Annotated in this window: 399 protein-coding genes, 5 pseudogenes and 1 CRISPR repeat array; of the genes and pseudogenes, 197 read left to right on the top strand and 207 right to left on the bottom strand. The window is 66.5% G+C overall.

Annotation, left to right across the window (positions count from 1 at the left end; translation table 11 throughout):
• A pseudogene (locus K7W42_RS02540) lies at positions 1-495 on the bottom strand (ATP-dependent zinc metalloprotease FtsH); the annotation flags it as partial.
• Positions 496-643: 148 nt separating this feature from the next.
• Here K7W42_RS02540 and K7W42_RS02535 point away from each other — a divergent pair.
• On the top strand, positions 644-1,132 hold the full coding sequence (locus K7W42_RS02535; RefSeq protein WP_224571939.1) for a DUF4384 domain-containing protein: 489 nt from the start codon (positions 644-646) through the stop codon (positions 1,130-1,132).
• Positions 1,133-1,185: 53 nt separating this feature from the next.
• Here K7W42_RS02535 and K7W42_RS02530 read toward each other — a convergent pair whose 3' ends face one another.
• Positions 1,186-2,082, bottom strand: a complete 897-nt coding sequence (locus K7W42_RS02530; RefSeq protein WP_224571938.1) for a hypothetical protein — start codon at positions 2,080-2,082, stop codon at positions 1,186-1,188.
• A 392-nt stretch (positions 2,083-2,474) separates the two neighbouring features.
• Between K7W42_RS02530 and K7W42_RS02525 the strand changes: the two genes are divergently transcribed.
• The 3 genes from K7W42_RS02525 to K7W42_RS02515 are packed head-to-tail and all read left to right on the top strand — an operon-like array spanning position 2,475 to position 3,803.
• Positions 2,475-2,813: a nucleotide pyrophosphohydrolase gene (locus K7W42_RS02525; protein WP_157459902.1), complete on the top strand. Its 339-nt coding sequence runs from the start codon at positions 2,475-2,477 to the stop codon at positions 2,811-2,813.
• Positions 2,806-3,333, top strand: a complete 528-nt coding sequence (locus K7W42_RS02520) for a YfiT family bacillithiol transferase (protein ID WP_224571937.1) — start codon at positions 2,806-2,808, stop codon at positions 3,331-3,333. Before K7W42_RS02525 ends, K7W42_RS02520 begins: the two co-directional genes overlap by 8 nt.
• Positions 3,334-3,335: 2 nt before the next feature.
• Positions 3,336-3,803, top strand: a complete 468-nt coding sequence (locus K7W42_RS02515) for a Nudix hydrolase (RefSeq protein ID WP_255638903.1) — start codon at positions 3,336-3,338, stop codon at positions 3,801-3,803.
• A gap of 182 nt (positions 3,804-3,985) precedes the next feature.
• Here the strand turns inward: K7W42_RS02515 and era are convergent, their stop codons facing one another.
• Together era and K7W42_RS02505 are read right to left on the bottom strand one after the other, a co-directional pair.
• Positions 3,986-4,906 (bottom strand): GTPase Era, encoded by a 921-nt coding sequence (era, locus tag K7W42_RS02510; RefSeq protein ID WP_157459906.1) that lies wholly within the window; start codon positions 4,904-4,906, stop codon positions 3,986-3,988.
• Between the two features lie 52 nt (positions 4,907-4,958).
• Positions 4,959-5,774, bottom strand: a complete 816-nt coding sequence (locus K7W42_RS02505; RefSeq protein ID WP_224571935.1) for an SDR family NAD(P)-dependent oxidoreductase — start codon at positions 5,772-5,774, stop codon at positions 4,959-4,961.
• Positions 5,775-5,903: 129 nt separating this feature from the next.
• Here K7W42_RS02505 and K7W42_RS02500 point away from each other — a divergent pair, with 129 nt between their 5' ends.
• Positions 5,904-6,560, top strand: coding sequence for a TetR/AcrR family transcriptional regulator (locus K7W42_RS02500; RefSeq protein ID WP_224571932.1), 657 nt, complete (start codon positions 5,904-5,906; stop codon positions 6,558-6,560).
• A 252-nt stretch (positions 6,561-6,812) separates the two neighbouring features.
• Complete coding sequence (locus K7W42_RS02495) at positions 6,813-7,418, top strand: YIP1 family protein (protein WP_224571930.1); 606 nt, start codon at positions 6,813-6,815, stop codon at positions 7,416-7,418.
• A gap of 52 nt (positions 7,419-7,470) precedes the next feature.
• On the opposite strand, the gene K7W42_RS02490 is transcribed toward K7W42_RS02495, so the two are convergent.
• From K7W42_RS02490 to K7W42_RS02480, 3 genes are all read right to left on the bottom strand, one after another.
• On the bottom strand, positions 7,471-8,295 hold the full coding sequence (locus tag K7W42_RS02490; protein WP_224571928.1) for a transglutaminase family protein: 825 nt from the start codon (positions 8,293-8,295) through the stop codon (positions 7,471-7,473).
• A 176-nt stretch (positions 8,296-8,471) separates the two neighbouring features.
• Positions 8,472-9,446, bottom strand: coding sequence for an alpha-E domain-containing protein (locus K7W42_RS02485; RefSeq protein WP_224571926.1), 975 nt, complete (start codon positions 9,444-9,446; stop codon positions 8,472-8,474).
• Complete coding sequence (locus tag K7W42_RS02480) at positions 9,446-11,251, bottom strand: circularly permuted type 2 ATP-grasp protein (protein WP_224571923.1); 1,806 nt, start codon at positions 11,249-11,251, stop codon at positions 9,446-9,448. Before K7W42_RS02480 ends, K7W42_RS02485 begins: the two co-directional genes overlap by 1 nt.
• Before the next feature lie 141 nt (positions 11,252-11,392).
• Here K7W42_RS02480 and K7W42_RS02475 point away from each other — a divergent pair, with 141 nt between their 5' ends.
• The 3 genes from K7W42_RS02475 (at position 11,393) to K7W42_RS02465 (ending at position 13,962) form a co-directional block, all read left to right on the top strand.
• Positions 11,393-11,698: a hypothetical protein gene (locus tag K7W42_RS02475; protein WP_224571921.1), complete on the top strand. Its 306-nt coding sequence runs from the start codon at positions 11,393-11,395 to the stop codon at positions 11,696-11,698.
• 268 nt (positions 11,699-11,966) lie between these two features.
• Positions 11,967-13,058, top strand: coding sequence for a 3-deoxy-7-phosphoheptulonate synthase (locus K7W42_RS02470; RefSeq protein ID WP_224571918.1), 1,092 nt, complete (start codon positions 11,967-11,969; stop codon positions 13,056-13,058).
• A gap of 421 nt (positions 13,059-13,479) precedes the next feature.
• The gene (locus K7W42_RS02465; protein ID WP_224571916.1) at positions 13,480-13,962 is read left to right on the top strand and encodes a hypothetical protein; all 483 of its coding nucleotides are present in this window, start codon (positions 13,480-13,482) and stop codon (positions 13,960-13,962) included.
• Positions 13,963-14,157: 195 nt separating this feature from the next.
• Here the strand turns inward: K7W42_RS02465 and K7W42_RS02460 are convergent, their stop codons facing one another.
• From K7W42_RS02460 to K7W42_RS02450, 3 genes are all read right to left on the bottom strand, one after another.
• Positions 14,158-14,415: a hypothetical protein gene (locus K7W42_RS02460; protein ID WP_224571914.1), complete on the bottom strand. Its 258-nt coding sequence runs from the start codon at positions 14,413-14,415 to the stop codon at positions 14,158-14,160.
• 341 nt (positions 14,416-14,756) lie between these two features.
• Positions 14,757-15,845, bottom strand: coding sequence for an enolase C-terminal domain-like protein (locus K7W42_RS02455; protein ID WP_224571912.1), 1,089 nt, complete (start codon positions 15,843-15,845; stop codon positions 14,757-14,759).
• Positions 15,842-16,621 carry a DEAD/DEAH box helicase family protein gene (locus tag K7W42_RS02450; protein WP_224571911.1) on the bottom strand — a complete coding sequence of 260 codons (780 nt, stop codon included), beginning with the start codon at positions 16,619-16,621 and terminating at the stop codon, positions 15,842-15,844. The genes K7W42_RS02455 and K7W42_RS02450 overlap by 4 nt, the downstream gene beginning before the upstream one ends.
• 139 nt (positions 16,622-16,760) lie before the next feature.
• Between K7W42_RS02450 and K7W42_RS02445 the strand changes: the two genes are divergently transcribed.
• The 4 genes from K7W42_RS02445 to K7W42_RS02430 all read left to right on the top strand — a co-directional run bounded on the left by K7W42_RS02445 (position 16,761) and on the right by K7W42_RS02430 (position 20,317).
• The gene (locus tag K7W42_RS02445; protein ID WP_224571909.1) at positions 16,761-16,898 is read left to right on the top strand and encodes a hypothetical protein; all 138 of its coding nucleotides are present in this window, start codon (positions 16,761-16,763) and stop codon (positions 16,896-16,898) included.
• 68 nt (positions 16,899-16,966) lie between these two features.
• On the top strand, positions 16,967-18,586 hold the full coding sequence (locus K7W42_RS02440; RefSeq protein WP_224571907.1) for a PRC-barrel domain-containing protein: 1,620 nt from the start codon (positions 16,967-16,969) through the stop codon (positions 18,584-18,586).
• A gap of 79 nt (positions 18,587-18,665) precedes the next feature.
• Positions 18,666-19,619 (top strand): cysteine synthase A, encoded by a 954-nt coding sequence (gene cysK, locus K7W42_RS02435; RefSeq protein WP_224571906.1) that lies wholly within the window; start codon positions 18,666-18,668, stop codon positions 19,617-19,619.
• Between the two features lie 26 nt (positions 19,620-19,645).
• A complete protein-coding gene (locus K7W42_RS02430; protein WP_224571903.1) occupies positions 19,646-20,317 on the top strand; it encodes an MIP/aquaporin family protein in 672 nt (223 codons plus the stop codon).
• A gap of 89 nt (positions 20,318-20,406) precedes the next feature.
• Here the strand turns inward: K7W42_RS02430 and K7W42_RS02425 are convergent, their stop codons facing one another.
• Positions 20,407-21,135: a DUF937 domain-containing protein gene (locus K7W42_RS02425; protein ID WP_224571902.1), complete on the bottom strand. Its 729-nt coding sequence runs from the start codon at positions 21,133-21,135 to the stop codon at positions 20,407-20,409.
• Between the two features lie 267 nt (positions 21,136-21,402).
• On the opposite strand from K7W42_RS02425, the gene K7W42_RS02420 reads away from it, so the two are divergent.
• The 6 genes from K7W42_RS02420 to K7W42_RS02395 all read left to right on the top strand — a co-directional run bounded on the left by K7W42_RS02420 (position 21,403) and on the right by K7W42_RS02395 (position 25,854).
• Positions 21,403-22,245 (top strand): ABC transporter permease, encoded by an 843-nt coding sequence (locus K7W42_RS02420; RefSeq protein WP_224571899.1) that lies wholly within the window; start codon positions 21,403-21,405, stop codon positions 22,243-22,245.
• Positions 22,238-23,077 carry an ABC transporter permease gene (locus tag K7W42_RS02415; protein ID WP_224571897.1) on the top strand — a complete coding sequence of 280 codons (840 nt, stop codon included), beginning with the start codon at positions 22,238-22,240 and terminating at the stop codon, positions 23,075-23,077. The genes K7W42_RS02420 and K7W42_RS02415 overlap by 8 nt, the downstream gene beginning before the upstream one ends.
• A 96-nt stretch (positions 23,078-23,173) precedes the next feature.
• Complete coding sequence (locus tag K7W42_RS02410; protein WP_224571896.1) at positions 23,174-24,130, top strand: ABC transporter ATP-binding protein; 957 nt, start codon at positions 23,174-23,176, stop codon at positions 24,128-24,130.
• Between the two features lie 5 nt (positions 24,131-24,135).
• Positions 24,136-24,540 (top strand): hypothetical protein, encoded by a 405-nt coding sequence (locus K7W42_RS02405; protein WP_224571895.1) that lies wholly within the window; start codon positions 24,136-24,138, stop codon positions 24,538-24,540.
• Positions 24,537-25,154 (top strand): DNA-3-methyladenine glycosylase, encoded by a 618-nt coding sequence (locus K7W42_RS02400; protein ID WP_224571894.1) that lies wholly within the window; start codon positions 24,537-24,539, stop codon positions 25,152-25,154. Before K7W42_RS02405 ends, K7W42_RS02400 begins: the two co-directional genes overlap by 4 nt.
• 76 nt (positions 25,155-25,230) lie before the next feature.
• Positions 25,231-25,854, top strand: a complete 624-nt coding sequence (locus K7W42_RS02395) for a DNA-3-methyladenine glycosylase (protein WP_224571893.1) — start codon at positions 25,231-25,233, stop codon at positions 25,852-25,854.
• A gap of 179 nt (positions 25,855-26,033) precedes the next feature.
• Here the strand turns inward: K7W42_RS02395 and meaB (K7W42_RS02390) are convergent, their stop codons facing one another.
• From meaB (K7W42_RS02390) to scpA, 4 genes are read right to left on the bottom strand one after another with little or no spacing between them, the layout of a single operon-like run.
• Positions 26,034-26,984: a methylmalonyl Co-A mutase-associated GTPase MeaB gene (gene meaB / locus K7W42_RS02390; RefSeq protein WP_224571892.1), complete on the bottom strand. Its 951-nt coding sequence runs from the start codon at positions 26,982-26,984 to the stop codon at positions 26,034-26,036.
• A 39-nt stretch (positions 26,985-27,023) separates the two neighbouring features.
• Positions 27,024-27,485, bottom strand: coding sequence for a hypothetical protein (locus tag K7W42_RS02385; RefSeq protein ID WP_224571891.1), 462 nt, complete (start codon positions 27,483-27,485; stop codon positions 27,024-27,026).
• A complete protein-coding gene (locus K7W42_RS02380; RefSeq protein ID WP_224571890.1) occupies positions 27,482-27,706 on the bottom strand; it encodes a hypothetical protein in 225 nt (74 codons plus the stop codon). The genes K7W42_RS02385 and K7W42_RS02380 overlap by 4 nt, the downstream gene beginning before the upstream one ends.
• A gap of 53 nt (positions 27,707-27,759) precedes the next feature.
• Positions 27,760-29,895, bottom strand: coding sequence for a methylmalonyl-CoA mutase (gene scpA / locus K7W42_RS02375; protein ID WP_224571889.1), 2,136 nt, complete (start codon positions 29,893-29,895; stop codon positions 27,760-27,762).
• 103 nt (positions 29,896-29,998) lie between these two features.
• Here scpA and rpe point away from each other — a divergent pair, with 103 nt between their 5' ends.
• The 4 genes from rpe (at position 29,999) to nspC (ending at position 33,415) form a co-directional block, all read left to right on the top strand.
• Complete coding sequence (gene rpe, locus K7W42_RS02370; RefSeq protein ID WP_439648845.1) at positions 29,999-30,706, top strand: ribulose-phosphate 3-epimerase; 708 nt, start codon at positions 29,999-30,001, stop codon at positions 30,704-30,706.
• Between the two features lie 3 nt (positions 30,707-30,709).
• Complete coding sequence (locus K7W42_RS02365) at positions 30,710-31,438, top strand: 2-phosphosulfolactate phosphatase (RefSeq protein ID WP_224571887.1); 729 nt, start codon at positions 30,710-30,712, stop codon at positions 31,436-31,438.
• Positions 31,439-31,494: 56 nt separating this feature from the next.
• On the top strand, positions 31,495-31,989 hold the full coding sequence (locus K7W42_RS02360) for a DcrB-related protein (RefSeq protein WP_224571886.1): 495 nt from the start codon (positions 31,495-31,497) through the stop codon (positions 31,987-31,989).
• A gap of 205 nt (positions 31,990-32,194) precedes the next feature.
• Positions 32,195-33,415, top strand: a complete 1,221-nt coding sequence (gene nspC, locus K7W42_RS02355) for a carboxynorspermidine decarboxylase (protein WP_224571885.1) — start codon at positions 32,195-32,197, stop codon at positions 33,413-33,415.
• 405 nt (positions 33,416-33,820) lie between these two features.
• Here the strand turns inward: nspC and K7W42_RS02350 are convergent, their stop codons facing one another.
• Positions 33,821-35,053: a DUF4384 domain-containing protein gene (locus K7W42_RS02350; protein WP_224571884.1), complete on the bottom strand. Its 1,233-nt coding sequence runs from the start codon at positions 35,051-35,053 to the stop codon at positions 33,821-33,823.
• Between the two features lie 207 nt (positions 35,054-35,260).
• Between K7W42_RS02350 and K7W42_RS02345 the strand changes: the two genes are divergently transcribed.
• Positions 35,261-35,788 carry a winged helix-turn-helix domain-containing protein gene (locus K7W42_RS02345; protein WP_224571883.1) on the top strand — a complete coding sequence of 176 codons (528 nt, stop codon included), beginning with the start codon at positions 35,261-35,263 and terminating at the stop codon, positions 35,786-35,788.
• 29 nt (positions 35,789-35,817) lie between these two features.
• Positions 35,818-36,201 (top strand): transposase, encoded by a 384-nt coding sequence (locus K7W42_RS02340; protein ID WP_255638902.1) that lies wholly within the window; start codon positions 35,818-35,820, stop codon positions 36,199-36,201.
• An 86-nt stretch (positions 36,202-36,287) separates the two neighbouring features.
• Here the strand turns inward: K7W42_RS02340 and K7W42_RS02335 are convergent, their stop codons facing one another.
• The 4 genes from K7W42_RS02335 to K7W42_RS02320 all read right to left on the bottom strand — a co-directional run bounded on the left by K7W42_RS02335 (position 36,288) and on the right by K7W42_RS02320 (position 38,395).
• The gene (locus tag K7W42_RS02335; protein WP_224571882.1) at positions 36,288-36,626 is read right to left on the bottom strand and encodes a transposase; all 339 of its coding nucleotides are present in this window, start codon (positions 36,624-36,626) and stop codon (positions 36,288-36,290) included.
• A 15-nt stretch (positions 36,627-36,641) separates the two neighbouring features.
• Complete coding sequence (locus K7W42_RS02330) at positions 36,642-36,821, bottom strand: transposase (RefSeq protein WP_224571881.1); 180 nt, start codon at positions 36,819-36,821, stop codon at positions 36,642-36,644.
• 34 nt (positions 36,822-36,855) lie between these two features.
• Positions 36,856-37,221 carry a helix-turn-helix domain-containing protein gene (locus K7W42_RS02325; RefSeq protein WP_224571880.1) on the bottom strand — a complete coding sequence of 122 codons (366 nt, stop codon included), beginning with the start codon at positions 37,219-37,221 and terminating at the stop codon, positions 36,856-36,858.
• Between the two features lie 397 nt (positions 37,222-37,618).
• A complete protein-coding gene (locus K7W42_RS02320; protein WP_224571879.1) occupies positions 37,619-38,395 on the bottom strand; it encodes a DUF554 domain-containing protein in 777 nt (258 codons plus the stop codon).
• A gap of 409 nt (positions 38,396-38,804) precedes the next feature.
• Here K7W42_RS02320 and K7W42_RS02315 point away from each other — a divergent pair, with 409 nt between their 5' ends.
• Together K7W42_RS02315 and K7W42_RS02310 are read left to right on the top strand one after the other, a co-directional pair.
• Positions 38,805-38,981 carry a helix-turn-helix domain-containing protein gene (locus tag K7W42_RS02315; RefSeq protein ID WP_157445459.1) on the top strand — a complete coding sequence of 59 codons (177 nt, stop codon included), beginning with the start codon at positions 38,805-38,807 and terminating at the stop codon, positions 38,979-38,981.
• 288 nt (positions 38,982-39,269) lie between these two features.
• A complete protein-coding gene (locus K7W42_RS02310; protein ID WP_224571878.1) occupies positions 39,270-39,971 on the top strand; it encodes a hypothetical protein in 702 nt (233 codons plus the stop codon).
• On the opposite strand, the gene K7W42_RS02305 is transcribed toward K7W42_RS02310, so the two are convergent.
• From K7W42_RS02305 to K7W42_RS02285, 5 genes are all read right to left on the bottom strand, one after another.
• Positions 39,943-40,197, bottom strand: coding sequence for a hypothetical protein (locus K7W42_RS02305; RefSeq protein WP_224571877.1), 255 nt, complete (start codon positions 40,195-40,197; stop codon positions 39,943-39,945). The genes K7W42_RS02310 and K7W42_RS02305 overlap by 29 nt on opposite strands.
• 66 nt (positions 40,198-40,263) lie before the next feature.
• Positions 40,264-40,974 (bottom strand): phosphotransferase enzyme family protein, encoded by a 711-nt coding sequence (locus K7W42_RS02300; protein ID WP_224571876.1) that lies wholly within the window; start codon positions 40,972-40,974, stop codon positions 40,264-40,266.
• Between the two features lie 42 nt (positions 40,975-41,016).
• Entirely contained in the window at positions 41,017-42,255 is a 1,239-nt protein-coding gene (locus K7W42_RS02295; RefSeq protein WP_224571875.1) for a cytochrome P450, read from the bottom strand.
• Positions 42,256-42,275: 20 nt separating this feature from the next.
• Positions 42,276-43,115 (bottom strand): DivIVA domain-containing protein, encoded by an 840-nt coding sequence (locus K7W42_RS02290; protein WP_224571874.1) that lies wholly within the window; start codon positions 43,113-43,115, stop codon positions 42,276-42,278.
• Positions 43,112-43,756, bottom strand: coding sequence for a YggS family pyridoxal phosphate enzyme (locus tag K7W42_RS02285; protein ID WP_224571872.1), 645 nt, complete (start codon positions 43,754-43,756; stop codon positions 43,112-43,114). The genes K7W42_RS02290 and K7W42_RS02285 overlap by 4 nt, the downstream gene beginning before the upstream one ends.
• Before the next feature lie 273 nt (positions 43,757-44,029).
• Between K7W42_RS02285 and bamA the strand changes: the two genes are divergently transcribed.
• The 4 genes from bamA (at position 44,030) to K7W42_RS02265 (ending at position 50,643) form a co-directional block, all read left to right on the top strand.
• A complete protein-coding gene (gene bamA, locus K7W42_RS02280) occupies positions 44,030-46,621 on the top strand; it encodes an outer membrane protein assembly factor BamA (protein WP_224571870.1) in 2,592 nt (863 codons plus the stop codon).
• 124 nt (positions 46,622-46,745) lie between these two features.
• On the top strand, positions 46,746-48,314 hold the full coding sequence (locus K7W42_RS02275) for an Rqc2 family fibronectin-binding protein (protein ID WP_224571868.1): 1,569 nt from the start codon (positions 46,746-46,748) through the stop codon (positions 48,312-48,314).
• A 489-nt stretch (positions 48,315-48,803) separates the two neighbouring features.
• Complete coding sequence (gene panD, locus K7W42_RS02270) at positions 48,804-49,166, top strand: aspartate 1-decarboxylase (protein WP_224571865.1); 363 nt, start codon at positions 48,804-48,806, stop codon at positions 49,164-49,166.
• A 91-nt stretch (positions 49,167-49,257) separates the two neighbouring features.
• Positions 49,258-50,643: an alpha/beta hydrolase gene (locus K7W42_RS02265; protein WP_224571863.1), complete on the top strand. Its 1,386-nt coding sequence runs from the start codon at positions 49,258-49,260 to the stop codon at positions 50,641-50,643.
• Here the strand turns inward: K7W42_RS02265 and K7W42_RS02260 are convergent.
• Complete coding sequence (locus tag K7W42_RS02260) at positions 50,595-51,203, bottom strand: NAD(P)H-dependent oxidoreductase (protein ID WP_224571861.1); 609 nt, start codon at positions 51,201-51,203, stop codon at positions 50,595-50,597. The two genes, K7W42_RS02265 and K7W42_RS02260, sit on opposite strands and share 49 nt — an antisense overlap.
• Positions 51,204-51,290: 87 nt before the next feature.
• Between K7W42_RS02260 and K7W42_RS02255 the strand changes: the two genes are divergently transcribed.
• Positions 51,291-51,899: a TetR/AcrR family transcriptional regulator gene (locus tag K7W42_RS02255; protein ID WP_224571859.1), complete on the top strand. Its 609-nt coding sequence runs from the start codon at positions 51,291-51,293 to the stop codon at positions 51,897-51,899.
• 4 nt (positions 51,900-51,903) lie between these two features.
• Here the strand turns inward: K7W42_RS02255 and K7W42_RS02250 are convergent, their stop codons facing one another.
• The 4 genes from K7W42_RS02250 to K7W42_RS02235 form a co-directional block, all read right to left on the bottom strand.
• On the bottom strand, positions 51,904-52,944 hold the full coding sequence (locus K7W42_RS02250) for a GGDEF domain-containing protein (RefSeq protein ID WP_224571856.1): 1,041 nt from the start codon (positions 52,942-52,944) through the stop codon (positions 51,904-51,906).
• 415 nt (positions 52,945-53,359) lie between these two features.
• Positions 53,360-53,566, bottom strand: coding sequence for a KGG domain-containing protein (locus K7W42_RS02245; protein ID WP_157460424.1), 207 nt, complete (start codon positions 53,564-53,566; stop codon positions 53,360-53,362).
• 396 nt (positions 53,567-53,962) lie between these two features.
• Entirely contained in the window at positions 53,963-54,370 is a 408-nt protein-coding gene (locus K7W42_RS02240) for a hypothetical protein (RefSeq protein ID WP_224571854.1), read from the bottom strand.
• Positions 54,367-55,881: a glycine--tRNA ligase gene (locus K7W42_RS02235; RefSeq protein ID WP_224571852.1), complete on the bottom strand. Its 1,515-nt coding sequence runs from the start codon at positions 55,879-55,881 to the stop codon at positions 54,367-54,369. Before K7W42_RS02235 ends, K7W42_RS02240 begins: the two co-directional genes overlap by 4 nt.
• A gap of 369 nt (positions 55,882-56,250) precedes the next feature.
• On the opposite strand from K7W42_RS02235, the gene K7W42_RS02230 reads away from it, so the two are divergent.
• From K7W42_RS02230 to dusA, 4 genes are all read left to right on the top strand, one after another.
• A complete protein-coding gene (locus K7W42_RS02230) occupies positions 56,251-56,883 on the top strand; it encodes a hypothetical protein (protein WP_224571850.1) in 633 nt (210 codons plus the stop codon).
• 104 nt (positions 56,884-56,987) lie between these two features.
• Positions 56,988-59,153: a HelD family protein gene (locus K7W42_RS02225; RefSeq protein ID WP_224571847.1), complete on the top strand. Its 2,166-nt coding sequence runs from the start codon at positions 56,988-56,990 to the stop codon at positions 59,151-59,153.
• Between the two features lie 86 nt (positions 59,154-59,239).
• Positions 59,240-59,452, top strand: coding sequence for a hypothetical protein (locus K7W42_RS02220; RefSeq protein ID WP_224571845.1), 213 nt, complete (start codon positions 59,240-59,242; stop codon positions 59,450-59,452).
• A 64-nt stretch (positions 59,453-59,516) separates the two neighbouring features.
• Positions 59,517-60,542 carry a tRNA dihydrouridine(20/20a) synthase DusA gene (dusA, locus tag K7W42_RS02215; protein ID WP_224571844.1) on the top strand — a complete coding sequence of 342 codons (1,026 nt, stop codon included), beginning with the start codon at positions 59,517-59,519 and terminating at the stop codon, positions 60,540-60,542.
• 252 nt (positions 60,543-60,794) lie between these two features.
• Here the strand turns inward: dusA and K7W42_RS02210 are convergent, their stop codons facing one another.
• On the bottom strand, positions 60,795-61,850 hold the full coding sequence (locus tag K7W42_RS02210; RefSeq protein ID WP_224571843.1) for a M20/M25/M40 family metallo-hydrolase: 1,056 nt from the start codon (positions 61,848-61,850) through the stop codon (positions 60,795-60,797).
• A 173-nt stretch (positions 61,851-62,023) separates the two neighbouring features.
• Here K7W42_RS02210 and apaG point away from each other — a divergent pair, with 173 nt between their 5' ends.
• The 3 genes from apaG (at position 62,024) to K7W42_RS02195 (ending at position 63,769) form a co-directional block, all read left to right on the top strand.
• Positions 62,024-62,407, top strand: coding sequence for a Co2+/Mg2+ efflux facilitator ApaG/CorD (apaG, locus tag K7W42_RS02205; protein ID WP_224571842.1), 384 nt, complete (start codon positions 62,024-62,026; stop codon positions 62,405-62,407).
• A 291-nt stretch (positions 62,408-62,698) separates the two neighbouring features.
• On the top strand, positions 62,699-63,133 hold the full coding sequence (locus K7W42_RS02200) for a response regulator (RefSeq protein ID WP_224571841.1): 435 nt from the start codon (positions 62,699-62,701) through the stop codon (positions 63,131-63,133).
• Positions 63,134-63,334: 201 nt separating this feature from the next.
• Complete coding sequence (locus K7W42_RS02195) at positions 63,335-63,769, top strand: response regulator (RefSeq protein WP_224571840.1); 435 nt, start codon at positions 63,335-63,337, stop codon at positions 63,767-63,769.
• Between the two features lie 176 nt (positions 63,770-63,945).
• On the opposite strand, the gene ppsA is transcribed toward K7W42_RS02195, so the two are convergent.
• Complete coding sequence (ppsA, locus tag K7W42_RS02190; RefSeq protein WP_224571839.1) at positions 63,946-66,330, bottom strand: phosphoenolpyruvate synthase; 2,385 nt, start codon at positions 66,328-66,330, stop codon at positions 63,946-63,948.
• Positions 66,331-66,507: 177 nt separating this feature from the next.
• On the opposite strand from ppsA, the gene K7W42_RS02185 reads away from it, so the two are divergent.
• Entirely contained in the window at positions 66,508-67,317 is an 810-nt protein-coding gene (locus K7W42_RS02185) for a pyruvate, water dikinase regulatory protein (RefSeq protein ID WP_224571837.1), read from the top strand.
• A gap of 133 nt (positions 67,318-67,450) precedes the next feature.
• On the opposite strand, the gene K7W42_RS22835 is transcribed toward K7W42_RS02185, so the two are convergent.
• The 3 genes from K7W42_RS22835 to K7W42_RS02175 all read right to left on the bottom strand — a co-directional run bounded on the left by K7W42_RS22835 (position 67,451) and on the right by K7W42_RS02175 (position 71,912).
• Positions 67,451-67,582, bottom strand: coding sequence for a hypothetical protein (locus K7W42_RS22835; protein WP_255638901.1), 132 nt, complete (start codon positions 67,580-67,582; stop codon positions 67,451-67,453).
• A 485-nt stretch (positions 67,583-68,067) separates the two neighbouring features.
• Entirely contained in the window at positions 68,068-70,395 is a 2,328-nt protein-coding gene (locus K7W42_RS02180; RefSeq protein ID WP_224571835.1) for an AfsR/SARP family transcriptional regulator, read from the bottom strand.
• A gap of 347 nt (positions 70,396-70,742) precedes the next feature.
• Positions 70,743-71,912, bottom strand: a complete 1,170-nt coding sequence (locus K7W42_RS02175; RefSeq protein WP_224571832.1) for a BMP family ABC transporter substrate-binding protein — start codon at positions 71,910-71,912, stop codon at positions 70,743-70,745.
• A 158-nt stretch (positions 71,913-72,070) separates the two neighbouring features.
• Between K7W42_RS02175 and msrP the strand changes: the two genes are divergently transcribed.
• Genes msrP through K7W42_RS02160 form a run of 3 tightly spaced genes read left to right on the top strand, consistent with a single transcriptional unit; the run spans position 72,071 to position 74,111 of the window.
• Entirely contained in the window at positions 72,071-73,072 is a 1,002-nt protein-coding gene (gene msrP / locus K7W42_RS02170) for a protein-methionine-sulfoxide reductase catalytic subunit MsrP (RefSeq protein ID WP_224571830.1), read from the top strand.
• Positions 73,069-73,713, top strand: coding sequence for a protein-methionine-sulfoxide reductase heme-binding subunit MsrQ (gene msrQ, locus K7W42_RS02165; protein ID WP_500786053.1), 645 nt, complete (start codon positions 73,069-73,071; stop codon positions 73,711-73,713). Before msrP ends, msrQ begins: the two co-directional genes overlap by 4 nt.
• A 20-nt stretch (positions 73,714-73,733) precedes the next feature.
• Positions 73,734-74,111 carry a hypothetical protein gene (locus tag K7W42_RS02160; protein WP_224571826.1) on the top strand — a complete coding sequence of 126 codons (378 nt, stop codon included), beginning with the start codon at positions 73,734-73,736 and terminating at the stop codon, positions 74,109-74,111.
• A gap of 468 nt (positions 74,112-74,579) precedes the next feature.
• Here K7W42_RS02160 and K7W42_RS02155 read toward each other — a convergent pair whose 3' ends face one another.
• The 4 genes from K7W42_RS02155 to K7W42_RS02140 all read right to left on the bottom strand — a co-directional run bounded on the left by K7W42_RS02155 (position 74,580) and on the right by K7W42_RS02140 (position 78,569).
• Positions 74,580-74,780 (bottom strand): hypervirulence associated TUDOR domain-containing protein, encoded by a 201-nt coding sequence (locus K7W42_RS02155; RefSeq protein WP_224571824.1) that lies wholly within the window; start codon positions 74,778-74,780, stop codon positions 74,580-74,582.
• Positions 74,781-74,837: 57 nt separating this feature from the next.
• On the bottom strand, positions 74,838-75,731 hold the full coding sequence (locus tag K7W42_RS02150; protein ID WP_224571821.1) for an ABC transporter permease: 894 nt from the start codon (positions 75,729-75,731) through the stop codon (positions 74,838-74,840).
• A 148-nt stretch (positions 75,732-75,879) separates the two neighbouring features.
• On the bottom strand, positions 75,880-76,935 hold the full coding sequence (locus K7W42_RS02145; RefSeq protein WP_224571819.1) for an ABC transporter permease: 1,056 nt from the start codon (positions 76,933-76,935) through the stop codon (positions 75,880-75,882).
• The gene (locus tag K7W42_RS02140) at positions 76,932-78,569 is read right to left on the bottom strand and encodes an ABC transporter ATP-binding protein (protein WP_224571817.1); all 1,638 of its coding nucleotides are present in this window, start codon (positions 78,567-78,569) and stop codon (positions 76,932-76,934) included. Before K7W42_RS02140 ends, K7W42_RS02145 begins: the two co-directional genes overlap by 4 nt.
• A 414-nt stretch (positions 78,570-78,983) precedes the next feature.
• On the opposite strand from K7W42_RS02140, the gene K7W42_RS02135 reads away from it, so the two are divergent.
• On the top strand, positions 78,984-79,751 hold the full coding sequence (locus tag K7W42_RS02135; RefSeq protein WP_157458177.1) for a hypothetical protein: 768 nt from the start codon (positions 78,984-78,986) through the stop codon (positions 79,749-79,751).
• Between the two features lie 369 nt (positions 79,752-80,120).
• Here the strand turns inward: K7W42_RS02135 and K7W42_RS02130 are convergent, their stop codons facing one another.
• A complete protein-coding gene (locus K7W42_RS02130; RefSeq protein WP_224571815.1) occupies positions 80,121-80,960 on the bottom strand; it encodes a metallophosphoesterase in 840 nt (279 codons plus the stop codon).
• 106 nt (positions 80,961-81,066) lie between these two features.
• On the bottom strand, positions 81,067-81,804 hold the full coding sequence (hspR, locus tag K7W42_RS02125) for a heat shock protein transcriptional repressor HspR, fused homodimer type (protein ID WP_224571812.1): 738 nt from the start codon (positions 81,802-81,804) through the stop codon (positions 81,067-81,069).
• A gap of 300 nt (positions 81,805-82,104) precedes the next feature.
• Between hspR and K7W42_RS02120 the strand changes: the two genes are divergently transcribed.
• The 3 genes from K7W42_RS02120 to K7W42_RS02110 all read left to right on the top strand — a co-directional run bounded on the left by K7W42_RS02120 (position 82,105) and on the right by K7W42_RS02110 (position 84,705).
• On the top strand, positions 82,105-83,463 hold the full coding sequence (locus K7W42_RS02120) for a dipeptidase (protein ID WP_224571810.1): 1,359 nt from the start codon (positions 82,105-82,107) through the stop codon (positions 83,461-83,463).
• An 85-nt stretch (positions 83,464-83,548) separates the two neighbouring features.
• Positions 83,549-84,145: a phosphoribosylglycinamide formyltransferase gene (gene purN / locus K7W42_RS02115; protein ID WP_224571807.1), complete on the top strand. Its 597-nt coding sequence runs from the start codon at positions 83,549-83,551 to the stop codon at positions 84,143-84,145.
• Complete coding sequence (locus K7W42_RS02110) at positions 84,142-84,705, top strand: DUF402 domain-containing protein (RefSeq protein WP_224571804.1); 564 nt, start codon at positions 84,142-84,144, stop codon at positions 84,703-84,705. The genes purN and K7W42_RS02110 overlap by 4 nt, the downstream gene beginning before the upstream one ends.
• 246 nt (positions 84,706-84,951) lie before the next feature.
• Here K7W42_RS02110 and K7W42_RS02105 read toward each other — a convergent pair whose 3' ends face one another.
• Positions 84,952-85,128, bottom strand: a complete 177-nt coding sequence (locus K7W42_RS02105; protein WP_224571803.1) for a hypothetical protein — start codon at positions 85,126-85,128, stop codon at positions 84,952-84,954.
• Positions 85,129-85,264: 136 nt separating this feature from the next.
• On the opposite strand from K7W42_RS02105, the gene K7W42_RS02100 reads away from it, so the two are divergent.
• The 3 genes from K7W42_RS02100 (at position 85,265) to K7W42_RS02090 (ending at position 86,875) form a co-directional block, all read left to right on the top strand.
• Positions 85,265-85,750 (top strand): PaaI family thioesterase, encoded by a 486-nt coding sequence (locus K7W42_RS02100; RefSeq protein WP_224571800.1) that lies wholly within the window; start codon positions 85,265-85,267, stop codon positions 85,748-85,750.
• 343 nt (positions 85,751-86,093) lie between these two features.
• Complete coding sequence (mce, locus tag K7W42_RS02095; RefSeq protein WP_224571798.1) at positions 86,094-86,519, top strand: methylmalonyl-CoA epimerase; 426 nt, start codon at positions 86,094-86,096, stop codon at positions 86,517-86,519.
• On the top strand, positions 86,516-86,875 hold the full coding sequence (locus tag K7W42_RS02090) for a VanZ family protein (protein WP_439648844.1): 360 nt from the start codon (positions 86,516-86,518) through the stop codon (positions 86,873-86,875). The genes mce and K7W42_RS02090 overlap by 4 nt, the downstream gene beginning before the upstream one ends.
• 22 nt (positions 86,876-86,897) lie before the next feature.
• On the opposite strand, the gene K7W42_RS02085 is transcribed toward K7W42_RS02090, so the two are convergent.
• The gene (locus K7W42_RS02085) at positions 86,898-87,635 is read right to left on the bottom strand and encodes a DUF2247 family protein (RefSeq protein WP_224571796.1); all 738 of its coding nucleotides are present in this window, start codon (positions 87,633-87,635) and stop codon (positions 86,898-86,900) included.
• Between the two features lie 232 nt (positions 87,636-87,867).
• On the opposite strand from K7W42_RS02085, the gene K7W42_RS02080 reads away from it, so the two are divergent.
• The 5 genes from K7W42_RS02080 to K7W42_RS02060 are packed head-to-tail and all read left to right on the top strand — an operon-like array spanning position 87,868 to position 92,913.
• Positions 87,868-88,815: an AAA family ATPase gene (locus K7W42_RS02080; RefSeq protein ID WP_224571794.1), complete on the top strand. Its 948-nt coding sequence runs from the start codon at positions 87,868-87,870 to the stop codon at positions 88,813-88,815.
• A 10-nt stretch (positions 88,816-88,825) separates the two neighbouring features.
• Positions 88,826-91,678 (top strand): transglutaminaseTgpA domain-containing protein, encoded by a 2,853-nt coding sequence (locus tag K7W42_RS02075; RefSeq protein WP_224571792.1) that lies wholly within the window; start codon positions 88,826-88,828, stop codon positions 91,676-91,678.
• Positions 91,679-91,719: 41 nt separating this feature from the next.
• The gene (locus tag K7W42_RS02070) at positions 91,720-92,223 is read left to right on the top strand and encodes a hypothetical protein (RefSeq protein WP_224571790.1); all 504 of its coding nucleotides are present in this window, start codon (positions 91,720-91,722) and stop codon (positions 92,221-92,223) included.
• Entirely contained in the window at positions 92,220-92,609 is a 390-nt protein-coding gene (locus tag K7W42_RS02065) for a hypothetical protein (protein WP_224571788.1), read from the top strand. The genes K7W42_RS02070 and K7W42_RS02065 overlap by 4 nt, the downstream gene beginning before the upstream one ends.
• A 1-nt stretch (position 92,610) precedes the next feature.
• A complete protein-coding gene (locus tag K7W42_RS02060) occupies positions 92,611-92,913 on the top strand; it encodes a hypothetical protein (RefSeq protein WP_224571786.1) in 303 nt (100 codons plus the stop codon).
• A 246-nt stretch (positions 92,914-93,159) separates the two neighbouring features.
• Positions 93,160-97,244: direct repeats of the CRISPR family, unit length 29 nt; unit sequence CGGAACATCCCCGCCCATACGGGGAAAAC.
• 200 nt (positions 97,245-97,444) lie between these two features.
• Here K7W42_RS02060 and K7W42_RS02055 read toward each other — a convergent pair.
• The gene (locus K7W42_RS02055) at positions 97,445-98,080 is read right to left on the bottom strand and encodes a pyroglutamyl-peptidase I (RefSeq protein WP_224571783.1); all 636 of its coding nucleotides are present in this window, start codon (positions 98,078-98,080) and stop codon (positions 97,445-97,447) included.
• 45 nt (positions 98,081-98,125) lie between these two features.
• On the opposite strand from K7W42_RS02055, the gene K7W42_RS02050 reads away from it, so the two are divergent.
• The 7 genes from K7W42_RS02050 (at position 98,126) to K7W42_RS02020 (ending at position 108,217) form a co-directional block, all read left to right on the top strand.
• Positions 98,126-98,596, top strand: coding sequence for a hypothetical protein (locus K7W42_RS02050; protein ID WP_224571781.1), 471 nt, complete (start codon positions 98,126-98,128; stop codon positions 98,594-98,596).
• A gap of 575 nt (positions 98,597-99,171) precedes the next feature.
• On the top strand, positions 99,172-102,135 hold the full coding sequence (locus tag K7W42_RS02045) for an Ig-like domain-containing protein (protein WP_224571779.1): 2,964 nt from the start codon (positions 99,172-99,174) through the stop codon (positions 102,133-102,135).
• Positions 102,136-102,164: 29 nt separating this feature from the next.
• Complete coding sequence (locus K7W42_RS02040) at positions 102,165-104,363, top strand: S8 family serine peptidase (protein WP_224571777.1); 2,199 nt, start codon at positions 102,165-102,167, stop codon at positions 104,361-104,363.
• A gap of 350 nt (positions 104,364-104,713) precedes the next feature.
• Positions 104,714-105,553, top strand: a complete 840-nt coding sequence (locus K7W42_RS02035; RefSeq protein ID WP_224571775.1) for a DNA-formamidopyrimidine glycosylase — start codon at positions 104,714-104,716, stop codon at positions 105,551-105,553.
• Positions 105,550-106,194 carry a pyridoxamine 5'-phosphate oxidase gene (gene pdxH, locus K7W42_RS02030; RefSeq protein ID WP_224571773.1) on the top strand — a complete coding sequence of 215 codons (645 nt, stop codon included), beginning with the start codon at positions 105,550-105,552 and terminating at the stop codon, positions 106,192-106,194. Before K7W42_RS02035 ends, pdxH begins: the two co-directional genes overlap by 4 nt.
• A 287-nt stretch (positions 106,195-106,481) precedes the next feature.
• On the top strand, positions 106,482-107,333 hold the full coding sequence (locus tag K7W42_RS02025) for a hypothetical protein (protein WP_224571770.1): 852 nt from the start codon (positions 106,482-106,484) through the stop codon (positions 107,331-107,333).
• Positions 107,334-107,800: 467 nt separating this feature from the next.
• On the top strand, positions 107,801-108,217 hold the full coding sequence (locus K7W42_RS02020) for an organic hydroperoxide resistance protein (protein WP_224571768.1): 417 nt from the start codon (positions 107,801-107,803) through the stop codon (positions 108,215-108,217).
• 464 nt (positions 108,218-108,681) lie between these two features.
• Here the strand turns inward: K7W42_RS02020 and K7W42_RS02015 are convergent, their stop codons facing one another.
• A complete protein-coding gene (locus tag K7W42_RS02015; protein WP_224571765.1) occupies positions 108,682-110,172 on the bottom strand; it encodes a 2-phosphoglycerate kinase in 1,491 nt (496 codons plus the stop codon).
• Positions 110,173-110,265: 93 nt separating this feature from the next.
• A complete protein-coding gene (locus K7W42_RS02010) occupies positions 110,266-110,883 on the bottom strand; it encodes a TetR/AcrR family transcriptional regulator (protein WP_157458155.1) in 618 nt (205 codons plus the stop codon).
• A 124-nt stretch (positions 110,884-111,007) separates the two neighbouring features.
• On the opposite strand from K7W42_RS02010, the gene ppgK reads away from it, so the two are divergent.
• Together ppgK and K7W42_RS02000 are read left to right on the top strand one after the other, a co-directional pair.
• Entirely contained in the window at positions 111,008-111,790 is a 783-nt protein-coding gene (gene ppgK, locus K7W42_RS02005) for a polyphosphate--glucose phosphotransferase (RefSeq protein ID WP_224571763.1), read from the top strand.
• A gap of 55 nt (positions 111,791-111,845) precedes the next feature.
• A complete protein-coding gene (locus K7W42_RS02000; RefSeq protein ID WP_224571762.1) occupies positions 111,846-112,580 on the top strand; it encodes a sporulation protein in 735 nt (244 codons plus the stop codon).
• Between the two features lie 273 nt (positions 112,581-112,853).
• Here the strand turns inward: K7W42_RS02000 and K7W42_RS01995 are convergent, their stop codons facing one another.
• The 4 genes from K7W42_RS01995 to arsB all read right to left on the bottom strand — a co-directional run bounded on the left by K7W42_RS01995 (position 112,854) and on the right by arsB (position 118,086).
• The gene (locus K7W42_RS01995; RefSeq protein WP_224571761.1) at positions 112,854-113,504 is read right to left on the bottom strand and encodes an NAD(P)H-dependent oxidoreductase; all 651 of its coding nucleotides are present in this window, start codon (positions 113,502-113,504) and stop codon (positions 112,854-112,856) included.
• 173 nt (positions 113,505-113,677) lie between these two features.
• Entirely contained in the window at positions 113,678-116,155 is a 2,478-nt protein-coding gene (gene leuS / locus K7W42_RS01990; RefSeq protein WP_224571760.1) for a leucine--tRNA ligase, read from the bottom strand.
• A 218-nt stretch (positions 116,156-116,373) separates the two neighbouring features.
• The gene (locus K7W42_RS01985; protein WP_224571759.1) at positions 116,374-116,793 is read right to left on the bottom strand and encodes a hypothetical protein; all 420 of its coding nucleotides are present in this window, start codon (positions 116,791-116,793) and stop codon (positions 116,374-116,376) included.
• Between the two features lie 9 nt (positions 116,794-116,802).
• Positions 116,803-118,086: an arsenical efflux pump membrane protein ArsB gene (gene arsB, locus K7W42_RS01980; RefSeq protein WP_224571758.1), complete on the bottom strand. Its 1,284-nt coding sequence runs from the start codon at positions 118,084-118,086 to the stop codon at positions 116,803-116,805.
• A 102-nt stretch (positions 118,087-118,188) separates the two neighbouring features.
• Between arsB and K7W42_RS01975 the strand changes: the two genes are divergently transcribed.
• Positions 118,189-119,271, top strand: a complete 1,083-nt coding sequence (locus tag K7W42_RS01975; protein ID WP_224571757.1) for an endonuclease/exonuclease/phosphatase family protein — start codon at positions 118,189-118,191, stop codon at positions 119,269-119,271.
• Between the two features lie 143 nt (positions 119,272-119,414).
• On the opposite strand, the gene K7W42_RS01970 is transcribed toward K7W42_RS01975, so the two are convergent.
• The 3 genes from K7W42_RS01970 to hpt all read right to left on the bottom strand — a co-directional run bounded on the left by K7W42_RS01970 (position 119,415) and on the right by hpt (position 122,176).
• Positions 119,415-120,695, bottom strand: coding sequence for a hypothetical protein (locus K7W42_RS01970; protein WP_224571756.1), 1,281 nt, complete (start codon positions 120,693-120,695; stop codon positions 119,415-119,417).
• On the bottom strand, positions 120,692-121,312 hold the full coding sequence (locus K7W42_RS01965) for an ABC transporter ATP-binding protein (RefSeq protein WP_224571754.1): 621 nt from the start codon (positions 121,310-121,312) through the stop codon (positions 120,692-120,694). Before K7W42_RS01965 ends, K7W42_RS01970 begins: the two co-directional genes overlap by 4 nt.
• A 336-nt stretch (positions 121,313-121,648) precedes the next feature.
• A complete protein-coding gene (hpt, locus tag K7W42_RS01960) occupies positions 121,649-122,176 on the bottom strand; it encodes a hypoxanthine phosphoribosyltransferase (protein WP_157458149.1) in 528 nt (175 codons plus the stop codon).
• A 76-nt stretch (positions 122,177-122,252) separates the two neighbouring features.
• Here hpt and trpC point away from each other — a divergent pair, with 76 nt between their 5' ends.
• The 8 genes from trpC (at position 122,253) to K7W42_RS01920 (ending at position 129,452) form a co-directional block, all read left to right on the top strand.
• Positions 122,253-123,041, top strand: coding sequence for an indole-3-glycerol phosphate synthase TrpC (gene trpC / locus K7W42_RS01955; protein ID WP_224571751.1), 789 nt, complete (start codon positions 122,253-122,255; stop codon positions 123,039-123,041).
• A 27-nt stretch (positions 123,042-123,068) separates the two neighbouring features.
• Entirely contained in the window at positions 123,069-123,860 is a 792-nt protein-coding gene (locus K7W42_RS01950) for an MBL fold metallo-hydrolase (protein WP_224571748.1), read from the top strand.
• A 365-nt stretch (positions 123,861-124,225) separates the two neighbouring features.
• On the top strand, positions 124,226-124,942 hold the full coding sequence (locus K7W42_RS01945; protein ID WP_224571746.1) for a TVP38/TMEM64 family protein: 717 nt from the start codon (positions 124,226-124,228) through the stop codon (positions 124,940-124,942).
• Positions 124,943-124,986: 44 nt separating this feature from the next.
• Positions 124,987-126,042, top strand: a complete 1,056-nt coding sequence (gene purM, locus K7W42_RS01940; protein WP_224571744.1) for a phosphoribosylformylglycinamidine cyclo-ligase — start codon at positions 124,987-124,989, stop codon at positions 126,040-126,042.
• The gene (locus tag K7W42_RS01935; RefSeq protein ID WP_224571742.1) at positions 126,039-126,767 is read left to right on the top strand and encodes a histidine phosphatase family protein; all 729 of its coding nucleotides are present in this window, start codon (positions 126,039-126,041) and stop codon (positions 126,765-126,767) included. The genes purM and K7W42_RS01935 overlap by 4 nt, the downstream gene beginning before the upstream one ends.
• 304 nt (positions 126,768-127,071) lie before the next feature.
• Positions 127,072-127,395 (top strand): DUF1905 domain-containing protein, encoded by a 324-nt coding sequence (locus K7W42_RS01930; RefSeq protein WP_224571740.1) that lies wholly within the window; start codon positions 127,072-127,074, stop codon positions 127,393-127,395.
• Positions 127,396-127,950: 555 nt separating this feature from the next.
• A complete protein-coding gene (gene meaB / locus K7W42_RS01925) occupies positions 127,951-128,898 on the top strand; it encodes a methylmalonyl Co-A mutase-associated GTPase MeaB (RefSeq protein ID WP_224571738.1) in 948 nt (315 codons plus the stop codon).
• Positions 128,895-129,452 carry an isoprenylcysteine carboxyl methyltransferase family protein gene (locus tag K7W42_RS01920; protein ID WP_224571736.1) on the top strand — a complete coding sequence of 186 codons (558 nt, stop codon included), beginning with the start codon at positions 128,895-128,897 and terminating at the stop codon, positions 129,450-129,452. The genes meaB (K7W42_RS01925) and K7W42_RS01920 overlap by 4 nt, the downstream gene beginning before the upstream one ends.
• 228 nt (positions 129,453-129,680) lie before the next feature.
• On the opposite strand, the gene K7W42_RS01915 is transcribed toward K7W42_RS01920, so the two are convergent.
• Positions 129,681-130,187 carry a hypothetical protein gene (locus tag K7W42_RS01915; RefSeq protein ID WP_224571734.1) on the bottom strand — a complete coding sequence of 169 codons (507 nt, stop codon included), beginning with the start codon at positions 130,185-130,187 and terminating at the stop codon, positions 129,681-129,683.
• Between the two features lie 131 nt (positions 130,188-130,318).
• Between K7W42_RS01915 and K7W42_RS01910 the strand changes: the two genes are divergently transcribed.
• Positions 130,319-131,479: an MFS transporter gene (locus K7W42_RS01910; RefSeq protein ID WP_224571732.1), complete on the top strand. Its 1,161-nt coding sequence runs from the start codon at positions 130,319-130,321 to the stop codon at positions 131,477-131,479.
• Positions 131,480-131,742: 263 nt separating this feature from the next.
• On the opposite strand, the gene K7W42_RS01905 is transcribed toward K7W42_RS01910, so the two are convergent.
• On the bottom strand, positions 131,743-132,774 hold the full coding sequence (locus K7W42_RS01905) for an LLM class flavin-dependent oxidoreductase (RefSeq protein WP_224571730.1): 1,032 nt from the start codon (positions 132,772-132,774) through the stop codon (positions 131,743-131,745).
• Positions 132,775-133,096: 322 nt separating this feature from the next.
• On the opposite strand from K7W42_RS01905, the gene K7W42_RS01900 reads away from it, so the two are divergent.
• The 5 genes from K7W42_RS01900 to cpdB all read left to right on the top strand — a co-directional run bounded on the left by K7W42_RS01900 (position 133,097) and on the right by cpdB (position 139,211).
• The gene (locus tag K7W42_RS01900) at positions 133,097-133,342 is read left to right on the top strand and encodes a hypothetical protein (RefSeq protein ID WP_224571729.1); all 246 of its coding nucleotides are present in this window, start codon (positions 133,097-133,099) and stop codon (positions 133,340-133,342) included.
• 323 nt (positions 133,343-133,665) lie between these two features.
• Positions 133,666-134,895, top strand: a complete 1,230-nt coding sequence (gene glcF / locus K7W42_RS01895) for a glycolate oxidase subunit GlcF (RefSeq protein ID WP_439648847.1) — start codon at positions 133,666-133,668, stop codon at positions 134,893-134,895.
• Positions 134,892-136,274 (top strand): FAD-binding oxidoreductase, encoded by a 1,383-nt coding sequence (locus K7W42_RS01890; RefSeq protein ID WP_224571727.1) that lies wholly within the window; start codon positions 134,892-134,894, stop codon positions 136,272-136,274. The genes glcF and K7W42_RS01890 overlap by 4 nt, the downstream gene beginning before the upstream one ends.
• A 69-nt stretch (positions 136,275-136,343) precedes the next feature.
• Positions 136,344-136,991, top strand: a complete 648-nt coding sequence (locus K7W42_RS01885; protein ID WP_224571726.1) for an FAD-binding oxidoreductase — start codon at positions 136,344-136,346, stop codon at positions 136,989-136,991.
• Between the two features lie 294 nt (positions 136,992-137,285).
• The gene (gene cpdB / locus K7W42_RS01880) at positions 137,286-139,211 is read left to right on the top strand and encodes a 2',3'-cyclic-nucleotide 2'-phosphodiesterase (protein WP_224571725.1); all 1,926 of its coding nucleotides are present in this window, start codon (positions 137,286-137,288) and stop codon (positions 139,209-139,211) included.
• Positions 139,212-139,268: 57 nt separating this feature from the next.
• Here the strand turns inward: cpdB and K7W42_RS01875 are convergent, their stop codons facing one another.
• From K7W42_RS01875 to K7W42_RS01805, 15 genes are all read right to left on the bottom strand, one after another.
• Positions 139,269-139,775, bottom strand: coding sequence for a hypothetical protein (locus tag K7W42_RS01875; protein WP_224571724.1), 507 nt, complete (start codon positions 139,773-139,775; stop codon positions 139,269-139,271).
• A 79-nt stretch (positions 139,776-139,854) separates the two neighbouring features.
• Positions 139,855-140,919, bottom strand: a complete 1,065-nt coding sequence (gene ftsZ / locus K7W42_RS01870; protein ID WP_157458211.1) for a cell division protein FtsZ — start codon at positions 140,917-140,919, stop codon at positions 139,855-139,857.
• Positions 140,920-141,052: 133 nt separating this feature from the next.
• The gene (gene ftsA / locus K7W42_RS01865) at positions 141,053-142,381 is read right to left on the bottom strand and encodes a cell division protein FtsA (protein WP_157458134.1); all 1,329 of its coding nucleotides are present in this window, start codon (positions 142,379-142,381) and stop codon (positions 141,053-141,055) included.
• Positions 142,378-143,076 (bottom strand): cell division protein FtsQ/DivIB, encoded by a 699-nt coding sequence (locus K7W42_RS01860; RefSeq protein ID WP_224571723.1) that lies wholly within the window; start codon positions 143,074-143,076, stop codon positions 142,378-142,380. Before K7W42_RS01860 ends, ftsA begins: the two co-directional genes overlap by 4 nt.
• A gap of 56 nt (positions 143,077-143,132) precedes the next feature.
• A complete protein-coding gene (locus K7W42_RS01855; RefSeq protein WP_224571721.1) occupies positions 143,133-144,017 on the bottom strand; it encodes a UDP-N-acetylmuramate dehydrogenase in 885 nt (294 codons plus the stop codon).
• Positions 144,014-145,363 (bottom strand): UDP-N-acetylmuramate--L-alanine ligase, encoded by a 1,350-nt coding sequence (gene murC, locus K7W42_RS01850; RefSeq protein ID WP_224571969.1) that lies wholly within the window; start codon positions 145,361-145,363, stop codon positions 144,014-144,016. The genes K7W42_RS01855 and murC overlap by 4 nt, the downstream gene beginning before the upstream one ends.
• A 100-nt stretch (positions 145,364-145,463) precedes the next feature.
• Entirely contained in the window at positions 145,464-146,597 is a 1,134-nt protein-coding gene (gene murG, locus K7W42_RS01845) for an undecaprenyldiphospho-muramoylpentapeptide beta-N-acetylglucosaminyltransferase (RefSeq protein ID WP_224571719.1), read from the bottom strand.
• Between the two features lie 136 nt (positions 146,598-146,733).
• Positions 146,734-147,504, bottom strand: a complete 771-nt coding sequence (locus tag K7W42_RS01840) for an AIM24 family protein (RefSeq protein WP_157458129.1) — start codon at positions 147,502-147,504, stop codon at positions 146,734-146,736.
• Between the two features lie 26 nt (positions 147,505-147,530).
• Positions 147,531-148,166: a hypothetical protein gene (locus K7W42_RS01835; protein ID WP_224571717.1), complete on the bottom strand. Its 636-nt coding sequence runs from the start codon at positions 148,164-148,166 to the stop codon at positions 147,531-147,533.
• On the bottom strand, positions 148,166-148,882 hold the full coding sequence (locus K7W42_RS01830) for a WD40 repeat domain-containing protein (protein ID WP_224571715.1): 717 nt from the start codon (positions 148,880-148,882) through the stop codon (positions 148,166-148,168). Before K7W42_RS01830 ends, K7W42_RS01835 begins: the two co-directional genes overlap by 1 nt.
• 168 nt (positions 148,883-149,050) lie before the next feature.
• Positions 149,051-150,229 (bottom strand): pyridoxal phosphate-dependent aminotransferase, encoded by a 1,179-nt coding sequence (locus tag K7W42_RS01825; protein WP_224571713.1) that lies wholly within the window; start codon positions 150,227-150,229, stop codon positions 149,051-149,053.
• 44 nt (positions 150,230-150,273) lie between these two features.
• Positions 150,274-150,765 (bottom strand): hypothetical protein, encoded by a 492-nt coding sequence (locus K7W42_RS01820; protein ID WP_224571711.1) that lies wholly within the window; start codon positions 150,763-150,765, stop codon positions 150,274-150,276.
• Positions 150,766-151,001: 236 nt separating this feature from the next.
• Positions 151,002-151,586, bottom strand: coding sequence for a response regulator transcription factor (locus K7W42_RS01815; protein WP_107136771.1), 585 nt, complete (start codon positions 151,584-151,586; stop codon positions 151,002-151,004).
• Positions 151,583-152,674 carry a sensor histidine kinase gene (locus K7W42_RS01810; RefSeq protein ID WP_224571709.1) on the bottom strand — a complete coding sequence of 364 codons (1,092 nt, stop codon included), beginning with the start codon at positions 152,672-152,674 and terminating at the stop codon, positions 151,583-151,585. Before K7W42_RS01810 ends, K7W42_RS01815 begins: the two co-directional genes overlap by 4 nt.
• 328 nt (positions 152,675-153,002) lie before the next feature.
• A complete protein-coding gene (locus K7W42_RS01805) occupies positions 153,003-153,587 on the bottom strand; it encodes a TetR/AcrR family transcriptional regulator (RefSeq protein ID WP_224571707.1) in 585 nt (194 codons plus the stop codon).
• A 55-nt stretch (positions 153,588-153,642) separates the two neighbouring features.
• Between K7W42_RS01805 and K7W42_RS01800 the strand changes: the two genes are divergently transcribed.
• Entirely contained in the window at positions 153,643-154,176 is a 534-nt protein-coding gene (locus tag K7W42_RS01800) for a dihydrofolate reductase family protein (RefSeq protein ID WP_224571705.1), read from the top strand.
• Between the two features lie 190 nt (positions 154,177-154,366).
• On the opposite strand, the gene K7W42_RS01795 is transcribed toward K7W42_RS01800, so the two are convergent.
• From K7W42_RS01795 to lepA, 3 genes are all read right to left on the bottom strand, one after another.
• Positions 154,367-155,509, bottom strand: coding sequence for a coiled-coil domain-containing protein (locus K7W42_RS01795; RefSeq protein WP_224571702.1), 1,143 nt, complete (start codon positions 155,507-155,509; stop codon positions 154,367-154,369).
• Entirely contained in the window at positions 155,506-156,471 is a 966-nt protein-coding gene (locus tag K7W42_RS01790) for a coiled-coil domain-containing protein (RefSeq protein WP_224571700.1), read from the bottom strand. The genes K7W42_RS01795 and K7W42_RS01790 overlap by 4 nt, the downstream gene beginning before the upstream one ends.
• 168 nt (positions 156,472-156,639) lie before the next feature.
• The gene (gene lepA, locus K7W42_RS01785) at positions 156,640-158,427 is read right to left on the bottom strand and encodes a translation elongation factor 4 (RefSeq protein WP_224571698.1); all 1,788 of its coding nucleotides are present in this window, start codon (positions 158,425-158,427) and stop codon (positions 156,640-156,642) included.
• Between the two features lie 402 nt (positions 158,428-158,829).
• Between lepA and K7W42_RS01780 the strand changes: the two genes are divergently transcribed.
• On the top strand, positions 158,830-160,167 hold the full coding sequence (locus tag K7W42_RS01780) for a M28 family metallopeptidase (protein ID WP_224571696.1): 1,338 nt from the start codon (positions 158,830-158,832) through the stop codon (positions 160,165-160,167).
• A gap of 362 nt (positions 160,168-160,529) precedes the next feature.
• On the opposite strand, the gene K7W42_RS01775 is transcribed toward K7W42_RS01780, so the two are convergent.
• Both K7W42_RS01775 and K7W42_RS01770 read right to left on the bottom strand, forming a co-directional pair.
• Positions 160,530-160,964 carry a protease inhibitor I42 family protein gene (locus K7W42_RS01775; RefSeq protein ID WP_224571693.1) on the bottom strand — a complete coding sequence of 145 codons (435 nt, stop codon included), beginning with the start codon at positions 160,962-160,964 and terminating at the stop codon, positions 160,530-160,532.
• Positions 160,965-161,199: 235 nt separating this feature from the next.
• Positions 161,200-161,925 carry an SAM-dependent methyltransferase gene (locus K7W42_RS01770; protein ID WP_224571691.1) on the bottom strand — a complete coding sequence of 242 codons (726 nt, stop codon included), beginning with the start codon at positions 161,923-161,925 and terminating at the stop codon, positions 161,200-161,202.
• 341 nt (positions 161,926-162,266) lie between these two features.
• Here K7W42_RS01770 and K7W42_RS01765 point away from each other — a divergent pair, with 341 nt between their 5' ends.
• Positions 162,267-162,950, top strand: coding sequence for a hypothetical protein (locus tag K7W42_RS01765; RefSeq protein WP_224571688.1), 684 nt, complete (start codon positions 162,267-162,269; stop codon positions 162,948-162,950).
• 48 nt (positions 162,951-162,998) lie between these two features.
• Positions 162,999-163,823, top strand: a complete 825-nt coding sequence (locus K7W42_RS01760; RefSeq protein WP_224571686.1) for a GNAT family N-acetyltransferase — start codon at positions 162,999-163,001, stop codon at positions 163,821-163,823.
• Positions 163,824-164,074: 251 nt separating this feature from the next.
• Here K7W42_RS01760 and K7W42_RS01755 read toward each other — a convergent pair whose 3' ends face one another.
• Positions 164,075-164,614: an MOSC domain-containing protein gene (locus K7W42_RS01755; RefSeq protein ID WP_224571684.1), complete on the bottom strand. Its 540-nt coding sequence runs from the start codon at positions 164,612-164,614 to the stop codon at positions 164,075-164,077.
• A gap of 4 nt (positions 164,615-164,618) precedes the next feature.
• On the bottom strand, positions 164,619-165,266 hold the full coding sequence (gene rnhB / locus K7W42_RS01750; protein WP_224571681.1) for a ribonuclease HII: 648 nt from the start codon (positions 165,264-165,266) through the stop codon (positions 164,619-164,621).
• Between the two features lie 206 nt (positions 165,267-165,472).
• Here rnhB and K7W42_RS01745 point away from each other — a divergent pair, with 206 nt between their 5' ends.
• The 7 genes from K7W42_RS01745 to K7W42_RS01715 all read left to right on the top strand — a co-directional run bounded on the left by K7W42_RS01745 (position 165,473) and on the right by K7W42_RS01715 (position 173,445).
• Positions 165,473-166,672: a class I SAM-dependent methyltransferase gene (locus tag K7W42_RS01745; protein WP_369411304.1), complete on the top strand. Its 1,200-nt coding sequence runs from the start codon at positions 165,473-165,475 to the stop codon at positions 166,670-166,672.
• A 354-nt stretch (positions 166,673-167,026) separates the two neighbouring features.
• Entirely contained in the window at positions 167,027-168,670 is a 1,644-nt protein-coding gene (gene rpoD / locus K7W42_RS01740; protein ID WP_224571679.1) for an RNA polymerase sigma factor RpoD, read from the top strand.
• Positions 168,671-168,805: 135 nt separating this feature from the next.
• Positions 168,806-170,206 (top strand): DUF4129 domain-containing protein, encoded by a 1,401-nt coding sequence (locus tag K7W42_RS23150; protein WP_224571678.1) that lies wholly within the window; start codon positions 168,806-168,808, stop codon positions 170,204-170,206.
• Positions 170,203-171,201, top strand: coding sequence for an AAA family ATPase (locus K7W42_RS01730; protein ID WP_224571677.1), 999 nt, complete (start codon positions 170,203-170,205; stop codon positions 171,199-171,201). Before K7W42_RS23150 ends, K7W42_RS01730 begins: the two co-directional genes overlap by 4 nt.
• Entirely contained in the window at positions 171,198-172,322 is a 1,125-nt protein-coding gene (locus K7W42_RS01725; protein WP_224571676.1) for a DUF58 domain-containing protein, read from the top strand. The genes K7W42_RS01730 and K7W42_RS01725 overlap by 4 nt, the downstream gene beginning before the upstream one ends.
• Before the next feature lie 400 nt (positions 172,323-172,722).
• Complete coding sequence (locus tag K7W42_RS01720) at positions 172,723-173,004, top strand: M-like protein (protein ID WP_224571675.1); 282 nt, start codon at positions 172,723-172,725, stop codon at positions 173,002-173,004.
• Between the two features lie 24 nt (positions 173,005-173,028).
• Positions 173,029-173,445, top strand: coding sequence for a hypothetical protein (locus tag K7W42_RS01715; protein ID WP_224571674.1), 417 nt, complete (start codon positions 173,029-173,031; stop codon positions 173,443-173,445).
• Between the two features lie 61 nt (positions 173,446-173,506).
• Here K7W42_RS01715 and K7W42_RS01710 read toward each other — a convergent pair whose 3' ends face one another.
• The 12 genes from K7W42_RS01710 to K7W42_RS01655 form a co-directional block, all read right to left on the bottom strand.
• A complete protein-coding gene (locus tag K7W42_RS01710) occupies positions 173,507-174,358 on the bottom strand; it encodes a carbohydrate ABC transporter permease (protein ID WP_157458107.1) in 852 nt (283 codons plus the stop codon).
• Between the two features lie 18 nt (positions 174,359-174,376).
• Positions 174,377-175,306 carry a carbohydrate ABC transporter permease gene (locus K7W42_RS01705; RefSeq protein ID WP_224571673.1) on the bottom strand — a complete coding sequence of 310 codons (930 nt, stop codon included), beginning with the start codon at positions 175,304-175,306 and terminating at the stop codon, positions 174,377-174,379.
• Between the two features lie 161 nt (positions 175,307-175,467).
• Positions 175,468-176,727, bottom strand: a complete 1,260-nt coding sequence (locus K7W42_RS01700) for an ABC transporter substrate-binding protein (RefSeq protein WP_224571672.1) — start codon at positions 176,725-176,727, stop codon at positions 175,468-175,470.
• A 252-nt stretch (positions 176,728-176,979) separates the two neighbouring features.
• Positions 176,980-178,752, bottom strand: a complete 1,773-nt coding sequence (locus tag K7W42_RS01695) for an ATP-binding protein (RefSeq protein ID WP_224571671.1) — start codon at positions 178,750-178,752, stop codon at positions 176,980-176,982.
• A 427-nt stretch (positions 178,753-179,179) separates the two neighbouring features.
• Positions 179,180-179,620, bottom strand: a complete 441-nt coding sequence (locus tag K7W42_RS01690) for a DUF3293 domain-containing protein (protein WP_224571669.1) — start codon at positions 179,618-179,620, stop codon at positions 179,180-179,182.
• 90 nt (positions 179,621-179,710) lie between these two features.
• Entirely contained in the window at positions 179,711-180,091 is a 381-nt protein-coding gene (locus K7W42_RS01685; RefSeq protein WP_224571667.1) for a hypothetical protein, read from the bottom strand.
• Positions 180,088-181,182 (bottom strand): tRNA pseudouridine(13) synthase TruD, encoded by a 1,095-nt coding sequence (gene truD / locus K7W42_RS01680; RefSeq protein ID WP_224571665.1) that lies wholly within the window; start codon positions 181,180-181,182, stop codon positions 180,088-180,090. The genes K7W42_RS01685 and truD overlap by 4 nt, the downstream gene beginning before the upstream one ends.
• A 315-nt stretch (positions 181,183-181,497) precedes the next feature.
• Positions 181,498-182,301 (bottom strand): hypothetical protein, encoded by an 804-nt coding sequence (locus tag K7W42_RS01675; RefSeq protein WP_224571663.1) that lies wholly within the window; start codon positions 182,299-182,301, stop codon positions 181,498-181,500.
• Positions 182,294-183,001, bottom strand: coding sequence for a MogA/MoaB family molybdenum cofactor biosynthesis protein (locus K7W42_RS01670; protein ID WP_224571661.1), 708 nt, complete (start codon positions 182,999-183,001; stop codon positions 182,294-182,296). Before K7W42_RS01670 ends, K7W42_RS01675 begins: the two co-directional genes overlap by 8 nt.
• A gap of 31 nt (positions 183,002-183,032) precedes the next feature.
• A complete protein-coding gene (locus tag K7W42_RS01665) occupies positions 183,033-183,929 on the bottom strand; it encodes a DciA family protein (RefSeq protein ID WP_224571659.1) in 897 nt (298 codons plus the stop codon).
• Complete coding sequence (gene recF / locus K7W42_RS01660; RefSeq protein WP_224571657.1) at positions 183,926-185,014, bottom strand: DNA replication/repair protein RecF; 1,089 nt, start codon at positions 185,012-185,014, stop codon at positions 183,926-183,928. Before recF ends, K7W42_RS01665 begins: the two co-directional genes overlap by 4 nt.
• A 217-nt stretch (positions 185,015-185,231) precedes the next feature.
• The gene (locus K7W42_RS01655) at positions 185,232-185,390 is read right to left on the bottom strand and encodes a hypothetical protein (RefSeq protein WP_224571655.1); all 159 of its coding nucleotides are present in this window, start codon (positions 185,388-185,390) and stop codon (positions 185,232-185,234) included.
• Between the two features lie 99 nt (positions 185,391-185,489).
• On the opposite strand from K7W42_RS01655, the gene K7W42_RS01650 reads away from it, so the two are divergent.
• Both K7W42_RS01650 and aat read left to right on the top strand, forming a co-directional pair.
• Positions 185,490-185,915, top strand: a complete 426-nt coding sequence (locus K7W42_RS01650) for a PaaI family thioesterase (RefSeq protein WP_224571653.1) — start codon at positions 185,490-185,492, stop codon at positions 185,913-185,915.
• Between the two features lie 3 nt (positions 185,916-185,918).
• Entirely contained in the window at positions 185,919-186,545 is a 627-nt protein-coding gene (gene aat, locus K7W42_RS01645) for a leucyl/phenylalanyl-tRNA--protein transferase (RefSeq protein WP_224571651.1), read from the top strand.
• A 647-nt stretch (positions 186,546-187,192) separates the two neighbouring features.
• On the opposite strand, the gene K7W42_RS01640 is transcribed toward aat, so the two are convergent.
• Both K7W42_RS01640 and K7W42_RS01635 read right to left on the bottom strand, forming a co-directional pair.
• A complete protein-coding gene (locus K7W42_RS01640; protein ID WP_224571649.1) occupies positions 187,193-189,538 on the bottom strand; it encodes a PAS domain-containing sensor histidine kinase in 2,346 nt (781 codons plus the stop codon).
• 7 nt (positions 189,539-189,545) lie between these two features.
• Complete coding sequence (locus tag K7W42_RS01635; protein WP_157458100.1) at positions 189,546-190,943, bottom strand: GGDEF domain-containing response regulator; 1,398 nt, start codon at positions 190,941-190,943, stop codon at positions 189,546-189,548.
• A 186-nt stretch (positions 190,944-191,129) separates the two neighbouring features.
• Here K7W42_RS01635 and serA point away from each other — a divergent pair, with 186 nt between their 5' ends.
• A complete protein-coding gene (gene serA / locus K7W42_RS01630; protein ID WP_224571648.1) occupies positions 191,130-192,758 on the top strand; it encodes a phosphoglycerate dehydrogenase in 1,629 nt (542 codons plus the stop codon).
• Positions 192,759-192,794: 36 nt separating this feature from the next.
• Here serA and K7W42_RS01625 read toward each other — a convergent pair whose 3' ends face one another.
• The 3 genes from K7W42_RS01625 to K7W42_RS01615 form a co-directional block, all read right to left on the bottom strand.
• A complete protein-coding gene (locus tag K7W42_RS01625; protein WP_224571647.1) occupies positions 192,795-194,120 on the bottom strand; it encodes a WD40 repeat domain-containing protein in 1,326 nt (441 codons plus the stop codon).
• Between the two features lie 55 nt (positions 194,121-194,175).
• Positions 194,176-195,516, bottom strand: coding sequence for an FAD-dependent oxidoreductase (locus tag K7W42_RS01620; protein ID WP_224571646.1), 1,341 nt, complete (start codon positions 195,514-195,516; stop codon positions 194,176-194,178).
• A gap of 77 nt (positions 195,517-195,593) precedes the next feature.
• On the bottom strand, positions 195,594-196,442 hold the full coding sequence (locus K7W42_RS01615) for a CAP domain-containing protein (RefSeq protein WP_224571645.1): 849 nt from the start codon (positions 196,440-196,442) through the stop codon (positions 195,594-195,596).
• 269 nt (positions 196,443-196,711) lie between these two features.
• On the opposite strand from K7W42_RS01615, the gene K7W42_RS01610 reads away from it, so the two are divergent.
• A complete protein-coding gene (locus tag K7W42_RS01610; protein WP_224571644.1) occupies positions 196,712-197,869 on the top strand; it encodes an aminotransferase class V-fold PLP-dependent enzyme in 1,158 nt (385 codons plus the stop codon).
• A 181-nt stretch (positions 197,870-198,050) separates the two neighbouring features.
• On the opposite strand, the gene K7W42_RS01605 is transcribed toward K7W42_RS01610, so the two are convergent.
• A complete protein-coding gene (locus K7W42_RS01605) occupies positions 198,051-198,431 on the bottom strand; it encodes a hypothetical protein (protein ID WP_224571643.1) in 381 nt (126 codons plus the stop codon).
• Positions 198,432-199,048: 617 nt separating this feature from the next.
• Between K7W42_RS01605 and K7W42_RS01600 the strand changes: the two genes are divergently transcribed.
• From K7W42_RS01600 to K7W42_RS01590, 3 genes are all read left to right on the top strand, one after another.
• On the top strand, positions 199,049-200,863 hold the full coding sequence (locus K7W42_RS01600; protein WP_224571642.1) for a putative bifunctional diguanylate cyclase/phosphodiesterase: 1,815 nt from the start codon (positions 199,049-199,051) through the stop codon (positions 200,861-200,863).
• Positions 200,864-201,251: 388 nt separating this feature from the next.
• Entirely contained in the window at positions 201,252-201,761 is a 510-nt protein-coding gene (locus tag K7W42_RS01595) for a MarR family winged helix-turn-helix transcriptional regulator (RefSeq protein ID WP_224571641.1), read from the top strand.
• A complete protein-coding gene (locus K7W42_RS01590; protein WP_224571640.1) occupies positions 201,758-203,869 on the top strand; it encodes an MDR family MFS transporter in 2,112 nt (703 codons plus the stop codon). Before K7W42_RS01595 ends, K7W42_RS01590 begins: the two co-directional genes overlap by 4 nt.
• 71 nt (positions 203,870-203,940) lie before the next feature.
• Here the strand turns inward: K7W42_RS01590 and K7W42_RS01585 are convergent, their stop codons facing one another.
• Positions 203,941-204,579: a hypothetical protein gene (locus K7W42_RS01585; protein ID WP_224571639.1), complete on the bottom strand. Its 639-nt coding sequence runs from the start codon at positions 204,577-204,579 to the stop codon at positions 203,941-203,943.
• Positions 204,580-204,719: 140 nt separating this feature from the next.
• On the opposite strand from K7W42_RS01585, the gene K7W42_RS01580 reads away from it, so the two are divergent.
• Together K7W42_RS01580 and malQ are read left to right on the top strand one after the other, a co-directional pair.
• On the top strand, positions 204,720-205,862 hold the full coding sequence (locus K7W42_RS01580; RefSeq protein ID WP_224571638.1) for an N-acetylmuramoyl-L-alanine amidase family protein: 1,143 nt from the start codon (positions 204,720-204,722) through the stop codon (positions 205,860-205,862).
• Positions 205,863-206,260: 398 nt separating this feature from the next.
• A complete protein-coding gene (malQ, locus tag K7W42_RS01575) occupies positions 206,261-207,772 on the top strand; it encodes a 4-alpha-glucanotransferase (protein WP_224571637.1) in 1,512 nt (503 codons plus the stop codon).
• A gap of 225 nt (positions 207,773-207,997) precedes the next feature.
• Here malQ and K7W42_RS01570 read toward each other — a convergent pair whose 3' ends face one another.
• Entirely contained in the window at positions 207,998-208,864 is an 867-nt protein-coding gene (locus K7W42_RS01570; protein ID WP_224571636.1) for an SDR family oxidoreductase, read from the bottom strand.
• Positions 208,865-208,993: 129 nt separating this feature from the next.
• Here K7W42_RS01570 and K7W42_RS01565 point away from each other — a divergent pair, with 129 nt between their 5' ends.
• Both K7W42_RS01565 and K7W42_RS01560 read left to right on the top strand, forming a co-directional pair.
• Entirely contained in the window at positions 208,994-209,719 is a 726-nt protein-coding gene (locus K7W42_RS01565; protein WP_224571635.1) for a TetR/AcrR family transcriptional regulator, read from the top strand.
• A 75-nt stretch (positions 209,720-209,794) separates the two neighbouring features.
• Positions 209,795-210,367: a cob(I)yrinic acid a,c-diamide adenosyltransferase gene (locus K7W42_RS01560; RefSeq protein WP_224571634.1), complete on the top strand. Its 573-nt coding sequence runs from the start codon at positions 209,795-209,797 to the stop codon at positions 210,365-210,367.
• A gap of 320 nt (positions 210,368-210,687) precedes the next feature.
• Here the strand turns inward: K7W42_RS01560 and K7W42_RS01555 are convergent, their stop codons facing one another.
• The 5 genes from K7W42_RS01555 to pdxR form a co-directional block, all read right to left on the bottom strand.
• Positions 210,688-211,560 (bottom strand): ion transporter, encoded by an 873-nt coding sequence (locus K7W42_RS01555; protein ID WP_224571633.1) that lies wholly within the window; start codon positions 211,558-211,560, stop codon positions 210,688-210,690.
• 337 nt (positions 211,561-211,897) lie between these two features.
• Positions 211,898-213,073 (bottom strand): glutathionylspermidine synthase family protein, encoded by a 1,176-nt coding sequence (locus K7W42_RS01550; RefSeq protein WP_224571632.1) that lies wholly within the window; start codon positions 213,071-213,073, stop codon positions 211,898-211,900.
• Complete coding sequence (locus K7W42_RS01545; protein WP_224571631.1) at positions 213,070-213,408, bottom strand: hypothetical protein; 339 nt, start codon at positions 213,406-213,408, stop codon at positions 213,070-213,072. The genes K7W42_RS01550 and K7W42_RS01545 overlap by 4 nt, the downstream gene beginning before the upstream one ends.
• Before the next feature lie 82 nt (positions 213,409-213,490).
• A complete protein-coding gene (locus K7W42_RS01540) occupies positions 213,491-213,862 on the bottom strand; it encodes a hypothetical protein (RefSeq protein WP_224571630.1) in 372 nt (123 codons plus the stop codon).
• Positions 213,863-213,870: 8 nt separating this feature from the next.
• A complete protein-coding gene (pdxR, locus tag K7W42_RS01535; protein WP_224571629.1) occupies positions 213,871-215,400 on the bottom strand; it encodes a MocR-like pyridoxine biosynthesis transcription factor PdxR in 1,530 nt (509 codons plus the stop codon).
• Positions 215,401-215,435: 35 nt separating this feature from the next.
• On the opposite strand from pdxR, the gene K7W42_RS01530 reads away from it, so the two are divergent.
• From K7W42_RS01530 to ilvN, 7 genes are all read left to right on the top strand, one after another.
• Positions 215,436-215,903, top strand: a complete 468-nt coding sequence (locus K7W42_RS01530; protein ID WP_224571628.1) for a GNAT family N-acetyltransferase — start codon at positions 215,436-215,438, stop codon at positions 215,901-215,903.
• The gene (locus K7W42_RS01525; RefSeq protein WP_224571626.1) at positions 215,900-216,535 is read left to right on the top strand and encodes a pyridoxamine 5'-phosphate oxidase family protein; all 636 of its coding nucleotides are present in this window, start codon (positions 215,900-215,902) and stop codon (positions 216,533-216,535) included. Before K7W42_RS01530 ends, K7W42_RS01525 begins: the two co-directional genes overlap by 4 nt.
• Positions 216,532-217,407 carry a DMT family transporter gene (locus K7W42_RS01520; protein WP_224571624.1) on the top strand — a complete coding sequence of 292 codons (876 nt, stop codon included), beginning with the start codon at positions 216,532-216,534 and terminating at the stop codon, positions 217,405-217,407. Before K7W42_RS01525 ends, K7W42_RS01520 begins: the two co-directional genes overlap by 4 nt.
• 124 nt (positions 217,408-217,531) lie before the next feature.
• Positions 217,532-218,779 carry an aspartate aminotransferase family protein gene (locus tag K7W42_RS01515; RefSeq protein WP_224571622.1) on the top strand — a complete coding sequence of 416 codons (1,248 nt, stop codon included), beginning with the start codon at positions 217,532-217,534 and terminating at the stop codon, positions 218,777-218,779.
• A 364-nt stretch (positions 218,780-219,143) separates the two neighbouring features.
• A complete protein-coding gene (locus tag K7W42_RS01510; protein WP_224571620.1) occupies positions 219,144-220,838 on the top strand; it encodes a VanW family protein in 1,695 nt (564 codons plus the stop codon).
• A 289-nt stretch (positions 220,839-221,127) separates the two neighbouring features.
• Positions 221,128-222,873 (top strand): biosynthetic-type acetolactate synthase large subunit, encoded by a 1,746-nt coding sequence (gene ilvB / locus K7W42_RS01505; protein WP_224571618.1) that lies wholly within the window; start codon positions 221,128-221,130, stop codon positions 222,871-222,873.
• Positions 222,870-223,460, top strand: coding sequence for an acetolactate synthase small subunit (gene ilvN / locus K7W42_RS01500; RefSeq protein WP_198170402.1), 591 nt, complete (start codon positions 222,870-222,872; stop codon positions 223,458-223,460). The genes ilvB and ilvN overlap by 4 nt, the downstream gene beginning before the upstream one ends.
• Before the next feature lie 12 nt (positions 223,461-223,472).
• Here ilvN and K7W42_RS01495 read toward each other — a convergent pair whose 3' ends face one another.
• The gene (locus K7W42_RS01495) at positions 223,473-223,727 is read right to left on the bottom strand and encodes a hypothetical protein (protein WP_224571616.1); all 255 of its coding nucleotides are present in this window, start codon (positions 223,725-223,727) and stop codon (positions 223,473-223,475) included.
• Positions 223,728-223,795: 68 nt separating this feature from the next.
• Here K7W42_RS01495 and ilvC point away from each other — a divergent pair, with 68 nt between their 5' ends.
• The 7 genes from ilvC to K7W42_RS01460 all read left to right on the top strand — a co-directional run bounded on the left by ilvC (position 223,796) and on the right by K7W42_RS01460 (position 230,262).
• Positions 223,796-224,806: a ketol-acid reductoisomerase gene (gene ilvC / locus K7W42_RS01490; RefSeq protein WP_224571614.1), complete on the top strand. Its 1,011-nt coding sequence runs from the start codon at positions 223,796-223,798 to the stop codon at positions 224,804-224,806.
• 65 nt (positions 224,807-224,871) lie between these two features.
• Positions 224,872-226,590, top strand: a complete 1,719-nt coding sequence (locus tag K7W42_RS01485; RefSeq protein ID WP_224571612.1) for an SWIM zinc finger family protein — start codon at positions 224,872-224,874, stop codon at positions 226,588-226,590.
• Positions 226,591-226,893: 303 nt separating this feature from the next.
• Positions 226,894-228,441 (top strand): 2-isopropylmalate synthase, encoded by a 1,548-nt coding sequence (locus K7W42_RS01480; protein ID WP_224571611.1) that lies wholly within the window; start codon positions 226,894-226,896, stop codon positions 228,439-228,441.
• The gene (locus K7W42_RS01475; protein WP_224571610.1) at positions 228,441-228,761 is read left to right on the top strand and encodes an antibiotic biosynthesis monooxygenase family protein; all 321 of its coding nucleotides are present in this window, start codon (positions 228,441-228,443) and stop codon (positions 228,759-228,761) included. Before K7W42_RS01480 ends, K7W42_RS01475 begins: the two co-directional genes overlap by 1 nt.
• Positions 228,758-229,111 (top strand): arsenate reductase/protein-tyrosine-phosphatase family protein, encoded by a 354-nt coding sequence (locus K7W42_RS01470; RefSeq protein WP_224571609.1) that lies wholly within the window; start codon positions 228,758-228,760, stop codon positions 229,109-229,111. The genes K7W42_RS01475 and K7W42_RS01470 overlap by 4 nt, the downstream gene beginning before the upstream one ends.
• 54 nt (positions 229,112-229,165) lie before the next feature.
• Complete coding sequence (locus K7W42_RS01465; RefSeq protein ID WP_224571608.1) at positions 229,166-229,537, top strand: hypothetical protein; 372 nt, start codon at positions 229,166-229,168, stop codon at positions 229,535-229,537.
• A 2-nt stretch (positions 229,538-229,539) separates the two neighbouring features.
• Complete coding sequence (locus K7W42_RS01460; protein WP_224571607.1) at positions 229,540-230,262, top strand: metallophosphoesterase family protein; 723 nt, start codon at positions 229,540-229,542, stop codon at positions 230,260-230,262.
• 43 nt (positions 230,263-230,305) lie between these two features.
• On the opposite strand, the gene K7W42_RS01455 is transcribed toward K7W42_RS01460, so the two are convergent.
• The 3 genes from K7W42_RS01455 to K7W42_RS01445 all read right to left on the bottom strand — a co-directional run bounded on the left by K7W42_RS01455 (position 230,306) and on the right by K7W42_RS01445 (position 235,147).
• The gene (locus K7W42_RS01455) at positions 230,306-232,114 is read right to left on the bottom strand and encodes a DEAD/DEAH box helicase (protein WP_224571606.1); all 1,809 of its coding nucleotides are present in this window, start codon (positions 232,112-232,114) and stop codon (positions 230,306-230,308) included.
• Between the two features lie 564 nt (positions 232,115-232,678).
• Entirely contained in the window at positions 232,679-233,653 is a 975-nt protein-coding gene (locus K7W42_RS01450) for a ferritin-like domain-containing protein (RefSeq protein ID WP_224571965.1), read from the bottom strand.
• Positions 233,654-234,175: 522 nt separating this feature from the next.
• A complete protein-coding gene (locus K7W42_RS01445) occupies positions 234,176-235,147 on the bottom strand; it encodes an RluA family pseudouridine synthase (protein WP_224571605.1) in 972 nt (323 codons plus the stop codon).
• Positions 235,148-235,542: 395 nt separating this feature from the next.
• Here K7W42_RS01445 and K7W42_RS01440 point away from each other — a divergent pair, with 395 nt between their 5' ends.
• The 3 genes from K7W42_RS01440 (at position 235,543) to K7W42_RS01430 (ending at position 237,208) form a co-directional block, all read left to right on the top strand.
• On the top strand, positions 235,543-235,797 hold the full coding sequence (locus K7W42_RS01440) for a twin-arginine translocase TatA/TatE family subunit (protein ID WP_157458071.1): 255 nt from the start codon (positions 235,543-235,545) through the stop codon (positions 235,795-235,797).
• Positions 235,798-235,902: 105 nt separating this feature from the next.
• Entirely contained in the window at positions 235,903-236,442 is a 540-nt protein-coding gene (locus K7W42_RS01435; RefSeq protein ID WP_224571604.1) for a sigma-70 family RNA polymerase sigma factor, read from the top strand.
• A gap of 103 nt (positions 236,443-236,545) precedes the next feature.
• Complete coding sequence (locus tag K7W42_RS01430) at positions 236,546-237,208, top strand: anti-sigma factor (protein WP_224571603.1); 663 nt, start codon at positions 236,546-236,548, stop codon at positions 237,206-237,208.
• A 48-nt stretch (positions 237,209-237,256) separates the two neighbouring features.
• Here K7W42_RS01430 and K7W42_RS01425 read toward each other — a convergent pair whose 3' ends face one another.
• The 3 genes from K7W42_RS01425 to K7W42_RS01415 form a co-directional block, all read right to left on the bottom strand.
• Positions 237,257-239,062, bottom strand: coding sequence for an ATP-binding protein (locus K7W42_RS01425; RefSeq protein WP_224571964.1), 1,806 nt, complete (start codon positions 239,060-239,062; stop codon positions 237,257-237,259).
• Between the two features lie 20 nt (positions 239,063-239,082).
• Positions 239,083-240,141 (bottom strand): DNA double-strand break repair nuclease NurA, encoded by a 1,059-nt coding sequence (locus K7W42_RS01420; protein WP_224571602.1) that lies wholly within the window; start codon positions 240,139-240,141, stop codon positions 239,083-239,085.
• 94 nt (positions 240,142-240,235) lie between these two features.
• Positions 240,236-240,868 carry a Crp/Fnr family transcriptional regulator gene (locus K7W42_RS01415; protein WP_224571601.1) on the bottom strand — a complete coding sequence of 211 codons (633 nt, stop codon included), beginning with the start codon at positions 240,866-240,868 and terminating at the stop codon, positions 240,236-240,238.
• A 158-nt stretch (positions 240,869-241,026) separates the two neighbouring features.
• Between K7W42_RS01415 and K7W42_RS01410 the strand changes: the two genes are divergently transcribed.
• Entirely contained in the window at positions 241,027-241,926 is a 900-nt protein-coding gene (locus tag K7W42_RS01410) for a histone deacetylase family protein (RefSeq protein ID WP_224571600.1), read from the top strand.
• Between the two features lie 50 nt (positions 241,927-241,976).
• On the opposite strand, the gene K7W42_RS01405 is transcribed toward K7W42_RS01410, so the two are convergent.
• Positions 241,977-242,678: a hypothetical protein gene (locus tag K7W42_RS01405; protein ID WP_224571599.1), complete on the bottom strand. Its 702-nt coding sequence runs from the start codon at positions 242,676-242,678 to the stop codon at positions 241,977-241,979.
• Between the two features lie 274 nt (positions 242,679-242,952).
• Between K7W42_RS01405 and K7W42_RS01400 the strand changes: the two genes are divergently transcribed.
• Positions 242,953-244,179, top strand: coding sequence for an MFS transporter (locus K7W42_RS01400; RefSeq protein WP_224571598.1), 1,227 nt, complete (start codon positions 242,953-242,955; stop codon positions 244,177-244,179).
• Positions 244,180-244,191: 12 nt separating this feature from the next.
• Here the strand turns inward: K7W42_RS01400 and K7W42_RS01395 are convergent, their stop codons facing one another.
• Entirely contained in the window at positions 244,192-244,446 is a 255-nt protein-coding gene (locus K7W42_RS01395; protein ID WP_369411303.1) for a hypothetical protein, read from the bottom strand.
• Between the two features lie 209 nt (positions 244,447-244,655).
• Entirely contained in the window at positions 244,656-245,456 is an 801-nt protein-coding gene (locus K7W42_RS01390; protein WP_157458065.1) for an amino acid ABC transporter ATP-binding protein, read from the bottom strand.
• 327 nt (positions 245,457-245,783) lie between these two features.
• On the opposite strand from K7W42_RS01390, the gene K7W42_RS01385 reads away from it, so the two are divergent.
• The 3 genes from K7W42_RS01385 (at position 245,784) to K7W42_RS01375 (ending at position 250,546) form a co-directional block, all read left to right on the top strand.
• Positions 245,784-246,749: a TAXI family TRAP transporter solute-binding subunit gene (locus K7W42_RS01385; RefSeq protein ID WP_224571597.1), complete on the top strand. Its 966-nt coding sequence runs from the start codon at positions 245,784-245,786 to the stop codon at positions 246,747-246,749.
• 81 nt (positions 246,750-246,830) lie between these two features.
• The gene (locus K7W42_RS01380; protein WP_224571596.1) at positions 246,831-248,990 is read left to right on the top strand and encodes a TRAP transporter permease; all 2,160 of its coding nucleotides are present in this window, start codon (positions 246,831-246,833) and stop codon (positions 248,988-248,990) included.
• A 374-nt stretch (positions 248,991-249,364) separates the two neighbouring features.
• The gene (locus tag K7W42_RS01375; protein WP_224571595.1) at positions 249,365-250,546 is read left to right on the top strand and encodes an AI-2E family transporter; all 1,182 of its coding nucleotides are present in this window, start codon (positions 249,365-249,367) and stop codon (positions 250,544-250,546) included.
• 281 nt (positions 250,547-250,827) lie between these two features.
• Here the strand turns inward: K7W42_RS01375 and K7W42_RS01370 are convergent, their stop codons facing one another.
• From K7W42_RS01370 to purB, 8 genes are all read right to left on the bottom strand, one after another.
• Positions 250,828-251,610 carry an amino acid ABC transporter permease gene (locus K7W42_RS01370; protein ID WP_224571594.1) on the bottom strand — a complete coding sequence of 261 codons (783 nt, stop codon included), beginning with the start codon at positions 251,608-251,610 and terminating at the stop codon, positions 250,828-250,830.
• Positions 251,611-251,740: 130 nt separating this feature from the next.
• Positions 251,741-252,499, bottom strand: coding sequence for an ABC transporter substrate-binding protein (locus K7W42_RS01365; protein WP_224571593.1), 759 nt, complete (start codon positions 252,497-252,499; stop codon positions 251,741-251,743).
• A gap of 164 nt (positions 252,500-252,663) precedes the next feature.
• Positions 252,664-253,842 carry an ABC transporter ATP-binding protein gene (locus tag K7W42_RS01360; RefSeq protein WP_157458061.1) on the bottom strand — a complete coding sequence of 393 codons (1,179 nt, stop codon included), beginning with the start codon at positions 253,840-253,842 and terminating at the stop codon, positions 252,664-252,666.
• 285 nt (positions 253,843-254,127) lie between these two features.
• The gene (locus K7W42_RS01355) at positions 254,128-254,439 is read right to left on the bottom strand and encodes a hypothetical protein (RefSeq protein ID WP_224571592.1); all 312 of its coding nucleotides are present in this window, start codon (positions 254,437-254,439) and stop codon (positions 254,128-254,130) included.
• Positions 254,440-255,516 (bottom strand): type IV pilus twitching motility protein PilT, encoded by a 1,077-nt coding sequence (locus K7W42_RS01350; RefSeq protein WP_224571591.1) that lies wholly within the window; start codon positions 255,514-255,516, stop codon positions 254,440-254,442. It lies immediately after the preceding gene.
• Positions 255,513-256,406 (bottom strand): pantoate--beta-alanine ligase, encoded by an 894-nt coding sequence (gene panC / locus K7W42_RS01345; protein WP_224571590.1) that lies wholly within the window; start codon positions 256,404-256,406, stop codon positions 255,513-255,515. The genes K7W42_RS01350 and panC overlap by 4 nt, the downstream gene beginning before the upstream one ends.
• Positions 256,399-256,767: a phage holin family protein gene (locus K7W42_RS01340; RefSeq protein ID WP_224571589.1), complete on the bottom strand. Its 369-nt coding sequence runs from the start codon at positions 256,765-256,767 to the stop codon at positions 256,399-256,401. Before K7W42_RS01340 ends, panC begins: the two co-directional genes overlap by 8 nt.
• A 405-nt stretch (positions 256,768-257,172) precedes the next feature.
• Positions 257,173-258,480, bottom strand: a complete 1,308-nt coding sequence (purB, locus tag K7W42_RS01335; protein WP_224571588.1) for an adenylosuccinate lyase — start codon at positions 258,478-258,480, stop codon at positions 257,173-257,175.
• A gap of 198 nt (positions 258,481-258,678) precedes the next feature.
• Between purB and K7W42_RS01330 the strand changes: the two genes are divergently transcribed.
• A complete protein-coding gene (locus K7W42_RS01330) occupies positions 258,679-258,972 on the top strand; it encodes a hypothetical protein (protein WP_224571587.1) in 294 nt (97 codons plus the stop codon).
• Between the two features lie 138 nt (positions 258,973-259,110).
• On the opposite strand, the gene K7W42_RS01325 is transcribed toward K7W42_RS01330, so the two are convergent.
• Positions 259,111-259,740, bottom strand: a complete 630-nt coding sequence (locus K7W42_RS01325; protein ID WP_224571586.1) for a hypothetical protein — start codon at positions 259,738-259,740, stop codon at positions 259,111-259,113.
• A gap of 59 nt (positions 259,741-259,799) precedes the next feature.
• On the opposite strand from K7W42_RS01325, the gene K7W42_RS01320 reads away from it, so the two are divergent.
• Positions 259,800-259,973: a hypothetical protein gene (locus tag K7W42_RS01320; RefSeq protein ID WP_198170395.1), complete on the top strand. Its 174-nt coding sequence runs from the start codon at positions 259,800-259,802 to the stop codon at positions 259,971-259,973.
• Positions 259,974-260,177: 204 nt separating this feature from the next.
• Here K7W42_RS01320 and K7W42_RS01315 read toward each other — a convergent pair whose 3' ends face one another.
• Positions 260,178-261,833, bottom strand: coding sequence for a chloride channel protein (locus K7W42_RS01315; RefSeq protein ID WP_224571585.1), 1,656 nt, complete (start codon positions 261,831-261,833; stop codon positions 260,178-260,180).
• A 231-nt stretch (positions 261,834-262,064) separates the two neighbouring features.
• Here K7W42_RS01315 and sodA point away from each other — a divergent pair, with 231 nt between their 5' ends.
• Positions 262,065-262,691 (top strand): superoxide dismutase, encoded by a 627-nt coding sequence (gene sodA / locus K7W42_RS01310; protein WP_224571584.1) that lies wholly within the window; start codon positions 262,065-262,067, stop codon positions 262,689-262,691.
• A gap of 60 nt (positions 262,692-262,751) precedes the next feature.
• On the opposite strand, the gene K7W42_RS01305 is transcribed toward sodA, so the two are convergent.
• The 3 genes from K7W42_RS01305 to K7W42_RS01295 form a co-directional block, all read right to left on the bottom strand.
• Entirely contained in the window at positions 262,752-264,251 is a 1,500-nt protein-coding gene (locus K7W42_RS01305) for a tripartite tricarboxylate transporter permease (protein WP_224571583.1), read from the bottom strand.
• A complete protein-coding gene (locus tag K7W42_RS01300) occupies positions 264,252-264,764 on the bottom strand; it encodes a tripartite tricarboxylate transporter TctB family protein (RefSeq protein WP_224571582.1) in 513 nt (170 codons plus the stop codon). It lies immediately after the preceding gene.
• 283 nt (positions 264,765-265,047) lie between these two features.
• On the bottom strand, positions 265,048-266,001 hold the full coding sequence (locus K7W42_RS01295) for a Bug family tripartite tricarboxylate transporter substrate binding protein (RefSeq protein WP_224571581.1): 954 nt from the start codon (positions 265,999-266,001) through the stop codon (positions 265,048-265,050).
• Positions 266,002-266,211: 210 nt separating this feature from the next.
• On the opposite strand from K7W42_RS01295, the gene K7W42_RS01290 reads away from it, so the two are divergent.
• The 3 genes from K7W42_RS01290 (at position 266,212) to K7W42_RS01280 (ending at position 269,652) form a co-directional block, all read left to right on the top strand.
• A complete protein-coding gene (locus K7W42_RS01290; protein ID WP_224571580.1) occupies positions 266,212-267,810 on the top strand; it encodes an ATP-binding protein in 1,599 nt (532 codons plus the stop codon).
• A complete protein-coding gene (locus tag K7W42_RS01285; RefSeq protein WP_224571579.1) occupies positions 267,807-268,523 on the top strand; it encodes a response regulator in 717 nt (238 codons plus the stop codon). The genes K7W42_RS01290 and K7W42_RS01285 overlap by 4 nt, the downstream gene beginning before the upstream one ends.
• 247 nt (positions 268,524-268,770) lie before the next feature.
• Complete coding sequence (locus K7W42_RS01280) at positions 268,771-269,652, top strand: hypothetical protein (RefSeq protein WP_224571578.1); 882 nt, start codon at positions 268,771-268,773, stop codon at positions 269,650-269,652.
• Here K7W42_RS01280 and K7W42_RS01275 read toward each other — a convergent pair.
• From K7W42_RS01275 to K7W42_RS01265, 3 genes are all read right to left on the bottom strand, one after another.
• Positions 269,639-270,043 (bottom strand): inorganic diphosphatase, encoded by a 405-nt coding sequence (locus K7W42_RS01275; RefSeq protein ID WP_224571577.1) that lies wholly within the window; start codon positions 270,041-270,043, stop codon positions 269,639-269,641. The two genes, K7W42_RS01280 and K7W42_RS01275, sit on opposite strands and share 14 nt — an antisense overlap.
• Positions 270,040-270,411 (bottom strand): hypothetical protein, encoded by a 372-nt coding sequence (locus K7W42_RS01270; RefSeq protein WP_224571576.1) that lies wholly within the window; start codon positions 270,409-270,411, stop codon positions 270,040-270,042. The genes K7W42_RS01275 and K7W42_RS01270 overlap by 4 nt, the downstream gene beginning before the upstream one ends.
• Before the next feature lie 144 nt (positions 270,412-270,555).
• Positions 270,556-271,434 (bottom strand): alpha/beta hydrolase, encoded by an 879-nt coding sequence (locus K7W42_RS01265; RefSeq protein WP_224571575.1) that lies wholly within the window; start codon positions 271,432-271,434, stop codon positions 270,556-270,558.
• A gap of 144 nt (positions 271,435-271,578) precedes the next feature.
• Here K7W42_RS01265 and K7W42_RS01260 point away from each other — a divergent pair, with 144 nt between their 5' ends.
• The 4 genes from K7W42_RS01260 to K7W42_RS01245 all read left to right on the top strand — a co-directional run bounded on the left by K7W42_RS01260 (position 271,579) and on the right by K7W42_RS01245 (position 276,894).
• A complete protein-coding gene (locus K7W42_RS01260) occupies positions 271,579-272,817 on the top strand; it encodes a lycopene cyclase family protein (RefSeq protein WP_224571574.1) in 1,239 nt (412 codons plus the stop codon).
• A gap of 226 nt (positions 272,818-273,043) precedes the next feature.
• The gene (locus K7W42_RS01255; protein ID WP_224571573.1) at positions 273,044-273,238 is read left to right on the top strand and encodes a hypothetical protein; all 195 of its coding nucleotides are present in this window, start codon (positions 273,044-273,046) and stop codon (positions 273,236-273,238) included.
• Between the two features lie 144 nt (positions 273,239-273,382).
• Entirely contained in the window at positions 273,383-274,048 is a 666-nt protein-coding gene (gene sdaAB / locus K7W42_RS01250) for an L-serine ammonia-lyase, iron-sulfur-dependent subunit beta (protein ID WP_224571572.1), read from the top strand.
• A 401-nt stretch (positions 274,049-274,449) separates the two neighbouring features.
• Positions 274,450-276,894: an EAL domain-containing protein gene (locus K7W42_RS01245; RefSeq protein WP_224571571.1), complete on the top strand. Its 2,445-nt coding sequence runs from the start codon at positions 274,450-274,452 to the stop codon at positions 276,892-276,894.
• Here the strand turns inward: K7W42_RS01245 and K7W42_RS01240 are convergent.
• The 8 genes from K7W42_RS01240 to K7W42_RS01205 form a co-directional block, all read right to left on the bottom strand.
• On the bottom strand, positions 276,782-277,603 hold the full coding sequence (locus tag K7W42_RS01240) for an IclR family transcriptional regulator (RefSeq protein WP_224571570.1): 822 nt from the start codon (positions 277,601-277,603) through the stop codon (positions 276,782-276,784). The genes K7W42_RS01245 and K7W42_RS01240 overlap by 113 nt on opposite strands.
• 338 nt (positions 277,604-277,941) lie before the next feature.
• Positions 277,942-278,700: a carboxypeptidase regulatory-like domain-containing protein gene (locus K7W42_RS01235; RefSeq protein ID WP_224571569.1), complete on the bottom strand. Its 759-nt coding sequence runs from the start codon at positions 278,698-278,700 to the stop codon at positions 277,942-277,944.
• 794 nt (positions 278,701-279,494) lie between these two features.
• On the bottom strand, positions 279,495-280,577 hold the full coding sequence (locus K7W42_RS01230) for a metal ABC transporter permease (protein WP_224571568.1): 1,083 nt from the start codon (positions 280,575-280,577) through the stop codon (positions 279,495-279,497).
• Positions 280,574-281,488 (bottom strand): metal ABC transporter permease, encoded by a 915-nt coding sequence (locus tag K7W42_RS01225; RefSeq protein WP_224571567.1) that lies wholly within the window; start codon positions 281,486-281,488, stop codon positions 280,574-280,576. Before K7W42_RS01225 ends, K7W42_RS01230 begins: the two co-directional genes overlap by 4 nt.
• Entirely contained in the window at positions 281,485-282,228 is a 744-nt protein-coding gene (locus K7W42_RS01220) for a metal ABC transporter ATP-binding protein (RefSeq protein WP_224571566.1), read from the bottom strand. Before K7W42_RS01220 ends, K7W42_RS01225 begins: the two co-directional genes overlap by 4 nt.
• Positions 282,225-283,226, bottom strand: a complete 1,002-nt coding sequence (locus K7W42_RS01215) for a metal ABC transporter solute-binding protein, Zn/Mn family (protein ID WP_224571565.1) — start codon at positions 283,224-283,226, stop codon at positions 282,225-282,227. The genes K7W42_RS01220 and K7W42_RS01215 overlap by 4 nt, the downstream gene beginning before the upstream one ends.
• A gap of 410 nt (positions 283,227-283,636) precedes the next feature.
• A complete protein-coding gene (locus tag K7W42_RS01210) occupies positions 283,637-284,884 on the bottom strand; it encodes a glycosyltransferase (RefSeq protein WP_224571564.1) in 1,248 nt (415 codons plus the stop codon).
• Between the two features lie 220 nt (positions 284,885-285,104).
• The gene (locus K7W42_RS01205) at positions 285,105-285,716 is read right to left on the bottom strand and encodes a TetR/AcrR family transcriptional regulator (RefSeq protein WP_224571563.1); all 612 of its coding nucleotides are present in this window, start codon (positions 285,714-285,716) and stop codon (positions 285,105-285,107) included.
• Between the two features lie 123 nt (positions 285,717-285,839).
• Here K7W42_RS01205 and hutU point away from each other — a divergent pair, with 123 nt between their 5' ends.
• From hutU to sdaAA, 7 genes are all read left to right on the top strand, one after another.
• On the top strand, positions 285,840-287,522 hold the full coding sequence (gene hutU, locus K7W42_RS01200; RefSeq protein ID WP_224571562.1) for a urocanate hydratase: 1,683 nt from the start codon (positions 285,840-285,842) through the stop codon (positions 287,520-287,522).
• A complete protein-coding gene (locus tag K7W42_RS01195; RefSeq protein ID WP_224571561.1) occupies positions 287,519-288,127 on the top strand; it encodes a hypothetical protein in 609 nt (202 codons plus the stop codon). Before hutU ends, K7W42_RS01195 begins: the two co-directional genes overlap by 4 nt.
• Positions 288,124-289,032: an agmatinase gene (locus tag K7W42_RS01190; RefSeq protein ID WP_224571560.1), complete on the top strand. Its 909-nt coding sequence runs from the start codon at positions 288,124-288,126 to the stop codon at positions 289,030-289,032. The genes K7W42_RS01195 and K7W42_RS01190 overlap by 4 nt, the downstream gene beginning before the upstream one ends.
• Positions 289,029-290,228 (top strand): imidazolonepropionase, encoded by a 1,200-nt coding sequence (gene hutI / locus K7W42_RS01185; RefSeq protein WP_224571559.1) that lies wholly within the window; start codon positions 289,029-289,031, stop codon positions 290,226-290,228. The genes K7W42_RS01190 and hutI overlap by 4 nt, the downstream gene beginning before the upstream one ends.
• 33 nt (positions 290,229-290,261) lie before the next feature.
• Entirely contained in the window at positions 290,262-290,588 is a 327-nt protein-coding gene (locus K7W42_RS01180) for a hypothetical protein (protein ID WP_224571558.1), read from the top strand.
• Between the two features lie 15 nt (positions 290,589-290,603).
• Positions 290,604-292,106 carry a histidine ammonia-lyase gene (gene hutH, locus K7W42_RS01175; RefSeq protein WP_224571557.1) on the top strand — a complete coding sequence of 501 codons (1,503 nt, stop codon included), beginning with the start codon at positions 290,604-290,606 and terminating at the stop codon, positions 292,104-292,106.
• A gap of 122 nt (positions 292,107-292,228) precedes the next feature.
• Positions 292,229-293,119, top strand: coding sequence for an L-serine ammonia-lyase, iron-sulfur-dependent, subunit alpha (gene sdaAA, locus K7W42_RS01170; protein ID WP_224571556.1), 891 nt, complete (start codon positions 292,229-292,231; stop codon positions 293,117-293,119).
• 453 nt (positions 293,120-293,572) lie between these two features.
• Here the strand turns inward: sdaAA and K7W42_RS01165 are convergent, their stop codons facing one another.
• The 5 genes from K7W42_RS01165 to K7W42_RS01145 form a co-directional block, all read right to left on the bottom strand.
• Positions 293,573-294,142 (bottom strand): hypothetical protein, encoded by a 570-nt coding sequence (locus K7W42_RS01165; RefSeq protein WP_224571555.1) that lies wholly within the window; start codon positions 294,140-294,142, stop codon positions 293,573-293,575.
• The gene (locus K7W42_RS01160; protein WP_224571554.1) at positions 294,139-294,630 is read right to left on the bottom strand and encodes a hypothetical protein; all 492 of its coding nucleotides are present in this window, start codon (positions 294,628-294,630) and stop codon (positions 294,139-294,141) included. Before K7W42_RS01160 ends, K7W42_RS01165 begins: the two co-directional genes overlap by 4 nt.
• Positions 294,627-294,941, bottom strand: a complete 315-nt coding sequence (locus K7W42_RS01155) for a PadR family transcriptional regulator (RefSeq protein WP_224571553.1) — start codon at positions 294,939-294,941, stop codon at positions 294,627-294,629. The genes K7W42_RS01160 and K7W42_RS01155 overlap by 4 nt, the downstream gene beginning before the upstream one ends.
• Positions 294,942-295,008: 67 nt before the next feature.
• Positions 295,009-295,701: an HAD family hydrolase gene (locus tag K7W42_RS01150; protein WP_224571552.1), complete on the bottom strand. Its 693-nt coding sequence runs from the start codon at positions 295,699-295,701 to the stop codon at positions 295,009-295,011.
• Positions 295,701-296,036 carry a histidine triad nucleotide-binding protein gene (locus tag K7W42_RS01145; protein WP_224571551.1) on the bottom strand — a complete coding sequence of 112 codons (336 nt, stop codon included), beginning with the start codon at positions 296,034-296,036 and terminating at the stop codon, positions 295,701-295,703. The genes K7W42_RS01150 and K7W42_RS01145 overlap by 1 nt, the downstream gene beginning before the upstream one ends.
• Positions 296,037-296,261: 225 nt before the next feature.
• Here K7W42_RS01145 and K7W42_RS01140 point away from each other — a divergent pair, with 225 nt between their 5' ends.
• The 3 genes from K7W42_RS01140 (at position 296,262) to K7W42_RS01130 (ending at position 300,095) form a co-directional block, all read left to right on the top strand.
• Positions 296,262-297,167 (top strand): ferritin-like domain-containing protein, encoded by a 906-nt coding sequence (locus K7W42_RS01140; protein ID WP_224571550.1) that lies wholly within the window; start codon positions 296,262-296,264, stop codon positions 297,165-297,167.
• A 159-nt stretch (positions 297,168-297,326) separates the two neighbouring features.
• Complete coding sequence (locus K7W42_RS01135) at positions 297,327-298,433, top strand: DNA glycosylase AlkZ-like family protein (protein ID WP_224571549.1); 1,107 nt, start codon at positions 297,327-297,329, stop codon at positions 298,431-298,433.
• Between the two features lie 573 nt (positions 298,434-299,006).
• Entirely contained in the window at positions 299,007-300,095 is a 1,089-nt protein-coding gene (locus tag K7W42_RS01130; RefSeq protein WP_224571548.1) for a protease complex subunit PrcB family protein, read from the top strand.
• 261 nt (positions 300,096-300,356) lie between these two features.
• Here the strand turns inward: K7W42_RS01130 and K7W42_RS01125 are convergent, their stop codons facing one another.
• Positions 300,357-301,454 carry a BMP family lipoprotein gene (locus K7W42_RS01125; RefSeq protein WP_224571547.1) on the bottom strand — a complete coding sequence of 366 codons (1,098 nt, stop codon included), beginning with the start codon at positions 301,452-301,454 and terminating at the stop codon, positions 300,357-300,359.
• 281 nt (positions 301,455-301,735) lie between these two features.
• On the opposite strand from K7W42_RS01125, the gene ligA reads away from it, so the two are divergent.
• The 5 genes from ligA to K7W42_RS01100 all read left to right on the top strand — a co-directional run bounded on the left by ligA (position 301,736) and on the right by K7W42_RS01100 (position 306,172).
• On the top strand, positions 301,736-303,778 hold the full coding sequence (gene ligA, locus K7W42_RS01120; RefSeq protein ID WP_224571546.1) for an NAD-dependent DNA ligase LigA: 2,043 nt from the start codon (positions 301,736-301,738) through the stop codon (positions 303,776-303,778).
• 223 nt (positions 303,779-304,001) lie between these two features.
• Positions 304,002-304,352: an Asp23/Gls24 family envelope stress response protein gene (locus tag K7W42_RS01115; RefSeq protein ID WP_157461351.1), complete on the top strand. Its 351-nt coding sequence runs from the start codon at positions 304,002-304,004 to the stop codon at positions 304,350-304,352.
• The gene (nusB, locus tag K7W42_RS01110; protein ID WP_224571545.1) at positions 304,349-304,846 is read left to right on the top strand and encodes a transcription antitermination factor NusB; all 498 of its coding nucleotides are present in this window, start codon (positions 304,349-304,351) and stop codon (positions 304,844-304,846) included. The genes K7W42_RS01115 and nusB overlap by 4 nt, the downstream gene beginning before the upstream one ends.
• Positions 304,843-305,730, top strand: coding sequence for a bifunctional methylenetetrahydrofolate dehydrogenase/methenyltetrahydrofolate cyclohydrolase FolD (folD, locus tag K7W42_RS01105; RefSeq protein ID WP_224571544.1), 888 nt, complete (start codon positions 304,843-304,845; stop codon positions 305,728-305,730). The genes nusB and folD overlap by 4 nt, the downstream gene beginning before the upstream one ends.
• Entirely contained in the window at positions 305,714-306,172 is a 459-nt protein-coding gene (locus K7W42_RS01100; RefSeq protein ID WP_224571543.1) for a divergent PAP2 family protein, read from the top strand. Before folD ends, K7W42_RS01100 begins: the two co-directional genes overlap by 17 nt.
• 370 nt (positions 306,173-306,542) lie before the next feature.
• Here the strand turns inward: K7W42_RS01100 and K7W42_RS01095 are convergent, their stop codons facing one another.
• Both K7W42_RS01095 and K7W42_RS01090 read right to left on the bottom strand, forming a co-directional pair.
• Positions 306,543-306,926: an NADH-quinone oxidoreductase subunit 15 gene (locus K7W42_RS01095; RefSeq protein ID WP_224571542.1), complete on the bottom strand. Its 384-nt coding sequence runs from the start codon at positions 306,924-306,926 to the stop codon at positions 306,543-306,545.
• Between the two features lie 287 nt (positions 306,927-307,213).
• On the bottom strand, positions 307,214-309,034 hold the full coding sequence (locus tag K7W42_RS01090) for an alpha-amylase family glycosyl hydrolase (RefSeq protein WP_224571541.1): 1,821 nt from the start codon (positions 309,032-309,034) through the stop codon (positions 307,214-307,216).
• A 292-nt stretch (positions 309,035-309,326) separates the two neighbouring features.
• Here K7W42_RS01090 and ispG point away from each other — a divergent pair, with 292 nt between their 5' ends.
• The 4 genes from ispG (at position 309,327) to K7W42_RS23145 (ending at position 311,899) form a co-directional block, all read left to right on the top strand.
• The gene (ispG, locus tag K7W42_RS01085) at positions 309,327-310,547 is read left to right on the top strand and encodes a flavodoxin-dependent (E)-4-hydroxy-3-methylbut-2-enyl-diphosphate synthase (protein ID WP_224571540.1); all 1,221 of its coding nucleotides are present in this window, start codon (positions 309,327-309,329) and stop codon (positions 310,545-310,547) included.
• 23 nt (positions 310,548-310,570) lie between these two features.
• Positions 310,571-310,822, top strand: coding sequence for a DUF7710 domain-containing protein (locus K7W42_RS23425; RefSeq protein WP_439648846.1), 252 nt, complete (start codon positions 310,571-310,573; stop codon positions 310,820-310,822).
• Positions 310,823-311,017: 195 nt separating this feature from the next.
• Positions 311,018-311,419: a DUF4259 domain-containing protein gene (locus tag K7W42_RS01080; RefSeq protein ID WP_224571539.1), complete on the top strand. Its 402-nt coding sequence runs from the start codon at positions 311,018-311,020 to the stop codon at positions 311,417-311,419.
• Between the two features lie 3 nt (positions 311,420-311,422).
• Positions 311,423-311,899, top strand: a complete 477-nt coding sequence (locus K7W42_RS23145; protein ID WP_224571976.1) for a hypothetical protein — start codon at positions 311,423-311,425, stop codon at positions 311,897-311,899.
• 101 nt (positions 311,900-312,000) lie between these two features.
• On the opposite strand, the pseudogene K7W42_RS23140 reads toward K7W42_RS23145, so the two are convergent.
• The 3 genes and pseudogenes from K7W42_RS23140 to K7W42_RS01060 all read right to left on the bottom strand — a co-directional run.
• Positions 312,001-312,258 (bottom strand): annotated as a pseudogene (locus K7W42_RS23140) (GNAT family N-acetyltransferase); the annotation flags it as partial.
• A 146-nt stretch (positions 312,259-312,404) separates the two neighbouring features.
• Positions 312,405-312,860, bottom strand: coding sequence for a hypothetical protein (locus K7W42_RS01065; RefSeq protein WP_224571538.1), 456 nt, complete (start codon positions 312,858-312,860; stop codon positions 312,405-312,407).
• A gap of 252 nt (positions 312,861-313,112) precedes the next feature.
• On the bottom strand, positions 313,113-313,973 hold the full coding sequence (locus K7W42_RS01060) for a M55 family metallopeptidase (RefSeq protein ID WP_224571537.1): 861 nt from the start codon (positions 313,971-313,973) through the stop codon (positions 313,113-313,115).
• Positions 313,974-314,203: 230 nt separating this feature from the next.
• Here K7W42_RS01060 and K7W42_RS01055 point away from each other — a divergent pair, with 230 nt between their 5' ends.
• The 3 genes from K7W42_RS01055 to K7W42_RS01045 all read left to right on the top strand — a co-directional run bounded on the left by K7W42_RS01055 (position 314,204) and on the right by K7W42_RS01045 (position 316,606).
• On the top strand, positions 314,204-315,088 hold the full coding sequence (locus K7W42_RS01055; RefSeq protein WP_224571536.1) for an ABC transporter substrate-binding protein: 885 nt from the start codon (positions 314,204-314,206) through the stop codon (positions 315,086-315,088).
• Between the two features lie 109 nt (positions 315,089-315,197).
• Complete coding sequence (map, locus tag K7W42_RS01050) at positions 315,198-315,959, top strand: type I methionyl aminopeptidase (protein WP_224571535.1); 762 nt, start codon at positions 315,198-315,200, stop codon at positions 315,957-315,959.
• Complete coding sequence (locus K7W42_RS01045) at positions 315,956-316,606, top strand: pentapeptide repeat-containing protein (RefSeq protein ID WP_224571534.1); 651 nt, start codon at positions 315,956-315,958, stop codon at positions 316,604-316,606. The genes map and K7W42_RS01045 overlap by 4 nt, the downstream gene beginning before the upstream one ends.
• Positions 316,607-316,715: 109 nt before the next feature.
• Here K7W42_RS01045 and K7W42_RS01040 read toward each other — a convergent pair whose 3' ends face one another.
• The 3 genes from K7W42_RS01040 to K7W42_RS01030 all read right to left on the bottom strand — a co-directional run bounded on the left by K7W42_RS01040 (position 316,716) and on the right by K7W42_RS01030 (position 319,334).
• On the bottom strand, positions 316,716-317,633 hold the full coding sequence (locus K7W42_RS01040; RefSeq protein WP_224571533.1) for a manganese catalase family protein: 918 nt from the start codon (positions 317,631-317,633) through the stop codon (positions 316,716-316,718).
• Positions 317,634-317,730: 97 nt separating this feature from the next.
• Positions 317,731-318,279: a hypothetical protein gene (locus K7W42_RS01035; protein ID WP_224571532.1), complete on the bottom strand. Its 549-nt coding sequence runs from the start codon at positions 318,277-318,279 to the stop codon at positions 317,731-317,733.
• 722 nt (positions 318,280-319,001) lie between these two features.
• Positions 319,002-319,334: a hypothetical protein gene (locus K7W42_RS01030; RefSeq protein ID WP_224571531.1), complete on the bottom strand. Its 333-nt coding sequence runs from the start codon at positions 319,332-319,334 to the stop codon at positions 319,002-319,004.
• 309 nt (positions 319,335-319,643) lie between these two features.
• Between K7W42_RS01030 and K7W42_RS01025 the strand changes: the two genes are divergently transcribed.
• On the top strand, positions 319,644-319,922 hold the full coding sequence (locus tag K7W42_RS01025; protein WP_157461336.1) for a stage V sporulation protein S: 279 nt from the start codon (positions 319,644-319,646) through the stop codon (positions 319,920-319,922).
• 60 nt (positions 319,923-319,982) lie between these two features.
• Here K7W42_RS01025 and bshC read toward each other — a convergent pair whose 3' ends face one another.
• Positions 319,983-321,539, bottom strand: a complete 1,557-nt coding sequence (gene bshC, locus K7W42_RS01020) for a bacillithiol biosynthesis cysteine-adding enzyme BshC (protein WP_224571530.1) — start codon at positions 321,537-321,539, stop codon at positions 319,983-319,985.
• Between the two features lie 157 nt (positions 321,540-321,696).
• A complete protein-coding gene (locus K7W42_RS01015) occupies positions 321,697-322,371 on the bottom strand; it encodes a Crp/Fnr family transcriptional regulator (RefSeq protein WP_157461334.1) in 675 nt (224 codons plus the stop codon).
• Between the two features lie 328 nt (positions 322,372-322,699).
• On the opposite strand from K7W42_RS01015, the gene K7W42_RS01010 reads away from it, so the two are divergent.
• Positions 322,700-323,452 (top strand): WecB/TagA/CpsF family glycosyltransferase, encoded by a 753-nt coding sequence (locus tag K7W42_RS01010; protein WP_224571529.1) that lies wholly within the window; start codon positions 322,700-322,702, stop codon positions 323,450-323,452.
• Positions 323,453-323,653: 201 nt separating this feature from the next.
• Here the strand turns inward: K7W42_RS01010 and K7W42_RS01005 are convergent, their stop codons facing one another.
• From K7W42_RS01005 to K7W42_RS00990, 4 genes are read right to left on the bottom strand one after another with little or no spacing between them, the layout of a single operon-like run.
• The gene (locus tag K7W42_RS01005; RefSeq protein ID WP_224571528.1) at positions 323,654-324,958 is read right to left on the bottom strand and encodes an aminotransferase family protein; all 1,305 of its coding nucleotides are present in this window, start codon (positions 324,956-324,958) and stop codon (positions 323,654-323,656) included.
• Positions 324,959-324,977: 19 nt separating this feature from the next.
• Positions 324,978-325,970: a hypothetical protein gene (locus tag K7W42_RS01000; RefSeq protein ID WP_224571527.1), complete on the bottom strand. Its 993-nt coding sequence runs from the start codon at positions 325,968-325,970 to the stop codon at positions 324,978-324,980.
• The gene (locus K7W42_RS00995) at positions 325,964-326,434 is read right to left on the bottom strand and encodes a DinB family protein (RefSeq protein ID WP_224571526.1); all 471 of its coding nucleotides are present in this window, start codon (positions 326,432-326,434) and stop codon (positions 325,964-325,966) included. The genes K7W42_RS01000 and K7W42_RS00995 overlap by 7 nt, the downstream gene beginning before the upstream one ends.
• The gene (locus K7W42_RS00990; protein WP_224571525.1) at positions 326,428-326,928 is read right to left on the bottom strand and encodes a DinB family protein; all 501 of its coding nucleotides are present in this window, start codon (positions 326,926-326,928) and stop codon (positions 326,428-326,430) included. The genes K7W42_RS00995 and K7W42_RS00990 overlap by 7 nt, the downstream gene beginning before the upstream one ends.
• A gap of 59 nt (positions 326,929-326,987) precedes the next feature.
• Here K7W42_RS00990 and K7W42_RS00985 point away from each other — a divergent pair, with 59 nt between their 5' ends.
• The gene (locus K7W42_RS00985; protein WP_224571524.1) at positions 326,988-327,332 is read left to right on the top strand and encodes a DUF4180 domain-containing protein; all 345 of its coding nucleotides are present in this window, start codon (positions 326,988-326,990) and stop codon (positions 327,330-327,332) included.
• A 31-nt stretch (positions 327,333-327,363) separates the two neighbouring features.
• Here the strand turns inward: K7W42_RS00985 and K7W42_RS00980 are convergent, their stop codons facing one another.
• The 4 genes from K7W42_RS00980 to K7W42_RS00965 all read right to left on the bottom strand — a co-directional run bounded on the left by K7W42_RS00980 (position 327,364) and on the right by K7W42_RS00965 (position 331,032).
• Positions 327,364-328,941 carry an L-glutamate gamma-semialdehyde dehydrogenase gene (locus K7W42_RS00980; RefSeq protein ID WP_224571523.1) on the bottom strand — a complete coding sequence of 526 codons (1,578 nt, stop codon included), beginning with the start codon at positions 328,939-328,941 and terminating at the stop codon, positions 327,364-327,366.
• 148 nt (positions 328,942-329,089) lie between these two features.
• Positions 329,090-329,995: an ROK family protein gene (locus tag K7W42_RS00975; protein ID WP_224571522.1), complete on the bottom strand. Its 906-nt coding sequence runs from the start codon at positions 329,993-329,995 to the stop codon at positions 329,090-329,092.
• Positions 329,996-330,367: 372 nt separating this feature from the next.
• Positions 330,368-330,718, bottom strand: a complete 351-nt coding sequence (locus tag K7W42_RS00970; protein WP_224571521.1) for a metal-sulfur cluster assembly factor — start codon at positions 330,716-330,718, stop codon at positions 330,368-330,370.
• Positions 330,718-331,032, bottom strand: coding sequence for a rhodanese-like domain-containing protein (locus tag K7W42_RS00965; RefSeq protein WP_255638898.1), 315 nt, complete (start codon positions 331,030-331,032; stop codon positions 330,718-330,720). Before K7W42_RS00965 ends, K7W42_RS00970 begins: the two co-directional genes overlap by 1 nt.
• A gap of 58 nt (positions 331,033-331,090) precedes the next feature.
• Here K7W42_RS00965 and K7W42_RS00960 point away from each other — a divergent pair, with 58 nt between their 5' ends.
• Both K7W42_RS00960 and K7W42_RS00955 read left to right on the top strand, forming a co-directional pair.
• Positions 331,091-331,366: a rhodanese-like domain-containing protein gene (locus tag K7W42_RS00960; RefSeq protein WP_224571519.1), complete on the top strand. Its 276-nt coding sequence runs from the start codon at positions 331,091-331,093 to the stop codon at positions 331,364-331,366.
• A 280-nt stretch (positions 331,367-331,646) separates the two neighbouring features.
• The gene (locus K7W42_RS00955; protein ID WP_224571518.1) at positions 331,647-333,107 is read left to right on the top strand and encodes a class-III pyridoxal-phosphate-dependent aminotransferase; all 1,461 of its coding nucleotides are present in this window, start codon (positions 331,647-331,649) and stop codon (positions 333,105-333,107) included.
• 63 nt (positions 333,108-333,170) lie between these two features.
• Here the strand turns inward: K7W42_RS00955 and K7W42_RS00950 are convergent, their stop codons facing one another.
• Positions 333,171-333,698, bottom strand: coding sequence for a hypothetical protein (locus K7W42_RS00950; RefSeq protein WP_224571517.1), 528 nt, complete (start codon positions 333,696-333,698; stop codon positions 333,171-333,173).
• Positions 333,699-333,740: 42 nt separating this feature from the next.
• On the opposite strand from K7W42_RS00950, the gene K7W42_RS00945 reads away from it, so the two are divergent.
• A complete protein-coding gene (locus tag K7W42_RS00945; RefSeq protein ID WP_224571516.1) occupies positions 333,741-334,544 on the top strand; it encodes an alpha/beta fold hydrolase in 804 nt (267 codons plus the stop codon).
• Here the strand turns inward: K7W42_RS00945 and K7W42_RS00940 are convergent.
• The 5 genes from K7W42_RS00940 to mntE all read right to left on the bottom strand — a co-directional run bounded on the left by K7W42_RS00940 (position 334,495) and on the right by mntE (position 340,617).
• A complete protein-coding gene (locus tag K7W42_RS00940; RefSeq protein WP_224571515.1) occupies positions 334,495-334,950 on the bottom strand; it encodes a hypothetical protein in 456 nt (151 codons plus the stop codon). The genes K7W42_RS00945 and K7W42_RS00940 overlap by 50 nt on opposite strands.
• Positions 334,947-335,672, bottom strand: coding sequence for a formate dehydrogenase accessory sulfurtransferase FdhD (locus K7W42_RS00935; protein WP_224571514.1), 726 nt, complete (start codon positions 335,670-335,672; stop codon positions 334,947-334,949). Before K7W42_RS00935 ends, K7W42_RS00940 begins: the two co-directional genes overlap by 4 nt.
• Before the next feature lie 68 nt (positions 335,673-335,740).
• Positions 335,741-336,244 (bottom strand): helical membrane plugin domain-containing protein, encoded by a 504-nt coding sequence (locus tag K7W42_RS00930; RefSeq protein ID WP_224571513.1) that lies wholly within the window; start codon positions 336,242-336,244, stop codon positions 335,741-335,743.
• 80 nt (positions 336,245-336,324) lie between these two features.
• A complete protein-coding gene (gene fdhF / locus K7W42_RS00925; protein WP_224571512.1) occupies positions 336,325-339,387 on the bottom strand; it encodes a formate dehydrogenase subunit alpha in 3,063 nt (1,020 codons plus the stop codon).
• A 339-nt stretch (positions 339,388-339,726) separates the two neighbouring features.
• Positions 339,727-340,617 (bottom strand): manganese efflux transporter MntE, encoded by an 891-nt coding sequence (gene mntE, locus K7W42_RS00920; RefSeq protein WP_224571958.1) that lies wholly within the window; start codon positions 340,615-340,617, stop codon positions 339,727-339,729.
• A gap of 134 nt (positions 340,618-340,751) precedes the next feature.
• Between mntE and K7W42_RS00915 the strand changes: the two genes are divergently transcribed.
• Positions 340,752-342,962 carry an ATP-dependent helicase gene (locus tag K7W42_RS00915; RefSeq protein WP_224571511.1) on the top strand — a complete coding sequence of 737 codons (2,211 nt, stop codon included), beginning with the start codon at positions 340,752-340,754 and terminating at the stop codon, positions 342,960-342,962.
• A gap of 160 nt (positions 342,963-343,122) precedes the next feature.
• On the opposite strand, the gene K7W42_RS00910 is transcribed toward K7W42_RS00915, so the two are convergent.
• The 7 genes from K7W42_RS00910 to K7W42_RS00880 all read right to left on the bottom strand — a co-directional run bounded on the left by K7W42_RS00910 (position 343,123) and on the right by K7W42_RS00880 (position 349,752).
• Complete coding sequence (locus tag K7W42_RS00910) at positions 343,123-343,605, bottom strand: NUDIX domain-containing protein (RefSeq protein ID WP_224571510.1); 483 nt, start codon at positions 343,603-343,605, stop codon at positions 343,123-343,125.
• A 40-nt stretch (positions 343,606-343,645) separates the two neighbouring features.
• Positions 343,646-345,040 (bottom strand): hypothetical protein, encoded by a 1,395-nt coding sequence (locus tag K7W42_RS00905; RefSeq protein ID WP_224571509.1) that lies wholly within the window; start codon positions 345,038-345,040, stop codon positions 343,646-343,648.
• On the bottom strand, positions 345,037-345,879 hold the full coding sequence (gene nudC / locus K7W42_RS00900; RefSeq protein WP_224571508.1) for an NAD(+) diphosphatase: 843 nt from the start codon (positions 345,877-345,879) through the stop codon (positions 345,037-345,039). The genes K7W42_RS00905 and nudC overlap by 4 nt, the downstream gene beginning before the upstream one ends.
• Positions 345,876-347,006 (bottom strand): vWA domain-containing protein, encoded by a 1,131-nt coding sequence (locus K7W42_RS00895; protein WP_224571507.1) that lies wholly within the window; start codon positions 347,004-347,006, stop codon positions 345,876-345,878. The genes nudC and K7W42_RS00895 overlap by 4 nt, the downstream gene beginning before the upstream one ends.
• A 91-nt stretch (positions 347,007-347,097) precedes the next feature.
• A complete protein-coding gene (locus tag K7W42_RS00890; protein ID WP_224571506.1) occupies positions 347,098-348,123 on the bottom strand; it encodes an ATP-binding protein in 1,026 nt (341 codons plus the stop codon).
• 63 nt (positions 348,124-348,186) lie between these two features.
• Positions 348,187-349,158, bottom strand: a complete 972-nt coding sequence (locus K7W42_RS00885) for a vWA domain-containing protein (RefSeq protein ID WP_224571505.1) — start codon at positions 349,156-349,158, stop codon at positions 348,187-348,189.
• Positions 349,159-349,224: 66 nt separating this feature from the next.
• On the bottom strand, positions 349,225-349,752 hold the full coding sequence (locus K7W42_RS00880) for a hypothetical protein (protein ID WP_224571504.1): 528 nt from the start codon (positions 349,750-349,752) through the stop codon (positions 349,225-349,227).
• Positions 349,753-350,135: 383 nt separating this feature from the next.
• On the opposite strand from K7W42_RS00880, the gene K7W42_RS00875 reads away from it, so the two are divergent.
• The 3 genes from K7W42_RS00875 (at position 350,136) to K7W42_RS00865 (ending at position 355,408) form a co-directional block, all read left to right on the top strand.
• On the top strand, positions 350,136-350,675 hold the full coding sequence (locus K7W42_RS00875) for a hypothetical protein (protein ID WP_224571503.1): 540 nt from the start codon (positions 350,136-350,138) through the stop codon (positions 350,673-350,675).
• 93 nt (positions 350,676-350,768) lie between these two features.
• On the top strand, positions 350,769-353,876 hold the full coding sequence (locus K7W42_RS00870) for a heterodisulfide reductase-related iron-sulfur binding cluster (protein WP_224571502.1): 3,108 nt from the start codon (positions 350,769-350,771) through the stop codon (positions 353,874-353,876).
• A 686-nt stretch (positions 353,877-354,562) separates the two neighbouring features.
• A complete protein-coding gene (locus K7W42_RS00865; RefSeq protein ID WP_224571501.1) occupies positions 354,563-355,408 on the top strand; it encodes a DegV family protein in 846 nt (281 codons plus the stop codon).
• Positions 355,409-355,488: 80 nt separating this feature from the next.
• Here K7W42_RS00865 and K7W42_RS00860 read toward each other — a convergent pair whose 3' ends face one another.
• Entirely contained in the window at positions 355,489-356,484 is a 996-nt protein-coding gene (locus tag K7W42_RS00860) for a DHH family phosphoesterase (protein WP_224571500.1), read from the bottom strand.
• A gap of 79 nt (positions 356,485-356,563) precedes the next feature.
• Between K7W42_RS00860 and K7W42_RS00855 the strand changes: the two genes are divergently transcribed.
• From K7W42_RS00855 to aceA, 3 genes are all read left to right on the top strand, one after another.
• On the top strand, positions 356,564-357,229 hold the full coding sequence (locus K7W42_RS00855; protein ID WP_224571499.1) for a hypothetical protein: 666 nt from the start codon (positions 356,564-356,566) through the stop codon (positions 357,227-357,229).
• 202 nt (positions 357,230-357,431) lie between these two features.
• A complete protein-coding gene (locus tag K7W42_RS00850) occupies positions 357,432-358,061 on the top strand; it encodes an HAD family hydrolase (protein WP_224571498.1) in 630 nt (209 codons plus the stop codon).
• A gap of 351 nt (positions 358,062-358,412) precedes the next feature.
• Positions 358,413-359,726 (top strand): isocitrate lyase, encoded by a 1,314-nt coding sequence (gene aceA, locus K7W42_RS00845; RefSeq protein WP_224571497.1) that lies wholly within the window; start codon positions 358,413-358,415, stop codon positions 359,724-359,726.
• Positions 359,727-360,151: 425 nt separating this feature from the next.
• On the opposite strand, the gene K7W42_RS00840 is transcribed toward aceA, so the two are convergent.
• Entirely contained in the window at positions 360,152-360,325 is a 174-nt protein-coding gene (locus K7W42_RS00840) for a hypothetical protein (RefSeq protein ID WP_224571496.1), read from the bottom strand.
• Between the two features lie 179 nt (positions 360,326-360,504).
• Between K7W42_RS00840 and K7W42_RS00835 the strand changes: the two genes are divergently transcribed.
• From K7W42_RS00835 to K7W42_RS00825, 3 genes are all read left to right on the top strand, one after another.
• Positions 360,505-360,915 (top strand): Rrf2 family transcriptional regulator, encoded by a 411-nt coding sequence (locus K7W42_RS00835; RefSeq protein WP_224571495.1) that lies wholly within the window; start codon positions 360,505-360,507, stop codon positions 360,913-360,915.
• A gap of 84 nt (positions 360,916-360,999) precedes the next feature.
• On the top strand, positions 361,000-361,848 hold the full coding sequence (locus K7W42_RS00830; RefSeq protein ID WP_224571494.1) for an SDR family oxidoreductase: 849 nt from the start codon (positions 361,000-361,002) through the stop codon (positions 361,846-361,848).
• A 276-nt stretch (positions 361,849-362,124) separates the two neighbouring features.
• The gene (locus K7W42_RS00825; RefSeq protein WP_224571493.1) at positions 362,125-362,496 is read left to right on the top strand and encodes a hypothetical protein; all 372 of its coding nucleotides are present in this window, start codon (positions 362,125-362,127) and stop codon (positions 362,494-362,496) included.
• Positions 362,497-362,510: 14 nt separating this feature from the next.
• Here the strand turns inward: K7W42_RS00825 and cdd are convergent, their stop codons facing one another.
• Genes cdd through K7W42_RS00810 form a run of 3 tightly spaced genes read right to left on the bottom strand, consistent with a single transcriptional unit; the run spans position 362,511 to position 364,448 of the window.
• Positions 362,511-362,948, bottom strand: a complete 438-nt coding sequence (gene cdd / locus K7W42_RS00820) for a cytidine deaminase (protein ID WP_224571492.1) — start codon at positions 362,946-362,948, stop codon at positions 362,511-362,513.
• Positions 362,941-364,275 (bottom strand): hemolysin family protein, encoded by a 1,335-nt coding sequence (locus tag K7W42_RS00815; RefSeq protein ID WP_224571491.1) that lies wholly within the window; start codon positions 364,273-364,275, stop codon positions 362,941-362,943. Before K7W42_RS00815 ends, cdd begins: the two co-directional genes overlap by 8 nt.
• Entirely contained in the window at positions 364,272-364,448 is a 177-nt protein-coding gene (locus tag K7W42_RS00810; RefSeq protein WP_157458330.1) for a hypothetical protein, read from the bottom strand. The genes K7W42_RS00815 and K7W42_RS00810 overlap by 4 nt, the downstream gene beginning before the upstream one ends.
• A 97-nt stretch (positions 364,449-364,545) precedes the next feature.
• Between K7W42_RS00810 and K7W42_RS00805 the strand changes: the two genes are divergently transcribed.
• Positions 364,546-365,547: an MDR family oxidoreductase gene (locus tag K7W42_RS00805; protein ID WP_224571490.1), complete on the top strand. Its 1,002-nt coding sequence runs from the start codon at positions 364,546-364,548 to the stop codon at positions 365,545-365,547.
• Positions 365,548-365,582: 35 nt separating this feature from the next.
• Here K7W42_RS00805 and K7W42_RS00800 read toward each other — a convergent pair whose 3' ends face one another.
• Positions 365,583-367,664, bottom strand: coding sequence for a S8 family serine peptidase (locus tag K7W42_RS00800; RefSeq protein ID WP_224571489.1), 2,082 nt, complete (start codon positions 367,662-367,664; stop codon positions 365,583-365,585).
• Between the two features lie 73 nt (positions 367,665-367,737).
• Here K7W42_RS00800 and K7W42_RS00795 point away from each other — a divergent pair, with 73 nt between their 5' ends.
• From K7W42_RS00795 to K7W42_RS00760, 8 genes are all read left to right on the top strand, one after another.
• Positions 367,738-368,250 carry a metal-binding protein gene (locus tag K7W42_RS00795; RefSeq protein ID WP_224571488.1) on the top strand — a complete coding sequence of 171 codons (513 nt, stop codon included), beginning with the start codon at positions 367,738-367,740 and terminating at the stop codon, positions 368,248-368,250.
• Positions 368,251-368,337: 87 nt separating this feature from the next.
• On the top strand, positions 368,338-368,562 hold the full coding sequence (gene secG / locus K7W42_RS00790; protein WP_157458326.1) for a preprotein translocase subunit SecG: 225 nt from the start codon (positions 368,338-368,340) through the stop codon (positions 368,560-368,562).
• 262 nt (positions 368,563-368,824) lie between these two features.
• Positions 368,825-370,597: an ABC transporter substrate-binding protein gene (locus tag K7W42_RS00785; protein WP_224571487.1), complete on the top strand. Its 1,773-nt coding sequence runs from the start codon at positions 368,825-368,827 to the stop codon at positions 370,595-370,597.
• Between the two features lie 85 nt (positions 370,598-370,682).
• Complete coding sequence (locus K7W42_RS00780; protein WP_224571486.1) at positions 370,683-371,672, top strand: ABC transporter permease; 990 nt, start codon at positions 370,683-370,685, stop codon at positions 371,670-371,672.
• A 5-nt stretch (positions 371,673-371,677) separates the two neighbouring features.
• On the top strand, positions 371,678-372,811 hold the full coding sequence (locus tag K7W42_RS00775) for an ABC transporter permease (RefSeq protein ID WP_224571485.1): 1,134 nt from the start codon (positions 371,678-371,680) through the stop codon (positions 372,809-372,811).
• 109 nt (positions 372,812-372,920) lie between these two features.
• Positions 372,921-373,964, top strand: a complete 1,044-nt coding sequence (locus K7W42_RS00770) for an ABC transporter ATP-binding protein (RefSeq protein ID WP_198170428.1) — start codon at positions 372,921-372,923, stop codon at positions 373,962-373,964.
• Positions 373,961-374,986, top strand: a complete 1,026-nt coding sequence (locus K7W42_RS00765; protein ID WP_304524140.1) for an ABC transporter ATP-binding protein — start codon at positions 373,961-373,963, stop codon at positions 374,984-374,986. Before K7W42_RS00770 ends, K7W42_RS00765 begins: the two co-directional genes overlap by 4 nt.
• Before the next feature lie 108 nt (positions 374,987-375,094).
• Positions 375,095-376,393 (top strand): DUF4139 domain-containing protein, encoded by a 1,299-nt coding sequence (locus K7W42_RS00760; protein WP_224571484.1) that lies wholly within the window; start codon positions 375,095-375,097, stop codon positions 376,391-376,393.
• Between the two features lie 202 nt (positions 376,394-376,595).
• Here K7W42_RS00760 and K7W42_RS00755 read toward each other — a convergent pair whose 3' ends face one another.
• From K7W42_RS00755 to K7W42_RS00740, 4 genes are all read right to left on the bottom strand, one after another.
• A complete protein-coding gene (locus K7W42_RS00755; protein ID WP_224571483.1) occupies positions 376,596-377,390 on the bottom strand; it encodes a methylenetetrahydrofolate reductase in 795 nt (264 codons plus the stop codon).
• Positions 377,387-381,166, bottom strand: coding sequence for a methionine synthase (metH, locus tag K7W42_RS00750; protein WP_224571482.1), 3,780 nt, complete (start codon positions 381,164-381,166; stop codon positions 377,387-377,389). The genes K7W42_RS00755 and metH overlap by 4 nt, the downstream gene beginning before the upstream one ends.
• 282 nt (positions 381,167-381,448) lie before the next feature.
• Positions 381,449-382,165: a hypothetical protein gene (locus tag K7W42_RS00745; RefSeq protein ID WP_224571481.1), complete on the bottom strand. Its 717-nt coding sequence runs from the start codon at positions 382,163-382,165 to the stop codon at positions 381,449-381,451.
• A gap of 777 nt (positions 382,166-382,942) precedes the next feature.
• On the bottom strand, positions 382,943-385,648 hold the full coding sequence (locus K7W42_RS00740; protein WP_224571480.1) for a BTAD domain-containing putative transcriptional regulator: 2,706 nt from the start codon (positions 385,646-385,648) through the stop codon (positions 382,943-382,945).
• 176 nt (positions 385,649-385,824) lie between these two features.
• Here K7W42_RS00740 and K7W42_RS00735 point away from each other — a divergent pair, with 176 nt between their 5' ends.
• The gene (locus tag K7W42_RS00735; protein WP_224571479.1) at positions 385,825-386,022 is read left to right on the top strand and encodes a hypothetical protein; all 198 of its coding nucleotides are present in this window, start codon (positions 385,825-385,827) and stop codon (positions 386,020-386,022) included.
• A gap of 337 nt (positions 386,023-386,359) precedes the next feature.
• On the opposite strand, the gene K7W42_RS00730 is transcribed toward K7W42_RS00735, so the two are convergent.
• From K7W42_RS00730 to K7W42_RS00720, 3 genes are all read right to left on the bottom strand, one after another.
• On the bottom strand, positions 386,360-387,847 hold the full coding sequence (locus K7W42_RS00730; RefSeq protein ID WP_224571478.1) for a class I adenylate-forming enzyme family protein: 1,488 nt from the start codon (positions 387,845-387,847) through the stop codon (positions 386,360-386,362).
• The gene (locus K7W42_RS00725; RefSeq protein WP_224571477.1) at positions 387,844-388,686 is read right to left on the bottom strand and encodes an SDR family NAD(P)-dependent oxidoreductase; all 843 of its coding nucleotides are present in this window, start codon (positions 388,684-388,686) and stop codon (positions 387,844-387,846) included. Before K7W42_RS00725 ends, K7W42_RS00730 begins: the two co-directional genes overlap by 4 nt.
• Positions 388,687-389,067: 381 nt before the next feature.
• Positions 389,068-389,904 carry a prephenate dehydratase gene (locus K7W42_RS00720; protein ID WP_224571476.1) on the bottom strand — a complete coding sequence of 279 codons (837 nt, stop codon included), beginning with the start codon at positions 389,902-389,904 and terminating at the stop codon, positions 389,068-389,070.
• Positions 389,905-389,969: 65 nt separating this feature from the next.
• Between K7W42_RS00720 and K7W42_RS00715 the strand changes: the two genes are divergently transcribed.
• Positions 389,970-391,388: an amidase family protein gene (locus K7W42_RS00715; RefSeq protein ID WP_224571475.1), complete on the top strand. Its 1,419-nt coding sequence runs from the start codon at positions 389,970-389,972 to the stop codon at positions 391,386-391,388.
• A 36-nt stretch (positions 391,389-391,424) separates the two neighbouring features.
• On the opposite strand, the gene K7W42_RS00710 is transcribed toward K7W42_RS00715, so the two are convergent.
• A complete protein-coding gene (locus tag K7W42_RS00710; RefSeq protein ID WP_224571474.1) occupies positions 391,425-392,039 on the bottom strand; it encodes a septum site-determining protein MinC in 615 nt (204 codons plus the stop codon).
• Positions 392,040-392,273: 234 nt separating this feature from the next.
• Here K7W42_RS00710 and K7W42_RS00705 point away from each other — a divergent pair, with 234 nt between their 5' ends.
• Entirely contained in the window at positions 392,274-392,654 is a 381-nt protein-coding gene (locus K7W42_RS00705; protein ID WP_157458311.1) for a S1 RNA-binding domain-containing protein, read from the top strand.
• A 261-nt stretch (positions 392,655-392,915) separates the two neighbouring features.
• On the top strand, positions 392,916-394,226 hold the full coding sequence (locus tag K7W42_RS00700; protein ID WP_224571473.1) for a S1C family serine protease: 1,311 nt from the start codon (positions 392,916-392,918) through the stop codon (positions 394,224-394,226).
• Positions 394,227-394,278: 52 nt separating this feature from the next.
• Here the strand turns inward: K7W42_RS00700 and K7W42_RS00695 are convergent, their stop codons facing one another.
• From K7W42_RS00695 to K7W42_RS00655, 9 genes are all read right to left on the bottom strand, one after another.
• On the bottom strand, positions 394,279-394,560 hold the full coding sequence (locus K7W42_RS00695; RefSeq protein WP_224571472.1) for a hypothetical protein: 282 nt from the start codon (positions 394,558-394,560) through the stop codon (positions 394,279-394,281).
• Between the two features lie 30 nt (positions 394,561-394,590).
• The gene (locus K7W42_RS00690; RefSeq protein ID WP_224571471.1) at positions 394,591-395,394 is read right to left on the bottom strand and encodes a [LysW]-aminoadipate kinase; all 804 of its coding nucleotides are present in this window, start codon (positions 395,392-395,394) and stop codon (positions 394,591-394,593) included.
• Between the two features lie 56 nt (positions 395,395-395,450).
• Positions 395,451-395,747, bottom strand: a complete 297-nt coding sequence (locus K7W42_RS00685; protein WP_224571953.1) for a DUF1294 domain-containing protein — start codon at positions 395,745-395,747, stop codon at positions 395,451-395,453.
• Positions 395,748-395,898: 151 nt separating this feature from the next.
• Positions 395,899-396,894, bottom strand: coding sequence for a 4-hydroxy-3-methylbut-2-enyl diphosphate reductase (gene ispH, locus K7W42_RS00680; protein WP_224571470.1), 996 nt, complete (start codon positions 396,892-396,894; stop codon positions 395,899-395,901).
• Between the two features lie 74 nt (positions 396,895-396,968).
• Positions 396,969-398,423 (bottom strand): phospholipase D-like domain-containing protein, encoded by a 1,455-nt coding sequence (locus tag K7W42_RS00675; RefSeq protein WP_224571469.1) that lies wholly within the window; start codon positions 398,421-398,423, stop codon positions 396,969-396,971.
• A gap of 294 nt (positions 398,424-398,717) precedes the next feature.
• Entirely contained in the window at positions 398,718-400,391 is a 1,674-nt protein-coding gene (locus K7W42_RS00670; protein WP_224571468.1) for a glycerol-3-phosphate acyltransferase, read from the bottom strand.
• Positions 400,392-400,688: 297 nt separating this feature from the next.
• Positions 400,689-401,405 (bottom strand): DUF4388 domain-containing protein, encoded by a 717-nt coding sequence (locus K7W42_RS00665; RefSeq protein WP_224571467.1) that lies wholly within the window; start codon positions 401,403-401,405, stop codon positions 400,689-400,691.
• A 58-nt stretch (positions 401,406-401,463) separates the two neighbouring features.
• The gene (locus tag K7W42_RS00660; RefSeq protein WP_224571950.1) at positions 401,464-402,870 is read right to left on the bottom strand and encodes an NAD(P)H-hydrate dehydratase; all 1,407 of its coding nucleotides are present in this window, start codon (positions 402,868-402,870) and stop codon (positions 401,464-401,466) included.
• A gap of 89 nt (positions 402,871-402,959) precedes the next feature.
• Positions 402,960-403,784, bottom strand: coding sequence for a tetratricopeptide repeat protein (locus K7W42_RS00655; RefSeq protein WP_224571466.1), 825 nt, complete (start codon positions 403,782-403,784; stop codon positions 402,960-402,962).
• 77 nt (positions 403,785-403,861) lie between these two features.
• Between K7W42_RS00655 and rsmA the strand changes: the two genes are divergently transcribed.
• From rsmA to K7W42_RS00635, 4 genes are all read left to right on the top strand, one after another.
• The gene (gene rsmA / locus K7W42_RS00650; protein WP_224571465.1) at positions 403,862-404,797 is read left to right on the top strand and encodes a 16S rRNA (adenine(1518)-N(6)/adenine(1519)-N(6))-dimethyltransferase RsmA; all 936 of its coding nucleotides are present in this window, start codon (positions 403,862-403,864) and stop codon (positions 404,795-404,797) included.
• A 69-nt stretch (positions 404,798-404,866) separates the two neighbouring features.
• Entirely contained in the window at positions 404,867-405,871 is a 1,005-nt protein-coding gene (locus tag K7W42_RS00645) for a carbohydrate kinase family protein (protein WP_224571464.1), read from the top strand.
• A 475-nt stretch (positions 405,872-406,346) separates the two neighbouring features.
• On the top strand, positions 406,347-407,894 hold the full coding sequence (locus tag K7W42_RS00640) for a gamma-glutamyltransferase family protein (RefSeq protein WP_224571948.1): 1,548 nt from the start codon (positions 406,347-406,349) through the stop codon (positions 407,892-407,894).
• Positions 407,895-408,195: 301 nt separating this feature from the next.
• The gene (locus tag K7W42_RS00635) at positions 408,196-408,537 is read left to right on the top strand and encodes a hypothetical protein (protein ID WP_224571463.1); all 342 of its coding nucleotides are present in this window, start codon (positions 408,196-408,198) and stop codon (positions 408,535-408,537) included.
• Here K7W42_RS00635 and K7W42_RS00630 read toward each other — a convergent pair.
• The 3 genes from K7W42_RS00630 to K7W42_RS00620 form a co-directional block, all read right to left on the bottom strand.
• Positions 408,518-409,258: a class I SAM-dependent methyltransferase gene (locus tag K7W42_RS00630; RefSeq protein WP_224571462.1), complete on the bottom strand. Its 741-nt coding sequence runs from the start codon at positions 409,256-409,258 to the stop codon at positions 408,518-408,520. The genes K7W42_RS00635 and K7W42_RS00630 overlap by 20 nt on opposite strands.
• 286 nt (positions 409,259-409,544) lie before the next feature.
• Complete coding sequence (locus K7W42_RS00625; RefSeq protein WP_224571461.1) at positions 409,545-410,069, bottom strand: hypothetical protein; 525 nt, start codon at positions 410,067-410,069, stop codon at positions 409,545-409,547.
• 157 nt (positions 410,070-410,226) lie between these two features.
• Positions 410,227-411,804 (bottom strand): GMC family oxidoreductase, encoded by a 1,578-nt coding sequence (locus K7W42_RS00620; RefSeq protein ID WP_224571460.1) that lies wholly within the window; start codon positions 411,802-411,804, stop codon positions 410,227-410,229.
• A 46-nt stretch (positions 411,805-411,850) separates the two neighbouring features.
• On the opposite strand from K7W42_RS00620, the gene argJ reads away from it, so the two are divergent.
• Positions 411,851-413,005 carry a bifunctional glutamate N-acetyltransferase/amino-acid acetyltransferase ArgJ gene (argJ, locus tag K7W42_RS00615; RefSeq protein ID WP_224571459.1) on the top strand — a complete coding sequence of 385 codons (1,155 nt, stop codon included), beginning with the start codon at positions 411,851-411,853 and terminating at the stop codon, positions 413,003-413,005.
• A gap of 228 nt (positions 413,006-413,233) precedes the next feature.
• On the opposite strand, the gene K7W42_RS00610 is transcribed toward argJ, so the two are convergent.
• Positions 413,234-413,818, bottom strand: a complete 585-nt coding sequence (locus tag K7W42_RS00610; protein WP_224571458.1) for a DUF305 domain-containing protein — start codon at positions 413,816-413,818, stop codon at positions 413,234-413,236.
• Between the two features lie 539 nt (positions 413,819-414,357).
• On the opposite strand from K7W42_RS00610, the gene K7W42_RS00605 reads away from it, so the two are divergent.
• The 3 genes from K7W42_RS00605 to K7W42_RS00595 all read left to right on the top strand — a co-directional run bounded on the left by K7W42_RS00605 (position 414,358) and on the right by K7W42_RS00595 (position 416,461).
• A complete protein-coding gene (locus tag K7W42_RS00605; RefSeq protein ID WP_224571455.1) occupies positions 414,358-415,143 on the top strand; it encodes a hypothetical protein in 786 nt (261 codons plus the stop codon).
• 36 nt (positions 415,144-415,179) lie between these two features.
• Positions 415,180-415,932 (top strand): TspO-related membrane protein, encoded by a 753-nt coding sequence (locus K7W42_RS00600; RefSeq protein ID WP_224571453.1) that lies wholly within the window; start codon positions 415,180-415,182, stop codon positions 415,930-415,932.
• A gap of 184 nt (positions 415,933-416,116) precedes the next feature.
• Positions 416,117-416,461, top strand: a complete 345-nt coding sequence (locus K7W42_RS00595; protein WP_224571451.1) for a hypothetical protein — start codon at positions 416,117-416,119, stop codon at positions 416,459-416,461.
• Positions 416,462-416,727: 266 nt separating this feature from the next.
• On the opposite strand, the gene K7W42_RS00590 is transcribed toward K7W42_RS00595, so the two are convergent.
• From K7W42_RS00590 to K7W42_RS00560, 7 genes and pseudogenes are all read right to left on the bottom strand, one after another.
• Positions 416,728-417,348 carry a hypothetical protein gene (locus K7W42_RS00590; RefSeq protein ID WP_224571449.1) on the bottom strand — a complete coding sequence of 207 codons (621 nt, stop codon included), beginning with the start codon at positions 417,346-417,348 and terminating at the stop codon, positions 416,728-416,730.
• Between the two features lie 6 nt (positions 417,349-417,354).
• Positions 417,355-417,912, bottom strand: coding sequence for a GNAT family N-acetyltransferase (locus K7W42_RS00585; RefSeq protein WP_439648843.1), 558 nt, complete (start codon positions 417,910-417,912; stop codon positions 417,355-417,357).
• Positions 417,913-417,955: 43 nt separating this feature from the next.
• The gene (locus K7W42_RS00580) at positions 417,956-418,342 is read right to left on the bottom strand and encodes a diacylglycerol kinase (RefSeq protein ID WP_224571445.1); all 387 of its coding nucleotides are present in this window, start codon (positions 418,340-418,342) and stop codon (positions 417,956-417,958) included.
• Positions 418,339-418,806: an rRNA maturation RNase YbeY gene (gene ybeY / locus K7W42_RS00575; protein WP_224571444.1), complete on the bottom strand. Its 468-nt coding sequence runs from the start codon at positions 418,804-418,806 to the stop codon at positions 418,339-418,341. Before ybeY ends, K7W42_RS00580 begins: the two co-directional genes overlap by 4 nt.
• Before the next feature lie 120 nt (positions 418,807-418,926).
• Positions 418,927-419,292 (bottom strand): annotated as a pseudogene (locus K7W42_RS00570) (PhoH family protein); the annotation flags it as partial.
• Between the two features lie 264 nt (positions 419,293-419,556).
• Positions 419,557-419,712: pseudogene (locus K7W42_RS00565) on the bottom strand (LAGLIDADG family homing endonuclease); the annotation flags it as partial.
• A gap of 675 nt (positions 419,713-420,387) precedes the next feature.
• A pseudogene (locus K7W42_RS00560) lies at positions 420,388-421,041 on the bottom strand (PhoH family protein); the annotation flags it as partial.
• Between the two features lie 390 nt (positions 421,042-421,431).
• Between K7W42_RS00560 and aroE the strand changes: the two are divergent.
• The 5 genes from aroE to K7W42_RS00535 all read left to right on the top strand — a co-directional run bounded on the left by aroE (position 421,432) and on the right by K7W42_RS00535 (position 430,518).
• Positions 421,432-422,307, top strand: coding sequence for a shikimate dehydrogenase (gene aroE / locus K7W42_RS00555; RefSeq protein ID WP_224571443.1), 876 nt, complete (start codon positions 421,432-421,434; stop codon positions 422,305-422,307).
• The gene (locus K7W42_RS00550) at positions 422,304-425,609 is read left to right on the top strand and encodes a CHASE domain-containing protein (RefSeq protein ID WP_224571441.1); all 3,306 of its coding nucleotides are present in this window, start codon (positions 422,304-422,306) and stop codon (positions 425,607-425,609) included. The genes aroE and K7W42_RS00550 overlap by 4 nt, the downstream gene beginning before the upstream one ends.
• Positions 425,606-426,871, top strand: coding sequence for a hybrid sensor histidine kinase/response regulator (locus tag K7W42_RS00545; protein ID WP_224571440.1), 1,266 nt, complete (start codon positions 425,606-425,608; stop codon positions 426,869-426,871). The genes K7W42_RS00550 and K7W42_RS00545 overlap by 4 nt, the downstream gene beginning before the upstream one ends.
• A 5-nt stretch (positions 426,872-426,876) precedes the next feature.
• Positions 426,877-427,296 carry an OsmC family protein gene (locus tag K7W42_RS00540; protein WP_224571438.1) on the top strand — a complete coding sequence of 140 codons (420 nt, stop codon included), beginning with the start codon at positions 426,877-426,879 and terminating at the stop codon, positions 427,294-427,296.
• A 264-nt stretch (positions 427,297-427,560) separates the two neighbouring features.
• Complete coding sequence (locus tag K7W42_RS00535) at positions 427,561-430,518, top strand: AfsR/SARP family transcriptional regulator (RefSeq protein ID WP_224571436.1); 2,958 nt, start codon at positions 427,561-427,563, stop codon at positions 430,516-430,518.
• Positions 430,519-430,521 lie beyond the last annotated feature (3 nt).

Raw genomic sequence — 430,521 nt, 5'->3', positions numbered from 1 at the left:
AAGGTCGGCTTTGGCCTCGTCGCAGCCGGCGACGTCGCTGAAACTCAGCTTGATCTGCCCCTCCCCGATCACCGCTGCCTTCGACCGCCCAAAGGTCGCGGCGCCGCCGCCACCACTGCCCGTTCGCATGGACCGCCACAGCACCACCAGAATCAGGCCGGTCAGGACGAGCGGCAGCACCTGCGCCAGCCAGCCCAGCCCCGACCCGGCCGCGACCACCCGCAGCGCCGCCCCTGACTGCCGGATGCGGGCCAGGGTCGCGCCGTCTGCCGGCACCAGCAGGGTCTGCACGCGCGGGCTGCCTCCCTCGCCCGCCAGAGTCACGGTGGCCTGCCCGCCGCTGCTCAGGACCACGCGCGTGACCTGCCGGGCGTTCAGGTCGGCAAAAAAGCGGTTGGTGGTGTAGGGCTCGGCGCGCGCCGCCGAAGTGGGCGGCGCGGCCAGCGCCCCGGACACACTCAGCAGGGTCAGCGCAAGGCAGGCGGCGCGAAACATGCACCATGCTACGCCGCCTGCCCGGCAGGTCGTCTGCAACTGGGCCACAATCGGCGCAACTGCGGGGTCTAGAAGGCCCCGCAGCGCTAAGGACGCTGCGGGGCTGGCCCTCAGCTTTCCGTCAGCTGGCGCCCGTATGCTGATTGTTATGCGCACTGCACTTCTGCTTTCTCTGGCCCTGGGCCTCAGCGCCTGCACCGTGACGGTTCGTCCCAACGTGGGCCTGCAAGGCTCGGGCAGCAACCTGATTACTGGGCTTCGCCCAGACCGCGGCGAGGGCAGCACCTACGCCGTGGGCGAAGCGGTGCGCGTGAGCGTCACCACCCGCGCGCCCGGCTACGTGACCCTGCTGGCGCTGCAAAGCAACGGTGTGGGCAGCGTACTGGTGCGGAACGCCTACGTGCAGGCGGGCACCACCACCTTTCCCCGTGCGGGCGACGGCGTGACCTACAACCTGGCCGAGCCGCGTGGTCTTCAGCGTGTGCGCGCCATCTTCACGCGGGTGCGCCCCACCACCGACCTCGTGCTGCGCGGCACCTTCGACGACGGCCGCTGGAACGCCACCAGCAACGCCTACCTGGAGCCTTACGCCACCGCTGACCGCGACGTGCAGGAAACGTACTTCTACATTCGCTAACCCAGTCACGGCGGCGGCCCCCAGGATGAGGGGCCGCCGCTTCTGGTGGCGTTTCAGCGGGGTGAGGGCAGGCGTCCATTTCGGCGCGGCGCAGTGCTATGGCGGGTGCCGCGCCACGCCTGCACGAGGGCGCGCACGGCGGGCACCTGCTGACCTCCGGCCACATTCAGGGCAGCCACCATCGCCTCGCGTTCTGCGGCTGCCGTGCCCAGCAGATACAGGGCGCGGGCCTGCGCCAGAGCCTGAAGCCGTTCTGGGGTGCGTTCGGGCAGGTGGTCAGCAGTGTGTCCCCAGGTGCCAGTGGGCCAGCGCGTGGCCACCTTGAGCGCCGCGTCGCAGGCCAGCCAGCGCCACAGCTCGGGGGCAATGAGAACGCTGCGGGTTCGTACACCGCGCAACTCGGGCAGATCGGACCAGTGCTGCGCGCCTGGCCGCGCTGGCCCGGAACACTCCAGTCCCAGCACTCGTACGCGCCTGACCACGCTCTGCCGGGGGAGACCCTGCGCTGCGGCCCAGGTTCGCAGTGCCTGGTGCAGCTCGGCAAAGGTGCCGCCTGAAGCGACCACATCCACCAGCGCGGCCCGCCGCTCCTGTGCGGCCAGGCGACGTGGGTTCAGGCCAGCGGCTTCCAGAAGGGGCCGCAGCGCCACCTGCTGGGCCGGACTCAGCTCGGCGCCCAGCAGAGAAACATTGAGTCCGTGGGCTGTCCATGGCGCCCGAATCCCGGCCAGTAGGCCGCCCAGGTAGGCCCGGAGGGGCTCGGGTGAGCGGCCCACGAACACCAGATCGTGACCTGCCGCCGCGACCAGCACCCCAGCCAGGGCAGCGCGCAGGTCGGCCAGCTGGTCATGAAGCTCGGCGGGGGCCGGCGTCAGTGGGCCCAGCCCGGCGGCTCGCGCCACGTTCCAGACCGGCGGGCCAGCGCTGAGCAAGGGAGAGGGAGCTGTCATGCCGTCATGGTGCGCAACGGGCCTGGCCGCGCGCGTCCGTCGCCTGGCGGAGCGGCCGTTGAGCAGAATGGACAGGTCAGAGAAAGGGGAAACTCTTCACCACGAAGTCTAGAAAACTCACCTGGGCCAGTAGCGCGGCAGTAACTGTGCCCCTGGCCTGTCAGAAATTAACCGCCACATCCGCCAGCATGATGCCCAGCGTCAGCACAAGTCCAGCGCAGGTCCAGAACCGTCAGCGCGGTCCGACACCCAGCGGCGCGTATGTTGTAGGGCAACCGGCTCCGCGCCACAGGTCTGCGGCGTGATAGACAGCGTCTCTCAGCAACTCCAGTGCCGTCACGCCGCGCATGGTCTGGGACAGGGCTCAAATATCCTGCCAGTATCCTGGCGCCATGAGCTTGACCTTCGAAGACGCCCGGCAGCGCGTGGACGCTTATATCGGCCAGTTTAAGGAGGGGTACTTTCCGCCCCTGCTGATGCTGGCCCGCCTGACCGAGGAAACCGGCGAGGTGGCGCGCGTGCTGGCCCACCAGAACGGCAAGACCCCCAAGCCCGGCGAGGACCCCGGCGACCTAGAACTGGAACTGGCCGACCTGCTGTTCGTGATGCTGTGCATGGCCAATGAGCGTGGGATCAGCCTGGAGCGCGGCTTTGAGCGCATGATGGACAAGGTCGAGCGCCGCGACGCGAACCGCTGGACCAGAAAGGATGAGGCCCCCACCCATGACTGACCTCCGCTATCCCATTGGCCCAATGCCCACGCCGCTGACCCTCACGGCCGAAGAGCGGGGAGCCGCCACGGCTCAGATCGCTGAGCTGCCCGGCCTGCTGTCAGCCGCTGTAGAAGGCCTGACTGAAGCGCAGCTGAATACCCCCTACCGCGAGGGTGGCTGGACGGTGCGCCAGGTGGCGCATCACGTGGCCGAAAGCCACATGAACGCCTTTGTTCGGCTGAAGCTGGCCCTGACCGAAGACAATCCGGTAATCAAACCCTACGAGGAAGCCCTGTGGGCCGACTTGCCCGACACGCAGCTCTCGCCCGAGGTCAGCCTGACGCTCATCAGCAGCTTGCATGTGCGGCTGGGCCTGCTTTTCGGGGCTCTAGACCAGGGGGGGCCAGAGTGGGGTCGGCTGTGGACCCATCCTGCCCAGGAGCGGACCTATACCGTGGACACCCTGCTGGCCATGTACGCCTGGCACGGCCGGCACCACGTCGCCCACATCTCCGGGCTGCGTGAGCGTCAGGGGTAGCCATGCAGTTTGGTCCAGAGGCTCATGTGCCTGTGGCTCACCGTGCGGCGGGCGTGGTCATCCTGAACCAGACGGGCGACATTCTGCTGGTGCGGGAAAATGGCGTGCCAGGGCAGCGGCAGAAAGCTGGCCTGTGGCACATCCCCAGCGGCACCGTGGAGGACGGCGAGAACCCCCAGGACACGGCGGTCCGTGAAGCGGGGGTACGGGTGCGCCTGCTGAAGTTTCTGGCGGCGTACCTGGGCCGGTTTCCAGACGGCGTGCCGGTGCTGCGCCATGCCTGGCTGGCTGAGGCGCTGCCTGGCTCGACCTTTCACCCTACTTTTCAGCATGAGGTGGCCGAGGTGCGCTTTGTGCCCCAGTCCGACTTCCTGTCCCTCTACGGCGCCGGGCAGATTCGGATGCACCACACCCGCCTGTTTTACGAGGACGCGCTGCGGGAATGGGGACGCCTCAAGGCTGGACCATAAAAAAGGCCCCGGTGTGGGGCCTTGTTGAGATTTGGCTTGAATACGGGGGTCTTTAATTCTGCTCTGTTCGCGCTCTGTGGCCCTCAAAGGTGGGGAAGAGGTGTGCCCTCGTAGCGGTTCAAGAGCCCCCAGTGGTCCTCTCCACTCACCACGGCCTCCGGCCCACTTCCCGAACGCCGTGCTTACTCGTAGCCCAGTTCGCGCAGGGCTTCTTCATCCTCGCGCCAGCCGGGAATCACGATGACTTCCAGGCCCAGGAAGACCTTATGGTTCAGGAAGACTTCTAGTTGCTTGCGGGCGGCCTGGCCAATCTCGCGCAGCTGCTTGCCGCCCGCGCCAATGACCATGCCCTTGTGGGCGTTCTTCTCCACCACAATCTCGCCTTCAATGCGTTGCAGGCCGTCTTCGCGTTCGGTCCAGCGGTTGACGCGCGTGGCCACGGCATAAGGCAGCTCGTCGCGCAGCTTTTTCATGGCCTCTTCGCGGATGATCTCGGCGGCCCACATCTCGCGGCTCTGGTCGCTGGCGCTGCCCTGCGGAAAGAAGAAGGGGTTTTCCGGCAGGATGGCCAGGAGCTGCTCGCGCAGGGTGGCCACCGCGTTCGGGTTGTTCTGCGCGCTCAGCATGGTCTCGCTCAGCTCGGCCTCGCGGCCTTCGAGCAGCGCGCGGTAGAGCTTCATGGCCTCGTCGGGGTATTTGGCGGCGTCCGTTTTGTTGCCTACCAGAAACAGCGGCTTGGGCAATTCGCGCACCTGGCGGGCGACCAGCTGATCCTCGTCGGTGGGCGGGTGGCGCAGGTCCACCACCCAGACCACGCCGTCCACATCGGCCAGGGCCGAATGCACCTCGTGGTTCATGTACTTGCCCAGTGCGTCTTTGGGTTTGTGCAGGCCCGGCGTGTCGACAAAGACAATCTGGCGGTTCTCGGCCGTATGAATGCCGCGCACGCCCCGGCGCGTGGTCTGCGGCCGGGGACTGGTGGGGGCGACTTTGGTGCCCAGAAAACTGTTCAGGAGGGTGCTTTTGCCGACGTTGGGCTTGCCCACAATGGCCACGAAGCCAGAGTGGGTTTGCTCGCCGGAGGTCAGAGAAGATTCCGTCATCACCCTGCATTGTGGCATGGCCCCCTGAGGGCTGCTGAGGCGCAGGTGCCTTTTAGCGGTGACGGCGAGCCTGCAAGCGGCGGATCATGGGGGGCACGGCGGCGCGCGGCAGCAGGCGCAGGGCCGCCACCTGCAACTGGTTCAGCCGGCCTGGGATCACCACCGCCTGACCGCGCAGCATGGCGTCTAGGCCCTGGGCGGCCACCTCGTCGGCGCTCAGCATCGCCAGGCGCACGGGCCCGCGCAACAGTTCGCTGTGGCCCAGCCCACTGGCGGCCTGAAAGCCTGTTTGCACCGGGCCGGGGCAAAGGGCCGTCACCGTCACACCGCTGCCGCGCAGTTCCTCATTGAGCGCTTCACTCAGACTCAGGACGTACGCCTTGCTGGCATAATACGGCGCCATCAGGGGACCCGGTTGAAAGGCGGCGGTGCTGGCCACATTCAAGACGCGGCCCCGCCCCCGCGCGACCATGCCCGGCACCAGCAGCCGCGTCAGTTCGGTGACGGCCGTGATGTTCAGGGCCAGCTGCTGGCCAATATCGGCCAGGTCCTGCTGTAGAAACTCGTCAAAGTGCCCCAGACCCGCGTTGTTCACCAGGATGTCGGGCGTGAGGCCACGCGCCGTCAGCTCTTCAGCCAGGGCCTGCGCCGCGCCGCTACGGGCCAGATCGGCGGCCATCACTTCCACGGGGACGCCGTGCAGGCGCCCCAGGTCGCTGGCCAGCGCCTGAAGTCGGTCCTCCGAGCGGGCCACCAGAATCAAAGAGGCGCCGCGTGCGGCCAGTCCGGAGGCCAGGCGTTCGCCAATGCCACTGCTGGCACCGGTGACGAGGGCGGTGGCGGGAGTCGGGAGGACAGTGTGGATCATAGGATGCTCCTTGGGTCTAAATAACCCTGGGTAAGTAGGGAAATATTAGTAACCCTGGGTAAGTTTGTCAATGGACGGATTTTCTGCCTACGGATAGACGCCTGAATTGCAGCCTTATACAATTAACCTGTGGTTATTTCTTCTCGCGCCCGTTCGGAGGAGGCCAAGGCCACGCGCCGGGCAGACATTCTGCAGGTGGCGCGGTCGCTGTGGCGCACCCACCGTTATGAAGACCTCACGCTTCAGGCGGTGGCAACCCAGGTCGGGCTGACGAAAGCCGCGCTGTACGGCTATTTTCCGACCAAAGAGAGCTTATTTCTCAGTCTGTATGAAGAACTGCTGGCCGAATTTTTCGCCCACTGGGAGCGGCATCTGGCCTTGGGTGGGATTCACACCCCAGCGTCTCTGGCCCGTCTGAGTGCCGCGCTGCTGGGCGATCACCCCGACCTGGTGCGCTTGATGCCGCACCTGGCGGGGTTGCTGGAGCGCAACATCACGCCGGATGGTGCGCGTGCCCACAAGACCTGGCTGCTGGGCCGCATCCCTCCGCTGCTGGCCGCCTTACACCGCGCGCTGCCCACGCTGCCAGAAGGGCAAGCATTGCCGCTGCTGACCGCCACGCAGGCGCTGGTGGCGGGCCTCTATCCCATGAGTGACCCTGCCCCAGCGGTTCAGGAAGCCCTGAGTGACCCGGCCCTGGCGCCGCTGTGCGTGGCCTTTCAGCCAACCTTAGAATTGAGTCTGCGTGCCTTGTATACCGGCCTGTGTCTGCCGCCTGAGTTCTGATTTAGGTTCTTACGGCGGCGCTTGCAGAAGCGATTTAGAGTGAATAACGGAGCAGACTTCAGGCTGAGCTTTGGCGAACCTACTTTTCCATTTGCAGAACAAACAGGCTCATGCTGTGCGGCCTCTTGAGAGCCCGGCAGCACCTTCGGATGCTTCTGAAAAGACACCCCACAAACGTTTTGCAGAAATAATTAACAAAAGATAAAGGTAGCACCTGGCAACGGCCTGTTGCTCCGGGCCGTACCGTGGATCATGCGAAGCCCGGTTCAGCCCACAACGACCGCCCGAGTGCAGGACATGTTTGCTCAGAGCGCTGCCGTGCTGACGCGGCCCAGCCCAGCGACCTTCGAGCAGTTCGAGCGCCGCAGTAACCTCTCCAGCGCGCTGATCTACGTGATGGTGGCAGCCGCCGTCTCGGCTGCTATCGCTGCCTTCTTCGCCCTGTTTCACAGCGACGTCACTTTCTTTGGTCAGTTGTTGACCCGTCTGATCTCGGTGCCGCTGACCTTTTTTGTCTTTACCGGACTGGTGTACCTGATTGGTCGCACGCTGTTCCGGGGGACTGGTACTTATCCCGAAGTCGCCTATTCTTTCGCACTGTTTTTCGTGCCCCTGAGCATCATCAGCACCCTGATCGGCGTCATTCCGGTCATTGGCTGGCTCGCCATGTTCCTGATCACCATCGCCATGATTTACTTCGGCTTTCTGGCGGTGCAGTCCAGCATGAACCTACGCGACCCGGTGTCTGCTGGCGTGACCCTGGTGCTGGCTGGTCTGGGCCAGCTCGCGGCGGCGGCAGTGGTGGGTGGAGTGCTGGGCGGCCTGTTTGCGGTGGGCCGGCTGGTCACCGGCAGCTAAAGGTCAAGCGGCCCAACACGCCCCAGGCACCGCCTGGGGTTTTTTAATGCCGCTATTGCTCGCTGTAGACGTGAACCGCCACGTCCATTTTGCCTCGCCCGCCGCCGTAGTAGGTGCCGCGCACGGGTGACACGTCGCTGTACTCGCGGCCGTGGCCTATCTTGACGTGCTTTTCGCCGGCCATACAGTTGTTGGTGGGGTCCAGGCCCAGCCAGCCGTAGCCCGGCACCAGGCATTCCACCCAGGCGTGGGTGGCCTCGGCGCCCAGCATCTCGCCGCCGCTGTACAGATACCCGCTGACATAACGCGCCGGAATACCCAACTGCCGCGTCACGCCCAGCATGGCGTGGGTAAAGTCCTGGCAGACGCCCCGGCCATCTTTGGCAAATTCAGCCAGTGGCGTGCTGACACTGGTGGCCTTGGTGTCATAGGTAAAGCGCCGGTACAACTGCGTGTTGAGGGCCACCAGATAGGCCGGCAGGTCATCACTGGGGTCTGGCCGGGCCACATGAAAGACCTCAGGCCAGGGCCCGGCGGGCACGCGTGGACAGGGCACCAGAAATTCGGTGTGCCGTCCCCGCTCGGCGGCCAGGGCCATCACCTGTACGGGCTCGGGGTCTGGCCGAGCGTGGGTGTCCACGATGGCCTGCGCCTCGATCTTCAGGTGGGTATGGGGGTCGTGGACATGCACGTGATGGACAATGGCCCCAAAGTAGTCCCGGTGAGACGAGACCTCGGCGTCGGGCGTGACCGAGAGGTGAAACGACCGCACGGTCTGCCGCTCTTCCTGAGACGGGTGCAGGCGCACCTGATTGAATGAGTCCCAGGCTGGCGTGGGGTAGTGGTACTCGGTGGCGTGGCGAATCTCACAGCGCATCCTGCCTCCCCACATCCCGGCGCTGGCTGACCCCGACTCGATCCGGTTTGTTGAGGACCGGCCATATCCCCACGTCTTGCCCGGCGCCCGCCGGCTGGCCGCCCTTTGTGGCTGGCGTGAATGGTTGACCCATCGGTGCCACCGAAGTGTGCTGAACAGTGCTCTGCGCCTGCACCCTATTCCTCTTCAAAATACGCCGCATTGATGGCCGCCCCCACCCGGTTGACCTCGGTCAGCAGCTCGTCAAGGGACGGTGAGCCGCCTTCGAGAATGTCGTCAATGGCGGCGTATTGCAGCCGGGCCACCAGCCAGCGGGACAGGCGCAGCAGCTCGGGGTGGGCGCCGGGGTGGCGCCTCTCAATTTGCCCCAGGGCGTCGTGCAGGTTCTCGGCGCTGTAGCGCACGCTGCGCGGGAAGGCGTCGTCCAGCAGCAAAAACGCCGCGATGCGCCGGGGTTCCAGGCCCGCATGCTCGCACTTGCGGTAAGCCTCAAAGGCACTGGCCCCTTTCAGAACGTTGACCCAGCGCTGCTCCACGACCATGCGGGCGGCCGGGTCGTTGCCCGCTGGCGCGGCAGGCACCCCCTGCACCTCGCCGCTCTGTTCCAGCCGGGCCTGCAGCACACGAAGCACATTGTCGGCGCGCTCCAGCATCTGCCCAGTGCGCATAAAAGCCCAGCCTTCGTCGCGCGGCAGGGTGGCAAAGGCGATGCCAAAGAAAAATTGAGATGCGTCGCGCGCCGCCACGCAGTATTCAAAAAGGCCGTCGCGGTCCAGCACGGCGCCGGTCTCGAAACACAGGTTCAGGTAGGCGCGGTTGACGGCTTCCCACATCTCGCTGGGAATGCGGTCGCGCAGGCCCCGCGCGTTCTCGCGGGCGCGGGCCAGGCTGCTGGCAATACTGGCGGGGTTGTCCCGGTCAAAAGCCAGCCACGCGCTGACGCTGCGGGCGTCAATTCGGCCGTAGCGCTCACGCAGGGCTGTCTCGCCGCCCGTCAGGTCCAGCAGGGGGCGCCAGTGATCCCGTGCCCGCGTGGCCGATTCCAGCGTGGCGTAGTAATTGACGCTCAGGAGGCGGGCGGTGTTCTCGGCGCGTTCCATATAGCGGCCCGTCCAGTACAGGTTCTCGGCCAGGCGAGAAAGCAGCAGCATCAGCGGTCCTCCTGGGTTGGGCTGTCCAGTTCGGCTTTTTCCAGTTGCTGCTGGTAGGAGTGACCGCCGGGCGACTCGTCGGGGGCAGACGGCGGCGCAGGGACCCTGCCCCACGCCTCCTGACTTTGCCCGTAGGCCTCGACCTGCGCTTCCTCGGCGGCGCGCTCCCGGACATGGGCGGTATGGGCGTCGTCAGCGGGCGTGGTCTCCGCCCCCAGCGGCACTGAGCCGAAACCGCCCTGAAATTGGCTCTGACTCTGGGTGCCGCCTCCCGTCTGGCTCTGGCTTTGCGACTGGCGGCCCTGACCCTGAGTCTGTGCCTGGCTCTGCGTGTCACCGTGCAGCAGCTGGCTCATGGCCACGGGCGTGGCCGGGCCGTCGTGTTCCAGCACCCAGGTGTCCTTGCTGCCGCCGCCCTGCGAACTGTTCACCACCAGGCTGCCGCGCGTCAGGGCCACCCGGGTCAGGCCGCCGGGCACGATGGTCACGTTCTGGCCGTACAGCACGTAGGGCCGCAGGTCAATGTGCGCGGCTTCAAACTGGCGCCCATCGGGGTAGAAGGTGGGATGACGGGACAGCCCCACCACCGGCTGCGCGATGAACTCGCGCGGGTCACGCCGCACACGCTCCAGATACGCTTCCTGTTCAGCCTGGGTAGAGGCCGGGCCAATCAGCATGCCGTAGCCGCCGGCCTCGCCCACGGCCTTGAACACCAGTTCACCAGCGTTGGCCAGCATGTGGTCCAGGTGGTCGGCGTTCCAGCCCAGGAAGGTGGGCACGTTGCGCAGCAGGGGCGTTTCATTGAGGTAGTAGCGAATCATGTCCGGCACGTAGGCGTAGACCGCCTTGTCATCGGCCACACCCGTCCCAACGGCGTTGGCAATCGCCACGCGGCCCTGCCGGTAGACCTCGATCAGCCCGGCCACGCCCAGCGTGCTGTCACGACGAAAGGCCAGTGGGTCCAGAAAATCGTCGTCAATGCGGCGGTAGATCACGTCTACCTGTCGCCGCCCGCCCGTGCTGCGCATCCACACGCGCCCGGCGTCCACAAACAGGTCGCGGCCCTCGACCAGTTCAATGCCCATCTGCTGGGCCAGGTAGGCGTGTTCAAAGTAGGCGCTGTTGTACATGCCAGGGGTCAGCACGACGGCCGTGCCGTTCTCGCGGGGGCTGACACTTTGCAGCAGGGCCAGTAGCGCCGTGGCGTAGTGCCCCACCGGGCGCACCCCCTGGCCCTCGAACATGCCGGGGTAGATGCGGGTCATGGCCTGGCGGTTGGCCAGCAGGTATGACACCCCGCTGGGCGAGCGCAGATTGTCTTCCAGCACCAGATAGTCGCCCTGCTCGTCGCGGATCAGGTCGGTGCCCACCACATGGGTAAAGATGCCGCCGGGGGGCCGCACGCCGTGAACCTCGCGCCGGAAATGCGCCGAGGTGTACACCAGTTCGGCGGGAATAACGCCGTCCCCCAGAATCTGGGCCTCCGAGTAGATGTCCTGCAAGAAGGCGTTCAGGGCGCGCACCCGCTGGGTCAGCCCGGCTTCTATCTGCCCCCACTCGGAGGCCGGCACGATGCGCGGCACCGGGTCAAAGGGAAAGGTGCGCTCGGTGCCCTGGGCGTCGCCGTACACCGTAAAGGTGATGCCCTGGTTGCGAAATGCCAGGTCCAGCAGTTCGTGGCGGCGCGCGAATTCGGGCACGCCCAGGTCGTCCACATACGCCTGCACCCCCGCGTAGTGGGGCCGCACCTGGCCGCCTGGCGTGAACATCTCATCGTAAAACCTGTTGCCCGGCTCGTACTTCATGCCCCCTCCAGCGTCTGAGTTGCACCAAGATACGGGTCTGGCCCGTGCCTGTCGCCCTTGCGGCCAGACATGAGAGCCGAGATGAAGAAAGGCCAGCGACTGGCACGCACCGGCTAGCCCGGTCCCACTACACTGCCCCCCATGACCGGAACCCCGATTGCCCCCGATGACCGCGCCCGTCTGGACCAGGTGTTTATGCAGGTGGTGCTGGACGTGCAGGCCCAGGCCCAGCAGACCGCGCCCGCCCAGGCGGGTGGGGTGGCCGCCATGTTTCACAAGGAAACCGTGGGAGACGCCCTCCAGGGGTGCGCCATGCTGATTGCCGGTTGGAACCAGGGCCGCATAGATGACGCTGGCCTCAGCCGCACCACCAAGGCGCTGCGGGCGTTAGAGCTGCCCGAATTGGCGACTCGTGTTGAGAAACTGCGTCAGATCGCCGAGGGATAGAGGGGAGAAGAGCCGCGCCTTCTGGGCTGGCGGCCTGGCCTCTGTGCCTGCTGACTTCCTGCACCAGTCCCATGCGGCGCCCTAGACCGGGGGCAGAGACCGCCCGCCCCGTGGCCTTTACACTGCGCCTATGCCCCTAAGCGCGCCCTTTTTTTATTGGTTCGGTCGTCACCGGGCCTAGCGCGCTGTTTCCCTCCCCACCCGCCCGGTGACGCCCACAAGGTCACCGGGCGGGTTTCGCTTGTTCACCCTGCTCCTAAGGACCCCCATGACCCACCCTGAACCTGCCGTCGCCCCTGGCCGCACCGAGAACCTGAATGTCAGCGGCTTTACGCCCCTGATTACGCCGCGCGCCCTGAAAGCCCGCTGTCCCCTGACCCCGGCCGCCGAGCGCACCGTGCTGGCCGGGCGCCGGGCTGCACAGGACATTCTGCATGGCCGGGACGACCGCCTGCTCGTGGTGGTGGGACCCTGTTCTATTCATGACCATGAGCAGGCCCTGACCTACGCCCGGCGGCTGGCCGCACTGCGCACGCAGGTACAGGACCGCCTGGAAGTGCAGATGCGCGTTTATGTGGACAAGCCACGCACCACGGTGGGCTGGCGCGGCTACCTGCTGGACCCCGACATGACCGGCGCCAACGACATCAACAAGGGCCTGGAATGGACCCGGGGGCTGATGGTCGAAGTGAGCGAGCTGGGGCTGCCCGTGGCCACCGAACTGCTGGACCCTTTTGCGCCGCAGTACGTCTTTGACGCCGTGGCCTGGGCCTGTCTGGGTGCCCGCACCACCGAGTCGCAGACCCACCGCGTCATGGCCAGCGCTGTCAGCGCCCCGATGGGCTTCAAGAACGGCACGGGCGGCGGCATCAAGCTGGCGGTGGACGCCATTGTGGCCTCGCGCTCACCCCACGCCTTTTTCACCATTGACGACGACGGCCAGGGCTGCATCGTGCATACGCTGGGCAATCCAGACGGGCACGTCATCCTGCGCGGCGGGCGCGGCGGCCCCAACTACGCGCCGCAGTTTGTGCAGGAGGCGGCGGCTCTGATGGGCGCTGCGGGCCTCAGTCCGGCCGTGATGGTGGACTGTTCGCACGCCAACAGCGGCTCGGACCACACGCGGCAGGGGCTGGTCTGGCGCGACGTGCTGCACCAGCGCGCCGCCGGCCAGCACGCTATTCGTGGCCTGATGATTGAAAGCAACCTGCGGGCCGGCAAGCAGGCCATTCCAGCCGACCTGAGCACGCTGGTTCCTGGCCTGAGCGTTACCGACGCCTGTGTGGGCTGGGACGAGACCGAGGCGCTGCTCCTTGAAGCCCACGCTGCTCTGGGCCGCGCTCCAGTGGGCCAGTCCTAGCAGCGGCGGCAAGTTCCCTTCTGGGGCCAGGGACGCCCCTCAATTCCACTTCTGTCACTGTCTCTTGCGGATTCGCCTCAGAGCCGTTGAGGTTTCTGCTTAGCGGCTCTGGGCGCCGCTGTAAGACCAAGTCCGAGACATTCTGTCACGCTTGAGGACCTTGGTTCCGAGCGGGTTGGCAACGCTGCGGAGAAGACTGGACCAGCTCTTTGCATCTGCAGAGGCGACGGGATAGGTCTTGCGCCTCAGCTGGAAAGGAGCTGCAAATTTCCTGGCTGTCACAGATATGACAAGTCACATCAGGACAACATTGCAAACGTCCCTCAGCAGTTGTAGAGCTCTGGCGCGCCGTCCAGAACGCCTTGTCCACTCCCTACTTCCTACTGCCAACTTCCTGAGCGCTCCTCTGCCACCATAAGCCGTGACTTTTCCCGAAGAGATTCAGGCGGCGCTGCTGGCCGAGGGCGACACCCTAGCCCGGCACCTAACGCAGACCCTGCATGTCACGGTGGACGACCCGGCGCGCCTGACCCTGCTGGGCCGCAGCCTGGCGACCAATCTGGTAGGGGCACTGCTGCCCACCGCCGAACACGTCAGCCGCCGCGCTGGCTCACCGGTCCTGACCTCGCTGACGCTGGATCCCTGGGGGCGCCTACAGGTGCAGACCTGCACCCCAGACGGCGAGCTGCGCGCCCGGCTGGGCGTAGATGATCTGCTGCTGAACCTGCTGTTTACCCGCACCCACCGCCTGCACCCGCAGGTTCAGGAGGCGTTGCAGGGGGCGCTGGGCGGCAGTGAACATCAGGCGACCCGCGCCCTGGTGGCCTGTCTGCGCAGTCCCCCTGTGCTGCGAGGCATGGAAACCTGCGTGCGCCTGCTGATGACGGCAGAGAACGCTGTGTAAAGCAGGCCCTATCGAGGGGGTTATTGGAGCGGAGGTGGGCTGTCAGGTGTCCACATGGCTGGGCCGACGCTTCCACCGCTGGTCGGCGGTGAGCCATCCCTGGCGTCAAGACCTTGTAGTCCAGGCCACCTGGCCGCGCGGCGCAGCAAGAAGGGCACCGGATCGGCTGACCCCGTGCCCCCCGTATCCGTAAATTTATTGGTCGCGGCTGGTTTGTGGCACAGGCACTGGGGTCTGCAAGTGGCGCGTCAGCATAACCAGGACGGCCAGGGCATGCGCGCTGAGCAGGGCCAGCAGTTCCGTCGTGGGCTGCATAGCATAGCCGGCCGCGCCCACCAGTTGAAACAGCGTCAGAATCAGCAGTCCCTGACCACGCTGTTCGGGGCGGTACAGAAAGATGAAGGTGCCGCCCGCCATGCTGAACAGCAGCGGCAGCAGCAGAGCGTTAAGCATCTCTTGAGCCATGCCTCATTATTGGCCGCCAGTTCTGACAGGCCTATGACCTTTGTCTGAGGCGCCAGAGAGTCGTGTAGACAATTCGGACAGCATCGGGGTAAACCCTGGACCTGTTTCGAGTGTGACCCGACTGGGAGGAGCAGAAACGAGTGTCCAAAGAGTAGAGAACTCTCTGGCGCCTTCCCAGATGTTGCGGCAATGGACGGCAACCGTCTTACGCTGCCGCCCAGAGCGGCTCTTGGACATCACTCTCTAAACGAAATAAGTTTTCTCAAGAGAAAGGTGGAATTGAGTGTCTCCTCTGGCTATAGGGTGCAACTGGTCGCCGCTGTCAGCGGTCAGAGGCGGTAACGGCGGAGCTTAGCTGGGTCCAGGGCATGGTCGCGCAGCCCGGTCACATCCAGCCAGCCGTCCTGAAACTCAATGGGCGCGTTGAGCAGGTCATCTTGCAACTTCAGCACAAAGCTCAGCTCGCAGGGCTCGGTGACCTCGGCCTGGGTCGCCAGCAGCGCGGCGTGCAGGGTGCCCAGCCCGGTGCTGGCCTGGGAGCCCACCATGCCCCGCTTGCCCCGACCAGCCGCCGCGCGCAGCATGGCGTGGCCGTCCGTGAAGCCGTTGCGGGCCGTTTTAACGTTCAGCACGTCGAAGGTGTCAAAGTCCAGTTCGCGGGCCAGGTCGGCGGGGGTAAAGCACGAGTCGTCGGCCACGATAGGCAGGCGTCCCTGGGTGTGCAGGGCGGCGCGCGCCTTTAAGTCACGGGCGGGCAGAGGCTCTTCGACGTACAGCAGCCCCGCCTCGCGCATGGCGTTCAGGGCAGCGGGGGCCGTATCCGGGGTCAGGGTTTCGTTGCTGTCGGCGTACAGCTGAACAGCCTGGCCAAACTCGCGGCGCAGGGCGGCAATGACGTCCAGGTCACGGCGGTGGTCGCGGCCCACCTTGACCTTCAGGCAGCGCACGCCGGCCTCCACGACGCGCTGGGCCTCGGCCAGCATCTCGGTGGGCGGCGCGATGCCCAGAATGAAACTGACGCGCACCCGTGGCTGCGGCCCCAGCCAGTGGTCGAAGAGGCTCTGTCCCTGCGCGCGGGCGCGGGCGTCGTGCAGGGCCATGTCCAGTGCGCCCCGAGCTGTGTGGTTGTTCGCCACGCTGTTCCGGACGCGGTTTAAGGCTGCCTCATCCGTGATCGGCACCCCGGCCAGGCCCGCCTCTAGATGGGCCAAGATCGCCATCACACTGGCGGCCGTCTCGCCGTAAATCGTGGGGCGTGGGGTCGCCTCGGCCAGGCCCACCGTGCCGTCCGACAGGGTGACCTGCACCAGTACATGCTCGGCGGCGTTCAGGGCCGCGTGGGCGCCCCAGGCGAGGGCCGAGGTCAGCGGCAGGCGGTAGGGCAGGCCCTGCACCCGCGCGACGGTGGGCGCACTCATGCGCGGCTCCCGTTCGCCCACGCCTGAATCGCCGCCGCCACCCCAGCCGGGGCCAGGGCCACGGTGTCCAGCACCAGCGCCCGCTTGGGGGGCAGGGTGTGCAGAAATGCCTCGGCAGCGGCTGGGTCGTAATGCCGACGTTCGGACAGCACAATCCGGGTTTTGGCCAGCACCTCGGCCGGGGCAAAGCCGTCTGTGGGCAGCGCCGCCAGACTGTCCAGCTCGGCCGCCGAGAACACTGTTCCGGCGCCGTCCAGCGCGGCCAGGTCGGCGCGCAGGTCGTGGCCCAGCGCGGCGGCGTCCAGCTGGTCAAAGGCGTCGGCGCGGCCCAGCAGGCGGCGCACCCGCACCGCATCGGGGGCGCCCAACGCCACAAAACGCCACGCCGCAAAGGTCTGCGCGGCATACCGCACCTCGTCCAGCCCGCGCAGGCCGTCAAACACCAGTGGCCCCTGCCAGTGCCGGGTATCGGCCAGCAGCGACCCCAGGGCCTGCGCCATGCCGCCGGGGTGGGTCTGGCGGTAGCGCGCCGTCAGGGCAAAGCGCTGCTCGCGGTCACGCACCGGCCCGCCAGCCAGCGGGGCAATCATCACGGTGTCAGTGACCTCGCGCCGGTCAGGCAGCAGCCGCATGCCCGCGCCCAGGGCGGCCAGGGCCGTGCTTTTGCCGACGCCCGTCACCCCCACCAGGACGGTCAGGGGCAGGTCGGCCAGCCGGGCCTCCTGGTGGCCAGGCGCTGGCGGGGCGGCGCGCAAATAGGGAAGGTCGGCACTCACGCCCCGCAGGGTAACGGCTGGGTACGGGGTCAAGCTGCCTGGCCTGTCTAAAGAGCAGACCAAGGTTGGGCCAAGTGCCGGTAACGTCTGCCAGATGGCAGGCCGACGCGCGCTTCCTACACTGCGCGTGGAGGCACTCATGACTCGACTCAAAGGCAATCCAGGGGGCGGCGGTGGCAAGGTGCTGCTGGCCGTCATCATTGTGCTGGTGCTGTTCCTGCTGCTGTACTTCCTGTACCTCAAGCCGCAGGGACTCCTTGACCTCGGGTTTATCTAAAGGGGGCCCGCCCCTCTTGGCCCACCTGACTTCCCCACGTTCTTTTTCCCTCACTGGAGCGTCACTTTATGATTAAAGGCAAGGATATTCTCGGGCGCACGATTATCGCTGTGGACAGCGGCGAACACATTGACCGGGTACATGACGTGGTGTTTGACCACCAGGCCAATCAGGTCCTGGGGCTACTGGTCGACGAAGGCGGCTGGTTCAGCGCGGCCAAGGTGGTGCCTTTTGACCGCATCCGCAGCATTGGCGAGGACGCCATCATGATCGGCACCCACGCCGACGTGGCCACCACCCGCGAGGATGGCCGCCTGAAAGACGCCCTGGACAGCAAAGTCAGCCTGGTAGGCCTGACGCTGCTGACCACGGACGGCCACAACCTGGGCAAGATTGCCGACGTGTTTTTCGACGAGCATTCAGGCCGCGTGGAAGGCTATGAGGCCACTGGCGGCCTGTTTGCCGACCTGAGCAGCGGGCGCACCTTCGTGCCCGCCCCTGAGCAGGTGCAGATTGGTGTGGATACGGCGCTGGTGCCTCCAGCCGTCGCGCAGGCGATGGAAGAACAGGACGACGGCGGCCTTAGGGGTGCCCTGGCCTCGGCAGGCAGCAGCATCAGTGGGGCCTACCAGAACATTGCTGAAGCCACCAAAGATCGCCAGAAGGAATACGTAGTCGGCAAGACGGCGGGCGGCGATATCCACACTGAGGACGAGCGTCTGATTGTGGCCAAAGGCGAGACCATCACCGCCGCGCACGCCGACGAGGCCGAGGTGGCTGGCAAGCTGACGGCCCTGGCCACCGCCGCGACGGGCGGCGCCTTAGCCGACGCCTACGGCAGCGCCCGTGACCGCGTGCAGGAGTCCTACGAGGACGTGAAGGGCGCTACCGCCGAGCGGCAGAAAGCCTACGTGGTGGGCAAGACGGCCCGCAGTGAGGTCGTGACCGACACCGGCGAAATCATTGTGCCGGCCGGCGCAACCATCACCCAGTACCAGGCTGACCGCGCCGAGGCCACTGGGCGCCTGGCGGCTCTGACGGCCACAGCGACCGGCGGCGCCATTCAGGAAGGCGTACAGTCGTACCGAGACCGTCAGCAGGCCGACCCCAATACGGTGGAAGCCACCATTGGCCGCCGCGTTAAGAGCGACGTGCGGGCGCCAGGTGGCAGCATCGTGGCGGCCACTGGCCAGATTGTGACTCCCGCAATTGCCGACCGCGCCCGCCACGTCGGCGCCGAGCAGGCGCTGATTGCCGCGACCACTGGCGGCGCGCGCCCGGCAGAAGCAAGCGCCGCGAGCACGGTCTCCGAGGGCGCCAGCAACCTGCTGGACCGCGCCAAAGCCTGGCTGGGTGACCGGCGCGATCAGGCCGAGGGCGCCATTGAGCAGCGTCAGCAGGACGCCATGGAAAGCCGGGTGCGCGACGCCCTGGGCCGCCCCGTCACCCGCGTGATTCTGGCCCCAGACGACACCATCATCTTGAACATCGGGGAGATCGTGACCCACAAGGCGGTGCAGGCAGCCCGCGACGGCGATGTGCTGGACATCCTGGTCAGCAGCGTCAACAAGGATCAGCCTGAGATTGACCCGCTGGCCAGCCGCCCCGAGGCGCACGGCGAGGCCGCGCTGGACAGTCAGCCCGATACGGTGACGCCGCCTCAGGCGTCGGCCGAGCGGCCCAGCTAAGCGCGTTTCTTCCTGCCGCACCTGCCGTCTGGTGGGTGCGGCGTTTTTATGGATGGCCCGCAGCGCCTATGCTGGGACCATGATTCAGTCGTTCATCGGTCACACCCCTCTCTTGCAACTGTCGCGCGTGGTTGAGGACGGGATGGCCGACGTGTTCGTGAAATTGGAGGGCCAGAACCCAGGCGGCAGCATCAAGGACCGCACGGCCCTGGGGCTCATTGAGGACGCCGAGCGCCGGGGTGTCCTGGCCCCAGGCGGCACCATCGTGGAGCCGACCAGCGGCAACACCGGCATCGGGCTCGCGCAGGTGGCGGCGGCCAAGGGTTACCGGCTCATTCTATGTATGCCCGCCAGCATGAGCGAGGAGCGGCGGCGCACCCTGGTGGCCTACGGCGCCGAACTGGTGCTGACCGACCCCGCGCGGCGCATGCTGGCCGCCATTGAGGAAGCCGAGCGGATCGTGCAGGAGCGCGGCGCCGTCATGATGAATCAGTTTGCCAATCCCGCCAACCCCGCCACCCACGAGGCCACCACCGGGCCTGAGTTATGGGACCAGATGGACGGGCGCCTTGACGCTTTTGTGTACGGCAGCGGCACGGGCGGCACCATCAGCGGGGTGGGCCGCTTTCTGAAACGGCAAAATCCTCAGGTGCAGGTCATCGCCTGCGAACCTGCCCGCAGCAACGTGCTGGGCGGCGGCGAGATGGGCACGCACGGCTTTCAGGGCATGGGTCCCGGCTTTATTCCGGCCAATCTGGACCGCTCTGTGATTGACGAGGTGGTCGAGGTCTGGGAGGAAGACGCCTACCCACTGGCCCGCCGCCTAGCCCAGCAGGAGGGCGTCTTCGTGGGCATGAGCAGCGGCGCGATGGTCTGGGCCGCGCTTCAGGTGGCCCGCCGCCTAGGGCCAGGCAAGCGGGTGGCCACCATCGCCTGCGACACCGGGGCGCGCTACCTCACCACCAGCCTGTTTGCCGGCCAGGAAGACACGCCGCCCGGCTACGCGCCGCGTTCGCGCGAGCGGCTGGGCTAGAGGGGCCGTGGGTTAAACTTATTCTCATGTTGCCTCAGAAGTTAGTGGCGGAAGCGGTGGGCACCTTTGCCCTCGTATTTATCGGGGTGTTGGCCATCGCCAACAATGCGGGGCTGCTGGGCGTGGCTTTTGCCCACGGCCTGGCCATCGCCGTCATGGCCATGGCGCTGGGGACCGTCAGCGGCGGCCAATTCAACCCAGCGGTCAGCTTTGCCCTCAGCCTGACCGGGCATCAGGACTGGCGCACCACGCTGGCGTTTGTTCCGGCGCAGTTGGCCGGGGCGGCCCTGGGTGCGGCGGCCGCCCTGGGGGTGGCGGGCCTGGCGCGCTTGGAGGCGGCTGGGTTTGGTCTTCCTGCCCTGGGCAGCGGCGTGTCTGTGGGCGGCGGCTTTCTGGCAGAAGTCATTGCCACTGCGTTTCTGGTGCTGGTGGTCGTCAAGGTCGCCATTCATCAGCGGCATGTGCTGGGCGGCCTGATTGTGGGCCTGACCATCGTGGCGGACATTCTGGCGGCTGGTCCCCTGACCGGCGCCGCCATGAATCCCGCACGCTCGTTCGGCCCGGCGCTGGTCTCGGGCGAGTGGGGCGCCCACTGGCTGTACTGGCTGGCCCCGCTGCTGGGGGCGGCGCTGGGCGCCCTGATTGCCAACTTCACCGAAGGCCTGAAACCCCGCCCCGTTCCGGAAGCCATGAACTGAGAGAAGGTTGCTGAAGGGAAGGCGAGCCAGTCAACTCAGAAAGAGCAGGCGGACGAGAATAGTCCGCCTGCTCTTTTGGCTGTCCTCCTTTACCGCCGGCCGCCAAACATGCCAATCAGGTCATCCAGCGCGCCGCCGTCGCCGTCCCGGTCCAGCGCACGGTTCAGGGTGCCGAACAGGTCACCCGAGCCGCCGCTGGTCTGAGCCCCACCCTGACTGGGAAAGCCCGGAATCACCTGGCCACCGCCCAGGACGCTGCCGCCCTGACGGGAGGGGTCAGAGCTGGGCTGAGAGGCCGGCTGTCCACCGCCCAGGAGGCCCCCGAGCAGGCCGCCCAGGTTGCCGCCGGAGCCGCCCAGCAGCCCACCCAGAATGCTGCCCAGGCCGCCGCCCTGAGGCTGGGCGCCGCCTACCTGGCCCTGCCGCTGGCGGCTGAGATACCCCAGCACCAGCGGGGCCAGCATGGTTAGCAGCTGCATGGCCAGCTGCGGGTCAATGCCGGCGCGGCGGCCCACAGCTTGCGCGGCCTGCGTCTGCTGGCCGCCAAATACATGCCCCAGAATCTTCTGACCGTCAGCCGTGTCGGGCAACTGTCCCTGACCAAAAGCGCCCAGCGCCGAGCCGTCGTGGCGGTCCAGGGCGCCGCTCAGGGCGTCCAGGCCCCCCGGCTGCGCGGCGTTGCGCGTCAGGGCGCCCAGCAGCAGCGGCAGCGCCGCTTCGACGGCCGATTGTGTCTGCTGCGGGCTGGTGCCCAGTTGCCCGCCGAGGGTCTGTCCGGCGCCGCTCAGGCCGCCCAGCTGGTTCAAAATATCCATCATGATGTGCGCCTCCTGTGGCTTGATGCGGGCCTTAGCGTAGGTCGCCGGGCTGAGCGGGGCGTGCGGCGTGCGTTCAGGAAATCCTGATGACAGCCCCCAGGACTGATGCAGCAATGTCATTAAGGCCGCAGGAAGAAGGACAGCGGCGCGCCGAATTGGGGCTGACTCCATTTCACCCTCTCCGCCAAGCGGCGTATTTCCTGCCCCGGCCTGGCGCCGCTACCCTGGGGGCTTCCGGTTCGGCATGCTGGAAAGAGGGGGAAACGTATGACCACTGCACCTGCGCCGGCGCGCGCTGGGGGCGCTGTCCTGCCGTCTGTGGCGCTGCCCTGGGCGGTGGCCCGGCTGGGGTTCCGGCGTCAGTTCGCCTACCCTCAGGCGGCGCTGTGGGGACTGATCACCAACACGTTTTTTGGGTTTTTGCGGGTGGCGGTGCTGCTGGCCCTGTTTGGCCTGCGTCCACAGGTGGCCGGCTACACCGTGCAGGACGCGGTGACCTACATCGGCCTGACCCAGACGTTCATCATGGCCCTGAGCCTGTTCGGCTGGACCGACTTCATGCGCACCGTCCACCGGGGCGAGGTGGCCACCGACCTGCTGCGGCCCCTGAACCTGCTGCTCTTCTGGGCGGCGCAGGACGCCGGGCGCGCCTGGGGCCAGTTGTTGCTGCGCGGCGTACCCATGCTGCTGCTCTTTGAGCTGTTCTGGGACCTGACGTGGCCAGCGGGCGCCCTGGGCTGGGTTCAGACGGCCCTGAGTATCGTGCTGGCCTGGGCCTGCGGCTTCCTGTTCCGGTTCCTGGTCAACTGCGCGGCCTTCTGGTCGCCGGACGCCGCCGGGTTTGGCCGCTTCGCCTGGGCGCTGCTGGGGCTGGGCTGCGGCTTTTTGATGCCGCTGGCGTTCTTTCCAGAGTGGTTTCAGGCCTGGCTCGCCTGGACGCCGTTCCCAGCCATGCTGAACACGGTGGTCGAGGTCTGGGTGGGCGTCAAGACCGGCGCGGCAGCCTGGGCGACGCTGGGCACTCAACTGGGCTGGGCGCTGGGGCTGCTGGCGGTCACGGCCCTGACCCTGCACCGGGGGCTGCGCCGCCTGGAGGTGGCGGGTGGCTAGGGCCGCCGGGCTCTGGGCCGAAGTGGCGCACCACGCGGCGCTGTACCTGCGGCTGCTGGGCGTGCAGGTGCGGTCTCAGGCGACCTACCGCATGGCGCTGCTGCTGGACGCCCTGGGGACCATGCTGATTACCGTCGCCGAATTTGCCGCGCTGGCCCTCTCCCTGCCCCGCTTTGGCGGCCTGGGCGGCTGGAACCTGGGTGAGATTGCCCTGCTGTACGGCCTGGCCGAACTGGCCTTTGTGCTGATGGACCTGCTGTTCGGCGGCTTTGACGCCCCCAACCTCTCGGCCCACGTGCGTGCGGGCAGCTTTTCCACGTTTTTGCTGCGTCCGGTGCCGCTGGTCGTGCAGGTGTTCGGCTCTGACTTTGCCCTGCGCCGGGTGGCGCGGATTGGGCTGGCCGCCGCCGTCCTGAGCTACGGCCTGATCCACACCGCCCACGCCTGGACCTTTGGCGACGCTCTGCTGCTGACGGGCAGCGTGCTGGGCATGATCTGCTTTTTTGGCGGCCTGTTTGTCATTGGCGGCACGCTGACCTTCTGGACCGTGGACAGCGTGGAGGCCATGAACGTGCTGACCTACGGCGGGCGCACACTCATCAGCTACCCCATGGACATCTACGGCCAGTGGCTGCGCAAGACCTTTACCTACGTCATTCCCGCCGCGTTTCTGTCGTATTTTCCCGTGCTGCACATCCTGGGCCGTCCTCTGCCCGACGGCTTGCCCCCGGCGGCCGCCTTCTTGTCACCACTGGTCGGGCCGCTTCTGCTGGCCGCCGCGTTCGTCTTCTGGCGCGTGGGCGTGCGCCGCTATCAGGGCACCGGAACCTAAAGGTGAGGGGTAAGGAGGAACTGGTCAGTAGACAGAGGATTTCTGCTCTTTCCACTCCCTCCGGACCTCTGACCACTCGCTGCAAAGGAGCTTTCCATGATTCACGTTCAGAACCTCCGCAAGACCTTTACGGCGCAGGGCGGCTCCTGGCTCCGGCCTCAGCGGCGCGTCCACGAGGCGGTGCGGGACATCTCGTTTACCGTGCAGCCCGGCGAGGTTGTGGGTTACCTGGGGCCAAACGGCGCAGGCAAAAGCACCACCGTCAAAATCCTGACCGGGCTGCTGGTCCCCGACAGCGGGGAAGTGACCGTGGGCGGTCTAATGCCCTGGAAAGCCCGGCGGGCACATGTGGCCCGGCTGGGCGCAGTGTTCGGGCAGCGCACGACCCTGTGGTGGGACCTGCCGGTGCGGGACAGTCTGGACCTGCTGCGTCACGTCTACCGCGTGCCGGCCGCCCGGCACGCCGAGAATCTACGCCTCTTTACCGATCTGCTGGACCTGGGGCCGTTTTTGGCGACGCCAGCCCGCGCCCTCAGTCTGGGCCAGCGGATGCGCGCCGACCTGGCCGCTGCCCTGCTGCACGACCCTGAACTGCTGTTTCTGGACGAACCCACTGTGGGGCTGGATGTGGTCGCCAAGGAGCGAATCCGCGAATTTGTGGCGCATATCAATGCTCAGCGCGGCGTCACGGTGCTGCTCACCACGCATGACCTGGGCGACGTGGAGCGGCTGGCCCGGCGCGTCCTGATTATTGACCACGGTCAGCTCCTCTATGACGGCGATCTGGGACCGCTTCAGGCCCGCTACGGCCAGGGGCGCGAACTTCATGTGGAATACGAGGCGCCGCCCACCGAGCCTCAGGTGCCGGGCCTGACGCTGCTGGGCGCCGATGGCCCGCGCGCCCGCTACGCCTTCAGTGGCGCGGCGGCGGGGCCGATTGCCCTGGTGACCGCCCACGCCCCGGTGCGCGACCTGACGGTGCAGGAGCCGAATATCGAAGCCACCATCCGCCGCATTTACGAGGGCGGGTTGCTGCGCCGGGCGGTAGGGTAGAGGGAATGACCAGGCCAGAAGAAACAGAAGAAACGTACCGGGGGCCCCCGCCCAGCGTCAGTGCGGCGGTGCTGATACTGGGTGTGATGGGCACGATAGCAGGCTTCTCTGCACTGACTCTTCTGTTGCCGTCCGACCACCGCCCACTGTGCTTTATCTGGGCCTTAACTCCCTTCATCGGCCTGATCTGGGCCGGCGTGCGGTACGTGCAGGTCCGTGGGCATCAGGTCCGTCCTGAGATCGCTCTGGCGGTGCCCCTGGCGGTGGCCTGGGTGCCATTCATAGTGTCGGGACCAGCCCTGCGAGCCGGCCTGAGCTGGATGGATAGGGGAATGCTTCTGATGGCTGCGGGTACGTTTCTATTCGCCATGCTCCTGAGCCTGCACATCGCCCGTCGTCTCCGCGCGTGACCCCCACCTTATCCCCCGCCCACTTTGAAGGTGACCCGGTGTGGCTTGCCCGCGACCTGTTGGGCGGCACCCTGGTCCACGTGCTCGACACGGGCGAGCGCCTGAGTGGGCGCATTGTGGAAGCCGAAGCCTACGACTGCCCCCGCGACCCCGCCTGCACCGCAGGCCGTTTTCACGCGGCCCGCAGCGCCGAGATGGCCATTGCCCCTGGCCACTGGCTGTTCTGGACAGCCCATGGTCATCCGCTTCTTCAGGTGTCATGCCGCCCGGCGGGCGTGGCGGCCAGCGTGCTGATTCGCGCCCTGGAACCGCAGGAGGGCCTGGGCCAGATGCTCAGCTTTCGCCCCGTCACCCGCGAACGCGACCTGACCAACGGTCCCGCCAAACTGGTCTATGCCCTGGGCCTGAACCCGGCGCAGGTGTCGGGGAGGCCCGTAAACAGTTCAGCGCTGCACCTGTTGCCCCCTGCAAGACCTCTGGACGACGAGGCCGTGCGCGTGACCGCCCGCGTGGGCATCAAGGAAGGCCGCCATCTGCCCTGGCGCTTTACGGTCAGGGGCAACCCCTGGGTGTCGCCCGCCCTGCCCAGCATGGACCTGGTGGGCCAGGGCTGACGACCGGTGGGAGAAGGTCAAGAGCCCTTGAGCTGGGTGAGGGCAGAGGCTGGGCCGCTGTTCTCTAGCCTGCCTCATGCTGTTTCCGCCTTCTGTGGCTTACCCGCACGAGCAGGCGCTGGGGCCAGACTTCTTTGCCGGAGACCCGGTGCTGGTGGCCCGCGCGCTGCTGGGGGCTGTGCTGGTGCGGGTGCTGCCAGACGGCGTGACCCTGGCCGCCCGCATCGTGGAAACCGAGGCCTACGACTGCCCGCGCGACCCGAGCTGCCATGTGATTGCCCGCCTGCCCGGCGCCGCCGTCATGATGGCCGGGCCTCCGGGGCGGGTGTATTTTCACCTCGCCTATGACCAGCCGCTGCTGAATGTCATCTGCCGCCCAGAAGGCGTGCAGGCGTCCATTCTGGTGCGCGCCGCCGAGCCCCTACTGGCCGAGGACCGCATGCGGGAGCGCCGCGCGGTCAGGCGCCGCGTGGACCTGACGAACGGCCCCGCCAAGCTGGTCCAGGCCCTGCACCTGGGGCCAGAGCTGCGCGGCGAGCCGATCAATGGCCCGGCGTTTTACCTTGTGCCCGGCGCTGAGGTTCCTGATGAAGAGGTCACCATCACTGCCCGCGTGGGCCTGCGGCGGGGGGCAGAGTTGCTGTGGCGGTTTTTGATCGGTGGAAATCCGTGGGTGTCCCCAGGAAAGCCCAGCGCCTGAAGCCTGCTCCGGGGCCTTCCAGTTGTCCTGACGGGCGAACCCAGCGCGGTTAAAGGCAATGGCCTTCAACCGTTCTGGAGTGAGAGAGGAGAGAGGCTAGACGAGACAGGCGGTATTGAGAGCCTTGCCGAGCGAGTGGCCATGGTCGGCACTGTCAAGGCCCTCCAACGCGGCTTCCTTTATAGATGAGCATTCTTGCGCTCGTCTTCCAGCAGCGCCGCTACGCCCTGCACGGCGGTCAGGTAGCCAGTCTCAACCTGCGTCCGCAGCTCACGCAGCCGCGCCGGGTCCACCCCCGCCTGAAAGGCCCGCCACGCAGCTTCGCGCAGCAGCTCGTCAAACCACACAGCCGTCTGGGTGCGGCGCTTGGCAGGCAGGTCCACCGTCTCGCGGTAGCGCTCGACAGCGGCCCAGAGGTCGTCTAGCCCTTCACCCGTCAGCGCCGAGGCACGCAGGGCCAGCGGACGCCACGGGGCGCCGTGGGGCGTCAGCAGGGTGAGGGCGGTGCGCAGTTCGGTCTGGGCGCGCACTGCCGCCTGCGGGTTGAGGTCGGCCTTATTCACCACGCACAGGTCGGCCAGTTCCATAATCCCGCGCTTGATGCCCTGCAACTCGTCGCCCGCGTTCGGCAGGGTCAGCAGCAGAAACAGGTCGGTCATGGCGGCCACCTGCGTTTCACTCTGGCCCACGCCCACGGTCTCGACCAGCACCACGTCGTAGCCAGCGGCCTCGCACAGCGTGATGGCTTCGCGGGTGCGTCGCGCCACACCGCCCAGGGTGCCCCGGCTGGGGCTGGGGCGAATAAAAGCGCGGTCGTGCACCGTCAGCCCCGGCATGCGCGTCTTGTCGCCCATGATGGAACCGCCGGTGCGCGCGCTACTGGGGTCCACGGCCAGGACAGCCACCCGGTGCCCGGCACCGACCAGCATCAGGCCCAGCGCCTCAATGAAGGTGCTTTTGCCCACGCCGGGCACGCCGGTCAGGCCCAGACGAATGGAGCACCCGGCCTGGGGCAGGACCTCGGCCAGCAGGGTCTGGGCTTCACGCTCATGCTCTGGGCGTGTGGATTCCGTCAGCGTAATCGCTTTGGCCAGCGCCCGCCGGTTGCCCGCCAGGAGGGGAGAGGTCAACGGGTGAGGCTCAGTCACGGTGCCCCGGCCTGCTGGCCCTCAGCACTTCAGCCCCTTGGGTAGCGGCCGCAGGTAGGAGCGCAGCGGCGCCGTGATGCCCTCCCGGCGAAAGCCCGTTTCCTTGACCAGCCGTCCCCGCGTGTCAAAAGCGCCGCGCACGTCCAGCAGGCGCCCCACAAAGCCCGTCCACTGCACCTGCACGCCGGTCAGCCGGCCGGCGCGGTCGTAGCTCTGGCGCACGCGCAGGGTGTTGTCGGGGACGAGGCGGGCGTAGTCCAGGCTGCGCACCTGGTCGGCCCGGTCTAGCAGGTAACGGGTCTCGCCCACCTGACAGGCTTTTAAGCCGCCGACGGCGGACACCGCTGGGGCTTTGGTATACGGCACGGGCGGCAGACCCTGAGCACTCGCTAGAGTCAGAAGGGTACAGGCAGCCAGCAGCAAAGGTTTCATGGCGCCCAATACGGCGTGGCCTGCGGCCGGGTTGCGTGGCGTGGTGGTCATGGGTGCGGCGGGCCTTTGGGGTCACGCCACGGCGAAACGACCAGGCAGATGACCCCCAGCACACACAGCCAGAATCCCCCTTGCATCAGGAGCAGACCGGGGCTGACGTCGGGTGCGTCGTCCAGCGCCTCGGGGCCGCCGCCTGCCAGCAGCAAGAAGCCCAGGCCCAATCCTGGCAGAGTCAGCAAACCGCCAAGGACCAGCCCCAGCAGGCCCAGCACCACGCCCAGGGTGCCGGCCAGTCGCCAGGGCCGGTGGAGTGGCGGCGAACTGCTTATGCGCGGTCTCCCAGCAGCCGCAGCACCTCGCGGGCGCTGTGCAGAATTGGCGTGCCCGGCCCAAAGATGCCTGCCGCCCCGGCTTCACGCAGGGCCGGATAATCCTGCTGCGGAATCACGCCGCCCACCACGACCAGAATGTCCCCGGCGCCTTCGGCCCGCAGCGCTTCAATCAGCTGCGGCACCAGCGTCTTGTGCCCGGCCGCCTGGCTGCTGACGCCCACCACATGCACGTCGTTCTCAATCGCCTGGCGCGCGGCTTCTTCCGGGGTCTGAAATAGCGGGCCGACGTCCACGTCAAAGCCCAGGTCGGCAAAGCCGGTGGCAATCACCTTGGCGCCCCGGTCATGGCCGTCCTGCCCCATCTTGACCACCAGAATGCGGGGGCGGCGACCTTCCGTTTCGGCAAACTGCTCAATCTCGCCTTGCAGGCTGGCGAAGCCCTCGTCGCCCTCGTAACCGGCGGCGTACACGCCCGACAGGGTGCGGATCTCCGCCGAGTGGCGGCCCCAAACTCGCTCTAGAGCGCCCGACACCTCGCCCACCGTGCAGCGGGCCTGCATGGCAGTGACACTCAGAGCCAGCAAGTTGCCTTCGCCCGTACGGGCAGCCTCTTCCAGGGCGTCCAGGGCGGCTTGAACCGCCTGCGGGTCCCGTTCTGCGCGCACCCGGTCCAGCCGGGCAATCTGCGCCTCACGCACGGCGGCGTTGTCAATGTCCAGCACGTCCACAGGCGTCTCGGCGCTGGGGCGGTACTTGTTGACGCCCACAATCACGTCCTCGCCCCGGTCAATGCGGGCCTGTTTGCGGGCGGCACTTTCTTCAATCCTCAGCTTGGGGATCCCGCTTTCAATGGCCTTGGCCATGCCGCCCAGTCCCTCGACCTCGCGTATCAGTTCGCGGGCTTTTTCGGCCAGGTCATGCGTCAGGCGCTCCATTAGGTAGCTGCCGCCCCAGGGGTCCACCACCTGCGGAATGCCCGTTTCTTCCTGCAAGACCAGCTGCGTGTTGCGGGCAATTCGCGCCGAAAAGTCGGTGGGCAGGCCAATCGCCTCGTCAAACGAGTTGGTGTGCAGGCTCTGGGTGCCGCCGAACACTGCCGCCATAGCCTCGATGGTCGTGCGGATGACGTTGTTGTAGGGGTCCTGCTCGGTCAGCGACCAGCCTGAAGTCTGGCAGTGGGTGCGCAGGGCGCGGCTCATGGGCTTTTTGGGCCCAAACTGCGCCATCAGTTCGCTCCACAGCAGCCGGGCGGCGCGCAACTTGGCCACCTCGGTGTAAAAGTTCATGCCAATGCCGAAGAAAAAGCTCAGGCGGCCGGCAAAGTCGTCAATCGTCAGGCCCTTGGCCAGCGCGGCCTTCACGTACTCCACCCCGTCGGCCAGGGTGTAGGCCAGTTCCAGCGCGGCGTTCGCTCCAGCTTCCTGAATGTGATACCCCGAAATCGAGATGGAGTTGAAGCGCGGCATGTCCTTCGCCGTGAATTCGATGATGTCGGCAATGATCCGCATGGACGGTGCCGGCGGGTAGATGTATGTGTTGCGCACCATGAACTCTTTGAGGATGTCGTTCTGGATGGTGCCCGATAACTCGTCCAGCCGCGCCCCTTGCTCCAGCCCCGCCACGATGTAGCCGGCCAGAATAGGCAGCACGGCGCCGTTCATGGTCATGGACACCGACATCTCGCTGAGCGGAATGCCGTCAAAGAGAATCTTCATGTCCTCGACGGAGTCAATCGCCACGCCGGCCTTGCCCACATCGCCCACCACACGCGGGTGGTCGCTGTCGTAGCCACGGTGGGTGGCCAGGTCAAAGGCCACCGACAGGCCCTTTTGCCCGGCGGCCAGGTTGCGCCGGTAAAAGGCATTGGATGCCTCGGCGGTCGAAAAGCCCGCATACTGCCGAATGGTCCAGGGCCGCGCGGCGTACATAGTGGCGCGCGGCCCGCGCGTGAAGGGCGGCAGGCCCGGCAGCGTGTCGGCGTCCACGCCGTCCAGGTCGGCTGCGGTGTACAGGGGTTTGAGGGTCAGGCCCTCGGGGGTCTCGCGGTTGAGGCGCGCGGGGTCAGCGCCCTTCAGGTCTTTGCTCGCCAGCGCTTTCCAGGCGCTCAGGTCGGCGGGGGGGTGGGTCATGGTGGGTGCCTCCGTTCTCTCCCATGATGCCACGGCCTGCCTAACGGGCGTTTGGAAACGGGCGGTTTCGTCTGGTCATAAAAAACGTCCTGCGAATCTGTTCATGGAAAATGTAAGAACTGTTAGAATAGGGGGCGTGACCCTTCCCGCCCCTGCTGCCCGCCGCGTCAAACTCGCGCCGAGCATCCTCGCCTGCGATTTCACCCGGCTGGGTGAGGAACTGCGCGCCATTGAGAGTGCCGACTGGGCCCATGTGGACGTGATGGACGGCGCCTTCGTGCCCAACATCTCGTTCGGGCTGCCCATTTTGGCCGCCGCCCGCGCCGCCAGCCCACTGCACATGGACGTCCACCTGATGATCGAGCGGCCTGAACGGTATCTCAAAGACTTTGCCGACGCCGGGGCGGACAGCCTGACCGTGCATGTGGAAGCCACAGCGCATATCCACCGCGCCGTGCAGCAAATCAAGGAACTGGGCAAGCAGGCGGGCGTGACCCTCAATCCGGGCACGCCGCTTGAAGCCCTGCGCCCGGTGCTGGCCGATGTGGACCTCGTGCTGATCATGAGCGTAAATCCCGGCTTCGGCGGCCAGAAGTTCATTCCGCAGAGCCTGGAGCGCATCCGCACCGTGCGCCGCTGGCTGGACGAACTGGGCAGCGCCGCCGAGTTGCAGGTGGACGGCGGCGTCAGCGCCGCCAATGCCCGCGCGGTGGTCCACGCGGGGGCCGACAATCTGGTGGCGGGCAGCGCCGTGTACGGCAAAGACGGGGCTCAGGCGGGGCTCGAGCGCCTGCGCGAGGCGCTGAAGTAAGCCATGCGCCTGCGCGTCGATTTGTTGCCGCATGGCCAGTATCCCGATGTGGTGCTGGTGATTGATGTGCTGCGCGCCACCACCACGGCCGTCACCTACCTTGAGCGCGGCGCCGACGCCCTGCTGCTGACGGCCACCCCAGAAGTAGCTCTGGCCCTGCGCGGCGGTGAAGACGGCAGTCCCTACCTGCTGGGCGGCGAGCGCGGCGGCCTGCCTATCCCAGGCTTTGACTTTGGCAACAGTCCTGTCGAGGCGACGGGCCAGAATTTCACGGGCCGTACGGTCGTCATGAACACCACCAACGGCACGGGCGCGGCCCATACGGCGGCCCAGACCGGCAAGCACATTTTTCTGGCGGCCCTGACCAACGCCCACGCGGCGGCCCGCCGCGCCCGCGCCACCGCCACTGAAGAAATCGCCATCGTGTGCGCAGGCACAGACGGACAGGTGGGCCTGGAAGATGTGTATGCGGCCGGCGTTCTGGCGGAGTACCTGCTGGCGATGGGCGAATTCACGGTGGATGACGGCGCCCGCATCGCCCTGACTGTGCGGCGCAACAGCGGCAATCCTCTGGAAGCCCTGAGCAGCAGTGGGCACGGCCAGCATCTGGGTCGCCTGGGCCTGGGTGAAGATGTACGCTTCGCCGCTGGGCTGAGCACCAGCACGCTGGTCCCGGCCCTGACCCTGGACGGCGATCCGCCAGAAGGCACCCTCAGGTTCACGGCAGGTTAAGACATGGGCTTCTAGGTCTGTGCCTGCGGTCAGGGTCTGTCCATTACGCTGCGCTCATGACTGCTTTGCGCCTGACCGCTGCCCTTGTTCTGCTGACCAGCGTGGCCCACGCCGCCACCTACAAAGACGCCTCTGGAACGTTTTCGGCCACGGCGCCGGCCGGCTGGAAACAGGGTACGTATCCCGGCACAGCGGTGGTCTTTGCGGCGCCGCCCTCGAACGGGTTTGCCCCCAACATCAACGTCATTGTGCAGACAGTTCCGGCGGGCACCACCCAGGCGGCTTACCACAAGCTCAGTGTGGCGCAGATCGGTCAGCTCATCACCGACGGTAAGGTGCTGGGCAACAAGGCCGTGAGCGTGGGTGGCCTGAGTGGCAATCAGGTGGCCTACACCGGGCGCCAGGGGCAGTACAAGCTCTATTTCATCTCGACTTACGCGGTCAAGGGCACCAAAGCGTATGTCATTACCGCGACGACCCTTCAAGGTCAAGAAGCGAAGCTATCGCCAGTTAATGTCGCGTTCGTCAAGGGCTTCAAAGTGCTGAAGTAAAAGGGGAGAGCCGGCGCTGGCTGACAGCCTTTTGAAGCAGGCCCTCATGTTGCCCTTACTCTGCTCCGCTGATGTTGGCGCCTGACACGCTGGCCCGATCTGATGTGAGCTGCGGCGCTGACGGAATAGGGTGTAGAGCAAGTGCAAGGAAAGGGAAACAGCGCCCCTGACCCTCACCGCTTCTCTACGCTTTACCCTGTGCGTCATGACGGCTTCTGACCTTCAATTGCCCGCTGTGACCCCGGCCGACACCGTGGACTTCACGGCTATTCCCAGTCCGGCCTTTGTGCTGGACGAATCCCGTCTGCGCCGCAACCTCTCCCTGATTGCCCACGTGCAGCGTGAAAGTGGGGCGCAGATCATCGTGGCGTTCAAAGGTTTTTCCATGTGGTCGGCCTTCCCGCTGCTGCGCGAGTACGGCATCACTGGCGCCACCGCCAGCAGTCTGAACGAAGCGCTCCTGGCCAAAGAAGAAATGCAGGGGGAGGTGCATGTGTACGCCCCGGCCTACAGCGACGAGGACTTTCCCCGCATTCTGGAACTGGCCGACCACTTGGTGTTTAATTCCTTCTCGCAGTGGCAGCGGTTTAAGCCCCAGGTCGAGGCGGCGCGGGCTTCTGGGCGGACTATCTACGTCGGCATTCGCGTCAACCCCGAATACGCCGAGGTCGAAACGGACCTGTACAACCCCGCTGGCCCCTTTTCCCGCCTGGGGGTTACCCGCCGGGAATTTCGCGCTGACCTGATGGACGGCGTGGACGGCCTGCACTTTCACACGCTGTGTGAGAAGGACAGTGACACCCTGGAGCGCACCCTGGAGGTGTTGGAGCGCAACTTCGGTGATGTGCTGAGGCAAGTGAAATGGGTCAACTTCGGCGGCGGCCACCTGATGACCCGCGAGGGCTACGACATCCCGCGCCTCATTCGGGTGGTGCGGGCTTTCCGAGAGAAGTGGGGCGTCCACGTCATCCTGGAGCCGGGCAGCGCTTTTGGCTGGCAGACGGGCTGGCTGGTCAGCAGCGTGCTGGACGTGGTGCACAACGTCAAAGACGCTGTGCTGCTGGACATTTCTGTGTCGGCGCATATGCCGGATGTGCTGGAAATGCCTTACCGCCCCCGCATTCTGGGTGCCGGCGATCCCCCCGAACATGACCACCGGGAAGCGGTGGACGCCCCCCCCGGCCACGCTTACCTGATTGGCGGAACCACCTGCCTGGCCGGTGACGTAGTGGGCGAATATGTCTTTGAGCAGCCGCTGGCAATCGGCGACCGCGTGGTCTTTGACGACATGATCCATTACACGATGGTCAAGACAACCTTTTTTAACGGCGTCAAGCACCCGGATATCGGCATTCTGAGAATGGATGGGTGCTATGAACGGGTGAAAACCTTCGGCTATGAGGACTTCAAGGCCAAACTGAGCTGAAGTGCACAGCAAGCCGCGCCCTGGCCAGGGGCGCGGCAGTTGCTGGAACCTATTTGTAGTTTGCGAAAGAGGCGAGGAAGCGGAGGAACGTGACCGGCCACGTCCCAGGGCCAATTGGAACCCGCAGGCCGCTGCGCACATTGCAGCGGACAAAGCGGGAGAAGCCAGAGCTGGGTCACACTCGGCGCCCAGCCGCGCACAGATCAAATTGGTCTTAACCTCTTGGAACTGAAGCCAGTGTAGACCACGCGACTGATGAATGGCTGAATGGCTCCGCAGCGACTCTCATCGGTTGTCTCATCTTCCGTCAGGCCGGTCGGGAGGCGAGGGCGGGCTGATCGTTCCACGACCATCAGTAGAAACCCCCGGCCGAGTGGCCGGGGGCTGAACGTTCATAGCTTCCGGTTACTTGCGGTACACCATTGGCACGCCATTGACGGTGCGGATGGTGCCACCCTCAAAGTCGGCGGCCCAGGCGCCGCTCAGCTGGTACTGGTCGCGGCTGGGAAAGCCCAGGAAAGAGCCGCTGCCGCCCAGACCCTGATAGGTCTTCAGGACGTCGCCCGTGAGCCAGAAGGTGCCGTATTTTTCAGTGCCATACAGCGCGCCACTTTGGAAAAAGCCGTACAGGCCGCTGGTGCCGTAGGTGTTGCGCGGAATAACCTTCTCGTCACCGGCGGCCCAGCCCAGGCGGCTGGGAGGACGCACGCCCCCGTTCTCGGCCTTGGCCAGCGCCAGATAGCGTTCCAGCAGCGCCCCATGCACCGCATAAGAGCGGCTGGACCCGTTGGCGTGCAGCAACACGGCGTCCCCATAAGCGCCCACCCCACCGAACTTCTGCCACAGGCCGTCGCCCCAGGCCACGGCGTAGGTGGTGGCGGTGCCCAGGCTCTCTTCGCCCTTCAGGCGTGCGTAGGCGTCAACCATCGCCTGATCACGGCTGCCGTCCTGTTTTTCACCGGGCTCAATGCTGGTGTTGGGGGTGGGCTGCGGCTGAGGTTGGGGCGCTGGGGGCTGGCCCTGGCCGGGCGTCACGGTCACTGTGCCTGTCGCGCCGCCCTGCACGGGGGTGCCGCCCACCCGGAAGGTCACCACGTCTGTGGTCCAGCCGTCGGCCGGCAGAGGATTGACCACGATGCTCAGGGCGCGGGCCAGATTGTCCTGCCCCTTGACCCGGACCTCGGCAAAGCCCTGATTCTCGGCAAAGCGGGCAATGTCATTCAGGTCCAGTTCTTTCTTGCTGGCCAGTGCCAGCAGGCGGTCCTGCCCATTGGGGCCGCCCACCGTCAGGGTGTATTTCGCGCCCTGAGGAGGAAAGACACGGGTGACGCCGGCCTTGACGAAGTTACTTTCCTCGTAGCTGTTGGGGTAGAACAGATCAATCTCGCCGTTGGCGTTGACATTGAACAGGTACACGTAGGCGTCCTGGTTGGTTTTCACCGCAGCGTTCAGGCGCTCGCCCTTGCGGTAAGTGGGATTGGCCTTGCCGCTGGCGTCTTTGTTCACCCAGACTTCAACGTTCAGCTTGGTCTCGACAGGGTTCACGATGATGCTTTGGGCAGTGATCTTGGCGGGGCTGGCGGCGGCCAGGCTCAGGCCCAGCAGGGCGGTCAGGGTCAGGGTACCTTTCGTGTTCATGGTGCCTCCTTGGTATGGGGCCACCGTAAGGCACAAAACTGACCGAAGACTGAAAAAGACTGTTGCAGCAAGGCTTTCTCAAGAGCGCTTTAAGGGTCTGTCAAGACTGAGCGGGTTGTTTTGAGAACTTGGTTCCCCTTAGAGATGACCAGTTCGGCCAGGGCTAACAGAGCTAAGTAGGTCGAGAATAAGAAGTAGGCTTAAGGCATGGGGCGTCCTGCTCGACGAATCGAGATCAGTGAAGCAGCCGATCACCAGCTCCGAGCACTGGAATTCAACAGACATGTGCATCCGAAAGTGCGTTTCCGTGCGACCTTGCTTCGTTTGCACCGCGTGGGTTGGACGGTTGCGCAGCTCGCGCAGCACTTTGACCGCAATCCGCAAGCGGTGCACAACGATCTGACGCGCTTTGAACAGCAGGGTGTGGCGGGGCTTGCCGATGGGCAAGCCCCAGGCAAACCGCCGTTGGTCACCTCTGTGATTGAGCCGTTTCTGCACGAGAAACTGCGCAAAGACCGCTTCTGGACGGCCTCGCTGCTCTGTGAAGCGGTCGCGCAGCAGTTTCAGGTGACGATGAGTCCTCGGACCATGACCGCGCACCTCCACCGTCTGGGCTACACCTGGAAGCGGGCGAGTACCTCGCCCGCCAAAGCCTCCGACCCGACCGTGATATACGAACATGCGGCGTCCATCGAGACACTGAAAAGGGGGCACTGGACGGCAAACTTCGTCTGAGTTTCCTGGATCAGACCGGCTTGGGGTTGATGCTCTCTGTCGCTTCGACCTGGACGCCCCGAGGCTCGGGATGTCAGTTCGAGATCCCCACGCGGTGGGGATCAAGTGGGCGTATCAACCTCATGGGCTGTCTGAGCTTTGATGGGCCGATGACCCGTCTGGCCGTGCGCGAACTGAGCGGGAACTGCACGGGTGAACAGGTGATCCAATTCCTCGACACCGTGGCGCAGACCTGTACCCCACAGCGCTTGACTGTAGTCGTGGTGGACAATGCGCCCTTTCACAAGGGCGCCGCTCTGCGACAGAAGATTCCCCAGTGGGAGGAGCAGGGGCTGTATCTCCGGTATCTGCCGCCCTACGCGCCGATGTTGAATCAGATCGAAGCGGTCTGGCGACGACTCAAAGGGTTTTGACTACCCAGACGCTGCTATGACACTGTTGCACAGCTGCGCAATGCCCTCAGCACCGCTTTCACAGTCCTTGGGGCTCATGGCAGTTTTCAGAGCCATTGAGGGTAACGACAGTGCTTGAACCAGCCCGCACAATCGCTGGGTCGTACGGCGTGCACCGCGCAGTGAATCGCGTCGCTGGCGGTCGTCCTCGTCCGTGCTTCGAGCCGTCTCGTTTCGGCCTTGAGTTTAGAGAACATCATTTCAATTGGATTCAAGTCCGGCGAATAGGGCGGTAGAAACACCAACACCGCGCCCTGCGCTTCAATCAACGCGCGCACCTCCGTTCGGAGGTGCGCGCCCAAGTTATCCATGATCACCACCTGCCCGGCCCGAAGTTCTGGGCCCAAGACGCGCTCAACGTACGTCACGAACACATCACCATTCACGCCGCCATCCACCACTCAGGCGGCACAGGGACCATTCAGCGTCACACCGCACAGCAACGTCACATTGGTGCCCCGGTTCCGGGGCACCGTCCCGAAGGCCCGCTCACCGCGCGGTGAGCGGGCGAAGGTGCGCGTCATGCTGGTATGGAACCCGCTCTCGTCCAGGTAGATCAGATCGTTTGGGTCGACGTCCAACAGGTCCTGTGCAAACAAGGTGCGCCAGGCATCGTCACGTTCCGCGGCATGCAGGGTCTTTTTTTCTCGTCCAGTGCAGACTCTGAATGCGGCGCCACAGCGTGGCGATCGACAGTGGACCATGCTGTTCACGCCACAGTGTGACGTGTTCAGCCAGCGTCCAGTCCGGGTGCGCTTCCAGTTGCCTGAGCAGCACGTCGTGCTGCTCAGGTGGAAGGACACGTGGTGGACTGCCGGGAATGGGTCGTGGAGCGAGCGGTTGCTGCTGACGGTGGAGTCGCCAGTACCGTTCCACGGTGGCGAGACTGACCTGGAAGTGCCGAGCGACTTCGGCCTGGGTCAGGCCGTTTTGCACGGCGTGCACGATCCGTTGTCGAAGGTCGAGGCTATCTCCACGCATAGGTCACACTACCCCTCAACTCCTCTGAAAACCGCTGTCAGTTTATCTAACAATGATCCGCGACCTACTTAACTAACCGGGGTAGGCTTCAACATCCGAGCTGGCCCCGCTCTGCTGCACAGATCAACCGCAGCAGTGTGATGGAGTTGGTATTCCGCATGAAGGGGCGCATGCTGTCTCGGCTCTTTGAAGGGTATCGCTCTGGTCAAACTCTGGGGGAGCTGGCCGCTTTCCAATCAGACCCCGCCGGGTTTATCTCCTCCACCTGCATACAGAGCGGCTATGACTCCTCGCAATCGGCCGCACTCTACCTTCAAGAACGACAAAGAGGCGCTTTTCTAAAAAGGGCAAGCTGCTGGTGTGGTCCTGGCAGAGGCTGCTCCTTGTCCTCATGCACTCAACTGCTCAGGCGGGTGGCCAGCCACAGGGCCAGCGGCGCCAGCAGCAACGCAGGCAGGAGGCTGCCGACCCGTACCCGGCGGTCTTCAAAACCCAGCCCGGCCAGCATCAGGTTCCAGCTAATGCCGATAATGGTCAGGCCACCCGCGCCCGTGACCAGCAGGACATAAGGGTTGGTTTTTAAAAGGTCGGGGTCGGCGCCGCCCAGCAGCCCACTTGCCAGGGCGCCGGCAGCCAGGCTGATTCCACCCTGCAGCAGCAGCACCGTGACAGCGCTGAACCCCACGCCGATGCCGTAAGCGCCGGCCAGCGCCAGCGCGGCAATCCCGTCCAGGGTGCTTTTGAGGATGTAGGTTGATGCGTCGCCCGTCAGGCCGTTTTGCAACCCGCCCACCACAGTCATGGGGCCAATACAGAACAGCAGGCTGGCGGCCACAAAGCCTTCCGTAAAGCGGCCGCCGCCCCGGAACCGGCGTTTCAGGGTGTCTCCCAGGCGCTCCAGCCGCTCTTCAATGCTCAGCGCCTCGCCCAGCACCGCGCCGAGGGCCAGGCTGACCAGGGCCAGAATCACACCGGGCACGGCGCCGCCCTGAACGCGGTTCAGGCTACCGGCCATGTCCAGGCCGATAAACAGCGTCACTAGACTCAGGGTTTGCAGCAGGGTGCGCTGGGTACGTTCGGGCAGACGGTGGCCGATCAGCAGGCCCAGGGCCGTGCCCCCCAGCACGGTGCCCACGTTGACCAGGGTACCCGAAAGCTGATCAAGCAGGCTCACGCGGCACCAGGGCGGCGCAGGCCCAGACAGAAAAGAAGTGTGGAGAAACAGAGCGGCGCTGCCGGAAGCCTGGTCATTCTGTGCCCGACTGTAATGCAAAACTGCGTCTGGGGCTGCTGCGCGACCTGCGCCGCCCTGCGCGTGGGCGAGCGGCGTCTCAAGAAACAGGTAAGGCAACCCTGACCCCGGCTTGACAGGCAGTATGCTACGGTTTGGACAAGTTGAAGCGTATGACCCGTCTCTTCTCCCTCTGGCCGCGCCGCAGCGGTGGGCCAGGCGGTATGGCCAGCGGCTGCGACATGAAGGCGTCTGACGCCGTGACAACTGAGTGTGACTGTGGGGCTGCCTCTGTGCAGCCCCGCTGCGTTGAAGGAGGCCCAAAGTGACCCTATCCAACCAGTACCAGAACATGCCCAAACTGCTCAAGGTCAGCGAAGTGGCTGACTTTACCGGCACCCACGAACGTACCGTGCGCCGCTGGATTCGGGACGGCCGCCTGAGCGCGGTCGAGCATCCCAGTGGCCTGCGTGTGCCTCGCCGCTCGCTGTGGCGGTTTCTGGGGCTGGACCTGGCGCTGAGCGCGTAACCTCTGGACACACCAAACAGTTCTGGGCAGTGAGGTGTAGATAAGGCGCCACTGGCGTCCTATCTGGCCTCGTCTTCTTTTGCAGCCCACTCGAAGGGAACACCCTCAGGCTGAAGTTCAGCCGAATGGGCAAGACCCTGAAAAGGGACCACGCCCTGGGATGAAGTGAAGAGCCGCTGATAGAGCAATTCTGGGCTCTTGCAGAGGGTGAGGCGCGGTGTTTTTCGCTGTTCGGTGAGCCTGAGTTTGCCAGGTTGCGTGTGCTGGCCCTGTGCCATAGTGGCGACCATGTCGGACTTGCTGGCGGCCCTGAGTGAAGCCATTGACCAGCACCCGGAACAGGCGCAGGCACTGTGGGAGGCACTTTCACCGTCTGACCAGAGACAGGCGGCGGCGTTGGCTCTGCGACTGGGGCGCCCTGGGCTGACGCTGGCCTGGACCACTGACCCCTTGCTGAGGGCTGCAGCCTGGCTGCGGCGGGGCGAGGTGGCGGCAGCTCTGAATGATCTGAGAGGGGTGCCGAGCAGCGCCCGGTCGGCAGTGCTGACAGCCCGCGCCCTGCACCAACTGGCTGCGCCCGAGGCCGGTGCAGCCGCCCAGAGCGCCCGCCGCCTGGCCCGCGTCGAGGGCGACAGCGGCGCACTTGTGGCGGCCGTGACCCTTGTGGCTGAGCAGGAGCTGCTGGCGGGGACAGCGCCCTACGCCGCGCTGCGCACCCTGGCAGAAGGCCTCAAGGTGGCCGAGCTCACCGGGCAGCCAGCCGACGCGCACCTGCTGGCGGTGCTGGCCGCCGCTCAGGCCCGGCTTAATCCCCGCAAGGCGGCGCAGACCGCTGGGAAAGCCCTGGCCCGCAGCGAAGCCCGCAGCCCAGCGCGCGTGCTGGCGCTCCAGGTGCTGGGGCAACCCGAGGAAGCGGCCGCTCAGGCGAGGACAGGCGAACTGGCGCCGGTCTGGTGGGCCGTTATGTCACCCCCGCCTGTGCCCAGCTGACTGTAAAAGGCACGTACGGCGGCGGCTGAATAAACGCGCGCGGCCCTGGATTGCCGTGCAGATAGACACTTTCCAGGGTCCAGACGTTGCGCTCCTGCAAGGTGGCGTACAGCGCCGCACCCGTCTGCACCTCGTCGGCGGGCAGTGGGAGACGAGTCCAGTGGGCTGCCAAGAACGCTTGGCACAGCTCGGGGGCTAGGCCCAGGCTCAGGTGCAGGCAGCGCACAAGTTCCCAGGCGCGGGGAGCCAGGCGGGTCTGTTCCCATACCTATTGCGGTTGAATGTCTAACATTCAACCCGAGCGGAGCGAGAAGCAACAGCGGCGTGCTGCGGGAAATGGAAGAACATGCCGGCGCCTTTCTGGCATGTTCTGGAATTGGACGCAGCGCGCCCAGTCAATCAGGGCGCTGGGGTGGCCATTAGAGAACAGGACGTTGCCGTCATGGTAATCGCCGTGCAAAAACCGGGTGGGCAGATCGGGCACCGTGTCAGGCAAAGGTGCCGTCCGCAGATGCAGGAGGCGCTGCTCTAAGTGGGTCAGCGCCCAGCGGTCAGTGGTATCCAGGTCAGGCAGAGCCAGGATGGCGGCGCGGACAGCGTTCAGCCGCTCCTCGGTACGCGCCACGCTGGCTGGTGGGGCCAGGAGGGGCACCTCAAACGGTACCTCTGGTGGCAGCCGGTCATGCACGGTGGCCAGGAAGGCGCCCAGGGCCGCAGCCGTCTGCGGGTTCAGGTCAGCCCTGGGGATGGGCTGGCCCGGCGCCCGTTCAAACAGCGCCGCCCAGTCCTCACCCAGCCTGGCCAGAACGCCGCCCTGATGCGTGGGAGCAGGAGCCGGGGTCGGCACCCCCGCCGCGCGGGCCACCTGCACCGCCGCCAGCTCCCGCTCGGCGCGTTCTCTGCGGGGGTCCCGGTACACGCGCAGGTGAAACAGGCCAGCCCCGGCATCAACCTGGAACGCCCCGTTGATGCTGCCCCCACCCAGGGGCGTGACCCGGTGCACGGTGCCGATAGGCCACAGACCGGCTAACGTGGCCGCCCGCCTTCACCCCGGCTGTACGTCCAGCCGCGCCAGGCCGCGAATGACAAAACCGCCGGTGTAGTGTCCCGGCTCTTCGGGATTGGCCAGGCGCAGCTTCGGCAGGGTGCGGCACAGGGCGCGCAGGCTCAGGGCCAGTTCCAGCCGGGCCAGCGGCGCCCCCAGGCAGTAGTGAATGCCCAGGCCAAAGGTCAGGTGGGGGTTGGGGTCGCGGCCCAGGTCAAGTTCGTCGGGGGCCGTGAATTTCTCGGGGTCCCGGTTGCCACTGGCGTACAGCAGGCTCACGCGGTCGCCGGGCTGTAGGGCCGCGCCGCCGATGACCAGCGGGTCCAGCACAATCCGCTCGAACATGGGCAGTGGCGTGTCAAAGCGCAGCAGCTCCTCTATGGCCCGGCGAAAGATGGCCAGGCTGTCCTCTGCGTGTGCCGCTGCTACCAGGGCGTCCCAGTGGTGCCGCTGGCGCAGCAGGGCCAGCACCCCGCCCGACAGGCCGTTCACGCTGGCTTCGTGTCCGGCGTTCAGGAGCAGAATGCAGGTGTCCACCAGTTCCTGCTCGGTCAGGCGGTCGCCGTGTTCCTCGGCCTGCACCAGCGCCGTAATCAGGTCGTCCTGGGGCTGGGCACGGCGCTGGGCGGCCAGGTCGCGTAGCAGGGCGCTGAAGTCCACCACCGCCTGCTCGGCTTCGGCTTGGTCGGCCGCGCTGGATGACGGTTCGTACAGCTTGACAATCGAGGCCGACCAGGGCCGCAGCTGATGGCGCTCGGAGCCAGGCACGCCCAGCAGTTCGGCAATCACGGTGACTGGCAGAGGTTCGGCGTAGTCGGCCACCAGGTCAAAAGTGTCCCTCTGCCCCAGGTCGTGCACCTGCGCTTCTAAAATCGCCTCTATGCGCTCCGCCAGCGCCTCGACCCGGCGGGGCGTAAAGGCCAGTTGCACCAGCGAACGCAGCCGGGTGTGCTTGGGCGGCTCGCTGTCCAGCAGGTGGTTGCTGTTAAAGGCGTCAAAGGTGGCCTGGCGCGGGTCGGGGGGCGGCCAGCCCAGCTCGTCGCGCGAGTAGCGGTGCAGGGCGCTGCGGCCCAGGCGGCGGCTGCGCAGCACGGCGCTGATGTCTTCGTGGCGGGTCAGCACCAGTCGGTTCATACCAGGGTCGTAGAAGACGGGCGTTTGGGCGCGCAGTTCGGCCAGCAGGGGATAGGGGTCCCGCACAAAGCCGGGGTCAGTCAGCGGCAGCGAGACAGTGGGCAACCCCTCAGAACCGGGCCGCGTCAAAGGAACTGCTGCCCTTCCACGCGCAGGGGACGCTCCTCGGGGTCGGGGGTGAGGGGGGGCCGGGTCAGCAGGGCCACCCCCGCCGCCACGGCCGCCCGGCGCGCGGCGTGGGCATCTGGGCCGGCAGTACTGTCGCCTGCCGGGGCGCCACTGCCAGAAGCGGCCACAGGGCCCGCGCCGCGCGGGGCCACAGGGAGGGTGCCCTGCGGCAGCGCCAGCTCTTCGGGCGCCGCGTGGCGGGCCGCCAACTCGGAAAAGGAAGTGGTCAGCGCGCGGTAGGCGCTGAGAAACTGCGCGTATTCCTGGCGGGCACCGGTCAGGCGGGCCGTGAGCTCGGCGTGCCGTTCGCCAAACGCCCGTTCCAGATCGGCCAGCCGCTCGGCCTGCGCCCGCTCCCGCCCGGCGCTGAGGTCGTGGTGGGCGCGCTCCAGGTCGGCGGCGCGCGTCTGGGCGGCGCTTTCCAGCTCGGCCATGCGGGCGCGGTGCCCGGCTTCAAGCGCCTCGCGCCGGGCCTGGGTCTCGCCGGCCAGGGCGTCGCGCTGGGTGCGGGCCTCGCTCACCATCAGTTCGGCCTCGCGCACGGCGTTCTCGCGCAGCTCGTGGGAAATGCGCTCGGCGGCCACGACCGCGCGTCGAATTTCATCCTGATGCTGACGCTGTTCTTCAAGCTCGTGCTGGAGCGTGCTGATCTGCTCGCGCAGCGCCTGCTGCTCTTGCAAGAGGGTTTCTATGTCGTCGGACAGGTCGCCCAGAAAGGTGCGCACAGCGGCGCGGTCATAGGCGCCCAGCCGGGTGGGGAACTCCTGGTGCCGCACGTCAAGGGGGGTGAATTTCACGAGAACAGGCTCCTTCCCACCCGCACCAGGGTGGCTCCAGCAGACACGGCCAGCGGATAGTCCCCGCTCATGCCCATGCTCAACTCTGACAGACCCAGGTCCTGCGCGCGCCGTGCGGTCTCTCGGAAGAGGTTCAGCAGGCGCTCGTCCCGGTCGGGGTGGCCGTCCAGATCCGGCGCCATCACCATCAGGCCGCGCACCGTCAGCCCGGTGGCCTGCACCTCGCGCAGGAGGCCCGGCAATGCGGCGGGTTCGGTGCCGTGCTTCTGGGCTTCACCATTCTGGACCTGAAGCAGCACGTCTGGCGCGCGGCCCCAGCCCTGGGCGGCCTGGGCAATGGCCTCGGCCTGCCACGCGGCTTCCAGGCCGTGGACCAGCGTCACTGGGCGCAGATACTTGACCTTGTTGCGTTGCAGCGGCCCGATAAAGTGCCACTCCTGCTCGGGCCAGGCGGCGGCTTTGTCCCGCAGTTCCTGGGCGCGGCCCTCGGCCAGTGGAAAGGCGCCGCAGGCCAGCACGCAGCGCTCGATGGCCTCCAGCGGCTGCCCTTTGGTGACCGCCACCAGCCGGGCGCTACCTGCCGGGCGGCCCGCGTCGGCCTCGGCGGCGCGGATGGCGGCCAGCACCTGCGGCACACTCACAGGGAACCTGGCTGCGGTGGAGGCCGGACAAGGCCGAAGGGTTGGTGAGGGCACACAGGCTTATTCTCACTCAGGCGCGCAGTCAGCTCAAGCCAGCCCGGCGCACGGCCCATCAGGGCGCAGCGGCGCGTCCTGGGCTCATCTGCACCCAACCTTCACCCTTCTCAGGCACAGAGCCGCAAGTGTGAGCAAGACTTTGCGGCGCCCAGCCCCCAGCCTGCCTGCCAGGCGGGGGTGATTTCCGGGGTGATTCCGCAAGATTAGAGGAGAAAGATGCGACACCCCCTGACCCTTGCCGTGACCATTGCTCTTGCCGCGCCCGCTGCCGCCCAGACGGCCGGAACGGTGCAGGAGGTCACGGTGGTCGGCACCACCGAGCTGCTGACCAATTTTGTGCGCGCCACCCTGTCGGTGCAGACCGGCGCGCCCCTGTCCAGCGTGAATCTGCGTCAGGTCGAGCAGGAAGTGGTCGCCAGCGGCTATTTCAAGAGCGCGGTGGCCGAGTTGCGCAGCGTCTCTGGCCGCGACAGCCTGGTGATTACGGTGGTGCCCAACCCGACCATCAAGGACGTGGCCATCACCGGCCTGAGCTTTCTGCCCGCCGACGGCTTTAAAAAGAGCGTGGCCGATCTGCTGAACATCGCCCCCGGCGCCACGCTGAACAACGTGCGGATTGAGGAGGCCAAAGAAGCCCTGGCTTCCAACTTCCAGGGCGAGGGCTACCCCTTTGCCCCCAGCATCAGCAGTGAGGTGAAAACCGAGGCCGACGGCACCGTCACCGTGAACTTCGTGGTGGACGAAACGGCCCCGATTACCCGCGTGGAGGTCGAGGGCGTCACCCTGCTGCCGGCCAGCACGGTGACGGCCATCTTTAAGCCACTGTACGACGCCCGCCGCTTTACCCCTGACGCCTACTACGCGGCTGTGCAGGGCCTCCAGCAGGCCTACGACGACGCCGGGTACCTGCAGGCAGGTGTGAACACCCAGACCACCTCGCTGGAAGGCGGCGTGCTGAAGGTGCGCGCCCTGGAAGGCCGCGTCACAGCGGTGGACACCAGCGACCTGGAGAGCCCCCAGATCGCGCTGCAAACCCAGGCCGGCCAGCCCATTACCCTGGCGAAGTTGCAGGCCGACGTGCGCGCCCTGGCCAACCAGACCGGGCAGCCGGTGGGCTTCGCCCTGCAACCCAACCCCCAGAACCCGGCCCAGGTGACGGTGCTGTTCGGTTCGGCGGGCGTGGCGTCTGGCCCAGTCAAGACGATTGCCTTCCAGGGCAATACCCTGGTGCCCACGGCCACGCTGCAGGCCGCCGTGAAAACGAAGGTGGGCGACGTGTACAGCCCCCAGCTGGCGCAGGACGATTTCTTTGCCCTGCGTGACGCCTACCGCCAGGCGGGCTACGAGATCAGCACGCGGGACGCCCTCACCTTCGAGAACGGCACGCTGACCTTTAACCTGCGCGAGGTGCGCGTAGCGGGCTACGAGTTGCAGTGGCAGGGCAACCACAAGACCAAGGACCGGGTGATTCTGCGCGAACTGCCCGAAGCGGGCCGGGCCTTTAACCGCAATGAGCTGAACGCTGCCCTGGGCCGCATCGCCCGTCTGGGCTTCGTGCGCGTGGTGACCGAGCAGGTACGCAGCGACCCGGCCAACCCCGAGAGCATCACCTACGTGGTGGGCCTGGCCGAGACGACCAGTGGCATTCCGGTGACGCTTGGCCTGACCTACGACTCGTTTGCGGGCGGCTTTGGTGGCGACGCTGGCTACACGAACAACAATGTCTTTGGCCTGGGTCACAACTTCACCGCGACCCTGGGGGGCCAGCAGAACGAGGCCGGGCAGAATCTGGTGGGCAACGTGGCCTACACGATTCCCTGGCTGGATATCGACTTCCTCGACTTCCGCCGGGTGCCGACCTCGGTGTCGGCGGCGGCCGGATCGAACGTGACGGGCAATCAGCCTCTGGTGAGCAAGGCGGGCGACACCCCTGGCAGCACCGACACTGGCTGGGATTACACCACCCGCACGACCAGCTTCAGCGTGAACGCAGGCCGCAGCCTCGCCCGCAACCTGTACGCCAATGTGGGCGTCGGCGTCGGCTACAACGTGTATTACCTGGAGGCCTTGCAGTCCAGTGACAAGAACACGGTGACCTATACGGACGCCAATGGCGCGACCCAGACCCGCACCTTCAGTGAGGCGGACGCCAGGGCGCTGCTGCCCACCAACTCGCTGATTACGGGCATTACGGCCGGCCTCAGCTACAACTCGACCGACAACGGCGAATTTCCTGGCCGGGGCATCAAGGCGGACCTGGGCGCGCGCTATAAGTTCGGCACGCAGAACAATGTCAGTGTACGCTGGACCGAGATTGAGGGCGGCGCCAGCACCTACTTCGGCTTCGGGCGAGACCTCGAAAAATCGCTCGGTGTGACCACCAAGCAGCAGGTCTTTGCCGTGCGGGCGAACGCGGGCACGACGCTGGGCCTGGACACCGCGCCGCTGGGCACTGGCTACGGCGTGGGCGGCGGCGGCTCGGCCAACCCGGCCCGCCACATCCGCGGCCTGAACGACAGCGAGCTGTTCGGCCCCAACTACGCGACCGCCAGCGCTGAATACCGTTACGACTTCGGCCTGAAAGCGGGCATTGCCCAGGGCCTGTACGGCGTGCTGTTTGCCGACGCCGGCACGGCCTGGGGGACGGCGGCCAACCCCGACCCCAGCCTCAAGTACGGCATCGGGGCCGGCGTGCAGCTGAACCTGGGCATCGGCGGCACCCTGCTGCCCAGCCTGCGCTTTGACTACGGCTTCAGCCCCCAGACAGGTCAGGGCAAGTTCTACTTCCGCCTCGGCAACTTCTGGTAAAGCATTTAGGTGGCCGAGGGCGCGGGAGTCTCCCGCGCCCTCGGCCATTTGCTGGAGGGCACTGGCCCCCCGCCGCTGCTAGCATGCCCCGCATGTGTTCGCCCGTTCCCCCCGGAGGCCTGCTATGGAAGGTCTGATGCTCGCGCGGGTGCTGGCCGAGCTGGAGCCCCTGCTGCCCCTGCGCACCCTGGGCTGGGCTTTCCCGGATGAAACCACCGCCGCGCTGCTGCTGGACGGGCCTGGTCTGAACGGCCGCAGCAATCTGGTCCTCAGTTACCGGCCGCCCACGCCCGTGGTGTTCCTGTCGCGGGAGCGGCTGCGCGGTGAGGCCCACAATCCTTTTCAGCGCTTTCTGACGGCGCGGGTGCGCGGCGACCTGCTGCGTGCCGAGCAGCTGAAACTCGACCGGGTGATTGCCCTGCACTTTGCCGGCGAAACCGGTTTTGTGGACCAGGCGCCCACCCGGCTGCTGTTTGAGGTGACGGGCCGCAACGCCAACCTGCTGGTGCTGGATCAGGGCGAGGGCTTTGCGGGCCGCATCGTGATGGCCGCCCGCGAGATTACGGGCAGTCGCAACCGGTTCCGCACCATTCGCACGGGGGGCGTGTACACGCCGCCGCCGCCCTACAACAAGCTGGACCCCCGCACTCTCGGCCCAGAAGAGGCCCAGGCGCTGGCGGGGGTCCCCGTGGGGCGCTGGCGCGAACACCTTGACGGCCTGGGGCCTCTTCTGGGCGCCGAGCTGCTGCGGCGCGCGGGGCTACGGGCCGATGAGGCGCCGGCTGAGCGCTGGCCAGAGGTGCTGGCCGCCGTGCAGAGTGTGGTCCGCGACCCAACGGTGAGTGAAGGGACGCTGCAGGGGGGCGCGCGTGAGGCGGCGCGTGGTGAAAAAGCGGCGGCGTTGCGAAAGGCCCTGCGCGAGCCACTGGAAAAACGCCTGACGCTGCTGCGCAACCAGCTCTCGGACGTGACCCGCGCCGAAACGGGCCTGGATGACGCCGTGCGCGACCGTGCCGAGGCCGACCTGCTGATGGCGTACGCGCAAACTGTGCCTGGAGGTGCAGCCAGCGCCCTCCTGCCTGCCTTTGACGGCAGCGGCGAGCAGCCCCTGAGCCTGGAGCCGAGCCTGAGCGCCGTGCAGAACGCTGAGAAGCGCTACACCCGCGCCCGCCGCCGCGAGGAGGTCTATCTCCGCCTTGCTGAGCGCGAAGCCCCCCTGCGCGCTGACCTCGCCGACGCCGAGGCGCGCCTGCGCGACCTGGACACCGCCGAACTGGACGCCCTGGAGGCCCTGTCGGCCCAGCTGGTGAGCGAGCGCCCAGAGAAGAGTCCTTACGGCGCGCGCTTTACCACCCCCAGTGGCCATGAAGCCCTGGTGGGCCGCAACAACAAGGAGAACGCTGTCCTGACGCACCGGCTGGGCCGCAGCACCGACCACTGGTTTCATGCCCAGGGGTATCCAGGGAGCCACGTCCTCGTGCGGTCGGGGGGGCGCGACCTGGACCTTCCCGACATCCTCTATGCCGCGCGGCTGGCGGCGGCCCATTCCAAGGCGCGCGGCAGCAGCAACGTGCCCGTGGACTACACCCGCATCAAGCATGTGTGGCGTCCCAGGGGCGCTCCGGCTGGTCAGGTGCATTACACCGACCAGAAGACGGTATTCGTGGACGGTACGCTGCCAGAAGCGAATTAGCGAGGGAGATAGGCGGCGCGCGGCCTCTGGTCAGGGACAAAGAGGGCCAGAGCAGATGTCGGATGCACTGTCGTCCATTTTCGTAGCGTCCCGAAAGGCGCCGGATGCAAGGAGCATCGGGCGCTGTGCAAGTTCAATGTCCGAGTATCCGTCCTTTGTGGCGGAGCGTGACGAGGAAATTGCGTAGGACGCCATCCCTGCCCAACCTCTCGCGGTGCGAGCTGTCCCAGTTCCCCTTGCGGGGAAGGGGCTCAAAAAATGGTCTTGCTCGCGCTTCTGGGAGAGGCCGTGACCAACTTGGTGGACTACCAGTCATAGCCTTCAGCGCATCGGTCTCAAACGGCTGATACGCATAAGCCATGAACGTACTCAGCCACCAGGGTTTTCCTACTCCCTACAACCCACGTCCCACTTCCTTCCTGTACATCCCCTCCCGCCTCGTGGCCCCGCTTTCCTTTTGCCGGCCCCGAGCGCGTACAATGCCCGCTTGTGGAACGCATCATGTTCAGGGCCAAAATTCACCGCGCCACTGTGACGCAGGCCGATCTGGATTACGTCGGCAGCGTGACGATTGACCAGGACTTGCTGGACGCGGCGGATATTCTGGTCAACGAGCGCGTGGACATCTACAACATCACCAACGGCAACCGCCTGAGCACCTATGCCCTCAGTGGGCCGCGCGGCAGCGGCGTGATTGGCATTAACGGCGCCGCCGCCCACCTGATGCGGCCCGGTGACCTGGTGATTATTGCGGCCTACGGCAACTTTACTGAAGACGAAGCGCGCCGCCTGGAGCCGCGCGTGGTGCATGTGGACGAGCGCAACCGTCAGCTCGACCTGCAACTGGCCTGAGAGCTGGGCATGAAGAACAGCTGGGCAAACCCATAAGCCCGAGTGCAACGCGGCGCACCTATGTCTGGGTCCCACCGACCGAGCATGGGCCATGCGCCGCGTGTTCCCTCTCTTTCTCAGCCTTGTGATGGCCCAGGCCAGTGCCGCTCCCAGTGAGGCCACGCTGAGCGCCGTCCCCGTCACCCGTGTGGTTCAGCCGGGCGCCGTCGCCCCTGAGACTCCCACCTCCCTCAACGCCAGCATCACGGTGCGCTACGGGCCAGTCCGGCCCCGTGCGGTGCTGCTGCTGATGCCAGGGTTTCTGGGGGGAGCGGGTAGTTTTGACCGCCTGGCCCGGCAAATCGTGGCCCTGAATCCTGGGGTGGCGGTGTGGGCCGTGGACCGCCGCGCCAACCTGCTGGAGGACCACGCCGCCATTCTGAAAGCCACGCCGGACAGGCTGGCACAGTTGGTCAAAGAAGGCCTGCCTGTGCGCGCGCCCGGTACCGTGGCCTATATGCAGCACTGGGGTCTGGACGTGACCCTGAAAGACTGGCGCGCCGCTGTGCAGGCCGCGCGGGCGCTGACCTCCAATGTGTTTCTGGGTGGGCACTCGATGGGGGGCACGCTGGCAGGCACCTACGCGGCCTACGACTTTGGCGGCGTGCCCGGTGCGCGGGATGTGCGCGGCCTGGTTATGCTCGACGGCCTCCCTGGCCTCATGAGCGGCAAGGCCATGACTGCCGACGCCTACCAGCAGGGCGGCGCCAATCCTATTGGACCGCTGCCGGGTCTGAAGGGGCTGGCGCGCTCGCCGTATGTGGACGCGGTGTTTTTTAGCCCGCGCCTGGCCAGCCGGGGCGCCGCGCAGGCCCGGCTGGCGGCCCTGAATCCGGCAGGCGCGGCGCCGGCCGGCGGCCTGACCCCCTACCGCGCCACCAACCTGGCCGCCGCCCTGAGCCAGTTAGAGCAGCGGTACGCTCTGCTGCCCTTCATGACCCTCAAGACCGGCAAGGCCACCAACGCCACCGAGGCCACCAACCTGCCGACCCTGGCCCTGGGTGGCCGCGACAGCCACTGGATTGCGGGGCCCCAGGACCCCCGGCAGCCGGTGGGCTGGCAGTCCGACCCGGCCGCGCCCACCGACGCCGCCGATTTTGTGCGCCGCTACATCACGCCGCAGACCGACTACGCCGAGTGGTATTTTCCCAACCGCCTGAGCCTGGATCTGGCCGCTGCCCGCACGGGCACGCGCGGGACCCCCTTTGAAAAGACGCTGCCGGTATGGCACATGGCGGCGCTGAATCTGCCGGTGCTGGGCATCGCCGCCGAGCAGGGGGTGACCACCGAAACTATGTTCCGTGACTACGCCCACACTACCAAAGCGGTACTGACCACCCACACGCTGGGAGGGGCCGCGCACCTGGACATCACCACAGCGCGGGGCGATCAGGTGGCGCGCTGGATTGGCGCCTGGCTGACGCCCCTGCTGCGCTGATCCTGCGCGGCTAATTGGGCGGCCTGTCGCAGCCAGCGTTCGCGCTGGGCCGGCGTGCTGGTCCGTATGGGTCCAAAGCGCGTGGTCCGCACAGGCCGGAATCCGCTGAAACCCAGGGTGTGGGTCTTGACGCTGCGCACGGCGCTGTCCCCGGTCAGCTGGAGATACCAGGCCGGTGAGTCGCTGGTCACCAGCAGGCGGGCGCTGCGGCCCCGCAGCAACTGGTCCGGCAGGGCCCGGCCCCGGTACTGGAAGGCAAACCCCGGTAAGAAAGTTCGCTCTACAAAGCTCTTGAGCAGTGCGGGGGGCGCGCCCCACCAGACGGGATAGACCACGCACAGGTGCGTACTGGCCTGCACGAGGGCCTGCGCCCGAACCAAGTCCGGCTCCAGCGGCTGCGCGCCCTGGTAGCCACGGTGCAGAACAGGGTCAAAGTGCAGGTCGGCCAGATGCAGGAGGCCCACCGCACCAGCGCCACCAGCACCCTCAGCGTAGCTTTCCGCCAGGGCGCGGCAAAAACTCTCGGGGTTGGGGTGGGCGTTGATGACCAGGGTTGACATAAGGCCTCCAGGCCGCAGACACGGCCCTTGAAAAATCTTGACAGTGTCAAGTTTGAGTTGGTCTCAGCGTGCGGCATCATATTGACAATGTCAAGTTCGCGTGAATCGGCCCGGCCCTATCATCACGGCCTGCTGCGCGACACCTTGCTGACAGCCGCCCGCGCCCTGCTGGAGGAGCGGCCGGCAGCCGAGCTGAGCCTGCGGGAGGTGGCCCGGCACGCCGGAGTCAGCCACGCCGCGCCGTATCACCACTTCAGCGACCGCCACGCTCTGCTGCTGGCCCTGGGCGAGGTGTGCATGACCGAGTTCGTGACGGCGCAGGCGCAGGCGGTCGCCGCACAGGGCACGCCCCTACAACAGTTGGTTGCGCTGGGCGAAGCTTACGTGGGCTACGCCGCCCGGCACCCCCACGCCTTTACCCTCATCTTTGATCCCCAGGTGTGTCCCCCAGGCCCAGGCGTCTCGCCGCTGGCCCCGCTGATCAAACGCAATCAGGCGCTGCTGGGCCACATCCTGGCCGAGGCCCAGGCGAGCGGTGAGCTGTTGACGGCCCACCCCGAGGACCTGGCGCAGGGTCTGTGGGGGGCCGTGCATGGGCTGGCCCATCTGGTCATGACAGGGCACCTGGCACCGCAGGCAGTTCCTTCAACGCTGTGGACACTGTTGAGCGCCGAACTTCGCACCTCTCCTGCTTAATCGGTTATAGCTTGACCACGGTGGGTTTGAGCACCGCTGGGTCCGGCAGAGGGCCGCCCACGGCGCCTGGCCTGTCCCGGCGTGGCCGGGCCGTCTTCTTGAGACGTTTCTGGCGGTACATACGCTCATCGGCCAGGCGCAGCAGCCCTTCTGGCCCCGCGCACTCGTGACCGCAGGCCAGGCCCACACTGGCTCCGACCCCAGGCACCCGGCGTCCTATCTGTTCGGCAGCAGCCACAAGCTCGGCGCGCAGCAGGGCGGCGTCGCCCGTCAGGCTCAAGACCACGTATTCGTCCCCGCCAATGCGGAACAGGCTGTGCGCCGCCGGTACGCATAGCAGCAGCGCCTGGGCGAACAGCCGCAGCACCTCGTCGCCGGCCCCGTGGCCCTGTTCATCGTTCACCAGTTTCAGGCCGTCCACGTCAATGATGGCCAGGGCCAGCCGACTGGCGTGGCTGGTCCACAGCGCCTGCAAGGTTTCTTCAAAGGCGCGCCGGTTGCCCAGACCCGTCAGGGCGTCGGCCCGCGCCGCCTGACCCAGTTGCGCCACCATCTGGTCGGTGCAGCCCAGCAGCCAGGTCAGGGTGCCGCCCACCAGCAGGGCGACCGCCACAAACCATGACAGGCCCAGCCAGCCAAAAGGTGTGAGCGACAAGCCCACGCCGCCGGCCAGCGTGCTGTACGCCACGAACAGGGCCACCCCGCGCGCCGGGAACCAGAGGGCGCTGGCCACCGCTGTCAGAATCAGCACGGTGCCGTACCCGGTCACAGAGTTCAGGAAGGTGCCGCCAAAGCCGGGTGAGCCGATAAACCACAGCAGCCACAGGGGCATGCCGAGCAGAAAAAACACTGTGCCCAGGCCCTGGCGACGTCCATTAAAGGTAGCAGCAAGACCCAGCAGCGCCAGAAAGGTCAGGGCATGGGGGACATTGTTGTGGGTGCCTTCTAGTGCGCCCAGCAGCAGGGTCAGAAAGGGCAGCGGGGCCAGGAGGGTATACAGGTGGCGCTGAAGATAGACGCGGGGAGAAAGAGACGGCAACACCATGAGGGCCTCGGGCGGGGCTGCGGCGGGGCGAACGCGGCAGGACGCTGGGAATGGGGGCCACAAACAGCGGGCTTCCGCTGCACTGCGGTCAGGAGAGCGCCACCAATACTTTCACTGCAAATGCTGTCTCTTGGTAGAGAGTCGTTTTACTCGTTTCAGCGCTTTGCGTGGGTATTCCTCAAAGGCTCTGAGGTGTGCCAAGAAAACTTACGGGAATGTCTGGTCCGGGAAAAATCGTCTTTTGTTGCTGACCCCAAAGGGTAAAAATTGGATCAGGGCATCATCTTGACGCCCTGACAGGTACAGGTGGCCGGGTTTGAACCGCCCAACCCGCTCGCGCGTCCGTTTTGAACAGGGTGGACGCCTCCCCTGGGGAGTGGTACAGGCAAGGTCAGTAGTTTATGCCTGTGCCCTTTTAGCGCCTCACCCCAGTGCGGGGCGAGGCCTGACCACCCTTGCGGCCAGCGGCGCGCGCTTCTTCGCTGGTGAAGCGGTGGGCGTTGCCGCTTGCGTGGGCCGCGCGGCCTCCTGCGGCGGCAATGGTGCGCTGCCGGTCCGGGTCCATGCTTGCAAATCCGCGCCTTCTGGGGGTCGTGGCTGTGCTGTTCTTGTTGCCTGTCATGTCTCCTCCTTGTGCTTCCTACTGTGGCGTTCTGGAACCAACTGGCCGTGATACACGCGTGATTAACAGGTGTCAGGAGCTGACAACCTTTCTTCACTTGGATGAAGAAGCGTTCAGAAAGGCAAGGAGACTGGCCGTTCCTGGAGATCCAGAGAGGCATAACGAGAGACCAGCATTCAGAGCCACCTGGAATCATGCCCAGGTGGCTCTAGACCGAGTGGATCTGTAGGGCTGCGCGTCTGCACCAAAACCGCTATTTGCCGCATTGACAGCGTCAGGCTTGGCTTTGGTGTGGTGTTCCTCTCAGGCTTCTAGAGGGACAGCGCCGCTAAACCATGGATGGAGCTACTGGATTTCACAACGAAGAACCCCCGCTTCTGGCGGGGGCCGAGGGGGTCAGTGAGCCTCGTCGTCGTCGTCTAGAACCTCACCGTTCAATTCGCGGTCAAGAAACTTCAGGTAACCCTGCCGCCCAGCCTCGCGGGTCCAGAGCCGGACGCTGGCCCGCAGCCGGTTCAGGCACTGGCGCAGGTCCTCGGCACCTGGGCGGCCAGCCTCGCCCAGATGGTCGAGCATCAGGGTCAAGTTGCGCAGCGCGGCGTCGTGAACCTCGGCGCGCAGGCCGTCGAGCTTGCCTGGCTTGAAAGGAAAGTTGGTGGCCTCGGCCCGGTAGCGCCGCGCCAGTTCCTCGTAGGCGCTGTCGACCTGGGCGTCGGTCAGGTCGGGGTGTTCGCCGTACACGCCCAGCACCGCCAGTTCCAGACTGCGCAGGACCGGCAGAAACCTCTCCTCGGGCAGACTCACCGCAGTTTGCCTTGCAGGTGGGCGCTGAGGTCGCTGATCTTCACCCGTTCCTGGGCCAGGGTGTCGCGGTCGCGCACGGTCACGGTGTCGGTCAGGGCCGCGTCTTCACCCTTGCCCACCGTGTCAAAGTCCACGGTGACGCAGTAGGGCGTGCCCACCTCGTCGTGGCGGCGGTACGCCTTGCCGATATTGCCGCTGTCTTCCAGCAGGATGCGGCCCAAGCCCAGCCCCTGCAACTCGCTCTTGATACGGCGGGCCAGGTCCACCAGCTCGGGTTTGTTGCGGGCCAGCGGAATGACCGCCACCTTGATGGGCGCCAGGTGGGGTTTCAGCTTCAGCACGATGCGCTCGTTGCCGTTGTCCAGCGTCTCTTTGGTAAATGCCTCGCTCAGCACCGCCAGCAGGGCGCGGTCCACCCCAGCACTGGGCTCAATCACGAACGGCACCACTGGCTTATTCGTCTCTGGGTGAGGAATGGTCAATTTGGCGACACTGTCGAGGTTTTCCTCAACCCTGGCCACCAGCCCCAGCTCGGCCTGGTTTTTGGTGTGGCTGCCCAGGTCGTAGTCGCTGCGGTTGGCAATGCCTTCAATTTCCTCATGGCCCAGCGTGGGGTAGTCGTACATCAGGTCGTAGGTGCGCTTGGAGTAGTGCGCCAGATCCTCTTTGGGGACATCCAGAATCTCAATTTTGCTGCGCGGCACGCCCTGCGCTTCCCACCAGGCCAGGCGCCGGTCCAGCCAGTGCTGGTGCCACTCTTCATCCGTCCCCGGAGCACAGAAGAACTCGATTTCCATTTGCTCCAGCTCGCGCACGCGGAAGATGAAGTTGCGCGGCGTGATCTCGTTGCGAAAGGCCTTGCCGATCTGCGCGATGCCAAAGGGCAGGCGGCGGCTGGTGGAATCCACGACGTTCTTGAAGTTGGTAAAGATGCCCTGGGCCGTTTCTGGGCGCAGATAGCCGTAAGAGTCGTCATCGGCCACTGGCCCGATGGTCGTCTTGAACATCATGTTAAAGGGCTTGGGTTCGGTCCACTCGCCCACCTCGCCGGAAAAGGGGTCACGCACGCCCGCCGCCCGCAGGGCTTCGCTGGCCTGCGAGGGGTTGGCGTTCAGCGCCGCGATCACCGCCGGAAAGTTGCTGGCGTCCGCGCCGATGCCCTCAGCTACTTTCGCCACCACATCGGCCTTTTGGTCTTTCACCAGATGGTCCAGGCGGTAGCGCTTGTTGGTCTTCTTGTTGTCCACCATCGGGTCACTGAAGGTGGCTTCGTGGCCGCTGTGGCGCAGGACCTGCCGGTGCATGATGATGCTGGCGTCCAGGCCTTCCATGTCGTCGCGCTCGTAGACGTTAGAACGCCACCACGCGGCCTTGATGTTGTTTTTCAGCTCGACGCCCAGGGGGCCGTAGTCGTAGAAGCCCTGCAGGCCGCCGTAAATCTCGGACCCCTGAAAAATAAAGCCCCGGCGCTTACACAAGCTGACGAGTTCTTCCATGGATGTTGCGGGCATGTGCGGTCTCCTGTGAGCAACAAGAAGGTCCCCAGACGGCGGGCGCTTTCCTCGCTCGTCTGGGGACGCAGCTCAGGCCGCGCGGTTCCACCCCAGTTCCGGTCACCACTGTCTGTGGTCAGGCCGGCACTTTTGTGTTGTGGTGCTCCCCGCTGCCTTTCACGCGCGCCTCGCCCTGCCTGACTCTCACCGTCTCAGGCTCGCTCGTTGGGGGCCTTTCGCGTTACTCCTGCGGCTCAACGCTTCCCAAGTCTGCGGCAGCAGGGGGGAGGGGGTCAAGTCTAGGCACATTAGGCCCTCTGGCTGAGGCGCACCTCCGCCACATGTGTGGCATGAGCGTGGCATGAACTCTGTTAACCTGCGCACGCTATGCAGAAAACGACCCTTTTGGCCGCTTCCCTTCTTGCCCTCAGCCTGAGTGCCTGCACGGCGATTCAGCGCGGCGAGCAATTTGATTTTCCTCTGGAACAGACCGATGCACTGAGCCCCGTCAAGGTGCAGCCCGGCCGGACGATGTTTGTGCAAGTGCCTTACAGCCGCAGCATCTTCGAGGATGACAACGAACTGGACACCTACTTTGACGGGATCGATCTCAATTTCAATGCGGTACGCGGCCCGAACGACAAAGTCCCCAACGCTTACCGTGATGCGTCCTGGCTCAAGCTGACCGCTGTTGACGCCCCCAAGGGCATCAGCGTGGTCCTGATCAAAGCGGAAATCGGGCGAATCGTGAACAACACCAAAGTGGTGGGCGACTCGGTCAACGTCCGTTACAGCGAACAATTTCGCCTGACCTACAAGGTCAGTGTGGACGCCAGTTACACACCTGAATCACTCAGCCCGGAAGCCGCCGACTGGCTGCGCGACAGTGAAATGAGCCGTGAACTCAAAGAGATGCTGTCCGGCGACCTGGCCTATGTCCGCCTGTCCTTTATGGTAGACAAGAAGCCCCAGCGGGCCTACATCACGGTCGCAACCAGCGAGACAAAAGCCACCAAGTAACTCCTGCGCTTGGGGTGGGGCGGTCCGTACTGGCCGCCTCGCTTGTTTGATACCCCTTCCAGGCGGCGCCTCAAATTTCCCCAACCTCCCGTATTCTGTACGTTATGCCTGTTGCGGAATCACGTCCGGAAACCCACCCGGATTTTGAACTTGAAACTCAGCACCTCTCCTCAACTGTCGGCGCCATGCTGCGCCAGATTGAATTCTGGGAAGACCGCGACCGTCAGATGGGCGCCGACCTGGAAACCAGCATCATCCTGGGCGACCAGGCCGAGGAATTTGCCGCCATGCTCTCGCCGCATGTGCATCAGCCGTACTTTGGCAGCCTGAAGGTGCGGGTGGCTGGGCGCGAACAGACCCTCTATATCGGCAAACACGGCTTCCGTGACGTGAAGGGGCCCTATTCGGTGGTCAGCTGGGACAGCGAGGTCGGCAGCCTGTTTTACTCGCAGGCGCTGGGCTGGACGCCGCGGAGGGGCAGCGCCGGGGTCATCAAGCGGCGCCGACAGCTGGACATTCACGCCAAGGCGCTGCTGCGCGTCACTGACCTGTATGACGACGAGCAGGGCGGAGACACGGGCGGACGAGAAGAAGTGCTGCTGCGCCGCTTGCAAGAAGGCAGCACGGCCGGCATGCGTGACGTGGTTGAAACCCTGCAACCCGAGCAAAACGAGGCGATGCGCGCCCCAGCCGGTGTGCCCGTCATTATTCAGGGGGCGGCGGGTTCCGGTAAAACCACCATCGGCTTTCACCGCCTGGCCTGGATGACGAACGCGGACCGGGGCCCTCACCGCGCCCGCCCCGAGGCCTGCATGGTCCTGATGCCCAACCGGGTCCTGGCGACCTACGCCGCGCGTATCCTGCCTGAACTGGGGATTGAGCGCGTCGTCGTGACCACCCCCGAGGCCTGGGCCACCGGGCTGCTGGGCCTGGAAAAGCTGGAGGTCACCGACCGTACCCTGAGTCTGCTGCTGACCGACCGTGACAATACCCGCCGCGCCCTGGCCTGGCGCAAGGCCAAGCTGCTGGGTGATGCCCGCATGCTGGATGTGGTCCGCACCCACCTCTGGAACAGGTTCAATGTCGCCCTGCGGGGCCAGCGCCTGAGTGAAGTCGTGGAGCTGCGGGGCCGTGAGCCTCAGCCGTTTACCCTGGAAGAGGCTGATCTGGCCGCCATGTTGCGCGACGTCTTCGCCGCCGACCCCCTGGAGGGCTACCGCACAGGCATGCGCCGCGCCATAGAGGCCGAGGCCCTGTCGCGCCTGCGCCCCACCGAGGCCGAGGAGGCCAGCGTGCTGCGCCAGCTGTCGACGCCACTGACCAGCCTGCTGGGCCGCATCTTTGCCTCCACCACGCCGATCACCGAGGCCCGGCGCCTGCTGGGCAGTCCTGAGTCGCTGGCGGCGAGTGGCCTGCTGACCGAGCGCGAGATGGCCCTGCTGGGCACCGACCCCCTGAGCGGCATTCCCACCCCGCGCCGCGCCCACGCCGACGTCACCGAACTGCCGCTGATGCTGGCGGTGCAGGCCTTCACGGGTGGGATTGGCCGCCTGGATGGGCGCACCTTAGAAGTCTTTGACCATGTGGTGCTGGATGAGGCGCAGGACTATTCGCCACTGCTGTACGCGCTGCTGGGCCGCGCCACCCGCCCCGGCCACATCACGGCGCTGGGCGACCTGAACCAGGGGATGCACGGCTACAAAGGCCCCAGTTCCTGGGAAGCGGTGCAGGCGCAGTTGCCCGGCGCTGAGGTTCGGACGCTGGGCCGCACCTACCGCTCCACCCGCCAGATTACGGACCTGGGCGCGCGCATTGCCGCCACCTACAACCGCGCCGCAGCGGTGCAGGGCGTGGACCGCGACGGGGCCGAAGTGCAGCGGTACACGGCCCCAGCGGGCAGCCCGCACGGCGAACTGCCCCTCCTGGCCCAGGCCGTCAAGGACGCGCAGCAGGCAGGGCACACGAACATTGCTATCGTCACGCGCCGGGGGGTAGACGCTGACCGCCTGGCCGAGGCCCTGCGCGAGTTCGACACCGACGCCCAGCCCATCACCACCCAGGAACACCGCTTCCGGGGTGGCCTGGTCATCCTGCCGGTCAATCTGGCCAAGGGCCTGGAATTCAGCGCGGCTATCGTGGCCAGTGCCAACGCCGAGACCTACGACGAGAGCACCGAGTACGAACGCCGCCTGCTGTACGTCTCGGCCAGCCGCGCCCTGCACTGGCTGGCACTGGTCAGCGTGGGCGACCTGCACCCGCTGGTGGCGTAAACGGAACAGGGCAGATGGGGCGCGGTGACAAGCTTTCCTCTACGCTCCACTCACCACCCCTCACTTTCCCCGCGCCACAGTGCCGCATGGACGATCAGAAAACACAGGGGGGTCTGCCCGCCGACGCCGGCAACGGTATGAGTGACCGCAGCGGGTACACCGACGACTCAGAAACCGGTCTGACAGAGACCTCGGTGGGCGGCAGCCACGTCACGGACATGCAGGATGAGGCCGATACGCACGTGCCAGACACCGGCACCACTTTTGGCACGGCCCCCGACGACGATACCCGGCAGTAAGTTCGGTTCTTTCTGGCCCCTGGCACCTTTGACGCCGGGGGCTTTCCCTTACACTGACGGGCTGATGACTGCCTCCGCCCGCCCCCTTCACACCCTGTCGGTCGCGCCCATGATGGACTGGACCGACCGGCACTGCCGGGTGTTTCACCGGACCCTGACCCGGCGCACGCTGCTGTATACCGAGATGGTCACGACGGGCGCCCTGCTGCACGGCGACCGCGAGCGGCACCTGGGCTTTTCGCCCACCGAGCATCCTGTGGCCCTGCAACTGGGCGGCAGCGACGCGGCCGCGCTGGCCGAGTGCGCCCGCACCGCGCAGGACTGGGGCTACGACGAGGTGAACCTGAACTGCGGCTGCCCCAGCGACCGGGTGCAGAATGGCTCGTTCGGTGCCTGCCTGATGGGCACGCCCGACGTGGTGGCCCGCGCGGTGGAGGCCATGCGGGGCGCGACCTCCCTGCCGGTGACGGTCAAGCACCGCATTGGCATTGACGACCTGGACAGCTACGAGCATCTGACCCGCTTTGTGCGGACGGTTGAGGCTGCAGGCTGCCAGACCTTTATTGTCCACGCGCGCAAGGCGTGGCTCTCGGGACTGTCCCCCAAGGAAAACCGCGAGATTCCGCCGCTACGGTATGAGGTCGTGCAGCAACTCAAGGCGGACTTTCCCCACCTGACGATCATCCTGAACGGTGGCGTCCTGAGTCTGGACGCTGCGCAAGCGGCCCTGGGCTGGGCCGACGGCGTGATGATCGGCCGCGCGGCGTATCAGGACCCGTACCTGCTGGCGCTGGCCGATCAGTGGCTCTTCGGAGAAGAAACCCAACCTGTCACGCGCCGTGAGGCCATCGAAGCCTACTTGCCGTATGTCGCAGAGCAGCTTGAACAGGGCCAGCCGCTGCCCAGGATGATGAAGCACACTCTGGGGCTGTTTACTGGTCAGCCGGGGGCCCGACACTGGAAACGGACCCTCTCCGAACAGGGGTACAAGCCGGGCGCAGGGTTGGCTGTGGTGCGTGAAGCGCTGGCCGGGGTGCCCGACACCGTACTGGACGTCCGGCCAGGGGTGGGGGAGAGGCAGACGGCGTGACAGGGAGCCGCTGGGTGCGCCGCTCTGCCACTGGCCTGTGTATTGACTGATCGCAGACCTCAGCGTGGTTGAGAGGTATGCTCCTCAACCACGCTGAGGCGAACACAGTAAGTGTCCGTCAGAGACAGTGGTGAGAGTGGAGGGGCGTTGATGGCCCCTCAATGGAACTGGCAGCCGCTGTGAGATTACTGGAAAGAGGTGGAACTGGGGTGCCTGAGCGGCCCAGTCCACCTCTTGCTTGGTCCTCTCTGCTTACCCTTTGCGGGTAAAATCCACCTCGCCTGGCAGGCGCTCCAGCCACGCCACCAGAATGTCAATGCACGCCTGAACATCGCGCTCGTCCACCATTTCGCTGGGCGAATGCATGTAGCGGTTGGGAATGCTGACCACGGCCGTGGGCACCCCGGCGCGGGCCAAGGTCAGGGCGTCGGCGTCGGTTCCCGAAAAGCGTCCTGCCGCGCTGAGGGTAAAGGGAACGCCGGCCTCCTGCGCCGCCACGGTCATCTGGCGCAGCACCACCGGGCTGACCATCGGCCCCACGGTCAGGTTGGCCCCCGAGCCAAAGGGCGCCACGCCGTACTTCTTCTCGCTGACGCCCGGCTGCTTGGTTTCGTGGGTCACGTCCACGGCCACGCCCGCCACAGGGTCAAGTTTGTAGCCGCTGACCTGTGCGCCAAACACCCCAATCTCTTCCTGGCTGGTGCCGACGGCGACGACGCGGTAGGGCAGTTCCTTGTCTTTCAGCGCCCGCAGGGCTTCAAGCACGATAAACGCCCCCACCCGGTTGTCCAGTGCGCGGCCCACAACCTTGGTGCCGACCATCAGCGGTCCCTGTTCCAGCACGCCGTAGGTTCCCACGGGCACCTGCTCTTTCACCTCATCGGCGTCCAGGCCGACGTCAATCCACAGGTCCTCGATCTTGCTGGCCTTGGTGCGTTCCTCGGCTTCCATAACGTGAATGGCCTTTTTGCCCACCACGCCGATCAGGTCGCCGCCGGGCGCCAGCAGGCGGATGCGCTGGCCTACGAGCACCTGCGGGTCCCAGCCGCCCACAGGCAGCACGCTTAAGAAGCCCTCGTCCCCTACATGAGAGACGATCAGACCAATCTCGTCCAGGTGGCCCATCAGGGCGATGGCCGGGCCATCTTCGGGGCCAAGCTCGGCGTAGGCGTTGCCGTAGTGGTCCTCAGCGGTGCGGGCAAAGGAGGCGGCTTCTTCCAGCCACACGTCAGCGGCGCGGCGCTCCAGGCCGCTGGGGGCGGCCACGTCCAGCAGCCGAAACAGAAACTCACGGTTGATTTGCGTCACGCCCGCAAGTGTAAGTGCACCGAGGCTGACATTGCGAGGTTCCGGTACGGCGCTGGGAGGTTTCTGGGCTTGCCGTCCTGCTTGGGCTTTTCGCGCTGCTCGGTGTGCTTGAAGGGCAAATGCGCCCTTTAGCTCTGCCGCCCGCCTGGCCTCCCCCCCATATGCTGAGGCCCATGACCCTGCCCGTTTCCCCCGATATCGCTGTTCAGGTCGAGGCCCAGCATCTGGCGGCCCACAGCACCCCTGAGCGTCAGCTGTTCAGCTATGTCATCCGCATCGAAAATCGCAGTGACCAGACCTGGAAGCTGCTGTCGCGTCACTGGGACATCGTGGATGGACGGGGACAGGCCACCAGCGTGGACGGCGACGGTGTGGTGGGCGAGCAGCCGGTGCTGCCGCCGGGCGGTGTGTTTGTCTACGATTCGTTCGTGACCTTGGAGGTCACGCCTGGGCACATGAGCGGCCATTACACCTTTCAGGGCGCCTGGGGTGAAACTGCGCAGGCCCCGATTCCCATTTTTCTGCTGGAAGTTCCTGGCATGCGCACCCTTCACTGAGAAGCAGTTCACCGCTCCCGCTTGCCACAGCAGTTCGATCTGAGCAGAGTTGGAAGGGTGTGGGTAAGGTGGGTTCTAAATAGGAGTCGTTGGTTTTTCCGCAACTTGTCAACGAAAGGGATATGACCTGTCTGCGGCTCATCTCAGGCAGAGCCTCATTCGGCCGACCTGAAACGCCTGGGCGCTGCTACGCCGTCGCTTTTGCTAGAATAGAGCCGCTGGCTGACTGTTGGTCAATTGCTACTTTGGCACTTTCGAAAGATGAGAAAAGAAACTGCGTATCATCAAGCCATGTCTCATCGTCTCTGCCTTCTTCTGATTGACGACAACCCGGCAGACCTCCTTCTGGCGCAGGAAGCGTTTGCCGAGCATGAGGAGTGGGTGTCCGTGTCTACCTGCCGCGACGGCGAGTCGGCGCTGAAGCATTTGCGTGACCCAGGCCGCACCCTGCCAGACGTGGTCATTCTGGACATCAACATGCCCCAGATGAACGGTTTTGAGGTGTTGCGGGCTATTCGGGCCGACACAGAACTGCGCCATCTGCCGGTGGTGATGCTCACGACTTCGGACAGCTCGCAGGACATTGACCAGGCGTATGACCTGTTTGCCAGCTCCTACATGGTCAAGCGCGGCCAGTTTGCAGCCTTTGTCGAGCAGGTGGACCAGTTCGTGCAGTTCTGGCGCGATTGCCGTTTCAAGCAGTCGCGCGTGCCCCGGCTGTCCTGAAGAGGTTTTTCAGGGCATCGTTAGCAAAGACGATTCATTCCGGCAGAGCGAGGAGCAGCCAATAGGATTCTGAGGAGCGCGCAGGCGAGCTGTCTCTTTAGAAATTCACCAAGGTCAGAACCAGATTCCTTCTCACCCCCTCAAGATTCAGGAAAACCTAAAGGCGTCCCCACCTGCTGGGGCGGCAGGATAGGCGGTGCTGTGTCTCGCCCCCTGTCTGTTCTGCTGGTAGATGACGCGCCGGCCGATCTGTTGCTGGCGCAGGAAGTCTTTGATGATCACGCCCCCAGGGTGCAGCTGACCACCCAGTGCGGCGCCGAGGCCGCGTTGCTGGCGCTGCGCGACCCGGCGCAGCTGCCCCCGGATATGGTGCTGGTGGACCTTAATATGAACGGCATGAGCGGCCTGGATTTTCTGGCCGAACTGCGCGCCGACCCAGCTCTGGCCCATTTGCCTGTGGTGATGCTGTCAGGGTCAACCGCTCAGCACGACGTGGACCGCGCCTACGACCTGCACGCCACCGCCTTTCTGGTTAAAGCCCCCAACCTATCCGAGTTCGTGGCGCAGGTGGACCATCTGGTGCAGTTCTGGCTTGGCTGCCGGTTCCGCAGCCCACGGGTGCCCAGCCTGTCCTGAGCGCCGAAGTCAGGGCTTGATTCCCAAGTGTCCTGGGGCAAGAGGGCTAGAGTTGCGCAGGAGAGAAGTCTCCCGCTAGAGGCTGTGGACAATGGCCAAAACCACTCACAGTCAATGAAAAACAGCGCCGGGAGATCACCCTCGGCGCTGTTTGTGTTTGAGATCAGCTGGTTCGGTCAGGCCAGAGGAGAAGCCGCCTGTGGTGTCTGCTCACCAGCCAGGTGCAGCCAGGTGCCCAGCACCGAATCAGGATTCAGGCTGACTGAATCAATGCCCTGGTCCATCAGCCACGCCGCCAGGGCCGGGTGGTCGCTGGGCCCCTGACCGCAGATGCCGACATATTTGCCCGCGCGCTTGGCGGCGGCAATCGCCTGGGCCATCAGGATTAGCACCGCCTCGTTCTGCTCGTCAAAGAGGTCGGCCACCAGGCCCGAGTCGCGGTCCAGAGCCAGGGTCAGCTGCGTCAGGTCGTTAGACCCGATGGAAAAGCCGTCGAAGTGTTCCAGAAACTGGTCGGCCAGGATGGCGTTGCTGGGAATCTCGCACATCATGATGACCTTCAGATCGTTCTCGCCGCGCCGCAGGCCATTTCTGGCCAGAATCTCGATAATCTGCTGCGCTTCACCCACCGTCCGGACAAAGGGAATCATGACCTGCACGTTGTTCAGGCCCATCTCGTCACGCACGGAACGGATGGCCTCGCACTCCAGGGCAAAGGCGGCGGCAAAATCAGGGCTGCGGTAGCGGCTCGCGCCCCGGAAGCCGATCATGGGGTTTTCTTCGGTGGGCTCGTAGGCCGGGCCGCCGATTAGGTGCGCGTATTCATTGCTCTTGAAGTCCGAGAGACGCACGATCACGGGCTTGGGGGCAAAGGCGGCGGCAATCGTGGACACGCCCTCGGCCAGCTTCTCGCGGAAGAAGTCGCGCGGGGTGGCGTAGCCGGCCGTCTTCTCGTCAATCTGGGCCTTCACGTCGTCCGGCACATCTGGGTAATCCAGCAGTGCGCGGGGGTGAATGCCAATCACGTTGCTGCAAATGAACTCAACGCGCGCCAGGCCCACGCCCTCGTGAGGCAGCGCCGCAAAGGAGAAGGCGCGGTCAGGTGAAGCCACGTTCATCATGATCTTCAGGCCGATCTCAGGCATATTGCCCAGCTCCACGCGGTTGATGCGGTAATCGAGCTGACCCTCGTACACAAATCCAGTGTCACCCTCGGCGCACGACACGGTAACGGCCTGCCCACTCTGCAGTTCGCGGGTGGCGTTGCCGGTGCCCACGACCGCCGGAATGCCCAGTTCACGGGCAATGATGGCCGCGTGGCAGGTGCGCCCGCCCCGGTTGGTCACGATGGCGCTGGCGCGCTTCATCACGGGTTCCCAGTCGGGGTCGGTCATGTCGGCCACCAGCACGTCGCCGTCTTGCACCTGCTCCATCTGCGATACGTCGCGCACCACGCGCACGGTGCCGGCCCCGATACGGTTGCCCACCGCGCGGCCCTCGACCAAGACCGGGCCCTTGCCGGTCAGCTCAAAGCGCTCCATAACCTTACCTGCGCGGCTCTGCACCGTTTCGGGGCGGGCCTGAAGGATGTAAATCTGGCTGTCCCGCCCGTCTTTGCCCCACTCGATGTCCATGGGTCGGCCATAGTGCTCTTCAATCGCCACGCATTGCCGTGCCAGTTCGGTTAGGTCCGCGTCGGACAGGCTAAAGGCGCGCTGCTCAGCTTCGGGCACCTCTTCGGTCTGCACGCCGCCGCTGCCCTCGGCATAGACCATTTTTTTCGCCTTGCTGCCCAGGGTGCGGCGCAGGATGGCCTTTTGCCCGGCCTTCAGCGCCGGCTTATAGACAAAAAACTCGTCGGGGTTCACGGCGCCCTGTACTACCAGTTCGCCCAGGCCGTAAGCGCTGGTGACCAGCACGGCGTCGCGGTAACCGCTCTCGGTATCCAGGGTAAAGGCCACTCCGCTGGCCCCCAGGTCGGTGCGCACCATGCGCTGCACGCCAGCGGACAGCGCCACATCCGCATGGGAAAAGCCGTGGTGCACCCGGTAAGAGATGGCGCGGTCGTTGTACAGGCTGGCAAACACCAGCCGCACATGGCGCAGCACGCTCTCAATGCCGCGCACGTTCAGGAAGGTCTCCTGCTGGCCGGCAAAGCTGGCTTCGGGCAGGTCCTCGGCGGTGGCGCTGGACCGCACGGCCACGTCGGGGTCGGTGACGCCCGCTTCGGCAGTCATGGCGGCGTAGGCAGCGCGGATGGCGTCTTCCAACCCCGCTGGCAGCGGCGCGGCCTCGACCTGCGCGCGAATCTCGCGCCCGGCCTGGGCCAGCGCCACCACGTCATTGACGTCCAGAGCGCTGAGGCGCGCGTTGATGCTGTCCTCAATACCGTTGTCCTGCAAGAACTGCCGGAAGGCGTCGGCGGTGGTGGCAAAGCCGCCGGGCACCCGCACGCCAGCCCCCGCAAGGCCCTGAATCATCTCGCCAATCGAGGCGTTCTTGCCGCCGACCACCTCGACGTCGGTCATCCTTAGTGTTTGGAACGGGCGAATCATATCCATGAGATTTCTCCGGTCTACAAAGGATTTCGCCCAGTGGAATCAGGGGCGTTTGTGTACCTCTGCCAGCTTAGCCGACCGGCCCGGCCCGGCGCGCCACCAAGGGAGTGACAGCGTAGTCATGTCCGCGCTGAGCAGACGGCGGCGCGCCCCTGGCCAGGCCGTGTCAGGCTGAGGGCCATGCCCGAGCCGCGCACCGTCATGATTGTCAGCGACCACACCGGCCTGACGGCTGAGAACATCGCCCGCGCGCTGCTGGCGCATTTTCCGGCCCAGCCGCTGCTGTACCTGCGCCGGCCCTTCACGGCGGACGTGGCGGCCGCGCAGGCGGTTCACCGCGAGGTCTGCGCGCTGGCTGACCGGGGCGAGCGACCCCTGGTCTTTACCACGGTGACCCGCGCTGATGTGCTGGCCGAGTTGCAGCTGTGCCCGGCCGAGGTCTTTGACCTGCTGGGGCCGGGGCTGGGGGTTCTGGAGCGTGAATTTGGGATGCCCGCTGTGCGCGAGGTGGGCCGTCACCACGACATGCACGACAGCGAGGCTTACCTGTCGCGCATGGACGCCCTGGACTTCGCCCTGGCCACGGACGACGGCGTGGGCGACCGGCAATACGGGCTGTCCGACGTGATTCTGGTGGGGGTATCGCGCGCGGGCAAGACGCCGACCAGCCTCTTTCTGGCGCTGCAACACGGCGTGCGGGCCAGCAACTACCCGCTGGCCGAGGATGACTTTGAACGCACCGGGCTGCCGCTGCCGCTGGAACCGTGGCGTGCCAAGTTGCACGGCCTGACCATTGACCCGCGCCGGCTGCACGCCATTCGCACCCAGCGCAAGGCCGGGAGCCGCTACGCCAGCCTGGAACAGTGCGAGCACGAAGTCCGCCGGGCCGAGCGGCTGTTTCAGCGCGCCGGGATTCCGGTGCGCGACACCACCACCGCCAGCGTGGAAGAGATTGCTGCTGGCATCCTGAATACTCTGCGCCGCCGCTAAACCAAAACGGAGGAGCCAGGCACGTGGCCTGGCCCCCAGCAGCGAGAACAAGAAGACGAAGAAGACGAAAAGAAATTGATAGACGGTAGATTCTCGCCGCCAGCGTGGAGGGGTAAGGGAAAGCAGAGGTGCCTTAGGGCAGGCGGACAGCGACTGGACTTCCGCCCGTGATGCAGCAGTCGGCGGTCTGCAGGGCCGTGGTAGACGCTGTGGGTATCAGCAGGATGAAGGCAAGGGGCAAAGCGCGGCGAAGAAGGGTCTTCATGTGAGGAAACCTCCGGGTCTGTTGACCTGCGCGCAGTGTGCCCTAGAAGCGGTTAACCGCCAGACAATGTGTCATAGGGCGGAAATCGTCTTGCTGGGCGGGCTGGTCCGTCCGGGGTGTTCTTGGAAGCGCCTCTGGGTTCAAGAGGGTTGCCTTTGACGACCCTGAAGTCTGGATGTCTGTTGAGCAAATTGCCTCAAAGTACCTGGCAGGCGGCTTCTGCTTTGTCGCTTTGCCCCCCTACAGGGCGCCTGATTTCTTCCTCTGGGCCGTGCTCTGCCGGCCTGAGAAGAGGCTGAGCGCATAGCCCGGATAACATCCAGGGTCCTGGCAAATCCTTCAGCTGGGTCTGGCGGGCGCCTGGGCTGAGCGCAATTTGGCGCGAAGTGGTTAACTCCTCATCCCTAGAAAGTCACCTATCTGCAACGGGTGTGGCTGTCTGGATGGTCCCTAGCTGCCTCGCCGCCTTCCTGAGAAGCCTCTACCTATCCCAGTTCCTGGCGCAGGGCGCGGGCGTAGCCTTCGCGGGCGTGGCGCGCCAGGTAGGGCTGGCCCGCCTGCTCATAGGCCGCGGCGGCGGCCTGCCACGCCGATTCAAACAGGGGGTTGATTCGGGCGCCATGCAGGTAGGCGCGCGCCGCCTGCCCCGGCTTGGTGGCCTGCAGCTGCGCCCCCAGCGTCATGGCCAGCGACTGGGCCTGAGCTTCCAGGGTCTCACGCTGCTGTGAGGCCCATTCCGTATCGGTGCCAGGCAGAAATGGGCCCGCGTAACGGTCCAGCGTGGTCAGTATCTGGTCGGCGCTCTGGGGCCGTTCCATGAGGGCCAGGGCGTCGCACTGTACGTTCAGGCGTTCGGACAGCCGGTACAGGCCCCCCACATGCGGCACCGGGTCGGCTCCGGCGGGCAGGTGGGGGCGCAGGGCCGCGCGCAGGGCGTGCAGCGCCTGCTTGAAGTACGAACCGAGTTCACGGCGCGCTTCGCCGTTCCAGAGCGCAGTCATCAGGGTGTCGCGGCTGGCGGGACCATGTAGCAGCAGGTAGGCGAGCAGTTCGCGCGCCTTGGTCAGGCGGATATGCAGCGGCTGACCATTCAGGGTCACGGCAAAGCCGCCCAGCGTCTGCACGTTCAGGGTGGGGCGCAGGTGCCGCGCCAGGCGCTCGGCCGACCGGCCCCCAATGCCGCGCTCAGCACAGGCGGCGTACAGCGGGGCCAGGCGGCCCGCGTCAATGGTCAGGGCCAGTTCGCCGCCCACATGTTCCAGCGCGCGTCGCAGGTCCGCGCTGGCGCTGTCCAGGTCCTCGCCCGCCGCCCAGCGGCCGTAAGCCAGAAAGGCCGAGGCGCGCAGGCGAAAGCCGTCCAGCAGCGCCACACCGGCCACGACCTGCTCAAAAGCCGCGCGCGCTGCCTCCAGCTGTCCTGCCTCAAAGGCCAGCAGGCCGGTGTAAAAGGCCCGCGTAACGTGGTCAAAATCCTGGGTGGGGTGCAGGGCCTCAATGCGCCGCTCGAAATCGGCCCAGTCCAGCCGCCCCAGCCGCCACAGGCACTCGGCGCTGAAGGCCCGCGCCGGCACGTCCAGCCGGTCACTGGCGTGGCGCTGCTGCGCGGTGTGCACCTGCTCCAGGTGGCTCAGCGCCTGCTCAAACTGTTCGCCCAGCAGATGCATCTCGGCGCAGATCAGGTGCGCGACGCCCGCGCGCGGGTCGTCCAGGCGCGCCGTCATGGCGATCACCTCGGCTGTCATGGTCAGCGCCTCGTCGGCGCGGCCCCGGAAATACAGGCGGTAGGCCAGGTCCAGCCGCAGTGACAGGCCCTCGCTGCCAATGCCCAGCAGGTCAAAGAGGCGCAGGGCCTCGCGCGCCTGGCGGTCCTGCGCCGCAAAGTCGTCCAGCGCCGCGCTGACTCCCTGGGCAAAGTACAGCGCCCTGGCACGTGAGCGCAGCTCTGAGGGCGGCACCTCGCGCAGCAGCGCCGCCATGATGGGCTGGGCGGCCCCGGCGCGGCCCAGTTCCACCAGTGCCCGGGCCTGCGAGCAGCGCAGCCACCAGCGGGTGAACTCGTCGGGCCGGGCGGCCAGACCGCGCTCGGCCTGCGCTAAGCGGGCCTGTGGGTCGCGGCGGGTGCCGGCCAGCAGACTCAGGCCCAGGTAGATGCGCGCGTCGGGGGTGGGGTGACCCAGGGCAGTCAGCAGTTGCAGCTCGGCGCGGTCGGTCTGGCCGGTTTGCAGCAGCGCCAGCGCCCACTGGCCCTGCGTGCGTGGGGTGGGCCGGGCGCCGCGCAGCCGCCGCTCGACCCGCTCGAAGTGGCCCTGACGCTCTAGCAGATCGGTGCTGGGCGGGGCAGGCTCCGGCGCCGCTGGGGCCCGCCCCAGGTTGAGGCGCACGTACCACTCGCCCGCCCGGCTCAGGGTGACCTGGCCCCCACGGGCGCCGCCCTGGGTCTGCGCCGCCTGGGCCAGCAGATGCCGCTGGTAGTTGCCCAGCCGGGTGGGCAGCGTGACTCGGCCGCGCACGGTCCACAGGCTGACCTGGCCCGCCGGGGTCACGCGCAGGCTGCGGGCGTCCAGCCAGTACGACTGGGTTTTCAGGCCGCCGCGCGACCAGTGCCGCGCGCGCTCGACCTCGGCGGCCACGGCGCGGCGGGTGCCGTGGGGCAACGCCGCCGCGCCCTCCAGGGTGGCCGCCAGTGTGTCGGCCGGCACGCCAGGTTGCTGCCGGGCCAGCACCAGCAGGCGGTTGGCCACCTGACCCACCAGGGTCCGGGTGGCGGCCAGGGCCGCTTGGGTGTCGGGGTCAGTCAGCAGGGTCAGGCGCACAGCAAGAAATCCTTGACTTTCTAAGGGGGGCTTGGGACCAAGTTCTTCCTCTGCTTATCAGATTTTTGCCTCCGGGGATGTGGTCTGTCACCCGAGGGCAGGAGGGGAGGGTGAGGCCGTGACAAAGACAGCACCCCCAGATCTCGCGTGATGGGGGTGCTGCCTTCTGATTCAGGTCTGGGCTGGAGACCTTCCAGTCGCCTGCCCTGGTTTATACAGACTCCGATTGAATCGTTTGCACAAACGATTCAATCCGAGCGGAGCGAGAAGGAGCAAAACGGGTTCCGGGCGTGGAGTTTGCAAATCGGTCCTGTTCCGATTTGTAAACGAAACAGACGGAATCCGTATTACTTCTTGGGCTCGTCGGCCACCTGGCCCACCACGCCGGGGGCCACCCAGGCCATGTTGTTCAGCTCGGCGACCGTCGCCACCTTGCCGGCCGCCACGCGCAGGATGCCGTTGCGGTCTTTCAGGGGACCCGTGAAGGGGTCGAACTTGCCGCCCTTCTGCATCTCGGCGCTCAGCTGAGTCACGCGGTCATAGACGCTGACTTTCTTGCCGCTGACCGTGACGCTCTTGGCCTTCAGGGCGCCCACCCACTTGGGGTTAATCGCCATGCCGTCCTGTGCGCCCAGTTCGACGCTGCCGCCGCGCAGCAGGTTCCAGTAGTCCACGTTTTGCAGGTTTTTGGCCGTGTAGGTGCCGGTGCGCACCTTGCTCAGAAAGTCAATGTAAATCTTGTCCCAGTGCACCAGCTGCCCGCTGACCACGTAGTCGGGCGCGAATTTGTACATGGGCGAATAGTGGGCAAAGCTGGGAATCTTGCGGCTGGCCGCCGTTTGCACCACTGTGGCGGTGTCCTCGGTAAAGGCCAGGGCGCCGGCCCCCTCACTGATGAGCGCCTCGGCGGCCTCGCGGGCCTTGTTGGGGTCAAACCAGGCGTTGATCCACTTGACGCTGACCGTGGCCTTGGGGTTGACGGCGCGGGCGCCCAGGGCAAAGGCGCTGATGTGGCGCTTGAGTTCGGGGACCGGAAAGGCCGCCACGTAGCCGAGTTTGTCGCTCTTGCTGACTGCGGCGGCCATCATGCCGTTCAGGTAGTACAGCTGATAAAAGTCGGCCATATAGGTTGCCATGTTGGGCGCGCGCTTGAAGCCGCTGGCGTGGGCAAAAATTACGTTGGGGTACTTCTTGGCGGCGTCCAGGGTCTGGTCCATGAAGCCGAACGAGGTGGTAAAGATCACCTTGCAGCTATCTTTGACCAGACGGTCAATCACAGGCGCCGCCTGGCCCTCGGGCACGCTCTCCACGTATTTGGTGTCCAGCCAGGGCAGGGCCTTCATGGCCTTTTTGCGCGCTTCGTCGTGGGCGTAACTCCAGCCGATGTCGCCCACCGGCCCCACGTAGATAAAGCAGGCCTTCAGTTTGGCCCCCTGCTGGGCCTGGGCGGCGGGCACGGCCGCTGTGAACAGCAGAGCCAGAGACAGGGGCGCGGCGGCGAGCAGCAATTTTTTCATGGTGAGACCTCCGGAGATGCTGGGGCCCCCTCGGCCCCCTGGACCTTTATTGTGCCTTTAGTTGTGGCCGGGTGCCTGCCCCTGTCTGGTACCCCGGCTGACAGTAGGGGTCAACCAATTGGTGCCAAGCTGCGTATACCTGAAAAGAGGAGGGCCCCATGACTGACCCGCAGACCCCTGACGACGCCCAACCACAGGACCAGCAGCGCCGGATCCTGACGCCGGGCAGCGACCTGAACCCGCGCCGCGAGTTTTTGCGCAGCGCCACCCTGTTTACCGTGACGGCGGGCGCGCTCGGCGGCGGCCTGGAACTGCTGACCCGCCGCCCCGGTGCGGGCAGCGCCGAGGCCCAGAGTGCCGACCCCTTTGCCCGCCCGGCCCGCCCGCTGGGCCCCTACGACACCAAAGAGGCTGTCACGCCCTACGGGCAGGCGACGACCTACAACAACTTTTACGAACTGGGGCTGGACAAGGCCGACCCGGCGCGGCTGGCGGCCAGCTTAAAGCCCCGGCCCTGGACCGTGCGCCTGGACGGCGAGGTCCGCAAGCCTCAGACCGTCGATATAGACACGCTGCAGTCGTGGTTTCCCCTGGAAGACCGCATCTACCGCATGCGCTGTGTCGAGGGCTGGAGCATGGTCATGCCCTGGCTGGGGTTTCCCCTGGCCGCCCTGATCCGGCGCATGGAGCCGACCAGCAAGGCCAAGTACGTGCAGTTCACGGCGCTGCTGGACCCCAAGCAGTTGCCCGGCCAGCGGCAGGCGGTGCTGAAGTGGCCGTATGTAGAGGGCCTGCGGCTGGACGAGGCGCTGCATCCTCTCGCCTTCATGGCGGTGGGCCTGCATGGGCGCGTCTTGCCGGGCCAGAACGGCGCGCCGCTGCGCCTGGCGGTGCCCTGGAAGTACGGCTTTAAGGGCATCAAGAGCATCGTCCGCATTACCCTGACCTCAACGCAGCCTCAGACCACCTGGGCGCTGGCCGCCCCCAGCGAATACGGCTTTTACGCCAACGTCAACCCAGCCGTGCCGCACCCCCGCTGGAGCCAGGCCACCGAGCGGCGTATCGGTGAACTGGGCCGTCGCAAGACCCTGCCCTTTAACGGCTATGCCGATCAGGTGGCGAGTCTGTACAAGGGCATGGACCTGAGGAAGTATTTCTGAGCGCACGGCCTGGCCGGCGTTCCCTGAGCTGGCTGGTGCCGGCGGTGACGGCGGGGGGCCTGCTGCCTGCAGCGGTGCTGGTGGCCGACGCCCTGAGCGGCGCGCTGGGCGCCAACCCGATTCAGCGGGCCACCTTCCAGACGGGGCTCCTGGCCCTAACCCTGCTGGTGCTGTCTCTGGCCTGCACGCCGCTGCGCCTGCTGACCGGCTGGACGTGGCCCGCCCGGCTTCGCAAGACCCTGGGTCTGCTGGCGTTTGGGTACGCCGCGCTGCACTTCCTGATTTACCTGTTTGACCACGGCTTCAGCCTGACCCTGATGACCGAGGACGTGCTGGAGCGGCCCTTTGTCACGGCGGGCTTCACGGCCTTGCTGCTGCTGGTTCCTCTGGCCCTGACCAGCACCCCGCGCGCGGTGCGGCGGCTGGGCTTCGCCCGCTGGACCCGACTGCACCAGTTGGCGTATGTCTCGGTCAGTCTGGCGGGCCTGCACTATTACTGGGGCGTGAAAAAAGACCACACATCGCCGCTGATTTACGCGGGGGTCATTGCGGCACTGTTCCTGGTGCGTCTGCTGCGGCGTCCGGCGGCCACCCGGCCACGGAGGGTCCGGGCCGAACCTGCGCCGCGCGCTCCACGCTGACCCGCTAGCCTGAGGCCCAGATGTTGCTTTCTCCCCTGCTGCTGACCGCTGTCCTGACGCCGCCGGCCCTAGTGGTGCAGGTGGCGGCGGTGCCTGGACTGGCCCTGAGTGCGCAGGCGCCCTCTACTGTGACGGTCACCGCCAACGGCAAGAGTCAGGTGCTGGCGTTGTCTGGCCCCCCTGACCCAGCCCACCCAGAAGCGCTGGCCCGTGTGCGTGACTTGCCCGTCAGCTTGCCGTCTGCTCACACTGGCCCCGTGACGGTCAGCGTGAAGCTGTTCCTCTGCGACAGGGCGCGTGGCCTGTGCACCGTGCAGGAGCAGAGCCGCCGGGTGATGCTGACGCCTGGCCGTCCTGTGACGGTGACCTTTACCCCCAGGTCAGCGCGCCAGAGGTAGGGCAGAGGCTAGAGCCCTCAGCGGCTTGGCGGTAGACCACTCGTGGACGGGCGGACTTGCTGCCCTGCGCCGCAGAGTAGGGCGCTTTCTCACCAGTTGACTCGCTGAGCAAAGAAAAGACAATAGCCCTGAAGTTGGGCAAGTCTGGCAAAGTTGGAGGAGTTCTGCCCTCAGAAAAGGTCTGTCTCAGACGCTTTTCTGCTCCATCGGCAAGGCCCCAGCCCTGTTTCTGTAACGCTCTAGGGCCGTTTTGCCCTACCGCGCGAGTCTCCAATCCACTCCGCTGCGAGCGTTAGCCGTGGTGCTTTCTATTTGTCCCCGAGCAGGCTTCTGCAAGAGAGGAGGCCGTCCTCAGCTGGTCTAAGCTAACTGGGTCTGTAAATTGCGCAGCAGCACGGGTATCTGTCTCAGACAATGGCTAGACTTGGCGGGTCTGCTCTTGCCTTTCAGTGCATCGGTGTGCTGCCGCTAGACCTTCTTGAGGGCGCTCTCGGTGTGGGCGGCCAGGCGGCCATCAGCCAGTTCGACGATATACCGGGGGTCGTCGCGCGACGCGCGGTATTCAAAGCCGCCCACCTCGCCGTCCTCGTGGGCCACGCGCACCACCTTGCCCTCGGCGTGACCGCCGTGACTGTTCCACCGCACCCGGTCTCCAGTTTTGAGCGTCATGGGGGCAGCGTAGGCGGCTGGTCGGTCTGGGGGATGACCGGGCTGTTCGGGCAATCTTTAGCGCTCGCCGCGCACGTAGGGGCGGCCCAGGGCAGCGGGGGCGTCGCCAGCCTGCCCCCGCACCCCGGCCACAGCCAGCACCACCAGCACCAGCACGAACGGCATGGCGCTCCAGACTTCACTGGGTACGGCGCTGACCCCCTGAAGCCGGAATTGCAGGGCGTATAGCAGCCCAAAAAACAGGGCGCCGGCCACCGCCCGCAGCGGCCGCCAGCCCACAAAGATCACCAGGGCCACCGCAATCCAGCCCAGCCCGGCGGTCATGTTGTCGGCCCACGAAGAGCGGTAGGACAGGGCCAGGAAGGCCCCCGCCAGCCCGGCCAGCGCGCCGCCGCCCAGTACCGCCAGCACGCGCACCAGGCCCACGTTGACCCCCAGAACGTCGGCGGCGGCGGGGTTCTCGCCCACCGAGCGCAGGGTCAGGCCTGTGCGGGTGGCGGCCAGCCAGAACGCCAGCAGCGCGGCCAGGCCCAGCGCCGCCAGAGTAAAGGGGCTGAGGGCAAAGCCTCCCACAGTCCAGTCCGGCACCTTGTTAAACAGGGGCAGCCCCTCAAAGCGCTTGCCCAGCAGGCCCGCTGCCCCCGTGCCGATGAGGGCCAGGGCTAGCCCACTGACAAACTGGTTGGCGCGCAGGGTGACCGTAGCCAGGGCGTGCAGCCCAGCCAGCGCCGCGCCCGCCAGCAGGGCCGCGCCCACCGCCAGCCACAGGTTGGCGTCTGGGGCTGAGGCCGCCACGGCAAAGGCGGCCAGGGCGCCCACAGCCATCACGCCTTCCAGACCCAGATTCACCACTCCGGCCCGCTCGTTCAGGATGGCCCCCAGGCAGGCCAGCAGCAGCGGGGTGCCCACCGCCAGCGCGCGGGGCAAGGTGTCAAGCAGGGCGTTGTCCATCAGGAGAACCTCAGGGGGTGTGTGGGATGTGGGGTGTAGGGCGCGGCGCAAGAAAGGCTCAGGAGGCAGGGCGCGGGGCACAGTGACCGGACCTTGCGGCTACCTGGTGCCTGGGCTTTTAGCCTTATGCTTTCAGCCATCTGCCTGCTCATGCCCGGCCCCACACGACGCGGTGCCGCACGAATACCTCGCCGGCAATCAGGCACAGCAGGATGACGCCGCTAAAGATGTCCACAACGCGGTAGGGCAGGTTCAGGTCAATTTTCAGGAGGTCGCCGCCCGCCAGAATGACGCCCATCAGGGGCGCCGTGACCAGGCACAGGGCCGGGTGGCCGCGCGCCAGCCACGCCACGATCACGGCCGTAAAGCCGTAGCCCAGGCTGACCTGCCCAGCTTCCAGCAGGCGGTGGTGGATGCCCGCCACCTCGCCCGCTCCGGCCAGGCCCGCCAGGCCGCCGGTCAGCAGGGCGACCAACGTGGCCACCCGCGCGCTGCTCAGGCCCGCGTAGCGCGCCGCGCCGGGGTTCTCGCCCACCACCCGCAGGGCGTAGCCAAACGTGGAGCGGCTGAGCAGCCACTGAAGGCCCAGCGCCAGCGCCACGCCCAGCCCCAGCGTCGGCCAGTGCACCTGCGTGCCGCCCAGGGTGGGCAGCCAGCCGGCCGGCACAAAGGTGTCGGTATAGATGTAGCCGCGCACGTCCTTGCCTTTCCACGGCCCGGCAATCAGGTAGGTGACCAGGGCGACCGCCACGTAATTGAGCATCAGCGTGGACAGGATTTCGTTGACATTCAGGCGCCGCAGCCCCGCTGCCAGCAGCGCCCACAGCCCGCCGCCCAGAAAACCGCCCGCGAACATGGCTGGCAGCAGCAGTGGGCCCGGCAGCGGCACGAACAGGGCGGTCCCCGCCGCCAGCACCGCGCCCAGCAGGAGTTGTCCCTCGGCGCCAATGTTAAAGAACTGCGCCCGGAAGGCCAGCGCCAGCCCCGCACCAATCAGCAGCAGCGGAATGGTGCGCCGCCCGACCTCGGCCAGGCCGCCCGCCTCGCCCAGGGTGCCGCGCAGCATGGTGCTGTAGACCTCGGCAGGCGACTGCCCAGCCAGCACGAACACCAGCGCGCACAGCAGCAGGGCGACCACCACCGACCCCAGCGTGACCAGCGCCGCGCGGGTGGCCGAGGGCGCGGCCAGAGGCACGAACCTCATGCGCCGGCCCCTGGCGCAGCCACGCCCTGCCCGGCACCCGGCAGGCTGTGGGGATGGGCGCCGCCCATCAGCAGGCCCAGGGACTCGCGGGTGACCTCGGCCACCGGGAACGGCCCCAGCAGCGCGCCGCCCACCATGACCCCCACCCGGTCAGACAGGCTGAGCAGTTCATCCAGGTCCTCGCTGACCAGCAGCACGCCGGCCCCCTCCCCGGTGCGGTCCAGCAGCGCGCGGTGAACCTGGTCGGCCGCGCCGATGTCCAGTCCGTAAGTGGGATGAACGGCCAAGATAACCAGCGGCGCCCCGGCCAGTTCGCGCGCCAGGATGAGTTTCTGGATGTTGCCTCCGCTGAGCAGGCGCACCGGCGTATGGATGCTGGGGGTGGCCACGGCGTACGCCTCTACGTCGCGCCGGGCGCGTTCGCCCTCGGCGGCGAGGTTGCGCGCCAGGCCACGGGCCAGCGGCGCGCGGTCGTAGTCCCGCAGCGAGAGGTTCTCGGCCACCGTCATGCTGGGCACTGTGCCGCTGTGCAGGCGGTCTTCAGGGATGTGGGCCACGCCAGCACGTGAGCGTTCGGCGGCACTGCCGCTGAGCGGCTGACCATTCAGGCTGACCTCGCCTGTGGCGGGCCACACCCCGGCCAGCACCTCCACCAGTTCACTCTGACCGTTGCCTGCAATGCCGGCCACGCCCAGCACCTCGCCTCGGCGCAGGTCAAAGGAGACGCCGCGCAGGGCTGGCAGCCCGCGTGTGCCCTGCGCGTCCAGGCCACGGACGCTCAGCAGTGGGTCGGTTGACCCGGCCCCTGGCGCCCGCTTGCGCGTGAAGTCCACGGCGCGGCCCACCATCAGGGCGGCCAGGCTCTCGCGGGTGGCGCCGGCAGTGGGCACGCCGCCCACCACCTGGCCTTTGCGTAATACGGTCACCCGGTCGGCTACGTCCAGCACCTCGTCCAGCTTGTGAGAAATGAAAATCAGGCTGCGGCCCCCCGCGCGCAGTTCGCGCATCACACGGAACAGGCCCTGGGCTTCTTGCGGGGTCAGGACGCTGGTAGGTTCGTCCAGAATCAGGACCTGCGCGCCGCCCAGCAGCGCCCGGATGATTTCCACGCGCTGTTTCTCGCCGGGCGACAGGTCCGCCACGCGGGCGCCGGGGTCTACCTCCAAGCCGTACTGGGCCGACAGTGCCCGGATGTGCCCGGCCACCCGCCGCGCGGGAAACAGGCCGCCCGCGCGGCCCAGCGCCAGATTCTCGGCCACGGTATGCCGCGCCACCAACAGGGGATGCTGCGGCACCAGCCCGATGCCCAGCCGTCGCGCCTGCGCCGGGCTGCCGATGCACACGGCGCGGCCGGTGACCTCAATGTGGCCCTCATCGGGCTGGTACAGGCCATACAGCATGGAGATCAGGGTGCTTTTGCCTGCGCCGTTCTCGCCCAGCAGGGCTAGCACCTCGCCCGGCTGCACCGTCAGGTCCACCCGGTCATTGGCCACCACGCCTGGAAAGCGTTTGGTGACGCCCCGCAGGCGCAGGGCGGGCGGCGCGGTGTCGGGTGGGGGAGGCGGCGCTCCAGAGTCGGTCACCGGGTCATCGTGGCACAGCTGGCCGTCCAGCGTGGCAGTTAGGGCAGGCAAGGGCGCACGGAGGGGCAATCTAGATGTCATCCGCCTGAAGTTGGGGAGCAGTGTCGTAGCGGGAACCGGCAGACGGTTTGGGGTTGATCTTTTGGCGGCCGTCCCTTGGGGTGAGCAGGCCCGCCTCAGCACCTGCCAGCAGGTCGAGCCAAGTGGCTTCGGAGTGCAGGACAGCTTCGCAGGCGAGGGCAGGCGCACGGCGAGTTCGTGGGCGTGGAAGTGAACAAACCGTGCTTCTCCGCAGGGTTTACGACCAGACAGAACTCGCCAGAAGAGCCGGCTGCTTCTGTTAGTCTTCAGACACTCCACAACTTTGTAAGAAACCGGGCGTTATCCTCCAAGCAACGCCGCAGTGCTCTGTATCCTCCGTCTTCCACTCTGGATTTCTCTGCTCTGGCCCAGGAGCGACGTGACATGACACACAACCCGTTTCGCTACCTTCTGAATGACCTGAGTGACCAACCTGGCCCCTACCGCCTGCATCCTTTAACGGGGCCAGTAAATCTGCGGCAGCTGCCCGAGCGCGTGGACGCCTTCACCCTGAGTGGTCCGGCCGGCACAGAAACCTTCGTGATTCACGGCCCCCGTGCTTTTGGCCGGGGTGGCAGTTTTAACCTGCTTTCGCCGTCCCACCGCCACCTGCTGCTTCAGACCGTGGCGCACACCACCCTCTGCGCCGATGAATATCTGGGCCTGCACCCCGAACTGAATGACGCGGGCTTTACCCTGACGCGCGGCCAGGTGAGCCAGTGTTCCTCGGAGCGGCTGACCCCTCTGTGCGCCCGGCACCCTGATGGGCGGGTGCTGTGGTTTCACGAACTGCTGCGCCAGCCGTTCGGGTTGCCTCTGGAGCAGTACGTGCATTATGGCGCCGTGCGCCTGGCGGCTCTGCGGCACCACGAGCCCGCCAGCACCGTGACGCTCATGGCCCAGAGTGACGAGGCGCTGCGGGCACAGGGGCTGACCCCGGACACCTTGCCCGCGCTGCTGATGGTCAGTGCCTGGCTGCTGCGCTCCGAGGCTCTGGAAGCGCTGCTGGACGGCGAGATTCCCGACGCCCAGTGGCTGCCGCCCAGCGATTTCGAGTGGCATCCGGTGGCCTATCAGCAGCTGCATCTGAGCCTGACCCGCAGTGACCTGCGGCAGCAACCGCCACCATTTCTGCTGGCCCAGCCGGCATAGCGCCCTGGGCACGGCAGAGCAGGCAATTCGGGGTCGCCCACTGGCTCTTTGGGAGGACCACCCAGCTTTCTCCTGGGTTTGACCGCTCTATACCGCTGAGGCGCGTGGGCCTGCGAAGCTATAAGCAGGGCGAGGCTCTGCGGCCAGCCAGCGGCCTTTGTGGAACGGCTGGTGACGCGCTCCCGTCATTGAGGCAAAAGAGTGTTAGGGGCAGAGCGGAAAAAATTTCTCTTCTGGACCGAGAGCAGCCCAGGACCGTTGCCCAGCCGCACACGCTAGTAATCTGGCAAAGCACAGAGAAGCGGCGCTACGACTCTTTTCGTCTGGCGCCGCTTCTCTGTGTTCAAACTTGCTTTTGAACTGCCCTCTTTAGTACAGAGACGCTCCGCTGGGAAAGGGCACCACGTCGGCCAGGCCGTCCGGGTCCAGGCGCACGATAAAGCCAGCGTCCTCGCGGTAAGCCATTCCGCTGTCTACAGCCAGGCACAGGCGCCCGGCATACGGAATCGGGGCGCCGGCGCCCAGCGTGGGACCGTGCAGATGCTCGTCCAGTAGGATGTAAACCGGCGTGTGGCCGTGGACAATGCGTGCGCCGCCAAAGGTGTCGAGCATTCGCCGCGCCTTGGCCTCGCCGCCGCCCAGCACGAACACGAAGCGCTCGGTAAAGGCGTTCATAAAGACGCCCCAGTCGTCGGGGTTGGGGTGGGCCATCACCGCCTTCACGCTGGCGTTGACGTCTTCTATGGTGCTGCCCATCTTCAGGTACACTGTGCTGTCGGCGTGAACGAGCAGCCACTCGCCCACGCGCAACATGGCAGGCCGCTCGGAGAGCCAGCCCATCTCACTGGGTTCCAGCTGATCGGCGTCTCTGGGCTGGCCACCGTTGTCCAGCCAGTATTCGCGGAAGCCCAGGCGGTCGTGGGGGTCGCCCTGCCGGAACACCAGGGCCGCCAGAAACATGACTTCGTGGTTGCCCAGCAGGGCGCTGACCAGGCCGCCCGCATCGCGCGCCTGGTTTTCAAGGTTGCGAATCAGGCGAATCACGCCCACGCCATTGGGGCCACGGTCCACGTAATCGCCCAGAAAGACCAGATGGGCGTCGCCGCCTGTCCAGCGGTCAGAAAAGTCAATCAGGCCGGCCCGCAGCAGCAGGGCGCGCACCTTGTCATAGGCTCCGTGGATATCGCCCACCACCCACAGCGGTCTCACGCGGCCGCCGGGGGCCGGGACAGGGCGCTCATGGGTGCCTCCTGCGGGGTGCAGGGTGGCCGGGGGCCGCGCAGATCATGCCGAAGTGTACCGTTCGGCGGCGGTCTCAAAGAGAGTCTCCCTCGCCAGTCTCTGGGTCCAGGTCGCTCTCGGCCTCGCCCTGCGGTAGGGTCCGCAGCTTGGTCATGCGTTCAGTGATGTCTTCCTGGATGCGCCGCACGTTGCTTTCCAGACCCAGGCGCGCGGCGTCCAGCTGGTGGCGCAGCCGCATGATTTCTTCCACGCCTGCCAGATTGACGCCCAGTTCCTGGGTCAGGCGGCGAATCTCGCGCAGGTGGTCAATGTCGCGCTCGCTGTACAGCCGGGTTTTGCCGCTGGAGCGCCCCGGCCGGATAAGCTGTTTGCGTTCGTAGAGCCGCAGGGTCTGGGGGTGCATGTCCACCAGTTCGGCGGCGATAGAAATCACGTAGACCGGCCGGTCGCGGGGGTCCAGGCGACCGCCCTCGGCGGGCAGGGCCTCGGGGCGCCTGGCCTGCTCGCGCAGCTCGCCCTCAATGCGCTCAATCTCGGCCTCGAACTCGCCCTGAAGGTCGTCCAGTTCGTGTTGCAGGCGCATGACTTCTTCCACACCTGCCAGGTTGACGCCCAGTTCCTGAGTCAGGCGGCGGATTTCGCGCAGGTGCTCGATGTCGCGTTCGCTGTACAGCCGGGTCTTGCCGCTAGAGCGCCCCGGCCGAATCAGGCCCTTGCGCTCGTACAGCCGCAGGGTCTGGGGGTGCATGTCCACCAGTTCCGCCGCCACGGAGATGACGTATACGGGCCGATGTTTGGCGTCAGAGGGCATAACGTCCCTTGAGTATACCGGAGGCAGTGTTTATGAAACCGTGAAGCGGCAGAGGCCTGAGTCAGGGGGCGCAGGTTGATTGAGGAGGGGAGAAGAGCAGGGAGGAGCCTGGACCCCTTTGATGTGTGCCAACTCCGCCCAGAGCGGCTTGCCCGGCTGAACATCATGGGCCTGAAGTCGCGCCGAGCCTCCCCCAACGTTCCGGCAGTTCACGCCTTCAGATTGCCGGGCACCTTCCCTCTTCGCCCTCTCTGGGTCAGGGTTGGACACCCGTTCTGGTTCACCCCTTATAGTCGCCCTATGACCACTGCTGACCTGAGTGCGCTGCTCAACCGCGAGCAGGCCGACGCCGAACTCTTTGACCTCCTGCGAATTGCCAGCGTCAGCGCCGACCCCACCCGCAAGGCCGAGATGGGCCAGGCCGCCGAGTTTCTGCGGGCCAAGTTGGCGGGCCTGGGCTTTGCTGCGCGTGTGGACGCCACCGCCGGCCATCCCGTTGTATACGCCGAGCACCTGAAGGCGCCGGGCAAGCCCACCGTCCTGATTTACGGGCACTATGACGTGCAGCCCGAGGCGCCGCTGGAAGAGTGGGTGACGCCGCCCTTCCAGCCCACGGTCAGGAACGGCCGTATCTATGCACGCGGCAGCACCGATGACAAGGGCCAGGCCTACGCCCACGTCAAGGGCGCCGAGCTGCTGCTGTCGCAGGGAGACCTGCCTGTCAACGTGAAGTTCCTGCTGGAAGGCGAGGAAGAGATTGGCAGCCCCAACCTCGAAGCCTACTTGCAGGCCCACCAGGCCGAACTGGCCGCCGACGTGATTGTTATCAGCGACGGCAGCCGCTTTGCGCCTGAGATGCCCACCATTACCTACGGGGTGCGCGGCCTGAGCTACGTGGAGATTCACGTTCAGGGGGCCAACCGCGACCTGCACAGCGGCAGCTACGGCGGCGCGGCGCCCAACCCGATTAACGCGCTGGCCGAAATCATCACCCGCCTTAAGGATGACCAGGGCCGCGTCACCATTCCTGGGTTCTACGACGGTATTGACGAACTGACCGCCGAGGAGCGCGGGATGTGGGCCAGCCTTCCCCACAGCGATGAGGAGTTTGCCGGCAGCATCGGTGTGCCCGCGCTGCCCGGCGAGGAGGGGTATTCCACCCTGGAGCGCCTGTGGGGCCGCCCCACCCTGGACGTGAACGGCATCTGGGGCGGTTACCAGGGCGAGGGCAGCAAGACCGTGATCGCCGCCAAAGCGGGCGCCAAGGTCAGCATGCGCCTGGTGCCCGGCCAGGACCCCGAGCGGATTACGAGGCTGATTTCCGACTACGTTCCGACCATCGCGCCGGCAGGCGTAACGGCCAGGGTGGTGCCGCACCACGGCGGCAAACCCTTCAAGTTTGACCTGAACAGCCCCTACAACCAGGCCGCCAACCGCGCCCTGAAGCGCGTCTATGGCCGCGAGGCCGTGTTTGCCCGCACGGGCGGCAGCATTCCGATTGTGGCCGCCTTTGCCGACATCCTGCGCGCGCCGGTGCTGTTTGTAGACATGGGCCTGAACGAGGACGCCCCGCACAGCCCCAACGAGAGCTTCGCTGTGCAGGACTACCACAACGGGATTCTGACGAGCGCCTATCTGCTTGAGGAGCTAGGCCAGTGAGTAGCGAGTGGTTGGTGGAAAGTGGAGAGTGTGCGCTGTTGGCCACTTCCTCCTTTCCACTGCCCACTTCCGGCGCGGAGCGCCTATGAACCTCGCCTTTCTCGCCTCACACGGCGGCAGCGCGGCGCGGCAACTCGTGACCACGTGTCAGCGCGGCGAACTGGCCGCCACGCCCGCCGCGCTGGTCAGCAACAACAGCCGCAGTCCCGCTCTGGCGTGGGCGCAGGCGGCGGGCTTGCAGACCGCCCACCTCAGCAGCGCCCGGTACCCTGACCCCGACGAACTGGACGCGGCGATCCTGGCGTTTCTGGTGGGCGCCGGGGCCGACACGCTGGTCCTCAGCGGCTATATGCGGGAAATCGGGCCGCGCGTGCTGACCCACTTTTCCGGGCGGCTGCTCAACATCCACCCCAGCCTCTTGCCGCGGCACGGCGGGCGCGGCATGTACGGCGACCGCGTGCATGAAAGCGTGCTGGCCGCTGGGGACAGCGAAAGCGGCGCGACAGTGCATCTGGTCACGGCCGGCATCGATGAGGGGCCGGTGCTGGCCCAGGCGCGCGTGCCAGTGCAGCCCGGCGATACGCTGGACAGCCTTAAAGCCCGCGTGCAGGCCATTGAAGGCGACCTGATGCTGCGTGCAGTGCAGGGCCTGGCGGCGCAGGGTGCCCTGTCACCCACATGAAGCGCAAGGTCTTTGACCTGCGGCCCTGGTCCCGCGCTGTGCGCCACAGTCAGAGCGTGGTGCGCGTGCTTGGTCACGTCATCGTGGATTTCACCGCCCACGAGGTCGCACGGCCTCAGGACGTGCCCTTTGGTGACCAGACGGTGAGGATTCTGGACCACGGCTTCCGCTGGGTGCGCGTTCACCCCACAGGCAGCGGCGAAGGCGTGCCGGGCAGCGCCCTGAGCGCCATGCTGGACGGGAGCGGCCTCCCCCGGCAACTCTATGTGGACCTGCACGGCGGTGAAGGCGTGGGCGAGAATGGGCTGCCGTGGCACGACGACCTCTATCTGGATGTGATTGGCAACTGGGTGGTGGGGGAGACCGGGCACGGCAGAGTGACCGAGGCGCACATCATTGATGGTGAGGATTTGCAGGCAGCGGTGGCCGCCGAGCTGGTGACAGAGGCGCAGGCCGAGGCCACCTGGACCCACGCCCGGCAGATCAGGGCCGAACTGCTGGCCGGCACCTACGCACCCCTTATGGTGCTGCGGCGGTATCTGGAAGACCCTTACACCTGAATGCAGCCGTAGTCGGGCCGGGCCGTGGCACCTCTGAGGGTGCGGTGTCCCGGCCCGCTTGTTCTCACTAGAAAGGATTCTCAAGACTTGGAGTCAACTGCCCTAGCCAATGGTGAAATCCGAACAGACCGTGGAGACGGCAGGCTGCCGAACTCAGGGGAGTGTGCGAGCCTGCTCCGCGTTGCTGTCGGGGCTATGGTCCGGCCCGCCGCCCCGGCCCCGGTCGCCACCCTGATTGGCGTTGCCCTACCCCTGGCCGCGTTCGTTGCCAGGGCCGCCCTCCACGTGGGGCGGGGTGTCGTCCTCGCGGTATCGGGCGCCGCCACTGGGCTGCTGCTGGTTGCCGATCTGCTGGTGGCCCTCGCCCTGGCCCCGGTTGTCGTCTCTGTCGGTGCCGTTGCGGTCATTGTCTGCTATGGCCAAGCCTGACCCACCTCCGGGCAAGAAGCGTGCGACCTGACTAAAGATCAGGTCGTTCTTGTCTTCGGCTGAGCTGGTCTGCGGCCTCCGCTATACTTGGACCCAGTTCAAAATCTGGTGTTCTCCTGGAGGTTTTTGCATGACCCAAACTGCTGCTCTCCCCGCCTTTGCTGTTCAGGCTGTTAAAAAAGCCCTGCACGATATCCCCATGAACGCCACCGTAGGCGTGCAGATTACCGGTGTGGGCGTGGGCTGGGCCACTGGCGAGGCGCCGGAAACCGCGCCGTTTCATAACCACCTGGGCACCATCCATGCGGGCGTGCAGTTTCTGCTGGCCGAGGCGGTCAGTGGCGCGGCTTTTGCGGGCGCTTTTGCCGCGCAGCTGATGACGGCTGTACCCCTGATTGAAAAGCTGGAAACCCATTATGTGGGCCGCGCCCAGGGCGACCTGACGGCCCGTGCTGAGGCGGCTGACCCCGCCGCCCTGCCCCAGGCTCACGCCGACTTCGCGCGCGAGGGCAAGGCCCGCCTGGTGCTGAATATCAGTGTGCAGGACGGCGAAAACAAGGAAGTCATGCGCGCTGTGGCTCACTGGTACATCCGCGCCCGACCTCAGCAGGGGTAGGCAGAAGCGCCGAAGCCTTGCTTCCCCGGGGTGTTCCTCATGCTGAGGACTGTGAACGGCGCAGTGCGGATTTCTGACAATGGGAGGCCGTTGCCTGGAGAGGGCAGGGCGCCGGCTCACCTTCTGCGTCGCGGCTTCGCCGGCAGGCCTGGCCCAGAGCCCCGAGGGATACTTCGGCGTCGCGCTGGGTTTCACTCTTTCGCTCTGCGGACAGCACTGGCAAATGTGCCAGTGTCTTTGCTGGCCTGATCTCCAGGCCGGCTGCGTCCTCCTGTCGTGCTGTCTGCTGGGCGCCGCGCCCCCCTCTTGTTGTCCCGCTGCTGTTTCGTATTAGCCTGCGCGCATGACTGCGCTGCTGCTGCTGGATCACGTTGCGATCGCCACCCCTGACCTGGACGCTGGGGCCGCACCTTACGTGGCGCTGGGCCTGAAAGCCGAGGGGCCCGACGAGGAGGTGCCCACCCAGGGCGTGCGGGTGCGCGTCTATCAGGTGGGCGATACCCTAATTGAACTACTAATGCCCACCCGGCCTGACAGTCCTATCGCGGCTTTTCTGGAGAAAAAGGGGCCGGGCCTGCACCACACGGCCTATCGCGTGGCCGATCTGAACGCCGAGATGGCCCGCCTGGGTGCAGAGGGCGCCCGTTTCTTGCAGGCGGTCCCGGTCCCGGGCCGGGCCGGATCGCGGGTGGCCTTTTTGCACCCCAAGTGGGGCCAGGGCACCCTGATTGAACTGGTGGAACACCCGCAGGGCGGGGGCCACCCTTGACCCGCCGCGCCCGCCCGCTGTGGTGGGGGCCGGCGCTGGCGCTGATGGCGGCCATCTGGTATTTCAGCGCGCAGCCGCAGACACCCGGCCCTCGCCTGGTGCATCCGCTGGACTGGGGGGTGCATTTTCTGGTGTACCTGGCCTTGGGCTTTGCGCTGGGGCGGGCCACGGGGCGGCCGGGGTTGGCCTGGGTGCTGGCCGCGTGGTTTGGGGCGCTGGACGAAGTGCACCAGGCCTTCGTGCCGCCGCGCGAGGCAGGGGTGACCGACTGGCTATTTGACATCACCGGCACGTGGCTGGGCAGCCGGGCGGGCGCGGGGCGAGAGGAGGCCGGAACCGAAGAGCCATACGCCTGAACCAAGTGGAGGGGCTAACGGTTTAGAGGAGAGCTGCCTTTTCGGCCCTCGCCTGCTGCACGCGCCGCCTGAGCTGCTCGGCATTGAACGCCGACACCCGGAGGCTCAATTCCTGGTGCTGGTGGTGATTCAGGCTTTCCAGCAGCGCCTTTTCCGACTGCAACAGGTCAAGGCGCCCTTGCCCGTTGGCCTGGAAGGTTTCAAAGGCCGCCGCCAGCGTCTGAAGGGCGGCGTGTTGGCCGGCGTCATGCAGCGCGCGAACGGTGATGAGGAGCTGTTCTTGCCCCTGCACCCACCGTTCAAGCTGAGCGCGCGTCAGCCCTAGGCCGCCCTCTGCGTCGTCCATCTCGGCGCAGGAGTACAGGAACGGGTGCAGCAGGGGCATATCCAGAGGCGTACCGGTGTCTTCCCACACCGCTTCCAGTTCGCGCAGTTGACAGTACGTCTCTAGCCCGTCCTCAGCCCGGAGGTCGTCAAGGTGGGCCAGCGCCCACCTCAGCCGCACGACCTGCCACTCTCTGAGGGCAAAAAACCTCGGCCAGTTCTCTCCGTCGGCCAGGCGCTGAAGCAGGTCCCGCACCTCTGCTCTGGGCGTGTCACTGCGGGAAGACACCAGTTCAGAGAGCAGCATCAGCTCGTCATCAGAGGCCGCCAGCAGCCGGTCCTCTGCCAAAGCCGCCAGCTCCTGAACGGTCATCCACCTGTCGGCCCACCCCAGTAAAATGGCCGACCAGCTGAGGGCCTGAGGAAAGGGCTTCACATGCTGAGCATAGGCGTTCACTCCCTGCGTCGCCCCCATATGTGCGGGCCTCCAGATCAGAGCTGAACCTGGCATTCCCTGGCCAGGACCCGTTTGAAAGGCAAATCGGTCGCCTTCTCTAGTCGCTTTTCCCACGTCCTACACCCCACGGTCCACACACCCTTTTCACCTCTTCTGAAGCCTGAGCGCAGGGTTGCAGTTTTGTCAGAGGCGGCCCCCTAAGCTGACCCGCATGACCACCCTGCCCCCACCCCCCGCGCACGCCAGCCACGCGGCGGCGCTTCAGGCGGCCCTGACCCAGCTGGAAGGGGTGATTCTGGGCAAGGGGCCGCAGCTTCGTCTGGCGCTGAGCTGTCTGCTGGCGCGCGGACACCTCCTGATTGAGGACCAGCCAGGGGTGGGGAAAACCACGCTGGCGCAGGCATTGGCCCGCACCTGTGGCCTGCATTTCCGCCGCGTTCAGTTCACGGCCGACCTCTTGCCCGCCGACCTGACGGGCGTGTCGGTCTGGGACGCTCCCAGCGCGTCGTTCCGCTTTCTGGAAGGGCCCGTGTTCAGCGAGCTTCTGCTGGCCGACGAGATTAACCGGGCTACGCCCCGTACCCAGGGGGCGCTGCTGGAGGCGATGGAAGAGCGTCAGGTCTCTGAAGGGGGCGTGACCCGGCCACTGCCCAGCCCCTTTTTCGTGATTGCCACCCAGAACCCGGCGGCCTTCGTGGGCACCAGCCCCCTGCCCGAGGCGCAGTTGGACCGCTTTCTGATGACCGTCACCCTGGGGTACCCCGACCCGCGCGCCGAACGGCAACTGCTCGAAACGGGAGGGCGCAGCATCTCGGTGCGCGACCTGCCGGCCGTCCTGAGTGCGCCGGCGCTGCTGGCTATGCAGGCCGAGGTGGACCGGGTTCACGCTGCCGCCCCACTGCTGGACTACGTGCAGGTGCTGGCGCGCGCCACCCGCGAACACCCGGCCCTCTCGGCGGGCCTCAGTCCCCGTGGCCTGCTGGCGCTTCTGTCGGCGGCGCGGGCCTGGGCGTACCTGGCCGGGCGCGTCATGGTGCTGCCCGAGGACGTGCAGGCGGTGTTTCCGGCGCTGGCGGCCCACCGCCTGACCCTGCGTGATCCATCCGTGTCGGTGGCCGGCATCCTGCGCGGTGTCCTGGCCGACACGCCGATTCCTTAGGGCGGCTGGCATGCGCGCGCCGCCTCTTGCTCTGCGGCCCACCGGGTTTGGGCTGGCCTTCTTGCTGGTCATTCTGCTCACCCTGATTGGCTGCGTGAACTACGGCCTCAGTCTGGGGTACGGCCTGACCTTTCTACTGGGCGGTGTCTGGGTCATGACCGCCACCCAGGCCCTGCGGGCGGCGCGGGGCGTCCGGGTGTCGCTGGCGCCGCCCGTGGCCGTCACGGCAGGCGGGCTGGCCGACTTCAGCGTGTCTTTCTCGGGCGGGGCTGAGGGCGTGCTGGCCCTGACCCTGCGGGGGGACGGCGCGCAGGCAGTGGGCGCGTGGCCGCTGAGTGGCGGCGTGTCGAGCGGCACGCTCTCTGTGCCGGCCCGGCACCGTGGCCCCCTGAGCGTGGAAGGCGCGCTGCGCGTCTCTGACCGGCTGGGGCTGTGGCGGGTGGCCCTGCCCGCCCCCGACCCTCAGACGGTCCTCGTTCATCCAGCGGCCGAACAGGGCGCCCCGCCGGCCCCCACCCGCACCGTGGCGGGCAGCGGCGACGGCGCCCAGCGCACACGCGGTGACGAGGAATTTGCAGGGCTGCGGCCCTACGCCCCCGGCGACTCGCCCCGGCAGGTGTCGTGGCGGCATGTGGCGCGCACCGGCACCCTGCTGACCCGCGAAACGGACGCGCCGCAGGGCCGCGCCCGCCTGCTGGACTGGGCCGATACGGCGGGCGACCCCGAGGCCCGCCTCTCGCGCCTGAGTGCCTGGGTTACCGAGCTGACGGCGGCTGGCTTGCCCTTCGCCCTTCACCTGCCCGGTGCCCGCCTGCCGGTGGACAGCGGCGAGGCACACGCCCTGGCGGCTCGCCGGACACTGGCGCTGCACGCGCCCTTTCCGCAGGCCGTTACCCCACCGCGTCGCCCGGGCCTGGCCCTCACCGCTGCTCCGGCCCGGTCCCTGTCTCTGGCCCAGGCGCTGGCTCTGCGCGGCACGCTGCTGGCCCTGGCAGTCACCCTGGCGCCCACGGCCCTGCGCGCCCCGGTCTGGCTCACGGCCCTGGTGGCCGCGCTGCTGGCCCACGCCGCGTGGCGCACCCGCCCCACCCGGCCGGGGACGCAGCCCCTGGCCCCGCTGCCGACCTGGCTGCTGGGCCTGCTGGCTGTGGCCGGCGGCGCCGCCCTGAACGCGGTTTACGGCACCCTGCTGGGCCGCGACGCAGGGACGGCCTTTCTGGCGCTGCTGGTGGCCCTCAAGACCGCCGAGAGCCGCGACGTGCGCGACGGTCGCCTGCTCATTCTGCTCGGCCTGTTCACGACCAGCACCCACTACTTTTTCAGCCAGGGGCCGCTGACCGCGCTGCATACACTGCTGTGTGCGGCCCTGCTGCTGGCCGCCGCGCCGGGGTGGACGGCGGCGGGCCTGACCCTCACACGGGCGGCGCTGCGCCGGGCCGGCGGCCTGCTGGCCCTGGCCGCGCCGCTGGCGGCCGCACTGTTCGTGCTGTTTCCGCGCCCCGAAGCGCCGCTGTGGCAGCTGCCGGTGCAGGGCCAGGCCACCACCGGCCTGTCAAGTGAGATTCGCGCCGGGGAATTTAGCAACCTCGCCCAGAGTGACGCGGTGGCCTTCCGCGCTGACTTTCAGGGCGAGCCGCCTGCCTCATCCGCCCGCTACTGGCGTGGCCCCGTGTACGAGGCCTACGACGGCGAAACCTGGCGTCAGGTGCGGGGCGGAGGCTCCCCCGCCAGCGTGGAGCCGACGGGCCCGGCCCAGGCGTACACCCTGACCCTGGAGCCCAGCGGGACGCCCTGGCTGCTGGCGCTGGACGTGCCCTCGCGTGTGCCGGACGGCGCGTCTATTACGGGCGCGTTTCAGGCGGTGACCTTTCGTCCCGTGACCACCCGGCGCCGGGTGGAGCTGGAAAGCCGCCCCGCCCGCCTGGGCCGCCAGGAAGATGCCAACCGCCTGGCCTTTAATCAGCTGCTGCCGAGTGGCCAGAGTCCGCGCGCCCGCGCCCTGGCCCAGACCTGGCAAGGCCTGGCCCCGGCCGCGCGCGTGGACGCCGCCCTGAACTTTCTGCGCCGGGGGGGCTTCACCTATACCCTGTCGCCGCCCACCCTGCCCGCGCAGGACCGGGTGGACGCTTTCCTGTTTGGGACCCGCACCGGCTTTTGCGAGCATTACGCCAGCGCCTTTGCCTTCCTGATGCGCGCCAGTGGCCTGAGCGCCCGCGTGGTGGGCGGCTATCAGGGCGGCGAGTCCAACGGCGACTACCTGATTATTCGCCAGCGCGACGCGCACGCCTGGACCGAGGTCTGGCTGCCCGGTCAGGGCTGGGTGCGGGTGGACCCCACGGCGGCCATCGCCCCCGCGCGGCTGAGTGCCGGGGTGCAGACGGCCCTCACGCAGCCCCTGGCCACGGCGGCGCTGCCTCCTGGCCCCCTGGCCCAGCTGCGGCTGCGGCTGGACACGTTGCAAAACCGCTGGAACGACCTCGTGGTGGACTATGACGGCGAGCGCCAGAGCGATCTGCTGACCCGCGCGGGACTGGGTGGCGTGGGCCAACCAGCGTATCTGATCCTGCTGCCGGTGGTGGTGGCGCTGACCCTGCTGCCCGCCCTGCTGGTGCTGCGGCGCCGGGGGCGCCCGGCAGACCCGGCCGCCGGGGCCCTGCATGATCTGAGCGCGCGTCTGCGCCTGCCACGCGCCCCCGGCGAAACCGCCGCCGACTACACCGCCCGCGTGTCCCAGGCCCGCCCGGACCTGGCCGAGCCGCTGGGCCGGGTGCTGCTGGCCTACCACGCTGCCCGCTACGCCCCTGGCGACCCGGCAGGGGCCCTACGTGACCTGAAAGCGGCGGTGCGCCAGGTGCGGCGGTAAAGGAGGAGGCTCACCGTCTTTTCCGGCGGGCCTCCCTTAGCATGGAAGGCGTGAATGTCCAGAAGCTTTTCCTTGCGGTCATTGCCGGGTGTTCGTCGGCCCTGATCGCCTACAGCGCCCTGTATGTGCGCGGCGACCTGGGCGGCGTCATGGCCTACCTGCGGGCGCGCGGGGCGCTGCGCCGCCTGCGCGAAACGGGCACGGAGGCCGAGGTCACGGCCGCCCAGGCCCAGCTTCACGCGCTGGGCGAGCGGGTGGGTGACCCTGCCTTTGCCGCCAGCCTGATTCCGCTGGCGCTGCTGCTGGGCGCAGTCGTGGCTTATCTGGTGTGGCGCACCTTTGCGCGCCGTGAACTGGGCAGTGCCCGCCCCGACGTGCAGGAGCGCATGGTGTACCGCCTGGCGCACCGCCGCGGAGGCCGTTTTACCCTGGACGACTTACGGGCCGCCAGCCCCCTGAATGACGAGCAGGCGCGCGCGGTCACGGCCCACCTGCTTGACCTGGGCCGGCTGACCCGCGACGGCGAGGGGTTCCGGCTCTCATGACACCAGACCTGCTGGCCACGCTGCTGGATGAGGCCAACCAGGCTCCTGACCACAGCGTACGAGCAGCGCTGGCGAGGGCCGACGGCCAGCCTCACCCCCGGATTGCTGCGCTGGCCGCCCATCTGACAGCCGTGAAGCAGGACGTCTGGGCCGCCGTGTCGGCGGTCACTGGCACCACAGCGCCGCCTGCCGACGCCGGCCTGACCCGCCTGATGACCTGGGAAGTGGGGGCTGTCAGGGCGCTGCCGCTGGGCAGCCTCTCGCTCTCCGTGAATCATGCTGGCGCGACCTCCACGGTGGCCGAGCTGCTGCGTGCACTGGCCCGCCATACCCTCTGGCACGCTGGGCAGATGGCCGCCCTGGCCAACCGGCCCCGACTGGCCTGACATGCCCCAGGAGCAGCCCTTCCTGACTGACCCCAGCCCGGCGGGTGAGGCGGCGGGCGGCGCTGTTCCACCGGCGCTGTTTGATCTGGCGGTTAACCGCGCCCACGCGGCGCTGCGGGGCCTGCGTCCCACTCAGCCCGAGGCGACGCTGGCGGCCTGGCATGCCCGGACCCGTTTTGCCCGCCGCGTGTCACTGGAGGCTGTGAAGGCGGCGCTGGCGGCCGCTCCTGCGGGTGAAGGGGTGTGGCACTGGGCTGGAGGGGAAAGAGGAGACTGGCAACCCGGCCGCGCGCCGTTTCCGTAACAGGCCGCGAGGTGCTGGGCTGGAGGCAGGTTTGACTGTCTGGCGCGGCTATAGAAATGGCATGGGAATATTCCTGCTCATACGGAAAAAATCGTAGGGGCTGATTCGTGAGTGGCTTGGTCACTGGAACATCTCAGCCTACACAGGGAAAATGCTCGCGTGATGGTGGTGCGGTAAACCAGCTGCGGAACATTCTCTCCAAAAAGGGGAAAACGCCGAAGGCAACGTGGCGCTGCTGCGCGAGTTCGGAACATCACCGCCCATACGGGGAAAACGAAGCGGTACGGCATGAAGGCGCGGCTGGCACCGGAACATCCCCGCCCACACGGGGAAAACTACGGCCAGGCGCCCAAGTTCGGGGAGCTGGTCGGAACATCCCCGCCCACACGGGGAAAACTCAGTACGCCATTACTCTTTCTGGCCTACAGGCGGAACATCCACGCCCACACGGGGAAAACCAGGCTCTGGGAAAGCTACGCCCTGGCCCACGCGGAACATCCCCGCCCACACGGGGAAAACTCGGCCAAAGTTTCGCGCCTGAATTTAATTCCCGGAACATCCCCGCCCACACGGGGAAAACCAGGACAGCATTAAGCGCATGATTCAGGATGTCGGAACATCCCCGCCCATACGGGGAAAACGAGGCGCTGAAGCGCGAAGGCTGGCGCGCTGACGGAACATCCCCGCCCATACGGGGAAAACTGGTGCGGCCGGTGAGGGTGAGGTCACCCCCGCGGAACATCCCCGCCCATACAGGGAAAACCGCCGGCTGCACGACCGCGAGGTGCTGGCCGACGGAATATCCCCGCCCATACGGGGAAAACGCCAGTTGCAGGTCCTGAATCTCGCGCTCGTTCGGAACATCCCCGCCCATACGGGGAAAACTTTCAGTGCTGACCGGCACCATCTACGGCCTGTGGAACATCCCCGCCCATACGGGGAAAACAGAAGGACGGGGGGAAGAGCCCCTTCAAGCTGCGGAACATCCCCGCCCATACGGGGAAAACGCCAGCACACGGGCGCGGAACTCGGCGTCGGTCGGAACATCCCCGCCCATACGGGGAAAACGCCGCGACGTGCGGAGCCCAAAAGGGGGGGGACGGAACATCCCCGCCCATACGGGGAAAACACGGATTTTGTAGGGCACGGGGATAACCCGGCCGGAACATCCCCGCCCATACGGGGAAAACGCCCTGTGCCGGGGCCGGGGGCTTGCTGGCCCCGGAACATCCCCGCCCATACGGGGAAAACCAGCCCCTCGGCCATAGCAGCAATCCGGGCCGCGGAACATCCCCGCCCATACGGGGAAAACGAAAATAGAATTTGCTCATTGTCAGCTACTGGCGGAATATCCCCGCCCATACGGGGAAAACTAGGTCAGCTCGATGCCGGGCAGCAGGATGAACGGAACATCCCCGCCCATACGGGGAAAACTACTCGACCACGGGGCGGTCCTCGAAGGCAGTCGGAACATCCCCGCCCATACGGGGAAAACGCGCCCATTACGTCATCGGCATGGATGGCAGCAGGAACATCCCCGCCCATACGGGGAAAACTTCACGAGCAGCTAGAACACGCGCCAGATGGTCGGAACATCCCCGCCCATACTGGGAAAACGATGGGGGATTCTTCAACGCGGACGGGGGGCACGGAACATCCCCGCCCATACGGGGAAAACGTCGCCCGCGCCCGCCGCCGCGCCCGGAACATCGGAACATCCCCGCCCATACGGGGAAAACGCCGCACTGGGTGGCAGCACTGTGGTGTCCAGCGGAACATCCCCGCCCATACGGGGAAAACGTGGTGGGGATGACCTTCAGGAGCTGCTCAGGCGGAACATCCCCGCCCATACGGGGAAAACGGCACACGCCTGAGCCAATTCGGCTAGTTCGGCGGAACATCCCCGCCCATACGGGGAAAACTAGCTAACGTGGAACCTGCCGTGGCTCAGATTCGGAACATCCCCGCCCATACGGGGAAAACTAAGGAGGCCATGACTATGGGAAATGGAGGAATGGAACATCCCCGCCCATACGGGGAAAACTCGTTGCCCTCGTAGAACGCCTCAGCCAGCTCCGGAACATCCCCGCCCATACGGGGAAAACGAGCAACTGAACACGACGCTAGACCAGGCCGGCGGAACATCCCCGCCCATACGGGGAAAACTCCGAACGACACGCCTTTAAGTCGGAATTTCGCGGAACATCCCCGCCCATACGGGGAAAACCGAGGGGGCCAGACTGTTCAGGCATAACGCTCCGGAACATCCCCGCCCATACGGGGAAAACACGATTCTGGTTACGATGTGGAAACAGGAACACGGAACATCCCCGCCCATACGGGGAAAACGCCGTCAGTCCTTCCAGCGCCGCCGCCGCGACCGGAACATCCCCGCCCATACGGGGAAAACCAAACAGGGCAGGCCCAGATATCACCACACGCAGGAACATCCCCGCCCATACGGGGAAAACCGCACTTTCTTTCCTACCAGCATGCTAGCCCCCGGAATATCCCCGCCCATACGGGGAAAACCTCAGCACCGCCCCCAAGAGGCCCAGCTGCACCGGAACATCCCCGCCCATACGGGGAAAACAAGAAAAGGAAGTGAGACCGCATGGCAAAAACCGGAACATCCCCGCCCATACGGGGAAAACGCGCTCGAAGACGAGCCACTACTCGCCCTCTTCGGAACATCCCGTACATCCCATTTCATGCTCGGAACATCCCCGCCCATACGGGGAAAACTCGGTCAAAGTCTGCCGCCGCCTCTGCTGCCGCGGAACATCCCCGCCCATACGGGGAAAACGTAATGTCTACGTTGCGGAATGCAGTTTTGTCCGGAACATCCCCGCCCATACGGGGAAAACCGTCCAAGGCGGCGAGCAGAGGCGTTCAAGGGCGGAACATCCCCGCCCATACGGGGAAAACCTGGAGGAAACGGCTGATGCCCCGCGTGGCGCCGGAACATCCCCGCCCATACGGGGAAAACCTCGGGCGCCTGAACCGCTCTTGAACTCTGCCCGGAACATCCCCGCCCATACGGGGAAAACTTTCAGGACCTGGAGCGGGTGGGCCACGGCCGCGGAACATCCCCGCCCATACGGGGAAAACCGAGCGCCTGGCACTGGAAGCTGCCCAGCGCACGGAACATCCCCGCCCATACGGGGAAAACCAGTGGGGGCATTTCTATTTCGTACCCATATACGGAACATCCCCGCCCATACGGGGAAAACATTTGAAGTCGGGCGCGTAATGGTCAATTTGCCGGAACATCCCCGCCCATACGGGGAAAACGCACTGACTATGCACACCAAACAACCACAAACCGGAACATCCCCGCCCATACGGGGAAAACAAGGCGCTGGGCGTTATATCGGACGTGGGATGCGGAACATCCCCGCCCATACGGGGAAAACGTTGTGTGTGATAAGCCCAGCCGATAACGCTGCGGAACATCCCCGCCCATACGGGGAAAACGCGTTACTTGGCGCGCACCCTCGCTGCTGCTCCGGAACATCCCCGCCCATACGGGGAAAACACGGCCAGGCCGTCCATAAGCGCCGTTATCAACGGAACATCCCCGCCCATACGGGGAAAACGAGCCAGGGCAGAGGCGCCAGAGGCGCCATTACGGAACATCCCCGCCCATACGGGGAAAACGCTGTGTCCTCTGGTATTTCGTGGCAACATGGCGGAACATCCCCGCCCATACGGGGAAAACGCCGTTCATTTTACTCACTCGCTCAGAGATGTCGGAACATCCCCGCCCATACGGGGAAAACGTCAGGGAGGCCTCGTGCGAACTGCGCTGCTCCGGAACATCCCCGCCCATACGGGGAAAACCCCAGACGAGGTGGTCCGGGCCGGCACGGTGCAGGAACATCCCCGCCCATACGGGGAAAACGATCAGTTCAGTCGCCTGCGCCTCGGTCACTTCGGAACATCCCCGCCCATACGGGGAAAACCAGAGAGAGGCGCTGTCATCATCGCTGACGAGCGGAACATCCCCGCCCATACGGGGAAAACCGGCGCTGTTTTTGGTGTCGTTCACCTCGCTAAGGAACATCCCCGCCCATACGGGGAAAACCCTCGTCCCGGATGGTGATGGTCCCCGTGCCACGGAACATCCCCGCCCATACGGGGAAAACTACGGCAATGGCGGCAATGGCCACGTTCCCGGAGGAACATCCCCGCCCATACGGGGAAAACTCGACGCGCTGAAACCCAGCGGCTACAGCATTCGGAACATCCCCGCCCATACGGGGAAAACCAAGGTCAGCGAAGACGGCCTGAAGGATGGCGCGGAACATCCCCGCCCATACGGGGAAAACACTCTGGAATCACGCATATTTTACCTGCGTTCTCGCCCTGTAGTCCCTTAAAGGGTTTCCGATTCAAAGCACATTGTCATGCGGCGCGGCTCAACAGGCCTGCGATGAAAGTCTGACAGCTTGAGCCTTCTGACCCTGGGCGGCATCCGTCAGAGCGGGGTGCAGCGCTCCATTTGTCCCAGCCTGATCTCCAAGCACCATTAAACCCCTTTGTGCGTAATAGCCTCCAGCGCCACTTCCACCGCGCGGTTAATCTCGACCTGCGGCAAATACGGCAGTGGCGGGCGATCCTCGGGCCAGGCCAGCGCCACCGCTGCGTTGGCCGGGACATGTAGAAAGCCGCAGGGAATGTGAGCACGGCCACCTCTGTCCAGCGCATGCAGCGCGGCGTACAGCACAAAATTGCAGACATACAGGCCCGCTGTGTTCGAGATATGCCCTGGAATCTCTGCGGCCCGCCACGCTGCCAGGGTGGCCCGCAGGGGCCAGGTGCTGAGGTACGCAGCGGGGCTGCCTTCGGGGCCGGCGGGGGCGTCGCGGTAGGTCTGCCCGGAATTATCGGGGATGCTGAAGTCCATGACATTCAGGGCCACCCGTTCCAGCGTGGGCTGCGGACGCCCCGCCGCCAGGCCCGTCAGCAGGACGGCCCCCGGCTGGTGGGCCTCTAGCAGCCCAGCTAGCTGCCGCCCCGCCGCATGGGGCTCGACCGGCAGCAGCGCCGATTCCACCTGCCAGCTGCCTAAGACACGCCCGTGAAGGGCCTGCGCCGCCTGGGCGCTGGGGTTGTCCGGATGGGTATGAAACGGTTCAAAGCCGGTCAGGAGGAGGGTGGGCATAGGCGGAGGATAGAGGGCCGCAGGTCAGGCAGGATAGGCTCAGTTATGAACCATTTTGTGGCACTCATGCTGGTGGCTGTCGGCTCTTTTGCTGTCGCGGCGCCGGTCACGCAGTACGCCGTGCTGAAAGCAGTCAAGGTGCAGGGCAAGGTCGTGACCATGTCACTGGACTATGTCGAGGTCTTCTCTGACACGCCAAAAGACGCCGCACGCGCCGTTGACCTGGGGTACTTTCCAGATGCCGAGACTTTTTACAACAGCGTGCCCGCTGGTATCTATATTCGCAACGTCAATTCGCAGTTGCGCACCCTGAAAACAGACGCCCGCACCACCTTTGAGCTGTCGTGCATGAATGCGGCCGCCTCAGCGGTGGTCTCCAGGTCTGTGCCTCTCAACCAGTTTGTGGGGTCGTGGCAGGGCAACTCGAAACCCTGCTGGCCGTTTCAGGAAAGGACGGTGCGCCTGCAACTGGACGGCACGCGGGTCTTGAAGGTCAGTCAGGTTTACTTCCCCTGAAGAAAAAGAAAAGACCTGAGGCCAGCGTCTGAGGGCTGGTCTTTGTACTCTCTGTGCCTTGGCGTCGCAATGAGTCGCTACAGTCAGTTCCCGCGACACATAAAAGCTAAAAGATAAAGGAAGAAGAGGTCGCTGGCTGGCCCTTCACTGTCTGAACCTGGTCCAATCACCCTTATGTCCAATTGACAGGGACGAAATAAGTATTAGCAACTGGCTGCCTGAAGTCTCTACCTGTTGTCAGATTCAAGGAGCTTCTTAGGACGTAACCGGTTTGCTCCCCGTCGGCGCGAATCGTGTCAGTTGCTGAACTAGGTTCAGGAGACCTGTCTATATAGGGCCCCTGCCAGCCTTGACCGGCGTCCATGAGCTTTGTGTGTAGAGTCCGGGCGTTCAGTTCACCGCCTCGTTCCGGTGCGTCACCGGGGCTTTTTGCCCCAGTGGGCGGGGTGACGTGTGTCTTGAGCCGTTCACAACGAACGCAGAGAAGTGGCAGTGCCTCCGGGCACTGTCCGGTTTGTCCTGGCCTTTTTTCCTGTCGGCCGTCTGAGCGCGGCCCCTCACGTTCAAGGAGTGATATGCACCGGAGAATTTCCCTTTCTGCCCTGAGTCTAGCGCTGATACTTGGCGCCTGTAGCCAGCCTGGCAGCGAGCCGCCCCGTCCTCAGGACCGCCTGAGCGTCACCCTCAATCTTCCCCAGCTCCGCGCCCTGGGCGCTCAGGGCTTGCCCTATGCGCCGGGCGGCGCGGGCGTGCAGGAGGTCAAGGTCAGCGTGCTGGACGGCCAGGGCCAGCCAGTGCGCTTTAACGGTGACAACGCCGCCGACCCGCAAGGTCAGCAGAGCTACTTCGTCCTGACGCCCGGCAAGAGCCAGCTGAATCTGTCGGTGGTGGCCGGCGTGGCCTATACCTTCACCAGCCGCGCCTATGACCTGGGCGTCACCAATGCTGGGCGGCACCTGCTGGCGTTTGGCAAGGTCAGTCAGAGCTTTACCGCCTCGGGCCAGACGCTGGCGCTGCTCCTGAAAAGCGTGCTGGGCGGCGGCCGCCTGACCAGCCTGCCCCTGAATATGGTGGTGCCTGGGCAGGAAGTGGAATACGTGCTGGGCCTGAGCGCCAATGGGCGCGACGACCTGCGCGTGCCGCAGGACGACTTTCAGGTGGCCTATACAGTGCAAAACGGCGCCAACCTCGGCACCGCCGAGCCCAAGCGCGGCGTCCTGGTGCGCGCCGACAGCCAGCCCACTGGCGACCTGCTGGTCACGGCCACTGTCACGGGGCTGCTGGCCGCCGGCCAGGACGACGCCGTGGAAGGCCAGATGACGGTCACGGCCCGCGCCCCTTTTGCCGTGAATGTCGGAGTGGGCAGCGACCTGGTGGCCCCGACTATCCAGAGCTTTGAGCTGCTGGGCCGCAGCGGCGAGCAGGTCACGCTGTGCGGCGCGGTGCAGGACAACTTGGGCGTGGTCAGTGCGCGCATCTACAGCGGCGCCCGCCTGCTGCGGCAGCTGTCGGCGGGCGACTTTACCGGCACCACCTTTACGGCCACCGTGCCCGGCGTGCGCCCCGGCGAGCAGACGCTGACCCTGCTGGTCAAGGACGCGGCCGGCAACGAGATGACGGCCGACCTCAAGGTGCCGGCTGGCGACACCGCCGACACCATTGCCCCCACCGTCAGCGCCCTGAGCGCCACCCCGAACCCGCTGCGCGCTGCGGGCGACGTGACCCTGCGGGCCCAGGCCAGCGACAACGTGGGCGTAACGGCCGTGAGCTTCTACGACGGCGCCCGCCTGCTGGGCACCGACAGCACCGCTCCTTACGAGTGGACTCAGGCCTACACGGCCGCCGAGAACGGCACCCGCACCCTGAAGGCCGTGGCGACCGACGCCGCCGGCAACCGGGGCGAGACCACCACCACCCTGACGGTGGACATCCCCGCAGCTCCCGGCCCGTTCCTGGGGTCTGGTCCAGCCACCCTGTCGGCCGATGTGGTGCGGTCCAACCGGGGCGAGGGCGTGGGCGGCAGCACCGTGCGGATTTACCGCAGCGGCGACCGCCAGACTGTGCTGGCCGAGCGGACCACCTCCGCCGCTGGGTATGTGGAATTCGCTGCTATCCCTGAAGGCACCTACGATTTGGTCTTCAGCAAGGCGGGCATGGCCGGCTCGGAAATCAACGGGGCGGCGGCGCGCGGCACCCTGAACACCCGCCTGAAGGTAGGCCAGTTCAGCGCCGCTGATCCCAACGCCCCCACGGACGTGCCGCAGCTCAAGCTGCTGACCCCCGACGGCGCGGCCTGGAAAACCCTGGCACCCGGCGCTGTGTTCAACGACGCCGTGAATCTGCGCGCCTACACCACGGGCGGCGCGCGCCTGATGCGCTACTTCATGTTCTCGCTGGTGACGGTGGATGCCAGCGGGCAGATGGCCGACCTGCGCGGCGGCCTGACCAGCCTGGACCCTGGCGTGACGGCGCCCGGCGAGGGCCAGCAGGACAGCGGCCTGGTGTCTCTGCCCGCTGCTGGGCTGCTGGGCGACATTTACGTGCAGGTCTCGGCGCTGGACTTCAATTACAACCGCGTGGCGTACCTCGTGCCCGTCACGCTGCGCCGCAGCGGCACGCCCGGCGCCGTGACTGCCCCGACCGGTGTGGCGGCGGTGGCGTATACCCTCAGCGAGCGCATCGGCTACATCATGGGCGTCGGGCCGCAGGGTGCCCCTCAGGGCAGTAACCTATGGGTCAGCGTGTCCTGGAGCCAGCCGGCCAGCACCGAGGGCCTCACCGGCTTCCGGGTGCTGCGCGCAGCGGCGGCGGGCGGCCCCTACACCCAGGTGGCCTTTGCTGACACGGCGCAGTGCAGCTCGGCCACCAAGCGCTGCACGGTCAGCGACAACACCAGCACCCTGGAAGCCGACCGGGACTACTTCTACCGCGTCACCGCCGTGGGTGCGGCTGAAGCCACCAGCGACGCCCCTGCTCTGCCCAGCACCCACACGCTGCTGCCCTTCCGGCCGCAGCTGGTCAGCCCGGCCAAAGACAGCCTGGGCGCCGACCTGCTGCCCACCTACACCCTGCGCACGAACGCCTTTGCCACCGGGGCCACGGGCGCGCGCTTTACCCTGCGCACCGACGACGTGTTCACCGGGGCCGGGCGCCTGACCATGCCCTCGGTGGTGCTGCAAAAAACTACCTCCACGACTGTCACGGACGCCAGCAGTGGCCGCGTGTATTTCGACAGTGCGGGTGCCGCCGCTGGCAACGTGGTGAATTACGACGCCGCCACTGACCTGCTGAGCCTGCCCCACAGCCTGGACCGCGTGGCCCTCAAGCTGACGCCTGCGCCGCTGCAGGCTAACCGCCGCTACAGCTGGTACGTGCATATGGGCTACGCCTACCGCCTGCAAGACCCGGCCCAGCCGCAGTCGGCCACCAACCCCATCGTGGCCTACGCCGTGTACAGCGACCCCGACACCACCAAAGTGGTGCCCGGCGGCGTCACCCAGAGCTACACCGACGTGTACGACTTCATCACGCGCCCCTGATGTCCTCCTTTTCCCTGCGAGGCTCCACCATGAAGACCCCCCGTTTTGGCCTGGCCGCCCTGACCCTCACGGCCCTGCTGGCCGCCTGTGGTCAGCCCACCCCGGTGCAGGTTCCTGCGCCCGTCGTTGCGGCGCCGTCCCCCGCCGCCACCGTGGCTGTCAACGGGCGCACCGGCGCCCGCTACCTGCGCCAGCAACTCGTCGTGAACCTGCCGGCTCCGGCGGCCGAGGCCCTGGCCGCGCGCCTGAACGCCCGCATCATTGACCGCATTCCGCAGCTGGATGTGGTGGTGCTGGAATTGCCCGCCGTAGACGACGCCCTGGAGGTCGCGGCCCTGCTGAACCGCGAGGGCGAGGTGCGCTACGCCGCCCCCCATCACCTCGCCGAGCGCGAGCCGGACCAGAAGACCCCCGAGCAGGCGGCCCTGGGCGCCCAGGCCGCCGTCAACCAGACGTTTGACAGCCTCCCGCAGTACGCCCTGGACCAGAACCACATGGCCGCTCAGGCCGCCTGGGACGCCGGCTTTACGGGCGCGGGCGTCACCGTGGGCGTCGTGGACGACCCCAGCGACGTGTCTCACCCCGACCTGAAAGCCACCTGGAGTGGCAAGGCCTACGACCCTCGGGGCGCTGGCAAGGTGTACACCACCGCCCAGAGCTGGCTGGACATGATTGACGGCCTGGACGGATCGGTCAACGGGCAGGTGGACCCCAGCATCGAACACGGCACGGCGGTGGCGTCTACCATCACGGCCGCCAAGGACGGCAAGGGCATCGTGGGGGTGGTCCCCGGCGCCAAGTTCCAGCCTTCCATGATTTTCGCGCCGGGCAGCGTGGGCACCGCCGCCATCGCCAAGGCGATTTTGTGGCAGGTGGACAACGGCGCCCAGGTGCTTAACAACTCCTGGGGCGGCCCCGGCTACGACCCCACCATCAAGCTGGCGGTGGACTACGCCCTGCGCAAAAACGTGACGGTCGTGGCCAGCGCCGGGAACTCCTCGCGCGAGGAATGGTCGCGCCCCGCCATGTTGCCCGGCGTCATCGCCTCGGCGGCGCTGGACATCAACAACAAGAAGGCCAGCTTCTCGACGTTTGGCCGTCACATCAGCGTGGCCGCGCCGGGTGTGGACGTGCTGCTGGCGGCGCCCCTCTTTCTGAATGACGACGGCAGCCGCAAGAGCGGCGCCACGCCGGCGGGCGGCAGCGGCTACCAGCTCATCAGCGGCACGTCGTTTTCTGGGCCCTACACGGCCGGGACCGCCGCGCTGATTCTGGGGGCACGCCCCGACCTGGACCCCTACCAGGTGCGCCGCCTGATGGAAGAGACCGCTGACGCCAGTGTGGGGAGTAGTGCGGGCGGCTTTGACCGCGAAACCGGCTACGGCGCCATTCGCCTGGACCGCCTGGCCGAGCGCCTGAAGAATGGGCCCATGCCCGAGAGAGGAGGCGCAGTCCGTATTCAGGTGCAGGTCAAGGGCGACACTGGCACCTACGTCGCCGCCACCACCGCCTCCGACGTGATTCTGGAAGGCGCCGGGTCAGACGGCATGGTCTACGGCGCCCAGACCGACAGCCGGGGCGAGGCGCTGTTTGCCGCGATTGCGCCGGGCAAGTACACCCTGCGCATCGGGACGCCTGACCTGCTCGTGACCGGCGGCAAACCCGAGGAACGCGGCACCTATGTCGGTGAGATCACCGTCACGAGCGGCGACGCGGGCACCACCCCCACCGTCTTCCAGCTGGACAAGGGCTACTACAACCCGTTCCCCACCGACCCCTACGAGGCCAACGACACCCTGGCCAGCGCCAAGCCCGTCGAGGTGGGCAAGGCCACCGACCTGGCGTACATCTTTAATAAGGATTACAACGCCACAACCGGCAAGGACAAGTACGACGTGGATCTCTACTCGTTCAGCGGGACGGCTGGGCAGAAGCTGGACATCGTGCTGCACGACAAGTATTACCCCGGCGAGGCGCTGGGCAACCTGTGGGGCGTCGTCTACATCCGTGACGCGGCCGGCGTGACGCTCAAGGACGCCTCGGGCCGGCCCCTCAAACCCAATACCGTCACCAACATCCTGTCGGTCACGCTGCCCAGCACGGGGACGTACTTCCTTCAGGTGGGCGCCTACACGCACCTGAACCCCACGAACGGTGAAGCCCCCTACACCGGCACCGTCAGCAACAGTTCTCAGAACAAATACTTCCTGGAACTGCGCCAGAAGTAAGCAGGATAAGCGAGTGGTGGCGGGTGGCCGTGCTGGCTGCCCGTTACCTCACCCGCTGTGCGCCGCCGAAGCCCCGCTTGTGGTTTTGGTGGCGCTGCGCTTTGGGCGTGGGGGAGAAGGCGAAGGTGGGGGCAGACACGCATGCGGAGGGTGGCGCCTCGCTCCGCCTGTGCGCGGCCTCCGATTGAGTCGTTTTCGCAAACGAGTCAATCCGCGCAGAGTGCTCAGAACATGAAGTTGCCAGGCTGGTGCCCTCCCAGTGGGCAACGAGCTGAACGGCACCCAGTTTCCCCTAACCCCCGTCATGTTCGCCGCAGTCTGGTCCGGCGCTTCGGGGCTATGCTGCCCCCATGCCGGAACTGCCGGAAGTTGAAACCACCCGCCGCAAAATCGAGCCGCTGCTGCTGGGCCGCACCATTCTGGAAGTCGCCCACGACGCGCCCCACAAGTACCGCGACACCCATCTGGCGCAGGGGCGGCGCGTGACTGGCCTCAGCCGCCGGGGCAAGTATCTGCTGCTGCACCTGGCTGAACAAAGTGCCGCGCAGGACGAGCCCCATGACCTCGAACTGCTGGTCCACCTGGGGATGACGGGCGGCTTTCGCCTGGAAAGCGGCAAGCACACCCGCGTGACCTTCAAGACCGACGCTGGCGAACTGTACTTTGACGACGCCCGGCGCTTTGGCAAGGTGGCGGTGGTGCCGCGCGGCGACTATGCAGGTCACCCCACCCTGGCGGCGATGGGCCCCGAGCCCCTCTCAGCGGACTTCCGCGAGGATGACTTTGTGCGTCTGGCGGCCGCCTGCGGTCCGGTCAAACTGTGGCTGCTGTCGCAAAAGCCGGTCAGCGGTGTGGGCAACATCTACGCCGACGAGAGCCTGTGGGCCGCCCGGATTCACCCGGCCCAGACGCGCCTGACGGCTGACGAGGCCGGGCGCCTCTACCGCGCCGTCCGCGAAGTGATGGGCCGCGCCGTTGAGGCTGGGGGCAGCAGCCTGGGTGACGGCGTGGGGAACTACCGCCAGCACGACGGCGCACCCGGCGCGTTTCAGCACCAGCACCACGCGTATGGGCGCGGCGGCCAGCCGTGTGACCGCTGCGGCACGACTATCGAGAAAATTGTGCTGGGGCAGCGAGGCACTCACTTTTGCCCGCAGTGTCAGCCGCTGCGCCCCGTGGGGGCCGCGTGACCGACCTGACGGGACTGCGCCTGTCCTACACCCGCGCCGAACTGCGCCGCGCAGACCTGCACCCCGAGCCTCTGGCGCAGTTTCAGGTCTGGCTGCAAGAAGCCCTGGACGCGGGCCTGCGAGAGCCGTATGCCCTGAGCCTGGCCACTGCTGACCAGAGTGGGCGGCCCAGTGTGCGCACCGTCCTGCTGCGCGGCGCCGATGACCGTGGTCTGACGTTTTACACCAACTTCGGGTCCCACAAAGGCCATGACCTGGCGGTCAACCCGCAGGCCGAGCTGCTGTTTCACTGGGCGGAGCATGAACGGCAGGTGCGCGCCTACGGCACCGTGGCCCGCGTCACGGATGAGGAGGCCGACGCCTACTTTCACGCCCGCCCCCGCGAGAGCCAGCTGGCCGCCCATGCCAGCGACCCGCAAAGTGCCCCCGTACAGGACCGGGCAGCGCTGGACGCCACCTTTGCTGCCCTGCACCGCCGTTTTCCCGAGGGGACAGAGGTGCCCCGTCCGGCGTTCTGGGGAGGCTACCGGGTCACCGTGCAGGAGTGGGAGTTCTGGCAGGGCCGCCCGAGCCGTCTGCATGACCGCTTCCGGTATGCGCGCCAGGCTGACCGCTGGCAGGTGCAGCGCCTGCTGCCCTGACGCCCTGACAAGACGGAAGGGTGTCTACCAAAGAGCCAGACTGAATGCGAGCTGTCCAGGTGGTGACTTCTTGAGGAGCAGAGGCCACTGCACACCTTGCTATCTATGTTTTACTCTGCACAGCAGTCCCTTAAATCTAAGGAGGCTGCTCTTCATCGCCTGCTCCGCCCGCGTCACATCGGTTGAGAGAAACTCTGAGGCAGTTTCGACGACCACTCTGACTCTCAGGGGTTCTTGCACTGCCTGTAAGGGCAGAAGCCTGGGGCGCGGTCCACTAGTATGGCGCCATGCCGTTTCAGGTCATGGAATCCAGCATTCGTGCCCGCAGTGGGCAGCTGGAAGACAGCGCTGACCTGCTCGTGGTCACCCCCCACCACATCGCCCTGGTGGCCGGGCTGAGTTTTGGCGCCACGACGGGCGGCGCCCGGCCGCACGACCTGCCCCCAGCGCGCTTTGCGGCTGTCGTGGGCGCGGCGGCCCTGCGGGACCTGCCCCCCAGCGCTGACCTGCGGGACGCGGCGGACCGCCTGACCCGCGCGCTGAGCACGGCGCTGGGGCGGACCCGGCACGGCGAAGCGCGCCTTCAGGTGGCCTTTGCGCTGGCGGCTGTCAGTGCGGCGCGGCGAGAGGTCTGGCAACTGGGGGCCGTAGGCGCCCATTGGGACGGCGGGACCGCCGGCCAGGGCGTCTACGGCCTGCCCAATCAGCTGCCTTCCCTGGCGGCGGCGGCCCAGGCGCGCGCCGTGTTTCTGCACGCCCTGCTGGCCCGTGGTGACGCCAAGACCGCCGCCACCCTGCGCCACGACGACCCGGCGCAGGTCATCATTGCGCCGCTGCTGACGGCGCACGCGGCCCTGGCTAACACGACTGGTCCCTTTGGCTACGGCCTGGTGGACGGCCGCCCCGTGCCCGACGAACACCTGCGGGTGCATGTGCTGCCGCCCGGTCCGCGTGAAGTCTGCCTGGCCACGGGCGGGTATCCGGCGGTGCTGGGCACCCTCCAGGCCACCGAGCGCCACCTGGAAGACGTGCTGGCCGCTGACCCCCTGCTCACGACCCGCTTTCCCTATGTGCGGCCCCAGCGCCCCGGCCAGGATGGGTACGCTGACCGGGCTTACGTGCGCGTGCGCGTGTGGTGAGAGGGGAGGGGGTTCGGCTCTGGCCGGCAGCTTTATTCCTTGCCGCTGAACCAAAAGAGGTAGAGCAGATCATTGGTCTGTCTACTGGTCTTCCGAGAGGAGAGTTGGAGGATTGATCCCGAGGTTGCGCTAAGGCACGTGGCTCTGTAGAGCTGCTGGGCAGGGACAAGTCTGTGCTCATTCACAGGTGGTTCGGTGTTTTTCACATGGCAACAGAAGATTCCTGGGCCGTTTCAGAGGCTCCTCTGAATCTCCTGAAGAACAGAGCCTTGTGGGCTGGGTCTTCCTCTAGCTTGCCAGCGTCTATTCGTCTCCATCCGCCGCAGAGCAAAGTTGGTCAGCTCAGGTGGCTGATGGCCTCAACTGGAGATCAGCAGCCTCACTCTCCACTGCCCCTCACGCAGGAACACCTTCTTTGTGCGGCGGCTTGCCGTTGCAGCGCATCGGCCCGCGCCATGCTGGGCCGCATGAATCACCTCTATACCGCAGAAGTTACCGCCACAGGCGGGCGCGCCGGCACCGTGACAAGCAGCGATGACCGCCTGAACTTTGCCTTAAGCGTGCCGGCTGGCATCGGCGGAGACGACGGTCCCGGCACCAACCCCGAACAGCTGTTTGCCGCCGGGTATGCCGCCTGCTTTCAGGGTGCCCTGGGTGTGGCCGCACGCCGCCAGAAGCTGGAACTGACCCCGGACAGCACCGTAACGGCCCGCGTGGGCCTGCGCCGCGAGGGTCTGGCCTTTGCGCTGGACGTGGCCCTGGAAGGCCATTTCCCCGGCCTGAGCCAGGACGACGCCCTGGCCCTGATGCACGCCGCCCATGCCGTTTGCCCCTACAGCGTGGCCACACGTGGCAACGTGGATGTTCAGCTGAGCGTGCGCTGATTACAGCTGCCAAAGCAGCGGCAGGGTCAGCCCTGAGCGGCGCCCACGGCAGGACAACAGCCGAGAGCCGATTTGCTGCTTCCAGATTCGGTCTCCGTTTGTCCGGCTTGGTTTCCTTGAATTGAACACCTAACCCTGAGAGAAGCTTTGCCCTGAGCGCTGCTCGCAGCTTTGGCAACAGAGAGTACAGCGCTCAAGCATGGCCACACCGGGCCGTTCCTGAAAAGGGCTTTCACCTCGTCCATATCACAAGGCGTCAGCGGGATTCCCCGTTGGCGCTCTCTTTCTTGACTCACAGCGGAACTCAGCGTGATTGAGGGTGATGATCCTCAACCACGCTGAGGCGAACACAGTGGGTGTCCGTCAGAGACAGCGGCAAAAGTGGAGTGGAGTGGCGTTGATGGGCCCTCAATGGAACTGGCAGCCGCTGTCAGACTTCTGGCCGCAGACGCGCCTTTGTCTTCTTATCCTCCAGCACCCAGAGTCAGCTCAGAGCCGTCCTCGCCCAGCAGGCTGAGCCGCTCTTCGGGGGTCAGGGCCACCATCACGCGCTTCAGGACCACATCCACGGCCTGCTCGGCGCTCTCATCCAGGGTCAAGCCGTCCAGCAGGGGCACGTCCTGAGCGCGGGCCAGGGCTTCCAGCTCATCTTGCATGGCGCGGATCTCTCTGAAATAGGCCATGTAGCGGTGCAGGGGACGGCTCGCGGCCGTTTCAGAGTCGCGGCTTTCAAAGTGGCGGCGGTGTTCTTCCTCGTCAGGCAGCGTGACCAGCATGGGCACCAGCAGCGCGCCCCGGAACGCCTCTGCACGGAGGTAGCCGGGCACCAGATGAACGCCTTCGAGCACCAGGCTGCTGCCTTCCTGCACGCTACGGGCCACCACAGCCCCCAGGCCGACACTCACCTGCTGCACTTGGTCACGGAAGCCCGCCAGCAGGGCTTCGCGGGTGGGGGTCTCGGGACGCGGCACACCTGGCGGCAGCAGGGCCTCCCAGGCGCTGAAGGTGCTGGCGTGCAGGGTGGGCACCAGGGCGGGGGAGACCATGGCCCGCATGACCTCCCGAATAGAATCGGTGCTGACCACGCGCGCAATGCCCAGGCGGTAGGCAATCTCGGCGGCCAGGAAGCTTTTGCCAGTGCCTGACACGCCGCCCAGGAGCACGATCACCGGCCGGGGCGGGCGGCGAATGACGCGCAGCAGGCGGTAGCGCGCCCCGACATCTGGCCCCACCTCATCGCGCAGCAGCGCCTCGACCTTGTTGCGGATGGCGTGGCGGGCGACCACGCGGTCGTCGCGGCCCCGCAGGTCGCGCTGGGTCACGCGCGCCACCTTGCGGGCCACATCCGGCGCGACCCCGGCGGCCAGCAGCGACTGCACCAGAATGCCTTTGGAAAACGGGCTGGGCATGTTGCTGTCGCTGCCCAGCACGCCCAGTTTGCCCCGGTTGTGGCGCAGGTAGCGGTAGGTCAGGCGCAGATGTTCACCGTAGCGGGTGGCCAGGGCGTCTTCGGTCAGGTTGTCAATTTCCTCGGCGCTCAGGCGCCGCACGCCGCGCTGGCGCAGGCCCACATCCACCGTGCTGGCCGTGGCGTAGGCGTCTTTGCCCGACAGCCCCGCGTCTTCCAGTGTGCGGGCCAGCACGCCCCGGCTAAACGGCAGGTCGCCCTTCTTGGCCGTCACCAGAATGTCCACGAAGGCCGGGGTCTGGGCCGCCGCCGCCTGCGCCACGGCTGACCCGGCCACGTCGCGCGCCACCTCGACCATCAGGGCCTGAAGCTCGCTGGGGCTGACGGTGGTGCGCCGTGCCAGGCGCAGTTGCTGCTCAATGCGCCGCGCCGCCGCCGCCGCACCCGCGCCAGTGGCGCCAGCATTGACCAGCGACTCGACCAGCAGCCCCCGGCTAAACGGAAAGGCGTGGCGCGCGGTGCCAATCCGCAGCTCGGGCAGGGTCATGGCCTGCTGCGGAACTGGAAGAGAAGGGCGTTCACCGGCGCAGTGTACTCCCGGCGCCCTCCTGGGAACCGCGCGCTGCGCCCCACCTGGGTCTCAAGGGCGGGGGAGGTCGCGGCGCACGGCGCCTTCCAGCAGCAGGCCGAGGGCGAGGCGCATTTCCTCACGCAGGGGGCGCTCGGTGCCGTAGGCGCTCCAGCGCAGCGCCACCATCAGGTAGGTGTCGGCAATCAGGTTGCTGATGCGCTGAAGGCTCAGGTCGGTGCGCATCTGCCCGGCGTGGTGCATAGGGCGCAGAATCAGTTCGATGACCTTGCTCAGTGGCAGCGCCTGGTACGCGGTGCGGGCGCGTTCGGGGTTGGGGTTCATCACCTCATAGGCCAGCGGCGGAAACAGGTCGCGCTCGCGGGTATTTTCCTCGGCCAGGCGGTCCCAGACCTCATACAGCACCGTCAGGGGCGGCGTGCCTTCGTGCAGCCGGGCCTCGGCGTGATCGCGCAGGCGGTTCATGACCTCGCTGCCGTAGTCCAGCAGCACCGCTTCTTTGTATGGGTAATAGTTAAAAAAAGTGCCGCGCGAGACGTTGCTGGCCCGCGCGATATCCGTCGCGGTGGTCGTCTGAAAGCCCCCGCGCTTGAACAGGTCAATGGCGACAGAATAGATGCGGGCGCGGCGGCGCTCCTTCTGGCGTTCGCGCAGCGAGGTGGAATCCATGATTCCCCAAGGTATAGCGCGCCCGGTTCAAAATTGCACCCTGTTCAAACAAGAACTCAGTTCACAGAGTGGGGCGGCCAGGCAGGGGCGCTGGGCGTGGCCTATCGCTTAGGCTGTACCCCATATGAGCGTGACTCTGGGCATTGACATAGGCGGGAGCGGGATCAAGGGCGCGCCGGTGGACACCCTGACCGGGCAGCTGGTCGGCGAGCGCCGCCGTATCCCCACCCCGGAAGGCGCCGCGCCCGCCGACGTCAAGGCAGTGGTGGCCGAGCTGGTCCAGGGCTTTGGGCTGCCCGGCCCGGTGGGGGTGACCTTTCCCGGCATCGTGCAGCGGGGGCGCACCCTGTCAGCGGCCAACGTGCACAAAGACTGGATTGGCTTGGACGCCGATACCCTACTCAGCGAGGCGGTGGGCCAGGAGGTGCATCTGCTCAATGACGCTGACGCTGCTGGGCTGGCCGAGGCCCGCTTTGGCGCCGGCGCCGGTCAGGACGGCACGGTCATGGTGCTGACCTTTGGCACCGGCATTGGCAGCGCCCTGATTCATGACGGCGTGCTGGTGCCCAACACCGAACTGGGGCACCTGTGGCTGCGCGACAAACACGCCGAAACCTGGGCCTCTGACCGGGCGCGGGAACGCGACGACCTGAACTGGAAACAGTGGAGCAAACGCGCCTGTTCCTACCTGCAACACCTGGAACTGCTGTTCAGCCCGGAGCTGTTCATTATCGGTGGTGGAATCAGCAAAAAAGCCGACAAATGGACGCCCCACCTGACCCTGGACCGCAGCCGTGTGGTGCCCGCGCAGCTGCTCAACGAGGCTGGCATCATTGGGGCGGCCATGCAGGCGGCCCTCCTCGCGCCGCCCGTCCGGTCACCGCGCGCCGCGGCCAAAAAGGCTTAGACTCCAAACGTCATCTTCGGAACTATTCACGCGCCTGGGGCGTACAGGGAGGAGTATGGGATTCTTAAAACGGATGATGGCCGCAGTCGGTGTGGGTGGCGCGCGCGTGGACGCCCAGGTGCAGAACCCTGCTGTGCGCATTGGCGAGAGTGTCAACGGCGTGATCGTCGTGACGGGCGGGGGCGTGGACCAGCGCATCGAGCGCATTAACCTGGGCCTGGCGACCCGCTACAAGCACGACGACACCTATGTTCACCACCAGCTCAGCAAGGTCGCCGTGGTGCCGGGCTTCGATCTGCGCCCAGGCGAGCGCCGCGAATTCCCCTTCAGCATTCCTGTGCCTGCGGGCACGCCCCTGACTCTCAGCGGCACCTCGGTCTGGCTGGCCACCGACGCCGACATTGCGGGCGCCGCCGACCCCGGCGACCAGGACACCCTCCAGATTCTGCCCAGCCGTGAGATGGAAACCCTGTTCATGGCCGCGCAGCAGCTGGGGTTTCAGCTGTCAGGCAGCGAGGTGGAATACCACCACGGCCGCATCGCCCAGGAAATCAGCTTCCGCCCGCCCTACGGCCAGTACAAGATTGCGGAAATCGAGATGATGATTTTCCCGCAGATGGGCGGCCTGGACGTGATTCTGGAGGTTGACCGCCGCGCCACTGGCATGGCGAGCATCTTTACCAGCGAGACGGAGCGTAAAGGCAACTGGCACCTGAGCAGCCAGACCTTGCAAGCCGGCCCTGACGCGGTGGCCCGCGAACTGGAAGGCCGCATTCGCAGCCTGATGTAAGCGGGAGAACTGGCCCAGCGCGTGAAGTGCTGCCGGACAAAGAGCGAGCGGGCCACACACGGGCACGCTCGCTCTTTGCTGTGTCCCACCGTCTACCCTGCGGCGCCGAGAGGTAACCTCGGCCGGATGAGTGCGGCGGTCTGCTGCCTTGTCCTCGCTGCGCCGTCTTCCACAGCCAACCATCATCCAGGAAGCGGCTGTTGTCCTGAGGTCTCCGATTCCTTCTCGCCGGGTCAACGCCGAAGCCTGTGCTGAAGCTCGCCCGACTTCGGCTTAGACCAGTGCGGCTTCTGGCTGCTTGGCCATCGTCTGGGCCAGTTGGGCGGCGCGGCCCTTGGCGGCGGCCAGAATCTCGTCGGCTTTGCTGGGGTCAAAGTTCAGGCCCTCGGCAAAGACCGTCTCGACCTCCGTGACGCCCAGAAAGCCCAGGAAGCCTTTTAGATAGTTGGCAGAGTGGAGGAAGTTCTGCGCGTCGCCGCTGTAGAACCCGCCGCGCGATTCCAGAATGACCGCGCGCTTGCCCCTGGTAAGGCCCACTGGACCCTGGGGGGAATACTGGAAGGTTTTGCCCGCCACAGCCACGGCGTCCATATAGGCTTTAACCATGGGCGGGTAACCAAAGTTCCAGAGCGGCGCCGCAAACACCAGCACGTCACTGGCCAGAAACTGGTCCACCAGTTCGCCCAGACGCTGCACTTTTTGCGCCTCTTCGGGCGAGAGGTCCTGCTGCGCTGCCAGCTTGCCCCATCCGGTTACGACATCAGCGTCAATCAGGGGAATGAAGTCGCTGTAGAGGTCCAGGGTGCTGACCACCGTGTTGGCTGAGGCCGCCTGAAACGTCTCGACAAAGTGCTGACCCAGCTGCAAGGAGACGGACTGCTCTACACTTTTCGGGTTACCCTGAACAAAAAGTACGTTTGTCATATAGCCTCCAGAAGCCCGTAGGGGCTTCAGTTGTGGTAAAGCCACGTTAGAACAAAGTAGTTTATTTTGTCAACTGGTATCTTTTGCCTTTCGCTTGAATTGTCGGACTATTGGGCAAAAAAGGCAGGGCGCACTGGCCTGTGCAGGTGGTGCGCCCTGTCGAAAGAAGTGCGCTACTTTACAACGATATTGATAATCCGGCCCGGCACATAAATCTCCTTGACGACCGTCTTGCCCTCAACAAAGCGGGCCACGTCGGCGTTGGCTTTGGCGGCGCTCAGGGCCTCTTCAGCGGTGGCGGTCTTGGAGAGCGTGATCTCGCCGCGCACCTTGCCGCTGACCTGCACGCCCAGGGTCACGGTGTCACGGGTGGCGGCCTGCTCGTCCACCGCAGGCCAGCTCTGGGTATGCACGCTGCCTTCGCCGCCGCGTTCGGTCCAGATTTCCTCGGCAATGTGGGGCACCACCGGGGCCAGCATCAGGTTAAACATCTGCAGGGCCTCGGCCCAGGCAGGGGTGCCGAACACCGGGGCGCGCTTGGCCTTGACCAGCGTATTCGTCAGCTCCATCAGGGCGGCGACGATGGTGTTAAAGCTCAGGCGCTCGAAGTCGCCGCTTACTTTTTTCAGGGTGGCGTGAACCGCGTACCGCAGTTCGGCGTCCGTGACCTTCTCGGCGGGGCCAACGGGGTGGTCCTCGAAATACAGGTTCCAGACGCGCCCCAGCCACTTGGCCGGGCCGTTGATGCCCTGCGGGTCCCAGGGCCCGCCCAGTTCCCACGGCGCGATAAACAGCAGATAGGTGCGCACTGTGTCGGCGCCGTATTCCCGCACCAGATCGTCGGGGTCCACCACATTGCCCCGGCTCTTGCTCATCTTCTCGCCGTCCTCGCCCAGGATCATGCCCTGATTGCGCAGCCACGCAAACGGCTCGCTCTGGGTGGTCAGGCCCATGTCGCGCATGACTTTGGTCCAGAAGCGCGAGTACAGCAGGTGCAAAATGGCGTGTTCAATCCCGCCGGTGTACAGGTCCACGGGCAGAAGGCCGGCCTTTTCGGGATCAAAGGGGTAGGTCTCGTTGCCTGGACTCAGGTAGCGGTACATGTACCAGCTGGAATCCACGAAGGTGTCCATGGTGTCGGTGTCGCGCTCGGCGGGGCCGCCGCAGACAGGACAGGTGGCGGCGGTCCAGTCGGTGTTCAGCTTCAGAGGACTCTGACCAGTGGGCGTGAATTCCACGGTCTCGGGCAGGCGCACGGGCAGGTCCTCGGCCGGCACCGGCTGGGCACCGTGTTCGGCGCAGTACACGATGGGAATGGGCGTGCCCCAGTAGCGTTGGCGTGAGACCAGCCAGTCGCGCAGGCGGTAGGTCGTCCGGGCCTTCGCAATCCCGCGTGCCTCCAGTTGCCCGGTGATGGCGGCGATGCTGGCCTTGCCGCCGGGCATGCCGTCAAACTCGCCGGAATTGACGACGGTGCCCTCGCCCGTATAGGCCTCGGTGGCGTCCCTGGTCATCGGCTCGCCGCCGTCCGGGCGAATCACCTCGGCAATGTCCAGACCAAATTTCCTGGCAAAGGCGAAGTCGCGCTCGTCGTGGGCCGGCACCGCCATGATCGAGCCGGTGCCGTAGGTGACCAGCACGTAGTCCGCCACCCAGATCGGCAACTGGTGCCCCGTGACCGGGTGCGTGGCGTAGCTGCCGGTGAATACGCCGGTCTTTTCGCCCTCCTGCTGGCGTTCCACGTCTGTCTTGCGGCCCGCTGCGGTGACGTAAGCCTCCACCTCGGCGCGCTGCTCATCGGTGGTCAGGGCCGAGACCTTGCTGTGTTCGGGGGCCAGGACCAGAAAGGTCGCGCCCATCAGGGTATCGGGGCGGGTGGTAAACACCGTTTCTGGCCCAGCGGGGGTCTGAAAGGTCACCTCGGCGCCCACCGACTTGCCAATCCAGTTGGTCTGCATCAGGCGGACTTTCTCGGGCATGTCGGTGGCCGAGAAGTCCAGCAGTTCGTCGGCGTAATCGGTGATTTTCAGATACCACTGGCTCAGGTTGCGTTTTTCGACCGGGGTGCCGCAGCGCTCGCAGGCGCCGTTCACGACCTGCTCATTGGCCAGCACCGTCTGGTCCTTGGGGCACCAGTTCACCAGGCCGCCCTTCTTGTAGGCCAGGCCGCGCTTGAAGAACTCGGTGAAAAACCACTGGTTCCAGCGGTAATAGTCCGGGTCGCAGGTGGCAAACGAGCGGGTCCAGTCAATCATGGTGCCCATGCGCTGAAACTGCCCGGTCATGTACTTGATGTTGCTGTAGGTCCAGGTGGCCGGGTTGACGTTGTTTTTAATGGCCGCGTTCTCGGCGGGCAGGCCAAAAGCGTCAAAGCCCATCGGGAACAGCACGTTGTAGCCGCGCATCCGCATCCAGCGGGCCCGCGCGTCCGGCGCGACGTTGGCGTACCAGTGCCCGATGTGCAAGTTGCCGCTGGGGTAAGGAAACATGGTCAGGGCGTAATGCTTTTCGCCGGGCGCATCTTCCTGGAAGATGTACAGGCCTGCCTTGGCCCATGTGCCTTGCCACTTGCCTTCTATGGCGTGGGGGTTGTACCGCTCCATGCGCGGCTCCTGAATGTTGATGCTGGCGGTTTCATTGGTCTGGGTCATGAGACAGGGCTCCTTTGAGGGCAAGGGTGACTGAGGGGTGATGGGGGACGTGACTTGTTCCTTCAGCCATCAGCAAAAAAACGCCCCGGCACGCAGCCGGGGACGCTCGAACGTAGCGGTGAGGCTAGTCGAGGCGTCCCCGGCTGAGAAGCGCAGAGCGGATCATGGAGGCAGTTTAGCGCACAAACGGCCTGCTGGCATCGGCCATCTGGCCTTTTTTAACGCATGGGCGTGCCGCCCAGGTTGACCAGCGTGCCCTCGCCCCGGTGTTCGGCGATATACAGGACACGCTCGCGGCCGCTCGTCAGGACAGCCTCGAACTGAATGCCGTCGTCGGGGCGGGTGGACAGGCGGGTAAAGCCCTCCGCTTCCAGCAGCCGGAGCAGCGTTTCGGGCTGCCAGTCGGCGAACAGATACTGCTCGATTCGGGTGTCGCCCCGGCGCACTTCGGCCCGCACGCTGCTTGATTCGGGGCACAGGAGGGTGGCACCGGCAGGGATGGGGGCCACGCCCCAGACCTGGCCCGGCTGCTCGGCGCAGTACAGGGCCCCTCGCCAGCGCGCCCCGGACTGCCACCAGGCGGCCCCAGCCAGCAGGACCATCAGTGTCAGCAAGGGCCCCAGAATACGGCTCTTCACGCGCTCAGGTTAGCCCAGGGCCAGCCGCAGCCACAGGGCCAGCAGCCCCACCAGCAGCACGGGGGGCGTGAGGCGCAGCCCGGCGCGCAGGTAGTCGCCCCAGCTCACGTCCAGGCCGCGCCCGCGCAGCACGTGCAGCCACAGCAGGGTGGCGAGGCTGCCAATGGGCGTCAGCTTGGGGCCGATGTTGGCGCCGACCACGGCGCCGTACACCAGGGCGTCCCGCGCCGCCCCGGTGACGCCGGCCTCTTGCAGGCCCAGGAGGGCAATCAGGAGCGCGGGCAGGTTGTTCAGGCCAGCACTGAGGGCCGCCACGCTGAGCCCGGACGCCAGCACCCCCGCGCCTTCACCCCGCTCGGCCCAGCCGGCCAGCCAGTCGCCGTAGTGACCGCTGAGCCCGGCTTCCCGCAGCCCCGAGACCACGGTGAACATGGCCAGACTGAACATCACCACGTTCCAGGGAGCCGTCCGGACCACCGCGCGGCTGTCCACCTGCCGCCCCAGTGCCGCCACCAGCCACACCCCAGCGGCGCAGGCCCCAACCACCGCGCTGATGGGCATGCCGTGGTCTTCGGCTAGAAAGGCGCCGGCCAGCAAGAAGGGCGCCGCGACCACGCCGGCGCGGCACACAGCCCAGGAGTGAACGGCGCTACGCGGCTCAGGCAGGTCAGCAGGGTCGTAACGCTGGGGGAGCTGCCGGCCATACACCAGCAGCAGGGTCAGGAAACAGGCCAGCACCACCGCCAGGTTGACGGGCACCATCACGTGGGCATAGCCAGAAAACCCCAGCCCAAAGGCGTCGGCGGCCAGCAGGTTGGTCAGATTGCTGATCGTCAGCGGCAGGCTGGCGGCGTCAACCACAAAGCCCACAGCCAGTGCCAGGGCCAGGGTGGCGGCCCGGTTCAGCCTGAGCAGCGCCGCCAGTTCCAGCACGATGGGCGTGAGAATCAGCACGCCGCCGTCGTTGGCAAACAGGGCGGCGACCAGGGCGCTGAGCCCCACCAGCAGGGCCAGCAGCCGCCGGCCACTGCCTCTGCCCCAGTGGGCCACATACAGCGCGCCCAACCGGAACAGGCCGGCCGCGTCCAGCAGCAGGCTCAGGACCATCAGGCCCACCAGGGTCAGCGTGGCGTTCCAGGTGGCCTGCCACAACGCGGGCAGAGCGCTGAGGGGGACCACGCCAGTCAGCAGAGCGGCCAGGGCCCCCAGTGTCGCGGCGCGCGCCGGTCCCAGGCCAGAGGGCCGCCAGATCACCAGACCGACGGTCAGAAGAACAAGCAGCGCGGCCAGCACGCCCGCACTGTAGAGCCTGCGTCATTCACCTCATGCTGGTGGCCGCCGAGCAGCCCGCCTGGGTCTGGGAAAGGCCAGGAAATTCGTTACACTGCCCTCAACATGCGACTTCAATCTCGCCGGGCGCGGTGGTGGCCGCGCGCTCTGCTGGGTCTGGCGGTGCTGGTGGCGGCACTGGTGGGCCTGGTCTACGCCCTGACCGACCACCCCAAAGCTGTGCAGGCGGCTGACCTCACCTGCCCGGCCACCACGCCGACCCTGCAGAGAGGTCAGGCGGTCAAGGTGCTGAGCTGGAACGTGCAGTACCTGGCCGGGCGCGGGTACGTGTTCTTTTACGACACCCTGGCGGGTGACGGTCCCGATACCCGCCCCACCCCCGAAAGCCTGGCACGCACGCTGACCGAGGTGGTGGCCGTGATTCGCCAGGAAAACCCTGACCTGATCCTGCTCCAGGAGCTGGACCGCGACAGCAAGCGCACCGACCACGCCGACCAGCTGGCCCAGCTTCAGGCGCGGCTGGGCGGGGCCTATCCTTGCACGGCCACCGCGTACTATCACCGCGCCGCCTTCGTGCCCCACCCCAGCATCATGGGCGAGGTGGGCCTGAGCCTGGGCACCCTCAGTCGCTTCCGCCTGGCGGGGGCGACCCGGTACGCCCTGCCGCGCATCTGCGGCGATCCAGTGACGGTGGCCTTTAACTTCAAGCGCGCCGTGCTGGGCGTCACCTTGCCTGTTCAGGGCGGCCCGCCCCTGACCGCCTACCAGACGCATATGGACGCCTTTGCCCAGGGCTGCGACACCATGCACAGGCAGGTGGCGGCGGTGGGCGAGTTGCTGGGCGGCACACCAGGCCCCTGGCTGATGGGCGGCGACTTCAACCTGCTGGGCACGGCGGGGGCGTACACGCGCCTGCGCGAGCGGGAACGCGCCTATTTCAATCCTCAGACCGAACTGAAGCCCCTGATGGACGCGTACGAGTCCTTTCCCAGCGAGGCGCAGATTGAGACAGGGGAGGCGAAGTACTACACCCACTTCCCGAACGACCCGGCGGTGGGGCAACCCGACCGCACCATTGACTATTTCTTCTACTCGGCGGGGCTGGCACACACGGGCGACCGCATTCGTCAGGACAGGCCCAAAATCAGCGACCACTTTGCCATGCTGACGACCATACGAGTGCCCTGACAGCGGCGGCCAGTTCGGTTGAGGTGTGCTGTTCGCCCTTCACTTCCGCCTACGGTGCTGCCTCTTTCCATCACGAACTTTGGTTGCCTGAACAGCCATTGAGAGTAGATTCCCCCCAACCGCTCAGGATTCCGCTGTGGGCATCAATTCAGAGGGTTCACCAGCAGTGCCAGTAGGCCCAGTCCCAGCAGAGCCAGTGGGGCCAGGCTGGGTAAGCCCAGGCCTACGCATGTCGCCGTCAGAATGCCAGGGGTCAACCCTGCGCCCAGTTCCAGCTGCATCCGGACACCGGCCCCAGCCGTGGGGCGGCTGCCCCCCAGCCAGTGAAACACGGCGAGGGCCAGCCAGGGCGCCAGTCCCGCACTGAGGGTCAGGGCCAGGTTGGCGCCTGCCAGCAGTGCGCCTACCGCACACACCGCGCCTAGTGTGAGGCCGCTGGGCAGCAGGCTCCACCACAGGGCTTTGGACGCGGGCACCGGGGCTGCTGGTGGAGGCAGCGCTGGTAGCAGCCGCAGCCCGGTGGCCAGACATGGGCCCATCAGGCCAGGCAGCCCGGCGGCCAGGGCCAGACCACCCAGCAGGGTCGGCAGCACCGCCGCTGGAGAGATCAGGAGGGGCAAGGTGGCCCGCCAGAGCAGGATGCGGGCTGGGGTGGGGGCGACAGGCGGCTTTACGGTGCACCGCCGTGCGGGCCGCAGGCCATCGGCATTGACCGCCAGGGGCGGCAGGCCCAGCCGCCGGGTTCCGGCGCGCACGGCCTGCACCTCCAGCTGTCGCAGCAGGCGTGGAGGCAGGGCTGAACGCAGCGTCTGCTTCCAGATGAAGCCGCCAGCGAGAAGCGTCAGGAGCCCGCCGACCATCAGCCCAAGGGGGTGCAGCGCTCCCAGAAGAGGCGGGAGCACCGTGAGCAGCAACCGGACGCGGCGGCTGGCGGTGAGTCGCTGCGCGTGGCTCGCCGCCTGAAGGACCGGCACGGCAGCGGCGAGGCCAGGCAGGGCCGCCGCCACAGGCCACGCTGGAAGACTGACCACCAGCAGGGCCGCGCCGCCCAGAAGCCCTGCACCCAACCAGGGGGCTGCTGTTCGGAGAAGGGGCCAGGCCAGGACCGCCCAGGGCGGCGTGGGCGAACGGAGCCAGCCCAGTTCGGCTGTGGTCAGGGCGACATTCGGGCGGCGGCTGACGAGCACCGCCAGCAGCAGAACCGCGCAGACAATCGGTGTGACCAGCCCCAGAGGAAGCGTGAAGGGTGCAGGCTGGTACAGCTGCCAGAGGCTCAGCAGGGCGACCAGTCCTGCGGCCCCCAGGTAGGCAGCCAGCAGCGGCACCCCACTGGCGCGCTGCGCGGCCCAGGTAAAGCTCCAGGCCCGGCGGGTGGTCAGGTGCTGGGCCGCCCAGACGGCGTGGTGTGAAGCGCCGCTTTTCACGCGCTGTCCAGGCTCAACGTCTGAACATCCATAGTCGCCAGTTCGTCGCCGTGAGTGGTGATGATAAAGGCGCTGCCGGCGCGGGCGGCAGTCTGAATGGCCTCTCGCGTGACCTGCCGCGTGGCACTATCGAGCGTGCCGAACGGTTCGTCCAGCAAGGTCAGCGGCAGGCCCAGGCCCAGCGCGCCGCTCAGGGCCACTTTTTGCCGCGTGCCCTGAGACAGTTCTGTGGGCCAGGCGCCCAGCCAGCGTGTCAGTCCCAGGGCTGCGGCCAGGGTCAGCAGCGGCTGAACGGGCCGGCGCCACAGCGCCGCCGTGAAGTGCAGGCTTTCCTTAGCGGTCAGGTCGTCGGGCAGGGGAGCATGGGTCGGCACCCAGGCCGTGGCGGCGCGGGCGCCCAGACTTCCCGGTGGATGACCCAGCACTTCGGCCCGGCCGGTTGCGGGTAATTCGCCGGCCAGGACACGCAGCAGCGTGGTTTTGCCTGCACCGTTGGGCCCCAGCAGATGGAGCACCTCGCCCCGGTTCAGGGTGAGATGGGGCAGGCACGCCAGCGGGCGGCCCGCTGCCTGAAGGGTCAGATGAGACAGAACGAGGGGCGGGGGTGTCGTGGTCACTTGGGTGGCGGTACGCGGCGGCTGGGCCAACCGTTCCTGCGCTGAAGGCGATTGGTCAACTCCACGTCCGTCAGCCCGATTTTGCTTTTTTCTGGTCAGATTGAACCGCTGGCAAAGATTCGATTGGGGTCAGAGCGGCTGCCCGTTCCACCCTGAGGTCAAGGCACACCCCTCAAGTCCACCTCTGCCGCTGTCTGTTGAGCTCACTTCGTCTCAGGGTGGCTGAGAACTTTTCATCCAAGTCCTCTGGGTTCCGCGATGAGTCTCAGGACTTCACAACGCCAACAAGCGCGGGCAGAGGCGATGATGCCTCTGCCCCTGAACCATCTCCGCCCTTTACTCCTGGCTGGTGATAAACGGCAGGTTGCGGTCAAACTGGGCACGGTCCAGGCCGTAGCCGTAGACGAAGGCGTCGGGGATGGTAAAGCCCAGGTATTCCACCGGAATCTCGACCTTGCGGCGGCTGGGTTTGCTCAGCAGGGCGGCAATCTTGAGGCTCTTGGGGCCGCGCCCTTCAAGGTAGTGCAGCAGGTAATTCATGGTGATGCCGGTGTCCACGATGTCTTCCACCAGCACCACATGGCGGTCACTGATGGGAAACTGGAGGTCTTTGACAATCCGCACCTCGCCGCTGCTCTGCTTGGCGTTGCCGTAAGAACTGGCCTGCAGAAAATCAATGGTGCAGGGGATGTTCAGGGCGCGCACGAGGTCGGTGTGGAACATAAATGCGCCGTTCAGGACACAAATCAGGTGAGGCTCCAGCCCCCGGTAATCCTCACGAATCTTGGCCGCAATTTCCTGAATGCGGGCTTGCAACTGTTCTTGCGTAATCTGGACGGGGCCGTTGCCGGGGGCGAGACTCATACCTGCTCAGGCTAACACGGCCTGCGCGCGCCAGGGAGGGCCGCGCTATCCTCGCCCCCATGACAGGGGCGGCGCAGTGAAGAGTGAAACAACGCTGGATTTTTCGCGTGTGCCGGGGGTGCTGGGCCGCATCGTGGCCGAGCGCGTGGCCGATTACCAGGGGGCTGACCCGGCGCTGGGGGAGCCCCGGCCCGCCGCGCGGCGACTGGAGGCGGCGCTGGCGGCTCCCAGCCTGGCCCTGATTGCCGAAGTCAAACGCGCCAGCCCCAGCCAGGGCGCCATTGCCCCACTGGACCCCTTATCGGCGGCGCTGGCCTACCAGGCGGGCGGCGCGGCGGCCATCAGCGTCCTGACCGAGCCGAGGCATTTCGGCGGCGACGCTCAGGCGCTCCGCGACGTGGTGGGCGGCGTAACTTTGCCCGCCCTGCGCAAGGACTTCGTGGTGCATCCCGCCATGCTGCGCGAGGCCGCCGACTGGGGCGCCTCGGCGGCGCTGCTGATGATCAGTGTGCTGGGTGAGGCCACCGCTGAATTTCTGGAGGGAGCGCATCATCTCGGTCTGGACGCGCTGGTCGAGGTTCATGACGAGCGGGAACTGGACGTGGCGCTGGCCGCTGGCGCGCGCATCATCGGGGTAAACAACCGGGACCTGACCACCCTGCACATTGACCTGGAGGTCAGCCCCCGCCTGATTCGCCGGGCGCGGGAAGCCGGATTTGCGGGTGTGCTGGTCGCTGAGAGTGGGTACCGCACCCCAGCCGACCTGACGGGTGTGCGCGGCCTGGCCGACGCGGTGCTGGTGGGCACCAGTCTGGCGGGCAGCGCGAATCTGGAGCGCGCCGCCCGTGACCTGATGGCCCTGTGATGAGGGCGCTGATGGGATGACGGGGCCGTGACGGCCCCCGCCTCTCTGACCCTGCTGGGCACGGGAGACAGCAAGGGTGTGCCGCGCTTCTGGTGTGCCTGCGACGTGTGTACCGAGGCGCGCGCAGGGGGCGTGAATCGTCGCCGCACGGCCACGCTGCTGCGGGTGGGTGCCCAGAGTGCGCTGCTGGACGCGGGCCCCGATACCCACGCTGCCCTGGCCCGCCTGCCAGCGCTGCTGGTGCCGAGCATGGTGCTGCTGTCTCACGCACACAACGACCATCTGCTAGGCCTGGGTGACCTGCTGGATTACGTGCAGCACGCCGGGGGCACCTTGCCGGTCTATGCCCCGGCCAGCGTGATTTCGGCCATCCGCGAGCGCTTTGGCTACGCCTTCCGGCTGCGGTCGCCCGTGCAGGTCTGGCCCGACGAGGGGGTGCGGATGGGCGGCGTGACCCTGCGCGCCTTCCGCGTGCCGCACGGGGCGAATGGCGAGAGCCACGCCTTTCGGCTCGATGCTCCCGGCTGGGCAGCGGCCATCATGACCGACGCGATTGACGTGCCCGGCGACACGGCCGCCGCGTGGCTGACCGGGCTGGATCTGCTGGTCCTGGGCACGTCCTTTGCCGACGAATCGGCCCAGGATCACAGCGGGCGCAGCGTGTACGACGTGCGTGAAGCCCTGGCCCTGCCCTGGGCGCAGGCCGCCCGGCAGGTCATCCTGACCCACCTGTCGCATGGGGTGGACGCGCGGCAGGTCGCCCATCTGCCGCCCGGCTGGCGCTACGCTCACGACGGCCTGACTGTGCCGCTGCCCTGAGAACAAAAGGATCAGGCCGGCCCTCTACGCAGCAAGGTCTGAGTCTCTGACTGTTCTGAGTTGGGTGTGACAGAAGCGGCAGAGGGCACCGTGGCTATGGAAAGGCAGATTGGTGGGGTATTCAGGCTGGTTTGACAGCAGCATCCAAAGCAACTAATGGTGATGTCTCCCGGCCACTTCAGGAGTCAGCGGCGTGCATAGCATTGAGGAGCGCTTCTGGCTCAGGCGCGGAATTAGCCGCTGTTATCAGACGAGTCGCGTCCACCTCCAACTCGCAAGAAGGAGAACGAGGCTAGACCTGTTCGGCTGGCCTGTCACTTTCTGAGGACCTCAGTCTCACGGCGACGCTCTACACTGGGCGCGCAATGGCCGCTGCCCATCCCCCCCGCTTCCTGCGCTGGCTGATTCTGACGGTCACGGCGCTGGTGCTGCTGGGCATCTGCCTTCAGCCCGAGGTGCGCGCCTTTCTGGTGCGCGCCTACCAGGCCCTGACGAGCAGTGACCCCCAGATGACCCAGGTGTTTGTGTCGGGGCTGGGCTGGGCCGGACCGCTGGCGCTGCTGGCGGGCTTCGTACTTCAGGCCGTGTTGCCGGTGCTGCCGGCGCTGGTCATGATTGCCGTGACAGCGCGCGCTTATGGCCCCGTCGAAGGCTTTTTCATCGTGTACGCCGGCACGCTGCTGGGGGCGGCGGCTGGCTACGGCCTGGGCCGGTTGCTGGGCGATACCCTGGTCCGCACCCTGGCCGGCGAGCGGGCGCGCAAAACCGCCTACGACTTCGCACAGCGCCACGGCACCCAGGGCGTGCTGATGGTGCGTCTGATGCCGGTGCTGTCGGCCGACGTCCTGAATCTGGTGGCGGGCGCGGCCCGCATGGGTTTCCGGCCCTTCATGCTGGCCACGGCGGTGGGGGCGCTGCCAGTCACGGCGCTGGTGGTGTGGCTCTCGGGCAGCAGCGAGCGCCTGGCGTGGGGGGTGGGCCTGCTGTCGGCGGCGGTGGGCCTGGTGGTGCTGGTGCGCTGGTGGCTGGCCCGCCGGGCCGAACCTGAGGCGGCGCGCAGCGAAGCGACTCGGGTAGACTGACCGCACAAAGGTGTCGCCTGTCACAGGCGCGCAGCAGGAGGCTCATGACAGGGAAAAGAGAAGACGCTTCGGCGTCGGCATACGAGCGGGCTGGGGTCAGCATTGACGCCGGGCACCGCGCGGTGGACTTGATGAAAGGCGCCGTGGCGCGCACCCACACCCCCAATGTGCTGGGCGGCTTGGGCGGCTTTGGGGGGCTGTTTCGCGCGGCCTTTGGCGATATGGCCGACCCCGTGCTGGTGGCCAGCACCGACGGCGTGGGCACCAAGACCAAGGTGGCGGTGCGCACGGGCCAGTTTGCCGGGCTGGGCGCCGACATCGTGAACCACTGCGTCAATGACATTCTGGTGCAGGGCGCCCGACCGCTGTTTTTCCTTGATTACGTGGCGATGGGCAAGCTGCACCCCGAGCGGGTGGCCGAGGTCGTGACGGGCGCGGCGCAGGCTTGCGAAGCGCTGGGCGTGGCCCTCCTGGGCGGCGAAACCGCCGAGATGCCCGGCGTGTACGTGGACGGCGAACTGGACATTGTGGGTACCATCGTGGGTGTGGTGGACCGCCCCGCCCTGATTGACGGTCAGCGCATCCAGGTCGGCGACACCGTTCTGGCGCTGCCCAGCAGCGGCCTGCACACCAACGGCTTTTCGCTGGCGCGCCTGGCCCTGGATAGCCTCGACTGGACCGAGGCCCGCGCCGACCTAGGCGGGCAGACGTTGAGCGAGGTGCTGCCTGTGCCTCACCGCGCTTATCTGCCCGCCTACGACGCGCTGGTGGCGGCGGGGGTTGAGGTGCGCGGCATGGCCCATATCACCGGGGGCGGCCTGGTGGACAACCCCCCGCGCGTGTTTCCGCCGGGCATTGGCATGGCGATTGACACCGCCTCGTGGACGGTGCCGCCCGTCTTTGAACTGATTGTGGAGCGCGCCGGCGTGCCCCGTCAGGAAGCCTTTCGCGCGCTGAATATGGGGGTGGGTTTCCTGTTCATCGTGCCTGCCGGGGCGCAGGCGGCGGCCCTGACGGCCCTCACGGCCGCTGGCGAGCAGCCCTGGGTGATTGGCGAGATGGTGGCGGGCCAGGGCGTGAGTTTCCGGGGCAACTCTTGACCAGGCGCCCGGCGTCGTCCCAGCGGCCGCCGACCGGGTTTGCTGCGCCGGACCGGTCCGCGGCCACCGAGTTCTGGGTGGTGCGCCACGGCGAAAGCACCTGGAACGCCGACGGACGCTACCAGGGCCAGGCCGACGTGCCCCTCAGTCATATCGGCATCTTGCAGGCTTCCAGCCTCGCTGAGCGCCTGACCGGCCAGAGCTTTGACGCCGTTTACACCAGCGACCTGACCCGCGCCGCGCGCACTGCCGATCTGGTGGCTGAACGTCTGACCGGCGCGCCGCAGCCGCAGGCCCACCCTGGCCTGCGCGAAATTGACGTGGGCGAGCTGTCGGGCCTGGTGATTGCCGACATCCGCGAGCGCTACCCGGAGTATCTGGCCACGCTGCTGACCAACCCCTGGAGTACCCGGCGCCCCGGCGGCGAGAGCATGGAAGACCTGTATGCCCGCAGCGGCGCGGCCTTTGCCGAACTGCGCGCGCGGCATCCTGGCGGGCGGGTGCTGGTCTTTACCCACGGCGGCGTGGTGCGTGTGGCGGTGGGCCTGGCCCTGGGCGGCGTGCCTGCCAACGCCTGGGCGCGCCTGAGCGTGTCCAACACCTCGCTGACCCGCGTGCTGCTGGGCGAGGGCAGCGGCATGCTGCTGGGCTTTAACGACGACGCCCACCTGGAAAACCTGCTGGACGCCACCGAAGCCGACGACGTGCTGGGCCAGGCGCCGTAAGTCTCCTCCGAACTTTGGGGAAGTCGTTGGCAACAACAGTTTCATTCGGCTGGACTTGGAGAGCTCTGTAAGGCTGCAGGAGCAGAAGCGGGCTGACGGGCGCGGAGTTTGTAATAAATCGGCGCCTTCCCAGGTGGTCAGTGGAATAGACGGAAGCCGTATCACAGCGGAACTCAGCTGGGTGGAGGAAAGAACCCTCCACCGCGTCTCAGGCGAACGAAATGAGAGTTTGGCACAGACAGCGGCGTGGTCGGCATTGCAGGGCGTGAATGGGCCCTCCCGCCCTTGCCCTACACTCTTCTCCATGAGCCTGGCCTTTAGCGGTGAACTCTGGTACTGGCGGGGGCCGGCGCCTCATTACTTCGTGACGGTGCCGCCCGAGGAGTGCGAGGCCATCAAGGCGGCGTCCAAGTTGGTGACCTACGGCTGGGGCATGATTCCGGTGCAGGTCACAGTGGGGCAAACGGTCTGGACGACCTCGCTGTTTCCGCAGGAGGGCCGCTATCTGGTGCCGGTGCGCGCCAATGTTCGCAAAGCGGAAGGTCTGGAGGAAGGCGACACCGTGGAGGTGCAGCTGGACGTGCAAACGGCGCGGCGGCGCAAGGCAGAGGAGCCCCAGGAGGACTGAACTGAGCCGCCTGGGCATAGGGGGTCTCTTCTGGCCGCTGGGTTGTCCGGGCCTGCCTCTTAGTGAGGTCATGCGGCTTGGCTCTGGCGGCTGGCTCACTACCACCTTTGTCTCGCCGCTGCCAGAGCTTTGCTCGCCCTCTGTCCGGGGTTGACCGGAAGCCGCTCCTGTTTGGACTGTGCACACCTCGCACAGACTCGGATTCAGCCGCTTTCGTAAATGGTTGAATCCGAGGGGCCTTGAAAAGCTGAGGAGCAGTGCGAGTGGGAGCAAAACGGGTTCCAGGCGTGGAGTTCGCACAATGGCGTTCTCCCGGTTGGGAAACGACATAGACGGAATTCGTATCAGGCTCAATGGGCTCACTCCATACCCAGTCCCTCCGTCTGCTCCCCTGTGACTCTGTCTTCAGCTGCTGCATCCGCTCAAATGAATATCGTGTTGCCAACGACGAGGTTGGAGTCCATCTCGCCTCCTATCAGATGACACGCCCGGACCCGCTGCTCTAGGGTGAGCCCAGATGACGACCCCTCTGTTCCCCTATTGCCTGGAGACGCCGTGACCGCGCCGCCTGTGGCCTCTGTTCCCCTGCTCACCCGCTACGAGGGAGGCGACCTGCGGGCCCTGGCCCGCGCGGTGACGCTGGCTGAGGCGGGTCTGGACGGCGCGCGGCCCCTGCTGCGCTTTGCCCGGCAGCGTGCGGCTCGGGGTGAGCGGGCGGTGGTGCTGGGCGTGACGGGCAGCCCTGGCAGCGGCAAAAGCACCCTGGTGGACGCCCTGATTACGGCTCTGCGGGCGCGTGGTCAGCGGGTCGCGGTGCTGGCCGTGGACCCCAGCAGCCCCTACAGCGGCGGCGCGATTCTGGGGGACCGCATTCGGATGCTGCGCCACCACGCTGACCCCGGCGTCTTTGTGCGGTCGCTGGCCAGCCGGGGAGCGCTGGGCGGGCTCTCGGCGCGGGCGCCCGGCGTGCTGTCACTGATGGAAGGGGCCGGGTTTGACTGGGTCATTCTGGAAACGGTCGGGGTGGGGCAGAGCGAGGTGGACATTGCCGCCGCCTGCGACCACACGCTCTTGGTGCTGACCCCGGCCGGCGGTGACGGCGTACAGGCTTTCAAGGCGGGCATCATGGAAATTGCCGATGTGATCGCCGTCAACAAGGCCGACCTGCCCGGCGCTGACCGCACCATGCGCGAACTCATGGCGGCGCAGGGCCTGGGCGCCCACGATGCACACACATGGTTTGCCCCGATTCGCAAGACGATCGCTTCCAAAGCAGAAGGCATAGACGCCGTCATTGCCGCTGTGGAGGCCCACCGCACCCACCTGGGCGAGGCCGGTCTGCTGGCCCGCCGCGAGGCCAGGGCCGAATTTGAGGTCAGGACGCTGGTGCAAGAACGCCTGCTCAGCCGCGCCCGTGCCCATGGCGGCGAACTCTATGCCCGCGTGGCGCGCGGTGAACTCGACGCTGACCAGGCTGCCGAGGCCCTGCTGGGGCCAGCATGAAGGCCCGCCGCGCCGCGCCGCTGCTGGCAGGCGCCCTGGTCGTTCAGCGCCTGCTGGAACTGCGTGTGGCCCGCGCCAACGAACGCTGGGCCCGGGAGCGGGGAGCGGTGGAATATGGTCGAGAGCATTACCCGCTGTTTTTCGTGCTGCACCCTGCCTGGCTGCTGGCCCTGCTGCTGGAGGGGCGCCGCAATGGGGGCCGAGTCAACGGGGTGGCTCTGGCGCTGCTGTTGCTGGCCCAGCCGCTGCGGTATTGGGTGATTCGCACCCTGGGGCGCTACTGGAACACCCGCATCCTGATTGTGCCGGGCGGCGAGCGCGTGACCGCTGGGCCCTTCCGTTACCTCAAACACCCCAATTATGCGGTCGTGGCCCTGGAACTCGCGGCGGCGCCCCTCGCGGTGGGCGCTTGGCGCACTGCGCTGGCGTTTACCCTCCTGAACGCGGCCCTGCTGCTGGGCATCCGCATTCCGGCGGAGGAGCGGGCGCTGCGGACTTATCTGGAGCGGGAAGGTCAAGCAATGCCAGAAGGCCCCGCTGCTGGGGCCTCCTGACAACCCAGAGGGCGTGCGAGCTCGACTTCAATCATCTGCAAAGACGCTTGAAGTCGAGCAGCAGAGCGAATGGGTGCCGAGCGGCTCTCCAATCATCCAATGAACTGGGCCGGCGACCTGCCAACCTATCTGCGAACCAGACTGAAACCGCTTCAAAAACTTTTCACTTAAGGAAGCTGTTCGGCACGCCTTTTCCACCCACCAATGCCCACTTCCCGAACTCTGTCCTTAGTCCACCTGTGGGAAGCGGCGCTCGAACACCAGACCGCGTGGTGTGTCGGCCAGCAACACCGGCACCAGCAGCGGCACGCCCTGGAGTTCCAGGCGGGCGCGGGCAGGACCGTTGGTGCGCTCCACAGCGGCGGCCACGGCGCGCACCTGCCAGCCCAGATGTTCTGCACTCAGCAGGGCCTGCAATTCGGCGTGGGCGTCGCTCAGCTCGGCTGTGACCAGGGCGGCGGTGGGTACGCCGCGTATGTCCTGAAGTTGAGGGACGTCGTGTAGGCCGCGTACCGGGTCAAAGTGCACCAGGTAAGTCCCGCGCAGCGACGAAGCGGCCTGGGCCAGCGCCTCGGCGCCGGGCAGCGCCACCAGAATGTCCACGTCGGGCAGCCTCGCGCTGAAGTATTCCGCCACCGCCTGTACCGCCGCGCCCGGCAGGTCCAGCAGCCGCGCCCGCATGTCCTCCGCGCTGGGCAGGACACTGGCGATGGCGTTGCGGAAGACATCGGGCATGGCCAGAGTTTAATGAATCCCCTCTTCCACAACTGTCACATTCCTGTGACAGAACGCCTGATGCCTAGATGAACGACTGGGGCGCAGCACAGGCCAGATGTCCTGGGCTTCCCAGGAGTACCCTGGCGGCGATGCAGGCCACCCTCCCCGCCGCCCGGCACGCCGCCGCCATCGCGCTGGCAGTGACCGCCGGGCACTTCATCAATGACGCTTACGGCGCCATGCTGACGCCTCTGACGCCCGCTCTGCAAGCCAAATACGGCGTGAGCATCGCTGCCGTGACCTTTCTGTCTAGCGTGTATTCGCTGACCAGCTCGGTGTTGCAGCCGCTGCTGGGCATTCTGGGTGAGCGCCTGGACCGCCGCTACGCCGCCGCCCTGGGACCGCTGATGACTGGGCTGGGCCTGACCCTGATGGGCTTTATGCCGTGGTTCGGGGCGCTGGTGCTGCTGGTGGCGGTGGCTGGATTTGGCAGCGGCTTTTTTCATCCGGCGGGCGCGGCGTACGTGGCGCAGCACAGCCCCCCAGACAAACGCGGCCTGTGGGCCAGCCTGTTCAGCGCGGGTGGCACCGCCGGCATGGCCCTGGGGCCGGTCTTTGCCGGGGTGGGCCTGACCCACCTGCCCTGGTTTGCCCTGATTGGGGCGGCGGTGGCGGCCCTGACCTTTGCGGTGACGCCCGCGGGCGTCCAGAAGGCCCGGCGCGTGTCGCTGGCTGAGTACGCCGGAATCTTCCGGGGGCCGCTGGCGTGGCTGTGGGGCATGGCGGTGCTGCGGTCCCTGGCCAGCATGGGCTACAACGCCATGCTGCCGTTCATGCTGCTGGAACGCGGCTACGGCGCGCGTGAGGTAGGACTGACCCTGGCCACCTTCGCCGTAGCCAGCGCTGTGGGCGGCATTGTCGGCGGGCGCCTGAGTGACCGGCACGGACGGGTGCCTGTTCTGCGTGGCGCCATCATCAGCACCATTCCGCTGTTTGCGCTGCTGATTCTGTCCAGCCCGGCCAACTGGTGGTTCTATCCCCTGACCTTCGTGGTGGGCGCGGCGGTCAATGCCAGCATTCCGGTGGGCGTGGTGGCCGCGCAGGAATATGCGCCGGGCCACGTGGCTGTGGCCAGCTCGGTCATGATGGGGTTTTCCTGGGGCTTTGCCGGGCTGCTGCTGTTTCTGGTGGGCGCCCTGGCCGATGTCACGGCCCCCACCACGGCGGCGCTGGTCAGCCTGGCCTTGTTAGTTCCCAGCGCCCTGATTGCGGCCCGCCTACCCGAGCCCGCCAGAGGAGAGTTGCGTTAGGGCGAGGGACTCAGAGACGGATTCCCGGCGTTTCGTCATTCTCTCGGGGCTGTTCCAGGGGATTGGCGAAACGTCCATCATTCCGCTGTAGTGTCTTCTGGCTTCGCTCTTCCGCGCTGCTGTCAGCGTGCCAATGAAGGGGCTGGTGTGCTTCAGTCATCCTCCGCTGTTTGAGGAAGAGGCTAGGGACTGGGACGAGTTCATGGACACTGCGACGGAACCTTGCGCTGCTGTGCCCCGCTGCTCGCCTCCTGGTCTACTCTTCAGGCAGGCTGCTGCTGGGCGGGCTGCACGGCCTCCATGACCAGTCCCAGGGCGCGGCGGCGCAGGGCTGGGTCTGGAATATTCATGGTCAGCATCAGTTCGTCGGCAGCGGTGCCCTCGGCCAGGGCCAGCAGGCGCGTGGCCACTGCCGCCGGGTCGCCGATGATGGTGCGGCGGCGCAGGCCATCAGCCACCGCCCACTCCTGCGGCGTGTAGGGATAAGCCTGGGCTTCCTCCACCGTAGGAAACGGGGCGATTTCGCCGCGCGTCAGGCGCAGGAACATCAGGCCCAGGGGCAAGCTCAGTTCCTCAGCTTCGGCGGTGGTGGGCGCGCAGACCACGCCGGCCGCCACCAGCACGCGCGGCGCGGCAAAGGCCGCCGAAGGGACAAACGACGCGCGGTACAGGTCGGCCGCCGCGCGGGCCTGCGCCGTGTCGGGGTTGATGTGCCAGGCAAACGCCAGCCCCTGCCCGGTCTGGGCCGCCACCCGCGCGCCGTACCCGCTGCTGCTCAGCAGCCACAGCGGCGGAAACAGCCCCTCGCCCGCCGGGGCCGCCACCGTGCCTGCAAACGGGTGCCCAGCTGGATAGGTGCCTGTCCCGAACGCCAGCAGTTCGGCCAGTTGCCGCTCAAAGGGTTCCTCGGCATTGGCGCCGCGCAGGGCGCGCGCGGTGCGGCCATCGGTGCCTGGGGCGCGGCCCAGGCCCAGGTCCACCCGGCCGGGGGCCAGGGCCGAGAGCAGCCGGTAGCCTTCTGCCACTGCCAGGGGCGCATGATTGGGCAGCATCACGCCGCCCGAGCCCAGGCGAATGGTTGTCGTGCGTTGCGAGGCAGCGGCCAGCACGGCTAGCGGCACGCTGGATGCCAGCGCCGCCATGTTGTGGTGTTCGGCCACCCAGTAGCGCAGGTAGCCCAGCCGCTCGGCTTCCTGGGCCAATGCCAGGGCGTCCTCAAGCGCCTGCGCCGCCGAGGTTCCTGAAGGCACCGGCACCAGATCAAGCACAGACAGAGGCAGGGGAGAAGAGGTCATGGGGCCGAGTGTGCGCCGCAGGGCCGCAGGAAATGGCGCGTCTGGTTACGGTCAGATGGGACTGCGGCTGAAGGCAGACAATGGGCGAGGCGGCGCTAGACCCTGAACAAGCCGGGCAACGTGGCCAGGGTGAGGCCAGGCGTTCAGTTCGGCGGCGCTTTGCCTGCGCCAGAACGCGGATGGTATGAGCAGGCAGCCCCTTTGGGCTTTGACCATGCTGATTGTCATTGCGGGCGCCTCTGGGTCGGGAAAAACCACCCTGCTGCCTCTTCGGAAGTCATTGGTTCCCGAGGTGCTGTGGCACGACTTCAATGAACTCTGAGTGGCGGGCGGCAAACGGGGGCGCCAGGCACTGACGGAGAGCTGGCTTCAGACAGCGGTGCAGAGTGGCCGGCCCTTCGGCCTCCTGGGGCCGTGCCCACTGAGCGAGATTCTGGCGGCGCCCAGTGCCGCCTGTTCGGAGATTCGTCATCTGCTCTTGGATGTGGCCGACACTGAGCGGGTGCGCCGCCTGCGGGCGCGGGGCGACGGCCAAGCCACGCAGGAGACCTTGAACTGGGCGGCCTAGCTGCGGGTGCATCAGACGTTTGCCGACTGGCGCCCGACGTTCTGATGGAAAGTGGTTGGGACGGAATACACTGGGAGCAGTGGCAGACGGGTGCTCAAGGCCTCTGGCCGGGGCAAACGCTGAATGCCACCCACCACATCCTGGCGCAGACTGCGCAGGCCGTGCTGAGCTGGCTGGGCGGTGAGAGCAGGCCCGCTTCAGCCCTCCGGCACACCTAGCCGTCTTCTCCATCGCCGTGCCCCGCCCCCTATCCTGGGGCGCATGAGGGCCGCCGCTTGAACAACGAGATTCCCGTGGCCGCTCTGGGCGGGCAGGGCGAGGTCATGGCGCACGCGGTAGACGCCTGTGTTCACTGCGGGTTTTGCCTGCCGGCCTGTCCCACTTACACCCTGCTGGGCGACGAGATGGACAGCCCGCGGGGCCGCATCGTCCTGATGAAAGAAGTGCTGGAAGGCACGCTGCCGCTGGCCGACGCCGCGCCGCACCTGGACCGTTGCCTGGGGTGCCAGGGCTGCGTGACCGCCTGCCCCAGTGGCGTGCCCTACGGCGAACTCATCACGGCCTTTCGCGGCTGGAGTGAGCCACAGCGGCAGCGGAGCGCCCTTGACCGGGGCAAACGCTGGGCGATTCTCAGGGCGCTCCCTGCGCCTAGACTGTTCAGTCTGGCCGCGCGGGTGGGGCAGTTTGCCAAGCCACTGGCGCCTGCATTGCCAGCGGCCCTGCGCGCGCCCCTGGACCTGCTGCCTGAAAGGGTGCCTGCCCTGCACTCCAGTCCAAAGGTCACGCGGGCCAGGGGCCAGCAGCGCGGCCGGGTGGCCTTTCTCGTGGGCTGCGCGCAGCAGGCGCTGGCCCCCAACTTTAATGCGGCGACCCTGCGCGTGCTGGCCCAGAACGGCATTGAGGTCGTCGTGCCAGACGGCCAGGGGTGCTGCGGCGCAGCGGCGCTGCACACGGGCGCGCGTGCGGAGGCCCTGAGCCTGGTCCGGGCCAACCTCTCGGCCTTTGACCCCGGCGAATACGACGCCATTCTGTCCAACGCTGCTGGGTGCGGGGCGGGCCTCAAAGAATACCCGGCGGTCCTGCACGGCGAGCCCGATGAGCCCCAGGCGCGCGCCTTTGCCGCCAAGGTGATGGATGTGAGTGAATATCTGTTTCAACTGCTGCAAGCGGGCGACCTGGCCCCGCCGCTGCCGGCCTCGCGGCCCCTGCAGGTGGCTTACCACGACGCCTGCCACCTGGCTCACGCCCAGGGGGTGCGGGCCGCGCCGCGCGCCCTATTGCGGTTCATTCCGGGTGTCAGTGTGCTGGAAGTCCCCGAAGGCGACCTCTGCTGCGGCAGCGCCGGAACCTACAACTTGGAACAGCCGGAGCTGGCCAGCCAACTGGGCGCCCGCAAGGCGAGCCATATTCTCTCTGTTCAGCCGGACCTGATTGCGTCGGGCAACATCGGCTGCCACACCCAGATTCAGAGCCATGTTCGCCGCGCACGCAGCCGCGTGCCGGTGATGCATACGGTCGAAGTGCTCGACCTGGCCTACCGGGGGGAGCTGTGAGAGACAGTGGCAAACGAGCAAACACCACTGCCCACTCACCTCTCAGCACAGACCTCCTGCGCCGCCTCGCTCCCCGTCAAGTCCTGACCTCTCTGGCCGAGCGGCGCAACTACCGCTACGACGCGATTCAGTTTGGTGAGACGCCGCTGGCCGTCGTTCTGCCCGAAAACACGGCGGATGTGGTGGTGGCCGTCAAAGCCGCGCGTGCGGCGGGGGTGCCCATCGTGGGGCGCGGCGCGGCCAGTGGCCTGTCAGGCGGGGCGGCGCCGCTGCGCGAGTCGCTGGTGATCTCATTCACCCGCATGACTGGCCTGCGCATTGACCCGGTGCGCCGCGAAGCCCACGCGCAGGCCGGCGTGGTGACCCTGGCGGTCAGTGACGCCGCGCGGCCCCACGGCCTGATCTACCCGCCCGACCCTGCGTCTTTCCGGACCAGCACCATCGGCGGCAACCTCGCCGAGAACGCGGGCGGCCCCATGTGCTTCAAGTACGGCGTAAGTGGCGACTATGTCAAAGGGCTGGAGGTGGTGGACGCGCACGGCGAGGTGCACACGCTGACCCGTGACGCTTATGACTTGGCAGGCCTCCTGATCGGTTCCGAGGGGACGCTGGGCCTGATAACCGAGGCGGCGCTGCGCCTGTTGCCGCCGCCCCGCTTCACCCGCACCCTGATGGCGCATTTCCCTGAGGTCGGTGCCTGCGCCGAGGCCGTCAGCCAGGCCATTGCGGCGGGCGCGGTGCCCAGCAAACTGGAATTTATGGACCGGGCCTGCACCAACGCCGTGGAAGACTATCTGGTCCTGGGGCTGCCGCGCGGGGCCGAGGCCGTGCTTTTGGTCGACACCGACGGCGACGACCTGGAAACGGTGGAGGAGGAAAGGGCGCTGGTCGAGCAGGCCTGTGTGGCGGCGGGCGGCACCGTGCGCCGGGCCGGAACCGATGCGGAGGCCGCTGCTCTGTGGCAGGCCCGCCGCAGCGTGTCCCCGGCGCTGGGCCGCATTCGCCCGCAGCGCATGAACGAGGACATCGCCGTGCCCCGTTCGGCCCTGCCGGAAGTGGTCCGTGAAATCCGCGCGCTGGGCGACGCCAGCCCCTTTCCAGTGGTGCAGTTTGGGCACATTGGCGACGGCAACCTGCACCCCAACATCCTGTTTGACCCCCGCCAGGACGACGCGGCGGCCGTGCACCATCTGGCCCACCAGATTGCCCTGGTGGCGCTGCGGCACGGGGGCGTGCTGAGCGGTGAACACGGCATCGGCTCCATGAAACGCGACTTCATGACCGACGCCCTGGACCCCGTGACGCTGGATGTGCTGCGCGACGTGAAACGCACCCTGGACCCGGCCGACCTCCTGAATCCCGGCAAGGTGCTGCCGTGAGGGCCCGCAGGGTGACAGGCGCGAAGTTATGGTTCCGCTTCTCCGGCCACCCGGCACCGGAGGCGCCCTGTGCCCATTCTTGACCTGTCGCCGGGCGACCAGACCGTGACGGTCAGCGGGGACACACCGCTGCTGGAGGTATACGCGGCGCTGCCGGCTGGCCTGTTTCCCCCGTTTCCACCGGTCGAACTGCCGGGTGGTGTGGGCGGGCTGGTCACGCGCGGCGGCTTTGGCCAGATCTTCTTTTTTGCGGCCGACGTGCTGGGCGTGACCTTCCGGACGCCCAGTGGCCGGGTCGTGCGCGCCGGGGGCCGCACCGTCAAAAATGTGCAGGGCTACGACCTCACCCGCCCCTTTGTGGGCAGTTTCGGCCTGCTGGGCGAAGCCCTGGAAGTTACTCTGCGGCTGCGCCCTGGGCGGGCTGCCGCGCATGTCGTTCACTCTGGCCCGCTGGCGCCCACCGGGGCGAGGTTTACCTGGCAGGCGCCGGACGGCACCCACAGCCTGCACTTTGGGCATGCGGGTGAGGTCGGGGCGGTGACGGCCCTGCCCGGTGCCCAGCCCGTTACCTCCCCTCCCGACTACACCGCCCTGTTTCCTGACGGAATGGGCATGGGCGTGGGGGGGCCGCTGCGCGACGGCCGGTGTGGCTGGGTCAATGGGGGAGGAGCCCCTGAGCCGCCAGCGCTGTTCCGTGCCCTGGCCGCCCGGCTGTAGCGGGATGGATGTCAGCTTCAGCGGAAGGTGAGGGCCTGTCCGGAGAGGGCGCTGGGTCGCCGGCATCCTTCCAAACTGCGGCCGGCTGCCTGATACGGCCTCCGATTGAACCGAGCAGAATGCCGGGTGGAATCCGAGCAGACTTGAAAAGCTCCGTAGGAGAGCGAGCAGAAAAAGATGCGGATTCCGCGATATGGAAGCGCAGACGGTGCCTGTCTTTGCTGTGCTGCAATTCAGCGGAATCCGTATGAGGAGTGGCGGAAGCGCTTCACCTCAACTTGCATCCGGTTCAGTATGCTAAGGGGCGTGCGTAATCACCTCTTTCTAATGACGGCCCTGCTGCTGGGTGCAGCGGGCGCGCAGACCGTTGACCTGCGGCTGCTGGAAACCACCGACCTTCACACCAACGCGCTGGGCTACGACTACTACCAGGACAAGCCCACGGGCGAGTTCGGCCTGGAGTACACCGCCACACTGGTGCAGAACGCCCGCAAGGAAAAGCGCAACACCATGCTCTTTGACAACGGCGACCTGATTCAGGGCAACCCCCTGGGTGACTACGTGGCCCGCGTGAATCCACTGGCCGCAGGTCAGCGCCACCCCATCCACGCCGCGATGGCGGTGCTGGGTTACGACGCCGGCAACCTGGGCAACCACGAATTTAACTACGGCCTGCCCTTTCTGGAAAACGTCCTGAAGGGCGCCCCCATGCCGTATGTCAGTGCCAACGTGTACCTCGAAGACGGCGACGGCAACCCCGACAACGACAAGAACGCCTTCACGCCCTACCTGATTCAGCGCAAGCTGGTGTACGACACCACTGGTCGCCCCTATTACATCAATGTGGGCATCCTGGGGCTGCTGCCGCCGCAGATTATGCAGTGGGACAAGAGCAACCTCGAAGGCAAGGTCACCACGCGCGACATGGTGGAAACAGCCCGCAAGTTCGTGCCCCAGATGAAAGCGCAGGGGGCCGACATCGTGGTGGCCATTGCCCACAGCGGCATCAGCGCCGATTATCAGCCGGGACAAGAAAACGCGGCGGCCGAACTGACCAAGGTGCCCGGCCTGAACGTGGTCCTGTCCGGCCACAGCCACCAGGAGTTTCCTGGCCCGGTCTACAAGAGCATTCCCGGCGCCGACATCACCAAGGGCACCATCAACGGCAAGCCTGTGGTCATGGCCGGATTCTGGGGCAATGACCTCGGCATCGTGGACCTGAAGCTGAACTTTGACCGCAAGACCCAGCAGTGGACCGTGCAGGACGGCACCGCCGCCATCCGCCCCATCTGGGACAAGACCGCCAAGAAGAACCTGGTGACCCCCGACCCCCGCATTGCCGCCGCCGTCAAGGCCGCCCATGAGGGCACGCTGGCCTACGTGCGCGGCAAGGTGGCCGACCTGACGGCCCCCATCAACTCCTACTGGGCGCTGGTGCAGGATGACCCCAGCGTGCAGCTGGTCAGCAACGCCCAGACCGCCTACGTCAAGGCCGCCCTGAGCACCACCCAGTACAAGGACCTGCCGGTGCTATCGGCCGCCGCGCCCTTCAAGGCGGGCGGGCGCAGCGGCGTGAGCTACTACACTGACATTCCTGCCGGCACGCTGGCCATCAAGAACGTCGCCGATCTGTACGTGTATCCCAACACAGTGCAGGCTGTGGTCGTGACCGGCGCCCAGCTCAAGGAATGGCTGGAGCGCAGCGCCGGGCAGTTCAAGCAGATCGATCCCAGCAAGACCGAGCCGCAGGCGCTGGTGGACGAAGCCTTCCCCACCTACAACTTCGACGTGATTGACGGCGTCACCTATGAGATTGACGTGACCCAGCCCAGCCGCTACAACAGCCAGGGCCAGGTGGCCAATGCGGGTGCGGGCCGAATCAAGAATCTCCAGCATCAGGGCCAGCCCATTGACCCGGCCGCGCGGTTCGTCGTGGCGACCAACAACTACCGCGCCTCGGGCGGCGGGTCGTTCCCCGGTCTGAACGGCACGAACATCGTGCTGCAAGCCCCCGACGAAACCCGCGAGGCGCTCGTCAAGTACTTCAACGAGCAGAAGACCGTGAATCCCACGGCCGACGGCAACTGGAAACTGACGCCCATTCCCGGCGCGACCCTGCTGTATGTCAGCAGCCCCAACGCCCAGAAGTTCCTGCCCGCCGGCGCGCAGCTGCTGCGCACCCGTGAAGACGGCTTCGTGGAATACACCATCAAGTTCTAAAACAGGCCAAAAGTCAGTGCGCCGGATGTTTTTATCCGGCGCACTGCTTGTTTTTGCTTAGAGAACCGATGAGATGATGCTGAGCGGTGTCATTAAGCAAGGGCTGAATCCGCTAGGTAATACAGACTCCGATTGAATCGTTTGCAAAAACGATGAAATCCGAGCGGAGCGAGAAGGAGAAAAACGGGTTCCGGACGTGGAGTTGGCAAATCGGCGTTTTCCCGATTTGTCAATGAAACAAACGGAATCCGTATAAGCCCATTTGTCGAAAATCCGTTCGGCCCGTTGCGGTGAAACATGCACGTGTTGATACCAGCGGCCCCAGTTGCCGTGGGGATAAACGCACAAGACACCGAACACCGCGCCCACCAACCAGATGTATTCATGAGGCATCTCCGACCAGTGGACTGTTCCCCAGCAGTCGGAGAGTGCCTGAAGTTCTTGTAGGCCGTAGCCCAGCAGGGTATGCATGAGGTCGGCAGGGACGAAGTCACCACAGGCGAACGCTTGCAGCACCTCGCCAATGACCCGTTGTTCGGGATGCGTGAGGTCAACTTTCGCCATGAGATGGATGGTGCCACGGGTGCCCAAATTCTTTGACAAAAAAGCACCCCCGCAGAGGTGCCTGTTCGTCTCGCTGTCTTTAGTCGCGGTCCACGTTCCGGAGGAAAGCGGGAATGTCGTAGTCCTTGGGATCGTAGGCCGTGCCGCCGCGCACCGGCTTGACAATCGTGTCAATGACGCTGGAGCGCAGGCCCCCTGCCACCGTCACTGGCATGTCGTTGAAGCCCGTGGCGATCACGGTCACGCGCACTTCGTCACCGGCCGCCTCGTCTGGGGTAATCCCGAACAGGATGTCGGGTTCCTCGAAGCCGGTGGCCTCGCGGATTTTCTCGACAATTTCGTTGGCGTCGGTCATGGACAGGTCATAGCTGCCCGTCACGTTGACCAGAATGCGGCGCGCCCCCTCGATGCCGCGTTCCAGCAGCGGGCTGTGGATGGCGCTCATGGCGGCCTCTTCCGCGACCTTCTCGCCGCGCCCGGCGCCGATGCCCATCAGGACCGTGCCGGAGTTGGCCAGCAGGTTGCGCACGTCGGCAAAGTCGAGGTTGATCATGCCCTCGACGTTAATTACGTCGCTGATGCCCTTGACGCCGTAATACAGCACGCGGTCAGCAATCAAGAAGGCCTCGCGGAACGACACCTTTTTGTCCACAGCGGTCAGCAACTTCTCGTTGTTGACCACGATCATGCCGTCCACGCGGTCGGCCAGTTTGCCAATGCCTTCTTCGGCCACGCGCAGGCGCTTGGGGCCTTCAAACTTGAACGGCCGGGTGACGATGGCCACCGTCAGAATGCCCATCTCGCGGGCGATCTCGGCCACCACAGGGGCGCTGCCGGTGCCGGTGCCGCCGCCCATGCCCGCCGTAATAAACAGCATGTCTGTGCCGTCTAAGTATTCCTTGATGCGCTCACGGTCTTCCAGGGCGGCCTTCTCGCCCACTTCGGGGTCGGCCCCGGCCCCCAGGCCGCGCGTCAGGCGGTCACCCAGCTGAATGCGGATTTCGGCGTGGCTCTTGGCCAGCACCTGCGCGTCCGTGTTGCCGGCGATAAACTCCACGCCTTCCAGTCCCGATTCAATCATGCGGTTCACGGCATTGTTGCCGGCCCCGCCCAAGCCAATCACGCGAATTCTGGCCGCTTGCATCATGTCTCCTTCCGGTCTGGCGCCGGGCCCACGGGGGGCACAGCCCAGAGGCACTGCCGCGCAGTGTAGCGCACCCGTCTGGCGGGGAAGTCAGGGCAGCGGGGGCCGCAGTCTGGCTGGCCCCCGCTCCGCTTTACATCCAATCTTTGAACCAGCCGCGCACCCGGTCGGCCAGGCTAGGGCCGACTTTGTCCTTGGGTTTGTCGGGTGTGGCCGCCACCGGCTCTGGGGTGGGGGCCGGGACCACCGGCACGTCAGGGGTGCTGGGGGCAGTGACCGCCGGGGCCATGTCGCCGTATACCAGATGCGGCACCTTGCCGTCCTCTCCAATGCCGTACAGCACGAGGCCCACGCTGCCGGCGTGGCCAGGGCCACTGACGATGTCGGTCAGGCCGCCAATACCGCGCGGGCGGCCCACCCGCACCGGCAGCCGGAAACGGTCGCGCGCCAGTTCGGGCGCCCCGCGCAGCAGCGCCGCGCCGCCCGTCAGGATGACGTTCTGGGCCACCAGCTCCACCGGTCCGAGAGTGTGATCAATCTCGTCCCGAATCAGGCCGAAGATCTCGGCCAGACGCGGCTTGATGATGCGCGACAGTTCAAAGGCCGTAATGGCGTGGGTGCTGCCCGAGGACGTGGTGATTTCGAGGGTCAGGTCCTGGTCGGCCAGTTCCGGCAGGGCCGCGCCGTACCGCCGCTTGACGTTCTCGGCTTCCTCCATGGGAATCTTGAGAATCTGCGCCAGGTCGGCGGTGACGTGCTCGCCGCCCAGGGGAATGCAGGCCGAGTGCGCCAGGTTGCCGCGCTTGAACACCGCCATGTCGGTGGTGCCGCCGCCCATGTCCACGACCACAACGGTCTGGGCCTGCTCAGCGGCTTCCAGGGTCGCCAGGCCGCTGGCCAGGGCGTGCAGGGCAAACCCCTCGACCCGCAGGCCAGCTTCCTGCACGCAGCGGCGCAGGTTTAGCAGTGGTCCGGCGGTACCAGCCACGATATGCACGTCCACTTCCAGCCGAACACCGTGCATGCCAACCGGGTTTTTGATGCCTTCCTGGCCGTCCACCACGTATTCCTGAGGCAGCGTATGGATGATTTCCAGATTGGGGTCCAGCGGCACGGCCCGCGCATTCTCGATGGCGCGGTCCACGTCAGGCTGGGCAATTTCTTGGTTGCGGCGAATAGCGGCCAGGCCGTGGCTGGTAATCGCCTTGGCGTGGTTGCCCGCCACCGAGACATACACGCTCTCGACCTTGACCCCGCTGACGCGCTCGGCGGCCTGCACCGACTGTTTGATGGCGTGGGTGGCGCGTTCCAGATTGACCACAGAGCCGCGCTTCATGCCCTCGCTGGGCACGGTGCCTTCGCCGATGATGTCCACACTCCCGCCCGCAGCAACCTCGCCGATGACGGTCGTGATTTTCGTGGTGCCGATGTCCAGGCCCACAATGATGGTGTTGTCTTTCATTCCTGGACGCTCACCCCCCAGGGGTAAATCGAAATCTTGTGGTTTGGATACATGCTGATGCTCTCAGCATACTTCAGTAACGCCTGCACGTCGCCTGTCCACACGCGGCTGCTGGCCTCTTTTCCGGCCACTGTGAGGGTCAGGCCTGTCGGTGAATAAGCAACCGACTGCACATTGTAGCGGGACAGGGCGCGCAGCACCCGCAGCATTTCGGGCAGGCGGTCGGGTCCCCAGCCGCTGATCAGCGGGAGCTTCGCCGTATTCAGGGCGCCGGGCAGCACTGTGCCGTCAGCAGCGATGGCCACGACCACGCCGTCTAGGCGGCGCAGGCGGGCGTAGGCGGTGCGCTCGGTCAGCTGGATATGGACCGCGTCGGGAAAGGTGCGCGTCACCGTGGCCGCCTGGACCCAGGGGCTGCCCAGCAGGCCACGTGCGCGCCAGGCGCCGTAATACAGCCAGCCGAAGTCAGGGCTCAGCCCGGCCAGAGCCTGCACCCGCGCGGGCGACAGGCGCACGTTGCCGTCAACAGTGACGGTGCGGATGGGCAGCCCAAACCAGAGCCCCAGCGCGGCTCCCACCAGAAGCAGGGTTAGGATAAGGCCCCACCAGCGGCGGCGCAGGCGGCGGCGAGCTGGTCGGGCTGGAGGCTCCGGGTCAGGGGTCGCGGCTGGAAAGATCAGGTCAGGCACGAGCACGGCAGAGGCAGGATCCTGCGGCTCAGAGCCGACCCGCCGGTTGCGCCCCGGCTGCGTCAAGGCTCAGCCTGCCCTGACCACAGCTCGTATTCCAGTTCCAGGGGCACCTTCACGCGCGCCCGGACAGTGTCCAGCAGCGCGTGAACGTCCGCCGCCGTCGCTCCCCCCAGATTGACAATGAAGTTGGCGTGTTCCGGGGCAATCAGGGCGTTGCCGATGCGCGTTCCCTTCAGGCCCGCCTCGTCAATCAGTTGGCCCGCGCTGACCCCGCCAGGGTTCTTGAAAGCGCAGCCCGGCGTTTTCATCTTGGGCTGCCCCTTGCGGGCCTGATCGGCGTGGTCCATCTTGGCCAGCACAGCGTCCGGCGTGCTGACCGTCAGGGCCAGGCGCACGCGGCTGACCACATGGTTCCGGGGAATCCCGCTCTGGCGGTAGCCCCAGGGCAAGTCGTCTGGCGTGACCTGCCGCGTGCCTTCAGGCGTCACCAGCTCAATGGTGTGCAGGCCGTCAAACATCTCGCCGTACCGGGTGCCGGCGTTCATCCATACGGCCCCGCCCACCTGCGCCGGAATGCCGACGGTGCCTTCCAGGCCGCTCAGGCCCAGTTTCTGCAACTGCCGCACCAGGCCCGGCAGGGGGACGCCGCCGCCCACCCAGCCGGTGACGACGCGCGCTGAGGTGCTGAGCAAGGGGTCGGGCGTCAGGTCACGTTCAGCCAGGGGGCCGGATAAACGCAGCACGCGCTCGGGCACCCCGGCGTCCGCGATGACCAGATTGCTGCCGCCGCCCAGAATCCGGTAGGGGCGCTCCATGGCCTCGGCCAGGGCCTCATGAGAGGTCACGAACCAGACCTCGGCCTCGCCGCCCACGCCCAGGGTGGTAAACCGCGAGAGCGGTAGCCTCTCAACCCGCGTGCCGCTGCGGCTGACTGCGGCGGTCACACCGCGCCGCCCACGAGGTCGCGCGCCAGGGTCCAGACATCCCCCGCGCCCATCGTGACGATCACGTCTTCATGGCTGGCCGTCTCGCGCAGCACGCGCAGCACCTCGGCGCGGTCAGGCAGGTAGCGCACGCCCGCGTGGCCGTTGTCGGCCATTCGCCCAGAAATCAGGGTGGCGTGAATACCGGGAATGGGCGCCTCACTGGCGGCGGCAATATCCAGCAGCAGTACCTCGTCGGCGTCCATCAGGGCGTCGGCCAGGCGGGGCCAGGACTGCTGGGTGCGCAGGTAACGGTGCGGCTGAAAGACCACCCGCACCCGCCGCCCGGTCTGCCGCGCGGCCTGCACGGCGGCGGCGACCTTGGTGGCGTTGTGGGCGTAGTCATCAATCACCAGGGCGCCGTTCAGTTCGCCGATGCGCTGCCAGCGCCGCCCCGGCCCCCGGAAGTCAGCCAGCGCGGCGGCCGCCAGCGCCAGGTCGCCGCCGTGCAGATGCACGACCGCCAGCGCAGCCAGCGCGTTCAGGACGTTGTGGGTGCCGGGCAGGGCCACGCGCGCGTTTACCAGCGTCTGCCCCCGGTAGACCACCGCAAAACTGGTGCCCTCGGCGTCGGGTTGCAGCCCTTCGGCGCGGTAGTCGGCGCCCTCGGCCTGGCCGTAACTGAGCTGCTCGCGGGCACCGCTGCACAGGGCGTCCAGACCTGGCCAGTCGGCGCACAGCAGCACGCGGCCCGACTGCGCCACAAAGCGCGCAAAGGCCGCGTGCTGCTCTTCTACAGTTTCCCAGTAGGTCGCCTGGGAGCCGCCCACATGGTCGTCCTCGGCGTTGGTAAACACGGCGGTGCCTGCGCCCAGCGCGGCAAAGCCCTTATCGGACTCGTCCACCTCGGCCACGAACGGGCCGCGCCCCAGCCGGGCGTTGCTGCCGAACTCCGGCACGATGCCGCCCACGAACGCAGAGGGGTCCAGGCCGGCCCCAGTCAGGGCCACGGCGATCATGCTGGTCGTGGTGGTCTTGCCGTGTGTGCCGATCACCCCCACACTGGGCCCGGTGCGCAGCAGGTCGTCCAGCAGCGCCATGCGCGGGCGCACTGCCACGCCAGCGGCGCGCGCGGCCAGCAGTTCCGGGTGGGTTTTGGGCACGGCTTCCGAGGCCACCAGGATGTCCACGGGACCGTAAGGGGCGTCCGTGATATGGGCGGCGGCGTGTCCGGCCGCGACCGGCACGCCCTCGGCGCCCAGCCGGGCTGTCAGATCGGTGACGGCCTCGTCGCAGCCGCTGACCCGGTGGCCCTGCGCCGCGAGCAGGCGGGCAAAGGCACTCATGCCGATGCCGCCGATGCCCATCAGGTGGTAGTGGAGGGAAGGGGAGGCCGCTTGAAACGCCTCGGCAGGGCCGGGCGGGGGGGTGGGAAGAGCGTGGTCAGTCATGGGAGGGGAGGGGCCCTTAACGCAGGTGCCGTTCGATCAGGGACGCAAACTGCCCCGCTGCGCCCGGCTGGGCACGCTGGCGGGCCGCTCCACTCATGGAGGCGCGCGTCCCCGCTGAGGCACACTCTAACACCGCCTGTCCCAGGGTTTCTGGCACGCTCTTTTGCTCGACCACGCGCCCGGCTCCGGCCGTCTGCACCGCCAGGGCGTTGTGGTACTGGTGGTTTTCCGAGGACTCGGGCAGCGGCACCATGACCAGCGGTACCCCATGAAAGGCGGCCTCGGCCAGCGTGCTGGTGCCCGCGCGGGTAATGGCCAGGTCGGCCACCGACCACGCGGCCACAGCGTCCACGTAGCCAGCGGCCTTGTACCAGTCCAGGCCCCGGACACGCGGCCCGACCTCCGAGAGCCAGCGCGGCCCGGTGGAATGCAGCACCTGCACGGCGCGTCCTCTCTGGCCAGTAAAGTCCAGGTTGACCAGGCCGCCCCCCGTGTCTTCGGGCAGCAGTCCCTCCTGTCCCAGGATGTTCTGCAGGGTGTCCGGCACGCTGTTGTTTAAGAACAGCGACCCCTGCGACCCGCCCATGATGAACAGGGTCAGGGGGCCGTCTTGCAGCCCCAGGCGCGAAAGGGCCTCGGCGCGGGGCAGACGCTCTTCGCGCACTGGCATGCCGACCAGGGTGGCGCGGGCAGGGTCCAGGCCCAGCACGCGCTCGTACACGGTGCCCACCGCGCGGGCGCGGCCCACGGCGAGGCGCTGGGTCAGGCCCAGCCGGGCGTTCTGCTCATGCAGCACGGTGGGGAGCCCCAGACTCTGAGCGGCCAGCACGCCGGGCAGGCTGGCAAAACCGCCAAACCCCACCACCGCGCTGGGCCGCAGCCGGGCCAGCACCCGCCTGGCCTGCAAGACCCCCTGCCCGGCGCGCAGCAGTTCACGGGGGTCGGGACGGCCCTGCCCGCTGCGCGCCAGTTTGCCGGCGTCCACGCCTTCAAAGGCCAGCCCCTGTTCGGCGGCCACCCGCTCTTCCATGCCGCCGCGCTGGCCCAGCAGCAGCGTCTCGTGCCCGCGCGCCGCCAGGTCGCGCGCCGTGGCCACCGCCGGATAGATGTGTCCCCCGGTGCCTCCCGTTGCCAGTACAACCAAGCTCATTGGGGGCGAGTGTAGCGGTTGGGGAGTGGGAAGTGGGTAGTGGTGAGTGGAGAAAAGAGAGGGCGTGCCGTCCAGGCCACGCCCTCCATCCTTATGCTTTTTCTACTCCCTACTTCTCACACCCCACTTCCTGGCTTCAGTCGAACAGGTCCCCAATGGCGCCGCCCACGCCGCCGCTGCTGTGGCCGCTGCCGCCGCCCAGGCCCTGCTCGAACTCTTCATAGGGCTGCACGACCACGAAGCCGTCGCCCTGAAAGACCATCTGGTAGGTCTCGCCGCCGCCCCGGCCAAACATGCTGCGCAGACTGGCGTCCATCCGCAGCTGGGGCTGCAGGTTGCCGCTCCAGGCAATCGTGGCGTTGGGGTCAGTAAAAATCGGTTCCTGGTGGGTCACGCGCAGGGTCAGCGGCTTGCCGTGCGAGAGGATGGCCACCATGCCGTGCCCCTGCACGCGCACGCTAAAGAGGCCGCCCGCCGCCATGCCTGCAATGCGGCGCTGCATGGTGATGTCGTACTGCACGCTGTCTTCAAAAGCCAGCAGGTCGTTGCCGTTGACGTTCAGGCTGTCCCCTTGCAGGCGCAGAATCTGCACCTCCTTGCCCTGGTCGGCCAGGTAGGCCACGCCCCGGCCCTCGATTTTAGCCAGGGGGCTCATCTCCTGCGAGACGGCGCGCTTGAGGGCTTTCATCAGGCCGCCTTCCAGGGTGCCCTCGCGCTTGAAGCTGAGGTTGCCCTTGTAGGCCACCATGGCCCCCAGCTTGCTCCAGATACGGCCATTGACCTTGACCTCCAGCATCTTGCTGGATTCCAGTTCAAAGACGTCGCCGGGGTTGTCCCGCTCGGCGGTCTGGGCCAGAAAGTCACGGAGGCTGTAGGTGCCGTCGCCGCCCGGATGCATGTTGGTCATACCGCCAGGGTACGCCAGGAGTGGCGTCAGGGTTCCCGCGTGCGGCAGGGCACTGCAAGAGAGGCGACGCCCAGGTTGTCCCCGTCCCCGCGCAGGGTACGGCAGCCCAGAAAGCGGCCTGACGGCCAGGCCCACACGTAGTTGTTGGTGAAGTCGGTCGTTCCGTTGGTCATGGTGCGGACGTTAGAGGTGGCGCTCACGGTCAGTTGGCCGCCTTTCAAGCGCACCTGCCAGCCGACAGGGACGCCCAGGCCGTCCAGATTGGCCGGCGCCACCGCTGGGGGCCAGAGGACCCGTGTGTGTCCAGCGGCTTTGACCCGCACCCTCAGGTCATCTCCGATGGTGACGGTGGCCCCGGCAGGGTGAAAGGTGGCCAGAGGGGGCGCCGCGCTGGGCAAAGGCGCGGCGCTCGGCAGCCTCCAGCGGCGGGTGCTGTGCTGGTCACTGAGGGCCAGGGTAGTGCCCGTGACCTGCCACCGCACCAGTGCTGAGCCCAGCGGAGCGAGCCGGGCCAGCCGCGTGACCTCCGGCCAGTGCAGCAGGGTGCCCGAGGTGACCCCCAGCGCCAGCAAGCGGCCCTGCGGCAAGAGGTGCAGCGAGGTCGCGCCGCCGGGCAAAGACAGGCAGCGGGCCTGACGCGGCGGGCGTAGCGGCCAGGCCATCAGCTGCTCGTCGTTGGCGGTGCTGACCAGCGTGCCCGCACCTGTGAACAGCAGGCCCTCACTGGCCCCAGGTGTGCTGCGGTCTTCGCCGCCGTGCAGCCTCCCGAGAGCTGGCGCTCCTGCCCGGTGGCCAGCGAGCGCAGCCGCACCCCACCACCCCGCGAGCCAATGGCGAGGGTGCGGCCATCAGGCGAAAAGGCCAGGGCGGTGGGCGTGGCAAAAAAATCGCCGGAGCCGTCCTTCTGGTCTCTGTAGAACGGATGCTGGAGGATGTTGACCCACCGCCCGCTCTGGGCGCTCAGCAGCCGCACGGCGCCGTTTCGACCTGCCACAGCCAGATGCTGACCATTCGGCGAGAGGGCCAGGGGTTCCAGGGTCCAGGCGGCGGCGGACAGCTGGACATGCCAGCGCGCCTTCAGCGTGTTGGCATCCAGAGCCACGAGGGTTGAGCCGCCCAGGTACAGGGTGCGGCCATCAGGGTGCCGCAACACCGGGCCAAGGCTGCGACTTTCGGGCACCTGCGCCTGGCGCTTCACCCGCCCCGCCGCGTCCAGGCGCACGAACACGGGTACGCGGCAGGCAGGGGCTTCGTCTGGTTGCAGGCACCGCCAGCCTGCCCACCCGCCGTCAGGTAAAGGCACGCCGGATAGGAGTGCCGAGGCTGTGCCGGAGAGCCACAGCACAGCGGCGCACGCAACGCTTTTGACCAGAGGCATAAGGGCAGCTTAGGGACTGGGCCGCCCCAGTCATCCTTCAAAAGTTCGGTGGACGATCAGTGCGCTGGGCAGTGAGCAGACTGACCAGGCGGCGTGGCAGGGCGGAGTAGCCTCTCTGGATTTGAGGTGCGGTGTACTCCCAGCCAGGGAGAAACGGGAACACCACGGTCACGCCAGCAACTGGCCCAGGCGGCGCAAGACCTCCTCAATGGTGTCCAAGCCCAGCGCGTAACTCAGGCGCACCTGGCCGGGTGCCCCAAAATCGGTGCCGGGCACGACGGCCACCCGCGCTTCATCTAGGATGCGGCGCGCAGCCTCCAGTTCGTCAGGGTGAATTCGGCTGGTGTCGGCCATGACATAAAACGCGCCCTGCGGGGTCGGCGTCGTGAGCCCCAGCGCGTTCAGACCCGCCACGATGTGGTCGCGCCGGACCTGATAGGCACGCCGGGCCTCCTCGATAAACCGCGCCGTGGCCTCGTGCTGCGTCAGTGCCGCCAGCGCCGCGTACTGGCTGACACTGCTGGCATTGCTGGTGCTCTGCGACTGTATGGCGTTCATGGCGGCAATCACGGCGGCCGGCCCGCCGGCGTAGCCAATGCGCCAGCCGGTCATGGCATACGCCTTGCTGGCCCCATTGATGGTCAGGGTGTGCTCCGGGGCATAGGTGCCGATGCTGACCTGCTGGGCGCCGTAGACCAGATGCTCGTACATCTCGTCGGACACGATGGTCAGGCCGCGCTGCCAGGCCAACTCGGCAATGGACTGCAGCACTTCAGGCGGAAACACCGCGCCTGTGGGGTTGCCCGGACTGTTCAGCACGATCATGCGGGTGCGCGGCGTGATGTGGGCGGCGAGGTCGTCGGGGTTCAGTTGAAAGCCGCTTTCGGCGGTGGTGGGCACCGGCACCGGCACCGCTCCTGTCAGGGCGACCATCTCGGGGTAGCTGACCCAGTAGGGGGTGGGAATCAGCACCTCGTCGCCAGGATTGAGCAGCGCGAAGAAGGCATTGAAGAGGGCCTGTTTTCCGCCGCTGGTGACCGTGACCGCGTTCGGGGCGTAGCGGAGGCCGTTTTCCCGCTCAAACTTGGCGCTGATGGCCTCGCGCAGTTCGGGAATGCCGTTCACAGCGGTGTATTTCGTCTTCCCGCTTTCGATGGCCTGAATGGCGGCGGCCTTGATGTGCGGCGGCGTGTCGAAGTCCGGCTCGCCCACGCTCATGGAAATCACGTCCACGCCCTGCCGCCTGAGTTCCAGGGCGCGGCTGGTCACCGCCACCGTGGCCGAGGGCTTGAGGCTCTGGGCGCGGGCCGAGAGGGTAAAAGGGGAGGCAGAAACAGGGCCGCTCATTCCCCGCAGGGTACAGGCGGCCCGGAGGCAGGGCAGCGAAAAGGTTAGAAGCGGTAGGTGAGGCCAAACCCGCCGCCTACCAGAGGCAGGGGCGGCGTGCCGCTGCCTGGAACAAAGCCGGCGCGCACGCGGGCCTCGCTGAACCAGCCCAGATTGCTTGCCCCAAACTGCCCGCGTACGCCACCTGTTACGCCCGCAAACCACACGGCCCCGGCCAGCGTGCCCAGGCTGGGACCGCCATAGACGTTCACCTGGCCCGCTGTCCCCGAGAACAGCACGTCGGCATTGACCATAGGCAGCGGCCCGTTCAGGTCGGCGATAGGCAGGATATACAGGCCGGCGGTGCCGCGCAGGGTGGTCTGAAAGGAGCCGATCTGGCCCAGCGGCGTGCTCAGGCCCAGTGAAACGCCCGGCGCGATATAGGCTTCGGTCCCTACACTGCCCCAGAGGGTCAGGCGCGCGTCGGGCGACGTGCCCTGCGCCGCCGCCGTGCCGGCGAGAAGCAGTGTCAGAGAAAACAGGCAGCGGGTCTTCATGCGCCGTTCACTTTAACAGCCGGGCGTTGGTCGGATTGCCTCACTTGAGCCGCCGGGCCACCTGTAATAGGGGTGACCCGGCGGTTGTCCGTGTGGTTTTACAGCGGTCTTCTGTGGGCTTGATGGTCAGGGCGGTGCCATCCAGATCAGGAAGGCTGCCGCCCAGTCGTACCGGCCCACGTTGATTGAGGGCTCTGTGCCTCAGTGGTGCGCCTCAGCAGTGCTCGCTCCTGCTCTCAGTGCAGCAGGCCGATAGAACGGGCGCGGCTGACCGCCTCGGTGCGGTCACCCGCGTCCAGCTTGGCGTACAGCCGGGCCAGGTGGTCTTTGACGGTATCGGGCGAGACCCCCAGGTTCTTGGCGATCTCCTTGTTGCTGTAGCCCTGTGCAAGCAGCGGCAGCACCTCGGATTCGCGCGGAGTCAGGCGGGGCACGTCCACATGAGGCAGGCGGTCCACATCTGGGTTGGCCACGATGTCGCGCAGTTGCCGGGCCAGGCTTTCGGGGTCGGTTTCCTTGCTCACGTAGCCGCGTGCCCCCGCCGCGCGGGCGGCCTGCACGATGGCGGGTTCGGCAAAGGTGGTGATCAGGACACTGACCAGCCGGGGGTTGGTCTGGCGCAGGCGCTCGCAGACCTCAATGCCGGTCATGCCGGGCATCTTCACGTCCAGCAGCGCGGCGTCGGGTTGCAGGGCGCGGCAGGCCTCCAGCGCGGCCAGGCCGTCACTGGCCTCGGCCACCACGTCAAAGCCCTGGTGAATCAGGGCGTACTTGAGGCCCATACGAAAGAGGGGGTGGTCGTCGGCAATGACTAGTCTCATGGGGAAACCTCCGGCAGGGAGAGCGTGAAGCGGGTCAGGGCGGGCAGGCAGGCGTCGGCACCGGCAGGGGCTTCGGAAGGGGGGAGGCCGGAGGAAGCGTCAGGGGGGGGCAGGCGGCTGTAGTGCAGGTCGCCGCCGTGGGCCTGGGCGATGCGGCGGGCGATGAAGAGGCCCAGACCAGCGGTGCCGGCGGTGTACTGCTGCCCAGCAATCGTGGTGGGCTGGGCGTTAAACGGCTGGGCCAGCTCGTCCAGGGGCGCGGCCAGGCCGGGGCCATCGTCGGTCACGTGCAGGCCATCTGCGGACACGCTGAGAGTCACGCCGCTGCGGGCGTAACGCAGGGCGTTGGTGGTGAGGTTCATGACGGCGCGTTCCAGCACCGCCGGATCGGTCTGGGCGTGCCCCTCGCCCTGAACGCTCAGGGTCAGCCCCTGGGCCTCCGCCTGAGGGGCGGCGCGCAGGGCCACATCGTTCAGTAAGGCGCCCAGATCGGTGGAGATCAGCTGCACCTGCACGTCTTCCTGCTCAAAGCGGTGGGCGTCGGCCATCTGCTGCACCAGCGCCAGCAGCCGGGCGGTTTCGGCCTGCATCTGCTCGCCCATCATGCGGCGCTCTGGTTCGGGCAGCGGCATGGTGGTCAGGATCTTGGTCAGGTGGCCGGTGGCGATCAGCGGCGTTTTCAGGTCATGCACCAGCGTGGCCATGAAGGCGTTACGCCGCGCCTGCTCGGTGCCGAGACTGGAGAGCAGACCGGTAAAGGCGCCCCTCAGCGCGCGAATCTCCGTCGGATCATCGGCGTGGGCGGCCTGAAAGGCGCCGTCCTCGACCTGGGCCTGAAGGCGGCTGAGGGGCCGCAGCAGGGTGCCGCTGAGCAGGTAGCCAACCGCCGCGCACAGCGCCCCCACCGTGACCATCCAGGCCAGCAGGGTCAGCGGCGCCACGTTGGGCCGGGCCGTGAAGGTCAGCACCACGTTAGGCAAAAAGGCCAGCAAAAAGATCACCAGGGTGAACTGGGCGCGCAGCGTCCGCAAACTGGCCTGACCAAACCCGGTGGCCGGGTGGGGCAGGCTGGAGGCAGACGTGGACATACCGCCCAAGGTAGCGGCCGGCCTCTGACAGAACCCTCACGGGTCTGTCAACCCCCACCCCCAGCGAATGCCCCCGCTTCAGCGCCTGCCTATGCGTTGCTCATCCAGGGCGGCTGAGGTGGCCAGAAGTGGACTGAAGACCTCTCCGGTTGAATCGCCTGAAAACGGGATTCAAAGCCCAGCAAGGGAAGAGTGACTTTCCAAACATAAGGGCACTCTCCGTCTCTGAAACCGTTTCGTAAGCAATTGATGCTGAGGTCTGGAACCTCACCTACCCTTGACGCACACTATAGCCAGCAGTTCTGTAAGGCTTAGAAAAGTCTTTGAATCAGTGGTCCTGAGTCGCGTCCGGCGGCCAGTGGCGCAGGCCCTGTGCAAAGACGCGCACGGCGAACCGCCAAGCCTCTCCAGCCGCCGGACCACCCAGCATAAAGCCGTGCAGGTAGTCCACGAGCATCTGGCCAGCACTTTGCGTCTCCTCAGCGGTCAGGGAAAGAGGCCTGACCGCCTGCGCGAATAGAGCATCAAAGCGCGCGACGACAGGCGCCGCAGGCACGCGGCCAGCCGCAATCTCCAGCGTGAGGCCCGGATAGCGCTGCACCACACCGAGATACAGCGCGGCCAGGCGCTCCAGCCGCCCAGCACAGGTGGGCTCTCCCTCAAGGAAGGGGTCAGCCTCCTCCAGGGGCGCGAAGGCAGTGAGAACGGCGGCATCAAGTAGAGCCTCCTTGGTTGGAAAGTAGTGATAGAGCGACATCACATCCACCTGAAGCGTGCGGGCAAGGGCGCGCATGGAGAAGGCGGCGCGGTCTCTTTCCAGTAGAGTCAGGGCGGCAGTGAGCACGGTGTCTTCGGTCAGCCCGGCACCACGAGCAGGTCGTCCCCGGCGCCGGGGGGGAAGAGGGACAGTCATCGCTCTCCATTGTGCGTGTTGGCTCCTCTTTATTTCTACACTATAGAATTTAAGCATGACGAAGCCTCTGCGCGTGACAGTTTTTCTGGGCCTCAGCCTGGATGGGTACATTGCGGGTGACGATCACGGGCTGGACTGGCTCAATCTGGTGCAGACCATGCCCCCGGAGGACACGGGCTACGCCGAGCTGATGGCGTCTGTTGACGCGCTGGTCATCGGCCGCTCGACCTACGATGTGGTGGCCTCGTTTCCAGAGTGGCCTTACGCGGGCAAGCGAGTGCTGGTGCTCACGCACCGGCCACTTGACGCGCGGCAGGGTGTAGAGGCGTGCCAGGGGGAACTGACGCAGGTACTGGACAGGTTGGCCCACGAAGGCCACGAACACATCTACCTTGACGGCGGTGATGTGGTGCGGCAGGGGCTCCGGGCAGGGGTGGTCACGGACCTGACGCTGTCCTGGGTGCCTGTCATCCTTGGCTCGGGGATTGCCCTCTTTGAGCGTGGCCTGCCGCAGCGGGCGTGGCACTTGAGCCGAAGTCGCGCTTTTCCGAGTGGCCTGGTGCAGGCCACCTACACCCCGAGGCCGTGACGGCCCCACTGTGAATGGTCGGCCAGCAGGCGGCTCAGACAACGCTGTCCAGAACACTCAGCCCCTGTGTGTGATCAGCGTCGTGCCAGCGGCTCTCTACACGGGTTGACACTTACTGCCTTTTCAGGGCTCTAGGCACAGCAGCAGGGCGACCCTCCGCAGAAGGTCGCCCCTGGCCGTACCCTGACGCTCAGTTCTTGCTCTTGCCCTGAGCCTTGGCCTGTTCCATGGCCAGTTCTTTGAAGGCGTTCAGGCTGCTGGCGTTGGCCTGGCCCTCAATGGCCTTGACGGCGAGGTCCTGCATCTGGCGGCTGGCGGCCCCCACCTGCTCGGACAGCTGCGCCGCGCGCTTTTCAAGCAGGTCCAGGCGGGTCTGAAAGTTCTGGGTGCGCTGCTCGTAGATGCGGCGCTGGCCGTCAATTTCTTTCTCTTGCAGGTCGGTGCGCACGCGCGCCTGCCGGTTGCCAATGCCAGTGCCTTCGGCCTCGGCGCGCTTCAGGGCGGCCTCGCGTTCGGCAGGCAGGGCGGCGGCCTTATCGGTCACGTCGCGGAAGCGCGTTTCCCGCTGGGTCAGCTCGGCCTCGCGGGTGTTCCATTCGCGTTCCTGCGTGTCCAGGCGCTCGGCGCGGGTGCGGGTCAGTTCGGCCTGTTCGGCGCGGTAGGTTTCGTCATCCAGGCGCCGGGCCAGGTCGCGGCTGTACTGATAATCGGCATCCTCGCGTTCCTGGGTGGTCGCGGCGGTCAGGTCGCGCTCCTGCACGCTGCGCTCCCGGGCGTCCTGCTCGGTCTGCCACTCGCGCTGGCGCGCTTCCCAGTCCTCGGCCACCTGGGCCTGACGGCTTTCGGCCTCGGTGCGGGCGCTTTCGGCCGCCGCGTCGTACTCGGCCAGCAGGTGGCGCAGCGCGTCTTCACCTGCGTCCAGGTCGTACAGCTCTTTCAATGCTTCACGCTCGGCCTGGGCCAGCTTCAGCACGCCCTGAAGCCCGGCAGCCTCGGCGCTGAGCTGCTCGGACAGTTCGGCCAGCGTGCCGGACGCCCCGGCCTGAAGCTGCGCGAGCAGGCCCAGGGCCACTTCCATGCGGCCGGGCTTGCCTTCCGGGGTGGTGGGCAGGGTTTTCGCCGCTTCGGCCATTGGTCCTGCGGGGGCCTGCTGCGCCTTTTGCGTCTGCTGCGCCTGTTTCTGGGCCTCGCGCACCTCTTTTTCTTTCTGGTTCAGCTGGCTTTTCAGGGCGTTCAGTTGCCCTTCTAACTGCGTGTATTCGGTGCTGAGGTCGTCGAAGGCTTCGAGAATCTTGGCTTTGGTGGCGGTCTCGCCGGGACGCTTGGGGGTCACGCTTCACCTCGGAACGCGCGGGCCGCGAGGCCCTGGGTCTGTTCGCTCACGCGCTGCTGCTGGGCCTGGAGTTCGGCCACCTGCGCCTCGGCCGCCGCGATGGACGCCTGAAGCGACTCAAGGTGAAGCTCAAAGCCCTGCTTGCTGGCCGCCCACTCGCGTTCCAGCAGGTCCGAGCGCACCTTGGCGTCGGCACCTGCCTGCCGGATGCCTTCTTCACGCGCCTTCCTGACCTCTTCTTCCAGCACCTGCGGAAAGGCTTCGACCCGCGCGAGGTCTTTTTCAAAGTGCTCAGCGGTTGTTTGCAGGGCGGCTTCGCGCTCCCGCCAGTCGCGCTCCAGGGTCAGGCGGCGCTCGGCAAGGTCACGCTCCTGGGCACGGTCAGCGGCGTGCTGGGCGTCGGCGTCGTGCTGGCGCTCGCGCTGACGCCGGTAGGTGTGGTCTGCTTCTTCCTGCTGGCGTTCGCGGGCAGTGTCGGCCTGCATGCGCTGGGCCTCGGCGGCAAATTCAGCGTCCTCGCGTTCCCAGGTGCGGCGGTCAGCGGCCTGCTCGCGGTCCAGGGCGTCCAGCCGGGCCTGATGTTCACCGTTCAGCCGGGCCAGCCGGTCGCGGCTGTCCTGTTGCAGGGCGGCCAGAGCGTCGGCCGCCACCCGGAGGCGGCGCAGTTCGGCCAGTTCGCGCTGGGCGACCTCGGTGGCGGTCACAAGCTGGCTCAGTTTGGTCGCTTCGCCGGACAGCCGCTGTTCCAGCTGCGCCATGACAGCGCCGACTTCCAGCTGCACATCGGCCGATTCGCGCACGATATTGTCCACCGTGTATTCGGCCGCCTGGGTCAGGACCTCGCGGTTCTTGCGCTGCTGCTGCACCTCGGCGCGGCTTTGAAACCGGCCTTGTAGGGCCGTCTGCTCCTGACGGAGCTGTTTGAACGCCTGCTGTAAAGATTGGGCATCGTGAGTCGTCATCTTTCCTCCGCGTAAAGCCGTTTGCTTTTACGTTTACAGCGTAACACTGACTGTGCCTTTTGTGCAAGAGGTCACACTGAAAGAGGGTAGAGGGCCGCAGTGGCCTCAGCAACAAAACTTGACCGGCCGGAGCCGGTCAGGAGGCTAAGGACTGAATTGTCGGCGCGGTTATTCTTCGGTGCTCAGCACGGCCAGGAAGGCTTCCTGGGGCACCTCCACGGTGCCGAACTGCTTCATGCGGGCGCGGCCCTTCTTCTGCTTTTCCAGCAGCTTCTTCTTGCGGCTGATGTCGCCGCCGTAACACTTGGCCAGCACGTCCTTGCGGAAGGCCTTGACGGTGGCGCGCGCAATGATCTTGGCCCCAATCACGGCCTGCACCGGCACTGGGAACATCTGGCGCGGAATCACGTCGGCCATCTTGTCCACAATCTTGCGGCCCAGGCTGTAGGTCTTGGTCTCGTGAACAATGACGGCCAGCGCGTCAATGACCTCGTTGTTTACCATGATGTCCACCTTGCGCAGGTCGCCTTCGCGGTAGCCGATCTGCTCGTAGTCCATGCTGGCGTACCCGCGCGAGATGCTTTTGAGGCGGTCGTGGAAGTCGTACAGGATTTCCCCGAACGGCACCTCGTACAGCAGCTCCACGCGCTTGCCCACATAGTTCATGGTGATCATGGAGCCCCGGCGCTCTTGCAGCAGCTGCATCACGGTGCCCACGTACTCCTCGGGCAGCATGATGCTCAGCTTGATGTACGGCTCTTCGACACTGGTGATGCGGTCACGGGTGGGAAACTCGGCCGGGTTCTGGGTCTCAAAGATCTCGCCGTTGGTCAGGGTCACGCGGTACACCACGGCGGGCGCGGTGGCGATCAGGTCCAGGTCGTATTCGCGCTCCAGGCGCTCCTGAATAATCTCGGCGTGCAGCAGGCCCAGAAAGCCGCAGCGAAACCCAAAGCCCAGCGCTTCACTGGTTTCCGGCTCGAAGGAAAAGGCCGCGTCGTTGAGTTTGAGCTTGTCCAGCGCGTCCCGCAGCTTGCGGTAGTCCTCGGTGTCGGTGGGGTAGAGGCCGCTAAACACCACCGGCTGCGCAGGTTTGAAGCCGGGGAAGGCCTCGGCCGTCTGCACGTCCTTGCCGGTCAGGGTGTCGCCCACCTGCGCGTCGTGGATGTCTTTGATGCCGGCCGCCACCCAGCCCACTGCACCCGCAGAGAGTTCTTGTCCCACGACCAGGCCAGGGCTGAAGGTGCCCACCTTGTCCACCTCGAAGGTCTTGCCGGCGTTCATCAGCAGAATCTGATGCTTGGCCTTCAAAGTGCCTTCCAGCACGCGCACGAACAGGATCACGCCCTGATAGGCGTCATAGAACGAGTCGAAAATCAGCGCCTTGAGGGGCGCCTCTGGGTCGCCGCTGGGCGCTGGAATGCGCTCCACGATGGCTTCCAGAATCTCGGGGATGCCCAGCCCCGCCTTGCCCGAGGCGAACACGGCGTCCTTGGCGGGAATCCCAATCACGTCTTCCAGCTCCTGGGCGGCGCCTTCGGGGTCGGCAGCGGGCAGGTCAATCTTGTTGACCACCGGCACAATTTCGAGGTTGTTGTCAATCGCCAGGTAGGCGTTCACGATGGTCTGCGCCTCAACCCCCTGCGAGGCGTCCACCAGCAGCAGCACGCCCTCGCAGGCGGCCAGGCTGCGCGAGACCTCGTAGTTGAAGTCCACGTGGCCCGGCGTGTCAATGAGGTTGAAGGTGTACTGCTCCCCGTTCTCCCGGGTATAGGACAGCCGCACCGGGGTGGACTTGATGGTGATGCCGCGCTCGCGTTCCAGTTCTAAGGTGTCGAGGGTCTGGTCGCGCTTGTCCCGTTCGGACATGGCGCCCAGCCGCTCCAGAATGCGGTCCGCGAGGGTCGATTTCCCGTGGTCCACATGGGCGATAATGGAAAAATTCCTGACATTCACACAGAGCAGTCTAGAGCATCGGCGCCAAAGGGCATGCGGTCAGGCGCCCTATTGAGGCCGTGTTCTGGCAGGCTGGGCAGGCACAGGGCCGCCGTTCAGCGGGTCGCGGCCCACTGCCCCTGTGCTGTTCAGGCGGCCCGGCGCGGTCCCCGGTTGGGCTGACTCCGCCTGGATTCCTCGCTGCTCTGCTTGGTCGCCTCTTGGCTTCGCTGATCCCCGCCTGAGTTTTAGCGTCTGCCCGTTCCTCCAGGACCAGGGGTGCCCCTCAATTGTGTGGGCGCCGCTGTCTGTCACAGACACTCACGTCGTTTGCCTGAGAAGAAGGGCGAAGGCTGGTGGCTGCTCTGGATTCTCTTGTCAAATGCGCTCACGTGCCGTGTCCCGCCCCCTTATGCTGCCTCTATGTTCCCCCGCACCCGCGCGCTGCCCACGCGGCCAGCGATTGCCCCCTGGAAAATCCTGCTGCCCGCGCTGGTGCTGCTGGCGCTGGGTTGGTGGGGCTACCGCTGGCTCACGCGGCCGGTTAATCCGCCGCTACAAGCTGCCGCGCAGCAGGGCACTGTGGCCGGCGACTGGGCGGCGCTGCGCACCTTTGGGCCGCGCGCGCCAAGCACGCCGGGCCATGCCCGCACGCTGGAGTGGGCGGCGGCGCACCTGACCGCCCTGGGCTACCGCGTGACCCGGCAGCCCTTTGAGGTCACGGTGTTAGAAGGCCTGGGCGCCGAGGTGCGTGTGGGCGGGCAGGTCCTGCGCGGCCACACGCTTTGGGGCGCGCAGGGCGGCGAGCAGGAGGCCCGGTTGGTGCGGATTCCGCCGGACGCCACCACAGCCACCCTGGAGCGCCTGCAGCTGCTGGGCCAGCTGGCCGTGACCACCTGCCCGGCCGGGCGCTGGGCGGCGCTGGCCGACGCTGTAGTGGACGCGGGCGGCCTGGGCCTGGCGATTGTCAATGACTGCGCGCAGCCGCCCAAGCCCAGCCGGGTGGACGGCACCACGCTGCCGCTGCTGGAACTGCCGGCCCAGGACGGCGCCGCGCTGCTGCGGCAGGTCGGGCAGACCGTGATGTTTACCACCCGCACGAGGACGCGCACCGTCACGGCGTCCAACCTGCTGGCCGCGCGGGTGGATTCCACGCCGGACGTGCTGTTCGGCGCGCACCTGGACAGCGTGCCGGGGAGCCCTGGCGCCAACGACAACGCCAGCGGCGTGCTGGCCGTGCTGCATCTGGCCCGGCAGGCGGCCGGCACCCCCCTGGCCGAGCGCGCCTGGTTTGTGCTGTTTGACGATGAGGAAACAGGCATTAACGGCAGCCGCCTGTTTGCGCAGCAGTACAGTCCGTCTCTGCGCCACACGCGCGCGGTGCTGAATCTGGACATGGTGGGGGTGGCGGCCCAGCCGCTGGGGGTCGCCGCCCACGAGGACCTGCGGGCGCTGGTGCGCCGGGTGCAGCCAGACGTGCGCCTGTTTGAGGACGAGCCGGTCAGCACCCGCGAGACCTTTGGCCGCAGCCTCAATCTCACTGGCCGCAGTGACCACGCCGCGTTCAAGGTCCTGAGGATTCGCACCCTGTTTTTGCACCGGGGCGAAGACCCTGCTTACCACTCCCCGCGCGACCGGATCCTGGACCCCGTGCTGGTAGAGGGGGCCGCAGACCTGGCCAAGCGTCTGGCCGACGCCGCGCTAGAAGCGCCGTTTACCATGCGCGAACCCTGTGGCATTACAGGCCGAAACTGCCGGTAGCGGCCAGGGACTGCGGAGCTGAGCTGCTCTTGATTGCGGCTCAACTCTGCGGTGTGGGCACTCACCCTAAGCCTGTGGCCTGGGCAACTCAACATCGGATGGCATGAACCGAGGGATAGCTTCTTCTAACCCTGCTGACCACCTTCTGGGTGTGGCGTGACCCGCTCGGGACGCCTCACTTTTGCTTGGCCGCATTCAGCTGTACCCGGAGAAAGGCTTGCGTTCCAGATGGCCCTGTGACCGTGGCCAGGCTAGAACGCGGTCCTACGTCCCTGAAGGAAAGCCCCAGGCGAGGGCCTGGGGCTGGTCTGTCACGCTGCTAGATCAGACAGGCCGCAGTGACCAGTCTCATCTGTGCGGTGTCAGCGCGCGACGAGATTGAACTGAACCAGTCGAACATCGGCAGTAAAGGCCCGGCCAGGTGGGAGGTGCGCGAAATACAGGGGGACAGTGAGGTCGGTTGTTCCCTGCTTGAGGGCCGCGGTTACCCGGTAGGTGTAGACCGTGAGGGGCCCTGGCCCACCAACGACGGGCACGCCCCCTTGGGCGGGGACCACGCTGGATGTGCGTTTCTCCACCAGGGTCAGAAAGGCCGGGTCCACCTCCAGCGCCCGCCAGGTATAGCCTGTCCCGGCCGCCGCGCTAAGAGAAAAGCGCAGCAGGTCTCCAGGTTGCACCGCAATGTCCTGTCCGGCAGCGCCCACTGTAAAACTCAGGGTGCGGGGCGCAGGTGGAGCCGCCGAAATGCCCAGGAGCAGAAGGGCGGCGCAGAAAAGGGTCATCATTCGAATGGGCATAACGGCTCCAGTGGGCGCGCGAGAAACAGGGGAGTAGCCCACCAGCCGCGCCGACTGAGGACTGCCCCGTTGACTCTAGCGCGGCACCCAGCGGCCAAGAGGTGTTGGGAGAATTCGAGTGGCTTCAGCATGACGCTGTTGCCTTGCAGTCGCCGGGAGAGGGCGAGTGGGAGACTTCGCCGTTCGAATTGATCGAGAGCGTCAAGCCGTAGGTGCCCACTACCTGCGCGCCACCCTAGCCTGTGCGCCGGGCCACCACCCGGTGAAAGCCCAGGTGCGCTCCAGCCTCTGTCGTCAGATAGCTGTTTTCCGACCCCACAGCCTCATTCCACTGCATCCACAGCGCTCGGCCCCCTGGCATCTGCTCTGCTCTTTCCACCTGCACCGTGCGTGACATCGTCCAGTGGCGGCGCCACCAGGCCGGCGTATGGAAGGCGGCAAAATCAGGTGGCCACTCTCCGGGCAACTCGTCCAGTTCCGTTTGCACCCCCGCATTGACGATGCCGACCTGATGGCCTGGTTTGAGATACCGAATGAGGGAAGGCAGAAATGAGGCGTCGGTGCCGAAGTATTCAAACGCGTCAATGCAGAGGATGGCATCAAAGAATTCGTCGGCAAACGGCAGGTGGCGCGCGTCCGCATGGATGGGAAACACCTGATCCTGAAGGGCCGCCCCCCGAATTCGCTCTGCATTGTCGGTGGCGGAGATCCAGAGGTCGGTTGCCCACACCTGAACCCCAAATTCGCGTGCAAGAAAGATGGAACTTAGGGCCTGGCCGCAGGCCAAGTCAAGCACCCGCATGCCCGGCCGCAGGGTCATGACTTCACACAGCCATTCCGTAAGCCAGAGGGCGTGGGGACCCATTTCGTGCTGAACAATCCACGCCGGATCGTAGGCCTGCGACCTGGGAAACTGGGGAGCGCGGAGCAGCTCATGGCGAGTCGGCAGCGGATTGGACACAGAGCGTCAGTCTATCGCGGTGGAAAGCGACCAGGGGCATCAGATTGAATAGGCCGCTGCGCCGAGATTAGGTTAAGCCAGCAACGCGAGCGGCGAAGGCTCGGTGAGTGGGAGTCGGTCTATCCGGCGCCTCAAACAAGCGGCCTATTCAAAGGCTCTCTTGAGACATGGCTTCTTTGTGGCTTCCGAATAACTATTGGGCCACGGCAGCGAGGTGTGTGCTTATCTGGATTATTTGAAGAGGTGTATGTCTTTGCTCGGGCAGCGCAAGACTTCATGTCTCTCCACTTTTGCCCACAGTTAAGGCCTTCCCCTAGTCCAGAGTGTTAAGTTTCTGGCATATGTCAGTTGATGCGCTGGCCCTGGCGTTCCTGCGGACGGTGCTGACGGCGGGCCTGTTCGCCTGCTCGGCCTACGCCCCGCCCGCCCAGGGCGGCGGCACTGTGATTTATCCGCCTGCTCGGGGGGAAGTCATTCTGACTGCGGTGCTGGACGGCGCCGAACGCGACATCGTGCGGGGGGCAGTGGAGGCCGGCGGCGCCTACACCCTGACCCTGCCCAGTCCCCCACCGCAAGTAGGAACGCTGGCCGAAGAGCTGACCGCTTTTCCGGCGGCGGTGCAGGGCGCGCAGTGCCGTGGGGCCCCAATCCTGAGTCCACCCACTGCCCGGCTGCTGCTGCTGCGGGCCGGCCGCTTTCTTGCCAGCGGCCAGGTGGCTGGCCGCCTGAACCCAGCGACCTCGGCGGTCACGTTGCAGGCAAGTCCGGTCAACGTCGTGCTGACCACGCGGCAGTTTCTATACGCCGACCGCCCCGCCACCTTGAGCGGTGCCCGGACCTGCACCGTGACGCTGTCTGGTGGGCAGGCCGTGCCAGGCCGCGTGCAGGCGGCCCTAACCCTGGCGCGCGGCTGGAACACCCTGGTGACCCGCACCGAACAGACCTCGGCGGCCGTGACGGTCAGCCTCAGCGCCAGTGCGGCCCTCAGTGGCGTGGACTGGCAGTATTTGCCGGGCACGCCCTGAGCCAGGCGGCGGATGCGGCGCGCGCCGGGGCTGCCTTAGCCTGCGGCCATGCCCACGTCTCTGGCGTATTTTACCGACCTGTCCCTGCGCCGCCTTGAGGGCGCCCAGATTGAGCGCGGCCCGGCCGCCACTGTCATTCGCTCGCCGCATAATCCGACCTTCTGGTGGGGGAACTTTCTGCTGATGCCGGCGCCGCCGCAGCCTGGCGACCTGACACGCTGGGAAGAGGCCTTTGTGGCGGCCCATCCGGGAACCACCCACCGCACCTTCGGGGTAGACACCCCAGGCGGCGACGAGGGCGCGGCCGATGAGTTTCGCGCCGCTGGGTACGGCGTTCACGAGGACACCGTGCTCACCACCACCCGCACAGTGCCGCCCACCCGCCTGAACCGTGACGCCGAGCGGCGGCCACTGGGCAGCGCGGCCGACTGGGACGCGGCCCTGGCGCTGCGTCTGGCCGTCAATGCAGCCAGCCCAGAACCGCTGGACTCTGAGGCTTACTGTGAATTTGCGCGGCGCAAACTGGCGTCCTACCGCGCCATGCAGGCGGCCGGTCAGGGCGCGGTGTTTGGCGCTTTTGAGGCTGACGGCACCATGCTGAGCGGCCTGGGCATCTTTGACGCGGGGCAGGGCGTGGCGCGTTACCAGAGTGTCGAGACCCACCCTGAGGCGCGTTCGCGTGGCCTGGCCGGCACCCTGGTTCATACGGCCGCCGAGTGGGCGCGCCAGACCCTGGGCACACGCACCCTGGTGATTGTGGCTGACCCTGGCTACCACGCCCAGGCCCTGTACGAGCGGGTGGGGTTCCGGCCCACCGAAACGCAACTGGGCATTGAACGCCGCCCGGCTGAGGACCAAGCCTGGAGCGGTTAACCACAGGGGCCTGCGGTGAGGGGTGTCGGGGAGAAAGCCTACCAGTCTCCTTCACGACTGCTCACTGAGGCACTCTCTGATTCCACCGCCTCCAAGTGCTTCAGGCCGCACGAACTGGGCATGCGGCGCCAGAGAGTCAGCAGGAGCAGGGTCTGGACCCGCCTGCCGGCCCTCTCCGGGTACCTGAACGCCACCCGGCGCGGCGGCAAGTGGCGCCAGTTGCCCCAAGTGCCGCCGTTGAGAGGTTCCCTCTACACCCGTTGCAGCCGTTCGTGCGGCTGCGGAGGCAGGGTGATCTCAATGGGGTCACCGGGCTGCACGTCGCCGCCCACCAGTACCACACCCATGACACCGGCTCGGAAGACCGGCTGCCCTGCCTCGTCCTGCCCCACGAGTTCTTTCAAGAGCCCTGGCTGAAACGCCTCAATCTGCGCGCACGGGTTGCGCAGTCCGGTGACCTCAACCACCGCCTCACCCAGCCTCAACCGGGTGCCGCGTGGGAGGGCCAGCAGGTCCACGCCGCGTGTGGTCACATTTTCGCCCAGGTCGGCGGGGCGCACGGCGAAGCCTCGCAGGGCGAGGTCATCCAGCAGCTCGGCGTGAATCAGGTGAATCTGGCGCAGGTTGGGCTGCGTGGGGTCAGCCCGCACGCGGGAGCGGTGCTGAACGGTGCGGCCCGCGTGGGCGTCCCCGGCCACGCCCAGCCTGGCCAGCAGCGTAATAGCCGGGCGCGGCACCTTGCTAAAGCGGTGGGTACTGTCACGGGCCACACACAGAACCGTTGCCGTCATGGCCTCATTGTGGGTCAAACAGAGGCTCGGGGCGGCTCAGCAGCGCCCGGACAGGGGCAAACGAGCGGCGGTGCACCGGGCTAACCCCCAGCGCCTGCAAGGCCGCGCGGTGGGCGGGGGCGCCGTAGCCTTTATGTCCCGCAAAGCCGTAGCTGGGGTATTGTCCGTCCAGTTCCAGCATCAGGCGGTCGCGCTCTGTTTTGGCCAGCAGACTGGCGGCTGCCACCGAGTAACTCAGGGCGTCGGCTCTGGGGGGCGCGCTGATGGGCAGGCCCGCGCGCAGTTTCAGGTAGTCGGTGACCAGCGCCTGCGGGGGCGGGTTCAGGCGCGCCAGCGCCCGCAGGGCGGCCGCGTGGGTGGCGCCCAGGATATTCAGGCGGTCAATTTCCTCGGGCCAGGCGTGTTCGACGGCCCAGCTGAGCGCCACCTCGCGCACCTGCACGGCCAGGGTTTCGCGCACTGCCGGGGTCAGCTGCTTGCTGTCGCGGAAGGGATAATCCATGGCCAGGCCCGGCAGGATGACGGCCGCCACGGTCACCGGGCCGGCCCAGGCGCCGCGTCCGGCCTCATCCACGCCAGCCACACGAAAATAGCCGCGCCGCCAGTGTTCGCGTTCATACGCCCAGTCGGGCGTGACAGAAGGAAGGGTCATGCTGCCCGGCACGCTAGCAGAAGGGGCCGCCCCGAGCAGTTTTCACTGCGCTTGAGGGTGACATTGAATTGAGAGGTCTCGCCGGAGGTGCGCGGCCGAGCGAGTCGCCGTCTCAGGCGGCGGCCTCTGTGAACTAGAGGGGCGGGCTGTCCTCCTGGTCTCACGGCCCCGCCGCTCCCTCTGCCCGCATGTGCCACTCTGTACCCGTGACTCGCAGGCCCCGGCAGAAAATTCGCTTTCAGAAACCCGACGCTCCTGGCCGGCCCTCCGCCCGCCCGGTGTCCTCCGACCATCCCTACGCCGAGGTGCGGCCCGCCCTCCTGCCGCCCCGCCTGGAGGGTTTGGCCGCGCCCCTGACCAAAAGCGGCGTGCGCGGCTTTCCCGGCATTGATGACGCCCAGGCGCTGCTGGCCCAGACCATGAAAAAAGACCGCGTGAGCGGCGAGGTGCTCGACCTGAGTGCCATGAGCGGGCTGCTGGCCAGCTTGCCCGGCGTGACCCTGCGCGCCGTGGAGGGCAGCGCCGCCGCCCTGCGCGCGCTGCGGGCCGCTGGCCTGGACCCGGAACCCGCCGTGCCCGGCGACCCCCTCACCGGGCGCTGGCCCGAACGTGCCCGCACAGTGGCTCTGGTGCTGGCCGGGGACCGGGGCAACGCCTACGCCGCCGCGCAGGTGGCCTGGGCGCACGCCTGCACGCCGCCCGGCGGCACCCTGTACCTGGCCGGCGACCGTGACAAGGGCTTTGACCGTTACGTCCGTCAGGCCGGCGCGGCCTTCGGGGCCGGCGAGACCGTGGCCCGCGACGGCGGGATGCGGGTGGCGAGGCTGGTGCGCCGCCCCGGCCCTACGCCCCCACTGCCCGCCCCCGAGGGCTACGAGGCCTACGGCGTCACGGTGGTGGGCGGCCCCGGCGTCTTCAGTGCCGCCCGGCCCGACAAGGCCACCGCCCTGCTGCTGGACACCCTGGCTGACTTGGAAGTGGAGGGCCGCGACCTGCTGGACCTGGGCTGCGGCACCGGCCTGATCGGCGCCTGGGCCGCCCGGCGCAGCGCGCGGGCCGTGCTGGTGGACGGTGACCTGGCCAGCGTGCGCAGCGCCCAGGCCACCCTGCATGCCAGTGGCCTAAGCGGCGAGGTCATTCATTCGGATGTGGACGCCGACCTGGGAGAGCGCACCTTCGACCTCATCCTGACCAACCCGCCCTTTCACGTGGGGCGCGGCGTAGTGCTGGATGTGGCGCGGGAATTCATGGCCGCCGCCGCCCGCCGCCTGCGCCCCGGCGGCACCCTGTATCTGGTGGCCAACGAGCCGCTGCCCTACGAGCGCGACCTGGCGGCTATCGGCGCAGTCAGTGAGCGGCGGCGTGAAGGCGGCTTTAAGATTCTGAGCGTCACACGCCCGGCCTGAGTGTGGGAACCTGTAGACCGGTTCCCTCGTAATCTTCCTGTTGGCCCCGGCTCTGGTGTTGCGCCGCCTCTCTTGTCTCTGCTCCGAATGTTGCCGCCTAGCCTGACATCTTGCCCAGGGCGTTCCAGGTTGTTCGGGCCGCACCAGCTGCGCCGCGTGCGGCTCGTCTCTGCTAGAGGAGACCTGATGACCACCCTGACTGGCCTGGCCTCCCGGTGACTGTGCTCCGCGCCGCTTCTTCGCTGCCCCCGCTCTGCGCCGCTGTTTGCTAGACTGACCCGTTCTGACGCCGGGTGCCTGCCCACGCGCCGCCCGCATGTCCTCGCCCCAAGACGCACCCCCACAGGAGGCCGCATGGCAGATTCTCCCGTTCGCACCCGCAAGAAAGTTGACGCGCCCGAGCCTGACGGCGCCGCGCCCAAAGCCGCCGCTGTCCGTACCCGCGCCCGTGTAGGTGCACCTAAGCCTGCTTCCGATAGCGCCCCTGTTCCGGCCAAAGCTGCCCCACAGGCTGCCAAGCCCGCTGTGACCGAAAAACCTGAGGCGCCTGTCAAAAAGCCGGCCCCCAAGGCCACCGCCAAGGCGGCCCCCAAACCCACGAAGAAAGCAGAGGCCAAGCCCAAGGCGGCGGCTGCCGCAGAGGCCAGCGCTGACCTGCCTGCTGAGGGCCCTGCGGCGCCTGTGGAGGCCGCCCCAGCGACCAAAGCCAGTGCTAAGGCTGCCAAACCGGCCAAGAGTGCCAAACCGGCCGCGCCCGTCAAGGGTGGTCCCGCCGAGAAGCCCTACTACGCGCACCCTAGCATTCAGGAACTGCTGAAAGCGGGCCGCGCAGCGGGCGTGCTGTCCAGCGAGGACATCGCCACAGCCCTGGCCGCCGCCCTGGAAGCGGCGGGGCTGGACCCCGAAAGCCCTGACGCCTTCGAGGACATGCAGTTGTTCCTGGCCGGTCAGAGTATCGAGGTGCAGGACCTCGACGATGACGAGGAAGACGCCGAGAGCGAGGAAGGCGAGGAGGGCACCACAGCGGCCGCCGCGCAGGATGACGACGAGGAGAAATACTTCGACGACATGCCGCGCGCGGTGTCCAACGACCCGGTGCGCCAGTACCTGCACGAGATTGGCCGGGTGCCGCTGCTGACGCTGGAAGAAGAAATTGCGCTGGCCCGCCGCATTGAAGAAGGCGAGGAAGCCCGCAAGGTGCTGGACGAGGACCTTGACCTGGATGACCGGGGCCGCCGCCGCCTGATGCGTCAGATGGAAGACGGCGCCGCGGCCCGCCAGGGCCTGATTGAAGCCAACCTCCGCCTGGTGGTCTCGATTGCCAAGAAATACACCGGGCGCGGCCTGGGCTTTCTGGACCTGATTCAGGAAGGCAACCAGGGTCTGATTCGCGCGGTGGAGAAGTTCGAGTACCGCCGCCGCTACAAGTTCTCCACCTACGCGACCTGGTGGATTCGTCAGGCGATCAACCGCGCCATTGCTGACCAGGCCCGCACCATCCGCATTCCGGTGCACATGGTCGAAACGATCAACAAGCTGACCCGTACCGCGCGCCAGTTGCAGCAGGAACTCTCCCGCGAGGCGACTTACGAGGAGATTGCCGAGGCGATGGGCCCCGGCTGGGACGCCGCCAAGGTCGAGGAAGTGCAGAAAGTCAGCCAGGAGCCGGTGTCGCTCGAAACCCCCATCGGGGACGAGAAGGATTCCTTCTACGGCGACTTCATTCCCGACGAGAACCTCGACAGCCCTGTCGAGAACGCCGCCAAGACGCTGCTGTCCGAGGAACTGGAAAAGGCCCTCTCCAAGCTCACCGAGCGCGAGGCGATGGTCCTGAAGTTTCGCAAGGGGCTCGTAGACGGCCGAGAGCACACGCTGGAAGAAGTGGGACAGCGCTTCAGCGTGACCCGCGAGCGCATTCGCCAGATTGAAAACAAGGCGCTGCGCAAGCTCAAGTACCACGAGAGCCGCACCCGCAAGCTGCGCGACTTCCTCGATTAAGCCTCAGCTCCTCTGCCGCCCCGCACCTGCACTGGTGTCGGGGCGGCGCTTTTGGGCGGCAAGTGTGGAAACCAAGGCGCCGCCGAGCGCGTATCCTCCGTCAGACATGATTGGTGCTGACTCTGGACGCCTGTGGTGACCGCCGCGCCTACGCGGCCTATGGCTGGGCGGTGGCTGCGGTACGGCGTGGCCCTGCTGCCCCTGTGCCTGGCCGGCGCGCTGCCGCTGTGGACCACTGCGGCGCTGTGTGCGCTGCTGGCGGCTGGCGTGCGCTGGCCGGTGTGGGCGCAGGGCCGGGTGCTGATTACCCAGCTCATTCTGGGTCTGAACCTCCTGACCGCGCTGCCCAGCGCCTTAAGCCAAGGTCAGCCAAGTGACCTGCTGACGCTGGGCGCACAGTACTTGCTGCTGAGTGTCCTGGGTTTCGTCCTGACTTGGGGCATCAATACGCTGGAAGAAGGCCAGCGGCGCGGCTTGCTGGCCCCTCTGCTCATAGGGGCGCTGTTTCCTCAGCCCCTCGTGCTGGTGGCTCTTTTTGGCGGCGCCCTGGCGCGGCAAGACCAGAAAGCGGCAGACCTGACCTCTTCGGCCCCCCCTGGCTGGTGGAGTCTGCTGGGGGCCGGGTTACTCGGTCTAGTCCTGTTGGCCGCGTTGCTTCCTCCAGCGCCGCCTGTGTGGTCAGCTGTTCAGCTCGACACCGTCACCTCCGAGCCGCCGCCGCGCACAGACACTCGGCCGCAATCTGGTCCAGTGGGCCGCGCAGAGAGGGGAGGAACAGGTGGGCAGGTCATGGCTCAGCCCTCCCCAGTGATGGACCTGGGGCAATTGGGCTTCCCGGCAGAATTGACGCTTCTGGCGGGGCTGCTGTGCCTTGTGGGGGCTGCCCGGTTGTTTCAGGGGCGGGGACGGCGCCAGAGCCCTCCCCACCCAGCCGAGATCCTGATGATCGTGGGGTTACTGGTCCTGGGAATAGCCTGGCTGGTCACAGGTGTGCTGCTCTGGCGCGGCGGGGCTGGTGGCGGGGCAATTCCCCCAGCAGCGACCATAATCCAAGGTGGGCGGAGCAGTGGGCCAGAAGGGCAGCTGACAGCCGCCAGATTCTCGCTACTGCCACTGCTTCAGCTGCTGCCGTGGCTCACGGCCATCGTGTTTCTGGCTATGGGCGTCTGGCTGCTGCGGCTGAAGCTGCGGCCTGATTCTCTATCCGGCGACGTTACTGAGGAAGCGGCCACGCCCGCTGACCCGGCCGAAGCTCAGCCCCTTCACCGCGTCCGGCAGGCCTACCGCGCGGCCCTGGGCGCCCTGGCCGACGCCGGCCTGGGCCGCGCCCCCCACGAAACCCCAGCCCTGTATGCGGCGCGCCTGACCGGCGGGCACCCCAGCCTGGCCGCGTCCCTGCACACCCTGACTGCCGCGTACGAACCGGTGCGCTACGGCGGCCAGCTGACCGACCAGACCGCTGAAGCCGCCGAGGCCGCCGCCCACACCATCCAGACTATCGCCCCTACCTTGACCCCACCCGAGGCCACCCCATGACCCAGACTGCCCCTCTGCCTTCCACCCCCGAATTTGCCCGCGCGGTGCTCCGCAGCGTTGCCCAGGTGCTGGTGGGCAAGGAAGACGTGACCCACCTGGCGCTGGCCGGCATTCTGGCTGGCGGGCATGTGCTGCTTGAAGACGCGCCTGGCACCGGCAAGACCATGCTGGCGCGCGCCCTGGCCGTGTCGCTGGGGCTGGGCTTTCGGCGCGTGCAGTTCACCCCGGACCTGCTGCCCAGCGACGTGACCGGAGTCAGCGTGTTCCGGCCCGCCACAGGTGAATTTGAATTCGTCCCCGGCCCCATCTTTACGGGGGTGCTGCTGGCCGATGAAATTAACCGCGCCACGCCCAAGACCCAGGCCGCGCTGCTGGAGGCGATGGGTGAGGGTCAGGTCACCGAATCTGGCGTGACCCACCTTCTTCCCCGGCCATTCGTGGTGATCGCCACGCAAAATCCAGTGGAACACGAGGGGACCTACCGTCTGCCCGAAGCGCAGCTGGACCGGTTTCTGCTGCGCCTGTCGGTGGGGTATCCCTCGGTGGAGGAGGAAGTGCAGATGCTCGCCCGCCTTCAGGGGGAACATCCCATCACCTCGCTGCGGGCAGTGGTGACACCCGCCGACCTGCTGGCGGCTCAGAGCGCCGTGCGCAGTGTGTTTGTCTCGGGGGCGGTGCAGGACTATATCGCGCGCCTGAGCCGGGCCACCCGCGCACACGCCAGTGTCGCTCTGGGCGGCGGGCCACGGGCCAGCCTGGGCCTTCAGGGGTCAGCGCAGGCGCTCGCTTGGCTGTCGGGCCGTGCGTTCGTCACGCCTGACGATGTGCAGCGCGTGGCGGTGGCTGTGCTGTCCCACCGCCTGAGCCTGAACATTGAAGCGCGCCTCCAGGGCCAGCCCGCAGAGGCGATTGTGCAGGAAGTGCTGCGTCAGGAGCCAGTGCCCGCCGAGCCTGCCCCCACCGGAGGGGCGCCCAGCGAGCCTGTGCCCGCATGAGCCTGCTGCTGGCCGCCCTGCTGTATCTGGCGCTGGTGGGAGTTGGGGTGCTGGCGCTGTGGTGGGGGTCGCGCCGGCCGCCCCAGGTCTCACTAGCCCGTGAGGTGGTCGCCACGGCTTTTGAAGGCCAGAGCCGGCCGCTGACTGTGCGCGTCACAGTCCGTAGTCGCCGCCCCCTGCGGGTGGTGGTCCATGACCCTGCGCCGCGCGCCGTCGTGCCAGGCCAGGAGGTGCAGCTGGGCGCCCTGCACCTGGGCCACACCGAGCGCGAGCTGCACACCACGGTGCGCTTCAACCGGCGCGGCACGTTTGTCTGGCCGGGCGCCACCCTGGCCTGGTCAGACCCGCTGGGGCTGTTCTGGCACAGCGCGCCCCTGAAGGCGCCCGCCACGACCCTGGACGTGTTTCCGGGTACTCACGGCCTGCGGCTGCCCGATCTGCTGCGGCCCCTGCTCAGCGAGGGGGGCCTGAGCCGCACTCTGGGGCTGGACGACCCCATCAGCCTGCGGGGCGCGCGCGAGTATGTGCCTGGAGACCCGCCGGCCCGCGTTCACTGGCGCCTGTCGGCCCGCAGCGGTACCCTGACTGTGCGCGAACTGGACCGCACGGCCGCCAGCAGCGTCACGGTGTTTGTGGACACCAGTGGGGGCGGCGAGGTTTACGCCGACAGCGCCGCGCGCCTGGGCGCCAGTCTGGTGCAGGAGGCCCTGGCCCTGAATCTGCCGGTGGCGGTGACGACAGGCGCGGCCCCGGTGCCGACCGGCCGCGACCCTCAGTCGCTCCGCGCGGCTCTGGGAACCCTGGCCCGCCTGGCCCCCACCCAGGGCCCCCCGCAGCTGCCGCCCATCCGGGCTGGGGGCAATCTGGTGATTCTGAGTGCCAACCCGGCCCTGGCGCTGGTCGAGCAGGCGCTGCGGGCGCGGGCCACAGCCAGCCGCGTCAGTCTGGTGGCTCTGCCCGAGGGGTTTTATCTGGAACCCGGCGAGCAGCCCCGGCGCCAGTGGAGCGCCCCGCCAGACGATGTGCGCGACCTCGAACGCCGCGCCGCCGTGCTGGCGGGCCTGGGCGTGCTGGTGTATGTGCTGCGCGGTAACCAGAGTGTACTCAAGCTGGGCGCGTAGGCAGAAGCAGCTGAAAGAGAGGGGAGACGCCGCTCTATCTCAAGGTTAAAACTGTGAAGTGCTACCAGCTCCGGGGCAGAAGGGGCGCCCACAGCGGGACCTAGAGCAGCTACATTGAATCGCTCTGAGGCGAACGCGACCTCAACAGACAGCAGCAGTGGAATGCAGTGGGAAGCTTTGATCCCTTGAGTAAAACTGGCTGCCACTGTCAGCTTTGGCGTTGAAGGGCTGCGCGCCTCGACAGCCTATGGGTGCTTGCCCGATCTGTAGACACGGCAGATGGAAGGCGTCTGGGCGAAGTCTCCCAGGCCGTCAGCTTTTGCCGGTTGGACCATGCGTCTAAAGCTGCATGAAGAAGGCGTTCAGCTGCCGCCCAGCGCAGGCGCGGTAGCGTAACGCCATGACCAACCACGACGACCGCACGGCCCCCACGGCTGACGACCAGACAGGCCACACGGACCACACCAAGAGCGAGACCGAAATCAGCAACGTGGACCTGCAGTTCATGGGGCGTCAGAACCCTGAAGCCCAGATTGACGCCGCCGTAGACGCCGAGAACAAGTCCCCAGCCGAATACCGCCGGGAGGGGCTGGACAAGCAGGACATCGCCATGACCCAGAGTATGGACGCCAGCGACCCGCCCAGCACCAACATGGGCGACAGTGACAGCCAGAACAGCTAAACCGCGCCTGCGGGCCCGGCGCCCATGAGCGAATTTGACGAGCTGCAGGCGGTCATTCGCCGCCACGCCGCCGCGCGTCAGGCCGAGCAGCGGGCGTGCGAGGCCTTCCTCAATGCCCTCTACCACGCCCTGCGAACGGCCAGTGGGCCAGGGCTGCCGCTCAACAACGTCACCCTCGACTTCACTCTGGACCCTACGGTGCGCCTCCGGCCCCCGCCCAACGGCAGTTTTCATGCGGCCTGGCTGCGGCTGGGGCTGTGTGAGGTGTTGGTGCGGGTGCGCCGTTTGAACGGCGCCTTTCAGGGTGAATACGGGTCAGAGGGGGTTTTTCGTCTGGAAGACACCAGCGAGGACGCCCTTCTGACCCTGGCGCGGCAACTGCTGCGCGACGTGGGGGTGGCTTACGGCGCCGCGCTGGTGACTGAAAGCCACTTGAACTGAAGGAAAGCGCCGTCCCATTACCTTGGGCGGCGCTTTCTGATGGCTGATTGCTGGTTTGTCTTCAGCCTTTCACAGCACCGGCAGTCAAGCCCGAGACGATATTGCGCTGGAACACCAGCACCAGAATAATCAGCGGCACCGTGACCACGATGCTGGCGGCCATAATCGGCCCCCACGGCTGGTCAAACTGGGTGGCGCCGGAATAGTTGGCAATCACCACGGGTGTCGTGCGGTTGGTGCTGGTAAAGGTCAGGGCAAACAGGTATTCGTTCCAGGCATTGATAAAGGCCAGGAGGCCAGTGGTCACCAATGCCGGCATCATGACCGGAAACAGCACCAGAAAGAGCGTTTGCAAAGGAGACGCGCCGTCCACCAACGCGGCCTCTTCTAATTCGGCGGGAATGTCGCGCACAAAGCTGGTCAGCACCCACACCGTAAATGGAATAGTAAAAATCAGGTACGACAGGATGAGCCCCAGGGGGTTGTTGTATAGGCCCAGGTTGCCAATCAGGGTGTATAGCCCGCCCAGCACGGCAATCTGCGGAAAGACACTGACCGCCAGAATCACGTACAGCACGATGGCTTTGCCCTTAAAGCGGAAGCGGCCCAGCGCGTAGGCCGCAAACGAGCCGAGCAGCAGGCTGACCAACACCGACCCCACCGCCACGATCAGGCTGTACAGCAGCCCGCGCTGAAAGTTGGGATTGCCAAAAACCTGCACGTAGTTGTTAAAAGTCGTGGGCGCCGCGATGAACTCGGCTGGGGTCAGGAACAGGTCGCCCGCCGAGCGCAGACTGGTCAGCACAGCCCAGAAAAAAGGGGCCAGCAGGTACAGCGCAATCACCAGCACCAGCAGATAAAAGGCCAGGCGTTGCAGGTAATACAGGGCCGGGTTGGTCGTTTTCAGGTTCATGGGTGTCTCCCTGGCCCCTCAGTCGAACTTCACGCGGAAGGCGGTGACGTACATCACCACAATCACCATGATGATGAGAAACACCGCCACGCTGACGGCGCTGCCCAGGCCCAGCAACTGGTTGTCAATCAGGGCCTGGCGGGCGTAGCCGGTCATAGACGTGGCGGCGGCGTTCACGTTGCCCAGCATCACCGACATCACGTCAAACACGCGCAGGGCGTCGAGGCTACGGAACACCAGCGCCACCAGCAAGGCCGGGCGCAGCAGTGGCAGCGTCAACTTCCAGAACTGGGTCCACTTGCTGGCGCCGTCCATGTCAGCGGCCTCGTACATGTCGCCCGGCAGGCTTTGCAGCCCAGCCAGAATCAGCAGCGCCATAAACGAGGTGGTTTTCCAGACATCCACGGCGACCAGCGCCCAGATGGCGGTGTCCGTATTGGCCAGCACCGCCTGGCCCCCTAGAATGCCGCGCCCAATCAGGCCAAAGGAGTCGTTGTAGAGATAGGCCCACATCTGCGCCGAGACGACCGTGGGAATGGCCCAGGGCACCAGCATGGCGGTGCGCAGCAGGGCGCGCCCCTTGAAGGCGCTGTTGACCACCAGCGCGATAATCATCCCGAACACGGTTTCTAAAAAGACCGACACCACCGTAAACAGCAGGGTATTTTTGACGGCGCCCCACCACTTGGGGTCTTGTAGAAAGCCCAGCGCAATGCCGTCTTCGGTGGTAAACCAGAAGTTGCCCAGCCCCAGGAAGGTGCGCTGCTCGGGGCTGGTCAGGTTGGCCTCGAACAGCGAGAAATAGAAGGTGCGGTACAGCGGATAGCCCGCCACCAGCGCAATGGCAATCAGGGTGGGCAGCAGCAGCCAGATGGCCTGGCGCGCGCGGGCAGCTTCAATGCCGCGCGTGCGGGTCGGCCGGGCCGGGGCAGTGGTTTGAACAGTCATGTTCGGGAAAACCTCCTGGTGAACAACGGGGCGGCCGGGCGAACCCCACCGGCGGCCTGGGCAGCTGGACAGGGTCAGTCCAGTGACTGGAATGGAAAAGGGGACACCCGGTAGCTGGGCGTCCCCGCAGTGGTGGGGCCAGGCAGCCCCACCGCAGAGGCTTACCAGCCCCGGCCCTTGATGCGGGCGATGTCGGTCGCCAGCTTGGTCACAGCAGCCTGACCCTTGCTCTTGCCACTCAGGACATCGCTGACGGCAGAGGAGAAGGCCTGCGACACCTGGTTGTACTTGCTCTTGGTGGGACCGGAAGGCCGGGCCACAGCGCTGGTGAAGACGTTGTACAGGCTGCCGAAGAAGGGGTTCTTGGCCAGCACGTCCTTGTCTTTGTACAGGCTCTGGAGGGTGGGGTTGTAAGCCCCTTCAATGGCGCGGATCTTCTGCTCGGCGGGGCCGGCCAGGTAGCGCACGAGGTCAATGGCGGCCGCCTGGTTCTTGGAGTAGCTGCTGACGCCCAGCTGCCAGCCGCCCAGGGTCGCGGCGTTGCGGCTGCCGCCACTGGGCAGCGGCGCCACGCCGATCTTGCCCTTGACCTTGCTGTCGGCGCCCTGACCCAGTGCCCAGGCGTAGGGCCAGTTGCGCATGAAGGCGGCGTTGCCCGCCTGGAAGATGCCGCGCGCGGCTTCCTCGTCGTAGGTGGTCACGCCGGCGGGGCTGATGCTCTTGACCCAGCTGGCAGCGGTGTCCAGCGCCTTGGCCGCCTGGGCGTTGTTAATCGTGATGTTGCCCTTGGCGTCCACAATCGTGCCGCCGCCAAAGGAGACCAGCCACTCCATGGCGTCGCAGGTCAGGCCCTCGTAGTTCTTGCCCTGCCACACGTAGCCGGCAAAGGCCTTGTTGGTCTTCTGCTCGCCGTCTTGAATCTTCTTGGCCATCAGGGCCATCTCGGTCCAGGTTTTGGGCGCGGCGCTGAAGCCGTACTTCTTCAGCAGGTCGGTGCGGTAGTACAGCAGGCCCGCGTCGGTAAACCAGGGGAGAGCCACCAGTTTGCCGTTGACGGTGTTGGCGTCAATGATGCCCTTGAAGTGGGCGTTGATTTCGTTGGTGGGCACCTTGCCCTTCAGGTCCACAAAGTGCTGCGACAGCAGGCCCGGCCAGACCACGTCCAGCTGGTAGACGTCAATGTCGCTGCTCTTGGCGGCGAGCTGCTGCTGATACAGGCCCAGGCGGTCGTTGGTGAGGTTGGGGCTCTCGAAAATTTTGACGGTGTTGCCCGTCTTCTTGGCCCAGCGCGCAGCGCCCTCGCGGCACAGCTGCAGCTCCTGGCCCACGGCCCCGCAGGCCAGGGTGATGGTAACGGCGCTGGCCTGAGAACTGGCCACGATGGCCGCCGTCAGGCTGATGAACGCAATAGCTTTCTTCATGCATCCCCCTTGGTGGGTGCCGGTCAGGCCCGGCCCGCCTCTTCTGTGAAGCGGTTCCACATCTTTCAATTCTGGTGAGGCTCAGCGTACACGCCCGGTTCTAGCCTGTCAATGGAAACAGTTCCATCCTGACTCAAGAGGGTGAGGATGGGCCTGTGCGTCGTGCAAGGATCTGGCCCAGGGCGGTCAGCTCAGCCGAGAGACCCTGTGGTTAGAAGGCTTTTGCCCGCTGGCTTTGCCCAGCTTTTCTGTTCACGAAGTGGCTGGTCGGGGGGCGTCCACCAATTCATAGGCGGCGTCGCGGGTGCCGGTACCTAATTTGCGCAGCAGGCCGCCCTGCACCAGATGCCGCAGGGCGCGCCAGGCCTGCTGGGTGTTCAGACCGCAGGCCTCGCGCACATCGACATTCCTGACTCGGCCCTGCTCGCGGGCCAGGGCCAGGGCCACGGCACGCACTTCGGCGCCCGTGGGGCCACTGGTTTCGCGCGTCAGGCGCACGGGGAGCCGGGGCTCCACAGGGGGGGCTGTTGTTACAGGCGCAACAGGTGGCGGTGCCGGCGGCTCATGGTCCATGCGGCGGTCTGCCGCAGCTGAAGGCCGCGCCGCACGTCCCAGCGCCGCCTGAACCTCGCCGCTCAGGACGTAGGCGATGCCGCGCCCGACCCCGGCTTTCTCAATCAGGCCGTGGTCTTCCATGCCGCGCAGCAGCCGTGGGGTGCGGTCTTCGGGCAGTTGCAGGGCGCGGGCCAGCCAGGCGCGCGTGGCCTCGCCCTCGCGGGCCAGCACCGACAGCACGATCAGCATGTCCAGCGACAGGGTCTGCATGTCTTCCTGCTTACGGGCCACAAAACGCACGAACTCGGCGTCAAAGCCCGGCGAGTGCAGCGACAGGGTCACGGCGTCGGGATAGGTGGTGAACTCGGGCGGCTCTTTGCCGTGCCGCAGCATCAGCGAGTACATCTTGTCCACGCCCACACCCGCACGCTCTACCAGTCCCAGGCGCGACAGCACCTCGGCCAGCAGCGGATTACGCCGCTTGGGCTGGTGACGCAGGATGTTGCCCGGTGTGATCCCGCCCGGCAGCCCGCCTGGATTCATGATGTCCAGGTGGTCGGGAAAATAGTGGACATGCACGGCGTCGCGCAGCGTGTAGTCACGGTGGGTCAGGGCATTGAGCAGCGCCTCGCGGTACACGACCTCGTCCTGTTCCCAGACCTCAATGCGGAAGAGGCCCACCTGCACTGGCGTGAAGCGGTTTCTGGCCTGAATCAGTTCGGCCAGGCGTGTCAGCAGCGCCGGAATGGGCCGCAGCAGGTCCTCCCGGAACTGAAATTCGGGGTCGGAGGTCGCGTGATGGTAAAAGCAGACCTCGGCCTGGGGGACATGCGCCCGCAGCGCCGCCGGGGTGCCGGCCAGCAAAATGGCCGCCAGCGTGGGCCGCAGCGCGCCGCCGCTGGGCACCAGCAGACCTAGTTCGCGCAGAAAGTCCAGGTCAGGGAGGTTGGACGCACTGGCCCGCCGCCCTAGCGCGCGCAGCCGCGCCACCTCGGCGGGGTCCAGGTCGGCCAGCGAGGCGTCGGGCGGCACGACCGCCGTGTAGTCCTGGTCTGCCACCGGCTCGGCGGCCGAGGGCGTGACCGGCACCAGATGCGCGCCGTCCCAGGCGATGACCGAGCCGTCGGGCGCCGCCAGCACATACGGCGCGTGCGGCACGAAAACCATCAGCACCTTCAGGCCGCCGGGCAGACGGTGGTGCTGCACGTTGACAGTCAGGCGGCCTCCCGACAACTCAAAGATGGCGTGGGTGACCATCAGGGGATGCAGTTCGCTGGCGTCGCGCTCAGGGGTGCCAGCATTCAGGACATCTGTGCCCACCAGCACGGTGCCGCCGCGTGCGTTGGCCAGCCCCACGGCGTAGCGGGCCAGCTCCTGCGGGGAGATATTGAGGGGCAGATGGATGCACGTCGGCCCCGCCACGGGCAGCACCCCCAGCGGCGAGATGGCGTCGGTCGCGTCCAGCGTCACAAGCGGGCAGTATACCGCTGGGGCACAAGAAGGTGCCAGAAGCAGAAGGGGTGGCTGGATAACCCGCTTGTTTGGAGAGGCTTTCTAGGTCAATAAAAGACGAGGGTTGCGTAGTCTCGTGGAGAGATGAAGACGGGCTCCAGATCTATGGATATCCGATCTGAACTGAAATCAGATGGGGCCGTACAGCACAGGCTCCGACCTCAGCATTGGCCGAAACGACCGGAATGGGCGAGCGGCGCAGCAGAGCGAAGAGAAGACAACGGGCGTCCCAGCGCAGCGTTAACCAATCAGTTCTCCTTTGATGTGTGGATGGAAGAGGCCGTACCCCGGTCTGCGCTGGCCCACGGCAGTCAACCAGACCCATTAGGGTGTGGGGATGCGCTGCGGGGGCTTCGCAGGACCGGTACAGAGTGGTGCTGGGCCTTCAGGCCCCTGTGGCTTCCAGCTGGGTCCAGGCCCGCTCAACCCGGACCTGATCTCCGTCCAGCCATACCAGCGCGGCGCGTCGGCCCACGCCGTAGACCACAGCCAGTTGCCTGGCAGCGCGGCCCAGGGCGGCGGCCTCGCGCACAGAAAGCCCGCGCAGCACCACACTGGGTTCACGCCACGGACCCTCGCCGTTTACCCCTGGCAGCGGCGCCCACCGCGCGACCTGCCGCCGCAAGGCCGCTTGCGCCGTCTCATTGGCCCGGTTGCTCTGCCGCCTTCCCGCCGGATTCCAGGCGGTCACGATGGCCCAGCGGGTGCCCGGCGTGGCCCAGGTCGGCCAGACCCCGGCTGACTCTCCGTCCAGAGAGACGCGCTGACCCAGTGGGCCATATGCGGCGGCCAGAAAGGCCCGGCGCTGCTGGGCGTCAGGCCTCACAGTGGTCTTGCCCGAAGGTAGGCAAATGCCGTTAAACCCGGATTATTCGTCTTCAAGCCGAGAAACTCAGGAGGGCTCTGGGTGCCCCTCTCAGCGGGCGACCGTGGCCATAACGTTGGTAATTTGCGCGTTGCGGTAGCGCAGCACCAGGCTGACCTTCTGGCCCACCTTGAAGTTGCCGCCCAGCACCACGCGGTAGCCGCTGGACTCGCCCAGCGTCAGCACGCCCTGCACGGGCAGGCCGCTGACCACCTCGCAGCGGGGGGCGCAGCGCAGCATTCGGGCGCGCCCCACGCTGCTCCAGACGCCAGTCAGTTCGTCAGCGCGGGTCACGCTTAGGGCGCCGGTCAGCAGGGCGCCGCCGTGGGTCAGTTTCAGGATCAGGGTGGGGGCAGCGGCCTGCGCGGGCCGCAGGGTGGCCACGCCAGTCAGCACGGCCAGCGCCGTTCGGAGGAGGGCGGCGCGCCTCACGCCACCACCTCTGCACCAGCGTCGTCCAGCAGGGCGTCATCCTCTGGCGTGTCTGGGTGAGCGCCGGGTGCGTCCACGTCGGTCTTCATGATCTCGCGCAGCACGCTGGTGGCAAAGCTGCCGCGCGGCAGGGTAAAGGCCACGGTAAAGCCGTCGGGTTCGGGGTGCGTGGTCGCCTCCTGCAAAAACACGCGCGTCAGGCGGCGGTCGCCCTTGCGGGACAGAAACATCTCAGGGGTCAGGCCCAGGGCGCCCAGCGCGGCCTGTTCCAGTTGTCCGGCCTCGGCCGTCAGGGGCCGCACCTTCTTGCCAAAGAGCGTGCCGGTGGCGCTCACCTCGCCACGTGCGGCGCGTGGGGTTTCCAGGGCGGCGTCCTCCACCAGAAAGACGCCCCCGGTGTCGTGTTTCTTGGCCATATCGCCCGCGAGCAGGGCGTCAAAGACGCCGGCCTCCAGGCGCAGATTGACAAAGGCGTTAAACACCACGCTTTGCAGGGCGGTGGTCAGAAACCGGCGCACCCGTGGGTCACGGACCCGCGACTCGCCGCGCACCACCCGCAGGCCCTCTTCGGCGTTCAGGCCACCCAGCCCAAAGCGCTGCGGCCCAAAGTAATTGGGCACGCCGCGCTGCTCCAGCGTGGCCAGGAGGGCCGCCGCCGCCTCGGCCTGACCCGCCGCCCCGCGCACCCGCACGGTGAAGCGGTTGGCCCGCAGGTGCCCCAGGCCCAGCTTGTTCGTGTGGCGTGTCAGGTTTAGAATCCGCACGCCGTCCAGAGCAAACTGCTCCAGGCGGCCTTCAGCTTTGGCCGGCAGACTGAGCCACTGGGTTGTGACCGCGTGGCGATCTTTGAGACCCGCCACGCCGATATCACGGTCTTTGACCCCCAGTTGCAGGCTCAATTCGCGCAGCACATGGGCGGTGGTGTGCCCGGTTTTTTCCAGCTGCACATACAGAAAGTCGCCCTCGCCCAATAGGGGATAGGCCGGCAGCTCCTCGACCCGGAAGTCGTCCGGTGACTGGCGCAGCAGACCGCCCGTGCCCTTTTCTTCTGTCAGGGCGCGTAGCGCCGACCACTCGAACACCAGACTCACGATAGGTCCACCATAGCCCGCTTCATGAAGAGTGGCGTGAGACGTCCCTCATGTGGAGGGAGAGCAGGGGTGGCTGTTCTACGGACTCGGATTGAACCGTTTGTATAAACGATGAAATTCGAACGAAGTGAGGGGGAGAACAAGCGGGTTCCGGGCGTAGAGTCTGCACAGCGGGTCTTCCCGATTTGTTGGCGTTACGGACAGAATCCGTTGGAGAAGAGTGGCCTGGTCTCCAGACGAAGAAGAGGAGAGCACCCACAGGCGTATTGGTAGTTCTGCGGCCGTCTCGTTCAGGCGCACAGTTGGCTTACATATTCAATTCAGGACACGGTGCTCCGCGTAGGCCGGGGGGGTCCAGTCGGCCCGGAACAGGTGGGTGGCCTGGGTGCGGGCTGGGGCGTACCACACGCGCACCCCTGAATCGTAGACGCTGACAGGCAGCACCGCCTCCTGGCCGGCCGCTAGTTCGGCCAGTGCTTCGCCGGTCTCGGTGCGCACGCGGTACCAGGCATTCACCCCGGCGGGTGACCAGCCGGCCACGCGCAGGCGGCCGCCAGACACGTTGCGCAGGTGCGCGCCCCGCTCGGACAAGGTCACGCTCAGTTCGGGCCAGGGGGGCGTGACCGGCGTCTTCCAGCGCGATCCAAACCCCAGCGGCGCGCGGCTGGCCGGCGCGCGGAACAGCGCTGCGCTCAGCAGGCCCCCTACACTCAGCAGCAGCACCGTGCCCACCACGGCCAGCAGCACGGCGTCGCCGCCGCGCCACGCGCTGACGGTGGCCCCGCCTCCTACCAGCAGCCCCACCAGCGGCCAGCCCGTATCCAGGCGGCGCGTCGCGGGCACAAAGGCCGCGGGCCAGTATTCGGCCAGCAGCAGCAGGGCCGCCCCCAGCCCGAACAGGGCGGGTACATCCAGTACCGGGGCGAGCAGCAGCAGGGCCAGGCCAGGAACCGCCCATAGGGCTGCGCGCGGAATCAGACTGCGGCGCGCCGCCTGCCCAATCCGCAGCAGCCAGTACCCCGCAATCAGGGCCGTAACGAGCAGCAGCGGTGTGGTCAGCTCGCCTGGGGCCAGTAAAGCGGCCAGCTGCTGCACCGGTCCTGAAACCGGCTCAGTCATCGCGGTCGCTCTTGCGGTGCCGGCCCAGGCCAGCGGCGGCGCCGCCCCCGGTGCCGGGCATCGGCACTACTCCCGGGGCTGACAGGCCAGAGAAGCTAGGGCTGGCGGCGCCAGAGGTTGCCAGTCCAGGGGCGGTCAACACGCCGGGCTGGCCCTGGCGCTCCAGTTCGTACACCAGATGCCCAATTTCGTCTTTCAGAATGCCGTCCCAGGCGGTCTGCACGGCGTTGAGGCTGCCGGGCATGGCGAACACGACCGCGCCGCGCACCAGGCCAGCCACCGCCCGCGACAGCATGGCGGCGCCGCCCACCTGCTGGTAGCTGAGCATGCGGAACAGCTCGCCAAAGCCGGGAATGGGTTTGGTGATGATGCTCTCGACCACCGGCACTGTCACGTCGCGCCCTGTAATCCCGGTGCCGCCTGAACACAGCACCACCGCCGCCTCACGCGAAAAGGCCACCAGCGCTGAGCGGATGTCCACGGCGTCATCCCGGACCACCCGGTAATTCACCACTTCATGCCCGCCGGCCTCCAGCTGAGCGCGCAGGTAGGCGCCACTGTCGTCGGTCTCGGGGGTGCGGGTGTCGCTGACGGTCAGCACGGCGGCCCGCACCGTGCGCGGCGCGCGGGCGCGGTGGGACTGTGCGCCGCTCTCGGGCGCGGAAGAGGTGGGCTGCTGCGGGCCGCGAGGCTGGGTCATGCCCACCAGCATAGACCGCCCCTGCCAGCGTTCACGCCCGCCCTTCTTCCCGTCCGGCTGGCCCTGGCCCGGCGTTCAGGACATGGCGCACTGCCTCGGGCAGCGCCGCGCGGTCTGAGCGGCGCAGCGCCGTGCGGGGCCGGCCCAGCGTGAGCGCCAGGTATACGAGCGCCTGCTGCTCCAGAAAGGCGCGGTAGCCGTCTTCTTGTTCAGCGGGTGCCGGGCTGCGCACGCATTCCAGGGCCAGCAGGCTCAGCTGTCCGCGCAGCTGTTCTAGGGCCAGGTGGCGCGCGGCGCTGACGCCACTGTTGCCGATGGTGTCGCGCAGGGCGTCCAGCCGTTCGGGGGCGCGCAGCAGGGCACGCGCGGCGCGGCGCACGTTGGGGTCGGCCAGGGTCAGGTCGCAGGCGCGGCAGGGCTGCTCGCGGCTGGCCTCGCCGCACACTGGGCAGGGGCGCCAGCCCTGTTCCTCGCGCCATTTCCGGGCGCGGGTAATGGCTTCGGCGGCCCGCAGCGCCGCCGGTTTCAGGTCATCGCCCACCCCCTGCACCAGTTGCCGCGCCCGCGCCCGGTCCGGGGCGGGCAGGGGCGGCGGCGTGATGGGGGCCGGTGGCTCGCGCACCGTGCCCACGCTGAAGCGCAGGTCGGTCAGCGGGGTGTCCAGCAGGGGATTCAGGGCCCTGAGAAAGTGGTGGCGCTGCATGCTGAGGTGGTGGGCCGTGGCGCTGTCGCGCACCTCGATAAACAGCACGCTGCCCTGCTGGGTGCGCGGCCGGGTCAGGCGCGCGATGTCTGGACCCACGGCCTGCGGCCACAGCAAGATGGCCTGCGCCCGCTGAATCCCGCGTGCCAGCCGCGCTGTGCCCAGTGTGGCGCCCATCAGGTCCCCTAGGCGCCGTGGGCCGCTCAGGCGCCGCCCGCGCGTCACCGGGTCACCTCGGCCCGCTCGGGGACAGGGGTGTGTTCGGGGGTGGCCTGTTCCGGGGTAAAGCGCCCCGCGTGGGCCCGCATGGTCAGCGCCGCGCCTGGGGCCCGCTCGGTGCCCGTCACGATGGCCTGGGGCACGCTGGCGGCCAGGTCCAGCAAAAAGGCCCGGCGCCCAGGGTCCAGTTCGGCGGAGAAGTCGTCAATCAGCAGGACTGGCCGCTCGCCGTAGCGCTCGGCGAGCAGTTCCAGTTCGGCGCGCCGCAGGGCCAGGGCCACCGTGCGGCCTTCGCCCCGGCTGGCGTATTCGCCCGCCGCCAGCCCGCCCAGGGTCAGCGCGAGGTCGTCGCGGTGGGGGCCAGTGACCGTGGAGCCTCGGCTCAATTCTTCTCCCCGGCGCGCGGCCAGGTCGGCGGCGTAGGTCTCGGGGGTCGTGGATTCCTGCAGGGCCAGGGTCAGGGGTTTGTGGCTGCCCAGCGCCGTATTGGCCTCGGCGGCCAGCTCATTCAGGCGCACCAGGGCGCGGCGGCGCACGGTCATGATCTCGGTGCCCAGGCGCACCAGGGCGTCGTCCCAGACGTGCATGGCCCATTCTTCGCCGCCCCGCAGGGCCGCGTTGCGCTGCGACACGGTGCGGTCGTAGCGCGCCAGATGCTCGGCATAGCGGGCGCTGAGGCGTGACAGCAGGGAATCTAAGTAGCCTCGGCGGCCGGCCGGCGGCCCGAACACCAGTTCGCTGTCCTCCGGGCGAATCCACACGGCGCTGCCGCGCGGCAGGTCGCCGGTGCGGACCCTGACCCCGTCCTGTTTCAGCTGGCGCCGCCCGCGCCCCAGGCCCACCTCCTGCACGCTCAGGCTGCCGCCAGATTCCAGGTCGGCGCGCACGTAGGCCTCGGTTTCGCCGCTCTGGACCAACTGTTCCAGGCGCGTCACGTCCGTCTGCCCGGTCAGGGCCAGAAAGGCCGCTTCCAGCAGATTGGTCTTGCCGGCGCCGTTCTCTCCGAACACGCCCGTCACGCCGGCTGGAAAGCGCAGCGTACAGGGGGCGAGGTTCCGGTAATTCAGGGTGGAGAGCGAGTCCAGACGCACCCTCCCATTCTAGGCGCGTCCGGCAAAGCCACAGCGGCCCCGCTGCCATTGGTGAAGAGAGGTGGCTGTGCCTGGGGAGGCGAGCGGCCTGTCACCTTCATTGACAGGCCGCTCGCGTAAGGCAAGTGCCCTTACTTGGCTTTGTTCAGAATCAGGCTGGTCAGGTCATTACTGGTTTTCATGGAGACCAGCGGGCCAGTCTAGGGCGAGTAGGGTTCTACAATTCCATCTCGCCCGCCAGAATCTGGTCTTTCAGGCGCTGGCCTAGCGCGGGGGAGAGGCGGGCCTTCATGGTGGCTTCGGCGCTGAGAACTGGCCCCGCGCCCAGCGTGATCTTGGCCCAGCCCGAGTCGAATTTGAACAGTCTGATGACCATGATTTGGAGGATTGACCAGTGCAGAGCGCAGGAGCTTGGCCGGTGTCCTTCAAGCAGCCTCCTCATGACCGCGTCTCATCTCGGGGTACGCTGGGCGGCATGTCCGACCTGACGCTGCTGCCCAGCCCAGAAATGCTGAACGCTCTGGGGGCCGATTTCCTGCCAGGCCTGATGGGCATTCGCTTTACCCATGTCGAGCGTGGACTGCTGCGCAGCGAACTGACCGTGCGCCCCAACCTGCTGGCGCCCAACGGCTTTTTGCACGCGGCCACCGTGGTCGCGCTGGCCGATACCACCTGCGGCTACGGCACCCGGTTGCTGCTGCCCGAAGGCGCCAACGGTTTTACTACCATTGAACTGAAGAGTAACCACCTGGGCACCGCCCGCGAGGGCCTGGTGACCTGCGAGGCCCGCTCCGTTCACACCGGGCGCACCACCCAGGTCTGGGACGCCGAAGTGACCGGCTCAGGCGGCAAGCTGATGGCGCTGTTCCGCTGCACCCAGGCTGTGCTGTACCCGCGCTAGGTTGTGCTTGCCGCCTCCTTTTTCCTGCGTCATCCCGACCCCCTGACCCGCGAGGTGGCGCGCGCCTATGCAGGCGGCGCTTTTCTGATGGACAACGGCGACGGCCTTCAGTTTTACACCGTGCCGGAGCGCGCCCTGGTGCCGCTGACCGAAGCGGAGGGCCTGCACGTTCCCCGCCGCCTGCGCCGCGACCTGAAACACTTTGAGCTGCGGCTGAATACGGCCTTTCCCGAGGTGCTGGCCGGCTGCCGGGGCGAATTGCCGGGCAGCCCACCGCGTGACGGCCAGTGGATCAGTGACGATCTGGCGGCCATCTATCTGCAACTGCGCGACACAGGGCTGGCCCACTCCTTTGAGGCGTGGCGCGGCCCTGAGCTGGCCGGCGGAGTGCTGGGGCTGGCGCTGGGTGGCGTCTTTTTTGCCGAAAGCAAGTTTCACCGTGTCACCAACGGGAGCAAGGCGGCTCTGATTGGCTTGGCGGGGCATTTGCACGCGCGCGGTTTTGCGCTGCTGGACGCCCAGATTCAGAATCCGCACCTGGCCACGCTGGGCGTGCGGGAGGTGACTGGGCCGGTCTACCGCGCCCAGTTGAAAGCGGCGCTGGCGCTGAACGTAGGCCTGGAAGGCTAGTGCCTGGGGCTGTACGCGCCGAACCAGACTCTGGGTGGGCCGGTCTTAAACACACCCGGTCATCAAAAGCAAGGCGGGTTTCTGCACGGCTGGCCGCCTAGAGTCTGGCTTACCTCGCCCCCCACATCCAACCGAGGCTGAAGCGGCGCCCTGCGTGCCCCTTCTGGGAGGTTTCTATGTTCAAGAAAGCCGTGATGACCGCTGTGGCAGCCCTGATTCTGGGCAGCACCGTGAGCGCTTCTGTGTACCCCTTTCCTCCGCGTGGCCCCGCTCAGTGCGGCGTCCCTGGCTTTCCCCCCTGCCAGCTGAAATAGAGCCCCCAAGAGGCGTGGTGACACTGAGCGCAGGGCGTGGAAAAGACGGTTATGTCTTTTCCCGCGCTCTGCGTTGTGTGGCTGTTGCTCAGGAGGCTTGAGGGTGTCCTGCCCGAACAGAGCGAGAATCTGTCGGGGGCAGAGGTTTGAGGTGAAGTTGATCGGAGGCTGTGCTTCTGTCGGCGGAATGGACAACCGCTGTCAGGGCGGCGGGTAGTTTCATTCAGGCGTCAACAGCACCCCTCAATTCCATTTCTGCTTCTGCAGCTGCCTCTTACGGCTCCTCACTGCATTCGCTCCAGAGCAGCTAGGGGCCCCTCAGCCGTCCTGCCGTCAGGGCGTGGCTTCGACTGGGGGGCTAATATCGGCGGGCGCTTCTGGTCCCTTGTTGGGAAAACTGACGGTAAAGGTCGTGCCCTGCCCGGCGTGGGTCTGCACACCGATCTCGCCGCCAAAGTGGCCAGTCACGATGTCGTGAATGATAGACAGGCCCAGGCCCGTGCCCTTGCCGACCTCTTTAGTGGTGAACATCGGCTCGAAAATGCGCGGCAGCACGTCTGTGGGAATGCCGCTGCCTGTGTCCTCAACCTGCAAGGTGCGTGCACCCTCCTGCTCGCCAAAGCGTACGGTCACGGTGCCGCCGGGAGGCGTGGCGTGAATGCCGTTGACGACCAGGTTGGTCACAATCTGGGTCAGGCGGCCAGGTTCGCCGTGCAGGGTGACGGCTTCCCTGGGCCGCTCGAAATGCAGCTGAATCTGGGCAGCGCGCGCCTCGTGGGCCAGCATGGCCAGGGTGTCGTCCACGCTGCGCACCGCGTCGAAGTTGTGACGCCCGGTGGCGGCGTCGCGGGTATGAGAGCGGATTTTGCGGATAAAGTCCCCGATGCGTGTGAGGTTGCGCCCCGCCGCGTCCAGCGCCGCGCCCAGTTCGCGGGCGATCTCGCGGTGGTCGTCTGGCGTCACCTCGGGGTGGCCTGCCGAGTCCTGATATTCCTGGGTCAGGCGCGTGGCCTCGTGCAGTTCGTTCATGGTGGCGGCCAGCGGCGTGTTGATTTCATGGGCCAGCCCGGCGGTCAGGCGGCCCAGGCCCGCCAGCTTCTCGCTGGCCAGCAGCCGCGTCTGACTGGATTGCAGCGCCGCTTCGGCGTCCCGCCGCGCCGAGATGTCGCGTTCCACGCTCAGGAGCATCTCGCGCCCACCTAGGGTCACCAGCGCCAGATTGATCTCGACAGGGTAGATGCTGCCGTCCTTGCGCAGATGTTCGGCGTCAAAGTACAGCCGCCCGGTTTCACGGACGCGCTGCCGGAAGCTTTCGTTGGCGGCGTGGTCGGCCAGCAGCGCTGCGCCGCCGGGCAGCGAGAGGTAGGTGCTCTGGCCCGTCAGTTCCTCCCGCGTGTAACCCCGCATCCGGGCCGCAACCTCATTGCACTGCACAATCGGCATGTCCCCGGCGAAGTCCACCAGCAAGATGGCGTCGGGCGAGGCTTCGAACAGCGCCGCGAAGGTCTTCTGGCTGTCTTGCAGCGCCTGCTCCGACTCGACCCGCTCGGTCACGTCGCGCGAGTTCATGACCATGCCGCGAATGTGCGGGTCGTCCAGCTGGTTGGTCGCCACCCATTCCAGGTAACGGTACTGCCCGTCCCGGCGCCGAAAGCGGCTGGTCAGGCGGGCGGTCGCGCCGGGGCCGCCGAAGACCGCCTTGGCAAACTCGGCGCGAATGGCGTCGTGTTCGTCGGGGTGCATATGGTCCAGCACCTGCTCGCCGCGCACCGCCTCGCCGTCGTGGCCCAGCACCTCGCTCATGGCTGGGCTGGCGTAGATCAGCTCTCCATCTGGACGCACCACCGTCAGCAGGTCGTGACTGTGCTGAACGAGGGCCCGGAACCGCCGCTCGCTGGCTTTCAGCTGGGTCTCGGCTTTCAGACGCTCGGTCACGTCTTCCACCGTCAGCAGGCTGGTGCCGGCCTGGGCGTCCAGCGGCTCGGCCGACAGCCGCACGTCGCGCACCTCGGCCGGTGACTCTGGGCCAGCCTGGCGCTGCCAGCGCGCGGGCAGGTCGTGGGCGGCCTGGCCACCCGTCAGCGCGGCGCGCAGGGCCTCCTGATCCTGTGACTCGGTCCACAGCGGCTGGCCGTGCGGCCCGGCGCCGTAGAGGTCCGCCAGCGGCCCGCCCACCACCGCCCAGAAGGCCGGGTTGGCCTGCTGCACCTGCCCCGACGCCGTGTCAATCAGCGCCAGGCCCACCGGGCTGGTCTGGAAGACCTGCTCAAAGCGGTCACGGGCGGCGCGCAGGGCGCCCTGCTGCTCGCGCTCGGCCGTCACGTCCAGCATGACGCCGCCCAGCGCGACCAGTTGCCCACCTTCCATCACGGGCGTCATCAGGTCGCGCAGCCACAGCACGCGGCCATCGGCGGCAAAGAAGCGGTATTCCAGCGACAGGGCCTCGCCACTGTGCATGCTCCGTGCGTGGGCCTGCATCACCTGCACCCGGTCCTCGGGGTGCAGGTGGGCCTCCCAGAAACCCGGCGTGGTCAGCCACTGCTGCGGCGTAAAGCCCGTCATGGCCGTCAGCCGCTCTGAGACAAAGGTGGCGTTGCGGGTCTGGGGGTCAGCCTGCCACACGACCCCCTGCACCAGCCCGGCCAGGCGAGCCAGAGTCCGCTGCTCCTCTAGAGGCATCTTCGGCCTACCCCTGGGCGGCCAGGGCGTGTGCGGGCGCGACCTGCACCCGGTTACGGCCCGCGCCCTTGGCGGCGTACAGCGCCTCATCGGTCTGGCTGAGCAGCCGGGGCGCGCTCAATGAACCTGGGCCGCCGGGGTCGGTCGCCACGCCAATGCTGGCCGTGACCCGCACCTCCTGGCCGTCCCAGGGCAGGCGCAGCGCCGCGATGTGTTCGCGCAGGCGCTCGGCCAGAATCCGCGCGCCCTCGGGGCCGGTGTGCGGCAGGAGTACTGCCAGTTCCTCGCCGCCGTACCGTCCGGCCAGGTCGGTGGCGCGCACCTGCTCGCGCAGCGCCGCGCCCAGCAGCCGCAGCAGCGCGTCGCCGGCCAGGTGGCCGTAGGTGTCGTTCACACGCTTGAAATGGTCCACGTCGATCAGCAGGATGCTGGTCGGGTGCGCGTGGCGCGCGCCCAGCCGCAGCGCCTCGTCTAGGCGCCCGGCCCAGGCGCGGCGGTTCATCAGGCCGGTCAGGTCGTCGGTGGTCGCCAGTTCAAACAGCTGCACGTTCTGAATGGCCACCGCTGCCTGCGCGGCAAAGACTTCTAACAGGGTCAGGTCGGCGGCCGCTGCCGCTGGCGGTTCCAGGTCCACCAGCACCACGCCCACGTTGCGGTCACCCGCTTGTAGCGGCAGGGCCGTCAGCGGCGTGCGGCTGGGTTTGCCACGGCGGGCGGCCTCGGCCACGGCGGCGCGCTCAAAGTCGGTCAGGTCGGGCCACTGGCGGCCCTCGAAGCGGCCGGTGGCCACCCGCACCTCAAAGGTCTGGGCTGGGGCCGCGCTCAGGGCGGGGTCGCGGCCATCCGGCAGCACCGCCACGCAGGCCCCAGAGAAGCCCAGAATGCCCTGCAACTGCAGCAGAATCCCGCGCAGCAGGTCGTCCAGAGACTGCAGGCGGTGCAGCTGCGGCGCCGCCTGGAGAATGTGGTTCAGGCCGTCGCGCGACGCCGTGATGGCCCGCATGTGGCGGTGCGCTTTCAGGGCGGCGTCCACCCACACCAGCAGCTTGTCGGGGCCTTCGGATTTGTCGTGGTAGCCCTGAATATCAAGGTCGCGCAGCATATCGCGGGGGGGGCGCTCTGAAGCGTAGCCGGTTTGCAGCACCACCTGAAGGCCGTATCCGCGCGCCCGCAACTCGCGCACCACGTCCTCACCCGTCATGCCGGCCATGAAGTAATCCAGCAGCATCAGGTGAATGTCGTGCTGCGCGACCAGCCGCAGGGCCTCCTCGCCGCTCTCGGCGCTCAGGACCTCGTGGCCGCAGCTGCGCAGCAGGCGCTCGACGGTGGCGCGCAGCTCGGCGTCGTCGTCAACCACCAGCACCGTGTGGCCCGTGCTGGCCTGCGCGCGGCTCAGGCGGGCCACAGGGACCACCGGGGGGAAAGGACGCTTTGCATGGGCCCATGCTAGGGCGCGAACTCTGGCACGGTTCTTGCAAGCCGCTGGGTCAGAGGAAGGTGAAGCCCGGGCGGTTCCCGGCCGCGGGCTGCTGGCCGTCTCCCCCTAGCCAATTGCTGCGCGCGCGCCCGCCCGGCCCGTACCCTGAGGGGCATGACCGCCGCTGCTCCTGTCCAGGCCCAAGAGGGCCGCGCTTCGCCCCTGCGCGTCCTCATTTGCGACGAGATGAACCCCGGCGAGCTGCAGCACGAGGGCTTTGAGATTGACTACGCCGGCAACATGCCCCGCGAGGAGACCCTGCGCCGTCTCCCCAGTTACGACGCCCTGATTACCCGCAGCCGCACCCGCGTGGACCGCGAACTGATTGACGCGGCTGGCCCCCGCCTGCGCGTGATTGGGCGCGGCGGGGTGGGCGTGGACAACATTGACCTGGACTACGCCAGCCTCAGGGGCCTGCTGATTCTGAATGCGCCGGAGAGCAACAACGTCTCGGCGGCCGAGCTGGCGGTCATGCACCTGATGGCCGCCGCGCGCGGCCTGACCCGCAGCGACCGCAAGACGCGGGCCGGCGAGTGGGACCGCAAGTACCTGGGCCTGGAACTGAAAGACAGAACGCTGGGCATCGTGGGTCTGGGGCGCATCGGCTCGATTGTGGCCGACCGCGCCCAGGGCCTGCGGATGAACGTGGTGGCCTACGACCCCTACGTGCCCGACAGCAAGTTCGAGCGCCTGGGGATTGCGCGCGCCGCCACACTGGACGAGCTGCTGGCGCAGGTGGACGCCCTGACCGTCCATACCCCCCTGACCGAGGAAACGCGCGGCATGATTGGCGCCGCCCAACTGGCGCGCCTGCGGCCCGGCGCCATTGCCGTGAACGCGGCGCGCGGCGGCATCATCGAGGAAGCGGCGCTGGTGGAGGCCCTGAAGTCAGGCCAGCTGTTCGCCGCTGGTGTGGACGTCTTCGAGGAAGAGCCCCCAGCCCCGGACCACCCCTTCCTGAGCGCGCCCAACCTGGGCATCACGGCCCACCTGGGGGCCAACACCGCTGAGGCCCAGGAGCGGGTGGGCGCCGAGATTGTCTCGCGGGTGCTGGCCGCCCTTCAGGGAGACGTGAGTAAGGGTGCCGTCAATGCGCCGGCCCTGGACGCCAAGACGCTGGAAGCCCTGGGCGGTTACCTGCAACTAGGGGAGAAGTTGGGACGGATTCTGGCCCAGCTCCTGCCCGGCGCGCATGACCTGGAAGTGACGTTCCGGGGCGAGTTCCCCGCTGACCCCGCCCCCGTGGTGACCAGTGTGCTGGTGGGCTACCTGTCGGGGCGCACCGACGAGACCCCCAATATGATTAACGCCCGCGCCCTGGCCAAGGAGCGCGGCCTGAATCTGGCGGTCCGGGAAGAGACAGACAGCCCCGACTACCAGACCGAGGTGGTGGTCAAGGTCAGAAGTGGCGGCGGCCAGGAAAAGGAGCGCACCCGCACGGTGGGCGGCACCGTGTTTGGCCGCAGCCCCCGCCTGACCCGCCTGCGCGACTTCCGGGTGGAACTGGAGCCCGAAGGCTACATTCTGATTGCCAGCAACCAGGACAAGCCCGGCGCGGTGGCCCAGCTCTCGGCGCTGCTGGGCGGCTGGGGCGTCAACATCGCCGGAATGGCCCTGGGCCGCGCCCAGAAGGGCGGTCAGGCCCTGTTTACCCTGACCCTGGACGACAGCCTGAGCGCTGAGCAACTGGCCCAGGTGCGGGCGCTGGCGGTGATTGACAGCGCGTATCTGGTGCGGGCCTAGAGGCTGAACCAGCACGCAGCCTGGAGAAGCGTGCGCTCAGGGTAAACAGGTGGGCAGCGCAGTCAGGGTCCCGGTGGCCCGGTTCATGGTCAGCTGCTCGCCGGGGTTCAGGGTCAGGACTGAGGCGGCCACCGCTGTCCCCACCTGCCATTCCAGCACCTGAACCCTGCGCAGCCTGGGGGTCTGGACCAGAATCAGCACGCTGTCGGGGTGCCGGCCAGGCAGCAGGGCGGCCGGGCTGTTCTTGAGGTCCAGGGGCTGATCAACGGTCCCGGTGTGGTCGGCCTTTCTGGCAATGGCGGCGCTGGCGTCCTGCGCGCGGTAAGCGCTGAGCTTCCCGGACTCTTCCAGGGTGACGGCCCAGAGGCCGTCGGGGGTCAGGGTGTCGGCGCTGACCGCCATGCTATTGAGGGTGCGCGTGATCTTGCCGGTGGCCGCGTCAATCACCCGCAGCGGTTGATGGCGCGAGCCGGTCTGAATAAAGCGGCTCGCCCCGCCGCCGATCAGCGCGAAGCCGCCCCAGCCCGGCTGACTCCATTCGCGCCGCACCTGCCCCGAGGCAGTGTCCAGCAGGGTGTAGGTGCCGGCGAAGTCCTGGGCCAGCAGGCTCTGGCTGTCGCCGGCGAAGCTGAGCGATGAGGTGCCGTTGGGCCGGGACAGGCGGTGCAGGGTCTCGCCACTGCTGGTGCTCAGCACAAAGATGACTGGCCGGGGATCAAAGCCGCTGACGGCCAGCAGGCGGCCGTCCGGGCTGACGGCAGGCTCGCCCAGCGACCCGAGGGCCAGCTGCCGCTGCCAGGCGCCCTGGTCGGCGCTGCACCAGGCCAGCAGGCCAGTGGCGCTGGCCACTGGCGCGGCGGCCTCTGCCCCCTGATGAACGCTCAGCAGCGGGGCAAAGGTGGCGGCCGAGTCCGCTGCTGGCTCGGTCTGACACACATTCAGGCGCAGCGCCCCAGAGCCCCACTGCAACCAGCCAAAGGTGGCGGCGCGGCGAAAAAGAAAGCCCCGGCCGTCATCTCCCAGGCCCACCACGCCCGGCAGGTCAAAGAGGGCGGCGCGCAGGGCCGCGAAATCAGAAAACACGGCGGGCGCGTGGTACACCTCGGCGTCCTGGCAGTGCAGGCCGTAAAAGGCGGGCCCTTCATCAAAGGTCAGCGCCTGCTGCTCGCTGCCCAGCAGCGCGGGGTCTTTCAGGCGCAGGCTGCCCGGCCAGAGGTTCAGGCCCAGCGACTCGACCCGCAGCGCCGCTTCATAGCTGCCTGCAGGCAACCCCAGGCTGGCGGCCAGGCGGTCTTCGGGCTGGGAGAGCCCAGCCAAGGCGGAACTGGTCAGCAGAGCGGCGAGGATGAGGCAGCGCAACACGCCCGGTAGTGTTGCACGCGGGCGCGCGCGGGCCGTCCGCACATCGGCTCTGGACCTACAGCACCCTATGCAGCCGGTCGGCCGCCACCAGCAGCACGTCCCAGACGCTGCTAAACGGCGGGGCATACGCCAGGTCGGCGTCAAAGAGCTGCTGCGCGGTGCCGCGTGAATGCAGCAGGGTCGAGACCACATCCACCCGCTTCACGCTCTCGTGGTTCTGGCCGATCAGCTGGGCGCCCAACAGGCGGCCCGTTCCCTGTTCCCCCGTCAGGCGCACATGAATGGGTTTGGCCCCCGAGTAGTAGCCCGCGTAGTCGGTGCTGGTCACGTCCACGCTGGTCGCCTTCAGGCCCAGGTCCTCGGCCTGCGCCTGGGTGAGGCCGGTGCGGGCCACGCCCAGCCCAAAGGTTTTGAAGATCCCGGTGCCCACCACCCCCGGAAACCGGGCGTCGCCGCCCGCCATGTTGACCCCGGCCACGCGCCCCATGCGGTTGGCGGTCAGGCCCAGCGGGATGTGCACCCGCCGCCGCGTGACCCGGTGCAGCGCCTCGGCGTTGTCGCCGGCCGCGTAGACACCGGGCACGCCGGTTTCCTGCTTCAGATTGACTGCGACGGCGCCGGTCTTGCCCAGCCGCGCTCCGGCGGCCTTGGCCAGGGCCACATTGGGTTTGACCCCCACCGCCACCACCACCACGTCGGCGCGCACCAGGCCGCGGTCGGTTTGCACGCCGCTGACGCGCCCCTGGCCCGTCAGACCCTGGACGGTCACGCCGCAGCGCACGTCCACGCCGTTCCGTTCCAGTTCGGCGCGCACCTGCCGCTGCAGCCCGGTGTCCAGCATGCGCCCCGCCACCTCCGGGTCGCGTTCCAGCAGCACCACGCTGAGTCCACGGCAGCGCAGGGCCTCGGCCAGTTCCAGGCCGATGTAGCCGCCGCCCACCACGCAGGCCCGTTTGGCGCCTTTCAGGCTGGCCTCCAGCGCCTGCCCGTCAGGAATGTCCCGCAGCACATGCACGCCGCCCAGGGGCGTGCTGGCCCAGTCCGGGCGAATGGGGGAGACCCCGGTGGCAATCAGCAGGCGGTCGTAGGGCTCGGTGACACTGCGCCCCGAGGCGCGGTCGGCCACGGTCACCGTGGCGGCGCTGGCGTCTATCCCTGTCACCTCGTGCCCGGTGCGCACCGCAATGCCCCGGCCCCGCAGCTGCTCGGGGGTGCGGGCGATCAGCTTGTCAAAGTGCGCCACCTGGCCGCCAATCACGTAGGGCAGGCCGCAGGCGCCGTAGCTCACTTCGCGGCCCCGGTCAAAGACCACCACCTCGGCCTGTGGGTCAAAGCGGCGGGCCCGGCTGGCGGCGCTCATGCCGGCGGCCACGCCCCCCACAATCACGATTCGCATAGGGGCAGCCTAAGGGGCCATTGTGCCGGTGCCCGCCCAGCGCAGGAAACGGTGAAGACGGGCCTCACGGCGCCAGGCTACCGCCCAAACGTCTGCACCCAGTAGGTGCTGAAGGTGGTGTCCGGCGTGCCGTTGCCCAGCCCGGCCCCAAAGCTGACCCATTCGGGGTTCATCAGCACCCGGCAGTGGCCGGGGCTGTCGAGCAGGGTGCGCAGCGCCTCTTCGGGGGTCAGCGCGTTGTAGGCGGCGTTCTCGCCCACCTGGGTCCCCTGATAGCCGCTGGCCAGAGCGCGCTCTGGCGGCTCGCTGCCGGTGACGGGATTGATGTGCCCGCGAAAGTTCAGGCGAATCATATCGTCCACCTGGGTCTGCGCGGCCTGCGCCAGGGCGCTGTTCCAGACCAGGGGCCGCGCCGGGGCAAACAGGGTGTCGCCGCAGCGCTGGCCCTGGCGCCGCGCCTCGTTGGTCAGGGCCAGAAAGGGGGTCAGCCATGTTCCCGCCTGCGCGCTGTCCAGCTGCGCGGGCTGCACATACACCAGCGCCGCGCGCCCCCCCTGCACCGAGACCCCGTAGCGGGTAAAGCCGGCCCGGTGGGCACACTGCCCGGACAGCGCCCCAGCCACGGCGCCCGCTTTGCCCAGTTTGGGCAGGACAAAGGAGCTAAAGCGCTTGGCGGGGTAGCCCGCCTGCTGCAGTTCGGTCTTCAGGACAAAGCCGCGCAGCACCTGGCCCGCCACCCGGTCCAGCGTGCCGTCGCGCTGCGTCGCCTGACCACAGCCTAGAAAATCGGCCTCGACCAGCCCAGCAAACTGGCCCGCCTCGGTCACCGGTTGGTCCGAGGCCAGCAGGGCGGTTTGCGCGCCCACACCCCCCAGCAGCAGGGGCAGGGCGGCCAGCCAGCGGCACCAGGCAGAGGGCAGTGTCATATGAACAGTTCATCAACTTCTGGCCACACTTCACTCACAAACCGGAGGATTGATGTGCAGTTTCCGTCAGTTGAACGGCAGCCCTGATTCTGAGGAACGCCGGAGAGAGGCAGGCTGATGACATACCATCGCAGCCTCTCTTGCTGGTGCTTCTCGCTTGGCTGCGTCACGCTGCAAACGAGTTCGGAGTCTGCTGCGATTCCTTCTGTGCCGGCCTCACTTGCACAAGGTTTACGGTGCGCCTCAGCCCAGCCTCTACCATGCGGGGCATGACACCCCCCTACGCGGCCCACACACCTTTGAACCGAGAGCGCCTGATTGCCCCCGGCCCGGTGGAGGTCGCGCCCGAAGTGCTGGCGCAACTGGCCCAGCCGCAGATGCACCACCGCGCCCAGGCCGGCATTGACAAGCTGATGGAGGCCCGCGCCGGATTGTCGCAGCTGCTGGGCGATCCCTACGACGCCGTAATCACCACCAGCAGCGGCACCGGGGCCTTTGAGGGCGCCCTGGTCAGCACCACGCCCCCCGGCGCCCGGGTGGTCAATGCCCAGGCCGGCAAATTCAGCGAGCGCTGGGGCGAGATGGCCAGCCGCTTTGGCTACCGCACCGAACTGGTGGCGCGGCCCTGGGGGGACGTGCTGGACCCGGATGAGGTCGCCAGCGCCGCACGGGACGCCCACACCTTACTTGTGACCCACAGCGAGACCAGTACAGGCGCCCTGCACGACCTGGAAGCTATTGCCCGCGCGGCCAAGGCCCAGAATCCAGACCTCATCATCATTGCCGACTGCATCACGTCCTACGGGGTGGCCGAGTTGCGCCCGGCCGCGTGGGGCGTGGACGTGGTGGTCTCGGGCAGTCAGAAGGGCACGGCCACCCCGCCGGGCCTGGGCTTCGTGCTCTTCAGTCCCGAGGTGGAGACCCGCATGATTCAGAACCCAGAACGCGGGTTTTACCTGGACATGACCCGTGAACTGGCGGGCCAGAAGGCCGGCAACACGCCGCAGACCCCGGCCATCAACCTGATCTACGCGCTGTCGGCGGCCCTGGACCGCCTGCTGCGCGTGCCCCTGGAGGTGCTCTGGGCCGAGCAGCGCCGCAAGACCGACGCCCTGATTGCGGCGGGCACCGCCCTGGGTGCCCCTGCCTGGGCCGCGCGCACCAGCCCGGCTGTGGCGGTGCTGACCCCACCCGCGCCGCTGACTGGCCGGCAGGTGGCGGGGCAACTGGCCCGCATGGGTCAGCGCGCCTTGCCGGGCCAGGCGCCCCACGAAGACACCGTGTTCCGGGTGAGCACGATGGGCTACGCCGACCGTTACGACGCCCTGGGGATCGCCGGAATTCTGGAGGACTGCTTTGCGGCGCTGGGCGCATCCTTTGATCGGGGCGCTGCCGTGCAGGCCGCCTGGCAGGCGCTGGCCGACTGATTCTGGTTCATCCTGGCACGCGGTGGAGGAGACTCCGCCGCGGTTTTTCTGGGGTGAGTCCACCGGTCTCTGTCTAATTTGAGGACAGTAAAGCGCCAGGGGCCTGTCCCCTGATTCACACAACACATGCTGGCCTGCACAGGGTGTTACGACTTTTAAAGCTCAATCTGCTGCGCAGCCGTCAGCTCTGATCCCAGGCGTCAATCGTAAGGAGCATGTCGGGTGGGCAGGCGTCTATCCGGTCTCGTTGGAACTGCACCACCTTGAGCCAGGCGGGTGGCTGGGCATATTCCTCGCCCTCGTCCACGCCGAAGACCCAGAGGCCTGCATTGGCCGGCCGAATGTCGCCGCTGATGAGTAGGGGCAGCACGTCCCCAGCCTGGGCTGTATACCGGGTGGGATAGCCGTCAAAGCGCAGTTGGGTGGCTTTGCCAAGCGTGACCAGGTCATCAAGCCACGATAGGCCGCCCAGCCCCGCTTCCCAGTGGGCCAGTAGGAAAGGTAAGGAATCTGGGCTGTGGCGGGCCACCTGATCGGGTGGGGCCTGATAGACGGAGATCATCCAGCCGAGCATGGTGCACTCTACCGGGCTGGCCATCTGGGCGGTGCGAGGAACACCAACTACGCTCCTTCAGCCCGAAGGGAAGGGCATCAAGCGTAGGCCGGGTCACATCCCACACCCCGCCAGAGGCGCTCATGCCACCTGACCTTGTGCACCCTCAGAACAGTTCCGCTGACCAGCCGCTGGGCCCTAAGCCGCCTCAACGGTATTTAGGTGGGTCTGTGCGCGACAAGCCGACCCTACCCCTGACTCGGCAGTGCTGTAGCCGCCAGGCTGGACGTGTGTGTGACCCATCTGCACCGGAATAAGGGGCGGCATGTGACCTTACGCTGGGATGCTGAGCAACATGGTGTCGTGACGCCAGCGCCCTATTTATCGCGTTTTTCCGTTTGAGGTTCCAGTAGGGCGTGCCGTCAAGCTGCGCAGACATGGCTTCAGAGACATTACCTGGCGAAGAGCCGAGATCTGTGCAACTTATAGGACCATCTTCGGGCTTGTTGGTCCTACAGCTGGGAGGCGTGATTCCTCCTGCAGCTCATCCAGTCGGCCTTTCTCTACACTTCACCCTCGGCAGTTGACCTGTGTGCAAAGACGCCGAGTGCTACACCTGCGTCATCATGCCGCCCCCTGACCCTTCAGATGACCAGGATCGCCTGGCACATCTTTACCGCTATCTGGTGCTCGACACGCCACCTGAAGCAGAATTTGACCGCATCACCCGCTTTGTCAAACAACTCCTGAATGTGCCGGTTGTCATCGTCAATCTCATTGCCGCTCGGCGCACCTGGCTCAAATCGAGTGTCGGCACCAATATCCACGAGATGGACCGGGCCAGCGTCTGTTGCGGAGAAGCCGTCGAGCAAGCGGGGGTCTTCGTGGTTGAGGATCTGCAGGCCCTCCCCCGCTTTCAGAATGACCCGATGGTGAAGTTTCATGGCGCCCGGTCCTACGCGGGCGCACCGCTCACCACCCCAGACGGCTTCAACATAGGTGTCTTGGCAGTCTACGATCATCAGCCGCGGGTCTTCACCATTGAAGAGCAGACCCTCCTTCAGGATCTCGCAGCCATCGTGATTGACGAACTGGAGCTGCGCCTGATGATTCTCCACCTGCAAGAAGCGCAGGTCCGCAGTGAGTTCCAGGCCCGTCATGATGCCCTGACTGGCTTACCCAATCGAATGCTGCTGCTGGACCGTGCTGAGCAAGCCCTCCTGCACGCGCAGCCATATGGCACGTCCGTCGGCATGTTGGTGCTTGACCTGGACGGGTTCAAGATGGTCAACGATTCGCTCGGTCACGCGGCCGGCGATGAACTCCTTAGAGCGGTTGGCACCCGCGTCTGTACTGTTCTCCGGTCTCAAGACACGGTGGCCCGGTTTGGGGGCGATGAGTTCGTGGTCTTGCTGCCGGACCTGCATGACGCGCTGGACGCGGCGCGGGTGGCCCAGAACATTCAGGACATCCTTGCCCAGCCATTTGCGGTGAAGGGGGTGATGCTCTACCTGCGGTGCAGTGTGGGGATCAGTCTCTATCCCGCAGATGGACGGGATGCCGAGGCCCTGCTGCTCGCGGCGGATACAGCGATGTACCAGGCCAAAGCCGCTGGGAAAGGGCAATACTGCTTTTATGCCGAGGATATGACCCGGGCCGCGCAGGCGAAACTCTACCTGCGGAGTCAGTTGTCGCAGGCGGTCGAGACCGGCGAGTTCGAGTTGCATTATCAGCCTCAGATGGAGTTGAAGACGGGCGCCATGATCGGGATGGAGGCGCTCGTGAGATGGCGTCAGGCTGACGGCCGACTGATTCCGCCTGATGCGTTCATTCCCTTGGCAGAGGAGACAGGTTTAATTGTGCCGCTCGGGACCTGGGTGCTGCGTGAGGCCTGTGCGCAGGCGGTGAGGTGGCAGGCGCTGGGAGCCCCGAAACTGAAGGTGTCCGTGAATGTATCGGTGCGGCAATGGGAAGAACCCAGCTTCGTGCCTCTCGTTGAGCAGGTGCTGCTAGAGACAAACTTGCCGCCTTGCCGGCTGGTGTTGGAAATCACGGAGAGTGTGCTGCTCTCGGAGCCCCAGAACGCCCGCATTCAGGCCGAACAATTGGCTTCTTTGGGGGTGCAGGTGGCACTGGACGATTACGGAACGGGGTACTCGAACCTCAGTCAGCTCCAGCATCTGCGGATCGGCCAGTTAAAACTCGACCGGTCTTTCGTGCGGCCGTTGCCAGGGGACTTGAAAGATCAGGCGTTGGTGCAGAGTGCTTTGACGCTTGGGCATGCCCTGAATGCGGCCGTAGTAGCAGAAGGGATTGAGACAGATGTGCAGCGTCAGCTGTTGTGCGATCTGGGCTGTCCCGTGGGCCAGGGCTACTTTCTGGGCCGACCGGTCCTCGCCGCAGATTTTGAGCAGCAGTATCTCCACAGGCCGTCAAACTGATCCACCGATATGCATTTCGCGTGTGGGCACGCAGGGCAGCGTGACCGGCGAAGATCAAGTTGAACAAATTGCGGCGGTTGAAAAAGTTCTAGAAGTGCGCCTTCTTGGTGCCCGCCGGCTCGTGAGGCAGGTTCAACAGAGCTTGCCTTTGACGAGACGGACGGAATCTTGGTTACAGTGACCTCTTCAGAGGCAAGAGCAGTTCTGTCCTCTTTGAAAAGAATCATACGTGACCTCCGACTTGGTCACCGATCCAGGAGGTTGGTCGCAGTCCACGAACTTTCTGTGCCTGCACATGCGACCTCGACCCGTAAGCCCTCTGACCTATCCTCAAACCCTATGATGTGTTGTACCGTCTTACCCATGAGACTGTTGCAAGCTTGGAAGTATGACTCCACCTGAACGCCCCCCCCTGCCGCCGCCCAGCCCGGAACACGTTGAAGCGGCGCAGCGCCTGGGGCTGACCATGAAGCGGCTACACCGCCACATCAGCAGCCGGGTAATGCGCGGCATGCAAGACGAATTGCAGGGCCACGACCTCAGCTTTTCGCAGGTCACGGCGCTGCACCAGCTGCGTGCCTACGCGCCCCTGACCGTGACCCAGCTCAGTGAGCGCACCCGCCTGAGCCTGCCGGCCGCCAGCCACCTGGTCGAGCGCCTGGTCAAACGCGGCCTGGCCGCCCGCCAGGAAAACCCAGAAAACCGCCGCGAAAAGCTGGTGGACCTCACCGACGCCGGGCGCAGCGTGGTGAACCGCATGGACACCGAATTTGTCGGCGCCTACATCACCACGTTTACCGGCCTCAATCTTCAGACCATTCTGGCCGCCGAGCAGCACCTGCAAGCGCTGCTGGATGAGCTCGAACCTCTTTCCCCCCATTGCCAGGAGCAAGCATGACCACCCCCGCCACCCCCGAGCCAGCCGGGCGCATTGATTACGCCAAGACGCTGGACCTGTCCACCAAGCGCCTGATTCTGTTTGGCGTGCTGCTGGGCCTGTTTCTCAGCGCGCTGGACCAGACCATCGTGTCCACCGCCATGCCGCGCATCACCCAGGAGCTCAATGGCCTGAGCCTGTATTCCTGGGTCACCACCGCCTACCTGCTGACCAACACGGCGCTGGTGCCCATTTACGGCAAACTCTCGGACCTGTATGGCCGCAAGCCGATTCTGATGATCGGCATCGTGATCTTCCTGCTGGGTTCGGCGCTGTGTGGTTTGAGCGGCGAGCCGTTCCTGGGCAACCTGTTTGGCGGCGGCATGATGCAGCTGGTGGTGTTCCGTGGCCTGCAAGGCGTGGGGGCCGCCGCGCTGGGGTCCGTGGCCTTTGCCATCATTGCTGACCTGTTTGAACCCGTGGACCGCCCCCGTTACCAGGGCCTGTTCGGCGCCGTCTTTGGCCTGAGCAGCGTGATTGGCCCGCTGCTGGGCGGCTTCCTGACCGACCAGGTGTCGTGGCGCTGGGTCTTTTACGTCAACCTCCCGATTGGTCTGATCGCCCTGGCGTTCATTGCCAGCAAGATGCCCCGGCTCGCCAGCGGGCTTCAGGCGAAGGTGGACTGGCTGGGCGCCTTCCTGATTCTGGTGTTCGCCGTGCCGCTGCTGCTGGCCCTGACCTGGGGCGCCGACGGCAACTATGCCTGGACCAGTCCCATGATTCTGGGCCTCTTCGGCCTGAGCGCCGCAGCGCTGGTGACCTTCCTGATCGTGGAAAGCCGCCACGAAAGCCCCATCCTGCCCCTCACGCTGTTCAAGAACCCCACCTTCGCCTGGGGCGCCATTGCCCGCTTCATGATCGGGGCCGGGTTTCTGGGCGCCATTCTGTTTCTCAGCCTGTATCTGGTGCAGGTGCAGGGCGTGTCGGCCACCGCCGCCGGCACGGCCACCATTCCGCTGACGGTGGGCCTGATTATCGGCGCTATCGGCTCGGGCCAGATTGCCAGCCGCATGGGCCGCTACAAGCCGCTGATGCTGATTGGTCTCATGACTGCTGGCCTGGGCTTTTTCGCCCTCTCCACCCTGAACGCGGACTCCAGCTACAACAGCGTGATTATCCGCATGGTGCTGCTGGGCCTGGGCCTGGGGCCCGCGCTGCCGCTGTACACCACCGCCCTCCAGCTGTCGGTCAAGCCCTGGGAAATTGGCGTGGCCACCAGCGCCGGGCAGTTTTTTCAGCAGATGGGCAGCACCATCGGCACCGCTATCTTTGGCGCCATTCTGACCGCTGGTGTCAGCAGCAACCTGGCTACTCAGTTTGCCGCGCAGGCCGCCAGCAATCAGGGCACGGTGGCGACCACCTTGCAGACCATCAGCGATGAGATTCGCTCGGGCAACGGTCCAGAAGGCAACCGCAACCAGACGCCCGAAACCCCCGAGCAGATTCAGGCCCGCTTCGTTACGCTGCGCAAAAACCTGACGGCCGCTATTCAGACCGGCGACCCGGCTGCGGTGAACGTCCTCAAGCAGGACAAGTTTATTGCCGGACTGCCCGCCGCCGCGCGCCAGCAGTTCACCTCCATTCCCGAAGGCGGTGTGGCGGCCAGCGTGAAAGCCGGCTTTGCCCAGACCCAGGCGGCCATTGAGGCGGCTGTGAACAGCGGCGACGCGGCCCAGGTGCGTGCTGTGGCGAGCAACCCGCAGCTGCCCCAGGCCCTGCGCGACAACCTGAACGGCATTCCCGCTCAGGCCCTGGCCAGCCCCCAGGCCCGCGAGCAGCTGCTGAGCGGCATCCGGCAGGGCCTGGCCCAGGGGCAGGAGACAGCCGCCGAGCAGGCCACCAGCCAGGCCCTGAGCGCCGCCCTGACCGGCGTGAACGACGGAGAGAAAATCAGCCTCGCCAGCGGCCGCGCCGCCAAGGTGGCCTTTGCCAACACCATTTCCAGCATCTACCGCTACTCGATTGTGGTGGCCCTGCTGGCGTTCCTGGCCACGCTGATGATGCCCAATCTGGAAATCCCGCGCCGCGCCAAGGGCGAAAAGGCCGCGCCCGCCCACGTCGAAATCTAAGCCCTTCTTGCCTCAAGGCATTCACGAAGATCCCCCTCTATGTGGAGGGGGTTTTTGATGGGCACCTGGCCTTATTTCAGATACGGCGTAAAGCGGGCCAGGCTGTCGGCGTCGGGCTGCTCGGTGGCGCGCACCACACGGTTTCCACCGAAGACCAGCAGCAGGCGGCCTCCAGCGGGCGCGTCGACTTTCAGGGTGCCCTGATTGACCCGGTAAGGCCCAGTCAGCACCGCCTGCATGGTACTGGGGTCAAAGACCAGCGCTGCGCCACTCAGCGCCGGGGTCTGGGCTTTCACGCCTCCAGACGCTGTGACGAAGCCTGTCTTCACGTTCAGGGTCAGGGTCGGGGCACTCAGCCCGCGCAGCCGCGCGTCGCTGTAGGTCACGCCGCCGGAAGCCGTGACCGTACCAGCTTTTAGGTCGTAGGTCAGCTGCGGGGCTTTCAGGGTGCCGCCCTGCTTGGTGGTCACTGTGGCCCTCTGCGCGTTCAGGGTCTGACCGGGCAGCAGGTTCAGGCGTTCGGCCGTCAGGTTCAGGCCGCTGCGGGCATCGGTGGCGGCGCCGCCCTGAGGCAGGTCCGTGGCCCCTGTCTCCAGGTTCAGGCGCTGCTCGCCGCGTGGGGTGATGGTCAGGCCGCCAAAGGTCAGGGCCTGGGCACCGCCCAGCGTCAGGGCCAGAGCTGCCAGCAAGAGGGGTCGGGGAAAGGACATCCGCTTACCCTATCCAGACTCTGTCCGGGTGGCGTGAGGGCCCGCGTCAGGTGCCGTTCAGGTGTGCGCCGGGCGGGGGCCACTTCTGTCCTCATGCGGTTCCAGCCATCCCCGTCCTGCGGGACGCTACACTCCGCGCCGTGATCCCTGCTGTTTTCTCGCTGGCGCGGCGTGCGGCGCTGCTGGCGCTGCTCCTTGTGTGTTCCAGTGCCCTGGCGGCGCCCCGTGTGGGCCAGCACGACGGGTATACCCGCCTGGTGTTTGACCTGCCGCGCACGGCCGCCAGTCAGGTGAAGGTGGCGGCCCAGAGCGTGACCGTCAAACTCGACGTGACCCTGAAAGCCGAGCAGGGGCCGCTGAGCGCGCCGGGGGTGACCGCCTACGCGGTGGCGGGCGGCACCGTGACCGTCACCCTGGCCAAAGGCCACGCCCAGGCCAAAGTCAGCGTCCTGCCCCCAGCGGGCGGGCAGGCGGCGCGTCTGGTCATTGACGTGCCGACCAGTGTGGCGGCGGCGCGCGTACCGGCCACGCCGGCCTCGGCGCAGCCGGCTGTGGCCCCAGCTGCGGTCACCCGCCCAGTCAGCACCGCCACCCCGGCCCTGCGCCCGCGCGTGGTGCTGGACGCCGGGCACGGCGGCAACGACCCCGGTGCCGTCAGCCGCTGGGTCACCGAAGAGGCCGTGACGCTGGACGTGGCCCTGCGCACCCGCGCCGAGCTGCTCAAACACGGGGTTGATGTAGTGATGTCGCGCACGGCCGACCAGCACCTGAGTGCCAACAAACGTGCTGACCTGGAAGCCCGCTCGCGGCTGGCCAACACCGGGCAGGTCAGCGCCTTTGTCAGTATTCACATCAATTCGGCCGGTCCAAGCGCCCAGGGTATCGAGACCTATTACTTCGGGCAGTCGCTGGCGGGCAGCAACCGCAGCCTGGCGGTGCAGGAAAACGGGGGTGGCAGCGTGGGTGAAGAACTGACCCGTCAGGCGTCCAATCTGGCCCAGAACCTGCTGGGTGACATTCTGGCGCAGGCCAAGGTGGCGTTTAGCCGGCAGCTGGCCCAGCGGGTGCAGTCGCGCCTCATCGCCGCCACCGGGGCCGTGAACCGTGGCGTCAAGACCGACACCTTCTATGTCATCCGCAACCCCACGACGCCCGCCATTCTGGTGGAACTGGGGTTTGCCAGTAGCCCCAGCGAAGGCCCCCGCCTGGCCCAGCCGGCCTACCGCGAACGCATGGCCCAGGCGCTTGCGCGAGCAATTCTCGATTTTCTGAACACCAAATAGGGGATTGAGGGGTGCAGTATTCCAGGCGAGGGCTCCACCTGGAAGTGTGGTCGTCGGGCCAGAGGGTCGGCGCTGCTCGCAGAGCTATCGGGAGGGTCAGGCCCAACAGGGCGCCGGACACTTTGCCGGTCTACTGCACTCGCTTTATCGCCGCGCCCGCTGTGTGCCCAGCCTCTGCTGAGCCTCTTTCAGAACGGACGTGGCTGCTCGTCTCTGCCCCTCAGAAGACAGCCTGACTCTCTCGCCTCTGCTTACTTCTGAACTCAGCCCAATCAGGAGAAAATCTTAGGCAACCGACCAGGCGCCGGCGGCGTCGCGTTACTATCGGGGGCATGTACTGGAATCACTTCCAGCCTGTCCTGTAACGCTCATTCCCCTGCATCCCGGAGGTCCCTTCTATGACAATTTCACGCTCCAGTGGTGTTTTGCTGCATCCCACCAGCCTGCCTGGCCCCTACGGCATCGGTGAACTCGGGCAGCAGGCGCGCACCTTTATCGACTGGCTGGCGGCGGCGGGTCAGCGGTACTGGCAGGTCATGCCGCTGGGCCCCACCGGCTACGGCGACAGCCCCTACCAGGCGTTTTCGGCGTTTGCAGGCAACCCCTACCTGATTGACCTGACCGCCCTGCGCGAACACGGTCTGCTGGATGACAAGGACTTCAACGCGGTGCCGCCTTTCAGCGCCAGCAAGGTGGACTTCGGCCTGCAATACGTGTGGCGCAACCAGATGCTGGAGCGCGCCTACGCCCGCTACGCCTTCGGGGACGCCCAGCACCTGAAGCCCGACTTCGAGGCGTTTAAGACCTCCGAGGCCGAGTGGCTGGACGACTACGCGCTGTTCATGGCTCTGAAAGACGCCCACGGCGGGCTGCCCTGGAATGCCTGGGAAGCTGGCTCGCGCGACCGTGACCCGGAAGTGCTGGCCCAAGCGGCAGAACGCCTGAACAACATCACCGAGCGCGTCAAATTCGTGCAGTTCCTGTTTTTCCGGCAGTGGACGGTGCTGCGCCGCTACGCCGCCGAGAAGGGCATTCAGATCATCGGGGACATTCCCATTTTTGTGGCGATGGATTCCAGCGACGCCTGGGCCGCCCGCGACCAGTTCTATTTTGACGAGCAGGGCCAGCCGACCGTGGTGGCCGGGGTGCCGCCGGACTACTTCAGCGAAACGGGGCAGCTGTGGGGCAACCCGCTTTACAACTGGGAAGCCATGGCCGAAGACGGCTTTGCGTGGTGGATCAAGCGCTTTCAAGGCAGCCTGAAGCTGTACGACGTGATTCGCATTGACCACTTCCGGGGCTTTGCGGCCTACTGGGAGATTCCGTTCCCGGCTGAAACGGCCATGCACGGCCGCTGGGTGCCGGCGCCGGGCCACGCAATGTTTGAGGCGGTGCTGGGCGCGCTGGGTGAGTTGCCCATCATTGCCGAGGACCTGGGCGTAGTGACCCCCGACGTGGAAAAACTGCGCGACGATTTTCAGTTTCCTGGGATGGCGGTGCTGCAATTTGCCTTCGGAGGCGGGGAGTTCAGCGTGAATGACTTTCTGCCTCATAACCTGCGGGAAAATCAGGTGGTCTACACCGGCACGCACGACAACGACACCACGCGCGGCTGGTGGCGCGCCGCCGAGGAACTCGAACGGCACAATTTCCGCGTCTACACCAGCAGTGACCCCACTGAGGAGGTGTTTGCCCCCATGCTGACGCGTATCGCCTTCGAAAGCCGCGCCAAGCTGGCGGTGGTGCCGCTGCAGGACCTGTTCAACCAGGGCACTGAGGCACGCATGAACCTGCCAGGTACGACGGGCGACCACAACTGGACCTGGCGTTATAACGCTGCTGACCTGCTTCCTGACCTGGCCACCACCTTGCGGACGCTGACAGAAGAAACGGGGCGGTTGAGCCGCTAAGAGCACCGACTAACCACTGCGCTTGGCCACATGGCCAATAAATAGAGAAAGAGTGTTTGGGTGCCCTCAAGCCAAGAGGGCACCCAAATGCACGCTGAGAGTCACAAGAAGTGTGAGGTCATTGATCAGGGGTCATCTGTGAAGCGCCGCTGGTTAAACCGGCGGCGCTTTTAGCAGATGAGATTCAGAGTCCGCTTCCGCAGGCCGATCTGTTCAAAGAGTGGGTCACTGGCTCAGGTGGTCTTGCAGGAATGTGCGGATGTCTGTAGTAGGTCGCTCCAACAGCTGCTCAAGTGCCGGGTTGGCCCCCGCAAATTCCCCGGCGCGGCCCGCCTGATACATCCCCAGGATGAGGGGCGCGGCGGCGGCTGACAGGCCACGCGCCTCTAGACGCCTGCCGAGTTCTTCATCAGGAAAGACCGTGTGCTGGACGGGGCGGCCCAGCACGTCTGAGGCGATGCTGGCCAGCTCGGTGAAGTCCACCGCCTGCGCGGCAGTCAGAGGCGGCGTCGGTCCTTCATACTGCCCTGGCTGTGCCAGGATTGCCGCTGCGCCGCCAGCCAGATCGTGGTGCGTGGTCCAGGCGACCGGGCCGTCCTGGGGGGTGTCGAGCAGCCCGGTCTCCAGTGCGTTGCCCATGAACATCGGGAGACTTTCGGTGTAGAACCCGTTGCGCAGGGCGGTCCACGCTAGCCCAGAGTGCTGCAGCATCTCTTCAGTGGCGGCGTGGTCGCGCGCGGGTGGAAAGGCCGAGGCGGCGCCGGCGGCCATCTGGCTGGTGTACACGATGCGGGTGACCCCGGCGGCGCGGGCCGCCTCAATGGCGTTGCGGTGCTGAACAAGGGGATTGCCGCCGTAGGTGCGTGCGTTGGACGACACGAGAAGCACCTGCTCTGCACCCTCAAAAGCGCGGGCCAGCGTGTCCGGCTGGGCGAAGTCGCCCGGTCGCACCCGGACCCCCAGCGCCGCCAGATCGCCAGCCTTCTCCGGGTTGCGGACGCTCACGCCGATCTGATTAGGGGAAACCCTGGTGAGAAGTTGCTCAACGATAAGGCGGCCCAGCTGGCCGGTGGCACCTGTCACAACAATCATGGAGTCTCTCCTTAACGGCACTTTCGCTCCTGATATCACCAGAGAGCCCTGAGCTGTTAACAGAGATAACACTATTCTGTTTGCTCTGATTGGTCAAGTGGATGACAATTCCGTGTTACCGTGGCTAACATGGAGCCCAAGATGACGGCGGTGCGGGAGCGCATCATCAGCGCCACCGCCACGCTCCTGGCGCAGGGTGGCCGGGAAGCCGCTTCGACACGCGCCGTGGCCGCCGCCGCCGGTATTCAGGCGCCAACCCTGTACCGTCAATTTGGTGATCTTCAGGGCCTCTTGGATGAGGTGGCGCGCACCACCTTTGCGGCGTACGTCCATGCAAAAAGCACCCAGCCTGAGACCGACGATCCCGTCGCCGAGCTGCGGCGCGGCTGGGACACGCACATCGCCTTTGGGCTGGCCCATCCCGCCGTGTACGCCCTGATCTACGAGAATCCGGCGGTTGGGACGCGGTCCCCGGCTGCCGAAGCGGGCCACGCGGTGCTGACGCAGTTGGTGACGCGCGTGGCCCAGGCGGGCCGGTTGCAAGTGGGCATTCCCCGCGCTGTTCAGATGATTGCGGCGGCGGGTGAAGGGGTCACGCTGACCCTGATCAGGAGCGCGCCAGAGCGGCGGGATTCTCGGCTGTCCTCCAGCATGCGCGAAGCGGTCCTGGCAGCGGTTCTGACCCCAGAGCAGGCGGCGACCAGACCACGCCTGACTGCGCAGGATCGAACGACCGCACATGCGATTGCCCTGCGCGCTGGACTGACAGACCAGCAGACAGCTCTGTCTGGTGCAGAGCGTCAGCTGCTGGCGGAATGGCTCGATCGCCTGATCGCGGCGGCCCCAGCAGGCTGACCAGGGCAGAGGGGTGTGTGATGATCCGCAGCTGGCCGCTCTCTGTTCAGGCTCCATCTGCATTACCCTGCCGCTATGAAGCTCTACACCAAAACAGGGGACGGTGGCACCACCGGGCTCTACGGCGCCGACCGGGTCAGCAAGGCGCACGCGCGCGTGGAAGCCTACGGCACCGTGGACGAACTGAACGCCGTGATTGGCCTGGCCCGCGCCCACAACACCCGTAGCCACAAGCCCGACGCCGCGCTGGACGCCGACCTGGAATACCTGCAAAACGCCCTGTTCGATGTGGGCGCTGATCTGGCCACGCGCGCCGGCACTTCCTATGAGGCCCGGCTGACCCGCATGGACGCGCAGGACGTGGCCTTTCTGGAGACCATGATTGACCGCTATCAGGAGGCGGCTCCGCCCTTCACGGGCTTCATCCATCCGGGCGGCACGCCCGTTGCGGCCTCACTGCATGTGGCCCGAACGGTGGCCCGCCGCGCCGAGCGCGAGATCATTCGCCTGCTGGCCGAGGAAGAGGCCAACGAGCAGGTCCAGATTTACCTGAACCGCCTGTCGGACCTGCTGTTTGTGATGGCGCGCGCTGCCAATCAGGCCGCTGGCCTGGAGGAACACGCCTGGCTGGTCAAGGGCCGCCGGTAAGGGACATAAGGGGGGCGTGGTGAGGGCCTGGATAGCTCACCGCGCCCTGGCCAGTTTCTTTTATTCTACAGCCGCTCGGCCTCAATCGCTGAGAACGACGATTGAGGCCGAGCGGACTTTCGCAGTGGCGCCGCCGCAGTCAGCGAGCTCCAGAGCGGGAGAGTACCTGAAGAGACAGTGGCAGAAGGAGTTTTGAGGGACCAATGGCGGCCCGTTCCATGAAGGGGCGCCGTTGTCAGATCGCTCGGCAGGAGAGGAAGGTGGCATTTCGGCGCTCTCCCGACTGGCGGGCGCCATAGCTGGAGTCCGTGGTCACCCCATCAATGGGACGCCGGCTGTCCTTCCAGCTGTTCCCCGCAATGAGGGCAGAAGCGGTAGGGCGGCGCGGCCGGCGCTTGTGACTGCTCCTGCTGGCGCAGGCGGCTCAGCTCGTCGGCAAAACCGCTGGCGATCATGCCGGCCGGCAGCGCCACCATGCCCACCCCAAACAGCATGATCAGGCCGGCGGCCGCCTTGCCCAGTGTGGTGGCCGGGTACACGTCGCCGTAGCCGGTGGTGGTCAGGGTCACCACCGCCCACCACAGCGCCTGCGGAATGCTCTCGAAGCCCTTGGTGCCTACATTGGCTTCCACCTGATACAGCAGGCTGGCAGCGATAAACACCAGCACCAGCACAATCAGCACAGTGGTCAGCAGCTCGCCGGCCCGCTGGGCCACCACCCGCCCAATCAGCTGCAAAGAATCCGAATAGCGGCCCAGCTTGAGCAGGGACAGAAGTTTCAAGAGCCGCAGGCCGCGCAGACTCGCCAGGGCCGTGCTGCCCGGTACCAGCAAGGACATCAGCACCAGCAGGTCAATCACTGGCAGCGGCGAGCGGGCGTAGCGCCAGTAGTCGGCGGGGGCCGAGCCGTAGCCAGGGCGCAGGGGGGTGACATACAGCCGCGCCAGGTACTCCAGGCCAAAAATAACCGCGCACAGGTAGTCAAACGCCCGGATAGCCCCGCCGTACTCCCGCTGCACGCTGGGGACCGTGCCCGCAATCGTCATGGCCACCACCAACACAATCAGCACCACCAGGAGCCCATTGAACAGCCGCTCGGCGATGCCCGCCCCATCATTGGGGTCCAGAAAATCGCTGAGGTGATACATCAGGGGCGGATAGACCCGCTGGTCAGGGGTGCCGGACTGGTTCATACGCCATGGTAATAAGGCGCGCCGCTGGGCGTGAAGACGAGGCAGCCGAGCTCCACGCCCACTGCGATCTGCCGCCGCATTGGGCAGCTCAAATCACACCCCTCAATTCCACATAGGCCGCTGTCTGTGACAGTCATTCGCTTCCCTACGAGTTATCTTCAACCGCAGGAACTATCATACGGACTCCGATTGAATCGAGCAGAATGCCGGGTGGAATCCGAGCGGACTTGGAAAGCTACGTAGCAGCGCGAGCAAGAACAGATGTGGATTCCACGATATGGAAGCGCAGACGATGCCTTTCCGGCTGTGCTGCAATGAAGCGGAATCCGTATCACTCTTAGGCCAGGCGGTCCTGTTCAGGCAGCACCACATGCGGGGCGAAGGTAGCGCGGTTGTCGGTCACGCGGCCCCGGCCCTCGCGGATGCCCAGGCCGCAGACCTCGGCGCCCGCCACCCAGACGCCCAGCACCGGATAACGGGGAGTGCCCTGGGCTTCAAAGGTGGGCAGTTCGGTGTAGGCCTGTTCGACCACCGCCAGGTCGCCGTAAGCGCCGGGCGTGCTGGCCTGACCGGGCAGCTGCACATTTTGCCCCTCGCGCGAGAACAGCGGTTTTTTCACCACGTTCTCGCCCAGGGCGCCTGGCCGCAGCGTGGCGGGCAGCAGGCCGGGGTGACCGGGAAACAGGTCGTGCAGCAGCGCCAGCAGACCCTTGCTGCCGGTCACCGTTTTCCAGAGCGGTTCCAGAAAACGGGTGCCAGTGCTGGCCAGAAAGGCCGCGTCACGCGATTCCCAGGCATATTCGTAGGGCCACAGCCACATCAGTTGCCGAATCGGGAGGCTCCAGGTGTCCAGCAGATACCCCTCCTGGGGGCTGGTGCCCAGTTCGTCGGCAAATAGGAACGAGCCCCGTACGCCCGCCGCCTCGGCCAGTTCGCGCAGGTAGGTCACGGTGGCGATGTCCTCATCCACCCGCGCCGAACTGAAGGTGACTTCGTTCAGGCCGCGCGCCGCTTTCAGGTGCGCCCACTGCTCGCCTAGCCCTTCGTGGATGGTGTTCCACTGGGTCGCGTGGGCAGGCAATTCGCCCCGGCGCTGGCGGTCTTCCAGCCACTGCCACTGGCTGACGGCCGCTTCCAGCAGGCTGGTGGGGGTCTGGGCGTTGACCTCCAGCAGTTTCACCCTCTGGCCGTCGTAGGCCACGTCCAGGCGCATGTAGACAGTGGGGTCGTCGCGCTCCCACGACTCGCGCACGGCGCTGTGCAGAAAAGCGGGGATACCCAGTTCGGTCAGGCGGCCCGCCTCAATGGCGTGGCCGGTGGCCTCCAGCACCCGGTCGGTCAGGTCCTGCGTGGCAGTTTTGAGCCGCTCGATGTCCTGGGGCGTGAAGACATAGAAGCCGTCCTCGCTCCAGTAGGGCACCGGATGTTCGGGGGTGGCGGCGTACCAGGTAAAGCCGACCTCTCTTAGCCGGGCTTCCCAGTCGGGGCGGGGCGGGAGGGTCAGGCGCCTCATCCGCCGTACCCACCGCTGCTGCTGCTGGCGCGCGCGCTGCTCGTCAGGCCGCCGCGCGACACGCTGGACGCCGTATTCACCGGACCAGAGCGGCTGGCCGCGCGGGCGGCCACCGCGCCCGCCACGGCCGCCGCCGTCTTGCTGGCCTTGCGGCCCTTGACCTTCACACTGTCGCCGTCGCAGTCTACTTCGCCGTCCTGCTCCAGTTCGCAGCCCTCGGGAACGATGACCTGCTGGGCAGGCTGGGTGTACGTCTGTGCAGGGGCGTCCACACACGAGGCGAGCAGGCTAGGCAGCACGGTGGACATCAGGGTCAGGGAGAAACGCTTGTTCATGGTGGGTCTCCGGGATGGAATGAAGGAACGTGAGTTGAAGGGGCCAGCGTTCAGGCCGCTGGCCAGAGGGAAGAAAGCGGCTTTAGCTGCCCAAACTGCCCGCGCGGCTGGAACTGGTGAACCCGCCCCGACTGACCGGCGCCTTGAAGCTGCCGTAGGTGCCCTTCTTGCTGTCGTAGGTCAGGCCGGACCCCGACAGCGCGCCGCTGCTGGTATAGCCGATGTAGCGGGTGGTGCCGCCCACAATGCGCGCGTAGGGCCCGTAAATGCCGCCGCTGGTCTTCTGGCATGGGTTAGGCAGGCCCCGGCTGGTCATGGCGCGGTTCACCGCCAGGCATTCGGCGTACGAGTTGTAGCGCACGCGGCTGTAGCGGTCGAGGTCCAGGTCGTCGCCGCAGGCGGCCAACACCGCCGGCAGCGCGGCCAGAAGGGGCAGGGTAAAGCGCTTGCTCATGTCCCTGACTACGCCGTGTCCCTGTCAAAAGTTGCACTCGCCACCATCTGGCGAATCTGGGCGGCAACGGCGCGGCCCCCGCTGGCCGCCTGGGCGGCTGTCAGGCCGCCGTAGCCCAGCAGCAGGGCGTTGGCCGGCGGTCCGGCGAAGGTGTAGGTGTCCAGCGTGGTGACCTGAATATGCTGCCGGGCCAGCTGCCGCGCCGCTTCGGGGGCCGAGATGGATGGGGCCAGGTGCAGGCACAGGTGCAGCCCCGCCTGAATGCCGCCCAGGGTGGCGTACGGGGCCAGGCCGGCCAGTTCTCCAGTCAGTGCCGCGCGCACCTGCGCGTGCCAGCGCCGGGCGCGGCGAATGTGGCGGTCCAGATGCCCGCCCGACAGCAGCCAGGTCAGCGCCGCCTGAACCGGCAGCGGATGGCCGAAGTCCAGCAGGGTGCGGGCGCGCACCAGGGCCGGGCGCAGGGCGGGCGGCGCGACCAGAAAGCCGGTTCGCACCGCCGGGGTCAGCACCTTGCTGAGGGTGCTCAGATACAGCACGCGTCCCGGCGTGCCGGTGTGCGCAGCCAGGCTGGCCAGGGTGGGCAGCGGCGGGGCGTCGTAGCGGAACTCGCCGTCAAAGTCGTCTTCCACAATCAGGGCGTCACAGCGCTCGGCCCACTCCAGCAGGGCCAGGCGCCGGGGCAGGCACATGCGCCCGCCCAGCGGAAACTGGTGGCTGGGCGTCACGTACGCCAGCCGCGCTGGGGGCGTGTCCGGCCCCACCACCAGGCCGTCCTCGTCCACGGGCACCGGCACCGGAATGTGCCCAGCGTCCAGCAGCACCTGCCGCGCGGCGCGGTAGCCGGGGTTCTCCATCAGCACTGCCGAGCCGGGGGGCAGCAGGGCGCGCACAATCAGGTTCAGGGCGTGGAGGGTGCCGGCCGTAATCAGCAGGTCGCCTTCCTGGGCAGCCAGCCCGCGCTGCCGCCCCATAAACGCGGCCAGGGCGGCGCGCAGGCTCTCTTCACCAGCGGGGTCGCCGTAGTCGCCCGGCACCGGGGCGCGGGCCGCTTCGGCCCAGGCCTGCCGCCACGCCCGGATGTCCAGCGTGTGCGTGCCGGAGACCCCCAGCCGGAAATCGGTGCCCACGCCGCGCGCCGGGCCGTCCACCGGTAGGGCGCCGGGCGCGGGCAGCCAGGCAGGCCCGGTCCAGGCCGCCACGGGGGCCGGCGTGGACGGCGCTGGTGTGGCCAGGCGCACCCGCGTGCCCCGGCCCACCTCGGCCTGCAGGGTGCCGTCGGCCAGCAGTTCGGCGTAGGCCGCCTCCACGACGCCGCGCGTGACCCCCAGGCTCCGGGCCAGCGTGCGGGTACCGGGCACCGCCGCGCCGGGCGGCAACGTGCCCGCCAGTACAGCTCCGCGCACCTGCCGCGCCAGCTGGGCGTGCAGGGCCTCGGCGCCGCCGCGCGCCAGCGTCACGGCAAACGGCAACTCATCGGCCCGCAGAGCCAGTGGCTCCCCAGAAACCGCAGAAAGTGGAACTGCCAGGGGGGCCACCATGCCCGTTAGTGTACCCCCATGAGCGGTGAAGCCCTGTGACCCCCCGAACCCTGCGCGCCATTCCCCCCGCCCAGGCCGATCTGGCCCTGGCCGCCCTGCGTGACCTGCGCCCGCACGCACCGCAGACGGCCAGTCCGGACGCCCTGCGCGCCTTTCTGGCGCAGACCGAGGCTGAGGGCTACCGGCTGGTGGGCGCCTTCACGCCGGGCCAGCCTGAGGCGGTGGCCGTGGCCGGCTACCGGGTGATGAACCTGCTGTACGCCGGCACGGTGCTGTACGTGGACGACCTGAGCACCCGGCCCGCCGCGCGGGGGCAGGGCCACGCCGCCGCCTTGCTGGCCTGGCTGGAAGAGGAAGCCGGGCGCCTGGAGTGCGCCGCACTGCATCTGGATTCTGGCGTAGGCGAGGACCGCTTCACCGCCCACCGGCAATACCTGAAAGCGGGCCTGAACATCACCGCCCACCACTTCAGCAAGAGGCTCGGCCATGGAGAGCAGAGATGACTGGTGCCCAGCGGTCCGGCGTCAACATCTACGACCCGGCCCAGCGCGACCCCAGCCTCAGCCGCCGGCCGCAGAACCGCCGGGATGACGCCTGGATAGAGGCGCTGCTGACGCGCGCCCCGCTGGGCCGGGTGGCCACGGTGTACCAGGACGAAACCGGGCAGGTCTGGCCCTTTGTCACGCCGCTGGCTTTCGCCTACCGCCCAGAGTCGCTTGACCTCGTGTACCACACCAACGTCGTGGGTCGGCTGCGGGCCAACACGGCGCAGGGTCACCCGGCCACCTTTGAGGTTTCGGAGATCGGAGCGCTGCTGCCCAGCACCTCGCCGCTGGAACTGAGCGTTCAGTACCGCTCGGTCATCGTGTTTGGCCAGGCGCGCGTGCTGACCGACCCCGAAGAAGCCCGCGCCGCCCTGACGACCCTCAGCGAACGGGTCTTTCCGGGGCTGCGGATAGGGCAGCACACCCGGCCCATTCTGGACAGCGACCTGGCGCGCACGGCGGTGTACGCCCTGAGCATTGAGCGCTGGAGTGGCAAGGAAAACTGGGCTGACCAGGCCCTTCAGGAAGAGGGCTGGCCCCCGCTGCCGCCCGAACTGGCGCGGCCCCGTCCCGTAGAGGCCGCCCGATGACCCGCGCCGACGCCCTGCAAATGGGCCTCCTGTCTGCCTTCTGGGGGATTTCCTTTCTGCTGATCCGCCTGAGTGTCGAGGTCTTTCCACCGGCCTGGGTGGCGCTGGGGCGCTCGGTGTTCGGGGCGCTGGTGCTGCTGGCGGCGCTGCTGATGGGGCGTCACGTCCTGCCGCCGCTGCGCCTCTGGAAGCCGCTGCTTCTGGTGGCGCTGCTGAACAACGTCATTCCCTGGTCGTTCTTTGCCTGGGGCGAACAGACCACCAGTTCCAACATCGCCGCCATCCTGAACGCCACCACGCCGCTGTTCAGCCTCCTGATTGGCCTGGGCCTGCGCGACGCCCAGCTGTCTGGGCGCGTGGCGGCGGGCGTGCTGCTGGGCCTCGGCGGGGTGGCGCTGACGGTGGGCGGCGGCGTCAGCGGCGGGCACGCCACCCTGTTCGGGGTGGCGCTGCTGCTGGCAGCCAGCCTGGGCTACGCCTGCGCCACGGCAGTGGCCAAGCGCACCCTGTCGGGCCTGAACCCGGTGGGCCTGGCCCTGTCCCAGCTGGGGCTCTCGGCGCTGATGCTGACGCCAGTGGCGCTGAGTGGACCGCAGCCCGGCACGATCACCCTGACCGCGCTGGGCGCCCTGCTCGTGCTGGGCGTGGTGGGCAGCGGCCTGGCCTACTTGCTGTATTACGGCCTGCTCTCGCGGCTCTCGGCCACGCAGCTGACAGCCGTGACCTACCTGCTGCCAGTCTGGGGTCTGTTCTGGGGGGCGCTGGCGGGCGAGCCAGTGGGCCTGACCTCGCTGCTGGGGGTGTTGGTGGTGCTCGGCGGGCTGCTGCTGATTAACCGCCCGGCGCGCACGCCTAAGGCCGCTGCCGCGTAGCGCGGCGGCTGGACACGGCGGCGCCTGGCCCCGGTTCTTCCCTCTACACTGAAGGCGCTGGCTGGCCCCGGTTGGGGCTGCCCCCGCCTTTCTCTCCCCATTCACCTACACAGGAGACCCACACATGACCACCACGCAGAGCAAATGGCTGGACGCCGAACTGAAGTACGACAGCGGCGTGTACAACAAGCACCACGTCGTGATGACCAAGGGCCTGGGCGCCACCGTCTGGGACGAGTCGGGCCGCTCATATATCGACTGCGTGGCCGGCTACGGCGTGGCGAACATCGGCCACAGCCACCCAGATGTGGTGCGGGCAGTCAAGGAGCAGGTGGACCGCCTGGTCGTCATGCCCCAGACCCTGCCCAACGACAAGCGCGCCGAATTTCTTCAGGAACTCGTGGGCGTGCTGCCGCAGGGCCTGGAGCGCGTCTTTCTGTGTAACTCCGGCACTGAGGCGATGGAGGCGGCCAAGAAGTTCGCCATTACCGCCACCGGCCGCCAGCGCTTTGTCAGCATGAAGCGCGGCTTTTCTGGCCGCAGCCTGGGCGCCCTGGCCTTCACCTGGGAGCCCAAATACCGCGAGCCGTTTGGCGACGCCGTGGACAACAAGAACGTGGATTTCGTGACCTACGGCAACGTGGAGGAACTGCGCGCGGCGATCACCAACCAGACGGCCGCCGTCATCATGGAACCTGTGCAGGGCGAGGGCGGCGTGCGCCCGGCCAGCGCCGAATTTATGCAGGAGGCCCGCCGCCTGACCAGGGAAAAGGGCGCCCTGCTGATTCTCGACGAGATTCAGACCGGCTTTTGCCGCACCGGCAAGATGTTTGCCACCGAGCATTACGGCGTGACCCCCGACGCCATGACGCTGGCCAAGGCCATGGCAGGCGGCCTGCCAATTGGCGCTTTTGCCATGACCGCCGAGGTCGCTGACCGCATGCCTGCTGGCGGGCACGGCACCACCTTTGGGGGCAATCCCCTGAGCATGGCCGCTGGCGTGGCCGCCATCCGCGCCATGAAGCGCGAAGGCATGGCCGAGCAGGCCCGTGAAAAGGGCGCCTACTTCATGGAGAAGCTGCGCGCCATCCCGTCTTCCAAAATCCGCGAGGTGCGCGGCCTGGGCCTGATGATCGGCGTGGAGCTGAAAGAAAAGAGTGCGCCGTACATCCACGCCCTGGAACACGAGGAAGGGGTGCTGACCCTGCAGGCGACGCCATTGGTCGTGCGCTTCTTGCCGCCCGTGACCATCAGCAAGGAGCAGATTGACACGGTGGTCGCCGCTTTCGAGCGCGTGCTGGCGACTGTGGACCCCCGCGCCGAGCGCCGAGCTGAACTGGCTCAGGGCGCTGAAGACAAGCAGACCGAGTAAGCAGGCGTGTCGGGAAGGGGGCGGTCAGGCGGCTGCCCTCTTCTGCTGTGCTACTGCACCTGTCCCATGCGGCTGCCGTCCATTTCCAGAACATCTGGGAAGACACCGGATGTTCTCCCGGCATAAAGCCAATTCTTGAAAATCCATTTCTTTGCCTTCTCGGCTGCAGCGCTTTTCCAATCTGCGCGGCGGCTTTACACGTCTTTCCAGTCAGTTCAACTCCAAACCATGTTCCGAATTTGGCTCGCTTGTGTCTTGCGGTACAGGACCCAACCTGATGCACGCCTTCATGAAGCTGGACAGTTCGGCCGAACGTGCGGTTTCTGCAATCGCGCACTCGTGAACTTCCTTACACTGGGAAGCGATGAAGCGCTGGGTGGCAGGACTGACGGCAGCGACGCTCCTGGGAGGAGCGCTCGCGGTGGGTGTGGCGGCGCAGCCGGGGGTCACGCTGGCCCCTGGCCTGAGCATTGCAGGGCTTGAGGTGGGCGGGCTCACGACTGAAGCGGCGCGCACGGCGCTGGCAACGCAGGCGGCCGCGCCACAGGTGCAGGTGCGGGCTGGCACGAACGTTTGGACTGTCGGCGCCGATCGGCTGGGCTGGCGCGCCGACCTGGAGGGCAGCCTCCGGCAGGCGCAGGAGGCCACGGCGGCGCGCAGCCTGCTGCAAAAGGTGCAGGCGCTGGTGGGGCAGGCCCCCAAGCAGAATATTCCCCTGGCCGTGAAGGTGGACGCGGCTCAGGCCGCCCGGACCCTGGGCACCCTGACTGCTGGCCTCAACACGCAGCCGAAAAACGCCGCCGTGTTTTTCGACAAGGCCACCAAGAAATATGCGGTCAGGCCCGATACCCCCGGCCGACAGGCCGACGTCAAGGCGGCGGCGGCCACCTACGCCGCCAATCCGGCCCTCACCGCTCTGGCGGTGCCGGTCAAGGAGTGGGAGGCCACCTATACCGCCGCTGCCCTACAGGCCCATATCGAGCGGGGCAACGCCCTGAACCGCCCCTTTACCGTCACGCTGGACGGCACCGACCGCGCTGCCGCCCTAACCGCCCTGCAGGTTGCCAACCTGTACTGGGTGCGTGAAAGTGGCATCGTTCCCGACGAAGAGACCCTCAAGCGCGCTTTTGGCACGCTGACGGCCGCCATTGACCGCCCGGCCCAGAATGCCCGCTACGTGCTGCAGGGCGGCAAACTGGTCAAAGCCAAGGAAAAGGCGGGCCGGGTGACCAACCGCGCCGCTGCTTACGCGCTGTTCCGCAAGCAGGTGCTGGACCCAGCGGTCAAAACAGCAGTCTTTCCCAGTAAGGTCGAGCAGCCGACCCTGACCCTGGCCGACCTGCCGGCCGCCGATCAGCTGGAACTGATTGCCGTGGGCAAAAGCACCTACTATGGCAGCAGTGTCGCCCGGCGCACGAACGTCGCCAACGCCGCCGCCAAGATCAACGGCGCCGTGGTTCCAGCCGGCGAGGTTTTCAGCTTCCTGAACGCGCTGGGCGGCATTACCCCGCAAAACGGCTTTGTGGGCGGCCTGATTATTAGCGGTGGGCGTACGGTGGACGGGCTGGGTGGGGGCGTGTGTCAGGTCAGCACCACCGTTTTCCGCGCCCTGTACCAGGCAGGCCTGCCGGTCATTGAACGCAACCAGCATTCCTACCGCGTGGGCTACTACGAGCCGCAGGTGGGGTTTGAGGCCGCTGTCTACGACCCTGGCCTGGACCTGAAACTGAAAAATGACACGGCGGCGCCCATTCTGGTCAAGACGATCAACAACAACGCCACCAGCACCCTGGAAGTGCAGGTGTGGGGCGTCAAGCCGGCCCGCACCGTGAATGTCAGCGCGGCGACCATCACCTCGCGCATCGGGCACCCGGCGCCGCGCTACGTCGTGAATGCCAATCTGCGGCCTGGAACGGTGCGGCAGGTCGACTGGGCGGCCGACGGCTACAGCCTCTATATCACCCGCACCATCAAGCAGGGCGGCGCCATTCGCACCGATCAGGTCAAGACGGTCTACAAGCCCTGGCAGGCGGTGTACGAGACGGGGCCCAGAAGCTAAGCGCGGACAAAGGAGAGAGCGGCGGGGGAGACCTCGCCGCTCTTTGTTGATGCCCGTCTGCCTCACGAACGCCCGTTTGTTCCTCACGCCGGAACGCCAGGCGGTCTAGACGCGCCCGCTTGACCCCCGCCCAGCGCCCCCTATGGTGGAAGCCATGAGCGCGAAGATCGTGGTGGTAATTCTTAGCATCGGGGGCATCCGAGGCTAGGCGTCACCGCCCCTTCGCACCCCCCGCCCCACCAGGCGGGGGGTTTTCAGGTTCAGGTTTGCGGCAGCAGAGGAGATCACTATGGGCACAGCGCACAGCACCTCACCCACACCCGACCGGGGCCACATGAACGGCGCCAAGGCCCTCTGGGCCACCCTGGCCAACCACGGCATCTCGACTGTTTTTGGCTACCCTGGCGGCGCGATTATGCCGGTGTACGACGCGCTGACCTTTTACCCGGAGGTCCGGCACGTCCTGACCCGCCATGAGCAGGGCGCGGCCCACGCCGCCGAGGGCTGGGCCAAGGCCACCGGCGAACTTGGCGTGTGCATGGCCACCAGCGGGCCCGGCGCCACCAACCTGGTGACTGGGCTGGCCGACGCCATGCTGGACAGCGTGCCGCTGCTGGCGATTACCGGCAACGTGGCTTCACACCTAATGGGCACCGACGCTTTTCAGGAGGCGGATATCACCGGCATCACGCTGCCCATCACCAAGCACAACTACGTGGTGCGCGATGTGGCCGAGCTGCCGCGCATTGTGGCCGAGGCCATCCGCATTGCGCGCAGCGGCCGGCCCGGACCCGTGCTGGTGGACATTCCCAAGGACATTCAGCTGGCGGCGTTCGACGGAGAGATCCCGTCGCCTCATGCCCGCCCGGAGCACCCGGCCCCCAGTTCAGAATCCCTAGAGCGGGCCCTGGACCTGCTCAAGACAGCGAAAAAGCCCGTCATCATGGCCGGCGGCGGCAGTCTGGACGCGGCGGCCGAAGTGACGGCACTGGCCCGCGCCTGGGACATCCCAGTCATCACCACCCTGATGGGCCTGGGCGTGTTTCCGTCCAGCGATCCGCTGTGGCTGGGCATGCCGGGCATGCACGGCAGTGTCGCCGCCAACCGCGCCATCAGCGAGGCCGATGTGCTGCTGGGCATCGGTCTGCGCTTTGATGACCGCGTGACCGGGCGTGTCAACGGGTTTGCGCCCAACGCCGCGATTATTCATGTGGAACTGGACGCCGCCGAAATCGGGAAGATCATCCGCACCCACATTCCGGTGCGCGGGGACGCGCGGGTGGTGGCCCGGCACCTGGCCGAGGCAGCCGACCCGCAGGGCCATCCCGACTGGCACGCGCAGGTCGCGGAGTGGAAAGCCCGCACCGAGACCCCAACGCACTGGGGCGCCGGCGCAGCCGTCAAGGCCGTGGTGGACCGCCTGCGGCCCGACGACATCCTGAGCAGCGATGTGGGGCAGCACCAGATGCTGGCCGCGCAGCTGGCCCGCTTCGAGCGGCCCCGGCGCTGGATCAACTCGGGGGGCCTGGGGACGATGGGCTTTGGCCTGCCCGCCGCGATTGGGGCCGGGATGGCCGAGCCTGGCGTGCGCTCGGTGGTCATTGCGGGCGACGGCGGCTTTCAGATGACGGCCCAGGAACTCGCCACGCTGAAGATGTACGACATCCGCAACGTCAAAATCTGCATTATCAACAACTCGTATCTGGGCATGGTTCGCCAGTGGCAGGAGCTGTTTCACGAGAAACGGTATTCCGAGGTCTGGCTGGGCGACAGCAACCCCGATTTTGTCAAGCTGGCCGACGCTTACGATGTACCCGGCTACCGTGCCCGCAATACCGAGGAGCTGCCTGGCGCCATTGACGCCTGGCTGAATGACCCGAAAAGCGCCCTGTTGGAAATCGTGGTGCCGCACGAACACGGCGTCTTCCCGATGGTGCCGACCGGCGCCGCCCTGTTCGAGATGATCGAGACCGAGCCGCCCCGGCCCGCACTCCAGACTGCCTCTGAACACGCCAAGGAGACGAGCGAAGCATGACCCCCGACCACCTGCTGTCTCTACTCGTGCGCGACGAACCGCGCGTGCTGACCCGCATCACGGCGCTGTTTGGCCGCCGAGGCTACAACATCAAGAGTCTGTCGGTGGGCGCCACCGAGCATCCCGGCGTCTCGCGCATGACCATTGTGGTCAGTGGCGACCGGGGCGTGGTGGAACAGGCCATGCGCCAGCTCGAGAAGCTACACGATGTGGTCAAGATTATTGATCACGGCCTTGAAAAGTACGTGGACCGTGAGCTGGTGCTGGTCAAGGTGGCCATCACGCCCGAGAGCCGTGTGGAGGTGCGTCAAATTGCCGAGGATTTCCGTAGCCGCATTGTGGATGTGGGGCGCCACGCCCTGACCTTTGAAGTGACGGGGGACGAAGGCAAAATCACGGCCTTTATCGAGCAGATGCGGCCCTTTGGCATTCTGGAAACCATGCGCACTGGCCGCATCGCCCTGACACGCGGCAGCAACGCCGACATTCCCACGCACGTTTACGCTGGCGAAACCCAGGCGCTGCAACCGGCCCTGCAAGTCGAGCCCCGTGAAGAGCGGGCCCGCGAAGTGCCGAATGTCTTTTGAGGGAAGGCCCGCTCAGGTTGGGTCGGGGGAAAACCCAGCGGCGGTGCCCACTGCTCTCAGCGCAGTGTCCAGCGCCAATGCCAATTCCGGGGTGGTCTCAAAGGTGTAGATATCCACGCAGCACCCGCAGCCCTCGTTGTTGAGGGCCTCCAGGTCCAGCCCCGCCGCCTCTGCCCACGCTTTGAATGCGTGACTCTGCTCGGGCTGGTTGGTGTCCAGAATGATCTCCACCCGAACGGGGAGGGCGCCGCTCCTGTCCATGCTCACACCGTCAGTCTGACCTTTCGCCTAGTCCACAATCCCACCCAATTCACGTTTTGTAGGAGAATCCCCCAATGGCTGCAACGATGTACTACGACCGCGACGTGTCCACCGCCCCTATCGAAGACAAGCTGATTGCCATCATCGGCTACGGGTCCCAGGCGCACGCCCACGCCCAGAACCTGCGCGACAGCGGCTTTAACGTAGTGGTGGGCCTGCGGGAAGGCTCGGCCAGCCGGGCCAAGGCCGAGCAGGCAGGCCTGCGCGTGGCCAGTATTGAAGACGCCACAGCAGAAGCCGATGTGGTCATGCTGCTGATTCCTGACGAGCAGCAGCCGGGCGTCTACGACCAGAGCATCGCCCCTCACCTGACTGACGGCAAGGCGCTGGCCTTTGGCCACGGCTTTAACGTTCACTTTGGGCGCATCACGCCGCCTGCTGGGGTGGACGTGTTTCTGGTGGCGCCCAAGGGGCCTGGCCATATGCTGCGCCGGGTCTACGCTGACGGCGCTGGGATGCCCGGCATTTTCGCCGTGGCCCAGGACGCCACAGGGCAGGCGCGCGAGATCGCCCTGGCCTACGCGCGCGGCATCGGCTGTACCCGTGCGGGCGTACTGGAAACCACTTTTAAGGAAGAAACCGAAACCGACCTGTTCGGCGAGCAGAGCGTGCTGTGCGGCGGCGTGACCCACCTGATTCAGGCGGGCTTTGAAACGCTGGTGGAAGCGGGTTACCAGCCCGAAATTGCTTACTTCGAGACCCTGCACGAGGTCAAGCTGATCGTGGACCTCATTTACGAGAAGGGCTTTGAAGGCATGCGCCACTCCATCTCCAACACCGCCGAATTTGGCGATTACGTGACCGGGCCGCGCATCATCACCGCCGAGACCAAGGCCGAGATGGGCCGGGTGCTGGGTGACATTCAGGCGGGTAAGTTTGCCGAGCGCTTCATCGCCGACGCCGAAAGCGGCTTTCCTTACATGGAAGAGCAGCGCGGCAAGATGCGCGACCACACGCTGGAAGTCGTGGGCAAGGAACTGCGGGAGAAGATGCCCTTCATCAACAAGAAGGCGCTGGAAGTCTAACCCCTTCTTTGCTGGTGGCCCCTGCCGGTCGTGGCGGGGGTCATTTTCTGTTTATGCTGCGGGCCGTGACGGTCTTCTTGTCAAAGCAGGCGGCTCTGGACCATGTTGGCGCGCAGGAATGGCGCAAGGGCCAGGCTTACGTCGAGCGGCTCACGGGCCTGAGCGCCCAGGCCGATGGCCCTCTGACGCTGCTGCGCGCCGCCGCCCAGGGTCAGGAGCGGTATATGGTCTGGGTCACTGTGGCAGGCCAGCAGGTGCAGGAGGCGCGCTGCACCTGTTACGTCGGGGCCAGTGGTCACTGCAAGCATGTGGCGGCGCTGCTGGCGCGGGCGGTGGATGATCCGAATAGCTTTTTGCTGCTCCCCCCGCTTGACGAGGCCCTCGGGGCCATGACCGCTGAGGGGCTGAGGGAGCTGGTCCGTCAGATGCTGCGCCGCGAGCCAGACCTCATGCGGCTGCTGCTGGCGCAGCCGACCGGGCAGAGCGGGTCAGGCCTGGCGGAGCGTTTTCGTGCCGCTTTCGCCCTGCTGGAGTACGACCCAGAGCAGGACTGGGAAGGCGAGGGGCCAGACACCAGTGACCTCTGGCCGCTGGCCGACGAATTGACTGCCTTAAGCCAAGCCTCCGGTACAGATGCTCAGGAGCTGCTGAACGCGGCGAACGCGCTCATAGACGGCGCGGCCGAGAAACAGGACGAGGAGTACGGTGTGGAACTGGGTGACCTGGCTGCGCCGGCCCGCGCCGCCCTGCTGCGCTTACTGGCCCGCCCGCTGGAGGAGTCTCTGCGCGCCGCTGCTCTGGAAGCCCTTCAGGACTCGGTGGCCGAATTTGGTTGGAGTGAGGCGCCGGAACAGGTGGAGCTCTTCGCAGCACTGCCGGACGAAGACCGCGCTCTGACCACGGGCTTTCTGCACGGCTTGATGGAAGCGTCCAGTCTCTACCGGCAGCGTGACCTGGCCGCTGCTCTATCCGCCCTGAGTGACCCGGGCAGCCTCAGCCCCGACGAAGACATTAGCCTGGCCCGTGCGGCAGGTGATCCAGGCCGCCTCGCCGAGGTCTTGCTGCGCCACGGCCGCCGTGAGGAAGCGGTGGAGGCGCTGACGGCGGGCCCCCGCCCTGCAGCGCCGCAGGAGGTTGAGGCCGCCTTCAGCGCGCACGACCTCCTGCCCGAACTGGAACGCTACGCCCAGCAGCATCTGCGTGTATACGGTGCGCGGGCCTGGCTGTACGGGCGTTATCACGGCACTGGCCGCCTGAGTGAAGCGCACGCGCTGGCGCTTGATGGGGCCCTACACGGTGCTGGTCACCATCCCCACTTCACTACCCAGTTGCTGCCGCACGACCTGGACTGGCTGGCCACCCTAAAGGCGGTCAGCCCAGCCTGGCCGGCCGACCGAGAGACGCTGATCACGCACTGGGCAAAGCACCCCGCCACCCTGCGCCGCCTCGTTGTCTTCCTGCTGGATGAACGTTTGCCCGAAAGGGCGCTCAAAGAAGTGCAGGGCCGTACACAGGACGTGGTGAAGGTCTTAGGCCCTGAGCTGGCGCTTCGGCTGGCCCTAGAGCTGAGTGCTGAGCAGGCCACCCCTCTCATTCTTCAGGCAGTGACGGCCCATATCGCTGGGCGGGCCCGCCCACATTACCGGGCGGCGGCCGAGGCGCTTCAGGCTGCTGCGCCCCTGATCGGCCGGGAAGAAGCCTGCTCCGCTGCCCGGCTGTTTGTGCAGGAATATCCCAAGCTGCGGGCGCTGAAAGAAGAGATGCAGCGGGCGGGCCTCCTCTGAGCCAGAGGCCGACTGAATTCAGCAGGGCGAGAAGAGACGGCTGCAGTCTGGAGGCGCGGATATTGCCTGGCCGTACCGTCATGCACCGGAGTCCATTGGGGACGTTCCCCCTTTGCCACTACGAAATGTAGACAACCTGCCCCGGCCTCGGTGCCTGCCCCTTACGCTGGGGCCATGTTCACATTCGGCCTTCTTCTTGGCGTTCCTCCGGTGGAGTGAGCGGCCAGCAAGACGTGCCGACCCCAGCCCCCGGAGGACACCCCTCCGGGGGTTTTCCTTGCTTCCCCTCACAGGAGTTCCCCCATGACCCAGTCCCCGTCCGGCCACATCCGCATTTTCGACACCACCCTACGCGACGGCGAGCAGTCTCCCGGCGTCGCCCTGAACCACTCCCAGAAGCTGGAGATTGCGCATCAGCTGGCCCGCATGGGCGTGGACATCATTGAGGCTGGGTTTCCTATCGCCAGCCCCGGCGACCTGGAAGGGGTCTCGCGGATTGCCCGCGAGGTCAGAGGCCCGGTAATCACAGGCCTGGCCCGCGCCAACCGCGCCGACATAGAAGCTGCCGCCAAAGGCGTTGAGGCCGCCGAGAAGCCCCGCATCCATACCTTTATCGCCACCAGCCCTATTCATATGGCCAAGAAGCTGAATCTGGCCCCCGACGCCGTGGTCGAGCGGGCAGTTCAATCGGTCCAGTACGCCCGCACCTTTGTGGATGACGTCGAATTTAGCGCCGAGGACGCCACCCGCAGCGAGTTGCCCTTCCTGATCCGCATCTTCCAAGCGGTGGTGGAAGCCGGCGCCACGACCATCAATATCCCCGACACAGTGGGGTATACGACCCCTGAAGAAATCAGGGCGCTGTTCCGTGCAGTGCGCGATGCTCTTCCAGAACACGTCATTCTGTCGTCCCACTGTCACGACGACCTGGGCATGGCGGTGGCCAACTCGATTGCCGCTGCGGAGGGCGGCGCCCGCCAGATCGAATGCACCGTGAACGGCATTGGTGAGCGCGCGGGAAACGCTAGCCTGGAAGAGATCGTGATGGCGTTTCATACCCGCCGCGACCATTACGGCCTGGAAACGACTATCCGCACCCGCGAACTGTACCGGGCTTCCCGCCTGGTCAGCCGCCTGAGCGGGATGCCGGTGCAGCCCAACAAGGCGGTGGTGGGGGACAATGCGTTCGCCCACGAATCGGGCATTCACCAGGACGGCGTCCTGAAGGCGCGCGAGACCTACGAAATCATGAACGCCGAACTGGTGGGCCGCGAAGCCGCCGTGCTGGTGATGGGCAAGCACTCGGGCCGCGCTGCGTTTCGCAAGGCGCTGACTGACCTGGGCTACGCCGACCTGCCCGACGACAAGGTGCAGCATCTGTTCGGCCGGTTCAAGGACCTGGCCGACCGCAAGGGCCAGATCTACTCTGACGACCTGCGCGCGCTGGTAGAAGCCCGCAGCGATATTCCGCAGACCTTTACCCTGGAAGGCTTTCAGATCACCAGCGGCATGAACATGACTCCAGTGGCCTTTGTGCGTCTGCACACGCCCGACGGCCCCGTGGACGCCACCGCACATGGCGACGGCCCCGTTGAAGCCGCGTTTCAGGCCATCAACAAAATCACCCGGATTACACCTGAACTGGAGAGTTACCGCATTCAGGCGGTCACGGGCGGCGGCGACGCGCTGGGCGAGGTCAGTATTGGCGCCCGCTACGGCGAGACCAGCTTGCACGGCACCGGCGTGGCGACCGACGTGGTGGAGGCCAGCGCCCGGGCCTGGCTGCGCGTCATCAATCAGGTCGTGGCTGGCATGGGCAAGGCCCGCACGATTACGCAGACTACGCCGTAATGGACGACGCTGTCCCTGGTCGCGGACCCGTGCTGGAGGTGGCTCTGCTGGATATTAGGCCAGGCCTCACCACCGAATTTGAAGCGGCGTTTGCCGAGGCGCAGACGATCATCTCGTCTATGCCGGGCTACCTTCGGCACACCTTACAGCGGTGCCTGGAGGCAGACCACCATTACGTCTTGCTGGTGTGGTGGGAGAGCTTAGAGGCCCATACGGTTGGCTTTCGGGGCAGTCCTGACTATCAGCGGTGGCGGACACTCCTGCACCATTTCTACGATCCCTTCCCGACAGTCGAGCATTTCGTGGATGTTGCTCTGTGACGCGGCCTCTGCGCGTGGTGTTTATCTGCACCCAGAACAAGCTGAGAAGCCTCACCGCTGAGGTCCTATTTCGTGACACAGCGGGCTGGGAAGTGGCGTCGGCCGGAACCAACCGGGACGCGCTGACGCCGCTGACTCGTGATGTGTTGGAATGGGCCGACGCCGCTGTGTGCATGCAGAAACGCCACCGGGATGTTGTGCGCGGGCAGTTCCGGGGCGCGCTGCCCGATGACCGCATCGTGATGATGGGGATTCCCGATGATTACGAGTTCATGGCTTCAGAGCTGGTGGCCCTGTTGCTGGACCGGGTGCCTGCTCGCCTGGCCGCACTCTCCCCGCGACCAGACTAAGCCACTTGAGGGTGGACAACGGTCTTTTTTCCTTCGGCGTGGCAGCATAGCGGGGTGAACCCTCTGCTCCTCCGAACGGCCCTCATCGCAGGCGCCTTGATTGGCCTGCTGAATATCGTCTTCGTGGCGCTGGACCACGGGCTGCCCAACATTCCCGTCTGGTTCTATCTGGCCCAGTTGCTGCTGCTGCCCGCCATGCTGCTGCCCATGTACTACTTTCCGCAGGCGGCGACCACACGCAATTTCTTGCACCGCGCCGGCCTGTTCGCCCTGGGCTGGGCAGTGCCGTTTGCCATTTACAAGCTCTCTAGCGACGCCCTGAAGCCCAATTTCGATCTGGCCGCCGCCCTAATTTCCTATGTGGTGACCCTGGCGCTGCTCTCGCTGCTGTTCGCGGCCATTCGCCGCCCGGCCAAAGGCGCCTGACGGTGCGACTGGCTGTTCTGAGCGACGTACACGGCAACGCCTTTGCCCTGGAGGCGGTGCTGGCCGACATTCACGCCGAGGCGCCGGACGCCACCTATAACCTGGGCGATACCGTGTGGGGGTTTTCCGACCCAGCCCGCGCCTGGGCTCTGCAACAGGAGCACGCCCCGCCCAGCGTACGCGGTAACACCGATGAGCGCGTGGCTGGAATGAGAGCCGGAAAGGACGAGACCCGTGCCTGGCTCTGCCCACAGTTGCCTGCTGAGTTAGGAGAGACCCTGGCCGCCTTGCCCATCTTTCTGGACGTGGCGAACGGCGAGGTCCGGCTGGCCCACGGCAGTCCCCGCAGTCCCTGGAAAGCCCTGATGCTGACGGAGGACGGCGCCCACACCCGCCCAGCTCACTTCGCCGAAGTGCGGGAGCGGCTGGCCGGATTCACCTACGAGGCACGCGGACGCCTGTGCATTGTGGGCCACACCCACCGCGAAATGCTGACGGTGGTCGACGGGGTCACGGTGGTTAATGCCGGTCCCGTCTCGCGCCAGAAAGATGGGCTGCCACTGGCCCGCTGGGTGCTGCTGACTCGCCGGGCCGGTGGATGGATGCCTGAGTTTCGCCGCGTGGCTTACGACGCCCAGGCCGCCGCAGCCTGGGCCAGGGCGCACGGTCCGGCCGGAGCCGGTGACCATGAAGCGCAGTGGCTGACCACCGGACGCGAACCATAAAAAAAGCCCCCTCCGAGTTGTGGAGGGGGTGCTTGTTCAGTTCTTAGCGGCCAGAGGGCACGAACTCGCGGTCAGCGAAGTCTTCGCGGGGTCGGCTGCCCCGGTCATCACGGTCACGGCTCCAGCGGCCCTGGCCACCCTGACTCTGGCCCTGACCACCACGGCCACCGCCCTGGTAGCCACCGCCACTGCGGTTGCCGTAGCCCCCACGGCCACCGCCCTGAGAGCCGCCACGGTTGCCGTAGCCACCTTCGTCGCGGTAGCCACGGCCACCGCTGTAGCCGCCGTCGCGGCGCTCACGGGTAGGCTGCTCAAACAGCTCGGGCAGTTCCTGGGCGATTTCCACGGTCACTTCGCCGTCCAGTGGGCTGGCCGAGAGGAGTTTTTCCACGTACTCGCTGGGCACGTCGGCCACGGCGCCGCCACGCCACTGGCGCACCTTGCCCAGGCGGCGGGTATCCACGTCAGCGGTGCGGGCGAGCATAGCTACAGCGCGCGCCACGCTCATGCGCTCGGCGTTCAGCAGGATGGTGGTCAGGCCCTCTTCACCGCTCAGCAGGCTGGCAGCCTTGACGGGCTCAGTCACACCGCTGATTTTGGCCAGTGCGCGGGTCAGGGCTTCCAGGCCCAGTTCGCTGAACAGACGCTCGGCCTCGGCCTGGAAACCGGCGGCGGCGCTGGCGTCCACCTTGCGCACCATATCGGCGCTGGAACGGGCGCTGGCAGCCGCCACTTCCTTGGGGGTGGGCAGGGGCCGCTCGATAAAGCGCACGCCCGTGATGCGTTCCAGGCCCGCCACCTCGCGGTTCTCGCGGTCACCATGCATGATGATGGCGGTGCCGGTGCGCCCGGCGCGGCCCGTGCGCCCCGAGCGGTGAACGTAGCTCTCGGGGTCCTGGGGCAGGTGGTATTGCACCACCAGGTCCACTTCAGGGATGTCCAGGCCGCGCGCTGCCACGTCGGTAGCCACCAGCACGCCCACGCGCCCGCTGCGGAAGGCCCCCAGGGCACGCTCGCGCTGGCTCTGGGCCAGGTCGCCGTGCAGCGCCTCGCTCTCGATGCCGCGGTGAATCAGCTCGTTGGCCAGTTCATCGGCCTCTCGCTTGGTGCGGGTAAACACGATGGCCTTTTCGGGGTTGTACACGGTCAGCAGGTCGGCCAGCACGCGGGTGCGGCTGCGGCCCACCTTGACCTTCAGGTGCTCAACCGTCTGCGCGGCCTGGCTCTTGCCTTCGCCCACCATGTCCACGACCAGGGGGTCATTCAGGTATTTGCGGGACAGGCGGTTGATGTCACCGTTCAGCGTGGCACTGAACAGCAGCGTCTGACGGGCTTCAGGGGTCTTTTGCAGGATGGTCTCGATGGCGTCGGCAAAGCCCACCGACAGCATCTCGTCGGCCTCGTCCAGCACCGCAAACTGCACCTCGCTCAGGTCCAGGTTGCCGCGCTCCAGGTGATCAATCAGGCGGCCCGGGGTGCCGACCACAACGTCCACGCCACGGCGCAGGGCGTTTTCCTGAGGGCCGTAGCTGGCGCCGCCGTACACGGTGACGGTGGTCAGGCCGACGCCGCTCTTGGAAAACTCGTCGGCCACCTGCTTGGCCAGTTCGCGGGTGGGGGCCACCACGATGGCGCGGGGCAGGCGGGCGCGCTCGCGGCTGGGCTCCAGCTTCTGGATGATGGGCAGGGCAAACGCCAGGGTCTTGCCGGTGCCGGTGCGGGCGCGGCCAATCAGGTCGCGGCCTTCCAGGGTGTGGGGAAGGCTGGCTTCCTGAATGGGGCTGGCTTCGGTGATGCCGCGCTCATGGAGACGCGCCGCGAGTTCGGGCGCAATCAGTTGATCAAAGTTCATTTGTGGTCCTTTCGGGAAAGTGTGTCCCCAGTGACCAGCAAACGCCCTTAACCGGCATCCCGCATGTCTCTGAAAGTGGGGTCACTCTCCAGCCGCGCGGGTATCTCCCGCCTCGGCGCACGAAGAAAAAGAATACACCAAAGGCGGGCTGTGTGCAAGGGGTGGGTAAGGTCAGTGCTGAAATCTGATCTGTAACCGGCATCAGCCCAGCAGGGTAGAGAAGGAGTTACCGGAGCGGTCAAGGAAGATGAGCTGCTCCAGGTCTACCCGATGAATGCGGTAGAAGGTCCAGTTATAGGGCTTCTGAAAGATATCAAATAGTACCGTGCACCCAGTAGGTGATTGGCTATGGAAGATTTTTGCCTATTCTCTGAATATTGTGGATTTTAAATCGAAGAAAATACCTAAAGTTATAAGCCCTTCTCCATTACTAAAATAAGCGGCCTGTCTCATGTTGCAAGAGCTCTTGGTAGGGAGCATTCGAGCCATCTGATCTCAAGAACTCCTAAAACGAATAACGCCCCAAGAGTTGAATCCTGGGGCGCCTTTAAACTAAAGCTGTGTTTACAGGGCGAGGATGGTGCTGAAGTCGCCGCTGAGGCCGTTGGGGAAGAAGCCGCCGGTGGCTGCCTTGCCAGTGGTGTCGAGCAGCACGATGTTGGCAACCTGACGGGGCGTACGGCTAAAGGCGATGCCATTGGCGTCTGTGGGGACGATGTTGGCGCTGCGAGCAGGAATGAAGCTGGGGTTGCCGTTTCCGGCGGTGAGGCCCTGATCACGGTCATCAGCGCCGTCTACGGAGTCACGCAGGTTGCTGATGGCCTGCACCACCTGTTCGACCGTCAGGTTTGCAGCAGCCTGTTGGGTACGGCGGTTGTAGAGCTGGGTGCGGATGGAACCAGAGTGGTACGCCTCAACAGCCAGAATGCCGGCCGCGTTCTCTAGGTTCCCGTTGGCTGAGTCGTCCACCAGCAGACGCGCGGCGCCTTTGTATGCCGTGACACCTACGTCTTCGAAAATGAAGGCGCCGTGTAGGAAAAACAGCTCATTGGCGTACGGGTTGAAATTGGTAATCGCGTTGTTCGATGCCAGTTTACCGGCTGCCACGAAGGAAGCACTGAGGTCAAGTTGGGGCTGCGACACTGCGCCGCCCTTCAAAACCCCACGAATAACCTTCACGTGTGCCAGCTCGTCATCGGCAATCTCGTGTGCCATGGCCAGCATATCGCCGGTCAGACCAGGAACCGCCACGCCACCGCGTCCAGTGAAGCCTGCGGGCAGCGTCACTTTACTGGCGTCGCCACCAGCAGCGGTAAGTTCGTCCAGACGGCCCACAGCCGCGAGGTAGAAGGCCGCTTCGAGATATTCCAGGTTCAGTGCGAAGTTGAAGATGCTGGCATCCAGATTGGGCTTGGTGGGGGTGTTGGCCATGACATTGGTGCAACCGCTCAACACGGCGCCGGCACCCATCAATCCTGCTGCACCAAGAAACTTGCGGCGGGTGCTCTGTCCTGGGGTGGTGCTGTTGTCGCTACTCATGGTGGGAACCTCCGGAGATGTGGCCATAGACTGGGTGCTGGGCAAGAGGGTCAATCGTGAGCCTGCAGCTGGATCGCTCTAAAGGAGACGCTGCACTACGCTCTCGTTTGCCTTCATTGGATTTATATGCTGACTCAGCCCAGTTGGACCACATAGTCTATCTTTCATGAATAAGGAATGAAGATACGTCCTCAAAGCCCGTCTGCTCGGCGGACAAGATGTAGTGCCGAACCAAACCAGACAGTCAATTATATGGAGTAAATGAAGAATATCTTAATTATTTGCTTGTGCCGTACGTTCAAGATCGGCGGCAAGAGCAGCGTGACTGAGACTTTCGAGCGAGATACTGTCGGCTCTGTTGGGCAACCTAGTGCGACCTTGCGTGTCGGCTAAGCTCGTCTGTCGCCTTATTATTTTTTCAGCTGTCGCCAATTTATCTAAAATAGAGCTTTTGTCTTTCGATTTCTAAACACAACGCGGCGAAATCATAGATTTGTGACTAGGTTGCAGCTGAAAAATGGATCAGGACGGTGGAGGTGTCTCCGCCTGTGCAGGCCAATGACCTCCAAGGGAGAGCCAGGCGTTCAGCAGATCTTCTGGGGCAGGTGCATTGAGGAGCAGAGGATGACCGGTTAGAGGATGAGACAGGGTCAAGTACTGAGCATGCAAAGCGTGACGGGCTATAAGGGTGCTGCTGCGTCCGTACACCGGATCGCCCAGCAGAGGGCTGCCCAGGTGCGCCAGATGGACGCGAATCTGGTGGGTACGTCCGGTGCGTGGTTGCGCGCGCACCAGGGTCACCGTGCGCCCATATCCAGTTGAAATCGTGGCCAGTGGCGTGAAGAGTGTTTGCGCCTCACGTGGCTGAGCACCACCTACTGTCATGCGCTGACGCTGGACCGGGTGGCGGCCAATCGGGGCGTCGATCGTCACAGGCTGATCTGCTCGCCAACTGCCTGCAGCGATGGCCAGATAGACCTTCACCGTTTCACGCGCTTTGAAGGCATTGGCGAGGCGTGCATGAGCCCCTACTGTCTTAGCCACCACGATCACGCCGCTGGTATCCCGGTCCAGTCGGTGAACGATGCCGGGCCGGTAGCCATCTGGGCCGTCAAAACCAATCTGCTCTGGCAATTTCATACGCCCCAGAAGGGCATTCACCAGGGTTCCGGTATTGAGGCCAGGTGCCGGGTGCGTCACCATACCAGGCGGCTTATTGACCGCAATGAGGTGATCATCCTCAAACAAGACGTCGAGTGGAACCTGTTCTGGCGCCACAGTGGCGTCGGGTACAGGTGGGATCTGCACATGTAAAACTTCTCCACCGCGCAGCTTCAGGCTGGACCGTGTCGCCACCTGGCCTTCAACCTGAACAAAGCCGCCAGCAATCCAGCCGGCCACCTGTGAGCGGCTTGATCCACTCAGCGTTGCCAAAATAACGTCCAGCCGCCCCGGTCCTGCTGTGAACTGAAGTGGAGCGGCAAGACCAATCACGGCAAATAGTCTAATGCCTCTTTCTGACCCGTCTACAGGGCCCTGGTCATTTCCTTCGTGGGCATATTTTCTGAGGCGGATTTCATGATTTCTTTACGATCTCTCAAAGCCCATCCAATCTCAGGAGTTTTGTATATAGCTGTTCGACCGAAGGTATAAGTTTCGGCAGATTGAGTTTTACATCAAGTAGATCCATGCCGTTCTATGAGGGCGCCGCCTAATGAAATTGATATCTGAAAGACGACACAAAACGTCAGAGAGGCGCTTATTTTGGAGGATAGACTGGAAAGCATTAAATACTTGATCGAGTTTTAAGACTTTGTTTGACTAGCAAGACTGCCGTCTTCGTAGTTGAAATTATACTTTTTCACCGCCTCTTTCCATCTGGAGAACCCATGCCGAATATTGGCCCCGCTGAACTGATTGTGATTTTGCTGGTCGCCCTGGTGGTCTTTGGACCGCGCAAACTGCCCGAACTGGGCAAAAGCCTGGGCCATGGTCTGCGCGAATTTCGCCGCAGCACCCAGGGCCTCAAAGATGACCTGAACTTCACAGCGGCACCAGTCGCTGCGCCTGCCGCTCCTGCACCTGTGGCGGCGACTGCCCTGGCCGCGTCGTCAGTGGCTGCTGCCGACGAGCGCTCTGTTTAATCATTCCTAACCGCTTTTTGCATTTGCATGAGGCTTCGCTAAGGCATTGGCGTCCTACAGCCGTATACGGGCCTCTGTCCGGCCTGTTAGCCTGAGTGAGTTCTCATGACGCCCTTTCCCCCCGACCTGCCCGATGAGGCTTTGCTGCACGCCATGTCCACTGGGCAAGAAGAGGCATTGGCCGAGTTGCATCGCCGCTACGCCCGGCTGCTGTACGCACTGGGCCGGCGCATGCTTCACCAGACCGAGGATGTCGAGAGTTGCGTGCAAGATGCTTTTATGAATGCCTGGCGGCATGCAGGGCGGTTTGATGCCCGCCGGGCCAGTGCTAAGACTTGGCTGGTCAGCATTGCCCACCACCGCTTTTTGCAGGAGTTGCGGGACCGCCCCGAAACCCCGCTAGAGATAGAAGACTGGGACGCCCCGACCGCTAGCGCCGATCCCACGGACCGCATCCTGGCAGAGCAGGTGGTTCAGGGCCTGGAGCCACATCACCGCGAACTGGTCGAACTGGCGTACTACCGGGGCTATACCCACAGTGAACTGGCTATCCTGACCGGATTGCCGGTTGGTACAGTAAAATCTCGCCTGCGTGCCGCCCTTGACCGGATGCGCGAGCACTTGGCTAAACCACAGCGGCTGTGAACGGCTGTCCCCCGCCCAGCGTCCAGCATATAGACGCGGTGTATTCAATTGCGCTTCTGCGCCCCCGACCTCCCGTTCCCTTCAGCAAAGTAGGTGAATCCAAGTGACTGTCAACCGAGAAGAACTGGTAAGCCTCGCGCTTGGCCTGCTGAGCCCGAACGAAGAAGCGCAGCTGCGCGCCGCTCTGGACGCTGACCCTGCGCTGCTGGCGGCCTACCGCGAGGACCTAGAAGCTCTGCATGGTCTGCCCAGCGCCCTCCCGCAAACCGAGCTGCCTCCCGGCGCCCTGGATCGTCTGCTGGGCCGCTTGCGCGCCGAGGTGACGCCCGCCCCACCAGCTCCGGCGCCCACCCCAAGTGGCCGTGTGTTGTCACCCGCTTCGTTGGGGGTGCTGGCTCTGGCGGCGGCGGCGGCCGTAGGGTTTTTGCTGCTCCGCCCAGCGGCTCCAGGCGACCTGCTGAGCCGCTTTGCTCACACGCCGGGCGCTCTGACCACCACCTTGCAGTCAGAGGGCACCCAGGTGGGCCAAGTGGTCCGTCTGCCGGATGGCCGCGCCTACCTGCACCTCAGTGAGACGCCGCCAGAAGGCCGGGTCTATCAGCTGTGGCGCCTTGAAGGTCAGACGCCGGTCTCGGTTGGGGTGCTGAGCGGCCGGGGCATTGAATGGGAGGGCGCGCAGGCCGGTCAAACCTTGGCCGTCAGTGTGGAGCCGCCCGGCGGCAGCGAGCAGCCGACCACCACGCCGATTCTGGTGCAGAAGCTGTAAAAAAAGAGGGGAGGGCCACATCTGGGCCTTCCCTTTCTTCACGGGCTTTTACCGCAGCCATTCCTCGCCCACCTCCTGCACCTCGCGCCCGCCCAGATCGTCCACCTCGTCTTTGCGGGTGGCCCAGGCAGGAAATGGGTAATTGACCAGCACCGGGTTGGGGACGTCTGGCTGCGACACCAGCATGGTGCCGGGTTGCAGAATCCCGGCGCGCGCCCGGAAGCTCTGCGGCAAAAAACGGTATTCGGGACGCTCGGCTTCGGCCAGGTCCAGACGGCCCACCACCCGGATGGCGGCGTTGGAGACGATGCGCCGCTCAACCTCGCTGGCCGTCTGCTGCGCGCCGATCAGGATGATGCCTAAGGACCGGCCACGTTCAGCGATTTCCAGCAGGATGTCTTTAATCGGGCTGCCCTCGTCGCGCGGAGCGTACTTGTTCAGCTCGTCCAGCACCACAAACACGGTGTCCTGGCGGCCGAAGCGCTCTTTGTGTTCAAAGACCTCACGCAGCAGCACGCCCACCACGAACATCTGGGCGGGGCCAGAGAGGTTGTGGATGTCCACCACGCTCAGCTGGGCGCCGCGCAGCAGATTGGGCCGGTAGCGGCTGGCTTCGGCCTCGCTCACGTCGCCGCGAATCAGGGGCGAAAGGTGCTTCTGAACGCCGCGCAGACGCCGGGTAAAGGCGCGCAGGGTGCCCTGAGATTGATTGAGCACCCATTTGCGGTCACCCTGGCCGTCATTCTCATCAAGTAGTTTGAATTCAAGATAGGCAATGAGTTGCTCAAAAGAGTTGATGCGGATGCCTTCTAAGTCACCGAAATCAATATCTTCGGGAATGTCAGCATTTTCCTCCGGCTTCCAATCGGTCACTAGGAGATGTGCTCCGGCGCCAGACTGTACCTGGGCCAGCCGCGCTAGTTTCTCCTCAATATTCCCAATGACATAGCCGATATTCAGGCTGCTGCCCGCATCACTGAAGACATAAGGCAGCATCCGCCCCGCGCAGAAGTCGCGCAGGGTGAACAGAAATGGCGTAACCCCCTGCGAGCGCTGGTCGGTGTGCGGCACGATGGCGCCGCTGACCGAGCCGGCGCGGGGCGGCGCCAGGAATTGCGTGTCGGTAAAGGGGGTGCGGGGCAGGCCCATCAGGGTGTAGCGGTCGGCGGTTAGGCCCTTGTCCTGGGCGGCCTGGGCCTCCCGCGCGGTCACTTTGCTGTTGGGTTGGTCTAGAAACAGCAGGTCCTCGCCCTTGACGTTGAAAATAATGGCCCGGCCCCCTGCCGTGCCGGTCATCTGTCCGCCGCTGCTCTGGGCCACCCGGTCCATCACCCCACTGCGGAAGATGGAGTGCAGCAAGAACAGCGCGTAACTGGTCTTGGTGGCCACCCCCGAGATGCCCGAAATGTTGATGTGCCCGCCCTGCTCGCCGTTGACGAAGCGGAAATTCAGGGGCAGCGTTTGCCCATCGGCCAGCAGACCAGCTGGGAAAGCCGCCTCTTTCATCTTGTCGGCACTGAGGGCCATCTTCAGGTCGTCGCCCTGGGCATGCCGGACCTCATCACCGGGCTGCGGCGGAATGAAGTGTTCGGGGTCCACCCGCGTGACCAGCACCCGCGCTGCGTAGCTAATGCTGGCGGGCAGCACACCCGCCACCACGTCTTCCACATCCGACTCGAAGGTGACGCCCTCGTGACGCTTGCGCACGTTGTCCACCAGGCCGTAAAAGTGAACGACCTTGCCGTCGGGGCGGGCGGTTTGCACGGTCACCAGGTCGTCAAGTTGCACGCTGGCCCCGCGCCCCACCGCAAACCAGAAAATGGTGGGGGTCACGTCCTCGGTGCCCAGCACCATGCCAATACGCGGGCTGAGCGTCACGCCAGCACTCCTGCTCCGTAGGCGGCGGCAATATGAGAGCGGATGCGCCGCGTGACCAGTTCGGCGCTGCCCATGCTGCGGGTCATGGCGTGTTCGAGGGCCGCTGTGGGAATCAGGTTCTGGGGCGCGCGGGGGTCTTTGTGGAGTTTGCTGCCTAGCTTCTGAAGCAGCGCACCTGACAGATTTGCCACAGCCTGCACGGCGCGGGGGACAAAGGTGCTGTCCTCCGGGGCGTGCATTTCCAGCCGCATGATGCCCGCCAGCGGGTGCTGGTAAAACGGGGGCTCGCACAGCCGCACATACCAGGTGAAGCGCTGTTCACGGCCCTCGGCCTCACTGAAGTGGCCGCCGCGGTCGCCTACCCGGAAGCGCAGGATAGGTGTGCGTTCACCGCACTTCAGCTCACTGAGCAGGCCGATGCGGTCAGCCCCCAGATAGTCAGTGTGCAGGGTCTTCACGTAACCCACGACTGCACTCCCGCCCCGCCCTAACCGGACTGGGCCGTCTTGCAGCACCAGAGTTTCGGGCAAGGTGTCGGTGTCGCCCTCTTCTAGCGCCATCGCAGAAGCCAGCTCCTGACTGAGCGCCTGTTCAGCGTCAAGCATGAGCCGCTGCACCTTGGCGCGGGGTCCTTCCACTTGCCGCCCATTGAAGGCATGCGGCTCGTAATCCAGCACGCCACTTTGCGGATTGCGTGGACTCAGCCGTGCCGGTTCCAGTGGCGTATCGGCGCTGTAGGCCAGGACGCGCCGCGCACGTACCTGTTGAAGCTCGGCCTGACGGCTGCCGTGGGGACAGAGGCTCACGGCGCCCACGACATACGCCCCAAAAGCCGCCAGATGTAGTTCGCCTGCCTCGTCATCTATCAGCAGCCGCGCTTCCATACGTGGCTTGCCGTCCACCACCACCACTTCGCGCAGTGCCGCTGGAATACCTTGGGTAGGGACGGCCTGCCACACGTCTGTTTCTACATCGAACACCAAGCCCGCAAAGGGCTTCAGTGTCAACTGGCCCTCAAATGTATCGACAGGCCAGGGGTCAAGGCGAATCCGCATGGCGGGCATTCTACGCGCAGGACGTAAAGCTGAGGATGTGGGCGGGCCACAGAAGAAACCGCCCTAGGCGAGGGGCGGTCAAAGCTGACCTTGCTTAGCCGTGGTAGCCGCTCAGCAGCCGCAGCCCTTCCTCATCGGTCAGGGTCAGGCAGCGGTAGGCGGGACTCAGGAGGCCGTCGTCACGCATTTCGCCAATCAGCTTACTGACACTCTCACGGGTGGCGCCCGTGCCTTCGGCAATCAGTTCATGGGTGGCACGCACGAAGCGGGTGCCGTCGGCGTGGCGGCCCCCCAGGGTGCTGTCAGCCAGATTCAGGAGGTAACGGGCAATCCGCTCGCGCAGGTCGCCGTCCTGAATATGAACGCCGTCGGTCATCATGCGCTGGAGCTGCGCGCTGAGGCTGCGGGTCAGGTCCCAGAGTTCGCCTGCCCCCAGATGCTGCGGATGAATGGGTGTCAGGACGGCGTCGGTCAGGGCCACGACCTGATGCCCGCGCGTCTGGCCGTGCAGGCACTCCTCTCCGAAAATATCGCCGGGGCGGATGTGGCGCACCGTCAGGTTGCGGCCTTGAGGGGTCAGGCGCACCGCGCGCATCAGGCCGCTGTCGAGGCGGTAGAGACTGGGCGCGCTGTCGCCCGCGTAATACAGCGTCTGGCCACGCCGCACAGTGCGGTGCAGCTCTGCGGGCGACGGCTGCGGCTGGCTGAGGGGGGCAACGTAGGTCATGGGGCGCTCCAGGGGGATGAGGGGACGGCGCAGGGGGCGTGAACTGCCGGAAGTGTATGACCCTGACTGATTTCTGAAACGTTCGCTCAACACAGTGTGAAAAGTCAATCAAACTATGGAGTAGAGCGGCGAGGGGGCCCCGGCCCCAAACTGGGCGGGTGAGCGCCCATCCTTACCGAGCCTGGAGTCCCGCCGCGTTCACGTTTCCGCTGCCCGAAGGCCACCGCTTTCCGGCCTACAAGTATGCGGGGGTGCGGGACCTGCTCGCGCCGCACCTGCCGGTACTGGACACCCCACCCCTGAGCTGGGCCGACGCCGCCCGCGTCCACGACCCCATCTGGCTCCGCCGCTGGCGCCGGGGCGAGGTCACGCCCGCCGAGGAACGCGCCTTTGGGCTGCCCTGGAGCGCCGAGGTCGTGGAACGTGCCCGCCGCGCCGCCGGTGGGTCGCTGGCTGCCCTGCACGACGCCCTGCGGGTGGGCTGGGGTGCTTGCCTGGCCGGCGGCACCCACCACGCCTTCCGTGACCGCGCCGAGGGCTTTTGCCTCATCAACGACGCCGCGCTGCTGACCCGCCTGGCGCTGGAGGAAGGCCTGGCCAGCCGGGTGGCCGTCATTGACCTGGACGTGCATCAGGGCAACGGCACGGCGGCACTGCTGGCAGCCGAGGCGCGGGCCTTTACCCTGTCTCTTCACGGCGAGCGCAATTACCCCTTTCGCAAGGAGCAGTCCTCGCTGGACCTGGGCCTGGGCGACGGCGTGACGGACAGCGAGTACCTGACAGTGCTGCGGCGCCAGGCCCTGCCCGCGCTGGAGACCTTTCGCCCGGATCTGCTGCTGTACCTGGCGGGGGTAGACGTGCTGGCCGGCGACCGCTTTGGCCGCTTTGCCCTGACGCTGGACGGTGTGCGGGAGCGCAACCGCGCCGTCTTGGCCTGGGCAAAGGCCGCAGGCATTCCGGTGGTCACCATGATGGCTGGCGGTTACAACCGCGACCACGCCCTGACCGTGCAGGCCCACGCCAGTGTGGTGCTGGACGGCCTGGAGGTCTTGGGCTAGGCGACCTGAAGACCCGTGAGGGCTTCGGTGATGCAGCGCAGCCCTGAGGGTCAGCCGTACAGCAGGGTCAGTGTGATGGGCGCCAGGGACGCCTGCGTGTTCGCCAGGAACATCACCAGCAGTGGCAGGGAGGCAGAGACAGTCACGCCACCGGACACCATCAGGCCCCGTTCCCTCAGGGTCCAGGTCGAAGGGTCCTGCCTGAACCGGCGAATCAGGTGCCCCCAGATGCGGGCGCTCAGGGCGACAAGAACCACACACAGCAGGCCGCAGAGCAGGGCCTTGGGTTGCTGCCAGGCCAGCCGCTCAAGGATTTCGGTTTGCAACGCGCCCGGCAGGGCCGCCTGACCGGACTGTAACCAGGCATTGAAAGTGGCCTCGCGCTGAGCGGCGGCTCCGCTGCCCCTGCCCAGCAGCGAGAGCAGGGGTTCAAAACCAGCCTTTGGGTGAAGGGCGTTGCCCGCGTTGGCCAGGGTGAGCAGGCCCAGCAGGCTCCCGAGTATGACGCTCAGGGCTCCAAAAGTGGCCGACAGCCTTGTCTCGAAACGCCAGCCGTGCCCCGCCGCCGTGCAGAAGCGGCGCCAGAAAGAAAAGGTCAGCAGCAGGCAGGCGGCACTCAGGCCACCGGCCAGCAGCGCCAGCGCGGCGTGATAGGTCGCGTAGTCACCCAGCAGCACGGCCAGCGCCCGGTTCGGCGCGGCCTCCTGCTGAAGAAGCTGGTGGAGGGTCGCTCTGAGCGGTTCACTGTTCACGCCTCTATCCATCCATGCATGGGAGGTGCAGCGCATCCTTACTTTGGATGGCCTCTTGAGGTGTTGGGCGTCTTGATCCCACAGGGTCAGGGAAGAGGCCATTCCTGGCGGCCTATCCGCGTGGCAACGGTCTGGACCCTCCAGACTGCTAAACCAGCAGGCTCAGGCGTGAACGCCAACAGCTTTGACTTCTCTGGTTCTGCGTTTGGCTTCTGGCACTGCCCTGTCCCTCGTATCCGGTCAATGTTGAAAGGCCAGGCGGATAATGCCCCGCATGACTGCCCGCGCTCCCTGGAACCGCAACGAGCGCCTGGGCATTGCCAACGGCTGGGCCGTCTTTCTGGGCGACGGCTTTCTCAGTGTGGCAGTGGTGGTGACGGCCTTCGCTGCCAAGCTGGGGGCGCCCAACTGGGTCATTGGCCTGCTGCCCGCCATCGCCGCTGGGGGATGGATGCTGCCGCAACTGCTCGTGGCGGCCCGTGTGCGCGCCCTGCCCTACAAGCTGCCGGTGTACCGCTCGGCCGCCCTGATTCGCACGAGCACCTACGTCTTTATGGTGCTGACGGCTGCCCTGCTCAGCCACCAGCCGGCGCTATGCCTGACGCTCTTTATCCTTGCCATGAGTGCCAACGCCCTGGCCTCGGGCGTCTCGGGCCTGCCATTTCTGGAGGTCATCAGTAAAACCGTCTCGCCTGACCGGCGCCCGCGCTTTTTTGCCACCCGCAACCTGTACGGCGGTCTGCTGGCCTTTGGGGCCGGCCTGCTGGTGCGCGCCATTCTGGCCTCTGACCTGGCCTTTCCCTTCAACTACGCTCTGATTTTTGCGCTGGGGACAGTGGCCTTTACCTTCGGGTACTGGGTCTTCGGCCTGGTCAGCGAGCCGCCTGACCCGCCGCAACCGCCCTTGGGCACCCGCGCCGAAGTGCGGGCCATTCCCGAAACCCTGCGTGACCCTTCCTTCCGCGCCTTCCTGACGGTCCGCCTGCTGCTGGCCGCCGCCAGCATGAGCGAACCGTTTTACGCCGTGTACGCCCTGCGGGAACTGGACTACGCTCCGGCCGTCCTGGGCACCTTTGTCATGGCGCTGACCGGCGCCGCGCCGCTGTCCAACGTGGTCTGGCAGCGGGTGGCCGAACGCAAAGGCTCGCGCCGCCTAATTCGGTACGCGGCTGTGTTTGCGGGTTTGGCGCCCCTGTGCGCCCTGCTGGTGGGGGCGCTGGACCTCAGCCCCTGGGCTTACCTGGGCGTGTTTATCCTGTCCAGCACGGCCAACCAGGGCTTTAACTTGGGACACACCAATCACCTGCTCAATATCGCCCCCGACCACGCCCGGAGCCGCTACATCGGCACGCTGAATACGCTCGTGGGGGCGGCGCTGTTTACCCCGGTGCTGGCCGGGGTGCTGGCGGACACGGCGGGGTATGCGCCTGTTTTCCTCCTGAGTGCCCTGCTGTGCGCGGCGGCGTGGTGGGGGTGCGGACGGCTACGGCGAGACGCTTAAAGTCCTTTGCTCTCAGCTGGGCGCAGTCTGGATGAACAGGGCGCCGTCGATGAGATGACCATCCTGGCCAGCGCGCACAGCGACCAACTCTGAAGGTGTCAGGAGGGTGGCCGAGCCAGAGGGGCCCGTCTGTGTGCTGGCCCGCCCACTGGTCTTCGGCAGCGCGGCGTCGGTCAGGCTTGGAATGAAGGCGTAGCGCGTGCCCAGGCGGCGGCTAAGGTGCGTGCCGGCACTCCACCACGTCACGGTCAGGTCGCCCAGTTGCATGGCACTTTTCGGGCGTTGCAGGTGCGACTGGTGGGCAAAGACCAGCTGTCCGGTAGATGCGGGTAACCTTTTGCTGCTTTACCGTCCGCCTCAATGGCCTGATCTGGCTCGACGGAGTTCTGGTCATCGCAGGAGAGATGCTTCTGCTCTGCACGTCCGCAAGTCGTCCCCTTCGTTTCCGTTAGAGAGGGGTCCCTGCTCTTTTGGCCCTAGTGGCCCAGAATCTTGCTGAGGAACGCCTTGGCCCGGTCATGCTGCGGGTTCTGGTAAAAGGCCTCAGGCGTGGTGTCTTCCACGACATTGCCCTGGTCAAAAAACAGGATGCGGTCGGCGACCTCGCGTGCAAAGCCCATCTCGTGTGTCACCACCAGCATGGTCATGCCGCTGCGGGCCAGCTCTTTCATTACGTCTAGCACCTCTTTGATCATCTCGGGGTCCAGGGCGCTGGTGGGTTCGTCAAACAGCATGACCTTAGGGTCCATCGCCAGGGCGCGGGCAATGGCCACGCGCTGCTGCTGACCGCCGGAAAGCTGCGCCGGGTACTTGTGCGCCTGCTCCTCAATGCCGACGCGGCGCAGCAGGTCCAGGCCGCGTTTTTCGGCGTCGGCCTTGCTCGCCCTGCGCACGCGGGTGGGTGCCAGGGTGATGTTTTCCAGCACCGTCAGGTGTGGAAAGAGGTTAAAGCTCTGGAAGACCATGCCCACTTCCCGGCGAATGGCGTCCAGGTTGCCCTTGCCGTTCAGCGGAATGCCGTCCACCGTGATCTGCCCGCCGTCGTGGGGGTCCAGGGCATTCAGGGTACGGATAAAGGTGCTTTTGCCGCTGCCCGACGGGCCGATAATCACCACGACCTCGCCCGGCAGCACCTCCAGATTCACGCCGCGCAGCGCGTGGAACGAGCCGAAATGCTTCTGTACGCCCTGCGCCTGAATGATGGGCGGGCCTTCTCGCCGCGCCCGTGGGCTGGCGGCCGGGACACTGGGGGCAGGGGAGAGCGGGCCTTGCGTCATGTGCCCAGTGTAGTGCGGGGCAAAGGTCAGAGGCTTCAGAGCGGCTGCGGTGAACTTTGTTTTCTTCCAGAGAGGCGCGGCAAGAGGCAGACAGGATGTGCTGCGCGAGCTCAAGGGAGATGTCGGCGTCTGTCCGGCACGTTCTGGAAGTGAACGCGGTGCGCCCTTCACAGGACTGGCCCACGCCGAACTGAACAGAAGCGCTTCCAACCCGCTTGGCTCCCGCCAGGAGCGGCGTTTTGTCTGCCTGGCCGCTGTGCTACCATCCGCGCATTCATTCTTCGCGTGTCAGGGTCATGCCCTGGCCCTTTCCCTGGAGGAGACCCCATGAACACCCGCACCAAGATCGCCGCCGCCCTGCTGCTGGGCACCACCGCCGTCGCGCTGGCCCAGGGCACCACGTTTCTGACCATCGGGTCGGGCGCCACCACGGGCGTTTACTTCCCCGTGGCCACCGGCATGGCCAAGATGGTCAACGACGCGGGCGACGGCCTGCGTGCCAACGCCCGCTCCACGGGCGGCAGCGTGTTTAACGTGCAGGCCATCGCCACTGGCGAGCTGGACGCCGCCATTGCCCAGAACGACGTGGTGTATTACGCCTACAAGGGCACCGGCCTGCAAGCCTTCCAGGGCAAGGCCAATGCCAAACTGCGCACCCTGGCCGTGCTGTATCCCGAGGTGCTGCATGTGGTGGCCCGCAAAGACAGCGGCATCAAGTCGATTGCCGACCTGAAAGGCAAGCGCGTGGTCATCGGCGACCTCGGTTCGGGCACCGAACTGACTGCCCGGCAGGTGCTGGAAAGCTACGGCCTGGGCTTTGACGACCTCGGCCAGGCCCTGCGCGTATCGCCAGCCCAGGGCATCACCCTGATGCAGGACAAGCGCGCCGACGCGCTGTTCTACACCGTGGGCGTGGGGGCCAGCGCCATCAGCCAGATTGCCCAGACGGTAGACGTGGCGATGGTGCCGGTGGGCGGCAACCAGGCCGCCAGCCTCATCAAGAAATACCCCTTCTACGTGCGCTACAACATCCCCGCCAAGAGCTACAAGGGCGTGGGCGCCACCGTGCCCAGCGTGGCGGTGCAGGCCACCCTGGTCGCCAGCACGGCCGTCAGCGACGACGCCGTGTACAAGACCATGAAGGCCATCTTCGGCACCGAGACCGAAGTTAAGGGCCTGCACCCCAGCCTGGCCACTAACTTCAGCTACGAAAAGGCTGTCAAGGGCCTGCCTGCGCCGCTGCATCCTGGCGCTGTGAAGTTCTTCCGCGAGAAAGGCGTCACCGTTCGCTAACGCGGCAGTCGGCCTGAGTGTGGGGCCAGTCCGAGCAACAGTCGGCTGGCCCCTTCGCCTTTTCTGAACAGTGAGGAAAGCATGAGTGACCCCACAAGACCCATCAGCAGCAACCCATCGCTCGAACCGCCCGGCACCGAGATGACTGAGGGCGAGCGCCGCGCCCTGGAAATCGTCGAGGCCGCCGAAACCGGCGGGCGCAAATTGGGCGGGTGGCAGGCTGGCCTGGTCACCTTGCTGGCCGTGGGCTGGTGCCTGTACCAGATGTACGCCGCGCAGGTGGGCAATATTGACACCCTGACCCTGCGCGCCACCCACCTGGGCTTTGCGTTTGCGCTGGCATATCTGGTGTTTCCGTTCCGTAAGACGCCGGGCGCCCCGCAGACCCGCGTGCCCTGGTACGACTGGATTCTGGGCGTAGGGGCCACCGGCACCGCCGCCTACCTGATTGCCCAGTACCCCAAGATTGCCGGTGAGCAGGGCGGCATCCTGACCAGTACAGATGTGCTGGTCGGCAGCGGCATGATCGCGCTGCTGCTGCTGGCCGCCTGGCGCACCATCGGTATTGCCATGCCTATCGTGGCAAGTGTGTTCATGCTGTACGCCCTGACGGGGCCGCGCGGCCTGATTCGCGGCGACCTGGGACCACAATTGCAGTTGCATGCCGGGCAGACGTGGCCGCAGGTCGTGAATCAACTGGCCGCCAACACCGAGGGCATTTTCGGCACCGCGCTGGGCGTCAGCGCGCAAATTGTCTTCCTCTTCGTACTGTTCGGGGCCATCTTCGACAAGCTGGGGGCTGGCGACTGGTTTATGCGGGTGGCCCAGGGCCTGCTGGGCGGGTTCCGGGGTGGGGCGGCCAAGGCCAGCATCGTCAGCAGCGCCCTGAACGGCATTATCTCGGGCAGTTCGGTGTCCAACGTCGTCACAGGCGGCAACATCACGATTGGCACCATGATCCGCACCGGCTACAGCCGCGAGAAAGCGGGGGCCATTGAGGTTGCCAGTTCCTCCAATGGTCAGCTGATGCCGCCTGTCATGGGCGCGGCGGCGTTCATCATGGCCCAGAATCTGAACATCGAATACCGCACGCTGATTCTGGCGGCGGCCATTCCGGCCTTCCTGTGCTACGCTGCCCTGCTGGTGGTCTCACATATCGAGGCCCTGAAGCTGGGCCTGAAGGGCATTCCCCGTGACGAACTGCCGCGTGTGCGCTCGGCGCTGCTGTCGGGCTGGCACTACCTGCTCCCGCTGGGCTACCTGATTGGCACCCTGACCATCAATCCTGAGGCCACCCCGGAGCGCGTGGCCCTGAACACCATTTTTGGCATGCTCGCCTTGATGTTCATTCAGGAGGGCGTATTGGCAGCGCGCGATGGGCGCGGCGTGGGCCGAGGGCTGCTGGATGGTGGCCGCAAGATCATTGAGGCCTTCGAGGCCGGCGCGCGCAGCATGGTGGGCATCGCCATCGCCACGGCGGCGGCAGGCATCATCGTGGGGATCGTGACCATCACGGGACTGGGGTACGGCCTGACCGACATCGTGCAGCTGGTCAGTGAAGGCTTCCGGGGACTACTCGACGGCCTGTTTGGCGCCCAGGTGGCGACCTTTGGCGCCATCGTGGTCGTTCTGATCATGGCGCAGCTGATTACCCTGATTCTGGGCATGGGCCTGCCCACCACCGCCAACTACATCCTGATGAGCGCGCTGGTGGTCCCTATCATCGCCAAGGTGGCGGGCCTGGACCTGACCAATCCGGCCCAGATGCTCCCAGTGCACATGTTCGTGTTTTACTTCGGCATCATGGCAGACTCCACGCCGCCGGTGGCGCTGGCGGCCTTTGCGGCGGCGGCCATCAGCGGTGGGAACCCGGTGGCGACGGGGGTGCAGGCGTTCCAGTACGAACTGCGCACCGCCCTGCTGGCCTACATGATGTTCTTTAACCCACAGCTGCTGCTGATTGCGGGCAGCCGCCTGAACGGGATCGGCTGGGTGGACGCCGTCCCCATGATTATCTTCGCGTTTATCGGCCTGGTGGCCTTCAGCGCGGCTACACTGCGCTTTTTGCACCGCCGCACCAATCCGCTGCAAATGCTGATGCTGCTGGTGGCGTCGTTCATTCTGATTATTCCCACGAGTCTCGTCTGGAATCTGGGTGCGCTGGCGCTGATTGCCCTGGTGTACTTCTGGCAGAAGGTGGGCCGCCAGGAACCGCCCAAGACGGCGCCGCTGGCCGCCTGATACGGACTCCGATTCAATCGTTTGCCACAACGGTTTAATCGGAGCAGAGTGATAGGGACTCCGATTGAATCGTTTGCAAAAACGATGAAATCCGAGCGGAGCGAGAAGGAGAAAAATGGGTTCCGGACGTGGAGTTGGCAAATCGGCGTTTTCCCGATTTGTTAACGAAACAAACGGAATCCGTATGACTTGTCAAGCTGCGGAGCAGAGTAGGAGTAGGGCGGGTTCCGGGCATGGAATTTGCAAACCAGTGCTGTTCTGGTTTGTCAACGGAACAGACGAAATCCCTATGAGCCAGTCCCTTTTGCCCTGTGCCCCGGTCCACCCGCCGGGGCCTTTTCGCATCTGGGCGGCTGGGCTGTCACGATAGGGGGGTGACCAACCCGGAACCGGGCCGCCGCCCCACTACGCCCGCCCTGAGAGACGCCCAGAACGTCCCCGACCTGCTGCGCCGCCTGTGGGCCTGGCCCCCGGCGCGGCTGCTGGCGTATGTGGTGCTGATCCTGCTGGCCCTGCGCGCCGCGCTGTGGGTGACAGGCACGCTGGCCAGCGTCTTGGTGACGGTGCTGGTGGCGTATGCCATCGCCTTTCTGGTTAATCCGGCGCTGGTGTGGCTGGAGCGCCGCCGCATTGGCCGGGGGGTGGGGGTCTTCGGGCTGCTGATTGTGGTGGCGGGCCTGCTGACCCTGCTGGTGGCGACCCTGACTTCCCAGCTGCGCGGCCTGGTCGAAAGCCTGCCGTACCTGAGCCTGAACCTGAAAAACATCCTGAATACAGTCCTGAACTGGCTGGCCCGCGTCCCAGGTACAGAGGGGCTGCGCGAGAGCCTGACCCGCGCCATTGATGAGCAGACCACCCGGCTGGGCGGCGACCTGAGCCCTGTGCTAGAACGCCTGATGACTTCCGGGCCGGATGTGCTGGGCACCCTGGCCAGCCTCGTGGGGTGGCTGGGGCAGGTGGGGTTCATCATCACGCTGGCGCTGTACTTCATGTTCGAGTACCAGCGGTTCGGTATGGGCATCATGCGCCTGTTCCCGCGCCGCTGGCAGCCGACCCTGTACGACCTGAGCGAAGATGTCAGCGAGAGCTTTGGCCTGTTTCTGCGCGGCTCGCTGCTAACCACCCTGATTTGCGCGGTGCTGGCCACGGCGGGCCTGCTGGCGCTGGGCATTCCCAACGCCCTGGCCCTGGGCCTGCTGAGCGGGCTGCTGAATCTGGTGCCGTACCTGGGCATCGTGGCGGCGGCGGCGCTGCCCATGCTGGAGGCCATTCCGCAGGGCGGCGGCAAGGTGGGCGCTGTGGTGGTGCTGTATTTCCTGCTCAATCAGCTGCTGGGCAACGTGGTGGGGCCAATCGTCATGGGCCGCAGCGCCCACCTGAGCCCGGCCACCATTCTGATTGCCCTGCTGGTGGGTCTGGCGCTGGGCGGCGTGGTGGGGGCGCTGCTGGCGATTCCGCTGGCCAGCCTGTTTAAGCGCTGGCTGGAGCGGTACTGGCTGCGCAGCGCGCTGTATAGGGGCAGTAGCGGCTTGCCCGCGCCAGCCGAGGAAGGATAACCGGGCTTATTGGGATGGAGGAGAGAGCGAACCGCGCTTCCCTGGGCCGGAGAGCCGATGTTTTCCAGTGAGCCGGCTTCCGCTTCAGGACGGCACAGCAAAGAAGGGCGCCGTTTGCACCTTCACAGCGCAGCATTCGTCTATTCTCGCTCTGCTGCGAAGCTCGTCGAGTCTGCTTTGCCGCTTGCCAAGTCCACCCAAATAAAACGCTGGATTCAATCGGAGTCCGTGAAAGATAGAAGCAGCGCACCTTCCTCTGGTGCGCTGCTCGTCTGTCTTCCTTATCTCGAAGCGATCTTGACGCGCCTCTCCAGCTGATCGGTAAACAGGGTCATGACGGTCGTCAGGGCCAGGTAAACGGCGGCTACGGTGGTCAGCACTGGAATAGGCTGGAAACTCTCGCTGCTGACGCGGGAGCCGGCCAGGGTCAGTTCCAGCAGGGCAATCGTGGAAGCCAGCGAGGAATCCTTGAGCAGGGCCACGAGGTTATTGACCAGCGGCGGCACCACAACCCGCAGCGCCTGTGGCAGCACCACCGTGGTCATGGTCTGGCCGCTGCTGAGCCCGAGGCTCCGCGCCGCCTCGCTCTGGCCGCGTGGAATGGCCAGAATGCCCGCGCGAATGACCTCGGCGTTGTAGGCGCCCACATTCAGGGCCAGCGCGATGACCGCTGACCAGAACTCATTGAGCTGCACGTTGATGCCGATGCCCTGAAGCAGTGGCGGCAGCGCGTTGTAGACAAAGAGAATCTGCACCAGCAGCGGTGTGCCGCGCACCAGCCACACGAACAGGTTGGCCGGCGCGCGCACCCACCACAGGCTGCTGGTTTTCTGAATCCCAGCAATCAGGCCCACGCCCAGGCCAATCAGGCCGCTGACCAGGGTCAGTTGCAGGGTCATGCGCGCGCCTTCCACGAACAGGTCGGCGCGCGGCCCGATGGGGTCGGGCATCTGGCGCAGCACCAGCGTAATCACGAAAAACAGCAGCAGGAAAGCGGCGGCGGCCAGCACACTCCAGCCCACCAGCGCCGCGCCACCTAGCGGTTTGGGGCGGCTGGCCGTCACCGCGCCCCGCTTTCAGGCCACAGGGCCAGCAACAGTACATTCACTTGCATTTGCGAAGATGATACAGGGCCAGGGCGCCAAAAAGGCGCGGCCCCTCCAAACTGGAAAGGCCGCACACTCCTCCCTGCGCTCAGTTCTTGCAGCGCACGTCGGTGTTGAAGTATTTGCCGCTAATCTTGGCGTAGCTGCCGCTGCTCAGCGATTTGGCCAGCGCGGCGTTCAGCTCTTTGAGCAGGCTGGCGTTGCCTTTCTTGACCGCCATCCCGATGCGCTCGTTAAACAGCAACTCGCCCGCCACGACCTTGCCCTTCTGGGCTTTCACGAGGTCCAGCCCCGTGAACTTGTCGCCCACCCAGGCGTCCACGCGGCCCGCCATCAGCGCGGCCTGGGCGTCCGTGTCCTTGGGGAAGGTCTTGACTTCTTTCACGCCCTGAACCTTACGCACGTTGTCCAGGTAGGTGGTGCCCACCTGCACGGCCACTGTCTTGCCCACCAGGTCGGCGGCGGTTTTGGGCCCGCCGGGCTTGGCCACGATGGCGCCGCCCGTGCAGTAGTGCGGGTTGGTAAAGTCCACGGCCTTGGCGCGCTGCGGCGTGATGCCGTGGCTGGCAATCACGAAGTCGTAGCGGTCCTGCTGCAGGCCGATCAGCAGGTTGTCAAACGGCTGGGTCACCCACTGGACCTTCAGGCCCATCTGCTTGGCGAGTTCGTTGGCCAGTTCGACTTCAAAGCCGGTCAGCTCCTTGCCCTTCAGGACGTTGAAGGGAGGAAAGGCGCCTTCGGTGGCAATTTTAATGGTGCCGGACTGCCGGATGGCGTCCCAGGTGCGGGCCTGGGCACCAGAAGCGAGGAAGGTCAGGGCCGCGAGAGACAGCAAGGTCTTTTTCATGAAAACTCCTTCTGAGTCGGCGCCGCCCCGGCCCGCGTGGGGGCGCAGCGGCGTCTGGTCGTGGGTGCGCCGATTCTAAAGCATTCCTGAAGCGGGTGGAGGAGACCCAGTCAGCAGCGAGCCGCCCTGACCATCAGGGCGGCTCGCCGGCACAGAGAAAATGTTCAGGCAGTGCTGGCGGTCATCTGGGGCGCGTACTCGTAGCCAAGGCCGGGGGTGTCGGCCTGACCGCGCGTGCCCGCCGGGGTGCCCCGGTCAATGGCCATTTCGGTGCTGGGGTCAAAGGCGTGCAGGCGGGTCTGGTCCACCACCAGTTCAATCATGTCGCCGGGCAGCACGTTGGCCTGCCCCTCGACCTTCGCGGTGATGTTCTGGCCCGCCACCTCGATAATCAGGTCCGTCTGGGCGCCCAGCGGCTCCACCACGACCACCTGACCGCGCAGGACGTTGGTGCCGCGCGGCAGGTCGGTCATGCCTACCATGCCCAGGTGTTCCGGGCGAATGCCCATCATCACGTCTTTGCCCTCGTAGGGCTTGAGGCTCTGGGCTAGGCGGCCCATGGAGGCCACGCGGCTGTCGCCAATCACAAATTCGCCGTTCTGCACCTTGCCCGACAGGAAGTTCATGGAGGGGCTGCCGATAAAGCCGGCCACGAACTTGTTCTGCGGGAAGTCGTAGAGGTTCATGGGCGTGTCCACCTGCATAATCACGCCGTCGCGCATGACCACAATGCGGTTACCCAGCGTCATGGCCTCCACCTGATCGTGGGTCACGTACACGATCGTGGCGCCCAGACGGCGGTGCAGCTGCGAAATCTGCGAGCGCATCTCGACGCGCAGTTTGGCGTCCAGGTTGGATAGCGGCTCGTCCATCAGGAACACTTTCGGCTCACGCACGATGGCGCGTCCCATTGCCACGCGCTGGCGCTGACCGCCCGACAGCTCCTTGGGCTTGCGGCCCAGCAGATGCTCGATTTGCAGAATGCGGGCGGCCTCGCGCACGCGCTTGTCAATTTCGGCTTTGGGGGTCTTGCGCAGCTTCAGGCCAAAGGCCATGTTCTCGTACACGTTCATGTGCGGATACAGCGCGTAATTCTGAAAGACCATGGCGATGTCGCGGTCCTTGGGCGGCACGTCGTTGACCACGCGGTCGCCGATTTTCAGCACGCCCTCGCTGATGTCCTCCAGGCCCGCGATCATGCGCAGGGTGGTGGACTTACCGCAGCCGGACGGCCCCACGAACACCATAAATTCGCGGTCCTGAATATGCAGGTTAAAGTCCTTGACCGCGTGGTGCTTGGTGCCGTAGCGCTTGTTGATGTGCTCCAGAACAACATCTGCCATGTGGGTGCCTACCTTTCTACGCCCCTGCTCTTACCCGTGAATGGGAATGCGGCCTGCTCCTAAATAAAAAGGAGAGGACGGACTTCGGGTAACCGGGGTACGGTAACGAGAATCCAATTGCTTCCACTGACGCCGCGCTGACACCGGCAGCTTACCACGCCTTGAAAGCGCAATCATGGAGGGAAAACAGACAGGCAGGGGAATGCTGGCGCGCTTTCAGCAGGGATATGGGGAGGCGGGTAAGCCCAGGCCAAGTTGGACTGTTGTGTAGGCCACCCCGCCTCTTTATTTGAAGGGCGTTGGAATATTGCTCAGCTGCTGCTGTAAGTCCCACTGTTCAGGAGAGGGCTGGGAACTGGGATGTTGCCACACCCCGCCGGCTGCCAGCCACTGCTGACGGTAGGCCCTGGCCCCTTCCACCGTGATGTCCTCGTAGCCATGCATGACGCCGCAGCAGTCACAGATATCGAAATCCCAGCTGAAACCGTCCTCTCCGTAGGGGAAGTAGGGCGGGGGGTCCAGCAGGCCACATACGCGGCAAGCGCGTTTCTCCTCGTCTGTCAGACCGCTATAGCTGTAGTTCAGGTCAGCTGGCACTCAGTACGCTGTGCCCGCCCGCGTGACCATCAGTTTGACCTCGTGCGGGCTGGTCGCGGCGGCCAGCGCCTCGTCCATCGTGATCAGGGTGTTGCGGTAGAGCTGCACCAGATGCTGGTCGAAGGTGTGCATGCCCCGGATGTTGTCTTCAATCAGGGCGTCCTTGATCAGGGGCGTCTTGTCCTCGTCCTTGATGTAGTCCTGAATCAGGGGGGTATTGAGCATGATCTCCAGCCCGAGCACGCGCCCCACGCCGTCGGCGCGCCGCAGCAGGCGCTGGCTGATGATGCCTACCAGCGACTCGGCCAGTTGCAGGCGCACCTGATCGCGCTCATAGGGCGGGAAGAAGTCAATGATGCGGTTGACGCTGCGCACGGCGTCCTGGGTGTGCAGGGTGCTTAGAACCAGGTGACCAGTCTGCGACGCCGAAAGCGCCGCTTCCACGGTTTCCTTGTCACGCATCTCGCCGATCATGATGACGTCGGGGTCCTGGCGCATGGCGTACTTCAGGGCGGTGCGGAAGTCGCGGGTATCGCTGCCGACCTCGCGCTGCACCACGATGCTTTTCTTGTTCTTGTGCAGAATCTCGATGGGGTCTTCGACGGTAATGATGTTGTAGGCGTAGGTGCGGTTGACGTGGTCCACCAGACTGGAGAGGGTGGTGGTCTTGCCGCTGCCGGTGGGGCCAGTAACCAGAATCAGCCCGCGCGAGTGGTCGGCCAGGCGGCGCAGCACGTCGGCGGGCAGGCCCAGCGCCTCGAAGCCCGGAATGGCGTCGGACACAATGCGCATGACCATGCCCACCGCGCCGCGCTGCCGGAACACGTTGCAGCGGAAGCGGCCCAGCCCCGAGACGCTGTAGGCCAGGTCCAGTTCGTTGCGGTAGGTAAAGTCATCCCACTGGTCCGGGGTCATCAGGGCCTGGGCCAGCAGCTGCGTGTCGGGGGGCATCAGGGGCTGGGTGCCAAACGGCACCAGCTGGCCGTCAATCCGGCCCATCGGCGGACTGCCCGCCTGCAAATGCACGTCCGAGGCCCGGCGCGTCACCATCTCGCGGAGCAGTTCGTCCAGGGTCACGCGCGCCCTGCCTGTGCCAGCGGCGGCTGGGCGTTCAGGGGCATGTTGTCAATGAGGCGCACCCCGAACATCCGGGCCGCTACGAGGACGCGGTTCATGGGACTATTGTCCACGATTTCCCTGACGGCCATGTCACCGTCCACGACACTCAGGTAGTCGGGCACGGCCTCTGAATCCTGGGCCAGCACGGCGTGTCCGGCGGCTTCCAGGGCGGCGGTGCGCCGCTCGCCGCCGTCATAGGCCGCCTGCACCGCCCGCAGCGCCTGCGACAGAAGGACGGCGCGTTCCTGCTGCTCGGCGCTGAGGTAGCTGTTGCGGCTGCTCAGGGCCAGGCCCGATTCGGCGCGGACGGTCGGGACGCCATGAATCTGCACTGGTACGTTCAGGTCTGTCACCATGCGTCGGATCACTGCCAGCTGTTGCCAGTCTTTTTCTCCGAAGAGGGCGTGCTCCGGCCGCACAAGGTTCAGGAGTTTGAGGACGACTGTGGCCACCCCGGTAAAGTGCCCCGGCCGTGCGGCGCCGTCCAGGCCGCCACTGACCCCCGAGACACTGACCTGCGTGGCAAAGCCCGCTGGGTAGATGGTCTCGGGGGTGGGGTGAAAGATCACGTCAGCCCCGGCTTCTGCGGCCACGCGCAAGTCGCGCTCCAGATCACGCGGATACCGGTTCAGGTCCTCGGTCGGCCCAAACTGCATGGGGTTGACGAAGATGCTGACAGCCACCCGGCCGCCGGGCACCAGGCGCCGGGCCTCACGGATCAGGGCCGCGTGACCGTCATGCAGGTAGCCCATCGTGGGCACCAGGGCCACCGGGCCGCCGCCCAGAGCGGCGCGCAGGTCGGCGGCCGTGGCCACCACCTGCGGCGAGGGGCTGACTGCGTTACTCATGGACGCCGTCCAGGCCCAGGGCTCCCAGGATGGCGTCCAGCACCCAGGCAATCACCGTGAGAATCAGGGCGCCCACGACTGCGGCGCCAAACCCCGCCACATTCAGGGCGGTGGCGGCGGCCACCAGCCACAGCACAATCCCGTTGACCACCAGCGTGAACAGGCCCAGCGTCAGGACATTCACGGGCAGCGACAGCAGCAGCAGGACCGGGCGCACCAACGCGTTCACAATGCCCATCACGGCAGCGGCAATCAGCACGCTGACCGCGTCGGCACCGGGCGCAAAGCTGACGCCGCTATACACCCGTGTCAGCAGGTACAGCGCGAGGGCATTGACGAGCAGCCGAACCACGAATCCCATAGGGGCAGCATAAGGGACGGGGATGCTATGAGGGTACGGCTCTGGCCTCAAGGTGTTGAGCCGAGAGTTGCTTCACAGCCAGGCAAATGAGAGGAGAGGCTCTGCCTTATGCGTTCTGCAAAACCTGGGAAGTTGGAGACGAGGAATGCGCTGGAACGGCAGAGGCGGGATGATGGAGAGGCCTGGCGGTGGGGTATCTACCTGCGGCGAAGCCCAGAAGAATCCATATCAGTTCGCCGGGTTTTGCTCGGGTGCCCAAAGCCGCAGGGGCCGGACGTATGCTTCCGGCCCCTGCCTGACGGCTCCCTGTGATGACCTGCCAGCTGTCACGCCCACCAGCCAAAAGAGATCCATTGCATGCCCAGCACTCGTTTACTGGTGCTGGCGATGAAGTTGGCGTCTGGCTTACAGCCCGAAACGGGCGTAAATGTCGTCCACGTGCCGCAAGTACCACTGCAGGTCAAAGGCGGCGTCCAGGTCGGCGTCGCTCAGGGGATTTTCCGGGTCGGCCTTCAGCAGGTCGCGCAGCCCCTCGCCGGTTTCCCAGCTGTGCAGGGCATTCCGCTGCACCAGGCCGTAGGCCGCCTCACGCATCATGCCCTGATCGTCAATCAGGGCGTGTAGCACGCGCTGGCTGAACACCAGGCCGCCCAGGTCGTTCAGGTTGCGCAGCATCCGCTCTGGGAACACCACGAGGTCACGCAGCACTCCGGTTAGGCGGCGGGTAGCGTAGCTGGCCGCACTGGTGGCGTCGGGCAGGATGACCCGCTCGGCGCTGGAGTGGCTGATGTCGCGCTCGTGCCACAGGGCCACGTTTTCCAGCCCGGTGGCCAGGAAGCCGCGCAGCAGGCGGGCAAAGCCGGTGACGTTCTCGGTCAGGATGGGGTTTTTCTTGTGCGGCATGGAGGAACTGCCGGTCTGGCCCTTGCCAAACGGCTCCATCGCCTCGCGCACTTCACTGCGCTGCAGGTGGCGCACTTCCACCGCAATCCGTTCTAGGGTGGTGCCCAGAATCGCCAGGGCGCTCAGGACCTCGGCGTGGCGGTCGCGGGCCAGGGTCTGGTTGGTGACGGGCGCGGCCTGCCAGCCCCAGCCCTGCGCCACCTCTTCCTCAATGCGCGGCGAGACGTGGGCGTAGGTGCCCACCGATCCCGACAGCATGACCACCTGCACGCGCCCCCGGGCTGCGTGCAGCCGTTCCAGGTCGCGGTCCAGGGTGGCCATCCAGTTCAGGAACTTCAGGCCAAACGTCATGGGCTCGGCGTGAATGCCGTGGGTGCGGCCTACGGTGGGCGTGTGCTTGTGGGCGACAGCCTGCGTGCGGCAGACCTCGCGCAGCGCCTCGGTGTCCGTGATGATCAGGCCCAGAGCCTCATCCAGCAGCAGGTTCTGGGCGGTGTCCACCACATCGGTGCTGGTCAGGCCGTGGTGGATAAAACGTGCATCTTCGCCGTAGCGCTCGGTCAGGGCGCGGGTGAACGCCACGATGTCGTGGCGGGTCACAGCCTCAATCTCGGCCACCTTCTGCGCGAAGGCCTCGTCCAGCGGGTCGGCCTCGCTCTGGGCCAAGAGGGCGTCATAGGCGCTCTGGGGCACCTCGCCGTGACGGGCCTGCGCCTGCATGGCGGCCAGTTCCACGCGCAGCCAGGCGCGGTACTTGCTGGCTTCGCTCCACAGCGCCTTCATTTCTGGTGTTAGGTAACGGTCAATCACGGGTCCGAGGCTAACACGCACATTTTTGCGGGTGTCTGCTGGTGTCCAGACTCGGGGCGGCCTACGCAGGTGAGGAGATTTCTCTTGGGTCTGCCGGTTCTGCGGATGATGGGGCTTGGTAGTGGAAGACAGCGCTTAGCACGACTTGAACACGTCGGTTGCTGGCTGAGCTTGCGAGGCGCTGCGTAGGATTGCGGGATGGCCCACGAGCAACTCTCGCCTGAAGATCGTCAACTCATCAAGGGTTGCCTTGAGGCCATTGCATCAGAAGTGTTCATTGATGCCGACGAGTTTGAGACCGTGTCGGGCGCTTCTTGGGAAGATCTTCAAGCTCTACGAGCCGCATACCCCGAAGTTGACGATGACGACCAAGGCGTTGAACTCGCTCTTCATGGCGCGATGCTTAACCTGCTTTTCTATCCCCACCGGCAAGAAGCCCGCTGGCACGAGTTTGTGCCAGGGAGCTTGCACGACGTGTTTGTCGTTCATTAGCGCTGGATGCAGCTCAAAGGTTGGAAGATCCCAGAAACTGAAGGAGGCCAATACTTCTTCGATTTGCTGAGGTGATCGGAAAGCCTGTTGGGCACTACTGAACACCGGCTGAATGGCAAAATCTGTGTTTGAGTTGTGTCAAGGCAAGATGCCATCCTGCACGCCCACCCACAGCAGGGTGTTGGTCGAAACAGTCAGCGCCCCCAGCGGCAGGTGGGCCTGCCAGCGGGGGTCCAGGGGCACCGCGTCGGGCAGACCGGCGGCACGTTGCAGGGCGTTCTGATAGGTGGCGCAGTCAAAGGCGTCCAGCTGACCGTTCAACTGGTAGGGGGCGCCGCTCAGGCGCTGGACTTCGGCCTGCAGGGCCGGCAGGTGCGCGGCCCGCACCCCGCTGTCCAGCACAAAAATCAGGTCGCGCCGGCTCAGGCTCTCCAGCGGGCGCAGGGTCGCCCCTAGCCCCAGCAGCCCGGTTTCCTCGGTCAAGTCGTGCTCACTCAGCTTGCGGGTGATGTGCGTGCACTGTCCGTACACGTTGCCCTTGCGTTGACAGGCCACGATCAGGCTGCCCACGGGGGCACGCTGGGCGGCCTCTAGCAGCGGCAGCACCTGCGCCGCCGGCAGCACCGAGTGGGTCAGCACATCCTGGGCAGTCCAGGCGGCGCCGGCCGGCCGCAGGGTCAAGGCGTTCATGTCGGGGCCAAGAACGGCTGGCATGCACCCCGTCAGCAGAGCGGCACAGCCGAGAAGGAGCAGCAGGGAACGCGGCACACTGCCTATTGTGCGCTTACAGTAAAGGCTGTGAAGCCGCCCATCTCTCAATTGCTGCCATGCTGATTGGCCTCGTGGTGCTGGTGCTGCTCAGCGTCAACCTGGGCGGCCTGAGCAGCGCCATTTTGCAGCTGGGGCGCGGTGAATGGCTGAACGCCCTGGGGTCAGTGCTGATGCTGGTCGTGCTGGATGTCCTGGGTTTTACTCTGCTGCGCGGGCTGCGTCAGCGGTAGGAAAGGGGAGTGGGCAGTGGTGAGTGGAGGGCGTACTGGGGCTGCACCATGTGGACAGACGCGACCCCATGAGGGCCACCAGCGCCGCTGCCGAGTTCTCTGAATAGAAGGCCGCCCTTTGCCCTCTGGTCTGGTGCTCGGGGCGCCCTGTCTTGACCCAGCCTCCCGCTTTTCCCACTCTCTCCTCCCCACAACCCACTCTCCTTACGCCCCCGGCAGCCGCAAGATGCCTTCCAGCGCGGCGTAAGCGTCGGGCCGGGCCAGGAAGACCAGTTCGTCGGTGGGGGTCAGGCGCAGGGCGGGGCGGGGCAGGCGCACGGTGCCGTCGCGCACCACCCCCACGATCTCGACGCCCGGTGGCAGGCTGACCACCTGCAGCCGCGCGCCGCCCCAGCTGGCGGGCACGGCGCGGCGGTACAGCTCGCGCTCGCTGGAGGGGGCGGGCAGCACGTCGGCCCCCTCTAGCGCGGCCTCGGGGGCGTCGTAGGGCACGGCGGCGGGGCTGGCAGCAGCAGCGGGCGCCCGCCGCGCCCGGAAGCGCACCGTGTCGGGCAGCCAGGCCGGGCCCGACGAGTGGACCGGGCTGTCGCGCCGGGCGTTCAGCTGGCTGGGCACCAGTCCGCTGGTGCCGCTGAGGGTGTGGGCCAGCCCACTGGCGACCAGGGCCAGTGGCAAGAGCGTTTCACCGCCCCAGGTCACGGCCAGTAGGCCGGCCGCCAGCGGCACATTGAGCGTGACCGTCAGGAAGGCCACCGCGCCCACCAGGCAGGCTATGGCCGTGTCAATACCCAGCAGGCTGCCCAGCCCCGTGCCCACCAGGCCGCCCACCGCCACTGACGGCAGCACGCCGCCCCCCAGCGCAATGCGCGCACCCAGGGCGAGCAGCAGCCAGCGCCAGGCGCCGTGTCCGGCGGCCTCGCTGCCCAGAAAGCCAGCGGCGCCCAGCTGCATCCAGCCGCTGCCGTCGCCCAGCACGGCGGGCGTGCTGTACAGGGCGATGGCGGCGGTCAGGCCCCCAAACGCGGCGCCTATCACTGGGCGTAGGGGGCCGTCGGTCCAGCGCTCGGGCAGCACGCGGCAGGCCAGCAGAGACCCCCACCCTAGCGCCGTGGCCGCCAGCGCGACTAACAAGAAGGCCGGCAACTGCGGCGCAGCGGGCACCTGCACGTCGGGCAGGCTCAGGAGCGGGGTAAAGCCAAACGCCAGACCATAGACCGCCGTGCCCGCCACCGCCGCCAGCACGCAGGGCATGACGACCTCGAACTCGAATTCGAAGCGGCGATACAGCACCTCGGCCACCAGCACCGCTGCGGCCAGAGGCGCATGCAGCACGGCGCCCAGCGCCGCCGCGCCGCCGGCCAGGGTCAGCGTCCGCAGTTCCACGGCGTCCAGGCGGGTCACGCGCGCCATCAGCCCTGCGCCCAGCTGCCCGGTCATGGTGTAAGCGGCGTCGCGGCCCACCATCAGCCCGCCGCCGTAGCCCAGCAGCGTGCCGGCCAGGGTGCGCAGCTGTATGCCCAGCGGGGGCCACTGGCCGCGCGCGTGGTAGCCGCCTACCAGCTGGGTCAGGGGGTCACCGTGGCGAGCAGGGATCAGCCACGCACACAGCGCGCCTAGGACCGGCAGGGCCAGCAGGCCCCAGGGGTGGCCAGTGCCAAACGCCATCATCAGGCCACCCTCGCCGGTGGTGCCCGGCGGCGCGTAGTCGGTCACGCGGGTTCCCAGCCCCACCAGAAAATCCAGCAACAGGCGCAGCACGATACTCAGGCCGCCCACGAGTGCGCCCAGCAGCACACTCAGCACCACGAGCCGCCCGGTTTCCAGGCGGTTAAGAACGGCGCGGGGCAGCGGAGAACGCATCAGCCATCATGCTAGAGCATTTGCCGCCTGGCAGCAGGGATCATGCGTTGCCTGCCGGTGGATTTCCAGCGGCACTTCCCCTCAGCAGCCCAGGCCGAGATGAAGCTCAGCTTAAGTGGGCGGACCGGTATGCCCCTGGGCTGAGGCGCGTAAGATACTGGCCGGTCGCCTGAAGGTAAGGCGCGCTGCACCCTGCCGCGCCTGTGCCCCTGGCCTGAAAGGAGCATCATCATGGCTTACGAACTGCCCAAGCTGCCCTACGCCTACGACGCCCTGGAACCTCACATCGACACCCGCACGATGGAGATTCACCACACCAAGCACCACCAGACCTATGTGGACAACGCCAACAAGGCGCTGGAAGGCAGCGACCTGGCGGATCTGCCCGTCGAGGACCTGATTCAGAAACTGGATCAGGTGCCGGCTGACAAGAAGACTGTCCTGCGCAACAACGCGGGCGGCCACGCCAACCACAGCCTGTTCTGGACGGTTATGGGTCCACAGGGCACAGGCCAGCCGAGCGGTGAACTGCTCGAAGCCATTAACTCGGCCTTCGGGTCCTACGACGCCTTCAAGGAGAAGTTCGAAGACGCCGCCAAGACCCGCTTCGGCTCGGGCTGGGCGTGGCTGGTCGTGCAGAACGGCTCGCTGGCCGTCGTCTCTACCGCCAACCAGGACAACCCCTTGATGGGCGAGGCCGTTGCCGGTGTAGGCGGTACCCCGATTCTGGGGGTGGACGTGTGGGAACACGCCTATTACCTGAACTATCAGAACAAGCGTCCCGATTACCTGAAGGCCTTCTGGAGCGTCGTGAACTGGGACGAAGTGGCCCGCCGCTACACGGAAGCCAAGCAGTAAATCCTAAATAGTGGCGCGCCCCCGGCCTTTTCGCCGGGGGCGCGCTGTGTTGTTCAGGCTTCAGGGTTGGGTGCTCTGGCGGCGGGCGCGCACCTTCAGGACCTGCGGCACCACCAGCGCGGCCAGCACCACCAGCAGGAGAAAAGCCGTCAGCGGCTGACGCAGCAGCGCGCCCACGTCGCCGCTGCTCTGCTGCATGGCGGTGCGGAACAGGCTCTCGGCGGCTGGCCCCAGCACGACGCCGATGATGGCGGGCGTGACCGGAAAGTCAAAGCGGCGCATGCCGTAGCCAATCACCCCGAAGAGGGCCAGCAGGTACAGGTCAAACACCGAGTTGTTCAGTGAATAGACGCCCACCGTCGAAAACACCAGAATGGCGGCGTACAGGAACGGGCGTGGAATGAGCAGCAGCCGCGCCCAGACTGGCGCCAGCGGCAGGTTCAGCGCCAGCAGCATCACGTTGCCGATATACAGGCTGGCAATTAGGCCCCAGACCAGGTCGGTGTTGGTGATGAACAGCAGCGGCCCAGGCTGCAGCCCGTACTGCTGAAAGGCGGCCAGCAGAATGGCGGCGGTGGCGCTGGTGGGCAGCCCCAGGGTCAGCAGCGGCACCAGCACGCCAGCGGCGGCGGCGTTGTTGGCGGCTTCGGGACCGGCCACGCCCTCAATGGCGCCCTGTCCAAATTCCTCGGGGTGTTTGCTGAGCTTCTTTTCTAGGGTGTAGGACAAGAAGGTGGGAATCTCGGCGCCGCCGGCGGGCACCGCGCCGAAAGGAAAGCCCAGCGCCGTGCCGCGCAACCAGGGTTTCCAGGAGCGGCGCCAGTCCTCGCGGTTCATGCGGGCGTTGCCGGCCAGCTTGATGACATTGGCCCCACCTTTGCGCAGGCGGCTGGCCACATAAAGCGTTTCGCCTACGGCAAACAGGCCGATGACCACCGTCACGAATTCGATGCCGTCTAGCAGTTCGGGAAAACCCAGGGTGAAGCGGGCCTGACCGCTTTGCAGGTCGGTGCCGACAAGGCCGATGGCCAGGCCGAACAGCAGGCTGATCAGGCCGCGCAGGGGCGAGCCGCCAAAAGTGGCACTGATGGTTACGAAAGCCAGCAGAATCAAGGCGAACTTGGCGCCCGGTGGAATCTGTACTGCGATGTCGGCAATGGCCGGCGCGGCGAAGGTCAGCAGAATCGTGCCAATCGTCCCGGCAATGAACGAGCCGATGGCGGCGGTGGCCAGCGCGGCGGCGGCGCGGCCCTTGCGGGCCATCTTGTTGCCTTCCAGCGCCGTAATGATGGAACTGCTTTCGCCAGGCGTGTTCAGCAAAATCGAGGTGGTGCTGCCTCCAAACATGCCGCCGTAATAGATGCCGGCAAACATGATGAAAGCACTGACTGGCGGCAGCTTGGCCGTTACCGGCAGCAGCAGCGCCACCGTTAGCGCTGGGCCGATGCCGGGCAGCACCCCCACCAGCGTGCCCAGCGTTACGCCGATCAGCGCCCACAGCAGATTCATGGGAGTCAGGGCGGTGTCGAAGCCGGCCAGCAGCGACTGAATGGCGTCCATTTACAGCACCCCCCGCAGGACCCCAGGCGGCAGGGTCAGGCCCAGGCCACGGGTAAAGACCACGTAGGTCACCAGCGCCACAGCCAGCCCTACGCCGACCAGCAGCGGCCAGCGGCGCTCGCCGAACGCGGCCCCCACGCTGACGTACATCAGCGCCGTGCCCAGCACGAAGCCCAGGGGCTGCAGCACCAAGGCCCCCAGCACGAAGCCGCCCAGAATCAGGGCGGGCTGGCGCAGGTCCACCGGAGCGTCCGGGTCGGTGTCTTCCTCGGCGGCAGGTTCGGCGCGGTGGCCGCGCAGCACGGCGACCAAGAGGGCGGTGCCCAGGCCCAACAGCCCCACGCTGACAATCAAGGGAAAGGCGCGCGGCCCAATCACGGCGTTGATGCCAAACGGAATCTGGAGGGTGCCCCACAGGAGCAGCCCGCCCAGCAGCAGCACGCCCAGGGCTACCAGCAAGTCGGGCACGCTGGGGGTCACGCGGGCCGGAGAAGGCGGAGGCAGATCGGTCATAGGAGTACCTCGGGGAGGGGAGAAGAAGCCGCGCTGAGCTGAGGCGGGAGGCAGCGAATTGTGAGCGGGTCAAGACAGCTTACCGGGCCCCAGCACTGCGAAGGGCGAAAGCGACCGTTCGCGCCTTCGCCCTGGACACTGCTGGACCTCACCGCGATGTTCCGTTGCCTGGAGGGGAACGTACTCCGCCCCTCAATGCCATGTCGGCCGCTGGCGGTGACGGTCTCCGTTTCAATGCGCTTGAGGGTTGTCCCCAAGCGCACTGAATGCTGCGGTCAGAGGATTACTTGACCAGGCCGATATCTTTCAGCAGTTCACGGGTGCGGCTGGCTTCCAGCTTCAGGAACACATCGAACTTGCTGCCGCTCATGTACAGGTCCGTCCAGTTGCGGCTTTTCAGGGTGTCTTTCCATTCCTTGCTGGCGTGCAGCTTGTCCATTGCCGACACCAGCGCCGCCTTCTCGCTGCCTGTCAGGCCGGGGGGGGCCACGATGCCGCGCCAGTTGGCCAGATCAATATTGAAGCCCTGGGCCTTCATGGTGGGCACCGGAATGCCGGCCTGGGCCTTGGGCGCACTGATGCCCAGGGCGCGCAGGCGGCCCGCCTTGATCTGCGCCTCGAATTCGCCGTAGCCGGCCACGCCCGCCGCCACCTGATTGCCCAGCACCGCCGCCAGGGTTTCGCCGCCGCCGCTAAACGGCACGTAATTCATCTTCTTGGTGTCTACGCCCGCTGCCTTGGCAAACAGGCCCACCAGCATGTGGTCGGTGCCGCCCGCGCTGCCGCCGGCAAAGGCCAGGGTGGGGGTGGCTTTCCAGGCGTTGGCCAGGTCGCTTAGCGTCTTGTAGGGGCTGCTGGCCGGCACCACGATGACCTCGTATTCGCCGGTCAGGCGGGCGATGGGGGTCACGCGGCTCAGGTCCACTTTCGAGCTGTTGGTCTGAATGGCGCCCACCATCACCAGGCCCATGGTCATCAGGAGCCCGCCGTCCCCCTTGCTGTTGTACAGCTGCGCCAGGCCGATGGTGCCGCCGGCGCCGGGCACGTTAAACACCTGCACGGGCTTGGCGATGCCCTCGTTTTGCATCACGGTTTGCAGGGCGCGGCTGGTCTGGTCCCAGCCGCCGCCGGGGGCCGCCGGGGCCATGATGCGGAGGTTACTGACCCCCTGGGCGGTCACAGGAGCGGCGGCGGTCAGCAGGGCCGACAGGGCAAGGACAGTGCGGTGAATAGACATGAAAAGCCTCCGGGGCTGGGCCGCTCACTGCTGAGCGGCGGGGGAGCGTAGGGTTGTGGTTGACGCTCACGCTACGCCGCCTCTGGCCTGGCCTCAAGGGGTTTTTTGCGCGTGCTGCGCGGCCCGCTGGGCACGCAATGCACGCCCCTGAACGCAATGCACAAAAGCTGGGGAGGCTGCGGGGCCGGCCCTACAATCGGGAGCACACGTATGCCGCGTTCCCTCTGGTCCACGCTGGCCCGCCGGTCCACCTTGCAAGGGCGCCTGGTGCGGCTGCATCTGCTGGTGCTGTGCGGGCTCACGGCGCTGCTGGTGGTTATCCAGACCGCACAGCTGTACAGCGCCGCCCGCGAGCGGCTGGGCGAGCGCGCCCTGACGGCCAGCCGCTTGGTGGCTCGGCTCCCGCTGGTAGTACAGGGCGCAGCAGCGGGTACGCCCAACGCCGCCCTGAATAACCAAGTCAATGTGCTGCGCGACGAAGCTGGGGCCGACTTTATCGTGGTGGGCAACCGCGCGGGCCTGCGGCTGGCCCACCCTCTGCCCGAACGGCTGGGCCAGCCGATGGAAGGCGGCGACAACGCCGAACCCTTTGCCGGACGTGAGGTGGTCAGTGTGGCGCGCGGCAGTCTGGGCCTGAGTGTGCGCGGCAAGGTGCCGGTATGGCGCGGCGGCGTGCCGGGGAGCGAGGTGGTGGGGGTGGTGAGCACCGGCTACCTAATGCCGCAGGTGTGGTACCTGGTGGGCCACGCGCTGGTCAGCTTGCTGCCGTGGTTCGTGCTGGCGCTGGCCCTGGGGACGGTGGGGGCGGTGTGGGCGGCGCGGCGACTGCGCACCGAGATTTTAAATCTGGAACCCGAACAGATCGCGGCGCTGGCCCAGCAGCAGCGCGCGGTGCTGGCGGCGCTGCGCGAAGGCGTGCTGGCGGCTGATGGGCGCGGTCAGGTTACGCTGACCAGCGAGCGGGCGGCGGTGCTGCTGGGTGGCCAGGTGGCCCCCGCACCGTTGGCGGCGCTGTGGCCCGAACTGGCGCAGGTGACGGCCGGGCGCCCCACCGAACGCGCTCAGAACCTGGAGCTGACCCTGCGCGGCCAGCCGGTCTTGGTCAATCTGGAGCCGCTGGAGGGCGGCGGCTTTGTGGCCGGCTTTCGGGACCGCGCCGAGGCCCTGGCCCTGGCCGAAGAACTGACCCACGCACGCGGGTTCGTGGATGTGCTGCGCGCCCAGACCCATGAGTACCAGAACCGCCTGCATGTGCTCTCAGGATTGTTGCAACTGGGCCGGGGCGAGGAAGCCCTGCGTGTCCTGAACGCTGAAATTCACGCGGACGCTCAGTTTCGCCAGCTGCTGCGCGACGTGCAGGTGCCGCGTCTGGTGGCCCTGCTGGCGGGCAAGCGGGAGCGGGCGCAGGAACTGGGCATTGACTTTGCAGTCGCCGAGGGCAGCGCCCTGAGCGCGGTCTGGGAGCGTCACGCTGACACCTTGGTCAGCGCAGTGGGCAACTTCACCGAAAATGCCTTTGAGGCCCTGGGCGGGCAGCCGGGCCAGGTCACGGTCCTGATTGGCGAGGACCCGGACGGCATGCAGCTAGAGGTGGAAGACAGTGGCCCTGGGGTGGCCCCGGCCCTGACGGGCACGCTGTACGCTCAGGGTGTGAGCAGCAAGGGCGAGGGCCGCGGCTACGGTCTGCACGGCGTTATGACGCGGGTGGCGGCGCTGGGCGGCGCGGTGCGGCATACGCGGCGGGGTGGGCACACCGTCTTTCAACTCAGCTTGCCGTTTCCGGCCGGGCGGCTGCGGGGGCCCGCATGAATCCGCCGGCCCAGAGCCGGGTGCGGGTGCTGCTGGTCGAGGATGACCTGCGCGTGGCCCGCGTCAACCGCGACCTGCTGGAACGCGACCCCGACGTGCATGTGGTGGGCAGCGCTGCCACCTGTGCCCAGGGCGACGCGCTGGCCCAGGCCCTCCAGCCCGACCTGATCCTGCTCGACGTGCATCTGCCCGACGGCAGCGGGCTGGGGCTGCTGCGTCACTGGCGCACCCAGGGCCGCACCACCGATGTCGCCCTGATTACCGCCGCCGACGACGAAGCCAGCGTGCGCCTGGCCCTGGCGCACGGGGCGTTCGATTACCTGATCAAGCCGTTTACAGGTGCGCGCCTGAATGACCTCTTGGCCCGGCACCGCGCGCGCCGTCTGGGGGCGGCGGCAGGCCGGGCCCGGCTGGATCAGGGGCGCCTGGACCGCCTGCTGGGGGTGGGCCACCCCGCGCCGGCGCCGCTGCCGCGCGGCATTGACCCTCATACCCTGGAGCGGGTCGCGGGCGCCCTTCACGCCACACCTGTCCCGGTTACGGCTGAAGAGGTGGGCGAACTCGTCGGCCTCAGTCGTGTCACCGCCTGGCGCTACCTGGAACATCTGGTGCGCAGCGGGCAGGCAGTGCTGGAACACCAGTACGGCCACGCTGGCCGTCCGGTGAAGCTCTACCGCGTGGCAGGACCGGGTGAGGCCCAGCAGGCAGAGTGAGACGGAGGCCGTTTGTTTCGTTGATACGCCGGAAGTTCAACGGTTGGCCCACGCCGTGCTCGGCACCCAGACGGCGCCGCTCCATACATCCGCCCGGCTTACAGTGTCCCTGCATGCGGTAGGGTGGCGCCCATCTGAAGAGCCATTGCGCCGCCTCCAAACTCACCTCGGCACGCCTTGCTGATGGCCAGCAATGCCGAATTGGTGCTCAATACCATTAGCCACCGTTCTCTACACTCTGGGGCAGATGTGGTCCTTGCGTCTTCCTGCCCTGGTGCTGGCCGCCTTGCTGGTCCTGCCCGGCTGCGCGCCCAGCCTCACGGTGCGCCCGGCCCAGACCCCGGCCCTCAATCTGGACGGCCCCGCGCCCGACGTGGTGCTGCTGAGTGTGTCAGGGCGCTGCGGCGTGCCGTGCGCCGCGCCGCGTGACAACTGGGATTACCTGACCTCGCGCGGCACAGTGGACCGCGTGGCCCAGGCGCTGACTGACCAGGGGCTGCGGGTGCAGGTAGCCGGATACGCCAGCCACCCGCTGGCCAGCTTCACGTCATCGCTGGTGGGAACACCCCAGCGCGGCTTTGCGGCCCTTCAGGCGGATGTCACGCGCCTCTCGAACACCTGGCTCAAGGGAGAGGGGCGCCCGCGCGTGGTGCTGCTGGGTCACTCGCAGGGGTCGGCCTGGCTGCACCACTTGACGCGCGTGAATCCTTCTGTGCCCTTTGACGTACAGATTGATCTGGACGGGATTTGCCTGGCTTGGCCGGGTGATTTTGGGGCCCTGACCCGCACCTTGGCTGCAGGGGAGGTGTCGCCTCTAGAAGCCTGTGACACCCTGCGCGTGGTGGGACGCCCGACCAGCAGCAAGGATGTGGTGTGGCCCAACGTGCGCGTGAACCTGGAGGTGCAGAGTAAGCGCCTGCCGACCCTGAGCCGGACCGCTGGACTGCCCGTGAATTACCTGTTTGAACTGGCCCCCAACGTGCGCCTGGACGGCACCCGCACGGGCCTGGAGCGGTTTGTCTCCAGCCGCGAGGACCACAGCGCCGTGACCCGGCCTGGCAGTCAAGCCCTGACGTGGGTGACGGGCCGCCTGGCCGAGGTGGCGCGGGGCTGGACTACCGCGCCGTGAGGGCGGCCGGGTCAGCCACCTGCGCCAGCCACGCCTGCGCCTCGCCGGCATCCAGCACCTGCGCGCCGCGGTCTGGCAGAAACCAGGCCAGCAGCGTTTGAAGGTCTGCGGCGCTGCCTCCCTCCCCAAAAATGACCTTGTGGTCGCCGTCGGTTAGGTGCAGGAGACCTGTGGGCGCCGCCACGACCTCCTGCCCGGCTGGCCGGGGCGCGCCCAGCCACACGGCGTCCACCTCGGCCCCGTCGGCAGGGTTGAGGGTGCCTGGCAGGCAGCCGTAATTGACCGGCGCAGGGCGCGCCTCGGTGCGCAGCGGCTCCAGCCCGGCCCCGCGCCAGACCAGGCGCTCGCGGGTGCCCGCTGTCCACTCCACGACGCCGCGCCACACCTTCACGGCTGCACCTCGTACAGCTCGACCTGCCGCAGCACCGTGCCGCCAAACGACAGTACCGCGCGGTAGGCACCTTTGTCCGGGGCGCGCAGGCTAAAGGTGGCCCGGCGCTGGGTGCTGTCCAGATACACGCTATCGGTGCCCAGGGCCTCAGAGCTGTTAAACCAGGCCACGCTCAGGTAGCCCGGCTGAAACCGGCCGTCCACCTGCGCGGTCAGGCGCAGCGTCTCGCTGTCCCGTTCCAGCACCGCGCCCGTGACCCGCGCAGGCAATTCTGTTTCAATCTGCGCCGGAATCAGCGGCACGAAGTTGTACCGGCACCCGCTCAGGGCAGGCGCCAGCAGCAGCAGACACAGGGCGGAAACGCGCATGGCCGCACTGTAGCGCCCGGAGATGAAGCTCAAAACACGGACAGCCGAAGGGTGGCTGTCCGGGTGCAGGGAAGGGAAGGTTGGCCAGAAGTTCAGCGGTGTCCCTGAGAGGTTCGCGCTGGTGCCTCTGACAAGTGCGGCTGTTTATTTCAGGTGCCGCGCCTCGATAAAGTCCAGCACGGCCTGGCGGGTGCCGCCCAGAAACGTCAGGGGCCGGGCCATCGCCGCAATGACCGTGATGTGATTGACGCGCGGCAGCACCGTGCGCGTCACCTGGGCGCCCGCACGCTTGAGTGCCGCTTCCATGTTCACAGCGTTTTGCGGGTAGACAGTCGTGTCGTTTTCGGCCACCAGCAGCAGGTGAGGCGGGGCGTCCGGGCGGACATGGCGGTCAGGCATCACGTCGTCGGGCAGAGCCCCTTCGGGAAAGGCGCGGGCGCTGGCGAACTGGCGGAAGTCGTAGCTGTACGGCCCCGCCACGCCAATCACGCCGCGCACCGCCGACACCGGCACGCCAACCTCTCGTAGCCAGCGTTCATTGTCCACAGCCTCCACCGCATTGAAGCCCCCGGCCGAGTGGCCCATCACGAACAGGTTGTCCGGGTGTCCGCCGTAGGTCTTGGCCTGGTCGCGCAGCACCTTCAGCGCCTGGGCGGCGTCCTGAATGTAGGTGGGATAGCGGTTGTTCGGCGCCAGGCGGTAATTCATGACGGCCGTGACATAGCCGGCGCGCGCCAGCGACTCGCCCACAAACTTGTGCCCTTCCTTGTCGCCGCCTTCCCACGACCCGCCGTGGATAAACAGCACGACGGGCGCATTCTGGGCGTCCTGCGGCGCATAAACATCAAAGACGCCGCGTGTATCGGCGCTGTAGCGCACATTTTGGGTGACGGTCAGGCCCGCGACCGACACCGAGCGGTTCAGGGTGCCTTGCAGGTTCTGGGGTGAGCAGGCGGCCAGGGTCAGACCGGCCGCCACAACCAGGGCGGCCGGCCACATGCGAAGGAGCAAAGGGCGACTCATGGAGGGCAGCCTAGTGCGCGCCCAGGGCGCCGTGCAGGTCGGGCGGCACACTTGGCATTCAGGGTTTCTCCACGTTCGTCCGGACGACCTCTCCGCATGACCCGGTACACTCCGCGCGCTGCTGGGCGCGCTACCCTGCCAGCCGTGCCCACGTCCCTCCATACCGACGCCTTGGTGATTGGCGGCGGCCCGGCGGCCCTCGCCCTGAGTGCCGAACTGGGCCGGCAGGACCTGACGGTGCGCGTGGTCGCCCCGCACCCGCCGCGCGCCTTTCCGGCCACCTACGGTGCGTGGTGGGCTGACCTGCCGCCCTGGGCGCAGGCCTGCGCCGCCCAGGTTTGGAGCGACGTGCGCGTGTACACCGGCCCCCAGCCGACGCCGCTGCTGCGGCCCTACGCCCTGCTGGACAACGCGGCGCTGCTGCGGGCCATGCAGGCGCGCGGCGGAGCGCCCCTCTGGACTGCTGGCCAGGTGCGCGCCGCCGAGCAGACCCCAACCGGCTGGCGGGTGGCCGGCCAGAGCGGCGAGACGTGGACCGCGCGGGTAGTGATTGACGCCAGCGGCCACCAGCCGGCGCTGCGGCCCGCCCAGCACCCCGGCGGGGCGGCGCTGCAAACGGCCTACGGGGTCACCGCCCGGTTTGACCGTCCCCCCAGTGCGCCCGGCGCGGTGGTCTGGATGGACTACCGCACGCCCCACGGCCAGCACCCCGAGCCGACCTTTCTGTACGCCATGCACCTGGGGGGCGACCGCTACTTTGTAGAGGAAACCAGTCTGGTGGCCCGCCCGGCGCCCACCCGCGCCTGGCTGCGCAGCCGGCTGCATGCCCGCCTGGCGGCGCAGGGCACCCCGGCGCGCGAGGTGCTGGCCGAGGAATGGGTGGCCTTTCCCATGAATGCGGCCGTGCCCCCGCCTGCGGGGCCGCTGGCCTACGGCGCGGCGGCCGGCATGGTGCATCCCATCAGCGGCTTTCAGGTGGCGGGGGCGCTGCGGGACGCGCCAGGGGTCGCGGCGGCGGTGGCGGGGACGCTGCGGGCCGGCACCGACCCGGCGGCGGCCGGCTGGGCGGCCCTGTGGCCCCCCGAACGCCGCGCGGCGCGGAGCACGCATCTGTTGGGGGTGCAGGCCCTGCTGAACCTGCCGCCCGGCGCGCTCCCCACCTTTTTCGGAACCTTCTTTGCGCTGCCGCCTGCGCAGTGGCAGGCTTTTCTGGACCCACACACGCCAGCCGGGCCGCTGGCGCGCACTATGCTGCGCCTCTTTGCCCAGTTTCCCAATCTTGTGCGCCTGCCACTGGCCCGCGCGGCACTGGCCCACCCGGCCACCAGCCTAGAGTCGCTGGCGGCTGCCCTGAAACCAGAACCCAGCGTGACCCCGGCCTGACCCCAGGGCGGCGAGTGGGGGAGTCGGGAGGGCCTGATTGGCTTTGGGCGGGTGGCAGACCTCTGGAGAGCCGGGCCAAACTTTGATGCAGTTGAGAGAGGTAGTGAACTTCGCTCCTCTATAACCTGCTCCGAGAGGCTGAGGCAGCGTCGTCAGAACATCCCCGATAAAGGTCTCTTTCAACCCGTCCCATCCGGCAGCACCGGCGCCGCGCCACCCTGGGCGCATGACCGACAAGACGGACAACGACATCCGCACCCACGAGGACACCGACCAGCAGGACGTGATTGAGGACGGCATGCAGGGCGCCACCGGCAACGCGGACGCCAACGGCCTGGACCCCAACGCCAATCTGGACGAGAAACTCGAGGAGCTGCGGGAGAACCTGACACCCATCAGCGGCACCGACACTGCAGATTGACCGCAGGTTCGGGTGCCTGTGCAGAGCCGCCAGGGCAGACTTGCCGGGCGGCTCTGCGCTTTGCCTAGGTCCTTTTGCGTGAGCTGTCCTGGCCCGCCGAATCTGATGCGGCGGCCACCCCGCGCCACTTCGTATGATGGCGCCATGTCCCTTCTTGACATGATTGGCCCCGTCATGATTGGGCCGAGCAGCAGCCACACAGCGGGCGCCTGCCGCCTGGGCCTGGTCGCGCACCACCTGCTGGGTGAGGCGCCCCGCCAGGCGCAGATTGGCCTGCACGCCTCCTTTGCCAAAACTGGGCGCGGCCACGGCACCCACCTGGCCCTGATTGCCGGGCTGCTGGGTGAGCGGCCCGATGACGAGCGCCTGCCACACGCCTTTGAAGACGCCCAGGCGGCGGGCTTTGCCTTCGAGTTTCAGGACACCGACCTGGGCGACGTTCACCCCAACACGGCCCGGCTGAACGTGCGCGGCGACACGCAGGAAGTCACCGTGCAGGGCAGCTCGACGGGCGGCGGCGTGATCCAGGTGACGCAGGTACAAGGACTGGGTGTCAATTTCAGTGGCGCCAGCCCCACCGTGCTGCTGCGCTACACCGACGCGGTGGGCATGATTGCCCGCATTGCCAGCACGGTCGCTGCTGATGGTGTGAACATCGCTACGCTGACCTGCACCCGCCAGACGCGCGGCGGTCAGGCGCTACTGGCCATTGAACTGGATCAGGGTCTAAGCCCTGAGGCTCTGGCTTTTCTGGGCCGCTGGCCCGATGTCAACTGGGTGCGGATGCTGCCCAAGCTGATGGACGGCTAGGGTAGAGCAGAGACCCTGTGGGCGGCCTTTTTGGACAGCCACCTGTGCTGTTTAGGACGCAAGTCGCCGGCCTCTCAGCTGGCGGCCTGGCAGAGTTGGGCGGCACCTGAGGAGCGAAACGCCCTTTTTGAGATTCGGCCTTATCCCTCTCGCCAGGCCAGACCACTGCACTGAGGAGAGAGGCAGGGCCGCTCTCCTTGAAGCGCAAAAGTAGTCTCATTTGCTTTCTATTGCCAGAGCGTTGGTGCCGCTCAGGCAGTTGTTTTTCACGTTCAAAGGTCAAGGTTTCTTCAGGTCCGCTTCTTTCTCAGCGTGTGACGTTTCTGTGGTAGGGGGCTGTCTATTCTGCCAGGCAACGCTCTGTACACAGCAGTGGTCGTGTGCGGCGCGTCCCTGACCCCATGCCGACTTCAACTGCCCACGTCCTGCCTGCTCCAAGCCTGCGCGACCAGCTGCGGGCCATGGAAGACGGCATGTACCGCCGGCCAGAAGCCGCCCGCGCCGAGCTGGTCAGGCTGCTGGGTGAGGCGCAGCAGGCCAGTGACCCCTGGGCGCAGGCGTTTGCGCTGGTGCTGCTCAGCGGCTGCGCCTTTTATCTGGGTGAGCCGCGCGAGACCATCCGCCTGGCCTCGGAAGGCCTGATGTGGGCGCGCAGTGCCCAGGCCCCCGAGGTCGAATGCCGCCTGATGAACGGCCTGGCCCTGGCGCATCACCGGCTGGGCGAGTACGACCGCGCGTTTGACTATTTTCTTCAGACCCTGCGCCTGGCCCAGCAGATGGGCGACGACGCCAACCGGTTCCGGGCGCTGAACAACCTGGCCAGCCTGTACACCGACACCGGCAACCTGCAGCAGGCGCTGGAATCTCTGGAAGAGGCCCTGGGCATTGCCCAGCAGCTGACGCCGCCCTTTCTGGGGGCCGCCATGACCTACATGATTGATGTGCGCACCCAGCTGGGGGAATACGAGACGGTGCTGGCGCTGGCCGAGGAACACATGCCCCTCATTCGCGCCCACTGTCCGCCGCGCTGGCAGGGCACGATTCAGCGCAACGTCGTGCGGGCGCTGCTGGCCCTGGGCCGGCCCCATGAGGCGCTGGCCGCGGCGCAGGTGGGCCTGGAAGAGGCCCGGCGCCAGCAGGACCACGAGAACATCTGCGAGATGAAGCTGGCGGTAGGCAATGCCTTCTTGCACCTGGGGCAACTGGCCGAAGCCCGGCCGCTGCTGGAACGCGGCCTGACCCTCAGCCGCGCCAAGGGCAGCCGCCCGCTGGAAACCGAGGCCCTGCGCCTGCTGGCCGAACTTCACGAGCGTCTGGGCGACCACGAGGTGGCCCTGGGGTACACGCGGGCCCACTTTGACCTGGAACGTCAGATTCATGCGCGCGAGGTCGAGAGCCGCTCTCAGCTGCTCACCGCCCAGATTCGCCTGGAACTGCTGCAGCGGGAAGCCGAAATCGAGCGGCTGCGCAACGTGGAACTGGCCCAGGCCAACACGGCCCTGCAAGAAACCCAGCAGGTGCTGCTGCACCGCGCCACCCACGACCCCCTGACCGGCGTAGCCAACCGCGCCCACTTTGGACACAGCACCCAGCAGGCGCTCGATTCGCTGCAGGGCGGCGAACATCTGGGCCTGATTTTTATTGACCTGGACAAGTTCAAGCAGGTGAATGACACGCTGGGCCACCACGCGGGCGACCAGCTGCTGCAGGAGGTGGCCCGGCGTCTAAGAAGCGTGGTGCGGGCTACTGACCTCGTGGGGCGCATCGGCGGCGACGAATTTACGGTGCTGCTGCGCCGGGTCTCGGCGGTGCCCGACGCCCGCGCGGTGGCAGCCAAGCTGCTGGGGGTGCTGGCCGAGCCCTTCCGGATTGCTGGCCAGATGGTGCAAATTACCGCCTCGGTGGGCTGCGCGGTGGCCCCCACCGATGGCCAGGACGCCGAGGCCCTTCAGCAGCACGCCGACCTGGCCATGTACCGGGTCAAGCACACGGGCGGCAATCAGGTGCTGCACTTTGAAGCCGAGATGGGTGAGCCCGCCGAGCGCCGCCAGCTGGAGCGCGACCTGCGCGGCGCCCACGAGCGCGGCGAGCTGCGCCTGCACTACCAGGGCCGCTTTGCCCTGCATGGCGTGACCCCCAGCGGCCCCGGCCTGGTGGGCTTTGAGGCCCTGATCCGCTGGGAACACCCCGAGCGCGGCCTGGTGCCCCCTGTGGTCTTTATTCCGATGGCCGAGGACTCGCGCGCCATCTTGCCTATCGGGGCGTGGGTGCTGCGCGAGGCCTGCACCCAGGCGGTCCGCTGGCAGTTTGCCGAGCGGGGTCTGGCGATGTCGGTCAATGTGTCGCCCATGCAGTTCGAGCAGCCTTCCTTTGTTCAGGACGTGCAGGCCGCGCTGGAAGCGGCGGGGCTGCGGCCCGAGGCGCTGGTGCTGGAACTGACCGAAAGCCTGGTGATGCGCGACCTGGCGCTGGCCCAGAACCATATTCAGGACCTCAAGGCCCTGGGCGTGCAGATTGCCATTGACGACTTTGGCACCGGGTATTCCAGCCTCAGCGTGTTGCAGGCGCTCCCCTTTGATCAGCTCAAGATTGACCGCTCGTTTACCAGTCACCTGACCACCTCGGCCAGCCAGCGCGTCACGGCCCTGCTGACCGCCATGATTCAGCTGGCCCACAGCCTGGAGATGACCGTGACCGTCGAGGGCGTCGAGGACGAGACCCAGCGCCGCCTGCTTACGGGTCTGGGGTGTGACCACGTTCAGGGGTTTCTGCTGGCCCGGCCGCTGCCCCCAGCCCAGGCCCAGAGCCTGCTGCCAGCCGGGGCCGAAAGCCCAGTGCCCAGCTGACCTCCTCGGCGGCGGCGCACAGGGTCCGCAGCAGGGTTTCACGTCCCTGAAGTCGGCTGGTGGGCAGGCTGACGCCCAGCGCACACAGCACTCCGCCGTGGGCGCCGCGCACGGGCACGGCCAGACTGGCGGTGCCCGGCGCCCACTCATCGGCGGTCTGGGCGTATCCGGCCGCCCGGATGACGGCGGCCTGCGCGGCCCAGGTGGCCGGGGTCTGGACCGTCTGAGGGGTGAAAGGCAAGGCTGGTGACGGCAAAGGCTGGCGGCTGAGGGCCAGTAGGAGTTTGCCGCTGGCCGTAGCGTGGCCTGGGAGTTCAAAGTCCAGTTCGCCGGCCACGGGGGGGCCGTCACGGCCCTGCACACTGCGCGCGATGCACAGCACGCGGCTGCCGTCTTGCACACACAAAAAGGCCAGCAGATGTGTCGCCCGCGCCACCCGCTCCATAGCCGCGTGGGCCGGTGCGTACCAGGGCAGACTGCCGTATAGGGCGCTGGACAGCTTGAGGAGCCGCCATCCCAGCTGGTAGCGCCCCCGCCCCACGCGCGTCAGCAGGCCGCTGGCGGCCAGGGTGCCCAGCGCTTCGTGAACGGTGGAGGTGGGCTGGCCCAGATGCCGGGCCAGGTCGCTCAGGCGCCATTCGGTGTGGTCGGCGTCAAACAGCTCCAGCAGCGCCACGGCGCTGTCCACGGTGCGGAGGGTTCGCGGCACAGCCCTCACTCTAGAGGGTCAGGGTGTATGGCACCTGAAGCGGGCCAAACGAGAGACAGTGGAATGAGAAAGGGCCGATCAGTGAGGGTCCGACAGGTTTCGGGTTCAGTCGGGAGACAGCAGAGACAGCCGCCGATGGAACTGGTGACCACAACGGTGAGGTCTGAAGAGCACAGCGGTCTGGGCACAGAGTAAGCAGGCGCTTTTCCGGCTTCTGGACGTTACAGACCAGCGGTGCCCAGAACGCCACGTTGGCACGGTTCTCTCAGGCAATACGTTGGAGTAGGACTCTACAGGGGTGCGACCCGTGAGGAGCCCCTTTCACCGGAGGCCCAACCTTAACGGCGGGGGTGGACCATATCCACCGAGAGCGTCATCCCCGTGCCGGCCGTGTACTCCATGTTGACGACCGCCTCGGGGCCGTAAGCGCCGCCCCGCGCCTTGAGCCAGATGGGGCCCTTGCCGGAGAGGGAGCGCGCTGTTACCCGGTAGCGGCCCTGCGGCACTTCAAAGGGGAGCTGGTTTTGACGGAGCTTGATGGTCTGGCCTTCGGAGCCGTCAATCATCGGCCCTGCGGGCGTCAAGGTCAGCTCGACGTCGCCGTACTCGGGCATCTCTCCGGCCTCTGAGAGGCCAAGTTGCGCGTAGAAGCGCGCGCCATAGTAGCCCCCACCCGGCGACTGCCCCGTAATCTTGAGCGTGAAATTGCGAATGGCGCCGTCTCGGCCCAGAAAAGCAGCCGAATTGTCCGGCTCGGGATACAGCGTGTGTTGCCCGCCGCCGTAGTTCACCACAAGGTGCGCGGCAGCCGTCCACGAGTTCAGAATGGGCATTTTCGACAGGTCGAGGTCGTAGCGGCCCTGGGCGTCGGTGGTGGTCCAGACCTCCGAGCCTCCAATAACCGTGTTGTCGGCGCCGACCCGCACGCCCTTGAGCGGCACGCCCATCGAGTTTTTGACCACCCCAGTCATATGAAAAGGACGCGCCTTGGCCGGTGCCGAACGGGCCTGGCTCTGGGCGGTGGCATGTGTGGACAACGCGGGGATGACGAGCGCGAGCAGCAACAGGGCGAGGGTCAAGCGGGTCAGGGTGGGCATGCGGGGTCTCCTTGGAGATGTGTGGCTGGGGTGTGAGGGCACGGGACTTTGAGCCGCTCTGGCTCGCCACTGGCCCGAGCTTGGTTCCTCTTGCTGGACAGGCTTTCTCGTTGCCCCGTTCAGAGCCAGCGGCAGGGGTGGCATCTTCGGCGGCATCACCTGAGAGGCGGGGCGTCCGTTGATGGGCAGAGCGTAAAGAGCCGGGGATGATGGGCGCATGATGGGATGTTTTGCCCTCTGAGCGTGCTATTCCGGCCTGTTGGTTGTGCCCTGTGCCGACTGATACAGATTCCGTTTGTTTCGTTGGCAAATCGGGAAAACGCCGATTTGCCAACTCCACGTCCGGAACCCGTTTTTCTCCTTCTCGCTGTGCTCGAATTTCATCGTTTTTGCAAACGATTCAACCGAAGTCCGTATGAGGTGGCGTGACGCCCAGGCTCTCCCGGCCACCGTGATTGGCCACGTCTGGGCTGCTGGCATCTGGGTGCGTCTCGGGCCGTCGTAGCGGTGCGACCTCACCTGACCACTGGGCCGAACAGCCGCCACCATTCAGCGCCACAACTTCGGTCAACACCCCCAACGGCCTCCTCTCAACATGAAAAGAGTTGCCAGCGAACGGGACGGCGTTGTCCCCGCCGCCATCTGACTTTCAAAGAGTCTGAGGCGGGACATTGAGAGCCTCTCCCAGACGGTGCCCCAGTGATGAAGGCTAAAGTGAACGGTTACCTGGCCATCCAAACGCAGCCCGCCGCCTGAGGGTCAGTCCTTCAGGCAGCGGGTGATGGCGTTCGTTATTAGCCTGGTCGGCCCGTCAGGGTCTGCCCGGTGGGGGTCAGGGCGTAGCCGCTGCCCTGTCCCTGCACCCAGCCCTGCCCCTGGGCATAGGCCAGCGCCGCGTCTACCCGCGCGGCGTCCCAGTCCAGGCGCGTGGCCAGGTCGCCGGGGGTGGGGGCCCGGTCAAAGCCGTGCAGGGCGGTCAGCAGCAGACGCGCGGTAAATGACTGGCGCTGGCGAACGCGGCGAGTCAGGGTGGGCACCACGCCGCCCAGCGGCGAGAACACCACGCACAGGGCAAAGGCGGCCCCCAGCACCGTGGCAATCATCCCGGCAATCGAGGTGTCCAGCCACAGCGCCAGGCCGTAGCCGGCGGCGCTGGCACCCACGCCCAGCAGCAGACTCAGGCCCAGCATGACGCTCAGGCGGCGGGTCAGCAGGTACGCGCTGGCGGGCGGAATAATCACGAACGCCACAATCAGTACCGCGCCCACCGACTGGAAGGCGCCGACCGTGGTAAAGGACAGCAGGGTCATCAGGCCGTAGTGCAGCGCAGCGGGTAGAAAGCCCAGAGTGCCGGCCAGCCCGGCGTCAAAGGTACTCAGCTTGAGTTCCTTGTAAAACAGGGCCACGAACATCAGATTCAGCAGCGCCAGGGTGCCCATGAGGAGCAGGGACTCGGGCACCTCGCGGCCAGCGAGCAGCACCGTGTTCAGGGGCGCGTAGGCAATCTCGCCGTACAGCACGGCGTCCATATCCAAGTGAACATCCCGGAAGAACAGGGAAACTAGGATGACCCCCACCGAGAACAGCAGCGGAAACACCACGCCGATGGCGGCGTCCACCTTGACCCGGCCGCTGCGTTCCAGCAGCTCCACGCTGAACACGGTCAGCAGGCCCATCGCGGCGGCGCCCAGCAGGGCCGGCACCGTGGCCGTGCCGCCCGACAACCAGAACGCCCCCACAATGCCGGGCAGCACCGCGTGGCTGATGGCGTCACTGAGCATGCTCTGGCGCCGCAGCACCAGAAAGACCCCCAGCAGACTGCCGGCCACAGCGACCAGTGCGGCGGTCAGAACAATAATCAGGTCGGCGGCGATCATGGGCGCACCCCGCGCACCATCGCTTCACGCAGCACGCGGCCGCGCCGCCGCGAGGCGAACTTGGCCCACAGCAGCCCGCGCCGGGGCGCGAAGAACAGCGAGACCAGCAGCACCCCACTGGCCACCAGAATGATGACTGGCCCTGTGGGCAGGTTGGCCTGGGTGGCCGAGATCAGGGCGCCCAGCACGCCGGACAGCGCGCCAAACCCGCCGCTGAGCAGCAGCAGGCGCCGCAGGTCGTCGGTCCACTGCCGCGCCGCTGCCGCCGGGGCAATCAGCATGGCGGCCATCAGCACCACGCCCACTGTTTGCAGGCCAATCATGACGGCCACCACCGCCAGCGAGGTCAGCAGCGTGCCCAGGCGCCCGGTGGGAAAGCCCAGCGTGTGGGCGTAGGTGGGGTCAAAGGTCAGCAGCTTGAATTCCTTGAACAGCAGCGCCACCAACCCCAGCCCCAGCGCCGCCATCACCGCCATGACCGCCACGTCTCCGGCCACAATGGTCGCCGCCTGCCCGAACAGAAACTTGTCCAGGCCCGCCTGGTTGGCGTCGCCGCTGCCCGCAATCAGGGTCAGCAGCGTGATGCCAAAGCCGAAAAAGCCCGACAGCACCGTACCCAGCGCCGCGTCCTCGCTCAGCCGGGTGTATTTCAGGACGCCCAGCACCGCCAGCGCGCCCAGCCAGCCGCTCAGGCCGCCGCCCAGCAGCAGCCACAGCGGCGCCTTGCTGCCGGTCAGCAGGAAGGCCAGGCATACCCCCGGCAGCGCAGCGTGCGCCAGGGCGTCCCCCAGCAGGCTCTGGCGGCGCAGCATGGTAAAGGCGCCGATCACGCCCCCCGTCACCCCCAGCAGGGCGCTGCCCAGCGCGACGTTGCGCAGGGTGTAGTCGGTCAGCAGGTCCGGGAGATTCATCCGACCTCCCGCAGAAACTGGGTCTTGGCGCCGTAGGTGCGCCGCAGGTTGCCTGGGGTAAAGACCTCGCTCATGGGCCCGCTGGCCACCAGTTCCACGTTCAGCAGGGTCAGGTGGTTAAAGTAGTCGCGCACGGTGTCAAGGTCGTGGTGAACCACGATCACGGTGCGCCCGGCGTCTTGCAAGGACTGCATCACGTCCAGAATGGCCCGCTCGGTGGTGGCGTCCACGCCGGCAAACGGCTCGTCCATCAGGTAGACGTCGGCGTCCTGGGCCAGGGCGCGCGCCAGAAACACCCGCTGCTGCTGCCCGCCCGAGAGCTGGGCAATCTGCCGCCCGGCCATCTCGGCCATACCGACGCGGTCAAGGGCCGCCAGCGCCGCTTCGCGCTCCGGGCGCCCAGGGCGGCGAAACCAGCCCAGGCGGCCATAGAGGCCCATCTGCACGACGTCCAGCGCGTCGGTGGGAAAGTCCCAGTCCACGCTGGTGCGCTGCGGCACATACGCCACGCGCCGCCGCACCGCCCCCAGCGGCTGCCCAAAAAAGCGCACGGTGCCAGACGCGGTAGGCAGCAGCCCCAGTGCCGACTTGAGCAGGGTGCTTTTGCCCGCCCCGTTGGGTCCCACGATGGCGCACAGCCGCGCGGCGGGAAAAGTCACGTCGACGTCCCACAGGACGGGTTTTTCGTGGTAGGCGACGGTCAGGTCACGGATGGACAGCGGCTCTACGGGGGTTGTCATGGGGTCTGCTCCTGCGCGCGCGGCGCCAGCGCGCTGCTGATGGTCTGAACGTTGTGGCGCACCATGCCCAGGTAGGTGGCTTCGGGGGTGCCCGCGCTGCCCAGGGCGTCACTGAACAGCTGGCCGCCTATCTGCACCGTCTGGCCCTGAGCCCGGACCGCCGAAATGACGGCCTGCACGGTGCGCTGCGGCACGCTGCTTTCCACGAACAGCGCGGGGATACGGCGGCTGGCCACAAACTGCGCCAGTTCCTGCACGTTGCGGGTGCCGGCTTCCGACGCCGTCGAGACCCCCTGCACGCCCCGCACCTCGACGCCGTAGCGCTTCCCGAAATAGCCGAAGGCGTCGTGGGCGGTCACCAGCACCCGCTGCTCTTTGGGCACCCGGTTCATCAGGGTGGCCACCTCGCGGTCCAGGGCGTCCAGTTGTGTGAGGTAGGCAGCGGCGTTCTGGGCGTAGCGTTCCTGACCCGCCGGGTCGGCGGCGCTCAGGGCGTCGCGGGTCGTCTCGGCAGCCGTCTTCCAGAGGTCCACGTCAAACCACACATGCGGGTCGGCCAGCCCCTCCACCCCGCCAAACCCGCCCTGCGGGTAAAGCAGGCGTTCTTTGGGGACGTTCTGGGTCACGGCTGTGGCCTTGCGGTTTTTTTCCAGCAGCTCGACCATTTTGCCTTCCAGGTGAAGGCCGCCGTACAGCACGAGGTCGGCGCCTTGCAGGGTCCGGACATCGCGGGCGCTGGCCTTGAACAGGTGAGGGTCCACGCCTGGGCCCATCAGGTCGGTCACCTGCACGCGCTCTGCGCCTATCACGCGCGCCAGGTCGCCCACGATGTTGGCGGTGGTCGTGACCTTCAGGGGTCGGCCGTTCAGGGCAGCGGGTTGCAGGTCGCGTACCAGGGTCGCGTGACTTTCAGGGGCCGGCGCGGTGCAGGCCGCCAGGGCCAGTGGCAGCCACGCCAGCCGCCAAGAATGAGAACGGAAATGGGCCGGAGGCTTCATATTTTTAGGTTAACCTAAAAATAAGTTGAGGCGCAACTTTATACTGGGTTAAGGCGCTAGTGGTGAGGGCTGAAGGTCTGGGAGCTGTGTCGGCGTCCTGGGAATTGAAAACCGCGCAAGGTGCTGACCTCAAACGGAGCAGCGCTGTGGCCCGACGATCAGGGCCTCATCAAAGCACCCCATCCAAGCTCCGGCGATATTCTGGCTTTGATCTCCGACAGGGCTGATGCCAGCAGCTTGTGGAGATGTGCGGTTGCCTTCAAGCGGCCTGGTGAGGCTGTTCCACGGCCAATACAAGAGCAGAGCGTGGGCAGTGTAGGTCGTCCTCCTCAGTAAGGCTCGTCGCAGCGTGGGTCAGGCATTGAAGCCGTCTATGCCGCTCGCCCCTGGCCAGAGGTCTCCGGCAATCCTCAGCCACGGCCCAGCTCAGTGCCGTAAGCCTCTATCTGACGGGTTGCTTCGCCCACACCATCCTCGTGGCGTATCTGCTGCCCTAGCTGGGCGGCGCGGGCTGTGAAGCCAGAGTTGTCCGCAAGCTCGCGCAGGGCCGCCGCCAGCCCTGCGGCGCTCAGGGTGCGCTGGGGCAGTGGGGCGGGGCCAGCGCCGAGGGCCTGCACCCGCTGGCCCCAGAACGGTTGGTCGCCAAAAAACGGCGCCACCAAGGTCGGCACGCCCGCGCGCAGGCTGGCGGCGGTGGTGCCCGCGCCCCCGTGGTGTACAGCGGCGGCCACGCGCGGGAACAGCCAGCTGTGGGGTAGGGGCGGGGCGGCAAACACGTGATCGGGGAGTGCCTGGTCCCCCAGGCCGCCCCAGCCGCTCAGCAGGACCGCGCGCTGCTGGCTGCGGTCCAGGGCCTCCAGCACAAGCTGCGTGGTCTGATGGGGGTCGCGCAGGCCCATGCTACCAAAACCGATAGACACGGGTGGCGGGCCAGCCTGCACAAAGGCCTCTAGGCCCGGTGGCGGCGCCCAGGCACCCTCGGGCAAAAACCAGTAGCCGGTCAGCTGAACCCGCTGGGGCCAGTCGCTCGGGCGCGGCAGAACCGACGGGCTGATGCCGTATAGGGTGGGCGCCGCCGGAAAACGCCCTGAACGAGGCGGCGTGCGCGACAGTCCCAGGATGCGCCGGGTCAGGGCAGGGCTGCCCTGCCGCGTCATCATCTGGTGCACCAGGCGGTGCGTGAGCCGGTTGGCCCAAGGGCCCAGCCGGGGTGTTCCCGGCGGCAACAGCACCGCTGGAAAGTCGCGAGTGGGGGTCAGCGGGACCACCGGCGCCTCTAGCACAGGCACGCCTAGTTTCTCGCCCACGCTGTGGGCCAGGGTGCTCAGGCCGGTGACCAGCAAGTCGGCGCCCTGGGCTGCCTGAAGCCCCTGCTCGGCCCACAGGGGCGCAGCAGCGCGCGCCGCCGCAGAGGTGTAGCGGTTGATGGCCAGCATGTCACCCCTGGCCAGCAGGGCGCGCAATTCGGGCTGGTCCATCAGGGCCTGCACGTTGCCGTGCATGGGCAGGGTGTCCAGGCCGACTGCGGTGGCCTGAGCTTGAAAGTTCTCGGGCAGGGCCACGCGCACAGTATGGCCAGCCCGCTGAAGACCTGCCCCCAGCGCCAGGTACGGCTGCACGTCCCCTTGAGAACCCAGGGCAAAAATGGTCAGTTTCATCTGCTGTTCCTCCAATCGGGCAGGGCGGCGGCTAGCGTGAGGGCAGGACTCGGGGCGCCCGGCGTCAGGGTTCGGTGGCACATCTCATACGGACTCGGATTGAATCGTTCGCAAAAACGATTCAATCCGAGCGGAGCGAGAAGGAGCAAAACGGGTTCCAGGCGTGGAGTTTGCAAATCGGTTCTGTTCCGATTTGTAAACGAAACAGACGGAATCCGTATCAGAACGCCTCTTGCGGTTCGGGGAGCAGCAAGGCCAGGACCTGCTCGCTCAGGGCGTCGGCCAGGGCGTCCGGGTCGGGTGCGGGGTCGGCGTGCCGCAGGGCCTGGTGCAGCGCCAGGCCGGTCATCAGGGCTTGCAGGGTCGGCAGTGCCGGGAGGGGAGGGGTGCCCCCCAGTTCTGGCGCTGCCTGTTCGAACAGCAGCGCCGCGAACTGCTGGCCCAGTTCGGGCCGCACCAGCGCTTCTGAAACCACCACCCGGAACAGCGCAAAGTTGTCCTGAGCCAGCGTCCGCAATGGCGCGGAGAGCACTGCTTTCAGGGCCTGTCGCGGCGGCGCGTCTGTGGGGAGGGTCAGGTTCGCGCGGGTCTGTTCGCCCAGCGCCTCAAACAGCCCCAGCAGCAGGGCGTCTTTGTTGTCAAAGTGGTTGTAGAGGGTGCCCTCGGCCAGCCCAGCCTGCCGCGCGACCTCCCGCATAGTGGTGCGGTGAAAGCCTTTCTGCGCAAAGGAGTTCTGCGCCGCTGTCAGGATGGCGGCGCGCCGTTCTGGGTCGGCTGGTGGGCAGGGAACAGCGCGAGGTTTCCCCTTTCTATTCTTTGAATGAGCACTCACTCATTCAGGATAGCAGATTGAATGAAGTTAAGGTTTCCGCCTTATCCGGAAAACGAGCTTGCCGCATAGCTCCCAAAAGCAGAAGATGCAGCCACCTCAAGCTTGCTGTGCCCAGGAGTTGCCATGACCCAGACCGCCGACCCTGCCCCCGTCATCCGCGCGCCGCGCGGTTCACACAAAACGGCCAAAGGCTGGCTGCAAGAAGCCGCCAAGCGCATGCTGATGAACAACCTTGACCCCGAGGTGGCCGAACACCCTGACGCCCTGGTGGTGTACGGCGGCCGGGGCAAGGCGGCGCGCAACTGGCCCGCGTTTCACAAGATTGTCGAGACCCTCGACCGGCTGGAGAACGACGAGACCCTGCTGATTCAGTCGGGCAAGCCGGTGGCGGTCCTGAAAACCCACGAATGGGCGCCGCGCGTGCTGCTGGCCAATTCCAACCTCGTGCCGCACTGGGCCAACTGGGAGACGTTTGACCGGCTGGACCAGGCGGGCCTGACCATGTACGGCCAGATGACGGCCGGCAGCTGGATTTACATCGGCACACAGGGCATCTTGCAGGGCACCTACGAGACCTTTGCGTCGGCGGCCAGGAAGCACTTCGGCGGCAGTCTGAAAGGCACGGTGACCCTCACCGCTGGCCTGGGCGGTATGGGCGGCGCGCAGCCGCTGGCGGTCAAGCTGGCGGGCGGCGTGAGCATCACCATTGAAGTGGACCCCACCCGCATCCAGAAGCGGCTGGACACCCGGTATCTGGATGAGGTGGCCGACAGTCTGGAAGACGCCATTGAGAAGGCCGGGCGCTACAAGGCCGAGGGGGTGGCCCGCTCGATTGGGCTGCTTGGCAACGCCGCCGAACTGGTGCCGCAGCTCGTGGCCCTGAACTGGACGCCCGATCTGGTGACCGACCAGACCAGCGCCCACGACCCCATGTGGGGCTACCTCCCGCCTGTGGCCGCCGATGAGGACGCGGGCCACCTGCGCGCCGAGCAGCCTGAGGTGTACCGCCGCCGGGCCTACGAAGCGATGGCCACGCATGTGCGCGCCATTCTGGAGTTGCAGCGCCGGGGTGCTGTGGCGTTCGATTACGGCAACAACCTGCGCCAGCGGGCACTGGAAGCCGGTGTGGAGGACGCTTTCGACTATCCCGGCTTCGTGCCTGCCTTTATCCGCGATTCGTTCTGCGAGGGGCGTGGGCCATTCCGCTGGGTGGCGCTCTCCGGCGACCCCGAAGACATTCGCGCGACGGATAGGGCCCTGCTGGAACTGTTCCCCGAAGACGAGCGCCTGCAAGCCTGGCTGACCTACGCCGCCGACCAGATTGCTTTTCAGGGCCTGCCCGCCCGCATCTGCTGGCTGGGGTACAAGGAGCGTGACCGGGCGGCGCTGCTGTTCAACGAGATGGTAGCCGATGGCCGCCTGAAGGCCCCTATCGTGATTGGCCGCGACCACCTGGACGCCGGCAGTGTGGCCAGCCCTTACCGCGAGACCGAGGCCATGAAAGACGGCAGCGACGCGATTTCTGACTGGCCGCTGCTGAACTTCGGGGTGGGCATTGCGTCCGGCGCCGCCTGGATGAGCTTTCACCACGGCGGCGGCGTGGGCCTGGGCTTCTCGCAGCACAGCGGCCTGGTCGCGGTGGCTGACGGCACCGACGACGCCGCGCGCCGCCTCTCGCGCTGCCTGACCAATGACCCCGGAATGGGGGTGCTGCGCCATGCCGACGCGGGCTATGACCTGGCGCTGGATGTGGCGCGCGAGCGTGGCCTGGATCTGCCCAGCCTGGGGATTGGGAACCCGGAATGAATGGCCTGTTTCGGCCGGTTCTGCTCACAGCCCTGCTGCTCACGCTGAGCGGCGGCAAAGCGCAGACCGACACCGACCTGCCTGCGCCCCAGCCACCGGTCTATCCGGTGGTGCTCTCGACTGGCGTGCGCGTTCAGGTGGCGGCCCCGCCCGCTGCTCCTCACCCCGATGCCGGGTGGATCACGTGGTCGCTGGACCTCAAGCGCGCCGCGCCCAACGGCCGCTTTGTCGCGCTGCTGTTCCTCCGCGACGCCGTCTTTGCCAAGGACCATACGGCGGCGGCGCAACTGGTTCGTCCAGACGGCTCAGTGCTGGATCTTCCCAAAAGTGACGTCAATATCCTGAAGTGGACACCGGACAGCCGCTATCTTCTGGGGGCCGGCCCGACAACTCTGCGGCTCTGGAACACGGCGGGCGGGGTTCGCCTGTGGACTGGCGCGCGCGGCGACGTACTGGACGCCACCGCCCGGTACGCCTGCGTCGCAGAGTTTCTTTTTGAAGAAGGTGGCGCGCGGGTCACGCGGCTTCGGCTGCCCAACCTCAGCCCGGCGGGCACGTTTGTCCTGGCTCATCGGCCCACAGACGGCGAGAGGTTTTGCCGATGACCGCCCCTGCCCACCTGCCTTACGGCGGCATTCCCACCTTTGCCCGGGCGCCCCTCGTTGGGCCGCAGGGCGACTGGCACGCCGACGTGGCCGCCCTGGGGATTCCCTTTGACATTGCTCTTGGGTTCCGGCCCGGCGCGCGCTTTGCGCCGCGTGCCCTGCGGGAAGCCAGCCTGAGGTCGGTGCCGCCGTTGACCGGACTGGACGGCGTGACCCGTCTGGCCGGGGTCACCTTTGCCGATGCGGGCGACGTGATTTTGCCCAGTCTGGAACCCGAACTGGCGCGCGACCGCATCACCGAAGCGGCGCGGCTGGTGCGGGCCCGCTGCCGCCTGCCCGTCTTTCTGGGCGGCGACCACAGTGTGTCTTTTCCACTGCTGCGGGCCTTTGAGGATGTGGAAGCCCTGCATGTCGTTCAACTGGACGCCCATCTGGACTTCACGGACACCCGCAACGACACCCGCTTTAGCAACTCCAGCCCTTTTCGCCGGGCGTGCGAAGCGCTGCCGAACCTCGTTCACATCACGACCATCGGCCTGCGCGGCCTGCGCTTTGACCCCGAAGCGGTGGCAGCGGCGCGCGCACGCGGCCACGCCCTGATCCCCATGACAGAGGTTCAGACGAACCTTCAGGGCGTGCTGGACCGCCTGCCGACCGGGCAGAACGTGTATATCAGCGTGGACGCCGACGCCTTTGACCCGGCCGTCTTGCCCGGCACCTCCAGCCCCGAGCCGGACGGCCTCACTTATACGCAGGCGATGGGCCTGCTGGCGGCCACCGCGCGGCAAAACACAGTGGTGGGGCTAGACCTTGTGGAACTGGCCCCGAACCTTGACCCCAGTGGCCGCAGCGAACTGCTGTCTGCCCGCCTGATCATGGAAACGCTGTGCGAGGTGTTCGCGTGACGGGGACGCTGTTCACGAATATCTCGCAACTGGTGACGCCCCGGCCTGGCGTGCAGCGCGGCGCGGCCATGCGCGAGCTGACGGTTATTCCTGACGCCGCACTGCTGGTCTCGGGTGGGGTGATTCGCTGGGTGGGGCCACGTTCTGAAGCGCCTGCCACGGGGGCTGAACACGATCTGGGGGGTGTGGCCGTCGTGCCGGGTCTGGTGGACCCCCACACCCACGCGGTCTGGGCCGGTGACCGTCTGGCTGACTTTGAAGCGCGTGTGCAGGGGGTGCCCTACGAGGAAATTCTGGCGAGGGGCGGCGGCATTCGCAGCTCCATGCGGGCCACAGGGGCGGCCACGGTGGAGGAGCTGGTGCGGCTGGCCCACCCCCGTCTTCAGGCGCTCCGTGCTTCGGGCTCGACGACCATCGAAGTCAAAAGCGGGTATGGGCTGGACTTCGCCGCTGAGATTCGGATGCTGGAAGCTGTTCACCAGCTTCAGGCGGAATTTGGGCTGATACCAACCCTCCTTATCCATGTCCCGCCCACCGAAGGCCGTTCTGAATACGTTGAGGCCGTTTGCCACGACCTCATTCCTGCGGTTGCGAAAAAGAGAGTCGCTTCCGCCGTGGATGTCTTTTGCGAGCGCGAAGCCTTTACGGTTCAGGAAACGCGCGCCATCCTGATGGCCGCCAAAGCGCATGACCTGGACATTAAACTCCACGCCGACCAGTTTCACGCCATCGGCGGCACCGAGCTGGCCTGCGAGCTGGGCGCGCTCAGCGTGGACCATCTGGAGGCCAGCGGCCCGGCACAGATTGCGGCGCTGGCCGGGTCAACCACCGTGGCGACCATCCTCCCCGGCGTAACCCTGCACCTGGGCCTCCCCGCTGCGCCGGGCCGCGCCCTGATAGATGCAGGCGCCGCCGTGGCAGTCGGCACTGACCTGAACCCAGGGTCCTCGCCCCTGTTCAGCACGCAATTTGCGCTGGCCCTGGCGGTGCGCCTGTGCCGCCTGACCCCTGCTGAGGCCCTGACCGCCTGCACCGTGAACGCCGCCGCCGCCCTGGGCCTGGACAACGTGGGCGCCCTGGCCCCTGGACACGACGCCAACTTCCTGGCCCTGCACAGCGCCGACTGGCGCGACCTGCCGTACGTGCTGGGCGGGAATCCCGTGCGGGATGTGTGGGTGAGCGGGCGCCGTGTCTGAGAGTGGTCTCAAAGGCGCTGAGGAAGTCGATTGATGGAACAGGGCGGCGTTCTGTACTGGAGTGAGCTGTATCCAGATAGCGGGAATCTAAATGGCAGTGACGAACGAAGCTGTTTTATTCCTGCATCCATTAAATATCTGACAATGGATGAACTGTGGCAGCCTATCCTTGAACCTTCAGGGCGCTATTTGGGCTCTTATGAAGAATACGATTTGACTGAATCGGAAATGAAGCTGGCTTTGGAAAAGCTATCTGGCGCTGCGGCTCTCTCCGAACTCCCTGATGACTGGTGTAAAGAAGCCGCTCATTTCCTGAAGAACTCTCTAGCGCTTGCAAAAGACGTTTCGTTGGCGCTCTGAAGGATGAGGTTCCCCATGATTCTCGATCAACACCTGACCCTCGACCATTTTCTCTCTGTCGTCCGTGGCGGCGAAAAGGTGCAGCTCGCTCCCGCCGCCCGCGAGCGTATTCAGCGTGCCCGCGCGGTCATCGAGCGCATCGTGGACGGCGACCAGCCGGTCTACGGTGTCAACACCGGCTTCGGCAAGTTTGCCAGCGTGCAGGTGCCGCGTGAGGGGCTCGAACAGCTCCAGCACAACCTCATCATGTCGCACGCCATTGGTGTGGGTGACCCGCTGCCCACCGAGGTCGTGCGCGGCATGATCCTGCTGCGGGCGCAGTCGCTGGCGCTGGGCCACTCTGGTGTGCGGCCCGAGGTCGTCGAATTACTGCTGGCCCTCTTGAATGCTGAGGCGCACCCAGTCATCCCCGCGCAGGGCAGCGTGGGCGCGTCGGGCGACCTGGCGCCGCTGGCCCACCTGGCGCTGGCGCTCATCGGGATGGGCGAGGTGGAGTTGAGGGGCCAGGTGCGCCCGAGTGGCGAGGTGCTGGCTGAACTGAACCTGAGCCCCCTCCAGCTTCAGGCCAAAGAGGGTCTGGCCCTGATCAACGGCACGCAACTTATGGGCAGCCTGCTGGCGCTGGCCCTGGCGGATGCCCGCACCCTGCTGGGCACCGCCAATCTGGCCGCCGCCATGACGGTAGAAGCCATGTACGGTTCTCACCGCCCCTTCCAGGCCGATGTGGTGGGCCTGCGCCCGCACCCCGGCGCGGTGGCAGTAGCTGCTGAGCTGCGCGCTTTCCTGCGCGACTCGCAGATTGCGCCGTCGCATCTGGTGGGGGACGGCAAAGTGCAGGACGCCTACTCGCTGCGCGCCGCGCCGCAGGTTCATGGGGCCAGCCTGGACGCTCTGGAGCAGGCTGGGCGTGTGCTGGACACCGAACTGGCGTCAGTCACCGACAACCCGCTGATCTTCCCAGACACGGGCGAGGTCGTCTCGGGGGGCAACTTTCACGGGCAGCCGCTGGCGGTGACCGCCGATGCCCTGAAGGTAGCAGTGGCCGAGCTGGGCAGCATCTCCGAGCGGCGCTGCGAGCAGCTCCTGAACCCCGCGCTGTCGGGGCTGCCGGGCTTCCTGACGCCCCAGGGCGGGCTGAACAGCGGCTTCATGATCGCTCAGTACACGGCCGCCGCCCTGGTCAGCGAGAACAAGGTGCTGGCCCACCCCGCCAGCGTGGACACCATTCCCACCAGCGCCAACCAGGAAGACCACGTGTCGATGGGCGCCCACGGCGCGCGGCAACTGCGGCAGATTCTGGAGAACGTGCAGAACGTGGTGGCCATCGAGCTGATGTGTGCGGCGCAGGCACTGGACTTCCAGCAGTTGCGTGCCGGGCGCGGGGTCCAGGCCGCATGGGAGCACATCCGCGTGCAGATTCCCAACATGACCAGTGACCGCTATTACCGCCCCGACCTCCTGAAACTGGTCGAGATGGTGCGGGGCGGCGAGTTGCTGCGGGCCGCCCAGGAAAGGTGACCCTCAGCCTCTAGTGTCCAAAGCGTATGGACGTTTTCATCTGTTCCTGATTCGGCCACAGAGGGCGGCGCGTACCATGAAAGGCCCGTTGTTCACGCCCTTTCTACCCCGAGGACCCCTCCATGACGACCCTGAATGACCTGATGAACGCCCCCGCTCCCGCCTCTGCGTGGGTGCTGGCCCAGGACTGTCAAGAAACCGGCCTGAACCCCGACGACATCCGCGCCGAGATGCTGCGCCGTATCCGTGAGATGCGCGCCAGCATCGAGCGCGGCCTTGAGAGCGACGCCAAGAGCATCACCGGCATGGTGGGCTGGAACGCCAAGGGCCTGTGGGACGCCCCCGACGCCCTGAACGCGCCTCTACTCAAGCGGGTGCAGGCGTATGCCATGGCTGTCAACGAAGAAAATGCCCGCATGGGGCGCATCGTGGCCGCGCCCACGGCGGGCAGCGCAGGCACCATCCCCGGCGCCCTGATTGGCGTGGCCGACCATCTGGGCCTGCCCGATGAGCGTCTGGTGGACCCCATGATTCTGGCGGCGGGGATTGGCAAGGCTATCAGTAAGCGCATGTTCATCTCGGGCGCGGCGGGCGGCTGCCAGGCTGAAATCGGCTCCAGCGCTGCGATGGCTGCTGCCGCTGTCGTGGAACTGCTGGGCGGCACGCCCCGCGCGGCCGTGCACGCGGCCAGCCTGGCCCTGATGAACACTATTGGCCTGGTGTGCGACCCCGTGGGGGGGTACGTGGAGGTGCCCTGCGTGAGCCGCAACGCCTTTTTTGCTGTGCATGCCGTTAGTGCCGCGCAACTGGCTCTGGCGCAGCTGGAATCCTTTATTCCCCCCGATGAAGTCATTGGCGCGATGGCCTCGGTGGGCCGCATGATGCCTGCCGCCCTGCGTGAGACGGCCGACGGTGGCCTGGCCCAGACCCCCACGGGCCTGGCTGTGACCGCCCGCATGGAAGGCAAGGACAAAGAAGGCCCCGGCGGCATGATTGAATTGCCGCTGGCGTAAAGCTGAAGACAGCAGTGCGGGCCGCCTGGGAACATCAGGCGGCCCGTGGACTTGTGTGATCAATGCGCCCACAGCAGAAAACGCAAAGATGTGGGCACACTGCCAGCACAGGTAGGATCGTGATTGCCCTCAGGTCGTCGAGCCCCAGCCAGGTGACAGCCTGCCCAGGCCAGTGGGTCTGAAGCAGAGGCGTCCTCACCCATGTCCTGTTGACGCCTCTGAAAGTCAGTCCTCCGCTCAGTATTCCTCTCTACAACTGGGCAGGCGCTTGGGTGGCCCAGACCAACTGCCGTCCTTGTGCCAGGCCACTGCTCAGGAAGGCGAAGGCCGGCGCTGCTTGCAGAAGAGATCGGTGGTGCACGAAAGGCGCATTGAGGCGCGTGGTCCGTGACTGTTGCGGGTCCGTTGCGCCTACGGCCTCGTTCTGTCTGCCGGCTGATCAGTCATCGTGAGTCACGGTGTTCTCCGAGTGAGCATCAGGCGAAAGCCCTGGCCCAAGTACGTGGCCAGGCCAATGAGTGCCGTGTTCCAGAGGATGAAAGCGGGGGCTGTTATCCCGGTGTAGCTCACCAGATTGATCCGCTCTATTCCACTTTGCGTCTGGTAGGAGAGAGGATCATGTGTTTGGGCATACAGCCAGGCTCCGCCCTCCATGGGCAAGAACGACAAAGCACTCATGGTCAGCAGGGCCAAGGGGATAAATCGTAATGTGGCCAGCGCAGCTACGAAGAGTGCTGGCAGCAGCAGATGCGTCAGGTCAATGAGGCCAGGGTAATGCAGGGTGTTTATAGCCCATCTGCCCAGGGGGTTGTGCTGCTGAAGTACGGAAAACCGCAGGGCGCTATCCATCAGGAGCGTGTTGAGAAAGCCCAGGGCAACAAGGAAGCTGCCGTAGACCAGCACCTGCTGAACCAGTGGTCGCGGCTGTAGCCGCGCGGCCTGCCATGTTTCCTGCGACCACCTGGGATCCCCAACACTTGCCGCCTCGTTCTCCATGCCGGCCGTCCAGTCGTCGGGGGTCATGTGAGCCTCCGTCGCTGGGGGCGGGCCAGGCGCCAGGAAGCGCCGCCCAGCCAGGCAAGCAGCGGCACCCCAGGGCCAAGCAGCAGTGTGCTGCTGAGGCTCAGGGCGGCGCCAGTCCAGCCAACGAAGGTCTGGGCACAGGCCAGCAGCAGCCAGAACCACAGCGGAAACAGCGCAAACGCGGCCAGAGCTGCACGCCAACGGACCTGGCCTGCCCCCACGATGGCCCCGGCCACCAGGGTGAACACCACGGCGTTCAGGTTGAACCAGGCCACTTGCTCACTGCTGGGGTGGCCCGGCAGGAGCCACAGACCCGCCGCCAGTGGCAGAGCCAGGCCAATCACGGCGCCGCTGGTGGCCACACAATCCCGCCATAGGGCTCGGGGCCGCAGGTGCCGCGCCGCCCGCACGGTGTCCTGCGACCACGCGGCGTCATTCACACTGTCCGCCTCATTGGTCATCCCAGCTTTCCAGTCCTCAGGGGTCATGTCAGCGCTCCTTTGGCTTTAGTGACGCGGGTCGGTTGGGCGACTTCGTTCTGGCGTTCGCGGGCCAGGTCCAGCCCCCTTGCCGTCAGGCGGTAGATGTGGCGCGGCGGCTTGCCCGGATGGGGCGAGTCCTGCCACTCGGCGTCCAGATAACCTTGCTCGTGCAGGCGCTGGAGGATGGGGTAGAGGGTGCCACTTTTCAGCCCTGTGGCTTTGCTCAGGTCGTAGCCGTAGGTGTGGGCGGGATACTGGGCTTGCAGGGCGGTTAGGACGGCGCGCGTGGGCGGACTGCTGTAAGGACGAGGAGGCATGTCCTATAAACAACATATGTAGACTTTGAAGTCAAGTGGCAGCCTAGAGGGGAGGCCGCCGGCCAAATTACCTCTGTGCTCCTACCGCGCTCAGGCCCAGTGCTACACGCAGGTCCTGGTGTGAATACAGCAGGCGTGCCACGCCCAGTTCGCGCAGCCGCGCCTCGTCCTCCGGCAGAATATGGCCGCCGGCCAGCAGACCCCAGACCGTCATGCCCGCCGCCAGGCCCGCTGCCGCGCCCGGCACGCTGTCCTCAATGACCAGGCAGCGGCTGGGGTGGGCGCCCAGTTGCCCGGCGGCATACAGGTACAGTTCTGGCTGCGGTTTGCCCCGCCCGCCCACATGTGCGGGGTCGTAGGCCCGCCCGGCCAGCACCTCGTCCAGCCCCGCGCCGCGCAGTTTCAGCTGCAGGCGGTGGCGCTCGCTGTTGCTGGCGACGGCAAAGGGCACGCCAGCCGCCTCCAGCGCCCGCAGGGTGTCAGCGGCGCCCTCAAGCGGCGGCACATGGTCAAAGGCGGCGTCAAAGCGGCTGTTCAGCAGCGGCAGAAAATCTTCGGGGGCCTTCCAGCCCCGCCCCTCTTCCAGGGCTTTCAAGACCCCCTCAAAGCGCTGTCCAGAAGTCAGGCGCGTGATGTCCGGGGCGCTGAGATTCAGGCCCTGTCCAGCAAAAATATCGGCCCACAGGGCACCAATCAGCGCCTCGGTGTCTACCAGCACGCCGTCCAGGTCAAACAGTACAGCGTCAAAAGGCAGGGTCATCAGGTGTCGCTCTCCGGGGCGCCGTCCCAGCCGGCCAGCACATGAATATGGGTATGGAAGACCACCTGGCCGCCGCCCTCGCCGCAATTCACGACCAGGCGGTAATCCTGCGCGTGTTGCCGCGCCACCTTGATGGCGGTCTGCCACAGGTCGCCCAGTTCGGCCGTGTCGGTGATGTCGTCCAGGCGGGCCGTGACCTTTTTCGGGATGACCAGCAGATGAATGGGCGCCTTGGGGGCAATGTCGCGGATGGCGATGTACCGCTCGTCCTCGTAGACAATCTCGCTGGGCAAGGCGCGGGCAATGATGCGCTCAAAGAGGGTCGGGGCTGTCATGCCCTTCACTCTACCCAGGCTGTTAGGGGTGCGCAGCTTCTCTTCACCTGAACTTTAGAATTGCACCACCGGCAATCCACTTGGCACCCAGCTGCATACAGCCTGATGTCAAGCCGCCCCCATCCCGCCCCGGCGTGGTGAGGCCCTGTTTCCCGACCTCTTGGCCCCACAGTGGACCTGCCACGCCGGCAGCGTTCAGGGGTGCCTCTGTCTCAAGGAGTTCTCATGTCTGACCAAATTCTGCCTGTCCCCGATTCTGCTCTGAACCGCCGCGCTGCGCTGGGCCTGTTGGGCAAAGTGGGCCTGGGGACCGCCGCGCTGGGGCTAGGTGGGGCTGCCGTCGCCGCGCCCGCCAAGAATATTGACGCCGACGTACTGAACTTTGCCCTGAACCTCGAATATCTGGAAGCGGCCTTTTACCTGGCGGCCGTGGGCCGGATCAAGGAACTGCGCGCGATTGGCGGCGGCGCCAACATCCTGCTCCCGACAGGGCTGGACCAGGACCGCGGCATGCAGTTCAAGGACGCCAATGTGCAGGCGCTGGCCCGCGACATTGCCGAGGACGAGTTGCAGCATGTGAAGTTCCTGCACGGCGCGCTGGGCAAGGCGGCCGCTCCCCGTCCCGTACTAGACCTCAACGGGGCGTTCCGGGCCGCCGGAAACGCAGCGTCGGGCGGCAAGATCACTGGCTTCAACCCTTACCTGAACGACCTGTTCTTCCTACACGGCGCCTTTATTTTTGAGGATGTGGGGGTCACGGCCTACAACGGCGCGGCTACCCTGATCACCAGTCCGGCGTACCTGCAAGCGGCGGCCGGCATTCTGGCGGTGGAGGCTTACCACGGCGGCGCCATCCGCACCATGCTGTATCAGCAGCGTCAGGTCACGGCGGCGGCCGGGCTGTACGTGGGCCAGGTCGTGCAGGCCATCAGCAGCCTGCGCGGCAAGGTGGGCGGCATGAAAGACGCCGGGCTGACGGACGCCGCTGGCATGGCTGTGTTCGCCCCAGCCGACCGCAACGGCGTGGCTTACCCCCGCACCACCCGCGAGGTCCTGAATATCGTCTACCTGGCCCCCGGCGCCAGCAAGGGCGGCTTCTACCCCAATGGTCTGAACGGGACCATCAAGTAAAGAAGGGCTGAGGGAGGCCAGGCGTAACGCCTCCCCCACACTGTGGGCGGGCGCCCCTGCTGGAGAAACCGTTCCACACAAGGAGGCTGGGCCAGGTGCCCGGCCTCTTCTTTTTTCTGCGTTCTGCTCACCGCCTCTCTGTTTGCTACGCTGCCCCGCATGACCCCCACCCTGGCCACGCTGCGGGCCGCTGCGCTGGCCACGCTGGCGCCGCAGCCGGACGTGCAGACTGCGCTAAACCACATGGGCTTCGTGCAGGCCGACCCTATCCGGGCGCCCGCGCGTGCCCAGGACCTGACGCTGATGGCGCGGGTGCCGGGTTACCGTGCGGGTGACCTGGAGCGGCTGTATCCCACCCTGGATATTGAAGAAGATATGCTGCCCAACTACGGGTTCATGCCCCGGCGGGTGCAGGCGCTGTTGCACCCGCGCGAAGTCGTGACCCGCGTCATGCAGGCGCACCCAGGGCTGGTCGAAGAGGTCCGGGCACTGGTGCTGGCTGGTGAGGAACAGACCGAATGGCACCCGCGCGAGGTCGCCGCGCGCCTGGGCCAGGGGGCCACGGTGAATGCCTGGGGCGGTCAGTCCAGTGCGACCACCCGCGCCCTGGAGACCCTGCACCGTCAGGGTGAGGTCCGGGTCGTGCGCCGTGACGGTGGGGTCCGGGTGTACGGTCCCGCGCCTCATCTAGCGGCCCTGCGGCACTCACCCCTCCCGGAATCCGAGCGCCTGCACGGGGCCGTGCAGCTGCTGGCCGCCCTGTATGGTCCCCTGCCCGAAGCCAGCCTGAGCTATCTGGTGAACCTGTCGCATTTCGGCTTCCCGCACTTGCACGGTGCGCTCAAGGGGGCCTTTCGTCAGGCTGTGAAAGAAGACCTGGGCCGCGGGCAGATAGACGGCGTGCGGTATGTCTGGCCTGCGGGCCTGCCACTGGACGGTCCGGCGCCCAGCGGCGTGCGGATTGTGGGCCCGTTTGACCCACTGGTGTGGGACCGGCGGCGCTTTACCCACCTATACGGCTGGACCTACCGTTTCGAGGCGTATACGCCCGCGCCCAAGCGGGTCATGGGGTACTACGCCCTGCCTGTCTTTCAAGCCGAGCGGGCGGTGGGCTGGGCCAATCTTCAGGTCAAGGGCGAGACCCTGCAGGCCGAGGTGGGACTGGTCCCCGGTGTGCGCCGCACCGCCACGTTTGTCCGGGGCCTGACCCGCGAACTCGAACGCTACCGGACGTTTCTGGGTGCGGAACAGGTCGAGACTCTGTAAGAGCGGCGGGGAAGAATTGAAGCTGGCTGACACCAATCAGAGGCGTTAGTTGCTCTGGCTGAGCCAGATATGGGTTCGCTTAGCTGGACTCCGATGAAACCGTTTGCAAAAACGACTGAATCTGAGCGGACTGACAAAGTGGCCCAGCAGAGCGAGAAGGAGAAAAACGAGTTTCAGCGGTGGAGTTGACCAATCGTCTCTGTTCCGATTTGTGAATGAATATAGACAGAGTTCGTCTCGGGCGTGTTTGCCATGACAACGCCAAGCCAGCAGGCTGAGCAGAAGAAATAATTGCAGTGGCGTCTTGATCGTCGTGCCGCTCCCAGGCCTATTTCTTTCTGAAGCGGCGGCCAGTTCCACCCCAAGGGCGCCCGAGGGTTCCACTGCTGCTGCTCTTTAGTGCAGAGACTCACTGCATCTGCCTCAAGGTGATTGAGAGCCTTTCCCTCAGTCGCTCTAGGTTTCGCGGTGAGCGAAAGAAGTCTCTGGTCTCTCCCTCTTTCGCCCTAGCCTCTGCATTTCGTCAAGGTGCGGTTCAGGCCCTCATCAGGCGCAGTTCTTAAGCTGGGCACCATGAAGACAAAGGTTGTGCCTTTCCTCCTGCTCACCGCTGGCCTCAGTGCCTGCACCATGTCCGGCCCCAGCAATCTCCGGGTTCACGAGGCGCTGCTGTACGGCGGCACCCAGGAGCGGGTCGTCTGGGTCTACGGTGCACCGCAGGGCGGCGCCCAGACCAGCGTCAAACTGGGCGGCGTGGCCGCTGACCTGCGCGCTCAGGCCAGCGGCGGCCTGGCCCTGCCCGGCACCCTCAGTGTCAATGGCCAGGCCACCTACCGCCTGCCCACCACTGTGACCGCCCAGAAGCTGAGCGTGACTCGCGCGCCCAGCGGCCTGTTTTCGGTCACGCCTCAGCCTGGCGCCAGCCTGAGCGCGGTGTATTACACCGATGGCCGGACCTGGCTGAAACTCAGCGGCGTGCAGGGTACGGTCTCGGGAACGCCCGTAGAGGGGCTAATGGGTGCTGGCTCGCTCACCCCCGAGGAGGCGCGGGCGCTGGGAAGCGAACTGCTGGGCCAGGGCAATCTGGCGGTGGCTGTCCTGAGCAGCACTAGCCTCCCCGATGCGCCCCTGACCGTCGAGCCGGCGCCCTCGGAATACCTGCGTACCGGGCTGTACATTCTGCCCAACGTCGCGGTCACGGCCCTGCCGACGGGCGGCACCCCGTCTACCCCAACGCCCACCACCCCAGGAGGCACCCGCGTGACCTTTACCGAACTGACCAGTGGCACGCAGGCCCGCGTCACGACTGCAGGGGCTCAGGTGGCCTCTGGTGCCGCTGCGGTCGCCTCTCTATATGCCCAGGCTGGGCTGAGCAGCGTCCCGGCTGCCGTCACCAGCGCCCTGAGTGGCAACACCGTCGTAGGCGTCTTCCTGGGCCAGCGGGCCACGGGCGGCTATAGCGTTCGCGTGACGGGCGTCAGCGCCAACAATGGCACCCTGACCGTGACCGTGCGTGTGGGGGCGCCCGCCGAGGGCAGCCTGACCACGCAGGTCATCACGAGCCCTTACACCATCATTCGCGTGCCGGGCACCTACGCCCGCGTGACGCTGGTAGACGAGCGCGGCCAGCCCCTGACGACTGGGACGGGCAACGACCGATAAAGGCTGTCAAGGAGAGCGGCCGGGCGCGTCGTAGCTCGGCCTTTTTCTGTTGTTGGGCAGTCTCGGAAGCAGACGCCGAGAGCCAATGGTAAGGGCATTCAAGGCAACCGGAAAAGCCCTGCAGCCGATAAAGCACAAACGAACTGGCGGATAGATGAGAGGGGCGGCGCGCCTCTACCTATGTGCATTCCTGCCATCAAGCTCTGAAACAACAAAAACTGACGCGCCCACTCGGAGCGCGCCAGTCAGAACAGCGGAGACTTACTTGGTCGGAACCTTGATGGCGCCGCTGATGATCTTGGCCTTGACGGCCTCCACGCGGGCCACTTGGGCGCTGGTGATCAGGCCCTTGTTGTACTGGTCCACGGCGTAGCCCACGCCGCCTTCCTTCAGACCGAAGCGGCGCTCGCCACCCTTGAACTTGTCTTCCTGCACGTCCTTGATCAGGGCGTACACGGCGTTGTCCACGCGCTTGAGCATGGAGGTCAGGCCGTGGTTCATGGTGGCGGCGTTGCCGTCAAAGTCACCCTGGGGGTTCTGGTTCTTGTCCACGCCGATGAAGAACAGGGGCCGGGTGTTGCCAGCGCAGGCCTTGGTGTAGGTGGCGCTCTTCTTGATGCTGGCGAAGTTGTTGGTGTTGAACTTCACGCCGGCGGGCAGGTTCGCGGCCTTGAGGCACTGCGTCTGCTTGATGTAGTCGATCACGCCGTTGCCCGACGCACCGGCGGCGGCGAAGATGATGTCTGCACCCTTGGCGCGCATGCTGCCGGCGATTTCCTTGGCCTTGGCGGGGTTGTTCCAGGCGTCAGGGGTGGTGCCCACGTACTGCGCAATGACGCGCACTTTGGGGTTGGCGGCCTTGGCGCCCGCCGCGTAGCCAGCCTCGAACTTGTGGATCAGGGGGATGTCCATGCCGCCCACGAAGCCCAGCACGCCGGTCGAGGAGTTCAGCGCGGCCAGGTAGCCCACGAGGTAGCTGCCCTGCTCTTCCTGAAACACCAGGCTGGCGACGTTCTTCTGGGGGGACACGTCGTCCACCAGACCGAAGAACAGGTCGGGGTTTTCCTTGGCGACCTGGCTGATGCTGGCGTTGTTGGCAAAGCCCACGCCCACGGTCAGGTCAAAGCCTTCGTTGGCAAACGAGCGGATGCCCTGAATGGTCTGGCTGGGGTCGCTGGGCTCGAAGTCCTTGGTCTGGACGCCAAAGGCCTTGACGGCGCGCTGGCTGCCTTCGTAGGCGCTCTGGTTGAAGCTCTTGTCGAACTTGCCGCCGGCGTCGTAGGCGAGGCCGACGCGCAGGCTCTGGGCAGAGGCGACCGTGGCGGTCAGGGCAAGGGCAAGGGTCAGAATCTTTTTCATTTCAAAGGCCTCCGGGAACAGGAATCAGGTAAATGCTTGAACAGAGTATACGGAAATTGCCAGCTGTCTAGACCCGACGGCGGCACAGTTGTGAAGCGGATCGGGTCAGGGCGGATTTGAACACTCTTGAGGGGATGTTCACGTCTGGACTGTCACGCGAGTCTGACAAAGGAATAGATGGGGACGTGACCCTCTGAGGGTACCGAAGAGACGTGATGGGTCTCTGAAGAATGAGGCACAGCAGGCGGCTTTCCGGCCCACTTCTCGCTATGCTGACCCGCATGAGCCAGGCCGCGCTTGACCGTTATCTTGCCCTGAGTGCCGAGGTCGCCCGCCACAATCAGGCGTACCACGAACTGGACGCTCCCCTGATTCCGGACGCTGAATATGACGCCCTGGTGCGTGAACTGCGCGCCCTGGAAGCCGAGCACCCCGAATGGGCCGAGGGGCAGGCGGCTCTGGGGGGCGCGACCCCGGCGCAGGCGGTGGGCGGCGCGCCCAGCACGGCCTTTGTGCAGGTCAATCACCCCACCCCCATGACCAGCCTGGACAACGTGTTCAGTGACGAGGAGCTGGGCGAGTGGCGCGAGAAACTGACCCGCGCCCTCAATCTGCCCGCTGACCACGATGACCTGACCTTTACAGGCGAAATCAAAATTGACGGCCTGAGCGTCAACCTCTATTACAAGGACGGCGCCTTGCAGTGGGCCGCCACGCGCGGCAACGGCGTGACAGGCGAGATGGTCACGGCGCAGGTGGCAACGGTGCCGGGCATTCCCACCCGCATAGAAGGGCTGAAGGGCGAACTGGAGGTGCGAGGCGAGGTCTACATGAGCCGGGCCGACTTTGCTGCCTTTAATGCCCAGGCCGAGGAACTGGGTACGCCACTGCTGAAAAACCCGCGCAACGGGGCGGCGGGGGCCCTGCGGCAAAAAGACCCGGAGGTCACGCGCTCGCGCAACCTGAAGGCTATCTTCTACGCGCTGGGCAAGCGCGACGGCGTGCCCGCCCAGACGCAGGGTGAGGTCCTGGCGTGGCTCTCGGCGCAGGGCTTTCCGGTCAGCCCCTACACCCGCACTCTGCACGGCCTGGCTGAAGCCGAGGCTTACCACGCCGAGATGACAGCGCAGCGTCAGGCCTTCGAATTTGATGCCGACGGCACCGTCCTGAAACTGGACCCCCTGCGCCTGCAAGAAGAGGCGGGCTTTACCAGCCGCGCGCCGCGCTGGGCCATTGCCTACAAGTTCCCGGTCGAGGAAGTGGAGACGGTGCTGGAAAGCATCAGCATCAACGTGGGCCGCACCGGCAAGCTGGCGCCGCTGGCGCACCTGCAGCCCCGCCTGATTGAGGGCAGCACCGTCAGCAAGGCCACGCTGCACAACGAGGATTACATCGCAGGGCTGGACTTGCGCATTGGTGACACGGTGGTGGTCCGCAAATCGGGGGGCGTGATTCCCCAGATTATGCGCGTGGTAGTCGAGAAACGGCCCCAGGAGGCCGCGCCCTACGAGTTCCCGACCACCTGCCCGGAATGTGGAGAGCCTGCGGTGCGCCACGAGGACGACGCCAACACCTACTGCGTCAACCCCGCCTGCCCCGCCCAGGGCTACCGCCTGATTCAGTATTTCGTGTCCCGTGGGGCGATGGACATTCAGGGCATCGGGGAAAAACTGATTGCCCAGTTGCTGCACACCGGCCTGGTGCAGGACGCCGCCGACCTCTACAGCCTGACCGCAGAGCAGCTGGCGGGCCTGGAACGCGGCGGCGAGAAAAAGGCGCAGAACATCCTGGCGCAGCTCTCGGCCAGCAAGACGCAGCCGCTGTGGCGCCTGGTCAACGCGCTGGGGCTGCCGCATGTGGGCGAGCGCAACGCGCAGGTGCTGGCCCGCAACTTTGGCAGCCTGGACGCCCTGATGAACGCCACGGTCGAGCAGATCGAGGCGGTGCCGGGTCTGGGCAAGATTATTGGGGCGTCGGTGGCGGTGGCATTAAAAGAAGAGGGGACGGTGCGGCTGCTGACCAAGCTGCGCGCCGCCGGAATCGACCCGCAGGGCGAGGCCGAGGCGCGCGGCGAGCAGCTGCGCGGCCTGAATTTCGTACTGACGGGGACGCTGGGCCGGCCACGCGACACCATCAAGGCCCAGCTGGAAGCGGCAGGCGGGCGCGTCACAGGCTCGGTCACCGGCAAAACCAGCTATCTGGTGGCGGGTGAAGAAGCGGGCAGCAAGCTGACGCGGGCGCAGGAACTGGGCGTCAAGGTGCTGGACGAAGCTGGCCTGGCCGACCTGCTGGCCGAGAAGGGCGTGACACCCGAACCGGCTTAAGCGGAGCGGAGGAGAAGGGGAGGAATGGCCCTTTGCCCCACTACTTCAGAGGGGGCAGCCCACGGAGGATGGGCGCCTCCCTATTCAGGTGAGGCCGCGGGGCCTGTCCATCACAGCTCTCTTGCCAACCTCCATCAATCCTGCTTCACGCCGAACGGGATACACTGAAGCCTATTGGCGCGGCCCGCTTTCCTCTGTGGGGCGCGCGTGGAGGCAAACGAGCATGGCAACACCCGACATTGAAATCAGCAAAAATGTCCTGATGGACATCGCCGCCACAACGTTGGACGGCATAGACGGCACCGAGGTCTCCAGCGCGCCCATGAAGGTGGGTGAGGTGCTGCGCAGCCAGACCCCTGGCCGCCGCCCGCGCGCCCTGCGCGTGACCCGCGACGGTCAGGACGTAACGGTGGACGTGGGCCTGAACATCGAGTTTGGCCGCAACCTGGTGGCCCTGTCCGAACAGGTGCAGCAGGCGGTGCGCGAGAACATCGAACTGATGACGGGCCTGAAGGTGCGGGCCGTCAATGTCAGCGTGCAGAACGTCTGCCTGCCCAAAGGCAGCTCCGCGTGACCCGCCGCCGCGAAAAGGCCGCCGCCCCCACCGGCACCCGGCGCGCCGCGCGCGAGTTTGCCTTCCGGGTGCTGTTCGAGGCAGACCGGGGCGACCTGCCCATGCAGAGTGTCTTTACCCGCGCAGAAGGCGCCATGCGTGCGGGTGACGACACCTTTGCTCCTCTGAATGATGAGGCCCTGACCTTTGCCCAGACCCTGGTGCAGGGCATCAGCGCCGCGCGGCCAGACATTGACGCGACGCTGCGCCGCACCATCCGTGGCTGGAGTTTTGACCAGATGGCCCAGACCGACCTGAATATTCTGCGCCTGGCCACCTTCGAGATGATGTACACCGGCGAGCCGCACCCGCCCGTCATTGAAAGTGCGGTGCGGATTGCGCGTAAGTTCGGCGGCGACGATTCGGGCCGCTTTGTCAACGGGGTGCTGGCTGGCCTGAGCCGCAGCCTTCAGGAACAGCCGGCCCCCGCGTCCAGCCCGGAGCCGCGCGAGTGACGGTGGGCGCGGCGGCCCAGCCGCTGACCGGCGCGCCCGCCGCCGAGGCTCTACTCGAAGAAGCCGCTCGCCGCGCGGCAGCCCTGCCCGCTGCGCCCCACCTGGCGCTGGTGAGGGTGGGGGACGACCCGGCCAGCGTGGCTTATGTGCGCGGCAAGGCAAAAAAGGCCACCCAGGTGGGCCTGAGCAGCCAGGTTCACGCCCTGCCCGAAGACACTGCCCAGGCGGAGGTGCTGGCCCTGCTGGCGACCCTGAACGCCGACCCGGCCGTCAGCGGGATTCTGGTGCAGTTGCCCCTGCCAGCCCACCTGAACCCCGAGGTCATCCTGACTGCCGTGGATCCACGCAAGGATGTGGACGGCCTGCATCCGGTCAGCACGGGGCGCCTGTGGACTGCCCAGGCGGGCCTGCGTCCCTGCACTCCAGCGGGTGTGATGGCCCTGCTGGCCTTTTACGGCGTGCCGGTGGCTGGACGGCGCGCCGTCATTGTGGGCCGCAGCGCACTGGTGGGCCGGCCGCTGGCGGCGCTGCTGCTGAACGCCGATGCCACCGTGACGCTGGCTCACAGCCGCACCCCGGACCTGGGCGCTGTAACGCGCGAGGCGGACCTGCTGGTGGTGGCCGTCGGCCGCGCCCATCTGGTCACCACCGAGATGGTGAAGCCCGGCGCCACCGTTATTGATGTGGGCATTAACCGCGTTCCGACGGAAGACGGCAAGGGGCGCCTGACCGGCGACGTGCATCCGGCCGTGGCTGGGGTGGCCGGCGCCCTGACCCCGGTGCCGGGCGGCGTGGGGCCCATGACGGTGGCCCAGCTGCTGATGAACACCGTGCTGGCTGCCGAAACGCAGCGTCAAGAGGCCGCTGGTGAACTCGTTCGCTGAGTTGCTCGAAAACCGCTGGCTGTGGGTGGCCGTGTTGTCCAGCACTGGCGCCCAAGTCCTGAAGGTTCTGCTGATTCTGCTCATTGAACGGCGCTGGCGCCCTTCGGCCTTCATGGAAACGGGCGGGATGCCCAGCAGTCACAGCGCCATGGTGGCGGCCCTGACCACGGGGGTGGGGCTGACCGAAGGGGTGGGCAGCCCGCTTTTTGCCGTGAGCGCCGTCTTTGCCCTGATCGTTATGTACGACGCGACGGGCGTGCGGCACAGCAGCGGCCAGCAGGCCCGGCTGTTGAACGAACTGGTCGAGGAACTGCGCGCTGTGGTCCGCGAGGGCTTTGCGCCCCTGCCCCTGCGCGTGTTGCTGGGCCACACCTACCTGGAAGTGCTGGTGGGCACCCTGATAGGCATAACGGCCGGCTTTATCGCCTTTGCGGGCGCTTAGTACAGAGAACAAAGGAAATAGGCGCGGCTCATCCGAGTGGGGGTGAGCCGCGTTGTCGTCTCTGTCTTCGCAGGTGCTGATAGCCAGGGAAGGTTAAGAGCAAGGGGACTTCCTTTTGGATGAGTCTCTGGGATGGCCTCACAGCGGTCTTCTGTTCCCCTATCGCTGGGAAGGCGGCCCGATCAATTCCACACAGCCCACTGCATGGTTGCGACGAGTTGCTCTGTGCGCTGCCGGTCTAGGCCGTCTTGCCCTGGATGCGCTCAGGGCGTTGAACCTGGCTAGGGTCCTCAGAGAACTTCTGGCACCGTTCCAAGCATCTCTTGTTGCCTCACTTCAAACGGTTCGATGTGCTGATTCAGGCTAGCTGCTAAACCGCCTGGAGCCCCTTTACCGCGCTGTCCATGAGCATCTCTAGCCGCTGATGGGTAAACGGGCGCTTGCCTTCCAGTAGTACATGTTCGCCCGCGTGCAGGTGCCAGTGCTTGCTGCCGCCCATCAGGCGCAGAGACACCGCTTTCAGGTCGGCGTGGCGGGGACTGACGGCAGCAATGAGCAGCGGCTGGCCGCCCGCCGTGATCCGCACACTCATGACCGTGGTGGGCAGGTCATACGGCCGCTCCATGCGGTAGATGTAATCGGGAAAGTCCGCCACCTTTTCAAAGCCCAAGCCGCGTGCCCTGGCCCCGGCTTCCAGCCAGCCAAGCAAGTCCACCCACTGCGCGTACAACGCCGAGTCGTGTGCATGTGCCATGTGGCACAAGTGTAACGCAGAGGACAGCGTGGAGCGTGCGGAGGGTCTTGTGTGGTCAGTAGAAGAGAGGAGGGAGTGAAAGTGGAACAGGGTTCTTGGAAGTGCGCTGTGTCAGGCAAGCCAGCCGCAAAGGCACCGAATGGCCAGTGCCACGCCCAGAACCTGATCTGCTGCGCGATTCTCTGACTTTGGAGGGGGCAGTCTGGCCAGATCGCTCTCCCGTTTTCATGGACAACCCCTGTGCTGAAGCGGAGTTCACCACCTTCTTTTCTCTTTCCTTCGCCCTGTTACTGGACCAGAATCCGGCCTCCCGCCGCCTGCACTGTCACCTGACCGCCGCGCAGAGGTTCGCCGGTCATGGCGTCGCGCCAGGTGCTGCCGGGAAGGGTCAGGGCCACCTCGTGGGACTGGGGGCAGCGGCTCGCCAGGACGACAGCGCGGTCGGTGTGTCCGTCTTCGTGGGTGTACTCACGCAGGAAAGCCACGGCGTCCTCCTCGGCGTGTAGAAAGCGCAGGTTGCCGCGTTGCAGGGCCAGGGTGCGGCGGCGCACGGCAATCAGGGCCTTGACCCCGCCGCGCAGGCTGTGGTCCCAGCCGTCTTCATCCCAGGGCATCGGTTCGCGGCACCAGGGCATGGCGCCGCGCCGCGACTGGCTCAGCCCCACCTCCGAGCCGTAGTAGGTGCAGGGCACCCCTGCGTACCCCATCAGGAGCGTGAAGGCCGCCAGAAACAGCGTGCGGTCGTTGCCCACGCGGTACAGCGCGCGGGGAATATCGTGGGATTCGAGCACGTTGAACATGCTCAGGGCCACTTGCGGCGGCAGCGCGTGATAAGCGTCCCACAGCATGTCCGCCAGTTCCTCGCCGCCCAGGGCGCTGGGTTCGAACAGCAGGTTACCGCGCGCCAGCCACTGCATCACCGGCAGGCCGAAGCCGTGGTAATTCATGGACCCGTCCTCGCCCTGGCCGTTCAGCGCGTGTTCGGGGTCGTAGAAGCGCTCGCCGAACACGTAGGCGTCGGGGCGCTCCTCGCGCGCGGCGCGCTTGAGGGTCTGGTGCAGGGGCAGGTTGTCCTCGTCGGTGCCGCCTGTCCCAATCATGTGGGCCACGTCCAGCCGCCAGCCCGCCGCGCCCCGGCGCAGCCAGTGACGCACCACCGATTCCTCGCCGCTGAAGAACTCCTGCACGGCAGCCGGGTTGCGGTAATCAATCTTGGGGAGCGTGGGCACATCAAAAAAAGCGTGGTAGGGCGGCTTGCCGGGTTCGTCACGCCAGGTAAACAGACTGCGTTCGGGGGCTGTGTCGCCTTCCAGGGCCGCGCGGAACAGGGCGTTCTCGTTGCCGACATGGTTAAAGACCCCGTCCAGCACGAGCTTCATGCCAGCACTTTCGGTGGCGCCCGCCAGTTCGGTCCAGGCTTCGTCGCCGCCCAGGTGGGGATCAATGTGGCGGTAATTGGTGATGTCGTAACGGTGGTTGCTGGGCGAGACGAAGATGGGGGTCAGCCACAGGCCGGTCACGCCCAGGTCTTGCAGGTAGGGCAGCGCCTGGGTAATCCCGTTCAGGTCACCGCCGTAGTGGCCGTGAATGTCGCCCCAGGCGTCAATGGGGGTGTGCCAGTCCACCCGCTCCACGACCCGGTCGCCGTACAGGTACTCGCCGGTCTGCACGTCGTTGCTGGGGTCGCCGTTGCGAAAGCGGTCAGGGAAAATCTGGTAAAAGACGCTCTCCCAGGCCCATTCGGGGGCCACGTGCCCTGCCAGGTAGCTGAACCAGGACCGGAAGCCCCGGCGCGTGCGGTGCAGGCCCAGCCCGGTCAGGTGCAGGTGGTCATTGCTGAAGTTCAGCTGCCAGGCGTAGAGCACCCGGCCCTCATGTACTGGCAGGTCGGCCTCGAACCAGCGGCCCGGCGCGCCCCCCACAGGGTCAATCTCGCGCGCTGGATGCGTTTCGATTTCGCCCACCCGCACCAGCTTAAATTTGACCTCGGTGACGGGCAGGGTCGTGCGCAGCCGAACACGCACAGTGCTGCCTGTAGGGGCGCCCAGGCGCTCCGTATAGGCGGGCGTGTGGTCGTGCTGGGTCGAGAGCAGGGGAAAAATGGTCATGGCGAAACCTCCGGGACAGCGCAGCGGGCACGGCCTCTCGACTCGCGTGAAAGCGGAGGAGAGGTCGTGCCCGCAGGGGACAAGCGTTGCCTGTGAACTGTTGCCGCCCAGTGTGCGCGGCTTGAGGGGCTGGGGTCAAGGGGCCTGGGCAGCCCAGGTCGTCAGGGGTGCAGTGCCGCCCAGGGCAAACTGTCCCCTCGCCGCAGAAGAAGGCCCCGCGCCCGTCTCACACAGCCTCCTGCACCTTCTGGCCGACGCCTGCCCCTGACCCGCCGCGCGTAGACTGGGCACCATGACCCGCCGCCAGACCGTCAGCGTGAACGTGGGAGGCGTGCCGATTGGCAGCGCGCACCCCGTGGTCGTGCAGAGCATGACGAACACCGACACCGCCAACGCCGAGGCCACCGCCATTCAGGTGGCGCAGCTGGCCCGCGCCGGCAGCGAAATCGTGCGCGTGACGGTCAACACCCGGGAAGCCGCTGCCGCCGTCCCCGAAGTGGTGGCCCGCCTGCAGGAAGTGGGCCTGAACGTCCCCATCGTGGGCGACTTTCACTACAACGGCCACATCCTGCTGCGCGAGTACCCCGAAACGGCGCGGCTGCTGGCCAAGTACCGCATCAACCCCGGCAACGTGGGGGCCGGGCAGCACCACGACGCCAACTTTGCCACCATGATCGAGGTCGCCAAGGAGTACGGCAAACCCGTGCGCATCGGCGTGAACTGGGGCAGCCTCGACCAGCAGGTGCTGGCCCGCCTGATGGACGAGAACACGCGCCGGGGCAGCCCCAAAAGCGGCACCGACGTGATGATTGACGCGATGGTAGTCTCTGCCCTGGAAAGTGCGGAGTACGCCGAGCGGCTGGGCCTGGCCCACGACAAGATTCTGATTTCAGTCAAGGTCAGCTCGGCCCCCGAACTCTGGCAGGTGTACCGCCAGCTGGCCCCGCTGTGCGATTACCCCCTGCACCTGGGCCTGACCGAAGCGGGTATGGGCATGAAGGGCATCGTGGCCAGCAGCGCGGCGCTGGCGCCCCTGCTGATTGACGGCATTGGCGACACCATCCGCGTCAGTCTGACCCCCGAGCCCGGCGCCAGCCGCAAGCTGGAAGTGGAGGTGGCCCAGCAGATTTTGCAGAGTCTGGGGCTGCGCCAGTTCTTGCCGCAGGTCACCTCCTGCCCCGGCTGCGGACGCACCACCAGCACCTTTTTTCAGGAGCTGGCGCAGAAGATTCAGGATTACATCCGGGACGCCATGCCCGACTGGAAGGCCAACTACCCCGGCGTGGAGGACATGCAGGTCGCCGTCATGGGCTGCATCGTGAACGGCCCCGGTGAGAGCAAGCACGCGAATATCGGCATTTCTCTGCCCGGCACGGGCGAAGACCCCCGCGCCCCGGTGTACCAGGACGGCAAGCTGCTGACTACCCTGAAAGGGCCGCGCATTGCCGAGGATTTTCAGGTGTTGCTGGAACAGTACGTAGAGCGGCGCTACGGGCAAGGGGTGGGGGTTTAAGGCTTGGAGCCTCAGCCGGGCGTCTGGGTGCTCGCGCAAAACAGCCCGCCGCCGTGTTCTCGACACTGGAACTGGGAGAGGCGTGGGCTCAGCAGCACGGCCTGGAGGGAATGCTGACATGGTATCCGCTGGACATGAGTGTCTACGAGTGGGTGGTCGCTCAGGGCAGATTCAGCTCCTGGCCTGAAACACCGACCCCACAGTTCCTGGCGGGCTTTTCCTCGGCCTCTCAGCCACATCATCACTACGAAAGGCCTGAAGAATCTGGCGGCTGATCCAGACGCCGATTGAATCGAGCAGCATGTCGGGTGGCATCCGAGCGGCCTTGGAAAGCTGAGCAGACTTGAAAAGCGCCGCAAGAGAGCGAACAGGAACAGCTGCGGATTGCGCGATCTGAAAGCGCCGACGGTGCCTTTTTTTGCTGTGCGGCAATTCAGCGGCATCCGTATGACTTCTGCCATCATGGGTTCATGACCGTCTGGGGCACTGGCAGCTTTGAAAACGAACACGCCGCCGAGTTTGCAAGGGAGGTCGTGCAGGACGGCGCCTTTGCCCTGGCCGAAGCCTTCGACGTGGCCCTGGACCCCGATAACGAGTACCTGGAAGCCGAGGAAGGTCACCGCGCCCTGGCCGCCGCCGAGGTGCTGGCGGCCGTACTGACCGGCGACACCCGCAGCCTGACCGACGCCGGGCTGCGGGCCTGGGCGCAGGCGGCCGATCCGGCTGACCTGACCTACCTGCGCCCGCTGGCGCTGGAAGCCGTGGAGCGCGTGCTGGGGCCAGGCAGTGAGCTGCCGGACCTCTGGGAAGAGGGTGAGGACGCCGACACCTGGCGGGGGGACGTGGGTCGCCTGCGCGCGGAACTGGGCTAGGGTGTGGCTTCGCCTATGGTCTGGCTGGCGGCTGACCTGGACGCCACCGACCGCAGCCTGGGTGAACAGTGGACCGCAGAGCTGCACCGCTGTGCGCAGGCCCTGGGCTGGACGCTGTCGCCCTGGAGTGCGACCTCGGCCATGACGGACCTGCGGGCGCGCGAATTCGTGGCCCCTTACGGCACGCGGCGCATAGAACTGCGGGCCCACGGCTGGCTGCCCATCTTGGCGTTTGTGGAGGGGAAAGAGCACAGACCAGCGCTCAAGCCCGGTGACCCCTGGGAACCCGAGCCGCGCCCCTACCTGAACCCGCCCGAACTGGTCGCGTGGTGGCAGGCGCGCGGCTGGCTGGTCCCGGACGCTGCGTGGCTAGGTGGTCTGCCGGACCCCGATGACCTGGCCGCCCTGAGCCCCCGCGAGGGCCACTTCCTCAGGCGCCTGGGCTGGAACCGGGGTGACGCCCTGCTGCTGCACTGGTAAAGGCTTTGGCCCTCGCTGGGCCGCCCGTTCTGCTGCGCGTAATTGCGCCGGAACATCAGATTGGCCTGCCGCAGCCCCAGCCCTTCGTAAAAGGGCACCAGGTCGTCGTCGCAGGCCAGGTCGGTGGCATACAGGTCGCCCAGCTCGGCCAGCATCCGTTCCATCAGCGCGCGGCCAATGCCCTGGCCCTGATGGTCGGGGTGGACCTCCAGCAGCGGAATAAAGGCGGTCAGCACCCCGTCACTGATGGCCTGCACGAAACCAATGACCTGCCCATTTTGAACGGCCAGGACGAAACGGTAGGAACCGGCCAGGAGACGGTAGAACGTCTCGGGACTGGGTGGGTTAGGCCAGCCCACAAAAAAGCCAGTGAGTTGTGCTGGGCTGATGCCCTCCAGTGTGGTTTGCAGGGTATAGGCGGCTGGGCGGCGCTGGTCGGTCACACCTTCAGGCTAGAGAACCGCCATCCTCAATACATCCGCCACTTCACGCACCACGCTCTGCGTTAAAACCTCAGTTCGAGGCCCACACCCGCGCCCAGCTGCCCGGCGCTGCTGGCCCGCACAAAGGCCCGCCAGCCCGCTGGTCCCAGTACGGGGCCGCGCAGACCGGCCTCGCCGTACAGGGCAAACTGGTTTTGGGTGCTGCCGCCTGGTGTGGCGGTGGGGACCGTCAGCTGCCCGCCCACGCTGGCAAAAGCGTCTACCCGGCTGAGCGGAAGGTTCAGGTCGCGCAGGGTGACCCCGGCGGCGTAGCGGCTGGAGGTGCTGGCATTCGCTGACCAGGGCAATTCGGCGCTGCCTTCCAGCCCCAGCGTACCGACAAAGGGCACGGGCAGCAGGGCCGTGCCCGCATGTACCCCGTAGCCCGCTGTCGTGGCATTCACCCCCGCCCACACCGCAGCGGCCGAAGCCGAGGAACCCAGGGTCAATGCAGCAACAACAGGCAACAGGACGCGCATGGGCCCGAGCTTAACTGTGAACCATGAGCTTTGCTGTTCTGAGAGCAGAGGCCATGTGGAATGGCAACGCTTTGGCGGCAGCTCACCGCAGTTGCTGAGCAGGCTGGCAGCACCAGAACAACAAAGGGAAGGCCAGATTGGTGCCCTTGATTCCGGGGTCAACAGCCCTGCACAGACGGTCTTTGTGAAAAGGACGGAGGCGCTTGTGCCCTGTCAAGCCAGCAGGAGCCTGCGGTGACACCTGGACCCCGACTATCCGTCCAGCCGCACCTCTGCCACTTTCGCCAGCATGCGGAACGTTTGAAACAGGTGATAGGCGTTCTCACTTTCCCAGCCCACCGTGACCCCATCCACCCGCGTCACGCCGGGCACGCGCTCGGCCGCGTCGGCGCGGGCCTGATGGTTCAAACTCAGCTGAACGGCGGCGGGCCAGCGGGTCGTGTGTGGCTGGGCCTGGGCCGCGTTCTGTACGGCCTGGCGCGCCCCTTCGTGAATGCGGCGCGTGGCTTCACGCGGGTGCAGGTGAGCGGCGGCGAAGGCACTCAGGCCTTCCTTGACGGCTACCGTGACCACCTGGCCGCCCAGTTCCGCCGAAATCTCGCCCATCGCCACGTCGTCGCCACTGGCAAAAAGCACCGGCACGCCGTAGTGCCCGGCCAGCAGAGCATTCAGGCCGTACTCGCCGGTCGAGACGCCATTGATGCGCACGTCCCGCACAAACCCGTTCCAGGTATGCGCCAGGGGGCCGCGCACACTGCCTGCCCTGGCGTGGTAGCCCACGAATAGCAGGCCCACCACCCCCGCCTCCTGCACCCCCTGAACCATGCTCAGGGGCTTGTCGTTGCCGCTGGTAAACCGCACGCCGTCAGGCAGCAGGTCGGCCAGCAGGTTGCGCATGGTGTCGTGGCTGTCGTTCACCAGCACGTCGGTGGCTCCGGCGTCCAGCGCGCCCTGGGCGGCGGCGGCCGCTTCCAGCGTCATCTGGGTGCGGGCCCGTTCGTACTCGGTGCCGCTCACCAGCCCACCAAATTCGGGAGGGCTCACCTGCACCCAGCTGGAGACCCCACAGATGCCTTCCATATCCACGCTGATCACGACTCGGCGCTCACTCATAGGCCTGAGGGTAGCGTGCGCGGGGCGGTTCAAGAGGGAGGCCGAGTGGCCAGGGGAGTCCCCTTGACAGGCCCCAGCCCTTTCGCATAGACCTGAACTTGCTGGTCGGATTTGCCTGTATGGCCTGCTGAGGGGGTCTGCGCGCCACCCGCATGGCGTCAAAAGTTCTCACTAGGCGCCTACCTGGATTCCCTATAAAACCCATCCTGACCCTACTGGCGGCCCTGGCCGTGTCTTCGGCCTCGGCCCAGACCTTTCCCCTGACCATCAAGCACGACCTAGGCACCGCCACCCTGCCGGCCATGCCCAAGCGCGTCATCGTGCTGGGCGAGGAGCTGACCGAACTGACCGCCGTGCTGGGGATCAAGCCGGTGGGCTTCGCGTCGGGGCGCATTGGCGAGGCCCGGCTGGGGCAACCCCTGACCAACCTGACCTCGCCCGCTGGCACCTCGCTGGGCCAGCCGGTGTATGTCGGTGCCACCGACAAGCCCAGCATGGAAACCATCCTGGCCCTCAAGCCCGACCTCATCCTGATGTGGGGCGAGCCGGACGAGACACCCCTGTACAACTCGCTGCGCCGCCTGGCGCCCACCCTGGCCTGGAATTACAACCGCGACGCGCAACTGGGCTGGAAAACGGGCCTCCGCGAAACCGCGAAGGTGTTTGGCAAGTCGGCCCAGGCCAACCGCTACATTCAGCAGTACGACGCGCGGATTTCTGCCCTGCGCGTCAGGGTCGCGCCCAGGGTCGAACAGGCGCCCCGCACCGCGTTCCTGGCGCTGTTTGGGCCGCAGACCATCTCGGTGCTGGGCGAACAGTTCGCGTTTTCCAACGTGCTGCGGCGCCTGGGGATGACCATTGCCACGCCCACTGGTGTAGATCCCAGCGTGTACTTCAAGGAACTCTCGCCGGAAGCGGTGCTGACGCTTAGTGCAGACCGGGTGCTCGTGCTGCGGGTCAAGGCGGCCGGAACGCTGCCTGTGGACGCCCTGCTCAAGCGGCGGGGCCTGCCGGTGGTGACGTACCCCCTGGACCCGCAGGAGCCTCAGTCTGGCCCCCTGACCGACCTCAAGCGCGCCGAAGCCCTGGCCAAGCTCCTGGCCACGCCGAGGTAAGGTCGGCGCCCTGCCGCTCAGGGCGGCCTACGGCGGCGGCTGGTCCCTCCCCGCTGCGGGGTAAGGCCAGCCGCTTTCTTCCGTTCCCACCGTGTTAGCCTTGACTGTTATGAGCCGCGTTGCCCTGAAGTCTGCCCGCGAAATCGAGACCATGCGCCGTGCGGGGGCGCTGGTGGCCGAAACCTTCCGGGTGCTGGAACCTTATATGGTGGCCGGCGCCACCCTGAAAGACCTGGACCGCCTGGCCGAAGAGCATATTCGCAAGGCCGGGGCCACCCCCGCCTACCTGGGCTATGGGCCGCGCAACAACCCCTTCCCCGGCACCATCTGCGCCAGCGTGAACGAGGTCATCTGCCACGGCATCCCCGATGGGCGCGAGCTGCAAGAAGGCGACATCGTGGGGGTGGACATTGGGGTGCTGCTGGGCGGCTACTACGGCGACGCCTGCTACACCTACACCGTGGGCAAGGTGCGCCCCGAGGTGCAGGGTCTGGTGGACGCCACCCGCGCCAGCCTGAATGCCGCGCTGGACCTGGTGAAACCTGGCGCTCGCCTGGGCGACCTGGGGCACGCGGTCCAGACGGTGGCCGAGGGCCGGGGCTACAGCGTGGTGCGCGAATACACAGGCCACGGCATCGGCAAGCGGCTGCACGAGGAACCCACGGTGCTGCACTACGGCGCGCGTTACACGGGCCTGAAATTGCAGCCTGGCATGGTGTTTACCATCGAGCCGATGGTGAATCTGGGCCGCCCCGAGACTCGCCTGCTGGGCGACGGCTGGACCGTCATCACCGCCGACAAGCAGCCCAGCGCGCAGTTCGAGCACACAGTGGCCGTGACGCAGAAGGGCCACGAGATTTTGACGCTGTGACGGGCCCCAAGCCGCCTGCTCCACCCCGATTTCCAAAGGGCGGTCTGAGAAGCTTCTCGGGTCTGCTGGAAGATGAAGCGGTCGAGCGGGGGTGGGCCTTTGAGGGCGACCTCCCCAGCGCCCACGCCCTGAACAGCGTGACCTTCGAAGGCTGTGTCTTTCGAGGCGTGAACCTCGTCGGCAGTGTCTGGCGGCGGGTGCGTCTGCTGGACGTGCGGTTTGAACGCTGCGACCTGAGCGGCGCCGTTTGGGAGAACGTGAGCCTGGAGCGGGTGCAGGTGGCCGACTCGCGCCTGCTGGGCGTGCAGGCAGCGGGCACACGCCTGCGGCAGGTGCGCCTCAGCCGGGTGTCCATGCCGCTTTCGGTGTGGGTGAATGCCGACGCGGCCCACCTCTGGCTGGAAGGCTGCGACCTGGGTGAAGCGGTGATGATGGGCGCCAAGTTGGGCGGCACCGTGATGCGCGGCTGCCAGCTTCCGCGTACCGACCTGCGGGGGGCGCAGCTGGACGGAGCGGATCTGCGGGGCTGCGACCTGGGCGGCGTGCGCCTGGGGGCCGCCGAATTGCAGGGCGTGACCATCGAACCCGCGCAACTGCTGGACCTCGCCCACCTGCTGGGCGTGCGTGTGGCGGCACTGGAGGGCTGAAGAGACACCTGGCCCCCGTGCCTGGCCAGAACGCACATAGACCGATGAGGCCAGAAGAAAGGGCGTGGAGGAGAGGCGCGACTGCCTCCTCCACGTCCTCTTCTTCGTCTTAACGCAGACGAGCTTTATCGTGCAGCTTCTGGGCGATTTCCATGATTTCGCCCATGTCCCAGTCGGGTGAAAAGGCCGCCGAATCGTGGCCGCCGTCGACAAGGTCGCCGCCCTCAATTTCGGTGTACTCGCCCACGCGCACCTCGGACCCGTCTTCGGGGTGGGTGCCGTTCCAGATCTGGCCCAGTTCCTTGTAATCGGTGTCGCTAAAGCGGTACAGAATCTGGTGCAGGCCCCGGTCCATCACGGCCTTGGCTTCGGGAATCTTGGCAGTGGGAATGTTTGGCATGGGCAGCATCTTGTTGATGGTCACGCCAGTCAGACTTTCTAGGGCCTTGCCGTAAGCAATCTGGTGAACGCCGCCGCGCACCAGCAGGTAGCCCACCAGGGCTTTGGCCGTGGGGTCGTCCACCATCTCGTAGACACGCAGCTTGTTGTGGCGGGCTGCGCCCTCAAGGAAGAAGTTATGCGTCAGGTCCAGCATGAGGTTGCCGCTGGAATACACGTAGTCGCCGGTCCAGGCCTTGCCGTGAGAGTCGGCAATCAGTGTGCCGGGGCCAGCCCCGATAAAGTGCTTGGTGTTGCGCACGTCCTGGGCGAAGGAAAAGGGGTGCGTGGCCGGGTCCACAGGCTCTTCCTGCGCTTTGGGATCAGGGCCGGCCAGCAGGCTGTTGATGGCAGCCGACACGAGTTCAATGTGCCCCAGTTCCTCGGCGGCAATATTGGCAATCAGTTCGTAGTAGGGGCGCAAGGCGTCTTTCCCCCGGAAATTGAACGACTGCGTCATGTAGTTCATCATCGTGGACATCTCGCCGAAGCGGCCGCCCATCAGTTCCTGAACCGTGGCGGCGCCGTTGGGGTTCGCTTCTTTGGGGAGGGGAAGGTCAAATTGCAGTTTGTCGATGCGTAAGAACATGGGGTGCCCTCCTGGGTACAGTGATGCACCCGCAGCACACCGGAATGCCCGTCCTCATAAGGTCTGTCCCCCTACCTTGTGGGGGCTGCCCCAACGCTTAGACCCGGTTCCCTGAGAAGCGTTCCAAAGCCGTTAACTCAACAGGAACCCTGGCGCGGTCCGCCAGAAAGCGGCCCTGGGTCAGCAGGCGGTTGGCCGCCGTATGGTCGTGGGCCAGCGCCTCGGTGACGGCCTGATTCAGCAGCGCCAGCTGCTCGCCCAGCAGGCTTTCGGGGGTGTGGCCCTGACCGCCCAGTTGCTGCCGGGCCGCTGGGGTCACGGCCAGGTAGGCGCGCAGGGTGTCGGGCAGGTACTCGGCGCGTGTCTGGCGCAGCAAAAAGTGGGTGGCGGGTTCGGTGTCCTGCGGCGCGTCTTCCAGGCGGCACAGCAGGGCCAGCGCATAGAGGCGGTGCGGCTCGGGCAGGCGCAGGGCCAGGGCCGGGGCGTCGTCGGCCTGCGCAGAGGGGCTGGGCAGCGCGGCGGTGACCGGCTGCCGCAAGGCCAGGGCCGCGCGGTCCATGGCGTGCCGGTGAATCAGGTGGCGGCGCAGCAGCGGGAAGCCAAAGACGCTGCCAAAAAAGAACAGGGGAACCAGAATCTCTTCCACAAGGACAACCTCTGCGGCAGGGGAGGGGAAATGAGGAGGCCGGAGGACCGGCGGGAGAAGGACCAGCGGCTGAGCTGAAGGCCACAGTAGCCCGGCGACGGTTCTGAAGGCGTCCGTCTTTAGGCGGAAGTCGAGGGAGGGTGGGGCTGCTGGCCCGCATGTCTCAGTGGCGGCGGCTCAGCCTGGCTGCCGTCCGTCAGTGCTAAAAGGAGCCCTGGCCACCGCGTCTACTGGCTCCTATCCCGTGGGTTGCGCCAATGATTCAAGCTGAGCGAACTGACCCGGCGGCGCAGGAGACGAAGGCAGCGCCGCCGCAGCGTGGAGTCTAGGTGCCACCTGGATGGGTCAGTGGACCAGACGGAAGCCGCCGCACAGCACTCAGGCGAAGGTGCGACGACCAGGTAGCAGACGTGGCAAAGCGGCGCAGCAGAGCGAGCGGCAGTAATAGAAAGGAATTATTCCCTGGAATCAGAGCAGCGCAGAGTCTCTTCTAGCGACTCGGCATGGTGTCTGTAGGATGGTTTCAAGAAGCAAGCTGCTCAGCCAAGGCAGGCTCTACCCGCAAGCATCCCAGTTTCTTTTGAGGACAGTTAAGGAACCACCATCCCTTTTTTGCGGCACTGCCGGGAGGACCGACGCTTCCTCATTCAGACTGCTTCACCGAAGAAAGGCAGGCGACCCTGTGTGCCTGTCCCGCTCACTGCCCTTTGCCTCCTTCAGGGTCAATCCAGCTGATTCACGGGCCGCGCCAGGTCCAGCCAGCCCCAGTCGCGCAGGTACGCGCGGAACTCAGTGAGCAGGTCGCGGGCGTCCTCACGTTCAGACTCGTGCAGGGCGCGCAGCCAGGCCTCGCCCGTGGCGCGGGTGTAGGCCAGCAGCGGAGCGGGCCGGCCCAGATAGGTCTCCAGGGTGTCCAGAAGGTCCTCGTAGCGGGCGCGGCGCCAGGGCTTTTCCCGCGTGATTTCGACCAGAAAGTCAGCAGCGGCGTGCTCCAGCAGCAGCGTACGGCCCACAGGGCCGGGTGCCTTGACGGCCACCACCTTGGGCTGGCTCATGCGACCCTGCCTGAGGATGCCTGAAGGGCACCCGGCGTCAGGTGCGCGTCCGGTAACAGGTGCCAGCCGCTGGCTTCTTCGGAGGGAACGGTCATGGTGGGCAGTCTGGCGGCGGAAGGTCACCGGCTCTTCTGCTGCGGGTCAGGCTTTTGTCAGCGGGGAACCGAAGTCTGGGTCGCAGCGGGCGTCCCATCTGACCCTGCCCCCGCCGGGGGCATCCTCACAAAAGCCCCTGTAGGAATTGTTCCAGCTGGCCCCAGCGCTTAAACTTGCTCTATTACCACGGTTCCGTGGAAGGAGAGCATTACCTTGGAAACCCTTCGCGTCTCCGGCACTTCCCGTCCTAATGCCATCGCCGGTGCCATCGCCGCTCTGCTGCGGTCACAGGGCGAGGTGGATATTCAGGCCATCGGCCCAGCCGCCGTTAATCAGGCGGTCAAGGCCCTGGCCATTGCGCGCGGTTACCTGACTGGCGACGGCCTTGACCTCTACACCCAGCCGGAATTTGTGAAGCTGGATGTACAGGCCGAGGAACGCACCGCTGTCCGCTTTCTGGTGAAGGCCATTCAGGGTACGCCCAGCGTCTAGCAGTGAATTTGAGGAGCGGGGCGGCCAGAGAGAGGCTGCCCCGCCCTTTTTGTTTCTGGGTTACGCGATGGTCACTTCGCCCTGAAAGCCTGCAGGCAGCCCCAGCAGTTGCCGCAGGGGCGCGTCGCCGTGCTTGAGGAGCAGACTCAGAAAATTGAGTTCGCGTTCCTGCGGCACGCCACCGGGTAGCAGGTGGGCCTTGAGGCGGCTCAGCTGCCGGGTGCGGTCATTCTCGGCGCGGGCCAGGGCATGAATGGCCAGGGTTTGCAGGTGCGCCACGCGGGCGGTGGTGCGGGCGCGGGTGCGCTCGGCAGCGCCAGTCAGGGTGGGGTCCAAGGCGCCCAGGTCGGCAGTCAGCTCCCTCAGTTCGGCGTCCAGAGCGTCCAGTCTGGCCACGGCAGCGGCTCCAGCCCCACGCTCGGCGGCCAGGGCGCGGCCCAGCACCCCCTCGGGGTCCGTCTGGACCTGGGCGGCCGTTGCCTTCAGGCGGCCCAGCAGGCGGGCCACGTTGGGTTCCAGCCAGGTCACGCTCAGGCGCGGCCACAGCAGGGGCTGATGAAGGCCGTGCAGCGGGTACACGTCCCGCAGCTGCGCCGCGTAGGCGATCTCGCCGGGGCCCACCACAAAGGCGAGGGTGGGCAGCAGCGCGTCCTGCACCGCCGGGCGCAGGCCAGCCGCCGGGGTCAGGCGGGTTGGGTCGGCGTCCAGCCGTGTCAGCAGGTCGCTGACGGTGTAGGTCCGGGTCTCGGTGTGCAGCTCCCTCCCCTGGGCCCGCAGCAGGCGGCGCTGGCCATCCTCTTCTTCCAGAAAGAGGTTGGTGGCGCCAGCGGGCCGCCGCAACTGCGGCTCAAAGCCGTCCTGTTCCAGCCGCATGGCTGCCGCCTCAATGGCCGCCGAGGAGGCCAGGGGCGCCCGCAGCTCACGCGCCAGGGTGGGGGCCATCAGGCGGGCCAGGGCTGGGTGCATGGGGTCTAGCACCACCAGACCAGCCGGTGCCAGCAGACCGTGCATCAACCGGGCAAACACGTCGGCGTAGCTGCCGCCAGCGCGGGTGGCCGCGTCTATCCAGGCGCGAACCGCCCGCACATGCTCGGCCGGCGCATCAAAGGTCTCCAGCAGAGCGTGAACCTGCGCGGTCCATTCGGGGCGCCACGGTACGCGGCCCACCGGCACCCCGGCGGGCACGTCCAGGGTCAGGCGGTGCAGACGTTCATTCATGTCCAGCAGGGTGGTGCTGGCCACTTCGGCGGCGTCGTGGTCCTGGCTGGCCACCCAGTACACCGCCACAACTGGGCGGTTGTCGTCGTGCAGCTGCCGGGCCAGCAGGGCGGCGTCGGCACCCTTGTGGACCGCGTAGGCGGGGCCGGTCAGCGCGCCCGCCTGCTGCCCGGTGACCACCACGCGCGAGCGGGGATGGGCTAGGCGCTCCAGCTGCGCTTCTATGTCGGCGTTCAGCGTGCCCAGGTCGCGGTGATAGTCGCGCAGGGCGCTGGCCAGGGCGCGGCGGTCCAGGTCCGGCTGCTCCTCGGTCAGGGCCTGCGCGGTGGCGCCCACCGGCAAGCGGAAATACTCGCCCATGTGCCCCTGTCTGAACTCTGCCGCTGCGCTTTTTGCCATGCTGCTTGCTTCCCTCCCGGCCACCAAGCTGTGGTGGACGCCTGTCGTGAATGTGTGAATCAGCGGCCCTGGGCGGCTGCCCGGCCCGGCGCCGCTACGTTCGCGCGGCGGCGGGGCCAGATACTGCAACGCCGCTCACAGTACGGCGCGGCGTTGCCTAGCGCAGCGGTTCGCGGGTAACCCGCAGGAGGCCCTCGCGGTCGGTCAGGATAATGCGCCGGTAGCCCAGGTCCAGCAGGCCGCGGGTGCGGAAGTCGCCCAGCAGTTTGGTGATCGTCTCGCGGGTGCTGCCCACCACATGCGCGAGGTCCTGGTGCGACACCCGGTCCCGCAGGGCCAGCGCGCCGCCTTCTGGCCAGGGGCCTTCGCGCTCGGCGAGGTGCAGCAGCGCCACGGCCAGCCGCTGAGAGACCTCCAGAAAGACCAGCCCCGAGAGCCGCTCCTGCACGCCGCGTGTTTGCCGCGTCATCTGCTCGGTCAGGGCCACGCCCACAGCAGGCTGCGCGCCCGTCAGGCGGGTCAGCGCTTCCTGGCCCAGCAGCAGGGCCTCGGTGTCGTCCATGGCCTCGGCGTACATGCCGTAGCGGGCGCCGGGCGTCAGGGCCAGCACGCCCAGCAGGGCGCCGGGGCCGTGAACGTCCAGCGTCACCTCGCGCGCGCCGGCACCCAGCCGGTACAGGCGGGCGGCGCCGCGTAACAACACAAACAGGGTTTCGGCCGCGTCTTCTGGGTGGTACAGCAACTCTGTGCGGCTCCAGCGGTTCACGCGGCCGGCGGCCATCACCTGCGCCTGAGCGTCCGCAGGCAGGGCACCGAAAGCTCCGGGCAACATGCACAGCAGTATGCCCCAGCCTGGGCAGGTGGGTACGGGGGCGGGCAGAGGCGGAGGGAAGAGGGCAGCCTGAAAGTTGAGGGCGGCCCAGGCAGGTTCGTCTTCTGGTGGTTTGAAGAGGGGTAGAGGGGTGTGGTTAGGGCCTGATCTGCCCACTGGCACGATCCTGCCCGGCTGGCTTGCGGCGGCATGAAGGGTGAACATTCTTCCCTGCTGGACACCCAGCGCCTTGGTGTGCAGCAGGCGCCCCCTCTCCAGCGTCCCTGGACTTTCCTGCACAGCGCGGGGTGCTGCTCTCTGAACCGGTTGCATTACAATCGGCCCCAGCATGACCACCCCCGAGCCGCCCCAGCGCCTGACCCTGTTTGACCTGCCGCTGGACGTTCTTTCGCTGGAGCCTGTTCTGGACCGCCTGGGTGCCTGGGTGACCGATCCGGTGCGCGCGCCGCATACCGTGGTGACCCTGAACCCCGAATTCATTGTGCAGTCGCGCACCCAGCCGGATTTTGTCAATGCCATGCAGGTGGCCGATCTGGTTACGGCCGATGGTGTGGGAACCGTGTGGGCCGCCCGTCAGCTCACTGGGACCGAGGTGCCGCGTGCCCCCGGTTTTGACATCGTGCAGGGGCTAATGCAGCGGCACGGCCCACGCCTGCGCGTGTTTTTTCTGGGCGCCAAACCCGGCGTGGCCGAAGTCGCTGCGCAGAACGCTGCTCGGGACTATGGCATTCAAGTGGCGGGCATTCACCACGGGTACTTTGACCTGCCCGACGACCAGCGCGTGGCGGAACTGGTACGTGAAAGCCGCGCCGACCTGCTGCTGACGGGCATGGGGGCCGGGCGCCAGGAGACCTTTAACCAGTACTGGCGCCAGGTGATGAACGTCCCGGTCATGATCGGCTGCGGCGGTGTGATCGACGTGCTGGCCGGCACTGCCGACCTCGCGCCTGCCTGGACCCGGCGGCTGGGTGTGGAGTGGATCTGGCGCGTGGGCCTGGACCGCAAACGCTGGAACCGGGCGCCCCGCCTGGCTCAGTTTGTGCGCATGGTGCGCGCCGAGAAAAAGCGCTTGAAGAAATAACGGCAGGGCGCTGAGACAATCTCCTCAGCGCCCTGCTTGAGGGCGTTCAGCTGTATCCATGGTTCTGTGGCTGAATGGCTCTCAAATGAAGGCGCATGCGTCTGCCTCTTGTCGACGAATGCCAATGTTTGCCGCAACGGTTCAGGGCGAACGGAACAGCAAGGCCCTGGCATGGGGTCGGCGCCACAACCGCAATCCTTTTCAGACAGAGGCGCTGACTCCAGTGGTCGCCAGTGCCCGGTCCAGGGCCGCCAGCATGACCTCCACCTCGGCTGCCGAGATACTCAGGGGCGGGCCCAGCAGCAGGTGGTCGCCCCGCATACCGTCCACCGCGCCCGAGCCGGGGTAGGTCAGCAGGCCCTCCTCACGGGCGGCGGCAGCCACGCGCTCGGCCAGACCGGGCTGCGGAAACGCCTCTCCGGTCTCCGGGTCGCCCAACACCAGCCCCAGCAGCAGGCCGTGGCCCCGCGCCGCTAGCACCTGCGGATGCCTGGCTTGCAAGGCTTGCAGACCAGACAGCAACTGCGCGCCGCGCTCGCAGGCCGCCGTCACCAGCGCCTCCCGTTCCACGATGTCCAGCACACCCAGCCCGGCCGCCACGCTCACCGGATGACCGGCGTAGGTAAAGCCGTGCTTGAAAGCGCCGCTGCCGTTCATCACCGTGTCGTAGACCGCTGGGGCCGCCATCAGGCCGGCCAGCGGGGCGTAGCCGGCGGCCAGGCCCTTGCCCAGCACCACGAGGTCGGGCGTAACTTCACCGCCCAGCCGCACGGCCAGCGGGGCCCCGCAGCGGCCCATGCCACTCATGACCTCGTCGGCAATAAACAGCACGCCGTATTCGCGGCAGATCTTGGCAATGTGCGCGTGGTAGCCCGCATTCGGCGCCAGCGCCGCGTCCGAGGCACCCACCACCGGTTCACAGATAAACGCCGCCACCGTCTCTGGTCCAGCCTCTTCCAGCACGGCGCGCAGGCGTTCGGCGTCCTGCTCCCCGCTCAGGCTGGGGTCAGGTTTGGGCATCTTGGGCCAGGCGTCTTCGCGGATGAGGGGCGCGTAGACCTCACGCCGGGCCCCCATCCCAGACGCCGCCAGCGCCCCCAGCGAGGCGCCGTGGTAACTGGGGACGCGGGTCACCACCTTGAAACGCTCCGGCTCGCCGCGTTCAACGTGGTATTGCCGCGCCAGTTTGATGGCGCTCTCGTTGGCTTCCGAGCCGCCGGAGACCGCCCAGAAGCGGAAACCAGGCAGCGTCAGAAAGTCGGCCAGCCGCGCCGCATACGTTTCCAGAACCTCACTGGAAAACTGTGAGCCGTGAACAAAGGCCAGCTGGCTTGCCTGCGCGGCCATCGCCTGCGCGACCTCCGTTCGGCCCTGCCCGATGTTGGCCACCAGCGCCCCAGAAGAGCCGTCCAGATACCGCTGGCCCTGGGCATCCTCGAGATACACCCCCTCGGCACGCACGGCGACGGGATAGGACTTACGGGAGCGGTAAAAGACGTTGGACATGACAAAGTTCCTCTTGAGGTCAGGTGGGAGAAGTGAAGTGAGTGGGGAGGGCCAGCCACTCGCCCAGCGGCGGCGCTCCCTCCACTTCCAGCGTCAGCAGGATGAGGCGGCAGGCGGCGCGGTGGGCGCTCAGGTCGGGAAAAGGTTGCATTTCACGGTAGCCGGCTTCAAACGCCTGGGCCTGCGCCCCGTCCAGCAGCACTTCCCAGAAACAGAGGTCCAGTTCTGGTGGCGCCAGGGCCGATGCCTCGACATCCACCAGGGCGAAGGGCTGCCCCTCACGCCACACGAACTGGCTGCCGTTCCAGTCAAGCAGCATGGGCACGGCGGCGCTGGGCACTGGAGCGGCCTGAAAGATGGCTGTCACTGTGGCCTCATGCGCGGCCCAGTCCTGAAAGCGGTAGCGGGGGGCCACCGCCTGAATCATCGCCAGGGCGCGGGGATAAAACTCGGCGAGGGGAAAGCGGTGGGTGCCCGTCACGTCGCCAAAGTGGAGCTGCGGGTGGGCGTGTACCGCCGCCACCCGCCGGCCCAGCTCGCGGGCGTCGGCCTGGGCCAAGTCACCCGTGTCATACGGATTCCGTCCATTTCCGCAACATCCGGGAGGGCGCCGGATGTTTCTCCACTTCCCGGAAATCCGTATTCTTTCCTTCTCCCTCCGGTCGGAAAAATTCCGTAATACGTTACGCAATTTTTCGGAACTAATGTCACCCGCCATAAACTCGACCCGGAGCGTGGGCCTGCCCTGAAAGTCGGTCAGGTCAGCTACAGCCGGCACCGCCCAGACGTCCAGGTGGCGCCAGAAGGTATAGGCCTCAGCCGTGGCTTTTAGGTCGCGGGGGTCCACCCCGAACAGCCTGCCCAGGCCCAGCATGAAGGCGCTGACCTCAGGAGCAGTCCACCACGAGCGGTGCCAGAGCTCGGGGCCGGCCTCCGTCTCGACCCGCCAGACGTGCGACGCGCGGCTGGGGTCGCCGGCGTTCAGCTCGGTGAACGACTGGGCCTCTACCACGTATCGCCTCCGCCCGGCGGGGGCCACAGCCCCAGCGCCTGACGAACCAGCACGACCTGCCCCAGATGGTAGGCGCCGTGCCCGGCGAAGTTGACCAGCATGGCGGCCCAGGGCTGACCCTGCGGGGTGGTGCCGGCGGCAAAGTCGGGGTCACGGCTCAGCTCGCGCAGCCGCGCCTGACCCGCCAGCAGCTCGGCGCGCAGGGCGGTCCAGTCGCCCGGCGGGGGCCAGCCGCCGCTGGCATGTTCCGGCCACGCGGGGGCCTGGCCCGCCGCCGCATCCAGCAGCCACGCCTGCCAGAACTGCACGTGGGCCGCCACCTGCGCGGCAGAATGCGGCAGGCCCGGCGGCACGCGCGCGGCGTCCTCTGCCCCCAGCCCTTCGAGCGCCTGCTCCCACGACACGTTCGCTGGGCCGCCCAGGAACAGGTTGCCGGTGGCCTTGCCAAAGACGCCGCTTACCACGTGTCGCCGCCGCCGGGAGGGGGCCAGGCCTCCAGCGCCTGCCGCACCGTCACAACCTGCCCAAAGTGGTGGGCGGTGTGCAGCGCCATGTCGGCCAGCAACTCGCCGATGGTTTCTTCGTGGTTGACGGGGTTGGCCAGGTCAGGCCGCGCGGCGTGCGGGTCAATGCGCGCCAGCAGTTCGTAAAATTCGTTTTTGACGTCCCGCCACTCGTCGGCGCCGACCGCCGGCCAGGTCTCGGCCGCCGCCTTCGGGTACGGCTGGCTCTGGCCCATTTCGATGATGTCCAGCATCCAGCGGTTCCACCAGTTGATGTGCGCCACCAGTTCGGCCACCGAATGGGGCAGGTGCTGAGGGCGCGTGGCGGCCTGCTCGTCTGAAAGCCCGCTCAGGGACGCCTCCACGCCCACAAAGGCCTGCCCCCCCCGGAACAGCTTGGGCAGCAGGCGGGCGAAGGCCAGTTGGGCGCGGGTGTTGCGGTCAGGGTCAGTCATGGGGGTAGTGTTGCAGAAGGCCGGGCGCTGAGGGCAAAAGAGAGGAGGCGGTCAGAAGAATGAAGGCAGACGTACACATCAGGACAGCGGCCGAACTGGGCCTGACGTTCCGGGACGCTGGCGACACCGCGCAGGTGCTGGGGGCCATATACGGCCTGGACGGCCTGATTCTCTCTGTGGCCGACCTCTCGGCCGAGTTCCTGAATCTGCGCACCGGACTGCTGGGCGAGCTGTTCCAGACCTTCGTGAACTGGCGCCTGCCTGTGGCCGTGGTGGTCCCCGACCCGGCCGCCCACGGCGAGCGCTTCGCCGAGCTGGCCCGCGAGCACGCCCGCCATCCCAGCATCCGCTTTGTGCCGTCAGAGGCGCAGGCGCGCCAGTGGCTGGAAACGCAGACGGGATAAACCCGCTCGCCTTCCCCCAGCCACATTGGCTCTAGTACCGCTGGGCCACCGTTTTCGTTTGCAGGAACCAGAACAGGTAGTCCGGGCCGCCGACCTTAGCGTTGGTGCCGCTCATGCCGTAGCCGCCGAAGGCGTGGGTGCCTGACAGCGCTCCGGTGCATTTGCGGTTGATGTACAGGTTGCCCACATGGATGCGCTTTCTGGCTTCGGCGATCTTGTGAGGGTCGCGGCTGTAAAAGGCGGCAGTCAGGCCATATTCCGAGTCGTTGGCCAGGTCGATGGCGTGCTGCCAGTCACGCGCGCGGGTAAAGGCCAGCACGGGCCCGAAGATTTCTTCCTGAAACAGCGGGTCGTTCGGCGCCACATCGGCAAAAAGGGTGGGCGCGACGTAGCCGCCCTCGCGGCCGCCGGTGTCCGGGGCCTCGCCGCCCAGGACCAGGCGGGCGCTCTGCTGGCCGCGCGCCACGAAGCCCTGAATGCGCTCGGCGCTGCCGGAGTGAATGACCGGGCCCAGGTCCGCGTTGTCTTCAGGCAGGCCCACCTTCAGCCCGCTGGCCAGCGCCGTCACCTTCTCCAGCAGGGCGTCGTGCACGCTCTCCTCGACAATCACGCGCGAGCAGGCCGAGCACTTCTGGCCCGCGTACCCGTAGGCCGCCTGCACGATGCCAGCCGCCGCCGCGTCCAGGTCGCCGTCGGCGCACACGACCGTCGGGTCCTTGCCGCCCATCTCGGCAATGACGCGCTTGAGCCAGCGCTGACCGGGCTGCACCTTGGCGGCGCGCTCGTAGATGCGGCAGCCGATTTCCTTGCTGCCGGTAAAGGCAATCATGCGAATGCCGGGGTGGTCCACCAGCGGGTCGCCCAGCACGTCGTCGCTGCCGGTCAGGAACTGAATAGCGCCTCTGGGCAGTCCAGCCTCAAACAGCAGTTCGACCAGCAGGTACGACGACAGCGGGGTTTCGCTGGCGGGTTTCCAGATCACCGTGTTGCCAGCGGCAAGGGCCCCCAGCGCCATGCCCAGCGGAATTGCACTGGGAAAGTTCCAGGGGCTGATACAGGCGACTACGCCCAGCGGCTCATACACGGTGGTCACGTGTTCGTCGGGCATGGGATAGACCGGCTTGCCCTGCGACCAGCGCAGCGTTTCCCGCGCAAAGACCTCGAAATGGTCCACCGACTCGGCGACCTCACCGTCGGCCTCGGGCCAGTTCTTGCCGTTTTCCAGCGTCATGACGGCATTCAGTTCAAAGCGGCGTACCCGCAGCAGTTCGGCGGCGCGCTTGAAGATGCTGGCGCGCTGAAAGGGGTCTGAAAAGCGCCAGTCCTCGAAGGCTGTCTGGGCCGCCTGAATCGCCTGTTCCAGCTGCCCTGGGGTGGCCTTCTGGAAACGCCACACGGTCTCGCGGGTGTCGGCTGGATTGCGGACCTCGAAAGTGCCGCTGCCCTCGGCGGCTTGGCCGCCGATCAGCAGGGGAAAGGTGCGGCCTAGATACTGCTCGCGGACCTGAGCAAACGCTTGGCGCTGAAGAGCGGCCACCGCCTCGTCGCGGAAATTGAAGTAGGGTTCATGCTCGAAAGGTAGAAACCCTTCCATCATTGTGGTCGTCATGTGCCGTGCCTCCTCTGAAAGTTTCTGGAGGCTAACACATGCTGGTTCGGGCCAGGGAACAGGCTGACAGACGGCAAAAAGGCGGCGCTGCAGCGTGTTGAGAAGAGGGGCTGGCTGGTGAAAACCTGTCAATTGAAAGGTGGGGTTTTCAGGCCTCCCGGCTGGCCCACAGCGCCGCACCTATCAGGCCCGCGTCGGCCCCCAGCGCGGCGTGAACAAGTTCGGGTTGATACCGCACTGGAAAGCAGGTCAGCGCCGCGCGCACCCGCGCCAGATAACCGGGTCTCAGGCCCACGCTGCCGCCCAGAGCCACCCGCGTCACGCCCAGCAGCGCGGCCACGTCGGCACACTTCCAGGCCAGCAGCGCCGCTGAATGGTCGTAGGCGGCGCCCGCTGCTTCATGCCCGGTCTCGGCGGCGTCACACAGGGCGCGGGCATCGGCCAGCCCCAGCGCGGCGGCCTGTGCCCCCAGGGCCGTGCCGCTCGTCTCGAATTCCAGCGGTCCCAGGCAGCCCAGGGGGGTCGGGTCACCCTCACCCCACACGGCAGGCACCTGGACAAAGCCCAGCTCGGCGTCCAGACCGTTGGCGGCCAGGTGCAGGCGCCCACCCAGCACCAGCCCCGCACCCACGCCAGTACTGACTGTGACAAACATGAATTCTGTGGTGCCTTTTCCAGCGCCCGCCACGTATTCGCCCCAGGCGGCGGCGCGGGCGTCGTTCAGGGCAGCGGCGGGCAGGCCCAGGCCCGCGCCCAGTGTCTCGGCCAGGGGAATGTCCACCCAGCCGGGAAAAGTATGGGCGGCGGTGGCGGTCACCCGGCCCCCGGCGACGGCCCCGGCGCAGGCCACGCCCACGGCCCTCGCCTGCGCGGCCAGGGGCCTGGCTAGCTCCAGAACGATGTCCAGCACGGCGTCTGGTGCGGCGGGACGCGGCGTGGCGGTCTGGCGCCGCTCGATCACGCGCCTGCCGTCCACAAGCGCCGCCCGAAGACTGGTGCCGCCGATATCCAGGGCCAGCAGCGGAGAAGAGGCAGGCCAGGGGGTACGGGTCACAGGCGCATTCTGGCATCCCTGAAAGTCACGTCCGGTTGGAAAAGAGGCGCGAAGAGGCTCGGGGTCTGTTGTGGCTGCGTCAAAAGCTGTGGGGGTTCACGGCGCCCCAGCGGTGTGAATCCATCGCGCCGACTTCTTTCTATAGGTCCGACCCATCTGGGAGCGTCCTGCCTGGTTTCAGTTGGCTTCAGCCTGGAACATATCGAGAGCTTCGGTGCTGGGGTGAGCGGCCTTCCTGCAACTGCTGTTGGCGGCTTCCCGCCTGCTCTGCAAAGGACGCCTGCGGTTTGCTTTGCCAACGGGGCCAGGATGACGAAAAGCAGATGCTGACGGCGTTTTCGCCGTCAGCATCTGCTCTAACCCCTCTCTGTCTTAGACGTTAAAGCCGAACATCCGCATCTGGCGTTTGCCGTCGTCGGTCATCTTGTCCGGTCCCCAGGGTGGCGTCCAGACGAATTCCACGTTGACACTGTTCACCCCGTCCAGGCGGCCCACGGCCATCTCGGCGTCGGCGCGAATCAGGTCCTGCACCGGGCAGCCCACGCTGGTCAGGGTCATGGTGATGTCCACCAGGCCGCCGTCCTGCACGTCCACGCCGTAAATCAGGCCCAGGTCAACCACATTGACCGGGATTTCGGGGTCCTTGACGACCTTCAGGGCTTCTAAAACCTGCTCTTCGGTGGGCAGGCCCGCTGGCGCGGCGGTGGTCTGTTCGGCGTCCATCAGCCCTGCCCCTGCACGTGAGGGAGGCCCTCGTTCACCCAGGCCATCGTGCCACCTGCCAGATTGACGACCTGACCGTAGCCCTGACCTTGCAGGAACTCGCCCGCACGGGCGCTGCGGGCGCCGCTGCGGCAAATCATGACGAGTTCGCGGTCCTTGGGCAGCTCGGCGTAGCGCGTTTCCAGTTCGCTCAGGGGCAACAGCTGGGCGCCCTCGGCGTGAACCTCGTCGTATTCGCTTTGCTCGCGCACGTCCACGAGCAGCGCGCCAGCCTGCACGCGGCGCTGCCCTTCTTGCGGGGTGACATCTTCCATGCGGCCCAGCATACCTGAGTGCCCAGGTCGGAATGTGCCCGCGCGTATGCTGCCCGGCATGGTGTCTGGTTCCTTTACCCTGATTGACCTGCGCCCAGAGGCTCTGCGGCAGGCCGAGCCGCTGGAGGCGCTAACCCTGCAGTTGGTCCTGGCTGTCTCGCTGGAGGCCATCGAGGCAGGCACCCACGGCCTGACCCCAGCGCACGGCCCGCTGCTGGTGGTCTGCGAACGGGGCGTGCGGTCTGGGCTGGCGGCCGAATACCTGCGCGCCGATGGGCTGGACGCCCGCGCCCATCCCGGCGGGGTGCCGGCGCTCAGGGCCCAGCAGGACTAAAACGGACGCCGCTGGAATCCAGCAGAACGCTGGGTGAAATCCGAGCGGAGAAAGAGCGCATAGGGATTCCGCACTCTGTGAGGCGTAGACGGTGCTTTGCCAGCTGTGCCGTCATGAAGCAGAATCCGTAAACAAGAGGGCGCCTCGGTCATGCCAGGCAGCCGGAAGGGGCCGGGCGGTTTAGCCCCCACTCCGCTTGAATGGAATCCGAGCCCACAGCGGCAGAACCCGTTGCCCTGGCAGCTCTGGGCACTTCAGGCTTTGCTTTACACTGGCCGCCATGTCTGTCCTGCCTCCCGGTTTCATTTCTGCGCGTGACGTGCTGGACGAGAAGCTCAGCGGCCCAGAGGTGCGCCGCCTGGAACTCGCACACGGCAACGAAGAACTGCTGTACGGCCTGGACGTGCTGGGCCTGGCCGGGCCGTTTTACCGCGTGACCCCCTGGGAACTGGAAGACGAAACCGGCACGCGCCGCATCAATGCCAGCGGCTACGCGGCCATGCCCTTTGGCGAGATGCCCCCGGCCATCACGTCGTTCATGGCCGAGTTTCTGCAAAAAAACCGCGCGATGGGCCTGCCCCAGCAGTCCAGTGGGCCGTGGCGCGCGGCCCTGCAGGCCAATCTGGTGCGCCTGCTGGCCCGCGACCTGGCCAGCCACGCGGACAGTCAGGTCTTTTTCTGCTCCAGCGGCACCGAGGCCATTGAGGGCGCCCTGAAGTTTGCCAAAGCCTGGCGGCCCCGTGCCAAGTTTCAGATTTCCTTTGGCAGTGGCTACCACGGCAAGACCCTGGGCAGCCTGAGCCTGACCCCCAATCCCGAATATCAGGACATCTTCCGGCCTCTTATTCCCGGCGCGCTCACCAGTCCGTATGGCGACCTGGACGCGCTGGCCGCCCTGCTGCGGCGCGTGGGGCCGGACAACGTGACCTGTGTGGTCGTGGAACCCATTCAGGGCGAGGGTGGCGTGAATATTCCCCCGCCCGGCTTCCTCCGTGGCCTGGGCGAGCTGTGCCGGCGCCACGGGATTCCTGTGATTGCCGACGAGATTCAGACCGGGCTGGGCCGCACCGGCCACTGGTTCGAGTCGGCGGCTCAGGGGCTGGACCCGGACATCATCACGCTGGCCAAGCCGCTGGGCGGCGGCATGACGGCGGTGGGGGCCACCATCGTCCGCGCGCCTATCTATAAGAAGATGCTGGGTGGCCTGAGCAGCAAGCGTCACAGCAACACCTTTGGCGGCGGCGCCCTGGCGATGGCGGTGGGCGTCAGGAGCCTGGAATACCTGCTCGAACACGATCTGCCGGGGCGCAGCCGCGCGCTGGGGGCACAGGGCCTGAGCCGACTTCAGACCCTACAGGGCCGCTTTCCAGGGCTGCTGGAAGAGGTGCGGGGCCAGGGCCTCCTGATGGCGCTGCAATTCCGGCCGATGGTGGGTGTGCCGCTGCCCGGTTCCCTGAAAGAAATTGTCTTTGAAGCCACCGCCATCCTGGCCCTGCGCGAACTCCACGGCGCGGGCGTGATGGCCAACCTGTCGCTGAGCAGCAAGCGCACCGTGCGCCTGACCCCCGCCCTGGATATGCCGGACGACGTGTTTGCCACCCTGATGGACCGCGTAGAGGTTTTCGCCCAGACCCACCCGAACGCCCGTGACCTGCTATTGAAAACCCCGCCCCAGGTCACGGCCCGCCTGGCGAGTTTTGCGGCGAGAAGTCCAAAGAAGCGCACGCCAAGCGACGGGTAATAAGGGGGAGTGGGCAGTGGGGAGTGGGAACGATAGTCCAACTTTCTACTCCCCACTTCCTTTCTACGCCAGGCCACACGCCCGCTGAATCAGCAGGTGCAGTTCGTCGCGGCCCAGGCGGCGCACGTCCAGCAGGAGGTCGTCGGGCAGGCTGCTCAGGCCAGCCACGATGGGCACAAACCGGAACTCGGGGCGGGCGATCAGGTCGCGGCGGGCTGTCAGGGCCAGGGTGAAGTCCACCCGCAGTTCAAAGTGGACGTTCAGTTCGTCGCGCAGCGGCTGGGGGTCACCCGCCAGCAGCGTCACCAGGGCTGGATGCGGCGCAAAGCCGTCTTCCAGATGGGCCGCTGTGCGCGCCGTGTCCAGAAAGACACCTGCTCCAGCCAGAGCGTACCCACCAATGCGCCGCCGACAGACATCTGGGGCGTCGCCGCGCACCAGGGTCACGCGCCGCCCGGAGCGCGCCGCGCCGCCCAGCAGGCTCCAGAACCGGGCCAGGCTGGAATAGCGCGCCAGTTCCACATGCCCGGCCGGCTTGGTGGGCAGGGGCCGGGTGGGCCGCTCGGCAAGGGGAGAGGTCACGCCCTGCATGCTAACGCGGGGCCGGGCGCCTGCATCGGTAGGCTGGGCACCATGCCGACCCTCCGCGTTCGCCGCCCGCTCTCGCCCCGCCTGCGCGCCTGGCTGCTGGCTTTGCTGTCGGCGCTCTTGGGGTATCTGGCCGCCCAGGCCCAGCCCCTGGTCTTTCGGCCACCCCTGATCGCCGGGCAGGACGCTGTGCCGCCAGGGGCCGGCGGTGACGCGCGGGTGGCGCTGGTGCAGGCAGGCGGCCCCGCCCTGCATATTCAGCCGGCTGCAGGCCCGGCCCGGACCCTGCTGGTGTTGTATCCGGGCGGGCTGGTGCGGCCCCAGGCCTACGAGTGGCTGGCCCGCGCTCTGAGTGCCCAGGGGGTCGAAACGGTCATTCCGGCCTTTCCCGCCGACCTGGCGGTGTTGGGGGCGGCACGCGCCGCGGCCCTGATAGAGAGGTTTGGGGCGGGCAAGCGCGTGGTCCTGGCCGGGCATTCCCTGGGGGGCGCCATGGCCGCGCAGTACACCGCTCGGCAACCGGGGCGTGTAGACGGCCTGCTCCTGATGGCGGCCTATCCTGCTGGCAACGTCAGCCTGAAGGACCAGCAGTTGCCTGTGCTGTCCCTGCTGGCCGAGCAGGACGGCGTGGCTGCCCCGGACGCGGTGCGCGGCGGTCTGGACCGCTTGCCGGCCAGCACGACCCTAACCGTTATTCCGGGTGCGGTGCACGCTTTTTTTGGTCGCTATGGGCCTCAAAAGGGCGACGGCTTACCCACGGTCACCCGCGCGAAGGCTGAAGAAGACATCTCACGTGCAGTTATTCCGTTTCTGGCGAGGCTGGCAGCCGCCAGCCCTGGCTCGGAGTGAACACTGCCCAGGGAGTGTGAAAGCCTTCGGCTTGAAGCCAAACCTGCCGGGTAGAACCGGCCAGAGCCGCCACTGCCAGGGTCAATCTCTCAAACGCCGCTTCGTCCGGTACGTCGTTCGGGTGAAGGATCGCGGTCAGGGGAGGTAGACCAAAATTCACCATGAGGACGAGGCGCAGACCGTCTGGGTCAATGTTGACCTCTAGCGTCTGTTCAGCTTCTGCTATCAGGGCCTCAAGTAAGGGTGGGCCGGGCAGCGGCGCGGGTTGGCCGCCTAACAAAAAGGTCCAGGGCAGTGGAAAGTCAGCCAGGACCGTGCAGAGAGTGCCTACACTCAGGTCCTTTACGCTTAGCTCCAGCAAAGAGCCGTCAAAGTTGAAAGCCTCAGCCAGGTCGGCGCGCTTCACGCCTGGACCCGTTCGGCGCCGGTGTACACCGTCAGGCGTCCTTCCCGCGTAAATCCACAGAGGGTGATGCCAAATGCGGCAGCTGTGTCAACAGCCAGACTCGTGGCAGCCCCTACAGCGGCCACCACGGCGACGCCTGCCACCACAGCCTTCTGCACAATCTCGAAGCCTGCGCGGCTGCTGACCACCAGGACCTGGCCACGCAGGGGCAACTCGCCGCGCGCCTGTGCCCAGCCCACCACCTTGTCGGTGGCGTTGTGCCGCCCCACATCCTCGAAGGCCGCGCGCAGCTGCCCATCCGCCGTAAAGAGGCCTGCGCCGTGCAGCCCACCTGTTCGGGCAAAACCGGGCTGGACCGCTCGCAGGCGTTCAGGCAGGTCGGCCAGCAGGCCCGCGCTGAGGTCGCCTGCCTCCCAAACTGGCGCCGTGGCCCGCGCCAGCAGCTGTTCTATGCTGCCTGACCCACACACCCCGCACGCGCTGGACGACACCGCCAGTCGCGCCCCGGCGGCCAGCCGCGCGTGGTCGGGCGTGTGCAGGTGCCAGAGGTTGGGATTGTCCGGGTCAGGGGCCAGCGAGAACTCGGCGGGCAGCAGCCCTTCTGACACCAGCCAGCCCAGCAGCAGCTCGTGGTCGTGGCCAGGCGTCCTCATCAGCACGCCCAGCGGCACCTGGGCATCTGGGGTGTGGAGATGCAGGGCCAGCGGTTCTTCCGTGGCCACGTCATCAGTGCCCGCGCTGGCCTGTCCCGCCCGCCAGCGGGTGACCGGCAGCTCGGCGCTGGCCCTGCTCAGCGGCTCACCTCGGCCTGGTTGGCGTTCTCTTGCGTTTCGCCGTTCGCCTCACGCAGGGCGCGGCCCATGCCCTTGAGCAGCGCCAGGATGGCGCCCAGCGCGACCTGTACGTCTCGGTCTTTCAGGAGGCCCATCAGTTCCCCCAGCCCTATCCCCCGCCCGGAGGCCACATGCCGCGCGCTCTCGGCGACGCCGGTGGTCAGGGCGTGACTCAGCAGGCCGACCTCGCGCGGGTCCAGGGTGCCCAGCGTCCGGCTCAGCTCAGAGACGTTGCGCAAAAAGGTGGTGCCGCCCGAACCACCCAGAATCTGAAGCAGCGAGGCGGTCAAGCCCTCGCCGCCGCGCACAGTCTTGCCCAGCACATTCAGCACGCCGTGGTCGTGCAGGACACGCAGGAGTTCCAGGCCTTCTAGCAGGGCGTCTGTCGAGTCCTCGACCTCAGAGGCGAGGCGTTCCTGAGAGGTTGGAGGGCGGGGAGCATAGTCAAGCGCTTTGGCCATAGCAACTCCTGATGAACCGGGCGCAGGCGTGCGTCACATGCCGCCCGGCCCCGGCCCTGCCAGAGCAGGGAAAAAAGACTTCAATCATCGGCGCTGAGGTTGTCAACCCGCGTATTCAAGCTGTCGCCGTGCATAGGCAGCAGGCCGCCCGGAAACACATAGTCGGGCCGCGCCCATTTGCGCTCGACTTCAACGCCGTCCTGGGGTGTCGGGTGGCCCCAACGGTGGTTGGTCACGGGCAAGGGGTTGTCTCCGACCTCAGGCAGCAGTTCCATCCGGACGCTGGCGTCTTTGTAGGCGGGCGTGTTGGTCTGAGAATCACCCTGGCTGCCCGTCAGGCGGTTGACGGCGGCCTCGGCGTGGCGGGCGTTCATGGGCAGGTACAGTTCGTTGGCCTGCACGCGGCCCGTCACCAGCGCGCGCACCTTCACTGAGCCGTGCGGGCTGACCAGGCGCACCCATTGGCCGCTCTGAATCCCGCGCTCGGCGGCCAGTTCACGGCTGACCTCCACAAAGGTATCGGGCGCCTTGCTGACAATGCCGGGCACCTGAAACGTCATGTTGCCCTCGTGAAAATGCTCCAGCATGCGTCCGCTATTCAGGTGCAGGTCGTATTCGGCGCTCGGCGCCTGCTGCCGAGGTTTGTAGGTGGCGGGGTGCAGCTTGGCCTTGCCGTCCGGAAAGTGAAAGCGGTCGGTGTACAGCAGCGGCGTGTCGGTGCCATCTTCTTTCACCGGCCAGCACAGCGAGCGGTAGCCTTCCAGCCGCTCGTAGGTGACGCCCACCCAGGAAGGCGTCAGGCGCGCAATCTCGGACATGATGTCCGACGGGTGCGTGTAGGCCCAGTTGGCCCCCAGCCGCTGGGCCACTGCCTGATAAATCTCCCAGTCGGGCTTGGTGCCCTTCAGCGGCTCCATCACCTGATACAGCCGCTGAATGCGCCGCTCGGTACTGGTGAAGGTGCCTTCCTTCTCCAGCGAGGCGGCGGCGGGCAGCACCACATCGGCGTAGCGGGCAGTGTTGGTGAAATACAGGTCCTGCACGACCAGGAAGTCGAGCGCTTCAAAGCCCTTGGCCAGATGGTTGACGTTGGCGTCCGTGAGGCTCATCTCCTCACCGCTGATCCACAGGCCTTTCAGTGTGCCCTCCAGCGCGGCGTCCATCATCTCGGTGTTGTCTATGCCCTTTTCAGGGCGCAGGGTAATGCCCCATTCACGTTCGTGGCGCTGAATGGCCAGAGGGTCCGTGATTTTCTGGTAGCCACTGACCTGGTCGGGCATGGCGCCCATGTCGCCCGCACCCTGTACGTTGTTGTGCCCGCGTAGAGGATAGGCGCCGGTGCCGGTGCGGCCATAGTTGCCTGTCACCAGCAGCAGGTTACTGAGGGCCGCGCTGGTGTCGCTGCCGCCACACTGCTGGGTCACGCCCATCGCCCACAGGATGCACACCCGGTCCTCGGCTGCAATTTGCCGGGCCAGGGCTTCAAGGGTGGCTTCTGGAATACCCGTTTCTGCCGCTGCGTAGGCCAGGGTGTAGTCGGCAATGGACTCACGGTATTCGTCCAGGCCGTTGACCCGGTTTTGCAAGAACACCTTATCTTCCAGGTCGTTGTCCAGAATGAACTTGGCCAGGGCGCTGGCCCACACGAAATCGGTGCCAGGCTTGGGCCGGATAAACTGATTGGCCCGCCGGGCCATCTCGTGCTCACGCAGATCAAAGACGATGACCTGCTGGCCGTTCAGTTTCTGCGCCCGTTTGATGCGGGTGGCCAGCACCGGGTGGCTTTCGGCGGTGTTGCTGCCGACCGTGACGACTAAGGTGGCCTGCTCGATGTCGTGGATGGTGCCGCTGTCGCCGCCAATGCCCACCGTCTGCGACAGCCCTTTGGTGGCCGGCGACTGGCAGTACCGCGAGCAGTTGTCCACGTTGTTGGTGCCGATGACCTGGCGGGCGAACTTCTGCACCAGAAAGATCTCTTCGTTGGTGCTCTTGCTGCTGGCCACAAAGGCTAGAGCGTCCGGGCCGTGCGCCGCCTTGATGCTCTCCAGGCGGCTGGCCACGAGATCCAGTGCTTCGTCCCAGCTGGCTTCTCGGAAACCAGTGGCCTCGCGGATCAGCGGTTTGGTCAGGCGCTCGCCGCTGTTCACGTAATCCCAGCCGAATTTGCCTTTGACGCAGGTGGAGATGCCGTTGGCATGCCCCTGGCCCGGCTCCACCTTGAGCAGTTGCCGGTCTTTGGTCCACACGTCAAACGAGCAGCCCACGCCGCAGTAGGTGCAAACCGTTTTGGTTTTCTGGATATAGCGGTCGCGTCCGGCCGACTCGATCTCCGAGATGGCGGTGATGGCCTGCAGGCCCGTGCTGACCTCCACGCCCTTGACCACGTCAATGGCCGCGTTCCAGACCGGCAGGGGAATGCCGGTGAAGAGGCCGGCCTGGCCCACCATAGAGGTCTCGATCAGGGCGTTGCAGGGACACACCGTCACGCAGTGACCGCACGACACGCAACTGGACTCGCCGACCGGCTTGCCCCCGTCCCACAGCACGCGCGGCTGCTCCATCTCCCAGCCGATGCTCAGGGTTTCGTTGACCTGGACGTTCTGGCACGCCTCTACGCAGCGGCCACACAAGATGCACTGGTCGGGGTCGTACTGGTAAAAAGGATTGGAGGTGTCTTTGGGATAGCCTTTGGGCTGAAACGGCCGGGTCTGGTGTTCGGGGGCCAGCAGGGTCAGCGTGTTGTGAACGGTGCAGTTGCCGTTGTTGTTGTCGCAGACGGTGCAGTACAAGTCGTGGTTGGCGACTAGGCGGTCATAGGCGTCGCGCTGGGCGGTGCGCGCCGCGTTCGTCTGCGTCCGCACGACCAGCCCAGCCCGCACGGGGGTGCCACAGGCCCGGCCAATGACGCCGTCAATCTCGACGGCGCAGGTGTCACAGGTCTGGACTGGTCCCAGTTGCGGGTGGTAGCACACCTGGGCCAGTTCGATCTGCGCGCGGTTAATCACTTCTAGCAGTGGCTCGCCCTCGTGGGCGGCCTGCGCCACGCCGTCCACCAGAATGCTGCACCGCGCGCCCAGTGGTGGCCGGGTCGGCCCCACCCGCGAACGCAGATGCGCGTCGTTCGGCACATCAATTTCCCCCATACGTCCCCCTTGCTTCAGGCGAGTATAGGCAAGCCGGCACCTACTCAACCGCGTCATTGCGTGCAGGTTTCTTTAGACCTGAGGCGGGAACGCAGAGCGCTCGGCTGTTGCCTGTGCGGACAACAGCACGCCTCTCCAGGCCACGCAAGACCACTGCCAGTGAGCTGCTGCGGAGTTGTGTTCTTTGGCCTTAGCGCGGTTAAGGTTCTTCTCTACAGCCTCTAAAGACTGCCAGTGGATAGATCCGAGAGCTAGAAAGCAGACGCAGCTGCGACGCTGGACAAGTGTGTGGGTGGTGCATCTAGGTCCAGCCTCAATTGAGAAAGTCTCACGCCGCCGTTACAGCACCAGCACGCCGTGGTGCTTGGCCTGTTCCTGTGGTTCAACGTGAATGGTGACGTGGATGTCCGGCATTTCGGCGCTCAGGGCGTCTTCCAGACGGTCACAGATGGCGTGGGCGCTGGTGACCGTCATGTCGCCTGGCACCACCATATGAAACTCGATAAAGGTCATGCGGCCGGCGTGGCGGGTGCGCAGGTCGTGCATTTCCAGGGCGCCCTCGCCGTGTTCGCTGAGCAGCCGGCGAATGCGGGCCTCGGTCTGGGCGTCCACCGCCGCGTCCATCAGGCCGCCCACGCTCTCGCGCACCAGATGGGCGCCGCTGTACAGAATGTGCAGGGCCACCAGCAGCGCCAGCAGCGGGTCCAGAAACGCCAGTCCTGTTGCTTTGGCGGCCAGCACCCCCAGCAGCACGCCCACACTGGTCACCACGTCGCTCAGCAGGTGTCGGCTATCGGCCAGCAGCGCGGGTGACCGCAGCGCGCGGCCCCGGCGCAGCAGCAGCGCGGCCCATCCTGCGTTCAGGACACTGGCCCCCAGGTTCACCGCCAGGCCCGGCAGCGGCGCGTCCACAGCCGCCGGGTGCAGCAGCGCCGGAATAGCCTCGGCCGCAATGGCCACGGCGGCCAGCACAATCAGCACGCCCTCGGTCACCGCGCTGAAATACTCGGCTTTCGTGTGGCCGTAGGGGTGACCGGCGTCGGCCGGCCGGGCCGCCACCCGCAGCGCCACAAACGCCGCCACCGCTGCCGCCACATTAATTACGCTTTCCAGCGCGTCCGAGTACAGCGCCACGCTGCCAGTCAGCGCGTAGGCCAGAAATTTAAGGCCCAGGACCACCAGCGCCACCACCACGCTGCCCAGCGCCAACCGGGAGGCGCGCAGCGACATGGCAGAGGGAGCAGAGGAGACCGGCACGGCCGGAGCGTAGCAGGGTTAGGCGCGGCGAAAAGCGTGCCCCCAGCAGGGACAGGTTAGGGCATGGATTACGCCCTGAACAGAACAAACCCTGATACACTCGTTCGGTGAGCGCGCCCGACCTTCTTTCGCATTTGAACCCCACGCAGGCCCAGGCCGCCGACCACTTCACCGGTCCGGCCTTGGTGATTGCCGGCGCGGGCAGCGGCAAGACCCGCACCCTGATTTACCGGATCGCCCACCTGATCGGGCACTATGGCGTGAACCCCGGCGAGATTCTGGCCGTGACCTTTACCAACAAGGCCGCCGCCGAGATGCGCGAGCGGGCCAGTCAGTTGGTGCCCGGCGCTGACAAACTCTGGATGAGCACCTTTCACAGTGCGGGCGTGCGGATTTTGCGCGCCTACGGCGAGCACATTGGGCTACGGCGCGGCTTCGTCATCTACGACGACGACGACCAGCTCGACATTCTGAAAGAAATTATGGGCTCTATTCCGGGGATCGGCCCTGAGACCTCGCCGCGGGTGCTGCGCGGCATTCTGGACCGGGCCAAGAGCAACTTGCTGACGCCGGCTGATCTGGACCGCAGCGGTGAGCCGTTTATTTCTGGTATCCCGCGTGAAGCGGCGGCCGAAGCCTACCGCCGCTACGAAACGCGCAAGAAGGGCCAGAATGCCATTGATTTTGGCGACTTGATTACTGAAACAGTGCGCCTCTTCCATGAGGTTCCGGGTGTCCTCAACGCGGTGCAAAACCGGGCCAAGTTTATTCATGTGGATGAGTATCAGGACACGAACAAGGCGCAATACGAATTGACGCGGCTGCTGGCTTCAAGAGACCGGAACCTCTTGGTCGTCGGAGACCCCGATCAGTCCATCTATAAATTTCGCGGCGCCGACATTCAAAACATCCTTGATTTTCAAAAGGATTATGCGGATGCCAAAGTGTATTTGCTAGAACATAATTATCGCTCCAGCGCCCGCGTGCTCACTATTGCTAATAAACTGATTGAAAACAACGCCGAGCGCCTGGACAAGACCCTCAAGCCGGTCAAAGAAGACGGACACCCCGTGGTCTTTCACCGCGCCACCGACCACCGTGCCGAGGGCGACTTTGTAGCGGAGTGGCTGACACGGCTGCACAATCTAGAGGGCCGCAAGTTCGCTGAAATGGCCATTCTGTACCGCACGAACGCCCAGTCCCGCGTGATCGAAGAGTCGCTGCGCCGGGTGCAGATTCCGGCCAAGATTGTTGGCGGCGTGGGTTTCTATGACCGCCGCGAAATCAAGGACATCCTGGCGTATGCCCGCCTGGCGATTAACCCCAGTGACGACGTGGCGCTGCGCCGCATCATTGGGCGGCCCCGGCGCGGCATTGGCGACACCGCACTGGAAAAGCTGTTGGAGTGGGCCCGCATCAACGGCACCAGTCTGCTGACCGCCTGCGCCCGCGCCGAGGAAGACCGCATTCTGGACCGGGGCGCGGGCAAGCCGGTCGAATTTGCCCGCCTGATGGACGCCATGAGCGACGCGGCTGACAACTACGAGCCGGCGCAGTTTCTGCGCTACGTGATTGAAACCAGCGGCTACCTCGACCTGCTGCGCCAGGAAGGCCCCGAGGGCGCTGTGCGGATGGAAAACCTGGACGAACTGATCAACGCTGCCCAGGAATGGGCGCAGGACAATGAGGGCACCATTGCCGACTTTTTGGACGACGCTGCGCTGCTCTCCAGCGTGGACGACATGCGCACTAAGGCCGAGAACAAGGGCGCGCCCGAAGACGCCGTCACCCTGATGACCATGCACAACGCCAAGGGCCTGGAGTTTCCAGTGGTGTTCATCGTGGGCGCCGAAGAAGGTCTGCTGCCCAGCCGGGGCGCGCTGGTCGAGGCGGGCGGCATTGAAGAGGAGCGGCGCCTGTTTTACGTGGGCATCACGCGGGCGATGGAGCGCCTGTTCTTGACGGCCGCCCAGAACCGGATGCAGTTTGGCAAGACTAACGCCGCCGAGGACAGCCGCTTTCTGGAAGAAATCGAGGGGCACTTTGACACCGTGGACCCCTACGGGCAGGTGGTCGAATACCGCGCCAAGACCTGGAAAACCTACCGCCCGACCGTGCCGGCAGCAGTCAAGAACACCAGTCCTATGACGGCGGATATGGCCTACCGAGGCGGAGAAAAGGTCAAGCATCCCAAGTTCGGGGAGGGGCAGGTGCTGGCGGTGGCAGGGCTGGGGGACCGGCAGGAGGTGACCGTGCATTTCCCAAGTGCCGGGACCAAGAAGCTGCTGGTCAAGTTTGCCAACCTCAGCCCGGCGTAAACGGGTCAGACGAATTCCGCAATATGCAGGCGTGAACCTGGTCCTGGGCGGCCAGCGCTGTCAGGCGCTGGGCCAGTTGCGCGGGGTCTGGGGACATGCTGGCAGTATGGCTGGCCCTATCGCTGCGGCGCGCCGCAGATGTAGCGACCTCCGGGCAGGCTCAGGTTCCAGGGCTCTCCCGGTTGACGAGGTGCCGCACCACGCCCACGGGCACCTCAAGCAGCTCCCGCACCACCAGTGGATACACCGGGGTGGTCTCCAGGTTACTGAACGCCACCCACTGACAGCTCACCTCGGCGTTGTCCAGCGTCAGAAACGGCGCGGCTGGCACCTCATCGGGCGCGTCCATGTGGTAGTAGAACCCCAGCTCGTGCTGCCGCTTTTTGGCGGGGCCAAAGAAGTTCTCCATGACGCCCACCAGCCGCAAAGGCCCGGCGGGCAGGCCGGTTTCCTCCTGCCACTCGCGCTGGGCGGCCGTCTCGGTGGCTTCATCCACCCCCACCGCGCCGCCCGGCAAAAAGTGAAAGCCAGCACCGGATTCCCCCGCGCCCGTGTTGGTGAGCAGGAAGGGGCCGCGCGTACACAGAATCACCACGCGGACACTGAATTTCAGGCCGCCCAGTGGCAAACGAATGTCAGTCATGACAGGCAGTCTGCCGTGAAAGGGGCGGCCAGGGCGGCGCTCAACTCGCGGACGCCTCGGCGCGCACGCTGGGGTCAGTGTCCTGGGCCAGCGCGGCGCGTGAGGCGGCGGAGAGGTCCGCCCGGCCCGCCACCGCCAGCCGCACGCCTTCGTCGAGGTCAGTGACCAGTGCCGCCTGCGCCCCGGTGTCCAGGGCCGGGTGCCGGGCGGCGGCGCGGCGCACGCCGGCGTTGGGGTCGGCGGCCAGGGTGGCCAGGACGCTGGCCGGGGTGCCCGGCGCGTAGGCCACGGCGCGGCGCACCTCGGGGTTGGGGTCGGCGGCCAGCCGGGTCAGGCGCCCGGTGCCCAGGTCCGGGCGCACCGCCAGCACGGTCCGCACCGTGGCGTCACTGTCGCCCACCAGCGCGTCCAGCACCGCTTCAGACAGCCCCTCGGCGCTGGCCACATGCAGCCGGATATCCGCTTCGGGGGCGCGGGCCAGGGCCAGCACTGCCCCGTCGGGCAGGTCACTGCGTTCCAGCACGGCGCGGCGTACCGTTTCGGACTCGTCGCTGGCCAGGTGGGTCAGGGTGTCTGGCAGCGCGTCAGGGCGCCGGGCCAGGGCGGCGCGCACGTCGGGGTCGGCGTCCTGGCCCGCGCGGGCCAGCCAGGCGGGGGGCACAGCCCAGCCCTGCAGGGCGGCGGCGCGCACGCCGGGCTGCTCGCTGGTGGCCAGCCACTCGCGCACGTTGGCGGGCAGGTCCACGCGGCGGGCCAGGGTGGCCAGCACGTCGGGGTCACCGTCGGTGGCCAGGGTCAGCAGGCAGTCTAGCGGCAGGTCCAGCCGCCGCGCCACGCTGGCGCGCACCAGGCCGTGCGGGTCGGTGACAAAGACCCGCAGCACGTCGCCGGGCAGCTCGGGGCGAGCGGCGACCGCCTTTCTGACGTCATAGTCGTCATCGGTGGCCAGCTGGCGCACCAGCGGCTCGGGCAGATCGTCCCGCCGGGCCACCGCTTCGCGGATCTGCCAGCCCGCGTCCTGCGCCAGCGCCGCGACCCGTTCGGCGCTTAGGCTGGCGCGCGCCGCCAGGGCCGTGCGCACGGCGTAGTCCTCGTGACGCAGCGCGGCGTCGGTGATCCAGCCAGGAGCGCCGTCGGTGTTCAGCAGCGCAATCACCCCGTCAGCTGGAAAGGCGCCCAGCAGCCCTGGGCGGGCCAGACGCATCAGGGGCAGGCCCGGATTGCCGAGCACCTCGGCCGGGTAGGCGGCCGCCAGGGTGCCCAGCACCTCGGGGGGCGTGTTGGGGTGCCGGGCCACCAGGGCGCGCACGCGGCTGTCCGGGTGGGCCGAGAGGCCGCCTAAGGTCTCAGCACTGGCGCGGGGCGCGGCCGCCGCCGCCAGGGCGCCTTCCACCCCCAGCAGGGTCAGCGTGCGTGGGTCAAGTTCCGCCGTCATGGGGCCGATGATGCCACGCCGCCCAGGGCCGCCCCCACCGCCCGGTCAATCAGGGTGCGGGCCACACTGAAGGGCGGCGGCACCCCCGGCAGCGCCGTGACCGGAAACCAGCGGGCGTCTTCAATCTCGCCCGGCTGCGGGGTGATGGTGCCGCCCGCGTACTCGGCCTCAAAGCCCAGCATCAGCGAATGCGGAAAGGGCCACGGCTGGCTGGTCACGTACCGGAGGTTGGTAAGCTGCACGCCCACCTCTTCTTGCACCTCGCGGTGGGCGGCGGCTTCCAGCGTCTCTGAAGGTTCCACGAAGCCCGCCAGCGCGGAATACACGCCGGGCGCAAAGTGAGGCCCGCGCGCCAGCAGCAGCTCGGTGCCATCCCCCTCACCACGCCGAATCAGCACCATCGCCACAGGCGCCACGCGCGGGTAGACCGTCAGCCCACACGCCGGGCAGGTGCGGGAGCGTTCGTGTCCGCTGTCACTCAGCGGCGCGGCGCAGCGCCCGCAAAAGCGGTGAGTACGAAGAAAATCGAGGACTTGCGCCGCGTAGCCTGCCAGGCCCATCTCGGTGTCTGGCAGCCGCCCAAAACAGGCGCGCAGGGCGTGGGCGCTCAGGCCAGGCGGCGGCCCATCCGTCACGCTGGCTGCAAAAAACTGCTGGCCGTCCAGGGTGCCCAGCGGGGTCACGTCCTGGGTGGGAAAGGGCAGACTGGCTCCAGTGGGCAGCGCTTCCTGATCACCCAGCAGCAGCCGGGGGCCGTCAAACACGAACCAGCGCACCTGCTCGCCCGGCACCAGGGTCAGGTCAGGCACGAAGCCGGTGGGGCGCTCGGTGGCGTTCACCCGTGTTCCTCCAGACGCAGCACCTCGCCGAATGGAAAGCCCTCGTCTTCCAGGCCGCCGGGCGGCACCACCCAGAGGGTCGGGGTTCTGGGGGCCGCCTCTGGAAAGTCGCCGTAGCCGTCGGTCAGGTACACCAGCACGTCCGGCTCGTGGGTGTCCAGCAGGGCAAAGATGGGCCGAAAATCGGTGCCGCCGCCCCCCTGCGGCGGTGGAATCTCGCCGCCCGGCGAGAGGTCGTGTGGGCCGTACGCCTCGGTGTCGGCGTAGTAGAGGGTGGCTTTGACATGTGGATAAGCCCCCAGCACCCCCTGAACCTCGCCCACCAAGGCTTTGACGGCGTCGTCGTCCACACTGCCAGAGGTGTCCACCGCCACCAGGGCGCGTAGCGATTCGTCGTCCAGCGCTTCGAGGTACAGGCCGCGCCCCACGAAGCGGCGGTCAAAGCCGCCGAAATCCACGGGGGTGCGGGCCAGAAAGCGCCACAGGTGCGCGCGCCAGTCCAGTCGCGCCGGGGCCAGGCGCATCAGTTCGCGGTGCATGCCCAGGGGATCGTCGCCCTGGCCGCCGCTCATGGCGTCCACGCTGCGGGCCTGGGCCAGCGCCTGCTGCCACTGCCGGCTCACGCTTTGGCCAGGCTTGCCCTGCTTGGGGGGCGCGTCGCTGGGGGGGGCGTCCAGCAGGTCGTCGCCTTCCTCGTCCCCGTTCTCGTCGGCCTCGCCGTCCAGCGAGGTGTAGACCTCCTCGACACTCAGGCGCTCAAGGTGGTCGTCGCGGCGCGACTGGGGCGGCACGGGCAGGCCGGCGGCGCTGACCATACCGTTGACAATCAGGTCGGCGGCCTTGTTCCAGCGTTTTTTCTCGCGTGGGCCGCGCCGCTCGACGTGCGACAGGGCGGCGTGCAGGACCTCGTGCAGCAGCAGGCCGTCCAGCACATCGGGCGTCAGGCTGGCGGCCACCTCAGGATTCACGTAGACGCGCTCGCCGTCGGTGCCGGCAGCTGCCACCTCCCGCGACGGCACGAATTCGGCGTGCAGCAGCAGTGTGGCAAAAAACGCCGACTTCCCCCGCAGCCGCAGGCGCGAGCCCGAAATGAGGCGCTGAAAGTCGGGGCTGGCCGGAGGCGTCATGGGGCCTCCGGTGTGGATGGTTGAAAGTTGATGGGTGATGGAAAAACTAGTGGGCCGTTTCCAGCCACCATCAACAATTGACCATCTCCCCTCACGGTCCTTCCGTCATCGCCAGGGTGCCCTGCACCAGCGCGGCCAGGCGTTCATCGCGGCCAATCAGCGCGGCTAGGTCGCCCAGCTGCCCGATGGCCTGGAATTTGCTGACCAGCGTGGCCACGTACAGTTGTAGCCATTCGGGACCGGCACTGTCGGCCAGCCAGGTAAAGGCGTGGTAGGCCTGGTCGGCGTCCCCGGCGCGGGCGGCCAGGCCCACCACAGCGGCGTAGCGCACGCTGGGCTCGTCGGGCAGGCGCAGCCCGGCGCCCCGCCCCTCCAGCACGATGCCCAGGTCGGGCAACTGCTCATACAGCCGCACGAAGGCGCTGAATTCGGCCCCGGCGGCTTCGCCAATGGCCGGCGCGGTGTCCAGCCCAGCGCGGTGTAGCCGTGACGCCATCTCCCAGGCGCGGGGGCTGGGCCACGCGGGCTGCTGGGGGTCCAGGCGGTGCAGCAGTTCGGGGCGGAAAGTCAGGAAGGCAATCACATGCTCGTGCAGCCCCCGGCCCAGCGCGTAGCCCCGCCACGAGTCAAAGTCGGGGCGCACAGTCAGGTGGAGGAAACGGTTGGCCAGCGGCGCCGGCATGTCAAAGACGCTGGCGCGGTCTTCCTTGCGGTTGCCGGCGGCCCAGACAAACCAGCCGCCCGGCAGTTCGTAGCTGCCCACCCGCCGGTCCAGAATCAGCTGCTGCGCCATGCCCTGCATGGTGGGCGGGGCCATGTTCACCTCGTCCAGAAACAGAATGCCGGCGCCCGAACGCGGCAGGAATTCAGGGGGATACCAGCGGCTGACCCCGCCCCCCTGGCCGTCGGCCTCGGGCACGGGCAGGCCGCGCAGGTCGGTGGGCGCCAGCTGAGAGAGGCGCACGTCCACAAACCCCAGGCTATGCCGCGCGGCCACCTGCGCCACCACGCTGCTTTTGCCCACGCCGGGCGGCCCCCAGATCATGGTGGACAGCTTCAGGTCGCCAGTCACCAGGGCGCTCAGGTACGTTTGCAGTTCGGCAGCGGTCAGACTCACGCCCTCACGCTAGCGCAGGACGCCGGGCGGGGTGGGGGCAGAACCGAGGCCAACGCACGGCCGTTATCTCACGGTCAGGGTAAAGGGCACGTCCACCTGGGCGTCCCGGCGGTCAGGCGCGCCCACCGTCACACTCAGGGTGCCGGTAACGGCGGTGCCGGCCGCTGGTTTCTGGGTAAAGCTCAGCTGCACGCAGCCCTGGGCGCGAAAGGCGTTGTACATCCGGTCAAAGAAGCATTGCAGGTCGGCGGCGCTGCCTGTTTTCTGAAAGAGGCCGCCCGTGGCCGCCGTGATGTCTTCCAGTGCGCGGAAGTTCAGGGTGTTGCGGGCGTCCAGGCCAATCACAAAGACCTTTGTGCCATTCTTTTTGGCTTCATCAATTGCCTTCTGGGCCGAGTTCCGTGACGAATTGTCCTCGCCGTCGGTTAGAATCAGCGCGGTGCCCATCGGGGCCAGTTTGCTGGCATCCACGATGGCGTCGTACACCTGGGTCGAGCCGCCTTCAAAGGTGGCTTTGGCGATGGCGGCATTCAGCAGCGGTTTGTCGGCCGAAAAATCCTGCCACAGCCGCGAGGCCAGCAGGCCGGTGCTGGCCGATGTGTAGGTTTCAAAAGACAGCACCGCCGCCCTGTCCTGGGCGGTCATGCGGGTCACGAAGGCCTGGTCAGCGGCGCGGCGCAGTTTGCCAGGGTCGTTGTCCACCATGCTGCCGGTGCTGTCCAGGTTGATGGTAACCGTGATGGCGTCCTGCACTTGGACCTGCCCGCAGACCGAGGCGGTGGCTGTTCCCGCGCTCAGGCTCCTGACCGTTACGGCCTTCAGTTGCCCGTTGGCCACAATGTCTTTGTCGCTCAGGGGTGTAAAGCCCACCTGGTAGGTGCTGGCGTCCACTATGCGCACGCCGTTGACGGTGCCGGTCGTGGCGGCGGGGACCGTGGGCGTAGCAGGAAGCGGGACCGCCGGAGTGGGCGTGCCTCTCTGGCAGGCCGCCAGGAAGAGAGTCAGAAGTGCAGCCGACACAACAGATTTGGGCATGGAACCTCCGCAGAAAAAAAGAAGCGCCGACCTCTCCCGGTGTTGGGAGAAGCCGGCAGAGGGCTTTTACAGGGTCAGGGTGCAAGCCGAGGACACCCTGCCGCCGCCGGCCAGATGCTTGGTCGCCTCAATTTCCAATTTGGGGCTCTGGATATAGGCGCCCCAGCGGGCCTCGAAGTCCAGCTCCTTGGGTTCGTTGGCCGACATAGGGTCGCTAATCAGCCAGATGACCTGATGGGTGTTTTGCGGATCGCTGTGACTAAAGACCCGAATGGACTGGGCGGTGGGCGCAGAGGTGTAACTCAGGGTGGGGCTGGCGTAGTCATAGCTGCCATCGGCCCGGACTGTCAGCGAGCAGTCGGCGCCGGACAGCGTTTTGCCCGCGTAGGTGCCTGCCAGGCAGGCGCTGGCCGCCGGGTCCGAGCTGTTGCTGACTACCGGACAGGTGGCCAGCCGGGTCGTTACCGCCGAGCCTGGATTGGGATTTGGGTTTGGTGTCGGAATGGGGTTTGGCGTTGGCGTGCCCGTGCCACCTCCGCCACAGGCGGCGAGCAGCAGGGGGAAAACGGCGGTGATCAGCAGGTGATGACGCATCTTGGGTCTCCTTAGAGGCAAAAAAAGGCAGAGAAAACCGTCGCCGCCTGAGGGCGGACGGCGACGGCGGGAAAGCGGGCTTCAGTTAACCTGGCAGATTCTGATCATGCATTTGAAACCGGGGTCGCCAGGGCCGGCGGTGCCGCAGGCACTGGCCATTGGCATCAGCAGAGTGACGCCCAGTGCCAGGCACCGAATAATGAGGGTTTTACTTCGCTCCATAACAGCCTCCTGAATCTATCTCCCGAAGTGGGGTGCAGCTTAGCGCCACCAGAATCCAAAAAACCCGGTAGAATTTTTCCATGCGGCGTGTTAACATCAATGATTCATCCGCAATAGAAGTGCTTCTGGATTTCTCTAAAACACGCCTTCTGGGTCCTTTTATGCTTGAGCCTCAGTCTATTGCCGCAGTAGCCGAGGTCACCGGGCAGTCGCAGAATGCTCTGACGTACTGGGTCAAGCGTTTTGTTAAATTGGGGCTGCTCAAAGAAGTTGGCACCAGCCGCCCAGCGCTTTATCAGGCAGTGGCGCAGACGTTCATTATTGATCCGTCGCGCGTAATGCCGCTGGACGACATACTTGACCGCCTGAACCGGCCGGGCTGGACACGGTTGCTTCAGGGCTTTACCCAGGAATACCGCCGAATCTCACCGGACTGGTTGGTTGAACTGCGCGTCACAGAAGACGGCATGCTCAGTCGGCGTCAGTTACCCACCTGGGCGCTGGACGACGCGCAGGCCCCAGCGGCTGAACTGCCGCTGAACGAGTGGGGGGTCATTCAGCTGTCCAGGGAACAGGCCAGAGAGCTCAAGGGCCGCCTGGAGGCGCTCATCATGGAATACTTTGAGGCCGGCCCAGAGACGGAGCAGGACGAGGTGTATTTTCTTCACTTGGCCCTGACGCGCGACGCGGTGCATGGGTGACGCTAGATATAGAGTGGACGCCCGCCTTCCTCTATACTTTGACTGAGTACAAGTTTTTGCGCCTGTTTCCATCCTCGACCAAGGAGTGCCCTCTTGCTGCCCCTCGTTCACCAGATTCTGTTTTTCGTCTTTGCTCTGCTGGCCGGCGGCCTCGGCATGTGGGGCTTTTACCGCCTGTACCGCCGCATCACGCGCGGAGCGGCCGCGACCGAAGCCCGCTTTGACCGGCCAGTCGCCCGCTTGCTCTCGGCCCTGCGCGTCAGCCTGACCCAGGAGCGCACCTTCCGCCGCCGCACCGTCATCAGTACGCTGCATGCCTTTATCTTTTACGGTTTCGTGTATTACCTGCTGGTTAACGTGATAGACGGCCTGGAAGGGTACATTCCCTTTCACATCTACAGCAAGGACAGCCCCCTCCTGGCCGCTTACAACCTGCTGGCAGACATCCTGAGTTTTCTGGTGCTGGTCGGGGTTATTAGTCTGGTGATTCGGCGGCTGTTTCTGCCCAGCAAGCGCGACTTCCGCTTTACCGAAAAGACGCTGCTGCACCCGCTGGTGCGCCAGAACTACATCTTGCGCGACGGCCTGATCGTCTCGGCGTTTATCACCTTCCATGTGGGCAGCCGCGTACTGGGCAACGCCGCCAAGATGGTTGAAGAGGCCCGTGTGCTGGGCGGCTTCGACTCCTATCAGCCGCTCTCGGGGGCCCTGGGCCGCGCGCTGTTTAGTGGGGCCAGCGAGCAGGCCATTGAAGGCTGGCGCATCTTCGGGTACTGGGGCGCGCTGGGCAGCGTGCTGGCCTTCCTAGCCTATTTTCCGTACACCAAGCACATCCATATCTTTATGGCACCTCTGAACTATGCCCTCAAGCGTCCAGTGGGCAGCGGCGTCCTGCCGCCCATGAAAGGCCTGGAAGAGGCGATGGAAGCCGAGGAGCCCAAGCTGGGCGTCGAAAAACTGGAAGAGCTGGAGTGGCCGCGCCTGCTGGACGCCTACGCCTGCATTCAGTGCAACCGCTGTCAGGACGTATGCCCGGCGAACGCCACCGGCAAGGCCCTGAGCCCGGCCGCCCTGGAAATCAACAAGCGCATGGAGCTGAATGTCATCGCTTCGCATCCCAGCCCCTTCACGCTGAAACCGGCGGCCTTCGAGTCTGGGGCCAGCACCGCCCACCCGCTGCTGGAATACGCCATCAACGAGGAATCGGTCTGGGCCTGCACCACCTGCGGCGCCTGCATGCAGGTCTGCCCGGTTCAGGACGAGCAGATGCTGGACATCATCGACATTCGCCGCCATCAGGTCATGGTGGCCGGCGAGTTTCCGCCGCAGCTGCAGACCGCCTTCCGGGGTATGGAACGTGCCAGCAACCCCTGGGGCATCTCGCGCGACAAGCGGATGGAGTGGGCCGAGGGCCTGAAAGTGCCCACCATTGACGAGAACCCAGAGCCGGATGTCATCTACTGGGTGGGCTGCGCGGCCAGCTATGACCCCGGCGCGCAGAAGGTGGCCCGCTCGTTTGTGCAGCTGCTCGACAAAGCGGGCGTAAATTACGCCGTGCTGGGCAAGAAAGAGGCCTGCACTGGCGACAGCGCTCGCCGCTCGGGCAACGAATTTCTGTATCAGCAACTGGCACAGGAAAACGTGGAAACGCTGAACACGGTGGCCCCCAAACTCATCGTGGCCACCTGCCCGCACTGTATGAACGCCATTGGCCACGAGTACAAGCAACTAGGCGGCGACTACAAGACCGTTCACCACACCGAATATCTGGAAACCCTGGTGGCGGCGGGGCAGTTGCCGCTGGAACGACTGCCCGAACACGTCACCTACCACGACCCCTGTTATCTGGGCCGCCACAACGGCGTCTATGACGCCCCCCGGACGCTGATTACCAAGATGGCGGGCGAGGTTCTGGACCTGGAACGCAGCCGCGAGAATTCGTTCTGCTGCGGAGCCGGCGGCGCGCAGTTCTGGAAAGAGGAAGAAGAAGGCCGCGAGCGCGTGTCTGACAACCGCTTCCGCGAGCTTCAGGCCCGGCTAGACAGTGCCCAGGTGGCCAGCGACGAGTACGAGCGGACCGGGAAGGTCGTCGCCGTGGGTTGCCCCTTTTGCAAGTCCATGATGAACTCCACGCCCGAGAAGCAGGGCCGCGATGACATCATCGTCAAGGACGTGGCCGAACTGCTGCTGGAAAGCGTGCAGCGCGCCGACGGCACCTTTCAGACCGCCGCCGCCGCGCCCACTGGGCCGGTGCCTGACGCCACGCCGCTGGAGCAGCCTGAAGTGGTCAGTGCCCCCAACGCCCTGACGCCCATGCACCGCACCGGCGATCAGCCCTCTGCCGGCGCTCCGGAAGCGGTGGAAGGCGAAACCGGCTCGGAGCTGTTCAATGCTCAGCCTGGCAGTCCGGTGCAGAATCGCGATACCCAGCCCGAACCCCAGGCCGCCCACCCCGAGGCCAGCGCCCGCAAGGCCTGGCAGCCCAAGACGGCGCCCAGCGCGGCGCCAGCGTCCACCGAGACGGCCCCTGCTGAGGCGGCGCCTACCCGCAAAAGCTGGAAGCCCAAAGCCAGCGGTGATGATGTGAGCCCGGCCCCGGTCACGACAGAGGCTCCGGCGGCGGCTGTCCCCGAGGCTGCTCCCACCCGGAAAGCCTGGGCCCCGAAGGCCAAAACCGACGATGTGAACCCGGCGCCTGTGGTGGCTAAGGCCGCGGCTCAACCGGCTGAGGCCCCAACGCCTGCCCCTGCGGCCCGCAAGGCCTGGGCCCCGAAAGCGAAGGCCGCTGAAGCAGAGGCGCCCCCCGCTGCTTCGACCCCTCCAGCGGCGGAGCTGACACCTCCAGCCGAGCCCCAACCCGCCCCTGTGGCCACGGGCGAGCGCAAGAAGTGGTCCCCGAAAGCGGCAGCTCCTGCGGAGGTGCCCGCAGTTGAAGCGGCGCCTGTTGAGGCCGAGGTCAGCCCACCAGCCTCTGCACCGACACCCCCTGCTGCCGCTCCGGGCGAGCGTAAAAAGTGGCAACCCAAAGCGGCGCCTGCCGCCGAGGCCGCTCCTGTGAGTGAACCGGCAGCCACCGAGACCCCCATCACCGAACACGTTCACCTGAGCGAAGTCGGAGAAAATGCCCTGGAAGAAGGCCAGCAGGCCACCAGCGCGCCCGAAGCGGGCCGCAAAAAGTGGCAGCCTAAGAAGAAGGACTAAGGCGCGTCTTCTTCACTTCGTCAGCAAGAGAACTGAAAACAGTAGGGTCAAGTTGGACTGTCGTAGCCCAGCTTGACCCGCAGCCTATTTCCCACTTTTTATACGGATTCCGTCTGTTCCGCCGACAAATTGGAAGAGAGCCGATTTGTCGGCTCCACGCCCGGAACCTGCATTTTTCCTTCTCGCTCTGCTGTGCAACTCTTCGAGCCCGCTCGGATTCAATCGCTTATAAGAGCGATTAAATCCGAGTTCGTATTAAAAGTCAGAGCCACGTAGCCTGAAGACTATGGACCGGCTCGTTTTTATCCCTGCGGACACAATGTATTGCTACACAGGCCGTCTTGGACGAAGCGGTGCTATAGAGGACTGGTTGTGCCCCTACTGGCAAGGGCGCCGCCGGGGGCCTATCGCCTCACGCTGGGGACGATGTGTGCTGTTACAGAAGAAGGACACGCCGTCTTCAGGCCTGTTATGGGATGCGATCAAGGATCGAGAATGTCCGGAATATAAGGCCGCTGCCGATTTGGTCGACGTCTCTTCCATTGAGTAGGCTGCGTAATGCGAGCGCCGAGAAGAGGTGTATGCCTTTTTCAGACGTTGGGCAGAGACCGATTTCCTGGACATTTCCGACCATCATGGCTCCAGCCGGCGCCTTAACGTGTCTTCCGTCACGCTAGTATCTGCGAATGACTATTGCCATTGTCACGGATTCCACAAGTGACCTCAGCGCGCAGCTGTGCGCCGACCTCGGCCTCGTCAGTGTGCCTCTGTATGTGCTGTTTGACGGCAAAATGCACAAAGACGGCATTGAAATCACGCCGGCGGACCTCTTCGCTGGCCTGAAAGCGGGCAAGAAAACGCCCAGCACCAGCCAGCCCAGCCCCGCCGAGTTTGCCGAGGTCTACACCAAGGCCCTGGCCACCGCTAACCATGTGCTGAGCATTCATATCAGTGGGCAGATGTCGGGGACGGTGGGCAGCGCCCGCCTGGCCGCCCAGGACTTTGGGGACCGCGTGACCGTCATTGACAGCAAGTCGGTCAGTATGGGCCTGGGCATGCGGGTGCTGCGCGCCCTTGACCTCATTAACATGGGCAAGACGGTTCCCGAAATTGTTGCGGAGCTAGAGCGCGTGTCGCAACACGCCGATATCCGGTTCACCGTGGATACCCTGGATTTCCTGCGGATCAATGGACGTATTGGCGGCGCGCAGGCGCTGTTAGGCAGCCTGCTGAACATCAAGCCCATTCTGACGGTCAAGAATGGGCGTGTGGAATCGGCCGGGCGCGTGCGTGGGCACAAAAAAGCCATGCAGGACCTCATGGACCATGTGCGCAAGTATGCCGCGCAGCATGGCGGCGCCCGCGCGGCGTTTCTGTCCACCCCCGGTGGCGAGGCCTACTTACAGGAGGTCCGTGCCGGCCTGGCGGGCCTGCAACTGGATGATCTGGGCGACCACCCCATTGGCGCGGTCGTGGCCACCCACGCCGGGCCAGGCACGATTGGCGTTACGCTGGAGCCTCTGCATACCTGATCTGAACGCAGTGAAAGGCCCGGTCAGCCATGCGGCTTGACCGGGCTTATGTCTGTAGCGTTGCCAGGGCTCTGGCTCCCCTAGCCCACTTCGCCGGCCCGCTCCAATTCGGCAGCAATGGCAGCGTCCAGCAGCGTGCGGGCCTCTGGATAGGGGAGATTTAGGGTGGCGCCTGCCGCTGGCACGTGGCCGCCGCCGCCCAGAGCGACCGCGATGTTCTGGGCACTCAGGGCGCCGCGTGAGCGCAGCGACACCTTCACTCGGTCGCCGTAATCCTTGAGCATCACCGCCAGCTCGGCCCCCTCGGCGTTGCGCAGGGTGCCCACATAGTTCTCCACGTCGTCCCAGGCGGCGCCGGCGCGCTCCAGCATGGCCTCGGTGACGTGCGCCTGCACCACGCGCCCGCCGTGCAGGAATTCCAGGGTGCCCAGCACCTCGCGCAGCAGCGTGTAGTAGGTGCGTGGGTTGCGCCCCAGCTGGTCACTCAGCCAGCCCAGGTCGGCCCCGGCCTGGCGCAGAGCGGCGGCGCACTCAAAGGTCTCGGGGGTCACGCTGTCAAAGCGGAAGCTGCCGGTGTCGGTCACCAGGCCCAGCATCAGCGGCGTGGCAATGGCCGGGGTCAGGGGCACGTTCATGGCGCCCAGCAGATCGGCCACCATCATGGCGGCGGCGGGAATCCCCGGCTCGACCACGCCCGCCGTGGCCTGCCGGGCATTGGTGCCGTGGTGGTCAATATTTACGACTGGGCCGTCAAACATACTCAGATCGGCCCCGGCCACCCGCGAGGGATCATTGTTGTCCACATCCAACACGGCGGCCAGCGCGCCTGCCGGCCAGCTGGTCAGCGGCTCATCCAGTTCGCCGGGGTGCGGAACAAATGCCAGGTAGCGCGGCGTGGTCATGGGGGCGTAGACCTCACGGCCCAGCCCCCGTAGGGCCCGTGCCAGGCCCAGAACGCTGCCCAGCGCGTCACCGTCAGGGTTTTCGTGGGACAGCACCACAATGGGGCCGTCATGAGAGAGCAGGGTCTGGGCCACCTGCTGCATGAGCTGGTGATAGGTGGGCGTGCGCGTCATCCTGCCCACTATAAGGACCACAGCCCAGAAAGCGGGCCATGTGCCAAGCCTGTGACACCCGTCCCCTATGCTGTGACGTGTGCCCCGCCGCCTGAACCTGACCGCCCTGACCGACGAGGAGCTGCAAACGTTGGTCGGTGAAGCGCAGGCTGTGGCGCTGCTGCCCGACCTGAGCCGCGCGCGACTGGTGGACCGCGCGGTGCCGGGGCCTACGGTACCCGAACAGCTGAGCGCCGAGCGCCTGCCCGAACGCACCTGGGGCGCCAGCCCCGAGGCTTCACGCGCGCTGGCCGCCCTGCACGCCGACCTGCTGGCGGCGCCTGCCACCGCGCACGGCACCTTTTACCTGCCCACCCTGAGCGATACGCGGCACTGGCGCGCCTACACGCTGGAACCAGAGGTTGCGGGGGCGGTGCGCTGGAGCGAAACGCCCGAAACGGCTGGGGGCGGCTGGCCCTCCCTGTACCTGCTGACCTGGTTGCGTGACCGCGCCAGTGGCTTTGCCTGCGTGCTGAGTACGGGGGCGCCGCACGCTCTGTCCCCGTCGTCCGGCCCCGAAGTGGATGTGCACCGCCACCCCGGTCTGGGCGCGGCCGAGCTGCTGGCCTGTCACCGGCAACATGTGCTGCGCCACGGCCGGGGGCAAAAGATGGGCGCTGAAGACGACTGGCTGCGGCCCTGGCAGGCGCTGCACACCATGAACCTGAAAGCCTGGGAAGGGCGAGGGCTGCTGCTGGAAGGCTAATTCTCCTGACACTGGAGAACGCGATTCGAAGCTGATGCAGCTAGAAAGAGTTCACTTCTTCTTTGAATGCCTGATTGTCCTCTCAACGCTTGCTGCGCCAGGAAGGCGGCCGTAGGTCTGGCACGTCAAGAGGAGAGATAAGGCGGCGCAGTCTGCACAGCACTGGGCTGACCAGCCCCTCCCGTGCGCGACAATCTGGCCCATGACCTTTCCTTCTGCCGCGCCGCGCCACGTTGCTTTCGACTGGGGCGGGGTCTTTACTGTGGGCACTTTTGACGGCCGCAGCACCCAGAACGTGGCCGAGCGCAGTGGGGTGCCGGTGGAGCGTGTGCGCGAGAGCTATTTCCGGCATGTGCGGCAGCTTGAGGTTGGTGCCTGGACTCTGCCACAGTTCTGGACCACTTTGCAGAAAGAGGCGGGGCTGACGCTGCCGTACAGCGAGTTCGAGCCGCTGTATCTGGGCAGTATTCATGACAACGCGCCCATGTACACCACGCTGGCGCAACTGCCGGCTGACGTGCGCGTGGGCCTGCTGAGCAACAACTACCCGGTGGTCAGTGACCATCTGCGCCGCGACCCAAGGTTTGGCCGTTTCGACGCCCTGGTGTTTAGCAACGAGCTGGGCCATAAGAAGCCGGCCCCCGAAGCCTTCGCGGCCCTAGAGGATGCCATGGGCGTGCCGGCCGCGCAGGTGGCTTTCGTAGATGACGTGCAAGAAAACATTGACGCGGCGCAGGCGGCGGGCTTTCACGGCATGCTGTACCACCACGACCACCACGCTGAATTTGAGGCGGCGCTGGCCGACTGGCTGAGCGCTGAGAGCATTGGTTAAAAAGAGGACATCTCTTTGACCGAATAGAGCGAGTAAATTTCGCCGAGTAGGACGGAGATTAGAGCTGTCTGGAGGGCTCTTCTCCAGACGGCGTCATTTGGAGAATTGCTTCAGGACAGGGCAGAGGGGGCGTCCATAGACCGGCTGGACGCCCTGCTGGTTGGCATGGGGTGGTGTACTTGCGGCGCTGGTGTACCCTGGTCTGTCATGGGTACACCACGCTTTTTGTGCAGGTGCCCGGCGCACAATGCCCCTACAGCAAGACCCGCCCAGCAGGGCATCCCAGACGACTCTCTTCTGACCTCGCCGGCGGCGGTGAGGCGCACCTTTCACACCTCACGGAGGCCCACAATGACCACCAACCCCAAAACGCCCGCCGAGATTCTGGAAAAAACCTGGCAGACCGAGGAGCGCTGGCAAGGCATCAAGCGCAACTACGGCGCCGAGGAAGTTGTGAAACTGCGCGGCAGCCTGCCCATCGAACACACCCTGGCCCGTCACGGCGCCCAGAAGTTGTGGCGCGCTATGAAAGACGAGCCGTTTGTAAACGCCCTGGGCGCGCTGACCGGCAACCAGGCCATGCAGCAGGTCAAGGCTGGCCTCAAGGCCATCTACCTGTCGGGCTGGCAGGTGGCGGGCGACGCCAACAATGCCGGGCAGATGTACCCTGACCAGAGCCTCTACCCGGCGTCCTCTGTGCCGGAAGTGGTCAAGCGCATCAACAACACCCTGCGCCGCGCCGACCAGATTCAGCACAGCGAGGGCAAGAGCGACACGGATTTCTTCGTGCCCATTGTGGCCGACGCCGAAGCTGGATTTGGCGGTCCACTGAACGCCTTCGAGCTGATGAAGGCCATGATCGAGGCCGGTGCGGCGGGCGTTCACTTTGAAGACCAGTTGGCCAGCGAGAAGAAGTGCGGTCACCTGGGCGGGAAGGTGCTGGTGCCCACCAGTCAGTTCATTCGGACCCTGAACGCGGCGCGCCTGGCGGCCGACGTGAGCGGCGTGCCCACGGTCCTAATTGCCCGCACCGACGCCGACGCGGCCAATCTGCTGACCAGCGACGTGGATGACAACGACAAGCCCTTCTGTACCGGCGAGCGCACCCCAGAGGGCTTTTATTACGTCAAGCCCGGCATTGAGCAGGCCATCAGCCGCGCGCTGGCCTACGCCCCTTACGCCGATGTCATCTGGTGCGAGACCAGCGTGCCCAACTTAGAAGACGCCCGCCGGTTTGCCGAGGCCGTTCACACTCAGTTTCCCGGCAAGCTGCTGGCCTATAACTGCTCGCCCAGCTTTAACTGGAAGAAGAACCTCGACGACGAGACCATCGCCAAATTCCAGGTGGAACTGGGCAAGCTGGGTTACAAGTTCCAGTTCATCACGCTGGCGGGTTTCCACTCCCTGAACATGAGCATGTTTGACCTGGCCTACGGCTACGCCCGCACCCAGATGAGCGCCTTCGTGGAATTGCAGGAGCGCGAGTTTGCCGCCCAGGAGCGCGGTTTCACAGCTGTGAAACACCAGCGCGAGGTGGGCACCGGTTACTTTGACCTGGTGGCGCAGGCGGCGGGTGGGGGCCAGAGCAGCACCACGGCCCTGGCGGGCAGCACCGAAGCCCAGCAGTTCGGCAAAGAGCGGACCCTGGCCGCTGCCCACGACTGAGAGGGCGACTCAAGCGTTTGTAAAAACGGCTTCATCCGGTCAGGAGAACAAGGGCAGAAGCGGGCTGACGGGCGTGGAGGTGCACATCGGGAAGGCTCTGATGTGCACACAAAACAGACGGAAGCCGTTAAGAGGAGTTCCGAAACGGTCCAGGGTGAGTAGCTATGCGGCCAAGTGAGCCAGAGTGATGTCATCCGTCAGGAACTGGGTGAGAGGCGCGGAGGACGCAGGCCTTTTGCTAGGCAGCTAAGACAACATCAACTGCGACTCCAGCAGGGCATTAGGCTCTGCTGGAGCTCTGTGGTTGCGCTGCCCTGAGAGTGTCTGATTCCTAGTCTGCGGTTTACAGCGCTAACAGAACTAAAAGGCGATGTACCAACTACACGTCTCTCAGCGCACGTTTTCTCTCGGCATCGGCACCCGTCTTAGCGGCTCAGCAGCGCTTGACGCAGTTCGGCCATTAGGTCCAGCGTGGAGCAGGGGCTCTGCACGGCGCGGCCAAAACCGAGGTTCTGGTGGGTCACGCGGCTACCACTGCGCCGAATGACAATGAGGGCCTGGGCCTCAGCCGTGTTGACGCCACTCGGCGAGGCCGTCACCACAATCTTGTGTGCACCTTTCCACTGACCGAGGCCCTCGGTGCTCTGGAGCAGGATTGAGCAAACTTCCTCACTCTGCTCACAAGACGTTCTTCTGAAGTCGCCTGGCCACTTGACACAACTGCTACTTGTAAATAAAAATATGACAAGGCGAAGAGACTTACCAGAGGAGGCACTGTATGAACAGTCAGTACGCCATCGCTGTCCATATCCTGTCTCTGGTGAACGACTCGCCCGAGCCGCTCAGTTCTGAGGATATGGCGGGCAGTGTCGGGGTGAATCCTGTGGTGGTGCGTCAGGTGACGGGCTTGCTGCGACGTGCTGGCTTGCTCACTACACAGCGCGGCATCCCCGGAGCGCGGCTGACCCGACCGGCCCAGGACATCAGTCTGCTGGACATCTACCGCGCCGTAGACGCGCCAGAAACGGTCCTGAAGCGGCACCGCAAACCCAATCCAGCCTGCCCGGTGGGTGCGCGTATTCAGGGGGTGCTGGACGACGTGTTTGATCAGGCTCAGGCGGCTCTGGAGGCTCAGCTGGCCCAGATCTGTCTGTCTGACATCCACCAGGCTCTGGCCCAGCCTGCCTGATTTTTTTTGCACCGACCTGTCAACTTTTTCCCTACACCCTCGCCTCTCGTCGCTGGTTCGGCGTTCCGAGCCTCAGGAGTTCATATGATTGCCATTACTGGAGCCACCGGCCACCTCGGCCAGCTGACCATCGCCGCGCTGCTGAAACTGGGCGTGCCGGCCCAGAATCTCGTTGCGCTGGTGCGGAACCCGGCCAAGGCCGCAGAACTGGCGGCGCAGGGAGTCCAGGTGCGCCAGGCCGACTACCGGCAGCCTGAAACGCTGGACGCCGCGCTGCAAGGGGTAGATAAACTCCTGCTGATTTCTTCGAATGATTTTGAAGACCGTGTGGGCCAGCACCGGCAGGTCGTGGACGCCGCTATGCGCGCTGGGGTCAATCTGCTGGCCTACACCAGCATTCTGCGCGCCGACACTTCGGGCCTTGCTCTGGCCGCCGACCATAAGGCCACTGAAGACCTGATCCGCGCCTCTGGCCTGCCGTTTGTGTTTCTGCGTAACGGCTGGTATCTGGAAAACTACAACCCGGCCCAGGCGGCGCAGTACGGCGCTGTGGCTGGTAGTGCAGGCGAGGGCCGCGTGAGCGCCGCCAGCCGCACCGATTACGCCGAGGCCGCCGCCGCCGTGCTGAGTCAGCCGGGCCACGACAATGCGGTCTATGAACTGGGCGGCGATGAGGCTTTTACGCTCAGCGACTTGGCCGCCGAGGTGCAGGTCCAGAGTGGCCGCCCGGTGGTGTATCAGAACATGTCGCAGGGTGACTACGCCCAGATGCTGCGTGGCGTGGGCCTGCCGGACGCCCTGGCCGAAATGCTGGCCGACTCGGATGTGCACCTGGAAAAGGGCGACCTCTACACAGATTCGGGTGACCTGCGCCGCCTGATAGGCCGCCCTACGACCACCTTGACGGAGGGCGTGCGCGCCGCATTGCAATAAGCCACGGAAAGAGTGAAAGGGGAGAGGCCGCACTGGCTTCTCCCGCTTTCATATTTCATGCCAAAGGCGGACGGCGCGCTGGGCCAGGCTGTGTAGGCTGGTTCATGCTTCTGCTGGCGGCGGCCCTGTTCTTTTCCGTGACATTCCCCGGTGGCACCGCAGTGCAGGTGCCCCTGCGCGACCCAGGGCCAGACGACCTGTTCACCGATACTCGCCCCACATAGGGCCAGTGATGCCGACTGGTGCGACCTTTTTCTGGTTAAGGCAACTGGTGATGTGCAGTCCCTGTGGCATGCTCGTGGTCTTCCTGGCACCTTTTGGACACCAGACGGGCGCTACCTCGCCGCCTGGGGGGACCCCTCGCTGCGGCTCTGGAACCTGCGGGGCCAAGTGCGTGGCGTAGTGCCCGACCTACGACTAAAAGCGGGCCAGCGGATGTTTGGCCGGCAGATCAACCAGGTCTGGCTTCAGGATCAGGCGGTCTGCCTGCGGGTCACGTTGACCTTTGGCCCGGCAGGAGCGCTGGCGCCCGTTCTTCCCGACGGGCCTCCCTGGCCTGCTGAGGTGCTGACCAGCGTGACCACTATGCTGGCCTATCACTGGCCCACGCTGGCACCAAAGGAAGAGGCGGCTTGCCGCCGCCCCTGAATGCTCTTCTGTCTTTACTGAACGCTGACTTCGTGGCCGTCGTCGCGCTGTTCCAGCCGAAAACCGTGGGGCAGAAAGTCCTTCACGTAGCCGCTGACCACTTCGCCGTGCTGGTTGACACAGACCACGCGGGCGTCGGGGGCAAATTCGTAGAGCACCTGACGGCATGCACCGCATGGACTGGCGGGCGGCGAGGCTTCGGAATACACGACGATGTCGGTAAAGTCGCGGCCTCCGGCGGTGGCCATCGCCTGCACAGCGCTCTGCTCGGCGCAGCGGCCCAGCCCGTAGCTGGCATTTTCGACGTTGGCGCCAAAATACACGCGGTCATCACTGGTGCGCAGGGCGGCGCCCACATGGAACTTGCTGTAAGGAGCGTACGCCTGCTTAAACGCGGCTTTGGCGCCTTCAAGCAGTTGGGGGTCGGGGGTCAGGTTCAGGGCGTTACTCATGGGTGTCCTCGGGGTCCAGCGGGTCGGTGTTCGGGGCGCGCTCCACCCGCACCCGCGTCACGCGGCGCTGGTCAGCGGCCTCGACCGTGAAGGCCCAGCCGTTGTGGGTGAAGCTCTGGCCGGCTTCGGGAATGTCCCCAAAGTAGCCAGTCATGAAGCCGCTCAGGGTATCAAATTCGCCCTCACCGTCTTCTATATTGCTGCCCAGCCGCTCCTCGACCTCGCCCACCGTCAGGCTGGCGTCCATTAGGTAGACGCCCTCACCAATGACCTCGATCATGGGCAATTCTTCTTCGTCGGTCTCGTCGTAGATTTCGCCTACAATCTCTTCCAGGGCGTCTTCCAGTGTGACCAGTCCCGCCGTACCACCGAACTCGTCCACCACGATGCTCAGGTGGCTTTTCTTGTCGCGGAATTTGGTCAACAGGTCCTTGATCTTCATGCCTTCCGGCACAAAGAACACCGGGCGCATGATGTCGGCAATCAGGGTATGGTCCAGGGTGTCCAGGTGGGCGAGCACGTCCCCGGTATGCACGATGCCCACGATGTTGTCGGGCGTGTCCTGAAAGGCGGGAATACGCGAGTAGCCGTGTTCGGCGTGCATTTCCAGCAGGCGGCGCAGCGGCGCGGCGCTGTCGGCCAGCACCATTTCGATCCGGGGTGTCATGACCTCGCGCACGGTGGTGTCGGAGAGGTCAAAGACGTTGTACACCAGCTCTTTTTCGTCGTCTTCCAGTACGCCTTCCTGGCTGGACGCACTGACAATCATGCGGATTTCTTCTTCGGAGTAGGCGGTGTGATGTCCTGCCACACCGCGCAGGCCGAAGGCGCGAACAACCCCGTTGCCCAGGGCATTTAGCCCCTTAATGGCCCACTTGAAGACCGTGGTGAAGGCCAGAAGGGGGCGCGTGACCAGCAGGCTGACCTGCTCGCTGCGCTGCAAGGCCCAGCTTTTGGGCGCCAGCTCGCCGAACACGATGTGCAGGACGGTGCTGATGGCAAAAGCTACCCCAAACGAGATTGCCTTGACCTGCGCCTCCGTGAACTGGCCTTCGGGAAACAGGGGTTCCAGTAGGTGTTCAATGGCTGGCTCGGCCACAAAGCCAATCGCCAGGCTGGCCATGGTGATGCCCAGCTGGGTGGCGGCGATGTACAGGTCGAGATTTTGTAGGGCGCGCTGGGTAACCCGCGCCGTGGCGTTGCCTTCCTCAGCCAGCTGGTCGATGCGCGTGCGGCGCACGCTCACCAGGGCGAACTCGGCGGCCACGAAAAAGCCGTTCATCAACACCAGAAAAAACAGGGCGAGAATACCAAAAAGGTCACTCATGTAAGGACGCGCTCCGTGGTCGCGTCAGGGTCATCCGCAAGGCACATGCTGCCCGCCTGGCGCCGCTCGGGCGTCAGGGCGTCGGTGACCAGTGGGGGGGTGCCAAGCAAAAACGCCGCTCCCTGGCGGTCGTCACCGGGCGCGGTCAGAGAGCCGGAACTGGGAGGCTCCATATGCAGGGCGGAGTCTAACACAGAGGCGTCGGCTCAGACGGGCGCCTCTGAATGGACGCTCAAGGCCGGGGCCTCTGGTCGCGCTAGCCTGCCCCCCATGTCCACCCTGCCTGCGACCTTCCGCGCTCTGCGTGTTCAGCAAGACGATCAGGGCACGCACGCCGAGTTTCAGACCCTGCCGCTCAGCGCATTGCCCGCCGGGGACGTGGTGGTGGCGGTGTCTCACTCCAGCCTGAATTACAAAGATGGCCTGGCGGTGCTGGGCCACCCGGGCGTCCTGAAGGCGCATCCCATGACACCGGGCATTGACCTGGCCGGCACGGTGCTGGAAGACCGCTCTGGGCGCTGGGCCCCTGGCGCTCCCGTCCTCCTGACCGGCTGGGGAATAGGCGAGCGCCAGGACGGGGGGTATGCCGAGCTGGCCCGCGTGTGCCCCGACTGGCTGGTGGCCCTGCCTCCGGGGACCACGCCCCACTGGGCCATGAGTGTGGGCACAGCTGGTTTTACGGCCATGCTGGCTGTGCTGGCGCTGGAGGCCGCTGGCCTGAAATCCGGTCAGGGTGAGGTGTTGGTGACGGGTGCGGCGGGCGGCGTGGGGAGTACCGCCGTGGCGCTGCTGGCCGCTGCTGGCCATGAGGTCGTCGCCAGCACTGGCCGCCCAGAGGAGGCAGCTTACCTGCACGACCTGGGCGCCGCCCGCGTGATAGGACGTGAGGAGGTGTCTGGCCTGACCCGGCCCCTGGAAAAGGAGCGCTGGGCCGGCGTGGTGGACACCGTCGGCGGCGCGACCCTGGCTGGCGCCTACGCCTCGACCCGCACCCACGGTTCGGTGGCAGTGTGCGGGCTGGCGGGGGGGCACGACCTGCGGACGACGGTGTTTCCGCTGATTTTACGCGGCGTCAATCTGCTGGGCGTGGACTCGGTGACGTGCCCGGCCGAGCGCCGGGAGGCCGCCTGGGCCCGCCTGGCCCGTGATCTGCCTGCCGCGCGCCTGGCCCCCATCACCCAGACACGGGGGCTGAGCGAGGTGCCGACGTTGGCCCCAGAGATTCTGGCGGGGCGTGTGCGGGGCCGCACCGTGATAGACGTGCGCCGCTGAGGACAAGGCTCAGCGGCGCACTGAACGCTTAGGGGTTAGCGGGGTTGCAGGTCGCCGACATCCACGCGGGGCGAGGCCGGGGCCAGCGTCACCTCGCGCTCGACCCGCTTCTCGTGGGCTTCGCCGTAAATGCCGTTGCCGTCGGTGTCCAGGCCGCCAATTACGCGGTAGGTGCCGTCGCCCAGGTACGCCTGGAACCGGCCCAGCGCGTCCACAGCAGGCTGAAAGGTCAGGCCGCGCGCGCTTTGCAGCCGCAGGCCCAGGGTGCTGCTGACTGCGGGCGCATTCAGGGCGGCGGCCGCGTTGACCATGCCGTAGCCAAACTGGTCGTCGCGGCCCTGGGCCCCCAGATCGGTGGCCGTGGCCACCAGGCGGGCCAGCGTGTCGGCAGGGCCAGTCGTGACGCCCTTACTGAGGAGTAGCGCCGCCAGGGCCGCCACCTGCGGGCTGGCCTGGCTGGTGCCCACCTGGGCGGCGTAATTGGGCTGGTTCTTCACGTAGTCCCAGTCCGTCGAGAGAATCACGTCTGGGAAAGGCTGACCGTTCAGGGTTCCGCCGTTAAAACGGTTGCCGCCGTAGGGCTCAGCGCCGCCCGGCGCCGAGAGCTGCACCTCGGGATAAGCGTTACTGAACTTCGACCTTTGCGGCGCGCTGCCGCCTGAGAGGGTCACGCTGCCCACGGCCACCGCCGCGGAGCAGGCCGCCGGATAGTAGGGCGAGGTGCCGTAGCCGTTGCCCGCCGCCGCAATGACCAGCGAACCGGCGCTGCGGGCCTCTGCAATGGCGTCACACATGGGGCGGGCGGTATCGGCGCTGATGTCGCCGCCCAGGCTGAGGTTGATGACCTGCGCGGGGTGGGGGTTGCGGTAGGTGGTGGTGCCTAGGGTGACCGGCAAGCCCGCCGCGTAGCGCACCGCCGAAATCACATCGGCCTCGCTGGTGTTGCCCTGCGCGTCCAGCACCCGAATCGGCAGCACCTTGATATTGGCCTTGTAGCTGGCACCGACCACCCCAGTCTGGCTACAGCCATCACAGGGCACCCCATTGTCGCCCCAGCGCGCGGCGATGATGCCGGTGACGTGAGTGCCGTGACTGCCTGTGGTGCGGCCCTGGACGGTGGGGTCGGTGGGGTCGGTGTCGGGGCCGTCGCCGTCGCCGCTGTCGTAGGGCGAGGTCTGGGCGTCGCCGGCCGTAAAGGGCAGCACGTCCAGGGCGCCCTCGCCTGGGCCCCACAACTGGCCCTTCAGGTCAGGATGATCAAAACGGACGCCGGTATCCACGACGGCCACCGTGACGGGCTTGGTGTAGCCGCCTGCTTCCATGTCGCGCCACACGCCGCCGTACCCCATCAAAGGGTAGGCCCATTGCAGGCTGGCAAACTGGTCGCTGGGCACGACGGGCTGGGCCTGAGCGCTCAGGACAGCGTTGGGCACGGCGTATTCGACTTGAGGGTCAGCGCGCAGGGCCGCCAGAGCGGCGTCCACGTTCGCCACCTCCAGCCGGGCACTCGCCGCGCCCAGGGGTGAGGCAGCCATTACCCTGAGCCCAGCGGCTTCCAGCGCACGCCGGCCCCCCTGAAGAGCGTCCAAGGCGGCGTCGCTCTGCGCTTTCAGGCTGGCGCTTCGGTATTTCACAATGATGCCGCGTGCAGCGCCGGCTGGGGCCTGTGTCCTGAGCGACGCCGCAGACTGCGCGTCCTGACCCTGGGCCTGAGCAGGGGCGACCAGGCGCCCACCCAGTTCAAACTGCTGAGCGGTGACCGTCCAGAGTGCCGCCCCTGATTTGGCCGCGCTGCCCGTGCCGGAGGTCCATTCAATCTTGATCTGCCCACTGAGCTCGGACTGATTGGCCTTCAGGGGCGTGGCTGCCGCGCGGTCGGCCGTGATGGTCAGGGTGACATTTCCCTGCCCAGACAGAGGGGTGACGCTGAGCCAGTCCGGGCGGTCAGTGACTCGCCACTGCCCCGCGAATGGAACGCTCGTACTGCCGCTGGCGGCCTGGGCCAGTGGGACGGTGCGGGCGTCAAGGGCATCGCTGGGCGTCGGGGTCGGATTACACGCGGCCAGCAGGGCGGTCAGCAGCAGCAGGCCGGGCAGGCGGGGCAGCAAGTTGGGCATGTGACCTCAGGATGCCTGAAGTTTTCTGAGGGTGCATGAAGCCTGGTGCATCCCACTGGACAGGTCTGGCACAATGGCGCGCGTGCCCAGTGGACGAGTGCATAACCTGATCAATATTGCGGCCTATAGCGTGTTGGCCGCGGCTACGCTGGTGGCTTCCCGGCTGGAAGCCGTGGTGGTGACGCCCGCTCAGGGCCTGTGGTTCACGCTGGCCTACGCTGCTGGCACGTTTCTTCTGTCGCCCGACCTTGACCTGGCCGAGGGGCGAGTGGACAGCAAGCGGCACTGGGGGGTCTTGGGGGTGCTGTGGGTGCCTTACGGCATGCTCTTTAGTCACCGGGGGTGGTCACACACCTGGCTGGTGGGGCCGCTCACTCGTCTGCTCTACGTGGCACTGATCGTGGCGTTGGTGCTGGGTCTGCTGACCTATCTGGTGCCGGGGTTGACGCTTCCTACCTTGCCCGAGCCGCTGAGCTGGAAGGTTGCCGCGCCGCTGCTGGTGGGGTATTACCTCAGCCAGTGGTTGCACTTGATGGCCGATGGTGTGCGGCCAGACCACGGCGCGCGGCGGGTGCGCCGCAAGTAGGGACTGACCGGCTAGAGCAGGCGTGGCCGTGCTATACCGTGACCTATTGGCCAGCAGAGTTCTGGCTCTCTTTCCCCGAGGTCTGTCATGATTCTGAACCTGTTTATCGTGCTGTTTGCGCTGGCGTGCCTGGCGCTGGTGTTTTTCGTACTGCTGCAAGTGCCCAAGCAGGCGGGGCTCTCGGCCAGCATGGCGTCAGGCGGTTCCCTGCTGGGTGGGCGCGGTGTCGAGGGTGGCCTGATTCGCATCACCAGTGTACTGGGTGGGTTTTTCATGCTGCTGGCGCTGCTGATTAGTTTCGTGTCGCGCTGAAAACCTGTTCTTCGCTCTGGCCCGTCACATGTGGTGTGGCGGGCTTTTTGTGATGTCGCTGGGAATTCTGTTCAGGCCGGGTCGTAATTGTAAGTTTGGGCTGACCTTGCCATGACGGCCCTCTGTATTGTTGCGGCGTACCTTGACCAAATCTAAGCCATTCCATATAGTTGGCCTCGCTGGAAAACCCCTTTTCAATGCTACTCCCGGCGTGAGCCGGCGCGTTGTCATATTCCACAGCTGCAACTTTTCGGAGGAACCTATGAAGAAGATCCTGACCCTTGCTCTGGCCCTGAGTGTCGGCACGGCCGCTGCACAGTCACAGTCCACCTTTACCTGGCCCAATGCCTGGACTGCTGAGCCGAACACGGCCAATAAGCGTGGCGGCGAGTTGCGTCTGGCCCAGTTCTCGGACTTCAAGTCGTTTAACCCATTTACCAGCAGTGAAGCAGACAGCATTCCCATCCGCATGGGTTCGGGCAGTGGTCTGTTCACCCAGGATCCCCGCAACGATGAGTTCATTCCGTACATGGCCGCTGCTCCAGCGGTGATCAGCAACAACAACAAACGGTTTGTAGTCAAGATTCGCCAGGGCATGAAGTTCAGTGATGGCAAGGACATTACGGTTGACGACTTCATCACCACTTGGAAGATTCACACTGACGATAAGGTCGGTAGCAACAGCCGCGACAGCTTCTTCCTGGCGGGCAAGCCCATCACCCTCAAGAAGATTGACAACTACACCATTCAGTTTGACTTCCCGCAGACCAGCGCCTCGGCCCTGGGCATCATGTCCTTCACGCCCTGGCCTGACCATATCTTCGGTGCGGCATACCGCAGCGGCGGCGCCGACGCCGTCAAGAAGCTGTGGACCCTGGCCACCCCAGCGAGTCAGATTGTCTCGCCCGGCACCTGGACGCTGGAGTCCTACCGCGCCGGCGAGCGCACTGTGTTCAAGAAGAACACCTACTGGGGCGACTGGAACAAAGACAGCCGTGGTCAGGAGCTGCCTTACCTGAACACCATGTCCGTGCGTATCTTTGCAGATGCCAACGCCCAACTGGCCGCGTTCCTGGCCGGTCAGGTGGACACGGTGCCCATGCGTAACGCCGACGACTTGGCCCAGACCAAGCGCGCCATTGACAACGGCAGCCTCAAGGCCTTCCTGAAGGCCAACGCCAGCCCACAGGCCACCAGCCAGTGGATCACCTTCAACTGGAACAAAGACGGTGACGCGGCCAAACAGAAGCTGTTCCGTGACGTGCGCTTCCGCCGCGCCATGAGCCACATTGCCAACCGCGACGCGATGGTGCAGCTGGCCCTGGGTGGTCTCGGCACCCCCACCTACTACAGCGTGTACCCAATCTTCCGCCAGCAGATTGATGCGGGTGTGGCTGCCGGCGCGCCGCAGTACAAGTACAACTTGGCCGAGGCCAGCCGCCTGCTGGCCCAGCTGGGTTACTCGAAGAAGAATGCCCAGGGTTACTTGCAGAACAGCGCAGGCAAGGTACTGGAATTCAACCTGAGCACCAATGCAGGTAACACCGTGCGCGAGCAACTGGGCCGCATCTTTGCCGACGAAGCCAAGAAGGTTGGCGTCAAGGTGAACTTCACGCCCATTGACTTCAACGCGCTGGTCAGCCAACTCACGGCCAAGGGCGAGAACCGTCCCTTCGACGCCATCTTGCTAGGCCTGTCGGGCGGCAGCAACGTCTGGAGCTTCGGCAACAACGTCGTGCCCTGCGGCAGCAACCTGCACTCCTACAACAACCCCACCAGCGGTAAGTGCCTGACCAGCCAGGAACAGCTGATGACCAAGCTGTACTACCAGGGTGACGCCGAGCTGAACGACGCCCGCCGCCGCGCGATTGGCGCTCAGCTCATGAAGACCGAAGGCGAGCTGCAGCCCGTCATCTACCTTGTGGGCGCCAACTTCCACGTGGCCTTCAACGAGCGTCTGGGCGGCGAGTTCCCAGCGGCCATGATGGACGCCTACTACGGCCACCGCTTCAACGCCCTGACATTCATCAAGTAAAACCAGAGCATCTCTGCTCCCAACGGGGGGTGGTTCGCCCGCGCGGACTGCCCCCCACATCCATGAAAACCCACGGAGTACGTCCATGATTCCATTTCTGCTGCGGCGGGTGGTGCAGTCCATCCCCACCCTCTTTCTCGCCAGCCTGCTGATTTTTTTCATCATTCAGCTGGCGCCTGGCGACTTTTTGACCCCGGCAAAACTCAACCCGAACATTAGTCCCGAGCAGATCGCCAACCTGGAACGGAATTTTGGCCTTGACCGCCATCCCATCGAGCAGTATTTCCTCTGGATGAAGAACATGCTGTTCAACTTCGATTTCGGACTGTCGTTTATGTATCAGCAGCCGGCACTGGACGTGATGAAGCCGCGCATCGTGAATTCGCTGTGGCTGGTGCTTCTGACTACAGTCTTCTTTTATGCGATTTCTATTCCTCTGGGTGTGTACGGCGCAGTGCGGCAGAACTCTCTTGCCGATAAGTCCGTCAACGTGGTGCTCTACTTTTTGCTGGGCTTTCCTAGCTTTTTTCTGGCGTTGATTGTGATTTTCGGTATTCTCGAACTCAAGCGGATTACCGGCGGCAGAATAGACCTGCCTTTTGGCGGCATGACCAGTGCAGGCTTCAATGACCTCAGCCAGTTCAGGCAGGTTCTGGACATCCTCAGCCACCTCCTGATTCCTGCACTGGTGCTGGCCATCAGTGACGCGGCTGGCCTGACCCGCGTCATCCGTGGGCAGATGCTGGAAGTGATGCGCGCCGATTACATCCGTACTGCCCGTGCCAAAGGTGTTTCTGAAAATACAGCCATCTGGAAGCACACTTTCCGCAATGCGATTCTGCCCATTGTTGCCGGAATTGGCAGCCTGCTGCCTGCTGCCATTAGTGGAGCAGGCCTGTTGGAAGTCGTGTTCGGGTATCCGGGCATCACGCCCATGATTCTTGAAGCCTTGGGTGCTCAGGATCTGTACCTGATTGCGGGCTTTACAGTCATCGGTACAGTGCTTCTCATTCTGGGCAACGCCCTGAGTGACATTCTCCTGGCGGTCGTTGACCCCCGCATCAAGGTTGGTTGAAAAGCGTGACCACCACAGTTCCTGTTGTTCAAAAGCGTGTGCGCGTTCAGGGCCAGTCGCAGTTTTCCGTGGCCTGGAGTCAGTTCAGGAAAAACCGCCTGGCCCAGATTGGCGGCAGTCTCCTGATTCTGCTGTATCTGATGGCGCTGTTCGCGCCGTTTCTGGCGCCCAGTGGGCTGTCCAATTACTCGACCAGCAACATCACCCGTTTTCACCCGCCAACCCCCATCCAGTTTCGTGACGCGCAAACCGGAGCGTTTGGGCGGCCCTTTGTCTACAAGTACACCCAGCAGCTCAACCCAGATACGTTTGTCAATGAATACCGTCCATCAGCGGAAAAGTGCCCAATTTATTTTGGTGTTCGCGGCGACAGCTATAGGATTCTGGGCCTGATTCCAGGCAATCTTCACCTGTTCGGCACAGGTAACTCCGATTGCAACGTCTATCTGTTCGGCGCCGAGGATCTGGGCCGCGACCTCCTGAGCCGTACCCTATATGCCTCGCAGATTAGCCTGACGATTGGCCTGGCCGCCGTCATCATCACCACCCTGATTGGCCTGTTTATGGGTGCTGCAGCGGCCTATTTCGGCGGAATTGTAGATACGATCATCATGCGTTTCGTCGAGGTGCTGTCTTCAATTCCCACGCTGTTCCTGCTACTACTGCTGCGCAGTATTTTTCCCAAAGAAATCAACCCGATCTTTGCGCTGTACGTGATTCTGGGAATTCTGGCCTTTATCGGCTGGGGTGGCCTGGCGCGCACCACACGCGGGCAGCTATTGAGTGTCCGTGAGCAGGACTTTGTGTCGGCGGCCAAGAGTCTGGGTGCCAGTGACAACCGCATCATGTGGCGGCACATGTTGCCCACCATGACCACTTACGTCATCGTGACGACCTCGCTGGCCATTCCCGGCTACATTCTACTGGAATCTGGCCTCAGCTTCCTGGGGATTGGGGCCGTGGAGCCGTACGCTTCTTGGGGCAGTCTGCTGAAGCTGGCGCAGGACGGCGGGTTGAGCAGCCTCAACATCCGTCCCTGGGTCCTGATTCCCGGCTTCTTCATCGTGTTCACCGTGATGTGCTTCCAGCTGCTCGGTGACGGCCTGCGCGACGCTTTCGATCCTCGCAAGCGCTCGTAGGTTTTTTTGCCCGGACGCGGCCAGATTTGCGGGCCGCGTCCGGGCACTGATTGTCCCTTACCATTCAATCCAGTTGTATGATGTTTGGCGTGCGCAAAACGGAGGAACAATGACCCACCAGGGTGAAGTCCTGCTGGCCGTAAACGGCCTCAAGACGTATTTCAATACTGACGACGGCGTCGTCAAGAGCGTGGACGGCGTGACCTTCCACATCAAGAAGGGCGAGACCCTGGCGGTTGTGGGTGAATCGGGCTCGGGCAAGAGCGTAACCAGCTTGTCGGTCATGCGCCTCATTCCCAGCCCTCCGGGCAAGATCGTGGAGGGCGAGATTCTCTTCACGGGCAAGGACGGCGCGCCCAAAGACATCACCAAGCTCAGCGAAGCGGCGATGCGCAAGATTCGCGGCAATGACATCTCCATGATTTTTCAGGAGCCGATGACCAGTCTGAACCCCGTGTATACGGTGGGCGACCAGATTGCCGAAGCGGTCATGCTGCACCAGGGCAAGAACAAGAAAGAGGCCATGGGCGTGGCCACCGACATGCTGCGGTTCGTGGGCATTCCAGCACCTGAAAAGCGCGTCAATGAATACCCACACCAGATGTCGGGCGGGATGCGCCAGCGCGTGATGATTGCTATGGCCCTGTCGTGCAAGCCGGCCCTGCTGATCGCCGATGAGCCCACCACCGCTCTGGACGTGACCATTCAGGCCCAGATTCTGGACCTGATGCGCAAGCTGCAAAAAGAAGTGGGCATGAGCATCCTGTTTATTACGCACAACCTGGGCGTGGTGGCCGAAATGGCCGACCGCGTGGTCGTCATGTACGGCGGGCGCGTGGTGGAAGAAGGCGACGTGGTCGAGATCTTCAAAGCCCCCCGCCACCCCTACACCATGGGCCTGCTGAACTCGATTCCCCGTCCGGGTGAGGTGGAGCATGTGCCCGGCCAGCCCAAGGGCCGCCTGGAAGCCATTCCTGGCAACGTGCCCAATCCCCTGAGCCTGCCGCCCGGCTGCGCCTTCGAGCCGCGCTGCAAGTTCGCCGTTCCCGACTGCTCGAAAGCTGTGCCCGCGCTGGAAGACACCGGGCATGGCCACATGGCCCGCTGCATCCGCTGGCGTGAATTTGCCCAGGCCCAGGAAGTGACCGCATGACCGCTCCTGTCAAGACCAGTTCGCAGTCCCGCAGCGCCATGCCCATCACGGGCGACACCCTGCTGGACGTCAAGAACCTTCAGAAATATTTTCCTATTCGCGGCGGATTACTCTCCCGTGTGGTGGGAAACGTCAAGGCCGTCAACGATGTGTCGTTCCAGATTGGGCGCGGCGAAGTGGTGGGTCTGGTGGGCGAGTCCGGCTCGGGGAAAACTACGGCTGGGCGCGCCATCCTGCGCCTGATTGAGCCCACGGGCGGCCAGGTCATCTTCAACGGCACCGACATCACGAAGCTCAGCAAGGGCCAGATGCGGGACTACCGCCGTGAGATGCAGATCATCTTTCAGGACCCCTTTGCGTCCCTGAACCCGCGCATGACGGTCTCGGACATCATCGGCGAGGCCATGCAGATTCATAACCTGCACCCTGGCAAGGGCCGTATGGACCGCATTGCCGAACTGCTGCAAAAGGTCGGCCTGCGCCCCGAACATATGCGCCGCTACCCGCACGAGTTCTCGGGCGGGCAGCGCCAGCGCATCGGCATTGCGCGCGCGCTGGCCGTGGACCCCGCGTTTATCGTGGCCGACGAGCCGGTGTCGGCGCTAGACGTGTCCATTCAGGCGCAGGTCGTCAATCTGCTACAGGACCTTCAGGAAGAACTGGGCCTGACGGTGCTGTTTATCGCCCACGACCTGGCCGTCGTGGAGTACATCTGCGACCGAATCATCGTGATGTACCTGGGCCGCGTGATGGAAATTGCGCCCAGCCGCCAACTGAACACCAACCCCAGGCACCCGTACACCGAGGCCCTGCTCTCGGCGGCGCCGGTGCCCGATCCCACGGTCAAACGCCAGCGCATCATTCTGGAAGGGGACATTCCCAGCCCCATCAATCCGCCCAGTGGCTGTGTGTTCCGCACCCGCTGCCGCTACGCGATTGCCGACTGCGCTAACATCATCCCCGAATTGCGCGAAGTTAGCCCCGGCCACTTCAAGGCTTGCATCCGCGACGACATTCTGTAACCGCAGTTCGTAACTGGACCCGTCCCTCATCTTGGGGCGGGTCAGTTCTGTTTTATTTCTGACGGACACTCTCACATCTCACAATTGAGGGCGCGGCACGATACAGCCATGAAAACCGCGTTGCCCGCTGTCCTTGCCGTCGCTTCCGCTCTTGCTCTGGGCCACGCCCACGCCGCCGACCTCCGCATCTACCCCAGCTTCTCGGAAGTGCGCCAGCCGGTCAGCAGCACCACCAACACGCTGAATATCAACCTGCCGCAGGACACCTGGGACAGCATTCTGGCGGGCAGCCTTGACCTGGACGGCCTGGCTTTTACACAGGCCATTCAGAAGCAGGAACCCAACTGGCTAGCCAACCTGGAAGGCAAAACGGTCTACCTGAAGCGTGACGGCGAGCTAGAGCCGGTGACGTTGGTACGCGCCCGTGACCTGCTGGTGAAAGACGCCCAGGGCCGCTATTTCAATGCTCGCTACGAGGACCTGCAGTTTGACGTGCTGCCTCCAGTGAATGCGCAGCGGCCCACGCAGTCGGTGACCTATACGCTGGCCCGCCCCGGCCAGGGCACGCTGGGCTACCTGACGCGCGCCGTAACCTGGCAGCCGCGTTACACCCTGAAGGCCAGCAGCGCCGGTGCCCAGCTGGGCGCTCTGGCCGATATTCGCAACACCACCGAGCAGCCCTACGAGGTACAGAACACCGAGCTGTACGCGGGCGATGTGAACGTGCAAAACCAGCAGGAAGCGGCATACATGATGCGCGATGTGGCGATGGCGGCTCCGGTAATGGCTGAATCAGGTGCTGCACCCAAAATCGAGAGCCAGGGCGAACTGCGTGGGCTGTACCGGTACGCACTGACCACGCCCTTTACGCTGCCCGCCAACAGCGTGGTGACGTTGCCCTTCCTGACGCCCAAGCTGACCACCTTTGAGCGCTATGTGGGCCTGAACACCTACTTCGGCACCGAGACGCGCGAGGGGAATCTGAACCGCTTCTACCGCTTCAAGGCCGACCAGCGCTTGCCCGCTGGCCCGATTACGGTGCGCGAGGACGGCCGGATCGTGGGCCAGACGAACATCAGCGAGACGCGCGAGGGCGGCACCGTGGACTTCACACTGGGCGAGGACCCGGATGTGGTCTACACCCGCAGCGTACAGACCACCGCCCAGGTCAAAGACGCCAAGGGGAACGTGACCAAGACGACCTACCGCGTCACCTACGCTTTCGAGAGCAGCAAGGACCGCGTCGTGCGTGCCGAGGTCGCCGAGCGCATCGGCGGGCGCATCATCATCATTGACAGCGCCGCGCCGGTTCGCAGCCAGGGCACAGCCAATCTAAAAGTTGATGTGCCGGCCAAGGGCAAGGCCACCAAGAGCTTTACCGTCGTGGTGGACAACAGCGCGAGCTGAGGCGGGATGCAGAAAGGCACCGGGAGACATCCTGGTGCCTCTTTTGTTGGCAGGGCGCTAGGGAACGCCTTGACCCTGAGCTTCGGAGAGAGGGGCCGACTCACTCAGCGTAGACAGAGAGACCTGTCAGGGTGGAGGAGCAACCTCAAAGCAATCCCCGACCACTTCTAGGCCCTTTGCAGAGAGAAGCGCCGTCAGCCCTCTACAGGCTGGCGTTCCAGACGACTTCCTGATGAGGGAGCCGCTCCTGCTGGCCACCCAGCAGACCGCCCAAGTAGTCGAGCACCTTGACCTTTACGGGCATGAAGTAGGCGTGCTGACCGCGTTCACGCGCAAAATGCAGCAGATCGCGGGCAAAGGTGCGGTTACACGCCAGCGTCGGCGTGAAGGAGCGGGGAAAGACTGCGTGGTTGCGGGCCCGCCAGTAGTTGAAGCTCGCCTCAGTGAGAATGCTGGTTGCCCCCCACCAGACTGGCGTGCCGTCCGGTAGCAGGTCACCCCAGGTGTCGGCCACGCGCAGGTCGAAGAAGGGCTGGGTGAAAAACCCGTATGCGCCGGCGTCCAGCTTGCGTTCCAGATAGTTGCGCTCGCGCACGAAAGACTGCCGGTAAGGGTCAAGCCCTGCATAGACCCGCAGGTGCGGCGCCTCACGGCTCAGGCGGCGAATCAGGTCCACAGCGTCCACGTCGTAAACCTTGGCGCTCATGTCCACGGGCGCGTCTCCCGTGACCACCAGCACTTCCTCTATGCCATGCGCTTCCAGCAGGGGCAAGAAGGGCAGCGGCTCGCGCGGGTTGAAATCCACCGCCCGCAGGTGGGGAATAGAAGTCAGGCCCGGCCCCGCAAAGCTGCATCCGGCCCAGGAGCGCAGGGAATAGCGGGTCAGGTCGGGGATATTGACGGTATCCACCTCGCTCAGATGCGCCGTCACCTCCGCCAGTTCTGCCTTCAGCCCCGAGCGGCTGCGCGGCACGAGTTCGACCGAGATGCGGCTCACAGGGAACCGCCTACAGCAGGTCTGAGGGTCACTGGCTCTAAGGGCCGAAGGGGCACGGCTTCCCTTGGCTCTTCCCGCCCTGTGGCCTCTTCAGCGTTGTAGGCGAGGATGGGCCCCAGCCACCGCTCGGTTTCCTGCACGGTCAGCCCTTTGCGGGTGGCGTAGTCCTCCACCTGGTCGCGGCCGATGCGGCCCACGGCAAAATAACGGGCTTCGGGATGGGCAAAATACAGGCCAGAGACGGCGGCCGCAGGGGTCATGGCGCAGGATTCGGTGAGGCGCAGGCCAGCTTCTTCTGCCTTCAGGAGGCGAAACAGGGTGCGCTTCTCGGTGTGATCGGGTTGGGCAGGGTAGCCAGGGGCCGGACGAATGCCCTGATAGCGTTCCCGGATCAGGTCGTCGTTGCCCAGTGTCTCGTCGGGGGCGTAACCCCAGTGGCGGGTCCTTACGTCGCGGTGCAGCTTTTCGGCAAAGGCCTCGGCCAGCCGGTCAGCCACCGCTTTGACCAAGATGGCGCTGTAGTCGTCGTGTTCGGCCTCGAACTGCGCGGCCAATTCCTCGGCGCCGTGAATGGCCACGGCAAATGCCCCGATATGGTCACTAGCCGGCTGGATGAAGTCGGCCAGCGCCGTGTTAGGCGTGGTCTGGTCGCGCTGCTGACGCAGGGTATGCAGATGCACCACCTTGGGCAGCGCCTCGCGTCCGGCGGCGAGTTCGTGCGTGTGCAGGTCGAGCGGTTCGCCCAGAGGCGCGGACGGCGACACCTGCACAGCAATGTCGTCGCCGTCGCGCTCTGCGGGCCACAGCCCGATCACGCCGCGCGCGGTCAGCAACCTTTCGTCTATCACGCGCCGCAGCAGCGCCTGGGCATCGGCAAAGAGGGTGCGGGCCTCGGCGCCGCGCAGGGGGTCGGTCAGGATGTTCGGGTAGATGCCCTTCATTTCCCAGGCGATGAAAAAGGGAGTCCAGTCAATGTAGTCCAGCAGGCCGGACAGAGGCTGTTCGATGACCTGCCGGCCAGGTTCGCGGGGTGCCGGGGCCGGGATGGGGGAGAGTTGCGGTGCTCGGGCGCGGGCGTCTTTCAGGTCAACCAGGCGGACCTGCCGCCCGCCGTGACGCTCACGCAGGGCGTCGTATTCGGTGCGGATGCGCGCCTGCACCCCGGCGGCGTCGGCCAGCAGGTCGGCGGTGGTGGTCACGGCGCGGCTGGCGTCCAGCACATGCACCACGGGGCCGGGGTAGGCCGGGTCAATCTTGACGGCGGTGTGGGCGCGGCTGGTGGTCGCGCCGCCGATCAGCAGCGGCAGGGTCAGCCCGCGCCGGGTCATCTCGCGGGCCACCGTCACCATCTCGTCCAGGCTGGGGGTAATCAGGCCAGACAGCCCAATCACGTCGGCGCCGATGCGTGCGGCCTCGTCCAGAATCTTCTCGGTGGGCACCATTACGCCCAGGTCGGTGACCTGATACCCGTTGCAGGCCAGCACTACACCCACAATGTTCTTGCCGATGTCGTGAACGTCGCCCTTAACGGTGGCCAGCAGCACCCGGCCCTTGCCGCCGCTCTGCTGCTTCTCGGCCTCCATATACGGTGTCAGGTAGGCCACAGCGCGTTTCATCACGCGGGCCGACTTGACCACCTGCGGCAGAAACATCTTGCCGGCTCCGAACAGGTCGCCCACCACGTTCATACCGTCCATCAGCGGCCCTTCAATAACCGCCAGCGGCGAGCCGAGTGCCTGATACGCTTCCTCGGCGTCGGCATCCACAAAGTCGGTGATGCCGGCCACCAGCGCGTGCGTCAGGCGCTCCTGCACGGACAGGTCGCGCCAAGCACTGGCGGCGCCGACCTCTCGCTTGATGCCCTTGTAACGGTCAGCCAGTTCGACCAGGCGCTCGGTGGCGCTGAGGTCACCCGTCTGTGGGCGGCGGGCCAGAATCACGTCCTCCACGGCCTCACGCAGTTCGGGTTCAATGTCCCCGTAAACTGCCAGCATCCCCGCGTTCACGATGCCCATGTCCAGGCCCGCGCGGATGGCGTGGTACAGAAAGACCGCGTGCATCGCCTCGCGCACATGGTTGTTGCCCCGGAAGGCAAACGAGACGTTGGAAATGCCGCCCGACACCAGCGCGCCCGGCAGATTGGCCTTGATCCAGCGCGTGGCCTCGATAAAGTCCAGCGCGTAACGGTCATGTTCCTCAATGCCGGTGGCCACCGTCAGCACGTTGGGGTCGAAAATGATGTCCTGCGGCGGAAAGTCGGCCTGTTCTGTCAGCAGGCGGTAGGCGCGCGAGGTGATCTCGGTGCGCCGGGTCAGATTGTCGGCCTGCCCCTGCTCGTCAAAGGCCATGACCACCGCCGCCGCGCCGTAACGCCGCAGCAGCCGGGCGCGCTCCAGAAACTTCTCTTCACCGTCCTTTAGCGAGATTGAATTCACCACGGCCTTGCCCTGCACCCGCTTGAGGCCCGCTTCCAGAATCTCCCACTTGGAGGAATCCAGCATCAGCGGCACGCGGGAAATATCCGGTTCCCCGGCCAGGAGGTTCAGGAACTGCACCATTGCGGCTTCGCCGTCCAGCATGCCCTCGTCAAAATTCACGTCCACCAGCTGCGCGCCGTTTTCGACCTGCTGGCGGGCAATTTTCAGGCCGGCCTCGTAATCGCCGGCCAGAATGGCTTTGGCAAACTTGGGGCTGCCTGTGACGTTGGTGCGCTCGCCCACGTTCACGAAATTCAGTTCTGGAGTGACCGTCAGCGCCTCCAGGCCGCTCAGGCGCAGCTGGGTGGGCAGGCGGGGGGCAGTCCGCGGGGCAATGTCCCGCATGGCCTCGGCAATCGCGCGGATGTGGTCGGGCGTGGTGCCGCAGCAGCCCCCCACGATATTCACCAGACCTTCTCGGGCAAAGTCGGCCAGCACAGCGGCAGTGTAGTCGGGGGTTTCGTCGTACTCGCCAAAGGCGTTGGGCAGGCCCGCATTGGGATGAACCGACACCAGGGCCTCGGTGCTGCTGGCGATGTCCCGCAGGTGGGGGCGCAGCAGGTCGGCCCCCAGCGCGCAGTTCAGGCCCAGGCTGAACAGGTGAGCGTGGGAGGTGCTGATGGCAAACGCTTCGGGGGTCTGCCCGCTCAGCGTGCGCCCTGAGGCGTCGGTGATGGTGCCGGACAGCATGACCGGCAGGGTCTTGCCGGTGCGGGCAAAGGCTTCCTCGCAGGCGTACAGCGCCGCTTTGGCATTCAGGGTATCGAACACCGTTTCTAGCAGCAGCAGGTCGGCGCCGCCCTCGATCAGGCCCTCGGCCGCCTCGGCGTACGCGGCCACGAGGTCGTCAAAGGTGACGTTGCGGAACTCAGGGCGCTCCACATCCGGCGAGAGGGTGGCGGTGCGGTTCGTGGGGCCGATGCTGCCGGCCACCCAGCGGGGGCGGCCGTCGCGTGCCGTGAATTCGTCGGCCACCTCGCGGGCCAGCCGGGCACCCGCCACATTCATGGCGCGGGCGTGCGCTTCCGTGCCGTAATCTGCCTGGCTGATGGTCGTGGAATTGAAGGTGTTGGTGCTGGCGATATCCGCCCCGGCCTCGAAGTAGGCGCGGTGAACGCCGCGAATCACGTCCGGGCGGGTGAGTTGCAGCAGGTCGAAATTGCCCCGGTACATCCGCAGGGGGTCGGCGTCAGGCAGGCGAAAGTCGGCTTCAGTCAGGCCGGCGCGCTGCAGCTGGGTGCCCCAGGCGCCGTCCAGAATCAAAATACGTCGGTGCGCCTCGGCGCGAATGTCCGTCACGTCGTGAACCTCTTGCAGACTGGGCTGGCCACCAGGGCCGCCACATCAAGCGTTGAGCGCGGGAGCGCCGTTAGAGCGGGCCATCGTTGCCGTTCGCGCTATCGTCAGCGCGCGGGGGCGGCACTTTCCTGAGGGCACCGTGCCGCAATGGGGGCCGGTTGCCACGCCGGTATGGGCAGGAAAAACCCCTGTCGGCGATTCTTGATGACCACGCCGGTTGGGCGCGGTAAGGCCCAGCATAGCGCAGAGGTGGGGGCGGCAGGTCGGGCGGGGTGGACAGGTTCAGCGGGGCAGGATGGTGGGCGCGGCAGGCGGATTTAAGCGCCACTCAAAGCGGGCGACAAAAATGCCGCAGGCATCCTTGCGCTGGGCGTAAAGGAAGCGCACGTCTATCCAGTGCTGAATGTAGGCGGCGTCCTCGCGCACGAATTCGTCGGTGTCGCCGCAGCCGGGGCGGTCGGGGATGGTGTACACCCGTCGGCTGAGCGTTTGACTTGCCCAGTCATAGACCGAGAGGGTGATGTCTTTCAGGGTGGAGTGGGCAGAGTGCTGTGGGCTGGAATTGATAACCACGCTCCGCTCATCCCGGAACGCCGTGAAGCTGTCGGCGTACCAGAGCCGCTCGCCTGTCCTGAGATTCAGTCCCAGACTGACGTGGGTTCCAAACTCCCATCCCTCCATGACGTCAAGCCACAGGACGCCCGGTTCCAGGCCCCAGTCGGTGCCTTGTACGGGCCAGGGGCCGATATTTCCATCCAGGGTTTTGCCCCACAGTCGCCTGCCACCAGGGCCTGTAAGGGTGACTCGGAGCTTTTTGAAGAACTCGGAGTTCCGCAGCTCGGTGATGGTCAGACAACCGCTGGAAAGTGGCTGCGTGACCATCAGCAAGTGACGTTTGGGCACCGTCTCCAGGGAACAGCCGGCCTTAGCCGTGAATCCTTCTGCTGGGGCCAGACTGCTGAGCAGAAGCGCCATACCAGCTTTCAGGAGAATGTGCATGGACGCATAGTGTAAGGCTGTTAACACAGGAGCATCCGCCAAAAGGTGGGATTATACGGATTCCGGGGAATGCACCGTCTGCGCTTCCATATCGCGAAATCCGCATCTGTTCCTGCTCGCTCTGCTGCGCAGCTTTGCAAGTCCGCTCGGATTCCACCCGGCTTCTGCTCGATTCAGTCGGAGTCCGTATCAGGCGGTCTCAGCACGAAAGAGTGCCAGGCCGCAGGCAACGCCGTCTACACGAAGTACCGTATTGCCGTGTCAACCGCTTATGGCTGGGACGAAGAGTCCACAGCAGGCCACAGGCCGCCTGTGGAGCACAAATGTGTCTGACTCACGCAGGAAGAAGCCCTATGCTGTGCTCTGTTATGCCCCGTCTTTCGAACACACAACGCAAAGGGTTTCTCTTTCTCGCGGGGGCCTTCGTCATTAATCTGTTCAGCGCCGCACTCACAGGCCACCCGTTCGGGGTGCAAAAGAAAAAAGACGAACCGAAAGCGCCATAAGATCAGAGAAAACGCCCCTACATTGCCCTAAGGCAAGGTAGGGGCGCTGTGCGCTTCTAGCAGTTCTGGGGGTCACTGGGCAGCAGGCGGCCGGGCTGGAAATGCCCCTACGGTAGCGCTGACTTAAATGAATAAAGCCCCCGCCATTAAGCGCAGAGTGGCACCTTCAAGACCCGGATGCCCCTCGCCATCCGCCCGAAGGTGGAGGTTGCTGATTTTCTTCAGAAAACAGGTCGGGCTTTAGCGGTCGGTAGGTCTTATCCCCAGCGCTCTACGCCTCTTGCGCCAGGCCCACGGCGGCCAGCACGGGCCGCAGCACATCCCATCCTTCATCGCCCTGCTGGGGCAGCAGCGTCTGAGCCTCGGCGGCCAGCGTCCGGGCGGTGTCGGGGTCGCCGCCGTCCAGGGCCAGGGCCGCCTGCTCGGCCACAATCAGGCCGCGAATAGACCCGGCGTTCAGGGTGCGGGCGCAGATGTCGGCGTCAGTCAGGGCAGCGCTGGCGGCGGGCCACTGGCCCAGGCGGCGCAGGCTGGCCCCGTAGCGCCACAGGCTCAGCACCCGGCCACGGGTGGGGCTGCTGGTGGGCAACGCCTGAACAGACGCCAGATAATGCTGCGCGGCCTGGTCAAACTGACCGGTCTGAAAGTGGCTGTAGCCCAGCCAGTACAGAATGTTCGATTCCCGCACCGGGTTGACCCCGCGCGTCAGCGCCAGCGCTTCTCCCAGCGCCCCCTCGGCCTCGGGCCAGCGGTCCAGGCAGGCCAGCGCCGCGCCGCTTTCAAGCAGCAGCGCCGAACGGTTGTCCGCGCCTAAGTACGCCCCCCAGCGGGTCAGAGCGCCCTGGGCCGTGGCGATGGCCCCGGCATAGTCGTCGTCTTCGGTGCAGCACTTGGCGGCGCGCACCGCGTGCTCGGCGTGCAGGGCCGGGTCGTTCAGGTCGGCGGCAATGGCCTGCATGGCGGCCAGAGCCGCGCGGCGGGTGGCTGAATCGTCCAGGTGGCGGCACAGGTCGCTGCGCTCGGCGTGGAGGGCAAAGGCGTCGTTCGGGGGGGGAGAACAGGCCAGGGCGCGGGCAGACAGTTCCAGGGCGTCGGCGTGGGCATACAGGCGCGCGGCGTCCAGGGCGGCGGCGTGCCAGTGGGGCCAGGCCAGGGCGGCCTCGCCGGCCAGTTCATAGTGGCGGGCCAGGGCAGCGGGCGGCGTTCCGGCGGCGGCCAGTCGTGCCAGGCGGCCATGGAGAAAGCGGGCGCGTGGCTGCCCCAGGGTCGCGGTCAGGACCCGGCGGTAAAGGTGGTGCCCAAAGCGGTATACCGGCCCTTCCGGGACGATCAGGCGTGAGGTTTCGGCGCCCTCCAGGGCGTCGAGCGCGGCCCCCTCGCCCAGGTCGCAGGCGGCGGCCACCAGCGCCGCCGAGAAGGTTTCGCCCCACAGTGCCCCAGCGTGCAGCAGGCGGCGGGTGTGCTCCCCCAGGCGGTCCAGGCGCTGAGAAATGGCCGCCGTGACGCTGGGCGGCACCGGGACCTCGGCGTAATTCACCGTGGAGGCGTCAAAGGGCGTGTGCCAGCGCCCACCGCGCTCGGTCAGCAGGCCGCGCTCGCGCAGGTCCCGCAGCGTTTCAAGCAGAAACAGGGGGTGCCCGGCTGTGGCCTCGTACAGCCGCCGGCTGAACAGGGGCGCGGGGGCCCCTGACAGCGCCTGGATCAGGGTGCCGACCTCGGCCTCGTTCAGCTCGTTCAGGGTCAGGCGAGGCGGGTTCAGGCGGGCCAGCACCTCCAGCAGTTCGGGTCTGGCGTTCAGTTCTGCGGGCCGGGCCGTCAGCCACAGGCGGGGCGCGCCTCTGTGCAGGGCCAGGAAGGCGGCTTCCAGGGTGCTGGGGTCCAGCCAGTGCAGGTCGTCCAGAATCAGGGTGCGCCCGCCGCACAGGCTGACCAGCGCCTGGGCCAGGGCGTCCAGCAGCGCGGCGCGGTCGGGGGGTGGGGCCGTGCCGGGGGGCGCCAGCGCGGCGCTGAGCAGAGGCCACAAGCGCGGTGGGCAGTGGTGGATGGCCCCGGCGCGCAGCACGTCCAGCAGCGCGCCGTAGGGCAGTGGGGTCAGTTCCGGCACGCCCCGGATCAGCAGCGCCTCACCTGCCGCTTCGGTCACCAGGCGCGTCTTGCCCAGGCCCGCTTCGCCCAGAACCAGGGTCAGGCGGTTCTCGTGCAGGGCGCGGCAGTCCTGCGCGCGGCCCACCAGCGGCGCGGCCGGGGGGCTGGGCACCGTCACGGGACCGGCCAGCAGCGCCTCCACCTGCGCCCGCAGCGCCTGGGTGGCGGGCAGCGGCGTTCCCCCCAGCTCCTGCGTCAGGTGCCGTTCTAGCGTGCGGTAGGCGTCCAGGGCGTCTTCCGGCTGCCCCAGCGCCAGGCAGGCGTCCATGAGGGCGCGCACGCTGCGTTCGCGCAGGGGGTCCAGCCCCAGGGCGCGGCGGTGGGTGGCGGCGGCTCCGGCCCACGCCCCGGCCCGGCTCTGCGCCGCCGCGTGGCCGTCCAGGGCGCGCAGCTGCGCCTCAAAGGTAGCCTGGGCCGTGACTGCGTGCCAGTCGTCAAAAGCTGCCGCACCGGGCACGCTCAGATGGTCCAGAAAGCGGCCCCCTGCCAGGGCGGCGGCGCGGGCCAGGTCACCTCCGGCCAGCGCTTCTTGCAAGGTCAGCGCGTCTACCTGCACGCCCGGCCTCAGCCCCAGCGCGCCTCCCGAGAGGGCCAGCCACGCCCCAGCCGGCGAGGCCCGCAGGCGGTGAACCTGGACCCGCAGGTTGCGCCGCGCGGCCCCCGCGTCCTGGTCGGTCCACAGCAGGTCGGCCAGCACCTCGCGCGGCGTCTGGCCCTCTATGGCCAGATACACCAGCAGCGCTATGCTCTTGCCGGTAACGTCCAGCACCTGTCCGGCCAGCATGACCTGGGGCACACCCAGGGTGTGCAGGCACAGGGGCTCGGCGGTCATGGGTCAGTCTAAACACTCTGAAGGCAGAATCCAGAACAGTCGGGGGGCAAACGCCCCCGAAATGAGTGACCCAACGAAACAGCGGCGTTTACAGCATGGCGAGGTGCACTTGGCCTCAGGGTGGCATGGGCATCTGCAACGCCCCCGCAACGCCCCGTCCCTTAGCCTGACCCACCATGAGGCGCGACGACGATCTTTCCCCCCACGAGGAGTACCAGCTCCGCATCGAGCGCCTGGTCGGCGGTGGGCAGCGCCTGGGCCTGCGGGAAGTCCGCGCCGGGCAGCAGACCGCTCCCTGGCTGGAATTTCAGGACACTGACGCCCTGCTGCGCCACCTCTGGACCCTGGTCGAGCCGACTCCTGGCCTGAAGTAAACCGGATTCCGATTCCATCGGTTGCGAAAATAATTGAATCCCAGCGAACTGACAAAGCGGCTCAGCACGCTCGAAGAGCTTTGCAGAAAGGTAACAAGCGGACCGACAGGCGTGGAGTTGATACGTCGGTTCTGTTGTGATGTGTTGGCGGGCCAGATGGAATCCGTGTAGCCGGCCGCTGACACCTGCACAAGCATGAGAGCAGGAGCACAAACAGGTCTACCGGCAGGGTCGGCACTCTACGGTGAATCGCAGCCGAAGGGTCAGCGGAGCGCAAACAAGCCTGCTGAGGCAAGAGCAAGTGCCTGCGCTACGCGCTGTTCGGCAAGCTTTGAACTTAGTGTCCCGGACACAGCTCATGCTCCGTCAGCCCGGCCGGTTCTTCCTGGTTCAGCCAAGCTTTGAGGACTGTACGGGCCACCTTGCCGCTGGGTGTCAGGGGCAGTTCGGGCACCACAGTCAACGGGGCAGGGCGCAGGCGCCAGGGCAACCGCGCGGCCAGGGCCGCCTGAAGCCTGGCCGCTGAAACCCCCGGTTCAAGCTCCACGAACGCGGCGGGCCGCTGGCCGTACTCGGCACACGCCACTGGAAAGACCGCGCAGGCCCGCACGCCGGGGAGCCCCAGCAGGGCGGCCTCTAGCTGTGCAGGCCAGATGTTCTCGCCGCCAATGACCATCAGGTCGTCGGCCCGCCCCACCAGATGCAGGCGGCCCGCACCGTCCAGCGAACCCAGGTCGCCGGTGTTCAGCCACTGTCGCGTCAGCAGTCCGCTCACCTGCAGTTGGCCGTCCGCCGCGCGGCGCACCCGTACGCCGGGCAATGGGCGGCCCACGCTGTCTGGCACGGCGCACAGATCGTCTGGCGTGGCCAGCGAAATCAGGCCCGTTTCGGTGCTGCCGTACAGATTGTGCAGCGCGGGGCCCAGTCGCGCCTGGGTGCGCCTGGCCAGCGCCGGGTCCAGCGGTGCCGAGCCGCAGACGACCGTGCGGAGGCTGGGTGCCGACCCTGGCGCGTCCATCAGGCGGCGCAGCAGGGTGGGCACGAGCACCAGTATCTGTGTGCCCTGGCGCGTCATGACCGCCCACAACTCGGCGGCGGGTGTGCCCCGGCACAGGTGCAGCCGCGTGCCCAGCGCCAGGCACAGGGCCAGGGTGGCCAGCCCATGCCCGTGCCATAGAGGCAGCGGCAGCAGAACTGGCGCGTCCTGGTGGGGCCGCAGCGCCGCCAGCAGGGCCAGCATCAGACGCCCGGCCGCCAGTGGTTTCACGCGGCGGGTAACCGGACGCGGCTCGCCAGTGGTGCCTGAAGTGAGCAGGACCAGGCGCCCAGCGCGGGGCCAGCCTGGCCCGAACCTTTGAGCGGGGCTCCGGTGCAGGGACAGACACGGCACGCCCAGACCAGCCAGGCCCGGATCATCGGTGAGGAGGGCCTGTACGTTTAGTCGGGCCAGCAGGCATGCGGTGGCGCTCTCATCCTGTCCAGGCGGCAGCAGCACCACCCGCAGCCCCAGGCGCAGGCCCGCCATCAGCGCGGCCACGAAAGGCAAGCCGTCCCCCGCTGGCAGTGCCACCACGGTCCCAGGCGGCGTGTATGGGCGCAGGCAGGCTGCCACATGGTCTGCGCGGGCCTGTAACTCGGCAAAGGTCATGCTCTCATGGCCGCCGGAGAGGGCCATTCGCGCTGGGGTCCGCTGGGCATGCCAGGCGACCAGAGCGTACAGGGTGGGGCCGTGCCGCGCGACCTGCCACAGCAATCCGGCGGCGGCTGGCAACGGGGCCGGCGCCAGCACGCCGGTTGCTTTCAGGGCGGCCCACGCGGCCCTCACGGCCGGGTCTCCCAGCGGCGTTCGAGCCGTTCTAGGGCGCGCAAACCGCGTCCCAATGCAGCTGGTGCCAGCAGGCTGGCCAGTTCGGCGCCGCGCAGCCACCACGGGGCCACCCGCACCACCGGGCGCACCAGGGGAAAGAGCACGGCCTGGGCCGCCTCGTCGTCGCTCAGGGCCGGCAGGCAGCGGTACAGGCGCGTCGGGGCGCTCATGGGGGTGCGCACAAGAGGGAGGTAGACGCTGGCCACATGCACGCCCGGCCACTCGGCAGCGGCGGCCTGAAGCCACAGGTCAAAGCCCGCCTTGCTCCCCTGATATGCCCCCCAGCGCGGCGCCCCTATATGCCGCGCCGACACGCTGGAGACATTGATGAGCACGCTGCCCCTGGCCAGCGCCGGGCGCAGCGCCAGCAGCAGCGCCGCTGGGCCGCTGAAATTGACCCCCAACAGCCGGGGCAGGTCTGCTTTTGGCGCGCCGTCCTGGGCCCGCCGCCGTACCGAGCGCCCCGCGTTGCTGACCACTGCGTCTAGCTGGGGGTGGTCGGCCAGGATGGCGCGGGCCACGGCTTCCACTTGCGCGGGGTCGCCCAGGTCGGCGGGGTAGACCTGCGCCTGTCCACCAGCGGCCCGAATCTGCGCCGCCACGGCCTCCAGCCTGTCCGGGCGCCGGGCCAGCATCAGCGTGGTGGCGCCGGCTTGCCCCAGCTGCCGCGCCGCCGCTGCGCCAATCCCCGACGAGGCACCCGTCACCAGCACAGTGCGCCCGGCGGCCACGTTCCGCAGCGCTGCCGGGTCGCGGCAGGCGGGGGGCGAGAGCAGAAGGCGAGACAGGCGCGGCATCACTTCATGGTGCCACGGGCGCGGCAAAAAGCGGCCTAAGTTGAGCGTGCAGGCCTTGTTCGCCCTCAATTCAGCAAAGGGCCTGCGATGGGTCCCAGGTCGCCTCGCGTCTGGCACTCTGGTGACAGACAGGGGCCAATCAAGACGCATCCCGAGCACCGCCGTCTGAACTTCGCCTAAGCCCTGCTTACCGCTGGCCCAACCACCATCCAGCAGGAGGTCACCTGAAGCAGGTCCTCTACCTGCCACCCTTCAGGGCCATGTCGTTCAAGGCGGGCTGAACGTCAGTGGCCTGCCTGTCTGACAAGGCAGCGCCTAACGCCGTGTCTGGCAGGGCTGTTTCGAGCAGGAGGCTGGGCGCGCCTTCAGGCCAGGCGTCTTTCACTCCACCGTGCCCTGTGCGGCCGGGTACGAGCCGATAATTTTGGCGTAACTGGCCTTACGCAGCACCCCGGCCAGCGCCTGCGCCACCTGCGGGTCGTGGGCGCTGCCCTCAATATCCACGTACATCAGGTAGCTCCAGGCGCGGTCGCGGCGCGGGCGGCTCTCGATGCGCGACAGGTTCAGGCCGCGCAGTTCATTCAGGGTCTCGACCAGAAAGCCGGGCGTGTGGCGCACAGCGAAGACCAGGCTGGTCTTGTGGGGCGCGTCGCTGGGCGCGGGTTCCTGACGCGACAGCACCATGAAACGGGTGTAGTTAAAGGGCTCGTCCTCGATTTGGCGGGCCAGAATATTCAGGCCGTACAGCTCGGCCGCCCGCGCACTGGCGATGGCGGCCAGGTCGCGCTCGCCGCTGCTGGCCAGATTCCGGGCGCTGCCGGCAGTGTCGTGGGCTGCCACAGGTTGCCAGCCGTACTGCCGAATCAGCTGGGTGCACTGGTCCAGGGCGGGCTGCTGACTGGCCACCCGGCGAATCTCCTCCAGGGCCACGCCGGGCAGCGCCATCAGGCAGTGCGACACGCGCACGACCACCTCGCCGACCACATGCAGGTCGGTTTCACTGAGCAGGTCAATGCTCTGGTGGATGGCGCCCATCAGGCTGTTTTCCACAGGCAGCACGCCGCAGGCGGCCTCGCCGCTTTCCACGGCGCGCGCCACCTCATGAAAGGTGGGGTAACCGCGCGTCTCGGCAGCGCCGGGGACGGCATGCAGCGCGGCAATCTCGCCGTAAGAACCGGGGTTGCCCTGAAAGGCGGTGGGAGCGGGCGCGGCAGTCATGCCCGCCACGCTAGCGCAGCGGCCTGTGCCCGCCAGCGGCCGCGCATAGACGTATCGTGAGGGCCGTGACCCCTACCATCCCTGACCCGATTCTGGACCTGGACGCCGTGACGCTGGCTGCTGCTACCCGCCGGGGTGACCTGACCTGCGCCGAGGTGGCGCGGCTGTACCTCTCCCGTCTGAATGCCCACAACCCACGCCTGCGTGCCGTGATTGCCGTAAACCCACAGGCCCAGGCCGACGCCGACGCCCTGGACCGTCTACCTGCCGGGCGGCGCGGCGCGCTGCATGGGGTGCCGGTGCTGGTCAAGGACAATATCGACGTGGCGGGCCTGCCCACCACGGCCGGCAGCGCCCTGATGCGCGGGCATATGCCGGCCACCGACGCCCCGCTGGTGGCCCGGCTGCGCGCGGCGGGCGCTGTGATTCTGGGCAAGGCCAACCTGACGGAGTGGGCCAATTTCATGACCCTGGGCATGCCCAACGGCTATTCCAGCGCCGGCGGGCAGGCCGTCAACCCTTGGGGCGCGGGCCTGGACACCGGCGGCAGCAGCGCCGGCAGCGGCGTGGCGGTGGCGGCCCGCCTGTGCGTGGCGGCGATTGGCACCGAAACCAGTGGCAGCATCGTCAGTCCGGCGCACCAGAACGGCGTCATCGGTCTGAAGCCCACCCTGGGGTTAATCCCGCGCACCGGCGTCGTGCCCATCAGCCACAGTCAGGACACGGCTGGCCCCCTCACGCGCAGTGTGCGCGACGCCGCGCTGCTGCTCTCCGTGATGGCCGGTCCCGACGACCGTGACGAGGCCACGCGCCGCCTGCCTGTGCCCGACCTGGCCCTGACCGAAGGCGCACTGGACGGCGCGGCCATCGGCATCCTGCGCGACGAGGACAGCCTCAGCGAGTCAGAAACGCAGGCGCTCGACAGGGCGGTGCAGACCATGCGCGCGGCGGGCGCCACCCTGCACGACCTGAAGTTCCCCACCCGCACCGACCTGAAGGCGGTGGGTGTGGGCATGGAGGTGCTGGAATACGAGTTCAAGGGCGACCTGAACGCCTACCTGGCGGGCGTGACCAGCGGGCCGCGCAGCCTGGCCGAGGTGATCGAGGCCGGGGGCCGCGACCCCGAAACGCTGCTGCGCTACGGCCAGACCCTGCTGCACGCCGCCCAGGCCACACGCGGCGACGGCAGCGAGGCCGCCTACCGCCTGGCGCGCGCACGCGACCTGACCCTGACCCGCACGCGCGGGTTTGACGCCCTGTTCGCGCAGGGCCTGGACCTGGTGGTTTTTCCCGGCATTCGCGGCTATCACCTGGCGGCAAAGGCGGGGTACCCCAGCCTGGCCCTGCCGGTGCCTGCCCAGAACGGCGCCCAGCCCGGCGGCATCCTGCTGGTGGCCCCTGCGGGCGCCGACGCGCCCCTGCTGGCCCACGCCGCGCACCTGAACCGCCTGCTGGGCGGCGTGCAGTTTCCGGCCGGGGTGTAAGAACGCGGGGTACGGGACAAGCCCGCGTCCCACGCCCTATTTCTGCACGTCAATCTGAATAACGCCGTCTTGCAAGCGGGCAATCTCGGCCAGGGGCTGATCGTCGCGGTGGCGCATGTTGCTCAGGCTGCTGCCCTCGGGCGCGCGGGCCACGGCGTCGCCAATGCGGATCTGGGCGCTGGCAATCGGCCGCGCCCACACGATGGCGTCGCCGTTGCCTCCGGTGCCCGCGTGGGCCAGGCCGCGCAGGGCGCCCACCACGATCACGTCGCCGCCTGCCAGAATTTCGGCGCCTGGATTCACGTCGCCCAGCACAATCACGCTGCCGGGATACGTCTCACGGAAGCCGGCGCGCAGCGTGTGGGGCACAATCTGGGTGCGGGCTGGGCCTGGCGTGGCGGGGGCGTCACTCTGGGCCGGAGCCGGCACGCTCACGCGCGGGGCGCGCACCCGGCCCGGCGTGCCGCCCGCCGCCCGAATGGCCTGCAGGGCGGCGTCCAGGGCGTCTGGGTCGGCGTCACCCTGAATCTCGACCGTGACGTGGCTGGCCAGCAGGTCGGCACGCACGCCCAGCGCCTCGGTCACCGCCGGGCCGGTATCGCCGGGTTCCAGCAAGAGGTTGAGCCCGCCCAGAGTGCCGCGCAATTTCATGAGGCCAATCTAGCGCGGGCTCTCATGGGCTGTACCGGCTGACCTGGCTGGAAGGAGCCAACGAGGCCGTCTTAAATGCACTTTGACCGCGTCCAACACAGGTCCTGATTGACGGTAGGCAAGGGGTGGCGAGGGGCCTTTCACTGTGCGCCTCTGCCCTTCATTCTCAGGAACTGCGCACGGGGGGCGGGGGATGGTGTACCATGAGTTCCATGCTTTTTAAGGAGACCTCCTTTGGTGCAGCTTGATTCCGGCGCGGTCGCGGAGGGCCGCGTCACGCGCGTGACGGATTTCGGCGCGTTTATCCAGTTCGAGAACGGTGAGACGGGCCTGGTCCATATCTCACAAATCGCGCACTCCTTTGTGCGGAACATCCACGATCACGTCCGCGAGGGCGAGAACGTGGAAGTTAAGGTGCTGGGCCGCGACGAGCGTGGCCGCCTGGACCTGTCCATCAAGGAGCTGCTGGAAGAACCCGAGGAGGTGCCCCGCCCCCGCGCCATCGGCCGGCAAAGCCCTCAGTTCGAGGCCAAGCTGCGCTCCTTTATGCGCGACGCCAAAGAGCGCACCACGGGTGGCGGCGGCAAGAAACCTGCCACCAAGCGCAAGAAGTAACTTTGCCCGGAAGGGAATTGCTTTCAAAGGCGATTCACTTCGGGTCAAAACTGGCTGACTGGCCTGGCGCTGACCTCTCAGCGTGCGGCTGGTCTCACCATCTGACCAACAGCAGCCAGTCTTCCAACAGGGCCTCGCTCCTTACCAGGGCGAGGTCTTTTCACTGTTTGTATTGATGCCTGGTCTTGAGCGCAGCTTAAGCCGTGGTGATGCGCCCTGCGTTTTAACACTGGCGTAACCCCCAGGCAGCAGAGTCTGGCTATGAACCGCACCCTGTCCCTTCTGGCCCTGACTGGCAGTCTCACCGTGGGCGCTCTGGTGGGCTATGACATCCGTGACCGCGCGCTGAATCAGGGGGCGCCGGCCGTCACCTCAGCTCAGGCTCCCGCCCCTACAGCCACCTCTGGCGAGATGGTGACGGCGCTGGCCACCACGCCAGCGGCCGAGACCCGCGCCCGCACCGAATCCGAAGCGAACACCGTGCAAGTGGTCAAGGCGCGCCAGGACGGCCTGGTCTATATCAGCGTGACCGAGAGCGACACGGGCAGCGCCCAGGCCCAGCTGCGCGAGCGGCTTCAGCAGCAGCTGCCCTTTGACTTCGGCCTGCCCGACGACGACGAGGGGGGACAGGCCCAGACCGGCACTGGCAGCGGCTTTTTCGTCACGAGCAGCGGCGACATCATCACGAACAATCATGTCGTGGAGGGCGCCAGTGAGATCACGGTGCGCCTGCACGGCAGCACCAAGACCTACCCGGCCAAGGTGGTGGCCCGCGCCCCCGACTTTGACCTGGCCCTGATTCGTGCCGAGGGGCTGCCGCAGGGCGCCGCAAAAGCCATTCCGCTGGGTGACAGCGAAGGGCTGGATGTGGGCCTCAAGGCCATTGCGATGGGTGCGCCGTTTGGTCTGGATTTCAGCGTCTCTGAGGGCATTATCAGCAGCCTGGAACGCACGGTGCGGGTGGGCACGAAAGGCGTCGAGCAGTCGGTGATTCAGACCGACGCCGCCATCAACCCCGGCAACAGCGGCGGCCCGCTGCTCAACAGTGCCGGGCAGGTGATCGGCGTGAACACCCAGATTCTGACAGGTGGGATCGGCCAGAGTGCGGGGGTGGGCTTCGCCATTCCGGTGAATACGGTCAAGAAGCTGCTGCCCCAGTTGCAGGCCGGGAAGGGCGGCCACGACGCCGTGATTCAGACGCCCAGTCTGGGCATTCAGTTTGCCCCCGTGGCTTCCCTGACCGATGAGCAGCGCGAGCAGGCCAAGCTGCCCGAGCAGGGGGCGCTGGTGGCGCAGGTGTACCCTGGCAGCCCAGCAGCGGCGGCGGGTCTGCGCGGCAGCACCGTGACCACTGGGCCAAACGGCCAGCGCACCGCCGCCAACGACGGCGACGTGATTGTCGCCGTGGACGGCCAGCCTCTGACCGACGCGGGCGACCTGCCGCGCACGGTTATCAACAAGCAGATTGGCGACACCGTGACGCTGACGGTGCAGCGTGCAGGCCAGACGCGCGAGGTGAAGGTGAAGCTGGCCGCCTTTGACCTGGCGGCCGCCCAGAACCGGCAGCCTTAACCCGGTAACGCCAAGGGGCCCAGACACTCTGCGCTGGGCCTTTGGCCTGCCGCTAGCCGAACAGCGGTCCCAGGTCGGTCATCAGACCAGTCGGCTCGGCAGGGGTAAAGGTATAGGAGCCGAACACGTTCAGAAACTCCTCGGGACTGAGGTGCCGGGTCTGCCCGCTGGGGCCTGTGGCCTGCACCGTTTCGCCGCGCACGGTCAGGCGGTAGTCGCCCAGTTCGCGCACGGTGGCTTTCTTGCCGCGACCGGCCCGCAGCAGGGCGGTGACGCGGTATTCCCGGCCACCCCGGACCGTCAGAAAGTGCAGCAGTTCAGGGGCGCTGGGCATCGGCGCGCAAGCATAGCACCCGCCTTCACGCTAGGACACCACCGTGCCCGCGCCGTTCAGGGCGGCGGTGATGGGCTGGCCCGCGCGGGCATCCCCGAAGATGACGCGGCGGACCCCACCCTGCACGGCCTCAGCGGCCCCCAGCACCTTCTTTTTCATGCGGTCCTGCGCAAAGTCCAGGTACTGTTCCACGTCATTCGCTGGAATCTGGCGAATCAGGCTGCTCTCGTCGGGGTAGGCGCGCAGCAGCCCCGGAACATTAGAGAGCAGCAGCAGGGCGTCGGCTTTCAGGGCCACGGCCAGGGCGGCGGCGGCGCGGTCGCCGTCCACGTTGATGGCCACGCCGTCGTAGGAGCTGGCGGGCGGCGTCAGCACCGGCAGGTATCCCGCGCCCAGCAGCAAGTCCAAGAGGCCCGTGTTCACCCGCTCCACGGTGCCGGTGTGGTCGCCGCGCAGCACCTTCACCTTGCCATTTTCCACGGCCCGCACGCTGTCTTTGTGCCGGCCTTCAAAGATGCGGCCGTCCAGCCCCGACAGGCCCACCGCGTTCACGCCCAGGCGCTGCAGGCGCTCCACGATGCCCTTATTCATCTTGCCGCAGTACACCATCTCAAAGATTTCCAGCGTCTGGCGGTCGGTGAAGCGGCTGGTGTAGCCGCTGGGACTGATCACAAACCGGGGCGGGTGCCCCAGCGCCTCGGCCACCCGGTTGGTCTCGCCGCTGCCGCCATGAACCAGAATCAGGCGCTCGCCTGCTCGCCAGCGTCCGGCCAGGTCGGCACACACGGCGTCGTAATCAATTCCGGCGCTTCCGCCGACTTTCACCACAATCATGCCAAAGATCTTAGCGCATGAAAGAAAATATGGCTAACTGGATAGCGTTTGATAGACTAGAGAACCTGAAGGATGCCCAGGACAAGCCAGGCGATCAGCCAGAGGCTGGCGGAACGACGAAAAACGCGCTGGTAGACCTTCTTGCGCGTTTTGTGCCGCAGCGTCACCTGCGCCAGGCCTGACCCCAGCCAGCCGCCCCAGGCTTCCAGGCGGTGCAGCTGCGCTTCTGGGATTCTGGTTCGGCGTTCCTGGGCCAGCCGCTTATCACGCCACATGGCCACAAAAGCCACCAGGCCCCACACCACCTGCCACACCACGAACAGGCGGAAGGCGAAGCCCAAGGCGTCCTGCACGGTCAAGGGCGCCTCCTCAGACCAGTTCCGAAGAACTCCGCCACCTGTGACGGCGTTTTTTCGACCGGAGAGAGGAAAGAGGACGGATTTCCGGGTACTGGAGGAACATTAGGTGCCCTCCCAGAGATTGCGGAAATGGACGAAATCCGTCTCACTGCATGGTGCGCGGCAGCGGCTGTGTGGGCAGCATCTTCTTCGGCTCACGGAATTCGATGTTTTCCCACTCACCTTCTTCAATGACTTCCAGCGCCGGGTTGAGTGCGCGGAAGTGCGCTACCACCGCCTGCACGAGGTCGTCGGGGGTGCTGGCGGCGCTCGTAATGCCCACCGAGCGCACACCTGCAAAGTCCAGTCCGGCCAGGTCGGCGGCTGTTTCCAGGCGCTCGGCCCGGCCACAGGTCTCGGCGGCTAGTTCCAGCAGGCGCATGCCGTTGCTGGAATGGGTGCTGGTGAGCACCAGAAACATGTCCACCTGCGGGGCAATCGCCTTGACCGCGTCCTGGCGGTTCTTGGTGGCGTAGCACAGGTCCTCGCTGGGGGGCACCACCAACGCTGGAAAGCGCCCGCGCAGCACGTCGACCGTGCGGCGGGTGTCGTCCACGCTGAGGGTCGTCTGGGTCAGCACCACCAGGCGCTCTGGGTCGGGCACCTCGACGGTGTGGGGGTCGTGCAGGCCTTCGCCACGTTTGCCCAGCACGCCCACCAGAATGGTGTGCTCTGGGGCCTCGCCGCGCGTGCCGATCACTTCCTGATGCTGGGCGCTGTCGCCGATCAGCAAGATGGTGTACCCCTCACGGGCGTATTTCTTGGCCTCGGTGTGCACCTTGGTCACCAGAGGACAGGTGGCGTCAATGGTGGCCAGCCCCAGCGCCCGCGCCCGCTCGCGCACCGCCGGGCTGATGCCGTGGGCGCTGAACACTACCGTTTCGCCGCCCTGGGGTAGGGCGTCCACCCCGTCCAGGTCCTCGACAAAATGCACGTTGTAGCCGGCCTGAAGCCGCTCTACGACCGTGTGGTTGTGCACGATGGAATGGTAGACCGTCACCGGCCGGGCCTCGGTCTGGGCCGCCTTTTCCACCGCCTGAATCGCCATGACCACGCCCGCGCAAAAGCCGCGGGGTTTGGCCAGATGCAGCCGCTCAACCATGTCTGACCGCCTGCCTCTGACCAGCGCTTTTCTCCACAACCCTCATGCCGGACAGTGTAGTGCGCGCCCCAGGCTCAGAAGGTGGTGCCCGGCGCCTGCCAGCGCTCGGGGGGAATGGGCCGGCTGCCGGTGAGCCACGCCTGCTCGAAACTGGCCTGCTGCCCAGCCACCGCCGCCGGGTCGCTCGTCGCCAGCGCGGCCTCGGCCAGGCCCAGCGTGCCCCAGGCGCTGAAATGAAAGTTCATGCTGCCCACTAGGGTCATGCTGCCGTCCACGGTCATGGCCTTGGTGTGCATGGGAAAGGTGGAGTAGCGCGCCTGGAGCCGGTCTGCCGGAACGCTGCGCCGGGCCATTTCCCGGCGCAGCAGCGCCACCCCGGAGCGGTTAGCGGCGGCGCCCACGCCGTAATCCACGACCAAGAGCCGCACCTGCACGCCACGGTCCAGCGCGTTCAGCACCGCCCAGAAATACACGGGCAAGGCCTCCGTCACGCAGCCTTCGGGGTGCAGGTAGGCGTACCAGCAGGCGAGGTCGGTGCCAAAATCCGACTGCATCAGGTCGAGGCTGGTCTGAGCGGCCCCCAGCAGGGCCAGGTGGGCCTCGTCGGCCAGGTTTTCTCCGCCGGGGCGGCGGTAGAGCACGAAGGCGCGGGCGTCCCCGGTCCGTGTCGGCTCGGTTGCCGGGGCAGGGTGGCTGGGCGCTGGGGCGGGGCCAAGCGTGCAGCGCCGCCGGACCTCGGCGGGGGTTACGTTGTCAGGGCACACGAGCGCCAGGCTGTGCCGCTGAAGATCGTCGAAGGCCGCCACACCCGCCTGCGCCACAGGCCCGCGCAGGTGCAGCCCCAGGTCGTGCAGGCCCCAGCCGCCGGGAGCGCCCACCGGCAGATGCCAGTTCGTCAGGTTAAAGCCGGCCACGGTCAGGTCCTGGCCGTCGATCACCTGCAACTTGACGTGGCTGTGGGGAAAAGAGGCAAAGCGCAGCAGAGTGAGTGCCCAGCCGATCTGCGGGTCGCTGAGGGGCACGCCCGCCGTCCTGAGATCTTGCATCAGGGCCAGAATCTGATCGGTGCCGTCCGGGCGCGACAGTTGGGGGTAATTGCCCAGGAGCAGGCGAACTGTCATGCCGTGCGGGTACGCCGCCGGGTTGGCCCTCACCCACGCGTAAAGCCGGGCCACCGCCTGCGCCACCGTCCAGCCGGGCGTTCCTGGGCCGCTGTCCCACTGCATGTTGGTCAGCAGCACCTCTGAGCGGGCGGCCTCGATCTGCTCGGCCAGGCCAGCAAAAGCGTCCTGGGGGGTGTCCAGACTTTGCGGCGTGCGGAGATAGCCGATGAAGGCGTTGCCGCAGGACACGTCACTGCCGCCCTGCGCGCGCACCACCGCCCACACAGCCCGTTCCAGGGGGTCTGTGGGCTCGGCACAGGCGTCTGCGGGCCAGTTGATGGCCACGGGCGGCCGGGCCGGACCCAGCCACAGGGGGAGCGGCGCCGCTCCCGCCCCGGCCACCACCCACAGCACTGCCAGAGACACCAACCACCTCATTCTCGCGCAGCCTAGAGGGTTGGGAGAGCCCGGCCGCCCAGAGTGCCTGACGGGACCTTTAGAGATGGGCCGTGCAGGTGAAGGCCAAGGGAATGCGGAGTGGAGCTCACCAGACCCGGAGGAGCAGGTGGCGAGCTGCTCCAACCCGCCTCAAGCTGGTCTTGCCTCAGTGAGAGGTAGGTTGCAGCGTTGATCTAAAAGATTAGATGACACCGCGCCGCCTCGTCATAGGACAGCTGGAAGCGATCAAGCCCGTTCGGGCTCTCCCGATCTGCTGTGCCTTTACTCCACGACCTGAAAGCCCAGTTTGTCCGCCTGCTCCACAAAGAAATTGATGTTCTCGCTCAGGGTCTGCGGTCCCAGGCTCTTGCGCCAGTGCTCCCCCGTGGCGGCAATAATCAGGGTCTCGGCCAGGCAGGCCGGCACCTGCCCCTCACCGAATTGCAGGTCGATGTTGCTGGTCATGCCGCCGGGGGGGCGCACCACGCCGCCGGGGATAACGCGCACGCCAGGAACGGCCTGCACGCTTTCGTGGGCATCGGCGGGGCGGCCCTCATCGAAAATCCAGGCGCCCGGCTTGACATGCGGCGGGAAAATTACGGGGTTGGGGTCGCTGGTGGCCGTAAAGATCAGGTCGGCTTCTTTCAGGGTGTCGTAACTCGTGGTAGTGACAATCTCGGTGGTTTTGGCGGCGCGGCGCAGGGTGGCGGCGCTGCGTTCCAGGCGCTCCGGGTCGCGGCCAATCATGATCAGTTTGCCCACCTGCGGGGCAATGGTGCGGGCAATTCCAAACGCCACCACGCCGTTGGCGCCCACCACGCCGGCCGTCGCCTGTTTCAGGTCGCGGCCCTGGGCGGCAAAGTGCTCCAGAATGCCCGGAATGGCGGCCTTGATGGTCCCCGAGGTGTAGGCGCCGCCGTTGGTGATCGTGATGTCCGGCACCGCCGCCTGCACGTCCACGCCCTTGTTGCCCACCACGGACCAGAACGCGCCCAGGCCAAAGACCTCGGCACCCAGTTCCTGGGCCAGCCGCGCGCCCTCAATGGCGCGGCGGGTGGCCAGCTCCGGCTGATCCCGGAAGACATCGGGCAGCAGGGGGCTGGACAGCAGATAACAGCGGATGCTCTTGCCGTCCACGGTGCGGATGCCGTGCAGTTCGCCCACTTTCATGGGGCGTAGGCTCTCGGCAAGCTGCCGCACGCCCTTTTCGCTGATGACCCCGCGCTCCACCAGCGGCCGCAGCCAGGCGAAGCGGCGCGCACTCCAGAAGTTTTCCAGCGTCATGGGGTGAATCATGAAGGCGGCCACCACCTCGTCGCTGCGGCGGCCTGCCAGCGGCACCGGGTCGCCTAGTCGCGGCTCGGTGCCGTCCAGCAGTCGGCCCAGATTCTCCTTGAAGCGCCAGGTGGCGGCCACCAGCAGGGCCAGGGCGCCCAGCTTGGCGGCCGGGTCCAAGTTCAGGGTTGCGGCGGCCAGGGTAAAGGTCAGCAGGCCGGCCAGGGTCGCGGCGCTAACGTAGCCCCAGAACCCGGCCACCCCCGCATACACCATGACCGGCAGCGTGGCGGCCCACAGCGGGACGGCCCCAGTCACCGCCAATGCCGCCAGAACGCCCAGCAGCAGCATGTTGCCCCGGCCACGCGGGGGGTTCGGCCCGTACAGCAGGCGCGGCGGGTTCAGGTGGCCCAAGTAGGCGGCCAGCGCCGCCAGCACACTGACCTCGGGCGTCCCCAGGCTGGAGGCCATCAGGACGGCCAGAAAGCCCTTGCCCGCGTCCAGCAGAGCGCCCAGGGCACTCAGGCGCACGCCGACGCGGTGCAGCACATTGTCCACCCCTAAGTTGTGGGCATTGGTCACGCGGACATTGACCCCGGCGCGCGACAGCACGGCGCTCCCCACAGGTACGCTGCCCACCAGAAACGCCACGAGCAGGAGCAGGGCTGACAGAAAGACCATTGGGGCATTGTAGGCCAGCGCCTGCCTGGAGACGGGAACCGTCAGACCAAAGCAAGCGCCGGGGGCCAGAGACTGGGTGAGGGCCGACTTGTAGAGGGGTGGCGCTGTACCTGATGGGCGCCGCTGCGGGTAATTCGCTGCCGAGGCTCTAGAGGGGACTGGTGACTGAAAGTGCGTCAGGCCTGACCTAAAGACTGAAAACACGGGAAACGCTCTCTAGAACGCCTGGTCAGCTCATTCCTATGTTGGGCGCGGTTGCTGATGTCGGTGCCGCCCTCATAGCCCAGCGCCAACCTCTTAAGTCGTTGCGTTTTTCAGGTGCTGGGTTTCCCACACGAGGTCGCGCAGCACCCAGCCGCTGCCGGGAAAACGCAGGCCCAGGCGCAACTCGCCCAGCAGGTAATCGCGCACATCGGCCAGCGGCGTGCCCTGATCCACAGCCTCGCCCAGGGTGCGTTCGCCGTCCAGCATGCGGGCGACGGGGTGCAGGGCGGCGCGCTGCTTGGTGGGCTGCAGCTTCAGGCGTTGCCACTCGAAGCGGTTCTGGGGCTGCAAAGTGCCGCCCTGCACCGCCTGCGACACCGTCTGCGCGACCTGAAACAGCGGCAACTCGGCTGAGGCGGCGGCAGCGCGCACGGAGCGGCCCCCCGGCAGGTCGAACAGCGGCACGCGGCCTTCAAAAACCTGGCTGGGGCTGCCAATCACCTGGCACACCTGAATCCACTCGTCACTCAGGCGCGCCCAGTCGGTCGAGAAGTGGCCGTAGGGCCCCAGCGGCGCGCCCGTGACAGCACGCGGCTCGAACATGAACATTCCAGCGTCCACCAGCAGGGGGCAGGCCTGCACGGCCTCGGTGCCCAGCCAGTCCAGAATGCCGCCTGACACAATCTCGCCGCCCACAAAGGCCACCGTGAACGGCACGTCGGCCTGTACCTCCAGCACGCCAGTCTGACGCGTCGTATGAATCAGCTCCAGAACACCCAGAAGCGGAACGTCGCTCAGAAGACCTTGCATGAGTGCCCGCACGCTACCACCTTTCGGTCAGGGAAAGTGGAGTTGACCAGTGGGCGGCTCAGGTCCCCCCGCCAGTGGCCCCAGCAGCGGCCTGCAGATCGTGCCACGCGCCGCCCAGTTCGGCCGCCACATCAGAGGCGCTCAGGCCGTACCCGAAGGCCCGCGCGGCCCGCTCACCAGCGCGGGCGTGCAGGCGCACCCCACTGCGCGCGGCGTCTTCCGGGGACAGGCCCTGGCCCAGCAGCGCCGCCAGGATCCCAGACAGCGTGTCGCCCATGCCCGCGCTGGCCATGCCGGGATGCCCGCCGCGCGACACGCTCAGGCCACCTGGCGCCGCCACCACGCTGGGGCCGCCCTTCAGAACCACCACCCCGCCCAGCTGCGTCTGTAACGCGCGGGCGGCACTCAGGGGGTCCCGGGTGACTTCGGCCGCCGTGTTCCCCAGCAGCCGCGCCGCCTCGCCGGGGTGTGGGGTCCAGACGCAGCGGTCATGGCCGCTGCCAGCGAGTTCCGGCTGTAAGGCGTCAGCATCCAGGACCGTCGGTAATCCCCAGCGCAAGACGCGGCGGGCGTGGTCGGCGCCGTCCGGGCCCAGGCCCATACCCAGGGCCACCGCGTCGGGGCGCCCATTGGCGGAGACGCCGTCCAGAAACGCCCCCAGGTCGCTGTGCCGGCGAACCATCAGTTCGGGGTGCAGCAGCGGCACCTCGGCCCCCGAGTGCAGGGTCACCAGCCCCGCACCCGTGCGCAGGGCGCCCCAGCCCGCCAGCACGGGGGCGCCGGCCGTGCCAGGGTGGCCACCCACCACCCACACCCGCCCGGCGGTGCCTTTGTGGGCGCCTGCCGCCCGCACCGGTAAACACGCGCCCAGGTCGGCGTCGTAGGGGCGCTGGGCCACCGCTTCTGCCGTGCCCCACGCAGGTGGCAGCCGCAGGGGGGCCAGTACCACCCGGCCCGCCCGTTCGGCGGCAGGGCCAAACAGCAGGGCGGGTTTCAGGCCGCTGAAAGTCACGGTCAGGTCGGCCTGCACGCTGGGGCCAGCCTCGGCCACGGCAGCGTCCAGGCCGCTGGGCAGGTCCAGGCTGACCACAGCCAGGCCGCGCGCGCGGGCCGCATTGACCGCCGCCACGACCTCTGCCAGCGCAGGGCGCAGCGGCGGCTGAAATCCGGTGCCCAGCAGGCCGTCCACCAGCACGCCCGCGTCCCGGCTGCGGCGGGCCACGGCAGCGGGCGTCAGGGCCAAGGTCTGGCCCCCCACGGCCCGCCAGCGGGCCCGGTTGCGGCGGGTCAGGGGGTGGCGGGCCGGGAGGGCCAGCACGGTGGCCCCCACGCCCAGGCTCAGCAGGTGGCGGGCGGCCACAAAGGCGTCGCCGCCGTTGGCCCCGCCGCCGGCCAGCAGCAGCGTCACCTGGCCAGGAAAGGCGTGCGTCAGCTCATCGGCCGCCGCGCGCCCGGCCTCTTCCATCGCCAGGTCCAGCAGGTCCGCGTGGGCCAGGCGCTCGTCAAGGCGCCGCACCCCGTCCGGCGTCAGGACCGCCTCGGGGCCGGGCACGCCTAGCCGCCGCCGCGCAGCGCCAGAAAGATGATCAGAGCCAGCACGCCCAGCACGACCCAGCGCATGTTCTTCATCACCGGGTTGGTCGCAAAGCGCTCTTTCATCTCGGCGTCGGTGTCGTCCTTGGAGCGTTTCATGGCCAGGCGCTGCCCCTGGCGAATGCTTTTCACGCCTTCGGCCACCCGGCCCTGACGGCGCAGCGCCACGCCCAGGTTGTGGTGCCCGCCGTCGTACTCGGGGTCAATACGCAGCACCTCGCGGTAGATCGCCTCGGCCTGGGCAAAGCGTCCGGCTTCCATGTCGAGGTTGCCCAGGTTGGTCAGGGCGCGGTAGTGACCGGGGTCAGCCACGCGGGCGTCGTCCAGCACGCGCCGGGCGTCTGCCTCTTCGCCGCGCACCGCGTACAGGACCCCCTGCATGTTCAGCGCCTCGGCGCGGGTCAGTGGCAGGGCCAGCGCCCCGGCCAGGGCCGCTTGCAGGGCCACCGGGTCGGTTTCTTTCTGTTGGCTGTCCAGGGCCAGCAGCGCCGCGCCCAGGGCGTCCGGCGGCACCTGCCCGGCCAGGCTACCCAGCAGCGGGTGTGCCGCCGCGCCCTCGGTCAGGGCCTGGCGGTACTCGCCCAGGGCCCGCCGGGCCGAGGGGTAGCGCCGCGCCCGCACCGCGTTTTGCAGCGCCAGCAGCGCTTCCAGGGCTTCTTGCACCACCACGGGCTCATTCGCAAACTGCGCGGTGGCCGCTGCCCGGCGCCACTCGCCGGCCGTCACCAGGTCGGCCAGGCTGGGGGTGGGGGCCTGGAGGGCCGTGTCTTGCTCGGCGCGCGTCATGCCTGCCCCCAGCACAGAGAAATGGGCGGGCAGGGAAGGGGACGGGCACGAACAACGCTCACGCGCCGAGTATACTGATGCGTTCTGCGGCCCGCCCCGGCGAGGCCCCCGCGAACCACCCCCTGCCCATGCCCCACCCTGACCCAGATTCTTCCAGCGCGCCCCCACCCGGCGAGCGCGACCTCCGCCTGGCTCCTCTGTATTCGCCCGCCCGCGTGCGCGAACTGCTGACCCGTCACGGCCTGCGGCCCACCAAGAGCCTGGGCCAGAACTTTCTGATTGACGGCAACATCCTGCGCGCCATTGCTGAGGCCGGCGGCGCCGCGCCGGGCGTCCCCGTGCTGGAAATTGGTCCCGGCCTGGGCGTGCTAACCCGCGAAATCGCCACGCGCGGCGCGCAGGTCACGGCCCTGGAAAAAGACGAGCGTCTGCGCCCGGTGCTGGACGAGACGCTGGACGGCCTGAACGTGCACATCGTCTGGGGCGACGCCCTGGACTTTGACTACGCCGCGCTGCCGCCGGGCACCCGCGTGATTGCCAACCTGCCGTACTACATCACCGGGCTGCTGCTGTCGCGCTTCATGCGCGCGCCGGGCATCGTGAGTGCCACGGTCCTGGTGCAAAAAGAGGTGGGGCAGCGCCTGGCCGCGCAGCCAGGGGGTGACAACTACGGCTTCCTGAGTGCCATCGCGGCGCTCTACGGGACCGTGCGCCACGTGCGGGACGTGCCCAAAGGCGCCTTCCTGCCGGCACCCGACGTCACCAGCAGCGTGATTCGGCTGGACTTTGACCGCACCCGCGCGGCCCCCGAGCCTGAATTTCTGACGTTTGTGGAGACTGCTCTGCACCACCGCCGCAAGACCCTGCGCAATAACCTGCGCCTGGCAGGCCTGGCCGGCGAGGCGATTGACGGCGCGCTGGCGGCCTGTGGGCTGCGTCCCGATGTCAGGGCCGAGGACGTGCCGCTGGGTAACTTGCGTGACATGGCCGTCAAACTTGGCGTGGTACGGTAGGCGCACGCGCTCAGCCGCACCACACGCTCTTTCCCAGAACAGGGGCCAGCCCGCGCCCTTGGAGGTTGAATGAAGTTCTATGTCATTGGCGACGTGACCGTCGACCACCTGTATCACCTCGACCGCCTGCCCAAACCGGGCCAGGAGGTCACGCCGACCCAGGCCAGCATGAAGCCGGGCGGCGCAGGCGGCACCATCAGCGTGACGCTGGCCCGCCTGGGTCACACGGTCACCCTGGCGGCCCGCGTGGGTGCTGACCCCTTTGCCGACTACGCCCTGAGCCACGTGCGCGGCAGCGGCGTGCAGGACAGCGCTATTCAGCGTGACCCGCAGTACCTGACCAGCACCATCACGGTGATGCAGACCGCCAGCGGCCAGCGCGCCATGATCAGCGACGGGGCGGCCAACCGCCAGCTGGACCCGGCCCAGCTGAAAACAAAAGACATTGAGGGCTCGGACGCCCTGATTATCAACGCCTACGCCCTGACCGAGGGCCCACAGCGGGCCTACAGCCTGGCCGCGATTGCTGCGGCCAAGGGCGCCAAGACCCCTGTGCCCGTGTTTATTGATCTTGGCACGGGCGCCGTGAACAAGGCCGGGACCTCGCTGCTGAACGACGTGATTGCCGCCGACTACCTGATGCTTAACCAGCACGAGTTGCAGGCACTGACCGGCACCGGGTCCATCAGCGCGGCCCTGGCTGATCTGGGCGCCGCAGGTGCCCAGCGCGTGGTGGTCAAGGTGGGCAAGATGGGCTCGATCACCTGGACCCCCACCGACACCGAACTGGTGGACGCCATTCGCCCTGACGGGCAGGTCGTGGATTCTACGGGCGCGGGCGACACCTTTACCGCCACCTTTGCCCACGCGGTCCTGAACGGCGCGGGGATGTCCGAGGCGGCGCGCGCGGCCAACGCGGCAGGTGCCCTGGCGGCCACAGGGATTGGGGCCCAGGAACGCCCGATCACGCCCGCTGACCTGGCCGACGTGCTGCCGGGTGTGGCCGTTCCTCAAGTGGCCGCGGCCGCGCCAGCGCCAAAAGCGACGCGCACCCGCAAGACGCCTGCCAGCTAAGAGGGTCTAGACACTGCCCGCCCGTCCTGATGACGCGGCGGGCAGTTGTGTTGGTGGGAGCATGTGGTCAGTTAGCGGAGAGGTCTTGTTCCAGCCAGACTGCCTCTCTGGTCAAGGCGCGTAGCGGGACGGTCAGAAGTCGAACGACACTTCAGGCAAGGGGTGGGCCGACCGCCAGAAACCAGGAATGCGACAGGACAGCGGGGTTTTGCTGCTAACTCAAGGGCAAGACGCCTTCTCCAGTTAGACGGGGCCGCCGTCCACGCGCCGCTTCTTCCGAGCTGCCATGGTGCGCCTGACTCTGATCGTGGAGCCAGCGAGGGGCGGTCGTTTCAGTGGCGCCAGCTGACGGAGACACCCGTCTCCCTGTGCTGAGCACCTGGGGTCTCCTTTTTCCCGAACGCGCTAGCCTGCCGCTGTGACCTACACCCCGGACTTTCCCACCGTGCGCCGTCCTGTCTACGCCCGGCGCGGCATGGTGGCCACCAGTCAACCGCTGGCGGCCCAGGCGGGGCTGCGCGTGTTGCAGCAGGGCGGCAACGCCGTGGACGCCGCCATTGCCACCGCCGCCGCGCTGACGGTGGTGGAACCCACCAGCAACGGCATTGGCAGCGACCTGTTCGCCCTGGTGTGGGCAGATGGACAGTTACACGGGTTGAATGCCAGTGGCGCCGCGCCAGCAGCCCTCAGTTTGGACGCTCTACAGGAGCGCCACGGGGGCCAGATGCCGCGCCACGGCTGGACGCCCATCACCGTGCCGGGCGCCGTGCGTGGCTGGGCAGACTTGCACGCGCGGTTTGGCCGGCTGGACTTTGCCGAGGTGCTGGCCCCGGCCACCGAGTACGCCGAGGAGGGCTATCCGCTCTCGCCTGTGCTGGCCAGCAATTGGGCGCGCGCCACGCAGATTTACCGCCGCCTGAACCTCCCTGAATTGGCCGAGTGGTTTCGCACCTTCGCGCCGGATGGCTTCGTGCCTGCTCCCGGCGCCCTGTGGCGCAGCCCGGCCCACGCCCGCACCCTGCGCGCCATTGCCGAAACGCACGGCGCCGCTTTCTACGAGGGCGACCTCGCCGCTCAGCTCGACGCCCACGCCCGCGCAGAGGGGGGGCTGCTGCGTGCCGCCGACCTGGCCGCGCACCGCAGCGAGTGGGTGACGCCCATCCACACCGACTGGGACGGGCACCGCGTCTATGAGATTCCACCCAACGGCCAGGGCATTGCGGCCCTGATTGCCCTGAATGTCCTGCGCGACCTCCCGCTGCCGGGGCGCTGGGACGACCCGGATAGCCTCCACCTGCAAATTGAGGCCATGAAGCGTGGCTTTCTGGACGCCCACCGTTTTGTGGCCGATCCCCGCCAGGTGCCGGTGGATGTGGCGGGCCTGCTGTCGGAAGCCAATGCCCAGGGCCACCGCAGTCAGCTGGGCGAACGAGCCCACGATCCTTCAACCCAAGCTCCCAGCACCGGCGGCACGGTGTACCTGGCCACTGCCGACGAGGCTGGGGGCATGGTCAGCCTTATCCAGAGCAACTACATGGGCTTTGGCAGCGGCGTGGTGGTGCCCGGCACCGGCATTGCCCTGCACAACCGGGGCCACAATTTTCACACCGACCCGGCCCACCCCAACGCCCTGGCGCCGGGCAAGCGGCCCTACCACACGATTATTCCGGGTTTTCTGGGCCGCACGGACGGCACGCCAGTTGGTCCTTTTGGCGTGATGGGCGGCTTTATGCAGCCGCAGGGGCATCTGCAGGTGGTCCTCAATACTGTGCGCTACGGCATGAACCCGCAGCAGGCCCTGGACGCCCCGCGCTGGCAGTGGCTGGACGGCACCCGCATTGAGGTGGAACACGCGCTGGGGGAAAGCCTGACCTGTGAGCTGCTGCGGCGCGGTCACAGCGTCACTGTGCAGCCGGACGCCGGGTCTTTTGGGCGGGGGCAGATGATTCGCCGGCATCCGGAGACCGGGGTGTTAGAAGGCGGCACCGAGAGCCGTACCGACGGCCATATCGCGGTGTGGTGAGCTTGCCGACTCTGGCTGACGAAGGCAACCTCACTTGAAGCTGTGTAGAGGGCGGGGCAGACTGACGGTCATGCGCCGCGCCGTCTGTCTGTTATTTTCTGCCCTGATCTCTGGAGCGTCGGCGGGTGGAATGGACCTCATCACCCGTGATGAAGTGCTGCGCTGGGTACCAGGCAGTTCAGGCATAAGGGTGACGCCGACGGATGACCTCAGTCTCACGCCTTACACGGCCAAACTTCAGGTCACTGTGCGCAGGACGAGGGTTCAGGTTTACCTCACCACGAGTGCTGGGCTGGAGGCTGTGAATTCAAATCTGGACCGCATCGATGGTGTCATGGTCTGGGTCCCGGTTCCTGTGCCGACTGCCGCGCAGAAAGAAGCGGTGGTGAGGGTGGTTCTGACTTATCTGCGGGTCTGCAGCCGTGTTACGCCGGGGCAGGTGGCCCAGATTCAGGGCCTGAGTGGGCAGGACTGGCGGGCCCAGGCGGGGTATCAGGAGCGTTGGATCGGTCCATTCAAGGTCGGCTGGGCGGACGGGGACGGCCTCAATATTGCCGGCAGAGACCGCGTGGGCATGAACGTCAGCTGGCCTGCTGTCCAGAGCCGCTGCACCTTTTCCACGCCTACAGCGCCCTGGTTGTAAAGACCATCACGTCGCTGCTGGCCTCCAGCGGGCCCCCCTGAAACGAACCGCTGACGCGCGGGCTCTCGAATCCAGCAAAGCGCAGCAGCCACTCCACCTCGTAGCGGGTGTAGTAGCGCTGGGTCAGGGTGTAATGGCGCCGACTCAGGGTGCCGTCCGGGGCCGTGGTGTCCACGTGGTATTCGGTGGTGATGTGCTGGCGCGGCTTGTCATGGCGCTGGACCAGAAAGACATCGGTGCGGCGGCCATTCGGCGCGTGAAAGGTTTCGCCCTCGTGACGCACGGTATTCGGTTTGCCGAAGCGCGGCACATACAGGTCGAAGGTAAAGGTGCCGCCCGTCTGCAGATGCGCGTGAATGTTTTCCAGCGCCTGCAACTGCTCGCCCGGCGTGTACAGGTGCATCAGGGCGTTAAAAGGGGCGATCACGGTGGCAAAGCGCGTTTCAAATTTGAAGGTGCGGGCGTCCCCCTGCACAAAACGCACCTTGAGGCCGTCCTGCGCCGCCCGCGCCTCGGCCCGCTCGATCATGCGGGCGCTGGGTTCCAGGCCCACGACATCCGCACCGCGCCGCGCCAGGAACGCGGTGACCCGCCCAGTCCCCGAACCGATTTCCAGCAGTGGCCCCGCTGACCGCTCGGCCACCCGCGCGTAGTAATGCAAGTCGTCGCGGTAGACGTCGTACTGGTGGTCGTACAGGTCAGCGAAATCGTCGTAGTTCACGGCCTGTAGGGTAATACGGAGAGCTTCTGAGAAGTGCTGGGGTCTGGGTTGGGTCTGGTTCACTGGTACGATTCGGCGTTGGCTTATGCTCGCTGCAACTGTTTAACTCTGCTTACCTCTCGACCAACCAGAATGTCGGCAAGCCGAACAAAGCAGGGGAAGAGGGAAGGGCAAGGACGTTGGCCGCTGAACATTTCTTTGGCGTTGTGACCAACATCTACCCCTATCTAGCGGGACATAAAAACGCCCCCACCGTAGGGCGGGGGAGCAGAGGCAAGCGCGCCGGTTAGTTCACGCGGACGCTGTTGGTCAGGTTGCGGACGACTGCTTCATTCTTCGAGTAGTCCTTGACGTTGCCCGCAATCGTGACCACCAGCATACGCCCAGCCACGCTGGTGACCATCAATTCGCGGCGCAACTCGTCCCCCTGGCCCGGCGTGGTGAACACGAACTGCGCCCACGGCGAGCCGCCCAACTGCACCAGGCTGGCCTTCAAAGTCTTGACGTTGGGCACCTGCGCGCGAATGACGCCAGGAAACTGCTCAACCAGCTTGGCCACTTCGGTCTGAGCCAGTTTGCTGGTGCGCCACTCGAAGGCCACGCTGACCTTACGGTCCTCGGTCATGAACACGGCGTCGGGGCGCCCAGCGGCCGAAGGAAAGGCCGTGCGGATGCCAGCGGCGCTCAGCGTCAGGAGTTTCGCGTTGGGTTCAACCGTGACCGGCACGCTGCCCAGCTTTACAGGCACGGCGCTGGCGGCGGTGGTCGCCGTCAGAAGGGCGGTCAGCGTCAGGGCAAGAAAACGGCTCATGTCTGTGCCACCCTACCCGCCCGGCCCCAGGTGCTCATGAAGCCGACATGAGGAACGTGCAGGGCCGCGTGATTTTCTTCTGAAGCTGCTGAGCAAGGTGAGACTTTCGGAATAGTATCTGTGGCAACCATTTTGAGAGGGAAAAGCGGTGCTCTCCTCAAAGCCCAGCCTCTACAAATTCGGCGGCTCGGGCGCCAATCATCATGGCGGTGGCGTTGGTGTTTGCGTGGATGATTCGGGGCATCACACTGGCGTCGCCTACCCATAGGCCCTGGGTGCCCTGCACCGCCAGCCGGCGGTCGACCACTGCTTTCTCTCCGTCGCCCAGCGCCGCCGTCCCAACTGGGTGGTACAGGGTCGAACACTCCTCCTGCACATACCGGCGCAGAGCGGCCTCGCTGCGCACGCCCTCGCCGGGCAGAACCTCGGCGCCGCGCAGGCGGGCCAGCGGAGGGGCGCCCGCAATCTCGCGCGCCTGCCGCACGCCAGCCACCAGGCTTTGCACGTCCCGCTCGTCGGTCAGGTACTGCGGGTCAATGGTGGGCGCCGCGAAGGGGTCGCGTGAGGCGAGCGTGATCTGGCCCCGGCTGTGGACATCCACCAGCACCGGCCCCACCGAGAAGTGCGCGCCCCGCGCCGTCTGAAAACCGTGATCGCGGAAGTACGCTGGGCCAAAGTGAAATTGCAGGTCGGGGTCGCCGGCTGGGTCCAGGCCGGGGCGGGCGTGAGAAAAGGCGGCGGCCTCGGCAATGTTGCTGCTGAGGGGCCCGCTGCGGTTCCAGGCGTACTGGGCCAGGGCGGCGGCGGGGTGCCCGCTGTCCAGCGACGCCACGCGCGAGCGGCTAATGACCGGTACGGCCAGGTGGTCTTGCAAGCCCCGTCCAACCCCATCCAGGGCCACGCGCACGGGAATGTTCAGGCGGGCCAGTTCGGTGCGGGGTCCCACGCCCGACAGCATCAGCAGGTGCGGCGTCTGCACGGCCCCAGCGGTCAGCAGCACGCCGCCAGCGGGGGCGTCCAGGGTGCGGCCCTGCCAGCGCAGGCGCACCCCGGCGGCGCGCGGGCCGTCCCACAGCAGTTCTAGAACGTGGGCGCCAGTTAGCACGGTCAGGTTCGGGTGCCCCAGGACTGGTTGCAGGAACGCGCGAAAAGCGCTGTACCGCTCGCCGCGCAGGTGGTTGCTTTCTAGTAGGCCGGCGCCGTCCAGTACCCCATCGTTGAAGGTGTTCACGGCCTTCAGGCCCAAGCCCAGCGCCGCCGAAGCCACAAAGGCGTGGCTCAGGTCGTGGGACCTGTCCCGCGCGCCCACCGGCAGCAGGCCACCTGTGCCGCGGGTCTCGCCGGCGGCGCCTCGGTAGTCTTCCAGGGCGCGGAAGGTCGGCAGCACCTCGGCCCAAGTCCAGCCTTCGCCCCAGCGGTCATAGTCGCGGCGCGAGCCCCGAATCCAGATGGTCGCGTTGATGGCGCTGCTGCCGCCCAGCACCTTGCCGCGTGGCCAGTAGAAGCTGCGGCCGGCGGCGCCCAGCTGCGGCGTGGTCGTGAAGTTCCAGTCCAGTGGGGTGCGGAAGAGCTTTGAAAACGCCCCAGGTGCACGGATCAGGGGGTGGCGGTCCGGCCCGCCGGCTTCCAGCAGCAGCACCCGCAGGCCTGCGTCCAGCAGCCGGCGCGCTGCCACGCAGCCGCCAGAACCGGCCCCCACCACCACCACATCTGCTCCAGTGCGCTCTGTTGTCATGCCAGGCGAGTATAGGCGGCGCGTCCAGGCGGCTACACTCCTGGGCATGAGCCTCACCTTTCCCCTTGGCTTTACGGCGGCGGCGATGGCCGCTGGCATCAAACCCAGCGGCAAGACCGACCTGAGCGGCGTGACTTCGGCCAGTGACTGTACCTGGGCCTTCGCGGGCACCCGCTCGACCACCGCCGCCGCGTGCGTGACCCGCAACCGCGAGTTGTACGCGAGTGGACAGCCGGTGCGCGCCCTTCTAGTCAACGCCGGCAATGCCAACGCCGCCACGGGTCGGCGCGGCGCCGCCGACAACGCCGACATGGCCGACGCTTTTGGCAGTGTGCTGAATGTGCCTGCCGGGGGCGTGTTGACCGCCAGCACGGGCATCATCGGCCACCTGCTGCCCATGGACCGGGTCCTGAGCGGGATTGAACACCTGCCGGACGAACTATCGGAAGGCGCCGACGCTTTTGCCAGCGCCATCATGACCACCGATACCCGGCCCAAGGCGGCGCAGGCCACACTGAGTACGGGCGCGCGCATCGTGGGCACCGCCAAGGGCAGCGGCATGATTCACCCGGATATGGCGACCATGTTCGCTTTTGCCTTCACCGACGCGGCTGTGGAGCAGGAGGCCCTGCGTGCCGCGTTTCCGGCCATCGTTAACCGCACTTTCAATGCGGTCACGGTGGACGGCGACACCAGCACGAACGACATAGCGCTGGTGCTGGCCAACGGTCAGGCAGGCGAGGTGCCCCTAGAGGAGTTCCTGACGGCTCTGGAAGAGGTCATGCGCGACCTGGCCCGGCAAATTGCCGCCGATGGTGAGGGCGCCACCAAGCTCTTGACCGTGCAGGTGTCGGGCGCCCGAACCGAGGCTGAGGCCCTGGCGGCGGCGCGCACCTGCTGCGTGTCCCCCCTCCTCAAAAGTGCCGTGCACGGCAACGACCCCAACTGGGGCCGCGTGATTATGGCGGTGGGCCGCAGCGGCGCTGCCGTGGACGTGGGGGGCCTCACCGTCAGCGTGCAGGGTCAGCCGGTCTTTGCAGGCGGCCCGCTGCCCTACGATGCCGCGCAGGTGAGCGCCAGCATGAAAGCAGACGAGGTGCGGTTTGTCATCGACCTGGGTGTGGGCGAGGCGAGCGGTGAAGCCTGGGGCTGCGACCTGAGCGCCGACTACGTCCGCATCAACGCGGAGTACACGACGTAAGGCAGACTCCGAAGTGGTCTGAGAAACGTGTCGGCGCAGGTTGCTGACCTGGCAGGACAAGACCTCTTGATCTGAGCGACGAGGCCGACTGCGGATGGGGCGCGTGATGGCTGAGGGGATGAGTGGAGCCAGGACGGCCCATTGGGCGTCGCCTCGGCCGCATCACAGCAATGGGCCGCCCACCTGGGCGGCCCATCGTCACCGAGTTGCCGGATGACCTCTATACTCTTAGCTTTGCAATTCGCGCAGGATTCGCGCAGTCAGTTCAACGTGCTCTGTAAATTGATTGAGGGCGAGGGTCGCAAGGTGACGGCCCTGTTGTTCAGCAAAAGCCTTTTCGTTTGGCACTGTGTTACTTAAGTAGGCCGTAGCCAGGTCACGTAAAAAAATGTGATTCTCGTGCTGTGCGGTGATATAGGCCAGGTCAAATTCACGACCAGGGGCGGCAGACTGAATTTTAGTCAGAGTCGCTTTTGCTTTTGCATCCATAGGCGGAACTGGTGTGCTGAGTTCCTTCAGCACTGTCGTGACAGCGACGGCTTCACGAAGTTCGAAACCAGCAAATTCTTTGGCATTGGCCTGCGTTGCACGGTTGACTGCGATCCGGCTCGTGATGAGTGAGAGTTCGGCAGGACCAATGACACCGAGACGAAAATCCCGTTCGGTCAAACCCATCTTCATTGGTGCGCCAGCACCACCGGCTTGAGCGGTCGAGTTTACATTCAAGAACCCTATCCCAATTCCTGTTGCGGTTAGACCGGTAATAAGTGTGCGGCGGTTCAGCTGGATTGAAGTTTTACTGTCCTGAATCATATAAGTTCTCCTAGCTCTACTTCAAGTCATCCATTAATAAAAATTGAAGTAGATGTGTTCCTCGAAGATATACCAAAGTTTGCAGATGTAGGAACGGATCATATTTTTAAAAGCTAACCCTCTCCTTATGATTCACTAGCTCATCTATAAGTTTCTAGAACAGCGCTGAGGGCACAAACCTACCCTTCTTGAGCGAGAGCGGGATCAGTCTGAACTCATCGCAGGCGCATCCTTGTAGATGGTACGGGCAGACACCGACCATGTCGAAAAATCAGGTGTAGATCATGTGCACGGAGACGCCGAAGTCATCTTTAATGTTTCGGTTGCGCCAAGCGCCACACATGATTCATTCGCAGGCGGCCGAGCGACGCTTCTTCCATTAACTGTGGGCGAAGTGTTTGGGCTGCCAGCCAGGCCTCCCGTCGACCTCTCAACTCAGACTCACGCTGCTGTCAGTGAGGGAACTTCAGATGCTCTCGGCGCTTGAGCGTGTCTTGAGGCTTGAAGGCGGCCTCGCCCCGCTGCGGGTACGGTGCCCTATGACTGTCCTTTCTCCCTCGGCGCTGGCGCGTCCTCTGGATTTTCGGTATGGGTCAAATCGGCTGGCAGCGTTGGGCCTGCTGGGGGTCACGCTGCTGGCCCGGCGCCGGGGCCAGAGCTGGCCCCAGGCTCTCAGCGCAGGCGGCGCCGCCTTTTCGGCCTGGGCCACGGCGCGCGAACTGGACCCCGATTACCCCCAGACTGCCAACGCGGCTCTGCCCGTGGCGGCGGCGCTGGTCCTGCTGGGTCGGCCAGGCACTCTGGCAACCCTGCTGCCCAGCCTGACCGCCCTCAGTGGCTTGCGGGTGATCGCCGGCACCACCGGCCAGGCGGCCACCCAAAGCGACCTCACCGGCCTGTTGGTACAGGGGCTGCTGACGGCTAGCACAGGCGGCCAGGTGGGCGCCGCAGTGGCGGGGGCGGCGCCGCTGCTGACCCCCAGCGCCCACAGCGCCGTGCCGCTGATGGGGGCGCTGCTGCCCACCCTGACCACTGGCAGCCGCTGGTCGTGGCTGGGGGCGGGCCTCAGCCTGGCGGCCTTGCCCCTGGCGAGCACCCTGACCGCCCCCGAAGCGGTGCAGAGTGTCTGCGACCGTGCCCAGCGTCCGGTGCGCGCCGCCGAAGTGCAGCGGGCGCGGCAGGTGGCAGCGGCGGCGTTGATGGCCGGCCTGCTGACGCGGCAGACGCGCGGCCTTTTGCCGCTGGCAGCGGCCTGCTTGACTGTGGCGGCCCGGCGAGAAGGGGCGAAGCTCAAGGCCAGCTCAAGCCGACCGTTGCCCAGCTGACATCTTGGGCGGCTTCTCGCTGCTTACCGTGGAGCCATGACTGGATTTGCGCGACAGGTGACTTTGCTGCTGGCCACGGTGCTGACGCTCGTCATGAACTATCTGAGCAATGCGCTGCCACTCTTCGGGAACAGCAACAAGGCGGTGAGCGATTCGCTGCCTAACGCTTTTACCCCGGCGGGCCTGACCTTCGCGGTGTGGGGGCCTATTTTCCTGGGGCTGCTGGTGTTCGCGGTGTATCAGGCGCTGCCGGCCCAGCGCGCGGCGCGCTATGACCGCCTGTTCTGGCCCTTCCTCCTGGCCAACCTGCTGAACAGCGCGTGGCTTCTGGCCTTTCAGAGCCTGAATATTGTCCTGAGTGTGCCCATCATGCTGGCCCTGCTGGGTAGCCTGGTCTGGCTGTACCTGACGGTGCACGATCTGCGCCCGCTGGGGGCTGAAGCCTGGGCCCTGCAGGTGCCGACCAGCCTCTACCTGGCCTGGATTAGCGTGGCCACCATGGCAAATATCACGGCCTTCCTAGTCAGCGTGGGCGTAACAGCGGGCGCGCTGGGCCTGAGCGCGCCGCTGTGGTCGGCGCTGCTGGTCGTGATTGCGGCCGTGGTGGGCGTGTTTTTTCTGGTGCGCTTTCATGACTACGCCTTTGCGGCGGTGCTGCTGTGGGCGTTCTACGGAGTGTATGTGGCCCGCACAGAAGTGGGCCTGGTCGGCGCTGGTGTGGCCCTGGCCGCCGCGCTGGTCGTGCTGGGCGGCCTGGTCAGTGTGCGGGGCCGCCGGGCCGCCCTGTAAGGCAGAGGAATCTCTTTGGCCCCTTCTGGTTTCAGGAGGGGCATTTTGCTGTCAATCTAAGGCAGACGCTCGAAGATCAAATCGACTCTGAGTTGTGCTGGCCGTTTTCTATGAGCCTTTCAGACAGATTCGGCTTATTGAGGGCTGGGAATGTGGGCAACGCCTGGCCACGTAAAGTCTAGCCATGGATCTCGACCCGGACCGACTCTCGCTCCCCGATGACCGCTTCGTCTTCGAGATGACCGACAAGGGCTTCGCCCCGGCCCGTGTCACTCTCAATGGTCAGGCCTTCGACCTCATGTTCTTCGACCCGATACGTGCGGGTCAGGAACTACGTGACCTCGACCAACTCGGCGTGGCTTGCACGGGCGAGAACAACGTCGTGCTCGTGCTCGACGTCACCGTCGAACGGCTGCTGCATTCCGTGCGACATCTTCGCGACCACGGGTATTTCCTCCGTACTCGACCCACCGTCGAACCCTCGGCCTTCGAGGTTCACCTTCCCCTCGACCCGACCACCGAGCCCTGATCCCCCATCTTCCTCGCTCATGGCGCCCGTGGTGGCCTCAAGTCCGACAGCAATGCGCTCGCCAACTTTTTGCGCCGCACCGTTCTCCACGCCCGGCGCAGATGCCCTTTGAGCTCGGCCACGTTGCGCAGACACACATTGCCCAGTAATTAGGGCGCAGCGGGCACCTTGCTGGCTGTGCCTCCATGACGCAGCTTCTGCCTGCTTTCTCGCTCGTTCTGCTCGGACTTCATCCGGCATTCTGTTGGATTCAATCGGAGTTCGTATCAATCCCATTCCCAGGTGCGCCAGTCGCTGGGCTTGGCGGCGCTGGCTTTGGTCGGTCGGTCGCCCGCCTTGCTTCCGTCTGGATGGGGATACCAGGGGTAGATCGTCGCCAGCGCCTCATCCAACCGGCGGCGCAGGCCCTCCGCTAGCGTCGCGCGCTCGCGTTCGGTGAGGGGGGCCAGGGGCGTGGCCAGGTGGTCGAGGGCCGCTTCCAGGCCTGGCAGGTAGGGCGCGCGGGCCAGACGCACTGCACCTTTCCGGAGCGGCTGGGGCTGCACCACCGGCACGAAGGACGCGGCGGCGGCATCTAACGCCTCCGCCCGGATCTGAGCCCGCTGGGCGCGGGTGCGTTCGGCGCGCTCGCGGGCGTCGGCGGCGCGGGCCTGCGCGGCGAGGAATGTGTCCTGGCGCTCTACCTCGAACACCCGCGTCTCCCCGTACAGCTTGACGGGCGGTAGGCGGCGGCGTCCCATTTTCAGGCCGTTGGGCCGGGTCTGGTCGTGTTCACCCAGAAAGCGGCGAATCAGGGCCGGGGTCCAGCCCCGCTCCTTGAGGTCCTGGGTGGCCAGAAAGCCGGGTGGATTGACGGGTGGTCCCTCGCTGGCGGTGCGCTTGGCCATAGTGCCCTACGCCTCCTCGCCGGGCCACTCGCGGCGCAGCAGGTCCAATTTGACGCTGTCAAAGCGCTCACCCCGCACCAAGCGCGCTTCACGGACCCGCGCACTCTCGCGGAACCCCAGCCGCTGCGCCGCGCGGATCATGCGTTCGTTGCCGCTCCAAGTGCTGAAGGTCAGGACGTGGGCGTCTGTTTCGTCCAGGGTGGCCTGGACCCATTGCCGCAGCGCCTCGGTGCCCAGCCCGCGTCCCCAGTGCTGCGGGTCGTAAATCAGGATGCCCAGGTCCCACCAGCCGCCGCCGGCCGGGTCTTCCTCGGCGCGGTTGACCATGCCGGTGCACTGGCCGCCCAGGTCAATTACGCGCTCGTGGGGGCTGGGCGGGGTCTGCGCCAACGTGTCCACATAGCGTTCCAGCGCCTCGGTGGTCGTGCCGGCGTGAAAGTAGGGCGCGTCCCACTGGCGCCACGCCGCCTGCGGATCGGTCAGCCAGCGCCGCAGCACCGGCAGATCACGGGGCCGGCGGCCACGCAAGGTCACGGGCAGCGGCTCCAGGGAAGACACACTCACGCCGCGCATCCTGCCACGGGGGCCGCGCGCAGAACTGTGCGCTTTATGGCAGCCCGCCCCGCAGCACCCCCAGGAGCGGGGGCCCCAGGACGGCGGCGCCCACCCCCAGCGCGCCCAGGCTGGCCAGCAGCACGGCGGCGGCGGCCGCGTCTTTGGCCACCTTGGCCAGCGGGTGAAGCTCTGGGCTGACCAGGTCCACGACCGCTTCCAGCGCGGTGTTCAGCAGTTCCAGGCTCAGCACCAGGGCGCAGGTCAGCAGAATGGGGGCCAGGGGTGCGCCCAGCACGGCGGTCAGGCCCAGGGCCAGCGCGGCGGCCCAGCACTCGATCCGGAAATTGGGCTGGCTGCGGTAGGCGTGGCGCACCCCGGCCCAGGCAAAGCCCGCCGAGCGCAGAAAACGCCGCAGGCTCAGGGCTGAGCCGCCGGTCATACCCCGGCAGGCAGCGCGGCGCGGGCCGCGTCCCACGCGGCGTGAAACACCGCCCACTCTTCGCCGGTGGCGCCTTCCTCAAAGCCCAGGCCCTCAGCGTGGGGGTGATCGTGGCCCACCAGGTGCGTGACGCCGTGGCTGGCCAGCAGCGCGACCTCGCGCGTCAGGCTGTGGCCCCGCGCCTCGGCCTGGCGCGCCGCCGTGTCCAGACTGATCACGATGTCCCCCAGATGCGGCGGCATAAACGGGTCGCCGGGCTCCCAGGTGGGAAAACTCAGGACATCGGTGGCGGCGTCTTCGCCCCAGTGTTCGCGTTTGAGGGCACGAATGGTGCGGTCGCCGACCAGCACCACCGTGATCTCGCGCTCCTGGACCCCAAAGTGCGTGGTCACCGCCTCCAAGCTGGCGCGCAGGGCGCCCCTGAGGCCCGCTGGCGGCGTCTTGCGAACAATCAGGTCAATCATGGGGCCTCCAGCGGGCAGCAGGTCGGCAGTCTGGTCCGGGGGAAAGAAACACACTTCTCGTCACACGTTGCAGGGTAGCGGCAAAGAAAAGCCCCCGCCACTGGGGCGGGGGAGAAGGGCTTAGCGGGCCGCGCTGGGTGGGTCACCCTCGGCTTCAGGAATAGAGGCGAACTCGCCCCGGCGCGCGGCGCGTTTGTCCTCCTCGGCCTGCTCGGCGGCCTCATAGGCCTTGATGATGCTGCCCACCAGGGGGTGACGCACCACGTCGGCGTCGGTAAATTCGTGCCAGGCGATGCCCTCGATGCGGCTCAGGACGCGCTTGGCCACCGCCAGGCCACTGGTGATGTGGCGCGGCAGGTCAATCTGGGTCACGTCGCCCGTCACCACGACCTTGCTGGAAAAGCCCATGCGGGTCAGGAACATCTTCATCTGCTCGCCGGTGGTGTTCTGGGCCTCGTCGAGAATGATGAACGCGTCGTTCAGGGTGTTGTGGGTGACTACAAAGTGCTCGGTGATGTACAGCGCGTCCTCAGCGGCCACGCGAATACACTGCATCGGGTCGCGGCCCACCTTCTCAATTCCCGTGATGAAACGCATAGGACGGCCACCACCATGAGCGCTGTACCGCTCAGCCTTGCGCGTCAGCCGGAAGGGAGCCACCTCACTAGGCAGCCGAATATCCAGCACATGTGCGTCGTGCCGGTGGCTGACAGGACGGCCGCTGGCCAGGCCAGGCGTGCGGCCTTCTGTGGCCCGGACGCGGCGGCGGGCCACGCCCCCCAACGACTGCACAAGTTCAGTCACGTCGTCGGCCAGCCTGGGCGAGGTGGTGGTGTACTGCACGCGGCATGAGCGCCCCTCCTGGGTCACAGGGCCGCCGTCGGTGTCCAGTAGACCTTGCAGCATGGCCAGGCGCACCGCTGGGCTGTTGTGTTTATAAACAGACGGAACAAACTTCTGCGCCGAGGTTTTGCCGTCTAGACCTAGCGCGCGCAGCGCCGAAGTGACCGGATTGGCCACGCGCTGCCCGCCGCGCCCGCCCGCCGTGTGGCGCAGCACATAGTCGTATCCGCTCTTGTGGGCCACGGCCAGTACCGGCTGCTGAACTTGGGCATTCAGCGCCTCTTCCAGCGCGCTGACCAGTTCGGGGTCGGCGGTGGCAAAGCTGGGCGTGGTGGTGCAGGTCGTGCAGCCGTCGCCCAGCAGCAGGCCCAGGGCGTAAGGGTCAAGTGGAACGACCTGCTCTGGAAAGGATACTGGCCCGCTCAGGGTGGGAATCTCGTAGCGGTACTGGTGGGCTGTTTTTAGGTTACCCATCATCTCGCGGGTTTCCAGCACCCGGCCTGGTGTGCCCCGGCGCTTGTCAGAGGGCATAAAGACCGTCCAGAGGTGTTCCTCGCAGCACTCCACGCTGGTGCCGTCGCTGAAGGTGACGCGGTAGGTGTCTTTCTCGCCCTGGGGGTAAACGCCGACCACGCGCGTGGGGCGGCCATCCGAGCCGATCACATGGTCGCCCACTTCTAGGTGGCCCATCTCGCGCCAGCCCAGAGGCGTCAGCACCTTGCTCGTCAGCGGCTGCGCCCGGCCGCGCATGAAGGCCAGTGGGGCAATTTCAATCACGCCGCTCGTCAGGTAGGACTCGAACTTCTCCTGTTCCAGCATGTCCTGCAAGGCGTCGTACAGCGGGCGCAGGTAGGGGTCGATTTTGGCCTGCAGGTCGCCGGGCAAGAAGCCCAGTTTCTCGCCCGCTTCCACGGCGGGGCGGGTCAGGATGATGCGCTTGACCTTCTTGGCTTTCAGCGCCTGCACGGCCATCGCCACGGCCATGTAGGTCTTGCCGGTGCCGGCTGGGCCGACGCCAAAGGTGATGTCACTCTTGTCGATGCTGTCCAGATACAGCTTCTGGCCAGGTGTTTTGGGTTTCAGACCGCGCGGCAGGCTCAGGCCTGTGACCTGAGTTTCGGCGGCCAGACTGCGCCCTTCGCCGCTGAGGCGAGCCGAGCGCAGCAGGCTCTCGGGGGTCAGTTCGCCGCCGGTTCGGACCACGTCCAGCGCGTCGCGCACCAGGCGCTCGCCCTGCTGCACGTCGGCCTCGTCGCCGCTCACAGTGACGGTCTCGCCGCGCGCGACCAGCTTGGCTCTGGTCAGTTCCCGCATGCGGCGCAGGTTGGCGTCGCCGGGGCCCAGCAAGGCGTAGGCCTCGCGGGGGTTGTCCAGGGTAATGGTGGCGGTCATGGTGGCGGGGCTACCTTGGGAATGCTGTGTCAAACGGTCTCCAGTCGTGCCAAAGCACAGCCCTCCCCCGGCACGGGGCCGCAGGAGGGAAGGGGGGTGTTTCGCCTCAAGTTCGCGTTTCATTCTGTGCGCCTCTGGGGGGGTGCGGCGTGTGCCGGGGCACATTTGCCCTGCGTGCATTGGCGTACCGGACCTCTGTGCCATCTGGCGGGGGGCAGGGCGCTGCGTGGCCTCTGGCGCAGAAGAAAACCGCAGGGCTGCACAGAGCCAGCTGCCAGGGAACGGTGCGGGCGGCGGCTGAATCCCCTTCAGCGTTCGTTCAGAGACAGGCTGGCGGGGCAGCTTGGCCCTCAGCAGCGGCCGCCGGCGCAGCGCGGGTAGACTGGCGGCGTGAGCCTGCCGGACGCTACACCTCTGCGCGCCTTCCTGTTTGCCGACCCGGCCGCGCATTCCCTGTCCCCCGCGATGCACGGCGCGGCGTTCCGGGCGGCTGGCCTGGCGGGCACGTATGAAGCCCGGTGCGTGCCGGCCGCCGACCTGCTAGCGGCGCTGGAGACCCTGCGCCAGCCGGGGGTACTGGGCGCCAACCTCAGCCTGCCGCACAAGGAAACGGCGCTGGGGCTGATGGATGACCTGACGCCTGCCGCGCGGGCCATCGGAGCGGTGAACACCGTGGTGCACCGGGAAGGGCAGTTGACCGGTGACAACACGGATGCGCCGGGCTTGTGGCAGGCGCTCTCTGAAGCGGGGTACGCCTGGGAGCAGGGCGCCAATGTGGTGGTCCTGGGGGCTGGCGGCGCTGCGCGGGCCGCCGTGTACACCGCCCTGGTTCTGGGAGAGCAGAACGTCTGGTTGGTCAACCGCACCTTTGGGCGGGCCCAGGCCATCGCGCAGGCCTGGGCCAATCCGGACGCAGAGGTTCAGGTGGTCGCCGCCGAAGCCCAGGCGGTGCCCTGGCCAGAGGTCTCTCTGGTCATCAACGCCAGCAGCGCGGGCCTGAACAACCCCACAGAGACCCCGCTGGACGCGGCGTGGCTGGCCCAACTGCCCGCCCACGCACTGGTGTACGACATGGTCTATAAGCCCGCCGAGACCCGCCTGATGCGGGACGCCCGCGTCCTGGGCCTGCTCGCCGCCAACGGCCTGGGGATGCTGGCCCATCAGGCGCGGCTGGCCTTTGCCGCCTGGACCGACGCCAAGGTGCCGGCCCAGGTGTTTCTAGACGCCCTGGCTCCTCAGGCAACAGCACCTGGGGATCAGGCATGAGACGGCGCCTGCGCGCTCCCCAGGCGCCGCTGGTGGTCATGGTGCTGGTGCTGGTGCTGACCCTGGCAGTGGCGCTGGTGGTGAACGCCTTTGTCCGGGAACAGCAGCGCAGCCGCTTTGAACGGGAGGCGGGGGTCTACAGCCAGTCGCTGCGGGGCCGCTTACTGGTGTACGAGCGGCTGCTGGAGGCCACGCGGGCCAACTGGCAGGCCCAGGGCGGCACCCTCAGCGAGGCCACCTTTGCGCGGTATGTGGACGGCGTGGACCTGCCCCGGCGGTATCCCGGCGTGCAGGCGGTGGGGTACGCGGCCTGGGTCACGGCGGCGCAGACCCCGGCACTGGTGCAGGCCCTGCGGGATGCGGGCAATCCGGGCTTTCAGGTGCGCCAGGCCGATCAGCCGCAGGCGCAGCGGGCCGTGATTGCCCTGGTGGGGCCGCTGAACACGGAAAACAGCCGCGCCCTGGGCTTTGACATGTACAGCGAGCCCATCCGCCGCCTCAGCTTTGACCTGGCCCGGCAGCAGGGCCGCGCCCACGCCACAGGGGTCTTGCCGCTGTTGCAGCGCGACCGCCAGGGCCAGCCGCTGCGCGGGTTTCTGGTGATGCTGCCGGTGTGGCGCGGCGCGGTGCCGGGGGGTGACCTGGAAGGTTTTCTGTATGTGGCGGTGCGTGCTGACCACTTTTTGCAGGACCTGACCCCGCTTGAGGGGGGGCGCCTGCTGGTGGACGTGCGCCTGGCGGGCGCCTCGCTGGTGGCGGCACCGCCCGACACGGCGGGGCAGACCTTTACCGTGCAGGTGCCGCAGCAGATCGTGGGTCAGGACTGGGTGATGGCCTTTGGCGCCGGCCCCGATTTTGCGCGTGACACGGCGGCGTGGGTGCCGGCGCTGGTGTTTCTGCTGGGCCTGCTGATCGCCGGGGCGTCCTACCTGCTGGTCAAGTCGCAGGTGGACGCCCGGGGCCGCGCCGAGGCCCTGAACGTGTCGCTGGCCCAGGCCCGCACCCGGCAGGAACAGGCGCGCGCCGAGTTCGAGGCCATCTTTCACGCCATGCAGGACGCCGCCGCCTTTACCGATGAGGACGGGCGCATCCGCATGGTCAACCCGGCCCTGACCGCGCAGTTTCGCACCACGCCTGAGGCGCTGACGGGGCAGCGGCTGGGCAGCCTCCACCTGGACCGCCGCCTGGACGGGCGCGCGACCTTTCAGGCCCTGACCACCCCCTACGCCCGCGTGGACGGCACCCAGTTCTCGGGCGAGACCCAGCGCTCCGAGGTGCTGGGCCGGGCCGGCGAGCGGCTGGGGGTGCTGGAGGTCATCCGGGACGTAACCGAGCGCGTGGCCGCCGAGCGCGCCCTGCAGGCCGAGGAACGGCGCTCGCGCAGCATTCTGGACGCCATTCCGCACATTGTTCAGGTCAGCGATTCCAGCGGCGAGGTGACCTTTGTCAACCGGCAGCACGCCGCGCAGCTGGGGGCAGGCAATCTGCTGGGCCACGTGGCGGCCAGTGACCGCGACGCTTACCTGGACATGTGGCGCGGCGCTGTGGCCGCCGAGCAGGGCGCGCAGACCGAGGCGCGCCTCAGTCTGGACGGCGAGGAACGCTGGTTCGTGCTGAAAGTGGTGCCCATGACCGGCGAGCAGGGCCGCGTGACCGGCTGGGTGACCACTGCCACCGACATCCATGACCGCCTACACGCCGAGCGGCTGGCCCAGCGCAACGAGGAGCGCTACCGGGGCGTCATCGAAGGCATGCCGCAAATCGTGTGGCTGGCCGACCCGAGTGGTCAGGCGCTGTATTTCAACCGGCAGTGGACAGCATTTGTGGGCCAGGACCGCGCGGCCTCGGGCTTTTTGCCGCTGCTGCACCCCGATGAGCGCGAGGACTACGGGCGCCGGTGGCAGGTGGCCCTGCGCCAGGGCCGGCCCTTTGAAGCCGAACACCGCCTGCGCGGCGAGGACGGCGCGTACCGCACCTTCGTCACGCGCGGCCTGCCGGTGCGCGACGCCGCAGGGCGCGTGATTGAATGGGTGGGCACCAGCACCGACGTGGACGACTCGGTCTACGCCGAGAACGCCGCCCGGCTGCTGGCCGACGTGACCGAAGAATTGACAGCCCGCAGCGAGGACGGCGACCACATTCGCCATGACCGCTACCGCGCGGCCCTGGCCCGCCTCAGCGCCCGCGTGGCCGACAGCGGCGCCCTGTGGACGGTGCAGCCCACCCGGCTGGTGGCCACGTCCTCGCCGGGGGCCACCTGGCACGCGGCGGCGCTGCACCTCGTGGCGGCGCAGGCCATCGAGCGGGTGCTACAGACCGAAGACCCCGTGTTTATTGACCACGACCCGGCGCTGCACCGCGTCAGCGCCACCGGCGCCGTGTTCTATCCGCTGGTGGGGCGCGGTGGCGTCCTTGAAGGCGTGCTGGGGCTGCTGTACCGCCAGACCATCACCAGCCGCGACTCGGACCTGGCCCAGGAACTCGCGCAGCGGTTTGCCTCGGCGCTCAGCAACGACCGCCTGCAGGAGCGGGTGCTGGCCGCCCAGGCCGACCTGCAACAGCTCAACCAGTCCCTTGAAGAGCGGGTGGCCCAGCGCACCCTGGACCTTGAAGGTGCCAACCGCGAACTCGAAGCCTTCAGTTACAGCGTCAGCCACGACCTGCGCACGCCGCTGCGGCATATCGTGGGCTTTGCCGACCTGCTGGGCAAGGACCTCGGCGAGGGGCTGCCGCCCAAGAGCGGGCGCTACCTGAGCGTCATCCGGGACTCGGCCAGCCGCATGAGCCAGCTGATTGACGACCTGCTGTCCTTTTCCCGCATGGGCCGCCAGGAACTGCGGCGGGTGCCCGTCAATCTGCGCGACCTGACCCTGAGCAGCTGGCGGGGCCTGGAACCCGACCGCGCAGGCCGCGACGTGGCCTTTGAGCTGCCAGGGGAGATGCCCCAGGTGCAGGGGGACGAGGCGCTGCTGGGCCTGGTTATGACCAACTTGCTGTCCAACGCCCTGAAATACACCCGTGGCCGTGACCCCGCGCGCATCTGGGTCACGGCCGACGCTCAGGGCGGCCAGGTACAGCTCACGGTGCGGGACAACGGCGTGGGCTTTGACCCCCGTTACGCGGATAAACTGTTTGGTGTGTTTCAACGTCTGCACCGCGCCGATGAATTTGAAGGCATCGGCATTGGCCTGGCGAACGTTCGCCGTATCGTTTTGCGTCATGGGGGCGCCGTGAGCGCCGACAGCCAGCCGGGCGAGGGCGCCACCTTCACGGTCACGCTGCCGGTGGGTGGGCCGGCGTGACCGCGCATACCCTGCCCGGTGAGGAAGGCCAGCTCAGAATTCTGCACCTGGAAGACAACGAACTGGACCATGAGCTGGTCACCATGCACATTGACGACCTGCCCTGGAGCGTCGAGGTCACGCGGGTGGAGGACGAGGCCGGGTTTGTGGCAGCCCTGGACGCCGCCGCGCCGCACCTGATTCTCAGCGACTTTGCGCTGCCCAGCTACGACGGCCTGAGCGCCTACCGCGCCGCCAGCGCCCGCTGGCCGCAGGTGCCGTTCATCATCGTGACCGGCGCGATGGGCGAGGAAACGGCGGTGGACACGCTGCGCGAGGGCGTCACGGACTACATCCTCAAGCAGCGCCTGGAACGCCTGCCGTCCAGCATTCGCCGCGCCATGGCCGAGGTGGAGTCCCAGCAGCAGCGCGCGCGTGCCGAGCAGGAAATCCGGCAGCTGAACGAGAATCTCCGGGCCCGCCTGCAAGAGGTCGAGCGCCTGCGCAACACCGCCGAGCGCCAGAGTCAGGTACTGGAGGTTCAGGCCCGGCAGCTGGAAGAGGCCCTGAATCTGCAAAAGACCTTTCTGGCCGAGACCAGCCACGAGCTGCGCACGCCGCTGACCGCCCTGCACGGCTACCTGCGCCGCGCCGAGCGCGAGGCCGGCGGCTCGCAGACCCTGATGGACGCCCAGCGCGTGGCCGAAAACATGACCCGCCTGGTCAACGACCTGCTGCAACTCTCGCGCGGCGAGCTGGTCCAGAGCATCGAGATGCACTTCATGAATCTGGGACAGCTGCTGAGGCAGGTGGGCCGGGATTACGGCGTGCGGGCCCCGGAGGGCGCCTACGAAATCGTGGGCGACCCTGGGCGCCTGACCCAGGTGTTTGTCAATCTGGTGACCAACGCCGTGCGCGTCACCGGCAGCGCCGAGCTGGTGGGGCTGGAGATCGAGCCGCGCCCCGGCGAGCTGGAAGTGCGGGTGGTGGACCACGGCCCCGGCGTTCCCGACGCCGTCAAGCCGCGCATCTTTGACAAGTTCTACCGGGGCAAGGAGGCGGGCTCGGCGGGCCTGGGCCTGACCATCGCGCAGCAGGTGGTCACAGCGCACGGCGGCACCATTGAGGTCGTGGACACGCCGGGCGGCGGCGCGACCTTCCGCGTGCGCCTGCCACTGCCCGAGGAAGACGATGACGCCGGCCTGGACACCGAACTGAGCCCTGGTCTGGACGGTGACCTGGACACCCAACAAGAAACAGGTCCTGGGGGCGCGCTAGCGTAGGGGGCATGAAGAAGACCCTGAATGTGACCTGGCTGGGCGAGCAGCGCTACTTGGGCCTCAGTGAGAGCGGCCACCAACTGCTGATTGACAACAGTGCCGTCAAGGTGGGCGTGTCGCCCATGGAGGCCCTGCTGGGCGCCCTGGCCACCTGTACCGCCTACGACGTCGTGGAAATCATGCAAAAGCGCCGAACCCCTCTGGCCCGCTACCGCATTGAGGTCGAGGGCACGCGCGCCGAGACCACCCCGAAGCGCTACACGCAAATTACGGTGCGCCACATTGCCAGCGGCGCGGGCATCACCGAAGAGGCGCTGCACCGGGCCGCGCACCTGAGCCACGAGAAATACTGCTCGGTGGCGGCCTCACTGAATAGTGACATCGTGGTGGAAACGCGCGTGGAAGCCGGAGAGGCTGGGGAGGCCTAGCTCACAGGCTGACCGGGTGGTCCCCTGGCCGCCGCATCCGCCATCTGGTCAGGCCGATGGGGGCAGCCTTGGGCCTGTCTCACCCCGTAGACTGGGCGTCCGGGACTCCTACGGACGCCGATGAAATCCGGGTGAAGCGAGAAGGAGAAACGGCGGATTTCGTGCTCTGGAGGTGCAGACGGGGCCTTCCCAGCTGTGCCGGAATGAAGCGAAATCCGTCTCACTGGTCGCGCCGCCCAGACACCGGGGCGGGAAGGGCGGGCGATGGCACACCTCCAACTCAGTCCAGTTATTCCGCGGCCTCTGCGCGGCGAACTGCCGCGCGCCAGGGTGGCGGCCACATTGGCCGAGGCCGAGACCCCGCTGGTCGTGCTGGTCGCGCCGTCCGGGTACGGCAAGACGACGGCGCTGGCCCAGCATGCACGCCAGACCGCCCGCGCCGTGGCCTGGCTGAGTGTGCAGGAGGATCACGCCGAGGGCGGCGCCCTGGAACAGGCGGTGGTCGCGGCGCTGAAGGCGGCCCTGCCAGAGGTGCAGGTGCCGCAGTGGCAGGCGGCCCAGCTGTCGCCCGCGCCTGCCGCGCGCGCCCAGGCCCTCGCCCGTGACCTGGACGGCGCCCCGGCGAACCTGGACCTCGTGCTGGACGGCGCCGACCTGCTGGGGACTGCCGCTGGCCGCTGGCTGGACGCCCTGGTGGGCGCCCTGGGCGAGGGCCACCGCCTGCTGCTGAGCGGCTGCGAGCGCCCACCTCTGCAACTGTCACGCCATCTGGCTGCCGGAATGGCGCGGCTGCTGGGCGCAGAGGATCTGGCGTTTTCTCTGCCCGAAACCCAGGCGTATTTTGCTGGGCGGCAGGCCGCTCAGTCGCCCGAAGCCGCCCATCAGGCCCTGGAAGGCTGGCCAGCGGGCCTGGCCCTGGTGGCCAGCGGCGCCGCGCCCCTGCTGTTGCCCGACGATCTGGTGCGCGATGTGCTGGGCCGTCTGCCGCCCGAAGTCCGCGTTCGGCTGCCCGAAGCGGCGGTGGCCGACACCTGGCACGAAGCGGGGCTGGCGCGGCTGGGCGTGGCCCTGCCCGCAGGCTGGTTGCGTGCGGCGCGGGCAGTGGGCCTGCCCCTGACGCCGCTGGGGGGCGAGGCCGCGCGGCCTCACCGCCTGGTGCTGAACCTACTGGAAGCTGAACTGCGCGCGCAGCCAGAGCGCCACCAGCAGCTGCATCTGGCGGCCGGGCAGGCGGCCGAGGCCGACGGCGAGGAGGTGCGCGCCCTGGGGCACTACCTGAAAGCGGGCGCGCAGGACACGGCGCTGGCGCTGGCTGAGCGGCTGGTGCGCCGGTACGAGGTACGGTGGGAACCCCGGCTGGTGCGCCAGGTGGTCGAGCAGTTGCCCGAAGCCCACCTGACCCCACAGCTGCGCCGGGCCTGGGGCCAGGCCCTGCTGGAAACGGGTGAGGCGGCGCGCGGTGAGGCGCTCTTGCGGACCCTACGGGCCGAGGGTCACCGCGACCGCCGGCTGCTGTTTGCGTTGGGGACGCTGGCGGCCCGCAGTGGACGCTTTCAGGAGCAGCTGTCCCTGGCCGATGAGGGCCTGGCCCTGACCCAGCCTGACGAACCGACCCTGAGCCTGCGGCGCCTGCGCGCCAGTGCCCTGCTGGGTTGTGGCGAGCTGGCTGCTGGCTTACAGGAAGCGCTGGCCGCCGCTGAGCAGGCCGAGACCGAGGATGACCTGCTGGGGTTAGGCGCGGCCCTGGCGCTGGTTCATGAGGCATACATGGTGCTGGGGCAGCCGCTCGACAGCGAACGGGCGCTGCGCCGGGGGCTGGAGGTCTATCAGGCGCTTGGAATGCCCAGCCGGGCGCTGGCACTTCAGAACGACCTGGCCTGTCTCCTCCAGGGGCAGGGCCGGATTGACGAGGGGCTGACAGTGGGCACGCAGGCGCTGACCCTGGCCACACAGGAAGGCAGCGTCATGCAGCCGCTGCTTCAGGCCACGCTGGGCGACCTGCACCGGGCTGCAGGGCAGTACGAGCAGGCCAGGGCGCTGTACGGGGCGGCGCTGGCTGGCAGCGCGGCTTTTAAGCTGGACACTCTGCCGCCGCTGATCTGGCCAGGGCTGGCCGAAGCGGCGCTGCGCTGCGGTGACCTGCCGGCCGCCAACGAGGCGCTGGCGCGGGCGCGGCACGCGGCGCCGCACGGCGCCAGTGAATCCGCCCATCAGCTGGCGCTGTGTGAGGGGCTGTTTGCCTTTGAGCAGCGGGACTGGGCAGCGGCCCAGACTTACTTTGCTCAGGCCGCCCAGTCCAGGGCGGCGTTCGGCGTGCAGGAACGGGCGCAGGCGTATCTGGCCGAACTGGCCCGGCAGATGGGCCGCCTGAACGCTGCCCACCTGGCCCCTCTGCGCCTTGCCCTGCAGCACCCCGAACGCAGCGTGCTCCGCGCCGACGCAGCGGTGCTGACGGAGTTGTTCGCCCTGTGCCAGGGAGGCGGTGAAGTGACTACTGGGCACCCGGCCTACCCCGCTGCGCCGGGCGTTCCCCGTTTACGGCTGGGCCTGCTGACCCTGGGCAGCCTCCGGGTCCAGGTGCAGGGCGAGCCTCTGCATCTTCCCAGAGCCAAATCCGGCGAGATTCTGGTGTGGCTGGCCCTGCATGGCCCCGGCACGCGGGAGCGCATTGTGGACGCTCTGTGGGACGGCTCGGCAGAACGGCGGCACGGTGAACATTTCCGTGTGGCGGTCCGGCAGCTGCGCTGCGCGCTGGCGGCCCATCCAGCGGTCACGTTCAATCCTCTGCCGTTCGAGGCGGGACTGTACCGCCTGGCCGAGGAGTTTGAGGTGTGTCTGGATAGCCGCCTGGCCCGCGCTGCTCTGGCGTCTGGAGAGCCAGAAGCGCTGCGCCGCGCCGCAGAAGCTTACGTCGGGCCATTTCTGCCGCAGCAGGACGCCGAATGGATTGCCGAGCTCCGGGGTGAGGTGGAAGCGGAGACGCTGGCGGCGGCCCTGACCCTGGGGGCGCAGATGCAGGCCACAGACCCGGCGCTGTCACTGTGGGCATATACGCGCGCCGCCGACTTGGACCCCATGAATGAACAGGCCCAGCGCGGCCTGCTGCGCGGTCACCTGAGGCGGGGTGATCAAGGGGCGGCTGACCGTGCCTACGCCCGGTACGCCCGCCGGCTTCTAGATGAACTGAACGAGGCCCCCGGCTTTACCCTGCGCGACTTGTAACTT

The sequence above is a fragment of the Deinococcus betulae genome, from assembly GCF_020166395.1.
GTDB classification, from domain to species: Bacteria; Deinococcota; Deinococci; order Deinococcales; family Deinococcaceae; genus Deinococcus; species Deinococcus betulae.
This window is presented reverse-complemented; position numbering and strand designations above follow the sequence as displayed.

What these genes read in the sequence shown, in the direction of transcription:
- K7W42_RS02535 (WP_224571939.1), top strand. Translation starts at nt 644, where the DNA reads ATGCGCACTGCACTTCTGCTTTCTCTGGCCCTGGGCCTCAGCGCCTGC.
- K7W42_RS02530 (WP_224571938.1), bottom strand. Translation starts at nt 2,082, where the DNA reads ATGACAGCTCCCTCTCCCTTGCTCAGCGCTGGCCCGCCGGTCTGGAAC.
- K7W42_RS02525 (WP_157459902.1), top strand. Translation starts at nt 2,475, where the DNA reads ATGAGCTTGACCTTCGAAGACGCCCGGCAGCGCGTGGACGCTTATATC.
- K7W42_RS02520 (WP_224571937.1), top strand. Translation starts at nt 2,806, where the DNA reads ATGACTGACCTCCGCTATCCCATTGGCCCAATGCCCACGCCGCTGACC.
- K7W42_RS02515 (WP_255638903.1), top strand. Translation starts at nt 3,336, where the DNA reads ATGCAGTTTGGTCCAGAGGCTCATGTGCCTGTGGCTCACCGTGCGGCG.
- era (WP_157459906.1), bottom strand. Translation starts at nt 4,906, where the DNA reads ATGACGGAATCTTCTCTGACCTCCGGCGAGCAAACCCACTCTGGCTTC.
- K7W42_RS02505 (WP_224571935.1), bottom strand. Translation starts at nt 5,774, where the DNA reads ATGATCCACACTGTCCTCCCGACTCCCGCCACCGCCCTCGTCACCGGT.
- K7W42_RS02495 (WP_224571930.1), top strand. Translation starts at nt 6,813, where the DNA reads ATGCGAAGCCCGGTTCAGCCCACAACGACCGCCCGAGTGCAGGACATG.
- K7W42_RS02490 (WP_224571928.1), bottom strand. Translation starts at nt 8,295, where the DNA reads ATGCGCTGTGAGATTCGCCACGCCACCGAGTACCACTACCCCACGCCA.
- K7W42_RS02485 (WP_224571926.1), bottom strand. Translation starts at nt 9,446, where the DNA reads ATGCTGCTGCTTTCTCGCCTGGCCGAGAACCTGTACTGGACGGGCCGC.
- K7W42_RS02480 (WP_224571923.1), bottom strand. Translation starts at nt 11,251, where the DNA reads ATGAAGTACGAGCCGGGCAACAGGTTTTACGATGAGATGTTCACGCCA.
- K7W42_RS02475 (WP_224571921.1), top strand. Translation starts at nt 11,393, where the DNA reads ATGACCGGAACCCCGATTGCCCCCGATGACCGCGCCCGTCTGGACCAG.
- K7W42_RS02470 (WP_224571918.1), top strand. Translation starts at nt 11,967, where the DNA reads ATGACCCACCCTGAACCTGCCGTCGCCCCTGGCCGCACCGAGAACCTG.
- K7W42_RS02460 (WP_224571914.1), bottom strand. Translation starts at nt 14,415, where the DNA reads ATGCTTAACGCTCTGCTGCTGCCGCTGCTGTTCAGCATGGCGGGCGGC.
- K7W42_RS02455 (WP_224571912.1), bottom strand. Translation starts at nt 15,845, where the DNA reads ATGAGTGCGCCCACCGTCGCGCGGGTGCAGGGCCTGCCCTACCGCCTG.
- K7W42_RS02445 (WP_224571909.1), top strand. Translation starts at nt 16,761, where the DNA reads ATGACTCGACTCAAAGGCAATCCAGGGGGCGGCGGTGGCAAGGTGCTG.
- K7W42_RS02440 (WP_224571907.1), top strand. Translation starts at nt 16,967, where the DNA reads ATGATTAAAGGCAAGGATATTCTCGGGCGCACGATTATCGCTGTGGAC.
- cysK (WP_224571906.1), top strand. Translation starts at nt 18,666, where the DNA reads ATGATTCAGTCGTTCATCGGTCACACCCCTCTCTTGCAACTGTCGCGC.
- K7W42_RS02430 (WP_224571903.1), top strand. Translation starts at nt 19,646, where the DNA reads ATGTTGCCTCAGAAGTTAGTGGCGGAAGCGGTGGGCACCTTTGCCCTC.
- K7W42_RS02425 (WP_224571902.1), bottom strand. Translation starts at nt 21,135, where the DNA reads ATGATGGATATTTTGAACCAGCTGGGCGGCCTGAGCGGCGCCGGACAG.
- K7W42_RS02420 (WP_224571899.1), top strand. Translation starts at nt 21,403, where the DNA reads ATGACCACTGCACCTGCGCCGGCGCGCGCTGGGGGCGCTGTCCTGCCG.
- K7W42_RS02410 (WP_224571896.1), top strand. Translation starts at nt 23,174, where the DNA reads ATGATTCACGTTCAGAACCTCCGCAAGACCTTTACGGCGCAGGGCGGC.
- K7W42_RS02405 (WP_224571895.1), top strand. Translation starts at nt 24,136, where the DNA reads ATGACCAGGCCAGAAGAAACAGAAGAAACGTACCGGGGGCCCCCGCCC.
- K7W42_RS02395 (WP_224571893.1), top strand. Translation starts at nt 25,231, where the DNA reads ATGCTGTTTCCGCCTTCTGTGGCTTACCCGCACGAGCAGGCGCTGGGG.
- K7W42_RS02385 (WP_224571891.1), bottom strand. Translation starts at nt 27,485, where the DNA reads ATGACCACCACGCCACGCAACCCGGCCGCAGGCCACGCCGTATTGGGC.
- scpA (WP_224571889.1), bottom strand. Translation starts at nt 29,895, where the DNA reads ATGACCCACCCCCCCGCCGACCTGAGCGCCTGGAAAGCGCTGGCGAGC.
- rpe (WP_439648845.1), top strand. Translation starts at nt 29,999, where the DNA reads ATGGAAAATGTAAGAACTGTTAGAATAGGGGGCGTGACCCTTCCCGCC.
- K7W42_RS02365 (WP_224571887.1), top strand. Translation starts at nt 30,710, where the DNA reads ATGCGCCTGCGCGTCGATTTGTTGCCGCATGGCCAGTATCCCGATGTG.
- K7W42_RS02360 (WP_224571886.1), top strand. Translation starts at nt 31,495, where the DNA reads ATGACTGCTTTGCGCCTGACCGCTGCCCTTGTTCTGCTGACCAGCGTG.
- nspC (WP_224571885.1), top strand. Translation starts at nt 32,195, where the DNA reads ATGACGGCTTCTGACCTTCAATTGCCCGCTGTGACCCCGGCCGACACC.
- K7W42_RS02350 (WP_224571884.1), bottom strand. Translation starts at nt 35,053, where the DNA reads ATGAACACGAAAGGTACCCTGACCCTGACCGCCCTGCTGGGCCTGAGC.
- K7W42_RS02345 (WP_224571883.1), top strand. Translation starts at nt 35,261, where the DNA reads ATGGGGCGTCCTGCTCGACGAATCGAGATCAGTGAAGCAGCCGATCAC.
- K7W42_RS02340 (WP_255638902.1), top strand. Translation starts at nt 35,818, where the DNA reads ATGCTCTCTGTCGCTTCGACCTGGACGCCCCGAGGCTCGGGATGTCAG.
- K7W42_RS02325 (WP_224571880.1), bottom strand. Translation starts at nt 37,221, where the DNA reads ATGCGTGGAGATAGCCTCGACCTTCGACAACGGATCGTGCACGCCGTG.
- K7W42_RS02315 (WP_157445459.1), top strand. Translation starts at nt 38,805, where the DNA reads ATGCCCAAACTGCTCAAGGTCAGCGAAGTGGCTGACTTTACCGGCACC.
- K7W42_RS02310 (WP_224571878.1), top strand. Translation starts at nt 39,270, where the DNA reads ATGTCGGACTTGCTGGCGGCCCTGAGTGAAGCCATTGACCAGCACCCG.
- bamA (WP_224571870.1), top strand. Translation starts at nt 44,030, where the DNA reads ATGCGACACCCCCTGACCCTTGCCGTGACCATTGCTCTTGCCGCGCCC.
- K7W42_RS02275 (WP_224571868.1), top strand. Translation starts at nt 46,746, where the DNA reads ATGGAAGGTCTGATGCTCGCGCGGGTGCTGGCCGAGCTGGAGCCCCTG.
- K7W42_RS02265 (WP_224571863.1), top strand. Translation starts at nt 49,258, where the DNA reads ATGCGCCGCGTGTTCCCTCTCTTTCTCAGCCTTGTGATGGCCCAGGCC.
- K7W42_RS02260 (WP_224571861.1), bottom strand. Translation starts at nt 51,203, where the DNA reads ATGTCAACCCTGGTCATCAACGCCCACCCCAACCCCGAGAGTTTTTGC.
- K7W42_RS02255 (WP_224571859.1), top strand. Translation starts at nt 51,291, where the DNA reads ATGTCAAGTTCGCGTGAATCGGCCCGGCCCTATCATCACGGCCTGCTG.
- K7W42_RS02250 (WP_224571856.1), bottom strand. Translation starts at nt 52,944, where the DNA reads ATGGTGTTGCCGTCTCTTTCTCCCCGCGTCTATCTTCAGCGCCACCTG.
- K7W42_RS02245 (WP_157460424.1), bottom strand. Translation starts at nt 53,566, where the DNA reads ATGACAGGCAACAAGAACAGCACAGCCACGACCCCCAGAAGGCGCGGA.
- K7W42_RS02235 (WP_224571852.1), bottom strand. Translation starts at nt 55,881, where the DNA reads ATGCCCGCAACATCCATGGAAGAACTCGTCAGCTTGTGTAAGCGCCGG.
- K7W42_RS02230 (WP_224571850.1), top strand. Translation starts at nt 56,251, where the DNA reads ATGCAGAAAACGACCCTTTTGGCCGCTTCCCTTCTTGCCCTCAGCCTG.
- K7W42_RS02225 (WP_224571847.1), top strand. Translation starts at nt 56,988, where the DNA reads ATGCCTGTTGCGGAATCACGTCCGGAAACCCACCCGGATTTTGAACTT.
- K7W42_RS02220 (WP_224571845.1), top strand. Translation starts at nt 59,240, where the DNA reads ATGGACGATCAGAAAACACAGGGGGGTCTGCCCGCCGACGCCGGCAAC.
- dusA (WP_224571844.1), top strand. Translation starts at nt 59,517, where the DNA reads ATGACTGCCTCCGCCCGCCCCCTTCACACCCTGTCGGTCGCGCCCATG.
- apaG (WP_224571842.1), top strand. Translation starts at nt 62,024, where the DNA reads ATGACCCTGCCCGTTTCCCCCGATATCGCTGTTCAGGTCGAGGCCCAG.
- K7W42_RS02200 (WP_224571841.1), top strand. Translation starts at nt 62,699, where the DNA reads ATGTCTCATCGTCTCTGCCTTCTTCTGATTGACGACAACCCGGCAGAC.
- ppsA (WP_224571839.1), bottom strand. Translation starts at nt 66,330, where the DNA reads ATGGATATGATTCGCCCGTTCCAAACACTAAGGATGACCGACGTCGAG.
- K7W42_RS02185 (WP_224571837.1), top strand. Translation starts at nt 66,508, where the DNA reads ATGCCCGAGCCGCGCACCGTCATGATTGTCAGCGACCACACCGGCCTG.
- K7W42_RS22835 (WP_255638901.1), bottom strand. Translation starts at nt 67,582, where the DNA reads ATGAAGACCCTTCTTCGCCGCGCTTTGCCCCTTGCCTTCATCCTGCTG.
- K7W42_RS02175 (WP_224571832.1), bottom strand. Translation starts at nt 71,912, where the DNA reads ATGAAAAAATTGCTGCTCGCCGCCGCGCCCCTGTCTCTGGCTCTGCTG.
- msrP (WP_224571830.1), top strand. Translation starts at nt 72,071, where the DNA reads ATGACTGACCCGCAGACCCCTGACGACGCCCAACCACAGGACCAGCAG.
- K7W42_RS02160 (WP_224571826.1), top strand. Translation starts at nt 73,734, where the DNA reads ATGTTGCTTTCTCCCCTGCTGCTGACCGCTGTCCTGACGCCGCCGGCC.
- K7W42_RS02155 (WP_224571824.1), bottom strand. Translation starts at nt 74,780, where the DNA reads ATGACGCTCAAAACTGGAGACCGGGTGCGGTGGAACAGTCACGGCGGT.
- K7W42_RS02150 (WP_224571821.1), bottom strand. Translation starts at nt 75,731, where the DNA reads ATGGACAACGCCCTGCTTGACACCTTGCCCCGCGCGCTGGCGGTGGGC.
- K7W42_RS02145 (WP_224571819.1), bottom strand. Translation starts at nt 76,935, where the DNA reads ATGAGGTTCGTGCCTCTGGCCGCGCCCTCGGCCACCCGCGCGGCGCTG.
- K7W42_RS02135 (WP_157458177.1), top strand. Translation starts at nt 78,984, where the DNA reads ATGACACACAACCCGTTTCGCTACCTTCTGAATGACCTGAGTGACCAA.
- hspR (WP_224571812.1), bottom strand. Translation starts at nt 81,804, where the DNA reads ATGCCCTCTGACGCCAAACATCGGCCCGTATACGTCATCTCCGTGGCG.
- K7W42_RS02120 (WP_224571810.1), top strand. Translation starts at nt 82,105, where the DNA reads ATGACCACTGCTGACCTGAGTGCGCTGCTCAACCGCGAGCAGGCCGAC.
- purN (WP_224571807.1), top strand. Translation starts at nt 83,549, where the DNA reads ATGAACCTCGCCTTTCTCGCCTCACACGGCGGCAGCGCGGCGCGGCAA.
- K7W42_RS02110 (WP_224571804.1), top strand. Translation starts at nt 84,142, where the DNA reads ATGAAGCGCAAGGTCTTTGACCTGCGGCCCTGGTCCCGCGCTGTGCGC.
- K7W42_RS02100 (WP_224571800.1), top strand. Translation starts at nt 85,265, where the DNA reads ATGACCCAAACTGCTGCTCTCCCCGCCTTTGCTGTTCAGGCTGTTAAA.
- mce (WP_224571798.1), top strand. Translation starts at nt 86,094, where the DNA reads ATGACTGCGCTGCTGCTGCTGGATCACGTTGCGATCGCCACCCCTGAC.
- K7W42_RS02080 (WP_224571794.1), top strand. Translation starts at nt 87,868, where the DNA reads ATGACCACCCTGCCCCCACCCCCCGCGCACGCCAGCCACGCGGCGGCG.
- K7W42_RS02075 (WP_224571792.1), top strand. Translation starts at nt 88,826, where the DNA reads ATGCGCGCGCCGCCTCTTGCTCTGCGGCCCACCGGGTTTGGGCTGGCC.
- K7W42_RS02070 (WP_224571790.1), top strand. Translation starts at nt 91,720, where the DNA reads ATGGAAGGCGTGAATGTCCAGAAGCTTTTCCTTGCGGTCATTGCCGGG.
- K7W42_RS02065 (WP_224571788.1), top strand. Translation starts at nt 92,220, where the DNA reads ATGACACCAGACCTGCTGGCCACGCTGCTGGATGAGGCCAACCAGGCT.
- K7W42_RS02060 (WP_224571786.1), top strand. Translation starts at nt 92,611, where the DNA reads ATGCCCCAGGAGCAGCCCTTCCTGACTGACCCCAGCCCGGCGGGTGAG.
- K7W42_RS02055 (WP_224571783.1), bottom strand. Translation starts at nt 98,080, where the DNA reads ATGCCCACCCTCCTCCTGACCGGCTTTGAACCGTTTCATACCCATCCG.
- K7W42_RS02050 (WP_224571781.1), top strand. Translation starts at nt 98,126, where the DNA reads ATGAACCATTTTGTGGCACTCATGCTGGTGGCTGTCGGCTCTTTTGCT.
- K7W42_RS02045 (WP_224571779.1), top strand. Translation starts at nt 99,172, where the DNA reads ATGCACCGGAGAATTTCCCTTTCTGCCCTGAGTCTAGCGCTGATACTT.
- K7W42_RS02040 (WP_224571777.1), top strand. Translation starts at nt 102,165, where the DNA reads ATGAAGACCCCCCGTTTTGGCCTGGCCGCCCTGACCCTCACGGCCCTG.
- K7W42_RS02035 (WP_224571775.1), top strand. Translation starts at nt 104,714, where the DNA reads ATGCCGGAACTGCCGGAAGTTGAAACCACCCGCCGCAAAATCGAGCCG.
- K7W42_RS02025 (WP_224571770.1), top strand. Translation starts at nt 106,482, where the DNA reads ATGCCGTTTCAGGTCATGGAATCCAGCATTCGTGCCCGCAGTGGGCAG.
- K7W42_RS02020 (WP_224571768.1), top strand. Translation starts at nt 107,801, where the DNA reads ATGAATCACCTCTATACCGCAGAAGTTACCGCCACAGGCGGGCGCGCC.
- K7W42_RS02015 (WP_224571765.1), bottom strand. Translation starts at nt 110,172, where the DNA reads ATGACCCTGCCCGAGCTGCGGATTGGCACCGCGCGCCACGCCTTTCCG.
- K7W42_RS02010 (WP_157458155.1), bottom strand. Translation starts at nt 110,883, where the DNA reads ATGGATTCCACCTCGCTGCGCGAACGCCAGAAGGAGCGCCGCCGCGCC.
- ppgK (WP_224571763.1), top strand. Translation starts at nt 111,008, where the DNA reads ATGAGCGTGACTCTGGGCATTGACATAGGCGGGAGCGGGATCAAGGGC.
- K7W42_RS02000 (WP_224571762.1), top strand. Translation starts at nt 111,846, where the DNA reads ATGGGATTCTTAAAACGGATGATGGCCGCAGTCGGTGTGGGTGGCGCG.
- K7W42_RS01995 (WP_224571761.1), bottom strand. Translation starts at nt 113,504, where the DNA reads ATGACAAACGTACTTTTTGTTCAGGGTAACCCGAAAAGTGTAGAGCAG.
- leuS (WP_224571760.1), bottom strand. Translation starts at nt 116,155, where the DNA reads ATGACCCAGACCAATGAAACCGCCAGCATCAACATTCAGGAGCCGCGC.
- K7W42_RS01975 (WP_224571757.1), top strand. Translation starts at nt 118,189, where the DNA reads ATGCGACTTCAATCTCGCCGGGCGCGGTGGTGGCCGCGCGCTCTGCTG.
- hpt (WP_157458149.1), bottom strand. Translation starts at nt 122,176, where the DNA reads ATGAGTCTCGCCCCCGGCAACGGCCCCGTCCAGATTACGCAAGAACAG.
- K7W42_RS01945 (WP_224571746.1), top strand. Translation starts at nt 124,226, where the DNA reads ATGGCCGCTGCCCATCCCCCCCGCTTCCTGCGCTGGCTGATTCTGACG.
- purM (WP_224571744.1), top strand. Translation starts at nt 124,987, where the DNA reads ATGACAGGGAAAAGAGAAGACGCTTCGGCGTCGGCATACGAGCGGGCT.
- K7W42_RS01930 (WP_224571740.1), top strand. Translation starts at nt 127,072, where the DNA reads ATGAGCCTGGCCTTTAGCGGTGAACTCTGGTACTGGCGGGGGCCGGCG.
- K7W42_RS01920 (WP_224571736.1), top strand. Translation starts at nt 128,895, where the DNA reads ATGAAGGCCCGCCGCGCCGCGCCGCTGCTGGCAGGCGCCCTGGTCGTT.
- K7W42_RS01915 (WP_224571734.1), bottom strand. Translation starts at nt 130,187, where the DNA reads ATGCCCGATGTCTTCCGCAACGCCATCGCCAGTGTCCTGCCCAGCGCG.
- K7W42_RS01910 (WP_224571732.1), top strand. Translation starts at nt 130,319, where the DNA reads ATGCAGGCCACCCTCCCCGCCGCCCGGCACGCCGCCGCCATCGCGCTG.
- K7W42_RS01905 (WP_224571730.1), bottom strand. Translation starts at nt 132,774, where the DNA reads ATGACCTCTTCTCCCCTGCCTCTGTCTGTGCTTGATCTGGTGCCGGTG.
- glcF (WP_439648847.1), top strand. Translation starts at nt 133,666, where the DNA reads ATGGCGCACGCGGTAGACGCCTGTGTTCACTGCGGGTTTTGCCTGCCG.
- cpdB (WP_224571725.1), top strand. Translation starts at nt 137,286, where the DNA reads ATGCTAAGGGGCGTGCGTAATCACCTCTTTCTAATGACGGCCCTGCTG.
- K7W42_RS01875 (WP_224571724.1), bottom strand. Translation starts at nt 139,775, where the DNA reads ATGGCGAAAGTTGACCTCACGCATCCCGAACAACGGGTCATTGGCGAG.
- ftsZ (WP_157458211.1), bottom strand. Translation starts at nt 140,919, where the DNA reads ATGCAAGCGGCCAGAATTCGCGTGATTGGCTTGGGCGGGGCCGGCAAC.
- ftsA (WP_157458134.1), bottom strand. Translation starts at nt 142,381, where the DNA reads ATGAAAGACAACACCATCATTGTGGGCCTGGACATCGGCACCACGAAA.
- murC (WP_224571969.1), bottom strand. Translation starts at nt 145,363, where the DNA reads ATGGGCATCGGCGGCATCGGCATGAGTGCCTTTGCCCGCCTGCTCGCG.
- murG (WP_224571719.1), bottom strand. Translation starts at nt 146,597, where the DNA reads ATGAGCTTGGTTGTACTGGCAACGGGAGGCACCGGGGGACACATCTAT.
- K7W42_RS01840 (WP_157458129.1), bottom strand. Translation starts at nt 147,504, where the DNA reads ATGACCAACATGCATCCGGGCGGCGACGGCACCTACAGCCTCCGTGAC.
- K7W42_RS01835 (WP_224571717.1), bottom strand. Translation starts at nt 148,166, where the DNA reads ATGGCCTGGCCGCTACGCCCGCCGCGTCAGGCCCGCTGCCTGTCTTTG.
- K7W42_RS01830 (WP_224571715.1), bottom strand. Translation starts at nt 148,882, where the DNA reads ATGCCTCTGGTCAAAAGCGTTGCGTGCGCCGCTGTGCTGTGGCTCTCC.
- K7W42_RS01825 (WP_224571713.1), bottom strand. Translation starts at nt 150,229, where the DNA reads ATGAGCGGCCCTGTTTCTGCCTCCCCTTTTACCCTCTCGGCCCGCGCC.
- K7W42_RS01820 (WP_224571711.1), bottom strand. Translation starts at nt 150,765, where the DNA reads ATGAAGACCCGCTGCCTGTTTTCTCTGACACTGCTTCTCGCCGGCACG.
- K7W42_RS01815 (WP_107136771.1), bottom strand. Translation starts at nt 151,586, where the DNA reads ATGAGACTAGTCATTGCCGACGACCACCCCCTCTTTCGTATGGGCCTC.
- K7W42_RS01810 (WP_224571709.1), bottom strand. Translation starts at nt 152,674, where the DNA reads ATGTCCACGTCTGCCTCCAGCCTGCCCCACCCGGCCACCGGGTTTGGT.
- K7W42_RS01805 (WP_224571707.1), bottom strand. Translation starts at nt 153,587, where the DNA reads ATGACTGTCCCTCTTCCCCCCCGGCGCCGGGGACGACCTGCTCGTGGT.
- K7W42_RS01800 (WP_224571705.1), top strand. Translation starts at nt 153,643, where the DNA reads ATGACGAAGCCTCTGCGCGTGACAGTTTTTCTGGGCCTCAGCCTGGAT.
- K7W42_RS01790 (WP_224571700.1), bottom strand. Translation starts at nt 156,471, where the DNA reads ATGACGACTCACGATGCCCAATCTTTACAGCAGGCGTTCAAACAGCTC.
- K7W42_RS01780 (WP_224571696.1), top strand. Translation starts at nt 158,830, where the DNA reads ATGTTCCCCCGCACCCGCGCGCTGCCCACGCGGCCAGCGATTGCCCCC.
- K7W42_RS01775 (WP_224571693.1), bottom strand. Translation starts at nt 160,964, where the DNA reads ATGCCCATTCGAATGATGACCCTTTTCTGCGCCGCCCTTCTGCTCCTG.
- K7W42_RS01765 (WP_224571688.1), top strand. Translation starts at nt 162,267, where the DNA reads ATGTCAGTTGATGCGCTGGCCCTGGCGTTCCTGCGGACGGTGCTGACG.
- K7W42_RS01760 (WP_224571686.1), top strand. Translation starts at nt 162,999, where the DNA reads ATGCCCACGTCTCTGGCGTATTTTACCGACCTGTCCCTGCGCCGCCTT.
- K7W42_RS01755 (WP_224571684.1), bottom strand. Translation starts at nt 164,614, where the DNA reads ATGACGGCAACGGTTCTGTGTGTGGCCCGTGACAGTACCCACCGCTTT.
- rnhB (WP_224571681.1), bottom strand. Translation starts at nt 165,266, where the DNA reads ATGACCCTTCCTTCTGTCACGCCCGACTGGGCGTATGAACGCGAACAC.
- rpoD (WP_224571679.1), top strand. Translation starts at nt 167,027, where the DNA reads ATGGCAGATTCTCCCGTTCGCACCCGCAAGAAAGTTGACGCGCCCGAG.
- K7W42_RS01730 (WP_224571677.1), top strand. Translation starts at nt 170,203, where the DNA reads ATGACCCAGACTGCCCCTCTGCCTTCCACCCCCGAATTTGCCCGCGCG.
- K7W42_RS01725 (WP_224571676.1), top strand. Translation starts at nt 171,198, where the DNA reads ATGAGCCTGCTGCTGGCCGCCCTGCTGTATCTGGCGCTGGTGGGAGTT.
- K7W42_RS01720 (WP_224571675.1), top strand. Translation starts at nt 172,723, where the DNA reads ATGACCAACCACGACGACCGCACGGCCCCCACGGCTGACGACCAGACA.
- K7W42_RS01715 (WP_224571674.1), top strand. Translation starts at nt 173,029, where the DNA reads ATGAGCGAATTTGACGAGCTGCAGGCGGTCATTCGCCGCCACGCCGCC.
- K7W42_RS01710 (WP_157458107.1), bottom strand. Translation starts at nt 174,358, where the DNA reads ATGAACCTGAAAACGACCAACCCGGCCCTGTATTACCTGCAACGCCTG.
- K7W42_RS01705 (WP_224571673.1), bottom strand. Translation starts at nt 175,306, where the DNA reads ATGACTGTTCAAACCACTGCCCCGGCCCGGCCGACCCGCACGCGCGGC.
- K7W42_RS01700 (WP_224571672.1), bottom strand. Translation starts at nt 176,727, where the DNA reads ATGAAGAAAGCTATTGCGTTCATCAGCCTGACGGCGGCCATCGTGGCC.
- K7W42_RS01675 (WP_224571663.1), bottom strand. Translation starts at nt 182,301, where the DNA reads ATGACTGAGCCGGTTTCAGGACCGGTGCAGCAGCTGGCCGCTTTACTG.
- K7W42_RS01670 (WP_224571661.1), bottom strand. Translation starts at nt 183,001, where the DNA reads ATGACCCAGCCTCGCGGCCCGCAGCAGCCCACCTCTTCCGCGCCCGAG.
- K7W42_RS01655 (WP_224571655.1), bottom strand. Translation starts at nt 185,390, where the DNA reads ATGGTCATCAGACTGTTCAAATTCGACTCGGGCTGGGCCAAGATCACG.
- K7W42_RS01650 (WP_224571653.1), top strand. Translation starts at nt 185,490, where the DNA reads ATGTCCGACCTGACGCTGCTGCCCAGCCCAGAAATGCTGAACGCTCTG.
- K7W42_RS01640 (WP_224571649.1), bottom strand. Translation starts at nt 189,538, where the DNA reads ATGCCTCTAGAGGAGCAGCGGACTCTGGCTCGCCTGGCCGGGCTGGTG.
- serA (WP_224571648.1), top strand. Translation starts at nt 191,130, where the DNA reads ATGACCGCCGCTGCTCCTGTCCAGGCCCAAGAGGGCCGCGCTTCGCCC.
- K7W42_RS01620 (WP_224571646.1), bottom strand. Translation starts at nt 195,516, where the DNA reads ATGCGAATCGTGATTGTGGGGGGCGTGGCCGCCGGCATGAGCGCCGCC.
- K7W42_RS01615 (WP_224571645.1), bottom strand. Translation starts at nt 196,442, where the DNA reads ATGACACTGCCCTCTGCCTGGTGCCGCTGGCTGGCCGCCCTGCCCCTG.
- K7W42_RS01610 (WP_224571644.1), top strand. Translation starts at nt 196,712, where the DNA reads ATGACACCCCCCTACGCGGCCCACACACCTTTGAACCGAGAGCGCCTG.
- K7W42_RS01605 (WP_224571643.1), bottom strand. Translation starts at nt 198,431, where the DNA reads ATGATCTCCGTCTATCAGGCCCCACCCGATCAGGTGGCCCGCCACAGC.
- K7W42_RS01600 (WP_224571642.1), top strand. Translation starts at nt 199,049, where the DNA reads ATGCCGCCCCCTGACCCTTCAGATGACCAGGATCGCCTGGCACATCTT.
- K7W42_RS01595 (WP_224571641.1), top strand. Translation starts at nt 201,252, where the DNA reads ATGACTCCACCTGAACGCCCCCCCCTGCCGCCGCCCAGCCCGGAACAC.
- K7W42_RS01590 (WP_224571640.1), top strand. Translation starts at nt 201,758, where the DNA reads ATGACCACCCCCGCCACCCCCGAGCCAGCCGGGCGCATTGATTACGCC.
- K7W42_RS01585 (WP_224571639.1), bottom strand. Translation starts at nt 204,579, where the DNA reads ATGTCCTTTCCCCGACCCCTCTTGCTGGCAGCTCTGGCCCTGACGCTG.
- malQ (WP_224571637.1), top strand. Translation starts at nt 206,261, where the DNA reads ATGACAATTTCACGCTCCAGTGGTGTTTTGCTGCATCCCACCAGCCTG.
- K7W42_RS01570 (WP_224571636.1), bottom strand. Translation starts at nt 208,864, where the DNA reads ATGATTGTTGTGACAGGTGCCACCGGCCAGCTGGGCCGCCTTATCGTT.
- K7W42_RS01565 (WP_224571635.1), top strand. Translation starts at nt 208,994, where the DNA reads ATGGAGCCCAAGATGACGGCGGTGCGGGAGCGCATCATCAGCGCCACC.
- K7W42_RS01560 (WP_224571634.1), top strand. Translation starts at nt 209,795, where the DNA reads ATGAAGCTCTACACCAAAACAGGGGACGGTGGCACCACCGGGCTCTAC.
- K7W42_RS01555 (WP_224571633.1), bottom strand. Translation starts at nt 211,560, where the DNA reads ATGAACCAGTCCGGCACCCCTGACCAGCGGGTCTATCCGCCCCTGATG.
- K7W42_RS01550 (WP_224571632.1), bottom strand. Translation starts at nt 213,073, where the DNA reads ATGAGGCGCCTGACCCTCCCGCCCCGCCCCGACTGGGAAGCCCGGCTA.
- K7W42_RS01545 (WP_224571631.1), bottom strand. Translation starts at nt 213,408, where the DNA reads ATGAACAAGCGTTTCTCCCTGACCCTGATGTCCACCGTGCTGCCTAGC.
- K7W42_RS01540 (WP_224571630.1), bottom strand. Translation starts at nt 213,862, where the DNA reads ATGAGCAAGCGCTTTACCCTGCCCCTTCTGGCCGCGCTGCCGGCGGTG.
- pdxR (WP_224571629.1), bottom strand. Translation starts at nt 215,400, where the DNA reads ATGGTGGCCCCCCTGGCAGTTCCACTTTCTGCGGTTTCTGGGGAGCCA.
- K7W42_RS01525 (WP_224571626.1), top strand. Translation starts at nt 215,900, where the DNA reads ATGACTGGTGCCCAGCGGTCCGGCGTCAACATCTACGACCCGGCCCAG.
- K7W42_RS01520 (WP_224571624.1), top strand. Translation starts at nt 216,532, where the DNA reads ATGACCCGCGCCGACGCCCTGCAAATGGGCCTCCTGTCTGCCTTCTGG.
- K7W42_RS01515 (WP_224571622.1), top strand. Translation starts at nt 217,532, where the DNA reads ATGACCACCACGCAGAGCAAATGGCTGGACGCCGAACTGAAGTACGAC.
- K7W42_RS01510 (WP_224571620.1), top strand. Translation starts at nt 219,144, where the DNA reads ATGAAGCGCTGGGTGGCAGGACTGACGGCAGCGACGCTCCTGGGAGGA.
- ilvB (WP_224571618.1), top strand. Translation starts at nt 221,128, where the DNA reads ATGGGCACAGCGCACAGCACCTCACCCACACCCGACCGGGGCCACATG.
- ilvN (WP_198170402.1), top strand. Translation starts at nt 222,870, where the DNA reads ATGACCCCCGACCACCTGCTGTCTCTACTCGTGCGCGACGAACCGCGC.
- ilvC (WP_224571614.1), top strand. Translation starts at nt 223,796, where the DNA reads ATGGCTGCAACGATGTACTACGACCGCGACGTGTCCACCGCCCCTATC.
- K7W42_RS01480 (WP_224571611.1), top strand. Translation starts at nt 226,894, where the DNA reads ATGACCCAGTCCCCGTCCGGCCACATCCGCATTTTCGACACCACCCTA.
- K7W42_RS01475 (WP_224571610.1), top strand. Translation starts at nt 228,441, where the DNA reads ATGGACGACGCTGTCCCTGGTCGCGGACCCGTGCTGGAGGTGGCTCTG.
- K7W42_RS01455 (WP_224571606.1), bottom strand. Translation starts at nt 232,114, where the DNA reads ATGAACTTTGATCAACTGATTGCGCCCGAACTCGCGGCGCGTCTCCAT.
- K7W42_RS01450 (WP_224571965.1), bottom strand. Translation starts at nt 233,653, where the DNA reads ATGAGTAGCGACAACAGCACCACCCCAGGACAGAGCACCCGCCGCAAG.
- K7W42_RS01440 (WP_157458071.1), top strand. Translation starts at nt 235,543, where the DNA reads ATGCCGAATATTGGCCCCGCTGAACTGATTGTGATTTTGCTGGTCGCC.
- K7W42_RS01435 (WP_224571604.1), top strand. Translation starts at nt 235,903, where the DNA reads ATGACGCCCTTTCCCCCCGACCTGCCCGATGAGGCTTTGCTGCACGCC.
- K7W42_RS01425 (WP_224571964.1), bottom strand. Translation starts at nt 239,062, where the DNA reads ATGGTGCTGGGCACCGAGGACGTGACCCCCACCATTTTCTGGTTTGCG.
- K7W42_RS01420 (WP_224571602.1), bottom strand. Translation starts at nt 240,141, where the DNA reads ATGCGGATTCGCCTTGACCCCTGGCCTGTCGATACATTTGAGGGCCAG.
- K7W42_RS01415 (WP_224571601.1), bottom strand. Translation starts at nt 240,868, where the DNA reads ATGACCTACGTTGCCCCCCTCAGCCAGCCGCAGCCGTCGCCCGCAGAG.
- K7W42_RS01400 (WP_224571598.1), top strand. Translation starts at nt 242,953, where the DNA reads ATGACTGCCCGCGCTCCCTGGAACCGCAACGAGCGCCTGGGCATTGCC.
- K7W42_RS01395 (WP_369411303.1), bottom strand. Translation starts at nt 244,446, where the DNA reads ATGCAACTGGGCGACCTGACCGTGACGTGGTGGAGTGCCGGCACGCAC.
- K7W42_RS01390 (WP_157458065.1), bottom strand. Translation starts at nt 245,456, where the DNA reads ATGACGCAAGGCCCGCTCTCCCCTGCCCCCAGTGTCCCGGCCGCCAGC.
- K7W42_RS01385 (WP_224571597.1), top strand. Translation starts at nt 245,784, where the DNA reads ATGAACACCCGCACCAAGATCGCCGCCGCCCTGCTGCTGGGCACCACC.
- K7W42_RS01380 (WP_224571596.1), top strand. Translation starts at nt 246,831, where the DNA reads ATGAGTGACCCCACAAGACCCATCAGCAGCAACCCATCGCTCGAACCG.
- K7W42_RS01365 (WP_224571593.1), bottom strand. Translation starts at nt 252,499, where the DNA reads ATGAAAAAGACCTTGCTGTCTCTCGCGGCCCTGACCTTCCTCGCTTCT.
- K7W42_RS01360 (WP_157458061.1), bottom strand. Translation starts at nt 253,842, where the DNA reads ATGGCAGATGTTGTTCTGGAGCACATCAACAAGCGCTACGGCACCAAG.
- panC (WP_224571590.1), bottom strand. Translation starts at nt 256,406, where the DNA reads ATGAGTAACGCAGTCAGCCCCTCGCCGCAGGTGGTGGCCACGGCCGCC.
- K7W42_RS01340 (WP_224571589.1), bottom strand. Translation starts at nt 256,767, where the DNA reads ATGGGATTCGTGGTTCGGCTGCTCGTCAATGCCCTCGCGCTGTACCTG.
- K7W42_RS01330 (WP_224571587.1), top strand. Translation starts at nt 258,679, where the DNA reads ATGGCCCACGAGCAACTCTCGCCTGAAGATCGTCAACTCATCAAGGGT.
- K7W42_RS01320 (WP_198170395.1), top strand. Translation starts at nt 259,800, where the DNA reads ATGCTGATTGGCCTCGTGGTGCTGGTGCTGCTCAGCGTCAACCTGGGC.
- K7W42_RS01315 (WP_224571585.1), bottom strand. Translation starts at nt 261,833, where the DNA reads ATGCGTTCTCCGCTGCCCCGCGCCGTTCTTAACCGCCTGGAAACCGGG.
- sodA (WP_224571584.1), top strand. Translation starts at nt 262,065, where the DNA reads ATGGCTTACGAACTGCCCAAGCTGCCCTACGCCTACGACGCCCTGGAA.
- K7W42_RS01305 (WP_224571583.1), bottom strand. Translation starts at nt 264,251, where the DNA reads ATGGACGCCATTCAGTCGCTGCTGGCCGGCTTCGACACCGCCCTGACT.
- K7W42_RS01300 (WP_224571582.1), bottom strand. Translation starts at nt 264,764, where the DNA reads ATGACCGATCTGCCTCCGCCTTCTCCGGCCCGCGTGACCCCCAGCGTG.
- K7W42_RS01295 (WP_224571581.1), bottom strand. Translation starts at nt 266,001, where the DNA reads ATGTCTATTCACCGCACTGTCCTTGCCCTGTCGGCCCTGCTGACCGCC.
- K7W42_RS01290 (WP_224571580.1), top strand. Translation starts at nt 266,212, where the DNA reads ATGCCGCGTTCCCTCTGGTCCACGCTGGCCCGCCGGTCCACCTTGCAA.
- K7W42_RS01285 (WP_224571579.1), top strand. Translation starts at nt 267,807, where the DNA reads ATGAATCCGCCGGCCCAGAGCCGGGTGCGGGTGCTGCTGGTCGAGGAT.
- K7W42_RS01280 (WP_224571578.1), top strand. Translation starts at nt 268,771, where the DNA reads ATGTGGTCCTTGCGTCTTCCTGCCCTGGTGCTGGCCGCCTTGCTGGTC.
- K7W42_RS01270 (WP_224571576.1), bottom strand. Translation starts at nt 270,411, where the DNA reads ATGCGCGTTTCCGCCCTGTGTCTGCTGCTGCTGGCGCCTGCCCTGAGC.
- K7W42_RS01265 (WP_224571575.1), bottom strand. Translation starts at nt 271,434, where the DNA reads ATGAGTCGCCCTTTGCTCCTTCGCATGTGGCCGGCCGCCCTGGTTGTG.
- K7W42_RS01255 (WP_224571573.1), top strand. Translation starts at nt 273,044, where the DNA reads ATGACCGACAAGACGGACAACGACATCCGCACCCACGAGGACACCGAC.
- sdaAB (WP_224571572.1), top strand. Translation starts at nt 273,383, where the DNA reads ATGTCCCTTCTTGACATGATTGGCCCCGTCATGATTGGGCCGAGCAGC.
- K7W42_RS01245 (WP_224571571.1), top strand. Translation starts at nt 274,450, where the DNA reads ATGCCGACTTCAACTGCCCACGTCCTGCCTGCTCCAAGCCTGCGCGAC.
- K7W42_RS01235 (WP_224571569.1), bottom strand. Translation starts at nt 278,700, where the DNA reads ATGCCCACCCTGACCCGCTTGACCCTCGCCCTGTTGCTGCTCGCGCTC.
- K7W42_RS01230 (WP_224571568.1), bottom strand. Translation starts at nt 280,577, where the DNA reads ATGATCGCCGCCGACCTGATTATTGTTCTGACCGCCGCACTGGTCGCT.
- K7W42_RS01225 (WP_224571567.1), bottom strand. Translation starts at nt 281,488, where the DNA reads ATGAATCTCCCGGACCTGCTGACCGACTACACCCTGCGCAACGTCGCG.
- K7W42_RS01220 (WP_224571566.1), bottom strand. Translation starts at nt 282,228, where the DNA reads ATGACAACCCCCGTAGAGCCGCTGTCCATCCGTGACCTGACCGTCGCC.
- K7W42_RS01215 (WP_224571565.1), bottom strand. Translation starts at nt 283,226, where the DNA reads ATGAAGCCTCCGGCCCATTTCCGTTCTCATTCTTGGCGGCTGGCGTGG.
- K7W42_RS01210 (WP_224571564.1), bottom strand. Translation starts at nt 284,884, where the DNA reads ATGAAACTGACCATTTTTGCCCTGGGTTCTCAAGGGGACGTGCAGCCG.
- hutU (WP_224571562.1), top strand. Translation starts at nt 285,840, where the DNA reads ATGACCCAGACCGCCGACCCTGCCCCCGTCATCCGCGCGCCGCGCGGT.
- K7W42_RS01195 (WP_224571561.1), top strand. Translation starts at nt 287,519, where the DNA reads ATGAATGGCCTGTTTCGGCCGGTTCTGCTCACAGCCCTGCTGCTCACG.
- K7W42_RS01190 (WP_224571560.1), top strand. Translation starts at nt 288,124, where the DNA reads ATGACCGCCCCTGCCCACCTGCCTTACGGCGGCATTCCCACCTTTGCC.
- K7W42_RS01180 (WP_224571558.1), top strand. Translation starts at nt 290,262, where the DNA reads ATGGAACAGGGCGGCGTTCTGTACTGGAGTGAGCTGTATCCAGATAGC.
- hutH (WP_224571557.1), top strand. Translation starts at nt 290,604, where the DNA reads ATGATTCTCGATCAACACCTGACCCTCGACCATTTTCTCTCTGTCGTC.
- sdaAA (WP_224571556.1), top strand. Translation starts at nt 292,229, where the DNA reads ATGACGACCCTGAATGACCTGATGAACGCCCCCGCTCCCGCCTCTGCG.
- K7W42_RS01165 (WP_224571555.1), bottom strand. Translation starts at nt 294,142, where the DNA reads ATGACCCCCGACGACTGGACGGCCGGCATGGAGAACGAGGCGGCAAGT.
- K7W42_RS01160 (WP_224571554.1), bottom strand. Translation starts at nt 294,630, where the DNA reads ATGACCCCTGAGGACTGGAAAGCTGGGATGACCAATGAGGCGGACAGT.
- K7W42_RS01155 (WP_224571553.1), bottom strand. Translation starts at nt 294,941, where the DNA reads ATGCCTCCTCGTCCTTACAGCAGTCCGCCCACGCGCGCCGTCCTAACC.
- K7W42_RS01150 (WP_224571552.1), bottom strand. Translation starts at nt 295,701, where the DNA reads ATGACCCTGCCTTTTGACGCTGTACTGTTTGACCTGGACGGCGTGCTG.
- K7W42_RS01145 (WP_224571551.1), bottom strand. Translation starts at nt 296,036, where the DNA reads ATGACAGCCCCGACCCTCTTTGAGCGCATCATTGCCCGCGCCTTGCCC.
- K7W42_RS01140 (WP_224571550.1), top strand. Translation starts at nt 296,262, where the DNA reads ATGTCTGACCAAATTCTGCCTGTCCCCGATTCTGCTCTGAACCGCCGC.
- K7W42_RS01135 (WP_224571549.1), top strand. Translation starts at nt 297,327, where the DNA reads ATGACCCCCACCCTGGCCACGCTGCGGGCCGCTGCGCTGGCCACGCTG.
- K7W42_RS01130 (WP_224571548.1), top strand. Translation starts at nt 299,007, where the DNA reads ATGAAGACAAAGGTTGTGCCTTTCCTCCTGCTCACCGCTGGCCTCAGT.
- K7W42_RS01125 (WP_224571547.1), bottom strand. Translation starts at nt 301,454, where the DNA reads ATGAAAAAGATTCTGACCCTTGCCCTTGCCCTGACCGCCACGGTCGCC.
- ligA (WP_224571546.1), top strand. Translation starts at nt 301,736, where the DNA reads ATGAGCCAGGCCGCGCTTGACCGTTATCTTGCCCTGAGTGCCGAGGTC.
- K7W42_RS01115 (WP_157461351.1), top strand. Translation starts at nt 304,002, where the DNA reads ATGGCAACACCCGACATTGAAATCAGCAAAAATGTCCTGATGGACATC.
- K7W42_RS01095 (WP_224571542.1), bottom strand. Translation starts at nt 306,926, where the DNA reads ATGGCACATGCACACGACTCGGCGTTGTACGCGCAGTGGGTGGACTTG.
- K7W42_RS01090 (WP_224571541.1), bottom strand. Translation starts at nt 309,034, where the DNA reads ATGACCATTTTTCCCCTGCTCTCGACCCAGCACGACCACACGCCCGCC.
- ispG (WP_224571540.1), top strand. Translation starts at nt 309,327, where the DNA reads ATGACCCGCCGCCAGACCGTCAGCGTGAACGTGGGAGGCGTGCCGATT.
- K7W42_RS01080 (WP_224571539.1), top strand. Translation starts at nt 311,018, where the DNA reads ATGACCGTCTGGGGCACTGGCAGCTTTGAAAACGAACACGCCGCCGAG.
- K7W42_RS01065 (WP_224571538.1), bottom strand. Translation starts at nt 312,860, where the DNA reads ATGCGCGTCCTGTTGCCTGTTGTTGCTGCATTGACCCTGGGTTCCTCG.
- K7W42_RS01060 (WP_224571537.1), bottom strand. Translation starts at nt 313,973, where the DNA reads ATGAGTGAGCGCCGAGTCGTGATCAGCGTGGATATGGAAGGCATCTGT.
- map (WP_224571535.1), top strand. Translation starts at nt 315,198, where the DNA reads ATGAGCCGCGTTGCCCTGAAGTCTGCCCGCGAAATCGAGACCATGCGC.
- K7W42_RS01040 (WP_224571533.1), bottom strand. Translation starts at nt 317,633, where the DNA reads ATGTTCTTACGCATCGACAAACTGCAATTTGACCTTCCCCTCCCCAAA.
- K7W42_RS01030 (WP_224571531.1), bottom strand. Translation starts at nt 319,334, where the DNA reads ATGAGCCAGCCCAAGGTGGTGGCCGTCAAGGCACCCGGCCCTGTGGGC.
- bshC (WP_224571530.1), bottom strand. Translation starts at nt 321,539, where the DNA reads ATGGCAAAAAGCGCAGCGGCAGAGTTCAGACAGGGGCACATGGGCGAG.
- K7W42_RS01015 (WP_157461334.1), bottom strand. Translation starts at nt 322,371, where the DNA reads ATGTTGCCCGGAGCTTTCGGTGCCCTGCCTGCGGACGCTCAGGCGCAG.
- K7W42_RS01010 (WP_224571529.1), top strand. Translation starts at nt 322,700, where the DNA reads ATGACCACCCCCGAGCCGCCCCAGCGCCTGACCCTGTTTGACCTGCCG.
- K7W42_RS01005 (WP_224571528.1), bottom strand. Translation starts at nt 324,958, where the DNA reads ATGTCCAACGTCTTTTACCGCTCCCGTAAGTCCTATCCCGTCGCCGTG.
- K7W42_RS00990 (WP_224571525.1), bottom strand. Translation starts at nt 326,928, where the DNA reads ATGACTGACCCTGACCGCAACACCCGCGCCCAACTGGCCTTCGCCCGC.
- K7W42_RS00985 (WP_224571524.1), top strand. Translation starts at nt 326,988, where the DNA reads ATGAAGGCAGACGTACACATCAGGACAGCGGCCGAACTGGGCCTGACG.
- K7W42_RS00980 (WP_224571523.1), bottom strand. Translation starts at nt 328,941, where the DNA reads ATGACGACCACAATGATGGAAGGGTTTCTACCTTTCGAGCATGAACCC.
- K7W42_RS00970 (WP_224571521.1), bottom strand. Translation starts at nt 330,718, where the DNA reads ATGGACGCCGAACAGACCACCGCCGCGCCAGCGGGCCTGCCCACCGAA.
- K7W42_RS00965 (WP_255638898.1), bottom strand. Translation starts at nt 331,032, where the DNA reads ATGGAAGATGTCACCCCGCAAGAAGGGCAGCGCCGCGTGCAGGCTGGC.
- K7W42_RS00960 (WP_224571519.1), top strand. Translation starts at nt 331,091, where the DNA reads ATGGTGTCTGGTTCCTTTACCCTGATTGACCTGCGCCCAGAGGCTCTG.
- K7W42_RS00955 (WP_224571518.1), top strand. Translation starts at nt 331,647, where the DNA reads ATGTCTGTCCTGCCTCCCGGTTTCATTTCTGCGCGTGACGTGCTGGAC.
- K7W42_RS00950 (WP_224571517.1), bottom strand. Translation starts at nt 333,698, where the DNA reads ATGCAGGGCGTGACCTCTCCCCTTGCCGAGCGGCCCACCCGGCCCCTG.
- K7W42_RS00945 (WP_224571516.1), top strand. Translation starts at nt 333,741, where the DNA reads ATGCCGACCCTCCGCGTTCGCCGCCCGCTCTCGCCCCGCCTGCGCGCC.
- K7W42_RS00930 (WP_224571513.1), bottom strand. Translation starts at nt 336,244, where the DNA reads ATGGCCAAAGCGCTTGACTATGCTCCCCGCCCTCCAACCTCTCAGGAA.
- fdhF (WP_224571512.1), bottom strand. Translation starts at nt 339,387, where the DNA reads ATGGGGGAAATTGATGTGCCGAACGACGCGCATCTGCGTTCGCGGGTG.
- mntE (WP_224571958.1), bottom strand. Translation starts at nt 340,617, where the DNA reads ATGTCGCTGCGCGCCTCCCGGTTGGCGCTGGGCAGCGTGGTGGTGGCG.
- K7W42_RS00910 (WP_224571510.1), bottom strand. Translation starts at nt 343,605, where the DNA reads ATGACTGACATTCGTTTGCCACTGGGCGGCCTGAAATTCAGTGTCCGC.
- K7W42_RS00905 (WP_224571509.1), bottom strand. Translation starts at nt 345,040, where the DNA reads ATGACGGCGGAACTTGACCCACGCACGCTGACCCTGCTGGGGGTGGAA.
- K7W42_RS00895 (WP_224571507.1), bottom strand. Translation starts at nt 347,006, where the DNA reads ATGACGCCTCCGGCCAGCCCCGACTTTCAGCGCCTCATTTCGGGCTCG.
- K7W42_RS00885 (WP_224571505.1), bottom strand. Translation starts at nt 349,158, where the DNA reads ATGCCCAAATCTGTTGTGTCGGCTGCACTTCTGACTCTCTTCCTGGCG.
- K7W42_RS00880 (WP_224571504.1), bottom strand. Translation starts at nt 349,752, where the DNA reads ATGCGTCATCACCTGCTGATCACCGCCGTTTTCCCCCTGCTGCTCGCC.
- K7W42_RS00875 (WP_224571503.1), top strand. Translation starts at nt 350,136, where the DNA reads ATGCTTGAGCCTCAGTCTATTGCCGCAGTAGCCGAGGTCACCGGGCAG.
- K7W42_RS00865 (WP_224571501.1), top strand. Translation starts at nt 354,563, where the DNA reads ATGACTATTGCCATTGTCACGGATTCCACAAGTGACCTCAGCGCGCAG.
- K7W42_RS00860 (WP_224571500.1), bottom strand. Translation starts at nt 356,484, where the DNA reads ATGACGCGCACGCCCACCTATCACCAGCTCATGCAGCAGGTGGCCCAG.
- K7W42_RS00850 (WP_224571498.1), top strand. Translation starts at nt 357,432, where the DNA reads ATGACCTTTCCTTCTGCCGCGCCGCGCCACGTTGCTTTCGACTGGGGC.
- aceA (WP_224571497.1), top strand. Translation starts at nt 358,413, where the DNA reads ATGACCACCAACCCCAAAACGCCCGCCGAGATTCTGGAAAAAACCTGG.
- K7W42_RS00835 (WP_224571495.1), top strand. Translation starts at nt 360,505, where the DNA reads ATGAACAGTCAGTACGCCATCGCTGTCCATATCCTGTCTCTGGTGAAC.
- K7W42_RS00830 (WP_224571494.1), top strand. Translation starts at nt 361,000, where the DNA reads ATGATTGCCATTACTGGAGCCACCGGCCACCTCGGCCAGCTGACCATC.
- cdd (WP_224571492.1), bottom strand. Translation starts at nt 362,948, where the DNA reads ATGAGTAACGCCCTGAACCTGACCCCCGACCCCCAACTGCTTGAAGGC.
- K7W42_RS00815 (WP_224571491.1), bottom strand. Translation starts at nt 364,275, where the DNA reads ATGAGTGACCTTTTTGGTATTCTCGCCCTGTTTTTTCTGGTGTTGATG.
- K7W42_RS00810 (WP_157458330.1), bottom strand. Translation starts at nt 364,448, where the DNA reads ATGGAGCCTCCCAGTTCCGGCTCTCTGACCGCGCCCGGTGACGACCGC.
- K7W42_RS00805 (WP_224571490.1), top strand. Translation starts at nt 364,546, where the DNA reads ATGTCCACCCTGCCTGCGACCTTCCGCGCTCTGCGTGTTCAGCAAGAC.
- K7W42_RS00800 (WP_224571489.1), bottom strand. Translation starts at nt 367,664, where the DNA reads ATGCCCAACTTGCTGCCCCGCCTGCCCGGCCTGCTGCTGCTGACCGCC.
- K7W42_RS00795 (WP_224571488.1), top strand. Translation starts at nt 367,738, where the DNA reads ATGGCGCGCGTGCCCAGTGGACGAGTGCATAACCTGATCAATATTGCG.
- secG (WP_157458326.1), top strand. Translation starts at nt 368,338, where the DNA reads ATGATTCTGAACCTGTTTATCGTGCTGTTTGCGCTGGCGTGCCTGGCG.
- K7W42_RS00785 (WP_224571487.1), top strand. Translation starts at nt 368,825, where the DNA reads ATGAAGAAGATCCTGACCCTTGCTCTGGCCCTGAGTGTCGGCACGGCC.
- K7W42_RS00780 (WP_224571486.1), top strand. Translation starts at nt 370,683, where the DNA reads ATGATTCCATTTCTGCTGCGGCGGGTGGTGCAGTCCATCCCCACCCTC.
- K7W42_RS00770 (WP_198170428.1), top strand. Translation starts at nt 372,921, where the DNA reads ATGACCCACCAGGGTGAAGTCCTGCTGGCCGTAAACGGCCTCAAGACG.
- K7W42_RS00765 (WP_304524140.1), top strand. Translation starts at nt 373,961, where the DNA reads ATGACCGCTCCTGTCAAGACCAGTTCGCAGTCCCGCAGCGCCATGCCC.
- K7W42_RS00760 (WP_224571484.1), top strand. Translation starts at nt 375,095, where the DNA reads ATGAAAACCGCGTTGCCCGCTGTCCTTGCCGTCGCTTCCGCTCTTGCT.
- K7W42_RS00745 (WP_224571481.1), bottom strand. Translation starts at nt 382,165, where the DNA reads ATGCACATTCTCCTGAAAGCTGGTATGGCGCTTCTGCTCAGCAGTCTG.
- K7W42_RS00740 (WP_224571480.1), bottom strand. Translation starts at nt 385,648, where the DNA reads ATGACCGCCGAGCCCCTGTGCCTGCACACCCTGGGTGTGCCCCAGGTC.
- K7W42_RS00735 (WP_224571479.1), top strand. Translation starts at nt 385,825, where the DNA reads ATGAGGCGCGACGACGATCTTTCCCCCCACGAGGAGTACCAGCTCCGC.
- K7W42_RS00725 (WP_224571477.1), bottom strand. Translation starts at nt 388,686, where the DNA reads ATGCCGCGCCTGTCTCGCCTTCTGCTCTCGCCCCCCGCCTGCCGCGAC.
- K7W42_RS00720 (WP_224571476.1), bottom strand. Translation starts at nt 389,904, where the DNA reads ATGACTGCCGCGCCCGCTCCCACCGCCTTTCAGGGCAACCCCGGTTCT.
- K7W42_RS00710 (WP_224571474.1), bottom strand. Translation starts at nt 392,039, where the DNA reads ATGAAATTGCGCGGCACTCTGGGCGGGCTCAACCTCTTGCTGGAACCC.
- K7W42_RS00700 (WP_224571473.1), top strand. Translation starts at nt 392,916, where the DNA reads ATGAACCGCACCCTGTCCCTTCTGGCCCTGACTGGCAGTCTCACCGTG.
- K7W42_RS00695 (WP_224571472.1), bottom strand. Translation starts at nt 394,560, where the DNA reads ATGCCCAGCGCCCCTGAACTGCTGCACTTTCTGACGGTCCGGGGTGGC.
- K7W42_RS00690 (WP_224571471.1), bottom strand. Translation starts at nt 395,394, where the DNA reads ATGATTGTGGTGAAAGTCGGCGGAAGCGCCGGAATTGATTACGACGCC.
- ispH (WP_224571470.1), bottom strand. Translation starts at nt 396,894, where the DNA reads ATGGTTGAGCGGCTGCATCTGGCCAAACCCCGCGGCTTTTGCGCGGGC.
- K7W42_RS00670 (WP_224571468.1), bottom strand. Translation starts at nt 400,391, where the DNA reads ATGGTCTTTCTGTCAGCCCTGCTCCTGCTCGTGGCGTTTCTGGTGGGC.
- K7W42_RS00665 (WP_224571467.1), bottom strand. Translation starts at nt 401,405, where the DNA reads ATGCAAGGTCTTCTGAGCGACGTTCCGCTTCTGGGTGTTCTGGAGCTG.
- K7W42_RS00660 (WP_224571950.1), bottom strand. Translation starts at nt 402,870, where the DNA reads ATGGAAGAGGCCGGGCGCGCGGCGGCCGATGAGCTGACGCACGCCTTT.
- K7W42_RS00655 (WP_224571466.1), bottom strand. Translation starts at nt 403,784, where the DNA reads ATGACGCGCGCCGAGCAAGACACGGCCCTCCAGGCCCCCACCCCCAGC.
- rsmA (WP_224571465.1), top strand. Translation starts at nt 403,862, where the DNA reads ATGCGTTCTGCGGCCCGCCCCGGCGAGGCCCCCGCGAACCACCCCCTG.
- K7W42_RS00645 (WP_224571464.1), top strand. Translation starts at nt 404,867, where the DNA reads ATGAAGTTCTATGTCATTGGCGACGTGACCGTCGACCACCTGTATCAC.
- K7W42_RS00640 (WP_224571948.1), top strand. Translation starts at nt 406,347, where the DNA reads ATGGTGGCCACCAGTCAACCGCTGGCGGCCCAGGCGGGGCTGCGCGTG.
- K7W42_RS00625 (WP_224571461.1), bottom strand. Translation starts at nt 410,069, where the DNA reads ATGAGCCGTTTTCTTGCCCTGACGCTGACCGCCCTTCTGACGGCGACC.
- K7W42_RS00620 (WP_224571460.1), bottom strand. Translation starts at nt 411,804, where the DNA reads ATGACAACAGAGCGCACTGGAGCAGATGTGGTGGTGGTGGGGGCCGGT.
- argJ (WP_224571459.1), top strand. Translation starts at nt 411,851, where the DNA reads ATGAGCCTCACCTTTCCCCTTGGCTTTACGGCGGCGGCGATGGCCGCT.
- K7W42_RS00610 (WP_224571458.1), bottom strand. Translation starts at nt 413,818, where the DNA reads ATGATTCAGGACAGTAAAACTTCAATCCAGCTGAACCGCCGCACACTT.
- K7W42_RS00605 (WP_224571455.1), top strand. Translation starts at nt 414,358, where the DNA reads ATGACTGTCCTTTCTCCCTCGGCGCTGGCGCGTCCTCTGGATTTTCGG.
- K7W42_RS00600 (WP_224571453.1), top strand. Translation starts at nt 415,180, where the DNA reads ATGACTGGATTTGCGCGACAGGTGACTTTGCTGCTGGCCACGGTGCTG.
- K7W42_RS00595 (WP_224571451.1), top strand. Translation starts at nt 416,117, where the DNA reads ATGGATCTCGACCCGGACCGACTCTCGCTCCCCGATGACCGCTTCGTC.
- K7W42_RS00590 (WP_224571449.1), bottom strand. Translation starts at nt 417,348, where the DNA reads ATGGCCAAGCGCACCGCCAGCGAGGGACCACCCGTCAATCCACCCGGC.
- K7W42_RS00580 (WP_224571445.1), bottom strand. Translation starts at nt 418,342, where the DNA reads ATGACCGGCGGCTCAGCCCTGAGCCTGCGGCGTTTTCTGCGCTCGGCG.
- ybeY (WP_224571444.1), bottom strand. Translation starts at nt 418,806, where the DNA reads ATGATTGACCTGATTGTTCGCAAGACGCCGCCAGCGGGCCTCAGGGGC.
- K7W42_RS00550 (WP_224571441.1), top strand. Translation starts at nt 422,304, where the DNA reads ATGAGACGGCGCCTGCGCGCTCCCCAGGCGCCGCTGGTGGTCATGGTG.
- K7W42_RS00540 (WP_224571438.1), top strand. Translation starts at nt 426,877, where the DNA reads ATGAAGAAGACCCTGAATGTGACCTGGCTGGGCGAGCAGCGCTACTTG.
- K7W42_RS00535 (WP_224571436.1), top strand. Translation starts at nt 427,561, where the DNA reads ATGGCACACCTCCAACTCAGTCCAGTTATTCCGCGGCCTCTGCGCGGC.